Source organism: Bradyrhizobium sp. ISRA436, assembly GCF_029910015.1.
In the GTDB taxonomy this organism is placed as follows: Bacteria; Pseudomonadota; Alphaproteobacteria; order Rhizobiales; family Xanthobacteraceae; genus Bradyrhizobium.
This window is the reverse complement of the sequence record NZ_CP094519.1, coordinates 1,018,417-1,465,662: the sequence shown is the minus strand read 5'-3', so window position 1 is coordinate 1,465,662 and position 447,246 is coordinate 1,018,417. Positions and strand designations below refer to the sequence as shown.

The window sequence follows — 447,246 nt, the reverse complement described above, 5'->3', positions numbered from 1 at the left end:
ACCGCGACATAGATCGCGGTCGCGCCGCCCCGGCGCGCGGTCTCGGCGGCTTGGTCCAGCGTCGACGTCGCAACCTTGAGTTCGCCCATCAGCATGGCATTGCCGAGCGCAACCTGCCTGCCGCCGACCGTGGCCGTCGCCCCCTTGCCGGAGGGTGAGGCAAAATCGCTGATTGCGACGAGCCCGATCTTGCGCTGCGCCGCCTCGGCGATGATCGCCTGCGCCAACGGATGCTCGCTGCCCTGCTCGACGCTCGCCGCAAGGCGCAACAGGCCGCTCTCGTCGAAGCCGTCGGCGGGAATAATCCGCGCGACCTTCGGCTTGCCCTCGGTGAGTGTACCGGTCTTGTCGATGACGAGCGTATCGATGGCCTCCATCCGCTCCAGTGCCTGCGCATCGCGGATCAGGATGCCGGAATGCGCGCCGCGGCCGACGCCGACCATGATCGACATCGGTGTCGCGAGCCCAAGCGCGCAGGGGCAGGCGATGATCAGCACCGTGACGGCGGCGACCAGCGCAAAGGTCAGGCGCGGCTCCGGCCCGAAGCTCGTCCAGGCGATGAAGGCGAGCGCGGCCGCGGCTATCACCGCCGGCACGAACCAGCCAGCGACACGGTCGGCGAGCCGCTGAATCGGCGCGCGCGAGCGCTGCGCCTTCGCTACCATATCGACGATGCGCGACAGCATGGTGTCGCGGCCGATCTTCTCGGCGCGCATCACGAGGCCGCCGCTCTGGTTGACGGTGCCGCCGATCACATTGTCGCCCTCGGCCTTCGTGACCGGCATCGATTCGCCGGTGACCATCGACTCATCGATCACCGCCCTGCCCTCGATGACGACGCCGTCGACCGGGATCTTCTCACCGGGTCGTACACGCAGGCGATCGCCGACCTTGATCTCGTCGATCGCGACATCCTCATCGCCGTGATCGGTGATGCGCCGCGCGGTCTTCGGCGCAAGGCCGAGCAGCGCGCGGATCGCGCCCGAGGTCCGCGCGCGGGCGCGCAGCTCCAGCACCTGACCGAGCAGGACCAGCACGGTGATGACGGCGGCTGCCTCGAAGTAAACCGCGACCGCGCCATGCATGTCGCGGAAGGTCGGCGGGAACAGCTGCGGCGCCAAGGTGGCGACGACGCTGTAGAGATAGGCGACGCCGGTGCCCATCGCGATCAGCGTGAACATGTTGAGATTGCGCGTGACCAGCGACTGCCAGCCGCGCACGAAGAACGGCGCGCCGGCCCACAGCACCACGGGCGTCGCCAGCACGAACGAGATCCAGTTCGACCAGGTCTGAGGCACCAGATGCATCAGCCCGAGATGACTTCCCATCTCGAGCACGAACACGGGCACCGTGAGCGCCAGCCCGATCCAGAAGCGCCTGGTCATGTCGATCAATTCCGGATCGGGTCCGTCGTCGAGCGAGACCTGCTCCGCCTCGAGCGCCATGCCGCAAATCGGGCAACTGCCGGGACCGACCTGACGCACCTCCGGATGCATCGGGCATGTGTAGATCGCGCCCGCGGGCGCAGGCGGCTCGGGCTCGCGCGGCTTCAGGAACTTCTCCGGCTCGGCCTCGAAGCGCTCGCGGCAGCGGCCGCTGCAGAAGAAGTAGTCCTGTCCCTTGTAGCTGAAGCGGTGCTTGGCGGTCGCCGGATTGACCTTCATGCCGCAGACCGGATCGATCGCGAGGGCCGCCTCGTCCGGCTTGTCGCCGTGCCCGTGCTGGCCGCTGCAGCAGGAATGTCCGGCCGCGCCGTGATGGTGGTGATGATCCATGCGTGAATGGTCGTGTTCTGCGTGTGCCACGAAACTCTTCCCGGCCGGTGTTCCCGGCCTCTTGATTTATATACCCTATGGGGGTATATGACGCCTATGAGGGAAGAGATCAAGGCATCCTGCTTAAAAAGGCTCAGACGGATCGAAGGTCAGATCCGGGGCCTCGCCGGCATGGTCGAGGAAGACCGCTACTGCATCGACGTGGTGACGCAGATCGGCGCCGCACGCGCGGCGTTGCGCCGCGTCGAGGAGGAGATCCTGCGCGATCATGTCGCCCATTGCGTGGAACATGCGATCTCGTCCGGCGACAAGGCCGACCAGCGGCGCAAGATCGCCGAGCTGATGGATGTGATCGGCCGCGCGGACCGGTGAATCAGGAAGCGGACAACTAGCCCCGAGTCCGCCTCACCTCTTCCGCAAACGCGGGGCTATCGCATATCGGCGGGCTCCGAGGCTGACGTTTCCACATCGTCATGGCCGGGCTTGTCTCGGCCATCCACGTCTTTCTTCACATGGAAAACCAAAGACGTGGATGCCCGGGACAAGCCCGGGCATGACGAGTTTGTGGGTAGACCAACCAATCACAGACATCGAACGCGCAGCACACCGGCTATGCGATTGACCTCTCCCGCAAGCGGGAGAGGGAGAAGAAGCGTGTCAGCCGGAAGAGTTCGCGGTCAGGTATTGAAGCGGAAGTGCATGACGTCGCCGTCGGCGACGGCATAATCCTTGCCCTCGAGCCGCAGCTTGCCGGCGTCGCGCGCACCGGCTTCGCCATTGCCTGCGATGTAGTCGTCATAGGCGATGGTCTCGGCGCGGATGAAACCCTTCTCGAAGTCGGTATGGATCACGCCGGCCGCCGCAGGGGCCTTGGTGCCGCGGTCGATGGTCCAGGCGCGAGCCTCCTTCGGCCCGACGGTGAAATAGGTGATGAGATCGAGCAGCTTGTAGCCGGCGCGGATCAGGCGATCGAGCCCGGCCTCTTCGAGGCCCAGCGTCTCCAGGAAGTCGGCGCGCTCCTCACGCGACAGCGTCGCGATCTCGGACTCGATCTTGGCGGAGATGACAACCGCAACGGCGCCCTCTTCCTTGGCGCGCTCGAACACCGCCTTGGAGAAATTGTTGCCGTCCTTGGCGGAGCCTTCCTCGACATTGCAGACGTAAAGCACGGGCTTCGACGTCAAGAGCCCGAGCATGCGGAAGGCGCGCTCCTCCTCCGGTTTGCGCTCCAGCGCACGGGCCGGCTTGCCGTCGCGCAGCAGCACCAGCGCGCGGTTGACCAGCTCGAGCTGTTCCTTGGCGTCCTTGTCGTTGCCCTTGGCCTTCTTCGAGAGATTGTCGACGCGCTTCTCCAGGCTGTCGAGATCGGCAAGCATCAGCTCGGTCTCGATGGTCTCGATGTCTGCGAGCGGCGCGATCTTGCCCTCGACGTGGGTGATGTCGGAATCCTCGAAGCAGCGCACCACATGCGCGATCGCATCGACCTCGCGGATGTTGGCAAGGAACTGGTTGCCGAGCCCTTCGCCCTTGGAGGCCCCGCGGACAAGCCCGGCGATATCGACGAAGGTCAGCCGGGTCGGGATGATCTGCGCGGATTTGGCGACCGCCGCGAGCTTCTCCAGCCGCGGATCGGGCACCGCCACCTCGCCGACATTCGGCTCGATGGTGCAGAACGGATAGTTCGCCGCCTGCGCCGCCGCCGTCTCGGTCAGCGCGTTGAACAGCGTCGACTTGCCGACGTTAGGCAGCCCGACGATCCCGCATTTGAATCCCATTATTCGTCCCGATATCTCGCGCGCTCGCGCTGCGCGGTTGAATTGAGTGAGGTCGTCATACGGGGGCTTGATCCGCGTATCCATCCCACTTGAAAAATGGATCGCGGGGTCAAGCCCGGCGATGACGAGGGTCTACTTCGTACCCTCTTCCTTGGTGTCGAAAAATCCCTTGGCCTGCATCGTCAGATGCACCTTGTTGGCGAACGACGCATCGTGCCCCATCGCCAGCAGGCCGGCGTTGTCGGCAATCGCCGCGCACAACGCCTCGACCCACGGCCGGTCGCTCTTGGCGAAGTCCGACAGCACGTGGTGGTGCACCAGCTCCTTGACGCCGGGATGACCGATCCCGAGCCGCACGCGGCGATACTCGTTTCCGATATGCGCGGAGATCGAGCGCAGCCCATTGTGCCCGGCGATCCCGCCGCCGATCTTCACGCGCAGCTTGCCCGGTGGCAGTTCGAGTTCGTCCTGGAATACGGTGACGTCGCTGGATGCAAGCTTGAAGAAGCTCGCCGCCTCCTGCACCGCGCGCCCGGACTCGTTCATGTAGGTGGTCGGCTTCAACAGCACGACCTTCGCGCGGTCCAGCACGCCTTCGGAGGCTTCGGCCTGAAAGCGACGGCGCCATGGTGCGAAACCATGACGCCGCGCAATCTCGTCGACCGCCAGGAACCCGATATTGTGCCGGTTGCTGGCGTATTTCGCGCCGGGATTACCGAGACCGACAAAGAGGCGCATGGCGCGGCATCCCGTGCCGGCGCGCCATCAGATGATCGCGCGCCGACCTGATCGATTACTTCTTCTTGTCGCCGCCACCTGCGGCCGGAGCCGCAGCACCCGCAGCCGGAGCCGCCGCACCAGCGGCCGGAGCCGCCGCAGCACCCGCGGCCGGAGCAGCGGTTCCACTGGCAGCCGCCGCAGCCGCGGCCTTCTGCTCTTCGGCGTAACCGGACGGCGGCACGATGGTGACCAGCGTCGCATCCTCGCGGGCCAGCGACTTCACGCCCGTGGGCAGCTTGATCTCGGAGAGATGCAGCGAGTGGCTGATCTCGAGGCTGCCGACGTCGGCCTCGATGTACTGCGGAATGTTGTCGACCGAGCACTCGAGATCGAGCGCGTGGGTGACGATGTTGACGGTTCCGCCGCGCTTGATGCCAGGAGCGGTTTCCGCGTTCACGACATGCAGCGGCACGCTGACGCGGATGGTGGCGCCTTCGCCGAGTCGCATGAAGTCGACATGGATCGGGAAGTCCTTCACCGGATCGAGATGGAAGTCGCGCGGAATCACGCGGTGCTTCTTGCCCTCGAGATCGATGTCCAGGATCGTGGTCAGGAACCGGCCCGCGAGAATGCGCTGGCGCAGTTCGCGGTTCTCGACCGAGATGGTCACGGGGGGCTGGTTGTTGCCGTAGATCACTCCGGGAACTCTCCCGGCGCGACGCTCTGCCCGGGCGGCCCCCTTGCCGCTCTTCGGACGCGCGGTCGCCTTCAATTCCTTGACGGTCGCCATAGCGTTAAGTCCTTGTATTTAAAAAGTTAAAGGCCGCAGCGCGGCCCATGCTCAGGTCCACAGCAAGCCTCCAGGGGTGCGGGGGCCGCAGACGTGGGCGGCTTTTAGCCTCAAAGCCGCGAAATGACAAGGAAATGAAGGAAATTTTCTTGCTCGCACTCCCCTAAGGCAACCGAACGTCGTCCGGATGGAGCGCAGCGCAATCCGGGCCCCTCGCCGCCAGTCACCCCGGACTTCGCTTCGCTCCATCCGGACTACAGAGCGGCAGCATGCGTCAGCCCGTCGTGCCCGGCGACACCCCGAGCTTGGCCTCCAGCGCGGCGATCCTTGCCTTCAGCGCCTCGTTCTCCTCGCGCGCCAGGCGGGCCATGTCCTTGAGCGCGTCGAATTCCTCGCGCCTGACCAGGTCGAGGTCGCGCAGGATGCGTTCGGCCTGGTTGCGCATGACCGAATCGACCTCGCGCTTGACGCCCTGGGCCGCGCCGGCGGCATCGTTCATCAGACGGCCGATCTCGTCGAAAAACCGGTTGGTGGTCTGGGTCATCTCGCAAGCTCTCCGCGTTCAGCTAACCTCGCGCCGAAGACAATGGCGTTCCGCGCTAACAGGTTCAAGTCCGGAGCGAATGGCAGGCTCCCTGCGGCTTGCCTTGTCATGCTCCGGTTTCCTTGCAATCGTATTGAACCCACAACAGAAATCGCAAATCCCAACGCGAGCAGAAGTGCCATGATCGAGCACACGGTCGATATCGAAACCAAGGACGGCAAGACCACGACCTTCATCACCCATCCCGAGCGCGGTGGACCGTTTCCCGTCGTGATCTTCTACATGGATGCGCCGGCGATCCGCGAGGAGTTGCGCGACATGGCGCGCCGGCTCGGCACCTCGGATTACTACGTGATGCTGCCCAATCTCTACTACCGGTCGGGCGTGATGGAGCTCGGCCCGATACCGCCGGACCCCGAGGCGCCCGAGCGCAAGCGCATGTTCGGATACATGAACTCCATCAATATTCCGCTGGTCATGGAAGACACCAAGGCGCTGCTCGCCTATGCCGAGACGCAGAACGCCGCGAACACCCGGATCGTCGGCACCGTGGGCTACTGCATGAGCGGCCGCTACGCGGTGAACGCCGCGACGCATTTCCCCGACCGGGTCAAGGCCGCAGCCTCGATCTACGGCACGCATCTGGCGACCGACCAGCCGGACAGCCCGCACCTCGCCGCAGCGAAGACCAGGGCCGAACTCTATTTTGCCTGCGCCGAGACCGACATCTACGCGCCCCAGGAGATCATCGAGCAGGTGAAGGCGGGCATGAAGGGATCCAACAACGAGGTCGAGATCTATCCCGGCACGCATCACGGCTTTGCGTTCCCCAAGCGCCCGGTCTATGACCGCGACGCCGCCGAACGCCACTGGGAGCGGCTGCTTGCCCTCTATCGCCGCAACCTCGTGAGCTGAGCCTCAAGACGCACGATGCCGTTCCTGCTGATCGACTTCCCGGTCTTCAACCCCGTCGCGATCTCGCTTGGGCCTGTCGTGATCCGCTGGTACGCGCTGGCCTATATCGTCGGCATAGTGCTCGGCTGGATCTATGCCCGCTCGCTGATCAAGAAGGAGCGGCTGTGGGGCGGGCCGGCGCCGATTACGCTGCCGCAGCTCGACGATTTCATCCTCTGGGTCACCATCGGCATCATTGTCGGCGGCCGCACCGGCTACGTGCTGTTCTACAATCTGCCGTTCTTCATCGCCCATCCCGCGGAAATCTTCGAACTGTGGAAGGGCGGCATGTCGTTCCACGGCGGCTTCCTCGGCTGCGTCGCAGCGGTGATCCTGTTTGCCCGCAGCAACAACGTCTCGATCCCGTCGCTTGGCGACATCACCACCGCGGTCGCACCGATCGGCCTGTTCCTCGGACGGCTCGCCAATTTCATCAACAGTGAATTGTGGGGCCGCCCCGCCGACCCGAGCCTGCCCTGGGCCATGATCTTTCCCAACGGCGGGCCGTTGCCGCGCCATCCGAGCCAGCTCTACGAGGCCGGCCTTGAAGGCATCCTGCTGTTCACCGTGCTGGCCATCATGATCCGGATGGGCGCGCTGAAGCGGCCCGGCCTGATCCTCGGCAGCTTCATCGCGCTCTACGGTTTTGCCCGAATCACCGGCGAGTTTTTCCGAGAGCCCGACCCGCAGCTCGGATTCCTGTGGGGCGGACTAACCATGGGCATGCTGCTGTCGGTGCCAATGATTATTGTCGGCGCTATCATCATCGTGGCTTCCGCGCGCCGCAAGCCGAAGGGGCCGGCGCCGGATTCGATCTAAAGGACCTCCGTGAGCGACGTTTCCCCGCTGCTGGGCGAGATCAAGAAGCTGATCAAATTATCCGGGCCGATGCCGGTCTGGCGCTACATGGAATTGTGCCTGATGCATCCGCAGCACGGCTACTACCTGTCGCGCGATCCGCTCGGACGCGACGGCGATTTCACTACGTCGCCGGAAGTCAGCCAGATGTTCGGCGAGCTGCTCGGCCTGTGGAGCGCTTCGATCTGGAAGGCGATGGGCTCGCCGTCGATGCTGCGGCTGGTCGAGCTCGGCCCCGGCCGCGGCACCATGATGTCGGATGCGCTGCGTGCGCTCCGCGTGCTGCCGCCGCTCTACCAGTCGCTGAGCATCCACCTTGTGGAAGTTAACCCGATGCTGCGCCAAAAACAGCAGGCGACGCTGTCGGGTGTGCGCGACATCACCTGGCACGCGAGTATCGACGACGTGCCGGAAGGTCCGGCCGTGATCCTCGCCAACGAGTATTTCGACGTGCTGCCGATCCATCAGATGGTCCGGCGCGAGACCGGCTGGCACGAACGCACGGTCGGGATCGATGCCAATGACCGGCTGTATTTCAGCGCCGCTGCTGAGCCGACGCCGCACTTCGAGGTGCTGCTGCCGCCGCTGGTGCGCGCCGCGCCGCTCGGCGCAGTGTTCGAGTGGCGACCCGACACCGAGATCATGAAACTGGCAACGCGGGTACGCGACCAGGACGGTGCCGCGCTAATCATCGACTACGGCCATCTGCGCAGCGACGCCGGCGACACCTTCCAGGCGATCGCGCGCCACAGCTTCGCCGACCCGCTGAAGAACCCGGGAGAGGCCGACGTGACCGCGCATGTCGATTTTCAGGCGCTGGCGCACGCCGCGGAGGATGTCGGCGCGCGCGTGCACGGACCGGTGACGCAGGGCGATTTCCTCAAGCGCCTCGGTATCGAGGCCCGCGCCGCCGGCCTGATGGCGAAAGCGACACCGGAGGTCTCCGCCGACATCGCGGGCGCGCTCAGGCGCCTGACCGACTCCGGCCGCGGCGGCATGGGCTCTATGTTCAAGGCGATGGCGATCTCCGATCCACGCATCACCTCGATCGCCGGGCTGAGCGATCTGCCTGACGAGGCCGAAGAGTCATGACATTGGGATCACCGCTGCTGTCGGCCGTTCCGGGCCTGCGTCACGCCTTCTTCTCGCGCGAGGGCGGCGTCTCCGAGGGCATCTATGCCGCTCTCAATGGCGGCCTCGGCTCGCGCGATGACCCTGCCCGCGTCGCCGAGAACCGGCGGCGGATGGCCGAGCAACTGGGCGTGCCGCTCCTCCATTTCCTCAGCGTGCACCAGACCCACTCGCCCGACGTCGTGGTCGCGACCGGTCCCTGGGACGGCGCCGCGCGTCCGAAGGCGGACGCGCTCGTCACGCGGACCGAAGGCCTCGCGATCAGTGTCACGGCGGCCGACTGCGGGCCGATCCTGTTCGTCGATCCCAATGCGCGGGTGATCGGCGCGGCGCATGCCGGCTGGAAGGGCGCGCTGACCGGCATTCTGGAATCCACCATCGACGCGATGGAGAAGCTCGGCGCCGACCGCGCCGGCATCGTCGCGGCGATCGGTCCGCTGATCCGCCAGGAGTCCTACGAGGTCGGCGGCGAATTCGTCGAACGCTTCATCGAGGCCGACGCCGAGAACGGCATGTTCTTCATTCCGGGCGAACGCGACGGCCATGCGATGTTCGATCTCGCTGGCTTCATCCGCATGCGACTGGAGAACGCCGGCGTGCTGATGATCGACGACCTCGGCATCGACACCTATTCCGACGAACGCTTTTTCAGCTACCGTCGCTCCGTGCATCGCAAGGAAGGCGATTACGGCCGGCACGTTCATGCCATCGCGCTGACGCGCGAGTAGAGAGTCCATACAGCACGTCAATTTCGCCGGTTTCGTTCCCGTACAGCGTCGGCACCCAGCCAGGGCCGTCAACTTCTGCAGGACGTGCGCGGTGCGAATCCTCTGACCGACCAAGGAATTCGATCCTGTCCTGCAGCGCTTCACTCGTCGAATCGGTTAAGGGCTGTGCCCTCCCTGCCCTAGACGTTAAGGCGTTTTAACGATATCGCAGGGCCCAATGAGGGAAGCGTCAAAAAGCCAGTTTCAAACTGGGACAGCGGTGCGTGCCGCGATTGCTGCCACGTGGCTTGCGGTCGCCTGCACGCTTGGCGGTTGCGCCAATGGCGGCGGCGCGGCCGATGCCTATGCCATGGCCAGCACAGGCAGCGGCGCGACCGTCGCGTTCGAATCGATCGACGGCCCGCCACCGCAGGTGTTCGATCGCATGGTGAGCGTACTCGACAGCGAGTCCAAGCTCCGCAGCCTGTCGATCGTGTCGCGTGAAGGCACTGCCGCCTATCGCGTGCGTAGCTATTTGGCGGCGCAGGTGGTGCGGGGCCGCACCATGATCGCGTGGGTCTGGGACGTCTACGACAGCAACCAGCAACGCACGCTCCGGCTTTCCGGCGAGGAGCCCGCCGGCAAAGCCGGCCGCGATGCCTGGGCGTCGGCCGACGACCTGGTCCTGCGCAAGATTGCCCAGGCCGGCCTGAGCGGCCTCTCCGGTATGATCAATGGTGGCCCGGCGGACGGCCCGGCGCCCGCACCCGGCCAGGCGCCGGACCTGCGCGGGGCCGCGGTCGCCAGCGCTCCGGTGCCGGCCGCATCCGAGACCGTGGCACTCGGATATTCCGCTAACTAAAGCCCGTGGTTTCCCGGAAAATAGCCATTTTTGGTCCGGGAAAACGGCGTGAATGGGTTGCCAGCCAAGGCGCCTGCCTGATATTCCCTCGCGCACCGAAAACCCGCCGGTTCTATAGGGACTTGAGATGCTGAACGTCGTATCCAGCAAGCCGCGGGGGGAAGCATCGATGTCGGCAAAAAACGGATCAATCAAGCTCGTCGCCGGCAACTCCAATCCTGCGCTGGCGCAAGACATCGCCAAGGGACTTGGCATCGAACTGACCAAGGCCGTGGTTCGGCGTTTCGCCGATATGGAGATCTTCGTCGAGATCCAGGAGAACATCCGCGGCTCGGACATGTTCATCCTGCAGTCGACGTCGTTTCCGGCCAACGACAACCTGATGGAGTTGCTGATCATCACCGACGCGCTGCGCCGAGCCTCGGCGCGCCGCATCACCGCGGTGGTGCCGTATTTCGGCTACGCCCGGCAGGACCGCAAGTCCGGCTCGCGCACCCCGATCTCGGCCAAGCTCGTCGCCAACCTGATCTCGCGCGCCGGCGTCGACCGCGTCATGACGCTCGACCTGCATGCCGGCCAGATCCAGGGCTTCTTCGATATCCCGACCGACAATCTCTTCGCCGCGCCCTTGATGGTGCGCGACATCCGCGACCGCTTCGACCTCGCCAAGGTGATGGTGGTGTCGCCTGATGTCGGCGGCGTGGCGCGCGCACGCGGGCTCGCCAAGCGTATCAACACTCCGCTCGCGATCGTCGACAAGCGTCGCGAGCGTCCCGGTGAATCCGAGGTGATGAACGTGATCGGCGACGTCGCCGGCTACAATTGCATCCTGGTCGACGACATCGTGGACTCCGGCGGCACGCTGGTGAACGCGGCCGAGGCGCTGATCGCCCACGGTGCCAAGGAGGTCTCGGCCTACATCACCCACGGCGTGCTATCCGGCGGCGCCGCCGCGCGCATCGCCTCGTCGCGGCTGAAGGAACTGGTCATCACCGACTCGATCCTGCCGACGGAGGCTGTCAACAAGGCGCCGAACATCCGCACGATCTCGATCGCCGGACTGATCGCCGAAGCGATCGGCCGCACCGCGGCGGAAGAGTCGGTCTCGAGCCTGTTCGATTAGTCCAATTTTCGCCGTCGTCCCGGCCACGCGCCGGGACCTTTAACTGTCAACGGTTGTTGTTGCGAAGGCTGCGCGGCCGCATTCAAAACCCCGGCCGCGGAACGTGGCTCATCAGCGTCCGCACATAACCGCCATCGACGATGATCTCCTCCCCGTTCACATAGGACGATCGGTCGCTTGCCAGGAACAGGATCGCGTCCGCCATGTCCTGCGGCGCGCCGATCCGTCGCATCGGCACCGCCGCGCTGCGGCGCTCGGTGACGCCAGGCGTATCGTAGAAGGCCTGGCTCATCGGCGTGACCACGAGACCCGGGCTGACGACGTTGCTGCGGATGCCGTGCGGGCCCCATTCAGCGGCGAGCTGCTGCGACAGCATGACGACGGCGGCCTTGCTGACGCTGTAGGCGCCGCTCTGCTCCTGCGCGTTGCTGGCGGCGATCGAAGCAACATGGATGATGCTGCCATGGCCGGCTTGTCGCATCTGACGGCCGAACGCTTGCGCGCAGATGAAATAGCCCGTGAGGTTGACCGCAAGCACCGCGTTCCATTCCGCAAGCGGCAGCGTATCGAGCCCGCCGGGGCGCAGTACGGCAGCAGCGTTGACGAGAATGGCGCAAGGACCGAGCACGCGCTCGATCGTCGCTGCAGCCGACGCGACGCTCTCCGCACTCGTGGTGTCGCAGCTTGCGACAAGGTGACCGTCGCCGAACTCACGCAGCCTTGCCTTGGTTTCTTCGAGCCCGCGCTCGTCGCGATCGAGCGCCGCAACCTTGACGCCCGCACAGGCAAAACTGACCGCAGTGGCGCGGCCGATGCCGCCGCCTCCTCCGGTGACGACGGCAACGCGGCCCGACAGGCCGAGCCAGTCGGACGAATGGTGTTCACTCATGGGCGCCTCCCGTACATTTGGTTTATGCCCGAAAGCATAACCGAACGCGTGACAGGCGTGCGCGATCCCGGGACGCATGCCGGAATCGCGTTTGCGCCTGATCTGGCGCAGCCTAGGTGCTAGCTAGCCCGCGATCCCCGCCGCGACCTGGCCGCGCAGCCGCTCGAGGCTGAGCAGCGTGTTGGCGCAGGCTTCCGCGGCCTCGATGCCCTTGATGACAAAATGCCGGCGGAAGAAATCCTGATGCACTTCGGTCTCGTGGAATTGCTGCGGCGTCAGAACCGCGGAGAACACCGGCACCTCGGTGCGGAGCTGCACCTCCATCAATGCCTTGATTACCGTGTCGGCGACGAACTCATGGCGATAGATGCCGCCATCGACGACGAGCCCGGCGGCGACGATCGCGGTGTAGCGGCGCGTCTTCGCCAGGATCTGCGCATGCAGCGGGATCTCGAACGAGCCTGGCACCTCAAACACATCAACATTGGTGATGTGGCGCGCCTCGATCTCCTTCAGAAAGGAGATGCGGCACTCGTCCACCACTTCGCGATGCCAGCTGGCCTGCACGAAGGCGACACGTTGCGGCTTTGCGAAGCGCGGATGTTCTGGCTCCGGCGGAGCCGCCGGCGTTTCGGGAGCGATATCTGCTTGGGAGGTTTGGACGTCAGCGTCTTGCAACATCTGATTCATGGCTTTCCTCTTTCAGGACCAGAATCAGGGCACACGGACAACGACAAGAGCCCCACGCGAATCCGTGCGGGCTGCCGCAACCGTTCTCTTTCATCCGGACTGTAACCGTCGGCTTCGGAATTGCACCGAATCTGCTGACCCTTCCCCCAGTTCAGGAGGAAGGCGCTCGCGGGCTTGGGCTGATCGCCCTTACCGCCGGTGGGGATTTCCACCCCGCCCTGAGAACATCGGCACGCCCGGGATGGACATGCCTGGCAGCAAATATGACCAATACGCGACAGGCGGGCAAGATGCTTCGACATGGGGAATTGGATGTCCCCATGAGCGCGTTGCGCGTCTTCCGGCCACATTTGAGGTCGCCGGGCGCCCGATTCAGCGGCGCGGCGAAGCACAAGCAGATGGTTAACAATTCGTTACCAGCCCGCTTCGATTCCGATTTGTTCTCAATTTTACAGATGCGATCGCGATCAGCTGTGGACGAGGCGCGCTTTGGCTGTGGACGGACTCGGCGTGCGGTTGCGCGGATTCCGCAAATCACATCACTTCATTCGCGTCAGGTCCAGGGGCATCCGGAAGCCCATTTCAGGAGCTGCACTCGGCCACGACGCAGTTTGTCGCGCTTGCCGGCTTCCGTGTGCGTATCAACAGATCATAAGAACAAGGGTCGAGACGGTATGTCCCTCCTCGAAGGCATTATCGATTCCCGGAGCAATCCGCTTGCGGTGGTCGAGGATATCGCCACTGACAACAACTGGGCGTTCGAGCGTTCCGGCGACGACGAGGTGACGATCGTCTCCAAGGGCGACTGGATCGACTATCAGCTCTCCTTCACCTGGATGGGTGAGATCGAGGCGCTGCATCTCGCCTGCGCCTTCGACATGAAGATTCCGCAAGCGCGGCGCGCCGAGGTGCAACGGCTGATCGCCGCGATCAACGAGCAATTGTGGGTCGGCCATTTCGACCAGTGGACCCACACCGGCATGATCATGCATCGTCAGGCGCTGGTGCTGCCCGGCGGCCTCACCGCGTCCGCTTCGCAATGCGAGAGCATGCTGGTCAACGCGATCCAGGCCTGCGAGCGCTACTACCCGGCGTTCCAGTTCGTGGTCTGGGCCGGCAAGTCGGCGGCCGAGGCGATGTCGGCCGCGATGTTCGATACCGAAGGCGAGGCGTAAGCTTCTCTGCGGATTTGGTCGTCATGCGCGGGCTTGACCCGCGCATCCATCCAGCAAGAGCCTTCCGCGGCGATGGATTGCCGGGTCCCGTCTACGCCAGGGCTCCGACGAGGCCAACAGGCTCAGGCGCGCGAAAGCCTTGGCGAAGGCAGCAAGCCCGGCACTGACATTTGGGTGCTTGTCGCCCTTCCTGCGCTTCACTAGGGTTCAGACTCAATTGATCCAATAGGCGACGATGGCGGCGAGGTGCACGGCAGCCAAGAAGTTTCTGGCAAGTTTGTCGTAGCGAGTTGCGACACGCCTGAAGTCCTTGAGGCGGCAGAAACAGCGCTCGATGACGTTGCGTCCCTTATAGGCGCGTTTGTTGAAGCTGTGGAGGATGACCCTGTTGGATTTGTTTGGAATGACGGGCTTGGCACCACGATCGACGATTTCGGCGCGAAAGCCGTCGCCGTCGTATCCTTTGTCGCCGATGAGGGCAGACATGGGTGGCGCGAGTTCCAAAAGGGCCGGCGCGGCGGCAATATCTGCGTCCTGGCCTGGAGTGAGATGAAATGCGCAAGGTCTGCAATCAGGGTCGCTCAGCGCGTGGATTTTCGTGGTCCGCCCGCCGCGCGAGGAGCCGATCGCCTGTTCATGCTCCCCCCTTTTCCGCCGCTCGCCGAGCGATGCGCTTTGATCGAGGTGGAATCGATGGACAAAGTCACGCCATCCTTTCCGCAGCGGGCGAGCGCTTCAAAGATCGCCTGCCAATGTCCGCGCTTGGCCCAGCGATTAAAGCGATTGTAGATCGTCGTGTAAGGACCATAGTCGGGCGGACAATCGCGCCAGCGTGCGCCGCACTGAAGCATGTGAATGATACCGCTGATAATGCGTCGATCGTCATCGCGCGCCGGGCCAGTCTGGTTCGTTGGCAGATGCGGCTTAATCTGAGCCCACTGCTTGTCGTTCAGCCAGAACAGCCCCTTGCGCACCTAACTCCCCCGTGCCGAATCAATCCAACGCGAGGGAATCAGAAATCGCTAATTAGGTACAGACCCTAGAACCGCCTGTGGTATCGCGACGAGCGCAGGGCGCCCGCGCGGGAGTCCTGGCTTTCGCCGGGACAATATAGAGTTGGTGGAGATGCCCGTGAACACAAGCAGCGCATTGAAGAACACCACCGGCACCATCGCGCTTGCGGGCGCGGGCAAGATGGGCGGGGCGATGCTGACCGGCTGGCTCGCGCAAGGGCTCGCGCCGGAGCGGGTCGTGGTGATCGACCCGCATCTTTCGCCTGAGATTTCCGCACTTGCCGCGCAGGGCGTCCGCCTCAACCCGAAGGCTCAGGATGTCGGTGCGGTCGATACGCTCGTCGTCGCGGTAAAGCCGCAGTCGTTCCGCGAGGCCGGAGCCGCGCTCAAGGCGATCGTCGACCCCTCGACATTGGTGGTCTCGATCATGGCCGGCACAACGATCTCGGCGCTGGACGAGGTCTGCGGCGGCGCGGTGGTGCGCGCGATGCCGAACACGCCGGCGGCGATCGGCCGCGGCATCACGGTCGCGGTGCCGGCGAAGAATGTGACCGCCGCACAGCGCGCCACGGCGAACGCGTTGCTGCAGGCGACCGGGCTCGTCGAATGGGTGGAGGATGAAAGCCTGATGGATGCGGTGACCGCGGTCTCCGGCTCCGGCCCGGCTTATGTGTTCCTGCTGGCCGAAGAGCTGGCCCGCGCCGGCGTCGCGGCCGGCCTGCCGGAGCAACTCGCAACCACGCTGGCGCGGGCGACTGTCGCAGGCTCCGGCGAGCTGCTGCATCGCTCGGACCTGCCGTCCGCGACCTTGCGTCAGAATGTCACCTCGCCCGGCGGCACCACGGCCGCGGCGCTCGAAGTGCTGATGGCCAAGGACGGGATGCAGCCGCTGATGACCCGCGCCATCGCCGCAGCGACCAAGCGTTCGAAGGAATTGGCGAAGTAACGCATCCTCCGTCATTGCCGGGCTTGCCGCCTTCGCCAAGGCTTCGGCGCGCCCGAGACCGTTGGCCTCGTCGGAGCCCTGGCGTAGACGGGACCCGGCAATCCATCTCGCACGGAGAGCTTCTTCGTTGATGGATGCTCGGGTCAGGCCCGCGCATGACAAGTTTGCAGGGCGGACAGTGCGAGCGGTCCTGTGCCGAGCTACTGCGCTTGGCCCGGCGTTCCGGCAAGCCTTCGGTTGAAATTCCCGACGTTGATCAGGCCGCGGGCATGGCGGCCTTCGCCGAGCTTGCGCGTGCCTTCGAAGGCTTCGACCTCGAAGCGGATCACGCGGCGCTCGACCGTGATCACCCTTGCCGTGGTCCGCACCGTGGCGCCCACGAGGGCTGCCGCGAGATGCCGGATGTCGACCTCGGTGCCGACGGTGACCCAGCCGGGCTGCAACACGTCACGGATGGCGTCGCCCGATGCCATCTCCATCTCCAGGATCATCATCGGCGTCGCATAGACCATCGGCATATCAGGCACGAAGTGCCCGACCGTGCGCTCCGGTGGCACGACGAGCATGCGCTCGGCGGTCATGCCGATCTTGATGAAGTCGCGTGCGTCCATTGATGCCTCTAGACGGATGTCGTCCCGGCCGAGCGACTTGTCCGCCGTAGCTCAACGAGCGAAGACGGAAGCGTGAACCTCGGATGCATGGGGAAATCTGGGGATTGCGGATCGGGACTCCGGGGTCAGCTCTCGCGGGCTGCCCCGGAATGACGCTCGTTGTTGGAGCATGATCTTTCCGGGAAACCTGCTTCCACTTTTCCGGATCATGCTCTGGCGCATCACTTCTTCGCTGCGGCAGCGCGCTCGACGAAGGACTTGCCGCCCTTCATCTTGTGATGCAGCGGCGCTTCGTTGATCTGGATCACGACCGCTTCCGCATCGATGCCGAGGTTCTTCACCAGCGCCTGCGTGATATCGCGCATCATGCCGAGCTTCTGCTCTTCGGTGCGGCCGGCGGCCATGCTGACGGTGATCTCAGGCATTGTGCTCTCCCTTTTGTCTTCGTCATGGCTGGGCTTGTCCCGGCCATCCACGTCACCTTGCATCAAACAAGACGTGGACATCAGGCACAAGGCCGGACGTGACGTCGCGAGCGAATGGCTATCCCCACGTCACGTCATGCCGCGCCAGGACCTCACGGACCTTGGCGACCAGATCGGCCTCCGTGCAGGAGAACTGCGCAGGCCGCGCTTCGCGCCATTCCTGGTTGGAGGCGATGGCGGCCGCGGCCTTGGCGCCCTCGATCAGATCCTTGATCTGCACTTCACCGCGCGCCTTCTCGTCCGAGCCTTGGATGATGACGCAGGGCGAGTTGCGGCGATCGGCATATTTGAGCTGGTTGCCCATGTTCTTCGGATTGCCGAGATAGAGCTCGGCGCGGATGTTCGCACTGCGCAGCTGCGCGACCATCTTCTGATAGTCGGCGACGCGGTCGCGGTCGAACACGGTGACGACCACCGGACCGAACTCGGCACGCGCATCAAGCTTGCCGAGCATCGTCAGCGCGGCCTGCAGGCGCGACACGCCGATCGAGAAGCCGGTCGCGGGTACCGGCTCGCCGCGGAAGCGCGAGACGAGACCATCGTAGCGGCCGCCGCCTCCGACCGAGCCGAACCGCACCGGACGGCCCTTCTCGTCCTTGGTGTCGAGCAGCAGCTCAACCTCGTAGACCGGGCCGGTGTAGTATTCGAGACCGCGGACGACGGAGGGATCGATCATGATCCTGTCTTCGCCATAGCCAGCCGCGCCGATCAGTTCTTTTATTTGCGCTAGCTCGGCAATTCCCTCCTGCCCCAGCGCGTTCCCTGCCACTGCTTTTTCGAAGTTTGCAATTGTAACCTCGTTCGAACCAAGTTCACTCTTAGAGCCAGACGAGGGATCGCCTTTCCAGCCGGTGAAATTGATCACGCGCCATATTCCGCGAGAGTCGAGTCCGGCACCTGCCGTGAAGTCCCCCTTTCCTTCTTCACCGCCGTCCCACCGACCGGGACCAAGTAGCTTCTCGACCTCTTCGACCGGAAATTTGTCCAACTTGTCGATCGCGCGCAGCACCGTTAGTCGCTTCGCCGCATTGTTATCACCGCCGAGACCAATGCTCTCCATCAACCCATCAAGCACCTTGCGATTGTTGACCTTCACCACATAAGAGCCGCGCGGAATCCCGAGCGCCTCCATCGTGTCGGCGGCCATCATGCAGATTTCGGCATCGGCGGCCGGCGTCGCCGAACCGACCGTGTCGGCGTCGAACTGCATGAACTGGCGGAAGCGGCCGGGACCGGGCTTCTCGTTGCGGAACACGTAGCCGAAGCGATAGGAGCGATACGGCTTTGGCAGGTGATCGAAGTTTTCCGCGACATAGCGCGCGAGCGGCGCGGTGAGGTCATACCGCAGCGAGATCCACTGCTCGTCGTCGTCCTGGAACGAGAACACGCCCTCGTTGGGACGGTCCTGGTCGGGCAGGAACTTGCCGAGCGCGTCGGTGTATTCCATCGCCGGCGTTTCCACCGGCTCGAAGCCATAGAGTTCGTAGACGGTGCGGATCTTCTCGACCATCTGCCGCGTCGCATTGATCGCGGCCGGGCCACGATCCTCCAGCCCGCGCGGCAGCCGCGCCTTCAGTTTCTGCGGTTTTTTGGGTTTCTCGGCCATGTCTTAACGTCGGCTGTAAGTCAGTATTGACCTACAGCCGGGTTATCAGCCGAGGCGGCGCGGAGCAAGGCATCCGGCTGCTCGCCCCGCTTGCGGCGAGAGGCCGGAATTCAAGCCCGTTTGAATTCGGGGAAAGGAGGCTCACGGCGAGTCCCGCTGCAGATCTTGCCCTCACCCCACCCTCTCCCCGCAAGAGCGGGCGAGGGCGTGAGAGAGCGTGTCTGCCTCACGCCAAACCGCCAGTTACGCGACGTTTCTGATCCAATTATGCGGGTCGTTGGTGCGACCGTACTGGATGTCGACCAGCTTCTTGCGCAGCCCCATGGCGGCCGGACCCGCCACGCCGCCGTTGATCTGGAAATCCCCGCTCGCCGAGCACACCTTGCCGATCGGCGAGATCACGGCCGCGGTGCCGCAGGCGAAGGCTTCCTTCAGCTTGCCGCTGGCGGCGTCCGCGCGCCACTGCTGGATCGTATAGGGCTCCTCGCGCACGCGCGTGCCGGCATCCCTGGCGAGCGCGATGATCGAATCGCGGGTGATGCCGGGCAGGATCGTGCCGAGCGGCGGCGTCGAGAGCGAGCCGTCGTCGAACACGAAGAAGATGTTCATGCCGCCGAGTTCCTCGATATAGCGGCGCTCGACCGCGTCGAGGAACACGACCTGATCGCAGCCGCGATCGATCGCCTCGGCTTGCGCGCGCAGGCTCGCGGCGTAATTGCCGCCGCATTTGACGGCGCCGGTGCCGCCGATCGCAGCGCGGGTGTAGTTCTCGGAAACCCAGATCGACACCGGTGCGGGCCCACCCTTGAAATAGGAGCCGACCGGAGAGGCGATGACCGCGAAGATGTACTCGGCCGACGGCTTCACGCCGAGGAAGATCTCGCTCGCGATCATGAAGGGCCGCAGATAAAGGCTGCCCTCGCCGCCCGGGATCCAGGCCCGGTCGATCCTCACGAGCTGCTCGACCGCTTCGATAAACACCGGCTCCGGCAGCGGCGCCATCGCCATGCGCTCGGCCGAATCGTGGAAGCGTCGCGCATTGGCGTCGGGCCGAAACAGGTTCACGCCGCCGTCGTCGCGCTTGTAGGCCTTGAGACCTTCGAAAATCTCCTGTGCGTAGTGCAGGACCGCGCCGGCCGGATCGAGCGGAAAATTCGCGCGGGCTTCGACACGCGCGCCATGCCAGCCTTTCGCCTGATTGTAGCGGACGATGGCCATATGATCGGTGAAAACCCGGCCGAAGCCCGGATCCACGAGCTTGGCCGCGCGCTCCTTGTCGGGGGTCGGGTTCGCCGTCGGCTGGATTTCGAATTTCAAACTCATTTTGTTGCTTTCCGCTCTCGCAATGGGCGCGATGTCTGGCGCCGGCCTGTTTCCCCGGGGCCTGCTGGCTTGGTTGGTCCGGACTCCACCCTCGCCAGCCTTAAGCCGGCTTCCGGCGCCAACATGCCGTTTAGACATGCTTTTGCGGAATGCTGAAGTCCAGTATGTTTGCCGAAATGCCGCTCGACAATCGCACGGTAGTCCAATTTGCGGCCCAAACCGCCATCACTGGCTCTTTCAGGCCGCCTCAAACGTTGTCAGGGACAAAACGACTTAATGTTTCGTCGCGACAAGCAGTTTTGTAACATTGAACCCAAGATACGTCAACATGGCTGACATAAATTTCCCGGGCATGGCTGCCCAACCCGATTCGCAGGGAAGCGACACCTCGCCTTCTGCAGCGGGCGCGCGCGATCTGCGCTGGGACATTATCGAGCTTCTCTTCTTCGCCTACCGCGATTTCGTCGGCGACGCCGACCAGGAGCTGGAAGCGTTCGGCTTCGGCCGTGCCCATCACCGGGTCATTCACTTCGTCACCCGCTATCCCGGGCTCAAGGTCGCCGACCTGCTCGACGTGCTGCGCATCACCAAGCAGTCGCTCGGGCGCGTGCTCAAGCAGCTGCTCGACGAAGGCTACATCGTGCAGAAGACCGGCAACAATGATCGCCGGCAGCGCCTGCTCTATGCGACGCCCAAGGGCGAGGCGCTGGTCGCCAGGCTCGCCGGGCTGCAGACCGACCGCATCAACCGCGCGGTCACCGGTATCGATGCCGCCGGCATCGAGACCGTTCGTCAGTTCCTGCGCGCGATGATCGATCGCGACGACCCCGACAAGGTGCTCGAAGCGATCTTCGGCGGCGGCAGAAAGACAAGGGAGTGACCGTGGCGCAGACTGCAACGATGGTGCGGCCGCCGGCCGAGCCGGCGGACGACGCACCGCATCTCCTCCTGGTCGACGACGACCGACGCATTCGCGACCTCTTGTCGCGTTTTCTTTGCGGCGAAGGCTACCGCGTCACGACCGCGCCGAGCGCCAGCGACGCGCGCGCCAAGCTCTTGGGGCTGCACTTCGACCTCCTCATCCTCGACGTCATGATGCCCGGCGAGAACGGTTTCGATCTCGCCCGCTTCATCCGCTCCTCCTCGTCGGTGCCGATCATCATGCTGACCGCCCGCCACGAGGCCGAAGCCCGCATCGAGGGCCTGCAGATCGGCGCCGACGACTATGTCGCCAAGCCGTTCGAGCCGCGCGAACTCGTGCTGCGCATCGGCAATATCCTCAAGCGCACCGCACCGCCGCAGGTCGCGGCCGTCGAGCAGATCGCGTTCGGTCCCTACGTCTTTCACATCGAGCGCAGCGAACTGCGTCAGGGCGAGGAGATCATCCACCTCACCGACCGCGAGCGCGAGATGCTGCGCATCCTTGCCTCTACCCCTGGCGAGACGGTGCCGCGCGCAGCGCTGACCAGCGGCGGCACCGTCAACGAGCGCGCGGTCGACGTGCAGATCAACCGCCTCCGCCGCAAGATCGAGCACGATCCCGCCAATCCGCTGTTCCTGCAGGCCGTGCGCGGCATCGGCTATCGTCTGGTGGCCACTCCCTAAAGCCCGTCCATGAGCACGCTCGACTCCGGCCTGACCCTGATCCGCAACGCGTCGCAGCGCGTGTCGAAGGCCAATGGCTGGATGGGCAATGCGTTCAAGAGCTGGATGCCGACCGGCCTCTATGCCCGCGCGTTGCTGATCATGATCGTGCCGATGGTGGTGCTGCAGACCGTGGTCGCGTTCGTGTTCATGGAGCGGCACTGGAACACGGTGACGCGGCGCCTGTCGGCCGCGGTGGTATCGGACATCGCCGCGCTCATCGACGTCTACAAGAACTATCCGCAGGACAAGGACCGCGCACAGCTTCGCCACATCGCCCAGAAGCTGCAGCTCGTGGTCGACTTTCTCCCCGCGGGCGACATGCCGCCGCCAGGACCGAAGCCGTTCTTCTCGCTGCTCGATCAGACGCTGTCGGTCCAGCTCGGGCGGCAGATCAACCGGCCGTTCTGGATCGACACCGTCGGCAATTCCAACCTGGTCGAGATCCGCGTGCAGCTCGACGATGCGGTGATGCGGATCTTCGCCCAGCGCAGCGCAGCCTACGCCTCCAATTCGGAGATCTTCATCTTCTGGATGCTCGGCACCTCGACGATCCTCTTGATCGTCGCCGTGCTGTTCCTGCGCAACCAGATCAAGCCGATCCTCAGACTCGCCGATGCCGCCGAAAGCTTCGGCAAGGGCCGCGAGGCGCCGAATTTCCGGCCGCGCGGCGCGCGCGAGGTGCGGCGCGCGGCGCAGGCGTTTATCGAGATGAAGGCGCGCGTCGAGCGTTCGATCGAGCAACGCACCGCGATGCTGGCCGGCGTCTCACATGACCTGCGCACCATCCTGACACGCTTCAAGCTGGAGCTCGCCTTGCTCGGCGAAGGCCCCGAAATCGAGGCGATGCGCAAGGATGTCGACGAGATGTCGATGATGCTGGAGGACTATCTCGCCTTCGCCCGTGGCGATTCCGGCGAGGTCGCGCAGCCGACCGACATGGCGATGGCGCTGGAGGAGTTGCGCAGCGACGCCGAACGCCATGGCCACACCGCGACGGTAGCGTTCCACGGCCTGCCGGTCGTGACGGTGAAACCGGCATCGTTCAAGCGCTGCCTCGGCAACCTCGTCTCCAATGCAGCGCGCCATGCCAACACGATCTCGATCACCGGCCATCGCGACCACCGCTATCTCACCGTGACCGTCGACGACGACGGGCCCGGCATTCCGGCAAACATGCGCGAAGAGGTGTTCAAGCCGTTCCTGCGGCTCGACGATGCCCGCAACCAGGACGAAGGCGGCAGCGGGCTTGGACTTGCGATCGCGCGCGACATCGCGCGCTCGCATGGCGGCGATATCATGCTCGGCGAAAGTCCGATGGGCGGGTTGCGAGCAGCCGTGCGGGTGCCGGTCTAGCGAGTATCTGAGGCAGATCCGCGATCCTGAGGTGCGAGCGCTTGCGAGCCTCGAAGGATGCACGGCCACCGTCCAGGCCGGCGTGCTTCCAGACGCGCGCTTTGCGCGCTCCTCAGCATGACGGAGATAAAATTCAGGCGCGCGGCAACGCTGAATGCGGCACCCTACTTCTGCTTGGGCAGGAGCCCCTTCAGCTTTTCCATGTCCTTGACGTTCATCTTCATGCCGCCGGGCATGATCATGTCGCCGGGCTTCTGGTCGCTCTTGCACGCGCCGAGCCACTTCGCCTCGATCATCGTCGTGCTGTCGCGCGCGCCGGACGGGCCACCCTCCACGTGCGAGGTGCTTTTGACGGTATAGGCCGAGTTGAAGTCGCCGGCGATCTCGGCATGCGAGGTCACCGTCACACCGGCGACGCCACAGACGCTGTCGCTGACATAGCCGGTGGCAGTCTTCTGGATGTCCTGCTTGGAGCAGACCTGCTTCGCCATCGGCGCGGCCGTCGTGCTCATCTCCTTGTCGGTGGACTCGTCGGTGCAGTGCTGCATAGTCATTTCCGGCATCGACGAGCCGGTCTTGACCATCTTCATCTCCCACAGGCCCGCCTTGCGGGTCGGCAGATCGACCGCGCTGGCAGCGCCGGCCGACAACACCAGGCAAACGGCCGAACCAAGCAAAGCAAGACGTCGCACCATAGCGATTGACTCCCGGTTACCGATCGCAGGGTTCGACGGCGCTCAGTAGCGCGTACGCAACGGCCGATGTGCGGAGCCGTAGGGCACCCAGCGGCAGGCAAACGAGATGTAGCCACCCGGATAGGACTGTACGGAGAGGAATTTCACCACCTTGCCGTAGGAGGCACAGTGATCGACGGCGAGCAGCCGCGCATCGGTCTGCATCGCCAGCGAGTAGGCGATAATACCGCCGGTATCATTGCCCTTGAACGGCGGTACCGGCTGCAGCCAATCGGCCCGCGCCGGCACGACGGCCAGCATCCCGCAAACGGCAACCAGGCACGCGGCCAATTTCCTTCGCATCGGAGACTCCATTTCGCCTGTAGCCAACATAGAGCGCGCCGGCGGTCGTGAAAAGAACGCGCGGTTCGCCGAAGTGGACTTCTCCGCAGGTGTTGCCGCGCTGCACTTGACCTTGTCGGGGCTTCACGGCACCGTCCGCCACATCGGATTATCGGGTGGATTCCCATGCGCGACCTGTTCATGTCAGCCAAAAAGCTCGGTGTTGGTGCCGCGCTCGCGTTCGGCCTGCTAGCCTCCGGGGGGACAGCGCAGGCTGCGAACCCGTTCGAGCTGAATTTCTGGCTGTCCGGGCCGCGCTACGACGGTAACGTCGCCCCCTGCGAGAGCGCCCTCCCCGTCATCAGCGAGCAATTCCACGAGAAGGAAGCCACCTTCTGGAATTCACCGCTGGTGATCACCGGCTACGACCGGATCCATGAGACCGCCTTCCGTCCCTGGCAATCCGACAATATCCCGCGCCGTTATTGCTCCGGCAACGTGATGCTGAGCGACGGCAAGATGCGCAAAGTGCACTTTTCGATCATCGAGGACGGCGGCTTCGCCGGCTTCAACCAGGGTGTCGAATGGTGCGTCAGCGGGCTCGACCGCGACTGGGCTTACAACCCCTCCTGCCGGGCCGCGCGACCCTGATTTCCCCACCAGATTGACGAGCCAGCGTCCGCGAGCCGTCCGCTCGCGGGCGGATGACGCATTTGTTCTTGAAATGTTCTGGTCGCCTGCTAGGTTCTAAACCGTCGAGTGAGGGAGCGTTTGATGCATCGGTTGGCCATAATTTCCCGATTTCTGGTTTCAATTGCAGCCTTGGTCCTATGCACTACGGTCACGGCATCGGCTCAGGATCGCCGACAGAACGCACCGGGTGAGTTCGATTTTTACGTGCTGTCGCTGTCGTGGTCGCCGTCCTTCTGCGAGGCGGCGAGCGAACGCGGCAACAACGGCCGCGGTACGCAAGCCCAGTGCGGCGGACGGCCGTACTCCTTTGTGGTGCACGGCCTGTGGCCGCAATATGAGCGCGGTTTCCCGGAATACTGCCAACGGCCCTCGCCGCGGCTCGCCCGCGGCATCATGAGCTCGATGCTCGACCTAATGCCGGCGCCCGGCCTGATCTACAACGAATGGGACAAGCACGGCACCTGCTCGGGCCTCGGCGAGCGCGCCTATTTCGAGACCATCCGCAAGGCGCGCGCCGCGGTGAAGATCCCCGAGGAGTTTCTGCAATTGTCGGAGCCGAAGACGATCTCGCCCGACGATCTGGAAGCCGCATTCATCAAGGTCAATCCGGGGCTCAGCAGTTCGGCGATCGCGGTCACCTGCGACAGCAGGCGGCTCAGCGAGGTGCGGATCTGCCTCAGCAAGGATCTCCAGTTCCGTTCCTGTGAAGAGATCGATCGCCGCGCCTGCCGCCGCGACCAGGTGCTGATGCCGCCGATGCGTGGCGGCTAGGACTTGGCGTTCCCGCCGCTGTGACGAGCGTCGGCGGCGCCCGAATTCGCCGGTGCTCAGCGAGCGACGGTGGACATATCGCCGTGCTCGCAACGACGTGGTAACGGCTATCGCATGAACTACCGTCACGCCTTTCATGCCGGCAACTTCGCCGACGTCATCAAGCACATCGTGCTGGTGCGCATGCTTACCTATTTGCAGGAGAAGCAGGCGGCGTTCCGCGTCATCGACACCCATGCCGGCGCCGGGCTGTACGATCTGACGTCGAGCGAAGCGCAGCGCGGCGGCGAATGGCTCACCGGCATCGCGCGGCTGATGCAGGCGCGCTTCTCCGACAAGGCGCAGCCGCTGGTCACGCCGTATCTCGACATCGTCAGGGCGTTCAATCCGAAGGCGGAGCTGAAAACCTATCCCGGCTCACCCTTGATCGCACGCGCGCTGCTACGACCGCAGGATCGCCTCACCGCCTGCGAGATCGAGCCAACGGCACGCAAGCAACTGATCGACGCGTTGCGGCGCGACACGCAGGCCCGCGTTGTCGATCTCGATGGCTGGACGGCGCTTCCTGCGTTCGTGCCACCGAACGAGCGGCGCGGCCTGGTGGTGATCGATCCGCCATTCGAGGCCAAGGACGAGTTCGAGCGGCTGGCAAAAGGGTTCTCGGAAGCGTTCGCAAAGTGGCCGACCGGCACGTATCTTTTGTGGTACCCCGTAAAATCCCGGAGGGCCACAGACGACCTCGCGCACAGCGTGGCCGCGGCGGCCGCAACAAGCAAACCGGCCGGCAAGTGCTTGCGTTTGGAATTCAGCGTAGCACCGCAGGGAACGGGCGGCGGCCTCGTTTCGACCGGGCTTTTGATGGTGAATCCGCCGTGGACGCTGGCGAGCGAGCTGAAGCTCATCCTGCCCGAACTCGAGAAGCCGTTAGGCCAGGGCGGTGCAGCCCGCTTCAGACTTGAAACGCCTAAACCTTAATCCGGCGCCCACCGAAAAGTGCGATTTGAGCGTAGTCAATCTGCGCGGAACCGTATTATGCTCATCCTGTTACGACTGGCTTTACGTTCCGCTTCCGCGAATGGTTGCGGCGGAGTGACAAGGCCGAAATAAATCCAGGCAGACCGGCGGCGTGACGCCGGCCTGTTCAGGTGGCCAAGCTTCCGACAAGCGAATGTCGGTCAACCGCTGCGCGGCGTGCGTAGCGGTGGAGCAATACGGGGGAGGAGTTTCCCGATGGCCATGACTGGGACAGTCAAGTTCTTCAACGGAGAGCGGGGCTACGGCTTCATCAAGCCTGATGATGGCGGCCGCGATGTGTTCGTTCACATCACAGCCGTCGAGCGGGCGGGATTGAAGGACCTGACTGAAGGACAGCGCATTACATTCGAGGTCGAGCCGGACAAGAAGGGCAAAGGCCCCAAGGCGGTCAACCTGGTGGTTTCATCGTGAGTGCGCGCGTGATCCGGACAATCGGAAGCCTGGCTTCCGAAATGGATCATGCGCGAGCGAGAGACCTGAGATCGTGCCGCGATTGCATGCGACCGCGTCGTGATCCCGGACTCACGACGAAAGCGGAATGACGCGTTGCGTGTGAACTGCCAGCCGGGCACACGACTCGTGCTCGCTGCTGATCACCTGCATGATGCGGCCGCCCGAGTGCGGACTCCGCAGAGTTGGAAACGTGCGGCCCACCGGATGCCTGCGGTCGGATTCCCAACGAGCATGCCCTCCTCCGCGACGTCCCGTCAGCACAAAAAGAAACCCGGCCACGCAATGCGCAGCCGGGAGTTGGTGGTCGACGTCTTCTTGTTCTCAGAAGTGATAGTTGATGCCGGCGCGGACCAGGCTGAAGCTGTAGCCGTTCGCGGCGCCGCCGGTGAGCGCGAAGTTGCTGGTGGCGAGATCGACATAGAGGTATTCGACCTTGGCGCTCCAGTGCGGAGCAAAGCCCATCTCGGCGCCGGCGCCGATAGTCCAGCCCGCATTGGTGTGGGTCTCCGAGACGCCGAACGTCTCGCCGCGCAGCTCGCCGAAGGCGAGACCACCGGTTCCGTAGAACATCACGTTGTTGAAGGTGTAGCCGACGCGGCCACGCACGGTACCGAACCAGGGATTGGAGAACTTCCAGGGTGCGAATGTATCGTCCGCGGCCGAGGCCTGGATGTCGCCCTCGATACCGAACACCCAGGGCGTGCCGTTCTGGAAGTTGTAGCCGGCCTGGACACCGCCGGCGAAGCCGGACGGCTTGGTCGGGTTGTTGTCGATCGAGCCCCAGTTGTAACCGATATTGCCGCCGAGATAGGGTCCGGCCCAGCTATACGCGTTGAGCGGCTGATAGACCGTGTAGGGCGATCCGTAGTTGAGATCGGCTGCCGCCGCCGAGGTCGTCCAGCCTGCGACGATCAGCGCCAGCACGCGCAAAACCAACCGGGTCATCGGTACTCTCCACCACGCAACTGCCGCGACCTGCCGGCTTGAGCGACCGGCATGGTTACGGAATTCCACTTTTTTCTCTAAGGCTTATCGAGAGCTTTAGGTTAAAGGCCTGTTAAGGCCGGTTACCAGCCGCTTATCAGTCTTAACAAGACGTTACACACCCGCCCCCACGCAGCGTGCAGGATTGGTAACCCCCTGCAATCGGCCCTCTTTTCCAGCGCTGGCGGCGCTGGCGACCGCCCGTTCGAGCGCTTAGTTTACGCCCATGGTTCACGATTCTCCCGAGCGTCCGACACCGCCCCCCCGACAGGCGCGGCGCGGTTCAAAATCCGACCTGCCGCAAGACGACCTGGCACTCCAGACGGGCGATGTCGATCCCGAAACCTCTGTAGCCGACGAGGACGACGAGGCGCGCCTGCCCGACGCGGAGGAGGCCGCCGAGGGGGGCGTGGAGGGCACGCTCGCGACGGGGCACGCTGCAATCGAGAACGCGGTTCGCCTCGCCCCCACCTCGCCTGGCGTCTACCGCATGCTCAACGCCGTCAACGACGTGCTCTATGTCGGCAAGGCGAAGAACGTCAAAAAGCGGCTGTCGTCCTATGCGCGGGCCAACGCGCCGCTGGCCGCGCGGATCCTGCGCATGATCGCGGCGACCACCCATGTCGAGATCATCTCGACCACGACCGAGACCGAGGCGCTGCTGCTCGAGGCCAACCTGATCAAGCAGCTCCGTCCGCGCTTCAACGTGCAGCTGCGCGACGACAAGTCGTTTCCCTATATCCTGATCACCGGCGACCATTGGGCGCCGCAGATCCTCAAGCATCGCGGCGCGCAGACCAGGCCCGGACGCTACTTCGGCCCGTTCGCGTCCGCCGGCGCCGTCAACCGCACCATCACGGCGCTGCAGCGCGCGTTCCTGATCCGCTCCTGCACCGACGGCTTCTTCGAAAGCCGGACGCGGCCGTGCCTGCTCTACCAGATCAAGCGCTGCGCCGGTCCCTGCACGCGCGAGATCGATTTCCCCGGCTACAGCGAGCTGGTGCGCGAGGCGACCGAGTTCCTGTCGGGCCGCAGCCATGCCGTGAAGGAATTGCTTGCCGCCGAGATGGAGAAGGCTTCCGGCGAACTCGAGTTCGAGACCGCGGCCCTTTACCGCGACCGGCTCGCGGCGCTGTCGGCGATTCAGTCGCAGCAGGGCATCAACCCGCGCACCGTCGAAGAGGCCGACGTGTTCGCGATCCATCAGGAAGGCGGCTATTCCTGCGTCGAGGTGTTCTTCTTCCGCACCGGCCAGAACTGGGGCAACCGCGCCTACTTCCCGAAGGCCGAGAAGACCTTCACGCCGGAAGAGGTGCTGTCCTCGTTCCTCGCTCAATTCTACGACGACAAGCCGCCTCCGAAGCTGATCCTGCTCTCGCACGAGATTGAGGAGACCGCGCTGCTCGCCGACGCGTTGTCGGTCAAGGCCGGATACAAGGTCGAGGTCTCCGTGCCGAAGCGCGGCGAGAAGAAAGAGTTAGTTGGCCACGCGCTCACCAATGCGCGCGAGGCGCTCGGCCGCAAGCTCGCGGATACCGCAACCCAGGGCCGGCTGCTGGAGGCCATGGTCACCACGCTCGGCCTGCCGCACACGCCGAAGCGGATCGAGGTCTACGACAACAGCCACATCCAGGGCACCAATGCGGTCGGCGCGATGATCGTGGCCGGCCCCGACGGGTTCATGAAGAACCAGTACCGCAAGTTCAACATCAAGTCGGAGGGGCTGACGCCCGGCGACGACTACGGGATGATGCGGGAGGTGCTGGAGCGGCGCTTCAAGCGCCTGTTGAAGCCGCCGGAAGGCGACGCCGCCAAGGACACTGCAAAGGCCAAGGCGGACGACGATTCCTCCTTCCCGCAATGGCCGGACCTCGTGATCATCGACGGCGGCCGCGGCCAGCTCAACGCGGTCAGGGAAATTTTCCAGAACCTCGGGCTGACCCAGGTCTCGCTGATGGCGGTCGCCAAGGGGCCGGACCGCGACGCCGGCCGCGAGACGCTGTTCATGTCAGACCGCGAGGCCATCAAGCTGGAGCCGCGCGACCCGGTGCTGTATTTCATCCAGCGGCTGCGCGACGAGGCCCACCGCTTCGTGATCGGCTCGCACCGCAAGCTGCGCAAAAAGGACATCCGCGAGGCCGGCCTCCAGGAGATTCCCGGCATCGGCCCGTCGCGCAAACGTGCCTTGTTGCATCATTTCGGAACGCTCAAGGAGATCGAGCGGGCCTCGATTGCCGACCTCGGCAGGGTTCCGGGCGTCAGCGCGGAGAGCGCCCGCAAGATTTTCGAGTTTTTTCACGCCCAGCCGGGTTAAAGGGGACACGAGTCATCAGGGCGTCGCCTGCGACCGGCCATCTTGGTTCCGCACTGTTGACCTTCTCGCCTCAGCGGTATTGGTAGGACGGATGAACATCGCCACGACCCGGGGACAGCCCAAGACCCTGTCCCTCCCGAATATCCTGACCTATGCCCGCATCGCCGCCATTCCGGTGGTGATCGGTGCCATCTATTGGCAATCGATCCTGGACGGGCCCCTGTGGCTGCGCTGGGTGGCGCTGGCCGTGTTCATCGCCGCGGGGGTGACCGACTATCTGGACGGCTATTATGCCCGGATCTGGGACCAGCAATCCGCCTTCGGCCGGATGCTCGACCCGATCGCCGACAAGCTCCTGGTCGCGTCCTGCCTGTTGATGCTTGCGGCCGACAACAGCATCCATGGCTGGACGCTGTGGGCGGCCATCGTGATCCTATGCCGCGAGATCCTGGTCTCCGGCCTGCGCGAATATCTGGCGGGCTTGCGGGTCAGCGTTCCCGTCACCAAGCTTGCGAAATGGAAGACAACGATCCAGTTGATCGCGATCGGGTTCCTGCTGGCCGGCGAGGCCGGCGACCAGGCCTTGCCGCCCGCTGCGGGGCCGCTCGTCACGATGATCGGACTGTTCCTGCTCTGGATGTCGGCGATCCTCACGATCTATACCGGCTGGGACTATTTCCGCGCCGGTATCCACCACCTCATCAAGGAGGATGAGGGATGAAGCTGAAGTATTTCGCCTGGGTCCGTGAACGCGTCGGCAAGGCGGAAGAAACCGTCGAGCCGCCGGTGGAGGTGCGCACCGTCGCCGACCTGATCGGCTGGCTGTCCGCGCGAGGCGAAAGCTACGCCTATGCCTTCGAGAAACCCAAGGTGATCCGCGCCGCGATCGATCACGCCCATGTCAAGCCGGACGCGGCGATTTCGGGCGCGCGCGAGATCGCGTTTTTCCCGCCGATGACTGGCGGATAGCGTTTTCGAGCGAAGCGGGTACCGGTTCGCGTGAAGAAAACGCGTCAAACAAAAGAGACCCCATGACCGTCGCTGCGACCATTCGCATCCAGGAAGCCGACTTCGACGTTGCGCGGGAAATCGCCGCGCTCAGCGAAGGCCGCACCGATGTCGGCGCGGTCGTCAGCTTCAGCGGCATCTGCCGCGGCAGCGAGCAGGGCGAGCCGATCGCGGCACTGACGCTCGAACACTATCCAGGCATGGCGGAAGCCGAGATCGGCCGCCACGCCGACGAAGCGCTGGCGCGCTGGCCGCTGCAGGGCCTCACCATCATCCATCGCTTCGGGCGCATCGTGCCGGGCGAGAACATCGTGCTGGTGGTGACGGCCTCGGCGCACCGGCAGGCCGCGTTCGAGGCCGCCGAATTCTTGATGGACTATCTCAAGACCAACGCGCCATTCTGGAAGCGCGAGGAGAGCGCGCGCGGCGCGAGCTGGATCGAGGCGCGCGACCATGACGACACGGCCGCTGCGCGCTGGATCAAATCCTGATGGCCAAGCGCAGCAAAGTGACGGCGAAGCGTAGCCCTGCGGCGCCAAAGGCGCCCAGGGTCGGCGCGGGCGAGCTTCAGACCCTGTTCGATTTCGTGCGCTACGCAGTCAGCCGCTTCAATGCAGCAAAACTCGTGTTCGCACACGGCACCACCGATCCGGTGGCGGAGGCGGCCTTCCTGGTCTCAGAGACACTGCATCTCCATCCCGACCAGTTCGATAGCTTTGCCGGCGCGCGCGTCACTGCGGCCGAGGGCAAACAGATCCTCGACCTGATCGAGCGCCGCGTCGGCACGCGCAAGCCCGCGGCCTATCTCGTCAACAAGGTCTATATGCGCGGCCTGCCCTTCTATGTCGACGAGCGCACCATCGTGCCGCGCTCCTTCATCGGAGAGCTGCTCGACTCGCATTTCGGCGGCGACGAGGACGGCACTTCGCTGATCGGCGATCCCGCCGGGGTCGAAAGCGTGCTGGACCTGTGCACCGGCTCCGGGTGCCTCGCGATCCTAGCGAGCCGGAATTTCCCGAACGCCACGGTCGACGCTGTCGACGTTTCAAAGGACGCGCTCGAGGTCGCCGCGCGCAACGTCGCCGATCATGACCTCACGGATCGGCTGACGCTCTACCGCGGCGACCTGTTCAAGCCGCTGGGCGACAAACGTTACGATCTCATCATCTCCAACCCGCCCTATGTCGATGCCGAGGGCATGGCGTCGCTGCCGCGCGAGTGCCGCTCCGAGCCGCAGCTCGCCTTCGACGGCGGGCCGGACGGTCTCGATATCGTTCGGCGCATCCTCGATGAGGCCAAGCAGCACCTGACCCTGCAGGGCGGCTTGCTCTGCGAGATCGGCCGCGGCCGCGACAATCTCGAAGCCGCCTATCCGAACCTGCCGCTGCTCTGGCTCGACACCGAGGAGTCCGAGGGCGAGGTGTTCTGGATCGCCGCCGCGGATCTCTGATCCCGCGCGGCGGTCGCGCAGAAGCCTCGCGGGCGATGCGAAAATCGTGTGCAGCTCCAGCCGGTTCCCAACATCGCTGGCACGTCGAATCAACAATGGTGTTAAGGTTGTGGGATTGGGGAAGCTCGAACAGAGGGCGCGGGCGCGCGGCATGATTCGCATTTCGACGATCTTCATCGCTATCTGCATGGTGCTGGTCGCAGCCTCGCTCGGCTTTGTCCTGTATTCGGTGGCGGGCATCAGCGGATCGGAATCGGCGATCGTGGCGCTCACCGCCCTCACCTTCCTGATCCTCTACAACGCAGTCTCGATGCGGCTGCGCGACCGCAGCAACGTCGGCAGCCAGGTCGCCGATCTGTCGCGCGGCACCGCAGACCTTGCCCGTCAGGTCGCCGAATTCGGCCGGCGGCTGGCCGCGATCGAGGGCCGCGTCGCCTCGGCCAATTCCACCGGCACCGACCGGATGCAGGCCATGGCCGGCGAGATCAACGAGCTTGGCGGGCTCGTGAAGCAACTCGCCGCGTCCGTCGCCCACCACGAGGACCTGTTGGCCGCCGCTCCGGTGGCGCAGGCACCGGCAGCGCCGCGAGACAATCTGCTGCAGCCGCCCCCACAGGCCCCGGCCGTCGCCATGGCGCCCCAGCCGCCGGCGGCGCCGGCCGCCGCAATTCCACGGAGCCAGGGACAGCTCCTGGGCGCGGTCAAGAACGCGATCGAGGAGAACCGCCTCGACGTCTACCTGCAGCCGATGGTGACGCTGCCGCAGCGCAAGGTGCGCTACTATGAGGCGGTGATCCGGCTGCGCGACGAGCAGGACCAGATTCTGGCCGCCGACGATTTCATCGGCGTCGCCGAGGCCGGCGGCTTGATCGGCCGCATCGACTACACGGTGATGTTCCGCTGCGTCCAGGTGCTGCGCCGCCTGATGGTGCGCAACAAGGATGTCGGCGTGTTCTGCAACGTCTCGTCGGCGACACTGGCCAACCCCGCCCAATTCACGCAGTGCCTAGATTTCCTCGAGGCCAACCGCGCGCTGGCGCCCTCACTGGTGCTCGAGTTCAGGCAGTCGACGTTCCGCAATCTCGGCCCGACCGAGAGCGAAAACCTCGCGGCGCTGGCGCAACGCGGATACCGTTTCTCGATCGACCATGTCAGCGACCTCCGCCTCGAGCCGCGCGAACTCGCCGATCGCGGCGTGCGCTTCATCAAGGTGCCGGCCGCGCTTCTGCTCGACGCCGGGCAGGCCGCAAGCACCGACATCCATCCATCGGACCTGTCCGACCTGCTCGGCCGCTGCGGCATCGACCTGATCGCTGAACGGATCGAGGGCGAGCGCGCTGTGGTCGACCTGCTCGATTACGATGTCCGGTTCGGTCAGGGCTTCCTGTTCGCGCCGCCGCGGCCGTTGCGGCCGGAGGGGGCATCTGCTACCGCCGAGGCTTCTCAGACCAAGCCGCAGGATCTCGATGGCGCCAGCAATTCAGCAACCGTTTCAAGTCCCGCAGCGCCGCCGCGCGCGACCGGCAATGCCGCGCTGGCGCGCCGCGCGGTCGGCCCAAGCTAGCCGGCAGTCCGCGTCATGACCTCGCTGCGCTTCGTGGAGCGGCTGCGCGACCTCGTCGACGATGTCGACGTTGTACTGTCGGACATCTGGGGCGTCGTGCATAACGGGCTCGAATCCTTTCCCGAGGCCTGCGAGGCGTTGCACACGTTCCGCCAGAAGGGCGGCACCGTCATCCTGATCACGAACGCGCCGCGGCCGGCCGATTCCGTGCAGCGGCAGCTGCGCAAGCTCGGCGTCGCCGACGAGACCTACGACGCCATCGTGTCTTCAGGCGACCTGACGCGGCATTTCGTGGCCGACCATCCCGGCCAGAAGATCTACTGGGTCGGCCCGGAGCGCGACAGCTCGATCCATCGCGGCCTCGACGCCACTTTGGTGCCGCTGGAGCAGGCGGACTACATCATCTGCACCGGCCTGTTCGACGACGAGACGGAATCCGCCGAAGATTATCGCGAGACGCTGATGAAGGCGCTCGAGCGCAAGCTGACGCTGGTCTGCGCCAATCCGGATATCGTGGTCGAGCGTGGCGACCGCCTGATCTATTGCGCCGGAGCGATCGCCGAACTCTATCGCGAGCTCGGCGGCGAGGTGATCTTCTACGGCAAGCCGCACCGGCCGATCTATGAGCGCGCCATGGCGCTGGCCGCCGAGCGCAGCGGCCGGCCGGCCGAACGCTCGCGGGTGCTGGCGATCGGCGATTCCGTACGCACAGATCTTACCGGCGCGCATGGCTTCGGCATCGACCTCCTGTTCATCACGCGGGGCATCCATTCCGAGGAATTCGAGGGCATCGAGCAGCTCGACCCGGCCTCGGTGAAGGAGCTGTTCGGCCATCCGCCGCGCGCGCTGATGCGCGAGCTCAAGTGGTAGCGGCGCATCGCTGGAGCGCGCTGCCAAAATATCGAAAACAACCCCATGCAAAGGAGCCGGCGGCGACCGACGCTCGACCGGGCAACTTGACGCGTCGGGCAACTCAGGAATACTCTTCCAATATTCCGAAATCGTGCAGGCACCCTGGTATTGCAAGAAATCAAGCTGCCGAGGCGATCATGCGACTTTTGTTAGTCGGGCTTTTCTTTTGCGGATTTGCCACCGCGACCTTTGCCGATGAACACGAAGATTATCTGCAGGCCTACCGCGCATGTCAGGAGAAAGGCCTACCGACCATAGGCATGACCGAGGCGCAAGTGGAGGCAACGTGTTGGGGCAAGCCTGATCACATCTACAAGGTGCCCGACGGAAGAATCGGGTGGGTCTATCGAAAGGGATTTCTATTTTTTACCGATGGCAAGCTGTCAAACATTGCACCATGGCGTCACCGCGAAGGCTAGCTAATTCGGCCCTTGTGGCGTTTGCGCCATAATATCGCAAAGACGTGAATGCCCAGGACAAGCCCGGGCATGACGTGAATTTCAGTCGATGCGACGGACGAGCGTCTTACGCCGTCGCCATGTCCGGGAAGACCGCCTCGATCTTGGTCTTCAGCGTGGCGGCGTTGAACGGCTTGACGATGTAATTGTTCACACCGGCCTTCTTGGCCGCGATCACGTTCTCGGTCTTGGATTCCGCCGTGATCATGATGAAGGGCGTGGTGGCGAGATTGGGATCGGCGCGGACTTCCTTGAGCAGGTCGTAGCCGGTCATCGGCTCCATATTCCAGTCGGAAATAATCAGGCCGTATTTCTTGCCGCGCATCTTGTTCAGCGCAGCCGAGCCGTCGGAGGCATCGTCGATGTTCTCGAAGCCGAGCTGTTTGAGAAGATTCCGGATGATGCGGATCATGGTGTTGTAGTCATCAACCACCAGAACCGGCATGGACAAATCAACCGCCATCTCTTCCCCCAAACGACGCAAATTACGCTTCTGCGCGACCCGCAGCTCTCCGGCAACGACTAACAGCAGGCCTTAAACAGCGCGTTAACCGGCCGGAACCGGATTGTTACGGATTTGATGCAATCTTCGCCCGCTTGACTTCGAAGCCGCGGACACGTCACGGTCCGGCCCGCAACGATCATGCTTAAGAATGCTTGAAGAATCCCTGAAATGAGCACCGGCTTTACCGTTATCCGCGACAACACCCCAGCGAGCGCGATCCCGAGGGGCGCCGTGGTCGCAATGGGCAATTTCGATGGCGTCCATCTCGGCCATCGCGCCGTGATCGGCGCGGCGCTGGCGATGGGCAAAGCCCACGGCAAGCCGGCGCTGGCGGTAACCTTCGAGCCGCATCCGCGCAGCTTCTTCAGCCCGAACAGCCCGCAATTCCGTCTCACGGACGAGACCAACAAGCTGCGATTGCTCGCCGGGACCGGACTTGCCGGTGCCGTGGTTATGACCTTCGACAAGGCGCGTGCCGGCACCTCGGCGCACGACTTCATTCACCACGACCTGATCGAGCGGCTTGGCATCAGCGGGATAGCGGTCGGCTACGACTTCCATTTCGGCAAGGGGCGGGTCGGCTCGCCGAGCCTCCTCGTCAGCGAGGCGCCGCGGCTCGGAATCGAGGTCGACGTGCAGGCGCATGTCGACATCGAGGAGCGTCCGGTGTCCTCGAGCGCGATCCGCATGGCGCTCGCCGAAGGCCAGATCGCCGACGCCACCACCATGCTCGGCGCACCGTGGTTCGTCACCGGCGAGGTGGTCCACGGCGAGAAGCGCGGCCGCGATCTCGGCTACCCGACCGCCAATATCCGCCTCGACAAGCATTGCGGGCTGAAGCACGGCATCTATGCGGTGCGGGTCGGCCGCGGGTCTGAACGCTTCGACGGCGTCGCGAGCTTCGGCCGCCGTCCGACCTTCGACAACGGCGCGCCGCTGCTCGAAGTGTTCCTGTTCGATTTCAAGGGCGACCTCTACGGCAAGGTCCTTGATGTCGCATTCATCAGTTTCATTCGCGACGAGCTGAAATTCGACAGCATCGAGGCGTTGATACGCCAGATGGATGACGACAGCGCCAAGGCGCGCGCGGCATTGGCCGCGGCGCCGGACGCGTTCCCGAGGCTCGGAGTGATTGGTTGAACAAGACCGAGAAGCAGAAAATGCTCGCGGGCGAACTTTATCGCCCGGATGCAGAGCTCGCCGCCGACCACACCGCCGCCGAACAATGGATGGCGCGCTACAACGCTTCAGGCGCAGCGCAGGCTGCCGAACTCCATGCACTGCTTGCAGAGCGCTTCCGCAGCGTCGGCAGGGATGCCGTGATCCGGCCGCCGTTCTTCTGCGATTACGGCACCAATATCAGCCTCGGTGAGGGCGTGTTCCTCAACTTCAATTGCGTGATCCTCGACGTCGTCGAGGTGACGATCGGCGATCGCACCCAGATCGGACCCGCGGTCCAGATCTATACCGCCGACCATCCGCGCGACGCCGCAACCCGGCGCGCCGGACTGGAATTCGGCCGCCCGATCCGGATCGGCAGCGACGTCTGGATCGGCGGCGGTGCCATCATCCTGCCCGGCGTGACCATCGGCGATGGCGCCCTGATCGGCGCCGGCAGCGTGGTGACGCGGGACGTCGCGCCCGGCGCGACCGTGGCGGGCAATCCGGCCCGGCCGCGGCCGGGCTAGCGGCGTCCAGGAGGTCCGGCCTGCGGGCACCCCGGGGGCTTTGCGATTTGCCGCTCCGGCTGCTATGGAAACCCCATGTTTTCGCGGCGCATCATACGGATTAGCGGCCCGGCTTCCGCCTGAGCCTGAAGGCTCGGCGCAAGACCGGGACTTCGCCGTTTCACCCGCGATTGATCGCGTATCCGCGCCCGCACCTGCCAAATCAGAGCCTTTATGTCCGACAAGCCGCAAAAGACCGTCACTGCCGATTATTCAAAAACCCTCTATTTGCCGCAGACGGATTTCCCGATGCGCGCCGGCCTGCCGCAGCGCGAGCCGGAAATCCTGAAATACTGGAACGAGATCGGCCTCTACGAGAAGCTGCGCCAGACCGCCCAGGGCCGCGCCAAATTCGTGCTGCATGACGGCCCCCCCTATGCCAACGGCAACATCCACATCGGGCACGCGCTGAACAAGATCCTCAAGGACGTCGTGACCAAGAGCCAGCAGATGCTCGGCTTCGACTCCAACTACGTCCCGGGCTGGGACTGCCACGGCCTGCCGATCGAATGGAAGATCGAGGAGGAGAATTACCGCTCCAAGGGCAAGCAGAAGCCGGACTTCCGCGATTCCAGCGCGATGGTGGCGTTCCGCAAGGAGTGCCGCGCCTATGCGACGCACTGGATCAACGTGCAGCGCGAGGAGTTCAAGCGGCTCGGCATCATCGGCGACTGGGACCATCCCTATCAGACGATGAGCTATCCGGCGGAAGCCCAGATCGCCCGCGAGCTGATGAAGTTCGCCGCCAACGGCACGCTCTATCGCGGCTCCAAGCCCGTGATGTGGAGCGTGGTCGAGAAGACCGCGCTCGCCGAGGCCGAGGTCGAGTACGATGATTACACGTCGGACATGGTGTGGGTGAAATTCCCGATCACCTCGCCGGCGCATGGCGCGCTCGCCAATGCCTCCGTGGTGATCTGGACCACCACGCCGTGGACGTTGCCCGGCAACCGCGCCATCTCCTTCTCGCCGAAGATCGCCTACGGCCTCTACAGAGTGACCGACGCGCCGGCGGACAATTGGGCGAAGACCGGCGATCTCCTGATCCTGGCCGACACGCTCGCCGCGGAAGTGTTCAAGCAGGCGCGCGTCACGGCCTATGAGAAGGTACGCGACATTCCGGGCGACACGCTCGATGCCGTGGAATGCGCCCACCCGCTGCGCGGGTTCAACGGCGGCTACGAGTTCACCGTGCCGCTGCTCGCCGGCGAGCATGTCACCGACGACACCGGTACCGGCTTCGTGCACACCGCGCCGAGCCACGGCCGCGAGGACTTCGACGTCTGGACGGCCAATACCCGCGAGCTCGACGCCCGCGGCATCCCGACTGCGATCCCCTACACCGTCGACGAGAATGGCGCCTACACCGCGCAGGCCCCCGGCCTCACTGGAAAGCGCGTGCTCAACGACAAGGGCGAAAAAGGCGACGCCAACGACGCCGTGATCAAGGCGCTCATCGAGGCCGGGAAGCTGCTCGCGCGCGGCCGGCTGAAGCATCAATATCCGCATTCCTGGCGCTCCAAGAAGCCGGTGATCTTTCGCAACACGCCGCAATGGTTCATCGCGATGGACAAGGACATCGCCACAAACGGCCACGTCAAGAAGGGCGACACGCTGCGCGCCCGCGCGCTGCATGCGATCTCGGTCACCCAATGGGTGCCGCCGGCCGGCGAAAACCGCATCAACGGCATGATCGCGAACCGCCCCGACTGGGTGATCTCGCGCCAGCGCGCCTGGGGCGTGCCGATCGCCGTGTTCGTACGCGAGAAAGCTGACGGCTCGGCCGAGATCCTGCAGGACGAGGTGGTCAACCAGCGCATCACCGAGGCCTTCATGGAGGAAGGCGCCGACGCCTGGTACATGGAAGGCGCCCGCGAGCGCTTTCTCGGCTCGCGCGCCAACGAGGACTGGAAGAAGATCGACGACATCCTCGACGTCTGGTTCGATTCCGGCTCGACGCACGCTTTCGTGCTGGAGGACCGTCAGAACTTCCCGACGCTCGGCCACATCGTGCGCAAGGTCGATGGCGGCAACGATACGGTGATGTATCTGGAAGGAAGCGACCAGCATCGCGGCTGGTTCCACTCCTCGCTGCTGGAGAGCGCCGGCACGCGTGGACAGGCACCTTACGACATCGTGCTCACCCACGGTTTCACGCTCGACGAGAACGGCCGCAAGATGTCGAAGTCGCTCGGCAACACGGTCGAGCCGCAGAAGGTGATCAAGGATTCCGGCGCCGACATCCTGCGCCTGTGGGTCTGCGCCACCGACTATGCCGACGACCAGCGCATCGGCCCCGAGATCCTGAAGAACACCATCGAGACCTATCGCAAGCTGCGCAACACGATCCGCTGGATGCTCGGTACGCTGCACCACTTCAAGCAAGCTGAGAAGGTCGCCTATGCCGACATGCCCGAGCTCGAGCGGCTGATGCTGCACGAGCTTGCCGGCCAGGCCGAGATCGTCCGCAAGGCCTATGCCGAGTTCGACTACAAGACCGTGGTCGCAAGCCTCTCCGCCTTCATGAACGCCGAGCTGTCGGCCTTCTATTTCGATATCCGGAAAGACACGCTGTATTGCGATCCGCCGTCCTCGGTGGCGCGCAAGGCGGCGCTGACCACGATCGACATGCTGTGCGATGCGATCCTGAAATGGCTGGCGCCGGTGCTGAGCTTCACGACCGACGAAGCCTGGCGGATGTGCCGGCCGAAGGCCGAACCATCGGTGCACCTGACACAGTTTCCGGACGGTCTCGAGCAGTTCCGCGACGACAAGCTCGCCGCGAAGTGGGAGACCATCCGCAACGTGCGCCGCGTCGTCACCGGTGCGCTCGAGCTCGAACGCGCGGCCAAGAAGATCGGCTCGTCGCTCGAGGCGTCGCCGATCATTTACGTTGCCGACAGGGACACGCTGACAACGCTGTTCGATGTCGACCTGGCCGAAGTCTGCATCACCTCGAACTATGAGGTGCGCGAGGGCGAGGCGCCGGCCGGCGCGTTCCGTCTCGATGCCGTCCCCGGCGTCGCCGTGGTGGTCGAGAAGGCGGTCGGCACCAAATGCGCACGCTCGTGGAAGATCCTGCCAACGGTCGGCGCCGACCCCGAATATCCCGACGTCTCGCCGCGCGACGCGCAGGCGCTGCGTGAGTGGAAGGCCTTGGGAGTCACCGCTTGAGCTCTCCCGTTCGCGCCGGCGTGCTCGCGGCGATCGCGACGCTGATCGCCGACCAGGCCTCGAAGCTCTGGCTGCTGCACGTGTTCGACATCGCCCACCGCGGCGTTGTATCGGTGACGCCGTTCTTCGACCTGGTTCTCGCCTGGAATCCCGGGATCAGCTTCGGCTGGTTCCAGAGCGAAAGCCCGGCGGCCCAGATCGTCCTGATGGCGGTCAAGGCGGCGGCGGTGATCGCGCTGGCGGTCTGGATGGCGCGCTCGCGGACCTGGCTTGCCACGGTGGCGCTCGGCCTGATCATCGGCGGCGCGATCGGTAACGGGATCGACCGCTTCGCCTACGGCGCAGTGGTCGATTTTGCCCTGTTTCATGTCCAGATCGGCGAGAAAATCTTCAATTGGTACGTATTTAACCTCGCGGATGTGGCCATCGTTGTCGGCGTGGCAGTGCTATTGTATGATTCCGTGTTGGGGGTACCCGCCGCAAAAGCGCCCTGATCCCGGCCGATAGGAGCCGGTCGGCAGCAGACAGGCAGCATGCAGCGGAACTGTGCCTAAGCCAGTGAACGCTTTGCCGAATTTTTCAGATGGGAAGAGCGCGATGCGCAACACCAGAGCCCGCGATTACTTGATCCAGACGTCCCGGCCGGCGCTGCTGCGCGGCCTGCATCTGGCACTTGTTGCAGCCGGGATCGGCTTTGTCATGATGACGGGCCCCGTGCGCGCCGGCGATGGTGACGATGACGGTGACGACGGACTGACGTTCGAAGAACGGATCATCGACAATTTGATGACCGGCCTGGGCGCCAAGAGCGCTGCCAGCAAGGGCATCGACTACCGCGAACGCTCCCCACTGGTGGTTCCGCCGAACCTTGACCTGCCTCCACCGGCCTCCGCCGCGCAGCAAGCCGACGCGCCGAACTGGCCGAAGGACCCCGATGTTGCGAAGCGCAAGGCGATGATCGCGGCGCGCAAGAAGGAGGTCAAGAAAGAGCCGTGGCAGGAGGCTGTGCCGCTGACACAGGCTGAGATCGAGGCTGGCCGAAAGCAGCAGACGGCAACCGACAGCAAGGAGCCGATCGAGCCCGGCGTGACCAAGAATCCGTCGCTGATGCCGGACCAGCTCGGCTATACCGGCGGCCTGCTGGGCATGTTCAAGGGCAACAGCAGCGAGTCCAAACCGTTCAAGGGCGAGCCGACCCGCGAAACGTTGACCGAGCCGCCTCCGGGTTACCAGACGCCATCGTCGAACTATGCCTATGGCACCGGGCCGCAGAAGCCGCTGGCGAAAGAGGGCCAGTACGACGTCATGACCGGAAAGCCAATCCAATAATTGCGTGGCGTCGGCCGCTGGGCCTCACATGAGCAGAGCTTAATGCGGAGTGACGCTTGTCTCTCCGCTTCGTGACGAACGGCACGGGCAGTCCCGTGTACGATGGCGTGCTTTCGCGCCCTGACCGTGTGTCCGGGTTTCCATAAGGATCATGATGCCCTCACGTAGATCGATCGCCCTTCTCGCTGCCACGCTTATTTCGACCATCTCGTTGCCGGGCAGCGGCCTCCGCGCCCAGACCACGGTCACCTCGGAACGTCCCGCCAGCTTCACACTCGACAACGGCCTGCAGGTCGTGGTGATCCCCGATCACCGCACGCCCGTCGTCACGCAGATGATCTGGTACAAGGTCGGCTCCGCCGACGAGACGCCGGGCAAATCCGGGCTCGCGCATTTCCTCGAGCACCTGATGTTCAAGGGCACGGCCAAGCATCCGGCCGGCGAGTTTTCGCAGACGGTGCTGCGGGTCGGCGGCAATGAGAACGCGTTCACCTCGTTCGACTACACCGGCTACTTCCAGCGCGTGCCGCGCGAGCAGCTTCCCACCATGATGGAGTTCGAGGCCGACCGCATGACCGGCCTCATCCTCAAGGACGAGAACGTGCTGCCCGAGCGCGACGTGGTGCTCGAAGAATACAACATGCGCGTCGCCAACAATCCCGACGCGCGGCTGACCGAGCAGGTCATGGCCGCGCTCTACCTCAATCATCCCTATGGTCGCCCGGTGATCGGCTGGCACCAGGAGATCGAAAAGCTCGACCGCAAGGATGCGCTCGCTTTCTACAAGCGCTTCTACGCGCCGAACAACGCGATCCTGATCATCGCCGGCGACGTCGACGTCAAGGATGTCCGCCCGCTGGTGGAAAAGAATTTCGGCCCGATCCCGGCCCAGCATTCGATCGCCGAGAAGCGGATCCGGCCGCAGGAGCCGACGCCGGCGGCGCCGCGCACCGTCACGCTGTCCGATCCGCGCGTCGAGCAGCCCAGCCTGCGCCGCTACTATCTGGTGCCCTCGGCCACGACGGCGGCGGCCGGAGAAAGTCCCGCGCTCGACGTGCTCGCGCAGTTGATGGGCGGCGGAGCGAACTCCTATCTCTACCGCTCGCTGGTGATCGACCATGGGCTGGCGATCAGCACCGGGGCAGGCTACCAGGGCACGGCGCTCGACCCGTCCCAGTTCTCGATCTCGGTGACGCCGAAGCCCGGCGTCGAGTTTGCACAGATCGAAGAAGCGATCGACAAGGTGATCGCCGACCTCGCGCAGAACACTGCCAAGGCCGAGGACCTCGAGCGGGTCAAGACCCAGCTCATAGCGGAAGCGATCTACGCCCAGGACAATCAGGCGACGCTGGCACGCTGGTATGGCGGGGCACTGACCACGGGCCTGAGCATCGACGATATCAGGAGCTGGCCGGATCGCATCCGCGCCGTCACCGCCGAGCAGGTGCGCGCTGCCGCAGCCAAATGGCTGGACAAGAAGCGGTCGGTCACCGGCTATTTGATCAAGGATGCTGCCCCGAAACGCGAGGAGAAGCGCTCGTGACCTATACCATCACCCGCCGCACCGCGTTGATCGGCAGCGCCTGCACAGCGTTGCTGGCGCTGTCATCTGCACCCTCGCAGGCTGCCGCGAAGATCCAGCGCGTGGTGTCGCCCGGCGGCATCGAGGCCTGGTTTGTGCAGGACGCGACCGTCCCCCTGATCGCGATGGAGTATGCCTTCAGCGGCGGGGCAAGCCAGGATCCGACCGCCAAGCCCGGCGTGGGCAATTTGGTCGCCGACCTGCTCGACGAAGGCTCCGGCGATCTCGATTCCAAGACCTACCATGAGCGGCTCGACCGCCGCGCGATCGAGCTCAGCTTCCAGGCGACCCGCGATCACTTCCGCGGGTCGCTTCGCATGCTCAAGGACAACAAGGACGAGGCCTACGACCTGTTGCGGATGGCGCTGACCTCGCCGCACTTCGAGCCGGCCGACGTCGAACGCATCCGTGCCCAGGTCACCTCGACGCTCCGCCGCGAATCGACCAATCCGTCCTCGCTGGCCGGCCGCAAGTTCCTCGAAGTCGCGTTCGGCGATCACCCCTATGGCAGGGTCGCAACTGGCACGCTCGAGAGCGTGCCGAAGATCGAGATAGCGGATCTGAAGGATTACACGCGCCGAGTCATCGCCAGGGACACGCTGCGCATCGCCGTTGTCGGTGACGTCGCCCCTGACACGCTCGGCAAGCTGCTCGACAAGACCTTCGGCAGCCTGCCGGCCAAGGCCGAGCTGACCCCGGTTCCCGATGTCACGGCAACCAAGCCGCCGCAGCGCGCCCTCGTCCCGCTCGACGTGCCGCAGACCGTCGTCACCTTCGGCGGGCCCGGCATCCGCCGGCACGATCCGGACTTCATGGCGGCTTATGTGGTGAACCACATCCTCGGCGGCGGCGGGCTGTCGTCGCGGCTCTACAAGGAGGTGCGCGAGAAGCGCGGCCTGGCCTATACGATCTACGAAGCGCTGATCTGGATGGATCACTCCGCGCTGTTCATCGGTAATACCGGCACCCGCGCCGATCGCGCCGGCGAGACCGTCGACGCGCTCGAAGCCGAGGTCCGCCGGATTGCCGAGGAAGGCCCGACGCAGCAGGAGCTCGATGAGGCGAAGTCCTATCTGAAGGGCTCGCAAATGCTCGCACTCGACACGTCCTCCAAGCTGGCACAGGCAATGCTGCAGTATCAGCTCGACAAGCTGCCGATCGACTATATCGAGAGGCGCAACGCCATCGTCGATGCAGTGACGCTCGAGGATACCAAGCGGGTCGCCAAGAAGCTCTGGGGCGACGGCTTGCTCACCGTGATCGTCGGTCGCGTCCCGCAGGCGGCCGCCCAGCCGGTGTCGGCGCCGCCGAAGGCGAACTGAGGCGCTTTCGACGCGTCGGTTTTTCCACGCGCACCGGCCGCAGACGTACGTCCCCTGCATCAACACCACCCAAGCACGCGCAGCACAAACCGGCTATCCTGCGCCCGCCGATTCTTCCTCACCGGGTGATGCCATGCTGCGGGTGTCCCGCGACCTCTCGATCGATGAGAACGACATCGAGATCGTCTTCGTCCGCGCCTCCGGTCCGGGCGGGCAAAATGTCAACAAGGTCTCGACCGCAGCCCAGCTCCGCTTCGACACGCGCAAGGTCGCGCTGCCGCCGGATGCCGCGCAGCGGCTGGCGCGGCTGGCCGGCAGCCGCATGACCAAGGACGGCGAGATCGTGATCCAGGCCTATCGCTTTCGCACCCAGGAGCGAAACCGGGCGGATGCGATCGAGCGGCTGATCGAGATGTTGAAGGAGGCGCTGGTGCGGCCGACGCCGCGACGCCCGACCAAGCCAACGCTCGGCTCCAAACAGCGCCGGCTCGAAGGCAAGAAGCGGCGCAGCGACATCAAGGCGCGTCGCGGCGCCCGCGGCTTCGACGAGTGAACGGCGCGACCCGGATGCAGCGCGCGCAAGGCGCGCTGCATCCGGTGATCGTGCGCCAAGACGTGATGAGACTCGGTAGAGTCGTCATCACGTTTCAGCTGCGTGCTCAGGCAAGATCTTTTCGAAAGACCGCTAAACACTTTCGGATCATGCTTTAGTACTTCTTGGTTCCCGGCGCCGTAGCCCCGGAACCGGTCGCCTTGTGACCACCGGCGCCTGCACCGACGGTGCCCCGGGTGCCGCTCTTGGCAGCGACGCCGCCCTTCTCGGTCCCTACGCCAGTCTGCGCGTTGAGTTCATCGTCGGCTGCACCGGCGCCCGACGGTGCGCCCTGCATCGTGCCGGGGCTGCGGCCTTGCATGCCGGCGCCGGTCTGGCTCTGGGTCGACATGCCCTGTGCCAGTGCCGAGCCGGCAAAAAGTGCCGACACGGCAAACGCGACCGCGAATGTCTTCGCTGATTTCATCCATTGCTCCTGGATATTGCTCGCGCGGAACGGTTCGGCGGTTCTCAGCGCCGTCTGCTGCGCCGCACCTATCCCTTGCGCGTATTGACGATGTCGCAAACGACGCGTGCGCCATGCAAACTGCGTCGTGTGGAGATCGTGCAGGATTTTCGCGACCATTTCGCGGAATTGCGCTTCACATATGCGGCGCGATCGTCGACGCCGCCATCTTCTTGTCGTCTCACCGACAAGCAAGCCGCGCTTTGTTCGCGTGAAACAGCCGGCTACTACCACCGCGCACTGGCCCCGCCCTACAGTCCGCGCGACGCGTGGGAGCAACGGCGATGCAACACTCGGGGTGGACCGTCGGACTGGGATTTTGCAGCGCGTTGCTTGCAGTGCAAATCGCCGCTGCGCAAATGTCCCTGCCCGCCGCCAGGCCGCCTGACGGTCCGACGCTGTTCAAGCAGCAATGCGCGACATGCCACACCACCAACACCGCTGATCCCGTCCGGCAAGGGCCGTCGCTCTACAGGATCATCGGCCGCCATGCCGGCAAGGCCGACGGCTTCAAATATTCCGCGGGCTTCGCGAAGGCCGATTTCGTCTGGGACGACGCAAGGCTCAACGCCTGGCTGACCAATCCGCAAGCGGTGATCCCCGGCGCCGTGATGGCCTACCGGCAGGCCAGGCCCGAGATCCGCGCCATGATCATCGCCTACCTGAAGGAGCTGAACTGAATGGCGAAACCCGTGCACTCGATGATCCGCGTGTTCGACGAGGCGAAATCGCTCGACTTCTACAAGCGCGCCTTCGGCCTCGAGATCGCGGACAATCTGAGATTCCCCGACTTCGCACTGATCTACCTGCGCCATCCCTCCTCGCCCTTCGAGGTCGAGCTCACGGTCAATTTCGATCGCAAGGAGCCCTACACGCTCGGCGACGGCTACGGCCATCTCGCCGTCGTCGTCGACGACGTTGATGCCGAGCACGTGCGCTTCGAGAAGGAGAAACTGTCGCCCGGGCCGCTGCGCGACTTCAAGCATGACGGCAAGACGCTGGCGCGCTTCTTCTTCGTCTCCGATCCCGACGGCTACAAGATCGAGGTGATCCAGCGCGGCGGGCGGTTCGGTTAGAGCACAGCAATGACACAGATATAAATTGACGGAGGAAACCATGAGAGAAATCGATCGACGCAGCAAGTATGACCGGCGTGTCTTTCTCAAAGGCGCGGCCGCAACTGCACCGGCGGTCGCGATCGCGACCTCTACGGGACTTGGTGTCACCGATGCGTGGGCCGACGAGGCATCGACGCTGACGCCGGCAACGATGAAGACGTTGCTCAGGATGGCGCGCGACATCTATCCGCACGATATCCTCGCCGACAGCTACTACATCACGGCGGTCAAGCCGTGGGATGGCAAGGCGGCGAAGGACCCGGCCGTGAAATCGCTCATCAATGATGGCGTCGCCAGGCTCGATCAGGAAGCCAACGAGCGCCACAAGGTCCCCTACATCAATGTCCCCTGGGAGAACGAGCGCGTCGCGCTGCTGCAGCGGATCGAGCACAGCGACTTCTTCCAGAAGATCCGCGGCGACCTCATCGTCTCGCTCTACAACCAGAAAGAGGTCTGGCCGAAATTCGGCTACGAGGGCTCCTCCGCCGAGTATGGCGGCTACATCAAGCGCGGCTTCGCCGACATCGACTGGCTGCCGAAGGTCTAGGCGCCAGGAACGAAGGGGAGGAACATCATGGCAAAATTCGATTTGAACGACAGTGGCGTGGTCGTGATCGTCGGTTCGGGCGCCGGCGGCGGAACGCTCGGCAATGAGTTGGCGCAGAAGGGCATCAAGGTCGTGATCCTGGAGGCCGGCCCACGCATCGAGAACCAGGATTTCATCAACGACGAATGGGACAGCTTCAGCCAGCTCGCCTGGTCGGACATGCGCACGACCTCCGGAAGCTGGCGCGTCCACAAGGACTTTCCGAACATTCCGGCCTGGATCGTGAAGGCGGTCGGCGGTTCCACCGTTCATTGGGCGGGCGCCTCGCTGCGCTTCGACGAACACGAGTTCAGGATCAAGTCGGCCTACGGCAATATCCCCGGCGCCAACCTGCTGGATTGGCCGATCACGCTCGCCGAGATGGAGCCGTATTACGCCAAGGCCGAAGACAAGATGGGCGTGACGCGGACCAACGGCATCCCGGGATTGCCCGGCAACAATAATTTCAAGGTGCTGGAGGCGGGCGCGAAGAAGCTCGGCTACCAGGAAGTCCACACCGGGCGGATGGCGATCAACAGCCAGCCGCGCGATGGCCGCGGGTCCTGCCAGCAGATCGGCTTCTGCTTCCAGGGCTGCAAGTCCGGCGCCAAATGGTCGACGCTCTACACCGAGATCCCGAAGGGCGAGGCCACCGGCAATCTCGAGGTGCGTCCCGGCAGCATGGTGATCAAGATCGAGCACGATCAATCCGGCAAGGTCACCGGCGTGGTCTATGCCGACGCCACCGGCGCCATGCAGCGCCAGAAGGCCCGGGTGGTCGCGGTCGCCGGCAATTCGATCGAGAGCCCGCGGCTGCTGCTCAACAGCGCCTCGAACATGTTCCCGGACGGTCTGGCCAACTCATCCGGCCAGGTCGGCCGCAACTATATGCGGCACATGACCGGAAGCGTCTATGCCGTCTTCGAGAAGTCGGTGCACATGTATCGCGGCACCACGATGGCCGGCATCATCCGCGACGAGGCGAAGAACGATCCGAAACGCGGCTTCGTCGGCGGCTACGAGATGGAGACGCTGTCGCTCGGCCTGCCGTTCATGGCGGCGTTCCTCAATCCCGGCGCATGGGGACGCACCTTCACCAGCGCGATGGAAGGCTATCCGCGGATGGCCGGCATGTGGCTGGTCGGTGAGGACATGCCGCAGGAGACAAACCGCGTCACGCTGGATCCGAAGATCAAGGACAAGTTCGGCATGCCGGTCGCGAGCGTCCATTTCGACGACCATCCGAACGACGTTGCGATGCGAGAGCACGCCTACAAGCAGGGTGCCGCCGTCTACGAGGCCGTCGGCGCCACCGTGACCTACCCGACCCCACCCTATCCCTCGACCCACAACATGGGCACCAACCGGATGAGCGAAAAGCCGCGGGACGGCGTGGTCAACAAGTTCGGTCAGACCCACGACATCAAGAACCTGTTCATCTCGGATGGCAGCCAGTTCACCTCTGGCGCGGCCTGCAATCCGACGCTGACGATCGTATCGCTGGCGATCCGCCAGGCCGACACCATCGCCGGCGCGATGCAGCGAAAAGAAATCTAGTTCCCTCTGAACTCAAACGGCCTTGTCCTGCCTGGACAAGGCCGTTGTTTTTTGCGGGATGCGTCCAAACTCTATTCGGCAGCGTCGAGAATAGGCTGGCCCTGAAATTCAGGGACCGCCGTTGCACCCTGCGAGCGATAGATCAGGCAGCAGCAGCGCAGCAGCGAGGCGAAATTATTGACCTCGCCATGATGGTTGAGGACTTCGTCATAGAGCGTGGTGAGGAATTTCGCGAGGCTCATCCCCTCCTTCGCGGCAATCTCCTCCAGCGTGTCCCAGAACGACATTTCGAGCCGGATCGAGGTGCAATGGCCGCCAATCCGCAGTGACCGGGTCTGCGATTCATAATTGCGCTGCGGCTGGTGCGAGAACAAATGGCACATGGCTATCCTCCCAGTCGGATTATAATTTTTCTAAACGATATACCTGCGCGTCTGCCCCCACAATCGCCACGTAGGACGTACCCGATGGGACGATGAAGACCAGCGTCTTCAAGGCGATAGGCTGGCTCCATCCCCAGCTAAAGGCAGGCATTCGCAGCCCACCCCATGCATTTGCCGGCGCGTCCCTCTAAAATGGGTAAGGCTCGAATCTCCTCCTGAACCCGACCTCCATGCCCGTCCGCCAGCTTCCCGAACAGGTCGTCAATCGCATCGCCGCCGGCGAGGTGGTCGAGCGTCCCGCGAGCGTGGTCAAGGAGCTGGTCGAGAATGCGATCGACGCGGGCGCCAGCCGGATCGACATCTTCACCGATGGCGGCGGACGGCGCCGGATCGGCATCACCGACGACGGCAGCGGCATGACGCGCAGCGATCTTGCGCTTGCGGTCGATCGCCATGCGACCTCCAAGCTCGACGACGAGGACCTGCTCCGCATCCGGACGCTCGGATTCCGCGGCGAGGCGCTGCCGTCCATCGGCGCCGTCGCAAAACTCGGCATCACCACGCGCCATGCCAGCGAGCCGCACGCCTGGTCGCTATCGGTCGAAGGCGGCGAGAAGTCAGAGGTCATGCCGGCCGCGCTCGGCCAGGGCACCCGCGTCGAGGTCAACGATCTCTTCTATGCAACGCCGGCGCGGCTGAAATTCCTCAAGACCGACCGCACCGAGGCGGAAGCGATCCGCGAGGTGGTGCGGCGCCTGGCGATGGCGCGGCCCGACGTCGCCTTTACGCTCGCCGGCGAGGAGCGCGCGCCGGTCACCTGGGCCGCAGCACTGCCCGGCGCCGCGGGCCGGCTGACGCGGCTCGGCGACATCCTCGGCGCAGACTTCCGCAGTTGTGCCATCGAGGTGCGTTCCGAGCGCGAGGGCGTCGTGGTCGAGGGCTTTGCCGCAGCACCCTCGCTCACCCGCGCCAATGCGCTCGGGCAATATATGTTCGTCAATGGCCGTCCGGTCCGCGACAAGCTGATCCTCGGCGCAGTGCGCGCCGCCTATTCCGACTATCTGCCGCGCGATCGCCACCCGGTCGTCGCGCTGTTCGTGACCTGCGACCCGCAGGAGGTCGACGCCAACGTGCATCCGGCCAAGACCGAGGTGCGCTTCCGCAACGCCGGTCTGGTCCGCGCCTTGATCGTGCATGCTTTGAAGGATGGCCTCGCCCGCGAAGGCAAGCGCACTGCGGCCAACACCGATGGCGCGGCGCTGTCCGCGTTTCGCCCCGCGTTCATGCCGCCCCGCCCCGGCAATTGGGACTGGCGCAGCTCGCCATCATTCCCGGTCAATCCGATGCGCGCGTTCGACGGGGCGGCGACCGCCTTCGCCGAGCCCGGACAGGCCGCCTTCGACGTCGGCGCGCCGACCGCCGATGTGCGCTTCGAGGCAGCGCCCACGCCCGATCTGCTCGACCGTCCGCTCGGCGCCGCGCGGACCCAGATCCACGAGACCTACATCGTCTCGCAGACCCGCGACGGCCTTATTGTCGTTGACCAGCATGCCGCCCATGAGCGCATCGTCTATGAGAAGCTGAAGGCCTCGCTCGCGAAGAACGGCGTGCAGCGGCAGATCTTGCTGATCCCCGAGATCGTCGAGCTCGACGAGGCCACCGTCGAGAAGCTGCTCGATCGCGCCGAAGAGCTGGCGTCGTTCGGGCTCGCGATCGAATCCTTCGGTCCGGGCGCAGTCGCCGTGCGCGAAACGCCCTCGCTGCTCGGCAAGGCCAACGCGGCCGCCCTGTTGCGCGATCTCGCCGAGCACATGGCGGAGTGGGATCAGGCGCTGCCGCTCGAGCGGCGCCTGATGCATGTCGCCGCCACCATGGCCTGCCATGGCTCGGTCCGCGCCGGCCGACGCCTCAAGCCGGAAGAGATGAATGCGCTGCTGCGCGAGATGGAAGACACGCCGAATTCCGGCCAGTGCAACCATGGCCGCCCGACCTATGTCGAATTGAAGCTGAGCGATATCGAGAAACTGTTCGGGCGCAGGTAGCAACCCCATCCGCAACTGTCGTCGCCCGGCTTGACCGGGCGATCCAGTACGCCGCAGCCGTTGTGATCACATGAGAGGCCTCGGCGTACTGGATCACCCGCATTCGCGGGCGACGACAGCACAACAGACGGCAACATTACGCCTTTCGCATGAACACGAACTCGGTGTCGTCATACGCACGCCGCTCGAGTTCCTCAAAACCCTCGGGCGCCACGAACGCCGCGGCCTTCGCCTCCTCCACCACAAGCAGCGCGCCCGGCATCAGCCAGCCGCCGTCGCGCAGCGAGGCGAGCGCTTTCTCTGCCAGCCCCTTGCCGTAGGGCGGATCGAGAAACACCAGCGAGAACGGCTCGACCGGATGCGCCGGGCCGAGATCGGTGGCGTCGCGGCGGTAGACTTTTGTGACACCGCCAAGCCCCAGCGACTCGACATTGTTGCGCAACAACGCCCGCGCCTCGGCGCCGTTGTCGACGAACAGCGTGAACTTTGCCCCGCGCGAGACGGCCTCGATGCCAAGCGCACCAGTGCCGGCGAACAGGTCGAGCACGCGCGCGTCCTCGATCGGATTATCGTAGGCGTGGATGAGGATGTTGAACACGGACTCCCGCAGCCGGTCCGCGGTCGGCCGGATCTCGCGGCCCGACGGCGCGGCGAGATTGCGGCCCTTCAGTCGTCCCCCAACGACGCGCATTAGAATGCCCACATTGAGGCAGCACGGGCGGTGCGTTCCGTCCCTTGTGGGGGAGGGTTAGGGAGAGGGGTGCCGCACGGGAGGTCTGTGCAAGCGGTACGCCCTTCCCCAACCTCGAGAGCGAGCTCCGCTCGCCTCGGACCCCACAAGGGGGAAGGGAGCACGGCGTGCCACTCAGCAACCACCGCGGCAAAAAACGCGTGGCTCATTCCGGCCCCCTAGTCGTCCCGCGGCGTCAGATCGCGCTTGCCGTGATAACCGCGCTTGGGACGGCGTGGCGGGCCGTAGCCATTGGCCTCGTCCTCGTTGCGGGCGCGAGCCTCCTCGCTGCCGGTGCGCTGCACCAGCACGCGGCGGCCCTTGCGGTCGTTGATCACGGCCCTCTTGGCTGCCGGCTTGAACGGCTTCTTGCCGCCCGGCGCGCCGTCGCCGCCGGCCTCGCGCTGCTCCGGCCGGGTGAAATCGGCGCGCGCAAGCTTGGCGACCTTCTCGCCGAGCTGCTCGCACAGCACCCGCGTCTTGACCTCCTCGACCTGGCCCTCCTCGATTTCGCCAAGCTGGAACGGGCCGTAGGACACCCGGATCAGCCGGTTCACCTCGAGGCCGAGATGCGCCATGACATTACGCACCTCGCGGTTCTTGCCCTCGCGGATCGCGAACACCACCCAGACATTGGCGCCCTGGTCGCGCTCCAGCGTCGCATCGATCGGCCCGTATTTGACGCCGTCGACCTCGACACCCTTCTTCAGCTCGTCGAGCTGCGCCTGCGTCACCTCGCCATGCGCGCGCACGCGATAGCGCCGCAGCCATCCCGTGTCGGGCAATTCCAGCGTCCGCGCCAGGCCGCCGTCGTTGGTGAGCAGCAGCAGGCCCTCGGTGTTGAAGTCGAGCCGGCCGATCGAGATCAACCGCGGCAGGCCTTCCGGCAGATTGTCGAACACGGTCGGCCGCCCCTCGGGATCGGCATGCGTCGTCATCAGCCCGCGCGGCTTGTGATAGAGGAACAGCCGCGTCCGCTCGCGCGGCGGCAACGGTGCTCCATCCACGGCCACGACGTCGTTCGCCGTGACATCGAGCGCCGGCGAATTGATCACCCGCCCGTTCACGGTAACGCGGCCTTGCGTCACCATCTCCTCGGCGTCGCGGCGCGAGGCGAGACCGGCGCGGGCCAGCACCTTTGCGATCCGCTCGCCTGCTTTCTTCGGCTTCGGCTCGGGACGGCTGCGCCGGTCGTCGAAGGAGCGCTCGCGATACGCACCGCGTCCACCGAAGGCCGGGCGTTTCGCGAAAATCTTGCTGTCATCCTCATTGTCGCGGCGCGGACGGTCGGAGAAGCGGCCCTCGCTGCGCGGATGCTCCTGCCAGTCCATGCGGCCTTCGGGCCGCTCGCGCCTGCGCGGGCCGCCGCCCTCTTCATCGCGATTCCCGGAGTCGCCCTTGCGATCCCAGCGCGGCCGGCTGAACTTCGGCCGCTCGCGGAACGAACGGTCGCCCTGCTCGCGGTCGTCGCGAGACCTTGAAAAGCGCGGCCGATCATCGCCGCCGCGATCGTCGCGTGGCTTGCGCTCGCGCTTCTGCCAGGGCTTCTCGTCGCTGCGGTCGCGGCCTTCGAACTCGCGATCGCGCTTGAAACGCGGCCGGTCGCCAAAATCGCGACGCGGTGCATCGCCATCCTCGCGGCGGCGGAACGGCCGCCCTTCGCCCTTGTCGCCGAATGAGCGCTTGTCGCGATCGCCCCGCGAAAACTTCCTGTCGTCGAATTTGCGCTCGCCGCGCGGCGCGTAGGAGCGCTTCTCACCGTCGCGTTCACCGCGCGGCGTATAGGGACGCTTCTCGCGATCGCGATCGCCATGGGGGCGCTTGTCGCCGAACTTCTTGTCGGAGAAGCGTCCCGCGGGCCGTCCACCGCGTTCGCCGCGCGGGGCCCGATCGTCACGATCGAAATCGCGCCGCTCGCCGCGCGGCTTGAACGCGCGATTCTCGCTATCGTCGCGCTTGAAGCGCGGCCGGTCGCCGTAATCGCGGCGCGGCGCATCACCGTCCTCGCGGCGGCGGAACGGCCGGCCTTCGCCCTTATCGCCGAACGACCGCTTGTCGCGATCACCCCTGCCGCCAAAGCTGCGCTTGCCGAACGGCTTGTCGGAGCCGCCACGGCCAGCAGAGCGGCCCTTGCCGGGGCCGCCTCGATCACGCCGGCCGCGCGGGGAGTCGTTGTGTTTGTCGCTGTCGCGGGGCATGAATGGTCTCGCCTGAAGGTTCTATTGGAGCGGGCAACCGGGCGATACGCGCGCCATTTGGGGCGCGACTGGCGCAAAGCCGGCATCCACTTTTGCTGAAGGCGACGGTACTAGCAGGTTTCTTCGGATGATACGAGGCATGTCAGCCCCTTCTTTCATGGATTTGGCGCTGGAAACCGCCGAAAATGCCGGAAAAGCGGGCGAAGTTCCGATCGGATGCGTGATTGTGCGGGGCTACGAGGTGATCGCCAAGGCCGGCAACCGCACGCTGACCGATCGCGACCCGACGGCGCATGCGGAAATCCTGGCGATCCGGCAGGCTGCCGAGGCGGTCGGCACCGAGCGGCTGGTCGACTGCGACCTCTACGTGACGCTTGAGCCCTGCACCATGTGCGCCGGCGCCATCTCGTTTGCCCGCATCCGCAGGCTCTATTACGGCGCCGCCGACCCCAAGGGCGGCGCGGTCGAGTCCGGCGTGCGGTTCTTCGCGCAGCCGACCTGCCACCACGTACCCGAGGTCTATGGCGCCGTCGGCGAGACCGAGGCCGCGGCGCTGCTGAAGGATTTTTTCCGGGCGCGGCGGTGACCCGTAGATGGGGTAACGGGTCCCCGTCGCCCTTCGAGACGCCCGCTATGCGGGCTCCTCCAGCGACAACGGCATAGCCGTTGCGCGGGGGTGACGGTCGACGAGCTGCACTACGCCGCCAGGAAAAACTCCCGCAGCAGCTTTGCCGTCGCATCCGGAGCTTCCTCGGTGAGAAAATGCCCGGAGTCCACCGGCGCACCGCTGACATTGGTGGCCCAGTTCTTCCAGGTGTCGAGCGGCGTGGTTGCGGCGCTGGCAACCCCGGCGTCGCCCCACAGCGCCAGCATCGGGATCGTGATCTTGTTGCCGGCGTCGACATCGGCCTTGTCGATCTCATAATCGGCATAGGCGCCGGCGCGATAGTCCTCGCACATCGCGTGAATGCGCGCGGGATCGCGGAACGGCGCGAGATAGTGCTCGAGCGCACGCGGATCGATGGCATCGAGTGTCTTGCTCTTGGTCTGGCTCGCCATCTTCTCCTTAAGGAAGAATTCGCCCTGACCCGAGATCAGTGTCTCCGGCAACGGATGAGGCTGTGCCAGAAACGCCCAATGGTAGATCTTCAGCGCGGACAGCCGGTTGATCTTCTGCCAGTAATCATAGGTCGGCGCGATATCGAGCACTGCGAGCTTCGACAGCCGGCCGGGATGATCGAGGGCCAGGCGGTATGAGACGCGGCCGCCGCGGTCGTGGCCGGCCAGCGCGAAATGCACGTGGCCGAGTTGCTCCATCACCTCGACCATGGTCTTCGCCCAGGCCCGCTTGGTGTAGGGCGTATGGTTCTTGTCACTGTCGGGCATGTCAGACCAGCCGTAGCCCGGCAGGTCGGCGATGATCAGTGTGAACTTATCATCGAGATCAGGCGCGACCTGGTGCCACATCACATGCGTCGAGGAGAAACCGTGCAGCAACAGCAATGGCGGGCCCTTGCCGCCGACGCGGGCGAAGATGCGCCCTTGCGAGGTATTGATCCATTCGGAGGCATAGCCGGGAAAAAGATCAGCGAGATCGGACATCGGTAGCTCCTTCCCTTCGCGGCGCGCTGCTTCAAACTTTGTTTGGCGTTGCCGCTGGCTCAGGCGGGGTTTATGCCATCCCCGCGCCCAAGCAACAACAACACGAAAACGAGGAAGTGCCATGTCGATTGATTTCGAGATTCCGGCCGAAGCCAAGGCGATCCGTGAGAAGGTTCGCAAATTCGTGCACGATGAGTGCATTCCCGCGGAAAAGGAGCTGGATACCAAGCCGCTCGCCGACGTGCTCGCCCCGCTGCGGAAGAAGGCCCGCGCGCAGGGCCTGTGGTGCCCGTTCGTGCCGAAGGAGTACGGCGGTATGGGGCTCGGCCCGCTGGCGAACGCGCTGGTGCAGATGGAGCTCGGCGAAAGCATGCTCGGCGCGTTGGCACTGAACACGCAGGGCCCCGATGACGCCTCGATGATGACGATCCTGGCGCACGGCACGGAGTACCAGAAGGAGAAGTTCCTCAAGCCGCTGCTGAACGGCGAAAAGCGCATCTGCTTCTCGATGACGGAGAAGGCCGCCGGCGCCGACGCCACCGGCATGCAGACCACCGCCGTGAAGGACGGCAACGAGAACTACATCCTCAACGGCGAGAAATGGTTCTCCTCGTCGGCCAGCGTCGCCGACCTCGCGCTGGTGATGGCGAAGACCGATCCGAACGCGCCGCGCCACAAGCAGTACTCGACCTTCATCGTCGAGCTGCCGACCCCCGGCTACCGCATCAAGCGCAACGTGCCGAACATGGCCATCGAGGGGCCGCATGACGACGTCATCCATGGCGGCCATTCCGAGATCGAGATCAGGGACCTGAAGGTGCCCGCGGACAATCTGCTCGGCGGCGAGGGCAACGGCTTCAACATGGGCCAGCACCGCCTCGCCTACGGCCGGCTGCGCCACGGCATGCACAACGTCGCCAAGGCGCAGCGCGCGCTCGACATGGCGGTCGCCCACGTCACCAAGCGCTCGACCTTCGGCTCGCCCTTGGCCGACCGCCAGGCGGTGCAGTTCATGCTCGCCGACTGCGCCAGCGAGCTCTATATCGGTCGGCTGATGCTGCTGCACATCGCCTACAAGGCGGAGAAGGGTCTCGACATCAGGCAGGAAAATTCGATCGCGAAGATTTTCCATGCGCATATGGTGCACAAGGTGATCGACACCGCGATCCAGCTCCACGGCGCGCTCGGTTACAGCCAGGATACGCCGCTCGCGAAATGGTACACACAGGTGCGCTCGCAGCGGCTGGTCGACGGCCCCGACGAGGTGCACAAGTGGAAGATCGGCAAGAACGTCATCAAGGCATTCCGCGAGCACGGCACCACGGCAAGCGCGGCGGGCGGAGATTTGCTGTAATCTACACCGTCATTCCGGGGGCGGCGCGCCGTCCGGAATGACGCGCTAGCCCCTTTCCGCCTCCACCGCCTGCCAGGCGATGTCGCGCCGGCAGAAGCCGTCCGACCACTTGATGCGATCGACGGCCTGATAGGCGCGATCCCTGGCCTCGGTGACGGTCTGGCCCATCGCGCAGACGTTCAGCACGCGCCCGCCATTGGCGAGGATCGCGCCGTCCTTCGCGACCGTGCCGGCATGGAATATCTCGACGCCCTCGACCTTGGCGGCGTCATCGAGCCCGTCGATCCGTGTGCCCTTGACGTAGTCGCCGGGATAACCCTTCGCCGCCATCACCACGGTGAGCGCGGGCTCGGGATACCAGCGCAGATCGAAATTCTTCAGTTGCCCGTCGCAGGCGGCGAGGAACGCCGGCACGATGTCCGACATCATCCGCAGCATCAGCACCTGGCATTCGGGATCGCCGAAGCGGACATTGTATTCGAACAGTTTTGGGCCCCGCGCAGTCAGCATCACGCCGGCATAGAGCACGCCCTTGAACGGCGTGCCGCGGCTCTTCATCCCGGCGACCGTCGGCAGGATGATCCGCGCCATGATCTGGTCGTGGACGTCTGGGGTCACGAACGGCGTCGGCGAATAGGCGCCCATGCCGCCGGTGTTCGGGCCTTCGTCGTGATCGAACACCCGCTTGTGGTCCTGCGCTGACGCCAGCGGAATCGCGGTCTCGCCGTCGCACAGCGCGAAGAAGCTGATCTCGCGGCCCGACAAGAATTCCTCGATCACGACCTCGGCGCCGGCGGAGCCGAACGCGCCCTCGAACATCATGGCGATCGCGGCCTCGGCCTCAGCCAGCGTCTTCGCCACAACGACGCCCTTGCCGGCGGCAAGGCCGTCGGCCTTGACCACGATCGGCGTGCCCTGCGCACGGACATAGGCCAGCGCGTCGTTCGCATTGTCGAAGCGGCGATAGTCGCCGGTCGGAATGTTGAACTCGCTGCAGAGATCTTTCGTAAATCCCTTCGAGCCCTCGAGCTGGGCAGCCTGCTTGCACGGCCCGAATGCTTTGATCCCAACGGCCGCAAGATCGTCGACGATGCCGGCGGCGAGCGGCGTCTCCGGCCCGACGACGACCAGGTCCACCGCGTTGCGCTGGCAGAATTCGATCACCGCCGCGTGGTCGGCGACGTTGAGCGCGACACATTCGGCCTCGCGCGCCATCCCGGCATTGCCCGGCGCGCACCAGAGTTTCGTCACCAGCGGTGACGCTGCGATCTTCCACGCCAGCGCATGTTCGCGGCCGCCGGAACCGAGCAGGAGAATGTTCATATGGATCGCCGGTTGAGGGGTTGTAACGCCATTCTGTTCCGTTTAGCACGGCGCCGGACCGCAGCAATGCGCGGTTCGATCAGATGTGGATATGTGATTCGGCGCCTGAAATGGGGCGTTCGGACCTTGCACACGAGGTCGAAAACCCCGATTCTAATAGTTGAATGACCGCCGCTCCGAATCTCGTCAACGCGCCTGAATTCACCGTCTCGGAACTCTCCTCCGCCCTGAAGCGGACGGTGGAGGACCGGTTCGGCCATGTCCGCGTCCGCGGCGAGATCTCCGGTTTCCGCGGACCGCATTCCTCCGGCCACTGCTATTTCGCGCTGAAGGACGAGAATGCCAAGATCGAGGCGGTGATCTGGAAGTTCGCCCATGCCCGGATGCGCTTCAAGCCGCAGGAAGGGCTCGAGGTCATCGCGACCGGCAAGCTGACGACCTATCCGAACTCCTCGAAATACCAGATCGTCATCGAATCGCTGGAGCCGGCGGGCGTTGGCGCGCTGATGGCGCTGATGGAGGAACGCAAGAAGAAGCTGGCAGCCGAAGGTCTGTTCGACGAGGCGCGCAAGCAGCTCCTGCCCTGGCTGCCGGAGGTGATCGGCGTCGTCACCTCGCCGACCGGCGCCGTGATCCGCGACATCCTGCACCGCCTGGAGGACCGCTTTCCGCGCCGTGTACTGGTCTGGCCGGTTAAGGTGCAGGGCGAAGGCTCCGCCGAGCAGGTCGCCGCGGCGATCCGCGGCTTCAACGCACTGCCCGAGGGGGGCCGGGTTCCGCGGCCCGATCTGTTGATCGTCGCGCGCGGCGGCGGATCGCTGGAGGACCTCTGGTCGTTCAACGAGGAGATCGTGGTCCGCGCCGCAGCCGAAAGCCATATCCCGCTGATCTCGGCGGTCGGCCACGAGACCGATATCACGCTGATCGATTTCGCCGCCGACAAGCGCGCGCCGACGCCGACGGCCGCCGCCGAAATGGCGGTGCCGGTGCGGAGCGAGCTGTTCGTCGAGGTCACCGCGCTCGCCCGCCGCGTCATGGTGTGCTGGCAGCGCGGCCAGGAGGCCCGCCGCAACGAGCTGCGTGCCGCGGCGCGCGCGCTGCCGGCGGCGAGCGAATTGCTCGCGATTCCCAGACAGCGGCTCGATCACCTCGGCGCGGCGCTGCCGCGCGGGCTGAAGGCCAACACGCATGCGCATTTCCGCCGCTTCGCCACAAGCAGCGCGCGGCTCACCATCGGCGTGCTGCGCGGCCAGGTCGCGCATGCGCGGCAGCGGCTGACCGTCTCGGGTGAACGCATCGACCTGTCGGCGCGCTCGCTGCTGCGCAGCCGGCGCGAGCGGTTTTCCGGACTCGAGATCCGGCTGAAGGCCTCGAAGCTCGCCAATGCGCAGGCCCAGCGCAACGCGATCGCGCGCGATCTCGAGCGCACCCACCGCCTCGCCGAACGCGCCCGCCGCGCGCTCGCAACCGCGATGCAGCGGCTCGAGGCACGCGTGGCCCATAGCGGGCAGTTGCTGTCGGCGCTGTCCTATCGCGGCGTGCTGGCGCGCGGCTTTGCGCTGGTGCGCGACGAACGCGGCCATGCCGTTCACTCGGCTGCCGCCGTGGGGCCGGGCGCCAATCTCTCGATCGAGTTTGCCGATGGCCGCGTCGCCGCCACCGCCGATGCCGATCGGCCGCCGGCGACGGCCGCGCCCACGAGCGAGCCCAAGGCACCACGCGAGACCAAACCCGCTGCGCCCAAGCGCACCGCAAAGCCGGTCGATCAGGGCAGCCTGTTTTAGCGCGCCAGCCATTCGGCGACACGCTTCTGCGCATCCTTGCGTGCATTCGCGTCGGTTCCGACGTGACCGTGCTCGATGGTTGCGGCATCGGACGAGACACCGATCGCACGCAGCGGCACGTTGGCGCGATCGAAGCCGTGATAGGCCTCGGGATAGATCACGATCCTCGCAAGCGCGCTGCGGCCGCGCGCACCGTCGACCATCTGGTGGCAGGCCGACGCCGAAGAAACATCGTCACGCCCGCCGATCAGGACCAGCGTCGGCACCCGTGCGCTCCAGCCGAGGCCGAAGGAGGTGCGGCCATCCGGATAGAATGCGATCGCCGAGCGAAAATCCGGATCGATGGTGCGCGACCACAATTGCGGCCGCACCGCCCACAGCAAGGCGCCGGCGCCGCTGCCCCAGCCCACCAGGCTGATGCGTTTGCGCGCCACCCATTTCTGCTGCACCAGCCACTGCCGCACCGCATTGATGTCGGCGACCCGCTGGCGCCGGATCTGGACCTGATGCTCCTTGGCGCGGCACTGTGGGCCGAGCTCGCGCGAGCCGTAGCTGTCCGGCAGCAGGACCGCGTGACCGGTGGTCAGCAGCTGCTCGGCCCAGTCGCGATAGCGCGGCAGCACCGGCTCGGTGCGGCTGGCGAGGCCGGCGCAGCCATGCAGCGCAATGACGGTCGGGAACGGGCCGTCCCCGGCGGGCCGGTACAGCTCTGCATGCAGCGTGACGCTGCCTTCGGGGATCTCGACCTGATGGGGGGCTGGAAGCGGCGTCGCGGCCGCGACCGGCGCGGCAAACATCGCCAGAAACATGAAAACCGACTTGAAGTGCATTCGATCCGGCCGGCTCGTTATAGTGCTGAAAACACAGCGAACCATGCGCGCAAGGCTACCATGCGCGTCTGCCGCCAAATCATCACAAGTCGGTGGTTTAATGGACGGACATGCCGCCCTATCTATGATAGACGGCTTCATGAACATCCAGTAAGCCTCATGTGAGGCAAGGCGGAGAGCTCAATCGTGCTGAACAAGTTCGGTCCCTCGGGCCACGGCGAGGCGCAGGTGCAGTATCTGGACGGCGATTTCCGCGTGATCTCGCCCGGCACCTTCGTGCGCTGCGCGATCACCGATGCACGGATCCCGCTCGACGAACTCAAGTACTGGAGCGTCGACCTGCAGGAAGCCTACGCCACCCCGGGCGCCGTGCTGCAGCGGCATTTCCCCGACGCGCTGAAGCCGCAAGGCTGAGCTCACTTGCTCAATCTCCTCTGCCTCGCCTTGAACAGCTGATCGGTCACGAAGCGCCGCAGCGCTGACGCATCCGCGAACTGCAGCGTTACAGCGAACGGCACGATCGCCTGCGCCCAGGCCGGCATCCCGCCCGCCGTGCGAAACCGCGCAAGATCCTTTTCCGTTGTCACCAGCGCCAAGCCGTCGCGGCGCGCCTCCGCAACGAGCGCGTCGATCTCGGCCTTCGTAAAGGCGTGGTGATCGGCGAAGGCGCGGCTCTGCACGACCTCCACACCGCTGGACCGCAGCGTGTTGAAGAAGCGCGCGGGATCGCCGATGCCGGCAAAGGCGAGCGCGCGTTTGTCGCGCAACGCTGCGAGCGAAGCTTCATCCGGCTTCAGCTCTGCCTGCAGCACCGGCTTGCCGCGCGACGCGAGCTCGGCCGCGATCTTTTGCGCCGCATTCCCCTCGCCGACCACGATCAGCGTGTCGGTCCGCACGAGCTGCGGCGGCAGCGGCGCGCGCAGGGGTCCGGCCGGAAAGACACGACCATTTCCGAGCCCGCGACCGCCGTCGATCACGATGAATGAAGCATCCTTGACCACCGACGGATTCTGGAAGCCGTCGTCCATCAGGATCACGCTCGCGTCCTGGGCCCGTGCCAGCGCGAGGCCCTCGGCGCGCGCGCGCGAAACCACGACCGGCAGCGTCGACGCCATCATCAGCGGCTCGTCGCCGACATCCGCCGCGGTGTGGCTGTCGGGATCGACCTTGACCGGGCCACGCAGCCTGCCGCCATAGCCACGGCTGAGCACCACCGGCCGCTCGTCCAGCTCACGCAGCAGCTTCGCGAGCGCCAGCACGGTCGGCGTCTTGCCGGCGCCGCCGACATGATAATTGCCGATGCAAAAGACCGGAATGCCGGCATCCGCGCCGACGCGCTGCATGCGCTGCGCGGCGATCGCGCCGTAAAGCGCGGCGAGCGGTCTCAACAGATGCGATATCCAAGACGAAGGCCGGTACCAGAAGGCCGGCTCACGCATTGGCGGCTCCCATCTCGAGCCGCAGCTGCAACAGATAGGGCTCGAGCGCCGTCAGCGTGCGCTCCAGCGCGCCGCCAAGCTGCTCGACGACGCGCTCCGATGCCGCGAGCGAAGCGTCGCGCGCAGCGGGGTCGGCCAGGAACTGGCCGAGCTGCTTGACCAACGCTTCCCGATCATCGGCGCGCCTCGCGCCGCCGGAACGATCCAGCGCGTCATAGACGTCGGTGAAATTGAAGACATGCGGACCATGCACGATCGCAGCGCCGAGCTTGATGGCCTCGATCGGATTCTGGCCGCCATGCGGGACCAGCGAGCCGCCCATGAACACGATCGGCGCCAGCCGATAGAACAGGCCGAGCTCGCCCATCGTATCGGCGACATAGATGTCGGTGGTCGCGACCGGCAGGTCCTCATGCGAGCGCAGGCCGGAGCGCAGGCCCGCGGCGGCGACCAGCCGCGCGATCGCCTCGCCGCGATCGGCGTGGCGCGGCACGATCACCGTGAGCAGTCCGGGGAAGAAGCCCGAGAGCGTCTTGTGCGTCTCGATCAGGATCTCATCCTCGCCCGGATGGGTGGAGGCCGCGACCACGATCGGGCGGCCGCGCGTCACCGACATCAGCCGCTCCAGCTTGGCGGGATCGGCCGGCGGCGCCGGAACGTCGAGCTTGAGATTGCCCGTGGTGACGACGCGGCGGCTGCCGAGCGCGGCGAAACGTTCGGCATCGGTATCCGATTGAGCGAGGCAGATATCGAACCGGCCGAGCAGCGCGGAGATGGTGTTGGAGACGCGGCGCCAGCGCGGGAACGAGCGCTGCGACATCCGCCCGTTGATCAGCACCATCGGCAACCGCCGGGCAGCGCTCGACAGGATCAGGTTCGGCCACAGATCGGACTCGATGAACAGCGCCAGCGACGGCCGCCAGTGATCGAGGAAGCGCGCGACATAGCGCGGCGAGTCATATGGCACGTATTGGTGGATCACGTCGGGTGGGAAACGCCTTGCCACGATCGCGGCTGACGTCACCGTGCCCGAGGTGAGGAGGATGCGCAGATTGAACGCGCGCAGGCGCTCGATCAGCGCCGCGGCCGCCAGCACCTCACCGACACTCGCGCCGTGGATCCAAACCAGCGGGCCGTGCGGCCGGGCGTCGTCGCTCATGCCGCGCCGCTCGCCGACCCGTGCGGGATCTTCCTTGCCGAGCTTAAGCCGGCGTTTGATCAAAGCAGGCGCGAGCGGCACCATCGCAGACGACAGCTTGCGATACATGCGCAACGTCATCGGGAGCGAGCTAGCCAAGCGCTGCCTCCGGCCGCCCGACCGCGGCATAGGCGCGTCGGGTCGCTTCGTTCAGAAGAAACTCCACGTGCTGTCGAAGCTTTTCCATGGTCGCGGCATCGGCATCGGGCGGCACGTAAACCGGCTCAATACCTACCACTGCGCCTCGCCCGAATGGCAAATTGATGGTGGTGGAATCCCAGTTTTTCAACCGGACGAAACGGCTGGTGACCATCGCCAAAGCGAGGATCGGCCGGCCGGTCTCCCGCGCCAGCATCACAGGGCCGAGGCCCGCCACCCGCGCCCGCTTCGGCACATCGGCCGTGGTCGCGACGTTCCAGCCATCTTCCAGTGCCCGTCCCATCTCCTTGAAGGCACCGACGCCGCCCTTGCGGTTGAAGGCACCGGAATGGTCGCCGGAACCGCGGATCGTGCCGATCCCGAGCCGCTCGGCCGCGATCGCGTTGAACTCGCCGTCGGGGTGCCGGGAGATCAGCACCTTGGCGCGATAGCTCTCCTTGATCTTGACGAACGGCGTCATCAGGTGCTGGCCGTGCCAGAACACGAAAATCGCCGGCATCATCGGCTCGACCTGCTCATAGACATCCGGCGGGTCGTAGCTGAAGCGGTTGGTGAGCCAGACCAGCCGCAAATACTCGGCCGCAAGCACGCCCAGCGCGCGCTGCACGAAGGCGCTGCGCAGCAAATCGCGAAAAAAACGTTTCAATGGGAGTGCTTTGCGTCCTGCTCAGGGTCGAGCAACCGGTGGAGGTGAACAACAAAATAGCGCATCTGGGCGTTGTCCACCGTCTGCTGTGCCTTCGCCTTCCAGGCCGCGTAGGCAGTCGCATAGTTCGGGTACACCCCGACGATGTCGACTTCGTCCAGGTTCTTGAAGGTGTTGTGCTCGAGATCGGTCAACTCGCCACCGATTACGAGGTGGAGCAGTTGCGGCTGGGCATTGTCTGACATGATGGCCTTTTCCTAACGGGATGCCCGGCAAGCAAGTTGGAGCGTGGTCTTCACGGGTCTGGTCGTCACAGGACTGGTCGTGCTCGTCGAATGCGCGGTGCGGATCGATGGAGCTTCAGGGCAATGGACGGTTACGAAAATGCTCGACAATGCGTGCATGACGATCACGTCCCGCTGCCACCAGCACCCCATGCGATACCTCCCGGCGATTGTACTCAATCGCATCCCCCGAGAGCGCAGTCATCTTACCATCCGCTTCCTGCACGATCAAATTCGCCGCGGCAAGATCCCAGTCGCGGCTTTGCCCACCCGCGAAGGCCGCGTCAAGATGACCTTGTGCGACCCGGCACAGCCGCAAGGCCAACGATCCGATTCGCGGATAGAGCGTGATCTCTCCCGGCGTCGGACTGAGCCGTTGCACGAGGGGCTTTGGCCCCGCCATACGCAGAAAGTCGAAATCGGTGCCGGCGGTCGTGTGCACGGCGATGTCGTTGCGGGTCGCCCCCTGCCCGCGCGCGGCGAAAAAGAATTCATCGGAGGCCGGTGCATACACCGCCGCGAGCACCGGCGACGCCTTCTCAACCAGCGCCACGCTGACGCACCAGTCCTCGCGACCGGCGAGATAGGCGCGGGTGCCGTCGATCGGATCGACGATCCAGGTCAGGCGCTTGCCGAGCCTCGTCTCGTCATCGGCGCTTTCCTCCGACAACCAGCCGTAATCCGGCGTTGCCGCGCGCAGCCGCTCCTCCAGCAGGTCGTTCACCGCGATGTCGGCTTCGGAGACCGGCGACGAGGCACCCTTGATCCAGTTCTTCAGCTCGGTCCGGAACAGCGACAGCGCCAGCCGTCCCGCCTCGTGCACCGTCCTGGTCAGCAATGCCGCGTCGCGGGCCTTGATCCAGTCGTCCGTATCAGCGTCCGCCAAGCGTCAGGCCCTCGATGCGCAGCGTCGGCGCGTTGACGCCGTAGCGGAATTCCAGATCGTTGGCCGCAACCAGCGACTTGAACATCGGCAGCAGATGGCCCGCGATGGTCACCTCGCTGACCGGATAGGTGATCTCGCCATTCTCGATCCAGAAGCCGGACGCGCCGCGGCTGTAGTCGCCCGTCACGCCGTTGACACCGGATCCGATCAAATCTGTGACATAGAAGCCCTGCTTGATGTCGGAGATCAGCTCCTTCGGCGTCGCCGTGCCGGGCTCGAGATGCAAATTGTACGATCCCGGCGAGGGTGAGGACGACACGCCGCGATGGGCATGGCCGGTTGTGGCGAGGCCAAGCTCGCGCGCGGTCGCGGAGTCCAGGATCCATGTGGTCAGCACACCGTCATCGATCAGCGCTGTTTTCTTCACCTTGACGCCCTCGGCATCGAAGGTCTGCGAGCGCAGGCCGCGCATCCGCAACGGATCGTCGATGATGCGAATATTTTTCGAGAACAGCTGCTCGCCGAGCCGGTCCTTCAGGAAGCTGGTCTTGCGCGCGATCGAGGCGCCGTTGATGGCGCCGACGAGATGGCCGACCATCGAACCCGCAACGCGCGGGTCGTAGATCACCGGCACCTTGCAGGTTTCGACCTTGCGCGGATTGGACCGCGCCACCGCGCGCTCGCCGGCCTTGCGGCCGACCGCAACGGGCGAATCGAGATCTGACGCATGCAGCGCGCTGGTGAAATCGTAGTCGCGCTCCATGCCGGTGCCTTCGCCTGATATCGCCGTCGTCGAGATGCTCTGGCTGGAGCGCAAATAGGCGCCGTGGAAGCCGGTCGACGTCACCAGCACCATGCCGCCGATCCCGGTCGAGGCCGACGCACCGCCTGATTTGGTAACGCCCTTGACCGCGAGCGCCGCGGCCTCCGCTTCCATCGCGCGCTGCTCCAGCTCGGCGGTGGAAGGAACCCTGCGGTCGAGCAGATCGAGATCGGGGAAATCGCGCGCAAGCAGCGCCGGATCGGCCAGCCCGACATATTTGTCGTCAGGCGCCACGCGCGCCATCGCGACCGCGCGCTCGGCGAGCTTCGCGATGCCGTCACCGCTGACGTCATTGGTCGACACGACCGCCTGGCGCTGGCCGACGAACACGCGCAACCCGACGTCGTCGCCTTCCGAACGCTCGGTTTCCTCGACCCGGCCGTCGCGCACCTCGACGCCCTGCGAGACGCCGCGCACCGCGACCGCGTCGGCGGCATCGGCGCCCGCGCGCTTGGCTGCGTCGACCAGACGCTGCGCGAGCTCGCTCAAGCCCGACTGATCAAACAGATCGGAGGTATCACCGTGTCGCGACGATGCAGATGGTGAAGGGTTCACGAACAAATTCCTGCGGATTGGACGGGGTCGGAACGAGGTCGACGAACCCACCAGATGTGTCGGATTCACAGGGAATTCAAGCGGTTTACCCCGGCAACAGCAAAGATTCTCGCGATCGCGGCAAGGCTTCGTCAATCATCCCGGCCAACCTCTTGTCAATCATGGCGGCAGAAGCAGCGCTGGTGACATCGGGTTAACCAGGCTTTTTAAGCTGAAACGGAAATCGCTCGGCTAAGGTCTCACGCATCGACCGGGAACATAATCCCGGCGGGGAGATAAAGCCGTGAGGCGTCAAACACCAACAGGCGGGATCAACTCCGCCGGGTCGAGCCGTGCGCTGCGGCTCGACCCTCTTTCCCTTCCGCTCAGCTTCCACGCGCAGGACACGCGCGCGGACGGCGGCACGCGGCAGGTCGAGCTTCATCGCGAACACGTCGTGCTGCGCCGTGCCGTCAAAGGCATGCGGATGGCCGTCAACGTTCGCGTCAGCGACTTTCTCGGCGTCGCGGTGCGCGGCATCGACGACGCGCAGATGCTGGTGCTGGTTCACCGCGATCCTTCGCTCGCGATTCCACTCGGCACCAGCTCGGACGCCGACGAGATCGCCGCCGCCTGGCAGATGTGGAGCGACATCTTCGGTCTTCCGCAACTGACCGAGCAAGCGCCGCGCGATCCGGCCCCGCGCCGCCGCCGCCGCTATGCGATCCGCAGCCGCCGCCCGAAATTCCTGGTCCGCCGCCGCGCCGGCGTCCGGCTCAAGGAACCCCGCGTGCATCGCGGCGAGCGCGAGATCATCGCGCGAGATTAAATTCACGGCCTGCACACCGCGCGCTCGCATCGCCGTCCTCTCGGCGCAAGCCGCGAATGTTGCACACGGGACTCTCCGTTCGTCGTCCCGGCCTAGTGCGCAATTGCGCACGGGGGCCGGGATCCATACGCCGCGGCTCGTGTTGCGAATGGGACTCGTCGTTCGAGCATCGCGCAATAGTCGATAGTGGTGGTTCTGGGTCCCGGCCTTCGCCGGGACAACAGCGAGTACCTTGCACGGCTCGTGAGTCATACGTTCGCATTCTCGCGACAAGATCTGCCCGAGCTTTGTTTCGTATTCGCCCTCTCATTGGTCAGAGGGCGCAGGGAAAGCCGGGTGCCGATCGCACCCATGGGCCCGGTGCAACAAAAAAAGCACCGGGGGTAGGACCACAGGTGAAACCGGAGCAATCCCGGCTTTCCCTGCGCGATGGGTTACGGCTTATACGTGCTCGCCCCGGCGAGACTGGGCTTTGTTGTCACCGTCTTCGCAAAGATGCTTCACATCTTGCGAGGAGACACCTGCCACTAGGGCGTCAGGCCCGTCCGCCTCATGCGCACTCGTCAGTTGCGCAATCGGCGTCCACCGCATCCCGACCCAACACTCGTGACGATCGCGAAGCGCCCCTCAAGGGGGTGAGACGGGCTATTCATACACCGAGTTGCACTTCCGGAAAACCGAAATATTTTTGCGAAAGGGGCTTGCGCCGTCGGGCAAATCAGTGGCAGACCGGCCCTGCCTCAAGCTCCAGTTGCGCTAGTGAGGAAATGCGCTGGCGTCAATCCGGAGGGTCCGTGCTCAAGAAGGTTGGAATATTTCTGTTGTTCTTGCCTGCGGCCATGCTGGTGGCTGGCATCTTCGGCATGGTGCACGACCAGATAAGCTATTCGGTGTCGAGCGAGTACTTTTCGAAATTCAAGTTCATCCAGTTTCGTTTGCTTGACCCTCACATCCCCGAGCGCATTCGCGTTGCGGAAGTCGGATTTCTGGCGTCATGGTGGATGGGACTTCCGCTGGGCGTCCTCTGCGGCGCAGCTGGGTTCATCCAGCGGTCGCCGGCCCTCATGTCTCGCGCGCTCATGCAATCCCTCATTGTTGTCGCCGTCTTTACAATGGTGGTCGCACTTGCGGGCCTTGCCTACGGCTGGGTGCAGACTGAAACACTCGATGCAGGCACCTATCGGGGCTGGTTCATCCCGCGCGGCGTGACAGAGCTTCGTCGCTTCCTTTGCGTTGGCTACATGCACAACGCTGCCTATCTTGGCGGGGGACTATCCGTCGCCGTCGCATGGATTTTCCATCTGCTTTTCAGGGCACGCAGCGCGTTGTAGGGTGAGTTACCGAAGCGTAACCCACGTTACCAAGCTCATAAGGTTGCGCGCAGCACGGCATCGACGACCAGACCGGCGAACAGCAGCAGGCCGGCGTCACGGTTGGATTTGAAGATGCGCAGGCAGAGCGCGGGGTTGCTGATGTCGAGCCGCCGGATCTGCCAGGCGAGATGCAGCGCGAAGGCCGCAAGCCCGATCCAGGCCGGCCAGTGCACGCCCGCGAGCCCGAACGCCACGCCGACCAGAAGCACGGCAAGGCCGTAGAACAGCACCAGCGCACGATGAGTGCGCGCGCCGAACAGCCGCGCGGTGGATTTGACGCCGATCAGCGAGTCGTCCTCGGCATCCTGATGGGCGTAGATGGTGTCGTAGGCGATCACCCAGGCGATCGACCCAGCATAGAGCGCAAGCGCGGTTGCATCGATCCGCGCAAACGTCACCGCAAATCCCATCAACGCGCCGTAGGAGAAGGCGAGGCCCAGCACGACCTGCGGCCACCAAGTGATGCGCTTCATGAAGGGATAGATCGCGACGATCAGAAGCGAGGCGATGCCGGTCAACACCGCAAAGCGGTTGAACTGCAGGAGCACCACGAGCCCCACCAGCGCCTGCAGGACCATGAAGACCACCGCCTGCGTCACCGTCACCTGCCCGGCCGGGATCGGCCGCGACCGCGTGCGCTCGACCTTCGCATCGAGATCGCGATCGGTGATGTCGTTCCAGGTGCAGCCGGCGCCGCGCATCACGAAGGCGCCGATAAAGAACAGAACGACCACGAGCGGCAACGACCTGAGGTCATGGGCGACGCCGGCGGCGAGCGCCGCCGACCACCAGCACGGCATCAACAGCAGCCACGATCCGATCGGCCGGTCGAACCGGGCAAGCCGCAGATACGGACGCGTCCATGCCGGCGCATGCGTATCGACCCAGTTGCCTGTGGAGTCGGCAACGCGGGCGCTGAGGTCGCTCATTGGCGATCGATCATCGGGTGAGAACGTTGCCGTTCAGCGTGTCGAAGGTGCTGCCGCCCCGCTTGGTCGGCGTTGCCTCCGGCACCGAGGCCGAGGAGCCCAGCACGTCGCTGAGCGTCGGGCCCGCCGGTCCGCGCGCCTGCGCCTGCTGCGCGGCGTTGCAGACCTTGGTCAGGAGACCTTCGGTGTTCTTGTGGCCGGTCTTGAGCTGATCGGCGATCTGCGACGGGATTCCGCACTTGGTGGCGTTGGTCTCGACATATTTGATCATCTTGACCTCGGCCTGGCTGTAATTGCGGATCAGCTTGCAGGCCTCGTCAGGCCCGGCATGCCGATCGCTCGCCGCCTTGATCATCTTGCCGCGCTTTTCAGCTTCCTCGCGCAGCGGAATGAAGTTCTTCATGCAGGCGTCGCTCGGGCCTCCTGCCGCGGCACCCGGCGGTGGCGGCGACGAGAGCCCGCCGCCGGCAATCGGCGCAGCACCGTTGCTCGGAAACGGCGACGGTGCCACGCCCACTCTGGCGGCGGGCACGCCGTTGACCGGCGGAAACGCGGGATCGGAGGTGGTGCCGGCACGCCCGCCATTGACCGGCGGAAACGCCGGGTCCGAGACAGTGCCCACCTGATTAGGCAATGGAGCCGGAAATGCGCCCTGAGCTGCGGCCTGACCTGCGGACAGGGCGGTAGCGGCAACGGTCAGCACGATCAGGCGACGGATCATCGAAGGTGTTTCTCCGGCAAAGGTCCAGGCAACCCCAGCGCATCAAAACGAAGCAACGAAATTTGGGGGCGTTTTACGATTCCTGTGACGCCTTAACAACCCGTGGATTTGGGCGACAGCGCGGCGTAGGGCCGCGTCCGCTGCATTAAATTGTTCCCGGATTCTAAGCCTTTAGGCTACAAGCGCAGCCAAAGCGGACCATCAAATATGCCTGAACTCGATTTCCGCAGCCCGCGGCTGTTCGTCGACGCGCCATTGCACGCTGGCCAGACGGTCGAATTGGACCGCAACCAGAGCAACTATCTCGGCAATGTGCTGCGGCTTGCCGCAGGCGACACGGTGCGGGTGTTCAACGGTCGTGACGGCGAATGGCGCGCCGCGATCTCCGGCCGCAAGCGGGCCGATACCTTGACGGTCGACACCCAGACCCGCGCGCAGGACCGCCTGCCCGACATCGCCTGTGTGTTCGCGCCATTGAAGCATGCGCGGCTCGACTACATGGTGCAGAAGGCGGTCGAGATGGGCGCCGCCCGGCTGCAGCCGGTGCTGACGCGCTTCACCCAGGTCTCGCGGGTCAATGGCGAGCGGATGCGCGCCAATGTGATCGAGGCGGCCGAGCAATGCGGGATCATCTCCCTCGCCGAGGTGGCCGATCCCGTTGCGCTCGATCGTTTCCTCGCCGGCCGCGACCAGGCGCGCCTGCTGGTGTTTTGCGACGAGGCCGCCGAGGTGGCCGATCCCATGCGGGCGCTGCAGGCGGCAACGGCCGCAAATGGCGGGATCGACGTCCTGATCGGGCCGGAGGGCGGATTTGCCGAGGAGGAGCGCGCGCTTTTGCTACGCCAGGCCAACATCCTCCGCCTGGCGCTCGGCCCGCGTACCCTGCGCGCGGACACTGCGGCCGTGGCGGCGCTGACGTTGGTCCAGGCGGCGCTGGGCGATTGGAGGGCTGCCGATACGACAGCAAATTCGGCCACTTCCAGCTAGCCAAGCTGTCGCAAAATCGTTAACGCACCCAATCATTAAGCCACTTGGCCGATCCCTGTCGAAACCTCACTTCGGCCATGGTAAGGGCTGCGCCAAACCAACCTGGAACCCCGAGCCGGAACCCAAATTCCGGCCGTTTGGACCGTAAGATGACCGAAGCTGCCGCGACACGCACGACCGGATCCGCCGCAGGATCCGCCTCCTGGGCGGATGCGCTGCTGCTGTCATTCGCGCAAGCCGGCTATCTCAGGGCCGAGCCCGCCATCCTGCAGCCGGCCGAGCCGTTCCTCGACCTGTCCGGCGAAGACATCCGCAAGAGCCTCTATCTGACGACGGACGCGACCGGCGAGGAGCTCTGCCTGCGCCCGGACCTCACCATTCCGGTGGCGCGCGACTACCTCGCCTCCCCCCGTGCCGGCCAGCCGGCGGGCTTCAGCTACCTCGGCGCCGTGTTCCGCTATCGCTGGGGCCGGCCCAGCGAGTTCTTGCAGGCCGGCATCGAATCCTTCGGCCGGCAGGACCGCGCCGCGGCCGACGCCGAGATGCTGGCGCTGGCGCTGGAGGCGATCACCGCGTTCGGGCTCACCGATGTCGAGATCCGCACCGGCGACGTCGCGCTGTTCAACGCGCTGCTGGAGGCACTCGATCTCTACCCGGTGTGGCGGCGGCGGCTGATCAAGGATTTCAACCGCAAGGTCTCGCTGACCGACGACATCGAGCGCCTGACGCTTAAGACCGCGCCCGGCCGCAACGAATATGAAGGCGTGCTCGCCGCGCTCGCCGGCTCCGACCGCAAGGCGGCGCTGGCACTCGTCACCGATCTGATGTCGATCGCCGGCACCACCAATGTCGGCGGCCGCACGGTCGCCGAGATCGCAGACCGCTTCCTCGAGCAATCGACGCTGAAAGGCGGCGCGCTGCCGCGCGATGCGGTCGATGTCATCAAGCGCTTCCTGTCGATCGCGGGCGATCCCGACGATGCCGTCGCGCAGCTGCGCGCGCTGGCCGATGACGCCAGGCTCAACCTCACCACCGCGATCGATCAGTTCGAGAGGCGCGTCGGCTTCATGGCCGCGCGCGGCATCGATACCCACAAGACGCGGTTCTCGACCTCGTTCGGCCGCGGCCTCGACTACTACACCGGCTTCGAGTTCGAGTTGCACGCCAAGGGCAATGGCGCCGAGCCGCTGATCGCTGGCGGCCGCTATGACGGGCTGATGACGCAGCTGGGTTCGGCCACCCCGATTCCCGCCGTCGGCTTCTCGGTGTGGATCGAGGCGATGACCAAGCACGGCAAGGCCGCCGCCAACGGAGACGCCGCATGAGCACGCCCTTCGTCGTCGCCGTTCCCTCCAAGGGACGCTTGCAGGAAAACGCGGAAGGCTTCTTCGCCCGCGCTGGGCTGAGCCTGTCGAAACCCGGCGGCGCGCGCGACTATCGCGGCACCATCGCCGGCCTCGACAATGTCGAGATCGCCTATCTCTCGGCGAGCGAGATCGCGGCCAATCTGGCGCGCGGCGCGGTGCATCTCGGCGTCACCGGCGAAGACCTGGTGCGCGAAAGCATTCCTGATGCCGACCGGCGCGTGCTGCTGATCGACGGGCTCGGCTTCGGCAGCGCCAATGTCGTGGTCGCGGTGCCGCAGGCCTGGATCGACGTTCGCACCATGGCCGATCTCGACGACGTCGCCTCCGGCTTCCGCGAGCAGCACAATCACCGCATGCGGGTGGCGACCAAATACATCAACCTGACGCGGGGCTTCTTCGCCAAGCACGGCGTCGGCGACTACCGCATCGTCGAAAGCGCCGGTGCCACCGAGGGCGCGCCCGCCGCAGGCTCTGCCGAACTGATCGTCGACATCACCACGACGGGCGCGACGCTCGCCGCCAACGGGCTGAAGGTGCTGGACGACGGTGTGATCCTGCGCAGCCAGGCCAATCTGGTGGCCTCGAAGGACGCCGACTGGTCGAACGGCGCGCGCGAGACCGCGCGCATCATCCTCGACCACATCGCCGCGCGCGCCCGCGCCAACAAGTACCGCGAGGTCCGCACCCGTTTCGCCGGTTGCAACGATGCACTGCTTTCCGAGGCGCATAACCGCTTCGGCGTGGTCGCCCCGTTCGGCGGGCCGACCTCCTCCGGCATGCTCACGCTGCACTGCCCACCGGGCAAGCTCTACGCGCTCGGCAGCTTCCTGCGCGACCACGGCGCCGATACGGTGTCGGTGGTGTCGCTCGACTATGTGTTCGATCGCGAGAACCCGCTGTTCGCCAAGCTTGAGGCGTTCCTGCGACAATGAGCAGGCAAGGCTGTTCATCTTGGCGACAGCCGGGCGGCGGTACCATATTCTGCTAAAGGGATATTTCTGGAACCTGATCGATGATGCTGGGCTCTGACGTCTCCGGCCTGACCACGACCGCCAAAACCGCTGCCGCGCAGGGATTGTCCATCGTCGTGCCCGCCTACAACGAGGCCGCGGGACTTGCGGCGCTGCACCAGCGGCTGATCGCGCTCGCCAGGACGCTGCGCGCCCGCTACGGCCTGGCTTGCGAAGTGGTCTATGTCGACGACGGCAGCAAGGACTCGACCCTCGCGGTCGCGCGCGGATTGCCTGCCGATGCGCTCGACGTGCAGGTGGTGTCGCTGTCGCGCAATTTCGGCAAGGAGGCGGCGCTGATGGCCGGCCTCGACCACGCCCGCCGCGGCGCAGTGCTGTTCATGGACGGCGACGGCCAGCATTCGCCCGATCTGGTGGAAAAGCTCGTCGCGCACTGGATCGATGACGGCTACGACGTGGTCTACACGGCGAAGGCCAATCGCGACAATGAATCGGCGGCGCGGCGGTTTGCCGTACGCGGCTTCTACGCACTGATCAACTGGGGCGCGCGGCAGAAGATCCCGGAGGATGCCGGCGACTTCCGCCTGCTATCGCCGCGCGCGGCCGCGGCGTTGCGGCAATTGCCGGAACGCAACCGCTTCTTCAAGGGCCTGGCGAGCTGGATCGGCTTTAAGCAGATCCGCGTCGACTACGAGCCGGCGCCGCGCGCGCATGGCGTCACCACGTTCAACGCCGGCCGGCTGATCGGCCTGTCGATCGAGGGCCTGACCTCGTTCTCGGTGGCGCCGCTGCGCTTCGCAAGCCTGCTCGGCGCGCTGCTCGCCTTCGGCGCGTTCCTGTTCGGCTTGTCGATCGTGTGGGAGGTGTGGACCACCGGCAAGCAGGTGCCCGGCTATCCCTCGCTGGTGGTCGGCCTGATGACGATTGGCGGCGTGCAGCTGATCATGATCGGCATCGTCGGCGAATATATCGGCAAGATCCTCTCCGAGCTGAAGGCGCGGCCGATCTACTTCGTCGCCGAGCACACCGAGAAGCACGCCGACGGCACGGCGGCCGATAGTGCCACAACGCGGACCGCCGCCGAATGAGCGATGCTCCACTGCGTCGCATCTGGCTGTGTGCCGACGATTACGGACTGAGCGACGGCGTCAACCGCGCGATCCGCGAGCTGATCGAGCGCGGCCGGCTCAATGCGACGTCGGTGATGATGGTGACGCCCGCGATCGGCCGCGACGCCGCGGCCGCTCTGCAGGCCTCCGTGACGAAGAGCCCGCGCTGCGCGATCGGCCTGCACGTGACGCTGACCGCGCCGTTCCGGCCGCTGACGCTGCATTTCCGCCCGCTCGACGGCGACATGTTCCTGCCCTTCCCGAAGCTGTTTCGCGGCGGGCTGTTGCGGCGGCTCGATGCCGAGCTGATCCACGCCGAAGTGCTGGCGCAGCTCGATGCCTTCCGCGAGCTGTTCGGCCGCGCGCCCGCCTTCGTCGACGGCCATCAGCATGTGCAGCTATTCCCGCAGGTGCGCGACGGATTCTTGCGCGCGGTGAGGGAGCGCGCCCCCGACGCCTGGGTGCGGCAGGGCGGACGCAACGGCCCGCTCGCGCAGCGGCTCGCCGCGCCGAAAGCGCTGGTGCTCGATATGCTCAGCGCGCAGTTCCGCAGCAAGGCGGCGAAACTCGGCCTGCGCTTCAATCCGGCCTTCGACGGCGCCTATGATTTTGCGCGCGCGCCGGACTTCGGCACACTGATGCGCGGCTTCCTCGACGGCATGCCGGAGGATGGCCTCGTGATGTGCCATCCCGGCTTCGTCGACGAGACGCTGAAAAGCCTCGATCCGCTGACCACGCAGCGCGAGAAGGAACATGCCTATCTCGCCGGCGACGATTTCCCTGATCTGCTGGCCCTGAACAAAGTTACACTGGCCTGACAGGGTTCAGGACAACGGTCCGGCCCTTTTGTCGCATACGTAAATTTAATTCGCGCCCCCACTCCTTGCGCCACAAAACCCGCCTACATCTCGGGCGCGCTTCGAAGTCTTTCGACGCGATGGAGAACGCCATGACACCGCAAGAACGCCAACTGATCGACGACCTCTTCGACCGGCTCGCAAAGCTGGAGAACGCCCCGCGCGACAACGAAGCCATGTCCGCGATCATGCAGGGCCTGCGCAACGCGCCGAACGCGGTCTACGCGCTGGTACAGACGGCGCTGGTGCAGGACGAGGCGCTGAAGCGCGCCCACGATCGCATCCAGGAACTGGAGGCCGCGGTCGGTCAGCAGCAGGGCGGCCAGCAGCAATCCGGCGGCTTCCTCGATTCGATGCGCGACGCGATCTTCGGACAAAACCAGTCGCACGGCTCGGTGCCACCGGTGCGCGCCCCCGACATGGGCAGCCGGGATCCGGGCAGCCGCCCGGTCTGGAACTCGGGTCAGGCAATGCGCGAGGCTCAGGCCGGCGGCGGCTATGGCCAGCCTTACGGCCAGCCCCAACCCTACGGCCAGTCGCAACCCTATGGCGCACCGCAGCAGCCGGCGTTCGGCGGCGGTGGCGGCTCGTTCCTCGGCACCGCTGCGGCAGCCGCGGCCGGCGTGGTCGGCGGCTCGCTGTTGATGAGCAGCATCCGCGGCTTGATGGGCGGCCACCAGGCCTTTGCCGACGCGGGCGGCCTCGGCAGCGGCGCGCGCCAGTGGGGCGGCGACCAGTCGTCGAGCGATCTCGCGCGCGACGCCGGGATCAACGACATCGGCTCGTCCGGCCGCGACAATGACAGCTCGCGCGCCAGCCTGTTCGACCAGGCGTCGAACAACAATAACGACGACGACAATAACGACGACAACTACGCCGACAACGATCACGACACCGACGGCTACGACGATGACGGCGGCTTCGACGACGGCGGCGGCGACGGCAGCGACTACGCCTGATCGATATCGATCTTCTGAAACGAAAAACGGCCGCTCCTGTCGAGCGGCCGTTTTGCTTTTGCGTGGGTCGTGATCACATCACGACGACCTTGGCGCCGACATTGACGCGGCCGTAGAGGTCGATCACGTCCTCGTTGCGCATCCGGATGCAGCCCGAGGACACATTGGTGCCGATGGTCCAGGGCTCGTTGGAGCCGTGGATGCGGTAGAGCGAGGAGCCCAGATACATCGCGCGCGCGCCGAGCGGATTCTCCGGCCCGCCCTCCATGTGCCGCGGCAGGTCGGGACGGCGCGCCAGCATTTCGGCAGGCGGAGTCCAGTCCGGCCATTCGCGCTTGGCCGAGATGGTCTTGACGCCGGCCCAGGTGAAGCCGGGGCGACCGACGCCGATGCCATAGCGCAGCGCCTTGCCGTCGCCCTGCACCAGATAGAGGAATTTGTTCGGCGTATCGACGATGATGGTGCCGGCGCGTTCGGTGCCGTGATAGTCGACGAGCTGCTTCTCGTATTTCGGATCGAACGGACGCAGCCGCGGATCGCCTGCGGCTTCCTGCTGCTGGTAGATCATCTGCTGCTGCGGATCGATCGGCGGCAGCGGCTGGCGGTTGCCGTAATGGGCCGGCTGCTGCTGATAGACAGGCTGCTGCTGATACACCTGCTCCTGGTAGGACTGCGCCGCCGGGCCGTCGCCGAACAGGAATTCGATGAAGCCGCCGCCCAGATTGGAGCGCTGCGGCTGCACATAAGCGGTGCGCATCTGCGGCTGCGGCGCCGGCCGGTTGGCGTAGATCACGGTGGGCTCGGGGAACGGCGCCGCGTCGATCGCCATGGCCTGATGCGGAGCTGCAACGAGCGAAGAGGCGCCGGCAAGCAGCGCGAGACTGGTTTTCTTGAACATCGACGTACTCTGTACTGTTTCGTCGTGACATGTTGCATGCGGGCGCCAGGGACATGCGCCGCTGCACGTGGTCAATGAGCAATGAAAACCGCATCGGTTTGGTAAACGCGGCGGCCGTTTCGATTCACCACGCCGTCACGCGCACGCGGTTTTGTCCGGTAGCGTTTATTTTGGGTGAATGCGCAAGCCGCATGGTTAACCGGCGGTTTGAAAGCGCGACGCGACGTGCGCGGCAAACTGTTCCCGCGTGAACCTCACGTTAAATCGGCTCCGTCTAGAACGGGCGCACTACAAGGGGCGGGAATGAAATCATGTCGGTGAAGCGCAAACGTTTTCGTGTCGAACAAGCCATGATGGGCGATGTGGCGATGCCGGAGCCAGGGACTGCCGGCGGCGCCGATCTCGGCCCGATGCACCGCGAGATCATGGACGAGCTGCGCTCGATCCGCGCGCAGATGGCCGCGCCGCGCGCGATTGCCAATGAAACCACCGAAGCGATCGTGGCGCGCGAAGTCGCCGAAGCGCATGCGCTGCTCGAGACCTATCGCGCTCAGGTCGAACAGTGCGAGAAGCTCAAGGTCGAGCTTGACCTGATCCATGACGCGATCAGCCGCACCAAGCGCGAGATAGCCGTGCTGCATGGGAAGAGCTTCAACGGCGAGGAGATGGCCAGAGTCAATGGCGAGCTCGGCGCCGTCGTCGGCGGCACCGAACAGGCCACCCAGCAAATCCTCGAGGCCACCGAAGCGATCGACCAAGCCGCGACCGTGCTGTCGAAGAACGTCACGCCTGATCAGCAGAAGCGGCTCAGCGAGGAGATCCAGGAGCGCGTGGTTTCGATCTTCGAGGCCTGCAACTTCCAGGACCTCACCGGCCAGCGCATCAGCAAGGTGATGCAGACGATGAAGTTCATCGAGCAGCACATCAACGAGATGATGAACATCTGGGGCGGCGTCGACGCCATCAAGGCGCACGTGCCGCCGATCGTCGACACCCGCGAGGGCGACGCCCGCCTGCTCAACGGCCCCAAGCTCGACGGCGACGCCGGTCACGCCTCGCAGGACGACATCGACGCGCTGTTCAATTGAGGTCAAGTCAGACACAAAAGCAAAAACGCCGGCACGAAGGCCGGCGTTTTTTTGAGCGGTGGTCTATCCGCCCGACATTGCGAGCCAGCGGGTCGCGCGAATGCGCGCCCGATGACAGGCTCCGCGAAGCAATCCATCCCTCCGCAAACCCGGTAGCATGGATTGCTTCGTCGCTTCGCTCCTCGTAACGGCTCCTTCTTTCTCCTTTTGTGGGAGAAGGTGGCGCGCAGCGCCGGATGAGGGGTCTCTCTCCGCGAGTCTCTGTGAATCTGAGCGCGCGGAGAGAAACCCCTCACCCGGATCGCATCTCCGATGCGATCCGGCCTCTCCCGCAAGGGGAGAGGCGAACCGTCAGCGCGGCCCCAGACGAGGAGAAATTCAGCCGTCCGTTACGCCCTCGGCGCGCAGCGGACATAGACCATGTTGCCGTAGCGGGTGGCGGCGTCCTTGTCGACGAAGCGGGTGATCATGACGCGGCCGTCGAAGGAGATGATCTCGCGGTCCAGCTCGCCGGGAGTCGGGCCGGGCGGGCCGATATAGTTCTTGCCGCTCGGGGACCCCTTCAGCCGCAGCTCCTGCGGGGTGGCCTGGTCGGCTAGATGCATGATGACGCCGCCATTCTGGCCGGCGCCGATCACGTAGGGCTGCTTGCACTGGGCGCGCGCGGCGGCCTCGGTGCGGGCGCGGTCGGCAGGATTCTGGTACGAGGCGAGGCCCCAGCGGCCGACGATCTCGTCGGCCCGGATCGACGCCGGCATCTCCGGAGCCATGCCCGGTTCGGTGGGCGCGGGCGCGGGGTTCGACGACAGCGACGGCAGGCTCATGTTGCCGCATGCCCCCAGGGTTATCGTCAGCGCCGAGACAGCCGCGAGCCGTGCGACCAATCGCGCGTTGAGTGACCTGATCATTTGTATCCCCCGAACTATGTCCCAGCCGCACCCGTCCTGCAGCCAAGCGTAAAACTTAAGACGGAGCAATGACGTCCGACGAAATTACGGCATCGTTGCGATTTGGTTTCCGTATCACCATCCTATATTGGCCTCACCAAGGCCTTAACCCCGGTTTGCTTGACAGAAACAGCGCCAGGCCATATTTCCCGGCGCGCAATTAGCACTCTAGCACCATGATTGCTAAATGGGTCGGGCCTCCTGCCCGGCTCCAAAGGACCGGCATCCAACGCCGGTCTCGATGAACCGGACCTGAAACCAGCCTCCAAGAGGGAACGTCATGGCTAAATCCAAATTCCGCCCGCTGCACGACCGTGTCGTGGTCAAGCGTATCGATGCCGAGGAGAAGTCCAAGGGCGGCATCATCATTCCGGACACGGCCAAGGAAAAGCCTTCCCAGGGCGAAGTCGTCGCCGTCGGCCCGGGCGGCCGCGACGAGGCCGGCAAGCTGATCCCGATCGACCTCAAGGCCGGCGACCGCGTGCTGTTCGGCAAATGGTCGGGCACCGAGGTCAAGATCGACGGCGAGGAACTCCTGATCATGAAGGAGTCCGACGTCATGGGCGTGCTGGTCTGACGCTGTGAACTCCGAGGGTTGCCGCGCCCTCCGCTGTCATGCCCGGGCGAAAGCGCGAAGCGTGTCTTCGCGCCAGACGACCCGGGCATCCATCAATCTGCGGAAGAGTCTTCGGACAGGTGATGGATTGCCGGGTCAAGCCCGGCAATGACGAGCAAAAAGAGCGGCGAACATTTCACAGAGATTGAGGAGTTCAAAGATATGGCTGCCAAGGACGTAAAATTCGCCGGAGACGCCCGCGAGCGCATGCTGCGCGGCGTGGACGTGCTCGCCAATGCCGTGAAGGTGACGCTCGGCCCGAAGGGGCGCAACGTCGTGATCGAGAAGAGCTTCGGCGCGCCGCGCATCACCAAGGATGGCGTCACCGTCGCCAAGGAGATCGAGCTCGAGGACAAGTTCGAGAACATGGGCGCGCAGATGCTGCGCGAGGTCGCTTCCAAGACCAACGACACCGCCGGTGACGGCACCACCACCGCGACCGTGCTGGCGCAGGCGATCGTCCGCGAGGGCGGCAAGTCGGTCGCTGCCGGCATGAACCCGATGGACCTCAAGCGCGGCATCGACATCGCGGTCGGCGCGGTGGTCAAGGACCTCGAGAAGCGCGCCAAGCCGGTCGCCTCCTCCTCGGAAGTCGCCCAGGTCGGTACCATCTCGGCCAATGGCGACGCCGCGATCGGCAAGATGATCGCTCAGGCGATGCAGAAGGTCGGCAACGAGGGCGTGATCACGGTCGAGGAGAACAAGTCGCTCGAGACCGAGGTCGACATCGTCGAGGGCATGAAGTTCGATCGCGGCTACCTGTCGCCCTACTTCATCACCAATGCCGAGAAGATGACCGCCGAGCTTGAGGACGCCTACATCCTCCTGCATGAGAAGAAGCTGTCCGGCCTGCAAGCGATGCTGCCGGTGCTGGAAGCCGTGGTGCAGTCCGGCCGTCCGCTGCTGATCGTCGCCGAGGACGTCGAGGGCGAGGCGCTGGCGACGCTGGTGGTCAACCGCCTGCGCGGCGGGCTCAAGGTCGCCGCCGTCAAGGCGCCGGGCTTCGGCGATCGCCGCAAGGCGATGCTGGAGGACATCGCGATCCTGACCGGCGGTCAGCTGATCTCCGATGAGCTCGGCATGAAGCTCGAAAGCGTCACGGTGAACATGCTCGGCCGCGCCGGCAAGGTCGTGATCGACAAGGAGAACACCACGATCGTCAAGGGCGCCGGCAAGAAGAAGGACATCGACGCCCGCGTCACGCAGATCAAGGCGCAGATCGAGGAGACCACCTCGGACTACGACCGCGAGAAGCTGCAGGAGCGTCTGGCCAAGCTCGCCGGCGGCGTCGCTGTCATCAAGGTCGGCGGCGCGACCGAGATCGAGGTCAAGGAGAAGAAGGACCGTGTCGAGGACGCGCTGAACGCGACCCGCGCCGCGGTGCAGGAAGGCATCGTGCCCGGCGGCGGCGTGGCGCTGCTGCGCGCCAAGAAGGCGGTCGGCCGTCTCACCAACGACAATGCCGACGTCCAGGCCGGCATCAACATCGTGCTCAAGGCGCTGGAAGCTCCGGTCCGCCAGATCTCGGAGAACGCTGGCGTCGAGGGCTCGATCGTGGTCGGCAAGATCCTCGAAAACAAGTCGGAGACCTTCGGCTTCGACGCCCAGACCGAGGACTATGTCGACATGGTCGACAAGGGCATCATCGACCCCGCCAAGGTGGTGCGCACCGCGCTGCAGGACGCCTCTTCCGTGGCCGGCCTGCTGGTGACCACCGAGGCCATGGTCGCCGAACTGCCCAAGGACGCGGCGCCGGCGATGCCGGGCGGCGGCATGGGTGGAATGGGCGGCATGGGCGGCTTCTGAGCCTCAACCGCACATCCGCATCGAGATCGAAGGCCGCCTCCGGGCGGCCTTCTTTTGGCAGGACAGCGGAGCGTCATTCTTGCCCGCACGCTACGCTTAAGCATGATCAGATTAGGTCGAGCGGCATAGAAAGCTGTGCTCCCTCTCCCGCTTGCAAGCAGGAGAGGTGCAGCCAGTCTGCGGCGAGACCGTTTCCAAACTGAGTTCATCACGCGCGAGCTACGCGACGCAGACGCCAGGTATCGCGACCTTCTGGAACAGATGCGGGGACGCAACGGCCGAGGCCGGATAGGCCGAGAGCTTGGCCCTGAACTCGGGATTTGCGAACGCCGCCCGGAAGGCGGCAGTCGATTCCCACACCGCGTAGTTGAGATAGGTCGGGCTCTCGCCGACCGCGCGGTGCAGCTGGGTCGAGATGAAGCCCGGCTGCCGCTTCATGATGGCGGCGTCGTCCTGCCAGGCCTTGAGGAAGGTATCCTCGTCGGCCTTGTCGAGCGTGAAGAGGTTCACGAGCACGACGGACGTGGCATCGACGGCGAGTTGGCGTTCGATCGGGAATGCAGGATCCAGTGGGCGCAATTGCGGCATGGCGAGGCTCCATCAATATGGTGCTATGATGTCATTCCGATATGATGCATACATATCTAGATTGACATCATGATGTCAATATACCTTTATGATGACAAATGCCACAGACCAAACGAAGCCCGGCCGGCGAAGCCCTGACCAACCTCATTCCCGACCTGTTCAGGCTCAACAGCCTGCTGTTCACAGCCGGCGACCGGATGGTGGCGCGGCTCGGGCTAACCAGCGCTCGCTGGCAGATCCTCGGCGCAATCGTTGTCGCCGAACGGCCGCAGCCGGTCGCATGGCTCGCCCGCGATCTCGGCGCCAACCGGCAGAACGTGCAGCGGATCGTCAACGACCTGGAACGGGATGGGCTCGTCGCATTCGAGACCAACCCGCATCACCGCCGGGCGCAACTCGTCGTCCTCACCGACAAGGGACGCCAGGCCTTCGACGCGGCCATGCGCTTGCAGCTTCCCTGGGTGAACGCTCTCGCCGACGGGCTTACGGTGAGGGATATCGAAGCCACAAGCCGTGTCATGAGCGCATTGCGCGCGAAGCTGGAGAACGAAGCTGGAGAACAATGACAGCTCCGAGGAGCGCACCTGACACCAGAGGCACAATTCACATCATCAGGGATTCGAACCAGGGCCGCCTCCGGGTGGCCTTCTTTTTTGGCCAATAACACAGAGGTTTGCTAGTTACGACGGAACCGATTCTGCCCTCCGAGGACTCTTCGTATGCGCGCGCTCCCGCTCCTGCTGCTCGGTCTTGTCGCCGCTTCGGCGCCCGCTATTGCCCAGATGAAGCTGCAACCCAGGGCCGGGACCGGCGGACCCGAGACGCGCTATTTCACCGCGATCGACGGCCTGATGGACGGCAATGCCGACGTCATCCTCAAGGAGACCCGCCAGGGCAAGACCGTCACCGCGGCCGTGCTCGACGTTTGCTATCCCGCCCAAAAGGGTTCCGATCGCAAGGACCGCTTCATCGCCAATCTCACCGTCAACGGCCAGACCCTCTCCGGCAGCACGCAGAGCGTGGTCGACAAGCAACCGGTTGCCATCAAGCTGACCCGCAAACAGACCGGTGACACATTCGAGTTCCGCGGCCAGATCACGGTCGGCCAAAACGTGACCGAGGTCGCCTCGTCGGACAACTCCGATCTCAGCGAGAGGGAATTCCAGGACAACCAGGCGATTGATGACGCCATCACGGCGCAGCCGAAGGATTTCACTGACGTCTCGCCGGAATCGGTCGGCGTGCGGGTGAAGCTCGAATCCGCGGCGGAATTCCTCAAGAGCCTGAAGGGCGAGGCTGTCGAGATCAGCACTTCGAGCCTCGCGGTGACCTGCGACGCGATGCGCGCCGGCGAGCAGACCATCAACCTCACCGTCGATCCCGAGCACGCGGCAGCGCTGCTCGCCAAGGCGAAGTCCGCGCCCGGCGTGACCGCGGCAGGCTGGACCAGCGGCGTGATCGAGATGGACCGCACCATCCGCTTCCCCGCCGCCGACTGGCGTGACGGCGACAAGATCAACCGGGACAAGATCGCGACCACGATATCCAGCGTGCTGGCCAGAACCCTGTCGGCCAAGCCGGCGTCCGCTTCATGGAACGCCAACACCGGCAAGCTGAAGCTAATCCTGAAGCGGCCGAGCCCGATCTACCCTTCGCTCGGCCTCACCGAGAATCTCGAGATCACCGCGCTGGTCTCGCCCGAGAAGCCCGGCAGCTCCGACCGGCTGATCCTCTGGGTTTCGAGCCCCGTGACCACGACCACGGACGACAGCGCCGGCGCGAAGCTGAACCTGACCGAAGACACCGGCAGCGACGAGGAGGGCGGCGAACCGAAGGACGACAACGGCTCGATCGACGCCCTGATCAAGGAGTTCAAGGGCCAGCGCTGGGATGCCGACAAATCGGTGTGGAGGTGAGCCCGGCGTCGGTTTGGCGACGATGCTGCTCTCTTCCCTATCCGATCGCTGTTGTTGTGAAGCGACGTCCGGCCCGGACTGAAGCATTCGGTCGCCTCTGATCAACAGCTCCTTGCATCGAAGTTGCACGATTGCGTGGCGCAGATCGGCGAACCACCCGATTTCAGATCGAACGACGATGTTCGGCACGCTACGCCAAGCGGCGCAGCAGCAACGCGAAATCTCATCTCGACATCACTTCGCGCCTCATCCGGAATCGGGTGGTGGGAGGCACGTCTCCGAATGCCTACTGCGCGCATTGAAGCAGCGCCGGTCGCGATGATCGCGACACCGGCAAGCGCGAATGGAGACGATGCGATGTCAGAGGACAACAAGAGCGTGGTGGCCCGATGGTTCAGGGAGTTTTGGGGAAATCCCTGGAACCCGCGAATCGTCGACGAGCTCGCCACCGCCGACATTGTCGTGCACTACCCGATGCATGAGCCGAAGCGAGGACGTGCGGAGGTCCTGAACTTCATGACGGAGTTTCGCGAAGCCTTTCCCGATCTCAACTTCTGGGGCGTCGGCGATCTCATCGCAGACGGCGACTACGTGGTGGGCCGATGGGAAGGCGGCGGCACGCACACGGGCCCGGCGTTCAGCGACTTTCGCCTGGGCTCGATCCCTGCGGCCTCGGGACGCAAGATGAGATTCGCCGGCACGACGGTGCTGCGTCTGCAGCAGGGGCGGATCGCCGAGGAACTGGGACAGGAGGATGCGCTGAGCGCGATGCTTCAGCTCGGTCTTATTCGCCTGCCTGAACACAACAGCGCCGCAACGCCGCCCGGCGGTACGTTGCGCTAGAGTTCAGCGGCCAGCGCTGCGCCGGCATATCGACGACATCGCCGGCGCAGCGGCCCGGTCAGGACGGGAAGATCAGGCAGGTCGTGGTGCCGTGCGCGAGCAAACGCCCCCTGCCGTCGGTCACCCTGCCTTCGGCGGTGCCGACGCGGCGGCCGCAATTGAGAACCTGCCCTTCCGCCCGGATCGGACCGGTGTCCAGCGTGATCGAGCGGACCAGCGAAATCTTGAATTCAAGTGTGGTCTGGCTGATCCCGGCGTCGAGCGTCGACTGGACCGCGAGCCCCATGCAACTATCGAGCAGCGTGGCCGTGAGGCCGCCATGCACCGTCCCCGCCGGATTGAGATGCGCGTCGGTCGGGACCAGCGTGACGACGACGCGGCCCTTCTCGGCTTCCGCGACGTCATAGCCCAGCGTCCCCGCGATCGTGTTGAGCGGCAATGCGCCGCTGGCCAGCCCCTGCACGAATTCGAGCCCGCTCATCTGCTTCTTTCGTTCCGCACTGACGGTGCCGTAGGTCTTGGCCATTGCTGATCTCCATCTGAGTTTACAGCGGGGTGAGGTTCGATGATCGCCTCCGTCGCAGCGCCGAGGGAGGCCGACCGTAGAGCTTGGCGAAGGCAACGTTCATGCGCCGGGCGCTGGAAAAGCCGGCGCGCTGAGCGACCAGACGGATCGGAATATCGCTGCCGTCGATCAGGCGCTTGGCGCGCTGCACGCGGAGCGATAGCGCGACCTGCAGCGGCGAGGCATCGAGATGCTCAGCGAACAGACGCGACAGATGCCGCGCGCCGACGCCCAGCCGACCGGCCAGCGCTTCGACATTGCCGCGGTCGAGCGCCCCCTGCTCGATCAGCGTCAGCGCGCGCTCGATGGTCGTCCTGGTGCCGTTCCAGGCCGGGCAAAACGGCGCCGCCTCCGGGCGGCATCGCAGGCAGGGCCGGAAACCGGCACGCTCCGCCGATGCGGCGCTGCCGAAGAACGTCACATTGCGCGCCAGCGGCGTGCGCACGCGGCAGACGGGGCGGCAATACACGCCGGTGGTCTTCACCGCGACGAACACGATGCCGTCCCACGCGGGATCGCGGCGTTGAAAGGCTTCATACTGTCCGGCGAAATCGAGCATGTCACCGCTATAGCGGCCGCCTGCCGCAGTGACGACCCGCTTTCCGGAGACGACGTCCGGAATCGACCGCTGCGCGGCAAGTCGTCACGGGGCGCCCGCGATCAAGGCCGGAGGCACTTGGTCATGAACACGCTGAGCGGATCGGCCGCATAGCTCCCGAACGGAGGACATTCGCGGTAGCCGGAGGCGCGATAGAGCCCGATCGCCTCCGGCTGCCGGATCCCCGTCTCCAGGCTGATGCGGTCGACGTGCTGCCGGCGGGCGGCGTCCTCGAGGGCTTCGAGCAGGCGCCGGCCGAGCCCAGCTCCCCTCGCCTCGGCGCGCACGAACATCCGCTTCATCTCGGCATGACCGGGCGCGATGATGCGGAAGGCGATCGATCCGAGCACTTCCCTGCCGCTGCGGGCGACGAGGAATACCGCGCCGGGCGCGGCAAGCGCATCGGCATCGACGAGGTGATTGCTCTCGGCCGGATAGAGTGCCTGCATGGCGGCGTCCGACAGGGCGATCAGCCGCCGGACCTCCGGCTGCCTTGGGTCTTCAGGGGAGATCGTGATCTCGGGCGTGCGCATCTCGGGCATGGTCCATGCGGCGCACGATCAGGATCGGCGCAACGGGACGACATGTCGCAACTGTCGACCGTCACAACAGCTCCGTCAATCTACGGGGGCCGCGCATTCGCTCATCGTTTGCCGCAGTTCGGTCACCAAGCATTAAGGCTCGATTCAGTTTCGAGGATCATCATTGCGCAGCCGAACACAGGTCACGCCATGCAAGACCGCGCGCCGAGTCCTCCCGGAAGCATCTGGCCAGCAGATCTGGCCGACGGTCGGTTGCCGGCGCGGTCGGCAGACCTGTGGGATGTCTCCGGCGAGAATCACGATGCCGCCCTGCTGCTGCGCGAGCCCTATCGCGATCGCATCCGCACCGTCACTGCAGCGGCGGTGGTGGTGGTGGCGGCAACCTTCGCACTGGGATGGGCCGGCGGCCTGAGCTGGCACGAGCTTGCGGGCGCCTCCGGCGTTGGCCCGACGGCTCGGCGGGAAATCCCGCCGCCCCACGTCGCGGAACTCAGGCCGAGAAGCGAAGGCCCGCGGCGATCCGTCGCGACATCAGAGCCATCGGTCACCGGCAGCATCCCAAAGACCAATTCACGCCTGCCGGCACTCGCGGCTGTACCCACCACCGTGAACACGCCCCCCGTGGCGCTGGCCATGAAGCAGCCGCTCGCGCCGGCGCCGGAAACGCGGCCGACCACCATCCCCGGATGGTCGGTGATCGAGGTCCGCGACGGGACGGCCGTTCTCGAAGGCCCCGAGGGCGTACGGATGGCCGCCCGCGGCGATGTCATTCCCGGGCTCGGGCGGGTCGATTCCATCGTGCGCTGGGGCAACCGCTGGATCGTCGCCACCGCCAGCGGATTGATCGCAACGCCGTAAGCCGCCGACGCGGCATCTCAATTGGTGTTGATCTGGAAGCGCAGCTGCCTGCTGCCGATCAGCGTGACGAAATCGCCCTGCCGCCGCCACGTCGTCGCTTCCTTGAGCGTTGCGAGCAGATCGCCGTCGGCCTGGGCCCGATCCGGCGGGCAGGTGCGGTTTTCCATCGCGCCGGGGACGAAGATGATGGTGTTGCCGGCAATCGAGAACTGGCCCTTGCCGCCGTCGCACCAGAGCTCGAGCGACACTTCGCCGTTGTCGCCGACCTCGATCGAGGGAATCCGCTTCGAGCCCGGCATGCGTGCGGCGTCCAGCGTCATCACGAAGCCGAACGGAAATTCCTCCTGCGCTCTGGCCGGGATCGCGCTTAACACCGTGCTTGCCAGCACCGGCAGCGCAACGCCCCGCAACATTCGTCCGACTGCCATCATGCCATTCCCTGTCATCGCGCGCTCGCATTCGAGCCTTGTTCAGCCGCGCCGGTTCCGCTCTTCGCCGTTCGGCGGGCGTCATGGTCCAACGCGCGCCCTTGTATTGGACGCGCATGCGCTTGGCCAGATTACCCGCGATGGAAAATGCCTTCTGAAAAGCAAAACCCCGCGGGCTTTACCCGCGGGGCTTCGTGTCGGAGATGCGCCTATTTCAGGACCAGCTCGGTGAAGGGATACACATAGGCCTGCAAGGTCACGAACAGGCCGACCAAACAGGCCAGCACGATCGAGTGCAGGAACACGTAGCGCAGGATCGAGCCTTCGTGGCCGTACCAGTTGGTCGCGGTTGAGGCGACCACGATCGATTGCGCGTCGATCATCTTGCCCATCACGCCGCCCGACGAGTTCGCCGCCGCCATCAGCACCGGCGACAGGCCGAGCTGCTGCGACGTGATCTTCTGCAGATTGCCGAACAGGATGTTGGAGGCGGTATCCGATCCGGTCAGCGCCACGCCCAACCAGCCGAGCAGCGTGCCGAAGAAAGGATAGAGCACGCCGGTCGCGGCGAAGGCGAGACCGAGCGTGGCGTCGACGCCGGAGAGCCGGGTCAGCGTGCCGATCGCCAGCATCGCAGAGATCGTGATCAGCGATATCGCGCACAGCCTGATCGTGCGGCCATATTCCTTGACGAGACCGACCGGCGAGACGCCCATCAGGAGCCCGGAAATGATCGCGGCGATCAGCATGCCCGTGCCGGTAAACGACAGGTAGGTGAACGCAAAGACAGCGCCCTCGGGCGTCGGCTTCGCCGCCACCGGCGGCACCTTGTTGATCATATTGTGCAGATCGGGAACGGCGTAGTTCCAGGTGAAGATGGAATTCGCCCAGGTCTTGAACGCGCCATTGCCCCAGATCAGCATCAGGATGCAGACGATGATCCACGGCAACAATGCGCTCCACAGCTCGCCCTGCGTCAGCGGCGTCTTGTCGAGCGGCTTCGTCGCCACCATCGTCGCCGCCGATTCATCGTGGCCGCGCAGCGCCGGCGACAGCCAGAGCTTCTTGGGCTGCCAGACCTTTAGGAACAGGATCAGACTGCCCATCGAGATCAGCGAGGCGCCGATGTCGACGATCCAGGGATTGATGTAGTTCGAGATCACATATTGCGGGACCGCAAACGTCACGCCGGTGACGAGGATGGCCGGCCACACCTGCATCATGCCGCGCCAGCCCGCGAACGCGCACACCACCCAGAACGGCACGATCAGCGAGAACAGCGGCAATTGCCTGCCGACCATGGCGCCGAGGATGTAGGGATCAAGCCCGGTCACCGAGGCAAGGCCCTGGATCGGCGTGCCGAGCGCGCCATAGGCGACCGGCGCGGTGTTGGCGATCAGCGACAGGCCGGAGGCCGCGAGCGGCGAGAAGCCGAGACCGATCAGCACCGCGCCGGTGATCGCAACGGGCGTGCCGAACCCCGAGGCGCCCTCGAAGAAGGCGCCGAAGGAGAATGCGATCAGCAGCAGTTGCAGGCGGCGATCTTCGGTGACGCCGCCGATGGCGCGCTTCAGGAGCTCGAACTTCCCGCACCGCACGGTGACCTGATAGAGGAAGATGACGTTGAGCACGATCCAGCCGATCGGGAAGAAGCCCGAGACCACGCCGAGCAGCGAGGCGCGGATCGACATCCCGGCCGGCATCGTGAAGATGAAGATCGCGATCAGATTGGTCACGATCACGGCGATGATGGCGGCGATGTGCGCCTTTACCCGGCCGCTGGCGATCAGGACCAGCAGCGTGACCACGGGAACGGCCGCCGCGATCGTAGACAGCGCCGCATTCCCCAGCGGATTGTAGATTTGATTCCAGGTGCCGTTCATCTCGGGATCCCCCACGGTTTGATGCGGCGCGCCGCCTGCGTGAGGCGGGTGCACCGGGCGCGACCGCGGGAGTCCGTCTGAAAATGCTTGAGCCCCGGCTCGCGAATGAACGATCGGTAAGGATCGCTCACATCCTCGCGAAAAACTGAAGGTCCCCCGCCCCTCGCCGTTGTGAGCATGCTAGAGTTGACTAGAACACCGGGACAAGCCAACGCTTGCATGCCAGTTCTACGACTTTCGTCTGAAACCTTCCGATTGTCCCGATTTTTCAGGCCTTTGCGGCCCATCTCCCGGAGACGATAATCTGTGCACAACATTCGCTCGACGCTCGCGTCCGTGTGGCGCATCGCTGCGCCCTATTTCAGTTCCGAGGACAAGTGGGCCGGCCGGGTGCTGCTTGGAGCGGTCATCACGATTGAGCTGCTGCTCGTCGGAAACGACGTGCTGGTCAACCAGTGGCGCAATCGCTTCTACAACGCGCTGCAGAACAAGGACTGGGACACCTTCAAGCGCGAGATGCTGGTGTTCTGCGCGCTGGCCACGGTCTCGGTCGTCCTCGGTGTCTACCAGCTCTATCTGAACCAGTGGCTGCAGATCCGCTGGCGCAACTGGATGACCGGCAAATATCTCCGCGACTGGGTGCACGGCGCCAATCACTACCGCATGCAGCTCGCGGGCGACGCGGCCGACAACCCCGACCAGCGCATCACCGACGACGTCAAGCTGTTCGTCGCCCAGACGCTGGCGATCGGCGTCGGACTGCTGAGCTCGATCGTCTCGCTCGCCTCCTTCGTGGTGATCCTCTGGGGGCTGTCGGAAGTGCTGCCGCTATTGCTGTTCGGCAGCGATTTCTCATTTCCGGGGTACCTGGTCTGGGGCGCGGTGGTCTACGCCATCTTCGGCACGCTGCTGACGCAGTGGATCGGCTCGCCGCTGGTCAACCTCGACTTCCACCAGCAGCGCCTGGAAGCGGATTTCCGCTTCAACCTGGTGCGCGTCCGCGAAAACTCCGAACAGATCGCGCTGCTCAAGGGCGAGGGCGCCGAGCGCGAGCGCCTGTCGGAGCGGTTCGGCCGCGTCGTCTCCAACTGGTATGGCATCATGAGCCGGACCAAGCGGCTTACCGCCTTCACGCAATCCTACGCACAGGCGTCGGTGGTGTTTCCGTTCGCGCTCGCAGGCCCGGCCTATTTCGTCAGCAAGACGGTCCAGCTCGGCGCCTTGATCCAGATCGCCGAGGCCTTCGGCAAGGTGCAGGACGCGCTCTCGTTCTTCGTGTCGGCCTACCGCACCATGGCCGAATGGCGCGCGGTGATCGCCCGTCTCGACGGCTTCGAGGCCTCGATCGCAAGCGCCGACAAGCTGGCCGCCGATCCCGCCTCGATTCACGCCAGGCCCACCTCCGGCCGCGAGATCGCGCTGCCGCAGCTCCTGGTCAAGCTTCCGAACGGCGCGCCGCTGGTTTCGGTCGACCATGTCAGCTTCCGCCCGGGCGAGCGCACGCTCGTCACCGGCCCGTCCGGCGCCGGCAAGTCGACGCTGTTTCGCGCAGTGGCCGGCATCTGGCCGTTCGGCAATGGCGCAATCGAAATCCCGGCCAATGCCCGGCTGATGATGCTGCCGCAGCGCCCCTATCTGCCGATCGGATCGCTGCATGACGCGGTCGTCTATCCGGGCGAAGCCGCACAGTTCGATGCGGCGCGGGTCCGCGAAGTCCTCATCGCGGTCGGACTGCCGCAGCTCGCCACGCGCCTTAACGAGGAGGCGCACTGGAACCGGATGCTGTCGCTCGGCGAGCAGCAGCGGCTCGGCATCGCGCGGGCGCTGCTGCACGCACCGCAATTCCTGTTCCTGGACGAGGCGACCGCCTCGCTCGACGAGCCGTCGGAAGCCGCGCTCTACAAGCTCATCGCCGAAAAGCTGCCGGCGACCACCGTCGTCTCGATCGGCCACCGCTCGACGCTGGACGCGTTCCATCAGCGCAATATCGCGCTGGTCCGCGACGGCGACCGCTTCACGCTGCGCGAGGCCGTCAAGGTCGCAGTGTGATAAGATCGGCCGGTGCGCTGTCGCGGCCTTCGACTGCCGCGACGATGCCGGGCAGCGATGCACTGATTGCGGCCGGCGGGCGGAGGCCCCTCCTGTAAAAGCAAAAAGGGCGGCGGATTGCTCCGCCGCCCTTTCGTCTCCGCAAGAGGGATTACTTCAGGTTGGACGCCGCCGTCAGGTCAACCGAGAGCTTGGCGATGCCGGCTGCGCCGCACCAGTTGGAGCCGAGGCCGGACGGGTTGATCGGGGTGACGTTGGTGGTTCCGCCAGCGGTGAAGTCGCTGGTGAAGGCGTTGCAGTCACCCTTCGACATGTCGGTGTCGGAATAGCGCAGGTCGAGCGTAAACACCTTGTAGGTAAAGCCGATCCCGATATTCCAGGTGTTGTAATCGGCATATTTGATGCCGTTCGGGAACGCCGGGACGCCGTAGAAGCTATCGGACGTGCCAAGCCACTGCCGGCCGAACTCACCCGACACATACATGCCGACGCCGCTGGAGCCGAAGATGGTGCTGGGCGCGGTGTACTTGCCGATGATCGAGGAGTAGTTGCCCCACGCGCCGGTGTTGAGGAAGTTCGGCGAATAGTATTCGTTCAGGGTGAACGCCCAGTTGTCGTTGATGGTGTAGGTGACCTTGCCGTAGACTTCGAAGAAGCTGACGTCCCGCTTCATCACGTTGCCATTGGCCAGAAAGTTGGTGGCGCACTCCGGGCCGAGCGGGTTGCCGGCGGTGTCGAAAGGCGCGCCGAACTGGCAGGTGCCGCCCGGATACAGGTAACCCCAGACACCGATGTCGAAGGCGAAGGCGCCGAAGGTCGGGCGGATACCGCCGTAGACGTCGACCTCCGCCGCAGCGCGGTTGGCGAAGGAGATGCTCTCGCCGGACACGCCGACATAGAGCTGCAGGTCCTTGGTGACGTTGTAGCGCGGCTCGAAATACGCGGAGACCGACGGCTTGTGGTTGGACTGGGTGACGCCGCGGAAGATGTAGTCGCTCGAGAGCGAGCTGCCGAAGGCGACGTCCCAGGGCTCGAACGGAGCCGGCGGCGGTGCCTTGACGGCCTTCACGGCCATATCAGCTGCCAAAGCCGAGCTCGAAACCATTGCTAGCGCCGTTGCTAACAAAGCCAATTTCTTCATGACGATCCCCATCTACTTTCCGAACAGCCCAGCTCCAATGGCCCCCCAGGGCGAGCGATAAGCGACTGGAACCAAATCGCGTGAGTTCAATCTGAAACGCGTGCTTATGCCGGAGAAGCAAAAAAGACATGCATGTGCCGCCTTTTTAGGCGTTCTGACCACTCCAGCGAATCTTGCTCGGCGCGTGTTGCATTTGCACCACAAACCGAATGGCTCCCGCCCCGGTTGAGCGACGGAAGCTGCGATAGGCGAGCGGAATGCGAGCCGGGCGACGAATCGCCGGGTACGCAAGAGGACCGCATCGCGATGGCGACATGAAAAGAGCCGCAGCGGCAGACCGCTGCGGCTCTCCAATCCATCCGATTGCGTACCCCGCTCGGGCTCGCTTCGGCTAGCGCGTGATGAGATTAGGTCGAACTGGAGCGGCAACGGAGGTTCACCTCTCCTTCGGGAGAGGCATAGGCCGCCTTCGGCGGCCGTCCTTAAGAGAACGTCGAAGCGCTGCTCCGGCTATGGCGTAGCGCCGGGTGAGAGGATCAGGGTCTCCCGTTAAAGCCGCGGCCCCTCACCCGATTTGCACTGGACGATGCTTCGCATCGCCAGGAGCAAATCGACCTCTCCCCGTCGGGGAGATGTGAACCGCTCTGTGGCCGAACCGATTCGACGTAACTCATCTCGCTCTAAGGTCCGGACTCAATCAGGTCCACCAAATGATAGCGGCAGCAAGATTGACGGCCGAGAGGAAGTTTCTGGCGAGCTTGTCATAGCGGGTTGCAATGCGCCGCCAGTCCTTGAGCCTGCAAAACATGCGCTCGACGAGGTTGCGCCGCTTGTATGCGGCGCGGTCGAACGGATGGAAGCGTTTTCGGGTGGGATTGTTTGGGATGACCGGGGTTGTTCCCCGTTCGATGAGGAATTGCCGCAGTTCGTTCGCGTCATAGGCCGTGTCGGCCGCACAGCAACGCGGTGGTGGCAGAGAGCTGAGCAGGGGCAGCGCCGCGCGGATGTCACCACGCTGACCTGGCGTTACTTCGAGCGCGATGGCGCGTCCGAGACTGTCGCAGACGGCGTGGATCTTGGTGGTCCTGCCACCGCGGGAACGACCGATGGCCTGAGCCTCCGCCCCCCTTTTCCACCGGCCGCCGCACGGTGCGCCTTGGCGGTCGTGGAATCGATGGCCTGGAAGTCGTCATCGGGCGACAGGCCCCGAAGTGCTTCGAACAGATTGCGCCAGACCTCGCGCCGCGACCAGCGGTTCCAGCGATTGTAGACGGTCGTGTAAGGGCCGAACACTGCCGGGCAATCGCGCCAGCGGCAGCCGGACTTCAACACATGGATGATGCCACTGATCACGCGGCGATCATCGACTCGACGAGCGCCGGGCTGATTTTGCGGCAGCAAGGGCTCGATTGCTGCCCACTGCCGATCATTCAACCAAAACTCGCCCGCCATGATCCAAGCCCCGCAAATGCAGAGCTTGAATCATATCTCCACGTAAAATTATACATCTGATTGAGTACAAACCTTAGTGGTGCTCGCCTCCGTCGGGGGCGGTGCCGGCGACCCAGCCAGGCGCCGGCTCATGGCTCGGCGTGGCCCAGCTCGGGGCCGGCTGCGGCTCGGGCGCAGGCGCCGGAGGCGCGGCGACCGGCGCCGGCTTCGGTGCGGCGGCTTTCTTCGGCGCGCTCTTCTTGGCGGCTTTCTTCGGCGCGGCCTTCTTGGGAGCTGCCTTCTTGGCAGCGGCTCTCTTCGAAGCCTTCTTGGCGGCTTTCTTCGCCGACTTCTTCGCAGCCTTCTTGGCGGCCTTCTTCACCGATTTCCTGGCGGACTTCTTCGCAGTTTTCCTCTTCGCCGCTACAGCCTTCTTGGCCTTTTTGGCCTTCTTGCTTTTCTTCGCCTTCTTCGATTTCGCCATCGTGGTCCTCCTGTTGCCGCTGATGAAGGGCCGCCGCGCGCAGTGAAATGGCCGCTTGCCGGAACGGGAGCACGGCTTGCAGGAAGCACCGGCCCGTTCGCTTGTCGGGCATGGTCCTGTCGGAGCGCCGGTCTTAACGCTGCGCCAACGCAGAGCTCCAGGTCCGGATCATGCTCGAGTGGCAGTCGATCAGTTCAATCCTGGCCGGGGACCTCCTGTCGCCCAATCGAGAAGCTCAATCGTGTGCACCACAGGAACTGACGTACCGCCGGCAATCTGAACCATGCAGCCAATATTGCCCGCAGCGATCATGTCCGGTTTGACCATCGCAATATTGGCGACCTTGCGATCGCGCAATCTGCTCGCAATGTCGGGCTGGAGAATGTTGTAGGTCCCCGCCGAACCGCAACACAAATGGCTCTCGGGCACATCTTTCACCACGAATCCATTCTTGGAAAGCAATTCTTTCGGAAGATGGGTGATTTTCTGCCCATGCTGCAGCGAACAGGCCGAGTGATAGGCGACGGTGACGTCGCCTTTTTGCGTCGAGGGCGCGAGCTCGATGCCGGCAAGATACTCGGTGATATCCTTTGCCAGTGCGGAAATTCGTGCAGCAGGACCGGCGAACGCGCGGTCCTCGCGCAGCAGATAACCGTAGTCCTTGATGACCGTGCCGCAGCCCGAGGTCGTGACCAGGATGGCGTCGAGCCCGCTCTGGTCCGCTTCCCTTTGCCACACCGTGATGTTGGCGCGCGCACGCGCCAGCGCGTCCTCGTCCTGCCCCATGTGATGGGTGAGCGCGCCGCAGCATTGCTCGTCCTTGACCAGCACCACCTCGATGCCGTGCCGGGTCAGCACGTTGATCGCGGCCTGGTTGATCCGCGGCGCCAGCACCTGCTGGGCGCAGCCCTGAAGCAGCGCCACCCGGCCGCGCCGCCGGCCGACCGGCGCGAACACGGTTCCCGCTGACGGCCCCGGTTGCGGCAGGTCACGCGGCGCGAGCGCCAGCATCGCCTTGATCCGCCGCAGCAGGCCTGGGGACGACGCGCCGACCGATGGTGTGGGCAACAGCGCGGTCAAGGGCCGGACAAGGCCGGCCAGGATCATGCTGGTCCGGAACACGCCCGGGCGCGGCAGCACGAAGGCCAGCACCGACCGCAACAGCCGCTCGGCCAACGGCCGCGTATAGTCGCGCTCGATCCTGACTCGGGCCTGGTCGACCAGGTGCATGTAGTTCACCCCCGACGGACAGGTGGTCATGCAGGCGAGGCACGACAGGCAGCGGTCGATATGCTTGACCACATCGGGAGTCGGCGGCTTGTCCTTCTCCAGCATCTCCTTGATCAGGTAGATGCGGCCGCGCGGGCTATCGAGCTCGTCGCCCAGCAGCACATAGGTCGGGCAGGTCGCAGTGCAGAAGCCGCAATGCACACAGGCGCGCAGAATCTTGTCGGCTTCCTTGATGTCGGGGTCCGCGAGTTGCGTCAGCGAGAATTCGGTCTTCATGCGGCACCACCTCGCCTCATCCGGCCGCGGTTGAGGATGGACTTCGGATCGAAGCTATTGCGCACCCGTTCGCCGAGCGCGGCAAGGCCCTCGGCCTGCGGCTGGAACACATCGACAGCGCGGCGCACCGCCTCGTCGGCACGGATCAGGGTGGCGTGTCCGCCAGCCGCCTCGACCCGGCTGCGTACGAGAGCTGCCTGTGTGTCGGGTCGCGTATTTTCGTTGGGCGGCACCGCGAGCCAGATCAGTCCGCCGCCCCAATCGTAGATCACGTCGCCACCGCTGGCGCGCGCCAGCGCCTGGCCGAGGGCGCCACCCGAAGCTGGCGGGCAAACGATCCGCCAGACCGGCCACGCCCCGAGCGCGCCATTCGCCGCAAACGGCGCCGCGTCGCGCAAGCCAGCCCAGACCGCGAGCGAGGCATCGTCTTCGAGTCGATCGACCGTCCCATGGGAGGACAGTGTCTGGCTCAGCGAGGCCGCCCGGTGCGCCACTGACGCCGCGATGCCCTCGAGCCGCACCAGCGTCACCGCCTGCCCGGCGACGGCGAGACCTGCAAGCGGCCCCGTTCCGGTCCGGAACGCCTGATACGGCAGGTGCGCCGCACCCGAGACATCGAACGGCGAGCCGAGCGCCGCCGTCATCGCCTTGTTAGCGGCGACATCGTCGAGCCCGCGGAGCACGAGCGTCCGCTCGGCTTCCGGCTTCGGCATCACCTTCAGCGTCACCTCGGTCATCACCGCCAGGGTGCCCCAGGAACCGGTGAGCAGCTTGCAGAGGTCGTAGCCGGTGACGTTCTTCACCACCCGTCCCCCGGTCTTGAAGCTATCGCCGAACCCCGACACCGCATGCGCGCCGAGCAGATGGTCCCGCGCGCCGCCGGCCTTGATGCGGCGGGGCCCGGCCAGCCCCACGCCGATCATGCCGCCGATGGTGCCGGCCTGCGGCGTTCCGAGCAGCACGGACGTATCCATCGGCTCGAAGGCGAATTGCTGGTTCTTGGCGTCGATCAGCGACTGCACGTCGGCAAGCGGCGCGCCGGCTTGCACCGTGATGATCAGCTCGTTCGGCTCATAGGAGGTGACGGCGTTGAGCGCCGACAGGTCGAGCACGGCATTGGTTGCCATCGGATGGCCGATGGCGCGCTTCGAGCCATGGCCGATGATCTCGAGCGGCTGCTCGCTGGCGACAGCCGCGCGCACCACTTCTTCTACGTCTTTGGCGTCTCTGACTTTGAGCGTGTCCACGGCGCTAGCGGGTAGCCAAATTTGGCTCCGAAATCAAATGCGCGCTCCGAACAGCGTCCTGAATGCCGCAAGCCCGGTCTCGGTGATCTCGACCGATCGGCCCTGCGGCCGGCGGCGGATCCAGTCCCGCTGGAACGCCAGTTCGGCGAGCGCGGCCCCCGCCTGTCCGGCGAGGTGCGGACGCCGCTCGCTCCAGTCGAGGCAGGGCCGGCTCAACACCCGCCGGCGCCGGGGCTGCGAACCTAGGTCGATGCCGAGCCCCGCGAGAAAGGCCATGCCTGCGGCGGTCAGTTCGCCGGCCTCCCGGTCCAGCTGCAGGTAGCCCCGTTCCAGCCTCGCCTCGGTGACGGCGCCGAGCTCGCCGGCAGGGTAATCGTAACAGGTCCGGGCCCGCCGCATCTGCGCGTCGATCCGGGGCTGCGGCCGGGACGGATGGGGATCGATCGGGGCAACCGTCATCATACCTTCGAGCATCTGCGCGACCAGCGGGGTGGCGATCCCGTAGAGCCGGCGCGGACCGTGCCGCTCGACCTTGAGCAGCGCGCGCTCGACCAGTCTCGCCAGATGCCAGCTCGCGGTCTGCGGCGTGACGCCGGCAACCCGCGCCAGCTCGCTCGCGGTCTTATCGCACCGCAGCCCACGGTCACGCTTCGATCATGATCGAAATGTTCACGACATCGACAATTCGACCATTGCCGAACCGAATGTGCCCGCAAGTCGACTATGTCCCGCGTTGCGGTTCGGCACCGCAAGACAGTTGGAGACGACCATGACGCGTTCGGAAATCGCGACCACCACGGTGAGGTTCACCCAGCGATCCGCCATCGGCGCGTTCGCGGCAACCATAGCGATCACCGACATCTCGCCCTGGACCGTCTCGCAATCTCGATCGGAGCAACGCAACGGAGGAATGCAGATGAAGCACTATGCGATGAGCACGAGAACCATTAGCGATGCCATCAACACCGGCGGCCTGCTGGTCGTGGCGAAGTGGGAAGCAAAACCCAGCGAGGCCGACAAGGTCGCCGCGATCCTCGACCAATTCCTGCCGGAGGCGCAGCGCGAGGACGGCGTCAAGCTGTTCCTGATCTCGCGGGCCAAGGACGATCCGGCGCAATTCCTGTTCTACGAATTGTTCCGCGACGAAGCCGCCTTCAAGGCGCACCAGGATAGTGCGCATTTCAAGACCTACATCGCAGGGCAAGCGCTGCCGCTGCTCTCCAAGCGCGAGCGGACGCAATACGAGCTGCTGTGATGCCCGCCTAACTCAACTAGACGGCGCAGCTTCGGCTAGCGCCGTCTAACGCAAGACGGGGGCACGTAGCAGCGATTTCAGCAATGTCACGGCTGAGGCCGCGAAACTGCTGAAGCCCGCGACCACGGCAACACCCGCAACAGTTCTAGAACCGCGGAATGTCCGGAAACGCCAGCTTGCCACCGTGGACATGGACGCGGCCGAGCTCGGCGCAGCGATGCAGCGTGGGAAACACCTTGCCGGGATTGAGCAGGCCCTGGGCGTCGAAGGCGCATTTCAGGCGCTGCTGCTGGTTCAGATCGATGTCGGAGAACATCTCCGGCATCAGATCGCGCTTCTCGATGCCAACGCCGTGCTCGCCGGTGAGCACGCCACCGAGCTCGACGCAGCAGCGCAGGATGTCGGCGCCGAACGCTTCCGCCCGCTCGATCTCGCCGGCCTTGTTGGCATCGTAGAGGATCAAGGGATGCAGATTGCCGTCGCCGGCGTGGAACACGTTGGCGACGCCGAGCTGGTACTTCTCGGAGAGCTCGCGGATCCGCGCCAGCGCCTTCGGCAGCGCACCGCGCGGAATCGTGCCGTCCATGCAGAGATAGTCCGGCGAGATGCGCCCGACCGCGGGAAACGCCGCCTTCCTTCCGGCCCAGAACAGATTGCGCTCGGCCTCGGAGGTCGAGATCTGGCAAGACGTCGAACCGCAGCCCTGCGCAATCGACTCCACCCGCTTGATCAGCTCGTCGACCTCGATCGACGGACCGTCGAGCTCGATGATCAAGAGAGCCTCGACGTCGAGCGGATAGCCGGCATGGACGAAGGCCTCCGCGGCGTGGATCGCCGGCTTGTCCATCATCTCCATGCCGCCGGGAATGATGCCGGCGCCGATGATCCGCGCAACGCATTCGCCGGCCGCCTCGACCTCGGCGAAGCCGACCATCAAAGCGCGCGCCGTCTCCGGCTTCTGCAGGATGCGCACGGTGATCTCGGTGATGACGCCGAGCAGCCCTTCCGACCCGGTGATGATGCCCATCAGGTCGTAGCCGGAATTCTCCGCCGATTTGCCGCCGATGCGCAGGATCTCGCCGTTCATCAGCACGATCTCGCAGCCCAGCACATTGTTGGTGGTCATGCCGTATTTCAGGCAGTGCACGCCGCCGGAATTCTCGGCGACGTTGCCGCCGATCGAGCAGGCGATCTGCGACGACGGATCGGGCGCGTAATAGAAGCCGGCATGGGCGACCGCCTGGCTGATCGCGAGATTGGTGACGCCGGGCTCAGTGACGACCACGCGGTTGTCAAAATCGATTTCGCGGATGCGCTTGAACTTACCAAGGCCCAGCAGCACGGCATCGGCCAGCGGCAGCGCGCCGCCGGACAGCGACGTGCCGGAGCCGCGCGGCACCACCTTGATGCCTTGCGCGTGACAATATTTGAGGACGCGCGCGACCTGCTCGGTGGTATCGGGCAACACCACGACCATCGGCGGCTGCCGGTAGGCGGTCAGCCCGTCCGATTCATAGACCAGCATTTCGGCAGCGTTGTCGATCACGCCCTCGCCCGAGACGATTGCGCGCAGCGCCGCCGCGATTTCAGCGCGGCGATCAAGGATGGCCTGGTCGGCGGCCGGCATCATGATGGACATCGGGATTCCTCCGGGCTTCGCCCTTTGCCGATTTGTTACGACAAATCAAGCACGTCTGCACCTGTTTCCGAAGCCCGGCCGAAGGTCGGATTGCGCTCCCCCGCAATCACGAGTTCTCTCTGGGACAAGCGGACGGTCAGGAAACCTGTCAAAGTTTCGTGGCTTGTCCGACATAAGGCGGCCATGCCACAAACAATTTACTACCTCCCGGGACGAAACGAAGAGCACCCCATGAAGATACAGACCTTGAGCGCGCTGGCAGTCGTCACATCGCTGGCATTCGCATCCTCCGCGTCGGCGCAGGATGCCGCTGCCGGCAAGACCGCGTTCAACAAGTGCCTGGCCTGCCATTCGATCGGCGAAGGCGCCAAGAACAAGGTCGGCCCCGAGCTCAACGGCATCGATGGCCGCCATTCCGGCTCCGCGCCGGGCTACAATTATTCGGACGCCAACAAGAATTCGGGCATCACTTGGAACAAGGAACAGTTCCTCGAATACATCAAGGATCCGAAAGCCAAGATCCCCGGCACCAAAATGGCGTTCGCCGGCATCAAGAACGAAACCGAGGCCAACAACATCTGGGCCTACATTTCGTCCTTCGACAAGGACGGCAAGCAGAAGAAATAGCGCCGCGAGATGCTTGCGTCCGCCCTGGCGCAGATGTCAGAGCGGACCTCGCCGCTTGCTCAGCGCGGCAACAGATTGGTCTTGGCCAGATCGACCACTTCGTCGCCGCGGCCGCTCATCACCGCACGCAGCACCCACAGGCTGAAGCCCTTGACCTGCTCCAGCGTGATGGTCGGCGGCATCGACAATTCCTGCGTCGCGGTCACGACATCGAGCACGGCCGGACCGTCATGTGCCAGCACGTCGCGGACCGCCCCTTCGAGCTCGCCGGGGTCCTCCACCCTGACACCGTGAATCCCCATGGCGCGGGCCATCGCCGCGAAATCGGGATTTTTGAGATCGACGCCGGTCTCGATGAAACCCGCGGCCTTCATCTCCAGCGCCACGAAGCCGAGCACGCTGTTGTTGAAGATCACCACCTTCACCGGCAGCTTCATCTGCGTCAAAGTGATGAGGTCGCCCATCAGCATCGCGAAGCCGCCGTCGCCGGACATCGACACCACCTGCCGGCCGGGCTGCGCTGCCTGCACGCCGATCGCCTGCGCCATCGCATTGGCCATCGAGCCGTGCACCCAGGAGCCGATCAGGCGCCGGTGGCTGTTCATCTTGAGATAGCGCGCGGCCCAGATCGTCGGCGTGCCGACATCGGCGGTGAACACCGCATCCTCGGCGGCCTGCTCACTGAGCAGGCGCGCGAGATATTGCGGATGGATCGGCTTCTGGCCCGGCTCACCGCGGGCGAGGTCGTCGAGCCCGGCGCGGGCGTCCTTATAATGCGCGAGGCAGGCGTCAAGATGCTTGCGGTCGGTCTTCACGTTCAGCTTCGGCAGCAGCGCGGCGACGGTCTGGCCGACATCGCCGACGATGCCGAGATCGAGCCTGCAGCGGCGGCCGAGATTCTCGGGGCGGATATCGACCTGCGCAATGTTGATGCCGGTCGGGAAGAACTGCTTGTAGGGAAAGTCTGTCCCCAGCATCAACAGCACGTCGCAGGCATGCATCGCGGCATAGCCGGAGGAGAAGCCGATGAAACCGGTCATGCCGACATCGTAGGGGTTGTCGTACTCGACGTGATCCTTGCCGCCGAGCGCATGCACGATCGGGCTCTTGAGCGTCTCCGCGAGCTTCAGCAGGCCGTCACGCGCCCCAGCGCAGCCGCGCCCGCAGAACAGCGTCACGCGCCGCGCACGGTTGAGGAGATCGGCCAGCGCCTTCAGGTCGGCGTCGGCAGGCCGCAGGATCGGCGCCGGCGGCAGCAACCCGGCATTGGGTGAGACGAGATCCGAAACCGCGCGTCGACCATGATGTTCAGCGCCATGCGGCCGCGCAAGCCTCGCAGGATCACATTCGCGCGGTGCGAAGGCGCGGCCGACAGCCGCTATTGTGCCGCCACCGCATGCCGCGCCATCCGGCCGGCCATCACCTCGATCTCGGACACTACGAGATCGGGCGCTGCAAACTGCACCATGTGACCGATGCCGGGCAGCACGATCAGCCTCGCATTGGCTGCTGTCGCGGCGAGCGGGCGCGAGTGGACGTGCGTCGAGACCGTCTTGTCGACATCGCCGGAGATGATGGTGAGCGGCGCCGTGATCTCCGCGTAGCGCGGCGCCTGCGCGACGACGGCCGGCTTCAGCGTCACGAGGTCCCGCGCATTGGCGATAAACTCGCGCGGACGCAGCAGCAGCGGCGTCGCGCTGTCGCGGACAAAATGACCGGGCATCGCCTGCGGCGCGAACACTCCGCGCGCGCCGGCCTTGGTCACCAGCCAACCGAGCGGCATCGTGATCGTATGCGCGAGCAGCGGCCCGATCAGCGGCGTCGAAACCACCCTATTGTAGCGTCCGACGCCGCCGCGCCAGGGATAGGCGACAGGCGCCAGCAGCACGAGACCTGCGATCCGGTCCGGGTCATCCAGCGCCATGCGCAGGCCGAGCGCGCCGGCCCAGGAATGCGCCACGATGATCGCCCGATCGACACCAAGCTTGGCCAGCGCGTCCATAATCGTCCGGCTCTGGATCGCAGGCGTCGAATCCGCAATGCGGTCGCGCGTGCTCCAGCCATGGCCAGGCCGGTCGATCAGGATCACCCGACGGGTCGCGGCGAGCCTGTCGCCGAGCGGATGCTGCATCACACGGAGGTTGGAGCTTGCGCCGTGCAGCATCACAACCGGCGGCCCTGGAGCATCGCGCGGGCCGAGTTCGACGACATGCAGCGCCGCGCCCGCAACCTCGATCATGCGGCCCTGTGGCGGAAAGGCGCGCTGGATCAGCAGCACGCCGACCTGCGTCGCCAGCGCCAACCCGACCCCTGCCAGCGCCAGCACGGCGACCACAGTCAACATTGAGATGATCCGGATGCCCCGGTGCAGGGCGGATTTGTGGCGAGGCCGAGACCTCGTGGCGCGCAGCGACGGGTTCTATTTGGTCCGCACATGGTCTTGTTCGGAAAGCCAATTGTCACTTTCTCACGACCGTGCCGCGCACGATTTTCCACAATACGCCCAGCCTGTGGATAGCGGGTTCATACCAGCGTCATTAGCAGTTTCATAGATTGATGGTGGCAATTTCGCCATCAGACGCGAGGCTTCATCGAAAGCGGAACGCTACCTGGCTTGTGCACGACATTCACAGGAACCGGCGTCCCATACGACGAGTTCAACGGGAACAATCGGAGGAGTACCATGATTTCCGACCCTAGCGATGCGGCCATCGACCAGATCGTGGCAAGCTGCAATGGCGACCTGCGCGGAGCCCTGAAGGCGTTGCTGCTCGTCAATGAGCACCTGGAAGCTGAGCTGCAGCAATTCTACGCTGCCGCAGCCCAGGACAGCGCCCCCCGCGGCAAGTTCCTGCATTAGCGACTCGAGGCACTTCGGTGCGCTCGGCTATCTTCGACGTCCTTGTCAGACGGATCGTCCTCCGGGCAGGCGCCGATCGTTGAGCGGGCCAGCTTCGCATCCGCCATTGATTTGCCGGGTCCGTCCCCAAACCAGACGTCGCCGTCGATCCCCGGATTGGTCGTGACGATTGGAGGAATCCGTAGCGCGATTTCCGACCACGCAATAAGGGCTGTCGGCGAGGCACGAGGTTGCGGTCGCGAGCATCATCGCGCCGGCCAGCGGCAATGATTTCGGGGTTGTGCTCCTGCGCCGGATTTTGGTTGCAGAGAAGCGCGCGCTCGCGGACCACGAACGTGGTCAATCGCGCTCGTTCAAATATCGCGGCCTTCGACCTTTTCGGAGAGCTGCTTGACCTTCTCCGGTATCTTTTCGAGATGGGGGTCGACGGCTAGCGCCTTGCGGAAGGCGTCGAGCGCGCGCTTGTCGTCGCCGATGTCCTGCATGATCGTGCCGAGACCGACGAGCGCGCCGAAATGGCGGGGCTCGCGGATCAGTACCTGCTGAAAATCTTCCAGCGAACGGACGTAGTCGCTCTTCAGATAGTAGAGCGTCGCGCGCCGATTCCAGGCCTCGACGTAATCGGGCCTGATCTTGATCACCGCATCCAAAAGCTTCATCGCGACATCGATGTTCTGGGCATCGAGCGCCGCCTTGGCGCGCACCATAAGCAGTGCGGCGGTGTCGCTCGGGGTGTGCAACCATAGCGCCCAGATCCGCGCCTCGACATGGCGGGCGCTGTCTTCATCGGGCGCGGCCTTCAGCGCGCCGAACAGGAAATCCAGTCCGCGAGCGCGGTCGGCCGGAACCTTCGGCAGCTTGCTCGGGGCTTCGGGCAGTTTCTTCTGGGCCCCGGGCGGCGGAATGACCCGGGGATCGCCCTGTGCGGCCGCCGCGACAGGCACAGCCAGAAGAGCTGCGATCAGTATCGCCAGCCGGCAATGATTGGGCCCAAGGAGTCTTAATCCCATTATCCAAGTCTAGACGCGCAAAGCCGCGCTGCAAAGCAGCGCGGCGTCAAAGACCTGTGAAAGAGCTCGGTTCCGCGATCGGGAACAGTTAGCCGATCGGCCGTGAATCAGCCCTGGCGCGCCTTGAAGCGGCGCTGGACCTTGTTGATCACGTAGACGCGGCCCTTGCGGCGAACCAGACGGTTGTTGCGGTGACGGCCGCGCAGCGACTTCAGCGAGTTACGGACCTTCATGGGACAATCCTGTTACTTCGAAAGGCCCGTGTTGGAGGCCGTACCTGATCAATGCCGTAAACTGGCAAAATGGGATTTATCCCGAAGAGCGGCCTTGCCGCCCGGGACGGGGCGGTTTCTAAGCCATCGGACCGGCGGATGTCAATGCAATCGGGCCTGTTTTCGACCGCCTCGGCCGGGCGGAAACTTCGCCCGCTCCGGCACGCGATATTGAAATCACTGACAAAATGGCGGCGGTCGGGATCGACGAGCCTCTCCCAGCCGCCGCCTATGCTGCCTTCATGGGGTCCAAGCTTGCCAAGAATGCAGCGAATCGTGCTCGCCCAGGGAGAACGGCAATGCACGAGGTGAGCTGCATCCTGAAGCCACCGCGAGCGCCGCCGTATGATCCAGCCCACAGGCCACGGCGAGCCGCCGGACACGATTTCGCGATTGCGCAAGCGGCCGATGCCGGCGCCGACGCGGCTGATCTGCAAACGGTCGCCTTGCGAAAATAATTATATAGTATAATCAATTTGGCGAACGTAATGATCAAACTGCCGGGGAGGCCCGTAATGACCAAGCTCAAACTGCCCGATATCGAGAAGGTCGTCGCGATCGACATCCACACCCACGCCGAGGAGCCCTGCGGCATGCATGGCGACGACGGCTATGACGACTTCCAGGCGCAGATGGCTGACTACTTCAAGTCGCCGCACAAGCATCCGCCGACGGTGCCGGAGACCGCGGCCTATTACCGCGCCAAGAACATCGCCGCGGTGATCTTCCCGGTCGATGCCGAGCGCGAGACCGGCTTCCGCCGCTACAACAATTACGAGATGCTGGAGGTCGCCTCCGACCATCTCGACGTCCTGATCCCGTTCGTCTCGATCGACCCGCACAAGGGCAAGCTTGGCGTGCGTGAGGCGAAGAAGCTGATCGAGGAATACGGCGTTCGCGGCTTCAAATTCCATCCGACCATGCAGGGCTTCTATGCCAACGATCGCATGGCCTATCCGCTCTACGAGGCAATCAACGACGGCGGCGCGATCGCGCTGTTCCACACCGGCCAGACAGGCGTAGGTTCGGGCATGCCGGGCGGCATGGGGATGCGGCTGAAATATTCCAACCCGATGTACATGGATGACGTCGCGGCGGACTTTCCCGATCTCAAGATCATTCTCGCGCACCCCTCCTTCCCCTGGCAGGAAGAGGCGCTGTCGGTCGCGACCCACAAGCCGAACGTCTATATCGACCTTTCCGGCTGGTCGCCGAAATATTTCCCGCCGATTTTGGTGCGCTACATCAACTCGATCCTGCAGGACAAGATGCTGTTCGGCTCCGACTGGCCGGTGATCACGCCGGACCGCTGGCTTGCCGATTTTGCCAAGCTCGACATCCGCGAGGAGATCCGACCGAAGGTGCTGAAGGCCAACGCGCGGAAGATTTTGGGCATCTAAGGGAGTATCATCGGCGGCAAGCTTCCGAGGTGGTTCATGACGAACTTCGCCCGACTTGCCGCACTCCTCGCCGCGTTCCTGATCGGTAGCGCGGGGTTCGGCTGCGCGGCAGGTGCCGAGCGGCCGCCCGCATTCGTCGAATTCGAGAGCCCGCTTGCGAGCGCGCAGCCGCTGCAAGGCTACCTGCGATTGCCCGATGGGCCGGGCCCCTCGCCCGCCGTGGTGTTGCTGCACGGCTGCAGCGGCTATTTCAAACGGCTCGACGAGCGCTGGGGCAAGCGGCTGGCGGCGTGGGGCTATGTCACGCTCACAGTCGACCGGTTCGGGCCGCGCGGGATCACCAGCGCCTGCACAAGCGGCGTGCCGCCCGCAACCGTGCACGACGCTTATCGCGCATTGCATTTCCTCACCCAGCAGCGGGCGGTCGATCCTGCCCGCGTCGCGGTGGTGGGCTTCTCGCAAGGCGCCTGGCTTGCCCTGTTTTCCGTTGAGCGCGGCGCGATCGAGCGCAACGCAGCGGACAAATTCCGTGCCGCCGTCGCCTTCTATCCATCCTGCCTGGGTATCCAAGGCAATATGACGGTGCCGACCCTGATCCTGATCGGCGAGCTCGACGACTGGACGCCGGCCAGCGAGTGCCGGAACCTCGTCGACGGCCGCGACGATTGGGGGATCTCGCGCGAGAAGGGCAAGGGAGCTCGGATCGAACTGATCATCTATCCCGGCGCCTATCACGATTTCGACGTGCCGCATTACAGCACGCCGGCGCGGTTGCTCGGTCATCACCTCGAATTCAACGCGGCGGCGCGGGATCAATCCGTCGACGCGCTCAGGAAATTCCTGTATGCGACGATCGGCGGGCAAGGGAGACCACAATGACCATCAAAGCCGTTGTCTTCGATGCCTATGGCACGCTCTACGATACCCAGTCGGTGGCCGACGTCACCGAGGACGCCTTTCCGGGCTATGGCGACATCATCACCCAGGTCTGGCGCATCAAGCAGCTCGAATACTCGTGGCTGCGCACGCTCATGCAGCGCTATCAGGATTTCGCCGTCGCCACGCGCGACTCCCTTGCCTACACGCTGCGCTGTCTCGGCCTGCAACATGACGAGGCGACCTTCGCGCGCATCATCGACAAGTACCGGCACCTCGCGCTCTATCCGGATGCTATTCCTGCGCTGGAGGCGATGAAGGACAGGAAGCTCGCGATCCTCTCCAACGGCAGCCCCGACATGCTGAATGCGCTGGTGCGCAATTCGGGGCTCGACCGCCTGCTCGATGCGACCATCAGCGTCGATGTCCACAAGGTATTCAAGCCGGCGCCCGAGGCCTACACGCTGATCGAGGAGGTGCTGAAGGTGCCGCCAGCGGAGGTGTTGTTCATCTCCTCCAATCCATGGGACGCCTGCGGCGCCAAGGCGTTCGGTCTCAATGTCGCATGGATCGAGCGGGTGACGCCGGAGGCCATGGCGCTCGCCTGCGTCGAGAGCGAGACGGTCGCCCCATTGACGATGTTCAAGGCACTGCGTACCCAGATGGACGAACTCGGCGTCCTGCCCGATCACCGTATCCACGGTCTGTCCGAACTTCCCGCACTGGTGTCTGCAAGGTCCTGAACATTATGAGTCTCGAGTCCGTCCGCGCCTTCTTCGCCGAGAAGGCGCCCGATATCTCCGTGATCGAATCCAACGTGAGCTCCGCGACCGTCGTGCTGGCAGCCGAGGCCTATGGCGTCGAACCGGCGCGCATCGCCAAGACGCTGAGCCTGCGCGTCGGCGACCGCGTGGTGCTGATCGTCGCCAGCGGCACCTCGCGGATGGACAACAAGAAGGTAAAAGCGGCGTTTGGCGGCAAGCCGAAGATGCTCGGCCTCGACGAGGTCGCCGAGATCACCGGCCACGAGGTCGGCGGCGTCTGCCCGTTCGGCCTGAAGTCGCCGCTGCCGATCTATTGCGATGTGTCGCTGAAGGCGTTCGACGTCGTCGTGCCCGCCGCAGGCTCGACTCACAGCGCGGTGCGCATCACGCCCGATCGGATGGCAGAGCTGACATCGGCCGAGTGGGTCGACGTCTGCGAAGTCAGACCCTCGAGCAGTTTCGGTTCTGATTGAAACAGAACCGAAGCCCTGGATTCTTGTCTTGGCGCGTTTTCTTCACGCGAACCGGTGTCCACTTCGCTCGAAAACGCTCCAGGCGCTAATCATCATCCTCGTCGTACCACGGCCGCGACGGCGCGACTGGAGCAGGTTGCGTCGCACGCGGCCGCTGCTGCGTCTGCGGCTGTTGCGGCGTACGCCCCTGCGTTTGCGGCTGTTGCGCCTTTGCATTTGACTCGAACACGGCACGACAACCGCTGGAGAGTTGCGGCGTGTTCTGTCGCAGGCAGGCCACGATGCGCTGAGCATCAGGTATCTGATCGCTGCACAGACGCCACACATCCGGCGTGCAAGCCATCTGCTGTTCCCAGGTTCCCCGATATTCCTCGGCGAACGCGGCAGTTGTCGCGGCAGCTCCCCCGATCGCGATGGCAAGGCTCAGGACGATCCGCGGCGATCGCATGTCCGGCTCCCGTGATCTCAAATTCGGATATTGGCGGGCGCGCGCGGTTGTCCGCGGCGATGCGCGCCAGACTGGCCAATGAATGCGGCCAAGGATCGTTCGAGTGGACAACTAAATGTGAAGGCGACCGGCGGAGTTCCCTATTCGACCTTGCCGATCTCTTTTCACCGCCGCGATCGGGCGCACGCTGCATTGAGCGCAGACAGCCCACCGCCCCATGAAATCTACGAAGCTGCGCTTCCCCTACCGCTTCTTCCCCTTGGCAAAATGCCTGGCGAGAAAATCCGCGAGCACCTCGACGCGGGCGGGGCGCGGGCCGCCGGGCGGGGTGACGAGATGCACGGCGCCTTCGGGCTGCTTCCAGCCCTTGAGGATCACCTCCAGCTCGCCGCGCGCAATCGCGTCGCCGACGATGAAGTCGGGGAGATCGGCGATGCCGAGGCCGGCGAGCAGCGCCGGCATTACGGCTTCGCCATTGTTGACGCGGAGCTGGCCCGCGGGGCGCACGCTGGCCTGTTCGCCTGTCGCATTGGTGTACTGCCAGACACCTTGTGTCGAAAGGTAGGCATAGCCGAAACATTTGTGCTCGGCGAGGTGCATCGGATGCGTCGGCCGGCCGTAGCGCTTCAGGTAGGACGGCGCCGCCACCGTGTAGCGCGGCATCGCGCACAGCCGCCGTGCGATCAGCGAGGAGTCCGGCAGCCGCGCGATGCGCAAGCCTGCATCGAAGCCTTCGCCGATCAGGTCCACCGTCGCGTCGCTGAGGTGCAGGTCGATCGAGACCTCCGGATAGGCCTCCATGAACTCCGGCAGCAGCGGCGCCACCGTCTTGATGCCGAAGCTCATGGGCACTGCGAGCCGCACCAAGCCGCGCGGCGTGGTCGATTGCGCCAGCGCCTCGTTCTCGGCGGCCTCGCCATCGGCGAGCAGCCGCGCCGCACGCTCCGACAATTTTTGTCCCGCATCGGTCAGCGCGAGCCGCCGAGACGTGCGGTTGAACAGCCGCGCGCCGAGTCGCTCCTCCAGCCGGCTGACCGCCTTGGACACCGTAGCCTTGGACAACGAAAGCTCGCTCGCGGCAGCCGCAAACGACCGTAATTCCACGACTTTTGCGAAGATCGCGAGCGCCTCGAAGTCCGGCAGTTTCGACATGGCGGCGGCTTCCGCTGGATGAAATAGGAAACAATGAGTTTCGATAGTTTCTATTTATATACCACGGCCGACGACATATCCAAGGCTCAACGACATTCAATCCATCTCATCGAACGGAGTATTCCTGTGATCGAACTGAGACCATTCGCAAAGCTCGGCGGCGCCGACCACGGTTGGCTGAAGGCGAAGCATCACTTCTCCTTCGCGAGCTACTACGACCCCAACAACATCAGCCACGGCGCGCTGCGGGTGTGGAACGATGACGAGATCGCGCCGAATTCAGGCTTTCCCGCGCATCCCCACGCCAACATGGAGATCATCACCTATGTCCGCGAAGGCGCGATCACGCACCAGGACTCGCTTGGCAACAAGGGACGCACCGAAGCCGGCGACGTTCAGGTGATGAGCGCCGGCAGCGGCATCCGCCACTCCGAGTACAATCTGGAGCCGTCAAAGACCAAGATCTTCCAGATCTGGATCGAGCCGACGACGACAGGCGGTCACCCGACCTGGGGCTCGAAGCCGTTTCCGAAGGCCAACCGCTCCGGCAAGCTCGTCACCATCGCCTCGGGCATCGAGGGAGACAAGGATGCGCTCCCGATCCGGGCCGATGCACGGGTGCTCGCCACCACGCTGAAGGCCGGCGAGAGCGCCGAATACTCCGCCGACAGGGCCCGTCACCTCTATCTGGTGCCGGCCGCCGGCAGCGTTGAGGTGAACGGTGTGCGCGTCAATGCGCGCGACGGCGCCGCGATCCGCGACGAGGCCAAGCTGAAGATCACCGCGCTCGAGGATGCCGAGCTCGTGCTCGTCGACGCGGCCTAGTCACCACACTCACTTATCGTCATGCCCGGGCTTGACCCGGGCATCCATCGAGCTTCGCAAAGAGTCTTTTGTTTGATGGATTGCCGGGTCAAGCCCGGCAATGACAGCCCCAGCCAACTCCCCCACCTCACCCCAAAAGGAAAGTATCATGGCCAAGGTTCTCGTGCTCTATTATTCCGCTTACGGTCACATCGAAGCGATGGCGACTGCCGTCGCGCAGGGCGCGCGCGACGCCGGCGCCACCGTCGACATCAAGCGCGTGCCCGAACTGGTGCCGACCGAGGTCGCAAAGGCGTCGCACTACAAGCTCGACCAGGCCGCGCCGGTCGCGAAGGTCGAGGACCTAGCCAACTATGACGCGATCATCGTCGGCACCGGCACCCGCTTCGGCCGGATGTCGTCGCAGATGGCCAATTTCCTCGATCAGGCCGGCGGCCTGTGGGCCAAGGGCGCGCTGGTCGGCAAGGTCGGCGGCGCCTTCACCTCGAGCGCGACCCAGCACGGTGGCCAGGAGACCACCCTGTTCTCAATCATCACCAACCTCCTGCATTTCGGCATGACCATCGTCGGCCTCAACTACGGCTTCGCCGGCCAGATGAAGCTCGACGAGATCACCGGCGGCGCGCCCTATGGCGCCACCACGATCACCGGCGGCGACGGCAGCCGCCAGCCGAGCGAGAACGAGCTCGCCGGCGCTCGCTATCAGGGACGCGTGATCGCGGAGACGGCCAACAAGCTCCACGGCTAAGCGCCACCGCCATCTGCGTGGCTGCCCGACGCGGGCGGTAATTCTTCGCTGCAATTGCGGTCCTGGCTCGAGAGCGCGATCACTGATCGCGCTCTCGTAAAGCCACGCAGTGATTTGGCCCAGGATTCGCTCAAAGCACCGATACGATTGCCTTCGCCAGATCGTCGAGCCGGTCTTCCGGCAGGCCGGCCACATTGATGCGGCTGTCGCCGACCATATAGACCGCGTGCTCGTTGCGCAGCCGGTCGATCTGCGCCCCGGTCAGGCCGAGGCGCGAGAACATGCCGCGATGCTCGGCAATGAAATCAAAGCGATCCGAGTTGGATTGACGGCGCAGGGCGTCGGCAAACGCCACGCGCAGCCGAAGCATGCGCTGACGCATCTCTTCAAGCTCGGCTTCCCACTCGGAACGCAAGGCCGGGTCGTCGAGCACGATGCGGACCGCCGCGGCGCCATGATCAGGCGGCATGGAATAGAGCGTGCGGGCCGCGGCCAGCATGTGGCTCATGGCGATGTCGGCCTGCGCAGCATTCCTGCCCAACACCATCGCGGCGCCGACCCGGTCGCGATAGACCGAGAAGTTCTTCGAGCAGCTCGACGCCACGACCATTTCCGGCACCTTGGCCGCAACGATGCGCAGGCCTTCCGCGTCCGCTTCAAGCCCGTCGCCGAACCCTTGATAGGCGATATCGATGAAAGGCAGCAGGGCCCTTTCGACCAGGAGCGCGGCGACGCGTTGCCACTGCGCAATCGTCAGGTTCGCACCGGTCGGATTGTGGCAGCATCCATGCAGCAGGACGATGTCGCCCGCCTTGGCCTTCGCGAGGTCGGCGAGCATGGCCTCGAACTTGACGGCTCCGCTTCCCGCGTCGAAATACTCATACTCGGCGATTTGCAGCCCGGCGCCGCGCATGGTCGGCACATGGTTGGGCCAGGTCGGTCGAGAGACCCAGATGGTGCCATCCGGCTTGGTCCGGCGAAGCAACTCGGCGAGCAGCCGCAACGCACCCGAGCCACCCGGCGCCTGCGCGACACGAACACGCGACGTTTCGACACTGTCGCCGAACACCAGCCTGAGCATTGCGGCGTTGAAGCCCACGTCACCGGCGAGCCCCAGATAGGTCTTGCTGTCCTGCGCGCGCAGCAGGCGCTCTTCCGCTTTCCGCACGGCGCGCATGATGGGTGTCTTGCCGTCACGGTCCTTGTAGACGCCAACGCCAAGATCCACCTTCTGCGTACGCGTGTCCGCCCGATAGAGGTCGATGAGGGCGAGAATCTTGTCGGGTGGAGCAACGTCGAGCTGTTCGAACATCTCTTCAAATCCAAACGTCTGGGATGCGGCAGTCATAGGCAAATGGCGCGACCAACGCCAGCGCTTTCGGCCTCGACAGTGCAGTCTCTCGCAACCTACGGAACAGCCCTTCCCGCTCCTACGGGCAGCGCAGCAAGGACCGGTTTCGTGCCAGGCTCAAGCCGGCGCCCAAGAGGTTTGGCATGAATCACGCTCCGAAGACCCGTTGGCCGGAACTGCCGACCGCGGCGTGGCGCGACACCGCTGCCACGCTTCAGCTCTGGACCCAGATCGTCGGCAAGATCCGGCTGGCGAAATCGCCCTGGCTCAATCATTCGTGGCACGTGACGCTCTATGTCACCGCGCGCGGACTGACGACCTCGCCGATCCCGGACGGGGACCGCACGTTCGAGATCGACTTCGATTTCATCGATCACGTTCTCCGCGTCTCAACCAGCGACGGCGCCGAGCGGCAATTCGCGCTGGCCGGACAATCGGTCGTGAGCTTCTACGCGACGATCATGGCGAGATTGAAGGACCTCGGCGTCGACGTCGCGATCGACGAGATGCCGAACGAACTGCCCGACCCTGTCAGGTTTTCACAGGATACGCAGCATGCTTCCTACGATGCGGATGCCGTACGGCGCTTTCACCAGATTCTCGTGAACTGCGACCGCGTGTTCAAGCAATTCCGCACGGCCTTTCTCGGCAAGGCAAGCCCGGTGCATTTCTTCTGGGGCAGCCTCGATCTCGCGGTCACGCGCTTCTCCGGCCGGGCGGCACCGCAACATCCCGCGGACTTGCCTCTTTTCGCTTCATCCGATGTTCCGTTCCGGGACGATCGGGCGGTGCTCAACAGGAGTGGTTGCATTTGTGTCCGCGTAACCCCGGATTAACTATGAACATTTAGGTTGAGCCGGGCCGAAATGTACTTGCCGGCCGGGTCAAGTTCAAAGCGTATGACGGATAGTAACCAGGTAACCCGGTCGGCAACGGACCACGTGGGAGACGCAACCTCATGGGAAGCGCCTGACCGCACACCATCGGCGCGTCGTGGCGGCGAGCAGCCTGAACTCCTCAAAGCCAGACTCACGCTTTCCGGCGTTGTCGCGTTCTTTCGCAACAACGGACTGCGCGTCGCGCTGCTGTCGCTTGCCCTGTTCGCGGCAGGCGTCGGCATCCTGATGGCGCTCCCGTTGCACTATGCCGCGACCGCACTGGTCGTCGTCGATCCCCGCGAACAGCGCGTCACCAACGACCAGGATGTCTTGCCGGGCATCGGCCAGGATGCCGCCGCACTGCAAAGCCTGATCGAGATCGCCAAGTCCGACGGCTTCCTGCGGCCCTTGATCGAGCAGCTCAATATCCGGAACGACCCCGAGATCGCAGGCTCGGAAACCGATCCGGCCCGCGTCCTGGACCGGTTTCGCAAGCACCTCGACATCTCGCGCCGCGGCCTGACCTACGTCATCGCCATGACGTTCGTCTCCAACTCGCCGGAGAAGTCCGCGCGCTATGCCAATGCGATTGCCGAGGCATTCGTCGCAAGTCAGGCCAACGATCGCACGATCGCGACCGACGATGCCGCCGACTGGCTCGGCGACCGCCTCAAGTCGCTGAGCGATCGCCTGCGCGCGTCCGAGGAGGCGGTGGCGCAGTTCAAGCGCGACCACGTGATCGTCGATGCCGGCAAGGAGGGCACGACCCAGCAGTTACGGATCGTCGAGCTGAACCAGCAGGCGTCCGCCGCACGCCTGAAGACCGAGGAAGCCAAGACCCGCTACGAGCAGACGCAACGCGATCTGAAGTCCAATGTCGAGGCCCCGGTGAAGCAGGACCTGCTCACCGCGCTCCGCGCCCAGCGTGCCGCGCTCAACGACCAGATCGCGCAGAAGCGCGCGGTGCTGGGCGACCGGCATCCGGAGCTCGTCATTGCGCTCGGCCAGCTCGCCGAACTGAACAAGCAGATCGAGGTCGAACGGCAGCGCAACATCGCCACCGCGAAATCCGAATATGAGACGCTGCAGGACCAGCAGAGGACGCTCGAGGCCCAGCTCAAGGCGGCGGAAGCTAAGGCTCTGACGGATGCGCAGTCCCAGGTCAAGCTGCAGGAACTGCAGCGCAGCGCCGACGCCAACAAGAACATCTACGAGCAGTTCCTGGCGCGCTACAAGACAACCAACGAACAGCGGCTGCTGCAGAGCTCGCAAACCAAGATCGTCTCGGCCGCAAGCCCGCCGACCCGCCCGACCCGCCCGCCGCTCGCCCTGCTGCTCGTCGCGATCGCCATCGCCTCGACGCTGACATCGACAGCCGCGGTTGCAACGCTGGAAGCGCGAAAGACGGTCTCGCCGGAGAAGACACCGGAGCCGCTCCCGGCAAGACCAACAGCAGCGCCGCGCGCGGTACCGCAGAGCCTGCCGGTCTGGGCTCGCATTCCGGCCACCGTGCCGCGGAACGGCCGAATGACCATCTGGCAGACGCCGATCGGCGGCCCCGATGAATCCGACCTCCGCCCCCACATGGAGCAACTGCTTGAGCGGGTTGCCGCGCTGCCCGGGGAGCATGGCAAGATCGTCCTCGTGACCGCGCGCCAACCGGGCACCGGCGCCGAGGCGATCGCACGCTCGCTGAACCTGAACGCCGTCAACAACGGAATGATGAGTGCGCTGATCCAGGTTCAGAATGACTCGGGCCTCGGGCGTAGCGCCGACGTGACGGTGCAAAGCACGGCTCCGACCGTCGCCCGCGCCGCGCGTGCAGCGCTACACTCAGTTGGGCTGCTGCTCGGTGCCGGCCGCGACACGATGCAGGAGGACGAGGATATCCGCGCCGAATTCGCCCTGATCGTGGTCGATGCGCCGTCCCTCGCGGAGCAGCCCGAGGTGGCCTCACTGGCCATCTATGCCGACCTGATCGTGCTGGTCGAGCGCGAGAGCGGCGGCGACGCCGCGGCGGTCGATGGCGACATCGCGGCGCTTTCGAAGCGAACATCGGCCGCGATCGGCGTGGTGATCAACCAGGCCGCCGTGCGTCCCGTTCCTGCAACAGCGATCGCAAGTTGATCGTCCGATGGCCCGGCCGTCGATCCTCGCCGTCATCACTGCCGCAGCACTTCTGCTATCCACCGCCGCGCAAGCGTGCCTCGCCCTCAACGAAGGCGTTTCTGCCGACCGGATCAAAGCCTTGTCACGCGGCGTCAATGCCGACGGCTGGATTGCCGGTCCGCGGTCGGCGCCGCCCCGCAGCCTCCTGCTCGACCTGCGCAAGGCCGGCATGACCCACATCCGCCTGCCGGTGCCCGCCGACTATGTCATGCCGCGTTTCGCCTCCAAGGCAGATCGCGACCGGCGCCTGCACACGGTCGACGCCGCGCTCAGGACCTTGCTCGCGCTCGGCTATGCCGTCTCCGTCGATCTGCATTCCGGCGAGCTGTTCAATGCGCTGCATAAGGACGATCCGCCCGCCGCAATGACGGAGATGAAGGAGGCCTGGACCGAGCTCGTACAGGTCATCCAGCGCTATCCGGCCGATCGAGTCTTTGCCGAACTGCTGAACGAGCCGGAGGTCGACGCCGCGCAGTGGCAGAGCGAAGTCGAAGAACTGGCCAAGTTCGTCCGCCGCCTGCTGCCGCAAACCACGCTGATCACGGGCCCGGTCAACTGGCAGCGCGCCGATGCGCTGCCGGACTTCAAGCCGCTCGGCGATCCGAACATTGTCTATGCCATTCACTTCTATGACCCGATGGTCTTCACCCATCAGGCTCACTGGGATCCGGCCGAGCCGCTCCACGACATCACCGGGCTGCCCTATCCGATCCGCCCCAACGATCCGCGGGTTCAGCAATTGCGGGAACAACTTGCTGATCTGAACAAGGGCAAGGCACTTGCGATGCTGGACCGCGCCATCCCCGACCGCGGTATCGACAAGTGGCTCGCGCCCGCGGCCGCCTGGCAGCAGCAATACTCACGCCCGATCATCATCAACGAGTTCGGTGTGCTCAAGGCCGGAGCCCCGCGCGACAGCCGGCTGCGCTGGCTTGCCGGAGTCACGGCCTATGCCCGGCAACATTGCTGGGGCTGGACCCACTGGGAGATGATGCAGGGCTTTGGTCTGGCCGATGCCATCTCGGGCAAGGCCGATCCCGATGTGCTGAAGGCGCTGTTCGGCGTGCACTAGTCCGCTTGGTTAACCAATTCTTACACAATGAGCGGCTAGATCGACCATGCGGATGTGGCACGCCACACCTCCGGTCATTTTAGGTCAGAGCTCGTGCGAGCAGACATAATCCCGCGGCCGCTGGTGGCCGGCGATGTGATTCCGGCGCTCGGCATCGCCGTTGCATCGATCGCATTCGCCCCGATCCTGCAGGCGGCCAACGCCGGGCTCGCAATCGTCGTCGAAAGCCTGATCGGCTGCGCGATCGTTCTCGCGGCGCCGGCTTATGCGCCGTCGATTGCCATCTTCATCATCTTCTTCCAGAACCTCTTCGTCTCGATTCTGTCGTCATACATGACGACAGAGGCGGAGATGGAGTTCGTCAAGGGCTACAACTTCCTCATTTGCGCGGTCATGTGGTTGGTCACGCTAGCACTGTATGTGCTGCGCGAGCGCAACCATTCTCCGGACCTCGACCGGATCATGAAATGGGGAATGATTACGCTGGCGACAGTAGCGGTGTATTGCGCCCTCGGCGCCATGCAGGATGCACGCGCGGCCATCGTTTATTTACGCAACATAGCGTTTCCGATATTTCTTTTTCAGTTGTCGCTGCTGACCGCCGCAACCTTCGAAATCCGCGTCACGCCGTTCCTGGTGGCCGTTGCCACGCTGTTGATCGTCTGCGGATATGTGGAACTGCTGTTTCGCGATTTCTGGCTCCATATCACCAACGGCTACACGTTCTGGCACTTCGACGAGCTGAAAGCGTCCCGTTCCGGCGCCTGGGAAGCGGAGATGCGGGCAACCGGCAACGTCCCGGTGGATCTGCTGGACCGCTTCCGCTTCAGCTTCTTCAACACACCGCTGCTGGAGGATCTCGGACTGTCGAAGCTGCTGCGCATCTTCGGACCGAACATGAGCCCGATCAGCTTCGCCTACGGCGTAGGTTTCTCCATCCTGTTCCTGTTCGCGGTCGGCTATCGCTGGCTGGCTCTGGCCGCGATACCGCTGCTGATCTTCTGCAGCGTGAAGGGCGCGCTGATCCTGGTCGTCTTCGTGGCACTTGCCTGGACGTCAACCTGGCTGCTCGGTCCGATCATCACCCTCGCCGGTGCGCTTGTTGCCCTCGTGCTGTACGCCATCGTGGCCATCCATGTCGGACTGCAAATCGGCGACTTTCACGTGATCGGATTCATGGGCGGCTGGAACGGCTTCTTGCAGAACCCGATCGGCCGCGGCCTCGGCGTCGGCGGCAATCTGTCCGAAGGTTACTTCTCGATCGACTGGAGCGCTGCGCAGCAGGCCGGCAGTATCGAGGGCGCAGCGGAAAGCGCTGTCGGCGTGTTGCTCTATCAGATGGGCATCGCGTCCCTGGTGCCGCTCAGCTTCTTCATGGCCGTGGCACTCAAGGCCTGGCGCCTCTACGCGTCCTCCGGAATTCTCATTCAAGGGCTCGCCGGCTTCGGCACGATGGTCGTGCTCGCCAACGGCATCTTTCAGGAGGAGGCCCTGTTCGCGCCGCCGGCGCTCGGGCTGTTGCTGTGCTTGACCGGGCTTGTGATCGGCCATCATTTGCGCACGCAAGACGGCGGCCGGAAGGCCTCCGATCGAACGTGACTGAATGCCGGCGTCTATACGACGTCGACACAAGTGCCCGGCCGCAAACAACCACCGCGCACTGATCTTTCGTGATCCGGAGCGTCAGAGCGGCTTGATCTGCACCTTCCGAAACTTGACCACGCCGGAACCGTACTGGAGCGCGACATAGCCGCTTGCGTGCTTGGAGTCCTGCGCATCGACGGTCTTCTGGCCGTTGAGCGTCACCACGAAGTGCGGCCCTTGCGCCGTGATCTCATAGACGTTCCATTTGCCCGCCGCCTTCGGCATCGGATCGACCTTGGCGACGCCGACGATGGCACCGGTGCCATAGGTCGGATCCGGCCGTTTGTCGAAGATGTTGACCTCGTAGCAGCCCTTGCCGTCGATCGTCTTGTTGGTCTGGCAGCGGATGAAGATGCCGCTGTTGGCCTCCTCGTCGACCCAGAACTCCGCCCTGATCTGGAAATCCTTGTAGGGCGTCTTGGTGACGAGATAGGCGAGATCCTTGCCGTCGAGCTTGTCGGCCACCAGCGCGCCGTCCTTCATCGCCCAGTTGGCTTTGCCGACCTCGTCCCAGTCCCCCTTCTTGGAGCTGTCGAGCAGCGTGACCCAGCCGTCGCTTTGGCCCGATGCGCCGGTGGAAAACTGCAGCACGGCGGCAGCCACCAAAAGGCCGGCCGCAAGTGTAGGCACATACTTCATCAGGGGTATCCTCCCGCTTGTTTTGGTTGGCGCGCAACCTAGCATCGTCGCGCGCCGCGTAAACGCTGTTTTTCATGTTGCAGCTGCGTTGTGTGATAGCCCGTTGTCACAACCGGAGATCCGACATGCGCGAGCACGTCCTGTCCGGCGCCCTAGCTCTGCTTCTCCGTCGGTCATGGCCTCGTCGTGCAGTGCAGGCTGCAGCGGCGGCGACGCCGCCATCAGCGAGGATCCCAACAGCTCGGCGAGATCGCGCGGCGGCAACGGCTTGCTGAACAGGAAGCCCTGCATCTCGTCGCAGGCATGCGCCCGCAGGAACTCTTGCTGCTCGGACGTCTCGACCCCCTCGGCGACGATGGTCATGCCGAGTGCCTTGCCCATGCTGATGATGGCCTGCGCGATCGCCACATCCTCGGAATCGTCGGGCAGGTCGCGCACGAAGGAGCGGTCGATCTTGATGGTGTCGATCGGGAACTGCTTCATCAGCGACATCGACGAATAGCCGGTGCCGAAATCGTCGATCGCCAGGCGAATGCTGCGGCTCTGGATCGCGTCGAGCACGTGGATCGCCCGCGAGACGTTGCGCATCACCATGCTCTCGGTGACCTCGAGCTGCAGCAACGCCGGCGACATGCCGCTCGCAGCCAGCGCCTCGTCGATGTCGTTGAGGAGATGCGGATCGGCGAACTGTCGCGGCGAGAGGTTGACCGCCATGGTCACCGGCCTGAGGCCGCGACGCTGCCACGCCATGTTCTGCGCGCAGGCTTCCTTGAGCACCCAGCGGCCGATCGGCACGATCAGGCCGATTTCCTCGGCGAGCGGGATGAATTGTCCCGGAGCGACCCGACCGAGCTCGGGATGCGTCCAGCGCAACAGCGCTTCCACACCGCTGATCTGTCCGCTCGCCATGTCGATCTTGGGCTGATAGTCCAGCGAGAACTGGTCGCGCTCGAGCGCGCGGCGCAGCGCGCTCTCCATCGTCAGGCGCTCGATCGACTGCGCCTTGATTTCGCTCGAGAAGAAGCGGAAGCCGTTCTTGCCGTCCTCCTTGGCGAGGTACATCGCCATGTCGGCATTCTTGGTCAGTGTCTGCACGTCGGTGCCGTCCGCCGGGTACATCGCGATCCCGATCGAGGCCGTGGTGTGGCACTCGTGCCCGCTGAGCTGTACCGGCTGGCTGAGCGCCACAAGGAGGTCGCCGGCGACGCGCTCGACGTCATGACGCTCGGCGGGGTCTTCGAGAATGACGACGAACTCGTCGCCGCCAAGCCGCGCCACCACGGCGCTCTCCCGCAGGGATCCGCGCAACCGGCCGGCGATCGCCACCAGCAGCGTATCGCCGGCATCGTGGCCCAGCGAGTCGTTGATCACCTTGAAGCGGTCGAGGTCGATGAACAGCACCGCGAATTGCCGGCGGTGGCGGTCCGCCGACTCGATCGCGCGATGCAAAAGCTCGTTGAACGTCTCGCGGTTGGGCAGGTTGGTGAGGCTGTCATGCGAGGCGAGGTACTCGATGCGCTCGTCCGCCTTGTTCTTCTCGTCGGCGCGGTCGAAACCTTCCAGCGCGAACGACAGATTGTCGGCGAGCCGCTGCAAGAGCTCGGCGAATTCCGGTGTGAAGGTGTCCTTCTCGATGGCAACGAAGATCATCACGCCGACCACCTCGCCGTTGACGACCAGCGGAAAGGCAGCGCCGGATTTCGTTCCGTCGAGGCGGGCTCGCTCATGGAAGGCGGCGGTCTGCGCGTCAGCGCAATAGTCGTCGATGATGCAGGCCTTGCCCGACCGGAAGGCCCTGCCGCAGCAACCACGCCCTTCGGGGTGCGCCTCGTTGGTCGAGAGCGTCCCCTCCCGCGCCCCCTCTGCAGCCGGTCCCGCGCCCGCGACGATCTCGAGATAGTCGCTGCCCTGCCGCGCCAGCGCGATGGTGGTGGAGGTGAATTTGCCGCCGCTCGCGGCCGCCTCGCAGACCAGTTGGTAAAGCTCGCTGCGGGACTTCGCCCGCATGATCGCCTCATTGGTCGCGCTCAGCGCCGCGAACATGCGCGACAACCGTTCCCGTTGCTCGTCGGCCCGGGCCTTCTCATCGGCCCGGTCGAAATTGTCGAGCGCAAATGACACGTTCTCGGCCATTCGCTGCAGCAGCGCCATCATCTCCGGGCTGAACGTGCCGAGCTCAGCGGAAAGAAACACCAGCGCGCCGATCGCCTCGCCGCTCTTGAGCAGCGGCAGGGCCGCACCGGATTTGCTGCCGCTGTCGCGGATGACTTGATAGAGATGCGACTCGGTCCCGAAGTCGCTGAGATAGTCGTTGGTGATGCACGGCCTGCGGGTGCGGATCGCGACGCCGGTCAGGCTCTGCCCCTCCGGACGCGAGGCATCGGCCGACAATTGAACCTCCCGGGCACGCACGCGGTCGGGCCCCGAGGCCGCGACGCTTTCCAGGAAGGGCTCGCCCGGCCGCACCAGCCTGATCGTGGTCGAGAGGAACTGGTCGCCGACCGCCGCCGCATTGCAGACCAGCTCGAACAATTCGCTGCGGGATTTCGCCCGCATGATCGCCTCGTTGGTCGCGCTGAGCGTGGCGAACATCCGTGTCAGGCGCGCCTTCTGCTCCTCGGTTCGCGCCTTCTCGTCGGCGCGGTCGAAGCTGCCGAGCGCAAACGACACGTTGTCGGCGAGCCGCTGCAGCAGCTCGGCGAATTCAGGCGAGAAGGTGTTGCGCTTGGCGGAGATGAACAGCATCACGCCGACCGGCTGCTCGTTGACCAGCAGCGGAAACGCCGCGCCCGAGCGCGCGTCCTCGCGGTCGATGACCTCGCGGAATGCGCTATTGGCCATGTCGCCCGGGAAGTCATTGTTGATGCAGGCCCGCCGTGTGCGGAACGCCCGGCCGCAGACGCCGCGTCCTTCCGGCAGCGCTTCGTTGCGCGAGACGGTGAGGCGCCGCGCATTCTCTGCGGTGGGTCCTGCGACCGCGATCATCTCCAGGAAATCGTCGCCGGGCTTCGCCATCAGGATGCTTGTCGAGTTGAAGCCGCCGCCATGCGCCGCCGCCGCGCAGACCAGCTCGAACATTTCGAGCCGCGACCTGGCGCGCATGATCGCCTCGTTGGTCGCGCTGAGCGCCGCGAACATCCGCGACAGCCGCTCCCGTTCGGCGTCGGCCCTGGCCTTCTCGGTGGCGCGCCCAAATGTGTCGAGCGCGACCGACACGTTCTCGGCGATGCCCGCGAGCAGCGCGATGATCTCGTCGTCCGCGGCCCAGGAATTGGCGATGAAGAAGATCAGGACGCCGATGCTGTCGCCGAACCGGGTTAGCGGCAGCGCGACGCAGGCCATCAGGCCGCTGCCGCGGGTCTGCGCCTGCGACGGGCTCGCCGATTTCGGGATGTCGCGCTCGATGCAGGGCCGCTGGGTGCGGAACGCCTCGCCGCAGATGCCCTTGCCGTAGACATTGTCCGGGTCGGTCGAGAAGCGCGTTTGCGTGATCAGCTCGATCGCCTCGCCGGTGCCGGCGACCGGCTCGAGCCAGTGCGTGTCGGGTTCGGCCAACAGCACCACCGTGGCGAAGGACTTGCCGCTGAACACCGCGGCGTCGCAGACCCGCTGGTAGAGATCGTGCTCGGTCTTGGCGCGGAGGATGGCCTCGTTGGTCGCGCTGATCGCGCCGAACATGCGGTTCAGCCGGCGCATCGCCCGCTCGCCGCTCTTGCGCGATGCTTCGTGGTTGAAATTGTCGAGCGCAAAGGACACGTTGGCCGCCATGCGCTCCAGCAGCGCAACGATCTCCTCGCCGAGCGAGTGCGGCTCGCGCCGCGTCACCATGAAGACGCCGACGCTGCGACCGTTGCAGACCACTGGCATCGCCGCCGCGGCGCCGACACCGCTTCGGACCGCGCCGCTGCGCCAGGCCGCCGAACGGGGATCGTTGATGTAGTCGTTGCTGACGCAGGCCGCCTGGTCGCGGAACGCCCGCCCGGCAACGCCATCGCCTTCCGGGGTGTTGGCGATGACGGAAATATCGATGCTGCACAGCCGCGCGACGTCATCCCCGAAGCCGGCAGCGAATTTCAAGCGGCCGGTATCGGGCTCCAGCAAAAACACGGTGACGGCGAGAAAGTCGCCACCGGAGAACGCGGCTTCGCAGACCTTGCTGTACAGCTCCTCAGGCGATTTCGCGTAAAGGATCGCTTCGTTGGTGGCATTCAACGCCGCGAATGTCCGTCCGATGGTCGACTGCACGATCCCTGAGGCCCCCCGGGGCCGCCCCCCTCCAATTTGGCCGGGAACATTGCCGACCGGACACCTAAGTGAAGGTTAGTGCCACCGACCTGTCGCGAGTCAGAGTAAACGCCCGACCAACAAAGCGAGCGGTCTTCCGGGGAATTACGGACGCTTCTGTGCCAGGCTGAGGCGGTGGCGTCCTCCGCCGCATATCGCCCCCTCCTCGCGCCGGCGCACCGGCCAAATTCCGCATCGCGACCGCGCCCGTTCCACGCTGTGAAATCCAGGCGCCGAGCACCCAGTTCCCGGTATGGCGGACCGGATTTTCTGCGCTTGCTCGCTCCCCGGCGCTTTGAGACCATGACATTAACACCACCAAGCAAGACCCGCGCAGTGCGGGCCGACCGCGAGGAAATCCCATGCCGATCGTCCAGGCCGACCGTCTCACGCGCATCGGCGCGGCGCTCTTGAAAGCCGCCGGCGCATCGGAGGAGGAGGCGAACGCCGTCGCCTCCGGCTGCGTCAACGCCAACCTCGCCGGCCACGACTCCCACGGCGTGATCGCGATCCCGACCTATATCGACCGGGTCAAGGCCGGCCACATCGTGCCCGGTGCGAAGTGGACCATCGTGCAGGAAAGCCCGACCACAACCGTGATCGACGGTCACTGGGGCTTCGGCTTCCACGTCAACGCCAAGGCGATGGAGATGACCATCAACAAGGCGAAGACCGCCAATGTCGCGGCCTGCACCGTGTTCCGGCAGAGCCATGTCGGGCGTCTCGCGCATTATCCGATGATGGCGATGCGCGAGGGCATGATCGGCATCGCGGCCGCCGACTCCGGCCGTTCGCCGAAGCATGTCGCCCCGTTCGGCGGGCGCGAGGCGCGGCTTGGCACCAACCCGATCTCGATCGCGGTGCCCTCCGATCTCGAGGCGCCATTCTATCTGGACATGGCGACCTCGGCGGTCGCCGCCGGCAAGATCCAGCTCGCGGTGGCGCGCGGCGAGCAGATCCCCAAGGGCTGGATCATCGATTCCGAGGGGCGCGACACCACCGACCCGAAGGACTACCGCAAGGGCGGCGCGCTGCTGCCGCTTGGCGGTACCGAGGGCTACAAGGGATCTGGGCTTGCCGCGATGGTCGAGGTGCTGTGCGGGCTGCTCACCGGCCTCGGCTTCGGCGTCGAGCCGACCGGCCGGCACAATGACGGTTGCTTCATGGCGGTGTTCAACGTCGCCGCCTTCCGCCCGCTCCAGGATTTCAAGAAGGAGGTCGGCGACTTTGCGCGCTATCTGAAATCGACGCCGCCCTCGGAAGGGAGCCGCGGCGTGTTCTATCCAGGCGAGATCGAATATCTGCGCGAAGTCGAGCGCCGCAAGAACGGCATCGAGATCGAGGATGCCACCTGGGAGAAGCTGAAGGCACTCGCCGCCGACTACAAGCTCACCCAGGATCTCGATCTTCGTTGATCGATCGCCGAGCACAGGAGAATGACATGACACGGCAAATGGCGCTGGTTGGCTTCCTGCAGGCGCAGAACTGCACCAACCTGCCAAGCTCATGGCGCCACCCGGAGTCGCGCGACGATTCGATGTCGGCGGACTACTACCAGGAGATCGCGCGCATCCTGGAGCGCGGCAAATTCCACATGGCGTTCTTCGACGACCGGCTGGCGATGCCCGACCGCTACGGCAACGATCACGCGCACACCGTCGAATACGGCATCCGCTGCGTGAAGATGGACCCGATCGTGGTGCTGACCACGATGGGCATGGTCACCGAGAAGCTCGGCCTCGCCTCGACCTGCTCGACCACCTATTTCGAGCCGTTCGACGTCGCCCGACGCTTTGCCACGCTCGACCTGATGACCAATGGCCGCGCCGCCTGGAACGTGGTCACCTCGGTCAATGACGGCGAAGCGCTCAACATGGGCAAGGAACACCATCTCGAGCACGATCTGCGCTATGACCGCGCCGACGAATTCATGGAGGTGGTGCTCGGCCACTGGGATTCCTGGGAAGACGGCTCGCTGATCATCGACAAGAAGAGCGGCCGCTTCGCCGATCCGACCAAGGTGAAGCGGCTCGACCACAAGGGCGAGTTCTTCACCTCCCGTGGCCCGTTCACCGTGCCGCGTTCGCCGCAGGGCCATCCCGTCGTCATCCAGGCCGGCGCGTCCGGCCGCGGCCAGCGCTTTGCCGGACGCTGGGGCGAAGTGATCTTCACCGCGGCGCGCAACCTCGCCAATGCCAAGCAGGGCTATGAGGCGATCAGGGGCGAAGCCGCGAAGGCCGGCCGCGATCCCGACCAGATGTTCCTCTGCAACCTGATCACGCCGGTCACCGGCGCGACCAAGGCGGAGGCCGAGGACAGGATGGCTGTGATCCAGAAATTGCCGCTCGAGATCGACGCGCTGTCGCTGCTCGCCGAAGGCCTCAACTTCGATTTCGGCGCCAAGCCCATCGATGAGCCGCTGACGACGGAGGAACTGCAGGGCATGCAAGGCATGCTCGGCATCCGCGACGGCGTGCTGCGCACCTCCGGCAAGACCAATCCCTCGACCCGCGACTTCATCACCTTCTCCGGCCGCGGCCAGGTGCAGGACGCGATGGTCGGCGGCCCGAAGGAGATCGCCGACAGGCTGGAAGAGATGTTCGTCGGCCGTGGCTGCGACGGCTTCGTCGTCGCGGCGAGTTACGTGCCGGGCTCCTATGCCGACTTCGTCAACCATGTCGTGCCCGAGCTGCAGAAGCGCGGCCTGTTCCACAAGGACTACGCCGGCAAGACGCTGCGCGAGAATCTCGGCCTCAAGCGTCCCGCCGCCGGCGCCTGGAAGACCCGCCCGCAGGCCGCCGCGGAATAGAAGGACACCATCATGCGCTGGCTCAAATTCACCGCCGCAGGCAAGACGTCCTGGGGCCTCGTCGAGGGCGACACCGTCGCGACCGTCAATGGCGATCCGTTCGGCGAGTGGACCAAGACGTCGCAAACCCATGCGCTGAAGGACGTGAGGATCGAGCTGCCGCTGATCCCGTGCACCTTCTACTGCGTCGGACTGAACTATTTGAAACATCTCAAGGAAGCCGCCGACAAGGCCGGCACCGTACCGAACGTCCCCGATCGTCCCGAGATCGGCTACCGTGCGCAGAACGCGCTGATCGCCCATGACGAGGATGTCGTGATCCCCGCGAGCGCGACCGAGAAGATCCATTACGAGGGCGAGCTCGTCGTCGTGATCGGCAAGAAGGCCAAGCATCTCACCGAAGCCAATGCGATGGACTGCGTGTTCGGCTACACCATCGGCAACGACGTCTCCGAGCGCACCTGGCAGAAGGCCGATCGCGGCCTGTGGCGCTCCAAGAACGCCGACACCTTCAAGCCGATGGGCCCGTGGATCGAGACCGATGTCGATCTCGATCGGATGGAGACCGCGATCCGCGTCAACGGCAAGGAGACCGGCCGTTTCCACACCAACGAGATGATCTTCGGCATCGTGCCGTTCATCGTCGAGCTGACCAAATACTTCACGCTGTGGCCCGGCGACGTGATCTGGATGGGCACCGACGGCGCCTCGCCCGACCTTAAGGACGGCGATGTGGTGGAGATCGACATCACCGGCATCGGCACCCTGCGCAACCGCTTCGTGAAGGAGAAGGTGTGAGGGTGAATACCTTGGCCCATTAACGTCGCCTATCCCGTCATCCTGAAGGTGCTCGCGAAACGAGCCTCGAAGGATGCGCGGCCCCGCTGGCGCCCGTCGTGCTTCGAGGCTCGCTCCGCTCGCACCTCAGCATGACGGTGATAGAGTTGTGCTCGTCCATTTAACCGTCATTGCGAGCGAAGCGAAGCAATCCATGCTTCAGCACATGCGGACAATGGATTGCTTCGTCGCTTCAGCGCAAAATTGCTTTGCAATTTTGTCGCGAGCTCCTCGCAATGACCGGAATGGATTTCCGATGCGATCGTCAAGAAAAGCGTAGCTCCGCGTTCTCGCGACACGACCTGCCCGAGCTTTGCATCTCATTCCGTCCTTCTTGATCAGAGGGCGCAGGGAAAGCCGGGTGCCGATCGCACCCATGGGTCCCGAGCAAATGGAAAGCACGGGAGGTAGGACCACAGGTGAAACCGGAGCAATCCCGGCTTTCCCTGCGCGATGGTTTTACGGCTTATACGTGCTCTCCCCGGCGAGACTGGGCTTTGTTGTCACCGTCATCCGCGAGACGCTTTCGCGTCCTGGGAGTCGACACCTGCCACTAGGGCGTCGGAACCACACGACTTCACCGTCCGCTTCATGCACACTCGTCAGTTGCGCAATCGGCGTCCACCGCATCCCAACCCAACACTCGTGACGATCGCGAAGCGCCCCTCAGGCGGGTGAGACGCGCCATTCATACACTGAGTTCATTTCTGATAAACAGAAATACTTTTGGTGCGAGGGCTTGCGCCGTCGGGCAAATCAGCGCTAGGGGCGACGCGTCAGTGTCGAGCCCGGAATCCGTCCGGCCGCCGTCGTCATTGGAGCGAAACGACTTGTCGGCCGACGCCTTGGCGAATGCCGCGCAAGCGACCAAGAGGCATCCCGGATTCAAACTAGCGTACAGCCTCCAGGCCGCCCTTCACGTGATCGATGAAGGCTCGCAGCTTCGGCATGATTTGTCGGTGGCTCGGATAATAGAGGAAGACGCCCGGCGTCATCGGCGCGAATTGCTCCAGCACGTGGACGAGTTTTCCGGTTTTCACGGCGCTGGCGGCAAGCGGTGCAGGCACTTGCGCAAGACCGATACCTTCGACCGCGGCGCCGAGCATCGTGGGAAAGTCGTGGGCGATGAAGGGTCCCGATACGGCAATCTCGATCGAACGGCCGTTGTCATTGAGCAACCATGGCGCGAGTCCGCCGTTCGATCGTCGTAATCTCAAGCAGGCATGCTGGCGCAGATCGTCAGGGCATTCGGGCCGGCCGCGGCGGTCGAGATAGGCCGGGCTGCCGACGGTGACGAAAGGCAACGGCTTGGTCAGGCGCACCGCGACCATGTCGGGAGCAATGAACTGGCCCATTCTGATGCCGGCGTCAAAACCTTCGGCCGCGATGTCGACCAGTTCCTCGCTTGCGGCGAGTTCGACCTCGATCTCGGGAAACGCCCGGCAGAACGAGGCGATCAGCGGCTCCAGCAAGATCGGCACCACCGCGCGTGGCACGGTGAGACGCAACAGCCCGGCCGGTCGCTGACCGAGTTCGCGCGCGGCCCCGCTCGCGGCGACCAATTCCTCGAACGCCGGCCTTGCGCGCGCAAGAAATCGTTCGCCGGCTTCGGTCAGGCCGACGCTGCGGGTCGTGCGAATGAAGAGCACGGCGCCGACCCGCGCCTCGAGGGCGCGTACCGCCTGACTGATTGCCGATGGCGTGACCCCGAGTTCGGCCGCAGCGCGGCGAAAGCTACGATGCTGGGCGACGCTGAGGAACGTCTCCACCCCATCGAGCGCACCCTGCCGGACTGTGAAGTTCTGCTTCATGGCCCGTCAACATTATCGCGAATAGTCGCTCGCGGAAAGCCGTCTTAGATCCGACCTGCAAATGGACCGCACCGCACGTGCGCTGACATTCGCAACATCACGACATCAGTCGTGAGCGGAGCAATGAGACCCAATGAAAGCCATCCGTCACACCGTCTTGGCACTCACCCTCACCCTGACAGGCGCCACCTCCATGACCGCTTCATCCCTTGCCCAAACACAAGCCACGTCCCCCACAACCACCGGCGTGATGGTCATTCTGACCGTCAAGCCGGGCATCACGCGCGAACAGGTGATGGCGGTGATGCCGGATGAAATCCGGCAGACCGTGCAGCTCTATCTCAATGGCAAGGTTCGCGAATGGTATTCGCGGTCCGACGGGCGCGGAGCCGTGTTCCTGCTCGATGCCAAGGACGCCGCCGAGGCGCACGCGATCATGGATAGCCTGCCGCTAGCCAAGCAGAATCTCATCGACCACGAGTACATCGCGGTCGGTCCGCTGCTGCCGCTCCGCTTGCTCGTGGCCAAGCCCTGAACGCCCCACCGAGGTCGAACCTGATCGACGGGTTCGACCTCCGCCGACCAAATGGACAATCACAAGGGAAGCCGACCGTGCCACCGACCTTCAATCTTCCATTCGTCCTCAGCGTCGCCGGAGCCTTCCTGGCAAGTTCGGTAGTGGCCACCACCTACGTCTGGCCCGCGATCAGCGCAATGCCGTATTACGACGCCCTGAGACTTCTCGCAGCTTTCCATGCGTTCAGGTTCTTGGGGATGAACTTCATGGTAGCCGGCTTCGTGTCTCCAAAGTTGAGCTCGGATTTCGCCAGCAAGATCGGATGGGGTGATCTTATCGCGGCTGTTCTCGCGCTCCTTTCGATGGCGGCACTCTCCGGGCGCTGGTCAATCGCCATTCCGCTGGTCTGGATATTCAACATCTGGGGCACGCTGGATCTTCTGAACGCCTACTACATGGGCGTAACGAAGATCCGGGATCCCAGCCTCTTCGGCGCCGGCATTTACATTCCGGCGCTCTATGTGCCACTGCTGCTGGTCAGCCACGTCCTTGTCTTCGTGATCCTGTTGAGGTCCGGGCCAGCAGCGTAGGACGGGCGCGTCTCGAAGGATGCACGGCCAACGGCTGGGCCGTCGTGCTTCGAGACGACCGCTACGCGGTCTCCTCAGCATGGCGGAGGTGAGCTTGAGCGCGAGGTTCTCTCCCGTCACGAATATGGATTGATCAACTTCTGCTGCTCGGTGGCGTGGTGCACGAGGAGGTCGATGAAGGTCCGCACCTTCGCCGACAGATGATGGCGATGCGGATAGACCGCGTTCATCGTGAACTCGACCGGCCGGTATTCGGGCAGCAAGCGGACCAGCTGCCCCGACTCGAGCTCGTCGCGGACGAGGAAGCCCGCGGCGAGGAAGACGCCGACGCCGGCCAGCGCGGCGAGCTTCAGCGTTTCGCCGCTGTTGGCGACCAGATTGCCGGAAACCCGCACCGACGCCGGCGTGCCCTTGCGGTCGACGAAGTGCCAGTCGTCGCCGTAGGGATAATTGGCGTGGCGGATGCAATTGCGCGCCGCGAGATCGGCGAGTTGCTCGGGCTTGCCGTGTTGCTCGACATAGCCGTGCGAGCAGCACAGCACGTGGCGCCAGGTGGCGATGCTGCGCACGATCAGGCTGGAATCGGGCGGCGGGATCATGCGCACCGCGAGATCGAAATTCTCGTCGATCAGATCGACATTACGCTCGCCGATCGCGAGGTCGACCTTGACCTCGGGATAGGTCGCCAGGAATTCGGCGACCGCGGGCGATAGAAACTGGACGATGTGGGTGTTGGTGTAGATGCGCAGCGTGCCGCGCGGCACCGACTGCAGCGCGCCCGCGATGTCGTCGGCCTGCTCGATGTCGGCGAGGATCTGAACGCAGCGATCGTAATAGGTCTGCCCGACCTCGGTCAGGCTGACCTTGCGCGTGGTGCGATTGAGCAGCCGCACGCCGAGCCGGTCCTCCAGCGACTGGACGTGGTTGCTCACCATGGTGGTGGACATGTTGAGCTTGCGGCCGGCCGCGGAAAAGCCCCCGGAATCCACGACCCGGACGAAGGCGGTCAGACTGGTCAGGCGATCCATTTGGCAAGGCCCAGATTGTTCGCGCTGGCTTGATAATGCTTCCAGTTTTATCGGGATTATCACAGCAGGAAGAACATTGCATCTAGGGGGCCGGAAGCCGGCGCCCTCGGCCTGAGGACGCGCGCATCGATCCGGAGGATGCCATGTCGATCGCCAGCTATGTCTCTGACGAAACTACCAAAACCGACCTACGCCCGTCGCCGAGAGCGATCAAGCGGGCGGCGCTTGCGCTGGCAGCGGCGCTCGGCATCGCCGCCGCCGGCGATTTTGGTTACGGCTACATCACGACCGGCCGCTACCTCGAATCGACCGATGACGCCTATGTGAAGGCGGATTCCACGATCATCGCGCCGAAAGTGTCCGGTTACATCGCGCAGGTGCTGGTCACCGACAACCAGCCGGTGAAGGCCGGGCAGTTGCTGGCCCGGATCGACGACCGCGATTACCGCGCCGCGCTCAACCAGGCCAAGGCCGATGTTGCCGCGGCCGAAGCGTCGGTGTGCAACATCGATGCGCAGCTCGCCCTGCAGCAGCCGGTCATCGAGCAGGGCAAGGCCGATGTCACTGCCGCCGAAGCCAATCTGAAATTCGCCCAGGAAGAGCGCGCCCGTTACGACGACCTGATGAAGACCGGCTCCGGCACCGTGCAGCGCGCGCAGCAGACCGACGCGGCGCTGCGCTCCAGCACCGCGCAATTGCAGGGCGCGAAGTCCGGACTAGCAGCGGCCGAACGCAAGGTCGACGTGCTGTCCACGCAGCGCGCCCAGGCCATGGCGCAGGTCGACCGGGCGCGCGCCGTCGAGCAGCAGGCGGAGCTGAACCTGTCCTATACGCAGATCACCGCGCCGGTCGACGGCACGGTCGGCGCCCGCACCCTCCGCGTCGGCCAGTATGTGCAGGCCGGCACGCAGTTGATGGCGGTGGTGCCGCTGGATGCAGTCTATGTGGTCGCCAATTTCAAGGAGACCCAACTCACCCATGTGCGCAACGGCCAGCCGGTCGAGCTCACCATCGACAGCTTCCGCAACACGACGCTGAAGGGCCATGTCGACAGCCTGTCGCCGGCGAGCGGGCTCGAGTTCGCACTGCTGCCGCCCGACAACGCCACCGGCAACTTCACCAAGATCGTGCAGCGCGTGCCGGTCAAGATCGTGCTCGACGACAACAAGCTCGCCGGCCTGCTGCGCCCGGGCATGTCGGCGATCCCGACCGTCAACACCAAGGCAACGGTGCTCGCCGAGCGCGAAGCCCGCAATCACCTCGCCGCGGCAGCCCGTGGCAACGGCGGCTAGAGCCGCAGCGCGACCGACCGTTCGCTCGCTCAAGCTCCTTCGCCAACATCACGGGCGGCTGTGCTCCTCCCCCTCGTGGGAGGAAACGCCGCGGCGCGCGTACCGCACAGCGGATCGAGCCAACGGCCGCGTATCGACGACCCGATTATCAGTCTTGAACGGACAATCCTTCCAGCATTTCCTCGATTATCGAAAGCAGCCGCCTAATGCATGCTTCATGCGCAAGCAAGGAACGACCCCGATGACCGCGCTCCAGCCCGCACTCAATGCAGCCGACGCCGCCGACCTCAACACCCCCGCAACGCCGGCGACGCCCGCGGTCCCAGCACGCACCTGGGTCGCGGTGGTCGGCGCCAACCTCGGCGCCTTCATGGCGGTGCTCAACATCCAGATCGTCAACGCCTCGCTTGCCGATGTGCAGGGCGCGATCGGCGCCGGCATCGATGACGGCGGCTGGATCTCGACCTCCTATTTGATCGCTGAGATCATCGTGATCCCCCTGAGCGGCTGGCTCGCGCCGGTGTTCTCGGTGCGCAAATATCTCCTCGTCAATGCGTTGCTGTTCCTGGTGTTCTCGGCGGCGTGCGCGCTGGCACAGGACCTGCCGCAGATGATCGCGCTGCGCGCCGTGCAGGGCTTCACCGGCGGCGTGCTGATCCCTATGGCGTTTACGCTGATCATCACGCTGCTGCCGAAGGCGAAGCAGCCGATCGGGTTAGCGCTGTTCGCGCTGTCGGCGACGTTTGCGCCGGCGATCGGCCCGACCATCGGCGGTTACCTGACCGAGAACTGGGGCTGGCAGTACATCTTCTACGTCAACCTGGTGCCCGGCGCGATCATGATCGGCATGCTGTATGTCTCGCTCGACTCGAGCCCGATGAAGCTGTCGCTGCTCGCGAAGGGCGACTGGCCCGGCATCATCACCATGGCGATCGGCCTCGCCGCACTGCAGACCGTGCTCGAGGAAGGCAACAAGGACGACTGGTTCGGCTCGCCGTTCATCGTCAGGCTGTCAGTGATCGCAGCCGTCGCGCTGACCGCCTTCCTGGTGATCGAGCTCAGCGTCGAGAAGCCGCTGCTCAATCTGCGCTTGCTCGTCCGCCGCAATTTCGGCTTCGGCATGCTCGCGAACTTCCTGCTCGGCATTGCGCTGTACGGCTCGGTGTTCATCCTGCCGCAGTATCTGTCGCGCATCCAGGGCTACAACGCCGAGCAGATCGGCATGGTGCTGGCCTGGACCGGGCTGCCGCAGCTCGTGCTGATCCCGCTGGTGCCGCGGCTGATGCAGCGCTTCGACCCCCGCATCCTGATCGCCGTCGGCTTCGCGCTGTTCGCGGGCTCCAACTTCATGAACATCACTATGGCCAACGACTACGCCACCGACCAGCTGTTCTGGCCGAACATCGTTCGCGCCGTCGGCCAGGCGCTGGTGATGGCTCCGTTGTCCGCCGTTGCGACCTCGGGCATCGAGCCGGAGAACGCCGGCTCCGCCTCCGGCCTGTTCAACATGATGCGCAACCTCGGCGGCGCCGTCGGCATTGCACTGTTGCAGACGTTGCTGACCAAGCGCGAGCAGTTTCACTCCAACGTGCTGAGCGAGCCGGTCTCGTTGTTCGAGCAGGCCACTCGCACGCGGATCGAGCAACTCACCCAGTACTTCATGAGCCACGGTGTCGCCAACCAGGCGGACGCCACCAGCCGCGCGATCGTTGCAATCGGCAAGATCGTGCAGAAGCAGTCCTTCATCCTTGCCTTCAGCGACACCTTCTATCTGCTTGGCGTCGCCCTGATCGTCGCGCTGATCGCGGGACTGTTCCTGAAAAAGCCCGGCCATCTTGCCGATGGCGGAGCACACTAGACATCAATCCCCAACCGAAACGGAGAACGACCATGAAGCCTCGCATGAACTTCTACCAGGCCGCACCGGAAACCATCAAAGCGCTGGTCGCGGTGGAAAACCAGATCAGTGCAAGCGGCCTCGAGCAGTCGCTGATCGAGCTGGTCAAGACCCGCGCGTCCCAAATCAACGGCTGCGCCTACTGCATCAACATGCACACCGAGGACGCGCGCAAGCATGGCGAGACCGAGCAGCGTCTCTATCTGCTCAACGCCTGGCGCGAGTCGCCGCTCTACAGCGAGCGCGAGCGCGCGGCACTGGCCTGGACCGAGGTGCTAACCCTGATCTCGGAAACGCATGCGCCCGACGCCGACTATGAGGCCGTCCGCGCGCACTTCTCCGAGACGGAGTTGGTGAACCTGACCGCGCTGATCGGCACGATCAACGCCTGGAACCGGATCGCAATCGGCTTCCGTGCCGTGCCCCCGGTGAAGGCGAAGGCGGCGTGACAGCGATATTGTCCGCCGTATATTCCGCTGTCATGCCCCGCTTCATGCGGGGCATCCAGTACGCCGCGGCCTGTCGATTCAATAACCGGCGTCTCTGGAATACTGGATCGCCCGGTCAAGCCGGGCGATGACATCGCGAGAATGCGGGGCAGATTAAACCGCCGTCGCCTTGGCGAACTCGACATAGATCTCGCGCAGGCGGTCGGTCATCGGGCCGACCTTGCCGCTGCCGACCTTCTTGCCGTCGATCGCGACCACGCCCTGGACGAACACCGACGCGCTGGTGATGAAGGCTTCCTTGGCGGCGAGCGCCTCCTCCACCGTGAAGGCGCGCTCCTCGATACGGAGCTGGTGCTCCTCGGCGAGCTTGACCACCGCCTTGCGCGTGCAGCCGGGCAGGATCTCGTTGCCGTTCTGCCGCGTCACGATGACGTCGTCCTTCGTGACGATGAAGGCGGACGACGAGCCGCCTTCGGTGACCTTGCCGTCCTCGATCATCCAGGCCTCGCCGGCGCCGGCTTCGGCCGCGGCCTGCTTGGCCAGCACCTGCGCCAGCAGCGCCACGCTCTTGATGTCGCGCCGCGTCCAGCGGATGTCGGGCACGGTGATGACGTTGATGCCGGTCTTCGCCGACGGCGCGTTGATGATGTCCTTTTCCGACGTGAACATGATCAGGCTCGGCTTGACGTCCGCCTTCGGGAAGGCGAAATCGCGGCCTTTGTCGGCGCCGCGGGTCACCTCGAGATAGACCATGCCGTTGACGAGGTTGTTGCGCTTGACCAGTTCCTTCTGGATCTCCTCGATCCGCGCCAGGCTCTCCGGCAGCGCGAGCTTGATCTCGCCGACCGAACGCTCCAGCCGGGCCAGGTGCGAGGCGTTGTCGATCAGCTTGCCGTCGAGCACCGCGGCCACCTCGTAGATGCCGTCGGCGAACAGGAATCCGCGGTCGAAGACCGAGACCTTGGCCTCCGAATGCGGCACGAACGAGCCGTTGACGTAAGCGATCTTTTCCAAGCGAGTTCTCCTGCGGACGAAGGGCGGTTTCAGGCCTTCGTATACGCAAATTGTTAACGCGGATAAACCCTCAGTCCGTCATTCCGGGGAGATGCGCAGCATCGAACCCGGAATCTCGAGATTCCGGGTCTGGTCCTTTGGACCATCCCGGAATGACGATCGCGTCATTCGTCATTGCGAGGAGCGACAGCGGCAATCCATCCCTCCGCGCCCGCGGGCCGATGGATCGCTTCGCTGCGCTCGCAATGACGTGGGAAGGACGCCGCAGTCTCAGTGCGACAGGATCTTCGACAAGAACTTCTGCGCCCGGTCGCTGCGCGGCTTGCCGAAGAAATCGGTCTTCTTGGCATCTTCCACGATCTCGCCGAGGTCCATGAAGATCACGCGGTCGGCGACCTTGTTGGCAAAGCCCATTTCGTGAGTGACCACCATCATGGTCATACCGTCGCGGGCGAGGTCGACCATCACGTCGAGCACCTCGCTGATCATCTCGGGATCGAGCGCCGAGGTCGGCTCGTCGAACAGCATGGCGATCGGGTCCATCGCAAGCGCACGGGCGATCGCGACGCGCTGCTGCTGGCCGCCCGACAGCTGGGCCGGAAACTTGGCCGCGTGCTCCGTCAGCCCGACGCGATCGAGCAGCTTCTTGCCCTTGGCGACAGCGTCGTCATGCTTGCGGCCCAGCACCTTCTCCTGCGCGAGGCAGAGATTGTCGATGATCCGCAAGTGCGGGAACAGCTCGAAATGCTGGAACACCATGCCGACGCGCGAGCGCAGCTTCGGCAGGTCGGTCTTGGGATCGTTGACCTTGACGCCGTCAAGGATGATCTCGCCGCCCTGGATCGGCTCGAGCGCGTTGACGCATTTGATCAGGGTCGACTTGCCCGAACCGGACGGGCCGCAAACCACGACCACCTCGCCCTTGGCGACGCTGGTGGTGCAGTCCTTCAACGCCTGGAAGCTCGGCCCGTACCATTTGTTGACGTGATTGATCTCGATCATTCGGTTCTCATCAGCCGCAGCGGCAAGGGTTCACCTCTCCCTTTGGGAGAGGCATAGGTCGCCTTCGGCGGCCGTGGTGGGAAAGGACGCCGAAGCGAAGCTTCGGCTTTGGCGCAGCGCCGGGTGAAGGGTGACGGTCTATCGATGGAGCGAAACCCCTCACCCGGATCGCTGACGCGATCCGACCTCTCCCTGTGGGAGAGGTGAAGAGCACCGCTGTCGGAATTGTGGAGAGCATCGTCAACTACCGCACAATTGCAATACGCGCCTGCAGGCGACGGACGGCGACGGACGCGACAGAGGAAATGACGAAGTAGACCAGCGCCGCGAACAGGTACATCTCGACCAGACGGCCGTCGCGCTGCGCGACCTTGCTGGCGGCGCCGAGGAAATCCGTGATCGACAGCACATAGACCAGCGAGGTGTCCTGGAACAGGACGATCGTTTGCGTCAGCAGCACCGGCAGCATGTTGCGGAACGCCTGCGGTAGCACGACGTAGCGCATGGACTGGCCGTAGGTCAGGCCGAGCGCGCTGGCCGCGGCCGGCTGGCCCTTCGAGATCGACTGGATGCCGGCCCGCATAATCTCGGAGAAATACGCCGCCTCGAACATGACGAAGGTGATCAGCGAAGAGGCGAAAGCGCCGACCGAGATCGGCCGCGACGCGTCGGTCAGCCACTGCCCGATATAGGGCACCAGAAAGTAGAACCAGAAGATGACGAGCACCAGCGGCAGCGAGCGCATGAAGTCGACATAGATGCCGGCGATGCGCGCGAGCAGCCAGTAACCCGACAGCCGCATCATGGCGATCAACGTGCCGAACACCAGGCCACCGAGCGCCGACAGCGCGGTGAGCGTCAGCGTGAACCGCATGCCCTCGAAGAACAAATAGGGCAGCGCGCGGCGGATGACATCGAAATCGAAACTGCCGATCATCGTCATTTCCCCGCGATATACCCAGGGATCGCCACGCGGCGCTCGAGAAAGCGCATCGCGGTCACCACCACGAAATTGAGCAGGAGGTAGAGCACGGTCGCCGCCGTGAACGCCTCGAACACCTGGAAGGAGAATTCCTGCATCGAGCGCGCCTCGCCGGTCAGCTCCAGCAGGCCGATGGTAATGGCCACCGCGCTATTCTTGATGGTGTTGAGGAATTCGGAGGTCAGCGGCGGCAGGACGATGCGGAACGCCATCGGCAACAGCACGTAGCGATAGGTCTGCACCGTGGTCAGTCCGAGCGCGGTCGCGGCCTGACTCTGTCCGCGCGGCAGTGAGGAGATGCCGGCCTGCAACTGCACGGCGACGCGCGCCGACATGAACAGACCGACGCCGACCGCGGCGGTCCAGAACGGCGCGTTGGGCAGTTGCTTCAACCACAGCCCGGCCGACTTCGGCAGCAGCTCCGGCAGCACGAAGAACCACAGGAAGAGCTGCACGAGCAGCGGTATGTTGCGGAAGAATTCGACGTAGGCAAAGCCGATCCACGACGCCGTCCGCGACGGCAGCGTGCGCATCACGCCGACCACGGAGCCGGTGATCAGCGCGATGATCCAGGCGAGCAGCGACACCTTGACGGTGACCACCAATCCCGCCAGCAACAGGTCGAGATAGGTGCCGGTCCCCATCGGGTTCGGCTCAAGGAAGATATGCCAGTTCCAATTATAGTTCACGGGTCCCCCGCGTCACCGCGCAGATCACGCATTACGTCAACTTCGAGCATGACGTCTATGCAAATGTCCGGCCATTCTCCTCCAAAAATGGCTGGACTTGCGCATCTCTTTCTCTTTGCCTCGCCCCGCTCGCGGGGAGAGGCCGGATTGCATCGTGAGATGCAGTCCGGATGAGGGGGCCCTCCGCGAGTTCAGCTTCCACTGCCTCTGTGGAGCGAGCCCCTCACCCTGACCCTCTAAGAGCGAGCTTTGCTCGTCTCGACCCCGCGGAAGAGCGGGGAGAGGGCTCTTCGTCAGCTTACTTGTACGAATCCGGATCGGGTGAATCGGACGGCTTGGCGAATTCGTGCGCCAGCTCCGGCCGCATCGGCACGTTGAGGTTCAGGCCCTTCGGCGGAATCTTCTGGGTGAACCACTTGTCGTAGATCTTCTTGCCCTCGCCGCTGGTGTAAAGCGCGGCGGTCGCGGCGTCGACGACCTTCTTGAAGGGCGCGTCGTCCTTGCGCAGCATGATGCCGTAGGGCTCCGGCTTGGAGAACGCATCCTTGGAGATGACGTAGTCGTCCGGCGACTTCGAGCCGGCGACGAGGCTCGCCAGCAGGATGTCGTCCATTACGAAGGCCGCTGCGCGGTCGGTCTCGACCATCAGGAAGGCTTCGGCGTGATCCTTGGCCGGAATGATGTTGACGCCGAGTTTGCGCGCGACATTGGCTTCGGTGAGCTGCTTGATGTTGGTGGTGCCGGCGGTCGAGACGACCGTCTTGCCCTTCAGATCGTCAATCGAGTTGATCTTGCTCGCCTTCTTGGTGACGTAGCGGCTCGCGGTCAAGAAGTGGGTGTTGGTGAACCAGACCTGCTTCTCGCGCTCGGCATTGTTGGTGGTCGAGCCGCATTCGAGATCGACGGTGCCGTTGGCCATCAGCGGAATGCGCGTGGCCGACGTCACCGGGGTGAGCTTGATCTCGATCTTGTCGAGCTTCAGCTCCTTCTTCACGGCATCGACGATCTTGTAGCAGATGTCCATGGCGTAGCCGATGGGCTTCTGGTTGTCGTCGAGATAGGAGAAGGGAATCGAGGAATCGCGGTAGCCGAGCGTGATGGCGCCGGTGTCCTTGATGTTCTTCAGTGTGCCGGTCAGCTCCCCGGCCTGTGCCTGGCCCGCGCCAAGCGCGGCGGCGAGCGCGAAGCCGATCAGGAAATTGCGTGTCATACGTTTACTCCTTGCATGAAAACGGTCGATTATTGCGCGAGGATCTCGGCGAGGACGGGTGCGATATAGCGGCGAAACTGTTCGGGATTCTCGCTCATCGGGAAATGACCGAGCTTCTCCATGATCGTGACGCTGGCGCCCCCTATTGCCGCTGCCGTCCGCCTCGTGTCCTCAGGCGTGCAGGAGAAATCATACTCGCCTGTGAGCAGATAGAGCTTGCATACTTTAGTATCGATTGACCCGACCCGGCCCCGCAGGTCGCCGTCGACGCGATAGAAGTAAAGGTCGCCCTTGAACACGCCGGGACCGCCCTGCTTGTAGGCCCAGAGCGTTTCCATCCGGGCGTCTTGCGGGCTCTGCGGGGCGATCAGCCCCGACACCAGTGCGGCGCAAACCTCGCCGCCATGAACATCGGGGCGGTTCAGCCACGCCGTGTCATACCAGGGCGCCTGGAAGTCAGCGGCCTCCAATCCGATCAGCGCGCGGAACTCGGCCGCATGTTCGATCGCAAGGTTGAGCACGATGCGGCCGCCGATCGAGCAGCCCATCACCACCGGCCTCTCCAGCTTGAGCGCGCGGCAGAACGCGCGGATCGTCTCGGTGTAGCGCGCGGTGGTGAGCTGATATTCATCGCCGGTCCAGCCTGACGGCGGATTCGACTTGCCATGCCAGGGCATATCGAAGGCAATGATGCGGAAATTTTCGGCAAACTCGGCATCAGTGAGCAGGTGCCGCCATTGCCGCGCGTCGGACCCTGCCGTGTGCAGGCAGACCAGCGGAATGCCTGAGCCGTTTTCCTCGAAATAGATGCGATGCAGCTCGCCGCCGATCTCGACATGAACGTAGCGGCCGATCATCGGCTCGATATCGCCGTTCATGACGCGGCCGCCTCGGCACGCGCCCGCGGCAGCGCGAGCAGATCCTTGAAATACTGCAGATGCGTCATGAAGGGATGCAGGTCGCCTTCCAGCACGGCCTCGCCGCGCTTGGTCAGCGCCAGCAGATCGTGCCAGCCGGGCTTCGGCTCGGCCTGCCAATGCGCCGCCCAAGCCTGCGGTGTCGCGTGATAGGAAAAGCGCCAGGAGCGCATCAGGACCGGTGCCTGCGTGAGGTCGACGATCCGCCCGCCACGGATCGCGGCGTAGAAGGGATGCTCCATCGGGCCGAGGCGGCAGTCGCAATCGAGCAGCCGGCCGCGGGCGATCAGCGCCGGCGCCCGGTCGAGCAGCGCGGGCAGGCCGGCAAACGCGCGGATCACGGCGTCGTCGGTGGCGTCAGGCGATGGCGTCATCTGTCGAGCAGGGTTCCTGCGGTGGGCCGGGCCATGATGACCAGAAGCGCCTGATGCCGCAAGGCGGCGATGCCCGTGATCCACGGCCTGCAGCCGGGACCGCCCTTGATCTCGCAGAGCCCCACCCTGTTCTGGGGCATCGTCGCCAGCATGTATATCGGCAATCTGATGCTGCTCGTGCTCAATCTGCCGATGATCGGCATGTGGGTGCAGCTGCTCAGGCTGCCCTACAACGTGCTGTTCCCGCTGATCATCCTGTTCACGATCATCGGCGTCTATTGTTCCAGCAACAACGTCTTCGATGTGCATGTGATGATCGCCTTCGGGGGGATCGGCTATTTCATGCGCAAGCTCGGCTACGAGCCGGCGCCGCTGGTGCTGGCCTTCGTGCTGGGACCGATGCTGGAGAATAATCTGCGCAAGTCGCTGATCCTGTCGCAGGGCGATCTCATGACCTTCGTGGAACGGCCGATCTCGGCGGTCTGTCTTGCGCTGGCGGTGATATTGCTGGTCGGACCGCTGCTGCCGTCATTGCGCAGAAAGCGCGAGCTGGTGGCGCTCGACGAGGGCGCCTGACGCACTGTACTGACGCAGCGCCCCGCACCACGCGGGATGCGCGCGCGAGTTGGAACACGCCACACGTCGGCCTCAACTTCCCTTGAAGATGGAGCCGAATTAACGAAATGCGGCTGGCTGTCGCGGCAAGCATCGCCAAATATTTTATTGCATGCGGTGAAACATCGCTGCGAGACGCAGAACCTTCCGATCCTGGCCACCGATGCCGTCAACGGGATCGTCCGTGCCAGGATCGGTCGGCATGTGTCAACTATCAACAATCTGCAGCAGATCCGGCGGGTTCGCCGAGCTCGATCGCGCGCAACAGTTCCGTCGTCTGCGCTCCCTTCGCAAGGAAGTTCCGCGATGACTGACTCCGCTTCCACGGCAAACGCCCCGGCGTCCGGCAAGGCCTCGCGCCGCGACTTTCTCTACATCGCAACCGCCGCCTTCGGCACGGTCGGCGCCGTGGCGTCGCTCGTCCCCATGATCAGCCAGATGAACCCCGACGCCTCGACTCTGGCGGCCGGCGGCCCCGTCGAGCTTGACCTGTCAAAGGTCGCGCCGGGTCAGCAAGTGGTGCTTCGCTGGCGAACCCGGCCCGTATTCGTGACCCACCGCACCCCGGAGGCCGTGCAGAAACTCAAGGACCAGGCGCTGCTTTCCCAATTGGCCGATCCGCAATCGTCCGAGCTGCAGCAGCCGCCCTACGTGCAGAACTGGCATCGCTCGATCAAGCCGGAGTTCGGTGTCGTAATCGGCATCTGCACCCATCTCGGCTGCATTCCATTGTACGAGCCGGAGCCGAATGCGACCTCGCCTGCGCCGAACTGGCCGGGCGGCTACTTCTGCCCGTGTCACGGCTCCAAATACGATCTCGCCGGGCGCGTGTATCATGGGGTGCCGGCGCCGTATAATCTGCCGGTTCCGCCGCATCATTTCCCGAGCGACACCATGCTCCGCGTCGGCGAGAACCCGCCGAGCTCCCATTTCGACTTTGCTTCCATCAGGCAGATCTAGGCGGCGCGCTTGCTTCAGCCCATCTTGGCGACGCGGCCGCTCTGCGGCGCCTGCGCGATCGCGCGCGCCAGCACCTGGGCTTCCTTCTTCAGCATGTCGGCAAGCTCCGCCTCGCGGCGGCGGATGCGGTCGGAGGCCGCGCCGATCGAGAGCGCGGCCACCACCTCGCCGGCATCGTCGCGGACGGGAACGCCAACGCCGCCCATGCCGGGAAACGCGGCGTCGATCAGCACGGTGTGGCCGACCTTGCGCGCCTGTGCGATGCGCTCGCGCAGGAACTTCGGCGTGATGCGCGGCGATTTCGCCAACCGCGGCACGATCACCTCGATAACCGCCTCGATCTCGGCGTCCGGCAGCCAGACCAGAAGCGCCAGCGCGCCGGCGCCGACGCCGAGCGGACGGCGGCTGCCGATCTGCAGATAGTTCGGCTGCAGCGGATGGCTGCCGACCGAGCGCGCGAGATAGAGCGCCTCGACGCCGGAGCGAACCGACAGCAGCGCCGTATCGGCGGAGCGCTCGGACAGCCGCAGCAGGCTCGGCTGCGCCAGCTCGGCGATGTCGACCGAGCGCCGCGCGCCGACCGCCATCACCCGCGCCTCCTGGCCGAGCTCATAGGTCTTGGCGCCGGCGATCCGGCTGACGAAGCCCTCCTCGATCAGCGAGTTGAGGATGCGCAGCGCGGTCGCCTTGTTCAACGAGGTGGTGTCGGCAATGTCGGTCAGCCGCAGCGGCGAACGCTGCGCCAGTACGCGCAGGATCGCGCAGACCTTCTGGATCGCGTTGAACTTGTCTGGCTGCCCTAGCTCCGGAAGCGGCCTCTTCCGGCCGGCCCGTGCGGTCGCAGTCGTGGAAGCGTTCATGTCCTGCCTCAATCGCAAAGAGTGATCCGGACACGACATCCGTGATGGACGAGGCCTCCGCGCGGCGCCATCCTAAAGCGGATGGCACTCGCGCGACATCACATACTTTCGTCACATGAAACTTTGATTTCAACTAACTACGCTGCTTTGCAGCAACCCTGAATCGTGAATTTCGCAATACGAAATCAGGTTTACGATGCGGCTAGGCTAGCCGCATCCGGCGGATGGTAACGAGCGCGCAGAGGCTCAGGATGCAGACGGCGGTGAGATAGTAGCCCGGCGCGAGCTCGCCGATCAGCGCGAAGCCGCCCATCCAGGTCATGATCGCCGGCCCCATGCCGCCGAACACGGTGACGCCGATATTATAGCTGAGGCCGAGCCCGGTCGCACGCGTCTGTGGCGGAAACAGTTCTGACATCAGCGCGGCGAGCGGCCCGTAATACAGCGATTTGAGGACACCGAGCCAGAGCACGCCGAGCAGAATGATTGCCGGCGTCGGCTTGCCCGTGAGCAGCAGGAAGGCCGGAAAGATCGAGACCAGGAGCAGCAGCGCGAACAGGATCATGTGCGTGGTCCGCCCGATCCTGTCGGAGACCATGCCGGCAATCGGCGCCAGCAGCGCGACCGCAGTCTGCGCGGCGAACGAGGCGATGAACCCGACCGACGGCGCCAGCTTGAGCGTCTTCACCACATAGGTCGGCATGTAGACGATGAGGTAGTTGACCGCGGTCGATACCGCGAGCGCGCCGATCGCGAGGATGGTGGCGAGCTTCTGCCGCGCGAACACTTCGACGACCGGCGATTCCTGCTTGTCAGCCGGCGGCGGGATCGCGTCGTCGACATGGTTGCGGATGTAGATGCCGACCGGGCCGATCAGGACGCCGAACAGGAACGGCAGCCGCCAGCCCCAGGATTGCAGGTCCTCCGGGCTCAGCAACGAGGTGAGGAGTGCGCCGAACCCGGCTCCCAACAGGCCGCTGACGCCCTGGCTTGCGAACTGCCAGCTCGCGACGAAGCCGCGCCGCTCCGGCATGTGCTCGACCAGGAAGGCGGTGGAGGAGCCGAATTCGCCGCCGGCGGAGAATCCCTGCACCAGCCGCGCCAGGATCACCGCGACCGGCGCCACGACGCCGATCGTCTGGTAGGTCGGCGTCAGCGCGAGCGCCAGCGTGCCTGATGTCATCAGCACGATCGACAGCATCAGCGAGGCCTTGCGGCCGTACCGGTCGGCATAGGCACCGAGCACAATGCCGCCGATCGGGCGGACCAGGAACGACAGGCCGAAGCTGCCGAAGGTCAGCAGCAGCGAGGTGGTCGGATCGTTCGCCGGAAAGAACGCCTTCGAGAGGTAAACCGCGAAATAGGCGTAGACCGCGATGTCGTACCATTCGAGCGCATTGCCGACCGAGGTCGCTACGATCAGCTTGGTGATGTTCTTTTTGGGGGCAACGTCGATTTGCGAGTTGAGCGGCGTCGATAGTGTCATCTCATTTCCTTGGCCGGATCAGCCAGCTGTCTCTCAACGCGTCATGGCTGGGCTCGTCCCGGCCATCCACGTGTTAGCACCTGGAAGAAAGACGTGGATGCCCGACACGAGGCCGGGCATGACGGATGTAAAGCTCACACCGTTACGATTTGCGCGGCGTCTCGCCGAGATCCCAGAACAGGCCCGCCATGATGGTGAGCGCCTCTTCGGTGACCGGCAGCAGGATGTGCTCGTCGGGCGCGTGCTGCGAGCAGCCCGGATAGGAATGCGGCACCCAGATCGTCGGCAGGCCGAGGCCTTCCGAGAACACGTCGTTCGGCAGCGAGCCGCCGAAATTCGGCAGCACCGCCGGCGCCTTGCCGGTGGTGTTGCGGATGGAATTGGCCGCCCAATCGATCCACGGACTGTCCATGTCGGTGCGCGAGGCGGCAAAGCGCTGCGTGCCGGAGACCTCGACCATCGGAAAACCGTTCTTGTGCAGATAGTCGCGCACTGCGTCGATCACTTCGAGATATCTGGTGCCGACGACGAAGCGGAGCTGCAGCACGGCACTGGCCTTGCCGGGAATCGCATTGGCCGGCTTCTCGATATTGCCCGACGACATCGCCAGCACTTCGAGCGTGTTCCAGGCATACAGCCGCTCCGCCGGCGTCAGCCCCTCCTCGCCCCAGTCTGGCGACAGCGTAGGCTCGTCCGCCGTCGGCTCGACCTTGACATCGGCAAGCGCGGCACGGACGCGATTGGAGATCGGCGGGGGTTTGAGGATCTCGAGCTTCATGCGGCCCTTGCCATCGACCAGGCTCGCGATCGCATTCGCCAGGATCGTGGCGGGGTTGGCCAGCACGCCGCCCCAATTGCCGGAATGGTTGCCGCCCTCGCGCAGGTTGACATCGAGATGGATGCGGTTGCCGCCGCGGCAGCCGAGGAAGATGGTCGGGCGTTCCGCGGACAGCCGCGGCCCGTCGGAGGCCACGAACAGGTCGGCCTTCAGTTCTTCGCGATGCGCCTCGCAGACCTCGCGCAGGTCGGGCGAGCCGATCTCCTCGCCGGTCTCGATGATGAACTTCGCGTTGAAGCCGAGCTTGCCGCCGCGCGCCTGCCGCACGGCACGCAGCGCGGCCATGTTGATCGAGTGCTGGCCCTTGTTGTCGGCGGTGCCGCGGCCATAGGCGCGCTCGCCCTTGACCGTGATCTGCCAGGGATTGAGCCCGTCGCGCCACTCCCCGACCATGCCGTCGACGACATCGCCATGGCCGTAGGTCAAGACGGTCGGCCGCGAGGCGTCCTCCTGATACGCGGCGATCAGGTATGGACCGCGACCGGTCGGCGATTCGATCAGCCGGGTCTTGAAATCGAGCTCGGCGAAGGCCGGTTGCAGGTTCTCGACCAGATAGGCGCGCAGCGCGTCGGCCTTGTCGGCATTCAGGCTCTCGGTCTGGTAGCCGACCCTGCGGTCCAGTTCCTTCATAAACTGTCCCGATTGAAAATGCTCTCGCGCGATTGCGATTGCGTCGGCCCGTGTCGCCATCATTGTTCCTTCGTCCGCTCAGATCTCAGCGAGATCGCATCGCAAAATCGCTTCGCAAATGCTGGATCATGCTCTGGATGCGGGCAACCTATCGGGATCGGAACGCGGGAGGAAGTGCCGCGATTGCGAATGGGCCTTGCCAAAACATGGGAAGTCGCAACAAGTTCGGACCGAAATCCGGCATCCGACCGGGCATGACTCGAAACGACCCAGGTTACAACGATGACAAAGCAAATCCGGCTCAACGCGTTTGCCATGAATTGCGTGGCGCATCAGTCGCCGGGGCTGTGGACCCACCCGCGCGACCGTACCAAGGACTACAACAAACTGTCCTACTGGATCGATCTCGCCAAGACGCTGGAGCGCGGCCGGTTCGACGGGCTGTTCCTCGCCGACGTGCTCGGCGTCTACGACGTCTATGCCAACGGTCCGGATGCGGCGCTGCGCAACGCGGCGCAGACCCCGGCCAACGAGCCGTTGATGTTGATCCCGGCGATGGCCGCGGTGACCGAGAATCTCGGCTTCGGCGTCACCTCTAACCTCTCCTTCGAGCCGCCCTATCCGTTCGCGCGGCGGATGTCGACGCTCGATCATCTGACCAATGGTCGAGTGGGCTGGAACGTGGTGACTGGCTATCTGGACAGCGCAGCGCGCGGCGCCGGCAAGGACAAGCAGACCGCGCATGACGACCGCTATGAGCTCGCCGACGAATATATGGAGCTGGTCTACAAGCTCTGGGAAGGCAGTTGGGAAGACGATGCCGCGATCCGCGACGTCGCGCGCGGCATCTTCACCGACCCAAACAAGGTGCACCCCGTGCATCACGAGGGCAAGAACTACCGGCTCAACGCGATCCATCTCTCGGAGCCGTCGCCGCAGCGCACGCCGGTGCTGTACCAGGCCGGCACCTCGCCGCGTGGCCGGCAATTCGCGGCCGAGCATGCCGAGTGCGTCTTCATGTCAGGCCCGTCGTCGAAGGTGATCGGCCCGCGGGTCTCGGCGATCCGCGAGCTGGCCGCCACGAAAGGCCGCAACCCGGCCGAGATCCTGATGTTCTCGATGATGTGCATCGTGGTCGCCCCCACCGAAGCGGAGGCGAAGGCGAAGTACGCGGAGTACCGCAGCCACATCAGCCACGAGGGCGCGCTGGCGCTGATGTCGGGCTGGACCGGCGTCGACTTCTCGACCTATGCGCTCGACCAGGAGGTGCGGCACGTGCAGAACGACGCCGGACGCTCGGCGATGGACAATGTCACCCGCGCTGATCCGGATCGAGTCTGGACCGTGCGCGAGGTCGCCGAACATGTCGGTATCGGCGGCGCCGGTCCCGTCGTGGTCGGCTCGCCCGAGCAGGTCGCCGACAAGATCGAGCAATGGTTCGAGGAAACTGATGTCGACGGCCTCAACGTCGCGTTTGCGATCTCGCCCGGCGATTTCGAGGATATCGCCGACATGCTGGTGCCGGAACTGACCAAGCGCGGCCGCTACAAGCACGACTACGCCAAGGGCACGCTGCGGGAAAAGTTGTTCGGCGCAGGACGCGCGAAGTTGAATGACACGCACCCGGCGAGCCGGTATCGCGTGAAGAAGGCAGCGGCAGCGTAAGTCCAATGTCATTCCGGGGCGGTCCGCAGGACCGAACCCGGAATCTCGAGGTTCCGGGTTCGATGCTGCGCATCGCCCGGAACGACGTGATCAATTCACCGCATTGCTCACCACGACCTCGATCAGCTTCGCACCCGGCCGGCTGAACGCAGATTTCATCGCGCCCTTCAGCTCCTGCGGGTCTGATAGCTTGATCGCCTCGAGCCCGAGCGAGCGCGCGATGCCGGTGAAATCGACCGGCGGATCGATGAAATCCATGCCGACGTAATGATCGTCGCCGTGGAAGGCGAGCAGGCGCTGCTTGATGATGCGATAGCCGCCATTGTTGACGATCACGAAGGTCAGCGGCAGTTTGTGGTTGGCCGCGGTCCACAGCGATTGGATCGAATACATCGAAGAGCCGTCACCGGAATAGCAGACCACCGGGCGCTGCGGATTGGCGAGGCTGACGCCGACCGCGGCCGGCAGGCCCCAACCGATGCCGCCCGAGGCCAGCGCGTGATAGCCGTAGCGGTCGCGATGCGGCCTCAGCCCGATGATCTGGCGGGACGAGGTCAGGCCCTCGTCGACCAGGATCGCGTTGTCGGGCATCGCCTCCACGACCTGCAGCGCAAGCCAATCCGGATCGATCGGCGAGGTGTGGCTGGCCTTCGAGATCTGCTCGACCAGGGCCTTGCGCTTTGCCGCCCAGTTCTTGGTCGAAAGCGCCGCAAGCCCCTGTTTGGCCCGCGCTTCCAGCGCGCTGCCGCCGGCCTGCTTCAGCGCCGGCACCAGCGCGCGCAGCGTTTCCTTCACATCGGCCTTCACCGCGATCTCGGCGCCATAATTCCTGGCAAGATCGCTGTCGACCAGACCGACCTGCACGATCGACAGACCATCCGGCAGCGGATCGACTTCGCTATAGACAGACATCCGCAGCGGATCGCCGCCGAGCGCGATCAGGAGATCGTAGGGCGCCAGCACGTCGCGGGCGACCTTCTGCAGCCGCGCGATCGCGCCCATGAAGCAAGGGCTCTCGGAGAGGAAATGCGCGCCATAGGGCGTCGGCGATTGCCAGGCCGGACAGCCCAGCGTCTCCGCAAGGTCAGCGGCCTCGCGCAGCGCGTCGCTCTTGACGATCTCGTCACCGACGATGATCACCGGGCGTTCTGCTTTGAGGATGCGTGCGGCCAGCGCCTTCAGCGAATCGTCCGACGGTCGCACGCGGGTATCGACGCGCGTGGAGCGGCCGAGCTCGATGCCGGCCTCGGAATTGAGGATGTCACCGGGCAGCGAGATGAACACCGGCCCGGTCGGCGGCGTGGTGGCGATCTTGGCAGCGCGGCGAACGATCCGTGGCAGGTCTTCCAGCCGCGTCACCTCGACCGCCCATTTGACGAGTGGCGTCGCCATCTGGACGAGCGGGCCGTAGAGTACCGGCTCGGTCAGCCCGTGGCCCTGCTCCTGCTGGCCGGCGGTGAGGATCAGCGGCGTGCCGGTGAAGCTCGCGTTGTAGAGCGAACCCATCGCGTTGCCGAGACCCGGCGCGACATGAACGTTGCAGGCGACGAGCTTGCCGGAGGCGCGGCTGAAGCCGTCGGCCATCGCCACCACCAGGCTCTCCTGCATCGCCATCACATAGGTCAGATCCGGATGGTCCTTCAGCGCATGCATGATCGGCAATTCGGTGGTGCCGGGATTTCCGAAGAGATGCGTGACGCCCTCGTCCTTCAGCAGCGCCAAAAATGCCGATCGGCCGGTAATGCGATTCTTCATGTTCCCTCCAGGGCCTGTCAGCGCGTTGGCCGACGGGATGACGGAGATGACCAAACTTGCGCGGCCGGAGCAATCGAGCGGGCGATCATGGCTGCATTCCGCAGGCGCGCGCCTCTTCACGCGAACCGTCCACTTCGCTCAAACGCGCTTCAGAACATCCCTTCCCGATCGCTGCGCTTCTTCTTTTTCGAGCGCTGCCAGACCACGCCGGGATAGCCTTTCAATGGCACCAGCGGCTCGCCGGTGTAAGCCCATTCCTGCAGCTCCTCGATCGCGATGTGATAGAGCGGCTGGCGGCCGGTGCGCCCCGAGAACAATGCGCGGGGGATGTTGACCATGTGCGGCGAACGCGCGCGTTCGTAGACAATTGGCGTGCCGCAATTGGCGCAGAAGCTGCGCACGGTCCTGGTCGCAGCATCCTCGTAGCGCGAGAGCTCATTCTTGCCTTCGGTGATGCGGAACCGCTTGCGCCAGCTTCCGACATAGGTCGCATAGGCCGCGCCATGCGCGCGGCGGCTGGCCTGCGTGTGGTCATGCCACGCCCACCGCGCCGGCACATCGATCTCGAAGCGCACCTTGCCACACAGGCACTGGCCCGCGGCGGGCTTGGCCAGCGCCACGGGCTTCGGCTTTTTCGTCGGCTCGAACTCGTCGTCTTCCGGAAACATCGGGGTCGCTCCATTCACCCACCGTCATTGCGAGGAGCTCGCGATAAAATTGCAAAGCAATTTTGCGCTGAAGCGACAAAGCAATCTATCCCTCCGCATACGGAGATATGGATTGCTTCGCTTCGCTCGCAATGACGAGAACCGCAATCATTGTCGCGCGGATGCCGCGCAGCGAAATCCGGGAGGCGGCACAGCGTGGCCCCGGATTGCGCGGCGCTGCATCCGGGCTGCAAGTTTAGGCCTGCGCCAGCTCGTCATGCACCGGATAATCCGTGTACCCTTTCTCCTCACCGCTATAGAACGTGGCGCGGTTATACGGCGTCAGCGGATAGCCACGCTGCAAGCGGCGCGGCAGGTCCGGATTGGAGATGAAGTAGCGGCCGAAGGCGATCGCGTCGGCATGTCCCTCGGCGATCGCGCTCTGCGCGCTCTCGCCGATGAAGTTGCCGGCCGTCACCAGCACGCTGCTCCACATCGGCCGGTACAGCACCATGGCTGACGGCACGTTCTGCCAGTCGACCTCCGCACGCCCCGTGCCGGAAGCGCGCGGCTCGATGAAATGCAGATAGGCGAGCCCGAGCTTGTCCAGCGCCTTGATCGCGTGGCCGTAGAGCGGCATCGGGTCGGCCTCGCCGCTGCCGTTGGCGATGCCATAGGGCGACAGGCGCACGCCGACGCGGTCGGCGCCCCAGACATCGATCGCGGCCTGCGTCACCTCCAGCAGGAAGCGCACGCGGTTCTCGATCGAGCCGCCATATTGGTCGGTGCGGAGGTTGCTGCGCGACTGCAGGAACTGCTCGATCAGATAGCCGTTGGCGCCATGGATCTCGACACCGTCGAAGCCGGCGGCGAGCGCGTTTTTCGCCGCCTGGCGGTAAGCCTCGACCATCAGCGGGATCTCGCTGGTCTCGAGCGCGCGCGGCGTCTCGTATTCGACCACCTTGCCACCGGCCGTCATCGTCTTGAGCTCGGGGATCGCCACCGCCGACGGCGCAACCGGCAGCGCGCCGCCCGGCTGGTATGAGGAGTGCGAGACACGGCCGACATGCCAGAGCTGCAGGAAGATGAACCCGCCCTTGGCATGGACGGCATTCACGACCTCGCGCCAGCCCGCGATCTGGGCCTCGGTGTAGATGCCGGGAACGCCGGGATTGCCGAAGCCGGTCTCAACCACAGGCGAGGCCTCGGCGATGATCAACCCGCCGGGCGTGGCGCGCTGCGCGTAATATTCCGCGTTCAGCGGCCGCGGTGCGAGGCTCGGCCTCGCTGCCCGCATCCGGGTCAGCGGCGCCATCACGACGCGGTGCTTGAGCTGATAGGGACCGATCTTGAGCGGAGAGAACAGCGACGGAGGATTCATGCCTGCCCCAAATATTCTTATGTGGTTTGCCGTTATATCCAGGGCATGATCTGTTCGGAAACCGGTTTCCACTTTGCGCTGGCGCGGGCCTCCGGGTCCGGATCGTGCCCGTTATCTAACGGGTTCATCTTGTTCGCAAATGCGGGTAGTGGCAATCTGGTTGCCAAGGCGAGAAAGCAGACACTCCATGCCGAAATCGAGCGCCACATCGCTCCCCTCCCTCAGCGTCCGCATCGACCTCGATGCCCAGGACCGGATCGGGCCGGGCAAGATTCAGCTGCTGGAAAACATCCGGGAATGCGGCTCGATCTCCGCCGCCGGCCGCGCCATGGACATGAGCTACAAGCGCGCCTGGGACCTCGTCGACGAGATCAACCGCATCTGCCGGCAAGCTGCGGTGGAACGGCAAACCGGCGGCAAGAATGGCGGCGGCGCGATGCTCACCCCATTCGGCCTGTCGCTGGTGGCACGCTACCGGAAGATCGAACGCGATGCGGCGCTCGCCGTGCGCAAGGACCTCGCAGCGCTGCACAGCGACATTGGCAAGCCGAAAAAGGCTATGGGGCGGTAGAAGCAAGAACGGCGGCCGTCGCAGGGGCGCGTTACGAAAATATCGAAAACAACCCCATGCAAAGTAGCCGGCGGCGGCCGGCGTTCGACAAGGCAACTTGACGCGTCGGGCAAATGAGGGATATTCTTCTAATATTCCGAAACCATGCAGGCATTGGGGTGACGGGCTTCCCTCCGTGAGCGCGCCGAACGTTGAGACCCTCACCCGGATTGCATCTGTCGATGCAATCCGACCTCTCCCCGCAAGCGGGGAGAGGTAAGAAGCACCGCCTAACCCGTCTTGATCCAGACTGCCTTAACGTTGAGATACTCCTCGACGTGCTGCTTGCCGGACTCGCGACCGTAGCCGCTCATCTTGTAGCCGCCGAACGGCACCGCCGGGTCCATCGCCTGGTAGCAATTGACCCAGACCGAGCCGGCGCGCAGTGCCTTCGCGACCTGGTGCGCCTTGCTGACATTGGTGGTCCACACGCCCGAGCCGAGCCCGAAGGTCGTGGCATTGGCGCGCTTGATCAGTTCGTCCGGATCCTTGAACGAGATCGCCGAGATCACCGGCCCGAAGATCTCCTCCTGCGCGATGCGCATGTTGTCCTGCACATTGGCAAACACCGTCGGCTGCACGAAATAGCCCTTCGACAGCGCGCCCTCAGTTAGACGCCCGCCTCCGGCAAGCGCCTTCGCGCCTTCCTTCTGGCCGATGTCGAGATAGCCGGACACACGGTCCATCTGCTGCTGCGACACCAGCGGACCGATCTGGGTGTTGGGATCGAGACCGTTGCCGACCTGCAGCTTCTTGCCGAACTCGGCGACGCGGCCGACGAATTCATCATAGACCTTCTGCTCGACGAACAGCCGCGTGCCGGCGCTGCAGATCTGCCCCGAATTGGCGAACACCGCCATCGCCGCACCCGGCACGGCCGCGTCGAGATCGGCGTCGGCGAACACGATGTCCGGCGACTTGCCGCCGAGTTCGAGCGACACGCGCTTGAGGTTGCCGGCCGAGGCGCGGATGATCGACTGGCCCGTGATGTGCGAGCCGGTGAAGGCGACCTTGTCGACATCGGGATGCGACGCGAGTGCCGCGCCCGCGGTCTCGCCAAAGCCCGGCACGACGTTGACCACGCCCGGCGGAATGCCGGCTTCCATGCAAAGCTCGGCGATGCGCAGCGAAGTCAGCGGCGATTCCTCGGCGGGCTTCAGCACCACGGTGCAGCCGGTCGCGATCGCAGGACCAATCTTCCAGATCGTCGCGGTCAGCGGCCCGTTCCACGGGATGATGGCGCCGACCACGCCGATCGGCTCCTTCAGCGTGTAGGAGAAGATTTCGCCGGGCAGCGAGTTCTCGATGGTCTCGCCATGGATCGCGGTTGCCTGGCCCGCGTAATAGCGCAGCATGCCGAGCGCGCGCAGCCGGTTGCCGCGGGTGCGGCTGATCGGCGCGCCCATGTCGAGCGTATCGAGCTGGGACAATTCCTCGAAATTCGCTTCGACGAGATCGGCAAGCTTGAGCAGCAGGTTCTGCCGCTCATACGGCTTGACCTTGCTCCAGGGACCTTCGAAGGCCCGGCGCGCCGCGGCAACCGCGCGGTTGATGTCCTCGGCATCGCCCTCGGCCACGGTCGCGAGCAGCTCGCCGGTGGCGGGGTTATGGGTTTCGAACGTCTTGCCGGAGGTGGCGTCGACCCATTTGCCGTCGATCAGCATCTTCTTGTAGGAGCCGTCGGCATAAGGATGGCGCGTGATCGGAACAGCCTGCGAAACAGCCATGTTTGCACTCCCTGTAAATGTCGGCTGAGGTCGTTTGGAAGCGTTATATGTAGAATTGTACAGCGCAGGCGCGAAACCGTAAAGCCGAGCGGACGTTGAAGAGGACGGCGCGTACGAAAACCTCCCAAGCGCCTGCGTGCATGCTGCGCGCTTTATGCTAGCGTTGTGAATGTCAGCCACATATGTGTCCGGAGACCGCCGATGCCCCACCCCGTGATATCATCCAATCATGTTGCCGTGATCACCGGCGGCGCATCCGGCATCGGGCTTGCCGCCGCGCTGCGCTTCGCGAAAGCTGGCATGAAGCTCTGCATCGCCGATCTCGGCGATAACCGGCTGAAGGACGCCGCGGCAAGACTGTCATCTGCGGCACCGGGCGGTGCATCCAACATCATGACCGCGGCCGTCGACGTCAGCCGCGCCGACGAGGTCGCGAACCTCGAAGCGGCTGTGGCAAAGCGCTTCGGCGGCACCGACATCCTGATGAACAATGCCGGCATCCAGCCCGGCAGCGCGACGTTCGGCCCCGCCGACAACTGGCAGCGCATCCTCGCCGTCAATCTGTGGGGCGTGATCAACGGCACGCAGGCGTTCGCCCCCAACATGATCAAGCGGGGCAAGCCGGGGCTGATCATCAACACCGGCTCCAAGCAAGGCATCACCACGCCGCCCGGCGATCCCGCCTACAACGTCTCCAAGGCCGGCGTGAAGGCGTTCACCGAGGCGCTGCAGCACGAGTTGCGCAACACCGACGGCTGCAAAATTTCGGCGCATCTGTTGATCCCGGGCTTCGTCTTCACCGGGCTGACCGCACGCGGCCGCACCGAGAAGCCGGCCGGCGCCTGGACGGCCGAGCAGACCGTCGACTTCATGATCGAACGCCTGGAGGCGGGCGATTTCTATATCCTCTGCCCCGACAACGACGTGCCGCGCGCGCTCGACGAGCGCCGCATCCTCTGGGCCGCGGGAGATATCGTCGAGAACCGCCCCGCGCTGTCACGCTGGCATCCGGATTATGCGGATGCGTTCGCGGCATTCGTGAAGGGGAAGTGAGAGCCTGTAGATGAAGTAACGGGATTTTCCCGATCGCTCAGGGCAATGCTCAGAGCGTTTCCTGCTTGTGACCGCACTGCTTGCAGGCGAATTTGACGCGGGACTGGCCTTTTTCCGCCTGCACGCGGTTCGGCGCGCCGCATTTGCCGCAGACGGCCTCGATCCGGGTCATGCCCTGCTTGACGACGAGGTTCCGCTTTTCCATGGTTTCGCGGATCAGGCGCTCGGCCTCCTCACGCATCGACTGCTTCGACATAAATCCACACCGGTCATTGGTTCGCGCGCGGCGTCATAACACGATCGCATGAAGCTTTGACAGCGGAGATATCGGGCAGCACGCGTGAGGCGCTCGGACAATCAGCCGGTCGACCAGCAGCCGAAAATGCCGGGATTTTGGCCATTGTTCGGGGCCGTCCTGCGATCCCCCTTCCGGATTTTGAGCATCATTTGGCCTCCGGCGTCAGCGCCAGCAGTCGCCGCACCAGCGCCAGCGCGGTCTCGGTGGCGGGATCGGCCGCCGTCACCGGCACCGCCAGCACGATCAGGTCGAGCGGATCATGGGCGAGCACGATGACATGGGTGGCGCTGTTGGCCGTCAGCAGCGAGACCATGCGCTCGACCGCAGGCTCGATCGGCGACAGCCCCCATGGAGCGTCGGAACGGCGGAGCACGCGCCGGGGCGACAGGAAGTCGCGCAGCAGCGGCGGATCGTAGGCGGCGAGCTCGCTTTCGCGGAAGCGACGCGCGCTTTCGAAGATCGGATGACGTGCAAGCTCGGCGATCAACTGCTCCCGCGTCTGCGCCGGCGACGCCGCGACCGAATTGAGCACGCCCGGCTCCTGCGATTCGAATAGCGCGCGCAGCGCGTCCGTCATCAAGCCGATGGTGAGCACGCCGGCAATCGCAACGGCGACGAAACGAACGATCTGCGCCGCATCGACATCGGGCGCGATAAAGGCGGCGGCAAATCCGAGCAATCCGGAACTGATCAGCCGCAGCGCCATCATCGCCAGTCCATGCCGGCGCGTCTCGGCCCCGCCGCCTGCGATCAGCATCGCGGTCACGGTCAACAGCGCGCCAAGGGCACCGAGCCGCACCGGGATGTGCGGAAACAGCGTGCGAAAGTCGGTGAGGATGAACGGGATCACCAGCAGCGCGCCGACTGCAAGCCGCCCGATGCTGCGGTTTTCCGCGGCCATCAGCGCCGAACGGTCGCGGATTGCGAGCAGGACGGCGCAGGTCGCGAAGCCCAATAGCTGGAACAACGCCAGCGTGATCGCGTAGGGCATCACGAAGCGCTGCAGCCCGACCAATCCGCCGAGGCCGAGCAGGATTGCGCCGCCGAGCGCCACGATCTTCACTGCGCGCGGCGCATGGCGGCGCAGAATGCCCTCGGTGACGATCAGGGCACCGAGCGGGATCAACGAGGCCGGAACAACCGACAGGCGATCGAGCAGGCGGCTCCCGGTCCACCATGCCAAGCCCCGATCCAGGAACAGGATCGCGATCACGCCGAGCGCGAACAACAGGCGGCGGGTCAGCGGGCTCCTGGGGTCGCGGCGATAGAACGTCATCATCGCCACGGCAAGCCCGATGGCACCGCAGAGATTGACGATGGAATCCGCGATCACGCCCGACGTCATTGTCCGCCCGTCGGATGATCGATGGCTTCGGCGCCAGCTTCTGCCGTCGCGCGGCCGGGGAATGAGTCATGATCAAGATTCATCGTGTCGCCTCGGCATCCTATCTGCGCGGCCGCAACGTGCCGAAGGCGCGGGTGTCGTCCAGCCAGTAGACCACCGGCAGCACCAGCCGCTGCAGCGCCAGCATCGCGGAAGCCGCAAGCAGCGCCGGCAGCGAGCCGGGGGGCACCTCGCTCAAGAGGTAGCGGCGCGCACCGGCAAGATCGATGCGGCCGAGCTGCAGCACGTCGTCGCCGCGATCGTAATCCAGCTCGCGCTGGCAAAAGTCGTTGTAAATGGCGTTGCGATGCTTGGGCGCGACCCCAAAGGTCTTCTTCAGCGCGTCCGAGCCGCCGGTATAGGCGTTGGTGATGACCGAACGCGTCTCGTCGAAGCCGGCCTCCTCGCCGACGCCGAACACGGCGCGGTGCTTCGCCATGATGCCGCGTGCGAGCTGCAGATGGGCGAAGCTCTGCCGCGCGCCCGGCAGCGGCGACGGAAACACGTCGGAGAAGGTGTCGCTGACCATGCCGGCCACCGCCGGCACCTGAGTGACGTTGGAGATCCATTTCGGCCGCAGGCCGTCGCGGGCAAACAGCACCAGCGCGGTGACGCCATAGAGCACCCAGGACAGCCCCTGCCCGCGCACGTCGGGGTCGACCATCACGAGGCCGAGATGGGTGACTTCGGTCAATTCGCCGTCGAGCGGCACGTCCATCACCGACAGCGCGTTGAATGCGATCGGCCGGCCGCCGTCCTCCTCGCAGATCAAGGTGACGATGGCGCGCGACAATCGCTCGGGCTCGCCGGAGAAGATGCCGTAGGTCAAGCTCTCCTGCGGCAGGGTCTTCGCCGCGACGATGCACAGCTGCGCGACAAGCGCGTCGAGCTCGTCCTTCGGCAGCGACAGACCTGGCGATTCGACGATGCGGGTGCGCTGGCCGGCCTGGGTGCGCAGGCTGAGATCGATGGTCGGCTGCGACAACGCCTTCAGCCAGAAGCTGCCATGGCTGCGCAGGCCGTCAAAGACCGCGCGCGCTTTCGCAAAACCCCGGCCGGCGCGCGACGCCGGTTTGCTGTTGTCCGATGCCACCATGGTTCCTGCCCGCAACTGGGCGCGATTTGTGCACCCCGCCTGTTAAGGAGCGACGAGCGCAACCTGGCACTGATTGCCGCAGGGTAAACGAGCTCTTCAGGAAACCAAACAAGTTCAAGCGGCGGGTGACGAACGCCGCCGCTTCTGATCGGTCCGGCTCAGGCCGCCTTGGAGACTTCCATCAACAGGCGCTCGGCCTTGGCATCCTCGATGCGGTTCACGAGCTTGCCGCTCTCGTGGTTGTCGCGAACCGTCTTGGTCAGCGCGACGCAAGTCTGGACCAGCATCACGATGCCCATCGTGAGATAGCCCTTCATCCAGATGTCGATCGGCAGGAAGAACACGCCGACGGCGCGATCGCTTGCGCCGCTTCGCGGGCGAGATCGTCCCGGCCGCCCTCAAGCGCCGCGGTTGCGCGCAGCTCCAGATCGGCGATGCGGGCGCAGGTGGTCTCAAGTCGCCGCCCTTCCTGCGGTCGCCGGCGATCGCGAGCGCCAGGGTCCGCTTCGAACGCTCCACGGCCGCCGCCGCGTCGCGCATCTGCTGGTCGAGGATGACGAGCGCGGTGCGGTCCTCCAGCTCCTCGCCCGCTGCAGCGACGGTGCCGTGGAACACCGTAAAAACCGTTTTGAACATTTGGTCACTCCCTGTTATGAGCGCTGCTCATGACAATCTTGCACCACGATTTGAACATTGCTCAATATTTGTTTGAGCGACGCTCACACCTATGGTTAACGACAGGAAAATCATGTCCAAGGCGTTGGAAAGACGAGCCAAACTGCGTGAAGCCCTGATCGAGGCGGCCGAACGCGCGATCGCGGCGAAGGGTCTCGGCGGGCTGAAAACGCGCGAGTTGGCGCAGCAAATCGGCGTCGCCAATGGCGGCGTTTACAACCTGGTCGAGGACGTCGACGAGCTGATCCTGCGGGTCGGCTCGCGCACCCTGGCGCGACTGGATGCCTCGCTGTCGCTGGCCGAGATTAGTGGACCGGCCGCGCCACGCGAGATGCTGGTGCGGATCGCGGTCGCCTATTGCGATTTCGCCGCCGAGAATCTTGAGCAGTGGCGCGCGCTGTTCGAGCACCGCATGCAACCCGGTAAGCCGGTGCCGGAATGGGCCGTGACCGAGCAGATGGACTTGTTCCGGCACATCCACAAGCCGCTCGCCGCGCTCTTCCCGCACCGTTCGTCGACGCAGATCGGCGTCACCGCGCGCAGCCTGTTCTCCGCCGTGCACGGCATGGTCGCGCTGGGACTGGAGCAGAAGCTGATCGCGGTGCCGATCGATGCGCTGCGCGGCGAGATCGCAACGCTGACGCGCGCGATGATCGACGGACTGACGGCGAAGAAGGAATAGTCGCGGTGGAGCTTGGCTTTCAAGGTACCAGGCCCCGCCCTCACGGCTCCATCGTGTAGGAGCGCCCGGGTTCGAGCGCGTAGATGGTCAGAAAGCGCAGCGGACGTTCCGGGTCACAATTGCGAAAATGGGTGTGCGGAAGATCGGCGCGATCCTGCAAGGTCTCGCCTGCCCGGTACTGTCGCGGAGCTTCGCTGCCATAGGCGGACTCGGCAACACCTTCGACGATGAAGATCACGCCCCCGACAGGATGCCAGTGAAGCGGAGCGACGCCACCGGGCGGATAGGTCACCTCGGCCACGACAAGTTCACGATGATCGCCGGGCAATGCAAGACGCTCGAGAATCTTGCGCGTGACACCCGCAAACCCGGCTTGCTGGGCATTTGCCTGACTGTCACTGTTTTCGCTCATTGGACATTTCTCTCGTCAGGCGTTGCGCCGTTGTAGCTCGATCAGATCGCACTGCCGATGACTATGGTGAGGCCTCGCCAGGGCAACAAGGTGCCGTGTCGACGAATTCGCGCGAGTGATAGCGTCTCCGACAAATCCGGCCCCTGATATTGTTGCGGTTGAGAGATTGCTCGGCGCGATGGGCAAAGCCCTTGCCTGAGATGCATCCGCGTTGCAAGATTTCACGTGGAGTGCCCGCTAAGTGCCCCAGCTCCAATTGCGCCGCTTGGACAAACCTTGGTCAGTGAGTTCTTCATGGGATTGAGAATGTTCAGGGCGCGGCTGCCGAAGGTAGCCGCTGTCGGCCTTGTTGTCGAAGCAGCAAGCTTCATGCCGGCATCTTCGGCGCCGGCCCCTTCCGAATGTTCGATGTCGGTCACGCTGGCGAATTGGGGCGAAAATTCCAGCGGCGACATTGACGTCACATCAGGGGAAGCTTGCCTGTTTCCGATCCAGATACGCGGCACGGTGACCGACTCGGCCATTGCGCAAAAGCCGACGCACGGCAAGTTGAAGAAGGTCAACCCATCGACGTTCGAATACAAGCCGAAGGCCAAGTACAAGGGAAGCGACACGTTCGCCATCAAGGCAACGGGTCAGGGGCCGACGACGTCAGGCACATCGGTCATCACGGTGCACGCGACAATCAAGTAGTTGCTTTTGTCCCGCGCAGCAGGCGTCCGATTCGAAGGGAGTTGAAGGCCGTCGTCGACTTGACCGTTGATCAGCGCAGAGCTTGCTCGAACACCGTCCGAGCGCCTCTCGCGAACGTGATGATGGGACGACATCATCGAATTGAACCTCGGCGCTTCGTGACCGTTTCCGGATAGGCTGACAGAGAGCGTCCGGGATGAATACGAGGTGAAAGATTGCTGGCGTACAACATTGGCTGCGTTCACGGCGATGATTGCGGTGCCGATCTGCGCGATCGGTCCGGCACGCGCCCATGATCATCAGCACCCCGAGTTGAACGGCTGGTATGAGAGCCTGCACAGCAGCAAGGGGCCCTGCTGTGATGGCACAGATGCGAAACGCCTCGACAATGCGGATTGGGACACCAAGGACGGGCACTATCGCGTACGCATTGATGGCGAGTGGGTCGATGTCCCCGATGACGCCGTCGTGGGCGGACCAAACCGCGCCGGTCATTCGATCGTCTGGCCTTACTATCTGAATGGTCATCCGAAGGCGCGCTGCTTCATGCCGGGAAGCATGGGCTGATCGCGCGCATGGCGATCGGCAATTCGCGGCGCGCACCTTGATGTGCCGACGACCCAGCCCGCCCTCGGCCCTAGACCTCGACGATGATGTAATTGTCCTCGATGTGCACCGGAAACGTTTCGGCGACATACGGTCCCTTCTGCAGCTCTTCCCCGCTCTCGACCGTGACCGGATAGGAGCGGATCTTGAAGCGGTTGGGGTCGAACCAGGACTGGCCGTTGCGCATGTCGAATTCCCAACCATGCCACGGACAGCGCAGCATCTCGCCGACGCGATCGCGCCGGTAGATGCCGGGCTCGGGCGAGGTCAGGCGCGCGACGCAGGCTGCCTTCTCGAGCGGCGCGCCCTCATGCGGGCAACGATTGAGCAGCGCGAAGAACTCGCTATTGACGTGGAACACGACGATGTCGCGCCCCTCGAGGCCGAAGACCTTGTTGCCGCCGGCAGGGATATCGCTGGTACGCGCGACGATGTGACGGGCCATTCGATCCTCAAAGCGTTTTCAAGCGAAGTGGGTTCCGGTTCGCGTAAAGAAAACGCGTCAAAAAACTAGAACTTGTAAACGGCGCGGGCGTTGCCGTTGAAGATCTTGCGCCGCTCGGCTTCGGTCAGCGGCGTCTTGAAGGCGTAACGCGCATCGTCATAGTCCCAGTGCGGATAGTCCGACGAGAACAGCAGCCGGTCGATGCCGACCCATTCGATCAGCTGACGCAGGTGCCTTGCTTCATCGGGCTCGTCGATCGGTTGCGTCGTGAACCAGAAATGCTCCTTCACATATTCGCTCGGCTTGCGCTTGAGGTGCGGTACCTCGCTACGGAAGCGTTCGAAATGCTGGTCCATCCGCCACATCGCCGATGGGATCCAGCCGAAGCCGCCCTCGATGAACACGATCTTCAGCTTGGGGAAGCGCTCAGGGATTCCCTCAAGCACCAGGCTCGTGAGCTGCGAGGCCACGGTGTGCGCGTTCGATTGATGCTCCTCGCAATAATAAGACGGCCAGCCGCCGCCGGTCGGCGCATGCCCGCCATAGCCGCCGACATGGATGCCGAGCGGCAGGTCAAGCTCCTGCGCCCGCGCGTAGATCGGCCAGTAGCGGCGGCGGCCGAGCGGCTCGTTGGCGCGCGGCGACACGTTGATCTGGATGTATTCGCCCGTCCTGGCACAGCGCTCGATCTCGGCGATGCCAAGATCGTCGCCGTCCTGTCCGACCAAGATCGACGCTTTCAGGCGCGGATCGCGGTGCGACCAGAAGGCAAGCTGCCAGTCGTTGATGGCGCGCTGGATCGCGGCGCCGAATTCGAGGTTCTGCTGCGAGAAGATGAAGAGGTCGAGCACCTGCAAAATGCCGAACTCGACGTCGAACGGATCGAGATGCTGCTTGCGCATGAAATCGAGGTCGGAGCCCGGCACGCCGCCGGTCGGCGGCCACGCATCGCGGCGCGCGATCAGCGGCGAGGAGCGCGGATAGGGCGTGGTGCCGATATAGGGCGTGCGCAGATGGCTGCCATATTCCTTCAGATGCTGCTGCCAGCGCTTCGGCAGGAATTTGTTGAGATCGCTGTGCGAGTGGATGCTCGGATGGATGTCACAATCGATGATCTTGAGGCGCGTTGCGGCGGTCTTCTCGGCCTCGAGCATCGGGCGGTCGATGACGTCACTCATGCGATCCTCCTTTACGCATCCAGCTTCAGCCGCGGAAAAGTTTCCAGCGGATTGTCTTCGCACATCCGCGCGACGATACTCTTCGGCAGGTGCGGCGGGATCGGGTCGTCGCCGTCGAACTGCCAGTGCGGATAGTCGGACGCGAACAGGAACATCTTGTCGGAGCCGATCTGATCGATCACGTCGGCTACGCCTGTTGCATCCGGTGGTCCGTCGAACGGCTGCATGGTGACGCGGAAATGGTCGCGGATGATCGAGGCCGGCTCGCGCTCGACCCAGGGCACCTCGACGCGCACGCCGCGCCAGGTCTTGTTGGCGCGCCACATGAAGGCCGGCAGCCAGCTCACGCCTGATTCCATCAGCACGACCTTCAGCCCCGGAAACTTCCCGAACACGCCCTCATAGATCAGGCTCAGCGTCTGCGCCTGGAACGCCTGCGCTTCCGCCAGATAGTATTCGTAGCGATAAGACGGCCAGCCGATCGAGCTCGGCGCGGTCCGGTAGGCGCTGCCGGCGTGGATCGCGATCGGCAGCTGGTATTTCTCAGCGGCTTGGTAGACGGGCCAGTAGTGCCGCCGTCCGAGCAGCGTCTCGCCCTGCGACAGCACCAGCACGGAGACGAAGCGGGTGTCGCCGGCCCTGCGCTCGATCTCCTCGACCGCGAGATCCGGCGCCTGGATCGGCACCACGATCGAGGCGCGCAGCCGCTTGTCCTCAGCCAGCCACTCGGTCGCGATCCAGTCGTTGATCGCCTTGCAGAAGCCGGCCGCCATATAGGGGTCGAACACCGCCTGCGCGCCATAGACGACGTTGCAGATCGCGTGGCTGGCACCGAGCTGGTCAAACGCGCCGCGCTGCACCATGGCCAGATCGCTGCCAGGCTTGCGGCCGTCCGTCGGCCGCCAGTCGGCGCGGCCACTCAGCGGCATCGACGGCGGATAGGAGTTGAGGTCGAGCCCGTCGATGGCGCGGCTGACGACCTGTTCCTTCCAGTGATCGTCGAGATAGGGCAGCAGCGTGGTGCGCGTTCCTCCCACCGCGGGATGGATGTCGCAGTCGATGCGCGTGGCCGCCATGGCGTTCCTCGAACCCTCGATTTGTTCTTCGTCTTGATTCTTGGCGGCACCGCTGCCGCAGGCTCCGACTGTGACGCCAATGGAGCGATCCTGCAAGCCGATCGACGCGGAGCCGGTCTGTGATATCCGCGCACCCGGCCGCCTCACGCGAAGTTTGCGATCGTGTGAATGGCGTCACCATGTCCAACTGCGAGCCATGGTAGCGGGGTTCCGCGTCGCGGAAAGCGCGCCAATCACGGGAGACCAGGATGAGATTTGGAGCACTGACGATCTTCGCATGCGCCTTGTCGCTGGCCTCCGTCTCCGCCGCATCGGCAGCAAGCTCGACCGCATCGGGCTCAGTGGCGCTGGCGCTCGCCGGTGTGATCGTGCCCCATTCACCGCTGCCGGCCGCGGAGAAGAAGGCAGTCGCGGCCTTCTTCAACGGCGACAGCCATGTCTCCTACACGAAAAAGATCACAGTGACCGCGGACAAGATCGCCTGCCGCGCCAGCAATGTCGACATCACCGCGCGCTCCTGCGAATTGACCTTCGGCGGCCATATCAGAACCGTGAAGGGCCGCGCGGCGAACGAGATCTTCGCCACCGAGGCGCTCGCCGGCGTGCCCTCCGACGGCGCGGCCGGCACGATTTACGAGAGCCTGACCAAGTTGTCCTGCACGCTCGATCCCAAGGCAATCAAGGAGAACGGCGGCGGCGCCGATTGCACGTTCCAACCGGGGAATTAGCCAGCGGCGTCTCATCGCACATGCGCGCCCGATGACAGGCTCCGCGAAGCAATCCATCTGTCCGTATGCGGAGATATGGATTGCTTCATCGCTTCCGCTCCTTGCAATGACGAAGTGCAAAGGCTCGTTGGCGCCTTGGCGCGATCCTTGACGCGCCGCGCGACGATGCCGAGCAGACGGCCCAGCGTTCCGCTCGGCGGTCCCTTCTTGCGCGCCAGCGCGAGCGGCGCGACGAGACCGGCGGCGCGGTCGAGACGCAGATAAGCAACACCGGCGGTCTCGAGCCGCGCCATCGATTCAGGGACGATCGAGAGCCCGAGCCCCGCCGCGACGAGGCTCAGCGTCGACACCATCCGCGTCGCCTCCTGCGCCACCTTCGGGCTGAACCCGGCGGCACGGCAGGCCGCGATGATGCTGTCGTAGAGGCCCGGCCCGGTCGGACGGCGATAGAGGATCAGCGGCTCGTCGGCGAGCGCGGACAGGGAAATCCGCCGGCGCGTGTCCTTGCGCGCCCGCGGATGATGGTCCGGCAGCGCCACCAGCATCTCTTCATTCAGGAGATGAGTGATCGTGAGGCCCTCCAGCCGCTCGATCGGCGAGCGCACGAAGGCGGCATCGAGGCGATCGGCCTCGACTGCTTCGATCAGCTCGGCGGTGCTGGCCTCTTCAAGCGAGAGCGTGATCGCCGGCGCGCGCTCGCGCATTTCGCGCATGACGCCGGTGACGAAGGGATTGAAGGCGGCCGAGCTGGTGCAGCCGATGGCGAGCTGGCCTTCCTGGCCCCGGCTCGCGCGGCGCGCGGCCTCCACGGCGAGATCGACATCGCGCAGGATCGCCCGCGCCTTGTCCACGAACGCACGGCCGGCGGCGGTCGGCTCGACCCCGCGCGGCTGCCGGCGAAACAACGGCGCGCCGATCGCGGCCTCCAGCGCGCGGATCTGCTGGCTCAGCGGCGGTTGCTGGATGCCGAGCCTTGCGGCGGCGCGGGTGATATGGCCCTCCTCGGCCACGGCGACCGCATAGCGAAGATGGCGCAGCTCGATCATCCGGGATCTCCATATTCAGTGGATATGCATTTTACGCTTTCCATATATTGGAAATTTGGCGCGTCGCAAATTAGGTTCGATTCGAAATCGATCGAACCGGAGCCGATCCGCCCATGGATGCTGCCCCCACCGCCGAGGTGATCAAGCACGACGCGCCTGGCGTCGCCGACCTGTTCACCGGCTTCTTTGTCCTCGGACTGACCGGCTTCGGCGGCGTGCTGCCGCTGGCGCGCCGCATGATGGTCGAGAAGCGCGGTTGGCTGACCGGCGCAGAATTCACCGACCTGCTCGGCCTCTGCCAGTTCCTGCCCGGCGGCAACATCATCAACATGTCGGTGGCGGTGGGGCTGAAGTTCCGCGGCATCCCCGGCGCGTTTGCCGCGATCCTCGGCCTGATCGCCGCGCCGACGGCCGTCGTGATCGCGCTTGGCGTGATCTATGACCGCTTCGAGAACGAGCCGGTGGTTCGTCACCTGTTCGGCGGGTTGGCGGCCGCGGCGGCAGGGCTGCTGATCTCGATGGCGATCAAGATCGCCTGGCCGCTGCGACGGGACGCAGTGGGCTGGCTGATCGGCGCGCTCTGCGTGCTGGCGATCGCGGTGTTCAGATTGCCGCTGCTGCCGACCCTGCTGACGCTGGCGCCGCTCAGCATCATCCTGAAATCGAGGCAGTCCCGATGAGTGGCACCCTGATCGCGCTGGCGCTGATCTTCATCGAACTCTCACTGCTCGCGTTCGGTGGCGGCAACACCATCCTGCCGGAGATGCAGCGCCAGGTCGTCGATATCCATCACTGGATGACGTCACGTGAGTTCAGTGCGCTGTTCGCGCTGGCTCAGGCCGCGCCCGGGCCCAACATGATGGTCGTGCCGCTGGTCGGCTGGCACGTCGCCGGCTTCGCGGGCGTGCTGGTGACGTCGCTTGCGAAGTTCGGGCCATCCTCGCTGGTGACCGGGATTGCGCTGCAGCTCTGGGAGCGCTTCAAGGACCGGCCGTGGCGGCGAAAGGTGCAGGCGGGGCTCGTTCCCGTCACCGCCGGCTTGGTCATCGCCAGCGCCATCGTCATCACGCACGCCTCAACCTCGAGTTGGAGCCTCGTGCTGATCGCAGCCGGGGTGGCGATCGCCACCACCGCGACCCGCATCCATCCGCTGCTTGCGCTTGCCGCAGGTGCGGTGCTCGGCCTCACCGGCCTCGGCCAGCCGTGAAGGCGGCATCGGCGCCGACATTCGACGCCGCCTCGCGGCTGTAACCAAACGGCCGCCAGCGCATGCGCGCTTTCGCCGCAATGGCCACGACGCCGCCAGGGGCTATCTTGCTCTTGCCATGATCTACACGTTGAGCATCGATACACGCACTGCGCGGCTCGTCTTGCACGCTGGACGCCTGCACGCAGGCAATTAGCCGGGCGGCCAATGCGCGCGCCGTCCGGATTCTCAACGTCATCAAAAAATCGTTCGGTTTGGAGCTTTTTGCGAGGCGGGACGTTGGTATTTCGCCCATGGCAGACATGTGTCGCGGCGGCCTTGCCGCGAACGAGCGGCAGTTCCGACAATCTTTGACCACACCGGGTTCCGATAATGACAGTTCGGGGCCTTCAACCGCGTCATTCAGGTGAACAGACATGACTCGAAGCTTCAATTTGCCCGCTACTTCCTTGCCACCGATCACGATCGCGGCGAGCGAGGTGCAGCGTCTCAGTGCGCTGGCCGATTCCAGCATGGAGCGGTTCCCGCGCGTGGCGCAGTTCCTCGCGCACGAGACCGAGCGCGCCAAGGTCGTCGCCGACGACGCCGATTTGCATGACGTGGTGCGCATGGGTTCGCGGGTGCGCTATCGCGACGACGACACCGGCGACGTCAGGGAAGTCGTGCTGGTGTATCCGCATGAAGCCGATATCGCGTTGAAGCGCATCTCGGTCCTGACACCGGTCGGCGCCGCGTTGATCGGACTTTCAGTCGGGCAGGCGATCGAGTTCGAGACGCCGAGCCACCAGATGCGGTCGGTGACGATTCTGGGCGTGACGCATCACGCCTGATCCGAAAGGCCTGATCCGGTCTCAGCCTGCGATCCGCAGTGTCGTCACCGCGACGCAGGCGTTGCCGAAGGGAATCAGCATCACCTGCGCGCCGTTCGGCAGCGCCACGGTCGCCAGATCGCCGAGCGCGCCGTTCTGTCCATTGAGCTTGGCGAGCTCGGCGGCAACGGTTGGGCAGCTCTCCGCTCTCGGCGTCACGCGCACCAGATTGCCTTCGCAGGATGATCCGACGGGCGCGGCGAAGACGATGCCGGCGGCCCGCTGTGGAGCGGTGTTCTGGGGAGCCTCGCCCGGCGTGAGCGCCACCAGTGACTGCACCGAGTGGGAATTGCCTGCCTTCGGGTCCCACTGCGACTGCGCCGTGTAGTGCGAGTTCGCCGCAAGGCCGCGGCCGAGGGTCCCGAACACATTCGCGCAGGTGACGATGTTGCCCTGCCTCGCATGATCGTCGAACACCGTCGGCTGTTGCTGCGCGGCCTGTTGCGGCTGGGCAGCGGCTGCGGGAGCTGCCTGCGCCTGGGATTTCTGATGCGGCTTCGCGGCCGGCTTCCTGGCCGGCGCCGGCGCGGCTTGCGGCTGCAATGGCATCGGCTGCGTCGAGGTCTGGGCATACCCGACGACCCCGACGGCGCTCAGCGCTGCCACCGCCACCGCCGCGAATATCAATGTGAAAGTCCGGATCAGTCGCATCGGCCATTCATCCTGTTCAATTGGCGGCCTCGTCTCACGGACATCCGTGTTCTCAAGCCGGATATCGGAACTCCAGATCCGCATACTGCTCCTCGTTACTTCAGTTTCGACAGCACGCCGGACAGTCCGTCGAGCGGCGCTTCAAGCACGACGGCCCCGACCTGCGGGATCTGGTAGGACACCCGGCAAGGCGTCGCCGCGCGAATGTGCCGCTTGAGGACGTTGCCGATCGCGATCGTGGCGAAGCAGAAGCTGGCATCGCAATGATCGGTCTGCGCGATGATGCGGTCCGGCGAGCTACCCATGGCGAGCTCGATCGGCTGCCCAATGCCGGCGCTCGCGGGAATGCGCATCACGATCAGCGGCTTGCCGTCGGCGGTGGCGATCAGCGACCAGTTGAAGGCGACCGCGCCCTGCGCGTTGACGATCGACTGCGTGACGTTGCAGACGCGGCGCTTCGACTTGAGGCTCTCGTCGCAAATCAATGTCCAGTTCCTGAACGGCTGGATCATTCGCCTGAATTCGCCGAGCGTTTCGCCTTGCGGAATCACCACGTCCGACGGCTTCACGGCGTAGCCGGATGCCGGCGCGGGCTGTGCGCCCGCGCTTGCCATCGCGGGGAGCCAGATCGCCAACGCCAGACATGCCAGCCGCCTCGTCGATATCAACGTCAATTGAGCGTCAGGCTCAGGCCGGCGCTCACGCCCCAGTCGCCGCCGGCGGTGGTCGCCGACGCGTTGCTGCGCAAGCGGCCATTCTCGCTGGTGTAGCCGAGGCCGAAGGCGAGCGCGCCCTGGCTGCGCCAGACGCCGCCGCCGGCCGAAGCGCTCAGCTTGCCCGGCCGATCGTCATAGCGCAGCGATGCCGCCGCCATGCCGATCGCCGCGGCGCGCCAGGCATCCTGCCGCACCTCGCCGATCTGACCGTTGAGCTGAGCGAACGCGCTGTTGAGCTGGTTGACGTTGACGGCGTCGGTGCCGGCGACGCCAGGCGCCACGTTGCTGATGGTCACCGGCGCGCCATTGCCGCTGTTCAGCGTGAGCTTGTTGGTGGTGCCGCCGGAGCCGTCGCTGTCGTAGTGGATCGTGCTCGACGCGAGCGCCTGGAGCTGGCTCACATTGACCGCATCGGTCGGCGCGGCGCCCGCGGCGACATTGGTGACACGGCGCTCTGCGCCGGACGAGCCGACCGACACTTCGCCGGTCGCGACGCCCGCAACGGTCTTGCCGACAACCGGCGTATAGGCCGCATCGCTCAGATTGGCCGTCGTGGCGGCGTTCGCGCCGAGCGCCAGCGAGTTGGCCTGCGTCGCTTTGGCGCCGGCGCCGATCGCGACCGAATTGTCGGCCGATGCGGCCGAGCCGTTGCCCATCGAAATTGCGTTGCTCCCGCTCGCGACCGACTGCGGTCCGATCGCGACACTTTCCGCACCCGTCGCGATGGAATCCGCCGCGGTCGAATCGGCATGGAAATACTTGATGCCGCCGCCGCCGGAGCTGATGTTGTTGACGGTGGTGTAGAGGTTGCCGAGCGCCGTATTGGTGGCCCAGAGCTGCGAGCCGTTGATCGCATCCGTCGAGGTCGCGCTGATCTGGCCCGCAGCCACATTGGTGATGGTGCGCTCCGAGCCGACGCTGCCGACGCTGACGGTCGAGGTCGGCGCCGTGCCGGCAAAGTCGTAGGTGGTGCCGCCGATCGTGGTGCTCTTGGTCGCGACCACCGTCGAGGTGCTCGAATTGGCGCCGAGTGCCACATCGCCGGCCTGCGCCGTCGCCTTGGCATTCGGACCGAGCGCAACGCTGGTCGGGTTGGAGGTCGAAGATCCTGCGCCGATCGACACCGACTGGATGCCGTTGGCCACCGCATTGGTTCCGAACGCAATCGAATCGGCGAAGTTGACCAGCGAATTCTGGCCGATCGCGATGCCGCCGGGCGCCGTCTGCTGCACGACCGCGCCAAAGCCCATGCCGATGCCGTTGTCGCCGTTGACCACAGTGGTCGGCCCCACCGCGACGGAGTTGTTGCCGAACGCCTGCGAGTCCAGCAGCGTTGAATTGGCGTGGAAGTATTTCGTCGTCGTGGTCGCGAATGACTGCAGCGCGCCGGTGAGCTGCCGCACGGTGACGGCGTCGCTGGCCTCGGTGCCGTCGGCCACATTGGTGATCTGGCGATAGCCGGTGGCGTTACCGACCGACACCGCGCCGAGCAATGTGAGGTCGGTGGTGTTGTAGGGGATGATGGTGCCGCCGATGGTGCCGGACGCCGGTGCAAGCGCGCGGTTCGACACTGAGCCGGACCCGAGCGCGACGCCATCGGCCACCGTCGCCTGGGTATTGTAGCCGAGCGCCGTGGAATTCGCCGCTGTCGCCGACGCGGCCACGCCGGCTGCCATCGAATTGATCCCGGTCGCGCCGTTGTTGGCGTAGTTGGCCCGCTGGGTGCCGCCGTCGTTGACAGCATAATAATGCGTCAGGCCGTTGCTGACGACGGTCGAGAGACTGTCGATCGCCGAAGTCGCGGCAAACAGCTGCGAGCCGTTGACCGCGTCGGTCGAACCGTTGGTGATCCGTCCTGCGGCAACGTTGGTGATGGTGCGCTCGTTGCCGACTGTGCCGACGCTCACCGTCGAGGTCGGGGTCGTGCCGGCGAATGTATAGGCGTTGCCGGCAATGGTGATGCCGCCTGTGCCGACCGCCGTCGTGGTTTGGCTGCCGGAGCCGAGCGCGATATCGTTGGCATTCGCAGCGGTCGCGCCGTTGCCGATCGACACCGAGCCGCTGCCGGTGGCGGTCGACACCGGTCCGATCGCGACGGAGTTCGCGCCCGCCGCCGAGGAATCGGCCAGCGTCGAATTGGCGTGGAAGTACTTGATGCCGCCGCCGTTGGTGATGTTGTTGACGGTGGTCCCGATGGCGTCGACGGCCTGGTTGGTCGCATAGAGCTGCGACCCGTTGATCGCGTCGGTGGATGACCCGTTGATCCGCCCCGCAGCGACGTTGGTGATCGTGCGTTCAGCGTTGACCGCGCCGACGCTCACCGTCGAGGTCGGCGTGGTCCCCGCGAACGTGTAGGTGTTACCGTTGATCACCGCGTTCCCTGTGCCGACGGCCGTGGCCGTGACGCTGCCGTTGCCGAGCGCGACGGCGCCGGCATTGCCGGCGGTCGCACCGGCACCGAGCGCAATCGCGTTCGCGGCCGAGGCGTTGGCCTGGCTGCCCATGGCGATGGCGCTGGCGCCATTGGCGACGTTGCGATCGCCGATCGCCACCGCGCCCTGGCCGGTGACCGTGTTCTGGTAGCCGATGCCGACCGCGCCCTGCGCCGCCGTGCCGGCGACGCCGACGGCCTGGCCGCCGCCGCCCACCATGTTGGTGTTGCCCATCGCGACCGTGCCGTCGCCGGTCGCCGTGTTGTTCATGCCGTTTGCGATCGCGCCATTGCCGGTCGCGGTGTTGGGGTCGCCGATCGCGACCGCGCCGTTGCCACTGGCGACGTTGCCCGCGCCGATGGAGACCGCCTGGCCGCCGGTCGCCGTCGCATTGGTGCCCATCGCGACGGCATTGGCGGAATTGGCGACGGCATTGTTGCCGACCGCGATGGCGCTGGCGGCGCTGGCCGCCGACTGGAAGCCGACGGCGATGGCGTTGTCCGCCGACGCCTGGGCGCCCTGGACGGTGGCGTTTCCGGAGCCAATGGCAATGGAGTTGACACCGCCGGCCTTGCTCCCGGTGCCGGTCGCGATCGAATACGCGCCATTGGATGCGGCGTTGTTGCCGAGCGCGACACCACCGGTGGCTGAGCTGGCGACGATTGCCCCCGATCCGATGGCAACCGTGCCGGAGGACCCCAGCGCCTGCGCCTGATTACCCAGGGCTACGGCGAAATCCGCTGATGCCTGGGCGAGGTTGCCAGCGGCCAATGAGCTGGCACCAGACGCGGCTGCCTGTTTGCCAACGGCAGTGGCGCTGTCGGCGCTGGCAACGGATGACCAGCCTCCCGCCCATGAATAGCTGGCGCTCGCCGTGGAGCTGACACCGACCGCGGTGGCGTTTCCTCCTGTGGCACTGGCGAACGTGCCCAGGGCGCTGGCGCCGGCCGCGGCGGCATTGGCGTCAACGCCGAGCGCGACCGCATTGATATTGCTCGCGACCGTGCCTTGACCCAGCGCCACCCCGCCATCGCCTGTGGCCTTCGAAAACAGGCCGAGGGCTACCGAGTATTGTCCCGACGAAACGGACTGGCGTCCGATCGCGATGGCGTCGACCTGAGACGCTGTCACATCTGTACCAATGCCAATGGTACTCTGCGCAAGGGCGCCGGTTCCGGCAGCCGTGCGTGATCCAAGATAGAGGGAGTTCAACTGGGAAGCGATCGACTGAAAGCCGATCGCGATGGCATTTTGGTTGCCTGCGCTCGCGCTGGTACCTTGGGCAACGGAATCGCTTCCGGTCGACGTTGCTCCACTTCCAATCGCAATGGCGCGCGTCCCACTTGCTGACGAACCCGTGTCGATCGCCACGGAATCCGTACCGGTCGCACTTCCGCCGCCAAGGCTTACGGACCCGGCGGTTGCGGCCGATGTGGCAACAATCAACGCCGCAACTACGCCGAGCGTCGCGGCGGCCACCGAGGCGACTCCACCGCCAACCCGCAGCGCCCCAAGCCCCAACCGGTCACGCTTCATGCCGAGCGCACGGTGCGCCTGTCGCAGCAGCGCCAGCAGTCTCCGCCGCAGCGAATAGCTGCCCGGATCGCCCGACGCGACCCAGCTCTGGACGAAGCCGCGCTGCTTTATCGATGCAGATGGAATCCGTGCGGCAGCCATGGCGCGCCCCCTTTGTGACATCTTGCCCAGACGTCGGGGATGCTGCGCCACGGACCGAATGCGGGCCCGCCGGCCACGCACATGGAGAGATCAAGACGGCGCGACGCGCGCTCGCCTTCCGGTCCTGGCCTACGATGTGTCGAATTCAACGAGCGCATCTTGCCATCCAGCGCTCGCTCGACTGCCCCATCAAATTGCCCCGAGTCGTCATGCTGGAAAGTGATAGACACAATTTCGCCGCCGTCACTCCGCACGCCGTCCAAATAGATGGCAGAGCGTCTCACAAGTTGAACGATCTGCATGGTGCACGGTAGAAGATCGCGCCACTTTTCAACCGATGGTCGAACAACGCCGCGCGCGTTCGCGCGCCTCGCGCGGACTGACGCCGAACTCGCGGCGGAACGCGCGCGTGAAATCCGAGGCCAACTTGAAGCCGTGGCGATAGGCGACCTCCTGGATCCGTCGGCCGGGATTGCCGACCAACTCTGCATGCGCGGCATGCAGACGCTTGCGCAGGATGTAGCCGGCGACGCCGCCGACGCTCTCAAATGCCCGGTACATGTTGGAGCGCGAGATCCGCAATTGCTGCGCGACGCGGTCCGGCGTGAGATCGAAGTCGCCGAGGCGACTCTCTATATACAGGCGCGCACGCTCGAACAGGACCGATTCGGCGGAGCCCCGCGCTTCGCCCGGCCGGTCGGCCGGCGGCTGGAGGCACACCGCGATCATCTCCGCCGTCGCCCGCCCGGCCTGCCGCAGCTCATCGGGCGACATGTCGACCAGACGCACCACGAGCGTATCGAGGTAATCGGCCAGCAGCTCAATCAGATTGCCTGAGAGAATGCGGTTGCAGGCGCGATCGAACTGCTCGGCAATGCTCGCGAATGCGCTGCGCGGCAGTGTGAGCAGCAGGCCATCATAATCGGTGATGCGGCCGCGAAAATCATTGTTGAGCGAGATCAGGAAGATCGCACCCGGCTCAGCGTAAATCGTTTGCCCGCCGGTCTCCAACCAGGCTTCACCGGAGCGCACGCGGAACAACCCCCAGGCATCGGCCGCTCCGTGGCGCGCGGCCGCGGACGCGCGCGCGAATGTTTGTGCCGCGAAATGCCCTGATGACAGCACCAGGTTGCCCAGATTGCAGGCAATGTATTCGACCTCGAAGCCTTGCGCGGGGCTGCGACCTTCCGGCAGCGCGACATCGAGCCAGGGAGCCATACGCGCCTTCCAGACATCGAACCGCTCCGCCGGCGGATAGGGCCGCGTCGAGACCAGCCGCGGCGGCGCCGGGGTTCGGTCTCCGATGTCGCGGGGGGCGCGCGGAAGCGGCACCTGTTCCAGGAGCTTCGCCGCGCGCGCGAGTCTGTCACCGTCACGTTGCATGCATTTTCAACCGCCGCTGTCGCGAACGACGCACGTTGGCACAGCGGAAGCGCATTCCTATAAGTTGGCGTCGCCGGCTCCCGACAGCACGGCGAACGTCAGATCGACGAAGAGGGCAGCATGTGAGAATGCGGGTCATCACCCCGACTATGCCGGCCGCTCCTGATAGGGCCGACGCAGGGTCCTGCGATAGTCGTGCTCATGCATGACATTCTTCATTGTTGTGCTCATCGCCGCGCGCGGCCCAGGGGCTTTGCCGCCAAGCCCGCTCGCCTGATTTAGGGAACAACCCGTGCGAGAACCAGAGGGAGCGATGACGTGCTCGCGAAGAAATCCGAAGTGTGTCCCCCGTGCGTCTGATCGAACGATCTGGCGTCACGGAGTCTTTCAGAAAATTTTCTGGAAGCGCACGCGAGCGATCCGCAAGCAGCAACGTAAGCTCGCTCGCATACTGGAACCTTGATGCACCACGCGTGCGACACACGGCCGCGCCCAGAAAGCGTGCATATGCCTGCATTTCGCGCAGTGGGCTCGCGCAAAAGTCGACGCGACGAGCGCACAATCTGCGCTGTCGATCGCCATCCCCGCGAGCGCATCGCGATGGTTCGCGACACGCGTGACGCGGAGATTTTTCGCGTAAGCCGTTGTCGTGCAAATCGGTTCTACAGCGATGTGTCCCCGACCGGAGCTCGCCGGGATGGACTGCGCGTCGTCGACGTTGTGAAGAGACGGTACAGACGCAGCAACGAGGAGAGCCGATTGGGAAGCTGTGGTCGACCTCGTGCTCGACACCGACTCGGTCTACCAAGTGCGTGGGCGGTGGACGACGCGCGCGGAAAGCAAGGTCAGTGTCGACGGGCGGACTGGTCTACGAGCGCTGCTGGGCAACAAGACGCTCAAGCTGCCGGCGGCCGAATTGGCGGCGCAGGTTTTTCTCCAGCCGTGATCCGGATTTGAAGGACGAGAACTTGCACGACACCCGCTGAGCGCGGCCTCTCCGCCTTCGATGTGAGGGAGACACCCATGGACGGGCTCCCTCCTCCATGCGGGGAGGGAATCGCGTATGACCCCAGCGGGCTCAACGGCTCACCTCACGTGCTGATATCGGAACACCGCGCGCTTACGCTGCGAGATGGCCCTGCCCCCGCCACGAACGCGCGGTTGTCAGTCCGCGCCCGATCCGCTCTGCACAACCTTCTCGTTGAGCTTCTGGTCGACGGTGTCGACCGTGCGGTCGATCTCTGCGCTCGGCGTGCCGAGCTGGTGCGAGATCAGCTTCACCAAGAGGTCGACGCGCTCGATGAAGGGCGCGCCGGCGGCCACCGCACGGGCCGCCGATGACGGCTTGAGCAGGCTTTCCGCCGCCTTGGCGTATTTCGCGAACGGAACCTGGTCGGCAGGGTCCGCGCCGAGCTGCCGCGCGATCGCGTCGACATGGTCGTAGATCGACTGCGACAGCTTGAGATCGCCGTGCACCGCATCGCGGATCGATTGCGGCTCCGACGGCGTGATGCAGCGGTAGTTGCCGGTCAGCAGCATCGACCACTTCGCCAGGGGGACGAACAGCGAGTCGAACACTTTCAGCTTCACCGGAACGTCGTGGCCGTCCAGCGTCACCGCGTCGATGTCGGCTTCCAGCTCGCGCAGCACCTTGTTGTGCTTGTCGTCGGCGAAGGCCGCAGCCTTGAAGTTGGTCGGCAGGCCGACATGGAGCACGTTCGCGGCTTCCTCCGGCGGACGGAACGCCTGCGGATCGGGCGAACAGAGCGTCACCAGCCCGGGCTCGAAGCGCTCCCACACCTGCGCATTGGTGTAGGCCTCTTCCAGGTCCATGCCGGCCAGCGCGGGAATCCGCTTCAGATACGGCAAGGGCGGCATGTTCATGATCGACAGGCACGGCAGCTTTGCCGCCGCGATCTTGATCATGAGAACGCGAACCGTGTGGTTGGTGTATTGCGGCTCCTGCATCGCAAGCCCGACCATGTCGTAGCGCGACAGGTCGACATCGGCGGGCGTCACCGCATCCAGCTTGCCCGGCAGGTCGCGCGAGAAGATCGACCGATGGTTCGGCTCGTCGCGCAGCTTGATGCGCACTTCGGTGCCGTCGCGATTGATCAGCTCCGCCGTCTTCTTCCGGCAGACCAGGGTCACGTTGTGACCCGCCATCAGAAGCTTGGTCCCCAGCAAGGAGCCGTATGAGGCTCCCAGGATCAGAATGTTGCGCGCCATGCTCTCTCTTTCAAAGCCGATGCCGTGTTGTCTTCAACGCCCGAGCCAGGCTTCGCGGAGAATGTCCGCGTAAGCGGACAGCGAGCCCGGGCCTGGTATACCACGAGAGCAACCCCTTACCGCAAGCCGCGCCGGTGTCCAGCGCAAAGTGATGGGCGCGACAATCGCGTCGCTCGAAATGCGCTTGACGACGTCGATCGGTGTCCGATGGGGCGATCTTGATCGAATATTCCAATCACCCGATTGGCAAAATCTTTCGGAAACAGCGACTTATGTCTGAACGTCTGTCCCTCGTCGCTGTGGCCTTATTCCTCGTCACGGGATGCGGCTATCCCGTGACGAAAACTTACCGAGCGCTCGCTCACTTTTGCGGGACGGTCGAGCGCGAGCCATGTCCGAACCAGACTTGTCAATGACAGGTCGTTCGCAGTATCGACCTTGCTGTTGCGCTGCATGATCAGCGGAACGCCTTCAACCAAAGTCAATCTTCAACGAGGAAACGACAAGATATGCGTTATCTTCCCTTCGCCATGGCTGCGGCCGTCCTGATGCTTGGTGGCGCGGCGTCCGCGCAGGAAACCTTGAAGATCGGCTATATCGATCCGCTCTCCGGCGGCGGCGCGAGCGTTGGCGAAGGCGGCCTGAAGACCTTCCAGTATCTTGCCGACGAGTTGAACGCGAAGGGCGGCATCCTCGGCCACAAGATCGAAATCGTCCCGCTGGACAACAAGACCAATCCGCAGGAGAGCCTGGTCCAGGCCCAGAAGGCGGTCGACGCCGGCATCCACTACATCACCCAGGGCAACGGCTCGTCGGTCGGCGCCGCGCTGGAAGATTTCGTCACCAAGAACAATTCCCGCAACCCCGGCAAGGAAGTGCTCTACTTCAACTACGCCGCGGTCGATCCGAGCATGACCAACGAGAAGTGCAGCTACTGGCACTTCCGCTGGGACGCGAGCTCGGACATCAAGATGGAAGCGCTGACCAACTACATGAAGGATCAGCCGTCCATCAAGAAAGTGTACCTGATCAACCAGGACTATTCGTTCGGCCAGTCGGTGCGGTCAGAGGCGCGCAAGATGCTCGCGGCCAAGCGGTCGGACGTCCAGATCGTCGGCGACGAGCTGCATCCGCTGCTCAAGATCACCGACTTCTCGCCCTATATCGCCAAGATCAAGGCGTCGGGCGCCGACAGCGTCGTGACCGGCAACTGGGGCCAGGATATCGCGCTGCTGCTGAAGGCAGCGGCTGACGCCGGCCTCAAGGTCAACTGGTACACCTATTACGCCGGCGGCGCTGGCGGGCCGACCGCGATCAAGCAGACCGGCCTCGATCACCAGGTGTTCCAGATCTCCGAAGGCATCCCCAATTCCGGCAACAAGGCGGCGATGGATTTCGAGAAGGATTTCCGCGCCAAGGCCAACATGTCGCTGTGGTATCCGCGCGCCGTCAACGAGATGCGGATGTTCAAGGCGGCGGCCGAGAAGGCCAACTCGATCGATCCGGTGAAGGTGGCGGCTGCCCTCGAGGACCTGAAGTTCGAGGTGCTTGACGGCGGCGAGGGCACCATGCGCAAGGACGATCACCAGTTCTTCCAGCCGATCTACATCTCCTCGTTCGGCACGCTGGCCGACAAGGCAAAGGAGCCGTTCGACGAGGAGAACACCGGCTGGGGCTGGCACCTCGTCTCCAAGATCGACACCGCGCATGCGATGGTCCCGACCACCTGCAAGATGAAGCGGCCCTGATCGACCGTTGGCTGGCGCCTTCGCGGCTGCACGGCCGCGCAGGCCCGCCTGCGTCCGGCGGTGACGCCGGCGTCCGGTCGGTTCGCAGCTTCCTGTTCACGTCAATCGTTCGAGTCTTCAGCGAGTGTGCCTTGGCTGAGTTGATCGTCATTTCAACGCTCAACGGCGTCCTGTTCGGGATGCTGTTGTTCCTGTTGTCCAGCGGGCTCACCGTCATCTTCAGCATGATGGGCGTGCTCAACTTCGCACATGCCAGCTTCTATATGCTGGGTGCGTTTTTCGGTTACCAGCTTACCCGCTGGATCGGCTTCTGGCCGGCGCTGGTGCTGGCACCGCTGCTGGTCGGCGCGGTCGGCATGGCGGTCGAGCGCTATGGCCTGCGCAACACCCACAAGCACGGCCATGTCGCCGAGTTGCTGCTGACCTTCGGGCTTGCCTTCGCGATCGAGGAAATCGTCTCGATGATCTGGGGCAAGAGCCCGATGGATTACCGGATCCCCGCGGCGCTCGACTTTCCCGCCTTCACCGTGTTCTCCACCAATTATCCGGCCTACAAGATCTTCATGCTCGTGGTCTCCGTCGTGATCTTCGTGGCGCTTCTGATCACGCTCAAGCGGACCCGGGTCGGCCTCATCGTGCAGGCGGCGCTGACGCATCCGAGCATGGTCGGCCATCTCGGCCACAATGTCGGGCGCGTGTTCATGCTGGTGTTCGGCGTCGGCAGCGCGCTCGCCGGTCTTGCCGGCGTCATCGCCGGTCCCTCGCTGGTGACGCAGTCCGACATGGCGGCGCTGCTCGGGCCGATCCTGTTCGTCGTCATCGTCTTTGGCGGCCTCGGCTCGCTGCCCGGCGCCTTCATCGCATCGCTTTTGATCGGGTTGATCCAGACCTTCGCGGTCGCGCTGAACGGTTCGCTGGCCAGCGTGTTCGGTCCGCTCGATCCGAGCCTCGGCCCCTCGCCGCTCACCGACATCTGGAACGTGACGATCGCGCAGATTGCGCCGATCCTGCCCTATGTGCTGCTGGTGCTGGTCCTGATCTTCCGCCCCATGGGCCTGCTGGGGACGCGCGAGTCATGACCAAGGCTGTTTCCCCCGCCTCCGCCGCGACGAAACATGAGTCCGGCGGCGCCCTCAGCTTCTACGGCGTCTGGCTGATCGCGGCCGCCGCGCTCGTCGTGCTGCCGCTGGTCTTCTCCTCCGGCGGCTCGCTGACCTCGTTCAGCCTGATCGGCATCGCGATCATCTTCGCGCTGTCCTACAACATCCTGCTCGGCCAGACCGGGCTGTTGTCGTTCGGCCATGCGGTCCAGTACGGCCTCGGCGGCTTCCTTTCGGTCCACGTCATGAATGCGGTCGCCAGTTACGACTGGCCGATCCCGCTGCCCGTGATTCCGCTGATCGGCGGCATCGGCGGTCTTGTCTTCGCAACTCTGGTCGGTTGGGTGATGACCAAGCGCGCCGGCACCGTGTTTGCGATGATCTCGCTCGGCATCGGCGAGCTGGTGGCCTCGTCGTCGCTGATCCTGCGCAGCGTGTTCGGCGGCGAATCCGGCATCACCACCGACCGCACCGCCCTGCCGCACATGTTCGGCTGGACCTTCGGGCCGCAGCTTCAGGTCTATTACCTGATTGCGTTCTGGGTGATGATCTCGACGATCGCGATGTACGCGCTGACCCGCACGCCGCTCGGCCGCATCTGCAACGCGGTGCGCGACAATCCCGAGCGTGTCCAGTTCATCGGCTACGATCCGCATGTGGTGCGCTATCTCGCCTATATATTCGCGGGCTTCTTCGCCGGCATCGCCGGCGGCCTCACCGCGATCAATTTCGAGATCGCCAATTCGGCCTATCTCGGCGCGACGCAATCCGGCATCGTGCTGTTCGCCGCGTTCATCGGCGGCACCGCCTATTTCTTCGGTCCGATCCTCGGCGCCATCTTGGTGACCTATCTGCAGCTCGGGCTGACCAACGTCACCACGGTCTGGCAGCTCTATTTCGGCATCATCTTCATCGGCATCGTGATGTTCGCGCCGGGCGGCATCGCTGGCATCCTGATGAAGCACCGCCCGCTGATCCGCGCCGGCACGCTGCGTACGGTGATCCCCTCCTATCTCGTCGCCGCCATCCCGACGCTCGCGCTGGTGCTCGGCATCATCCTCACCATCGAGATGGTCGCGCGCTACACGGCGAGCGAAGGTGAAGGCAACACCATCAATCTCGCCGGCATTCCCTTCGTCGCGACGGCGCCGACCACCTGGGCGGCCGCGGCGGTGCTGCTCGTCGGCGGCTTCCTGGTCGCCCGCATCACATGGCGGCGCGTGGCCGAGGCCTGGGATCGCGCCGCGACGGCGGCCCGTGATCGGGGGTATCTCGCATGACCGCCGCCATCAAAGTCAAAGCCGTCGAGAAGCGCTTCGGCAATGTGGGCATCATCCGCGATCTCAATTTGAGCGTCGCGCAAGGCGAGCGCCATGCCATCATCGGGCCGAACGGCGCCGGCAAGTCGACGACGTTCAACCTGATCAGCGGCCACATCAAGCCGACCTCTGGCGAGATCCGCCTCAACGGCGAGGTCATCTCCGGCCTGCGTCCGTTCGAGATCAACCGGCGCGGACTGTCGCGCTCGTTCCAGGTCACCAACGTCTTCGCGCGCATGACGGTGTGGGAGAACGTCCGCTGCGCCGTGCTGTGGGCGACCGGACACCGCTATGCCTTCTGGAAGAACGTCGACCATCTGCCTGAGGTGAAGCAGCGTACGGCGCAGATCCTCGACGACATCCATCTCAGTCACCGCCGCGACGTGCCGGCCGGGCTGCTGACCTATGCCGAGCAGCGCGAGCTCGAGATCGGGATCACGATCGCCAGCAGCGCCAGCGTCGTCATGCTGGATGAGCCGACCGCGGGCATGAGCCACGCCGAAACCGAGCGCGCCGTCGCGCTGATCCGCCGCCTGACCGAGGGCCGCACGCTCGTGATCGTCGAGCACGACATGAGCGTGGTGTTCGGCCTCGCCGATCGCATCTCGGTGCTGGTGTACGGCAACATCATCGCGTCAGGCACGCCGGATGAGATCCGCGGCAATCCGAAGGTCAGGGAAGCCTATCTCGGCGAGGAGATCGACTGATGCTCGAGGTCAGGAATCTTCATGCCTATTACGGCAAGAGCCACATCCTGCAGGGTGTCGACCTCGACATTGCCGCCGGCGAGGTGGTGAGCCTGTTGGGGCGCAACGGCGTCGGCCGTTCCACCACCGTCAAGGCGATCATGGGCGAGGTGCCGCCGCAAGGCACAATCCGCTTCAAGGGCCAGGATATCGCCGGCCTGCCGAGCTACAAGATTGCCCGGCTCGGGCTCGGCTACGTGCCGGAGCACCGCGACATCTTCCCGGGCCTGACGGTTCGCCAGAATCTCATTCTCGGCATCAAGGACCCGCGCCGCCCCGGCAAGTGGCGGCTCGAGGAGATGCTCGACATGTTCCCCAATCTCGCCCGCCGCGCCGACACGCCGGCCGGCGTGCTGTCGGGCGGCGAGAAGCAGATGCTGACCACCTGCCGCACGCTGCTCGGCGATCCTGAATTGATGATGATCGACGAGCCGACCGAAGGGCTGGCGCCGCTGATCGTGCAGCAGGTCGGCGACCTCATCGCGCGGATCGCGAAGGCCGGCGTCGCCATTCTGCTGGTCGAGCAGAAGCTGTCGATCGCGATGAAGATCTCGAACCGGGTCTACATCATGGGCCATGGCCGCGTCGTGTTCGAAGGCACGCCCGACCAGCTCAAGTCCAACGCCGCCGTTCGCGAGGAATGGCTGGAGGTGTGAGGCGCGGCGCCAGCCGATCGACTGCTCCTTCGCCCGTTGGTCATCTGCGAGAAAGTGGCCGCGACGACTTGAAAAAGCGAGCCCCGCTCTGCAGCGGGGCTCTTGCTCAATATCCTATTTCCGATTGGAGTTATGCTCCGGCGTCTGCGCGCCCTGCCCTGAGCGTGATGAAGGCGGAGCGCTGCTCTGGCTCGGCTGGCCGGGCTGCGTGTTCTGACCTGGGCTCGTCTGGTTGCCACCCTGACCAACGGTGGAATGGTTCTGCGGAGCGGCTTGTCCCGTCGTATTCTGCTGCGGGGCTTGCTGCTGAGCGGGCGGCTGAGTTCCGGCCTGGCCGGGCGTCGACTGGTTCTGTGGCGGGTTCGCTTGGCCCGTTGTTTGTCCAGGAGCGTTTTGCTGGGCGGGCTGCTGCTGAGTACGGCCCTGGCCGACCGTCGACGACCCTTGTCCCGCGCCCTGACCGATCCTGTCCGACAGCCCCAGTGCGGCGACCGTGCGCGTATCGACGCTGCCGCTCGTCGCGATACCCTGCTGACGCTGGAACGTGATCAGCGCCTCGCGGGTCCGGGACCCGAGCACGCCATCAGCTTCGCCGACGAGCAGGCCGCGATCGATCAGCACCTGCTGGACCTCGCGGATCTGCTGCGGGCTCAGGTCCATGATCGCAACGCTACTGCTGCTGCCGCGATGGCTGAAGCGCGTCCGCGGTCCGACCGGGACCACGTCGACAACGCGGCGGTCGCGATCGAGGAACACCACTTCATCCTCGACGATGAAGAAGCTGTCGTCGCGATAAAATGGGAACACGTCGATCAGCGCGGGGAAGGCGGCGACCGACACGACGTGGAACCTCGAAGGCACCACCACGCCCCGGTTAACCGCAAAGTTGATCGAGTTGATGTTCACGCGCGGCGCGTTGCGCGCAGACAGCACGGAGCGCTGGATCGTGCTTTGCTGTTGCGCCGTCACGGTGCGCCCGGCCTCGGTCTGGACCGTCGCGTTCGATTGGGTCTGAGCGGTTGTACCGGTCTGACCCTGGGCCTGACCGGTGGTCTGCCCGGAGTTCATCCGGCCTTGCGTCGTACCAGGCTGCTGAGTGGCCGCGCCTGTCGTGCTCTGGCCGGCTCTTGGGCTCTGGCCTGTCGTTGTGCTCGGGCCCTTGCTCTGGCCCGTCGTGGTGCTCTGACCTCGGTTCGCGGCACCAGTGCGGTTCTCCGGCTGCTGCTGCTGGCTTTGCCGCGCGCTACCACGTTGGCGGGTTTCAGATCGGCCAGTCTGCTCGCGCTCGTTGCGGCCCTGTCCTATGGTCTGCTGTTGCCGGCCCTGACTGCGCTGACCTTGCCGTTCGCCTCTCTCCTCTGCGCCCCGGGCTTGCCCGGTGGTCTGGCCCTGCATGCGTCCGCCGCGCTCGGCTGCGCCACGGCCCATCTGCCGCTCGTTTTGGCCTGCTGCTCGTCCGCCTTCTCTCGGGCCCTGTCCCCGGCCTTCCGTCACGCCTCCGCTGCGCGCCGCACCCGAAGGACTTCCGTGCATTGCGCCGCCGGAACGTCCGGGTGACGGGCTCGCAGATGTTCCGTGTTCGCCGCCGGTTCCAGCGCCGACACCCCCGCCGCCACCCATGCCGCCTTCCCGCATGCCTTGCGCAGATGCGAGACTGACGCCGGCCAATAGCACGGCTGTCGTCAGCAGAAACTTGCTCTTCATCCTACTCTGCATCGTCGATCCCTCCTGAAATCTGGCGGCTGCTCCGTTTGGGAAATCCAACGCCAATAGATGGCGCTCGCGTCGTCGCAGCCGCGCTCCAACAAAACCCGGCGAGATACGCAGCACAGGCTGCGCGGCTCACCGGTGAACTGCCTTGCTAGAAAAACAACGGTGCCGTCGGCGCCGTTCCAAAATGCGGGCGCGCCGCGACATTTGGTGCAGGGGAACACCTGAAGGATACTGGACGCGGCGGCCAAGTATTCGGTCTCGCTTCAGGAACCAGTTGCCACTGTTTCCGTTGGGGGTCACTTTGTGGATCACAATGATCACGCTCAACGTGCTCGCAACGATCATTTTCCGACGCAGTCGATAGAGGTCCGGAACGAGTTGCGTTCGGCTGTGAGCCGCTGTGGTGCACGGATGCACGGCTCCTGCCTGAGCTCTCCTCACAAGCTCGATCTGGCGCGTGCGCTGCCTGCCCCGGTGTCGGTGCACTGCCGTTCGCAACCAATGCCATTCTGCCCCGTTGGTCGGCTTGGGCAATCATCACCCAGGAGAATCTCATGAAGAAGACAGCCCTTGTCCTTACAACAGTCGGCGGGCTCGCCTTGAGCACGATGGCGTCTCCGGCGCCCGCCGAAGCACGCGACGGGTTCGGGCCCGCGCTCGCAGGCGGATTGATCGCCGGCGCGGTCGTCGGCGGGCTCGCCGCGTCAGCCTATGACTGGGGTCCCGGGTACGGTTACTATGGCTACGCACCTGCATACTACGCACCGGCTTATTACGGCGACTATGCGTACGATTACGACTACGGTGTCGCGCCGTATCGCTGGGGCGCATCCACCACGACATACTATTCCGCCGTTAGGCCGGCCTATTACGGCTACCGCTATCGTCACGTGGTCAGACCGGCATTCGCCTATTACGGGGGCGGTTACCCGCGCTGGTATCGTCACTGGTGAGGTCGAGGGGACGCCCGCCAATGTACGCGGGCTTCCCGCTTGAAGTTTCAGTATCGCGCTCTTTCGGAGCACTGCAGGGCGTAGGAAGTCGGTGCTGAACAGAGCATTGTTGTGCGGCAATGCTGGTGCCGCCGCAGTGATCCATTCGGTGCCGGTTGATATCCGCCTTCCGGAAGGCGGAGAACCAAATCATCTCCGTGCGGTCCGGAGGCTTCACGAGGACATGCTCCACAACTCGATCGTCGCACACCCGCCCGGCCGAATAATGCCGTGCTCCCCGCAGCCGCGCTGGACCGGTGACTGCCAATCACTGAGTTGCCCGACGGCGCAAGCCCCTCATGCGAAAATATTTCTTCAACTCGGTCTATAATCCGCCCGTCTCACCCGCTTGAGGGGCGCTTCGCGATCGTCACGAGTGTTGGGTTGAGATGCGGTGGACGCCGATGTCACGGCTGACGAGCGTGGCAGATAGCGGACGGCGAAGTCGTGCAGGCCTGACGCCCTAGTGGCAGGCGTCTCCTCGCAAGATGCGGAACGCATCTTTGCGACGACGGTGACAACAAAGCCCAGTCTCGCCGGGGAGAGCACGTATAAGCCGTAAGACCATCGCGCAGGGAAAGCCGGAGTGTTCTTCGGCCTCACCTGTGGTCCTACCTCCCGAGCTTTCCATTTGCTCGGGACCCATGGGTGCGATCGGCACCCGGCTTTCCCTGTGCCCTCTGCGAATTGAGAGGGCGGAACGAGATGCAAAGCTCGGACAAATCATGTCGCGAGAATGCGGAATCACATCCCTTTCAGTCGTCATGCCCGCGCATGCGGGCATCCAGTACGCCGCGGCCTCTCGGTTCGAGCACCGCCGTCTCCGGAATACTGGATCGCCCGCATACGCGGGCGATGACCCCGGGCAGGCTGTTTGACAGGTTGAATCAGATTGTCCCTCGTCGCCGCGAAGGAGCGGAATGGTGAAGCTTGCCTTGCCTAGCCGGAGCTCGCGGAGGCAGACCACCTGCGCCCATTGGGCTTCGGGTAACCGTCCGTCTTCGCTTTCACTGCGTTCAAGCTACGCCGGACACGCTTCGCTCTAACCGTCTCTGGCGTGGCTGCATCCGGTAGGATCGTGGCTTGCCTAGCCGAAGCTCGCGGCGGCAGCCCGCCTGCGCCCGTTGGGCTTCGGCGTAACCGTCCGTCTTCGCTTTCACTGCGTTCAAGCTACGCCGGACACGCTTCGCTCTAACCGTCTCTGGCGTGGCTGCATCCGGTAGGATCGTGGCTTGCCCAGCCGAAGCTCGCGGCGGCAGGCCCGCCTGCGCCCGTTGGGCTTCGGCGTGGCATCCTTCTCTCGCTTCGCGAGCGAAGGATGGTGGGTGCGACAGGGATCGAACCTGTGACCCCTACCATGTCAAGGTAGTGCTCTCCCGCTGAGCTACGCACCCCAAAGTCGTGTCGTCGTCTTGGGTCGGGTCCCTATAACGGACCGCGGCGGGGCAGGCAAGGATACAAAATGCGAGTTTTCGTCCGAATCAGGCCGCCAGCAACTTGTTCACCTCGCTGACCAATTCGCGCAAGTGCACGGGCTTGGCCAGGACCTTGGCGTTTTTCGGCGCTTCCGAATCGGAATTCAGGGCCACCGCGGCAAAACCGGTGATGAACATGATCTTGATGTCGGGGTCGAGTTCCGAGGCGCGGCGCGCCAGCTCGATGCCATCCATCTCCGGCATCACGATGTCGGTGAGCAGCATCTCGAACGGCTCCTCACGCAGCCGCTGGTAGGCCGACAAGCCGTTGTCATGCGGCGAGACCTTGAATCCGGCGTTTTCCAGCGCCTTGACCAGGAAGCGGCGCATATCGTTGTCGTCTTCGGCGAGAAGGATTTTCGGCATGGTTGGAAACGTCGAATCCGGCTGGAGGTTCAGTCCGAACACTAAGCCCGACAGACGGTAAATTTCGGGTGAAATTTGCACCTGCCCGTCGGCCGAGAACGCAGTGTATTTGTGGACCGGTCCGCATATCGAATCAACCGGGTGCGGCCTTTTCTGCCGCCTCAGACGCATTCCAGCACGCGCCACACTCTTTTCACTTGGCAGAATGATCGCGATTACGGACAATACGCGCCCATAAATCTCCGCTTTTCCGGCAGAATCGATTTGGCTTGGACAGGCGGACGCAAGGGACGGCGCCAAGGGAATGACCGAGTCTGCTGGCGAGTTGTCGCCCCCATTCGAGATCGTCGAGCCCGACGCCTGGCGCGCGCCGATCATCTTCAATTCCCCGCACTCCGGGTCGGTCTATCCGGCCGCGTTCCTGGAGGCATCGCGGATCGATCTCGCTTCGCTGCGCCGCTCGGAAGATTCCTTCATGGACGAATTGATCGCGAGCTTGAGCGATCGCGGCTTTCCAACCGTGCGCGTCAACTTTCCGCGCTCCTATGTCGATGTGAATCGCGAGCCCTATGAGCTCGACCCGCGCATGTTCACCGGACGGCTGCCGAGCTTTGCCAACACACGCTCGATGCGGGTGGCCGGCGGCCTCGGCACCATTCCGCGCGTGGTCGGCGACGGCCAGGAGATCTACCGAGAGCGGCTCGACGTCGACGAGGCGCTGACCCGGATCGAGGTGCTCTACAAGCCCTATCACCGTGCGCTGCGCCGGCTGATCAACAAGGCCCACCAGGCATTCGGCGCGGCGGTCGTGGTCGATTGCCATTCGATGCCGTCGATCGGCGTGTCGCGCGACGAGCCGCGCCGGCCTGACGTCGTGATCGGCGACCGCTACGGCACGAGCTGTGCGCCACTGTTGCCCGAGCTCGTCGAGGAGATCATGAGCTCGCTCGGCTACTCGATCGGGCGCAACAAGCCCTATGCCGGCGGCTTCATCACCGAGCATTACGGCAACCCGGCAAGTGGCCTGCACACCGTCCAGATCGAGCTCAATCGCGCGGTCTATATGGACGAACGCCGCCGCGAGCGCGGGCCGCGCTTCGCCCAGGTGGCGGCGGACTTCGCAACGCTCGCCGACGCGCTGGCCAAGGTCCCGTTCGCCGAACTCGGCTCCTTCCAGTCCGCCGCGGAATAGGGTGACGTCGGCCGTTCGTCATTCCGGCGCGACCAAGTCCTGAACCAGGAAACCATATACCGGCGGTAGCCGGTGGCGAAACGAATCCTCGCCGTGATGGTGAGGGATCAGCGGAAACGACGCCCGAAAAGAAAAAAGGGCCGCTTGAATGAACAAGCGGCCCAAGTCTAGGGAGGAAACGCCCAAGGAGGGCAGCGATAGCGCGAGGCGCTACCGCACCGCAACAATATGCGACCGCGCTGCACAAAACGCAAGACTTTTCGAAACATTTCCTGCGCTATCTCACGGAGGATGGCGAATATGCAACAGCCGCCCCTCCGATAATTTCCTTTTTGAAATCAAAATGTTGCTAAAGATCGACCTTTCAGTTCAGCGCTACGCGCATAGCTTGTATACCAGAACTCGCAACTTCGTGATCGGTGCCGGGACCGTGGAGCTTTCGAAATCGAAGCCGATTCGAAAGCTCAGAACCACGTCATCAGGATGGGATAACGTTCCGTTAATCGTGCGCGGCGCGCTGGATTGAGCTAGGCAAGAACATCATCGATTTCCACCCGCGCCGTGCGCTTTGCGAAGGACCTGCCGTGACGGTCATCGACTTTACAGCCTTCATCGGGCGCCTCGCGACCGCATCCGGCGAAACCATCCTGCCGTTCTTCCGGACCTCGCTCTCGGTCGACAACAAGAGCGCCAGCGATTTCGATCCCGTCACCGAAGCCGACCGCGCCGCGGAGGCCGTGATGCGGCGGCTGATCAAATCCAACTTCCCCCAGCATGGGATCGTCGGCGAGGAATTCGGCAATGAGCGCGAGGACGCCGACTATGTCTGGGTGCTCGATCCGATCGACGGCACCAAGTCCTTCATCGCGGGCTTCCCGATCTGGGGCACGCTGATCGCGCTGCTGCACAAAGGTACGCCGGTGTTCGGCATGATGCACCAGCCCTATATCGGCGAGCGCTTCTCCGGCGACAACGGCTCGGCGCATTATTCCGGCCCGTCGGGAGAGCGAAAGCTCTCGGTGCGGCGCTGCGCCTCGCTGAAGGAGGCGACCGCCTATACCACAAGCCCGCTGCTGATGAACGAGGCCGACCGCGCCCGCTTCGGCCGCATCGAGGCGGTGGCGCGGCTGACGCGCTATGGCGGCGACTGCTACTCCTACTGCATGCTCGCCGCCGGCCATCTCGACCTCGTGGTGGAGACCGAGTTGAAGCCGTACGACATCGCCGGACTGATCCCGATCGTCACCGGCGCGGGCGGCATCGTCACCACCTGGGAAGGCAAGCCCGCGCAAGCCGGCGGCCGCATCATCGCCGCGGGCGATCCGCGCGTGCACGAGGCGGCGATGAAGGTGCTCAACGCCTGATGTCTTGCCCGGCAATTGATCTGCGCCCATCCTAACGAGCAAGTAATAGTCGAGCCGGCCGCGCAGCTCCTCGAACGGGATCATGACGTGGGTGCGGAACGCCGCGATGTCCTCGTTCGGTCAGTGCTGCACTTCCGCCCGCAGATATTCCACAAGCTGCTTGGCCGGCCGCGGCAGCGCCCTGAAGCTGCGCGCGCAGATCGTCAGCCGGCGGTTGGCCCAGGCGTCGCGGATCCGGATGGTGACGATCGGCATCGCCGCCGCGCAGCGCCGCGCGGCGGTTTCGGGAACCACGGCGACTCCGACATCGGCGGCAACCATCTGGCAGATGGCGTCGAAATCGCGCAGGCGGGCGCGGAAGCGCAGCCGTGCGCCGAGCTTTGCGGCGTGCTTGGATACGTGGAGCTGCAGCGCAGTGGTTGCCGTCAGGCCGACGAAGTCGCGGTCGACCACCTCCTGGAAATCGATCTGGCGGCGGTTGCCGAGATCGCTGCGCCGCGCGGCCACCAGCATCAGCCGGTCCTCACTGAACAGGAAGCGCTCGATACTGTCGGGAAGCGCATGTTCGGCGGCGAAGCCGAGATCGGCGGCGCCACTCGCGATCGCGGTCGCGATGTCGGTGCTCTCGCGCTCCTCGACGTCGACATTGATGTCGGGATGTTCGCGCAGGAAGTGCGCCAGCGCCCGCGGCAGATGCTCCGACAGCCCGGAAGTGTTGGCGAGCAGCAGCACGCTGGCGCGGATGCCGCTGGCATAGGCGGCGAGATCGCCCTGCAAGGCCTCGACATTGTGGATCACGATGCGGGCATGGTCGAGCAGGCTCTCGCCCGCTGCGGTCAGTTCGACACCGCGGCGGCCGCGCTTGAGCAGCGCGACGCCCAACGCCTCCTCCAGGCCCTTGATTCGTTCGCTGGCCGAGGCCAGCGCAAGGTTGGCGCGCGCAGCCCCCTGCGTGATGCTGCGCGCATCGGCCACGGCGATGAACAATTGCAAGTCGATCAGGTCGAACCGCATGACGTTTCCCGCCCCAGCCCTTCGGACCATCCGAAGGCTAACTCCGTAACCTCCAGATTGTGCCGATCGTGCCCATCGGTCAATGTGGCGTGATGATCGACCATCTCCTGATCTTCATCGCCTTCGCCTTCCTGCTTGCCGGCTTCGTCAAGGGCACGCTCGGCCTCGGCCTGCCGACAGTCTCGATGGGGCTGCTCGCGGTGACGATGCCGCCGGGCCAGGCGATCGCGATCGTGATCGTGCCGGCGATCATCACCAATATCTGGCAGACCTTCGTCGGCCCCTATCTGCGCGACATCCTCAAGCGGCTGTGGCCGCTGATGGTCGGCACCGTGGTCGGCATCTGGCTCAATGCCGGGCTCCTCACCGGGCCCTATGCGGCCTACGGCACCGTCGTCCTCGGACTGTTGCTGGTGATCTACGCGATCGTCGGCCTGAGCAAGTTCAGCTTCAAGGTCGCGCGGCGTGACGAGAAATGGATCGGCGGCATTGTCGGTGTCGTGACCGGGCTGATCTCGGCCGCGACCGGCGTTCAGGTCATCCCCTCGATGCCGTTCATGCAGGCGATCGGGATGGAGAGAGACGAGCTGGTGCAAGCGCTCGGCGTCTTCTTCACCACCGCAACCGTCGCATTGGCCTTCAACCTCACCGCCTCGGGCCTGCTGACGGCAGCCACCGCGTTGCCCGGCGCTGTCGCGATGGCCGCGTCCTTTGTCGGCATGTTCATCGGCCAGACCGTCCGCTCAAGGATGGAGCCGGACGTGTTCCGCCGTTGGTTCCTGATCTCCATGATCCTGCTCGGCATCTACCTTGCCGGCAGCGCCTTGCTCAAAATCCACGGCTAGCGCGCCTCCAGCATGGCGACGCGGAAGCCCAAATAGATGAAGAGACCGCCGAGCGAGCGGTTGATCCAGGCAATGACGCCGGCCGATTGCCGGATACGGCCGGCGGCCTTCGACGCAAAGGCTGCGACGCCAAGGCACCACAGCGTGCCGTTGGCGATGAAGATCAGCCCGAGCACCAGGAAAGCGAGCGGCTTGTGCCGCGAATCCGCTGCGACGAATTGCGGCAGGAAGGCCAGGAAGAACAGCGCCACCTTGGGGTTGAGGATGTTGGTCAGCGTCCCCTGCCAGAACACCCGGGAGACCGAGGTCTCGCCGCCCTGCGCCGTGATCTCGGCGATCGGCTTCGCACGCGACAAGAGCATCTGCAGGCCGGTCAATACCAGATAGGCCGCGCCGACCAGCTTGACGGCCAGGAATGCGGCCGACGACGCCATCAGGAGCGCCGACAGCCCGATCGCCGCGCCCGTCACATGAACCAGACAGCCGCAGCTGATGCCGATCGCGGCAGCGGCCCCGCCGCGCCACCCGAGTTGGATGCTGCGGCCGATGATGTAGGCGGTATCAGGCCCCGGCGTGATGTTGAGCACCAGACCGGAGAGAATAAAGAGCCAGAGTTCGTGAATTCCGAGCATGTGAGCGAGACTAACCTATGGAAGTAAGAAAGCGGAAAGGGCTCTCGATCAGGATCGCGCCATCCCGACGACACACGAATCCGGTAGAGAACTGGACCATAGCGTCCGTTCGCAGCATGCCAACTCCTGCTACAATGCATTATAGCTGCCTGCAAAGCGAACTTCCGTCAGGCCCGGCGTGTCTTGTAAGTATTGGGACTCGGTCACGTCGGCTGAGTGGCCATCCAGGGCACAGGACACATGGAAAGACGGTTGGCTGCCATTCTTTGCGCTGATATCGCCGGTTATTCCCGCATGATGGGTGCCGACGAGGCGGGCACGCATGCCTCGTTCAAGGCCCATCGCAGCGCGATCTACCCGATCATCCTCAACCATGGCGGCCGGATCGTCAAAAATACCGGCGACGGCTTCCTGCTGGAATTTCCGAGCATCATCGGCGCCATCGAAGCCGCGGTCGCGATGCAGACCCTGATGGCCGAGCGCAACGAGCACCTGCCGGCCGATCGCGCCATGCACTTCCGGATGGGCGTCCATATGGGCGACGTCATGGCCGACGAGGACGAGGTGTTCGGCGACGACGTCAACATCGCCGTCCGCCTCGAGACGGTCGCAGCTCCCGGCGGCATCGCGGTGTCGGAGAAGGCGCGCACCGAGGCGGGGCGGCGGCTTGCCGTCACCCTGATCGACGCCGGCCCGCACCGCTTCAAGAACATCGCCGAGCCGATCAATGTCTGGACCTGGTCGCCGGCCGGATCGGAAATCCAGGAGAAGCCCCCGCAGGAGGGGCCGCATCTGCCGGGACAATACCGGACCGCGATCGTCGGCGTGCTGCCGTTCGACAATCTCAGCGGCAGCGCCGACGAATATTTCTCCGATGGTCTGACCGAGGATCTGATCCACGCGCTGTCGCTGCAATCCTTCTATCGCGTGCTGAGCCGGAACTCGACCTTCGCCTACAAAGGCAAGAACGTCAGCACCCGCCTGATCGCGCGCGAGATCGACGCAACCTATCTGATCCAGGGTTCGGTGCGGCGCGCCGGCAACAAGATCCGCGTCACCGCCGAATTGATCGCGCCGGAGAAGGGCGAGCAGCTGTGGACCGGACGCTACGACCGTGACATGGGCGACCTGTTCGCGATGCAGGACGAGATCACGGCCAACCTCTCGGCCGCGGTCGCGCAGGAGATCTATCGCGCCGAGGCCTCCGCGCCGGCGCGTTCGCCGAACTCCGAGCTGACGGCGTGGGATCGCTTCCTGAAGGGCCTGTCACACTACTATCAGCAGACCAAGGATGATTTCGAAACCGCGATCGCCCTGTTCAAGGAAGCGATCGAGCTCGATCCCGGGCTTTCGATCGCGCGCGCCTATCTCGCGCTCATCCAGATCCAGGGCGTCCAGTTCGGCTGGATTCAAAGCACGCGTGAGCTGTGGGCGTCATCGGTCAGCCTGGCCGAGAGCAGCGTCCGGCTCGACCCGCGCTCCTCCTTCGCATTTTCGCTGCTGGCCTATCTGCACGCGATGCAGGGTCACTACGAAGCTGCGATGGACGCCATCAAGCGGGCGATCGAGCTCAATCCCTACGACATGGGCGCGCGCGGCGTGCTCGGGATCTGTCACATGGTGGTCGGCGACCACCGCAAAGCGGTCGAGCTGTTCTCGACGGCGGTCCAGCGCGGCAACAGCGACCCCCGCTACCAATGGGCGGCGCTGAATGCGTTCAGCCATTATCTGCTCGGACAATATGACGCATCGCTGTCGTGGTCGCGCGAGGCGCTTTATCTCAACCCGAACCATCTGCAGGGCCTCGCGATACGCGCCGCGGCGCTCGCTCAACTCGGACGTTCGAACGAGGCCACAGAGGCGGCGGAGGCGCTGCTCGGCAATTATCCGACGCTGACGGTCGAACGGCACTTGCGCAATTTCCACTGGAAGAACCCGGCCGACATCGCCCACTATCGTGAGGGGCTCTTGAAAGCCGGCGTCCCCTTCGGCAAGCTCGCTTTGGTTGCACCCTCATCAAGGTTCGCCGTAGACTCCTGAGCCAATTCATCGCTTCGTAATTGGTGGTTATTAGACTGAAGACTTTTCAGGATGTGATTTCATGCCCGATCTGGCCGCAGGCGAGGCGCCCGCCCCGCAGGTTTCACCTGATAATCCCTGCCCGTTCCTGCGCGCGCTGGCGGCCGGCGGCTATGTCGGCGGCCATGTCGTGCCGCTGCCGGAGCTGACCCGGACTATCGGCCGCGCGACCGGCAAGACGGGCCTGCCCGCGCTGATCGCAGGTGCGCAGATCTTCATGGTGGCGCAGATCGCAAACGGCCTTGGTCCGTTCAGCCAGCTGCGCAACCTGACCAAGGGCGCCATCCTCGACGAGTTGCGCAACGGCCCGCTCGACAAGCACGGCGCCGGCTCGCGCATCCTCGACCAGAATGCCGTGGTGCATGAGGACGAGATCGCGCGTCTCGCCACCTTCGGCAAGGACTACAAGAGCCCCGATGGCAGCGTCGAACGCGGGCTGTCGGCGTCCGACATCAAGGCCTTCATGGCCGCCAATCTCCAGCGCGCAAATGACGAGCATCCCTGGTATTACGCGATCCTGCGCTGCTACTATCCGCTTCTGATGCTCGGTGAATGGCCGGTGCTGCTCGACATCATGGGCAAGGGCGACGGCAAGGATCGCTATCTCAGCGTCGCCGAGGTCAGGACCCTGTTCGTCGAGCGGCGCTTTCCCGACCGGATCGTCGCGCTCCTGAACAGCTAGAGTCGTGTCTGCGCAGTCTTCTTTGACGCGCTTCTTCACGCGAACCGGTCTCCACTTCGCTCGAAAACGCTATGGTTCACTTGAACAGCGGCGTGCCCGGCACGAAGGCGTCGAACGCCGCCCAGAATTGCGAGCGGTAACGGTCCTGCTCCTGCAGGATCTCGTGCTTGGAGCCGGCGATCACGAGGTGCGAGCCGGCGCGCAGATGATAGGCAAACTCCTCGATCGCCGGCGTCGACACCACCTGGTCGTTGCTCGCCGCGAGCATCAAGATCGGCTGGCGGATGTCTGACGGATAGGACAGGCCGCGGAAGGTGCGCATCGCGGTGAACGCCGTGTCGGCCCAGGCAACCGTCGGCGCCGCGATGCCGAGCGTCGGATCTTCCTCCAGGATCGCAGCGTTGCGGGCGTAGCGCACAGGATCGCTGGTCAGGGGATTGCCGGCGAAGTCGGACAAGCCGACGAGCTTGTCGCTGCCGCCCGGAACATAGTTGCCGCCCTGCCCGGTCAACCGCATGAGCCGCAACAGCGCGCTTGGGACGAACGACACGCGGCGGCCCGGCAGGTCGATCATCGGCGCCGACAGCACCATGCGGTCGAACCAGCGCTTGCCCGCATGCGCCAGCCGCAGCATCACCGCCCCGCCCATCGAATGCGCCAACGCGAAGTAGGGCGGCGGACAATCCGGCAGCACCACCTGCTGCACGAAGGTCTCGACGTCGATCTCATAGTCGGCGAAGGCGCGCACATAGCCCTTGCGGGGATCGCGCAGCCGCCGCGACGAGTGGCCCTGTCCGCGCCAATCGATCATCGCCACCGCGAAGCCGCGATCGCGCAAATCGCGCACGGTCTCGAAGTATTTCTCGATCATCTCGCCGCGCCCGGTGAAGACACAGACGGTGCCCTTGCGGCCGGGCGGCGGCGCCCATCGCGCAAAACGAAGCTCCACTCCGTCTGGGGTCTTGATCGTGCCGCTGACAACGTCCTCCGGAACCGGATTGGCAGGAATCGAGACGAGCGTCATGCAGGGAACCGGCAAGGTGGACGGGTGGAGATCAAAGGCGCGGGCGCCAGAAAGCGACGCGATTTCGGCCTCTTGAACGCGACATAGCCCCTCCCATATCACTGGAGTGCAGGCCGCTACCAGTGTTTCGGAACCGGAACATCAGGCTGCACACACTTAAGCCCGGCCCGATGGCGGGCGGGTAACTGAAACAGTCGCTCAATGGAGGACTTTCCCTATGCGTAGCTACGATCTCACTCCGTTCTATCGTTCCACCGTCGGCTTCGACCGCCTCTTCAACCTGCTCGATCAGGTGACCTCGGACGGCAGCCCCGGTTATCCCCCCTACAACATCGAGCGCACCGGCGAGAACGCTTACCGGATCAGCGTTGCGGTCTCCGGCTTCTCACAGGCCGAGCTCTCGATCGTCGCGAAGGAAAACACGCTGACGATCAAGGGCGAGAAGACCGCCAACGAGACCTCCGGCAACAACTCCGAAGTGCTCTATCGCGGCATCGCGTCCCGCGCCTTCGAGCGCGTCTTCCAGCTTGCCGACTTCGTACAGGTGAAGAACGCCTCGCTCGAGAACGGCCTGCTCCACGTCGATCTCGTCCGCGAGATCCCCGAGGCCAAGAAGCCCCGCAGCATTCCGATCAGCGGCGAGAAGGCCCCGCAGGTCGTCGACGGCTCGGCCAACAAGGTCGCTGCCTGATCAGCCTCCAGCGTCGGCAGATATTGGCCGCACGCGAAAACGCCCCGGGAAACCGGGGCGTTTTTTCTTGTCTGATAGCTGCGTTGCTCCAGACGGCGCGGCGGCAGGATCTATTCGAACCCTTGCACCTTCGGCATCTCCTGGGTCGGCAGGATTGCCGGCGCGGCCGGCGGGGCGGCCTGGCCGATCGTCGGCGCCGCGGGCTGCGCGGGCGCAGCCCCGGGTGCCGCGGCCTGGGCTTCAGCCGGCTTTGGCGTGGCAGCGACCGTCTGCTGGGCCGGCGCAGGTGCTGCCGCTGCTGTAGGAGCGGGTGCAGGTACCGCGGCCTGGGCCGGAGCTGGCGCCGGCGCGGGCTTGGCCGCGAGCGGGCTCCGCTTCGGCACCGGCACCGCGCGGCGTGCAACATGCGGGATCGGTAATGGCGGCCGTGGCACCCGGGCCTGGATTGGTCGCGGCATCGGGCCGATGGGCCCGTAGGTCGCGGTCGGCTCGTTGTCGTAATCGTCGCCCACCCGGTCGGCCGGCGTGAAGCTGACGATCCGGCCGTTGCGGGCGTCGATCACCAGCCGTCCGTCAGCGCCGTCGCGGTCGATCACCGAGATTGTGTAGACGAAGCCGCGCTGCTGTGGGGCGCCGAGCGGCAAGTACCCGTTCTCGCGCAGCACCGTGTAGACCTCCACCGGCGGAAGCAGGCTCGGGACCCGGCCATAGCGGGGCGGCGGCGGAACATCCGGCGGCATGGCGGCATAGGGCCCGTCCAGATCGGACGCCCTGATCAAGGACGGACTGCCGAACTGAGCGGGGGTCAGCAACTGCGCGTGCGCCGAGGCGGCGCCGAGCGCCAGACCGGCCGCCGCGACCCAACCTGTGTACAACTTCATCGCCGTAGCTCCTGTCTGCCCCGCGCCCGTGGAACGTTCTCGCTCTCTTGTCGGTTGCCCGGCACGAAATTTCATGATGAATTCCGGCGGTCCTTGGCCGGTCCTTGGGCCACATCACGGCGCGTTTGCTTCAAATCGGGGGCGGTCCGCGCCCGCCGAGACGTCCGATTTGACATGCGGGCGAGGACTTTCACGCGCTTGTGTGATAGACAAAAATTTGGCAAGGTCGGAGTTAGGACAGCAAAGCTGTCTCAATTTCGGGGCCATCCCGGCATAGGGATTGCAACGAAACCTCGGCGCCCCGGGCTCCGAGAATGCTGCAGGCAGGGCCGTTCCTCAGGGACGTTGAACGCCCCTCGCCTGAATTAAAGAAATTGCGGCTCGCGGCGGACGAGCGGTGGCCCCGGTGGGTGCCGCAACGCCCAAGGTGCGCCAATGACAGTGAGGCCCCTTTACGGAAGGGAGAGGACACATGAGCGGGTCGGAATTCGAGCGCGAAACCATCGTGGCAGGAACGCTGTCGGCGACCGCGGACTCGAAAGCCGCCGAGCCCGCACGTGAACTGTACCCGCTTGAACTCCATACTTGGCGCCCGAAAGCCGAAGGCCTGTTCGATCCGAGCCTGGAAAAGGATTCCTGCGGCGTCGGCTTCATCGCCAACATCAAGGGCCAGAAGTCGCATCAGATCGTCTCCGACGCGCTGAGCATCCTCTGCAATCTCGAGCATCGCGGCGCCGTCGGCGCCGACCCGCGCGCCGGCGACGGCGCCGGCATTCTGGTGCAGATCCCGCACGCCTTCTTCGCGCGCAAGACCGCCGAGCTCGGCTTCAAGCTGCCGAAGCCCGGCGACTACGCCATCGGCGCGCTGTTCATGCCGCGCGATTCCGCGTGGCGGAACGTGATCAAGAGCATCATCGCCGACGAGATCAGGAACGAGGGCTTCAAGCTGCTCGGCTGGCGCGACGTCCCGAGCGACAACTCCTCGCTCGGCGCCACCGTGAAGCCGACCGAACCCTATCACATGCAGGTCTTCATCGGCCGCAACGGCGCCGCCAAGAGCGACGACGATTTCGAGCGCCGGCTCTACATCCTGCGCAAGTCGATCTCGCAGGCGATCTACCAGCGCCGCGACCGCGGCATGTCCGGCTACTACGTCTGCTCGATGTCGTGCCGCACCGTGATCTACAAGGGCATGTTCCTCGCCGACCAGCTCGGCAAGTACTATCCCGATCTGCACGAGGCGGATTTCGAGAGCGCGCTGGCGCTGGTGCATCAGCGCTTCTCGACCAACACCTTCCCGACCTGGTCGCTGGCGCATCCCTACCGGATGATCGCCCATAACGGCGAGATCAACACGCTGCGCGGCAACGTCAACTGGATGGCGGCCCGCCAGGCCTCCGTGCATTCGGAGCTCTACGGCAAGGACATCAGCCGTCTCTGGCCGATCTCTTACGAAGGCCAGAGCGACACCGCCTGCTTCGACAACGCGCTCGAATTCCTCGTGCAGGGCGGATATTCCCTTCCGCACGCCGTCATGATGATGATTCCGGAAGCGTGGGCCGGCAATCCGCTGATGGATGAGCAGCGCCGCGCCTTCTACGAATATCATGCCGCCCTGATGGAGCCGTGGGACGGCCCGGCCGCGATCGCCTTCACCGACGGCCGCAAGATCGGCGCCACCCTCGACCGTAACGGCCTGCGCCCGGCGCGCTATCTCGTCACCAAGGACGACCGCATCGTGATGGCGTCCGAGATGGGCGTCCTGAAGATTCCGGAGGAGCAGATCGTCACCAAGTGGCGGCTGCAGCCAGGCAAGATGCTGCTGGTCGACCTCGAGCAGGGCCGCCTGATTCCGGACGACGAGATCAAGGCCGATCTCGCCAAGAGCCATCCCTACAGCGACTGGCTGCATCGCACCCAGATGCAGCTTGAGGAGCTGCCGGATGCGCCGACCAAGGGCGTGCGCTCCAACCTGCCGCTGCTCGACCGGCAGCAGGCGTTCGGCTACAGCCAGGAAGACATCACCATCCTGATGACGCCGATGGCTGCCACCGGCGAGGAAGCCGCGGGCTCGATGGGCAACGACACGCCGATTTCGGCGCTGTCGAACCGGCCGAAGCAGCTCTTCACCTACTTCAAGCAGAACTTCGCGCAGGTCACCAACCCGCCGATCGATCCGATCCGCGAGGAGCTCGTGATGAGCCTCGTCTCGATCATCGGGCCGCGGCCGAACCTGTTCGACCTGCAGGGGCTGGCCTCGACCAAGCGCCTCGAGGTGCGCCAGCCGATCCTGACCGACGCGGACCTCGAGAAGATCCGCTCGATCTCCGACGTTGCCGAAACGCACTTCAAGTCGCGCACGCTCGACACCACCTTCCACGCCGGCTTCGGCGCGGCGGGCATGGAGCAGGTGCTCGACGAGCTCTGCGCGCGCGCCGAGGGTGCGGTGCGCGAGGGCATCAACATCATCATCCTGTCCGACCGCATGACCGGCACCGACCGGATCCCGATCCCGTCGCTGCTCGCCTGCGCCGCCGTGCATCATCACTTGATCCGCACCGGCTTGCGCACCTCGGTCGGCCTCGTGATCGAATCCGGCGAGCCGCGCGAAGTGCATCACTTCGCCTGTCTCGCGGGCTACGGCGCCGAGGCGATCAATCCCTATCTCGCGTTCGAGACCATCCTCGCGATGAAGGACAAGCTGCCCGGCGCGCTCGACGATTATGAGATCGTCAAGCGCTACATCAAGTCGATCGGCAAGGGCCTGCTCAAGGTGATGTCCAAGATGGGCATTTCGACCTACCAGTCCTATTGCGGCGCGCAGATCTTCGACGCGGTTGGCCTGAAAGCGGACTTCGTCGCCAAGTATTTTGCCGGCACCCACACCCGCATCGAGGGCGTGGGCCTCGCCGAGATCGCCGAGGAGACGGTGCGGCGCCACATCGACGCGTTCGGTGACGCGCAGGTCTACAAGAGCGCGCTCGACGTCGGCGGCGAATATGCCTTCCGCACCCGCGGCGAGGACCACGCCTGGACCGCGGAATCGGTCTCGACGCTGCAGCATGCCGTCCGCGGCAACTCGCAGGAGCGCTACCGGGCGTTCGCCAAGATCCTCAACGAGCAGTCGGAGCGGCTGCTGACGCTGCGCGGCCTGTTCCGGATCAAGACCGCCGAGGACGACAAGCGCAAGCCGGTCAAGCTCGAGGAGGTCGAACCGGCCAAGGAGATCGTCAAGCGGTTCTCGACTGGTGCGATGTCGTTCGGCTCGATCTCGCGCGAGGCGCATACCACGCTCGCGATCGCGATGAACCGGATCGGCGGCAAGTCGAACACCGGCGAAGGCGGTGAGGAAGCCGATCGCTTCAAGCCGCTGCCGAACGGCGATTCCATGCGCTCGGCGATCAAGCAGGTCGCCTCGGGCCGGTTCGGCGTGACGACGGAGTATCTCGTCAACTCCGACATGATGCAGATCAAGATGGCGCAGGGCGCCAAGCCCGGCGAAGGCGGCCAGTTGCCCGGCCACAAGGTCGATGCGACGATCGCCAAGGTGCGGCATTCGACGCCGGGCGTCGGCCTGATCTCGCCGCCGCCGCATCACGACATCTATTCGATCGAAGACCTCGCCCAGCTGATCTACGACCTCAAGAACGTCAATCCGGACGGTCAGGTCTCGGTCAAGCTCGTCTCCGAGGTCGGCGTCGGCACGGTTGCCGCCGGCGTCGCCAAGGCGCGTGCCGACCATGTGACGATCGCGGGCTTCGAGGGCGGCACCGGTGCCTCCCCCCTGACCTCGATCAAGCATGCCGGCTCGCCGTGGGAGATCGGTCTCGCCGAAACCCACCAGACGCTGGTGCGCCAGCGGCTGCGCAGCCGCATCGCGGTGCAGGTCGACGGCGGCTTCCGCACCGGACGTGACGTCGTGATCGGCGCGCTGCTCGGCGCCGACGAGTTCGGCTTCGCCACCGCGCCGCTGATCGCGGCGGGCTGCATCATGATGCGCAAGTGCCACCTCAACACCTGCCCGGTCGGCGTCGCGACCCAGGACCCGGTGCTGCGCAAGCGCTTCACCGGCCAGCCCGAGCACGTCATCAACTACTTCTTCTTCGTCGCCGAGGAAGTGCGCGAGATCATGGCGCAGCTTGGCTACCGCAAGTTCGACGAGATGGTCGGCCAGGTCCAGATGCTGGACCAGACCGCGCTGGTCTCGCACTGGAAGGCCAAGGGCCTCGACTTCTCCAAGCTGTTCGTGCGGCAGCCGGAGGAGAAGGGCCAGACGATCTATCACTCGGAGGCCCAGAACCATCATCTGGAAGCCGTGCTCGACCGCCGGCTGATCGAGAAGGCGCAGGCCGCGCTCGATCGCGGCGCGCCGGTCAGGATCGAGGAAGAGATCCACAACACCGACCGTTCCGCCGGCGCGATGCTGTCGGGCGCGGTGGCCAAGATCTACGGCCACGAGGGGCTGCCGCTCGACACCATCCATGTCGACCTCAAGGGCACGGCGGGACAGGCGTTCGGCGCGTGGCTCGCCAAGGGCGTCACCTTCGAGCTCGAGGGTGAAGGCAACGACTATGTCGGCAAGGGCCTCTCCGGCGGCCGCATCATCATCAAGCCGCCGAAGGGCTCCGGCATCGTTCCCGAAGAGTCGATCATCGTCGGCAACACCGTGATGTACGGCGCGATCGCGGGCGAGTGCTACTTCCGCGGCATCGCCGGCGAGCGCTTCGCGGTGCGCAACTCCGGCGCGGTCGCGGTCGTCGAAGGCTCAGGCGACCATTGCTGCGAATACATGACCGGCGGCATCGTGGTGGTGCTCGGCAAGACCGGGCGCAACTTCGCGGCCGGCATGTCCGGCGGCATCGCCTATGTGCTGGACGAGGCCGGCGACTTCGCCAAGCTCTGCAACCTCGCGATGGTCGAGCTGGAGCCGGTGCTGTCGGAGGAGATGATCAACGCCGGCACCTATAATCACTCCGGCGATCTCGAGGCGCATGGCCGGGTCGACGTGTTCCAGAACCTGCTCGACTCCGACGTCGAGCGGCTGCACGTCCTGATCACGCGTCACGCCAAGCTGACCGGCTCGAAGAAGGCCGCCGAGATCCTCGCGAACTGGAAGACGTGGCTGCCGAAATTCCGCAAGGTGATGCCGGTGGAGTACCGCCGCGCGCTGAAGGAAATGAAGGCGAACGCCGATGCCGAGCCGAAAATCGCGATCGGTGCGTAAGCTTTGGACGGAACCGTCATTGCGAGCGCAGCGAAGCAATCCATAGATCCTGCGGATGGATGGATTGCTTCGTCGCTCCGCTCCTCGCAATGACGGGACGTGACAGAAGACATTTGGACGAACACATGATGCAGGGGCATCGGGTTTAATGGGAAAGATTACAGGTTTTCTCGAGATCGACCGCAATGAGCGCAAGTACACGCCGGTCGCCGAGCGGCTGAAGAACTTCAACGAGTTCGTCATCCCCTTGAGCGAGAAGGACACGCGCGACCAGGCCGCGCGCTGCATGAACTGCGGCATCCCCTATTGCCACGGCACCGGCTCCGCCGCGCCGGGCACGCCGGGCTGCCCGGTCAACAACCAGATCCCCGACTTCAACGACCTCGTCTATCAGGGCAACTGGGAAGAGGCCTCGCGCAACCTGCACTCGACCAACAACTTTCCGGAGTTCACCGGGCGCATCTGTCCGGCGCCATGCGAGGCGTCCTGCACGCTCAACATCGACGACAACCCGGTGACCATCAAGACCATCGAATGCGCGATCGTCGACCGCGCCTGGGACAATGGCTGGCTGAAGCCGGAGATCGCACCGGAGAAGACCGGCAAGAAGGTCGCCATCATCGGCTCCGGCCCCGCCGGCCTCGCCTGCGCACAGCAGCTCGCGCGCGCCGGCCACGAGGTGCATGTCTACGAGAAGTACGCCAAGGCCGGCGGCCTGCTGCGCTACGGCATCCCCGACTTCAAGATGGAAAAGAACATCATCGACCGCCGCGTGGCGCAGATGGAAGCCGAAGGCGTCACCTTCCATTACGGCAAGCCCGTTGGCGGCATTGCCATGAACGCGATCGATCCGCAGGAGCTGGTCAAGCAGTATGACGCCGTCGCGCTGACCGGCGGCGCCGAAGCCCCGCGCGACCTGCCGATCCCCGGCCGCGAACTCGCCGGCATCCACTTCGCGATGGACTTCCTGCCGCAGCAGAACCGCCGCGTCTCCGGCGAGCCGCAGAACGGCGCCGCCGAGATCCTCGCCGGCGGCAAGCATGTCGTCGTGATCGGCGGCGGCGACACCGGCTCGGACTGCATCGGCACCTCGTTCCGGCAAGGAGCGCTGTCGGTGACCCAGCTCGAGATCATGCCGGCGCCGCCCGAGCACGAGAACAAGGGCGTGATCTGGCCGAACTGGCCGTTGAAGATGCGTACGTCGTCGAGCCAGGCCGAAGGCGCGGTGCGCGAATTCGCGGTGCTGACCCAGAAGTTCGAGGGCACCAACGGCAAGGTCACCAAGCTGCATTGCGTTAGGGTCGACGACAAGTTCAAGCCGCTGCCCGGCACCGAGTTCACGCTTCAAGCCGAGCTCGTGCTGCTCGCGATGGGCTTCGTGCATCCCGTGCACGAGGGCCTGCTCAAGACGCTCGGCGTCGATCTCGACCAGCGCGGCAACGTCCGCGCCAACCTGCAGGACTACCAGACCTCGCAGCCCAAGGTCTTCTCCGCCGGCGACATGCGCCGCGGCCAGTCGCTCGTAGTATGGGCGATCCGCGAAGGCCGCCTCTGCGCGCGCTCGATCGACACCTTCCTGATGGGGAAGACGGACCTGCCGCGGTAACCCGCGGCGGCAGTTACGCCGAACCGCAACCACAAGCTCGACTGTCATCGCCCGCGAAAGCGGGCGATCCAGTATTCCAGAGACGCCAGAGTTTAAGCCGAGAAGCCGCGGCGTACTGAATGCCCCGCATGCGCGGAGCATGACGAGTTACGATCGCGGCGAGAGTTCAACAGCTCAATTCTGCACCCGCACGCCCAGCATCACCACCGTCGACGCAGAGCTTTGTCCGGGCTGGTTGGAGTCCAGCCAGTCGCGGCGCACGGTACCCTTGACCCAGAGGCTGCGGGTCATCTTGTAGATCAGGTCTGTCGACACCGAGTAGATCGTATCGGTGCGGTTGTCGCCCTTGTACTCGAGCGTGCCGTAGGTGAACTTGCCGATCGCAGTCAGCCAGCGGCGGAAATCGTGATCGACCTCGACGGTGTAGGTGCGCGACAGCACGCCCGAGGTGCCGGGCAGCGTGGTCTCGCCGAGCTGCGTGTCCGAGTAGAACTTGGCGGTCGTCAGCGGCGTCGCGGTCCAGGTCAATGACGCCGTAGTGAGCAGGCCCTCGAGCCGGCCGAGCCGCGTGTCGGCATAGTCGCGCATCGCGTAGCCGATCGAGACCTCGCCGAACAACAGCCGCGTGAACTCGAAGGACGTGCCGGCCTTGGCGTAGCCGCCGTTCGAATCGCGCGCGTAGCCGGCGCGGTCGAGATAGAGATCATGGACGCGGCTGTCGCCTTCCACCTCGAGGAACGGCTTGACGGCGGGCGTCAGCTCATAGCTGACGCGGCCGACGCCGCCATACTGGGTGAAGTTGCGATCGTCGTTCGACGACGTGGTGCCGTCGGTGAGCTTGGACCACTGATAATCGGTGCGGTCGATGGTGGCGCCGGCGGAGACCTGCAGGCGGTTGAAATTCTGGTCGAAGCCGAAGGTGCCGCCGATCGTGCTGTAGAGCGGATATCTGGCGAGGCCGGCCTGAATGTTCGGGCTGCCGGGATTGTCGGTCGAGACCAGGAAGCGCGCCTGCGCCGTGAGGCGCGTGTCTCTCGAAACGTCGAAGCGGCCGTCGACATGGCCGACGAAATTGGGACGGTCGATGTCGAGCGGCGCTGACAGCGGCGTGCCGTCGGCGTTCGGCGTCAGGCCAGAGCCGTAGCCGGTGAAGGAGCCGCGCAGGTCGGCCACGACCGCGTGGCGCTCCCAGTCGGACACCGCGAGGAATTCCGGTGCGACCATGTAGAACGCGCGTCCCTGCGGCGAATACAGCCGGCCCGGATTGGTATCGTAGCCGGCCATGACCTCGACCGCGGTCTTGATCAGGAACGAGCCGGCGTAATCGCCGACCGCACCGAACGGATCGTCATCGAGCCTCAGCCGCCTGCGCGGCGGCTGCCCCGGAATGGTGCCGGCTATCGCCGGCGGGACCGGCGGCTTGTTGGCCGTTGCCGATGGCGGAATCGACAGCCGCAACTGCCCGGCGGCGTCGAGCGGCGGCGACGCTGGCGGCGGCGTGCCGGGGCCCGGCGACGGCTTCGGCCTGGGCTGGCCCGGATAATATTTCGGCCTCTGGCGCTTGCGGTTGAGCGAGTCGTAGCCCGAGGTCGACGCACCGTTGGCGGCCGGCAGGCCGTAGGTCGGGAGCTGGCCGGCACCGACCTGGCCGGCACCGGTACGCGATGGCGCACGCCGGTTGCGATCGAGGTCGGGTAAGCCCGAGCTGATGAGCGAATCGCCCGCATCGGCCGTGATTGGCCGCAGCGGCGAGTTCGGATCGATGAACTGGCTTTGGCGGGTCGGGCTGAAGAGATCGGGCGTGACGGTCTGGGCCTCGGCGAGCCCCGTGGTCGCGGTCAGCACAAGGCACGGCAAGGCAACGCGAACGAGACGCCCGCGCCCAGCCCGGCCCCTTGCTGGCCTCCGCACCACGACAGAAAATACCCCAACAAATTCACGTACTTGACGGACGCATTCCAACTGCCGCCGGAAAACGTCGTTAATGCAGTAAAAACAATTATGGTTAATGAGCCGTTGAGGGCTGCGCGCCGCACGTCGCCTCTACGAGTGGACCGTGCTAAGGGAGACACCCGGGCGCAAAGCCCCTCCCCTGGAATCCAATATGGCCAAACCGAAACCGCTGATGACCAAATCATCCGGCCCCGACGACGGTGCCGTTCAATCGGCGCTCCGCACCCTTGATGCCGAAGCGAGCGGCGTCGCCGCGATCGCTGCGGCGCTCAAGTCCGACCTCGGCGTGTCCTTCATCGCGGCGGCAGAGCTGATCCGCAACGCCAAGGGGCGGCTGATCGTCACCGGGCTCGGCAAGTCGGGCCATATCGGACGCAAGATCGCGGCGACCTTCGCCTCGACCGGAACGCCGGCGTTCTTCGTGCACGCCGCGGAGGCCAGCCACGGCGACCTCGGCATGATCACCGCCGACGACGCGATCCTGGCGCTGTCCTGGTCCGGCGAGCAGCCGGAGATGCGCAACCTGATCGCCTACGGGGCGCGCTTCGGCATTCCCTTGATCGCGATGACGGCAGACAAGGACTCGACCCTGAGCAAGGCGGCCGACGTGCAGCTGACGCTGCCCAAGGCGCGCGAGGCCTGTCCGCACAATCTGGCGCCGACCACATCCTCGCTAATGATGCTGGCGCTCGGCGATGCCCTGGCGATCGCGCTGCTCGAAGGCCGCGGCTTCACCTCGACCGATTTCAGCGTGCTGCATCCCGGCGGCAAGCTCGGGGCCATGCTGAAATTTGCGCGCGACCTGATGCATGGCGGCGATGCCGTGCCCTTGAAGCCGCTCGGCACCAAGATGTCGGACGCGCTGGTCGAGATGACCTCGAAGGGCTTTGGCTGCGTCGGCATCGTCGACCGGCACGGGCATCTCGTCGGCATCGTCACCGACGGGGACCTGCGCCGTCATATGCGCCCCGACCTGCTGGCGCTGTCGGTCGACGAGGTGATGACGGGGACCCCGAAAACGATCGGCCGCGACACGCTCGCCGGCGAGGCGCTGGAGCTGCTCAACGCGTCGAAGATCACCACGCTGATCGTGACGGATGTGAAGAAGCCGGTCGGCATCATCCATCTGCACGACCTCTTGCGCGCGGGCGTGGCGTAGACCAGCTCAGTCTCTCACCTCGTCATTGCGAGCGAAGCAAAGCAATCCATCCTTCCGAGCGCGAGGAAAGATGGATTGCTTCGTCGCTTCGCTCCTCGCAATGACGGTTCATTACCTCGGAAACCGCGCCGCGGTCGCTTCCAGCGGCATGGCCAGCGCGTTGGTGAGATAGGAGACGGTGCGGTAGAAGCCGCACAGCAGGATGATCTCCAGGATCTGGTCGTCGTCGTAATGCGCTCTCAGCGCTGCGAACTCGACCTCGCTCAACGTCGCGCGCGCATGCAGCGCGTCGACTGCCGCGATCATCGCCTGTTCGGCCAGTGACCAGCAGCTTGCGCCGGCGGGGCCGTGCACGGTGGCGCGGACCTGCTCCTCCGAAAGCTCGGCGGCTGCGCCGAACGCGGTGACGTGCACACCCCACTCATATTCGCAGGCGTTCAGCGCGCAGGTGCGGTCGATCACGATCTCGCGCTCCCGCAAGGGCAGCGGCCCGCGGTCAAGCAGGCTGCCGCCGCGGAATTTCTCCCATGCGCGCGGATGGCCGGCCATGACGCGGAACAGCACGAGCGGTGGCGCGCCGCGCATGATGCGGTCGAACTGCTGTTGAACGTCCGCCGCGTAAGGCGGATCGAGCGGCGCGATGCGTGACATGGCCTGATATTTCACTACAATTATTGTAGCATGACGCTACAATATCTGTAGCAATGCGCAAGAGGGATTCGCGCTCATGCCGAAGCAGGTTCAGCCCGCCAGACCCGGCGTCCGCGGCTCGCGGACCGGGCGCCCGATCATGGCGCTGCTCGACCTGTTGGGCCGCCGCTGGACGTTGCGGATCATCTGGGAGCTGCGGGAGACCGCGCTGACCTCGCGCGCGTTGCGCACCGCCTGCGATGAGGCGTCGCCGACAATCCTGCAGACGCGGCTGACCGAGCTGCGCGACGCCGGTTTCGTCGAGCTGGCCGATGACGGCTACCGCCTCACCGCGCTCGGCAGGGAGCTGTTGCAGACTTTCGCTCCGCTCAATCGCTTCGCCGAGCGCTGGCGCAGGCAGAGCAGCAGCTAGGCTACCGCCACCGTCAGGCTGGCACCGTCGGCGCGGATGACCTTCACCCGGCTGCCGGCCGGGGTATCGGGGCCGGCGATGCGCCAGATCGTATCGTCGATCCGCACCGTGCCCGCGCCGTCGATGATCGGCTTCTCCAGCGTGAATTCGCGGCCGATCAGGGCCTCGTTGCGGCGGTTGAGGAACGGGTTGCTCTTGCTCGCCTCCGTCGCGCTCTTGGCAAAATGCCGCCACGCCGGCACCGCGGCCGCGGCGAACACCGCGAACATCAAAAGCTGCGTCTGCCACGACGGATTGATCACGAACGACAGCAGACCGACCAAGAGCGCCGCAAGCCCAAGCCAGAACAGGAACATGCCGGGCGCCACCAGCTCCAGCGCCATCAGGATGAAGCCGAAGATCAGCCAGTTCCAGGTGCCCAACGTCGAAAACATCTCGGTCATGACACGACCTCTATGATTGCGGGCGCGATGCTATCACGCCCTCACCTCTGCGGCGGCATCGGCGGCAGAGTCGGCCCGGCCGGCGGCACTGCCGGCGGAGTTGGCCCAGCCGGCGGCACCGAGCCGCGCCGCGCGGCCGCAGTGGCGGACGCGGCGCTCTCGCCGAACGTGGCGCGCGCGATCTCGCCGATGCCGGCAAGCGAGCCCAGCACGCTCGCGGTCTCGATCGGCAGCATCAGCACCTTCTGGTTCGGCGATTCCGCGAGCAGGCCGAACGCCTTGATGTACTTGTCAGCGATGAAATAGTTCAACGCGGCGACGTCGCCCTTGGCGATCGAGTCCGAGACCATCTGCGTCGCCTTGGCCTCGGCCTCGGCGAGACGCTCGCGCGCCTCGGCATCACGGAAGGCGGCTTCGCGGCGGCCCTCGGCCTGCAGGATCTGGCCTTGCTTGGCGCCCTCGGCGCGCAGGATCTCGGACTGCCGCTGGCCTTCCGCCTGCAGGATGTCGGCGCGCTTGACGCGCTCGGCCTTCATCTGCCGGCCCATCGCCTCGACAAGGTCGGCCGGCGGCACGATGTCCTTGATCTCGATGCGGTTGACCTTGACGCCCCAGGGCGAGACCGCAGCGTCGACCACGCGCAGCAGCCGCTCGTTGATCTCGTCGCGATGCGACAGCACCTGGTCGAGATCCATCGAGCCCATCACCGAGCGGATGTTGGTCATGGTCAGCACGGTGATCGCCTGCGTCAGGTTGGCCACCTCGTAGCTCGCCTTCGCGGCATCGAACACCTGGAAGAACGCGACACCGTCCACCGTCACGGTGGCGTTGTCCTTGGTGATCACCTCCTGCTCGGGGATGTCGATCACCTGCTCCATCATGTTGATCTTGCGGCCGACGCGATCGAAATAGGGCACGATCAGATTGAGGCCCGGCGTCAACGTGCGGGTGTATTTGCCGAACCGCTCGATGGTCCAGTCAAAGCCTTGCGGGACGGTCTTGACCCCGGCAAACAGCGTGACGATGACGAGAAGAACAAACGCGATCGCGAAAATATCGAAACCAGTCATGAAGTCCTCCAGGGCCGGCCAGAACCGTCGCCAGGCGCGGTCCGTGCATTGGTCGGCAGGACTGCTACGCCGGTTCAGCCGGCTGTTCTTTTGACCATTACGTAGGGAGCGGTCTTGCGGGCTGCCAGATGGTATGAAGGCTGAACCGGCGCGGCGTGTCCAGCGTCATGGATCGTTAACAATCTAGATCCAGTCGTTAACAATCAGATCCAGCCTTGCAGCTCGCGCAGCACCAGCTGGCGGATCACGTTCATGCCGCCGTCACTGTCGTTGAGGCAGGGGATCGCGGTGAACTGCTCGCCGCCATTGTGCCTGAAGATCTCGGCATTCTCCTGCGCGATCTCTTCCAGCGTCTCCAGGCAGTCGGCGGAGAAGCCGGGCATGACCACGGCGATCCGCCGCACGCCATCCTTTGCCAGTTTCTCGACGGTCTTGTCCGTATAGGGCTGTAGCCACTCGGCGTTACCGAAACGCGACTGGAAGGTGAGGATCAGCTGCGACGCTTCGAGCCCGAGCCGCTTGCGCAAGGCGTCCGTCGTCGCGATGCACTGAGCCTGATAGGGATCGCCCTTCTCGACATACTCCCTCGGCATGCCGTGGAAGGACGCGAGAATGATTTCGGGCTGAAACCGCATGTCAGCCAGATGCGCATTGATCGACTGCGCCAGCGCCTCGATATAGGCGGGGTCGTCGTAATAAGGCGGCGTCACCCGCAGGATCGGCTGCGCGCGCATGCCGGCCAGCACACGAAACACCTCGTCGCAGACGGTTGCGGAAGTTGCGGCGGAATATTGCGGATAGAGCGGCACGACCAGGAGGCGGCTGCAGCCGTGCGCGGCGAGCGCCTCGATGCGCGACTGGATCGACGGATTCCCGTAGCGCATCGCCCAGTCGATCGTGACGTGCCCGTGATCGGCGATATCGGCCGCAAGCTTCTCGGCCTGCGAGCGCGTGATCGTCTTCAGCGGCGACTCGTTCTTCTCGACGTTCCAGATCTTCAGGTAGTCGCGCGCCTTGCTGCGCGGACGGACGCGCAGGATGATGCCGTTGAGGATCAGCTTCCAGAGCAGGCCCTGATCCTCGATCACCCGCGGATCGGAAAGGAATTCCTTGAGATAGACCCGCACGCCCGCGGCATCGGCCGTATCGGGCGTGCCGAGATTGACCAACAGCACGCCGACGCGCTCGGGCGTCGCTTCCGCGGCCCGCTTCACACTTCCGAAGGGAATGACCGTGCTCATGATGACCTTCGGCTTCGCGCGTTGCTCCAACCTTGTCAAGCCGAGTGCGGGTTGGCTACGTTCCGCTCTGAAAAGGGGAGGAACCATGACGGTCGCCGAATGGTGCGTCTTCGGGACGCTGATGCTTTCGCTTCTGACGATCGCATCGGTGAAATGGATCGGCTTCCGTCGTTTCGACAATTCCCGGCCGCGCGACCCCGGCTTCTACGACGACCCTATCCGGTCGCGGGCGCTCGGCGCCCACCAGAACGGCCTCGAGGCCTTCCCGTTCTTCGCCGTCGCCGTGCTGCTTGCCGAATTCCGCCTCGGCCATTTACGGCTGATCGACGAGCTGGCCGTACTGTTCCTGATCATACGCATCGCCTACGTCTTCACCTATATCGGCAACCGGCCGACACTGCGCTCAATCCTGTGGAGCATCGGTTTCGCGATCAACATCGCAATCTTCTTCCTGCCGGCGATAAGGAGCTATTTGACGAGTTGAGTGAATCCCGTCTCTGGTCCCGTCATGCTGAGGAGGCCGCGGAGCTCGAAGCACGACGGCCACCGGCGGGGCCGTTCATCCTTCGAGGCTCGCTCCGCTCGCACTTCCAGCGACAAAGGCGAAGCCTTTGCGCGGGAATGACGGATCGTTGATGAGATTCGAGCGGCTAGGTAACTTTACAGGCACGTCACCCGTTCGGCGGCGACGTAGCCGAACAGCAGACCCAACCCAAACAGCAGCACGAGCGCGGCGGCGGCGAATTCCAGGCCGCGCATGAACAGCATGCCGCCGCCGTCGCGCGCCGCGCTGAGCTTCTCGGCTACCCCGCGTGCTGATACCGCCACGATGGCGATTGCCGCCACCGTGATCGCGGTGCCGAGCCCCATCACGAAGGTCGCGGCGATGCCGGCCCAGATCAGTCCCTGCGCCAGCGCGAACACCAGCACGAGGATTGCGCCCGAGCACGGCCGGATCCCGACCGCCACAATCGCGCTCAGGCCGCGCTGCCAGCCGCCGGGACCGGCGAGTTCGGCCGGCGTCGGTCCGTGCGAATGGCCGCAATGCTCGTCATGGACGTGGTTCGGGTCATGATCGTGGTTATGGCCGTGATCATGCCCATGATGATGATCGTGATGCTCGTGGGCATGGTGATGGTGCTGGTCGTGCTCATGGTCGCGGTCGCCATGACCGTGGGCGCCTGCCATCGCCAGCGCCGGGCGCGGCACCTGCAGCGCCCGGATCAGGCCGCGGCCTTTGACCCAGAGCAGCCGGGCGCCGAAGGCCGCGATCAGCGCGTAGCTCGTGATCTCGATCGCCTTCTCCGCCCCGCACATCGTCTTCGCCGTCGCATTGAGCAGCCAGGCGCAGATCCCGACGACGACGATAGCGACCAGCGACTGCAACAGCGCTGAGGCGAACGACAGCACGATGCCGCGGCGGGTGGTCTCGCGATTGGCGACCAGATAGGACGAGATCACCGCCTTGCCGTGGCCGGGCCCTGCGGCGTGGAAGATCCCATAGGCAAAGGAGATCGCCAGCAGCGTCCAGACCGCCGAGCCGTCGGATTTGGCGGCGCGGATGGTGGCGGACATCTCGCGGTAGAACTCCGACTGCTTGGCAAGCAGCCAGCCGACGAGGCCGCCCTGCGGCTCGGCCGCGCGCGGCGCGCCGAACGGATTCTGCGCCAGCAGCGCATGGGCCGCGGCATCGAGCACGACCACCGCACCCAGCACGGCGCCCGAGATGGCAAGGCCGCGCATCATGCGGGGCAGCATTGTCGTCATGGACAATCCACCACGATCTTGTTGGCGAACATCATGCCGAAATTGCCGTTGCCGCCGTCCAGGAAGTTCTGCTCGCCGAGCTTCTGCGCGGCAGCGGTGCCGTCATTCGGCCGCTCGAACTGCATCTTGCAGTCGGCCGATGCGCCGACCAGCTTGACCGGATCCTGGTCGGCGTATTGGAAGTCGATGAAGTAGGTGGGATCGAACACTTCGAGCGCAAGCTGCCTGGCCTTGAACGGCGTCTTCACCGGTAGCGTGAAGTGCAGGGTCAGCGCCGTGTCCCTGTATTCGAGGAAGTAGTCGACCGGCTCGGTGAACTTCTGCTTCTTGCCGTCGGCCTTGGCGAAGGTGAAATAGGCGTATTCCTTCAGCGACTCGACATTGGTCTGTGCCAGCGGCGCCAGCTCCTCGCGGCTGTAGGTGCCCTTGGTCTTGGCCTCGATGCCCTGCAGCGCATAGGTTGAGAACATGTCGTCGAAGGTCCAGGCGTGGCGGACCCCGGTGATGGTGCCGTCGGGGGCATAGATCAGCTCGCTCCTCGCCGTGATCCAGACATGGGGATGGGCAGAAGCGGCGGCCGTGCCGAGCAGAACGGTCCCCGTCAGCACGAGCCAGCCGACGAAGCGGCGGAGGATCGGCGCCACCTCAGGCCGCCTCTGGCGTCTCGAGCAGGCCGCGCCGACGCAGCAGCGCGTCCGGCTCGGGCTCGCGGCCGCGAAAGGCGACATAGGCTTCCTCGGGATCGCGCGAGCCGCCCGACGAATAGATGTCGTCATGCAGCCGCTTGGCGGTCGCGGGATCGAAGATGTCGCCGGCCTCCTCGAAGGCGCCGAACGCGTCGGCATCCATCACCTCCGACCACATGTAGCTGTAATAGCCCGAGGCATAATGGTCGCCGGAGAAGATGTGGCCGAACTGGGTCGGGCGGTGCCGCAGCGAGATTTCGGCGGGCATGCCGATCTTCTCCAGCTCCTGCTTCTCGAATGCCCGGACGTCGCGGCTGGCCGCGGCCGGCTGGGTGTGGAATTCGAGGTCGACCAGCGCCGAGGAGACGAACTCCACGGTGGCAAAGCCCTGGTTGAACCTGCGCGCGGCCAGGAAGCGCTTGAGCAGGTCGTCCGGCGACGGCTCGCCGGTCTGGTAGTGCCGGGCGAAGCGCTGCAGCACCTCGGGCCGCTCCTGCCAGTGCTCGTAGAGCTGCGACGGCAGCTCGACGAAATCGGTGAACACGGAGGTTCCCGACAGCGAGGGGTAGGTCACGTCCGAGAGCATGCCGTGCAGGGCGTGGCCGAACTCGTGGAACAGGGTCCGCGCGTCATCCGGCGACAGCAGCGACGGCGCGCCGTCCGCGCCCTTCGCGAAGTTGCAGACATTGATGACCAGCGGGGCCACGTCGCCGTCGAGCTTCTGCTGGTCGCGCAGCGAGGTCATCCAGGCACCGGAGCGCTTCGAAGGCCGGGCGAAGTAATCACCGTAGAACAGCGCCTTGTGATTGCCGGCGCGGTCCTTAACCTCCCAGACCCGCACGTCGGGGTGCCAGACCGGGATATCCTTGCGTTCCTCGAAGGTGACGCCGAACAGGCGGGTGGCGCAGTCGAACGCGGCCTCGATCATGTGGTCGAGCACCATATAGGGCTTGATCGCGGCATCGTCGAAATTGGCCCGCCGCTGCCGGAGCTTCTCGGCATAATAGCGCCAGTCCCACGGCGCGAGGGCGAAATTGCCGCCCTCCTCCGCGATCAGTTCCTGCAGCGCGTCGCGGTCGGCAAGCGCCCGCGCGCGCGCCGGCTTCCAGACCCGCTCCAGCAATCCACGGACCGCCTCGGGCGTCTTGGCCATGGAATCCTCGAGCCGGTAGGCGGCGAAGGTCGGGTAACCCAGAATCTTTGCGCTCTCCTCGCGGAGCGAAAGGATCTCCACGATGGTCTCGTTGTTGTCATTGGCGTTGCCATTGTCGCCGCGGGCGATGAAGGCCTTGTAGACCTTCTCGCGCAGGTCGCGGCGAGCGGAGCTCTGCAGGAACGGCTCGACCGAGGAGCGCGACAGCGTCACGATCGCCTTGCCGGGCTTGCCGCGCTCTTCCGCCGCAGCCCTGGCGGCCGCCACAAATGTGTCGGAGAGGCCGGCGAGGTCGCCCTCGCCGAGCTCCAGCGACCACTCCTGCTCGTCGCCTAGCAGATGATGGCTGAAGGACGTGCCCAGATGGGCGACGCGCTCGTTGATCTCAGCCATCCGCGCCTTGGCGGCGTCGTCGAGGCCGGCGCCGGCGCGGCGGAAGCGGGTGTAGGTGCGTTCCAGCAGCCGCATCTGCTCACCGGTCAGGCCGAGCGAGGCGCGCTTCTCGTGCAGCATGGCGATGCGGCCAAACAGCACAGCGTTCATCATGATCGGATTCCAGTGCCGCGCCATCCGCAGCGACACCTCCTTGTCGATCTCGAGGATCGCGGGGTTCGAATGAGCCGAGACCAGATCGTAGAACACGGCCGAAACCTTCGACAGCAGCTTGCCGGAGCGTTCCAGCGCGGTGATGGTGTTGGCAAAGTCGGGCAGCGCCGGATCATGGGTGATCGCAGCGATTTCCGCCGAATGATCGGCGAAGGCCTGCTCGAAAGCGGGGAGGAAATGCTCCGGCTCGATCTCGGCGAAGGGCGGCGTCTCGAACGGCGTCTGCCACGCCTTCAGGAGGGGGTTGGCCTGAGCCTGCGCGCTGGTTTCCGACATCAGATGTTCCGTTTTTCGCCTTGAAAATGCGGCGAGTCTATATCACGCGATACGGCATTTTTGGGCCTTTTGCGCTTGATAGATGGGCGCTTTTCGGAGAGATTGCGCCCCTGAACAGGACCTATTCCATGACCATGCAGCCCTCCACCTCAGGCAACCGCACCATCGTCTGGCCGAGCGTCATCACCGTGATCTCGGCGGCGATCCTGATCGGCGCGGAAGTGTTCGGCGCGGCGTTCGCCGGCGGCTGGGCGCTCGCGATTCTGTTCGGGCTGAACGACGTCGGCGCACACATCGTGCAAGCCGTGCTGTTCGGCATCGGCGTCCTGATCATGATCGCCTTCGTTCGCGCCGCTCAGCGCGTCGAGCCGTTCACGCGTCGCGCGTGAGACCAGCGATTCAAGAAAGCGCTGCGGCACAAGGCTAAAACGCACACGCTTCGTTAGTCATTCTTAACAGCTGTTCATCTTCCACACGCTGAAGCGAGCGACACGCGCGAGATCGCAAGCGCGCGTTAGGGAAATTTGTCGCTATCGCAAAAAAAATCTTGCGCGACAAAGTCAAAAGACTTATTTCCTCGCTTGCCCAATTTCGCACGTGCCTGTGGTCGTGTGTCAGTCGGTAGGTATCCGGACAAGAGGCCGGACAGCCGCCAAGGGATGGAAGAACCGAGGGTCGCCGAGCAGGCGGCCAGCATCTCTCTCCAGGGATGCCGTTGAAGGTCTCGCCACTCCTTGCAACCGTGACTGGCAGCCGGAGGCGAACCGGCGCACCCCGCTCTCCACGGGGGACGCGACTTAAAGCAACGACGGATCGGGCTTTTTTGGTCTCTACCGGCAGTCCAACGCCGGCGCGGGCTACTGAAAAGGCTTGTCCTTCATTGCCAGGTGAGCGGGCGGGAGACTCTCCCAACCAATCCACGGCAGCACAGTCTGGTTTGAGTTTTTTGGCTTCGTTGCGCCTCCATCGCGCGATACGGCCAAAGCGCTCTTATCCGACGTCACGTTGAGCGGATCCCCGTCGCTGGGGCCGTTGGAGAGTGCCATGACTGAACGTATCCAGGAATTCCTGCGCAACCGCCGCAGCGAGGGCCTCGACACCGAGCCGTGCCTCGTCGTCGACCTCGAAGTCGTGCGCGACAACTATCAGAGCTTCGCCAAGGCGCTGCCGGACAGCCGCGTGTTCTACGCGGTGAAGGCGAACCCGGCGCCCGAGGTGCTGTCGCTGCTCGCCTCGCTCGGCTCCTGCTTCGACACCGCCACCGTCGCGGAGATCGAGATGACGCTGGCCGCTGGTGCGACGCCGGACCGCATCTCCTATGGCAACACCATCAAGAAGGAGCGCGACATCGCGCGCGCCTTCGCGCTCGGCATTCGGCTGTTTGCGGTCGACTGCGCCGCCGAGGTCGAGAAGGTCGCCCGTGCCGCTCCCGGCGCCCGGGTGTTCTGCCGCATCCTCTATGACTGCGCCGGCGCCGAGTGGCCGCTGTCGCGCAAGTTCGGCTGCGATCCGGAGATGGCGGTGGAGGTGCTCGACCTCGCCAAGCGCCTCGGGCTCGATCCGTGCGGCATCTCGTTCCATGTCGGCTCGCAGCAGCGCAAGGTGAAGGCGTGGGACCGCGCGCTCGCCATGGCGTCGACCGTGTTTCGCGACTGCGCCGAGCGCGGCATCAACCTGACCATGGTCAACATGGGCGGCGGCTTCCCGACCAAGTACCTCAAGGACGTCCCCCCGGTCGTGCAGTACGGCCGGTCGATCTTCCGCGCGCTGCGCAAGCATTTCGGCAACCAGATCCCGGAGACGATCATCGAACCGGGCCGCGGCATGGTCGGCAATGCGGGCGTCATCGAGACCGAGGTCGTGCTGATCTCGCGGAAGAGCGACGAGGACGAGGTGCGCTGGGTCTATCTCGACATCGGCAAGTTCGGCGGTCTCGCCGAGACCATGGACGAGTCGATCCGCTACGCCATCCGCACCCCGCATGACGGGGCGGACATGACGCCATGCGTGCTCGCAGGTCCGACCTGCGATAGCGCCGACGTGCTGTACGAGAAGCTGCCGTATCCGCTCCCGGTGACGCTCGAGATCGGCGACAAGCTGCTGATCGAAGGCACCGGCGCCTATACGTCGACCTACTCGTCGGTGGCGTTCAACGGCATTCCGCCGCTGAAGACCTACCACATCTGATCCGCCTCCTGTTCGAGGCCTGACGAACCGGGAGCCGGCCCGCCGGCTCCTTCCCTGACCATTTTCGAATCTCTGAACGACGCTTGCCGCGGCGTGCCACATGCCGTTGCAAGCGGGGACTGACGTGCCATGACTGCAAAACGGAACGCCCCCGTTGCCCTCATCCGGAATGCCGCTCCGTTCGCGATCCGTGCGGAGCGGGCATCGGACGTCGTCGCGCGCGAAGCGCTGCTGGATGCCTGCTTTGGCGAGAACCGCCATACGCGCACCTGCCAGCGCCTGCGTGACGGACGCGCGCCTGCCGCAGGCCTGAGCCTGTCGGCCGTGCGCCAGGACGGCCGGCTGGTTGGAACCGTGCGGTTGTGGCACGTCAGCGCGGGGGGCCGCAGCGCGCTGATGCTGGGGCCGCTGGCAGTTGACGACGACTGTCGCGGCCTCGGTGTCGGCGCCGCGCTGATGCAGCGCGCGCTGGCTGTCGCTAAGGCGAGCGGCCATCGCGCGGTGATCCTGCTCGGCGACGCCCCCTATTACGCCCGCTTCGGCTTCTCGACCGCCAGGACCGGCGCGCTCTCGCTGCCGGGCGCGTTCGAGCGCGAGCGGCTGCTCGCAATCGAGCTCGTTGACGGCGCCCTCGACGGCGCCTGGGGCATGATCACGCCGACCGGCGCGTTGCTGCCCAAGGCCAAGGCATCCCGCGCCCGCAACCGGAAGGCACCACTCGCCGTGCCGCACGCGGCGTAAGGAGCCCGCTCGCCATGTCCGAGAACCTTCCCGCAACCGATGTCGCGCGCCCGCGCCTGCGCAGCCTCGTCACCACGGTCATGCTGGTCCTGATTTCAGTCATGATCGTCAGGGACATCCTGGTGCGACGCTTGGCCGCCACGCCGCCGTCGCCGCCCGACACCACCCAGCAATCGCGCTGAGGCTGCCACAAGGGTTGCACGGGCGCGCAGATTGCCCGTAAACCCCGCGCCAAGCCCCCTTTCAGTCGAGGTCCGAACATGCCCCGTCGCCTGATTTCCACCGGCTCGCCCTTTGAAAAGACCGCCGGCTACAGCCGTGCCGTGATCGACGGCGACTTCGCCTTCGTCGCCGGAACCACCGGCTACGACTACACCACGATGACCATGCCTGATGATGTCACGAGCCAGTCACGTAACTGCTTCAAGACCATCGAGGCAGCGCTCAAAGAGGGCGGCTTTGCGATGGCCGACATCGTCCGCGCGACCTACTACCTGACCGACGTCAACGACGCGGACGCCCATTTCGCGGTCTGTGGCGAGGTTCTCGGCGACATCCGTCCGGCGGCGACGCTGCTGATCGTCGCGGGGCTCCTGAAGCCCGAGATGAAGGTCGAGATCGAAGTCACCGCGAAGCGACGCAACCCCTGATCCACTCTACCCGCCGCTAGGCACTCTCCTGGAGAAAATGATGAGCCCCTCCTCGCAGATCTACGCGAAAATTTCCGGCCCCATTGTCATGATCGGCTTCGGCTCGATCGGCAAGGGCACCTTGCCTTTGATCGAGCGCCATTTCGACTATGACAAGTCGCGTTTCGTGATCATCGATCCGCATGAGGATGGCGAGCTCGCCAAGCAGCACGGCGTGCGCTTCATCAAGCAAGCCGTCACCCGCGACAATTATCGCGACCTGCTGGTGCCGCTGCTCACCGCCGGCGGTGGCCAGGGCTTCTGCGTCAATCTCTCGGTCGACACCTCCTCAGTCGACATCATGTCGCTGTGCCGCGAGATCGGCGCGCTCTACATCGACACCGTAGTCGAGCCGTGGGCCGGCTTCTATTTCGACAAGAACATCGGCTCCGAAGGCCGCACCAACTACGCGCTGCGCGAGACGCTGCTCGCGGCCAAGCACAAGAGCCCGGGCGGCACGACCGCGGTCTCGACCTGCGGCGCCAACCCCGGCATGGTGTCGTGGTTCGTCAAGCAGGCGCTGCTCAACATCGCCCGCGACACCGGCCTCGAATTCAACGAGCCGAAGAGCCGCGAGGGCTGGGGCCAGCTCGCCCACAAGCTCGGCGTCAAGGGCATCCACATTGCCGAGCGCGACACCCAGCGCTCCAAGAAGCCGAAGCCGATGAACGTGTTCGTCAACACCTGGTCGGTGGAGGGCTTCGTGTCCGAGGGCCTGCAGCCGGCCGAGCTCGGCTGGGGCACCCACGAGAAGTGGATGCCGGAGAACGGCCGCACGCACGAACACGGATGTCAGGCGGCGATCTATCTGCAGCAGCCCGGAGCCAACACCCGCGTGCGCTCCTGGTGTCCGACGCCGGGCGAGCAGTACGGCTTCCTCGTCACCCACAACGAGGCGATCTCGATCGCCGACTATTTCACGGTGCGCGACGGCTCGAAGGTGATCTACCGCCCGACCTGCCACTACGCCTATCACCCGGCCAATGACGCGGTGCTGTCGCTGCACGAGATGTTCGGCGCGGAAGGCAAGATGCAGCCGAAGTGGCACATCCTCGACGAGAACGAGATCGAGGACGGCGTCGACGAGCTCGGCGTGCTGGTCTACGGCCACGCCAAGAACGCCTATTGGTACGGCTCGCAGCTCTCGATCGAGGAGACCCGCCGCATCTGTCCGTACCAGAACGCCACCGGCATGCAGGTGTCGTCCGCCGTGCTCGCGGGCATGGTGTGGGCGCTGGAGAATCCGGAAGCCGGTATCGTCGAAGCCGACGAGATGGACTTCCGCCGCTGCCTCGAGATCCAGCTGCCGTATCTCGGGCCGGTCAACGGCTTCTACACCGACTGGACCCCGCTGAACGACCGGCCCGGCCTGTTCCCGGAGGACATCGACACCTCCGATCCGTGGCAGTTCCGAAACATCCTGGTGCGGTGATCGCTCACCGTGCCAACGCCAACGAAATGCCCGGCCCTGCGCCGGGCATTTTGCTGTCGGCTACAGCTCACCTCGCCATGTAGTCGAACGCCACCGTCCCCAGTCCCAGCGTCAGATCCGCCTTGTAGTGCAGCGCCGAGACCACCTCGCGCACCGGCAGGCGGGCGACGTCGCAGAGCGCGTGGGGAAACAGGCCGAGCGCGGCCGGGCCGGTCCAGGCCTCCTTCAACGTGATGTCCTCGAGATGAAAGCGCACGAGCTCGCAGATCCGCGGGCTGCCGTCGACATGCGGGATGATCTTGAGGATGAAGTTCGGGACCTTCATCGCGTCCAATAAAGTGTCGTGGTCGATCTTGCGATGCTTGTAGCCCATGGTGGCGGAGGCGCAGAGCACCGAGCCGTAATGCAGCGAGCCGACCAGCACGTCGCTCTCGACCTCGATCTTGGGCCGCGCCAGCTTCTTCGGAAATCCCCACAGCTCGCGCCCGCCGGCGATCGGGCCTTCGTCGTCGAGGTACATCGCGTGGGTGTAGGCGCCCTCCTCACCCCTGAAGCGGACCGGGATCACCTGTCCGGTTTCGGTATAGTCGCCGAAGCCGGTCGAGTCGGGCATGCGGATGAATTCGTACTTCACCACCGGCTCCGCGACCTCGAGCGGCTCGGGCACGATGGCCGCGAGCGCCTCCGGATCGGTCTTGTAGGTGATGATGAAATATTCCCGGTCGAAGAACCGATAGGGCCCCGGCGGAAACGACGGATTGGTGAGCGGCATCGAATAGGCGTTGCGCCTGACGTCCTCGATCTTCATGGAATGCCCCATCTGGCGTTGCTGTGACGCGGATTATGGGGCGGGCGAGCGGCCGAGGCGAGACTGGAAAATCGGCATCGATCGTCAAATGCGCGTCACAATGCGCAGGCTCGCGAGCGGCCTATTTCTGCTTGATCGGCGGCGCGGTCTTCTCGGCGGGCGCCGGGGGCAGCACCGGCTTGGCGCCCTCCTTCTGCGCGTTGGCGTCCGGATGGACTGGCTCCGGCGCCGGTGTGGTCGGACGGTCGCCACCGGGCTTCGACTCCGCCGGCGGCGCGGTCTTCTGCGGCTCCGGCGTAGGCTTCAGCGGTTGCGTCGCCTGCGCCACGTGCTCGGGAGTGGTCGCGTAGATCTCGCGCAGCGAAAGGCCCGCTACCGCGACGCCAGCCATCACCAGCGCGGCGGCGATCAGCATGTGTTTGCGATACGTTTGCCTGGTATGATCCGCAGCCATCTCGTCCACTCGCGAGTTATCCGCGATCTCAACGATCCTGCTCCGGCATGGTTCCTTGGCGTGAGGCCACAGGAACTCAGTCCGCGGTGTTGCTTTCCCAGGTTGCGTGGCGCACGCCGGGCTGGCGTTCGAGGTCGGTGACGACGGCATTCAGCTCGCTCGGATCGATCGCGGTCGAGACCAGCGTCGCCACGACCTCCGGAAGGCCATCACCGACCTCGACCACCGCGACATCGGCGACCGGATAGCTCGCCGCTTCGAGCTTCTCCACCAGGCGGTCGCGCATCGCGGGCAGCGCCTCCGTGGTCACCGCGACCTTGACGTAATAGGTCGCCTCCGAGGCCTTCTCGTCGAGCGGGATGCGGTTGATGGCATTGACGAGCGGACGCAGCAGCGTATTGCCGGCGATCACGAACACAGTCAGCGCCACCGCCTGCGCGACCAGGTCGGCACCGGCGCAGGAGCCGACCGCGGCCGAGGCCCACAGTGTCGCGGCGGTGTTGAGACCGCGCACGTCCATGCCCTGCTTCATGATGACGCCGGCGCCGAGGAAGCCGATGCCCGACACGACATAGGCGATCACCCGCACCGCGCCGTCGGCACCCGCCAGATGCATCGCAAGGTCGACGAAGGCGGCAGCGCCGACCGCGACCAGCACGTTGGTACGCAGGCCCGCGGTGCGCTGCCGGTACTGCCGCTCCGCCCCGATCAGCGTGCCGAGCACGAAGGCAGAAGCCAGACTGATCAGTGTGTCGATGAAGTCGGCGGTCTGGAACGTCGCAAGAAATCGCATGGCACCTGCCCGGCTGGATGCCGCGATCTCTTACATTTCCAGAATGCCCGCGTCACCATCTTCCGCGCCGAAGGCGAGCAGCGTGCCCTTGGCATTCCACGCCAGCCCCGAGACCGCCGCGCCGCCGTTCCTCCGCACCAGGATCTCGGCGCCGTCCTCGAGCCGGACCATCAGCACCGTGCCGTCGCTGTAGCCGACCGCCATGATGTCGTTCTTCGGATGGCAGGCGACCACAGCAACCCGCGCCGGCATCGGCGCCAGCATCGCCGGCTCCTTGCCCATCGGGCCGTCCTTGCTGGTGAACGGCCAGACGATCACGGTATCGGCGCCCGAGGTGGCAAGCCCCTTGCCGCCGGCGCTCCATGACATCGAGCGCACGCGGCCGGGATAGCCGCTCATCCGCATGTGCCTGTTGTCGGCGAGCCGCCAGCCATGCATCGCGGGCTCGTGCATCGCGGTCACCAGGAACTTGTTGTCCGGGCTGAAGGTGACGGCGAGATGCGAGCCGGCCCATTCCAGGAATTCCGGATTGGCCGCCATGTTGGGAAACCACAATGTCACGCCGCCGTAATGCGCGATCGCGAGCCGCAGCCCCTTGGGCGCAAAGGCGAGCCCACCGACCGTCGACGGCACCTCAAAACTCTTGTCCTCGCCCTTGGGGCTGCGGACGAAGGCGGTCTTGCCCGCCGACCACGCCACCGTGCCGTCGGTATGCAGTGCGACGTTATCGATCCAGCGCCGCTTGGCATCGGTCGCGATCGTCGAGGTCTCGCCCTTCGCGTCTGTTACGATCAGCTTGCCGTCGTCGCCGCCGGAGACGAGCCGTTTGCCGTCGGAGGCCGCGCACAGGATGGCGCCAAAATGCGTCGGCACGCGGGTGATCTCGCCATCGGCGGTCGCGATCGCCACACTCTCTTCCGCACCGACGAAGAACGCACGGTCGCCGAGGAAATGCACCGAACCCACGGCGGCGCCGAGCGGGAGCAGCTTGACGCGGTCGGTGATCGAAACGATGGAGGGCCCGTCGGGCGCGTCGAAATCGCTCATCACGTGGTGATGCACTGCTCGAAGCCGTCGCGGATCGCCTGTTCGGGCAGATCGCGACCGATGAACACGACCCGGCTTTCGCGCTTCTCGCCGTCCTTCCATTTCCGCTGGTGATCGCCCTCGAGCATCATGTGGACGCCCTGGAAAACGTAGCGGTCGTCATCGCCGGTGAAGGCGAGGATGCCCTTCGAGCGCAAGATCTTCTGGCCTTCGGTGGCGACGAGCTGCTGCAGCCACGGCATGAACTTGGTCGGATCGAGCGGCTTCTCCGAGCGCAGCGACAGCGACTGCATGTCCTCGTCGTGATAGTGCTTCAGCCCGCCATGGTCGTGATCATGATGGTGGTGATGGTCATGGTCGTGATGGTGATCATCGTGGTCATGATCGTGATCGTCGCCGGCCTCGAGGAAATCCGGCTCGATCTCCAGGATGCGGTCGAGATCGAATGCGCCGCGCTCCAGCACATCGGTCAGCCCCACTTGGCAACGCTCGGTGCGGTGCAGCTTGGCATAGGGGTTGATGCCGCGGATGCGAGCCTCGACCTCGGCGAGCTCGGGCTTCGAGACCAGATCGGTCTTGTTCAGCACGATGACATCGGCGAAGGCGATCTGGTTCTTGGCCTCGGGCGCGTCCTTGAGGCGATCGCTCAGCCACTTGGCGTCGGCCACCGTCACGACGGCATCGAGCCGGGCATTCTTCTGCACGTCCTCGTCGACGAAGAAGGTCTGCGCGACCGGCGCCGGATCGGCGAGACCGGTGGTCTCGACGATGATGGCGTCGAACTTGCCCTTGCGCTTCATCAACCCGTCCATGATGCGGACGAGGTCGCCGCGCACGGTGCAGCAGACGCAGCCATTGTTCATCTCGAACACTTCTTCGTCGGCGCCGATGATGAGGTCGTTGTCGATGCCGATTTCACCGAATTCGTTGACGATCACGGCATATTTCTTGCCATGGTTCTCCGACAGGATGCGGTTCAAAAGCGTGGTCTTCCCGGCGCCGAGATAGCCCGTCAGCACGGTCACAGGAATCTTTTGCGATGCTTCAGCCATAACAACTCCGAGGAACTTGAAAGGCGCTCAACCCAGACAGGGAGGCCCCTGCCCTAGTCGGCGAGCGCGCTGGTCAGGGCCTTTATATTGTGCCTGACCATGTCAATGTAAGTGGGGGCATCGCCGTTTTCGCCTGTCAGACTGTCGGAGTAAAGGGTCCCGCCAACCCTGGCGCCGGTCTCGGCCGCGATCTGCCGGATCAGGCGCGGATCGCTGATATTTTCGAGAAAAACTGCCGGAATTTTCGCAAGCTTGATCTGGGCGATGATAGCGGCGATGTCGCGCGCGCTCGGCTCGGCATCCGTGGAGACGCTGAGCGGCGAGAAGAATGTGACTCCGTAGGTGTCGGCGAAATAGCCGAAGGCGCCGTGGGTGGAGATCACCTTGCGCCGCTCCTGCGGTATCTTCGCCACCGCCTCGCGCACCTCGCGGTCGAGTGCCTCCAGCTTGGCCAGATAGGCGTCGGCATTGGCCTTGAAGACGTCGGCCTGGTCGGGGGCCACGGCGATCAGCCCGTCGCGGATATTGATGACGTAGATCTTCGCGTTGGCCACCGATTGCCAGGCATGCGGATCGTCATGGCCGCCCATCTTCCGCGGCATGATGCCCTTGGTCGCCACCGTGACCGGGGCCTTGCCGCCGGAGGCCTGCAGCAGCCGCGGGAGCCAGCCCTCGAAGCCGAGGCCGTTGACGACCAGGAGGCGGGCGTCGGCGACCTTCTTCGCGTCCGCGGGCGTCGGCGCGTAGACATGCGGGTCGCCGTCGGGGCCAACGAGCGCAGTCACGTCGACGCGGTCGCCGCCGACATTCCGCACCATGTCGGCAAGGATCGAGAAGCTCGCGACGACATTGACGCGTCCTTCGGCGCGCGCGGCGCCACTCACCAGCAACAGCGCCAGACCGATCAGCCCCACCAGCTTGCGCATCGCCATCATGCCTCGAGATGCCGGCCGGGGAAGAGCTGCCGCACCAGCCCACTGACATTGCCGAGCAGCAGCGAGGCGACATAGACCCCCGCTGCCACCAGGATGATCGCCGGGCCGGACGGAATCCGCGTCTGATACGACAGCACGAGCCCGGCATAGCCCGACAGCATGGCGCTCGCCACCGCGATACAGATCATCGTGGTGATGTCGCGCGACCAGAACCGCGCGATGCCGGCAGGCAGGATCATCAGCCCGACGCCGAGCAGCGTGCCGAGCGCGTGAAAGCCGTTGACGAGGTTGATCACGACCAGCGCGAGGAAGGCCAGATGCGCCGGCGCGCCGGCCCGGCTCACGGTGCGCAGGAACACCGGATCGACGCATTCGATCACCAGCGGACGGTAGATCACCGCGAGCACCAGCAGCGTGATGGTGGCGTTGAACGCGATCACCAAGAGCGTCTGGTCGTCCATCGCCAGGATGTTGCCGAACAGCACGTGCAGCAGGTCGATATTGGTGCCCTTGATCGAGACAATGGTGACGCCAAGCGCCAGCGAGACCAGATAGAAGGTCGCGAGCGAAGCGTCTTCCTTCAGCTCGGTGGTGCGGGCGACGAGGCCCGCCAGCAGCGCCACCGTGAAGCCCGCGATCAGGCCGCCGGTCGTCATCGCGAACAGATTGAGCCCGGACAGCAGGAAGCCGATCGCCGCCCCGGGCAGGATCGCATGCGCCATGGCGTCGCCGACCAGGCTCATCCGCCGCAGCATCAGGAACACACCGATCGGCGCGCCGCCGAGCGACAGCGCGCTCACAGCCGCGAGCGCGCGGCGCATGAACTCGAATTCGGTGAACGGGCCGATCAGTGCATCGTAGATCATGGCAGTCAGGCGGCCCTCGATCGCGGATCGACCGCGCAGGCGGCGGCAGAGTCGTCGAAGGCCTCGCACATCCGCATCGCGACCGTAAGGTTTTCCGGCGTCAGCGCCTGCGCGGTCGGGCCCCATTCCACCGGGCCGCGGGCCAGCAGCAGCGTCTCCGGGAAGTGGTTGCGCACCATGTCGAGGTCGTGCAGCGCTGCCAGCACCGTGCGCCCTTCGGCATTCCAGCGCTTGACCAGCGCCAGCAGGTCGGCGGTGGTCTTGGCATCGATCGCGTTGAACGGCTCGTCGAGCACGATCAGGCGCGCATCCTGCAACAGCACGCGCGCAAACAGCATGCGCTGCATCTGCCCGCCGGAGAGCGTACCGATCGGGCGGTTCTCGAAGCCGTTGAGGCCGACCGCGGCGAGCGCCACCAAAATCCGCTCGCGCGCCGCCTTGCCCATGCCGCCGAAGAAGCCGGTGGTGCGCCACAGCCCGGTGCCGACGAAGTCAAACACCGAGATCGGAAAGCTGCGGTCGATATCCGCGGTCTGCGGCAGATAGGCGATATCCCTGTGCTCGAGCCCGTCGAGATCGATCACGCCGGAGAGCGGCTTGAGCACGCCGGCGACGCCGCGCAGGAGCGTCGACTTGCCGGCCCCGTTCGGACCGATCACGGCGAGCAGCGCACCAGGCTCGACCGCGCCGTTGAGGTGATGCACCGCCGGGTGGCGGTCATAGCCGAGCGTGACATCGCGGAATGTAACGAGCGGAGCCACGGATCACCTCATCGCCAGCCAGACGGCGGCCCACAGGCAGGCGCTGACTGCGATTGCCGCGGATAGCCGGGCCGGCACCGTCATGCGCAGGATCGACCAATGCGTGACCTGCGCCGGGTGCGGCGACGCCGGGCCATGGCTGTGCCCGTGAGGATGGGCGTGGCCGTGGTGGGCGTGATCGTGGAGATGCGCGTGTGCCATGGGAGACTGTTATATTATAACATAACGCGAGTCCACAAAGCGGAACCATCATGGCTGGCAGGCAAAATCGGGGCAGGTCGAGTTGGCCGACAGAGCGACGGCCTGGCCTACACGCTCCTGCGGCAGACCCGCCCGGATGGAACCGTCAGTGACCAACGCCAGGACCAGGACCTCTGGATCGAGCGCCGGCCGGACTGGGGCTGCGTCGCCCGGGACGCGGTGAGCCAATCCTGCACCGGCACGCCCTGGAACGCGCCGCCGGCCGATCAGGGCGACCATCCCCCGGCAGGCGGCTGGGTCAGCCGTAAGGGACCGAAGTCGCATGTCTATAGGCTCGTCTATGTGAGCTTGGCGCATGCCGACTGCCGCGCTTGCCCGGGACGACATCGCGCTTGTTGCGCGATCTGATACCAACGCCGTCATTGCGAGGAGCTCGCGACAAAATTGCAGAGCAATTTTGCGCTGAAGCGACGAAGCAATGACGCAAGACAATACTTCCTCGCTCTCGCGACATGATCTGCCCGAGTCTTGCCGTTCGTTTCGCTCTCTGACTAACAGAGGGCGCAGGGAAAGCCGGGTGCCGATCGCACCCATGGGTCCCGTGCAAATGGAAAGCACGGGAGGTAGGACCACAGGTGAAACCGGAGCAATCCCGGCTTTCCCTGCGCGATGGCTTTACGGCTTATACGTGTTCGCCCCGGCGAGACTGGGCTTTGTTGTCACCGTCTTCGCAAAGATGCGTTCCGCATCTTGCGAGGAGACACCTGCCACTAGGGCGTCAGGCCTGCACGACTTCGCCGTCCGCAATCTGCCACGCTCGTCAGCCGTGACAGCGGCGTCCACCGCATCCCGACCCAACACTCGTGACGATCGCGAAGCGCCCCTCAAGCGGGTGAGACGGGTTATTCATACACTGAGTTGAGCTTCTGGAAAACAGAATTATTTCTTGCGCAAGGGCTTGACGGGTTTTGTAGAGTTGCCCGTCGGGACCGTTTGTCGCAGGTTCGCCAGAACAGGATGACCTTAACTTCGAAGCGAGCAGCGAGCTCCGCTTCACCTCGCCCCGCGTGCGGCCGGGCAATCGCATATGCCGGTTATGCTGCGCGTTCGGATCCCCGTGGTTTGGTTGGTCTACCCACAAACTCGTCATGCCCGGGCTTGTCCAGGCTTGTCCCGGGCATCCACGTCTTTGGTTTTCCACGTGAAGGAAGAAGGAAGACGTGGATGGCCGGGACAGGCCTGGCCATGACGACGTGGAAACGTCTGCCCCGGAGCTCGCCGATGTCATATGCGATTGCCCTGCCCGCAAGGGCGGAGGGAGCTTGGGCCGCGTGCTCACCTCACGGGCTTGTTCACGCGCTTTACTCACGCCTCGCGCGCGTAACTCTTCAATCGCGCATCGAGCACGGCAATCACCTGATCTCGGATCGGATCGCGCGAACCCCTCAGCCATGCGGCGGCGAGCGGCAGGCGGCCGGCGCTGCTGCCGCGCTTCAGCCTGAGCGGCACGAAGCGGACGCCGGGGATCGCCATTCGCGAGGTCCAGCGCGGCACGATGGCGACGCCGAGCCGCGCCGCGACCATGTTGACGATGGTCTGCTTCTCGTCGGCGATCTGGTGGATGCGCGGCGTCAGCCCGGCCTCGTCGAACAGTTTGACGGTGAGATCATGGCTGTGCGGCCGCGAGCGGCGCGCTGGCACGATCAAGGGCTGGTCCGCGATATCGGCCAGCGACATCACCGGCCGCCGCGCCAGCGCATGCTTTCGCGACACGGCGACCACTGCGGTCTCCTGCAGCAGCGACACAAACTCGATGCGCCGGTCGGGGCGTTCCGGCGGACGCACGAAAGCGAGATCGAGCGCACCGGAGAGCAGCTTCGGCAAAAGCCGGATGGTCTTCTCTTCGAGAAGCTGCACGGCGATGTCGGGATGCGCGCTGCGGACATCGCGCAGGAGAGGCGGCAGCAGGCCGGCTGCGGCGCTGTCGATGGCGCCGATCCGGAACCGCCGCGTCGATGGCCTGCGCAAGCGCTTGCGGAAACCGTCCTCGATTGCCTCCGCGCGGTTCAACAATGCCCGCCCCTCGCGCAGCAGCACGGCGCCGTCCTCGGTCAGCGACACTGCACGCGTGGTCCGCGCAAACAGCCGCGCGCCGAGGTCTTCCTCCAAGAGCTTGATGTGCCGGCCGAGCGCCGAAGGCAGCATCTGCAGGCGCTGCGCGGCACGGCCGAAATGCAACTCCTCGGCGGCGGCCACGAAGCAGCGGAGCTGATGCAGGTCCAAGAGGTGTTCCTTCAATCCGTTGCCATCGCAGACGAGAAGGGATGGATTGCTTCGTCGCATCCGCTCCTCGCAATGACGGCTCGCGATTATATCATTTTTTTGTATAAACCCGCGCGCCTTGAAGGGAAAGACTAGGTTCTTCTAGGCTTCGCGTTGGCGCGCAAGGCGCGCCATGGAACGTGATGACGGCAGTTGAGCTGCATCCAGGGAGGGATTGCTCTCCCGCTTGCGGGGGAGGGTGGGGGTGCCACCGCGAGTCCCCCTGTGGAGAAAGCCCCCACCCGGATTGCATCTGCGATGCAATCCGGCCTCCCCCGCAAGCGGGAGCGGCGAAGGGTGGACCGCGGATACCCCGCCTCAACTGCCTCTCATCGCGTGCCAAGAAGAACACCAACCCGAGGGAGGTCCATGGCCGGCGAGCTTCAGACGCGCGTGTTGCGCAAGATCTCACTGCGCATCGTTCCATTCATCATGCTGCTGTACTTCGTGGCCTTCATCGACCGCGTCAACATCGGCTTCGCGTCGCTGACCATGAACAAGGACATCGGGCTGTCACCGACGGTGTACGGCTTCGGCGCCGGTATCTTCTTCTGGGGCTACTTCCTGTTCGAGGTGCCCTCCAACATCATCCTGCACAGGATCGGCGCGCGGATCTGGATCGCACGGGTGATGATCACCTGGGGCCTCGTCTCGGCCGCGATGGCGCTGGTGCAGGGCGCGACCAGCTTCTATGTGCTGCGCTTCCTGCTCGGCGCCGCGGAAGCCGGCTTCTTCCCCGGCATCATCCTTTATCTCTCCTACTGGTTTCCGGCGCGCCAGCGCGCGGCCGTCACCGCGCTGTTCATGGCGGCGGCGCCGCTGTCGACCGTGCTGGGCTCGCCGGTATCAGGGGCGCTGCTCGAAATGGATGGCGTGCTTGGCTTCAAGGGCTGGCAGTGGCTGTTCGTGCTGGAGGCGGTGCCGGCCGTCATCCTCGGCTTCGTCGTGCTTGGTTTCCTGACCGACCGGCCGGAGCAGGCCAAATGGCTCGCCGACGACGAGCGCGACTGGCTGTTCAGGACCATGAAAGCGGAGAACGACGGCAAGGCCGCGACCGCGAGCCACAGCGTCTGGCGCGGGCTCGCCGATCCGCGCGTGCTCGCGCTGTCGCTGGTCTATTTCGGCACCTCGGCAGGTCTCTACACGCTCGGCGTCTGGGCGCCGCAGATCATCAAGCAGTTCGGCCTGTCGTCGCTTGCGGTCGGCTTCCTCAACGCGGTGCCTGCGACCGTCGCCGTGATCGCGATGATCCTGTGGGCGCGGCATTCGGACCGTACCGGCGAGCGCACCTGGCATGTGGTGATCGCCTGTCTGATCGCGGCCGCCGGACTTGCGCTGGCGGGACTGTGGAGCGGGCTAGCCGCCGTGATCGCGGCGCTGACCCTGGTCAATATCGGCATCTCCTCATCGAAGCCGCCGCTGTGGAGCATGCCGACCATGTTCCTGTCCGGCTCGGCCGCCGCAGCCGGCATCGCCACCATCAACTCGATCGGCAATCTCGGCGGCTTCGTCGGACCGGCCATGATCGGCTGGATCAAGGAGCGCACCGGCAGTTTCGACGGCGGCCTCTACTTCGTCGCCGGCCTGCTGGTGCTCTCGGCCGTGCTCACGCTGCTGCTGTCGCGGGCGAACACCAAAGCGAGCGTCGCCCATCAACCATCACCTGCCCGGTCCCACTGACCCCACTCGCAATCAGGAGGTTTTCATGCGCACCCATTCCATCGCCGCCATCCCCGCCGACGGCATCGGCCCCGAAGTGATCTCGGCCGGTGTCCGCGTGCTCGAGGCTCTGGCAAAACGCACCGGCGACATCAGCTTCAACGTCAAGACCTTCGACTGGGGCTCGGACCATTACAAGAAGCACGGCGTGATGATGCCGGCCGACGGCCTCGCCGAGCTGAAAAAGTTCGACGCGATCTATTTCGGCGCGGTCGGCGCGCCCGACGTGCCCGATCACATCACGCTGTGGGGCCTGCGCCTGCCGATCTGCCAGGGCTTCGACCAGTACGCCAATGTGCGGCCGACCAAGATCCTGCCCGGCGTCGCCTCGCCGCTGCGCAATGCCGGCGTCGGCGATCTCGACTGGGTGATCGTGCGCGAGAATTCCGAAGGCGAATATGCCGGCATGGGCGGCCGCGCGCACAGGGGCCTGCCGGAAGAGGTCGGCACCGAAGTGGCCGTGTTCACCCGCGTCGGCGTGACGCGGATCATGCTCTACGCGTTCCAGCTCGCGCAGTCGCGGCCGCGCAAGCTGCTTACCGTGGTCACCAAATCGAACGCGCAGCGCCACGGCATGGTGATGTGGGACGAGATCGCGGCGGAAGTCGCCGCGGAATTCCCCGACGTGACCTGGGACAAGATGCTGGTCGACGCCATGACGGTGCGCATGACGCTGCATCCGAAGAGCCTCGACACCATCGTCGCCACCAATCTGCACGCCGACATTCTTTCCGATCTCGCCGGCGCATTGGCCGGCAGCCTCGGCGTCGCGCCGACCGGCAACATCGATCCCGAACGCCGCTTCCCCTCGATGTTCGAGCCGATCCACGGCTCGGCCTTCGACATCACCGGCAAGGGCATCGCCAATCCGGTCGCCACCTTCTGGACCGGCGCGCAGATGCTGGAGCATCTCGGCGAGAAGGACGCCGCCGCGCGCCTGATGGCCGCAGTCGAGAAAGTGTGCGCGGCCGGCGTGCTGACGCCCGACGTCGGCGGCAAGGCGACAACGAAGGAAGTCACGGATGCCGTGATCGACGCGATCCATGGATCGAATGTATAGTTTGCTGCGGCCTTAGGCTATCCGCGAGCTACGTTCGCCTCTCCCGCTTGCGGGGAGGCCGGATCGCATCTGCGTTGCGATGCGGGTGGGGGCTATCTCCGCGATACAAATTGTGGAGAGAGCCCCCACCCCACCCTCGAGAGCGAGCTTCGCTCGCCTCGGCCCCCCGCAAGCGGGAGAGGGAGCCTGACCCAGCGTGCTCACCTCACAGCACTGCCATTCCCCCAAAACGCAAACCGCCCGCTTGCGTGGGGCAAGCGGGCGGCTCGCGGCCATTCAGGTGCTATGGGGGCACATCGCCTGAAGGCTCAGGTCTTCCGCGTGACGCTCAACCCTGCGGCGGCTGGGGCGGCTCGGGCGGCTGATCGTTCGGCGGAGTCGGACGGGTGCGGTGCTGCGCCATGAAGGCGTCGAACTCTTCCTTGTCCTTGGCGTGGCGCAGACGGCTCAGGAAATCCTTGAACTCCTTCTGCTCCTCTTCCAGACGGCGCAGCGTCTCGGCGCGATACTCATCGAAGGCGCGGTTGCCGCTCGTGGGCGGGCCGAAGCCCCAGCCGAAGCCGCGGCGCTCCATGCGGTCGCGCATGCGGTCCACCTTGTACTGCATCCGCTCCATCTTGTTCTGCCAGCGATCCATATCGTGGTGACTCCAACAGGCCATTTTTCTGCTCCCGAGTGTGAAAAGGAGAAGGGCGAGACCGATCGGCCACCAGATCATGAAGCCGAGGATGATCAGGGCGATCTTCAGGGGATGCCACGGCGCCCAGTACACGTGCATGTGCGGGGGGTACGATTCATCGACGGGGCCGCGCCAGCGATTGACATCAGCGGTGTAGGCCATTGACCTTCTCCATCACGGCATCACGCCGTTGTGAATGTAAATAACATTTACATACCTAGCTGATCCCTTCGGAAAGTCAAGCAGCGCGGATGACGCACCCCTGGGATTATTTTTGGAACCCTATTTCGGCTTGCCCCAGGGACCAGCGGGCTTTTGCTCGGCCGCCGCGGCGTCGGCCCTGCGATCGGTCGGGAAGCCGAGGCCGCGCAGATAGATCAGTACTTCGGCTTCCAGCAATTCCTCCGGCGACATCGGCAGCTTGCGCCGCGCGGCATCGCCGCGGCCGAACAGCGAGGCCACGCCGTGCGACATCGCCCAGATGTGCAGCGCCATCATCATCGCCGGCGGACGCGGCATGCCGGGCGGCGCCAGCGCCGCGAGCCGCTCGGCGGCGGCGCGGATGATCGCGAAGGCGCGCTCGCTCGCAGCCATCAATGTCGGGTTGGCGTCGGGCGGCAGCCCGGACTCGAACATCGCCGAGTAGAACGCGGGCTCCTCGCGCGCGAAGGCGAGGTAGGCCTTGCCGACGCGCTCGAATGCCGTGACGGTGTCGGGGCGCCCGTCGTCCCAGGCCGCTGTCAGCAATGCCTCGAACTGCTCGAAGCCGCGCTGCGCGATGCTGGCGAGCAATTCCTCACGGTCGCGGAAATGCCGATAGGGCGCGGCAGGGCTGACGCCGGCCATGCGCGCGGCGTCGGCGAAGGTGAAGCCGGCCGGCCCCTTCTTCGAGATCAGGTCGAGCGCGGCCTGCAGCAACGCTTCCTTGAGATTGCCGTGATGGTAGCCGCGCTCGGTACGGCCCTGGTCCTTGCTCCAGCTCATGTGAATAACTTTTACATGAGCCGGCAGCAAAGGTCACTAGCGGCGGACGCGGCCTTCATCAAGATCAGCGGACCGCTCCTGCGGGCGATGCCGAGTTAGCGCCCCGGGATCGGCAGCACAGGCATGATCTCGACCGCCTCGCCGGGGAAGATCGTGAAGTGCGGGTGGTTCTCGAACAGTTTTGCGGCGGCCTCGTGCGAGGCGGCGCGCACCACGGTGAAGCCCGTCATCGCGTTGGTGATGTCGGCGATCGCGTTGGCGTCGACCTTCTTGGTCTTGCCGAGCGGACCGCCCATCTCGACGATCGCGTCGTGATGCTTCTCGACCCAGGCGCCCCAGGCGGCCATGCCCTGCTGCTCCTTGGCGCGCCGCTCGGCCTCCGGCATCTTGTTCCAGGCCTCCATGCGCGGGCCGCCCTTGCTGCCGAGATAGACGGCGAGGAATGTGTTGGTCGTGCTCATGTGCTGCTCCGTTGCGGTTGGTGGATTGACGATCGGTCGGTGAATCAGCGCAGCGCCTTGCCCCAGCCGCCCTGCGGATGCTCGAAGGTGGCGGCGGCCTCTTGGACCTCCTCGGAGAAATCCCCGATCTCCTGCACCTGGCGGATCTCGATGATCTCGTTGCCGGAGGCCGGGCACTGCTTGGCCCATTCGATCGCCTCGGCGCGCGAGGCGACCTCGATCATCCAGAAGCCGCCGATCACCTCCTTGGACTCGGTGAACGGGCCGTCGGTGACCACGGGCGTGCCGGTCGCGAACGAGACGCGCGCGCCGGTGGCCGGCGGATGCAGGCCTTCGAGCGTGATCAGCACGCCGGCATCCTTCAGTGCCTGATTGTATTTCATCATCGCGGCGACGCGCTCGGGGTCGAGGTCGAGCTTGGCCGGCGCGCTCTCATAGCCGAGCGGGATCATCAACATCATGAAACGCATTGCATGGCACCCTTTGGTTTGACGTCGGTCCGGTTCGAACCCGGACCGGCTCTCGGATGTAAGACGGCCGGGGTTTTGCACAACCGACACGTGGCGGGAAATAATTTCGCACGTCATTGACTTTGGCCTGCAAGATCGGCCTTGCCACCGCCCTCAGCGATCCTGCCGGACCAGCGCACCGTTCTGGTGCGAGGGGCCGAAATAGACGTCGATGCGCTTCACCTTGTCGCCGTCGAACACGAAGAACTCGGTGTTGCGAAAGCTCTTGCCGTCCTTGGCGACGCAGCGATAGGTGACGAAGACCTCACCTCCCTCGACCATGATCCGCTCGATCTCGTGGCGGCTGATCCAGTCGCTGCTGCGCCAGCACTCGGTGAAATATCTCGGCTTGTCGATGTTCTCGCCATAGGGCGTATTGAAACGGAAGTCGTCCGCGAACGCCTGCTCGACCGTCCTGCGATCGTCGGCGAGATAGGCGGCGAAGATTGCACGGACGATCTCCCCCTTGTTGCCAGCTGCAGCCATGTCGTCTCCACATGCTCGGGCGCGCGCGATTCGGCGGGACAATCCCTCGCAGGCCTCGGGTGGAAGACGAACGGAACCGGCCAATCAAGACAACCAGGCCGGATTTTTCTGACGGCCGGATTGGACCTCAGCTCTCCTTGGGGAACATGCCGAAATAGGGCTCGGCCTCCCGGAGCACGCGCGCGAAGGACGGCCGCGCTGTCAGCCGTTCCAGATAGGCGGCCAGAAGCCGGTGACTATCCGCAAGCGGCTCGACCTTGTTGCCGTAGAACAGGGTCGGCGCGGCGGAGCAATCGGCCAGGGTGAAGCTGTCGCCCATCATCCAGCCGCCATGCGCGAGCTGCTGGTCCAGCATCGCATACGAGGTGCGGAGCTGCGCCCGCGCCTCCGCCACGCCATGCGGGTCCTTCTTGTCCGCCGGGCGAAGCCGGTCGCCGACGATCTTCTGCATCGGCAGATGGACATAGAGGTCGAGCAAGCGGTCGCGCAGCCGGGTCTTGAGCGCGAGGTCGGGATCCTCCGGGATCAACCGCGTGGCAGCAGGGTAATGCCGGTCGAGATATTCGATGATGATGCTGGATTCCGGTACCGTCTCTCCCCTCGCCCCGTCGCTGAGCACGGGGAAGCGGCCGATCGGCGATATCCGGAGCAGCGCCGCGCGCTGGTCGGGATCGCCGAGATTGACCAGGTTCGGCGTGAACGGCGTGCCGTTTTCGTAAAGCGCGACGAGCGCCTTCCAACAGAACGAGGACAGTGGGTGGTAATGCAGTGTCAGCGACATCGGAGCTCCATCATCAGGTCAGCGGCCACAGGACGAACCGCAGGCGGCCGCGCCGACATCTCCTGTGGCAATTATTTTCGCGGCAGCATGCTGGGTGAGAGAGCACATCGGCCGCGGATATTGGAGACAATGTCGCACGGTTGACATCGCAGGATAAAGGTCGCAGACGCTCCGTTGACTGCGAGCAGACACCGCTCGCCCGAACAATGGACCGCATCATGACCTCGTCTCCCTCCAAAGTCGCACTCGTCACCGGCGCCGCGCGCGGCATTGGGCTGGCCGTGGCGAAGCGCTTTCTCGCCGAGGGTTGGCGCGTTGCGCTGCTCGATATCGAGGGCGCGTTGCTGGACAGCGCGGTCGCGGCGCTGAAGAAAGGTGACGACACGCTGGCGCTGACCTGCGACGTTTCCGACGCCGATGGCGTGGCGGCGGCGATCGCTTCGATCAATCGCCACTTCGGCCGGCTCGACGCGCTCGTGAACAACGCCGGCGTTGCCGTGTTCGCGCCGGTGCTGGAGACCTCGGACGCCGACTGGCGCCGCATCATGGCGGTGAACCTCACCGGCCCCTTCCTGTGCACCAAGGCGGCCGCGCCCCTGATGCGCGAGCACGGCGGCGGCGCGATCGTCAACATCACCTCGATCTCGGCGGTGCGCGCCTCGACGCTGCGCTCGGCCTACGGCACCAGCAAGGCGGGGCTTGCGCATCTCACCAAGCAGCTCGCGGTCGAGCTCGCTTCGCTCGGCATCCGCGTCAACGGCGTCGCGCCGGGCCCGGTCGAGACCGCGATGGCCAAAGCGGTGCACACGCCGGCGATCCGCGCCGACTATCACGACGCGATCCCGCTCAACCGCTACGGGCTGGAGGAGGAGCTGGCGGAAGCGATCTTCTTCCTGTGCTCGGATCGCGCCAGCTACATCACCGGACAGATCCTCGCCGTCGACGGCGGCTTTGACGCCGCCGGCATCGGCCTGCCGACGCTGCGCGGCCAGCGGCGGAATGGATAGCACTTCGTATCCGGTCTAGCGCCCATTCACGGTGACCACACGCCACGCATGTTCCAGCCAATCGATCCGCGTCAATGACAGTGGATCGATCACAAAGCGCAGTGCGGTCTCGGGTGCGAGATCGAGCGCGATCGCAAGGATCGCGCGGATGGTGCCGGAATGCACGACCAGCACCGCGTCGCCTGCGGGCAGGCGCGCTAGCCCCGCCCGCGCGCGCGTGATCTGATCGGCAAAACTCTCGCCGCCGGGCGGCCGGTTGTGGCCCGGCGCGTTCCAGAACGCGCGATAGGCCGCGCTGAGCTCGGCCTCGAGCTCGTTGTGCCGCCGTCCGGTCCAGTCGCCAAAATCCTGCTCGCGGAAAGCCTCGTCCTCGATCGCGTCAAGGCCAAGCCGGACCGCGGTCTCGCGCGTGCGCCGCGCCGGGCTGCAGACGGCGAAGGCACCGGCCGGCAGCCGCGCCTGCAACGCCGCGAATGCCGCGGCATCGCCGAGATCGGCCGGCGCATCGGGCGCGTGGATCACGCCGCGCGGCCCGTCGACCGGCGCGTGGCGGATCAGCCAGAGATGCGTTTCGCCAGGCATTGCGCTCACCCGAGCCGTGCCGCGAGCAGCACCAGGATCGCGGTCTCCGCGACCTGCTCCGCGCCGCCGAGCACGTCGCCGGTCTGGCCGCCGATGTGCCGTTTTGCCAGCAATGCGACGACGCATGCGCCGGCGCCTGCCGCGATCGCCGCCAGCAGCGCATCGGAGAAGCGTAACGACAGCAAGGCAATCGCCAGCGCGATGGCGGCCGCGACCGCCGCAATCGCGGCGTCGGGTCGGCCGGCATTGGCCGCGAGCCCATCCTTGCGCGCGTAAGGCAGGCTGATCGACAGCCATGGCAGCACGCCGCGGCCGAGCGCATGCGCGGCGATCAGGCTCTGCACGACGGCGCCATCGGGGATCGCCGCCACCGCCGCGAGCTTGGCGGTAAAGCTCACCACCAGCGTCAGCGCGCCATAGGTGCCGAGCCGGCTGTCGCGCATGATCTCGAGCTTGGCGGCGGTATCGCGGCCGCCGCCAAAACCGTCCGCGACATCGGCCAGCCCATCCTCGTGCAGAGCGCCGGTCAGGAGCGCGCCGCCGCCGAGCGCGAGTGCCGCGGCCGCCAGATCCGGCACGCCGGTCACGCGCAGGAGCAGGCAGACGAGCCCGATCGCCGCCCCGATCAAGGCGCCGACCAGCGGAAAGAGCCGCTGCGCCCGCACGAAATTCTCCGGCCGCGCACCATTGGGATGCGGCATCGGCAGGCGGGTCAGAAAGCCGGTGGCTATCCTGAGATCCTGGAGCCATTGATCCATGGTAGCGGCCTGCAAATTGAATTAGCTTGCGGCCCCGCTCGACGAGGGAATCGCATGCAGTTCAACACTCTAGACGACATCCGCAGCTTTTGTCGCGACCTCCCCGGAGGCGACGATGGATGCGCGGAGGCGGCCGCACGGCGCCAGCAGAACCTGACCAAGCCGCCGGGCAGCCTCGGGCGCCTGGAGGACCTCGCGATCTGGCTGGCGCGCTGGCAGCGGCGTGAGCTGCCCCGGCTCGACCGCGTCACCATCGCCGTGTTCGCCGGCAATCACGGCATCGCCGCGCGCGGCGTCTCCGCCTATCCGTCGGAGGTCACCGCGCAGATGGTGGCGAATTTCGCGGGCGGCGGTGCTGCGATCAACCAGATCGCCAGGCTTTCCGGCGCCGAGTTGCGCGTCGAGCCGATCGAGCTTGGGCGGCCGACGCGCGATTTCACGATTGCGCCGGCCATGGACCCGGCCGATTTCCTCACGGCCCTCGACACCGGCTGGCGTACGGTGCCCGACCAATCCGACCTGCTGGTGCTGGGCGAGATGGGCATCGCCAATACAACGGTGGCCGCGACACTCTGCGCGGCGTTGATGGGCGGACGCGGCGCGCGCTGGGCCGGCCGCGGCACCGGCGTCGACGATGCGGGCCTGCAGCGCAAGCGCGTCACCATCGATGCGGCGCTGAAATTCCATCACGGCCTGCTCGACGATCCGCTGGCGGTCGCAATGTCGCTCGGCGGCCGCGAACTCGCGGCCATCGCGGGCGCCGTGCTGGCCGCTCGGGCCAGGCGCATTCCGGTGCTGCTCGACGGCTTCGTGTCGACCTCGGCGGTGTTGCCGCTGGCGCGGCTCGCGCCCGATATCCTTGCGCATTGCCGGGCCGGGCATGTGTCGGCCGAGCTCGGGCATCGCGAATTGCTGCGCGAGCTCCAACTTGTTCCCCTTCTCGATCTCGACATGCGGCTCGGCGAGGCTTCCGGCGCCGCCGTTGCGATCCTGCTCCTGCGCGCGGCGCTCGCCTGTCACGGCGGCATGGCGACCTTTGCCGAGGCCGGCGTCTCCGGCGCCGACTGAGGGGGACGCTGCCGAACCGTTCTCCCGGTTCATATGGACCAAATCTGTCCGCAGCCTGATTTTTGCCCGAGACGGGGTATCGGTCTTGATGATGCCCCGATCCGCGCGCATGTCTTCGCGCAACAGATGCGGTGCGACCCTGATCGCACCGGCGGGGAGGATTGCGCTGATGAAGATGCTTCTCGCTGCGGCCGGCCTCTGTGCAACGGTTGCCTCCGCGCACGCCGAGGTGCGCATTCTTGCAAGCCCCGGCGGACCGGTCGGCCCCTTTATCGAACTGTTCGACAAGGTTCGCGAATCCGGAGAGCGCGTGGTGATCGACGGTCCGTGCCTGTCGGCCTGCACGCTGGTGCTCTCGATGGTGCCGCACGACCGCATCTGCGTGACGCGGCGCGCCGTGCTCGGCTTCCACGCTGCGCGCTCGATCGACGGCCGCGGCCGGACCTATGCGGAGCCCGAAGCATCGGAAGCGGTGCTGGAGGCCTATCCGCAACCGGTGCGCGGCTGGATCATCCGCCGCGGCGGACTGAGCTCGCGACTGCTCCTGCTGCGCGGCCGCGAGCTCGCGGCTCTCTATCCGCGGTGCCGATAGCTCGCGTCTTGCCGTCTCTCTTGACGCGCTGACGCTGCTGGCCCGCCATTCCCGCGCAACGGCTTGCCGTTGTCGCTGGAGGCGCGAGCCCGTGCGAGCCTCGAAGGATGCACAGCCACAGTCGGGCCGTCGCCCTTCGAGACGGCCGCGTTGCGGCCTCCTCAGGGTGATGGTCACACAGGGTACAACTCAAAGGATCGGCAGCGGCTACATCTGCGCCGGGCAGTTCACCATCCAGGGGATGCCGAACTGATCGACGCACATGCCGAAGCCGTTGGAGAAGAAGGTCTTGCCGAACGGCATGGTGACGGTGCCGCCCTCGGCGAGCGCCGTGAACCGGCGTTCGGCCTCAGTCGGATCCTCGACCTGCAGCGCGACATGAAACCCCTGTGGCTTCTGGAAATGGCCGGGAGGTGCGTCGGACGCCATGATGATCTCGCCATCGATCGTGATCCTGGCGTGCATGATCTTGTCCTTCCACCCGGGCGGCGTCTGCATCTCCGCATTGCCCTCTCCGTAGGGGAAGGATTCCTCGATCCGCGCGCCCAGCACCTTCTGGTAATGTTTCAGCGCGGCGTCGCAATTGCCGTCGAAGGAAAGATAGGGATTGACCTGCATCGCGTGCTCCTTGGTGTAGTTATTTTTCGGCGAGCGTCTTCAGATTGGCGAGACCGACCATCCTTGCCGATCATGTGATCCAGGTTCATGAACACCTGCATCAGCTTCGACATGAAGGCAGCCGGACCGTACATGGTCCATGTGACGTTGGTCGCATCGCCCTGCGGCAGCATTGTGAACTCGGCGGCGTTGTGGCCCTCGAACGGCGTGAGGAAGTCGAGCTTGATCACGATCTTCGACGGCGCCTGGGCGTCCAGGATCTCCATCCGGCCGGAACCGACATTCCTGTTGCCGTCCCAGGCATAGACCGCGCCCTTGCCGTTCGCAGCACCATCATAGGTGCGCTTCATCTCGAGCACGACGGTCTCCGCGAGAATGGATTGAAGAACGGTCAGCGACGAAACGGAAGCAGCGCGCGCAGATTGCTATCGCGCAGATACAGCCCGCCCCACACCATCAGGCCGAGATAAAGCCCGAACAGCGTGTGCGTGAACAGCGGGCTGCCGATCCGCACATGGGATGCGATCGCGCCGCCGAGATAGCCGGTGAGCAGGATCGCGCCGAGGATCGAGGTCGGCGGCACGGAATAGAGCAATGTGCAGACGATGGTGATGATGCCGAGGCTGCGCGCCAGCGTCTCGCTCGCGCCAAAGCCCATCTTGTCCATCGTGTCCGTGACGACCGGCCACGGCACCAGCTTGATTGCGCCGTCGAACAGCAGGAAGGCGATGACAAGGCCGCTCATGATGCGGCCGGTGATGCGCGCAGGCTTCGAGACTTCGATCTCCGCATTGGTCGGCATGGCTGGCTCCGCAGGGATTGGTGATGCTCTGCCTCTATGACGAACGGAGGAATGCATGGCCGACAGTGGGGTGGAGATTTTTCCAGGAGCCGCGACGGGACAGCGCCCGCTCTTCTGCTCGCGCGCTTGAACGGCATACGACTGGCGTTGCGGGAGTGATGCACACATCGATCAGTTCGCCCGGGGCTTACCCCTCTCCCCATCTCTCCCCCGCAAGGGGGGAGGGAGCCTGACCAATGTGCTCACCTTACGTGGTCGGATGCCGAGGACAGGGCATTCGCGAGGCCGTGCACGACTGGTCGCTGGTGCGCACACGCCATCTGCTTTCGCGTGAAGGAGGCACAGGCGGAAGGGTTCCCCCTTGTGGGGGAGGGCTAGGGAGTGGGGTATCCCACGGCAAGTTTCTCAACTTGCACTCGTACAACGCGCAGTCGAGCGACACTACTTCGCCCCCGCATTGCGCGGCTGGCTGTCGCGCATCAGGCGGTCGATATGCATGCGGATGTGGGCGGCTTCGGCGGTGGTGTTGGCGAGCGCGATGGCGCGGTCGAAGGCGACGCGCGCTTCGTCGTTGCGGCCAAGCTGCATCAGGAAGGCGCCGCGCACGCCGAAATAATGGAAATAGTTGGAGAGCCGCGGCGCCAGTGGCTCGATCATCTCGAGGGCGGCTTCGGCGCCCCTCACCTTGGAGACGGCCACCGCGCGGTTGAGCGTCACCACCGGAGAGGGCTGCATGACCTCGAGCGCGCCGTAAAGCAGATCGATCTGCGTCCAGTCGGTATCCTCAGGCGTCCCGGCGCGGGCGTGAAGTGCCGCGATCGCCGCCTGCACCTGATACGGTCCGCTCCGGCGGTGGCGCATCGCCTTGTCGATCAGCGCCAGGCCCTCGGCGATCAGCTCCTGATTCCACAGGCTGCGGTCCTGGTCGTCGAGCAGGATCACCTGGCCGTCGGCATCGAAACGCGCCGCCGCGCGGGCGTGCTGCAGCAGCAACAGCGCCGTCAGCCCCATGATCTCCGGCTCGCTCTGGAACAGGCGGAGCAGCAGGCGGGCAAGCCGAATCGCCTCCTCGCACAGCGGCGAGCGGATGTCGGCGGTGTCGCCGCCGGCGGAATAGCCCTCGTTGAAGATCAGATAGATCATCGCGGCAACGGCGGCGAGCCGCTCGCTGCGCTCGACCGCACCCGGCGTCTCGAACGGCACCTTGGCATCGGCGACGCGCGCCTTGGCCCGCGTGATGCGCTGCTCCATCGCGGCCTCAGAGACCAGGAAGGCGCGCGCGATCTGCTTGACCGTCAGGCCGGAGACGATGCGCAAGGCGAGTGCGATCTGCTGCGTCGCCGGCAGGTCCTTGTGGCAGCAGATGAACAGCAGCCGCAGGATGTCGTCGCGATAATGCGAGCCGTCGAGCCGTTCGGCAATCTCGTCCTCGGCGTCGTCGAGATCGGAGATCGTCTGGTCATCCTCGGGCAACGGCTCCTGCTTCCTGTTGCGCCTGATATCGTCGATCGCGACGTTGCGGCCGACCATGATCAGCCACGCCGCGGGATCGCGCGGCGGACCGTTCTGCGGCCAGCTCTTCAGCGCTCGCAGGCAGGCATTCTGGAAAGCCTCCTCGGCGGTGTCGAGATTGCGGAAATAGCGCAGCAGCGCGCCGACCGCCTGGGGACGCGCAGACGTCAGCGCGGCATCGATCCAGGCGGTATCGGTCACGGCTTGACACTCCCCGGCTTGAAGACGCCGACCGGGCGGATCTCATAGGTGCCGCCGGGATTGGCCGCGCCGAGATCGCGGGCGACGTCGAGCGCTTCGTCGAGGTTCTTGCAGTCGACGACGTAGAAGCCGAGCAGTTGCTCCTTGGTCTCGGCGAACGGACCGTCCAGCACCAGCGGCGGATCGTCCTTGCGCAGCGTGGTCGCGGCCGTGGTCGGCAGCAGGCGCGCCACCGGGCCGAGCCGGCCCTGCTTGGCGAGCTTGTCCTGCACCACGGACAGTTTCTGCATGACGGCGGCGTCGTGCTCCTTGCTCCAGGAGCCGACCATGTCTTCGTCGTGGTAGCAGAGGATCGCGTACAGCATCGAAAGGCATCTCCGTTCATTCCAAGAACGAACGATTATGCCCGCGCCCGACAGGGACGCGAAAGAAATTTTGCTTGCAGGTTCCGATGGCTGCGGTCCGCTGGCCGACACAAAGGCCGATATCAGGAACAGCTTGCGCATGGAAGTTCTCCCCTGTTGATGGCAGGAGACCAGGGCGGGCCCGCCCCGTTCCGCGACAGAGAGGTTGGAGGTATCTGGATGAGTAAGGGCGCACTCGCGCTGCTGGTGAACGGCGGCACGGAAAACTGGTCGCCGGCGCGCTGGAAGGCGCGGTTCGACGCGGTCTGCCCTGACCGCCGCGTGATGCTGCTGCCGGACCCGGCGCTCGATCCGGCCGAGGTGCACTATGCCGCGGTGTGGAAGCCGAAGCCCGGCGAGCTGGCCGCGTTCGGCAATCTGCGCGTCATCTTCAATCTCGGCGCCGGCGTCGATGCGCTGATGGCCGACCGCTCCCTGCCCGACGTACCGCTGGTGCGGGTCGCGGTCGGCGATCTCACCGACCGCATGACCGAATATGTCGTGCTGCATGTGCTGATGCACCACCGGCAGGAGCTGTACTTGCGCGAGTCGCAGCGACTGAAGCGCTGGGCGCCGAAATACCAATGGGCGGCGGGCGCGCTCACCGTCGGCATCATGGGGCTCGGCACGCTGGGCGCTGCTTCTGCGCACGCGCTCCGCGCGCTGGGCTTCCGCGTGGTCGGCTGGAGCCGCAGCGAGAAGCGGATCGACGGCATCGCCTGCTTCCACGGCGCCGACGGGCTGGATGCATTCCTGCGCCAGACCAACATCCTGGTCTGCCTGCTGCCGCTGACACCGGAGACACGGCACGTCCTCAACCGCGATGTGTTCGCGGAGCTGAACCGGGATAGCCCGCTCGGCGCGCCCGTGATCATCAATGCCGGCCGCGGCGGCCTGCAGAACGAGGCGGACATCCTGCGCGCGCTCGACGACGGCACACTGGGCGCGGCCTCGCTCGACGTCTACGAGACCGAGCCACTGCCCGAGGCGAGCCCGTTCTGGAGCCATCCCAAGGTGGTGCTGACGCCGCACAACGCCGCCGATACCGACGCCGACGAGATCTCGAAATATGTCGCGCAGCAGATCGCGCGCTTCGAGGCCGGCGGCGAACTCGAAAACCTCGTGGATCGCAAGCGGGGCTACTAAGCCGCAAACAACTGAGATCGTCGGACGCCTGATCTTCCGGCTATTTCCCCGGCGTCCTCGCGGTGGCGCACATCACGTCGATGGCCCCCTGCACGATCGCTTCCAGCTCCTTGCGCGGCACGCGGGCGCGGGCGCGGATCGCGATGGTGTGGATGGTGGCGGATGCGAGATGAGCCAGTGCGGCCGCATCGGCCGTATCCGGCAACTCGCCGCGCTCCCTGGCGAAGCGGAAGCAGATCGAAAACGCCTTGTCGAGCTCGGTGAAGCCCTCCACCACCATGGCGCGGATATCAGGATCCGCCACCGCTTCGGAGGCTGCGGTCATCACCGTGAAGCAGCCGCGCGGCGAATCCCCTTCGGTGTAGATGTCGAGCGCAATGGCGTAGATCTGCGCCAGCCGCTCCCGAAGCGGTGCCTCGGCGCGGAAGATGTCGACCATCGCGGCACGCGCGTCATCGCGATAGCGCTGATAGCTCTTGATGTAGAGCTCGCGCTTGTCGCCGAACGCGCTGTAGAGGCTCGGCCGGTTCATTCCGGTGGCGGCGCTGAGATCGTCGAGCGAGGTCGCGGCGAACCCGTCGCGCCTGAACAGATCGAGCGCCTTGCCGAGCGCGACGTCGGGCACGTAGGCGCGCGGCCGCCCGCGCCGTTTCGGTGCAATCGGCACCTCGATTTTGGCAGCAGATGGCGGCTTCCTATTTTTTTGTACCATTTCGCATTAAATTCCTTGACCTTCCCGATATTATTCGATACAGTACAAAAATCAACCCGGCCGGCAGATCCGCGCCCAGCACAGCCAAGGAGGCACCCATGGACCTTTATTTCTCGCCGCTCGCCTGCTCGATGGCGACCCGTGTCGCGCTGTACGAGGCCGGCCAGCCGGCCAACTATCTCGAGGTCGATCCCAAGACCAAGCAGGTGCGCAACGACGGATCCGACTTCAACAAGGTCAACCCGCTTGGGCTGGTGCCGACGCTGCGCACCGACGACGGCGTGGTGCTGACCGAGAACGCGGCGATCCTGCAATATGTCGCGGACCGCTTTCCGCAGGCCGGCATCGGCACGACATCGAATGTCGAGCGCTCGCGGCTGCATCAATGGCTCTGCTTCATCGGCACCGAGCTGCACAAGGGCCTGTTCCTGCCGCTGCTCGACAAGAAGGCGCCGCCGGAGGCCAAGGCCTATGCGCTGGAGAAGTACACCTCGCGGCTTGACTATCTCGAGGATCACCTGAAGGGCCGCGACTATCTGCTCGACCATTTCAGCGTCGCCGACGCCTATCTCGTCACCGTCATCAACTGGACGATGGCGACCCCGCCGATCGAGCTCGCGAAGTGGCCAGCGCTGAAGGCCTATTACGAGCGCCTGCGCACGCGGCCCTCGGTCGCGAAGGCGATCGCGGAGGAGTTCGAGCTCTACAAAGCCGAAATCGTCCGCCACAAGGCTGCGGCGTAGGGCACGGAGCCTTCTCGTCGGACACGACGGCCTCCGGACTCGGGGGCCGTTCATCCTTCGAGGCTCGCTGCGGGAGCACCTCCAGCGATAACGGCGAAGCCGTTACGCAGGGATGACGGGTCAAGATTCGATGGCTGGGCAAAGGATAGCCCAACGGGCTCGCCCCCACTCCGTCATGCTGAGGAGCGCGGAACGCGCGTCTCGAAGCACGACGGCCAAGCTCGCGCCAAAACGATGATCCGTAACCCGGATGGAGCGCAGCGCAATCCGGGACTGATCTTGCAAATGACTCTCCCGGATTTCGCTTCGCTGCATCCGGGCTACGAGAGCAATCAGAACGGCTCTTGGCCAAGCCCCGGCACATCGGCCGGGCGCGGGCCTGGCGCGGGCCAGTGGAAGCGACGGTCCTTCTCGGCGATCGCGATGTCGTTGATCGAGGCCTCGCGCCGACGCATCAGGCCGTGCTCGTCGAACTCCCACTGCTCGTTGCCGTAGGAGCGAAACCAGTTGCCGCCGGCATCGTGCCACTCGTACTGGAAGCGCACCGCGATGCGGTTGCCGTCGAACGCCCAGAGATCCTTGATCAGGCGATAGTCGAGCTCCTTCTCCCATTTGCGGGTGAGGAAGGCCACGATCGCCTCGCGGCCCTGAAACACCTCGGAGCGGTTGCGCCAGCGGCTGTCCTCGGTATAGGCAAGCGCGACCCGCGCGGGATCGCGTGAATTCCAGGCATCCTCCGCCATGCGCGCCTTCTGCGCGGCGGTCTCGCGATTGAAAGGTGGAAGCGGCGGGCGTGACATCGGCGATCCCTCGCGGTTGTGGTCACGCGCAAATCTATCGCCGCCCCGTGGTGAGTCGATGGGGCGTTTCCTATCGCCCGATAGCTAGGCCATATCGGCCTTCATCAGCGCGCGAATGGTCTTCGGAATCGGCTGCGCGCGGCCGCCGCTGACGAACGCGACGCGGACCTCGGCCTTCACAAGCACGTCATCGCCGCGCCTGACCTCCTGCGCCAGCGTGATGGACGCGCCCTTCACCGCGATCGGCCAGGTGACGACGTCGAGGACATCGTCCATCCGCGCGGGTTTAAGGAAGTCGAGCGTCATCGAGCGCACGACGAAGGCAAACCCACCGGTCTCCTCCTGCGCCTCCTCGAACAGCGCCTGCTGCTCGGCGCCCATCAGGCGGAGATGGTTGGTGCGCCCGCGCTCCATGAAGCGCAGATAGTTGGCGTGATAGACGATGCCGGAAAAATCGGTGTCCTCGTAATAGACGCGGACCTGCATGTGGTGGCGACCGTCGCGGATCTGGCCGTCGAGAATGGGTGAGGTCAATTGCGGCCCCCGATTGCGCTACGTTTCGCTCGTTGTGCGCAAAATAGCACGCCGGCGCAAGCGTGGTCAGGAGACCAGCGGCCCCTTTGCGCCGAGCGTCACCTGCACGATCTCTGGCGGCACGCCGAGGCGGAACGGCATGATGCTGCAGCCAAGGCCGCCGGAGACGATGACGTCGGTCTTCAGCTTGAGGTGGCCATAGGCGAGCCGCATGCCGTGCTTCACGGGCACCGCGGGCGACCAGCCGAGCAGCCGTACCTGGCCGCCATGGGTGTGGCCGGACAGTTGCAGCGCGACGCGCGAGGGTACGCGGAGCGCGATGTCGGGCTCGTGCGCGAGCAGGATCACCGGCGCATCGTCGGTGACCTTGGCGAGCGTGGCACCGAGATCGTCGACACCGACATGCGCGATGCGGCGAAAGCGCCGCGCCGGCAGATAGGCGAGCTGGTCGCCGAGGCCGGCGAGCCAGAACGGCCGGCCGTCCTTGGTCAGCCGCAGCACGTCGTTCTCGTAGACGGGAATGCCCACCCGCTCCAGCGCCCGGCGGGCAACCGGGATGCCCTGCCCGTGGCGCTGCAGGATCTTGTCTTCCCAATAATCGTGATTGCCGAGGACGGCATGCACGCCGAGCGGCGCCTTCAGGCCAGCGAGCACCGCAGCCCATTCCGACGCCGGAATGAAGCGGGTGACGTGACGAAGCCCCGCGACGTAATCGCCGAGCATGACGACGATGTCGGCATTCAGCGCGTTGGTGCGGTCGACGATCTCGGCGATGCGATCGAGCGACATCCAGGGATCGCAGGCATGAATGTCGGCGAGCGCGGCGATCCTCAGCGGAAAATCCGCCGGCCATCGCCGTGGCGACAAATCGTAGCGCGTGAGCGTGAGCCGAACGACCGGCTCGCTGACGCCATAGGCCGCGGTCGAGGCGCTGGCGGCGGTCAATCCGCCAACGGAGCGGAGGAAGTGACGACGTGAAATCATGGCTGCGCGATCAATGATACCTGGTCGACCATAGGCCCTTGATTGAAGCGAAATTGGGCCGCGTTTGTGCAGATAACCTGCAGACACGCCGCAAGGTTACCCTTTAGGGTTACCGGCAGCGCCGTGCGCTGCATCAACACGTCTTTTCACGTCTTCGAGAGCGCAACCGCGGCCACCTTGGCAGCATGACCAGATTATGCTGGCGGCGAACTACAGCTACAGGTGATCCAGGCGTATGGATCAGTCCTCGTCACCATTGCCGCCGAACAGGCCGAACTGCGCGGGATCGCGGTTGGGTTCGGCAAGGCCGAGATGGCGGAAGGCATGCGAGGTCAACAGACGGCCGCGCGGGGTGCGCTGCAGATAGCCGCACTGGATCAGATAGGGCTCGATGATGTCCTCGATCGCGTCGCGCGGCTCCGACAATGCCGCCGCCATGGTCTCGACGCCGACCGGGCCGCCGCCATAGTTCAAAGCGATCGTTGTCAGATAACGGCGGTCCATCGCATCGAGGCCGGCGCTGTCGACCTCGAGCGCACTCAGCGCGCGATCGGCGATGCCGCGGTCGACGGAGTCGGCATCGGCCGCGGAGGCAAAATCCCTGACCCGGCGCAGCAGGCGGCCGGCGATGCGCGGCGTGCCGCGGGCCCGGCGCGCGATCTCGTTGGCGCCGTCGGGGCTCATGCCGATGTTGAGTACGCGGGCGCCACGGCTGACGATCTTCTCCAGCTCCTCCTCGGTGTAGAAGTTCAGCCGGATCGGAATCCCGAAACGGTCGCGCAACGGATTGGTGAGCAGGCCCGCGCGCGTCGTCGCACCCACCAGCGTGAACTTGGAAAGCTCGATCTTCACCGAGCGCGCCGCTGGTCCCTCGCCGATGATCAGGTCGAGCTGGAAATCCTCCATCGCCGGATACAGCACTTCTTCCACCGCCGGACTCAGGCGATGGATCTCGTCGATGAACAGCACGTCGCGCTCTTCGAGATTGGTGAGCAGCGCCGCGAGATCGCCGGCCTTGGCGATGACCGGACCCGACGTGGCGCGAAAGCCGACGCCGAGCTCGCGCGCGACGATCTGCGCCAGCGTGGTCTTGCCGAGGCCCGGAGGCCCGACGAACAGCACGTGATCCAGCGCCTCGCCGCGCTTCTTCGCCGCTTCGATGAAGATCGAGAGATTCTTGCGCGCCTGCGCCTGGCCGACGAACTCCGTCAGCGACTGCGGACGCAGCGCGGTATCGCCGACATCATCGGAGCGGCGTTCGGGCGTGACGATGCGGGAGGGCGTGTTCACTTCGACAATTCCTTCAGGCCCAGCCGGATCAGTTGCGCGGTTTCGGCCTTCTCACCGGCGCTGCGCGAGGCGGCGGCGATCGCGGCGGCGGCCTGCGGCTGGCCGTAGCCGAGATTGACCAGCGCGGAGATCGCGTCCGTCACCGGGCGCGGCGCGCGGTTGTTGTCGATCGCGCCCGAAAGCTGCACCACCGCCGGATCGACATCGGCAAAGCCGGGCGCCTTGTCCTTCAATTCGCTGACGATGCGCTCGGCGACCTTCGGCCCCACCCCCGGCGTGCGGGCAACCGCCGCCTTGTCGCGCAACGCGATGGCATTTGCGAGGTCGGTCGGTGGCAGTGTGCCGAGCACCGCGAGCGCCACCTTGGCGCCGACGCCCTGCACGGTCTGCAGCAGGCGAAACCATTCGCGCTCATGATCGCTGCGGAAGCCGAACAGCTTGATCTGGTCCTCGCGGACATAGGTCTCGATCGACAGCACCGCAGCCGCGCCCGGCGACGGCAGCGCCTGCAGCGTGCGGCTGGCGCAGTGCACCTGATAGCCGACGCCGCCGACATCGAGGATCACATAGTCCTCGCCATAGGAATCGATCAGGCCCTTGAGCTTGCCAATCATGATGCCCCCTCGGACCTGGCGCTCGCGTTCCGTTCGTTCGCTTTGGTGTTGGCTTTGGTGAGGCACGCACCAGCGGCATGGTTCCCTCCCCCCTTACCCCTCTCCCCAACCCTCCCCCGCAAGGGGGGAGGGAGCCTGACGAGTGTGCCCTCCTCACGTCGCGAAAGCTTGCAAGCGCTCCTCATAGGCTTGCCACCTTCAGCCGCAGCGCGGCGCTCTGGCGGTGATGCGCGTGCGTGATCGCGATCGCCAGCGCATCGGCCGCGTCGGCGGATGGCGGCTCGGCTTTCGGCAGCAGGATCTTCAACATCACCTGGACCTGGTTCTTCTCGGCATGTCCGGCGCCGACCACGGTCTTCTTGACCTGGTTCGGCGCGTATTCCGCGACAGAGATGCCGAACATTGCGGGCGCCAGCATGGCGACGCCGCGCGCCTGCCCGAGCTTGAGCGTGGCGACGCCGTCCTTGTTGACGAAGGTCTGTTCCACTGCCGCCTCCGCCGGCTTGTAGTCGCCGAGCACGGCGGCGAGCCCCTCATGGATCGCGAGCAGGCGGCTCGCGAGCGGCAGGTTATCGGGCGTTTCGACCGAGCCGCAGGCGATGTAGACCAGCCGGTTGCCCTCGGTCTCGATCACGCCCCAGCCGGTGCGGCGGAGGCCTGGATCGATACCGATGATGCGGACGGGGGAGCGAATCGGCTGCGATGTCATGGGGGAGTGATACCGCCTGTGCACCGAGAACGAAACACAAACGGAGCGTCATCCCCTGCCCCGCCTGTCATGCCCTGCTCGTCATCCCCGCGAAAGCGGGGATCCAGTACGCCGCGGCGTCGCGGATCAAATGCAGGTCTCTGGAATACTGGGTCGCCCAGTCAAGCCGGGCGATGACAGCAATGCAAGCGGCGTCAGCCGCCCATCTTCGCCATGAGCGCGTCGGACACTTCGAAATTGGCGAACACGTTCTGCACGTCGTCGTGCTCGTTGAGCATGTCCATCAACTTCAACAGCTTTTCGCCGGTCTCATCGTCGACCGAGACGGTGTTCTGCGGCTTCCAGGTCAGCGCCGCCTTGCGCGGCTCGCCGAACTTCGCCTCCAGCGCCTTGGCGACCTCGCGGAATGTCTCCTGCGAGGCGTAGACCTCGTGGCCACCCTCGCTGGAGACCACGTCGTCGGCGCCGGCCTCGATGGCCGCATCCAGCATGGCGTCGTCGGAGGCGACACTCTTGTCGTATTCGATGATGCCGGTGCGGTCGAACATGAAGGCGACCGAGCCGGTTTCGCCGAGATTGCCGCCGGACTTGGTGAAGAAGGAGCGGATGTCGGAGGCTGCGCGGTTGCGGTTGTCGGTCAGCGCCTCGACGATCACGGCGACGCCGCCGGGGCCATAACCCTCATAGCGGATCTCTTCGTAGTTTTCGCCGTCGCTGCCGGACGCCTTCTTGATGGCGCGCTCGATATTGTCCTTGGGCATGTTCTCGGCGCGCGCCGCGACCACGGCGGCGCGCAGACGCGGATTCATCGCCGGATCCGGGGTGCCCAGCTTGGCCGCCACGGTGATTTCGCGGGCCAGCTTGCCGAAAAGCTTCGACCGCTGGGCATCCTGCCGGCCCTTGCGGTGCATGATGTTCTTGAATTGGGAATGGCCGGCCATGCGTGGTCTCTTGGAAGCGTCAGGTCAAAGGGGGTGGAAAGCGCGGCCTTATAGGCCTCCCTCCGGCCAAAATCAAAGATCGGCGGGGCGTTCCGTCACGGATACTACCGCAGGCCGGAATGTGAGGCACCTGTTAACCATGACTTCATGCCCGGGTGAGAGGATCGGCCGTCCCGCCCTTACTCACAAGAGTCCCCGATGGCGTTCGGTTTGTTTCGAAGGCGAGAGCCGGAGTCGGTTGCGCCTGCCGTCAAATCAGAGGTTCCGGCCGCGAGTGTCGCGCCCGAAGCCCTCACCTCGACCGAGAGCGATTCGGCCAGGGAAATCCTTGAACTGCTGGAACTCGAGCTCGGCGGCATGATCCGCCAGCTCGAGCGCGCCGCAAGCTCGGTGGCCGCCGGTGCGGAAGCCACAGCCGCGACGCTTGCGACCATCCGGGCGCGGACCGACGCGCTGACCGGCCGCACCAGCGCCGCGCAAAGCACCGCGACGACATTCTCGGAAGCCGCCGACAGGTTCACCCATTCCGCCGAGGGCATCGGCCAGCAGGTGCGCAACGCCAGCTAACTGGCCGATGACGCCGCGGCTGCGGCGCGCGAAGCCACCGCCAATGTCGACCGCCTGCGCGAATCCTCGGCCGCGATCGGCAACGTCGTCAATCTGATCGCGCAGATCGCGCGCCAGACCACGCTGCTTGCGCTCAACTCGACGATCGAGGCGGCGCGCGCCGGCGCCGCAGGCAAGGGCTTTGCGGTGGTCGCAACCGAGGTCAAGGCGCTCGCGGTGCAGACCCAGAGCGCGACCGAGGAGATCACCAAGAAGATCGAGGCGCTGCAGAAGGACGCCACTGGATCCGCGGACGCCGTGCACCGCATCTCGCAGGCGATCGAGGCGATCCGCCCGGTCTTCGAGCACGTCAACGGCGCAGTCGTCGAGCAGAACCAGATCACCGGCGAGATCGGCCAGAACGCGGCCTCCGCGTCTCACTTCATCGTCTCGGTCGGCACCAGCGCCGGCGAGATCGACAGCGCAACGCAGGAAGCCGCAGCGCATGGCGACAACGTCGCCAGGGCCGGCAAGGCCGTGACCGCCTTCGCCCAGAAGCTGAAGGCGCGCTGCGCGGTACTGCTGCGGCAGAACGAGCGCGAGGATCGCCGCAGGAGCGAGCGCCTGCCCTGCAGCCTCGGCATCGAGATCAAGACCGCGCGCGGCACTATCACCGCGCCAGTCTACGAGCTTGCAATGGACGGCATCCTGATCGGCGGGCCCGAGGCCGACAAGCTCCCTGCGCATGAGAACCTGAGCGCGACCTTGCAGGACATCGGCGCCTGCCGCATCAGGATCGGCGAACGCTCCAGGGCCGGCGCACAGGCGCGGTTCGAGGCTCCGACCGCCGAGCTGCGCGAGAAGATCGAAGACCGGATGTGGGCGATCCACGAGGAGAACACCGAGTTCGTCACCCGCGCGATGCAAGCCGGCAGCGCGCTGACCAAGATCTTCGAGAACGCCGTCGCCGGCGGCGCGGTCACGGTCGACGACCTGTTCGACACCGACTATGTCGAGATACCGGGCACCAATCCGGTGCAGTACCGCACCAAAATGCTCGATTGGGCGGAGCGCGCGCTGCCGCCGTTCCAGGAAGCGTTCCTCGCCAGGGATCCGCGGATGGCGTTCTGCGTCGCGATCGACCAGAACGGCTATTTGCCCGTCCACAACAAGCTCTACTCGCATCCGCAGCGGCCGGGCGACGTCGCCTACAACACCGCGAACTGCCGCAACCGCCGCATCTTCAACGATCCGGCGGGGCTTGCCGCCGGCCGCAACCAGCGCGCCTATCTGATCCAGACCTATGCGCGCGACATGGGCAGCGGCACGACCGTGATGATGCGCGAGATCGACGTGCCGATCCGCGTGCGCGGCCGGCACTGGGGCGGCTTCCGCACCGCCTACAAGCTTTGATCGGAATTCTTGTAGCCCGTCAAACGAGTGCACGCTCAGGCAAGACCGCAGCCGCGAATCACGCTTTAGGATCGGAACGGGAATGCCGCAGCGGGTCGACGGGCGGTTCTGACGGGAGGACGCTCGAAAATGTCGGTCGCGCAGCTTGCAGTTCTGGACACGTCATCCGACCGGACGCTCGCCGAACGGCTCATTGACCAGATCGCCGACCGTATCGGCGGCCTCGGGGTGGAGCTGGCCGACATCGCCGGCAACGTCCAGGAGGTCGCAAGCCGCGTCAGCAACCAGTCGGAGCGCTTCCACCATTTGCAGAAGACGGCCGAGACCATGGTCTCGGCCAATCACGACATCGCCAATGCGTCGCAGGCCGTGCAGTCGACCACATCCGCCGCGGTTGGCCAGATCGCGCAGTCGCGCAGCGCGGTCGAGACCGCGGTCGGTCACATCGCAGAGCTCGTGGCCGCGGTTGGACGGATCGAGGCGCGACTTGCCGCAGTCGGCTCGGCGCTGAACCAGGTCGCCAAGGTCTCCGGTTCGATCGAGGCGATCGCGAAGCAGACCAATCTGCTGGCACTCAACGCCACGATCGAGGCCGCGCGCGCCGGCACTGCCGGTCGCGGCTTTGCCGTCGTCGCGAGCGAGGTGAAGAGCCTGGCGGAGGCGACCCGCCAGGCGACGCATCAGATTTCCGACACGGTCCGCGATCTCGACGGTCAAATCGGCAGCCTGATTGGCGAGAGCAGCGACGCCTCGCTGCGCGCAAAAAGCGCCGGCGAAGGCGCCCAGCAGATCTCCGGCATCATCACGCGCATACAGGAGGGTTTTTCATCCGTGGGCGCCGAGATCGACAGCGTCGCGCGCGCCGCGACCTCGAATCTCGGTCATTGCGACACCGTGATTGCGGAGCTGAACGAGCTTGCCAAAGGCGTCGATCTCTCCTCGCGCGACCTCAAGCACGCCGACGAGCGGGTGACGAAGCTGCTCGAAACCTCGGAACACCTGATCGCGATGATAGCCGACAGCGGCGTGCAGACTTCGGACGCGCCGCTGATCCGCGTCGTGATCGAGACCGCAAAGCAGATCTCGGACCTGTTCGAGAATGCGATCGCACGCGGCGAGATCACGCTCGCCCAATTGATGGACGAGAAGTACCGCGAGATATCAGGGACCGATCCGAAGCAGTATCTGACCGACTACACAGCGTTCACCGATCGCGTGCTGCCCACGATTCAGGACCCGCTCCAGAAAAGCGACCCGCGCATCGTATTCTGTGTCGCCTGGGCCAGGGGCGGCTATCTGCCGACGCACAATCCGAACTACCGGCTGCCGCAGGGCCCCGATCCCGTCTGGAACAACGCCAATTGCCGCAACCGCCGCCTGTTCAACGATCGCGCGGTGAAGAAGGTCGCCGGCAACACCAAGCCGTTTCTGCTGCAGACCTACCGCCGCGACATGGGCGGCGGCAATTTCGTGCTGATGAAGGACCTGTCGTCGCCGATTGTCGTACGCGGCCAGCACTGGGGCGCGTTCCGCATGGGCTTCCGGCAGAGCTAAGGCCGAAGTCGTCATTGCGAGGAGCTCGCGACAAAATTGCGGAGCAATTTTGCGCAGCGACGAAGCAATCCATGCCGACGCTTGCCGTGCGAAAAGATTAGTCCCGGATTTCGCTTCGCTCCATCCGGGCTAAGCTCACTCGCTATCACTTCACCCAGAACCCCGGCACCGCGGGCTCGAGCCGTCCGCCGGCCCGCACCGGCGCGACATTCACGGCAAGCCCGGTCGCATCGTCGGTCTCCACCGCGACCCCGCTCAGCGTTGCGGGTCCCGACGCCGGCTCGAAGCGGGCGGACGGAATGCCGGTGAGGAAGCGCTGCAGCGGCTCCTCCTTCTGCATGCCGATCACCGAATCATAGTCGCCGGTCATGCCGGCGTCGCTCATATAGGCGGTGCCGCCTGGCAGCACCTGGTGGTCGGCGGTCGGCACGTGGGTGTGAGTGCCGACCACGAGGCTGACGCGGCCGTCGCAGAAGAAGCCCATGCCCTGCTTCTCGCTGGTCGCCTCGCCATGGAAATCGACGACGATGGCGTCGGCACCCTCGCGCAACGGGCAGGCATCGAGCTCGCGCTCGACCGCGCTGAAGGGATCGTTGGCGGACGGCTCCATGAACACGCGGCCGATCGCATTGATGACGAGCGCACGCTTGCCGTTCTTGGTGTCGATCAGCGTCGCCCCGCGGCCGGGCGAATGGCGCGGGAAGTTCAACGGGCGGATCAGCCGCGGCGCGCGCTCGATGAACACCAGCGCCTCCTTCTGATTCCAGGCGTGGTTGCCGAGAGTGATCGCGTCGGCGCCGGCGTCGAGCAGCTCCTGGTATATCGCCTCGGTGATGCCGAAGCCGCCGGCGGAATTTTCGCCATTGACGATGACAAGATCGAGCGACCAGTCCCTGATCATGCCGGGAAGGTGGTCGGCGATGGCGGTGCGGCCGGTCCTGCCGACGACGTCACCAACGAAGAGAATACGCAATGCTAGACACTCCGGAAATCGAACGTCTGACGTTCCGTTAGCACATAATCCAGCGGAACGTCGTGCGACAACGCCGGAATCGCCTTGGTTTCCTGCGCGGCGAACGCAAGCCCGACGCCGATTACATGCTTGGCCTTGCGCAGATGCGCGAAGGTATAGTCGTAATAGCCGGCGCCGTAGCCGATGCGATGGCCGAGCCGGTCGAAGGCGGCAAGCGGCACCAGCATCACGTCCGGATGCACTTCGGCGGCAGCCGGCGACGGCTCGGGGATGCCGAGCGGCCCGAGCATCAGCCTCTCATGCGGCGCCCAGGCGCGGAAGGTCAGCGACTGGCCGCGCGCATTGACGCAGGGCAGCGCGAGCCGCGCGCCCTTGGCTGCAAGCTTCAGCATCAGCGGCGTCGGATCGAGCTCGCTGCGGATCGGCGAATAGCCCGACACGATCATGCCTGAAGTGATGTCGAACGGCGCGCCGCGTTTGGCCAGCGCTTCGGCAGCAGTGCGGCGCTGCTCGTCGCTCAACGCATCGCGCTTGGCCAGCGCCAGCGCCCGGAGTTCGGCCTTCGATGGAGATGCATGCATGACCATCTTCCGCTGTCATCGTCCGCGACAGCGGACAATCAAAATTCCAGAGACGCTCGCAATCTTGCGGCCAGGCCGCGGCGTACTGGATACCCCGCATCGGTGGGGCAGGCACGGCTACTCGCTCAAACCGCCGCAACGCGACGATACCGAAACAGCAAAAACTCAAAGCACGATCCGGAAAAGTGTGAAGCGGTCTTCCGCGGAGATCATGCTCAAGCACAACGCCAAAGCGCGATGACCTCATCGCGCGTTAGAGTGCGAAGCCGCAGAGGCCGTTGGAGCGCTCGATCCCGGAGTTCCCTACGAAAGTAGGTGGGCACCATATGTCCGGGTCCACGGACCCGGCCAGGGACAGTTCCCTAAAGGATCGATAAGGCCCCGGGGATATATGGCTCCTGACGCACGACGCAGCTTCGCGACGGCTAATGTAGCGACGAAGTGCCTGCTCCGCCAGCGACAAGGACGACGCAGCTGGTGTAATCCCTATATCCTTCCCCTCCGGCAGAGGATGCAAAGATCATCCGATCGCGATCCCGCCGCCGATGGTACGGTTGAGCACCTGCGTGGTGTGCTCGATCCGCTCGGCGGCGGCGTTGAGCGCATTGCAGACGGCGACCTGGGTCGCGCGGGCGCGGTCGGCGGCGGCCACGCGTGCGTTGCGCAGCTGCTCGATCTCTTCCTCGAGGTTGCGGATGCGTGATCCGGCGTCGACCAGTTCGTCGCAGGCAGTGAGCGCCGCCATCACCGTCAGCCGCGCATCGCCGATCTCGCCGAATTTCCCGCGCAGCGATTCGATGCGCTGCTCGAGGTTTTCCGCGAGTTTGAGCAGCCGCACCTCCTGGCCCTCCTCGCAGGCCATCCGGTATTGCCGGCCATTGATGGTGACGTTGATATGGCTCATCTCGTTTCTCCGCCCTCCAGCACGGCACGAATGGTGCTGATCACCGCGTCGAGCCTTTCCGCGATCTCGCGATTGGCGCGCTCGAGCTTGCGCGTCTTCACCAGCGATCCGTCGAGCTCGTCGGCAAGCCTGGAGCGATCGGCACCGAGCGCCTGAATCCGGCTCGCCAGCTCGTTCTCGTCGCGATCGGCCTCGCGCCGCCGCTCCACCGAGCTCTCCAGCGCATCGAGCGCCGCCATCAGCCGCTTTGTCGCAGCATCGATATCGGCAAGAGGTGCCTCGGTATTGCCAGACCCGTTGGCGGGACGATCACTCATGACACGCGGCGCGAACCCTTCGCAAGTTGGCCTGGGTAGCCTGCTTGAGATAAGCCTGCCGCACGGCAAAACCGGCGTATCGGCAAGCGGTTAGGGGATGAAATTTACGTGGCGAGCGAGCCCAGCGCAATGTCGGCGCAGAGCTATGCACCGAACAATCGAAATGGCCGATTTCGAGCAACTTTTCCCCGTTTTGGGGCGGTTGATCGCCTTGGACTTGAGGATTTGAGGTGCTAATCCACCCCTCAACCCCGTAAGGCCATCACGCGCGTGTCGCGGCTGCCCGCCCCGATGCGTCCCGCAACCAACTCCTCATTTCAGGCGGACTTTCATCATGACGCAGGTCGATCACACCCGTATGGCCAATGCGATCCGTGGCCTTGCCATGGACGCCGTCGAGAAGGCGAATTCCGGCCATCCCGGCCTGCCGATGGGAGCCGCCGACATCGCCACGGTGCTGTTCACACAATTCCTGAAATTCGATGCGGCCGACACGGCCTGGCCCGACCGCGACCGCTTCGTGCTGTCGGCCGGCCACGGCTCGATGCTGCTCTATGCCCTGCTGTACCTCACCGGCAACAAGGACATGACGCTCGACCAGATCAAGCATTTCCGCCAGCTCGGATCGATGACGCCGGGACACCCGGAGAATTTCCACACCAAGGGCATCGAGACCACCACTGGCCCGCTCGGCCAGGGGATCGCGACCGCGGTCGGCATGGCGCTGGCCGAGAAGATGCTCGCCGCCGAGTTCGGCAAGAAGATCGTCAACCACCACACCTATGTGCTCGCCTCCGACGGCGACCTGATGGAAGGCATCTCGCAGGAAGCGATCGCGCTGGCCGGTCACTGGCGGCTCAACAAAATGATCGTGCTGTATGACGACAACGGCATCTCGATCGACGGCCCGACCTCGATCGCGGATTCCGTCGACCAGGTGAAGCGCTTCAAGTCGGCCGGCTGGGCCGCAGAGCTGATCGACGGCCAGGATCCGAAGGCGATCGCCGCCGCGATCACCCGCGCGCAGAAGTCGAACAAGCCGTCGCTGATCGCCTGCAAGACCACGATCGGCTACGGCGCACCGCACAAGGCCGGCACCGCCAAGGCGCATGGCGAGGCGCTCGGCGCCGACGAGTTGAAGGCCGCCAAGGAAAATCTCGGTATCTCGCTTGAGCCGTTCTCGGTGCCGGATGACGTGCTGAAGGCCTGGCGCGAGGCCGGCAGCCGCGGCGCGGCCGCGCACAAGGCGTGGGATGAGCAGTTCGCCCAGCTCGGCAGCCGCAAGCGCGCCGAGTTCGAGCGCCGCCTGCGCCACGAGCGCCCGCAGTCGCTCGCCAAGGCGCTGCGCGCGCACAAGAAGGCGCTCTTGGAGAATCCGCTCAATGTCGCGACCCGCAAATCGTCGGAGGCCGCGATCGAGGTGATCGCCGCCGCGATGCCGATGGAATTCGTGGCCGGCTCCGCCGATCTCACCGGCTCGAACAACAACAAGGCGAAGTCGGCGGTGGCGTTCGCCGCCAAGACGCCGAAGGGCCGCTTCATTCATTACGGCATCCGCGAGCACGGCATGGCGGCGTGCCTCAACGGCCTCTTCCTGCATGGCGGCTTCGCGCCGAACGGCGCGACCTTCCTGGTGTTCACCGACTATGCGCGCGGCGCGATACGGCTGTCGGCGCTGATGGGCACTGGCGTCGTCTATGTCATGACCCATGACTCGATCGGCCTCGGCGAGGACGGCCCGACGCACCAGCCGGTCGAGCACCTCTCGGCGCTGCGCGCGATGCCCAACATGCGCGTGTTCCGTCCCTGCGACGCGGTCGAGACCGCCGAGTGCTGGGAACTGGCGCTCAACCGTGTCGAAGGGCCGACCGTGCTGGCGCTGACCCGCCAGAACCTGCCGCAGCTCCGCACCACAGCGCCGAACGACAACCCGTGCAGCCACGGCGCCTATGAGCTGGTGGCGGCGCAGGGTGACGCAAAAGTGTCATTGTTCGCCTCCGGTTCCGAGGTCCAGCTCGCGGTCGAGGCGCAGAAGCAGCTCGCCGGACGCGGCATCGCGACGCGAGTGGTTTCGGTGCCTTCGCTGGAATTGCTGCTGGCGCAGCCCGCCGAGCGCCAAAATGCCATTATCGGCAACGCTCCGGTCAAAATCGCGGTCGAAGCCGCCGTGCGCTGGGGTTGGGATGCCGTGATCGGCCATGATGGCGAATTCGTGGGCATGCGCGGTTTCGGCGCCAGCGCCCCGGGGAAGGACCTTTTCAAACACTTCGGCATTACTGCTGAGGCCGTCGTTAACGCTGCGCTGAAGCGCATCTGACGCCGGCCAGACACCCGCCGGCCGACGGTTGAGCTTGCGACGAAAAAGGATTACCAAAGCTCCATCTTTTCCGTCCGCGCCCGGCCGAACCGGGCGTTCCGCCGTAAAACCCTCGTGGGAGGTCTCCCGCGGGGCGGGCATCAGCTTTTAGAGGAGAGACGAGCATGGCAATCCGCGTCGCGATCAACGGATTTGGACGTATCGGCCGCAATGTGTTGCGCGCCATTGCCGAGTCCGGCCGCAGGGATATCGAGGTGGTCGGCATCAACGACCTCGGTCCGGTCGAGACCAACGCGCACCTGCTGCGCTTCGACTCCGTGCACGGCCGCTTCCCCGGCACCGTGACCGTCGAGGGTGACACGATTAGCGTCGGCGACAGCAAGATCAAGGTTTCCGCCGAGCGCGATCCCTCGAAGCTACCGTGGAAGGCCCTCGGCGTCGATGTCGCGCTGGAATGCACCGGCATCTTCACGTCGAAGGACAAGGCCTCCGCGCACCTTACCGCCGGCGCCAAGCGCGTGCTGGTCTCGGCTCCGGCTGATGGCGCCGATGCCACCATCGTCTACGGCGTCAACCACGAGACGCTGACCAAGGACCACATGGTGGTCTCGAACGGCTCCTGCACCACCAACTGCCTGGCCCCGGTCGCCAAGGTGTTGAACGACACGGTCGGCATCGAGACCGGCTTCATGACCACGATCCACGCCTACACCGGCGACCAGCCGACCCTCGACACCCTGCACAAGGACCTCTATCGCGGCCGCGCGGCGGCGATGTCGATGATCCCGACCTCGACCGGTGCGGCGAAGGCGATCGGCCTGGTGCTGCCGGAGCTGAAGGGCAAGCTCGACGGCGTCGCGATCCGCGTGCCGACCCCGAACGTCTCGGTGGTCGACCTCAAGATCGTCGCCAAGCGCGCCACCGATGCCAAGGAGATCAACGAGGCGATGAAGCGCGCCTCCGAGCAGCAGCTCAAGGGCATCCTCGGCTACACCACCGCGCCGAACGTCTCGATCGACTTCAACCACGATCCGCACTCGTCGACCTTCCACATGGACCAGACCAAGGTGCAGAACGGCACGCTGGTGCGCGTGATGTCGTGGTACGACAACGAGTGGGGCTTCTCCAACCGCATGGCCGATACCGCCGTCGCGATCGGAAAGCTTCTCTAAGACAGACGATCCGTCATGCCCGGCCTTGTGCCGGGCATCCACGTCTTAGGCCCCACATGTCAAGACATGGATGGATGGCCGGGACTTGGGAAAGCGAAGCGCCGCCGTCCCTCGGACGGCTATGCCCGGCCATGACGTAGGAAACACCCCCGTGACAAAATCATTCCGCACCCTCGACGACGTCGACGTGAAGGGCAAGCGCGTGCTGCTGCGCGTCGACCTCAACGTCCCCATGGAAAATGGCCGCGTCACCGACGCCACCCGGCTAGAGCGCGTCGCTCCCACCATCACCGAAATCTCCGACAAGGGCGGCAAGGTGATCCTGCTGGCCCATTTCGGCCGGCCCAAGGGGCGCGATCCCAAGGAGTCGCTCAAGCCCGTGGCCGAGGCGCTGTCCGAAGTGATCAAGCGCCCTGTCGCCTTCGCCGACGACTGCATCGGCGACGTCGCAGCCAAGGCGGTTGCGGCGCTGAAGGACGGCGATATCCTCTGCCTTGAGAACACCCGCTTCCACAAGGAAGAGGAAAAGAACGACGCCGGCTTCGTCGCTGAGCTCGCCAAGCTCGGCGACATCTGGGTCAACGACGCATTCTCCGCCGCGCACCGCGCACACGCCTCGACCGAAGGCCTCGGCCACAAGCTGCCGGCCTACGCCGGCCGCACCATGCAGGCCGAGCTCGATGCACTCGGCAAGGCGCTGGAGGCGCCGACCAAGCCGGTGATCGCAATCATCGGCGGCGCGAAGGTGTCGACCAAGATCGATCTTCTGGAGAACCTGGTGACCAAGGTCGATGCGCTGGTGATCGGCGGCGGCATGGCCAACACCTTCCTGCACGCGCAAGGCGTCGCCATCGGCAAGTCGTTGGCCGAAAAGGACCTCGCCGCGACCGCGCTCAAGATCCTGGACAAGGCCAACGCCTCCAACTGCGCGATCATCCTGCCGGTCGACGCCGTGGTCGCCAGCCAGTTCTCGGCCAATGCGCCGTCGCATGCCTACGGGCTCGACGCGATTCCCGCCGACGGCATGATCCTCGACGTCGGCCCGCAATCGATCGCGCGCATCCATGCCGCGATCGACGATGCGGCAACCCTGGTGTGGAACGGACCGCTCGGCGCCTTCGAGCTGACCCCGTTCGACCGCGGCACGGTGGTGTCGGCGAAACATGCCGCCGAACGGACCAAGGTGAAGGAGCTGATCTCGGTCGCCGGCGGCGGCGACACCGTCGCGGCGCTGAACCAGGCCGGCGTCGCCGGGGATTTTTCCTACGTTTCGACCGCGGGCGGCGCTTTTCTTGAATGGATGGAAGGCAAGCCGCTGCCCGGCGTCGAAGTTCTGAAGAAGGGCTAACTCACATCCGATCACGCGCGAAGGCGCTGCAAATACAGGGAGAAAACTGAATGGCTCGCATTACGTTGCGGCAACTGCTCGACCATGCGGCCGAGCATGATTACGGCGTTCCGGCGTTCAACATCAACAACATGGAGCAGGCCCTGTCGATCATGGCCGCAGCCTCCGAGGTTGACGCCCCCGTCATCATCCAGGCTTCGCGCGGCGCGCGCTCCTATGCCAACGACGTCATGCTCAAGCACATGATGGACGCCCTCACTGAGATCTATCCGCAGATTCCCGTCTGCGTGCATCTCGACCACGGCAACGAGCCCGCCACCTGCATGACCGCGATCCAGGCCGGCTTCACCTCGGTGATGATGGACGGCTCGCTCAAGGCCGACGGCAAGACCCCCGGCGACTGGGATTACAATGTCGGCGTCACCAAGACCGTGACCGGCATGGCCCATCTCGGCGGCATCTCGGTCGAAGGCGAGCTCGGCGTGCTCGGCTCGCTCGAGACCGGCATGGGCGACAAGGAAGACGGCCACGGCGCCGAGGGCAAGCTGTCGCATGACCAGCTGCTCACCAATCCCGACGAGGCCGTGAAGTTCGTCAAGGAGACCAAGGTCGACGCGCTGGCGATCGCGATGGGCACCTCGCACGGCGCCTACAAGTTCACCCGCAAGCCCGACGGCGACATCCTCGCCATGAACGTGATCGAGGAGATCCATCGCAAGCTGCCGAACATGCATCTGGTGATGCACGGCTCGTCCTCGGTGCCGCAGGAGCTGCAGGACATCATCAACGCCAATGGCGGCAAGATGAAGCCGACCTGGGGCGTGCCGGTCGCCGAGATCCAGCGCGGCATCAAGAACGGCGTGCGCAAGATCAACATCGACACCGACAACCGCATGGCGATGACCGGCCAGATCCGCAAGGTGCTGAAGGACAACCCGGAAGAGTTCGATCCGCGCAAGTACCTGAAGCCCGCGATGGAGGCGATGACCAAGCTGTGCAAGCAGCGGCTGCAGGAGTTCAATACCGCGGGCCAGGCCAGCAAGATCAAGCGGGTGCTGACCACGGCGGAAATGGCCAAGCGCTACGCCGCAGGCGAGCTCGCCCCCAAGATCGCCTGACAGCAGACAACATTAACGACGGGACATCGCTTCTGACGCAGTCGGGAACGGTGTCCCCCATCGGCCCGCCGCCGCTGCAACCCTGGCGGCCGCGACGAACGTTTTCTAGGCAATTGCCCGAGAACCGCCTATTTTGGTTTGCAAAGGCAATGCGCTCCGGAGGACGTCTCGATGAATCTTACTGACCTCAACAAAGTCGCCCTCGCCATGGTCACCCCGGGCAAGGGCATCCTCGCCGCCGACGAATCCTCAGGCACGATCAAGAAGCGTTTCGACGCCATCAAGGTCGAATCGACCGAGGAGAACCGCCGCGACTATCGCGAGATGCTGTTCCGCTCGCAGGAGGCGATGAGCACGTACATCTCCGGCGTCATCCTCTACGACGAGACGATCTGGCAGAACGCCAAGGACGGCACGCCGCTGGTCAAGCTGATCGAGCAGGCAGGCGCGATCCCCGGCATCAAGGTCGATGAAGGCACCCAGCCGCTGCCTGCCTGCCCCGGCGAACTCGTCACCGTCGGCCTCGACAAGCTCGCCGAGCGGCTGAAGAAATATTACGAGCGCGGCGCGCGCTTCGCGAAATGGCGTGCGGTGATCGATATCGGCGCCGGGATCCCTTCCATGACCGCGATCCGCGTCAACGCGCACGCGCTGGCCCGCTACGCCGCGCTGTGCCAGGCCGCGCAGATCGTGCCGATCGTCGAACCGGAAGTGCTGATGGACGGCGAGAACGACATCGACCGTTGCTACGACGTGACGCAGCGTGTGCTCAACAGGACGTTCCAGGAGCTGCGGGTGCAGCGCGTCGCGCTCGAAGGCATGATCCTGAAGCCGAACATGGCGATCTCGGGCAAGAAGTGCGCGAAGCAGGCTTCCGTCGAGGAGGTCGCCGAGAAGACCGTCCGCCTGCTCAAGAGCTGCGTACCGGCCGCGGTGCCGGGCATCGCCTTCCTCTCCGGCGGACAGAGCGACGAGGAAGCGACCGCGCATCTCGACGCCATGAACAAGATCGGCAACCTGCCTTGGCATCTCACCTTCTCCTATGGCCGCGCGCTGCAGGCAGCGCCGCAGAAGGCGTGGTCCGGCAAGGCCGACAACGTTGCCGCGGGCCAGCGCGCCTTCTCGCATCGCGCCCGGATGAACGGGCTGGCGAGCACCGGCAAATGGAACGCTAGCCTCGAGAAACAGGCGGCATAGTTGGCCACAAAGCCCGTTCCGCCGCGGCCGGCGCCGCGCCTCTATCTCGCGACGCCGCCGGTCGACGAGCCTGCACAGCTTGGGGCTGAGCTTCCCGGCCTGCTGGCCGCGGCCGACGTTGCCGCGGTCCTGGTACGGCTGCGCGAGACCGACCAGCGCACCATGATCTCGCGCGTCAAGGCGCTGGCGCCTGCGATCCAGAATGCGGGCGCGGCGCTGTTGATCGACGGACATCCCGAACTGGTGGCCCGCGCCGGCGCCGATGGCGCGCATCTGACCGGCATCGCTGCGATGGAGGACGCCCTGCCGTCGCTGAAGCCCGACCGCATCGTCGGGGTCGGCGGACTTGCGACGCGCCACGATTCCATGGCTGCGGGCGAGGCCGGCGCGGACTATGTGCTGTTCGGCGAGCCCGACGCCAACGGACAGCGGCCGTCGGCCGAGGCGATCGCCGAGCGGCTGGAATGGTGGGACGAATTGTTCGAGCCGCCCTGCGTCGGCTTCGCCGCCTCGCGCGACGAGGCCGAGGCGTTCGCCGCAGCCGGCGCGGATTTCGTCCTAGTCGGCGACTTCGTCTGGGCCGATCCGCGCGGCGCGAAAGCGGCCCTTATCGATGTGAGTGAAGCGATCGCGCAAGCGCACGCCCGGATGATCGGAAAGGCCAGGGCCGAGGGATGACGCCGGAATGAAGCGCCTGCGTCCGATAGGTGTTGCGCTCGGCTGCACGATGCTGGCGAGCGGCGCGGTGGCACAGTTGTCGATCACGCCCCCGGCGCAGCAGACGCCGGCGCCAAAGAAGGAGGCCCCGAAGGAGCACAAGCCGAACGTCCATTCGCCGGTCGCCAAGAAGCCCGCGCCGAAGCCTGCGGCTACTGCAACGCCGACCCCGACACCCTCGCCGACCCCGACGCAGGCCTTCGAGGATCCCAACGTCGACCTGGTCTACGGCGCGTATCAGCGCGGGCTGTACAAGACCACGTTCGACCTGGCGACCGCGCGCGCGCAGTACAACAACGATCCCAAGGCGATGACGATGCTCGGCGAGCTCTACGCCAACGGGCTCGGCGTCAAGCGCGACTACGTCAAGGCCGACGAGTGGTACAAGCGCGCGTCGGATGCCGGGGATCGCGAGGCGATGTTCGCGCTCGCCATGATGAAGATCGCGGGCCGCGGCGGCCCGATCGACAAGGATTCCGCGGTCAAGCTGCTGGCCTCGGCGGCCAAGCTCGGCGAGCCCAAGGCGGCCTACAATCTCGCGCTGCTCTATCTCGACGGCCAGACCCTGCCCCAGGACCTCAAGCGCTCCGCCGAGTTGCTGCGCATGGCGGCGGACGCCGGCAATCCGGAAGCGCAATACGCGCTCGCCACCTTCTACAAGGAAGGCACGGGGGTGCCGAAGGACCTCGAAAAGGCCGCACGGCTGCTGCAGGCCGCGTCGCTCGCCGACAATGTCGACGCCGAGGTCGAATATGCCATCGCGCTCTACAATGGCACCGGCACGCCGCGAAACGTGCCGGCCGCGGTGGCGCTGCTGCGCAAGGCGGCCCGGCAGAACAGCGCGATCGCGCAAAACCGCCTCGCCCACGTGCTGGCGACCGGCGCGGGCGCGCCGATGGACAAGGTCGAGGCGCTGAAATGGCACCTGGTCGCCAAGACCGCCGGCAAGGGCGACCCCGACCTCGACGACATCCTCGCCGATATGTCCCCGGAGGACCGCGCCAAAGGCGAGGCAGCCGCCCGGAAATGGATCGGAAACAACGTCAAATGACGCCTTGACGGCGAGCGCTCCAGAGGGCACCCAGTCGCAAGCCTCCGGCGCCGCAGGCCGTTCCCCGTCATCCTGAGGTGCGCGCCTTGCTGCGCAATTGCGCCGCTGGGCGAAGCTCGAAGGATGCACGGCCCCGGACCGGGCCGTCGTCCTTCGAGACGCGCGTTCCGCGCTCCTCAGGATGACGGGCAGGGTTTTGCGTATGCTGCCTGATTGATTTCCAATGCTTGAGAGCCACCAGCTTCCATCATGCTCTACTCCGCCCTCATCAATGTCATGGTCAAGGCCGCGCGGCGTGCCGGCCGCAGCCTCAAACACGACCTCGGCGAGATCGAGCACCTCCAGGTGTCGATGAAGGGGCCGGCGAATTTCGTCTCGCTGGCCGACAAGCGCGCCGAGGAGATGCTCTACACCGACCTCGCCAAGGCGCGTCCCGGCTACGGTTTCCTCGGCGAGGAAGGCGGCAAGCGCGAAGGCACCGACAAGAGCCATACATGGATCGTCGATCCGCTCGACGGCACCACCAACTTCCTGCACGGCATTCCGCAATTCGCGATCTCGATCGCGCTGGCGCGGGAGGGCACGGTGATCGCGGGCGTGATCTACAACCCCGCCAATGACGAGCTCTATATCGCCGAGCGCGGCAAGGGCGCCTTCCTCAACGACCAGCGGCTGCGCGTCGCCGGCCGTCGCCAGCTCAACGAATGCGTGATCGCCTGCGGGCTGCCGCATATCGGCCGCGGCAATCACCAGCTGGCGCTGCACGAGATGGCCGCGCTGCAGACCAAGGTCGCGGGCTTCCGCCGTTTCGGCGCCGCCTCGCTCGATCTCGCTTTCGTCGCCGCCGGCCGGCTCGACGGCTATTGGGAACGCAACCTCAATGCCTGGGACATCGCGGCCGGCCAGATCATGGTCAGGGAGGCCGGCGGCACCGTCTCCGGCATCCAGGGCAATGACGACCCGCTGCAGACCGGGCACGTCGTGTGCGGCAACGAGTTTGTGCACGGCGAGCTGATCAAGATCCTGAAACCGCTCGGGCAGTGAAGCAGCGTACTCACTGTCATCATCCGCGAAAGCGGATGATCCAGTACCCCGCGGCCGCCGTAACTGCCTGGCCCTCACGTCACAGAATACTGGATGCCCCGCCTTCGCGGGACATGACGAGTTAGGGCTTGGCCGGCGCCGGCGGACGATACGCCTCACCCTTCTCCGTCGCCTTCTCCCGGTCGCCCGCCAGCACGCGTTGCACGGTGACGAAGAACACCGGGACCAGCAGCAGCGCCAGGATGACGACGGCGATCATGCCGCCCATCACCGATGTGCCGAGCGCCTGCTGGCTGGCGCCGCCGGCACCGGTGGCAATCGCCATCGGCAGCACGCCGCAGACGAAGGCAAGGCCCGTCATCAGGATCGGGCGGAAGCGCAGGCTGCACGCCTCCACCGTCGCCTCGACCAGCGGCCTCCCCTGCGCGCGCAGGTCCTTGGCGAACTCGATGATCAGGATCGCGTCCTTGGCGGCAAGACCGATGATGGTGATCAGGCCGACGGTGAAATAGACGTCGTTGGGCAGGCCGCGCAACGTCGCCGCCACCACCGCACCGAGAATGCCGAGCGGCACGGTGAGCAGCACCGCGAGCGGAATGGTCCAGCTCTCATAGAGCGCGGCGAGCAGCAGGAACACCACCAGCACCGACAGCGCCAGCAGGAACGGCGCCTGCGAGCCCGACAGCTTCTCCTGCAGCGACTGGCCGGTCCATTCATAGCCGAAGCCGCGCGGCAGCTTGTCGGCGAGCCGTTCCATCTCGGCGATCGCGTCGCCCGAGGTGAAGCCCGGCCGCGCCTCGCCGGAGATGCGCACCGCTGGATAGTAGTTGAAGCCCGCGATCTGCGTCGGCCCCTTCGACCACTCGATGGTCGCGAAGGCCGAGAAGGGCACTAGCTGGCCGCGGCTGTTCTTGACGTTGTAGTTCAGGATGTCGTCCGCGTTCATGCGGCTGGTCTTGTCGGCCTGCACGATGACGCGCTGCATGCGCCCGCGGTTCGGGAAGTCGTTGATGTAATTCGAGCCGAGATTGGTCGAGATCGTGTTGTTGATATCCTCGAAGGTGACGCCAAACGCGCCCGCCTTCTCGCGGTCGATCACCAGATTGACCTGCGGCGCCGGCGGCAGGCCTTCGACATAGACCTTCTGCAGGATCGGGCTGGCATTGGCTTCGGCGACCAGGCGGTCGGAGGCTGCGATCAGCGCCGCATAGCCCTTCTGGCCGCGGTCCTGCAGGCGAAATGAGAAGCCCGAGGAGTTGCCGAGATTGTCGATCGGCGGCGGCTGGAGCGCCGAGATCCTGGCGTCGCGGATCGACGACAGCTCGCGGTTGATGTCGGTGACGATGGCGGCCGCGGAATCCTTCGCACCCCGCTCCGACCAGTCCTTCAGGGTGATGAAGGCCTGCGCGGTATTCATGCCCTGGCCGAGGAAGCTGAAGCCGGTGAGGAACGTCACGTTCTCGATGCCGTCGCGCTCGAGCAGATATTTTTCAACCTTCTCGACCGCGGATTCGGTGCGCGCATAGGACGACTCCGACGGCGTCTGCACGTCGGTCGTGATGAAGCTCTGGTCGTCGACCGGCAGGAAGCCGCCGGGCAGCCGCACGAAGCCGTAAGCGACGCCTGCGAACAGCGCGGCGTAGATCAGCATCAGGCGGCCGGTGCGCTTCAGCGAACCCTGCACGGTGCGCGTATAACCGGCGCGGCTGGTGTCGAGCACGCGGTTGAACCAGCCGAACACGCCCTTGCGGGCATGGCCGTGGCCCTTCTGCACCGGCTTGAGCAGCGTCGCGCACAGCGCCGGCGTCAGCGACAGCGCGAGCAGCGCCGAGAAGGCGATCGCCGCGACCATGGTGACCGAGAACTGGCGGTAGATGATGCCGACCGAGCCCGGGAAGAACGCCATCGGCACGAACACCGCCATCAACACCAGCGTGATGCCGATGATGGCGCCTGTGATCTGTGACATCGCCTTCTTGGTCGCTTCCTTCGGCGGCAGGCCCTCCTCGGCCATGATACGCTCGACGTTCTCGACCACGACGATGGCGTCGTCGACGAGGATGCCGACCGCCAGCACCATGCCGAACATGGTCAGCATGTTGATCGAGAAGCCCGCGATCATCAGCGTGGCGCAGGCGCCGAGCAGCGCCACCGGAACCACGATGGTCGGAATGATAGTGTAGCGGATGTTCTGCAGGAACAGGAACATCACGATGAAGACCAGCACCACCGCCTCGACCAGCGTCATCAGCACCTTCTTGATCGAGGCCTCGACCACCGGCGTGATGTTGTAGGGAATGTCGTAGCTGATATTGGCCGGGAAGAAGCGCGACAGCTCCTTCATCTTGGCCTCGACCGCGCTCGCGGTCGCCAGCGCGTTGCCCTTCGGCGACAGCAGCACGGAAAGGCCCGCGGTCGGCTTGCCATTCAGGCGCGTGTTGAACTGGTAGCTGAGGCCGCCGATCTCGATCCGCGCGACGTCGCGCAGGCGGACCGTCGAACCGTCATTATTGGCGCGCAGGATGATCGCGCCGAACTCGTCGGGCGAGGACAGTTGGCCCTTCACCAGCACCAGCGCGGAGATCTTCTGCGTGTCGGTGCTCGGCTCGGCGCCGATGCTGCCCGAAGCAACCTGGGCGTTCTGTGCCGAGATCGCCCGGTTGACGTCATCCGCACTGAGGCCATAGCCGACCAGCTTGGCCGGATCGATCCAGATGCGCAGACTCCGCTCGGTCGAATAGAGCGTGGCGCGGCCAACGCCGGGGATGCGACGGATCTCGCCCAGCACGTTGCGGATCATGAAGTCGCCGAGGCCGACCTCGTCGAGGCTCCCGTCGGTCGAATTCAGCGTGATGATCTGCAGAACGGCGGAGGAGGCTTCCTCGACCAGGATGCCCTGCTGGATCACGGCGCGCGGCAGCCGCGCCTCAACGCGCTTGAGGCGGTTCTGCACCTCGACCGAGGCCTGGCTGGTGTCGGTGCCCGGCTTGAAGTTGGCGATGATCTCGACCTGGCCGAGCGAGTCGCTGGTCGATTCGAAGTTCAGGATGTTGGCGGCGCCGTTGAGCTCCTCCTCGATCAGCCGCGTTACGCTGTTGTAGAGGTTCTCGGGCGACGCGCCGGGATAGCTGGTCGAGATCGAGATCGAGGGCGGCGCGATGATCGGGTATTGCGCGACCGCGAGCAGCGGGATCGAGATCGCGCCGATCAGACAGATGAACAGCGCGACGACCCAGGCGAAGATCGGCCTGTCGATGAAGAAGCTAGGCATGAACGATCACCGCTGGACGTGAGCGGCTTGCTGCGCGTCCGTCGCGGTTTCGGCCGACGCATCGACCTGCTTCCAGAGATGCGGTCGCACCTTGTCGCCCGCGGCGAATTTCTGGAAACCCTCCACCACGACCTTGTCGCCGGCCTTCAGACCATCGGTAACGAACCACTGACCACCCTGCAACGAGCCGGTGCGCACCGACTGGACCGCGACGTGATTGTCAGCCTTGACGACGTAGACCTCGCTGCCGCCGCCGCCATTGCGCTGGATCGCCTGCTCCGGCACGGCGATGGCGTCGGAGTCGATGCCCTGTTCGATCTGCACCCGGACATACATGCCGGGCAACAGGACCCGATGCGGATTCGGGAACTCGCCGCGCAGCGTCACCTGGCCGGTATAGGCGTCGACTTTGGCGTCGGAAAACAACAGCTTGCCCGGCAGCGGGTAGATCGAGCCGTCGTCGAGCACGAGGCGGACCTTCAGCGCATCGGGCGCGATGCGGTCGAGATCGCCGTTCTCGAAGGCGCGGCGGAGCTGATTCATCTCGCTGGCCGACTGCTGGAAGTCGGCATAGATCGGGTCGAGCTGCTGGATGGTCGCCAGGCTCGACGCGTCGTTCTGCACGACGAGCGCGCCCTCGGAGACCAGCGCCGCGCCGATGGTGCCGTCGATCGGCGCGCGGATTGTCGCATAATCAAGGTTGAGCTTGGCGCGCGCGACTTCGGCCTCGCGGCCCTGAACGTCGGCTTCGGCCTGCTTCAGGTTGGCGATCGCCTTCTCGTTCTCGGCCTCGGAGGTCGCGCGCTGGTGGGTCAGGGTCGCGATGCGGCGGGCCTGCAACGAGGCCTGCTCGAGCACCGCCTTGGCGCGCGACAGCGCGGCCTCGGTCGATTGCACTTCGACCTCAAACGGGCGCGGATCGATCTGGTAGAGCGGATCGCCGGCCTTGACCTCGCTGCCCTGGTGGAACATGCGGTTGACGATGATGCCGGAGACGCGCGGCCGCACGTCCGAGACGCGGGTGGGCGCGATGCGGCCCGGCAGCTCGCGCACCATCGCGCGCGCCTGCTGCTGCACGGTGACGACGCTGACGTCCGGCTCGGGGGGCGGCGCGGCGGCGGCCGCGGTGTTCGGTTCGTCGCAGCCTGCAAGCAGTGGCGCCGCCACGGCCAGCATCAACGCAATGCATGCCGATTGCGCGCGAAGTCCAGACATCGGAAAGTCGCCCCCTGATTGGTATGAACACAGAAACGGCGGTGCCGCGTCGACACCGCTTCGATGACGGGAGAAAATAAAATCTGCTTGCTGCAACGCAATGCATTCCGCTGGCGGCTCATTGTCACACAAGCCTATCGCCCTGAATCTGCGGCATCTTTTGTCGAGTCACCGGATTGTGAGCAAGGTTCCATCGCAAGCTGTGGGACTCCGTTAAGGAATGCGTGCGCGGGAACACGGCAATCGCGGGCGCGCGACGGCGGCATGCCGCAACTTTGTGCCGAATCGCTTCGTCCGCTCATCGGACGGTGCAAACCGCACGAGCGCCGCCCCTGCGCTCCGACGGGCGTGCGATCTGCGCAATGCCCGAGGACGTGCGCGAGCAGCCGGGACTCCTTTCTTGAGGTGTGTGCGAAAGGCCGCCTTCAACCGAAGAATTCCCCTTCGTGGCCCGGATGCGGCTTTCCTCACTTTCCTCCCTCCGCCGCTGTGCCATATTGATCGCAGATGCGGCCTTCGCGAACGGATGACCCGGCAATGCCCCCTTCCCGCTCCGACATGGAGATCGAACTGAGCAAACTGTCGTCGCCCCGGATCTTCCTGGTGCGGATGCTGGTGTTTCTGGTGCTCTGCGGCCTGGTCGGGGTCGTGCTGTACAAGCAGATCGTCACCGCCTTCTTCGCCAATCCCGGGCTGAACGCCCTGATCGGCGCGGTGCTCCTGATCGGCATCATCCTGGCGTTCCGGCAGGTGATCCGGCTCTATCCGGAAGTCGCCTGGGTCAACAATTTCCGCATCGCCGATCCCGGCCTTGCGATCGACCGCCGCCCGAAGTTGCTGGCCCCGATGGCCGCGATCCTCGGCGGCGAGCGCACCGGCCGGATGAGCATCACGCCGCAGACCATGCGGCATCTGCTCGATTCGATCGCGACCCGCCTCGACGAGGCCCGCGACATTTCGCGCTACATGACCGGCCTGCTCGTGTTCCTCGGCCTGCTCGGCACCTTCTGGGGCCTGATCGAGACGGTGGGCTCGGTCGGCAAGGTGATCGACAGTCTCAAGGTCGGCGGCGAAGCCGGCGCGCTGTTCGACGCGCTGAAGGAAGGCCTTGCCGCCCCGCTCGGCGGCATGGGCATTTCGTTCTCGTCCTCGCTGTTCGGCCTCGCCGGCTCGCTGATCCTCGGGTTCCTCGATCTGCAATCGAGCCAGGCGCAGAACCGCTTCTACACCGACCTCGAGGACTGGCTCGCGACCACCGTGCGCGGCATTTCCGGCGAGGAGGGCGCCGTCGGCGGCGAGTTGCAGGGCGCGATCGACCGGCTGCGCGCCGCGGTCGAAGAGGGCGGCGGCAGCCGCGGCAGCACGGCCGCGATGGCCAATCTCGCCGAAGCGATCCAGGGACTGGTTGCGCATATGCGCACCGAGCAACAGATGATCCGGGAATGGGCCGACGGCCAGGGCGAGCAGAACCGCGAGATCAAGCGCCTGCTCGAGCGCCTCGCCCGCCAGCCCGAGAAGAGTTAGCCAGAGAGCAAGCCCATGGCCCTTGCCCGCGCACGCCGCAGCGAATCCGCCTTCAATTACTGGCCCGGCTTTGTCGACGCGCTGTCGACGCTGGTGCTGTCGATCGTGTTCCTGCTCACGGTGTTCCTGGTGGTGCAGTTCTTCCTGTCGCAGGAGGTCACCGGCAAGGACAAGGCGCTGGAACAGCTCAACGCCAAGATCGCCCAGCTCAACGAGCTCTTGTCGATGGAGAAGCTCGGCAAGCTCAACCTCGACGACCAGATGGCACAGTTGCGCGCCAGCCTCGCCACCGCCGAGGGCGAGCGCGACCGCATGAAGGGGCTCTATGAGGGGCTTGCGAGCTCCGGCAACGACGCGCAGGGCCGCGCCAACGAGCTCAACAAGGCGCTGGAATCCGAGAAGGGCGTCTCCGCGCGCGCGATGGCGCAGATCGAGGTGCTGAACCAGCAGATCAGCGCGCTGCGCCGCCAGCTCGCCGCCCTGGAAGAGGCGCTCGACGCGTCCGAGAAGCGCGACAAGGAATCGCAAAACCGCATCACCGATCTCGGCCAGCGCCTGAACGTCGCGCTGGCGCAGCGGGTGCAGGAATTGTCGAAGTACCGCTCCGAGTTCTTCGGCCGCCTGCGCACGATCCTTGGCAACCGCCCCGATATCCGCATCGTCGGCGACCGCTTCGTGTTCCAGTCGGAAGTGTTCTTCGACACCGGACAGGCGACGCTGCTGCCCGAGGGCAAGACCGAGCTCGAGACGGTGGCCAGCGCGCTGATCGATATCGACAAGAAGATCCCGAGCGAGATTCCCTGGGTGCTGCGCGTCGACGGCCACACCGACGTGCGGCCTATCAACAGCCCGGTGTTCAAATCGAACTGGGAGCTGTCCGCGGCGCGCGCGATCTCGGTGGTGCAGTATCTGGTGTCGCTCGGCGTGCCGCCGCAGCGCCTCGTCGCCGCCGGCTTCGGCGAATTCCAGCCGCTCGACACCGGGCAGAACGACGACGCCTACAGGCGCAACCGCCGCATCGAGCTGAAGCTGACGGAGAAATGACAATGGCCATGGCGTTCCTGCCAAGGCATCGTCATGGCCGCGCCCGTCCCGGCCATCCACGTCTTGATGAGCCACCGAAAGGAAGACGTGAATACCCGGGACATCTGCGCGAAGATACGCGTCTCGCTTTTGCTCGGGCATGACGATTGTGTTCCAATGAACGCGCCCTTGCAACTTCGCCCCTATCGCGCGGCGGACGAGGACGCCGCGATCGAGCTGTGGCGCGAGACCTGGCAACAGGCCTATCCGTCGATCGACTTCAACGCGCGCGTGGCGTGGTGGCGCGAGCGCTGGCGCAACGAGCTGGTGCCGAACGCTGCGATCGTCGTCGCCGAGCAGAACGGCGCGCTGACCGGCTTCGTTACCATCGACAAGCAAGGCTATCTCGATCAGCTCGTGGTCGATCCCGGTCACTGGGGCTCGCCGCTCGCAAGCGCGCTGGTCGACGAGGCCAAGCGCCTGTCGCCCAAAGGCGTTACCTTGCTGGTCAACAAGGACAACGCCCGCGCCATCCGCTTCTACCAACGCAACGGCTTCGTGCATGCCGGCGAGGACGTCAACCCGACCTCGGGACGGCCGGTGCTGAGGATGGCGTGGACGCCGTGAGGTTGGACCCGCGCTCAGATGCCAAGCCCAGTCATTGCGAGGAGCGAAGCGACGAAGCAATCCATCTCTCCGCACGCACGGAAGAATGGATTGCTTCGCTTCGCTCGCAATGACGGCGGGTGATCTTCAGATTCAAATTTCAGATATCCGAAAGGATGTGAGTCCGCATCCTCGCGACATGTTTTGTCCGAGCTTTGCATCTCGTTCCGCCCTCTCTTGATCAGAGGGCGCAGGGAAAGCCGGGTGCCGATCGCACCCATGGGTCCCGTGCAAATGGAAAGCACGGGAGGTAGGACCACAGGTGAAACCGGAGCAATCCCGGCTTTCCCTGCGCGATGGTTTACGGCTTATACGTGCTCTCCCCGGCGAGACTGGGCTTTGTTGTCACCGTCATCCGCGAGAGACCTTGCCTCCTGCTGATGAGACACCTGCCACTAGGGCGTCAGGCCTGCACGACTTCACCGTCCGCTATCTGCCACGCTCGTCAGCCGTGACATCGGCGTCCACCGCATCTCGACCCAACACTCGTGACGATCGCGAAGCGCCCCTCAAGCGGGTGAGACGGGCTATTCATACATCGAGTTGCGCTTCTGGAAAACAGAAATATTTTTGATGCGAGGGCTTGACTGGTTTTGCCGAATTGCCCGTCGGGTTGAATTGTCGCAGTTGGTTGCAGACGCGTAGAGCGGGTTGGCGAAGCCTAACCCACTGCCTGTGCCGCAATCGGCGCGGCGGGTTACGCCTTCGGCTAACCCGCCGCTACGCACTATGGGCTACGCACTACGGGCGCGCCCCGCTGCTGATCGACGCGCTCAGGAGTATGCGACGTACGGGATCGCGTCTAACGCACGCCGTAGGCATGCATGCGCGGAGCCGCGCTTCGATCACGAAAACAAAAAGGTGCCGATCAGCAGACCTGCTGCAAACGCCCAGAGCCCTAACGTGCAGGCTGAAACGACGCGGGCGAAGTTACGCAAATCCACGTCTTCCAAACTCTCGTGAGTCCGAACCGTCAATTGCTGGCACCCTCTGCGGTGGCCGCCATGACATCCCTGACGTACCAGTCAGCTTCCACCCCATAAGTGCCGAAATGAAGGCAACAAATGGTCATGCCGACTCACGCATTTGCGCAATGCACGAAGCAGTGCGTAGCGCGTCGCGACGGCCAGGGTCATGTCCGTGCAAGGTCAGCGGCCCTTGGGCGAGGGTACCAGCCTTGTTCAAAAGCGATAAAGATACGAATGATGTTCGTTTCCCCGGTCGGACGCGGACCGGTGCTGCCCACTCGGCCGCCAGCCTTGATCGTCCAGCAATGAGCCAAAACCTAGGCTGCTTCTACCAGCGGTCGCGTCATGTCCTCCATCGCGGGTACCAGCAATGGAGCATCACAATCCTGCCGAGAGAGCTGGTCCATGAGTTCTCGCAGCCTTGGCGGTAAATCGGCGTAATCGCCTCGCAGAGCATAGCGCAGTCTCTCGCCGATCTCTTCGCAGATGGCGCGCGCGTGCTCTGGCGCGACCGGATGATGCTCAGTCATGGACCTGGACCGCTTGTGAAGACCGGAAGCCGTCAATCCGCATTTCCGCAACCGCAGATCCTGCATAGGCACAGGCGATCGAGACGAGGATCCGAACAGTGCCGAACACAGGTCGTTCTCTCTTTTCCTTTTCTTTCAATAGCAGGAGGCCGTTGCCAGGCGATTACGGAAACTGGTTCTCACGGCCTTTAGAGGAGTGGTAAACGCGAAGTTCAGGGCCCGTTTAGGAGGAGAGGTCAACGCCGCCGCGTCGGCTTGCGGCCGGTGTCCGAACCGGCGACCTTGCGGGCGCGTATTCGATGAACCGCTCGGAGAGCAACGTCAGCGTGCGACCCTTGACGGTGATGAATCCGACCCGGCGCCGGCATGCGCAGGCGGCGAAGAGCGTCGGCCAGAGGTGATCGAGTCGCAAGATGTCCCCCGCCGGCCTTCACATCGAGGGCCGGCGGCATTTCTTTTTTCTGAGAGTAGCGGAGCGCGTGTCTGCACGAGCTCCGAAGGGCGGACGTCTCGTCCCGTCAGGACTTGGTGCCTGCCGCGCCGGCAGGCTCAGCGAGCGCTTCATCCGCCGGCTCCGCGACAACGAATTTGAGCCCGTAGGTCTTGCCGCGGCGCCACACCACCTCGCAGGCATAGCGCTTGGAGTGATCGGCGAGCAGCGTCAGCGCGAGCCGGTCCTTCACGTCGAACACCACCTCGCTCACGATCTTGGCGCCGCCAGGCGAGACGTCGACGACAGCGCATTCGCTCTCGGTCGCGCCGTCGTCGACCGTGATCCAGGCCGCGCGCTTGTTGAGCTGGCGTCGCGGCTCGCGACTGACCTTCACCCGTGCCCCGTTGCTCGCCATCGTCGTGCCCCTTGAGGACGTTGGGCGCCGCGCGCGTCGCGTAACGCGCTGGCCGTTCGGCGCTCAACCGCTCACGCCACAATGCCGCCCTCCCCGTAAAGTCCGGCTTAGCGCGATCGCTTGAACTTTACCGGAATCTTGACACGGCCTTTAAGCAACAAGGATTCCGCAATTGCATCAGCGGGATACCGGTCGCGTCGGAAACCTTCAACTTGACTCGGTGACGGCACTGTTGATGAAGTGCCGCCGTGGCACGAGCCACATCCCCTGCAACAAGAGCGGCTTCAAGACGCCTCTTTCGACGGAAACGACCCATGCTGATCCCCCTCGCCGACGTGCCGCGCTGGTATGCCGAACGTAAACCCGCGGCTGCCATCGCCGTCAGTCACGGCCAGGACGCGCTGACCTGGGAGCAGCTCGAGCGCCGGGCGAATGCGCGAGCGCGCGCCTTTGCCGCCAAGGGCGTCAAGCCCGGCGACTTCGTCGCGATCGGGCTACCTAACAGCAACGCCTTTTTCGAGACCAGCTTTGCGGTATGGAAATGCGGCGCGACCCCGACCTCGCTGTCGTGGCGGCTGCCGCGCGGCGAGGCCGCCGCGGTGCTCGACATTCTCAAGCCCGCGCTGGTGGTCGGCGGCGAGGCCGACTGGAATGCGCCGAATTCGCTGCCGGCGAATTTCGTGCCGGAAGGATTTTCCGATGAGCCGCTGACCGCTCCGATCGCGCGCTACTGGAAGGCGATGACGAGCGGCGGCTCGACGGGACGACCGAAGGTGATCCTCGATCACGGCCCCGCCGTGATCGACACTACGACGCCGCTGCCGCTCGGGATTCCCCTGGAGGCATCGCTGCTGAATCCGGGGCCGCTCTATCACAACGCGCCGTTCATCCTGTCGCATTATGCGCTGTTCGGCGGCGGACGGCTGACCGGCATGGTGAAGTTCGACGCCGAGGAGACGCTGCGGCTGATCGAGCGCGAGCGCGTGCAATGGGTGAACTTCGTGCCGACCATGATGCACCGGATCTGGGCGCTGCCCGAGGAGGTGCGCAACCGCTACGACGTCTCCAGCCTGCAGATCGCGTTTCACATGGCGGCCCCGATGCCGCCCTGGCTGAAGGAGAAGTGGATCGAATGGCTCGGGCCGGAGCGAATCTGGGAGCTCTATGGCGGCACCGAGCGGCAAGGCGCGTGCGTGATCTCGGGCGTCGAATGGCTGGCGCACAAGGGCTCGGTCGGCAAGATCGGCGAGACCGCGAAGCTGCGCATCATCGGCGAGGACGGCAACGACGTAGCACCCGGCGAGACCGGCGAGATCTACTTCCTGCCCAATGACGGCGCCGGCACCACCTATCACTATCTCGGTGCTGCGCCGAAGCGACGGCCCGACGGCTGGGAATCGCTCGGCGACATCGGCCGGCTCGACGAGGAAGGCTATCTCTATCTCGGCGACCGTCTCGCCGACATGGTGCTGCGCGGCGGCGCCAACATCTATCCGGCCGAGGTCGAGGCCGCGGTGAGCGCGCATCCCGAGGTGCGCTCCTGCGTCGTGGTCGGCCTGCCCGATCCGGAATTCGGCCAGCGCGTGCACGCGATCCTCGAGCTCGCCGACGACGCGGATGCGCAAAAGATCGCCGACGGCATGGGCGACTTCCTGAGCGACCGGCTGAGCCGCTACAAGCATCCGGAAAGTTTTGAGCGCGTTGGCGCGCCGCTGCGCGACGATTCCGGAAAAGTCCGCCGCACGCTGCTGCGCGACGAGCGCGCCACCTGGATCAAGGAGGACCGCGCGTTCCGCATCATGCCGGCGCGCAAGCCGTCAAGGAGCAATTGAGTTCAATTCATCTTGCGAGGGGCCCGCCTGCACGCCACATGAGCTGTGCAGGCGGCCGCTTAAGGTATATCTTTTCATCTTCTCTGCCGGCAGAACCTCGGATTTACTTCAGGTTCCTTCGCCCTCCACGCCAGGAGATCCTTCATGCCTTCATTGACCGAATGGAAAGTGCCGCCGGCCTTTCAGCCTCGCTCCGAAGATTATCGCTTCGATCTCGATCGCGCGCTGACGAGCGTGGTCGGCCTGCATTCGATCATTCCGCCTGACGCCTTCAGCGCCGAGACGCTCGGCACCGAGCGCGCCGGCAATGGCGTTCTGATCGACGACGGGCTGGTGCTGACGATCGGCTACCTGATCACGGAAGCCGAAGCGGTGTGGCTGCATCTCGGCGACGGCCGTGCGGTCGAGGGACATGCGCTCGGCTTCGATTTCGAATCCGGCTTCGGCCTGGTGCAGGCCCTCGGCCGGCTCGATCTCGACCCGCTGCCGATCGGCTCGTCCGCGGCCACGCGGATCGGCGACAATGTCGTGGTCGGCGGCGCCGGCGGACGCACGCGCTCGGTCGCAAGCCAGATTGCGGCGAAGCAGGAATTCGCCGGCTACTGGGAATATCTGCTCGACGAGGCGATCTTCACTCATCCGGCGCATCCGAACTGGGGCGGCACCGGGCTGATCTCCGATACCGGCGAGCTGCTCGGCATCGGCTCGCTGCAGCTCGAACGCGAGCGCTCGGGCCGGGCAGAGCACGTCAACATGATCGTGCCGATCGACCTCTTGAATCCGGTGCTGAACGATCTGCGCAAATTCGGCCGCGTCAACAAGCCGGCGCGCCCCTGGCTCGGCATGTACACGACCGAGATCGACAACCGCGTCGTCGTGGTCGGCATCGCCGGCAAGGGACCGGCGGCGCGCGCCGAATTGAAGACCGGCGACGTGATCCTGGCGGTCGCAGGCGAGAAGATGACGAGCCAGACCGACTTCTACCGCACGCTGTGGTCGCTCGGCTCCGCCGGCGTCGACGTGCCGCTGACCGTCTACCACGAGGGCGTCACCTTCGACGTGACGCTGACCTCGATCGACCGCACCAGGCTGTTGAAGGCGCCGAGGCTGCACTGAAGCGCAATTTCGGATGAATGATACTATCCACGGGCTCGCACCACCTCTCCCGCTTACGGGGTCGAGACGAGCGAAGCTCGCTCTTAGGTCGCATCGCATCGTAGATGCGATACGGGTGGGGCTCTCTCCACTCAAAGATTCTCGCTCGCGGCAACACCCCCAACCCCGGCCCTCCCCCGCAAGCGGGAGAGGGAGTGCGGTCCCCGTGTGGCTGCACCTCACCCTCATCCTCTCACGCTCTAGCAACCAAGAAGGACAACGGCGATGAGCGAGGCCGTGGTGGACGACATGGTGGCCGTGCTGCCACCGCTGTTGCAGACGCTGGAATCGTTGTCCTTCGTCGCGCGCAATCTCAACCCGCCGGATTTCGGCCGCGTGATGCAAATCGCGGGCGAACCCGACGAAGCTTTGCAGGCGGTGCGGCCGCGGCTCGCCGACTGGCCGGAAAAATTCGCGCACATCAAGACGGCGCTCGAAGCCGCAATCGATGCCGCGCTGGCGGGCTATGCGGGCCTGCGCGCGGTGCAGAACGGCGAGGGCGATCTCGTCAGCGTGTTCCGCGCGCTGCGCTATTTGCCGCGGGCGCAAGAGGCGCTCTATCCGCTCACCGAGCTGCCGCCGGTGAGCGGATTCTTCATCGCGCCGGAATTGCGCGAGGACGCCGAGCTGCAGGCCACGCTCGCGGCCGCGCCCAATGAGAACACCGGCATGTTTCACGAGCGCAACGAACCCGGCAGCCGCGGCGGCTTCTCGATGTACGTGCCGGAATATTATACGCCCGATCGCGCCTGGCCGCTGGTGATGGCGCTGCACGGCGGCAGCGGCAACGGCCGCGGTTTCCTGTGGAGCTGGCTGCGCGATGCCCGTAGCCGCGGCGCCATCCTGGTCGCGCCGACCGCGACGGGATCGACCTGGGCGCTGATGGGCAACGACAGCGATACGCCGAACCTCAACCGCATTCTCGACCAGGTGCGTGAACGCTGGCGGATCGACGAGACGCGCATGGTGCTGACCGGCATGAGCGACGGCGGCACGTTCAGCTACGTCACCGGCCTCGACGGCGCCTCGCGCTTCACGCATCTTGCTCCCGTTGCAGCAACTTTCCATCCGCTGATGGCGGAGATCGCCGACGCGGACCGCTTACGGAGCTTGCCGATCTTCATCACCCATGGCCGGCTCGACTGGATGTTTCCGGTGCAGACCGCACGGCAGACCCAGGGACTGCTCTCGGCCGCCGGCGCCAGGGTGATCTATCGCGAGCTTGACGATCTCAGCCACGCCTATCCCCGCGAGATCAACGGCGAGATATTGCAGTGGCTGAACGGATGATCTGGCGGCCGCCACCATTTCGCCATCGGAACGCCTCGTGCCGCTGCCCCGGAACCATCCCCTCCGCCTCGACGTTATCCGCCAACACCGGAGGACTCGTGATGCAGACCTTTTTCGGAATGATCTTGGGCGCGCTGCTACTGGTCGGCGGCGTCTATGTCTACGATTCCATGCAGACATCGAGCGTGGCGAACGGACAGGTGGCGCAGGAAAACCGGACGCTCGTCAATTGGGATGTCGCGGCTCAGGACTGGAACGCGCTGAAGGCGCGGGCCCATGAGGAATGGACCAAGGTCGCATCGAAGTAAGGCCTTATCCGGAACGCCCCACAGCAACCGGCCTCTCCCCTACGGAAGAGGCCGTGACTCATTGCGACGGGTTTAGTTCTTCTCGATCTTGCGGCCCATATTCGCCTTGCGGGCGTCGGCGATGGCCTGCTCGAACTGATTCATCGTGAGCACGCCGGGCACGCGATATTTGCCGACGATGAAGGACGGCGTGCCGTTGAATCCGAAGGCTTCCGCCTGCTCGTTGTTGCGCGCGAGCACCGCGTCGATCGCCTTCGCGTTGGCGTTGAGATCCTTGTTGAGGCGATCCACGTCGAGGCCGGCGCCCGAGAGCAATTCGCTGACGCGCGGCTCGGTGATGCGCGAATTGACCGCCATCATCGCCTCATGCGCGACCAGGAATTTGTTCTGGTAACGCGCGGCGAGCGCCATCCGCGCGGCAACCTTGGACACCGGCCCCAGGATCGGCCAGTCCTTCAGCACCAGCCGGACCTTGCCGTCGTCCTGCACCACCTGGCGCAGCTCCGGTTCGAGCTTGCGGCAATACGGGCAGTTGTAGTCGAACCATTCGACGATGGTGATGTCGCCGTCGGGATTGCCCGCCACCGGGATATCCGGGTCGCGCAGCACCTGCGCTTCGGTCAGGACCTTCTCTTCTTCCTCGGCACGGGCGGCTCCCGCGGCCAGCAGGGCGACGCCGGCACCGAACAGGCCAAGCGCGTCGCGGCGGGTGGGGGTGATCACGGATGGTCTCGTCAAGCTGTTCATATCTGGCTTTCGCGGGGGGCCCTTCGTTCCTACGCTCAGGACCCGTGGATGTTACGCACCAGCATATAGATTGCCACCACGATAATGACAGTCGCGAATACGATATTGAGCGCACCGCGGCGTACCGACAGGTGCCGGGCGCTGCGCGTTCCCACCACCCCCCCGGCGATGCCGCCCGCGACGAATAGCGCCGCCAGCCCCCACGACACCAGCCCGGACCATGCATAGCTCAACGCCGTCGTCATGCCGAAGGCGGTGACGGCGACCAGCGAGGAGCTGACCGCGTTCATGATCGGCATGCCGGTCGCCAGCATCAGGGCCGGCACGATCAGGAAGCCACCGCCGATGCCGAAAAAGCCCGACATGGTGCCGGTCGCAAGCCCGAGGCCGACGATCGCCGGCATGTTGTCCATGCTGAACTTGACATCGGTCACTCCGACCCGCGCGCGGACCTTCAGCATCAGGGCGGCGATCACCAGCATCACCAGCGCAAACAGCGCGAGCAGCCTCTGCCCGTCGAGCATCTTGCCGAGGATCGATCCGCCGAATGCACCACACATGCCGGCGAGCGCGAACACGATCGCGCAAGACCAGATCACCGTGCCGCCGCGGGCATGGTTGGAGAGATTGATCGCGGCATTGGCAGCGACCGCGATCGCCGACGTGCCGATCGCGACATGCGGCTCGGGCACGCCGACCACATAGACCATCAGCGGCACCGCCAGGATCGATCCACCCCCGCCGACCAGGCCGAGCGAAAAACCGACCAGCATGCCCGATGCCAGTCCAAGCGCACTTTGCGTTGCGGAGAAGACCAAGGGGAGCAGACTCGCGTTTGAGGCCGCGATCCTAGAAGGATTTGCTGCCTGACGCCACGCTCATAGCACAAAACTGCACTGCAACTGCCATTAATGCACCAGAAATGTCACGGCGAGCGGCACCAGCAGCGCGGTGACCAGGGCATTCAGGCTCATCGCGACGCCGGCGAAGACACCGGCGACCTCGTCGACCTGGAAGGCGCGCGCGGTGCCGATGCCATGCGCGGCGATGCCGACCGCAAAGCCACGGGCGCGATAATCAGTGACGCCGGTCAGGTTCATCAGCGGCGTCACCGCGACCGCCCCCATGATGCCGGTGAGGATGACCGACACCGCGGTCAGCGACGGATCGGCGTGCAGGGATTCGCTGATACCCATGGCGACGCCCGCCGTCACCGACTTCGGCGCCAGCGACAGGATGACCTCGCGCGGCAGGCCGAAGGCCTGCGCCAGCAGCACGACGGAGACGATCGCCGTGATCGAGCCGACCGCGAGCGCCACCAGCATCGGCAGGATCGCGGCGGCGACCCGCCGGCGGTTCTCGTACAGCGGCACCGCGAGCGCGACGGTGGCGGGACCGAGCAGGAAATGCACGAACTGCGCGCCGGCAAAATAGGTGGTGTAGGAGGTCTTCGTCAGCAGCAGGAAGACGCCGATGATCCACACCGAATGCAGCACGGGATTGGCGAGCGGGTGGCGGCGCGTCCTGAGCGACACCGCATCGGCCGCCGCATAGGTCAGCAGCGTCACCGTCAGCCACAGCAGCGGCGACTGCGAGAGATAAACCCAGAGCGAGAATGGATTGTCGCTCACGGTTTGTCCTCGCCGCCTGACAGCAAGCTGCTGGCCGCGACGAAGGTCGCGACCGTCGCCAGCAGCGTGATGATGACCGATACCGCGAGGATCGCCAGGATCGCGACGCCGTGCTCGGCGAGCAAATCCAGCTTCTGCACCACGCCGACGCCGGCCGGGATGAACAGCAGCGAGAGATTGGCCAGCATCACGCGACTCGTGCTCTCGACGCCGTCGTCGCGAAGCGGCCCGCGCGCAAACGCCGGAAAACGGTCGCGCGCAAGCAACAGCAACAACAGCAGCATCAGGCCGACCACCGGGCCCGGCACCGGCGCGCCAAGCGCGCGCACCGCGACTTCGCCGATCAGTTGGCAGAGCAGGATCAAGCTGAGGCTGGCAATCATGCGAGAGGCGTCCCCGCGATCCGCCTATCAGGTCGCCGCGGCCGGAGCTTGTCAATGCATCGCAGTGTACACAGCTGCGTCATTGCGAGGAGCGTCAGCGACGAAGCAATCCATCTTTCGGGACGGCCGGACGCTTCGAGGCGCCGCTCTGCGGCTCCTCCAGCGACAAAGGCGAAGCCTTTGCGCGGGCATGACGGAAATGGATTCTCGCGCTTGGCTTAATTACTCCCGCCGCGGCAGCGCCATCAACGTGCCGGTCATGGTCGCGACCAGCGACTCGGCGCCGTCGTTGAGCGCATAGGCCCCGGCTTCGCAAAACGTCAGCGTGCGGCCGGGCTTGACCACATGGGCGCGAAAGGCGAAGCGCTCGCCCCTGGCCGGCGCCAGCAGATTGGTCTTGAACTCCACCGTCAGAATATCAGAGCCGGCGGGCATCAGCGTGAAGGCGGCGACGCCGCAGGCATTGTCGAGACCCGCCGTGATGATGCCGGCATGCACGAACCCGTTCTGCTGGGTGAAGTCGGCCAAATAGGGCATCGCGAGCTCGACCTCGCCGGGCTCCATGCACGCGATCGAGATGCCGAGCGTCTGCATCGCGCGCTGGCGCCTGAACATATCAACCGCGACGGCGCGATAGTCCGGGTTTTTCGGCTGGAAGGACGGCATGACGGTCACGCAGGCGTTGGGTCTGACGGGACCAGGTGCTGCATCGCGGTGTAGTGGATCGCCGGCGCGAACGGCGCCGACTTGCGCGCGGCGCGATCCATGTGCACGGCCGTGATCTCGCAGGTCGCGGCAACCTCGCCGGTTTCGGCATTGCGCATCTCGTGCAGCAGGCGGATCGACTTGTCGCGGAATTCAAGGACCCGGCTCTTGACCTCGACGATATCGCCGGCGAGCAGCTCGCGCTTGTAGGAGATGTTCTGCTGCACGGCGGCCATGCCGCGGCCGGACTCCCGCAGATAGCCCGGCGTCAGGCCGAGCCGCGCGAACATGTTCCAGCTCGCCTCGTCGAACTTGCCGACGTACCACATGACGTTCATGTGGCCGACGTGATCGCAATGCCAGGGATAGACCGTGCCGCAATAGGTCGCCTCGCCTTCCATCGTGCCGTTCCCGTTTTTCATTTTGATACGGTAGCGTATCAGCGGCCAGACAGGCTAGCAATACGGTACCGTATCACAAGGCCCCGCGCTGGAGACGAGATGACCGAAGGCAAGAGCGATGTCTGGGTTGCCGCCGGCTTTGCCGAGCTCGCGCGCTCCGGCGTCGACGGCGTGCGGGTCGAGGTGCTGGCGAAGAATCTCGGCGTCACCAAGGGCGGCTTCTACCGCCGCTTCAGGGATCGCGCCGCGCTGCTCGAGGCCATGCTGTCGCGCTGGCGCGACGGCCGCATCGCCACGATCGAGAAGCACACCGCGCTCGACGGCGCGACCGCGCGCGAGCGGCTGAAGGCGATCATCACGCTCTATTCCGAGCACATGAACACCGAAGCGATGGCGATCGAGCTTGCGATCCGCCAGTGGGCACGCACCGGCGAGGCCGCGGCGAGCGCGGTCGCCAGCGTCGATGCCGCGCGGCTGAAGAATGTCGGACAGCTCTATCGCGCGACCGGACTTTCGGCTGAACAGGCCGACGCCAAGGCCTTCCTGTTCTACTGCTTCATCTTCGGCCAGAGCCTGCTGTTTCTCGAACGCGGCCCGCGCGGGCGGGCGCAACTGCTGGCCAAATCGGCGGACAAGCTGCTCGACGACGGGCCATAACGGACGAGTCATAAAAGCCATAAAAAAGCGGCCGACGTGGTGCCGGCCGCTCTTCAACGTCGATATGCGAGCTCAGGCTGCGCCCTTCAGGCGCTTGTTGCATTCGCTGTAATAGCCGCCGCCCTTCTGGATCCACTTCAAGCCGCCATTGCCGCCGGTGGCCTTGTTGGCCTTGTACTGGTCGACGCAGGTGTGCATACGCGCCTTGCCCTCGGACTCCTTGGAGTATTTGGGATCGACGGCGTTCGGAAACACCGCCTGACCTGCGGGCATTGCCGGTGCCGCGGCGGGAGCGGCCTCCCGCTTGGCTTGCTTCGGCGCGGCCGGCGCGGGCGCGGCGGCAGCCGGAGGCGGCGCGGCGGGTGCCGCAGCCGGGGCTGCGTCGGCGCCGCACTGGGTCTTGCGGAAATCATTCCACTTCTCGCCGTTGAGGGTGCCGTCGGCCTTGGCGGCCTTGTACTTGGCGCTGCACTCCTGCATGGTCAGGGCATGCGCTGGCGCGCTCGCCGCGAACGCTGCGAAACCCGATACGGCAATCACGCACAACAATCTGGTCTTGATGGTCATCCCTGGTCTCCCTTGGGGGGCAATGGCGTAAGACCATTATCCTAGCGCAACCGGCGCGTGCGACAACGCGCTGGCCTGCCCAGCCGGCAAAATATTGTGGCGGCCAAAATGTCTCATGTTCATCCGCGGTTCAGCATCGCCGCGCGACCGTTCCTGCCTCCATCCCCCACGAGGTACACCCCATGATGAAGATTTCCTCGCTCGCGACCGTCGCCGCCCTTGCCACCGTTCTGGCGGTGGGCGGAGCCTTCGCGCAAACTCCCGCGCCTGCCACCGGCGCCGCTCCCGCTGCCACGGCCAAGGCACCGAAGGCAGCCAAGCCGCGCAGCGCCGCCTCGCTCGAATGCTCGAAGCAGGCCGACGAGAAGAAGCTCAAGGGCAAGGAGCGCAAGAAGTTTCGCCGTGAATGCATGAAGGAAGCCGGCGGCAGCGCCGCGCCGGCTGCGGCGCCCGCCCCGGCCAAGCAATAGTCGACAACGTTTCACGCGCCGCGCGCACCGGCTCCCGTCGGGCGACGGCGCGGTCTCGATCGAGCGGTCGCGTTGAGACCTGGTGGATTGGACCGCCCCGGACAAGCTCCGGGGCGGTCTCTCTTGCATGGGCCCCCGGCTCGCGGGGCTCGCGCCGTGCGCGGCCAACCGCCGGACGAAATGTCTTGTCTCCGTCATAAATCTGCGTGTCAAAAACCGACCGGCCGACGCATTGCTGCACCGCGCCGATGCAATTGTTCCGTTAACGCGGATTTGTCATAAGACGGCGTGACCCTGATCCGCGCATCGATAGCACCTGCCGTTCCCAGCCGCGCCAAACTGCTCAGCGCGCTCGAGACCATCGTGATCGGCAGTGCCGGCGGCTTGCTGTTCTTCTGGGCGCAGTTGCCGGGCGGGCTGATCTCCGGCGCGATGAGCGCGGTCGCCATCGCAGCCCTGATGGGACGGCCGCTCGCGATGCCGCCGGTGCTGACGCAATCGGTGCTGCTGCTGCTCGGCATCTCGCTGGGCTCGCTGATGTCGCAGCAATTGCTGCAGCACATGGGCTCCTATCCGCTCACCATCGGTCTGCTGGCGCTGGCGACCTTCTGCTCGACCTTCGGCTCGAGCTACTATCTGCAGCGCGTGCACGGCTGGGACCAGACCTCGGCCTTCCTCGCCGGCAGCCCGGGCGCGCTGTCGCAGATCACCATCCTTGCCGCGGAGAAGGACGCCGACGTCGCAGGCATTGCTGTGGTTCAGACCATGCGCGTGATCATCCTGACCGCCGCACTGCCGATCATGCTGGCGGTGACCGGGGTGACCCATGCCGCGCAGCTGCCCTTGCCGACGGGGGTCGCCTCCCCGCTTGGCCTCGCCGCATTGATAGCAGCGTCGATCGGCGCCGCGCTGCTGCTGCGCTGGGTGAAATTTCCGGCGAGCTGGATGTTCGGCGCGATGCTCGCCTCCAGCCTGCTGCACGGCGCAGGTCTGGTCGATGGCGGTCTGCCGCCCTGGATCCGCAACGTCGCGCTGGTCGGCATCGGCGCCGTGATCGGCACCCGCTTCGCGCGGATGAAGACCTCGACCCTGCTCAGGCACATCAATGCCGGGATCGGATCGTTCGCGATCGCGATCCTGATCTCCGCCGTCTTCGTCATGGTGATCGCGTTCACCACCCATGTGCGGCTGGCAGACATCGTCGTCGCCTTCGCGCCTGGCGCGATGGATGCGATGCTGGCGCTGGCGCTGACGCTGCATATCGACCCGATCTTCGTCGGCGCGCACCATTTGTCGCGCTTCGTGTTCGTCACCGTCTCGACGCCGGGCATCATCCATCTGTTCGGACGGCCGCAGGACGACGTTGACGATTAGGTCGAAAGCGTAGGATGGGTAGAGCGCAGCGAAACCCATCGGCTGCGCTCCGCGGCCGGCACTGGTGGGTTTCGCTACGCTCTACCCACCCTACGGATTACGCCCTGGCGGTCTTCGCGACGCCCCAGGCTGCGATCGCGGCCATCAGCAGCGAGATCAGCACGTTGTAGCCGGCCAGCGAGATGCCGAGGAAGCGCCACTGCACCTCGTCGCAGCGGACCACCTTGACCTTGTCGAGTTGATCCAGCAGCGAGCCCGCCTTGCCGAAATCCACGACCGGACCGGTGCAATCGGTCGGCCCCTGCCAGAACCCCCATTCGACGCCGGCGTGGTAGGCGCCGAGCCCGGCATTGGCGAGCGCCGCGAGGCCGAGGATCGCGAGTCCGGCCAGCAGGACCGGGCGCGGCGCGCCCTTCGCGGCCGCAAGCGCGACCGCCGCGCCGAGCGGGACGGCAAGATAATAGGCATAGCGCTGCTCGAGGCAGAGCGGACAGGGCAGGATCTCCAGCACGAGCTGGAAGAACCAGGCGCCGGCCAGGGTCGCCAACGCGATCACCGCGATAGCAGCCGATGCCGTCAGCGCGGAGTTGCCGGCTGCGCCGGCGTGCGAGGGATGGGCGGTGGCGAGCGTCACGGCGTGTCTCCTGCGAGCATCATCCGGTGGGGTCATCACCCTCCTCCATGCTCATTCCGGGTCGTATCCCGCGAAAATACCGCTGTCGAGGCGCGGGACAATCACATCCGCGCGGGTTGACCGTGACGGGCCGCCCGCTATAGTCCGCCGCGCTTCGCGACCCCGGGCCATCCAAACGGCCCAGGTCACGAATGCCCCTGTGGCGGAACTGGTAGACGCGCTCGACTCAAAATCGAGTTCCGCAAGGAGTGCTGGTTCGATTCCGGCCAGGGGCACCAATCGTGCGTTGGCTTCCGTGTCCCTTCGCCAAACATGATAAGCCCTGCTCCGCAGCGATGCGACTTCGCAGGCATTGCTGCGTCAGCCTCCTCCCGACATCGATCACGTTGCCGGTGACTTTCACGGGCTTGCGTCACGGGTCGACATTGGCGGCGGTCGGCGTCCCGAGGTGCCGCATCGCCGAGCCGCCGGCCCGGGGCAATTGCGTACCTTGCGCAGCGGTACCCACCAACGGATCGATCGCGATCAGCTGTGCCTCCAGCGTGAGGACGGTCGATGCAAGTTTGTCGCGACGCTCTCTCAGATGCTTCGCCAAAGTTGGGTAGAAAACATCCGTCGCATCGACAGTGTGCGACCGCTGCTCCTCCTCCATGATGTCGGAGTTCAAGAGCTGAATTCTCCAATTGAGGTCTGCGATCAGCGCCTGCAACTGCAAGGAACCTGATATTCCAAAGCGGGACGTTTGCTGCATGACATTGCCTCGATGTGAAACAGACCCAACCCGGGTCGGCGAACAATCAGGCACTCAGCAAAGCCGATGCCAAAGGCGGCGCGGGTCGTGCCGGGCCTGAAGCGGGGCGACGGACTTCGGCCTCATCGAAGCGATGCATCGGAACCATCCGAATTGCGGCCGCCGCCGCGTCCGATAGCCTTGTCGTGCCTTTGGCGATCAGCTTGCAACCCGAAGGGGGGCCAAACTGCCCGACGTTCTGATTGAGACAAGGGAGGGCTGGCTCGCCGGCCGAGGCGCCCAGTTCATGGCCGGTATTCGGGATGCGATCCGCGCAACGCTCCGGACGCCGGTGCACGACAAGATTCTTCGTCGTGTCCAGCATGCACGCGACGACCTCGCGATCCCCGATTGGGCCGGCGAGCGCTTCACCCATATCGAGATCACGATGTTTCCCGACCGAACCGTCGCGACCAAGCGCGCTCTACAAGGCCATCGTGGAGAACCTGCAGCGGTTCGGCGTCCCGGCAAATGACGTCAAGATCATCCTGATCGAGGTGCCGCACGAAAATGACGGGATGCGCGGCGGCCATACCGCTTCCGATTTCAACATCGGATACGAGACGGCGGTTTAGCGCGAACACGGCCCATCGGGCCGTGGCCCGCGACGAAATCCCGAAGCTGCCGCCGGGCGTGACCGTGATCTATGCTCATCCGGTCGATGATGGCGAGGAACTGCGCGGCTACGACCATCCGCATATCGCGCCCTTGCGCGCAAGCGACGCCGCGTGCCTGTGCAACGCTGATATCGCTGCCTTGCTCGATCAGCACGATGTCAGGCGCATCGGCTTTCGCGAGCTGCGCGACCTGCAGCGCGCGGGGGGCTAGATCATCGCGGCGACTTTTTCCAGTCCGATCAGGCGCGCAAGGGAGCGCACTTCGTTCTTCTGATCCTCACGAAGCTGGAACAGCAGCGGCATCGCGGCCGATTTCAGCTGCTGGACTTCCTCGGAGTCGGGATCGATCGGCACATTGCCCGATCCGGGCTGGCCTTGATGCTTGGCGTGGATCTTGCGGGCGACCGCGCGCAGCGCACTCTCGACTGCCGGCCAGTAGTATTCCTGGTCCGACGTCAGCCTGAGCCGCTCCTTGATCCCGGCGATCTGCGCATCGCTGAGCAGCGCGTAGTTCTTCTGTGGCGCCGGCTTGGCGGCCACCTTCGGTTTCGCCGACGCAGCCGCAGGCTCGGCGGTCTTCGGCTCAGCGGTCCTGGACTCAGCGTTCTTGGACTCAGCGGTGTTCGGCTCGGCCGACTTGGCGGTCGAGTTGGGCTGGCCGACATCTGCCGGCTCGGTGATCCGCTTCGGCAGGTCAACATCGGTGGGTTCGACGGAGGCATAAGCCTGGCGCACCGTATCGGGCGCGCCCGGGATTGCGGCCTGCGCGCGCAACAGCAGCGGTGATGGCGCCGCGGGCGGCTGGGCCACCTGCGGCGGGTCAAAGGCGGCGGTCGCGAACGCAATCACCGCGAGCTTGTCCTGCTTGCTCGCCCGGTTAGCGACGGGAGCCGTGTCGGCCGCCGCTACGGCGGCAACCTCGGACGGTGCCGACGGCACACTGTCGCGGCCCAGGATCGCGGTAATTGCCGCGCCGGCGAGGAGAAAACTGGTCAGCGCGGCGAGGGTGATGGCTCTGGTCAAAAATGTCTCCATGCCCGGCCGGTGTCGTCGCAGGGTGACGGGCAAATGCGGCCTTAGCGTGCCCCTACGGCGGCAAGGGGCTGCCACATTGGGTAAAATCGCGCCGAAGCGGCCCCGGAATCAGGCCGCGGCGGCAAGCTCATAGGCTTCCTGGATATCAGCCACGATCTCATGGGCCGTCCACAGGGCGCCCGGCTGGACCGAGCGCATGCTCACCGTCCAGTTGGTCCGGCGCGTCCGCGGCGTGCTGACAATGTCGAATTCGACCTGCCTGCACAGCGGATGCCGCTGCAGGGCATGGAAGACCCGGGTCCTGAGCTCGTCGAGCGTTGCCGGGGTCTTGGCAAAGAGCGCCTCAAAAGCCATGTCGCATTCCCATGATGCCGGGCGGCCGGCCGTGATGGCCGGCCATCCTGTGGCGCATTGTTGGGGCGATCGTGGTTAATGCCGCGTTAAGGCGGCCGGCAGGCTTTTGGAGCGTTTTCGAGCGAAGTGGACACCGGTTTGCGTGAAGAAAACGCGTCCAAACAAGAAGCCAGGGCTTCGGTTCTGATTCAATCAGAACCGAAGCTCTCGCGGTGGATTTTCACCCGCGCGGCTGCTGACTCGTACTCCACAGCCGTTCGCGCCACGAGGTCGTCGACCGCAAGCACGTCGGTCACGCCGGATGCGGAATGCCCGCCGCTCCAGATATCGCGCCAGCGTTTGGGGCGGTTTTCGCGGGCGCCGACGTCGATGTCCTTGCCGATGTCGATGGCGCCGCGCGCCGGCAGATTGTCGGGATCGAGACCGGCGGCTTCGATCGATGGCCGCAGCATGTTGGTTTGCAGGCCCGTGAACGCCGTCGTCAGCAGGATGTCGTCGGCGGTGCTGTCGACCAGCATCTGCTTGTACCGCTCGTCGGCCATGCTCTCGCGCGTAGCGATGAACTTGGTGCCCATGTAGGCGAGATCGCAGCCCAGCGCTTCTGCTGCGCGCAGCGCATGGCCGTCGCTGATGCCGCCGGCGAGCACGATCGGGCCGTCGAAGAAGCCGCGCACCGCGCGCACGAACACGAACGGATTGAGCCAGCCGGTCTGCCCGCCGGCGCCCGCGGTCAGCAGCACGAGCCCGTCGGCGCCGGCCGCGACCGCGCGCTCTGCGTGACGGATCGAGGCGACGTCGGCAAACACGAGCGCACCGGCATCATGCAGCGGAGCGAGCACCGGCGCGGGCGAGCCGACCGACGTGATCACCACCTCCGGCCGGTGCCGCGCCAGCACCGCGAGATCCTGCGCCAGACGCGCGTTGGAGCGATGCACGATCAGGTTCGGGCAGACCGGCGCCGCGCGCTTTCCGCCGGCATCCGCATGCGCCTGCAGACGGCTCTCGATCTCGGTGAGCCAGGCATCGAGCTGTTCCGTCTCGCGGCAATTCACCGTCGGAAACGAACCGATCACGCCGTTGCGGCACGCGGCTACCACCAGCTCGACGCCGGACACCAGAAACATCGGCGCGGCGATCAGCGGCAGCCGAAGGCGATCGCGAAAACGATCAAGAAGATCAGCACCAGACAAGTTGTTTCTTCCCTGCATCATTGTGTTAGCGTTGCCGCCGACATTGGCACGACAGAAGCCAAACACAAGGCGGGAGGACGAACGACATGAGCAATCCGCTCTACGCATTTCCGGCGGCATGCGAGCAGACGCTGCGGGCGCTGGCGCGCTATCCGTCGCGGACGGCCTTCGCGTGGCCGGGCGGATCGCTCAGCTACCAGGGCGCAACCGATCTGATCGGACGGATGCAGCGCGTGTTCATGTCGCTCGGCTTTGCACCCGGCACCCGCGTCGCCTTCCTCACTGCCAACCGCGCCGACACCTGGTGCGCCGGCGTCGCCGCGCAATTGTCGCGGCTGGCCATCACCTGGCTGCATCCGCTGGGCTCGCTCGACGATCAGCTGTTTCAGATCGAGGATTCCGAGGCCCAGATGCTTGTCGTCGACGGCATCACCTTCCGCGATCGCGGCGGTGAGCTTGCGGCGAAGGCGTCCGGCCTCAAGACCGTGTTCACGCTCGGCCCGGCGAGCTACGGCGCGGACCTGTTGCAGGCGGTCGAGGCGGCCGGCAGCGCAAGCCCACGCAATTTCGCTGATGCCGACGACATAGCGACGTTGAACTACACCGGCGGCACGACAGGCAAATCCAAGGGCGCGCTGCGCCATCATCGCGAATATGGCGGCTTCGCCAACGCGATCCTCGCCGACTTCGAGATACCCGACACGCCGCGCTATTTGACCGTGGCGCCGATCAGCCACGTCGCGGGGACGAAAGTGCTGCCGACGCTGATGCGCGGCGGCACCGTGCACATGCTCAAGGGTTTCGATCCCGAGGCCGTGTTCAAGACGATCGCGCGCGACAAGATCAACTTCACGCTGTTCGTGCCGACCATGATCTACGTGATGCTGGATCATCCCGCGCTCCCCAGGACCGATCTCTCCTCGCTCGAGCTCCTGCTCTATGGAGCCTCCGCGATGTCGCCGAGCCGGCTGGTCGAGGGCATCGAGCGGATCGGCCCGGTGTTCTCGCAACTCTACGGCCAGACCGAGTGCTATCCGGTGTCGGTGCTGCGCAAGCAGGATCACGACCCGAAGACGCCGGAGCTGTTCCTGTCCTGCGGCTTCCCGATCGCCGCCTGCCAGGTGAAGATCCTCGATCAGGACGACCAGGAGGTCGCGACCGGCGAGGCTGGCGAGATCTGCGTGCGCGCCAGCCACGTGATGGCCGAATACTGGAAGCGGCCCGACATCACCGCGGAAACGCTGAAGAACGGCTGGCTGCATACCGGCGACATCGCGCGCATGGACGAGCGCGGCTACATGTTCATCCTCGATCGCAAGAAGGACATGATCGTCTCAGGCGGCTTCAATATCTTTCCGCGCGAGGTCGAGGACGTGCTGTCGCAGCACGCCGATGTCGCGATGGTCGCGGTGGTCGGCGTGCCCAACGACAAATGGGGCGAAGCCGTCACCGCCGTTGTGGTGGCGCGCGACGGCGCGAGCCCGAATCCGGACGAGCTGATCGCGCTGGTGAAGGCGAAGAAGGGCTCGGCGCATGCGCCGAAGCAGGTCCAGTTCGTCAAGGAGCTGCCGATGACCGGCGTCGGCAAGGTCGACAAGAAGGCGCTCAAGGCCGCCTTCTGGTCCGGCCGCGACCGCATGGTGGGCTGACACTGTCAGTCTTGCCCCCGCACCCTGAGAGACTGTGACGCTTTGCACCACCGTCATTGCGAGGAGCTCGCGACAAAATTGCAAAGCAATTTTGCGCTGAAGCGACGAAGCAATCCATACTACCGCGCCTTTGGAGAGATGGATTGCTTCGCTTCGCTCGCAATGACGTGGATGGAGCAGTGCGCACCATCTCATCCGGAGGAGGCCGTGTTGCGGCCTTCTCATGGATGACGGGAAGAGCTTAGGGTGAAGGGGAGAGGGCGCCAGACGACGGCGAGAGCGGGCGCGCCGGTTCCGGACGCCCGGCGGCACCCTGCCCCAGCACCTGATCGAGCCGCTCGCGCAGCTGATCCTGGTCGTAGGGCTTTGCCAGCCGCGGCAGGTCGACCTGGATGCCTTCGGGCAATTCGGCGTAGCCGGTGGCGAGCAGGACGGGAAGCGCCGGCCGGACCTCGCGCGCGGCAGCCGCCAGCTCGATGCCGGTCATGCCGGGCATCATGTGATCGGTCATCATCAGGTCGATCGGCTGTTCGCTCCGGAGAATTTCCAGCGCATGCGGCCCGGAGCCGGCGCCGATCACGTGATGACCGAGGTCCTCCAGCATCTCCGTGGTCGACATCGCAATCAGCGGATCGTCGTCGACGAGCAGGATCACCGCCGAGCGTTTCATCTTCTGTAGCGCGGGAGCGGGACCTTCCAGTTCGGGCGCGGCGGTGGCAACCGGGAGCACAAGCGTGGCGGTCGTGCCCTTGCCGACCGCGCTCGCAAGCTGCAGCGCGCCGCCGAGCTGTACGGCCAGCCCATGCACCATGGACAGGCCGAGGCCGGTACCCTTCCCCACCGGCTTCGACGAGAAGAACGGCTCGATCGCCCGCTTCAGGACGTCGGGCGGCATGCCGGTGCCGGTGTCGACCACGGACAGTTTCAGGTAATTGCCGGGCTGCAGCGACGGATCGTTCCTGGCCTTGCACGCCGCAAGCCTGATCTCGATCGCGCCGCCCTCCGGCATCGCGTCGCGCGCGTTGATCGCCAGGTTGAGGATCGCAAGCTCGACCTGGTTGGTGTCGACACGGGCCGGCGGCAGTCCCTCGGGAATGTTCAGCCGCAGCGTGACGCGCGGCCCCAGCGAGCGCTCGAGCAGGTTGCTCATGTCGCGCACCAGCGTTCCGAGATCGACCGGTACCACGCGCAGATCCTGTTGCCGCGCAAATGCCAGAAGCCGCTGGGTCAGCGACGCGCCGCGCTGCGCGCCCTGCAATGCGCCCTCGACCAGGCGATGCAGGCGCGGATCCTCCGGCAGCCGCTTGCGCAGCAGATCGAGATTGCCCATCACTGCCATCAGCAGGTTGTTGAAGTCGTGCGCGACGCCGCCGGTGAGCTGGCCGATCGCTTCCATCTTCTGCGCGTGGCGGAGCTGCTCCTGCGCCCTTTCGCGCGCCGCGACCTCCTTCATGAGATCGGCGGTGCGCTGCTCGACACGCTGCTCCAATGTCGCGGTCAGCTCGGCAAGCGCCGTGCGCTCGGCGGCAAGCTGTGCCAGCAGCGCCTCGCGCTCGATCTCCGCGGTCTTGCGCGCGGTGATGTCGGAGCAAACGCCGACCAACGACTTGATGCCGCCGTCGGGCCCGCGCACCACGCGGGCGCGGACGTCGACCCAGTGCTGGGTGCCGTCGGGCCAGATGTTGCGGTACTCGATCTTGTAGTCCGCCCCGGTTTTCAGCGTATGCTCGACGATCTCGCGGCGGCGCGCGCGATCATCCGGATGAACCGCGTCCAGCAGATCCTGGTAAGTGAAAGGCTCGTCGGGCCCGCGCCCGAAGAAGCGCTTGCAGGTTGCCGAGGCTTCGAGCTCGAAGTCGGGCAGATGCAGCTCCAGCGCACCGAGATGGCCGGCATTGAGCGCGGTCTGCAACAGGCTTTCACTCTCGGTCAGGTCTTCGAGGATCGCGCGGGTCTCGTACTGGCGGCGCCGGCCGCGCACCGCCGCGGCCACCAGGCTCACAAGGGTCGTCGGATGGAACGGACGCTCGATGAAGGTGACATTGCCGAGCTGCCGGCCAAGCCGCGCCGCTTCCGGATTGCGCTCGGGCCCGCCGGCCTCGCTCATCAGCACGATGGGGAAATCCGACCACGAGGGCTGCTCGTTCAACCAGCGCACGAGGTTGGCGAGGTCGGCCTGCCTGATCGCTTCATCCGCAATGATCGCGAGGCCCGCGCCGCTTGCGATCTGGCGCTCCAGCTCGGCGAGATCGCCGCAGATGTTGGCGTAGTAGCCGGCCTCCTTGATCAGGTGGGCGGTTCTCGCAGCGTCCTGCTCGCTCGCGGCCAGGATGACCGCGCGTTCGGAGGACGGGCCGGGCTTCACCGCGGCAGCCCTTCCGGGTACGCCGCATCGCGGACCCGCACCAAATCGCAGAATCGCTCGGCCCCAAGGGTCAGGATGCCGGCGGTGAGATCGACACGTGTCATGAAGGCCCCTTGCGGGAGCGAAACTCGTTCGCACCGCCAACCGTTCCAGGCTGCCGGATTATTTTTTGGACAGGCCGACCGCAAGGGGGCTGCGCCGCCCCGCCGCTCCTTGGGGAGCCTGGGCCCGCAGTCCTGGCTAGCGCCGCTCGATCACCAGGCTCTGGATCGCCTGGCCGAAATAGCCGCGCTGGTCGGCTAGCCGCGACATCGCGAGCCCGGCACCGTCAGGCCCGATCCAGGATTCGCCGTCGAGCAGGATCCAGTCCCCGACCGGCTCACGCGCCAGGCTCACCGTGAGGTCGGCATTGATGAAGGTCCACCGGCTGAAATCCAGCACCGGCGAGGTGCCGTTGGAGAAGTCCGAGGCGACCACCGCGCGCATCGCCTGCGAGACGGCAGCGCCTGCGATCAGCGGATGGTCGACCCGGAACCAGATCGCGCCGGGCCCCAGCTCGCCGAAACGGCCCCGCGCGGCCCGCATCGAAATGCATTTCACGAACGGACTGCTGGCCAGATTCCCCGGCTCGACCATGCATTGATCGGGGGCCGGCAACCCGACCGGGAGGTCGGCGATCCCGTGCGGCAACTCCGCGGTCTGCTGTTTGATCTTCAGGACATTGGCTGAGACCACGACGACGCCGTCGGCCTTCAGCCTGACGCCGCAAAGTTGGATCTTGCGGCCCTCGCGCAGGACCCCGCGCTCGACCGTCAGCGGCGCCACCGGCACGGGACGCATCAGATCGATGGTCACGCGCGCAATGCGCATCGGCACGGGGGTGGGGATGGCCTCGGCGGCCCAGACCACGAGCGCGGCCGGCGCGGAGCCGTGCTGCATCCGCGGATCCCATGGACCCGCGGCATCGCGACTGGTGACGACGCGATCGCCGTCAACGCGAAAGATCGGCTCCATCAAAGCATGATCCGGAAAAGTGTGGCGCGGTTTTCCGCGCGACAAACGCGATGCGTTTGCGCGGGGATCATGCTCAAACAGAAAGCCAAAGCGCGATGGTTCATTCTGAGCATCGCGCTTCAGGCCAGCGCCGGATCGACCGCTTCCTCGTATTCCTTCTTGAACCGCGCGATCAGCTCGGCCGCCGGCACCACCTTGCAGATGCTGCCGACGCCCTGGCCAGAGCCCCAGATCTCCTTCCAGGCCTTCGGCTTGGCGCGCTCGCCGGAAGCGTCGGTGCCGAAGCTCATCTTCGAGGGATCGGAGGTCGGCAGATTGTCCGGGTCCATGCCGGCCGCGACGATCGAGGGCTTCAGATAGTTGCCGTGCACGCCGGTGAACAGGTTGGAATAGACGATGTCCTCGGCGGACGAATTGGTGATCATGGTCTTGTAGCCCTCGACCGCGTTCGCCTCCTTGGTCGCGATGAAGGCCGAACCGATATAGGCGAAGTCGGCGCCGATGATACGCGCGGCGCGGATCGCACGGCCGTTGGCGATGGTGCCCGACAGCGCGATCGGCCCGTCGAACCACTGCCGCGTCTCGGCCACGAAGGGGAACGGCGAGATCGTGCCGGCATGGCCGCCGGCGCCGGCCGCGACCAGGATCAGGCCGTCGGCGCCCTTCTCGATCGCCTTGTGCGCGAACTTCTGGTTGATCACATCATGGAAGACGATGCCGCCCCAGCCGTGGACGGCCTGGTTGAGCTCCTCGCGCGCGCCGAGCGAGGAGATGATCATCGGCACCTTGTGCTTCTCGCACAGCGCCATGTCGTGATCGAGCCGGTTGTTGGACTTGTGCACGATCTGGTTCACCGCGAACGGTGCCGAAGGCCGCTCCGGATGGGCCTTGTCGTAAGCGGCGAGCTCTTCCTTGATCTGGTACAGCCACTCGTCGAGCAATTCCGGCGGCCGCGCGTTCAGCGCGGGGAACGAACCGACCACGCCGGCCTTGCACTGCGCGATAACGAGATCAGGCACCGAAATGATGAACAGCGGAGACCCGATCACGGGAATAGACAGGCGGCCCTTGAACAGAGCAGGCATGGACATTGGAAGCGGATCCTTCGGGTTGCCGGGACGAAACGAACTGTTGGCCTCGAGATGCCGGCCATAATACCAACAAGGCAATCTTTCCAGTGTCAAGTATTGCGTTTTGGCGCTGCGAAATGGATGACAAAACCTCATTCCGACTGGGTATTTTCTTAGGACGCGCTGGTATCCCAGAGACAGGTCGGCCGCTTTATTGGCAGAGCGCCCGTGTCACGAAATTTTCGGTCTTGCAGTCGTTCGGGCCACGCTTGTGGCCCGGCAGATAGACCAGCGGCGAACACTTCTCGGAGGCGTCGGTATCGAGGCTCTTGCCTTCCTTGAACCCCTTGCTCTGGCACAGCCTGTCGGCGCCGATCTTGCAGTCCGGCGCGCCGTTCGAGGCCACCACGCAAGCCGCGCGCCCCGTGACCATCGACGAGGGACGCGCGATATCCGACAGATCGTTCATGGTCTCGCCGGGGCTCTTCAGCGGCAGGATCGATTTCGACTTCTCGAACAGCTTTCCGATTTCGTTGATCAGCCCCGGATTCTCGCGCTCGACCGGCGCAGGCGGCACTTCGATCGACTGCGGCGGCTGCGGCGCGGGCGGCAACGGTAGCTGCGCCGAGGGCTGCACGCCGAGCGCAGGCGCCGCGGCCTTGGCCCAGCCTCTGTCGATCGTCGCCATGACCATCGACAAGGCAAGGACTGCCATCACCACGCGCGCCCTGGCAAGGTTCAGCCTGGCAGGATTCAGCAGGTCGTCGATTCCATCAGCCATCAGGGCCAACGTAACCCGAAGCCAGTGATCCGCAAAGCCGACGAACCGCTAAATCAGTTTGAATGCGACAACAAAGCCCAGCACCAGCACGATCGCGCCGATCGCGACCCAGGTGCCGAGCCGCTTCTCCAGCTCCTTGCGGATGAAGTCGCCATAGCGGTTGAGCAGCACCGCGACGAAGAAGAAGCGCCCGCCGCGTGCGACAATCGAGCACAGGATGAACAGCCAGATGTTGTAGCCGGCAAAGCCCGAGGTGATCGTCACGAGCTTGTAGGGGATCGGCGTCAGCCCCTTCACCAGGATGATCACCGCACCCCACTCGGCGTAGGAGGCGCGGAATGCGTCGACCTTGTCGGAGAGCCCGTAGAGATGGATCAGCCACTGCCCGAGCGAGTCGTAGAGCAGCGCGCCGATCGCATAGCCGAGCACGCCGCCGGCGACCGACGCGATGGTGCACACGGTTGCGAACCACCACGCCCGCCGCGGCTGCGCCAGCGACATCGGCAGCAACATGATGTCGGGGGGGACGGGAAAGAAGGAGCTCTCAGCGAAGGCCACGCCAGCGAGAAGCCACAGCGCGTAGGGCTTGTCGGCGGCGTCGATGCACCAGTCGTAAATCCGTTTCAGCATAGGCGCGATGAACCATCATGGAGCGCATTTGTCCATGCCAGGAATTGAGTTGATTTTCGGGCGATTTAGGACGGCCGCTTGCGCAGGCGGTTTTCCAGCGCGACAATCCGGCGCCGAACGACCGGAACGGGCGCGGTTTTGCGCAGCTTGACCGGCGACTTCGGCAGTTTCTCGGCAATCCCGAGCAGGCGCTCGCGCCGTTCCATCTCCCGCCAGACGTCCTCCGGCTTCACGCCGGCCTCGGCCCACACCACGGTCAGGTTGTACAGCAGATCGGCGCTTTCGCGGACCACGGCATCGGACTTGCCGCCGAGGGCGTCGATCACGACCTCGATGACTTCCTCGGCAAGCTTCTTCGCCATCTTGGCCGGGCCGCGCTGAAACAACCGTGCCGTGCGCGACGTTGCCGGATCAAGATCCCTGGCCGCGATCACCGCCCGATAAAGCCGCTCGATCGAATCACCCATGTTGCGAGCCTAGTCGAAACGCGTCGCCAGCGTGTTAACGGCGCGCTCGACGACGAAAAAATCCACCGGCCCTACGGCCGGTGGATTCGATTCTTCTGTGACAGTTCTACGAAACGCCGACGGTCAAACGTCAGTACGGCGTATAGGGCAGTTGCGACCGGCGCCCATAATAGCCGTAATACGGTCCGCCGCCGTAGACCGGGCCGCCATAATATGCGGGACCTCCGTAATAACCCGGGCCGCCGTAATAGGCGTAGGAATCATCGTAGTAGTCGCGGCGGTTTTGGGCGGCGATGATCGCAAGCCCGGTGCCGACGATGCCCGCGAAAGCGGCTGCCGCCGCTGCACCACCACCGCCACCACCACGATAGTATCGGCGACGCGCGCTGATATCGGTCGCGCCGCTGGTCCCGTGCGACGTGGTCACCGCGGCAGCCTTGCCCGCCGGAGCCGAGCCCGCGAATGCCATCGTCGGCTCAACGGCCGTCAACGCCACCGCAGCGACGGTTGCCAGCGTGGCTGCGCGGCCAATGGACGAAAAAACACCCTTTCGCGGTAACATTGCAGTCATCCTTTGTGGAAGCCGGCCCGACGGGCCACGAATAGCTAACCATTGCTTCTAGATTAGGTTCCGCAAACCGAATGCAAGCTGAACGAGCTCCGGCAAAGTGTCATGGCAGTCATCGGCCATTCAGCTTGCATGGGGCAGAATGTCTGCAAATTGACGCTTTAAAGTGATGTTTGCCTTGGCGCATTCGGTGCCTTGAAACAGGCGCGGGCGCGGCACTTTGTCTCGCCTCCCGGAAGTCGTGATGCACCTAAGTCGGACCACCGTTCTCCGCTTGATGCTGGCTGGTGTGATCGGCCTCGCGGGCGGCGTGTGGCCCGGCAGAGCAGGGCTGCGCGCCGCAAGCGATCCGCCTCAGCCCGCCGCCGTCCAGTTCACGCTCGACCGTCCGCTCGATGCCGCCGCGGCCCCGTTCGTGATGGCAACCGTAGGCGGACTGTTCAGCGCCGAAGGCCTTGCGGTCACCACCAACATCGCCACCAGCTCGGCGGATGCGATCGCGCGCGTCGCCGACGGCGCGAGCGACTTCGCGCTCGTCGACATCAACGCGTTGATCCGGTTTCGCGACAAGCCGGGCACAGCGCCCGTGAAGGCGGTGTCCATGCTGTTCAACCAGGCGCCCTATGCGATCGTGGCGCGCAAGAGTCGCGGCATCAAGGCGCTGTCCGACATTCAGGGCAAGAACCTCGGCGTCGCCGAGGGTGACCTGTCGATCCGGCTGTGGCCCGCGATCGCCAGGCAGAACGGCATCAAGCTCTCAAGCGTGAAGCAGAACTCGATCAGCGCCGCGGTGCGCGAGCCCATGCTCTCCGCCGGACAGGTCGACGCCGTCACCGGCTTCTCCTATCTGTCGGCAATCAACTTGCGAGATCGCGGCGTGCCCGCCGACGATCTCGCCGCGCTGCGCTTCGCCGATTACGGCTGCGAGGCCTATGGTTTCGCCGTCATCGTCAGCCCGCGCTTCGCTGCCGCAAAGCCGGACGCCGTGAAGGGCTTCGTGCGCGCAGTGATCGGCGGTACCACCCTCGCGATCAAGGACCCTGCCCGCGCCGCGGCCGAGGTCGTGAGCCGGATGGACGGCGGTTCGCGCGAGCTCGAGCTGGAGCGGCTGCGTGCCATCATCCGCGACAACATCCTCACCGGCGAGGTGAAGCGCAACGGCCTCGGCGGCATCGACCCGGCGCGCTTCGAGCGGTCGATCGACCAGCTCGCGGAGGATTTCAAATTCCAGAAGCGGCCGCACGCCTCCGACATCTTCGATGAGTCGTACCTGCCGCCGCGCGACGACCGGCTGATCAACTGAGCCCTCACCCTGTCCACGTCATTGCGAGCCAACGGGTCGCGCGAACGCGCGCCCGATGACAGGCTCCGCGAAGCAATCCATTGTCACCTAACGCAAAGCAATATGGATTGCTTCGTCGCTTCAGCGCAAAATTGTTTTGCAATTTTGTCGCGAGCTCCTCGCAATGACGGCATGCATGGGCTCCCCCCTCCAGACGAGGTCGATGGAGTTGGATAACGCCAGGATGTAGCCATCGCCCGCTGGCCCTCCACCGCGAACCCTGATTAAATTGCATTCCGCCTGATCGGGTGGGTCGGTCGCTCAAGGGTCCCGCCGGCATGTCCATGCTCCGCCTCTATACCCGCGTCCTCGAACTGCTCGGCAAGGAGGCCCGGCTCGGCTGGATTCTCGCCGCCGCCAATTTGTTGCTCGCGGGCGCGCAATTCGCCGAACCGGTGCTGTTCGGCAAGATCGTCGACGTGCTGTCCGGCCGGCCGGTGACCGGCGTGTTCGCGACCGACTCGCCGTGGCCGCTGCTGGGGGCCTGGGTGGTGTTCGGCCTGTTCACGATCGGTTGCAGCGCGGTGGTCGCGCTCCAGGCCGACCGGCTGGCGCATCGCCAACGCCAGGCGGTGCTGACCGACTATTTCGAGCACATCCTGCAGCTGCCGCTGACCTTCCATTCCGGCACCCATTCGGGACGGCTGATGAAGGTGATGCTGAACGGCACCGACGCGCTGTGGCGGCTCTGGCTCAGTTTCTTCCGCGAGCATTTCGCCGCGATCATGTCGCTGGTCGTGCTGCTGCCGCTGTCGCTCTTTATCAACTGGCGCCTTGCCATCCTGCTGTTCGCGCTCTGCGTCGTCTTCACCATCCTGACCACGATGGTGGTGCGCAAGACCTACGGCATGCAGAGCGAGGTCGAGGAATATTACAGCGACCTCTCGGCGCGCGCCTCCGACGCGCTCGGCAACGTCGCGCTGGTGCAGAGCTTCGTACGGATCGATTCCGAGGTGCAGGGGCTGCGCTTCGTCGCCGACAAGCTGCTCGCCGCGCAGATGCCGGTGCTGTCGTGGTGGGCGCTCGTCACCGTCATCACCCGCGCGTCGACCACGATCACGGTGCTCGCGATCTTCACTGTCGGCATCGCGCTGAACAGCCAGGGCCTGACCACGGTCGGCGAGATCGTGATGTTCGTCTCGTTCGCCACCATGCTGATCCAGAAGCTCGAGCAGGTGGTGAGCTTCATCAACAACGTGTTCATGGAAGCGCCGCGGTTGAAGGAATTCTTCGACGTGCTCGACGCGGTGCCGGCGGTGCGCGACCGGCCGGGCGCGGTCGATCCCGGCCGGCTCTCCGGCCTGGTCGAGTTCGACGACGTCTCGTTCTCCTATGACGGCAAGCGCCCGGCAATCGAGGATCTCTCCTTCACCGCGCTGCCCGGCCAGACCATTGCGCTGGTCGGACCGACCGGTGCCGGCAAGTCCACCGCGATCGCGCTGCTGCATCGCGCCTTCGATCCGCAATCCGGCATCATCGAGATCGACGGTATGGACATACGCGCGCTGAAGCTGACCGCGCTGCGACGGAATATCGGCGTGGTGTTCCAGGAGGCGCTGCTGTTCAACCGCTCGATCGCCGAGAACCTGCGTATCGGCAAGCCTGACGCCACCGATGAGGAACTGCGTACCACTGCGGGGCGCGCGCAGGCGCTGGATTTCATCGAGCGCAGCGAAAAGAAGTTCGACACCCATGCCGGCGAACGCGGCCGCATGCTGTCAGGCGGCGAGCGACAGCGCTTGTCGATCGCGCGCGCATTGCTGAAAGATCCGCCGATCCTGATCCTGGACGAGGCGACCAGCGCGCTGGATGCCGTCACCGAGGCCAAGGTGAACGCTGCTCTCGATGAAGTGATGAAGGGACGGACCACGTTTGTGATCGCGCACCGTCTCTCCACGATCCGCCACGCTACCCGCATCCTGATGTTCGACCAGGGACGCGTGATCGAAAGCGGAACTTTCGATGAACTGGTGGCGAAAGGCGGGCGTTTTGCCGACCTCGCGCGTGCCCAGTTCATGGTTCAGGAACAGCAACGCGCCGATGTCGAGGCGCCATAATCCCCGCTTTCCAATTGAGGCGGCTGCCGAAATTCAGCCGATTTCGTCCACGATTTAGTTGAGCGGGCTCTGTTCTCCGCTGGCAAGCCGGTATAGGGTTTGCATCGCCGCATCGCGGCCCCCGGACGCGCTTGAAACCCGAACGTCACATCGTAAAGACCTCCTGTTGAAGGCGGGTCTCAAAGGACCGGAACCGGACTCGTGCATTTCCTCCGCCTGTTGCGCAACCCGTCGTTGAAGTGGATTCTTGCCGTCGCGCTGCTCGCCGTTGCGACGCCACGCACGGCGCAGGCCGAGGCGCTGCTGCTGATCGAGGCCGACAGTGGAAAGGTGCTGCAGGCCGACAATGCGACGATGCCCTGGTATCCGGCATCGCTCAGCAAGCTGATGACGGCCTATGTGACGCTGAAGGCGGTGAAGGAAGGCCGCGTGTCGCTCGACACGCTGCTCACGGTGTCGCCGATCGCAGCCTCGCAATCACCCTCGAAGATGGGCTTCCGGCCCGGCACGCAGGTCACCGTCGACAACGCTCTGAAGATGATGCTGGTGAAGTCGGCCAACGACATGGCCGTGGTGCTGGCTGAAGGCGTCGGCCGCTCGATCGACGGCTTCGCGGCAATGATGAACCAGACCGCGCAGAAGCTCGGCATGACGCAGACGAGCTACGTCAACCCGAATGGCCTGCCGGCCGACGGCCAGATCACCTCGGCGCGCGACATGGCGATCCTCGCCCGCGCCATCATCCGCGATCTGCCGGAATACGAATATTTCGTCCACATCCCATCGATCCGCTTCGGGCGCCGGATCACGCAGAACTTCAACAAGCTGATCGGCCGCTATCCGGGCGCCGACGGCTTCAAGACCGGCTTCATCTGCGCGTCCGGCTACAATCTCGTGGCCTCGGCGACGCGCGACGGCAAGCGGCTGATCGCCGTCGTGCTCGGCGCCTCCTCGGGCCGCATGCGCGCGGTCCGCGCCGCGCAGCTTTTGGATCGCGGCTTCGCCGGCAACGGGCTGGCATGGCTGCGTCCCTCGCTCGGCACCGTCGAGAACCTTGCGCCGATCGACGCCTCGCCGCCGAACCTGCACGACGAGATGTGCGGCCCCAAGCGCAAGCGACCCGCCAGCGACGAGGACGAGGACACCGTCGCCAGCAGCGCCGGCAGTTCGACCACCAATGGCGAGAGCGGCATGACCTTCTTCGCCGCCGGCCTGCAGGCAGCGATGCCGAAACCATCCGAGCTGCTGGGGCTGCCGGCTGCACCATCGGAGCCGGTCGTGGTCTATACCGGTCCGACCAAGACCGGCGCTGCGTTGGCCGCTGCGGTCGAAGCCGACAGCGAGAAGATGCAGCCCGCTGTCAAGCGCGGCAAGCGCACGCGTGTCGTCATCAAGGTGGACAAGAAGTCCGACACGGCAGCTGATGCCAAGGGTGATACCAAGAAGGACGGCAACAAGTCCGACAGCAAGCAGGCCGCAGCCAAGCCGGTACGGCACGCCAACGCGAAGCCGGACACCGCAGCCGCTAAGCCGGCCGCCGCAAAGCCCGGCGACAAGCAGGCGGCCGCAAAGCCCGCGGCGAAGCCGAAGGCCGCCACGAAGCCGAAGAGCGACGCCAAACAGCCGGCCGGCTAGCCGCCCCGATCCAATGCGTCGATAGCGCGCAGCGGCTTGCCATTGGCCGCGGCATTGCTCAATACTGCCGAAAACAACGCGGCCAAGCCCGGAAAAGCCGGAGACGAATCCGGGACAAGCGGCAAGTCATGAGAGGGGAATGACCAAAATGGAGCGCATCTGGCTCAAGCAGTATCCGGCCGGCGTGCCCGCCGATATCGACGTCACGCAGTATTCCTCGCTGGTCGAGCTGCTGGAGGAAAGCTTCACGAAATTTGCCGACCGCAAGGCTTTCATCTGCATGGACAAGTCGATCACCTATCGTGACCTCGACCAGATGTCGACGGCGCTCGGCGCCTATCTGCAGAGCAAGGGCCTTCAGAAGGGCGCGCGCGTCGCGCTGATGATGCCGAACGTGCTGCAATATCCGATCGCGACCGCTGCGGTGCTGCGCGCCGGCTATGCCGTGGTCAACGTCAATCCGCTCTACACGCCGCGCGAGCTCGAGCATCAGCTCAAGGATTCCGGCGCCGAGGCGATCATCGTCCTGGAGAATTTCGCCACCACCGTGCAGAAGGTGCTCGCCAACACCTCCGTCAAGCACGTCATCGTCGGCAGCATGGGCGACCTGCTCGGCTTCAAGGGGGTGATCGTCAACCTGGTGGTGCGGCGCGTGAAGAAGATGGTGCCGGCCTGGTCGATCCCGGGCGCCGTGACGTTCAACGACGCGCTCGCGGCCGGACGCGGCATGAAGCTCAACAAGCCCGCGCTCACGCGCCAGGACGTCGCCTTCCTGCAATATACCGGCGGCACCACGGGCGTTTCCAAGGGCGCCACCCTGATCCACCAGAACGTGCTCGCCAACGTGCTGCAGAACGACGCCTGGCTGCAGCCCGCGCTGAAGAAGCCGCCGCATGTCGAGCAGCTCTTCATCGTTTGCGCGCTGCCGCTCTACCACATCTTCGCGCTGACCGCCTGTTACCTGCTCGCGGTGCGCGCCGGCGGCGTCAACCTCTTGATCCCGAACCCGCGCGACATGGCGGGCTTCGTCAAGGAGCTGTCGAAGTATCAGATCAACAGCTTCCCGGCGGTCAACACGCTCTACAACGGCCTGTTGAACACGCCCGGCTTCGACAAGCTCGACTTCTCAAAGCTGAAGACCTCGTTCGGCGGCGGCATGGCGACGCAGAAGCCCGTCGCCGAGAAATGGCTGAAGGTGACCGGCTGCGCGTTGTCGGAAGGCTACGGCCTGTCGGAGACTTCGCCGACGCTGACCTGCAATCCCGCCGACACCGACAAGTTCTCCGGCTCGATCGGCCTGCCGGTGCCCTCGACCTGGCTGTCGATCCGCGACGACGACGGCAACGAGCTGCCGATCGGCCAGGCCGGCGAGATCTGCGCCAAGGGCCCGCAGGTGATGGCCGGCTACTGGAACAGGCCGGACGAGACCGCGCACGTGATGACCGCAGACGGCTACTTCCGCACCGGCGACATCGGCGTAATGGACGAGAACGGCTTCACCAAGATCGTCGACCGCAAGAAGGACATGATCCTGGTTTCCGGCTTCAACGTCTATCCGAACGAGATCGAGGAAGTGCTCGCGAGCCATCCGGGCGTGCTGGAATGCGCCGTGATCGGCGTGCCCGACGCGAAGTCCGGCGAGGCGGTCAAGGCGTTCGTGGTCAAGAAAGACCCGAACGTCACGGCCGAGGATATCATCAAGTTCGCAGCGACCCAGCTCACCGCCTACAAGGTGCCGAAGCAGATCGAGTTCAGGACCGACCTGCCGAAGACCAATGTCGGCAAGATCCTGCGCCGCGAGCTGCGCGACGAGAAGAAGGCCGCGGCGTGAGACGAGCGCCGCGGGCGTCGAACGATGACTGACGCGCAGCTCGTGACGGCAGCCGACGTCCTCGCGTTCTGGCGCGAGGCCGGTCGTGACCGCTGGTACAAGCGCGACGACGCCTTCGATGCCGAGATCCGTGACCGCTTTCTCGCCACATGGCGGAAGGCCGCCGCCGGCGAACTTTCCTCATGGGAGGCGAGCGACGACGGCGCGCTGGCGCTCATCATCGTGCTCGACCAGTTTCCCCGCAACATGTTCCGCCAGGACGCGCGGACCTTTGCGAGCGACACGCTGGCGCGCGAGGCCGCGGGCCGCGCGATCGAGCGCGGCGTCGACGGACGGATCGATCCGCTCTTGCGCGAATTCCTCTATCTGCCCTTCATGCATTCGGAGCATCTGGCCGACCAGCAGCGCTGTGTTGCGCTGATCCGGCAAGCCGGCGGCCATCCGGACAACCTGAAATATGCCGAGGACCACGCCGACATCATTCGCCGGTTCGGGCGCTTCCCGCACCGTAACCGCATCCTGGGCCGGCCGACGACGCCGGAAGAGCAGGCTTTCCTCGATGCGGGAGGATTTTCCGGCTGATGACGGAACAGTGACCAGCCTCCGGCATTGCCGTTCTTCCACCAGCTCGTATTGTGCCGTGCGACCGCCGGGGTTAAGACAGTTCCGCTTCACCGAGGGAGAACAACGATGACGATCAAGGTTGGCGACAAGCTGCCGGAAGCCAAGTTTCGCGTGATGACCGCCGAAGGGCCGCAGGTCAAAACCACTGACGATATCTTCAAGGGCAAGAAGGTCGCCCTGTTCGCGGTGCCCGGCGCCTACACCGGCACCTGCCACAAGATGCACCTGCCGAGCATCTTCCTCAACGCCTACGCCATCAAGAACAAGGGCGTCGACACCATTGCGATCGTCTCGGTCAACGACGCCTTCGTGATGAACGCCTGGAAGCGCGACACCGACCAGCGCGACGAAGCCACCTTTCTCGCCGACGGCAATGCCGACTTCACCAAGGCGATCGGCATGGAGCTCGACGCCTCGGCCAACGGGCTCGGCATCCGCTCCAAGCGCTACTCGATGCTGGTCGAGGACGGCATGGTGAAGAAGTTCAACCTCGAGCCCGCCCCGGGCAAAGTCGAGGTCTCCGGCGGCGACACGCTGCTCGGGCAGCTCTGAGCTGAACGCCACGCGCACACTGTCGTCGCCCGGCTTGACCGGGCGACCCAGTACGCTGTGGCCTCCGTTTTGAAAACCGCCGCCTCTGGAATACTGGATCGCCCGCCTTCGCGGGCGATGACAGTTATGAGGAATCGTAGGATGGGTAGAGCGCAGCGAAACCCATCACCTTCGTGCCGCGGACTGAGATGGTGGGTTTCGCTTCGCTCTACCCACCCCACACCTAGGGACGCAGCGACGCCCTACAACTCCTTCAGCCGCGCCATCGCGACGCCCTCGCGCGCAAGCTGATCCGCACGCTCGTTCTCGGCGTGGCCGGCGTGGCCCCTGATCCAGTGCCAGCGCACCTCATGCGGCTTCAGCGCGGCGTCGAGCCGCTGCCACAGCTCGACATTCTTGACCGGCTTCTTGTCGGCGGTGCGCCAGCCGTTGCGCTTCCAGCCATGGATCCAGCCGGTGATGCCCTGGCGGACATACTGACTGTCGGTCGTGAGGTCGACGACGCAAGGCTTCTTCAGCGCTTCGAGCGCCGAGATCGCCGCCATCAGCTCCATGCGATTGTTGGTGGTGTGCGGCTCGCCGCCCTTCAATTCCTTCTCGACCTCGCCGAATCTGAGGATCGCGCCCCAGCCGCCCGGTCCGGGATTTCCGGAGCAGGCACCGTCGGTGAAAACAGTGACATGCGGCTTTTCGCTCACGCCGCGCATCCTGCCGGCGTGATGCCATAGTCGTTGAGACCAGCGACATTCTGCTGGAAGCGCAGCTTGCGGACATATTCCAGTGGGTCCTTCGGCTGCACCAGCGCGCCTTCCGGCACGTTGAGGAAGTCGACGAGGCGCGTCAGCAGGAAGCGCATCGCGGCCCCCCGCGCGAGCAGCGGCATCGCGGCCTCCTCGGCCGCCGACAACGGCCGTTCGCGGCGGTAGGCATTGAGCAACGCGCGGGCCTTGGTGACATTGAAGGAATGATCCGCCTCGAAGCACCAGGCGTTCAGGCAGATCGCGACGTCGTAGGCCAGGATGTCGTTGCAGGAGAACGGGAAGTCGATCAGCCCCGACACCTTGTCGCCGAGGAAGAAGACGTTGTCGGGAAACAGGTCGGCATGGATGACGCCGACCGGCAGGTCGGTCGGCCAGCTAGCTTCGAGATGATCGAGCTCGCGCGCGACGAAGTCGTGCAATCCCACCTGGATGCTGTCGGCCCGCGCCGCCGCGAGATCGAACAGCGGTCGCCAGCCGGAGACCGACAGCGGGTTTGTCCGCACCAGCGGAAAGTCGCGGCCGGCGAGATGCATCTTGGCCAGCGCTCCGCCGACGCCCGAGCAATGCGTCACGTTCGGCCGCCGCGGCCATAGCCCTTCGAGGAAATTGATGACCGCCGCCGGCCGGCCGGCGAGCCGGCTATAGACCTCGCCCTTGCGATTGCGCGCCGGCTGCGGGCAGGAGACGCCGCGCTCGGCGAGATGCGCCATCAGCGACAGGAAATACGGCAGGTCGTCCTCCGCCACACGCTTTTCGTAGAGCGTGAGGATGTAGGCGCCCTGGCCCGTATGCAGCAGGAAGTTCGAATTCTCGACGCCCTCGGCGATGCCCTTGTAGGAGAGCAGTTCGCCGATGTCGTAGCTTTTGAGGAATTCCGCGAGATCTTCGGCGGCGACGTCGGTGTAGACCGCCATATGGTTTATTCCGCGACGGCAGCGTCAGGCCGCAGCGAACGCGGCAGCGGGAAGAACTCGTTCTCTTCCGCAGCCGAGACCGTCTCCACGTGAAGTTCGTAGCGTTCGGCGAAGGCGCCCATGATCTCCTCGACGATCACCTCCGGCGCCGACGCGCCCGCGGTGATGCCGAGGCTCTTGATGCCTTCGAAGCGCTTCCAGTCGATGTCGCTGGCCCTTTGGGCAAGCACGGCAATGGGGCAGCCCTCGCGCTCGGCGACCTCGCGCAGACGCTGCGAGTTCGACGAGTTCGGCGCACCGACCACGATCAGGGCATCGACCACCGGGGCCACCTTCTTCACCGCGAGCTGGCGGTTGGTGGTGGCGTAGCAGATGTCCTCCTTGTGCGGACCGTTGACGTTCGGGAAGCGCTCCTTGAGCAGCGCCACGATCTCGGCGGTGTCGTCGATCGACAGCGTGGTCTGGGTCACAAAGGCGAGGTTGTCGGGGTCCTTCGGCATGAAGGTCTTGGCGTCCTCGGCGGTCTCGATCAGGGTCACGGCCCCCGGCGGGAGCTGGCCCAGGGTACCGACCACCTCCGGATGGTGCGAATGCCCGATCAGAAGGATTTCCCGGCCGCGCTTGAAATGGATCGCCGCCTCGCGGTGGACCTTGGTCACCAGCGGGCAGGTTGCGTCCAGCGAGAAGAAATTGCGGGCCTTGGCTTCGGCAGGAACCGATTTGGGAACCCCGTGGGCCGAGAACACCACCGGCGCGTTGGTATCGTCGGGGATTTCGGCCAATTCCTCGACGAAAATCGCGCCTTTCGTCTTCAGGCTGTCCACCACATACTTGTTATGGACGATCTCGTGCCGGACATAGACCGGGGCACCATAGATCGTGAGCGCCCGTTCCACCGTGTCGATGGCACGAACAACCCCGGCGCAGAAGCCACGCGGGGAACAAAGCACGATTCTAAGATCGGGTTTTTTCGCTGACATGAGGCCATCTCGGGACCGAATCACCCCTCGCCGCCGGGCGGGGAACGGCCAATTCGGATAAGGACTTGGGACTGCTTTCGGGCGCTGTCAAGGCGATTTTGCTGGCCCATTGCGCCATTCCCCCCTGAGGGCTTATATAGGGCCAGAATTCCCGTCATCGCCGATGACTACCAGCTTCGCCTCGACAGAGGTGGGCGAAGCACAAAGGAGATTTGCCATGAGCAACGCACCGCTGATGCCGAAGGCGACTGCCGTGTGGTTGGTCGACAATACCGCTTTGACCTTCGATCAGGTGGCCGATTTTACCAAAATGCATCCCCTCGAGGTGCGCGCTATCGCCGACGGCGATGCCGCCCAGGGCATCAAGGGTATGGACCCGATTTCCAACGGCCAGCTCACCCGCGAGGAGATCGAAAGGGGTGAAAGCGACCCGAACTATCGCCTCAAGCTTCAGGAGAGCAAGGTGGTGCTGCCGGCCGCGGCAAAGAAGAAGGGCCCGCGCTACACCCCGGTGTCGCGTCGCCATGAGCGGCCGAGCGCCATCCTGTGGCTGGTGCGCAACCACCCCGAACTGAAGGACGCGCAGATCATGCGTCTGGTCGGCACCACCAAGACCACGATCGCGAGCGTGCGCGACCGCACCCACTGGAACGCCTCGACGCTGACGCCGATGGACCCGGTGACGCTCGGCCTGTGCTCGCAGATCGAGCTCGATTTCGAGGTGCAGCGCGCCGCCAAGGAGAAGCCGACCACCACCGTCTATGGCGGCGCCACGCTGCTGCCGGCCTCCGAGACCACGCGCAAGGATCAGCCCGACTACGAGCCGGCCGAGAAGCAGCACGACGATCTCAACGTCGACGCCGTGTTCGCCAAGCTCAAGACGATCGGCGGCAAGAAGGCCGACGACGAGGAAGAGTGAGCGCGAACCACGCGATCGATTGCGGGACTACGAAGCGCGGCAGGGCAACCTGCCGCGCTTTTTGTTTGTGCACAAGCGGCGCCAGGAACACCACGAGAAGATGCGCCGACCTATGTCAGCCGAGTTCGATCTCGCCCGATATGTCATGAACGAGATTGACGCCGCCGATGGTCAGCACAACCTTCGCCGGAAGCTTCTCGTTGCCTTTGAGCCGGCCGCTCGCGACGGCCTCGCGCACGGCCTTTTCGACTTCGCGCTGGGAAGTAATGCCGACCTTCTTGAGGAAACCGCGAAGGCTGGCGTTGAAAACGTCCTCGTTCATCATCGCCTCCTCATTATCTCTAATGCACGTCCGGATGGTTCATCATGTATTCGCCGAGATCGCGCTGGCGGCGATCGGAGCGGGCCTCGGCGTTCTGACGCTGGACGTCGCGATCCCTGCGGCACGCGACATATTCGGGCGAGCCGACCTTCACGGTGCCGTTGGCCTGGCAGTACTGATCGTCATCGCCCATGCTCTCCGCGACCGGCGAGTGGCCGCGCTCGAGGCAGCCTGCGAGCAGCGGCAGCGCAAGCAGCAAGGCGAAGGGCGCGCGTGCGGAAATCGTTCGCATCCGTTGAGTCCGTATCTTGTGGCGACGTAACGTAAGAGACCGGGATGACCCGGCAATCCAACAAAATCAAGACGGTTTTGCTTCTGGATGCGTTTCGGCTTCCGGGCCGCCCATGTCATTCCGGGGCGATACGCAGCATCGAACCCGGAATGACGAACGCCTACACCTTGTCCTTCAGCGCAGCGCCGATCTCGTCGAGCACCTTCGGATCCTCGATCGTCGCCGGCATGGTCCAGGGCTCGCCGTCGGCGATCTTCTTGATGGTGCCGCGGAGGATCTTGCCGGAGCGGGTTTTCGGCAGCCGCGCCACGGTGATCGCGAGCTTGAACGCGGCGACCGGGCCGAGCTTCTCGCGCACCAGCGCCACGACCTCCTTCTCGACATCATCAGGGCGCTTCGCCACGCCGGCCTTCAGCACCAGGAAGCCGCAGGGCACCTCGCCCTTGATCGCGTCCTTGATGCCGAGCACGGCGCATTCGGCGACGTCGGGGTGCGACGCCAGAATTTCTTCCATGCCGCCGGTGGAGAGCCGGTGACCGGCGACGTTGATGATGTCGTCGGTGCGGCCCATCACCCAGACGTAGCCGTCCTCATCCTTGTAGCCGGCATCCGACGTCTTGTAGTAGCCGGGGAATTCCGAGAGATAGGCTTCCTTGAAGCGCTCGTCCTGCTGCCACAGCGTCGGCAGGCAGCCGGGCGGCATCGGCAGCTTGATCACGATCGACCCCATGGTGCTCGCAGGCACCGGCTTCGCCGACTCGTCGACCACGTCAACTTGATACCCCGGCATCGGCACCGTCGGCGAACCGTGCTTGACCGGCAGCATGCCGAGGCCCACCGGATCGCCAGCGATGCACCAGCCGGTCTCGGTCTGCCACCAGTGATCGATCACCGGTACCTTGAGCTGCTGCTCCGCCCACTCCACCGTGGGCGGATCGGCGCGCTCGCCGGCGAGGAAGAGCGTACGGAAGTTCGAGAGGTCATGCTGGCGGATGAACTTGCCGTCCGGATCTTCCTTGCGGATGGCGCGGAACGCCGTCGGTGCCGTGAACAGCGCCACCGCCTTGTGCTCGGAAATCAGACGCCAGAACGCGCCGGCGTCGGGCGTGCCGACCGGCTTGCCCTCATACATGATCGTGGTCGCGCCGTGGATCAGCGGACCGTAGACGATGTAGCTGTGACCGACCACCCAGCCGATGTCGGAGCCGCACCACCAGACCTCGCCCGGCTTCACGCCGTAGAGATTGTACATCGACCACTTCAGCGCGACGAGATGCCCGCCATTGTCGCGCACGACGCCCTTCGGAATTCCCGTCGTGCCTGAGGTGTAGAGGATGTAGAGCGGATCGGTCGCCAGCACCGGGACGCACGCCGCGGCCTTGCCGGCGTCGAAGGCGGCCTGGCGCAAGCTCGCCCAATCATGGTCGCGGCCGACTGTGAGCTCGCAGCCGTGCTGCGGCCGTTGCAGGATGATGCAGGTCTCCGGCTTCGCGCTGGCGAGGCGGATTGCTTCATCGAGCAGCGGCTTGTACTGCACGATGCGCCCGGGCTCGAGCCCGCAGCTTGCCGAGAAGATCAGCCTCGGCTTGGCGTCATCGATCCGGCTCGCCAGCTCCTTGGCCGCGAAGCCGCCGAACACCACGCTGTGCACCGCACCGATCCGCGCGCAGGCGAGCATCGCGACCACCGCCTCCGGCACCATCGGCATATAGAGGATGACGCGATCGCCCTTGGTGACGCCGAAATCCTGCATCACCGCGGCCAGCGTCTGCACCTCCTCCAGCAGCTCGGAATAGGTGAATTTCGTGATCGTGCTGGTGAGCGGAGAATCGTGGATCAGCGCGAGCTGGTCGGAACGGCCGCCGGCGACATGGCGATCCAGTGCGTTGTAGCAGGTGTTGACCACGGCCCCGGCGAACCAGCGCCCATACACCCCGATCGCGGGATCGAAGATCTTCTTTGCCGGCTCGATCCAATCGATCTCGCGCGCCGCTTCTGCCCAGAATCCCTCGGGATCCCGAAGCGAGCGGGCATACACCTCATGATACCGGCTGTTCTGCTGAATGTTCATCGCGTTTCTCCCTCGCCTCTCTCCGTCGTCATGGCCGGGCGCCTGTCCCCGACTCGATCGGGGATCGACCCGGCCATCCACGTCTAGGGCCAGGCATGACGACTACGGATAGTTGGCTCTCTTGGCGGCCATTGTCATAGGCTCACCCGATAATTCAAGCCGTAAACTGACCGACGTTAGCACTAGTATCCGTCCGCGCCGTTCAGCCGCTGCAGCCGCTCGCGCATCTCCTTCTGCAAATCGTAGCCGGGCTTGCCGAACTGGATATTGCGGCGGGCGATGAACTGATCCTGATCGCGCTGCAGCTCGCGCGCCTGACGCGGATCCTGCGCCTCACGGATCGCACGGACGGTCGATGCGTTGATCTCGCGATCGAGGTCGGCGAGGCCGGGATTGGCGCAGATCGCCTTTTCGACCGCGCGGCGCGCCTTGCGGCAATCGAAGCTCGGCTTGCCGGCGACCGCCATCATGGCGCCCATCCGTTCCAGCTCGAGCGATAGCGACTTGTAATTGGCCTTGGCCGCGGCGTGATCGGGATCGAGCTTGAGCGCGGCGCCGAAATCCATGATGGCCTTGGGCCGGTCGCCTTTCCGGCGCCAGAGCTCGCCGCGCGCATTGTGCGCGTCGGCCTGCCCCGGATCGAGCCGCAGCACGGTGTCGTAATCGCCGATCGCGCGATCGATCATCTGCTTGCGGTCGAAGGCGGCGGCACGCGCCATCAGGGCCTTGATGCGATCCGACTTGGCCGCCTTCTCGTTGTCGATGAACGCGCCGCAGACGTCGATCGTCTTGTCATCGTCCGCTGCTGCGGCCGCGGCCACGCAGGGGCCCGGATCAGCCTCGACGTCCTTGCCCGGTTCGCTACTGGTCGCGCACGCGACGCCGGCCATGATCATGCATGGCAGGGAAACGCTCAGCAGCGCCAGGGCCAGATGTCCAGGGTTGCGTCGCATCACAATCGCCGACAAGACGTCCCTCTCCCGCGCCTGAACCAACCAGACGGCTGCCCTGCGGACAGCACGCAATTTGCCGCAAAACCACACGCTGGATTATACGTCAATTGCGACGATCGGCTGCACGGGGGCATCTTGCTGACATTCGAATGGATCATCGGCCTCCTGCTCGCCGCCGTTGCGCTGTCGGCGCTGGCGCGGCGACTCAAGGTCCCCTACCCGACGTTTCTTGCGATCGGCGGCATGCTGCTGGCTCTGCTGCCGTCGGGTCCGTCCTGGATCCTGGAACCGAAGCTCGCGCTGGCGCTGTTCGTTGCGCCGGTCCTGCTCGACGCCGCCTTCGACACCTCGCTGCGCGATCTCCGCAACAACTGGCTGCCGGTTTCGACGCTCGTGCTGGTCGCGGTCGGCGTCACGACGGTGGCCGTTGCCGTCGTCGCGCGCTGGCTGCGCCCGGACATGCCTTGGGCCGTTGCAGTCGCGCTCGGCGCCATCGTGGCCCCGCCCGATGCCGCGGCAGCGACCGCGATCCTGCGCCAGGTCAGCTTGCCCTATCGGATCCAGAAGATCCTCGAGGGCGAAAGCCTGCTCAACGATGCCAGTGCGTTGCTGAGCTATCGTGTCGCCGTCGGCCTGATCGCCGCCGAGCACATGAAGGTGCGCGAGTTTGTGCCCGCCATCACCTTCGCACTGCTCGGAAGCCTCGCCGCCGGCTTTCTGTTCGCGCAGGTCTGGATGACGATGACGCGCCGCATCACCGAGGCGCCGAGCGCAATCATCACGCAGTTCGCCGGTACCTTCATGGTATGGATCGTCGCCGAGCATATCGGGCTATCCGGCATCCTCACCATCATCGCCTATGCGATCACCATTGCCCGCACCGCACCGACCCGCACCTCGGCGCGGCTGCGCGTGTCATCCTATGCGGTGTGGGAAACCGTCGTCTTCGTCCTCAACGTGCTGGCGTTCATGCTGATCGGCATGCAGTTGCGCCCGATCTGGTCGGGGCTCGACGCCGACGTGCGGTACAAATACGGCAGCTTTGCCCTGGCGATCCTCGCCGTCGTGATCGTCGCCCGCATCGCCTGGGTGATACCGTATGGCGCATTCCTGCGGGCCTTGAAGGCGCGCGGCGTGCTTCCGCCACACGTGGTGGCGGCCGTACCGTCATTGCGACGCGGCATTGTTGTGTCCTGGTGCGGGATGCGCGGCATCGTCACGCTGGCGGCCGCCTTTGCGCTGCCCGAGTACTTTCCGTATCGCGATCTGATCCTGCTGACGGCGTTTGCCGTTGTGCTTGGGTCGCTGGTGATCCAGGGCCTGACGCTGCGGCCGCTGATCCTGGCACTGAAATTCGACGACGACGATCCGGTTGCGCGCGAGGCCGCCCACGCCCGCAGCGTCTCCTTTCGCGCCGCGCTCGACGAAATCGAATCGGACCCGTCCGAGGAAGCCGAAATCCTCCGGCTCGAATACCGCGCTGTGCTGTTGCGCGCCGAGACCGACCCCGAGGGTGGCCTGGCCTCGCGCGAGCTCCCGGCGGATCCGCTGCGGCGGCGTGCCGTCGCCGCGGCCCGCCGGGCGCTGATCAACCTGCGCCGCGCCGAGCAGATCGGCGACGACGCCTTCCATCTGGTGGAGGAAGAGCTCGATCGCGCCGAGCTCAGCGTGGAAGCGTGACGGGTGCGTCGCGTTCAGGCCCCTGACTTGGAGGTGATGCCGCCATCGACCACGAGCTCGATGCCGGTGATATATTTCGATTCGTCGGAGGCGAGAAACAGTGCCGCATTGGCAACGTCCCAGGCGTCGCCCATGTGCCCCATCGGCACCTGCGCGTCGCGGGCGCGCCACATCGCTTCCACATCGCCCTTGGCATAGCTTTGCGCCAGCCCCGCCGAATGCGCGACCATCGGCGTCTTCATCAGTCCGGGCAGGATCGCGTTGACGCGGACATGCTTGGAGGCGAACTCGACCGCGGTCGAGCGCGTCATCTGGTTCATCGCGGCCTTGCTCGCATTGTAGCTGACATAGGAAATGCCGACATGGCGGATCGAGGCGATCGAGGAGATGTTGATGATCGAGCCGCCGCCCTGCTTGATCATCACGGGAATGACGTGCTTCATCGCCAGATAGGCGCTCTTGAGATTGACCGCGAAGACGCGATCCCATTCGGCTTCGCCCACCTCGACCACGCTGCCGACCTCGGCGATGCCGACATTGTTGTCGAGCACGTCGATACGGCCGTAGTTCTTCAGGCAGGCTGCGACCATCGCCTCGACCTCGCTGGCGCGCGACACGTCGGCGGTGAATGCAGTCGCCTTGCCGCCCTCGCCGGTGATGATCCCGACGGTCTCTTCCGCGGCCGCGCCGTTGCGATCGACGCAAAACACGCTGGCGCCCTCGCGCGCGAAGGTGACGGCGGTCGCCTTGCCGTTGCCCCAGCCGGGCCCGATCGAGCCCGCGCCGACCACCATCGCAACCTTGCCCTTGAGCCGATCCATCGATTGTTCTCCCCTGTTGTTCTTGTAGCCCGTGTTGTTCTTGAAGCCCGGATGAAGCGCAGCGCAATCCGGGGCCGGTGTTCCCGGATTTCGCTTCGCTACATCCGGGCTACGGATTCGGGCACACACTCATCGTGGTGACATTAGCACCGATCGGATGCCCGAAAATCTCCGATAGCGTCTGGCAGCTTCCTTCATGACACAGATGCCATTCGCCGGCGGCGCCGGAATTGCCGAGCACGACCTGCGGCCTTGGCACGGGCGCCGGCGCCCACTGGAACCAGCCGTCGATAAGGCGCGCCTCCGGCGGCGGCTCCATGCCGGCGCCGAATCCCTTGATGCGGGCCTGGACAAGCTCAAGGCCGGCCTCCGTGACGCGCCAGTCTTCCTGCCAGGCCGTCTTCTCGATCGAATGCGTCCAGGCAAGCGTGAAGGCTGCGACCGACAGCGCCTTCACGACACCTGCCGAGGCGAGGCAGAGGCTCAAGCCGCCGCCACCGCGTTGCGCGACCGCTGCCGCCACTGCCACAACACGAGCGCCGCAGCGAGCGTGAAGCCCGCGGTGTCCGAGAACGGGAAGTCGCCGAGCAGGCAGAGCGCGCCGGCCAAGGCCACGGCCAGTTCGATCAGGGTCAGCCGCGTGAACAGGAAGCCGATCGCGACCACGCCGAACAGGGCGATCGCGACCAGCGCCTTCAAGGTCGCGAGGGCCACTGCGCCGTAGAAGCCGAGCTGCGCGACCATCGGATCGTTGGTCTGCAGCATCAGCGCCGGCGAATAGACGAAGATGAAGGGAATGACGTAGCCGGCAAGCGCGATCCGCATTGCCTCCCAGCCGATCTTGTCGGGATTCTCCTTGGCGATCGGCGCCGCCGCAAGGGCCGCGAGCGCCACCGGCGGCGAGAGGTCGGCCATGATGCCGTAGTAGAACGCGAACATGTGGCTTGCGATCAGCGGCACGCCGAGTTTCGCCAGCGCGGGCGCCGCGAGCGCCGCGGTGATGATATAGGTCGGGATGGTCGGGATGCCGGTGCCGAGCAGGATCGACAGCAGCATGGTCATGATCAGCGCCAGGAACAGGCTCTTGGCGCCGAGGCCGATGATCCAGCTGCCGAAGATGGTGCCGACGCCGGTCTGCGTCATCATGCCGATGATGGTCCCGACAATGGCGCAGGCCATGCCCACCGTGAGCGCCGACTTGGCGCTGTCAGCGAGCGAGTCGCGGCATGCGGCGAGCATGGCCCGGCCGCCGCGGGTGATCGCGGCAATGGCGATCAGGCCGGTGACGATGCAGGCGACCGGAACGATCTCGAGCCCGTTGCGCGAGACCGCCGCGACCACCAGTGCCAGCCCGATCCAGAAGATGTAGCGCAGGACGGTATTGGACAAGCCGAGGGTGATGCTGGTGCCCAGGATCAACGCGACCGTCAGCGCAAGCCCCATGCTGCCGGCATAGAGCGGCGTGAAGCCCTCGAACAGCATGTAGACAAGCGCCGCGAGCGGCAGCACCAGGTACCAGCGCGCCACCAGCGCCTTCCAGGCACTCGGGATCTCCGAACGCTTCATGCCGACCAGGCCGTGCTTGCCGGCCTCGAGATGCACCATCCAGAACGCGGAGGCGAAGTAGAGGACCGCCGGGATCACCGCGGCCTTGACGATCTCCGAATAGGGAGCGCCGAGCGTCTCCGCCATGATGAAGGCGACCGCACCCATCACCGGCGGCATGATCTGTCCGCCCATCGAGGCGGTGGCCTCGACGCCGGCCGCGAAGGCGCGGCGATAGCCGAACTTGATCATCAGCGGGATCGTGAACTGGCCGACGGTCACGACGTTGGCGACGCCCGACCCCGAGATCGTGCCCATCATGCCGGAGGCGAACACCGCGACCTTGGCGGGTCCGCCGCGGGTCCGGCCGAACAGGCCCAGCGAGACGTCGGTGAAGAGCTGGATCATGCCGGCGCGCTCGAGGAACGAGCCGAACAGGATGAAGAGGAAGATGTACGTCGCCGAAACGTAGATCGGAACGCCGTAGAAGCCTTCGGTGCCGAAGGAGAGATGTGTGACGATCTGATCGAAATCGTAGCCGCGATGATTCAACGGCGACGGCAGATACTGCCCGAAAAACCAGTAGAGCAGACAGGCGCCGCACATCAGCGGCAGCGCCGCCCCCATCAGCCGGCGCGTGCCTTCGAAGATCAGCACCGCAAGCAGCGTGCCCACCGCAAGGTCAGTGGTGGTGGGATCGCCGTCGCGGGCGATCAGGTCGGCGTAGAAGATCCACTGGTAGAGCCCGCAGAGGAAGCCGGCGCCGCCGATGATCCAGCTCAGCGCGCGGCCGAAATCGGTCTTCGCCGTGAAATTACCGATCAGGCCGAAGGTCAGCAGGATCAGGAAGCCGACATGGACGCCGCGCACCACCTGGCTCGGCAGGTAGTTGAAGGCCGCGACATAGAGCTGGAACACCGCAAACGCGAGCGCGATGGCGTAGGCCAGGTAACCCCAGCCGCCCGATCCGAACCCCTCCGGAAACCCGTGCTCGAAATTGTCGAATTCAACCTTGACGGGCTGTCGAGCGCCCTCGGCCTGCTGTTGCATGAATTAGTCCCCCGCGGTCCCCGCGACGCTGACTGCACCTGCCTGGCGCCTGGGCCGCGTCCGCCGTACGTCATGCGCAGGCTCGACCTGCGCATCCATCGAAAATCAACCTCTTTAGAAAGATCGATGGCCGGGTCAAGCCCGGCCATGACACCTGAACCGACGCCGTCTCTTACTTGATCAGGCCCTTTTCCTTGTAATAGCGGATCGCACCCGGGTGCAACGGCACCGGGCTGCCGCTCGCAGCCGTCTCGAGCTTGATCTCCTTGCCCGCGGCATGAGCATTGGCGAGCTCCGGCAGCGATTCATAGACCAGCTTGGTCATCTGATAGGCGAGATCGTCTGATACGGCGCTAGAGGTGACCAGATAGTTCACCACCGCTGCGGTCGGCACATCCTTGTCCTGGCCGGTATAGGTGTTGGCCGGGATGATCACCGAGGCGAAGGGCGGACCGATCTTGTCGACGGTCTCCTTCGGCACCGCCACCACGGTAATATTGGTCGAGGTCGAGAGGTCCTTCAGCGAGGCGACGCCGAGACCGGCGGATTGCAGTGTCGCGTTGAGCTGACGGTTCTTCATCAGGTCGACGGATTCCGCGAACGGCAGATACTCGACCTTGCCGAGATCCTTGTAGCTCATGCCGGCGGCCGCAAGGATCGCGCGGGAATTGAGCTCGGTTCCGGACTTCGGCGCGCCCACCGACAGGCTCTTGCCCTTGAGATCGGCCAGCGTCTTGATGCCGCTTTCGGCGGTCGCGACGATCTGGATGTAGTTCGGGTAGATCGCGCCGATCGTGCGCAGCTTGTCGAGCTTGGTCTTGAAGCCGGCTTCCGCATCGCCTTCCCAGGCCGCCTTCAGCGAATCACCGAGCGTGAACGCGATCTCGCCGCGGCCTTGCTGCAGCAGCACCAGGTTCTCCACCGACGCCTTGGTGGCCTGTACCTGCGTCTTCACGTTGGGGATCTTGTCGCCGTAGATCTTACCGATCGCGACGCCGAGCGGATAATAAACGCCGGAGGTCCCACCCGTCAGCACGTTAATGAACTGCTCGGCCCGTGCGACAGGCGCCGACAAAACGCTGGCTGCCACGATCGCAGCAGCCACCAACTTCGAATTCATGAGTATTATTCTCCCCTTGAGCCGGCCGGAAATTGGCCGGACACCCCCGCCGGGTCAACCCATCCAAACGACGCATGCATTGTCGCAGCCGCATCGCGCCGCAATCGCGACCGGATGCGGGAACCCGGCGCCAAAAGGTTGAGGCACGAGCCCTACCCGCTAGGTATTACTTGCAGCCGCCCGAAACGCCCATCGCGCGGGCGCGCGATGCGCTGAACGTCTTCCTTGCCGATGCGCGACGGGCTCGTCCTCCATCTGGCAATCCACCTTCTGACCGAGCGGAAGAGCGCAACGCGCGGTTCGGTCACATGGACGCCGCAGATCAGATGGGCCGACGCGCTCCACTCTCTTCAAAGATCACGATGCGATGCGCGCGGTGTTGGCGCGCAATTGATTCGCGTCTGATTCGCGTCACGCCGCGCAACCTGACGTCCAACAATGGCGCAGATTGACCGCCGACGCGAGCGCATCAACACAGAGATTAACACCGTCCCTTGATGGAACACGGCGTCGTCGAATCCGGCGACGATCGTGAAGCCGTCAAATCGTGCTCATGAACGCCAGATGACGCATTTATTGCAGGCCGAGATGCGGCGTCATGTGCCACTTCCCTCGCAATTTAATTCGAATTCGCGGCCTTAAGGTTAGCGAAGCAATGCATGTATGATCCCGAAATTTCCATGATTGCCCGCGCCGCTCCGATGTACGACTCGCTCGGGGCTACTCCGAATAGGGCGGGCATGAATCACATCAGTCATATCGGATACGCACGAGCCGGCTGGTTCGGGCACCGCAAGCTGACACCGCGCGCATGCATCGCGGACAGCAAAAAACACCTCCGGACCTTCCTTGCGGAGGCACTAGAGGACCTCGGCTTCATCACCAGCGAATGCGGTCAGGCCGACGAACTTGACGCCGTATTGGACGCTGAACAACCCGATCTGCTCGTGCTCGGCGTGTCCGTGGACGGGATCGAAGTCAGTAAAATTCTCGAGACTTTGGTGAGAAAAGAGTACGGCGGCAAGGTGCTCGTCATCGGCCGGCCGGACTCGATCATCGTCAAGGCGGTCAGACAGATAGGCGACGAATACGGTATCTCGATGCTACCGGCATTGCCGACACCTTTCAGCGCCGCAACCCTTCGTGACACCCTTGCGTCACTGATTCCGGCCGAACCTGCGCCAAGCCCGGCAGTCGACGTCCCCGAAGCCTTGAAGGCCGGGTGGCTCGAGCTCTGGTACCAGCAAAAGATCCACCTCCGGACGTTGGCTCCAAGCGGAGCCGAGGCGCTGATCCGGATGCGCCATCCCGCCTGGGGCATCGTTCCGCCTGCGTATTTCATTCCCGACGAGGGCGATCCGCACTTCCAAGCCCTGTCCGAATTCGTCATCGAGCGGGCGATCGAGGACTGGCGATATCTGATCGAGCAGAAGGGGCCGGTTGATCTCTCGATCAACCTGCCGATCTCCTTCCTTGCCAACGCCGATGCAGTGCGCGAGCTCTGTCGCCGGATGCCGGATCACCCGGCGTTCGCAGGCCTCCTGATCGAGATCGACAGCGCAGAGCTCATCGACAATCTGGACCTTGCGATCGATGTCGCCAGGCGCGTGCGCCTGCACAACATTGCGATCTCGATCGACAATGTCGGCGCCAATTGGCCATCTCTGCTGGGGCTCGAGACCTTTCCCTTTGTCGAACTGAAGGTCGACCATCAGTTCGTCACCGGCTGCGCGGATCAGCGTCTGAAGCAGACGGTGTGCCGCCGGATCGTCGAGCTGGCCCACGACAACGGTGCGCGCGCCGTTGCGCAAGGGGTCGAGAGCCGCGCGGATTTCCTTGCCGCGCACGACATGGATTTCGATCTGGTCCAGGGGTACCTGTTCGGAAAGCCGATGGGCCTCAGGAAGTTCGCAAGATCGCGCCTTCAGCTTCCGGCCGAAAGGGACGTCGCGTCCTGACGCAGGACTGCGTCAGGTCCGGGCGCTGCGATCGATTCCACGCAACGCCTCGCCGCGGGCGATCTGCCGCTTGGCATTCGAATAGGTCGGGACTTCAAGCAGCGAACCGTCGAGCTCGACCCGACCAAGACCGCACCGTCGTCACTGGAACGTCATATCAAGGCATTTCGAGATGTCGGAGCCGAGCCCCGACGAGATGGTGATGCAGCCGCGGATCTTCTGGGTGTTGTTGTCGCTCGCCCAGATCGCATAGCCGCCGGGGCCGAAGAACGAGTTGGTGTTCGGCGGCTCGGTCTCGGTGGCGTCGAACGAATAGTTGCCGTCGGTATCGAAGATGCGCGGCTTCTTGGTGCAGCCGCCGTCGGCCTGAACGTTGATGACCTCTTTGTTGTCACGCGTCAGCGCCAAGGATACCTGGCAGCGAAAGTATTCCGAGGTCTTGGTGTTGAACAGATAGGCGTACGACCTGCAGGTCGCAGTGTTGAGCTTGCCGGCCGAGAGACCTCGGCTGCAGGCGATCCGCTGGTTATTGGAGAGCTTGAATTCGTCCGCCTGCGCGACCGAAGCCAGCATCATCAACGACAGAGCGACACCGAAACCGATCTTCACGACGTGGTGCATACGAATCATCCCAAGGTGTGTTCTGGCAATGAACTGGTTGTAGACGGAAACGCGAAGATAGTCGCGAGGCGGAAAATCACAAAGCCGCTGACATGCGCGGGTGGCCGCGCCCATTGTCGTATTGACGGCTCAGCGACGTTCGTGATTTGTTCAAGATGCTGATACGACGCCATTTTTCGGCCGGAGGTGGATCATGACGCATTTTTCAACCAGGACCTTTTTCGCGACAGCCGCCCTTATCGCACTGACAACATCCGCCTTCGCCCAATCGGCGAGGCCGTGGGAGCTGAAGACCGACATGGGCTATGCCTATGGCAAGGACGGCAAGACCTGGTCATACAAGATGGGCACCAACAATGCCGGCACGCTGTTGAAGGGAGCCAAGAAGGTGCCGAAGGGCACGCTCTTTTTTATTGGCCAGAACGGCCAGCTCTACATGCGCTCCGGCCCCTATCTCGAGAGCGACGGCAAGTTCATGTTCGGATCCGAATAGGACTCCAAACTCGCATCCATCCACAGTAGCGGCGGGTGACGATCAGAACGCAGCAGCCAGTTCCTTCGCACCGGGCTTGTTGCAGTTGTAATTCATCCGCTCGTTGGTCACCGCGAGCAGCTTCGCCACCGTGTTGTGGCGGATCGCAACGGGATTGCGCTCGTAACCCGAACGCTGGAAGAAGTTCGCGGTCGGCACCCGCTCGCGCATCGCCTGCGGCATGGTCACCATGTCGAGCCCGGTGCCGTCGCCGGTCAGATTCATCATCTCGAGTTCGGCAGCAGTGAGCGGCCGGTTGTAGCCCTTGCCGCGCGCGAAGATCACCGAGGTCAGCAGCGTGTGGGTTTGCAGCATCGGGCCGACGTCGATGTCGAGCACCATGGCGTGCACCGCCCAGCCCTGCGGGGTGTCGGCGAGCCGCTGATGCGCCGACCAGTCGTCGGGCACCGTGCGCGTGAACGCGACCATCTTCTTCAGCACCGCGAGCTTGTGGTCCATCGCCTTGCGCGCCGGCCCTTGCAGGGCCGCAGCCCGTTCGGCCAGCGCCTTGATGAAGAGGTGGCCCTGCTCGGCGAACAGCTCGACGCTGTTGGTGGTGAGCAGCTGATTGTAGCCGACCGCGGTGGAAATGGCGCGCCTGCCGCCATGCTCGATGCCCGACTGTACGTCGTAATTGCCGGTGCCGCCGGTCTCGAAAGAATAGACCCGCACCGCCTGTTCCGGCGTAAGGCCCGCGGCCCGCGCATATCGGGCATAGGCACGCTTGAAGTCCATCTCGGAGGCGGGACGCTGCGGTGTGAACTGGAATTGCTCGGCGGCCGCGCGGACGAAATCCGCGACCAGCGGGATCGGTTTGCGCGGCGGCCGCGGCCGCTCCTCTTCCTCCTCCGGCGCCGGATTCACCGGCCGCTTCGGTCCCTGATAGACCGGCGGCTGCTCCAGCACGTAGTCGTCGAGCGTGATCTGCACGCGGTCGCGGCGCTTGGCGTTGCGGGTGCGGCGCTTGTCGGCGATCGCGTTCCAGTAGGCGTCCGCCTCCTGCTCGAAGGCGGCGCGCGCCTCCAGATATTCCTTCAGCTTGCGGCGATATTCGGCGATCGCAAAGGGGGATACCGCCTGCGCCATCGCGTTCGCGGTGGCCGGCGGCAAGACGTGGGTCTCACTCGCCAACACGGACGTCGCGCCCGCAGTCAGCGCGAGTGCGACAAGGCCAAGGCACGGGCGAATCAATTGCGGGCGCATAGTCCTCTTGTAGCAAGCGCGGGCGCGAAGTCAGCCCGGAATTCCGCGGGGCCGCGCGCGCCGCGATGCCGCGGAGTTGTGCCGCGAAAACAACATCTTTGCTGCATCAACGCGGAGGCATGTGGCACGCCTTGCCCGAAAGATGAACAGACAGTTACGCCGGCGCAATTCGAACCCCGCTATTTCCAGGCGAACACCGGCTGCTCCAGATCGGCGACGCGGGTGTCGCGCCCGGCCAGCACTTCGCGGAACTGATAGATCAGCGCCGCTGTCGGCGCATGGATGAGCTGGCCGCCGAGGCGGAAGCGGATCACGCGCCGCACGCTCTCGGGGATCGAGACGAAGGTGAAGGCGTCAGCGGCCTCGACCGCGTCCAGCCCGATGCGATGCACCGAAGCGACCTCGTCCGGGTTCGGCACGATCTCGCCTGTCCTGCCCGCCCAGACCACGACCGGCGTGATCAGATAGCCCGAGCGTGTCGGGTAATCGTCGAGCATGCCGAGCACGGCGCTGTTGTCGAGCGAAAGTCCGAGCTCCTCGTGCAACTCGCGCAGCGCGGCCTGCGCCTGCGTCTCGCCGGCATCGCAGCGCCCGCCCGGCAACGCCCATTGCGCGCTGTGAGCGTGGAGGCTGGCGCTGCGACGGGTCAGCAGGAACGCGGTGTCGCTGCCGTCATCGCCCTCGGTCAGCGCGATCGCGACCGCCGCACGCTTCAGCGTCGGCGCGGCGCCCGCCGGCGCCAGGCGCGTGAACGCGGCGCAGAGCTCTGCGATATTCCGCCGGGTGGCATCGTCAAATGTGCGGGCCATTGATCTTGACTACAACACAACAGCATTTGATGAAATGACCGCTAGCACATACCCACTTGCAACCAATGGACCCCATCACATGACGGCGAAGGCCGCGGACAAACTCAAATCCGACGGCTGGAAGATCGCCGACACCACTGGCTTCCTGCATCTGGTCGGCCCGCTGTGGCATCGGATGGACGATGATCTCCCGGAATACGCGCTGATCACCGAGGACAAGCATCACAACCGCCGCGGCCTCGTGCAGGGCGGTGTGATCATGACCTTCGCCGACCGCTGCTGCGGCATGACCGCGCGCCACGTCTCGGGCAAGCCGACGCTTGCAACGGTGCAGCTCGATACCCATTTCGTCGAGGCCGGCAAGATCGGCGAGATCCTGATCACTCGCCCGCGCGTGGTGCGTTCGACCCGCAGCCTGATCTTCATCACCACCGAGGTGACCGTCGACAAGCGCTGCATCGCAATGGCCAATGGTGTGTTCAAGATCCTGAAGAACGACAGCTAGGGAGTGGTCGCGATGCAATACCGCCAGCTCGGCCGCAGCGGCCTGAAGGTTTCGTCGATCTGCCTTGGCACCATGATGTTCGGCGGACCGACCGACGAGGCGACCTCGGCGCGGATCGTCGCGAAGGCGCGCGAGGCCGGCATCAACTTCATTGACAGCGCCGACGCCTACAATGGCGGCAAGTCCGAGGAGGTGGTCGGCCGCGCGATCTCCAACCATCGCTCCAACTGGATCCTCGCGACCAAGCTCGCCAATCCGATCGGCAACGATCCGAACCACGGCGGGCTGTCGCGGCGCTGGGTGCTGCAGGCGGCGGACGAGAGCCTGAAGCGACTCGGCACGGATCACATCGACATCTACTATCTGCACAAGGAAGACCACGCGACGCCGCTGGAGGAGACGGTGCGCGCGATGGGCGACCTGATCCGCTCCGGCAAGGTGCGCTATTTCGGCGTCTCCAACTACCGCGCCTGGCGCGTTGCCGAAATCTGCAACATCTGCGACCGGCTCGGCATCGACCGCCCGATCGCAAGCCAGCCCTACTACAACGCGATGAACCGGATGCCCGAGGTCGAGCACTTCCCGGCCTGCGGCTATTACGGCCTCGGCATTGTGCCCTACAGCCCCTTGGCGCGGGGCGTCCTGACCGGCAAATACGCGCCCGACGCGGCGCCGGCCGCGGACAGCCGTGCCGGCCGCAACGACAAGCGGATGATGCAGACCGAGTGGCGGCCGGAATCCCTGCAGCTCGCGCAGGAGATCAGGCGCCACGCCGAGGCCCGCGGCATCACCGCCGGACAGTTCGCGGTCTCGTGGGTGCTGAATTCGTCGTTCGTCAGCTCGGTCATTGCGGGCCCGCGCACCGAGGCACAATGGGACGAGTACATCCGCGCGCTCGACTACCGCTTCACCGCGGACGACGAAGCGCTGATCGACCGCCTCGTCGTGACCGGCCATCCCTCGACGCCGGGATTCAACGATCCGGCCTATCCGATCGAAGGCCGGCGGGCGCGAACGGAGCAGCCGTGACCGTATCACGGCGTGGCCAGTCGTCTCGGCTGCGCCGAAGCGACGCTTCGTAGCTTCCGAATTGCGCGAGAGCCGAGTCGGCTGCAGCATCCGCGCACGACAATGCCGATGCTGGTGCGCCGATGACCGCATCCAATGTGCTGGACTGGGTCGTGGCTCTGCTGGTTTGCTGGGCAAGCCTGACCGCGGTCGTCCAACCTCCGCGCGAGACCACGCGATGCGATGCGCCGTATGCGACGAGCAGCGCGCTACTAATCCCGCTGTCACCTCCGACGCAGGCGGAGGTCGACGAGATGATCCGGGACATGATGCTGCACGATTGAGCTGGATGGGCAAATCCGGAAAGACCTTCGTCAAATACAGCCCGTGAAATGATTGAGGGCAGCGCCGAAGCGCCGCCCTCACCTGTTGCTATCACTTGCCGGCCGCTTACTTGTGGCCCACGAGATCGAAGCGATCGGCGTTCATCACCTTGGTCCACGCCGCGACGAAGTCCTTGACGAACTTCTCCTTGGCGTCGGCGGAGCCATAGACCTCGGCGAACGCACGCAGCTGCGAGTGCGAGCCGAAGATCAGGTCGACGCGGGTGCCGGTCCACTTCACCGCATTGGTCTTGCGGTCACGGCCCTCGTAGACGCCCTCGCCGGCCTCGGTCCACTTCGTCCCCATGTCGAGCAGGTTGAGGAAGAAGTCGTTCGTGAGCGCGCCCGGCTTGCCGGTGAAGACGCCGTGCTTGGACTTCTTGGCGTTGGCACCCAGCACCCGCAAGCCGCCGACCAGAACCGTCAGCTCCGGTCCGGTCAGCCGCAGCAGTTGCGCGCGGTCCACCAGCGCCTCTTCGGACGTCATGAACTGCGGCTTGCCGCCGACATAGTTGCGGAAGCCATCGGCCCGCGGCTCGAGCGGCGCGAACGACGGAGCATCGGTCTGCTCCTGCGACGCGTCGGTGCGGCCGGGCGTGAAGGGAACCTTCACGTCGGTGCCGCCATCCTTCGCCGCCTTCTCGACGGCAGCAACGCCGCCGAGCACGATGAGGTCGGCGAGCGAGATCTTCTTGCCGCCCTTCTGGGCTGCGTTGAACTCGCTCTGGATGGTTTCGAGCTTGCCCAGCACGGTCTTGAGCTGCGCCGGCTCGTTGACGTCCCAGTCCTTCTGCGGGGCGAGACGGATGCGTGCGCCGTTGGCACCGCCGCGCTTGTCGGAGCCGCGGAAGGTGGACGCGGAGGCCCAGGCCGTCGACACCAGCTCGGACACCGACAGGCCCGAGGCGAGGATCTTCGCCTTGAGCGCTTCGATGTCCTTGTCGTCGACCACGGGATGGTCGAGCGCCGGGACCGGATCCTGCCAGATCAGCGTCTCCTTCGGCACCAGCGGGCCGAGGTAACGCGCGAGCGGGCCCATGTCGCGGTGCGTGAGCTTGAACCAGGCGCGGGCAAAGGCGTCCGCGAACTGGTCGGGATGCTCGTAGAACCGGCGCGAGATCTTCTCATAGGCCGGATCGAAGCGGAGCGACAGGTCGGTGGTCAGCATGGTCGGCTTGCGCTTCTTCGACGGGTCGAACGGATCGGGAATGATCGCGTCCGCGCCCTTCGCCACCCATTGCTGCGCACCCGCCGGGCTCTTCGTCAACTCCCATTCATACTTGAACAGGTTCTCGAAGAAATAGTTGCTCCACTTGGTCGGGGACTGCGACCACACGACTTCCGGACCGCCGGTGATCGCGTCAGCGCCGACGCCGGTGCCGAATTTGCTCTTCCAGCCCAGGCCCTGGTCTTCGAGCGCCGCGCCTTCCGGCTCCGGCCCGATCAGCGACGGATCGCCCGCGCCGTGGGTCTTGCCGAAGGTGTGACCGCCGGCGATCAGCGCGACGGTCTCCTCGTCGTTCATCGCCATGCGGAAGAACGTCTCGCGGATGTCCTTCGCCGCAGCGATCGGGTCCGGATTGCCGTTCGGGCCTTCCGGGTTGACGTAGATCAGGCCCATCTGCACGGCGCCGAGCGGTTCGGAGAGCTGGCGCTCCCCACTGTAGCGCTCGTCGCCGAGCCAGGTGCCTTCCGGACCCCAGTACAGCTCTTCCGGCTCCCAGACGTCGGCGCGACCACCGGCAAAACCGAAGGTCTTGAAGCCCATCGACTCCAGCGCGACATTGCCTGCCAGGATCATCAGGTCGGCCCAGGAGATCTTGCGGCCGTATTTCTGCTTGATCGGCCACAGCAGCCGGCGCGCCTTGTCGAGGTTGGCATTGTCAGGCCAGCTGTTCAGCGGGGCGAAACGCTGCTGGCCGGCACCGGCGCCGCCGCGGCCGTCGGTGATGCGGTAGGTGCCCGCGCTGTGCCAGGCCATGCGGATCATGAGGCCGCCGTAATGGCCGTAGTCGGCGGGCCACCACTCCTGCGACTCCGTCATCAGGGCATGCAGGTCCTTGATGACCGCGTTGAGGTCGAGAGTCTTGAACTCCTTCGCGTAGTCAAACTCTTTGCCCATCGGATCGGACAGGTTCGAGTTGTGATGCAGGACCTGGACGTCGAGCGTGTTGGGCCACCAGTCACGATTCGTGTGTCCACGGGTGCCCGTAAATGGGCATTTGCCCGCGCCTTCGTCGGTTTTTGCGTCCATGTTTCTTCTCCGAGGTGGTGGATTCTTGGAATGTGCTCAAACTCTTCCAAAGTAGAGTCTACGCGCCCGATTCCATCAGGTGAAATTGACTTTAATGATCACGCCGATAAGATAATCTGATGATAAATGTCACACTCCGGCAACTCAGGTATTTCGATGCGCTGGCCCGCCATGGCCATTTCGGGCGCGCCGCCGACGCCTGCGCGATCTCGCAGCCGGCGCTGTCGATGCAGATCCGGGAAATGGAACAGGCGCTCGGCGGCGTGCTGCTCGAGCGCGGCGCGCGGCAGGTGACGCTGACGAAATTCGGCGAGGAACTTTTGCATCGGGTGCGGGACATCCTGCGCTCGGTCGATGAGCTCGGCGACTTCGCGCGCGCCTCGCGCGACAGGCTCGCGGGCCGCCTGCGCGTCGGCATGATCCCGACGATCGCCCCGTATTTGCTGCCCAAGGTGATCGAGAACCTCGCGCGGCTGCATCCCGAGCTCGACATCCATGTCCGCGAGACGCTGACGCCGAAACTGATCAAGGAGGTGTCCGAGGGCCGCCTCGATACGGCGATCGTGGCGTTGCCGGTCTCGGAACCGTCGCTGACCGAGGTCGCCCTGTTCTCGGAGAATTTCCTGCTGGTGCGGCCGGGCGCGGATGCCGGAACGCCGGTGCCGAGCAGCGAACGTCTGCGCGAAATGCGGCTCTTGCTGCTCGAGGAAGGACACTGCTTCCGCGACCAGGCGCTGTCGTTCTGCAACATGCAATCCTCGCCACCGCGCGAGGTGCTGGATGCGAGCTCGCTGTCGACGCTGGTCCAGATGGTCGGCGCCGGCATCGGGGTTACCCTGATTCCGGAAATGGCCGTGGCGGTGGAAACGCGCTCGGCGCCGGTCGTGGTCTCGCGCTTCAGGAATCCGCAGCCCTCGCGCACCATCGGCATGGTCTGGCGCAAGACCAGCCCGCTCGCCGGACAGCTCCAGCAGATCGCCGAAGTGGTGTCGCTCGCCGCCGACGCATTGCACGCGCCGAAGGAAGATGGTCGCGCGAAGGAGGCGACGAAGCGCGCGATGCGGCGAAAGTAGAGTGTTGCGCACTGCTCCCTCCGTCGTCGTCCTGGCGAAAGCCAGGACCCATAACCACCAACATTAGTTGTGCAAGCGCGATCGTGGCCACAACCTCGCGCAACGGCTGGCATTCGGGGTAACGGGTCCTGGCTTTCGCCAGGACGACGCTGGGGACAGTTCTCGGTCAATGTCTCGCATTGCGAGGAGCGACAGCGACGACTTGTCCGCCGAAGCCTCGGCGGAGGCGGAAGCAACCCATCGCTCCGCCGTCATACCCCGCGCATGCGGGGTATCCAGTACGCTGCGGCCTCTCGGGTCAATCACTGCTGCCTCTGGAATACTGGATCGCCCGCTTTCGCGGGCGATGACAGTCGTGGAGATATGCCTTCGCGTTCTCGCGGCGCGTTGCGTCCGAGCTTTGTCTTTCGTTTCGCCCTTTCTTGAGCAGAGGGCGCAGGGAAAGCCGGGTGCCGATCGCACCCATGGGTCCCGAGCAAATGGAAAGCTCGGGAGGTAGGACCACAGGTGAAACCGGAGCAATCCCGGCTTTCCCTGCGCGATGGGTTACGGCTTATACGTGCTCTCCCCGGCGAGACTGGGCTTTGTTGTCACCGTCATCAGCAGAGGCATAGCCTCTTGCTGACGAGACACCTGCCACTAGGGCGTCAGGCCTGCACGACTTCACCGTCCGCCTCATGCGCACTCGTCAGTTGCGCAATCGGCGTCCACCGCATCTCGACCCAACACTCATGACGATCGCGAAGCGCCCCTCAGGCGGGTGAGACGGACCAATCTATACACTGAGTTACGATTCCGAAAAACAGAAATATTTTTGCGCGAGGGGCTTGTGCCGTCGGGCAAATCAGTGGCATGGGCCCCGATCTGCGGGACAAGCCATTGAGACACGCGCAGACTGCGGCAGATTGAAAGCCTGCGATCGCTGCAACGCTTGCTTTGACTTTTGTTGCGAGGGGCGGGACCTACGTTTCTCGCAACCAGACTTCACCGACCGAATGGTCGGAGCGCTTGCGCAGCACAACGTCGGCCCGCGTCCGCGTGGGTTGAATGTTCTCGCGGAGATTGGCGCGATGATGCTCGCGCCACAACCTGTCCGCAACCTCGCGCGCATCATTGGGTGGGAGGTCCCTGTAGTGGTGGAAATATGAAGCGGGGTCGCGGAAAGCCGTTCGCTGGAGCCGAAGAAAGCGCTCGATATACCAGGATTGGATGTCAGCCTCATCGGCGTCGAGATAGATCGAAAAGTCGAAGAAATCCGAGACCACCACCGGCGCCGTACCGCGCGCCTGCAGGACATTGAGGCCTTCGAAAACCAGGATGTCCGGTTGCCGGACGACTTGACGTTCCGAAGGCGCGATATCGCCCATCAAATGCGAGTACACGGGCAGCTCGAGGTCGCGTTCGGCCGCCTTTATAGCCGAGAGGAATCGTAACATGCGCGGAAGATCGTAGCTCTCGGGAAAGCCCTTGCGTCGCATGAGCCCACGCTCCTCCAGAACGCTGTTGGCATGCAGGAAACCGTCGGTCGTCACCAGTTCGACTCGCGGATGATCCACCCAGCGCGCCAGAAGCGCGCAAAGCACGCGCGCAAGGGTGCTCTTGCCGACCGCAACACTCCCTGCCAACGCGATAATGTAGGGCGAACCGCGCCCCGGCCGACCGAGAAATTCCGCCTTGACGCGCGTGAGGTTGCGCGCCGCCAGGAAATGAAGGTTCAACAGGCGGGTTAGCGGCAAGTAGACGTCCGCGACCTCGGCAGACGTGATGGGCTCATTCAGGCCGCGAAGCGCCGAGAGATCGGCGTCCGAGAGAGTGAGCGACGTGTTGGAGCGCAATGCCGCCCATTCGCTTCGGCCGAAGGTCGTATATGCGGACAGCTCGTCGGAGTGGGTCATTCTCGCCTGTTCACGGAGGGCCAGACACATCCCATCAATTTTGCCGAGGCAAATCCAGACACTTTAATGCGCCTTGAGGTGAGCGCGCGAGCAGGTCGGCGGTCTCGCGGGCTTGGTGCGCCTTCATCGCACAGGTGGCGAGGTTCCGATCCCCAGGTTCCCGGGAGCTTCGCGGCCTTTTTCTGCCAACCGATCGGTAGCCGGCTTCCGTTCCGATGGATCACCGCGAGATCCGCTGTGCCTTGGCCCGTGAGCGGGACTAAGCCGCGATCATCAGCGCAAACAGGTTCACAAAGAGCATCCCCGTCATTACGACCGCGGCAACGGTCCCGGCCGAGATCTTGGCGTTATAGGCGCGTCCTCTCCCGCGCGTTACCACAAGCCCCGTTGCGACGGATAGAAGCCCTGTTGCGACGGATAGACCTGCTGCGGATAATAGTACTGGCCGCCGCGCCGGCGCGTGTAGACAGGTTGAGGGGGAGCCGAATTGCCCTGGAAGAAATTGCCGAAGAAGCCGCCGCCGTCGTCGTTGCTCCAGCCGTCGCCGGCGACCTCGACATCATCGGTTCGAGGCGTAGGCTTGCGCGTGATGAAGCCGCCTTGCGGCTGGTTGCTCAGCACCGCGACAAACTCGGTGCGATAGTTGGTCTCGCTGCTCAGCGGCTCGTCCGAGATGATGATCGAGGATTTCGGCACGGCGGTCGGCGCGATGCGATCCAGCACGTCCTGCGGAATGGTGACGCGGTCGAGCGCGTCCTTGGCGTTGTCGCCATCGTCGATCGTGACCTCGGTCCAGCGCAGGCCCGCGCCGTTGCGCGCCACCGCGGTGAACACATGGGTGCCGATCGGCCGGTCGGGATCGCGGATCGTGACCGGAACCTCGATGCTGGAGTCGAACACCTCGCCGCCGTCCGGCCACGGCTTGTGGGTGTTGCGCCGCACGTAAAGCTTCTGCGTCGCGCGGCTGATATAGACCGAGACCGGCTCGAGCGCGAGCTTTGCCTCGGTCGACGCCTTCGCGGTCTCGGCCTTCTTGGTCTCGGCCGCCTTGGCGGCGTCCTTGGCGGCCGCAGCGGCGTCGAGCTCCGGCTTCGCATCGGCCTTGGCGGCATCGAGCTGCGTGCCTGCGTCCGCAGCCCTGGCGGCGGCCTTCTGCCTGGCGTCCTCAGCGCGTGCCTTGGCCTGGTCGGTCTTGGCCGCGGCGAGCACCTTGTCGGCGTAGGCGAGCTCGGCGTCGGCGCGGGTCTTGAGCTTTTCCAGCTTGCGCAGGGCCGCCGGCGTGTATTGTGCGGCGTCCTTCGCGGCAGCCGCGGCGGCTTTCTTCGCCTCGTCGGCCACCTTGGCGGCCTCCGCGGCCACGCGGGCCAGCGCTTCGGCATGCGCCGGTGCGGCGGCGATCGCTTGCGGGTTCGGCACGAACAGCGCCGGGTGGGAGAATTCGACCGGAGCCGCGTCGTTCGGCGCGATGATCACCCGCATCCCGATCCAGGTCTTGTCGAACAGATCCTCCGCGAAGTCATACGGCATCCGCACGCAGCCGTGCGAGGCGGCATAGCCGGGCAGCGGGCCGCCGTGCAGCGCGATGCCGTTCCAGGTGATGCGCTGCATGTTCGGCATCCAGGCATCGTCATAGAGCGTCGAGTGGTGGTCCTTGTCCTTCTCGAGGACGGCAAAGACGCCGGCTGGCGTCTCGCGTCCCTTGATGCCGCTCGACACCGGCGCGCGCAGGATCCAGCCGTCGGCGTCGTAGAACGTGACCTTCTGGGTCTTGATCGACACGATTGCCATGATCGGCTCGCCGGCCTGGCGCGGCGCCACCGCCTCGACCGTTGGCGCCAGACGCGCCTGCCGCGCCGCGGCCGCGGTGGTCAGCGCCATCAGTGCGGCGAGCGCCGCCAGCGTCACGATGGCGGGAACTCCCCGACGCCGCCTTGCCACGGTGGATTGTGCCGTCGTCAATCGAGCAACCATGCCCCGCCCCGGTTGGAATGCCTATCCGCCTTGCATCAATCAAATGTCAGGTCGCAAGTTCCCGATCAACTTGACTACTGCCACCGTTCACGACGCTGCCGATCCGTTCCCGGCAACGATCAGCGCGATTCGACAACGAATCTCTCATATACGACGGCCTGCGCAGGAGGAAGGTGGCCCGCGGCCCATGGCCGCGGCAATTTTGGTGTTTCGCCGGCATGCAAGTTTCAAACGCACAAGTTTCACATGGCCCGCCTTCTGACCTTCCCCGATGGAAGCACGCGAACTGGCCCATCTCATGATGCGTTGGCCGCCTGTCGCCCGGCCGATAGCCGATACCTCCACGAGGCCACTCGCCCGCACGGGCCCAATTGCTGCCCGAATCCCGCCCTGTTCCGGGCAGTTCCAACGAGATTCGTATTGAACGCTTGGGCTTAGGCAAATTTTAAATCGGTGGGCGTAGGTTACCTTCCGCGAGTTCAGTGGTTGAGAGTTTGTGAGTACGCCATGACAGAACCCCACCGCCCGAGGGTGAAATACGTCATCGGGCCCGACGGCAGCCCGTTAACGATTGCGGACTTGCCGGCCCCCGGAACCAAGCGGTGGGTGATCCGCCGCAAGGCCGAAGTCGTCGCTGCGGTCCGCGGCGGCCTGCTCTCCCTGGAGGAAGCCTGCAGCCGCTACACGCTGACCGTCGATGAATTCCTTTCCTGGCAGTTCTCGATCGACCAGCATGGTCTGGCCGGGCTGCGCACCACCCGGATCCAGCAATATCGGCAGTAATTCCGCCAATTCCCGCGGCATTTGACGAAAACCGGCTTCGCTCCGCGAGGCCGGTTTTTTTCATGTCCGCGTTTTTGCCGCGGTTCTTAATCTTCGTTAACCAGATGGAAACCATACCCTAGGCAATAATTGCCCAGTCGGACCCGCTGGGGCCGAATCCCTGGGGGCCGTTGGTGCAAAGTCTGGTTACTTTCCTGAGAGGTCTGGGTGCGGCCCGCCTCGCGGCAATGGTGGCGGTCACCGCCGCCCTGATCGGTTTCTTCGCCTTCGTCATCGTCCGCGTCACCACGCCGCAGATGACCACCCTCTTCACCGACCTGTCGACCGAGGACTCCTCGGCCATCATCAAGGAGCTGGAGCGGCAGGCCGTCCCCTACGAGCTGCGCAATGACGGCGCCATCATCATGGTGCCGAAGGACAAGGTGACGCGGCTCAGGATGAAGCTCGCCGAGAGCGGCATGCCCAAGGGCGGCGGCGTCGGCTACGAGATCTTCGACAAGTCGGACGCGCTCGGCACCACGAGCTTCGTCCAGAACATCAACCATTTGCGCGCGCTGGAAGGCGAGCTCGCCCGCACCATCCGCGCGATCGATCGCGTGCAGGCCGCGCGCGTCCACCTGGTGCTGCCGGAACGGCCGCTGTTCTCGCGCGAGACGCCGGAGCCGTCCGCCTCGATCGTGCTGCGTGTGCGCGGCGCGCTGGAGCCGCAGCAGATCCGCGCCATCCGCCATCTGGTCGCTTCCGCCGTCAACGGGCTGAAGCCGCAGCGCGTCTCGATCGTCGACGAGGCCGGCCAGTTGTTGGCCGACGGCGCCGCCACCGACGCCGACGCGTCGATCGGCGACGAGCGCCGCACCGCCTTCGAGAAGCGGATGCGCAAGCAGGTCGAGGACATCGTCTCCTCGGTGGTCGGCGCCGGCCGCGCCCGCGTCCAGCTCTCCGCCGACTTCGACTACAACAAGATCACCGAAACCTCCGACAAGTTCGATCCCGAAGGCCGCGTGCTCCGCTCCAGCCAGACCCGCGAGGAGTCGAGCCTCACCGCCGACAATTCCGGTCAGGTCACGGTCAACAACGAGCTGCCGGGCAACCAGAACCAGGACAGCGCCGCCCGCGCCCGCGACCAGAGCAAGAAGAGCGAAGAGACCAACAACTACGAGATCTCCCGCACCACCAAGACCGAGGTCACCGAGGCCGGCCGCGTCAACCGGATCTCGGTCGCCGTCCTGGTCGACGGCAGCTATTCCAAGAACGAAAAGGGCGAGCTGGTCTACCAGAACCGCTCCAAGGAGGAGCTCGACCGCATTGCCGCCCTGGTTCGTTCCGCAATCGGCTTCGACCGGAAGCGCGGCGACCAGGTCGAGGTGGTCAATCTCCGCTTCGCCGAGCCGCCGATGGCAAGCCCGCTGCCCGAGCCGACCGGCCTGCTCGGCATGCTGCAATTCACCAAGGATGACATCATGTACGTCATCGAGCTCGGCGTGATGATGATGCTCGGCCTCGTCGTGCTCTTCATGGTGGTCCGCCCGCTGGTCAAGCGCATCGTTGCGACCGACGTCGTTCCGGCGCTGGCCGGCGCGGGTATCGCCCCCACCCTCGCCGAGGCCGGCGCACATGCCGGCGAAGGCGCCGCAGCGACCGGCCAGGCCCTGATCCCGAGCGGCGCCGCGGCGCAATTGATCGACGTCGCCCAGATCCAGGGCCAGGTCCATGCCCAGGCCGTGCATCGGGTCGGCGAACTGGCCGAGCGCAATCCGAACGAGACCGTCTCCATCGTCCGTCAATGGCTGAGCGAACCCGCCGAGAGCTGACATGGCCGCCGTACCGCAGACCACAAACGCCAACGACATCACCAGCGTCCTGACGACGCTGGCGAGCCGGCAGAACGGTCGGCCGAGGAGCAAACCGCTGTCCGGCCCCAAGCGCGCGGCGATCCTGATGCTTGCGCTCGGCGAGCAGTACGGCGGCAAGATCTGGTCGATGCTCGACGACGACGAGGTGCGGGAGCTGTCGGTTCACATGTCGACGCTCGGCACCGTCGAGGCCGACGTGGTCGAGGACCTGATGCTCGAATTCGTCTCGCGGATGTCGGCGTCCGGCGCGCTGATGGGCAATTTCGACGCCACCGAGCGCCTGCTGCAGCAGTACCTGCCGGCCGAACGCGTCTCCGGCATCATGGATGAGATCCGCGGGCCCGCCGGCCGCAACATGTGGGAGAAGCTCTCCAACGTGCAGGAGGAGGTGCTGGCCAACTACCTCAAGAACGAATACCCGCAGACCATCGCCGTGGTGCTGTCGAAGCTCAAGCCGGAGCACGCCGCCCGCGTGCTCGCGATCCTGCCCGAGGACATCGCGCTCGACGTCGTGGGCCGCATGCTGCGGATGGAGGCGGTGCAGAAGGAAGTCATCGAACGCGTCGAGCAGACGCTGCGCACCGAGTTCATGTCCAACCTGTCACAGACCCGCCGCCGCGACGCTCATGAGGTGATGGCCGAGATCTTCAACAATTTCGACCGCCAGACCGAGACCCGATTCATCACCTCGCTGGAAGAGGAAAATCGCGAATCCGCCGAGCGCATCAAGGCGCTGATGTTCACCTTCGACGATTTGATCAAGCTCGACGCCGCCTCGGCGCAGACGCTGATGCGCAACATCGACAAGGACAAGCTGGGCGTCGCGCTGAAGAGCGCCAACGAGGAGGTGCGCAGCTTCTTCCTCGCCAACATGTCGTCGCGCGCCGGCAAGATGCTGATGGACGACATGGCCGCGATGGGCCCGGTGCGGCTGCGCGACGTCGACGAGGCGCAGGCGCTGCTCGTCAACCTCGCCAAGGACCTCGCCGCCAGGGGCGAGATCACGCTGACCAAGAACCGCGCCGACGACGAGCTGGTGTACTGATGGCCGCGCCCGCAAAGTTCATGTTCGACACCGACTTCTCGGCACCCGACCGCGCGCGCGAGCGTGCCGCCACCCCGGCCGAGGTCGCGCAGAAGGTCGCCGATGCGGAGGCCAGGGCCTATCGCGCCGGATACGAGGCCGCGCAGCGCGAAGCCAAGGTCGAGAGCGACCGCCGTTCCGCGCAGGCGCTGGAGGAGATCGGCGTCGCGATCAAGGGGATTGCGGCGCGCTTCGCCGGCATCGAGACGCGGATGGAGACGGAGGCCGTCGACGTCGCGGTCGCGGTCGCCCGCAAGCTCTGCTCCGAACTGATCGCGCGCGAGCCGCTCGGCGAGATCACCGCGCTGGTCAGCGACTGCTTCTCGCATTTGGTGTCGACGCCGCATCTCGTGGTCCGCATCAACGACGCGCTCTACGAGGGCGCGCAGGAGAACATCGAGCGGATGGCCGCGCATAGCGGCTTCGAGGGCCGGCTCGTGATCCTGGCCGAACCGACGATTGCGACCGGCGACTGCCGGATCGAATGGGCCGACGGCGGCGTGGTGCTGGAGCGCGCGGCGATCGAAGCGAAGATCAACGAACTTGTCGGGCGCTATCTGGCGTCCCGCAGTCAGGCCGGCTGACGGCGATGAGGGCAGAACCATGAGCGACACCGACGCACAAGTCCCGCTTCCCGACCTCAATTCGTCCGAGGCGCCGGGGATCGACGACATCGGCTACAACGAAGACGAACATGCCTCGCGCATCGCCGCCGATCTCGAGGCGGTGTTCGACGTGCCGGTGCAGGTCTCGGCCGTGCTCGGCCGCTCCAAGATGGAGGTCGGCGACCTGCTCAAGCTCGGACCCGGAACGGTGCTCGAGCTCGACCGCCGCGTCGGCGAGTCGATCGACATCTACGTCAACAACCGCCTGGTGGCGCGCGGCGAAGTGGTGCTGGTGGAAGACAAGCTCGGCGTGACCATGACGGAAATCATCAAGGCGGAACGCTCCTAACACCCTAACGATACCGCGCGGGACGCGCGCGAGCGGACCAACAGGAGACTATCATGCGGCTTCTCATCGTTGGCACCCTGAAGGGCCAGCTTACGACCGCCACCAAGATCGCGATGGAGAAGGGCGCAACCGTGACCCACGCCGAGACCGCCGAACAGGCGATGAGCGTGGTGCGCGGCGGCAAGGGCGCCGACCTGCTGCTGGTCGATGTCGGCCTCGACATCCGCGACCTCGTGATCCGGCTGGAGGCCGAGCACATCCACGTGCCGATCGTAGCCTGCGGCATCACCAACGATGCCCGCGCTGCGGTCGCCGCGATCCACGCCGGCGCCAAGGAATACATCCCGCTGCCGCCTGACCCCGAACTGATCGCAGCCGTGCTCGCCGCGGTCGCCAACGACGCGCGCGACCTGGTCTGGCGCGACGAGGCGATGGGCAAGGTGATCAAGCTCGCGCAGCAGATCGCCGGTTCGGATGCGTCCGTGATGATCACCGGCGAGTCCGGCACCGGCAAGGAAGTGCTGGCGCGCTATGTCCACTCCCGTTCGGCCCGCGCCAAGCGGCCGTTCATCTCGATCAACTGCGCGGCGATCCCCGAGCACCTGCTGGAATCCGAACTGTTCGGCCATGAAAAGGGCGCCTTCACCGGCGCGATCGCCCGCCGCATCGGCAAGTTCGAGGAGGCGACCGGCGGCACCCTTTTGCTCGACGAAATCTCCGAGATGGACGTGCGGCTGCAGTCCAAGCTGCTGCGCGCGATCCAGGAGCGCGTGATCGACCGCGTCGGCGGCACCAGGCCGGTCCCGGTCGATATCCGCATTATCGCGACCTCGAACCGCAATCTCACTGAGGCGGTGCGCGAAGGCACCTTCCGCGAGGACCTGCTGTTCCGCCTCAATGTCGTCAATCTGAAGATCCCGCCGCTGCGCGACCGCCCGGCCGATATCCTCGAGCTGGCGCAGCACTTCGCCAAGAAATACGCCGAGGCCAACGGCGTGCCGGTCCGCCCGATCTCGGCGGATGCCCGTCGCGTCCTCACTGCGAACCGCTGGCAGGGCAACGTCCGCGAGCTCGAGAACACTATCCATCGCTCGGTGCTGATGGCGCAGGGCGACGAGATCGGCCCCGACGCGATCCTGACCCCCGATGGCGACCGTCTCGACCTCGCCAAGACCGCACCCGCGGTGGCGCACGCCACCCTCGCCGCCGAGCAGGTCACCCGGGCGCTTGTCGGCCGCACCGTCGCCGATGTCGAACGCGATTTGATCCTGGAGACGCTGAAGCACTGCCTCGGCAACCGCACCCATGCCGCCAACATTCTCGGCATCTCGATCCGCACGCTGCGCAACAAGCTGAACGAATATGCCGATGGCGGCATCCCGATCACGCCGGCCGGCAATGGCGCACCGGACTATCAGCGGCTGGCGGCGGCAGGCTGAGGAACCCAAACGGCGAGGCAGGCCGCGCGATTGCCTCGCCTCACGAATAGCTCGGCGCCTCGGGCTTGCGGAAGATGTGGATCGGATCGCCCGGCGTGAAGTTGCGGCCGGTGAACGCCACATAGGCATACAGCGCGAGATAGGCCACGGCGACCGCGCCGACGAGATAGAACAGCCAGATTCCCACGCGCTTCATCGAACCGTCACGTCCTTAATAATTTCCTGGCTTTTAATCTGCCGCCCGGCAAAGCGCCACGGGCAACATGCCGCGCCCGGTCACCGCTCGTCTGCGCCTGTCCGCGCCGTGACAGCGCAGCCGCGGCCGCGGAAAATAGCGATGCCAGCACTTTCGTGCGGGCGTCGCGCATGTCCTCACGAGATCGCGAGGTCGCTGCACAGGAATCGATCAGCCTGCGGCGGCACTCTTCTGCCCGACATTGACCGCGAGTTTACCATAGCGGTCCTTGAATGCTTCGGTGTCGATCTCCTCGAGCTGGACCGCGCCGCTGAGCACGCCCTTCTTCCAGGCGTCGTGCTCGGGATCGTGCTGAAACTCCGGCATCACTTCCTTGGCGAACAGTTCGAGCGATTCGCAGATATGCTCATGCGTATTCTTGCCGGCCTGGTTGAGCAGGATCACCTGATCGATATGCGACGAGCGGAAGCGCCGCAGCTTCTTTCGCAACGTCTCCGGCGAGCCGATCAGGCCGCCGCGCAGCGCAGCCTCCTGCGCTTCCGGATTCTCGCGCTTCCACCTGTTGTACTCGTCCCACATGTTGACGCTGCCGGGTGCCGGCCGCTGCCGGTTCTGCGCCTGCCCGTAATAGCGCAGCGCGAACTGGAAGAAGGTAGCGCCGTCGGCGCGCCTGCGGGCTTCCTCATCCGTCTCCGCGCACATGAAGAACGAGACCAGCGCCATGTTCGGATTGATCTCGTAGTCGGCGAGCTTCTTCAGCCGCTTGGTGATCGCGTTGTAATAGGCGTGCACCCAGGCATGCGCCGCTTCCGCGCTGACGAACTGGAAGCCGAGTGCGCCAAAGCCGTTCTCCCCGGCGCGTTCGATCGTCGGCAATTGCGAGCAGGCCATCCAGAGCGGCGGGTGCGGCTTCTGCACCGGCTTCGGCACGACGTTGCGCAAGGGGATATCGAAATACTTGCCGTGATGCTCGGTGCCGATCTTGGTGAACATCGGAAAGATTGCCCGCACCGCTTCCTCGAATACCTCGCGCTTGGTCTCCATGTCGCGGCCGAACGGCGTCAGCTCGGTGATCGAGGCGCTCTCGCCCATGCCGAATTCGCAGCGGCCGTTGCTCAAGAGATCGAGCACCGCGACCCGCTCGGCGACGCGCGCGGGATGATTGGTGGTGAGCTGGAAGATGCCGTGGCCAAGCCGGATTTGCTTGGTGCGCTGGCTGGCGGCGGCGAGGAAGGATTCGGGTGCCGGCGAGTGGGAATATTCCTCGAGGAAGTGATGCTCCACGACCCAGGCGTAATCGTAACCGAGCCGGTCGGCCGTCTCCATTTGCGTCAGCGCGTTCTGGTAAAGCCTGAGCTCGTCGCCGTCGTTCCAGGGGCGCGGTAGTTGCAGCTCGTAAAAGATGCCGAATTTCATGGCGTCACTCCCAAGGTCGCGTCCTCGACCACTTATTGTGGTCCCGACCGCTTGTTGTTTTGGGTCAGTCTAGTGTCGCCTCGGGTCAAGTCTAGCCTCGGGCGCGAAACTCCAATTCCGCGCAGCGGAAGCTGACTTGATCGGCACGCATGAATGTTTAGCTTGTGTTCGCTTGAGTCGCGGCGCTATCGGTCGCGCGCTCATTCCTTCCGAAAGCCCATGACAACATTCACGCCGCATCAGGACACCGCGTTGAAAGCCGTTGCCGACTGGCTGAAAGCCAAGCCCGGCCAGGGCGGCACGCCGCCGGTGTTTCGCCTGTTCGGCTATGCCGGAACCGGCAAGACCACGCTCGCCCGCCACATCGCCGAGGGCGTCGACGGCGAGGTGAAATTCGCCGCCTTCACCGGCAAGGCGGCGCTGGTGATGCGCAACAAGGGCTGCGACAACGCCTCCACGATCCATTCGCTGATCTATCGCGCCCGCGAATCCGGCGTCGAGCAACCGAGCTTCGAGTTGTGGGACGACGCACCGGCCTCGAAGGCCAAGCTGATCGTGATCGACGAATGCTCTATGGTCGATGCCGAGCTCGGCCGCGATTTGATGTCGTTCGACTGCCCGCTGCTGGTGCTCGGCGATCCCGCGCAATTGCCGCCGATCCAGGGCGGCGGCTTCTTCACCGACGCCGAGCCGGATGCGATGCTGACCGAGGTGCACCGCCAGGCGCAGGACGATCCGATCGTGCGGATGTCGATGGATATCCGCGAGGGCCGCGAGCTCGAGATCGGCCGTCACGGCGAGAGCGAGGTGGTCTCGCGCAAGGAGCTCGATCCGGACCGCGTGATGAGCGCAGATCAGGTGCTGGTCGGCCGCAACAACACCCGCCGCGCCTACAACATGCGGGTGCGGCAGCGGCAGAACATCGAGGATCCGCTGCCCGTCGCCGGCGACAAGCTGGTCTGCCTGCGCAACAATCGCAAGAAGGGCCTGTTCAACGGCGGGCTGTGGCGGGTCAAGGCGCGCGCGCAGTCGAAATCGAAGATCATCACCATGCGCGTCACGCCGGATGAGGATTTCGGCTACAAGGTCACCAAGGTCTCGGTGCGCGGCGAATGTTTCGACGGCGGCGTCGAGGGCGTGCCGTGGGAGCAGCGCAAGCCGTATGATGAGTTCGACTACGGCTACGTGCTGACAGTGCACAAGTCGCAGGGCTCGCAATGGGACGATGTCGTACTGTTCGACGAGAGCTTTGCGTTCCAGGACAGCCGCGCGCGCTGGCTCTACACCGGCATCACCCGCGCAGCGAAGCGGCTGAGCGTGGTGGTCTGACATATCCCAGTATTCGGACCTCATCCTGCCGCGCGACATGACCGGGCGGCTGCCCCCTTAAGGCACTGCACCGACGCGGTTTATTCACGAAACCGTGTGACATCAGCCGTAACAAGGCGCCTGCTTGGCCGTATCTTAAGGGGTCGGAGCAGGCCAGGCCGATTGCGCATGCCGGCCCTCGCTCTAAACTGGTCCCGAACCGCGATCCCACGAGGAACTCATGTCCCGTCGCACCCTCAGCCGCCTCTCGCTGTGCGCCGCCACGATCGGCGCGCTGGCCGTCGCCGCCTTTGCCGTCGCGCCGTCGCGCGCCGCCGAGGACGCCGTGATCATTCCGCCGCCTGCGACAGATGCGCAGGAGAGCGGCATCAAGACCGCGGTGCTCGCAGGCGGCTGCTTCTGGGGTGTGCAGGGCGTGTTCCAGCACACCGCTGGCGTCGTCAGCGCGGTGTCCGGCTATTCCGGCGGCAACAAGGCGACCGCGGACTACTCCATGGTCTCGACCGGCACCACCGGTCACGCGGAGTCGGTCGAGATCAAGTACAACCCGCAGAAGATCTCCTACGGCAAGATCCTGCAGATCTTCTTCTCCGTCGTGCACGATCCGACCCAGCTGAACCGCCAGGGTCCCGACACCGGCACGCAGTATCGTTCCGCGATCTTCACCACCAGCGACGAGCAGAAGAAGGTGGCGGACGCCTATATCGCCCAGCTCAATGCGGCCAAGGTCTATCCGAAGCCGATCGTGACCAAGGTCGGCGCGCTGCAGGCGTTCTATCGGGCGGAAGGCTACCACCAGGACTATCTGACGCTGCACCCGAACCAGCCCTATATTGCTTATAACGACATCCCGAAGGTCGAGAACCTAAAGAAGATCTTCGCCGAGAACTACATCGAGAAGCCGACGCTGGTGAACGGCAGCAAGGTCACCAATTGAGCATCTCGCAAAGGAGGTTGAATGTCCGACACCAAGACCGACGGCAAGGTTCACAAGAGCGAGGCCGAGTGGCGCAAGGAGCTGACGCCGATGCAGTACGCTGTGCTGCGCGAGAAGGCGACCGAGCGTCCGTTCTCCGGCGAATACGAGCATGACCCCCGCAAGGGCACTTATGTCTGCGCCGGCTGCGGCCAGGTGCTGTTCGAGTCCGACCAGAAGTTCGACTCCGGCTGCGGCTGGCCGAGCTTCTCCAAGCCCGCGGTCGAGAGCCACATCGACGAGGAGCAGGACTACAGCCACGGCATGATCCGCACCGAGGTGCTGTGCTCGAAATGCGACGGCCATCTCGGCCACGTCTTCAACGACGGCCCCGGGCCGACCGGCCTGCGCTACTGCATCAACTCGGCGGCGTTGAAGCTGAACGAGAAGACATAACGAGCGCAGCTCGTCATGCGCGGGCTCGACCCGCGCATCCTTGTTTTGCACCCCCGCGCCACCAGGACCCGGTCGCGCGGGGTTTTGCTTTCGCCTCCAGCGATCCGCCCCGCGCGCGCCCAACAATATCCGTGCGATCGGCAGGAGGCCTGAGGACACGCAAGCCGGAATGTGCTTTGCTCCGAGTTCGCGGGGCCGTCGGCGTCTCGCCGTGCGGCTGCCGCTTGTTCTGAGGAGGGCGCCATGTCGCTCGGACTGATCCTCATCATCGTTCTGCTGATTGTCCTGCTCGGCGGCTATAGCGGCCGGATCGGCGGCTACGGCTACGGCCTCGGCCACTCCGGAATGGGCCTTTTCGGGGTAATTTTGGTGGTGGTCCTGGTCCTGGCCTGGCTTGGCAAGGTATGATTGAATTAACATATTGAAATAAAAGGACTTATCCAGCCGGTTCCCGCGCCATGCGCGGATTCATCATGTGCGTTGTCGGGGCGGTTCTTGGGGTCGCATTTCTGTCAAAGAAGCCTATATTAGTGGTCGAAATGACATGTACGGTGCGCCGCCCGTCGCAGCCCGCCGTCCCCAAAAATCCCTTCGCCGCGCTAGCGCCAAAAAGACAAGAGGTCGTCGACCATGCGTCCCATGCGTCCGTTCAACTTTAATACGTCCGCCGAACTGTTCCCTGCCGCGATCCGCAAGAAGAAACGGGCCGGCTTCGCCTATCGCCGTTTCGGCACTGCCGCCGAAGCCGTGCGCTTTGCGATGGAAGAACTGCCTGCGGATTCGCTGAACGGCGCCTATCTGCAGGTCGAGGAAGCCCGCTTCGACCAGAACGGCATCCGCTCGCTCTATGAGAGCGAGGCGTTCCCGCTGCCGCGCCGCCCGCGTCCCGCCGCGAGCCAGACCGACGCCGACGCCGCGTAACTGTTTTCCGCCTCCCTACCCAACGAAAAGCCCTCGGACCTTTCCGGGGGCTTTTGTTTTGGGGTATTACAGCCGCGGCTGTTTGTCGAGCCAGCGGCGCAACAGCCGCACATTGCGGATGTTGGCACGGAACATGACGTCGAACGCATCACCGGCGACCGGCACCATGCCGACCACGCCGTCAACCGCGACATTGGCGAGCATCCGCGCGGTGATGTGCCAGGGGGCACCAAGCAGGCGCGCCTCGCGCACCAGCCACAGCGAGATCGCGGTGGTGATGATGTCGCCGATCACGGGGACCAGACCGATGATCCCGTCGATGCCGTAACGGATGTTGGTGCCGGGCAGGATGAAGGCGATGTCGAGCAGCTTTGCGATCATCTCCAGCCGCGCCAGCCGTTGCTCGTGCGTCAGTTCGCCAAACGGATTGGCACTGGAGGTGCGGAAATCGAACTGGAAGCGCTCGAACGGCTGAAACGGCGCGGCGTCGGGGATCTCGCGGCCATCCTGGTCGATGACCTTGCCGCGCGCCTGCGCTCCGCCGAAGGGCGGCCGCGATCGCGCGCGATTGGGCGTGAAGATGTTGTCCTCGGGCATGGTCATGACATGGTAACGCGATTGCACGATGCAAGTTGCGGCACATTACCGCTGTGTCATCTGCCCGAGGCCATGGGATGAGTTTCCCATTCACAGCGCTCTTGTCAAACAGCAGGTGTCATCACCCGCGCATGCGGGTGATCCAGTATTCCAGAGACGACAGCGCTTGAGCCGAGAGGCCGCGGCGTACTGGATGCCCGCATGCGCGGGCATGACGATCGAGAGGATGTGAGTCTGCATTCTCGCCTCGACATGACGACGAGCGTGAGGGTTACACGACGTTGAGTATCATTGCGGTTACACGACGTTGAGTATCATTGCGCCGACGCCGCCGGAGCTTGCAGCTCCTCGGCATATTTGTGTGCTGCCCAGGACGAGATCACGCCTGGCACGAAGCCGACAAGCCCGTAGAGGACGAACTGCGCGACGCCGCTGTCCGGCCCGTGCGAGGCATACGTCAGCGCCGCCGCAATAAACGCGATCGCGCCGACAATCAGCATCCGCACCACAGCCGAGATTGATCGGATATGCATCAGGATGTCGTCGATCGCCCCGAACATCAACGCCGGCACAATGCCGAAGAGGTAGTTGTATTGCAGCGACTTCGCGAACACGGCGAACAGCTTCGCAATCTCGCCGCCATGGGTCTCGGTCCAGTAGCCCGACTGGTAGGTGGTCGCGAGCAGCAGCAGGAAGCCGCCGACGAACGGCCCGATGGCTGCGAAGATCAGATAGCGTTTCATGGCGCGCCCTTGCCCGACATGACACGAGTGTAACTCAGTCCGGTGCCGGTTCTAGGAGAAATCCGCAAGCCGCCGCTCATGTTCCGCGTGACGCCCACCTCAAGCGGGGCATCCAGTCCGGCGCGACGAATCGATGAACGCCTCTGGCAGACTGGATCGCCCGGCCGAGGCCGGGCGATGACAGGTGAGCGAGCTCAGGCGGGAGCGCTTACTCCCCCCAAGCCGCGAAGGCTTCGTTGAAGGCGCGTTCGCCCGGGGCGCCCTTCTCGATCGCGATGATGGCGCGGCGCTGGTTGGTGTAGACCAAGGGCACGTCGAACCACGAGCGCTCCTTCAGGAGCTGCAGGTTGCGCGAGCGGTCGGCGTCGACATTGGAGAGGCCGACCAGGAAGAAGCCGTCGGTGACCTTGACCGCGAGCCCGGCGAGCGGCGTGCCGCGCGCCTGCTCGTTGGACTTCATCAGGATGCCCGGCACGTTGCCGACGCCGCCATTGGCGAAGTCCGGCGGCAGGACAAAAGTCAACTCCGCGGTGTGGCTCGCCGGCAGCGAGGTGTCGGTGTTGCGGCGGAACGACATTGTCATCTTGAACTTGCGATCGGGGATGTCGATGTCGGCGCGCACCGCGATATCGGGCGGCTGGTTGCCGGACGCCTTGACCTGTTCGGTGCGCCACACCACCGAGCCGACATATTGCTTGCCCTTGGGATCGGACGGATCCTCGTCATAGAGCACCACGCGCTGCGCCACCGGGGCGATCGGCTCGCCCGATGCCGACGGCTGGCCGACGCGGTCGGCGATCTTCGGCTTCACCGCCGGTGCGGAGGCATCCTTCGGTGCCTCGACGGAAGGAGACGGTTTGAACAAGCTGCTGACATACGTGTAGGCCGGCTTGCCCCACAGCAGCCCGGCGCCGGCCAGAATCAGCAGGATGCCGATGACGATCGCGCTCTTGAACGGGAACATCGAGCCGATACGGATCCGCTTCTTCGGCTCGCGATCGACGTTGCCGATCCGCGTCCGCTGCGGCGGCGGCGCGTAACGCTCGGCCTCCTCGACCGCCTCGTCATAGGGGAGCTCTGCATCCGGATCGGCCCCGCGATTCTCCATGTTCGGCTCGAGCCGGTCGAATTCCGGCGAGGGCGACGGCACATTGGCGTAGGTCTTGCGCGCGTTGCGGCTGGCCTGCGCCGCGGCGCGGCCGAGATCGTCGGCATCGGCCGTGATGTCGCGGAAGCCGCGCACACCCGGTGCGGCGGGCGGCGCCGCGCCCTCGGTCGCACGGCGCGGCGGCACGCCCGGCCGCTCGCGGGTCGGCGGCACCTGTGCGTCGGCAGGCGGCGGTGGCGGAGCCGGCGGAGTTTGCGGCCGCGGCGAGGCGGCCGGCGGCGCATCGGCACGCGGGTTGCGCGGCGGGCGCGGATCCGGCGGCGGTGGATTCGATAGGCGCGGCCGGGCGGGCGGCGCACCGGCGGCGGAATTGGCCTCCGGCGGGCGGGCATTGGCGCGGCGGAAGGCGTCGCCGCGTCCCCCGCCCGGGCGGGAGGCCTCGCGGGCGCGCTGGGCAGCTTCGGACTCGACCTTGCGGACGGCTTCTTCCAGCGACAGGCGCTCGCGGGTGATCTCGGATTCGGAAAGCGGCGGCTGCACGCTGCGGAGCTGCTGGATCAGCGCCGCCCGCGCCCGCTCATAGAGCGCACGGCGGCTTTCGCCGGGGGCGTTGGGGTCCAGTCCGGCGATGGCACGGGCGATCAGCGGGTAGTAGTCAGCCATTTCCACACAATTGGTGGGATATAGGTAATATCCCGTTAAGCCTCGAACGGATTCTGTACCAGAATAGTATCCTCACGCTCCGGGCTGGTGGACAACAGGGCGATCGGACACCCCACCAGTTCCTCGACCCGGCGGACATACTTGATGGCCTGGGCCGGCAGGTCCGCCCAGGACCGGGCATTGGCGGTCGGCTGCTTCCAGCCTTCGATGGTCTCATAGATCGGCTCGACCCGGGCCTGCGCGCCCTCGCCGGCCGGCAGGTGATCGACCTCCTTGCCGTCCAGCATGTAGCCGATGCAAACCTTGATGGTGTCGAACCCGTCGAGGATATCGAGCTTGGTCAGCGCCAGCCCGGCGATCCCGCAGGTCCGGACGGTCTGCCGCACCAGCATGGCGTCGAACCAGCCAACCCGTCGCTTGCGTCCGGTGTTGACCCCGAACTCCCTGCCGCGGCGGCCGATCTCCTCGCCGATCTCGTCCTTCAGCTCGGTCGGGAACGGACCCTGGCCGACGCGGGTGGTGTAGGCCTTGCAGATGCCCAGCACATAGCCGACGGCGCCGGGTCCGAGGCCGGTGCCGGTCGCGGCCTGCGCCGCCACCGTGTTCGACGAGGTCACATAGGGATAGGTGCCGTGATCGACGTCGAGCAGCGCGCCCTGCGCCCCCTCGAACAGGATGCGCTTGCCCTCGCGGCGCTTGAGGTCGAGCAGCCGCCACACTGTCTCTGCATAGGGCAGCAGCTTCGGCGCCATCGCCGACAGCTCGGCCAGGATGGTCTTGCCGTCGATCTCCTCCAGATTGAGGCCGCGGCGCAGCGCGTTGTGGTGCGCCAGCAGGCGCTCGATCTTGTGCGGCAAGGTGTCGAGGTCGGCGAGGTCCATCAGGCGGATGGCGCGGCGCCCGACCTTGTCCTCATAGGCCGGGCCGATGCCGCGGCGGGTGGTGCCGATCGAGGTGATGGCGTTGCTCGATTCGCGCAGCGCGTCGAGCTCGCGATGCAGCGGCAGGATCAGGGTGACGTTCTCGGCGATACGCAGGTTGTCGGGGCCGACCGCGACGCCCTGCCCCTTCAGCTTGCTGACCTCGTCGAGGAAGGCCTGCGGATCGAACACCACGCCGTTCCCGATCACGGCTAGCTTGTTCGGACGCAGCACGCCGGAGGGCAAGAGCGCCAGCTTGTAGGTCTCGCCATTGATCACGAGCGTATGGCCGGCATTGTGGCCGCCCTGGAAGCGCACGACGATGTCGGCCTGCTCCGACAACCAGTCGACGATCTTGCCCTTCCCCTCGTCGCCCCACTGGGCGCCGACGACGACAACATTGGCCATTTCGAAGCTGTTCCCTTCAGGTGTTCCTCAGACCATGATCACGGCGAAAACGCGTCCGCCCACAGCGATCATGCGTTCATGTGCCCAGCCCAAATCGCGGCCTCAGCCACGCGCACGCAAGGCGCCTAACCGGATAAAGGAAGCGGCTCGGCTGCGCAAGCAAGAAGGGGGCGTTGTAAGCCTTTTGGATAGGGTCCAACCCCTTGATATCCCCTAAATATTCCGAAATGCGCAAGCCGGCGCGGGACTGTCGCTAATTTAATGTTGGCGCTGGCCGGCGGCGAATCCACCCTTGGTTGATGGTGGCTCGTCTTGCGGCGATCATCGACTTCGATTAACCGGCGCGATCCATGTCCAATTCGACACCCGCGACAATGGCGCTGAGGAAGCTTGGCATCGCCTTCAAGCTCCACAGCTATGTCTACGACTCCAATGCCGAGAGCACCGGCTTGCAGGCCGCGGAGGCGCTCGGCGTCGAGCCGAACCGGATGCTGAAGACGCTGATGGCGGAGGTGGACGGCAAGCCGGTCTGCGCCGTGGTGCCGTCCGACTGCGAGGTCAGCATGAAGAAGCTCGCCGCCGCGATGGACGGCAAGTCCGCCAAGATGATGCGCCCGGCCGACGCCGAGCGCCTGACCGGCTACCATGTCGGCGGCATCAGCCCGTTCGGACAAAAGAAGCGCGTGCCGACCGCGATCGACGAATCAGCGCTCACCCATGTCACCGTATTCGTCAACGGCGGCCAGCGCGGCCTGCAGATCGAAATCGATCCCAACGACGCCGCGCTCGCCGCCGGCGGAAAAATGAAGGCGCTGGTGGCGACGCGGGGGTGAGGCGGGGCACGGGCCTTCAGGTCAGGGCTGAGTCGGCACCCACAGCATCGCCTCGACGATCGCTTGCGACTGGACGAAGCGATCTCGACCATCGAGACATCGGAGACGATGGACGAGCTTCGCCTGTCGCTGCACCGCGCGATCCAGGACTACGGCTTCTCCGGCTTCGGACTCGTCGATGCCGGCCGGGCGGAACTCGACCTGCCTTACTACACCGGCACGTTTCCACCGGCGTGGGAACGCACCTACGTCCAGAACGAGTTCGTCCGTTGCGACCCCTCGCTGGCGCGGGCCCGGCGCACCAACACGCCGTTCACCTGGAGCAGCCTGAAAGCTGCCGGAGCGAAACGGACGCAAGCGGCCGCCCGAGGTCAGAACGATGGATGCCGCGCGTGAATTCGGCTTCACCGACGGCTTCGTCGTGCCGCTGCATTATCGCGACCGGCTCGGCGCGATTCACTCCAGCTCGACCGTGTTCTTCCGGGAAGACGAATCCTGGGCCTTCGACACGCTGCTGAGCAGCCATCGGCACGAACTGCATCTCTTGATGATCTACTGGGTGCAGCGGGCGATGGACATCGTCAACCGCGACCAGCGCCATGCGCCGACCATCCTCAAGCCTGCCGACACCGCTGAAGCGATCAAGCTCACGGCACGCGAGAGGGAGGTGATGGCCTGGGCCGTGCGCGGTAAGACCGTGGCCGACACCGCGGAGATCCTCGGCATTTCACCGCAAACGGTGGAAGGCTTCATCAAGCAGGCCTTGCGCAAGCTCAACGCGTCCAACAAGACCCACGGGGTGGCGAAGAGCATTGCGCTGGGGATCATCGACCTCTGGGCGCCGCGCCGCAGCCGGTCCTGTTTCGGAAATGCGCCACCGCGTCTCAACGTGGCTTCGCGCATGGTCGCGATGCATCCGACGCCGTTGCTGGATCGGAAAAATCCGTGTCTGTGGCATGAGCCCAATCCGGCCCGGCGGTTGCGCCGGGCGTGCCGCGGCGTCATGAATCCGGTCCTTTGAATGCCTGCTTCCGAATCCGCCACAACGCCTGCGTCCGGCTCCTGGATCGCCAACCAGCCGTACCTGCTGCTCTGCATCACCACGATGTGCTGGGCCGGTAACGCGATCGTCGGCCGGCTCGCGGCCGGGCACATTCCGCCGGTGACGCTCTCCTTCCTGCGCTGGACCGCGGCGTTCCTGATCATCCTGCCGTTTGCCTGGAAGCACATGGTGCGCGACTGGGCGGCGATCCGCAGCAAGCTCGGCATCATGATCCTGCTGTCGATCACCGGCATCAGCGCCTTCAACACCCTGCAATACTGGGCGCTCGAGCACACCCAGGCGCTGAACACGCTATTGCTGCAATCCGCGGCGCCGCTGGTGGTCGCGGTGTGGTCGCTGATCCTGCTCGGCGCGCGGCTGACGGTGGCGCAGGCGCTCGGCGTGCTGTTGTCGCTCTGCGGCGTGCTGGTGATCCTGCTGCATGGCGATCTCACCACGCTGTCGAAGATCGAGTTCAACAAGGGCGACGTGATCTTCATCGTCGCGCTGATCATCTTCGCGCTCTACTCGGTGCTGACGCTGAAGCGGCCCAACATCCACGGCCTGTCGGTCGCCGGCTTCACCTTCGGCTGCGGCGCGCTGGTCCTGGTGCCGTTCTTCATCTGGGAACTCAATGCGCGTCCGGTGATGCCGCTCACATCAGGCAATTTGCTGTCGCTGTTCTATGTCGCGGTGTTCCCCTCGACGCTGGCCTATATCTGCTTCAACCGCGGCGTGCAGCTGATCGGCGCCAACCGCGCGGCGCCGTTCTTCCACATGGTTCCGGTGTTCGGCACCGTGATGTCGATCGTGTTCCTCGGGGAGCATCCGCAGGCCTTCCATTTCATCGGCTTCGCCCTGGTGCTGGCCGGCGTCTTCGCAGCGTCCCGGAAGCAGTCCGCGTGATCCCTAATTCCCGCGCACGGAAGATACGACGGCGCGGTGACTATCGGCAGAAAATCCGCTATCTCTAGGCCCGCTTCGCGAACAGGTCTCGAGCAATGGCGCGCGCCAGCAATGTGATGATCGGCACCCTGACGCTCGCCTTGATCGCGGGCTCGCTGGTCGGCTGGCTCGGCTATCAGCGCTATGCCGGCATCAAGCGGCAGGTGCCGTTCCGCGTGATCTTCGAGGGTTCGGCGTCAGGCCTGCGCCGCGGCGGCAGCGTGAACTTCGCCGGCGTGCGGATCGGCGAGGTGGTCTCGATCAGGCTCGACCACCACCGCGTGGTCGCGATGACGCGGATCGAGAACGATGCGCCGATCAAGAAGGACACCGAGGTCGGCCTCGAATTCCAGGGCCTGACCGGAATTGCCGCGATCTCCTTCACCGGCGGCACCAACGCCGCGCCGCCGCCGGACCGCGGCGCCGACGGCATTCCGGAGCTGACCGCCGATCCCGAGGGCACGATGGGTGTGCCGGAAAAGCTGCGCCGCGCGCTTGGTAACGTCGACCGCGCCATCATCGAGAACGAGGCCGCGGTCAAGGACACCCTGCAAGGCTTCGAGAACTTCACCAGCTCGCTGTCCGGCAATAGCGAGCTGGTCACGAGCTTCGTCGATGCCGCGGAGGCCGGCGTCAACGCGGTCGACGACAAGATGACCGCAACCGACAAGTTCATCAAAAGCCTCGGCAGCGAGAAATATGGCGGCGAGCTGCTGCCGACCGTGATCTCGCTGCGCGAGCTGATCCAGAGCTTCGACAAGAAGTCCGGCGTCTTCATGGCCGACACCCGCAAGACGCTCGGCGACGTCAGCCAGTCCGTCAACAAGTTCAACGAGAGATTTGTCGGGCGCGGCAGCAGGCGCTAGGCTAAGCCGTCAACAAGAACAACGGAAACGCTCAACGTGCACGACCGGACCACCGCGCCCTCCCCGCCTCCCGTCACCGTGACCCGCGCCACGAGTGCCGTGCCAAGGCGTTTGCGGCGCTATCTCACGCTCGATGATTTCGAGCCGAGAGCGCGCCGCCTGTTGCCGAAATTCCTCTACGGCTACATCTCCGGCGGCGCCGAGACCGACGCGGCACGCACCGACAATCGCAAGGCATTCGACGAATACGGCTTCGTGCCGCGGGTGCTGAAGGACGTCTCCGGCCGCGACCAGACCACGACGCTGTTCGGCAAGACCTACGCCTCGCCGTTCGGCATTCCGCCGATGGGCTCATCGGCGCTGTGTGCCTATCGCGGCGACATCGTGCTGACGCGCGCAGCCGCCGCGGCCAATGTGCCGATGATCCTCTCCGCCTCCTCGCTGATCACGCTCGAGGATGTCCGCGCCGCTAATCCGCAGGCCTGGTACCAGGCCTATCTCGCCGGCGTCGACGCACGCATCGAGCCGCTGGTCGACCGCGTCGCGGCCGCGGGCTACGACACATTCGTCGTCACCGCCGACGTGCCGGTGCCGCCGAACCGCGAGAACAACATCCGCAACGGCTTCCAGGTGCCGCTCGCGATCACGCCGCGGGTTTTCTGGGACACCATCACGCATCCGGACTGGCTGCTGAATACGTGGGCGCGCACGGTGTTCAACCACGGCATGCCGCATTTCGAGAACATGGACGCCAAGCAGGGCCCGCCGGTGCTGTCCAAGAACCTGATGCGCAACATCGGTAACCGCGACCAGCTCGCCTGGAAGCATGTCGAGCTGATCCGCAAGCGCTGGCGCGGCAAGCTCGTAGTCAAGGGACTGATCTCGCCGGAGGACGCGCGGCTGGCGCGCGAGCACGGCTGCGACGGCGTGATCGTCTCCAACCATGGCGGCCGCCAGCTCGACTACACGATCTCCGCATTGCGCACGCTGCCCGAGATCGCGGCGCAGAAGGGCAACATGACCGTGATGATGGACGGCGGCATCCGCCGCGGCACCGACGTGATCAAGGCGCTGGCGCTCGGCGCCGACTTCGTCTGGGTCGGCCGCCCCTTCCTCTATGCCGCGGTGGTCGCGGGCGAAGCCGGCGTGGCGCGCGCGATCTCGCTGCTGCACGCCGAGATCGACCGCGACCTGGCGCTGCTCGGCATCCGCAGCCTGAAGGAGATCACGCCCGACCTGGTACGGAAGTTCTAGGGCGCGATAAGTTCGGTCGAGTCGGCTCGGCCAGGGATTGGGTTTACCTCTCCCCGACGGGGAGAGGTCGATTTGCGCAGCAAATCGGGTGAGGGGCCGTGGCTCCAACGAGAGACCGTAACCCCTCACCCGGCGCTACGCGCCGACCTCTCCCGAGGGAGAGGTTGACCTCCGCCGCTGCACCTTCTTGACCCAATCCGATCGAGCGTGAGTCTTGGCATGCCTCACGCATAGCGCGCCGCGCCCATGCACAGCGCGGTGATCGCGAGCAATCCGGCCGCGATGCGCTGTGCGACCGCGAGCCGCGAGCGCGCGCCGGCTGCGTCACCCGCGCTGCTGCGGAGTTGCCTGACGGCGCCACCGCCGACAATGGCCTGCACCGCGACCGCCGCCAGCGCCGCGATCGCGCCCACCGCCAGGATCTGCTCGGTCAGTGTGAACGATCCCTCGTGAACCAGATGCCACAGTGTGGCGCCGGTCACGATCGCCACCGTCGCGGCGCCGATCTGCGGGACCAGCAGCCTCTCGGCACCCAACCCGCCGGTGCGCGCCAGGGTGAAGCTCGAGCCGGCCCAAAACACCGATGACAGGATGTGAAGGGACAGCGCTATGATCAGGACGGTCTGCATGATGTCGCTCCAACAATTAAGGCTCTGGAAAATTAGATATACATAATGTATAGTCAATTCGACAAAAGCAAGGCAAGCGGATGTCACCACGCAGCTATGTGAGTTCGGTGCGCAACGCCGCCGCCGCCGAGACGCGCGACCGCGTGGTCGAAGCGGCGGCGCGGACGCTGCGCGAGGAGAGCATCGCGCGGTTCTCGCTGGACACGGTGGCGAAAGCGGCCGGCGTGACGCGGCTGACCGTCTACAACCAGTTCGGCTCGCGGCGCGGGCTACTGGAAGCCGTGTTCGACGAGATTGCGCAGGCCGGCGGACTGCATCAGCTCGCCGACGCCATGGCGATGGCCGACCCGCGCGCTGCGCTCGACCGCCTGGTCGAGATCTTCTGCGCGTTCTGGAGCCGGGATTCGGCGGTCGGCCGGCTGCACGACGCGATGGTGACCGATCCCGAATTCGCCGAGGCCGTGCGCGACCGCAACGAGCGCCGCCGCAAGATCTTCACGACATTGATCGACCGCATCGCCGAGACGGGCACGTCACCGCAGGCCCGCAAGGATGCGGTCGACCTGATCTTTGCGCTGACGAGCTATCCGACCTTCGCCTCGCTCAGCGCGGGCCGCTCGAGAGATGACGCCTGCCGGGTGGTGCAGGCGGCCTGCCACGCGGCCATCGCGCCGCTGACCTAAGCGTCCACATGCCTGCCCTCATGGTGAGGAGCGCGGCACGCGCGTCTCGAACCATGCAGGCCCCGCTGTGGCCTCATCCTTCGAGACGCGGCTGGCGCCGCTCCTCAGGATGAGGGGAGACAATGGTCTCACCCGACCTTGAACTTGCTGTACGCCTCGCGCGTCGCGATGATCACGTGCTCTTCGCAGCCGTTGCGGCGATGCGGGTCGCACTGCGTCTCGTAATCGGCCGAGGTCATCATGTCGAGGAAGGCCGCAACGCTCGGATAATGGACCAGCGCGAGGTAATCCCATTGCTGGCCGGCCGGCTCGCCCAGCGCCACCGTCTTGGCGTTGCCGGTCCACAATAGCGTGCCACCGCGCGCCTTGATCATGGGAACGGTGAGCGCGCTGTAGCGCAAATAGGCATCCCAGCCCGAACCGCCGCCGTCCAGCGAACGTTCGCGGAACCGCATCAGATTGACCATCACGACCGGCGCCTGGTCATCCAGCTCGCGCAGGCCTTTTATGTTCAAGAGATCGACACCCATCATCAGCTCCAGGCTAGAGCGTTTTCGAGCGAAGTGGACACCGGTTCGGGTGAAGAAAACGCGTCAAAAGTCAATCAGAACCGAAGTGGGCTAGCCCCGGACCGGGCCGCGGTCCAGCCGCAAAGATTATGTCACATGGCGGCGCTACGCTAAAATGAGGTTGCGGGCCCTTTGCTTGCAGGCGGTGCGAACGCGGAGGTCAAGGCGATGATGACCCTTCCCGAACTTGCGGCCGACACCCTCGGCAAGTTCCTCGGCGAGTACATGCAGCGCCGGTTCGGCACTTCGCAGACCCAGCTGGTCGAGATGGTGCCCTCGATCGCGCGGATCGCGATCGAATGCATCGGCAACAGCGACGCGCTCTATCACAATGTCGAGCACACCATGCTGGTGACGCTGGCTGGCCACGACATCCTGCGCGGGCGTGCGCTGCATTCGCACATGACCGCCGAAGACTATGCCCATGTCGTCATCGCCTGCCTCACGCATGACATTGGCTATGTGCGCGGGTTGTTCGAGGCCGACGATGCGGACGGCTATCTCGTCGCTGCCGATGGACGCAAGGTCACGCTGCCGCGCGGCTCGTCGGACGCCGCGCTGATGCCCTATCACATCGACCGCTCCAAGATGTTCGTGACGGAGCGGATCAAGGGCATCGCCCAGCTCGACAGGGGCCGGATCGCGCATGCCATCGAGGGCACGCGCTTTCCGTTGAGCGCCCCGGACGAGGCATTCGACGAGGAGGCCGCATTGCTGCGCGCCGCCGACCTGATCGGGCAGCTCGGCGATCCCAACTACATCCGCAAGGCCAACGCGCTCTACCTGGAATTCGAGGAGGCCGGGCTGAACCGAGAGCTCGGCTACGACTCGCCGGCCGACCTTGTCAATCTCTATCCCCAGTTCTACTGGGATAGCGTCGCGCCGCATATCCAGAAGGCGATCCGCTACCTCAACATCACCTCCGCCGGGCGGCAATGGATTGCCAATCTCTACGGCAACGTCTTTCGCGCGGAGCGCGACATCTCGCTGTCGGGGCCTCAGAGATAGCCAGCGCGGGCGGCGTCTGAGCCTCGAAATATCTCGCGCATGGCACCAATCCGCTCTTTCGTCTTGCCGCAGCGGCAGATTCGGGCACAACATCAACCAATAATGGCCGACCTCCGCGCTTTGCCTGCCGCTCCCCCTATTCGCCGCTCGCCGCTGCGCTGGCTCAACGACCAGCCCTATCTGCTGCTCAGCCTGACGTCGCTGTTCTGGGCCGCCAACATCGTGCTGGCGCGCCATGTCGGCAGCCATGTGCCGCCGATCACGTTGACCACGATCCGCTGGACCGGCGTCTTCCTGATCCTGCTGCCGTTCGCCTGGCCGCATCTCAAGCAGGACTGGCCGAAGCTGCGCGGCGCGCTGCCGCTGATGCTGCTGTTGTCGGCAACCGGCTTCGCGTTCAACAACGCGATCTCCTACTGGGCGATGCAGTATACCGAGGCGCTCAATGCGCTCCTGATCCAGTCAGCCGGGCCGCTGTTCGTGGCGCTGTGGTCGCTGATCCTGTTCGGCATCCGGCTGACGCCCGCGCAGCTCGCCGGCATCGCGATCTCGCTGGCCGGCGTGCTCACCATCATCGTGCGCGGCGACCTCTCCGCGCTCGCCAGCATCAGCTTCAACAGGGGCGACATCATGTTCGGCTCCTCGCTGGTGTCGTTCGGGCTCTATTCGGCGCTGATCCCGCGCCGGCCAAAGATCCATCAGCTCTCGCTGATCTCGTTCACCACCTGCTGCGGCGCGCTGCTGCTGCTGCCGTTCGCCACCTGGGAGTTCGCGAGCGGCGCGCGGCTGCAGTTCGACCTCCTGACCATGGCGACGCTGGGCTTCGTGCTGATCTTCCCGTCAACCCTCGCCTATCTGTTCTTCAACCGCGGCGTCGCGCTGATCGGCCCGAATCGAGCCGCGCCGTTCTTCCATCTGGTGCCAGTGTTCGGCTCGGCGATGGCGATCCTGCTGCTCGGCGAGACGCTCGCGCTGTTTCACCTGATCGGCTACGCGCTGGTGCTCGCCGGCGTCGTGATCGCCTCGCGGCAGGGATCGGCGAAGCGCTAGCGGCGCACGGCCGTTGCCGCTGTGCTGGCCGCGACCGTCACATGCCCCCTCGGCCGTTTGCCGGAGATGGCGCGGGCCGACGCTGCGGCCGACCTTGCGCCGAGGCTATCCGTGATGAAATCGATGAACGTCCGCACCTTCGCCGGCACGTGGCTTCGCGACGGATAATAGACATAGAGCGGGAAGCGCTCGTCGGGCCAATCCGGAAACAGGTCGACCAGCGCTCCACTCTTCACATGATCGTAGAGGCCGAGATCGATCACCTGCGCGATGCCGAAACCGGCCAGGCACGCGCCGAGCTTGGTGCCAGAATCGGTCACGGTGAGCCGTCCGTTGACAGGGACCGGCAACACCTCGCTGCCACGCCAGAACTCCCAGTCGAACGGACGCCCGGTCGCCGGGTCGATCGCCAGGATGCATTGGTGTGCATCGCTCGCCAGATCGCGCGGGTGGTGCGGCCGTCCATGACGTTCGATGTAGGCCGGCGAGGCAATGGTGAGGATGCGGGCATCGAGCAGCCGGCGGGCAATCAGCGCCGAGGGCGCCGGCTCGCCGAAGCGCACCGCCAGATCGAAACCGTCGCTCACCAGGTCCGCGATCCGGTCGCGGGTCTCGATCCGCAGCTCCAGCTCCGGATTCTGCAGCAGGAATTCGCTCAGCTTCGGCGACAGGACCATGCGGGAGAATAGCGCATCGACGTTGACGCGCAGCCTGCCGCGGACCGCGTCCCGCGATTTCGAGGTTTCGGCAGCGGCTTCGCCGATCGCGGCCAGGTGTCGGACCACCCGCTCGTGCAGCGCGCGTCCCTCCTCGGTCAGCTCGACGGCGCGGCTCGTTCGATGAACCAGCCTGGTGTCGAGGCGGGCCTCGAGCTTTGCGATCGCCTTGCTGACGCCGGACTGCGTCATACCCAGCCGTTCGGCGGCCCTGCCGAAGCTGCGCGCATCCGCGACCGCCGCAAGAACCACCAGGCCATCAACCAGCCGACTATCAACCTCGTCCATGTCGATGCCTTTCGGTCATCCAAGAGATGACAGCCCAGTCGTAGCATCCTGCCGCCATATCGGCCACTGTTACCGGGGATCACCGGTTCGATCCCTTCAGCATCATCCGCAATGGAGACTTTGCATGAGTGATCTGCAGGCCATCATGGCCGCGATCGATGGATATTTCGATCTCATGTATGACGCCAACGACGATCAGTTCCCCACTGTCTTCTCCGATGCCTGCCTCGTGCACGGCATGCGGGACGGCAAGCTCTCCGCATGGTCGGCCGCCGAATTTCGCGACATCATGCGCAACCGGCCGTCGCCGGCAACCATGAAGTCCCCGCGCGATCAGGCGATCCTGGGTATCGAGCAAGCCGTCCCTGATCAGGCCATCGCCAGGGTACGGGTTAGGATCGGCCAGACCGAATTCATCGACCATCTCGTCTTCCACCTGCTCGACGGCAAATGGCTGGTCACGACCAAGGCATTTCACATTGCGCAGGTCTTCCCGGCGGGATCGTAGAAGCGCAACCTGCGATAAACTGCCGCCGGCTCGTGCCGTGGGAGAAGCTGATCGCCGACACCGGGAGCGAGGAGCAGTAGGGGACGCATCCGTCTCACCTTCTCCGTCATTGCGAGGAGCTCGCGACAAAATGGCAAAGTAATTTTGCGCTGAAGCGACGAAGCAATCCATATCTCAGTGTGTGCGGAAGTATGGATTGCTTCGCTCCGCTCGCAATGACGGGAAGAAAGCGCGCCCACATGCGCGGAAGCGTAGGTGGGTTAGCCGAAGGCGTAACCCGCCACTCAACCGTGAAAAATGGTGGGTTACGCTTCGCTAGCCGACGCTACGCATGTCGGCCTTAAGCCGCGCGCACCTTCTGCAGGAATTCGTCGACCGCATCCCGCAGCATGCCGGACTGGGTGTCGAGCTCGCGGGCGTTCGACAGCACGTCGCTTGCCGCCGTGCCGGTCGCCGAGGCCGCGGTGGTGACGCCGCCGATATGCGCCGAGATCTCGCTCGAGCCGGCCGCAACCTGCTGGATGTTGCGCGCGATCTCACGGGTGGCGTCGCCCTGCTGGTCGATCGCGGTCGAGATCGAGGCGGTGATCTCGCTCATCTGAGCGATGGTTGTGGTGATGCCGCCGATCGAGGTCACGGCCTCGCCGGTGGAGGCCTGCATTGCCGCGACCTGAGCCGAGATTTCCTCGGTGGCCTTCGCGGTCTGGTTGGCGAGCGCCTTCACCTCGGAGGCGACCACCGCAAAACCACGACCGGATTCGCCGGCGCGCGCCGCCTCGATGGTGGCGTTGAGCGCGAGCAGATTGGTCTGGGCCGCGATCGAGTGAATCAGCTTGACTACCTCGCCGATCTTCTCGGCGCCGGTGGACAGCGCCTGCACGGTCGCGTTGGTGCGTTCGGCATCGGCCACCGCCCGGCTGGCGACCTCGCTGGAGCGCGCCACCTGGCGGGCGATCTCGGCAACCGAGCTGGAGAGCTCTTCGGCCGCGGCGGCAACGGTGCCGACATTGTTGGAGGCGCTCTCGGACGCCGCACCGACGGTCGCGGCGCGCGCACTGGCGTCGCTCGCGGTCGCGGTCATCGACTGCGCCGTGGTCTGCATGCCGGCGGCGGCTGTTGCCACCGAGCGGACGATGCCGTTCACGCTGCACTCGAAGTCGTTGGCGATGTTTTCCATCGCGGAGCGGCGATCGGCGGCGGCGCGGGCCTGGCTCGCGGCCTCGGCCTGTTCGAGATCGCGGATCTTGACCGCATTGTCCTTGAAGATCTGGACGGTCGCCGCCATCGCGCCGACCTCGTCGCCGCGGCCGACACCGGGGATGTCGCCGTCGAGTTTGCCGTCGGCGATGTCGCGCATGCGGCTGCCGAGCAGGCTGAGCGGCCGGGAGATGCTGCGGCCGAGCAGCCAGGCGATCGAGCCCGAGAGAACACCGATGCCGAGGATCGCAAGGCCGAGCAGCCACGCGATCGGCTTCATCTTCGCGTCGAGATCGTCGAGATAGACGCCGGTGCCGACGAACATGTTCCAGCCGGGAATGGCGACCGCGTAGGACAGCTTGCGGATCGGCTGCTCCTGGCCCGGCTTCATATATTCATAGCGCAAGGTGACATCGCCCTTGGCGGCCACGCCGTCGCGCAACTCACGCGCCAGCTTGCGGCCATTGGTTTCGACGTCGAGGCGGTTCTGGCCGATCTGCTTCGGATCCGGGGCAAGAATCGTGACGCCTTCCATCGTATAGGCGAACACATAACCGGAGCCATTATCATAGTTGAGCGTGTTGCCGCGACGGCCGAACTCGGCGATCGCCGCATCCTTGGTCATCTGGCCCGCATCCACCTGTTTCTGCAACCCAATCGCCATGTTGCGCGCCATTTCGGCGATCGCCTTGCTCTGCTCGAAACGTGCGCTCACCATCTCACGCTGCACGAGGTAGCCGGCGAGGATGCCGGCCGCGCACAGGCCAAGGAGCGTCACCCCCACCAGAATGCCGAGCTTGGGGGTGATCTTCAGATTTGACAGCTTCAAAGGGGAGGCCTCCGAGAGGTGGGAACGCGGCGCGATTGGCGGATTGATTCTGCGCACCGTAATGTGAGAGCCTTTACCTGTTGGTTACGGTGGTTCCCCGTAGAAGCCCGGAGAATAAACCGCGGACCAACCGGCAATTGTGGAGGAAGCCACTCAAGTCGCGTAGAAGTAGATAGGCGGCGGTGCAAGGCCGTGGCCCAAGCAAAAGCCAAGCAAGAATCAACGAGCAACAAGCAAGAACAGAAGACTCACATCGGGAGCACGCAATGTCGAAATTCAGAGTGGTCACGCCGAAGGGCGCGAGCTTCACGGTCGCCGGCGGCGGCTACGACTATGAAAGGGAGGCGCTCGACCCGATCGGCGCCGAGATCGTCGAGGCTCCGGCCAACGAGGCCGAGTTCATCGCCGCGGCAAAGACCGCCGACGCGATCTACGCCAAGGGCATGCCGATCACCAAGACGATCATCGACGCGCTCGAGAACTGCAGGGTGATCACGCTCGGCAGCGTCGGCGTCGATTCCGTTGACGTGAAAGCGGCGACCGCCCGCGGCATTCCCGTCACCAACGTCCCCGACACCTTCATCGAGGAGGTGGCCGATCACGCCATGATGCTGCTGCTCGCCGGCTTCCGCCGCCTGATCGAGCAGGACAAGATGGTGCGTACCGGCCGCTGGGCCGAGGGCCGCCCGGCGCTCCTGAAGATTCCTCGCCTGATGGGGCAGACGCTTGGCTTCATTTCCTTCGGCCGGGTCGCGCGCGCGGTGGCCAAACGCGCCGCCCCGTTCGGCTTGCGGATGATGGCCTACGACCCCTTCATCCAGGAAACGCTGATGTATGACCACGGCGTGATACCGGCGACACTGTCGGAGGTGCTGTCACAATCGGATTTCGTCTCGATGCACGCCCCGGCGCGGCCCGAGGTGCATCACATGCTGACCGAGAAGCATTTCCGTCAGATGAAAAAATCGGCAATCTTCGTCAACACGGGGCGCGGCGCCACCGTCGACGAGGAGGCGCTGATCAAGGCGCTGCAGGAGGGCTGGATCGCTCATGCCGCGCTCGACGTGCTGGAAAAGGAGCCGCCGTCACACAACAACCCGATGCTCGGGATGGACAATGTTACCTTGACCGCCCACGTCGCCTCGGCCTCGGCACGTTTTGACGAGGCGCGCAAGCGCCGGGTGGGCTACGAATTGTCACTAGGGTCTGTACCTAATTAGCGATTTCTGATTCCCTCGCGTTGGATTGATTCGGCACGGGGGAGTTAGGTGCGCAAGGGGCTGTTCTGGCTGAACGACAAGCAGTGGGCTCAGATTAAGCCGCATCTGCCAACGAACCAGACTGGCCCGGCGCGCGATGACGATCGACGCATTATCAGCGGTATCATTCACATGCTTCAGTGCGGCGCACGCTGGCGCGATTGTCCGCCCGACTATGGTCCTTACACGACGATCTACAATCGCTTTAATCGCTGGGCCAAGCGCGGACATTGGCAGGCGATCTTTGAAGCGCTCGCCCGCTGCGGAAAGGATGGCGTGACTTTGTCCATCGATTCCACCTCGATCAAAGCGCATCGCTCGGCGAGCGGCGGAAAAGGGGGGAGCATGAACAGGCGATCGGCTCCTCGCGCGGCGGGCGGACCACGAAAATCCACGCGCTGAGCGACCCTGATTGCAGACCTTGCGCATTTCATCTCACTCCAGGCCAGGACGCAGATATTGCCGCCGCGCCGGCCCTTTTGGAACTCGCGCCACCCATGTCTGCCCTCATCGGCGACAAAGGATACGACGGCGACGGCTTTCGCGCCGAAATCGTCGATCGTGGTGCCAAGCCCGTCATTCCAAACAAATCCAACAGGGTCATCCTCCACAGCTTCAACAAACGCGCCTATAAGGGACGCAACGTCATCGAGCGCTGTTTCTGCCGCCTCAAGGACTTCAGGCGTGTCGCAACTCGCTACGACAAACTTGCCAGAAACTTCTTGGCTGCCGTGCACCTCGCCGCCATCGTCGCCTATTGGATCAATTGAGTCTGAACCCTAGTGCTGCAAGGCATGTGGCCGGTAAGCTGCGTCAATCCGTCGGTGCTGCAGAACACCGCGTTGCGCCGCTGGCAGCCTGTCAGCATGGATCGCGGTCCGAACAGCTAGGCGGCGTCGAAGCGCCGTCGCGCGACCAGCCATCCCGCATTCGAATGTGGGATGGCGCGGCCTCGCGCGAGGACGCACCGGGACGAACGAGAACCTTCACTGGCGGCCAACGCCGGGAAGGAAAACAGAAGAACAAGGAGAGAAACGACATGAAGACCGAGATCACGCGCCGCGACGCCTTGGCGCTGGGGGTTTCCGCGGCGGCACTGGTCGCGACCGGCGCGTCGGCGCAGGATGCGTCGAAAGTAAAGGCTGCTGACGCGGCGGCGCCGTCGCTGCCGATCGAGAAGGGCGCGTCCTTGCGGATGCTGCGGCCGGTGCGCTTCGTCCAAGCCGACGAAGACGTGTTCCGTGCCAATGCCAAGAAGTTCACCGACAAGACCGGCGTCGAGGTCAAGGTCGACTTCGTCGGCTGGGAGGACATCAACCAGCAGACCGCCGTGACATCGAATTCCGGCGCCGGCCCCGACATCATCATCGGCTTCGGCGATGCGCCGCACATCTATATCGACAAGCTGGTCGAGCTGACCGACGTCGCCGACTATCTCGACAAGCGTTATGGCGGCTGGCTGGCGCTGGCGCGGCGCTACGGCATGCGTTCCAAGTCCAAGAGCTGGATCGGGCTGCCGTTCGGCGCCTCGGGCGGTCCCCTCGTCTACCGCAAGTCGCTGGTCAATGCCGCCGGCTTCGACAAGGTGCCGGAGGACCATGCCGGCTTCCTCGAGCTCTGCAAGAAGCTGAAGGCGGCAGGCAAGCCCGCGGGCTTCGCGCTCGGTAACGCGGTCGGCGACGGCAACGGCTTCGCCAACTGGCTGTTGTGGTCGCACAACGCCGCGCTGCTGGATGAGGAAGGCAACATCATCATCAACAGCAAGGAGACCGTGGCCGCGCTGAAATATCTGAAGGAGCTCTATCCGACCTTCATTGCCGGCACGCCGTCGTGGAACGACGTTTCCAACAACCGCGCCTACTCGTCGCAAGAGATCGGCCTGACCGCAAACGGCGTCTCGCTGTATTTCTCGCTGAAGAACGATCCCGCGACCAAGGCGATCGCCGACGACACCCAGCATCAGTTCCTGATCAAGGGGCTGGCCCCGACCTCGCCGATGTCGGGCCTGACCCTGAATGCGATGGTGTTCAAGCACAGCAAGTATCCCAACGCGGCGAAGGCATTCCTGCAGTTCATGCTCGAACACGAACAGTACGAGCCGTGGCTCAACGCCAACTCCGGCTACTGGTCGCAGCCGCTGGCGGCCTATGCCGACGCCGCGGTGTGGTCGAGCGACCCCAAGGTCGCGATCTTCAAGGACACGATGAAGAGCCCCTATTACAACGGTTACAAGGGGCCGATTTCGACCGCCACCGGCGCCGTCAACGCCGACTACGTGCTGGTGCAGATGTGCGCATCGGTCGCGACCGACGCGGCGACGCCGGAGGCCGCGGCGGCGGAAGCCGAGCGGCGCGCAAAGCGGTATTTCCGCCGCTGAGCTGACGCACATCTGGATCAACCGTCATCGCGGGCGAAGCGAAGCAATCCATAGCGCCGCAAAGGAGGAATGGATTGCTTCGTCGCTTCGCTCCTCGCAATGACGACAGCGGACGAGTATTCAATGTCTGTAACGACTCTGCCATCGCGAGGAATGGCGCTGCGCCAGCCGAACTGGCTCATGCGTCTGTTCGATTACAAGCCGTTCCTGGTCGTGGTGTGCCTCACGCCCGCGATCGGCCTGCTCGCGGTGTTCCTGACCTACCCGCTGGGGCTGGGCATCTGGCTCGCCTTCACCGACACCACGATCGGCCGCAGCGGCGTCTATGTGGGGCTGGAGAACTTCCAGTACCTGCTCAGCGATCCCCTGTGGTGGAGCGCGGTGTTCTACAGCATCTTCTACACCGCGGTCGCGACCTTCGGAAAGTTCGCGCTCGGCTTCTGGCTGGCGCTGCTGCTCAACAACCATTTCCCGTTCAAGAGCCTGATCCGCGCCATCGTGCTGCTGCCGTGGATCGTGCCGACCGTGCTGTCGGCGCTGGCATTCTGGTGGATCTACGATCCGCAGTTCTCGATCATCTCCTATCTGCTGGTCGACGTGCTGCATTGGCGGACCAGCAATGTCGACTTTCTCGGCTCGCCCTGGCCGGCGCGCCTCTCGCTGATCGTGGCCAATATCTGGCGCGGCATCCCGTTCGTCGCGATCTCGCTGCTGGCGGGATTGCAGACTATCTCGCCTTCGCTTTACGAAGCCGCGATGCTCGACGGCGCCACCGCCTGGCAGCGCTTCCGCTACATCACCTTCCCGATGATGATGCCGATCCTGGCGATCGTGATGACGTTCTCGATCATCTTCACCTTCACCGATTTCCAGCTCGTCTACGCCATCACCCGCGGCGGCCCGGTCAATTCGACCCACCTGCTCGCGACGCTGGCGTTCCAGCGCGGCATCGCCGGCGGCGAGCTCGGCGAGGGCGCGGCGATCGCGGTGTCAATGATCCCGTTCCTCGTGTTCGCGACGCTGTTCAGCTACTTCGGCCTCGCGCGCCGCAAATGGCAGCAGGGAGAAGCCAATGACTGACGTAGCAGCCCAACCGAGCCACGTCGGCAGCGCCACGCCAGATACGATGGCGTGGGATTCCCGCGCGCGGCGGGCAGTGATGATCTACCTGCCGCTCGCCTGTTTCATCGTGGTCCTGCTGTTCCCGTTCTACTGGATGGCGATCACCTCGTTCAAACCGAACGCGGAGCTCTTGAACTACAAGGAGCACAACCCGTTCTGGATCACCTCGCCGACGCTGCTGCACATCAAGCACCTGCTGTTCGAGACCGACTATCCGCGCTGGCTGAAGACGACGATGCTGGTCGCGATCGGTTCGACCTTCCTGTCGCTGTTCGCCTCGACCCTGGCGGCCTATGCGATCGAGCGGCTGCGCTTCCGCGGCAGCCCCTATGTCGGCCTCGGCATCTACCTCGCTTATCTGGTGCCGCCGTCGATCCTGTTCATTCCGCTCGCCACCGTGATCGTGCAGTTCGGCCTGTTCGATTCACCGATGGCGCTGATCCTGGTCTATCCGACCTTCCTGGTTCCGTTCTGCACCTGGCTCCTGATCGGCTATTTCAAGTCGATCCCCTACGAGCTCGAGGAGTGCGCGCTGGTCGACGGCGCGACGCGGCTGCAGATCTTGCGCCGGATCACGCTGCCGCTCGCGGTGCCCGGCCTGATCTCGGCCGGTATCTTCTCCTTCACGCTGTCCTGGAACGAGTTCATCTACGCGCTCGCCTTCATCCAGAGCGGCGCCAACAAGACGGTGCCGGTCGCGATCGTCACCGAGCTCATCACCGGCGACGTCTACCAGTGGGGCGCGCTGATGGCAGGCTCCCTGCTCGGCTCGCTGCCGGTGGCGCTGTTCTACTCGCTGTTCGTCGACTACTACGTGTCGTCGTTGACCGGCGCGGTGAAGGAGTAGGCCTCTCCCGGGCGCGCTGCATCGACGCGCCCCCACTCCATCCCCGTCATGCCCGCGCAACGGCTTTGCCGTTGTCGCTGGAGGAGCGCGGAACGCGCGTCTCGAAGCATGCACGGCCCGGGATTGCGGGCCATGTAGGCCCTGAGGTCGGCAAGCTCGGTCGAGAGCATCGACGCCTCCGTCACGTTGCGGCGCCCTTGTTGCGCTCGGTAATCAGCACCTCGAACCCCTCGAACTTGGGATGGCCGAGATAGAGGCTGCCGCCGGTCTCGTTGCCAGCGCGGGAATGGGCGCGGCGGAACGCCTCCGACTTGGTCCAGGCCTCGAACGCCGCCTTGTCGGCCCACACCGTATGGGTCGCGTAGAGTGTGTGGTCCTCGGCTTCAGGGCCCTTCACCAGGTGAAACTCGATGAAGCCCGGCAGATCGTCGAGATAGGATTCCCGCGTATTCCAGACCGTCTCGAACGCTTCTTCCGAGCCCTTCTTCACCTGAAACCGGTTCATTGCGATGAACATGAAAGAGTCTCCTGTTTGGGGCGCATGCCTTGTTGCGATCCTGCCCGTTGATCTCGTTGATAACATGGACGGACCAAGGCCGCGCTGGGGGCACCAGCGCGGCCGAGTTCCTGAGGAGCGCGCAGCGCGTCTCGAAGGATGTACGGCCCCGATGTGGCAGCGCGGAAACAGCCGGGCCGTCGCCGTTCGAGACGGCCGCTGAGTTTATCGTCGGGCCGCGCTTCGCGCGGACCCGTTGGCGGCCTCCTCAGGGTGCGTGGCGGGTGACCGCCGCTTACGGCTTCTTCGTCCGATAATCCCCGAACGTCGTGTCGCGCTGGTCGAGCTGGGCTTTCACGCTGCCGCCGTCGCGGCGGAATGACGACATGTACGCCTTGCTCGCCTCCGTCGTGAAGGCCAGCGCCTGGATCTCGGTGCCGGCGCGCATCGCGGCGCGGGCGCCCATGATCTCCATCGCGCGGTGCACTGAGCGCTTGTTGAGTTGCTGCAGCTCGACCGGCACCTTCGCGGCACGCTCGGCGAAATCGAGCGTCTTCGCCTCCAGTTCGGCGAGTGGGAAGGAGCGCGTCGCAAATCCCCATTCCGCGGCCTCGCGGCCGGACATGGCATCGCCGGTCAGCATCAATTCCATCGCGCGGCGCATGCCGACCAGCCAGGGGTGATACTGCATGTCGGGCGGGCTCATCAGCCGCACCGGCGGATAGCCGATCTGGGCATCGTCGGCGACATAGACGACGTCGCAGGCGGTCGCGAGCTCGGTGCCGCCGGCGAGGCAATAGCCGTGCACCTGCGCGATCACGGGTTTTGCGAGGTCCCAGATCGAGAACCAGCCCTCGACCACATGGCGCGACCATTGGCCGGGACCGGATGCCGAATGATAGGGCTGGTCGACGCGATTGTCGGCCGACAGGTCGTAGCCCGCGGAGAAGCAGGGCCCTGCGCCGCGCACGATCGAGATGGAAATATCCGGATCGCGGTCGGCCTGCTCCAGCACCTCGAAGATCTCGCCGCGCAGGCGGTTGTTCAGCGCGTTGCGCTTCTCCGGGCGGTTCAGCGTAATGCGCCGGACGCGCGGGCGCGGATCGTCGACGATGATGTGCTGGTAGCTCATGGTTCCTCCCGATCTCCGGCTTTATTGCCTTTGGCAAAGTGATGCCCGAGATCGGGAGGGATGTCATCGGCGTCTGACGCAGATCACCCATAGCGTTCAAGCGAAGTGGAGTCCGGTTCGCGTGAAGAAAACACGTCAAGGTAACTGGGCTGGAGCCCGACAAGGGCTCTAGCCAGCCGGCACCATCACGACGCCCTTGTCCTTCGGCCAGCGCAGCCGCCAGGCGAAATTGATGTCTTTGATCTCACCGGGCTTGGCCTCGAACGCCCATTCCAGCACGCCGCGCTTGTCGCGCAGATTGGTGGTGGTCGCGGGCGTGCTCGAAGGCAACATGTCGACCACGATGTCGTCGGTCTCGCTGACCGGCAGTTGATCCAGGACCGCGACCTTGATCGGGAAGTCGTGGCCGTTGCGCACCGTGGTCTTGAACGCGCGCTCATCGGTCTTCGACGTCGTCACGATCAGCCCGGCGGAGCCCTCGTTGCGCTTCACCACCGTGCGCTCGATCTTGACCTTGTCGTCGGCGCCGAAGCCGAGCCGCACGATCTCATCCTTCGCGGTCGCCGCCATCCGGCCGTGGCCGACGAAGATGCCGTCGCGGTAGATCGACACCCGCCCCGGCAGCAGCGGCGCGTCGTCGCCTTGCACGAAGCTCGCTTCGAGGAAGGCCGTGGGATCGATCACCGGAGCAGCGCGGATCGCGAGGTCCGGCGCGATCGTCGCCGTCGAGATGCGCAGGCTTTTTGCTCCCTCGTTGGCGGCGACGCTGACGCGCCCGGGAATCCTGAAGGTGGCCTGGAAGGCGCCAAGCTCGGCGGTCGCCTCCCGCTCCTCGGCGTGCTTGCGAAAAGAGACCTCGCCCTGCTCGGCCACCGGTGCCGGCGCGAGCGCCGAGCGCAGCGGCATGCCGTCCAATGCCTTGGCTGCCGCCATCGGCCGCGGCGGCAGCGGATACTGCACAATCAGCGAATTGAGCTCGGGTGCATTGCCGCCGCGCGCGACGCGGACGGTGGAGACGCCCAACGTGACATTCGACCAGTCCTCGCCGGTCGATTGCGTGATCTCGGCGCGGCGCGCCAGCTCCATGGTCGGCTTGCGATCCTTCGCACCGGTGTCGAGACGAGCGTCATAGAGCGGAATCCAGCGCGCGTTGGGCACCGAATAGGTCACCCGCAGCGTCGTTCTGGTCGCCGCCGCAGAAGCGACGTCGATCCTCACCTCGAGCTTGCTCGGCGGTTTAGCGGCGCGGTCGGCTTCGAGCCGCGCGACCTCGCGGTCGATATCGCGCTGCTTGCGCCTGGCGTCACGGATCGCGCTGTCCGCGGTTGCGACCTCGTCCGCGACGGCGGCAAACGCGGCGCGCCATTCGCTGACCGGTCGCGCCTCGCCCTTCTCGCCGAGGCCTGCCGGCGAGGCCTCGGCAAAGCGGGTGGCGAACTTGCGCCGCGCCTCGGCGGCCGTAATCGTCCCCTGCAGATCGGCGCGTTCATCCTTCAGTGCCTCGATACGCTTGTCGATCTCCGGCAGGTTTGCCGGCTCGACCTTACGCCGCTCTCGCGTGTCGACCGCGCCGATCGAAAGCTTTGCACCCGCCTCACCTTCCACCCGCAGCGAGGACGGATCGAGCAACAACGGGAAATCCTTCGCGACCAGAGTATTGTCACCCGCAGGCAGGTCCAGCGTGATGACGCGGGTGACGCTCGCACCATCGGGATAGACGGTGACGGCGTCGACATTCGACGTCGCGTCGAGATCGGCCGCGTGCAGCGGCCCGGCGACCAGGGCAGTGACCAGCACCAGGCTGGTGGTCACGAGGCAGTTCGCAATCAATCGCATGATATCCCTCCGAGAAACATCGCGTCGCGCGCAAGACAAGAAGGTGCGCTCAAATCAAGAGAACACCGTTGCTCGTGGTGAGACGCGGCGAAGAAGGGACTGGTTCGATTGAGGTTTCGGTGCGGCACGATAGCGGCGCCGTGACGGCTGCCACGTGGCGGTGATCGGCACGATAGGCCGTACCCCTCCACCGTCGCTCCACGTGTGCAGAGGGATGGATTGCTTCGCGGAGCCTGTCATCGGGTGCGCATTCGCGCGACCCGTTGGCTCGCAATGACGATGAGGAGAGAGTCCAGCAAAAGCACGGCGCCCTGGGGCGCCGTGCTGCCGGTCTTCCTGGCGATCGGCCCAGACCTCAGCTATAGATCTCGAACAGGCCGGCGCCGCCCTGGCCGCCGCCGATGCACATGGTCACGACGCCCCACTTGGCCTTGCGGCGACGGCCTTCCTGCAGCAGGTGGCCGGTGAGGCGCGCGCCGGTCATGCCGAAGGGATGGCCGATCGCGATCGAGCCGCCATTGACGTTGTACTTCTCCGGATCGATGCCGAGCTTGTCGCGCGAGTAGAGGCACTGGCTGGCGAAGGCCTCGTTGAGCTCCCAGAGATCGATGTCGTCGATCTTCAGGCCGTGGCGCTTCAACAGCTTCGGCACGGCGTAGATCGGGCCGATGCCCATCTCGTCGGGCTCGCAGCCGGCCGAAGCCCAGGCGACGAAACGGCCCATCGGGTTGAGGCCGCGCTTTTCTGCATCCTTGGCTTCCATCAGCACCACCGCGGCGGCGCCGTCGGAGAGCTGACTGGCATTGCCGGCGGTGATGTACTTGCCCGGGCCCTTCACCGGCTCGAGTCTTGCCAGGCCTTCCAGCGTGGTGTCGGGACGGTTGCACTCGTCGCGATCCACGACGTAGTCGACGATCGACTCGGCCTTGGTCACCTTGTCGACCACCTTCATCCTGGTCTTCATCGGGACGATCTCGTCCTTGAACTTGTTGGCCTGCTGCGCGGCCGCCATGCGGCGCTGCGACTCCAGCGAATATTCATCCTGGTATTCACGGCTGACCTTGTAACGCTCGGCGACGATGTCGGCGGTGTCGATCATCGCCATGAAGATGTCGGGCGCGGTCTTGAGCAGATCCGGATCGATCGATTCCTTCGGCGAGCCGCCGCCGGGAATCGAGATGCTCTCGACGCCGCCGGCGACGATGCAGTCCGACCCGTCGGAGCGGATCGAGTTGGCGGCCATCGCGATGGTCTGCAGGCCCGACGAGCAGAAGCGGTTCACCGAGACGCCGGCGGTCGACTTCGGCAAGCCGGCGAGCAGCGCCGCCTGGCGGCCGATGTTCGGCGCGCCATGCGCGCAATTACCGAGATAGCAGTCCTCGACATACTCCTTGTCGACGCCGGCGCGATCGACGGCGTGCTTGATCGCGTGCGCGGCGAGCGACATCGGCGGGGTGATGTTGAATCCGCCACGGCCGGACTTCGCCAGGCCGGTGCGCGCATAGGAAACGATTACGGCTTCACGCATAGTTTTCTCCCTTCGAGATGACCGTCATTGTGGCGCGTCGTGGCCCGTTCGTACACATATTTTGACCGTTGCGACAGAAATACCAGAGGCCGCGCGAACACAAACGCCGCCTCCGGGGCCGGAGACGGCGTTCTGTTCCGCAGATCGGAATATTGCTGTGTTGGTCCGATGTCTCCGTTCGTCATGCCCGGGCTTGGCGCGGGCATGAAAGAGAGACCCTTAGAAGCTGAGCACCTTGGCCTGCTTCACCTGCGGCAGAGCATGCACCTTGGCAAGCACCTCCGCCGGCACCGCGCCGTCGATCTCGACCAGCGCGATGGCGTCGCCGCCCTGCTTGACGCGGCCGAGATGGAAGGTCGCGATGTTGATCTTGGCATCGCCGAGCAGGCTCGCGAAGGCGCCGATGAAGCCCGGCTTGTCCTCGTTGGTCACGTAGATCATCGACTTGCCGAACTCGGCGTCGACGCGAATGCCCTTGATGTCGACCAGGCGCGGCTTGCCATCATGATAGACAGTGCCCGAGACCGAACGTTCCTGCCGCTCCGTCGTCACCGTCACGGTAATCAGGCTCTCGTAGTCGCTCTGGGCCGCGCGCGTCACCTCGTCCACCACCATGCCGCGCTCCTTGGCGACGACAGGTGCCGAGACGACGTTGACCTCGCCCAGCATCGGCCGCAGCAGGCCGGACAGCACCGCCGAGGTGATCGCCTTGATCTTCATCTCGGCGACATGGCCCTCATAGGTGATCTGGGTCTTGAGGATGCCGCTCTCGGTGAGCTGGCCGGCGAACGAGCCGAGCTTCTCGGCGAGCTCGATGAACGGCCTCAGCTTCGGCGCCTCTTCCGCCGTAATCGAGGGGAAGTTGACGGCGTTCGAGATTGCGCCCGTCAGCAGATAATCCGACATCTGCTCTGCGACCTGCAGCGCGACGTTCTCCTGCGCTTCGGTGGTGGAGGCACCGAGATGCGGGGTGCAGATCACGTTGGGGTGGCCGAACAGCACGTTGGTGGTCGCCGGCTCCTCGACGAACACGTCGAAGGCGGCGCCCGCGACATGCTTGGAGTTGAGCGCATCGACCAGCGCCTGCTCGTCGACCAGGCCACCGCGCGCGCAGTTGATGATGCGGACGCCCTTCTTCATCTTGGCGATCGCGGCCGCGTCGATGATGTTGCGCGTCTTGTCGGTCAGCGGCGTGTGCAGCGTGATGAAATCGGCGCGCTTCAACAGATCGTCGAGCTCGACCTTCTCGACGCCGATATCCTTGGCGCGCTCCGGCGACAGGAACGGATCGAACGCGACCACCTTCATGCGCAGGCCGAGCGCGCGGTCGGCGACGATCGAGCCGATATTGCCGCAGCCAATCACGCCCAGCGTCTTGGCGGTGATCTCGACGCCCATGAAGCGGTTCTTCTCCCACTTGCCGGCCTGGGTCGAGGCGTCGGCCTGCGGGATTTCGCGCGCCAGCGCCAGCATCAGCGTGATGGCGTGCTCGGCGGTCGTGATCGAATTGCCGAACGGCGTGTTCATCACGATGATGCCCTTGGCGGTCGCCGCCGGAATCTCGACATTGTCGACGCCGATGCCGGCGCGGCCGATCACCTTCAGCCTCTTCGCCTTCTCGATGATCTTGGCGGTCGCTTTGGTGGCCGAGCGGATCGCGAGACCGTCATAGTTGCCGATGATCTCGGCAAGCTTCTCCTTGTCCTTGCCGAGGTTGGGCTGGAAATCGACGTCGACGCCGCGATCCTTGAAGATCTGCACGGCGGCGGGAGACAGCGCGTCGGAAATGAGAACTTTGGGTTTGGACATTTGAATTGTTCCTTTGCCCTGCAACGGGCGGGTCTCTTGGACCGATGTGATGAAGTCTCTGATCACGTCTCCCTATCCCCGTCCTTACAGGGAGAGGGTTGGGGTGAGGGGCAGCCACAGGCGAGGAACAAGCCGAACAGGCCCCTCACCCGGATTTCACCGGACGATGCTGCGCATCGCCGGGAGCAATCCGACCTCCCCCGCAAGAACGGGGAGAGGTGGCAAGAGAAACTCAGGCCGCCTTAGGCAACGCCGCCTTGGTCTCGGCGAAGGCCCAGTCGATCCACTGCGTGAGCAGCTCGACGTCCTTTGCTTCAACGGTGGCGCCGCACCAGATCCGCAGGCCCGCCGGCGCGTCGCGATAATACGCGAAGTCGAAGCCGGCGTTCTCCTTCTCCACCAGCGCGACCAGCTTCTTGCAGAAGTCGGCTTGCGCCTCGGCGGGAAGCGAGGTGATCGCGGGATCGGTGAACTTCAGGCACACCGAGGTGTTGGAGCGGATCGCGGGATCCTTCGCCAGGAAATCGATCCACGGCGTCTTCGCCTTCCAGTCGGCGAGCACCTTGGTGTTGGCGTCGGCACGCGCGATCAGCGCCTTCAGGCCGCCGATCGACTTGGCCCAGTTGAGCGCGTCGAGATAGTCCTCGACGCAGAGCATCGACGGCGTGTTGATGGTCTCGCCCTCGAAGATGCCCTGGTTGAGCTTGCCGCCCTTGGTCAGGCGGAAGATCTTGGGCAGCGGCCAAGCCGGCTTGTAAGTCTCGAGCCGCTCGACCGCGCGCGGCGAGAGGATCAGCATGCCGTGCGCCGCCTCGCCGCCGAGCGCCTTCTGCCAGGAGAAGGTCACAACATCGAGCTTGGCGAAATCAAGCGGCTGCGCAAAGGCGGCCGAGGTCGCGTCGCAGATCGTGAGGCCTTCGCGGGTCGCACTGATCCAGTTGGCATCAGGCACGCGCACGCCCGAGGTGGTGCCGTTCCAGGTGAAGACGACGTCGGACGCAGGGTCCACCTTGGAAAGATCGGGGATTTCACCGTAAGCCGCATTCAGCTTGGTGACGTCCTTCAGCTTCAATTCCTTGACGATGTCGCTGACCCAGCCCTCGCCGAAGGATTCCCAGGCGAGCGTAGTGACGGGCCGCGCACCGAGCAGCGACCACAGCGCCATCTCGACCGCACCGGTGTCGGATGCCGGCACGATGCCGATCTTGTAATCGGCAGGCACTTCAAGCACTTCGCGCGTCAGTTCGATCGCGAGCTTGAGCCGCGCCTTACCGATCTTCGCGCGATGCGAGCGGCCGAGGGCGGCGTCCTTGAGATTGTCGGGGTTCCAGCCGGGGCGCTTGGCACAGGGGCCGGAGGAGAAATGCGGCACATGGGGCCGCGAAGCGGGCTTCGCTGCAGTCATAATCTACCCTTCCAGATAGCTGCCTCTCGGTGGGGAGAGGTTTCCCGCCGCCGGAGATAGTGGAAAGGTCCCAAAACGTCAAGAAACTTCAGACGGTCCGGACGAAAGACCGGAGTCACGGCTGATTGATGGGGCCTCGTCGACCCTCGGCGCCGTCTCCGTCCGACCCGTGAAACCACGGGGATGGGCAGCTTCCTGGCCGAATAGCAGAGCGAACGAACGCAGGCACGAACCAGCGGGCATAACGCCGCTCTGGATGACGGAATATATTGTGTGTGCTCGCACCACTATCCCGGTCATTGCGAGGAGCGATAGCGACGAAGCAATCCATCGCTCCGCATACGCAGAACCATGGATTGCTTCGCTCCGCTCGCAATGACGAGGCTGTATGCTTTCGCATCAGAATCTCAAAAGCGAATCGTCATGCCGACATGGCTGCGTGCAAATCCAAGCCGCTCGTAGAAGCGTTGCGCATCGACGCGCGTGTGTTGCGTCAAGAGCTCGACGAGCATGCAGCCTTTCGCGCGTGCTTCCGCGACCGCCCACTGCACAAGCTGCTCGCCGATGCCGCGGCTGCGGCAATGCTTTGCAACGCGCACGTCCTCGAGCAGGCCGCGCGAGCCGCCCTGCGAGCTGACGCCCGGCAGAACAGCCAATTGCAGGCAGCCGATGACGGTCCCGTCGCCGTCGACGGCGACGACGAGCTGCAAATTGGGATCGCGATCGACCCGCTCGAACGCCTGGTAGTAGCTTTGCGGTAGCGGGTCCTCGATCCGCTCGCGCGCGCTGCCGAGCGGATCGTCCGCCAGCATGCCGACGATGGTGGCGAGATCCTCGCGGCGGGCACGGCGGATGGTGACGGATGATGGTGCGGTCATTGTCGTTCGTTCCGTTTCAACTCAGCGCGCCGGCGGCAGGCCGAGCGCGCGCTCGGCATCCGCAATCCAGCGGTTGATCACGGCATAGCGGTCGAGATCGAGGCCGCCTTCATGCGCGACGCGCGTGTAGGCGAGCAGCGAGACGTCGGCTAGCGAGAACGCGTCACCGACGAGAAATCGAGTGCCGCCGAGATGCCGTTCCAGATGATCGAGCGCCACATAGCCGCGCTTCACCAGATTCGGATCGAGGTCCGCGACAGCCTTACCGAGATACACAATGTGAAAGCGGCAGACCGCCACATAGGGCTCGTGAGTGTTCTGCTCCCAGAACATCCACGCATCCATCTGCGCCGCGCGATAGGCATCTGCGGGGATCAGATCGCTGCCGCGCGCGAGATAACGGATGATCGCGTTGGACTGGGCCAGCGCGCGGCCGTCGTCCAGCTCCACCGTGGGCACCTGTCCCCAACCGTTCAGCTTGAGGAATTCCTCCGTCCGGCTGCCGCCCTTCATGGTATCGATCTCGATCCATGTGTAAGGCAGCGCCAGTTTGTCGCACACCCATTTCACCTTCAGGCAATTGCCCGAATTGGCGTCGCCGTAGATTTTCATCCGGTTGCGCTCCCTCGGCCTGATCGCGGCGGCAAACGCGACCCGATTGTCGGAAAATCAGCCCCGAACAACAAGCAAGCGCGACGAGGATTCATCGCGCTTCAAGGAGCGATATCGGAACAGCGACGCCGTTCGCTGTCAAGCCGCGCCGGCGCGCCTCAGAACTTGTAGCCGACGCCGACGCGTACCGTGTTGATGTTGGTGTCGACGGTGGACGTGATGCGGGCGTATTCCCACTCCGCGCGCATGAAGAGACCGGCCATCAGGTTCACATCGACGCCAAGGCCGCCGCTGTAGCCGTACACCAGGTGATTGTGCAGCACATCCGATGCGCTCAAGGTCGCGAGCGATGTGAACGACCCCGCCGCTCCCGTGGCGCTGATGGAATCGAAGACGGTGACAGAACGCGAGATGTTGGCATTGCCCAGCGCGACGCCGCCAAACATGTAGGGCAGGAAGCAGCCCCAGGCATAGCCGGCACGGGCGCGGAAGGTGGCAAGGTCCGTGATCGCGATTGCGGCTGACGAATCGACGCGCACGTCATGGAACATGCTGTCCGACAACTTCGAGCCGCTGACCAGTTCCTTGGTCGCGGTCGAAGTGCCGCCGAAATTGTTGGCGTGCATGTAGCTCATCTCGGCTCCGACGACGACATCATCGAATTGCCAGTTGTAGCCGACGAAGCCGCCATAGGCCGGCGAGCGCTGCGATTGCTTGCCAAGCCCGAGATTCCAGTTCGCGACATCCATCTGCTGGATCACGTTGTGATCAAGCAGCGCGGAGAGCATGTTGGCGTTCGTGCCGCTGAAATTCTCGTCGGACGATCCATAGCCGGCCTGTCCGCCGATATAGAAGCCCTCCCAATTGGTGGTCGGGCGGGCCACGCCCTCAGTGAAGCCGCCGCGCAGAATGGGCATGTCCGCGGCGCCCGCGCCGGTCACCGCCCCGAACATCATCGCCGCCAGCAACAACCTACGCATCGCAACGCTCCATCCAACTCACCAAACTATGCGCCGATCATCGCCTGTTAACCTTAACCAATCGTTGTCGCCGGCCACTTTCGACATGCTTGCGTTGCAGAGCTTGCGCCATCAGCGACAAAGAAAAACGGCGCGGGATGATCCCGCGCCGCCTGCAATCGTTAACCTGTCAGGACCGGAAATTAACCCTTGGTGACCAGCGGAGGCGGCGGCGGGGGCGGCACGTCGCAGCAGGTCCAACGCACGCCAAGCCGCACATCCTGCGAGGTCAGGTCGCGGAACTGGAAGGACGAGGGACCGGCATTGCTGCCGTCGAACGAGCGGCCAAAGCCTTGCACCGCCGTGCCCATGTCCAGATAGCGGTAGGCAAGTTCGACCGTGAAGTTGTTGGTAACCTTGTAGGCGACACCGGCGTGCACCGCCCAGGCGAAGTTGGTGCGCGAAGCGCCATCGGCGAAATAGGACGCGCCGGTGACAATGCTCTGCGGGCCGGTCACAGTCGTGAAGAGATTGCCGCTGTCCTGGAAGCCGGAGGTCTGGATGTGCGCGGCACCAACGCCAACACCGACGAACGGCGTCAGGCACCACCAGGTGCCGAGATCGGCATACAAGTTGACCAACCCGACCCAGCTCTTAAAGCCGCCGCCGTAGACGTCCGAAATCGGCCCGAAGCCGGGAATCGTCGCGAAATCGGTGCCGCTGAAGGTCGTCTTCGAGCGATATTCACCGGTAATGTCGGCACGGAGCCAGTTGTTGAACTGATAGCCGACGCCAAGCCCGTAGGACATGCCGCCCGAGAACTCGTGACCGAGCTTGTTCAGCGTGGATCCCGCCGGCAGGGTATCATAGCTGTTGACGTGCAGATGGCCGTTGACGTTAGTCATGCCGATGTCGCCGCGCAGATACCAGCCGCCGAAGTCCTGCACGGGTGGCGGAGCATATGCCATCGGGGGCGGCGGCATGATGGGCATGTCGGCGGCGAACGCCGCCGAGGACAGCAGGGATGCCGCGCCCGCGACAATAAATAACTTAACGCTACGCATTGGCTTCGTCCTTTTGGCCAGTGAGGCGAACACGCAAAGCCCCACGTCTGAAACTCACGGGCCGGACGATGCCAGCAAATGTTTAAGCGGCACTTAACCCTAATTTTTAAGGTTGATGATCCCTCACCGATTTTCGCGCAGTGACGCGGTTGCCGTCGCAAGTGATGCATTCGCAGCACAGCAAGATGGCGATTCCGCCACAACTCCTAATGATACGTTGACGAATGGGCGTTGCTGCGGCGCACGGAACGCGTGCCTGTTAGCGAATGCTTAACCCTGCACGCAAGCGCGATTCGCGCCGTCGCGATGGCCCTCAGTGCCCGACCTTGGGCATCTTCGGCAGGAACACCGCGAGCAGACCGATCGCCGGCAGGAACGCACAGAGCTGATAGACGAAGGCGATCGAGGTGTGATCGGCGAGCTTGCCGAGCACCGCTGCGCCGAGGCCGCCGATGCCGAAGGCGACGCCGAAGAACACGCCGGAGATCATGCCGAAACGGTGCGGCATCAGCTCCTGCGCGAACACGATGATCGCCGATGTCGCCGACGAGATGATCAGGCCGATCAGCACCGTCAGCACGGCGCTCGCGAACAGGCCGGCATAGGGCAGCGCCAGCGTGAACGGCAGCGCGCCGAGGATCGAGAACCAGACCACATATTTGCGGCCGAAGCGGTCGCCGAGCGGTCCGCCGATAAAGGCGCCCGCGGCGTTCGCGGCCAGGAACACAAAGAGATAGAGCTGCGCCGCCTGGGTCGAGACCCCGAACCTGTCGATCAGATAGAAGATGTAATAGCTCGACAGGCTCGAGACATAGAGCTGCTTGGAGAATAGCAGCGCAACCAGCACGCCGAGCGCGACCATCACGCGCCGCTGGTCCGGGTGATCGGGATGGCGCTCGATCACGGCGGCCTTCTTGCCCGCGATCTGCGGCTTGTACCAGGCGCCGATGCGCCAGAGGATCACGATGGCGAGGAATGCGATCGAAGAGAACCAGGCGATCGAGGGCTGGCCGAACGGCACCACGATCAAGGCGGCAAGCACCGGTCCCATCGCGGTGCCGAAGCTGCCGCCGAGTTGGAACACGGATTGCGCAAAACCGTAACGACCTCCCGAGGCCAGCCGCGCGATGCGCGACGATTCCGGATGGAACACAGCAGAGCCGAGACCGACCAGTGACGCGGCGATCAGGATAATCCCGTAAGTACGTGCGACGCTGAGCATCAAGAGGCCGAAGAAGGTGAAACCCATGCCGACCGCGAGCGAGAACGGCTGCGCCTTCCTGTCGGTGAAATGCCCGACCACCGGCTGCAGCAGCGAGGCGGTGAACTGGAACGCCAGCGTGATCATGCCGATCTGCGCGAAGTCGAGCGCGTAATTGTCCTTCAGGATCGGATAGACCGAGGCGATCAGCGACTGCATCGTGTCGTTGAGGAAGTGCGAGAAGCTGATGCCGGCGAGCACGATATAGGCAGGCCCCGCAGCAGCCGCTTTCGCTGCCAGCGCCGGCGGCAACTCGGGCACCGGCACCGGCTCGCCCAGTGCCTCTTCACTCACGACCGGCTTGTTCAATGGAACAGTCCCGAAAGCGGATTCGCAAAAAATACCTCCGTGTCATATGACGCGGAGATGACAGCGACCACTTCCATTAGCCGATAGCAGCGATGCGCTGTGCGGACCGCGACGGACGTCTGCTCCCTCTCCCGCTTGCGGGGGAGGGGTGGGGTGGGCGTACCACCGCAGTCGTATCGTGGAGAGAGCCCCCACCCGCATCGCATCGATGATGCGATGCGACCTAAGAACGAGCTTCGCTCGTCTCGACCCCGCAAGCGGGAGAGATGAAGAAGAGAGGGGCGAATTTTCGAGCTTAAGCCGCTGCGGCGTGGCCGAGCGCGCTGACAATATTGTCGACGACCTCTTCCACCAGGATACGGTCGTCGCCCTCGCCCATCACGCGGATCACGGGTTCGGTGCCGGAGGGGCGGATCAGAAGCCGGCCGTGGCCGTTGAGGCGGTTTTCGCCGTCGGTGATCGCGGACTTGACCTCGGCGTCGTCGAGCGGCTTGCCGCTGCGGTAGCGCACGTTCTTCAGAATTTGAGGCAGCGGATCAAAACGTCGGCAGACCTCCGACACCGGGCGGCGGAGCTTCTGCACCACGGCAAGCACCTGCAGCGCGGCCACGAAGCCGTCGCCGGTCGTCGAGTAGTCGGACATGATGATATGGCCCGACGGCTCGCCGCCGAGATTGTAGCCGCCGGCCAGCATCTGCTCGAGCACGTAGCGGTCGCCGACCGGCGTACGGATCATGTGCATGCCGTTGTCTTGAAGGAAGCGCTCGAGCCCGAGATTGGACATCACGGTGGTGACGATGCCCGGCTTGGCAAGCCGTCCCTCTTCCTTCCAGCTCTGCGCGATCACCGCGAGCAGCTGGTCGCCGTCGACGATGTGGCCGCGCTCGTCGACCAGAATGACGCGATCGGCATCACCGTCGAGCGCGATGCCGATGTCGGCGCGCATCTCGCGCACCTTCTTGGACAGCGCCTCCGGCGAGGTCGAACCGCATTCCTTGTTGATATTGAAGCCGTCGGGTTCGACGCCGATCGGAACGACGTCGGCGCCGAGCTCCCACAGCGCTTCCGGAACCACCCGGTAGGCGGCGCCGTTGGCGCAATCGATCACCACGCGCAGGCCTTCGAGGCTGAGGTCGCGCGGCAGCGTGCGCTTGGCAAACTCGATGTAGCGGTCATGGACGCCGTCGATGCGGCGGGCGCGGCCGAGGCTGGCACTCTGCGCGAGGCGGCGGTCGAGCGACTCGCCGAGCAGTTGCTCGATCTGCTTCTCGACGTCGTCGGACAGCTTGAAGCCCTGCGGGCCGAACAGCTTGATGCCGTTGTCCTCGAACAGATTGTGCGACGCCGAAATCATGACGCCGAGATCGGCCCGCATCGACTTGGTCAGCATCGCGACCGCGGGGGTCGGGATCGGGCCGAGCAGCAGCACGTCCATGCCGACCGAGGTGAAGCCCGCAACCATGGCGTATTCGATCATATAGCCGGACAGTCGTGTGTCCTTGCCGATCACGACGCGATGGCGATGATCGCCTCGCTGAAACACCAGACCTGCGGCCTGCCCCACTTTGAGCGCGAGCTCCGGCGTGATCAGTCCATTGGCGCGGCCCCGAATCCCGTCGGTCCCGAAATATTTGCGGCTCATGTCACCCCCAAGGTGGGCTTCTCGAACCCACCAGCCGAGAAAGCCCCAATGCCCGCCATCTTAGCGTGCACCGGCCTTATAATCTGTCAGCCGCTAAAATGACTTCAAAAAATATGATGAATCATTACCGGCCGCGAATCACGCAATTCGAAGCTAAGCCGTTGTGAAATAAAGGATTACTCCTTTGGTACGCCACCAGCCAGGTGACCGCCCTATCAGCCCTCGTCCTTGCGCAGGACATGGCGGTCCTCCTTGCTGGGCGCCGGTTGGGTCACGTTGACGGGGTCGGAACCCGGGAACGTCTCCTCCAGCCCCTCCTCCAGGGCATCGTCCAGACGGCGCTTTTCAGCGGTCTCATTCGCTTTCGGCTTGGAGCCTGATGGCGTCATCGCGCTCTCCCATCGGTCCTCGATTTGGCAGGCCCTCCAACCATGCTAGATGACGGCAATACCGTACACCTGCAAGACTTGCGACACAGAAGAAGGGCCGGGAACGTCCATGAAGCACATTACCTGCATCGAAGATTTGCGTCAGCTGCACAAGCGCCGGGTGCCGAAAGCGTTTTTCGATTATGCGGACCGCGGCTCCTACACCGAGGACACGCTGCGCGCCAATTCTGCCGACCTGCAGCAGATCAAGTTCCGCCAGCGCATCCTGGTCGACGTCTCCAAGCGCAATTTGTCGACCACGATCCTCGGCGAGCCCTCGGCGATGCCGCTGATCCTGGCGCCGGTCGGCCTGCTCGGCATGCAGCATGGCGACGGTGAGATCTACGCCTGCCGCGCGGCGCAGGCGGCGGGCATTCCCTTCACCCAGAGCACGATGTCGATCTGCTCGATCGAGGACATCGCGGCCGCCGTCGACAAGCCGTTCTGGTTCCAGCTCTACGTCATGAAGGACCGTGGCTTCATCAAATCGCTGATCGAGCGCGCAATTGCGGCGAAGTGCTCGGCGCTGGTCTTGACCGTCGACCTGCAGGTGATCGGTCAGCGCCACCAGGACATTAAGAACGGCATGACGGTGCCGCCGGAATGGTCGCTGTCGAAGCTGGTCGATTTCGCAACCAAGCCGGCCTGGGTGTCCGGCGTGCTGCGCGGCAAGCGCCGCACGTTCGGCAACATCGCCGGGCACGTCAAGGGCACCGAAGACCTCACCAAGCTGTCGGAATGGACCGCCTCCCAGTTCGACACCTCGCTGAACTGGAAGGACATCGACTGGATCCGCAGCATCTGGCCGGGCAAGCTGATTCTGAAGGGCATCCTCGACGTCGAGGATGCCGAGCTCGCCGCCAAGACCGGTGCGCAGGCGATCGTGGTCTCCAATCACGGCGGCCGTCAGCTCGACGGCGCGCCATCCTCGATCGAGGTGCTGCCCGAGATCGCCGATGCGGTCGGCTCGAAGATCGAGATCATGTTCGACGGCGGCATCCGCACCGGCATGGACATAATGCGCGCGCTCGCGCTCGGCGCGAAATCCTGCATGATCGGCCGCGCCTATGCCTATGGCCTCGGCGCCGGCGGGCAGGAGGGCGTCGCCAAGGCGATCGATATCCTGGCGAAAGAGCTCACCACCACGATGGGGCTGTGCGGCGTCAACACGATCGCCGAGATCGACGACCACGTGTTGGCGGTGTGAGGCGACCGCCGTAGCCCGGATGGAGCGCAGCGCAATCCGATACAGTCTCTACCTGGAAAGATTCCGGGATTTCGCGGAGCCTGTCATCGGGCGCGCCTTCGCGCGACCCGTTGGCTCCATCCGGGCTATCGAAGAACATCACATCGGCGGGGTGAGCCCATCGCGGCCGACGCTGACGCGGTCGGTCTCGATCGCGCCATCCGGCCGTTGCTTCATGGAGGCGATGACCTTGGCGCCGCTCTTCAGATCCGACTTGTCGCCCGGAACATAGGTCACGACCGGCGTGTCGGGCGGTACCACGACCTTCTTCTCACCGTCCCTGTATTTGACCAGCAGCGTATGACCATCATTGCCGACGACGGATTGGGCAACGGTCGCGTTTGTCATGCTGCTGTTGGGCTTGAGATCATACGGCCGCGAGCCTTCGCCGGTGCCGCGCATGTTCTCAGGGAACACATGCACCTCGACCGCCTTCTGCACGCCGTTGGATCCGGGCACCGTGGTGGCGCCGATGAAGGAACCGACCTTGACATCCGCCAGCGCAATCTTGGTGAGGCCGAGCACGACGACGTTGTTCGTCATGTGCAGCTTGACGTCTTCACCACTGCGTGACTTCACCGCGAGCGTATCGCCGTTGACGCCCTCGACGGTTCCACGAACCCGCGTCGGCGTGGGCGGCTGCTGCGCGATCGCATAGAGCGTGGACGCCGTCACCATCGCTAGCGCAACGAACGGACGGATGAATTGGGTAGGACGGAACGGCATGATGTGGTCTCCGGACGGGTCATAACCTGACCCAACACCGGACCCCGGCCTTGCGACGCTATTCCCGCGCCTCAAGTCTTTGTGAGATCGGCCTCGACCAGCGCACGCAGTTCCGGCGTGATTTGCGGACGCTGCCCGAACCACAACTCAAAACCACGCACCGCCTGGTGCAGGAGCATGCCGAGTCCATCGGCGGTGTTCAGCCCACGCGCCTTTGCCGCCGCAAGCAGCGGCGTCACCAGCGGCACATAGACGAGATCGGCAACGACGGCCGATTGCGGCAACCGGCCGACATCGATCTCGAGTGCGGGCTGGCCGTGCATGCCGAGCGATGTCGTGTTCACCAGCAGGCCCGCGCGCGGCAGCAACTCGTTGACCGCATCCCACGTCGCGGGAACAACGTTGCCGCCAAGCTGGTCGGCCAGCGCGCGGGCGCGGTCGATCGTACGGTTGACGAGATGAACGCGCGCGATGCCGCGCTCGATCAGGCCGAACACCACCGCGCGCGCCGAGCCGCCGGCGCCGAGCACCAGCGCGTCCTCGGCCTTGTCCCAGCCGGGCGCGCAGGCGTCGAGATTGTTGATGAAGCCTTCGACATCGGTGTTGGTCGAACGCAATTCGCCTTCGGCAAACCACAGCGTGTTGGCGGCGCCGATGGCGCGGGCGCGGTCGTCCGGCGTCGACAACGCAAGCGCGCGCTCCTTGTGCGGGATGGTGACATTGGCGCCGACGAAGCCGCGCAGCGACAAACGAAACAGGAAATCCTTGAGATCCTCCGGAGGCACCGCCTCGATCACGTAGCCGCCCTCGATGCCGAGCGTGCGCAGCCAGTAATGATGGATCAGCGGCGAGCGGGAATGCGCCGCCGGCCATCCGATCAGGCATGCTGCGCGGGTTTTGGAGGACGATGTCATGCCCGTGACATCGGCCAAGCCGCAGTCGCTGTCAATCCGTCCGCTTCGCGGTTTGGGCAGCCAACATGCCGAGCGCGAACGCGGTGCCCGCAGCAAACCAGATCGCGGCGAGATTGATCCAGCGGTAGGCAAGTGCGCCGAGCAGCGCACCCGCGACCAGCGCCGCCCACAACAGCAGGTTCGGCAGCCAGGCCCAGCCTGCGCCGCCGGTCAGCGCCGCGGCGATCAACTGGCCAGCCCTTACCAGCGCCCCGGTGACGTAAGTGAGGCCGAGCCCGCCACCGCCGTCTAGCTGAAATATGGAGTTCTCCAGCCCCATCGCCACCACGACCGCCGCAACCGCGATGTTCGGCAGGCCGAATTCGTTGGCCACAGCCGCAACCTGAGCAGCACCGCCTCGGCGAGCAGGATCAGGGGCTGGCGATGCGCAATCGCAATACGGCCGAGCACGATCAGGCTGCCGACCGCGGCTCCCGCGACGAACAGGACGATCAGCACGAAGGCCTCCAGAGCGTGGTCCCATTGTGCCTCGGAAAGGCTCACGCCAAGCCGCGTCGAGTTGCCGCTCATGAAGGAGACGAACGGGCCGCCGAGATGCAGGTAGCCGATGCCGTCGACATAGCCCGCGAGCCCACTCAGCGCGCACGCCAGCACCAGGTTGCGGCGGGATTCAAGCATGCTCGTCTTGTGCCCTCGTCAATGGGTGCAAGCTATATCACGACGAATCCGAGTTGCCGCCTTAGGCAAGGTCCACCTCTCCCCGACGGGGAGAGGCGAGAAAACGAGAGACCCGTCAGCGCTCACGCCGCGTCGCGATGCGCGGCGATGATCTGGTCGGCGGCGCGGCCCGTCACTTCGGCCATGCGGTCGAACTGGCGAGTGAAGCTGCCGGCGCCGGCGGTGGCCGAGCGCAGCTCCACGATGAGGTCGCCGATCTCGGCTTCCGGCATCGTGGCGCGGACGCAGTCCCATCCGGTCCAGCCGTCGCGGGTGTCGAAGCCGAGGATCTGCCCGCGACGCGCCGACAGGATCGCGTTGATCTTGGCGGTCGCGTCGGTCGGACAGACGATCTCGACCATATGGATCGGCTCCAGCAGCACCGGCTGGCACTGTGGCAGCGCCTCGCTGATGCCGACCCGAGCCGCGGTGCGGAACGCGAGATCGGAGGAATCGACGCTGTGATAGGAGCCATCGGTCAGCGTGACATCGATGTCGATCACCGGGAAGCCGAGCGGCCCGCGCGCCAGGGCGTCGACGACGCCCTCTTCCACCGCAGGAATGTAGTTGCGCGGCACCGCGCCGCCGACCACCTTCTCGTGGAACTCGAAGCCGGTGCCGCGGGGCTTCGGCTTGATGTCGAGCACGACGTCGCCGAACTGACCATGGCCGCCGGACTGCTTCTTGTGCCGGCCGCGCTGGGTGATCGGCTTGCGGATGGTTTCCTGGTAGCCGATCGCCGGCGGATGCGATTTGACGTTGACGCCGAAGCGGTCCTTCAATCGCTCCTGCGCGACGCGCAGATGCATCTCGCCCTGCCCCCACAGCACGGTGTCGTGGGTGCGCGGATTCTGGATCATCGTCAGCGATGGATCCTCCTCGTTCAGCCGCAACAGCGCCTGGCCGAGCTTGACGTCGTCCTTGCGGTCGGTCGCCGCGATCGAGATCGACAGCACCGCCGCGGCCGGCTCGACCTTGGCCAGCGAGGCAGGCGCAGTCTTGCCGCTCGAGACCGTGTCGCCGGTCTTGATCGCATCGAGCTTGCCGAGCGCGACAGTGTCGCCGGCCTCGGCCGACGAACGCTTGCTGTCGTGCCCGCCTGAAACCGCGAGGATGCCGGAGACGCGTCCGCTCTCGCCGGACGACGATTGCAGCGTCGCGCCGTCATCGAGGCGGCTCGCAAGCACGCGCACCAGCGACAGCTTGCCGCCGTGCTGCAGATGCATGGTCTTGAACACATAGGCCAGCGCATCCTTCGCATCAGACACGCCGAGGCGCTTCACGGTCTCGGCAATGCCGGGCGCTTCATGGCGCAGCGCCTTCATCAGCCGCAGCACGCCGTTCTCGCGGATCGCCGAGCCGAGCAGCACCGGACAGATCAGCCCTTCGCGCAATTCGCGCGCCAGGTCGTCGAACACTGCATCGCGCGGCGGCTGGATATCTTCCAGCAGCTGCTCCATCAGCGCGTCGTCGTGGTCGGCGAGCTTCTCCAGCATCGAGAAGCGCGCTTCCTTCTCGCGATCGAGATCGCCACCCTTGAGGGCCATGACCTCCGACGGCTTGTGCTCGCGATAGACGAAGGCGCGCTCGAGCGCGAGATCGACGAAACCTTCGATCAAATCGCCGTTCCAGATCGGGATCTGGCGCAGCACCAGCGGCACGCGCGAGGCCGGCTGCAGCATCGCGAGGGTCTCGCGGATGCGCTCGCTGGCGCGATCGATCTTGTTCAGAAACAGCAAACGGGGAATACAGAGCTCCTCGAGCTCGCGGAGAATGATTTGCAGCTGCGGCAGCTTCTTCTCATCGGCCTCGCAAACCACGACCGCAGCATCAATCGCCGGCAGCGCGGCACGCATGTCGTGCGCGAATTCGACCGAACCGGGACAATCGATAAAGGTGTAAGTGTCGCCCATGAAGGTGGTGGTGGCGGCGGTCAAGCTCACGCCCATCTTGTGCTGGCGCGCCTCGGGGCTGGCATCGCCGACGGAGGTTCCGGCATCGACGCTGCCGGCAGTCTTGACGGCGCCCGTACGCGCCAGGATCGCTTCCAGAAGTGTGGTTTTACCGCTTTGGAAAGGGCCCACCAATGCAATGCACCGTGGACCTCGGGGACTTCTGACGTCTTGTCCCATTGCCGCCTCCTCGTGTTGGAGCTCGGCCCGTGATTGGGTCGGCGACCATTCATGCTCTGCCTGCGTCAGGCGTTTGGCAAGCGGGAAAACGTCGCTGCGATGCGGCGTCTTGCAACCTTGGCGCGACGAAGCGTCAACCAGTTAATGTTCGGACTTTCGCGCCGTATGCTCCAGTTCCATCGCCGCCGCCGACGCGATGTCGCGCCAACGTGTCGCAATCGTGAGAAGGTGCGAGAGCGGTTCGCGCCCGGGTTAGCGTCCCGGGCGCAGCTCCAGGCTCTCCAGCCCCGCGGCGAGGTTGACGCCGACCTGGCCCTGCACACTCAGCGGCTGCAAGGCGATCGTGTTGTCGGAGCCACCGACCAGCACGTTGCCGCCGACGCCGACACCAAGCGTCGCGCTGCCCTGCGCGCCGGCATAGTCGCCGGAGAGAGCGCCCGGACCGAGCCGCGCCACCGGCGCGTAGACGCCCCAGGCCAGCGCTGACTCCTGCGTGATGCCGAGATCGATGCCGACCTTGCGGATGGTGGCAATGTAGCGATCCTCCGGCACGGCGTCGGCCCGCAGCACGCAACCGAGATTGGTCACTGAGCCGACGATGAATCCGATGCTTGCGCCGCCGCGGCATTCTAGGACGCCGACCTGCACGCGCTGGATCGGCTGCTGCGCGTTGGCGCCGGCGATCGAGGCTGCAAGTGTGACAATGGCAGCACCGGCGAGAAGGACGAAGCGACGCATTGGGGAGTCTCCGGCTGAAGGCGTGCTGCGAGCAGAGAACGGTACGGGCGCCGTGCCCCCGACGCCCGCGCAACCTATGCCATAACGCGCGACGCCGTGCCAGAATTAGAGATATTCAACTCCGGATTGTTACGGCATGTGGCAGCATTGCTGTCAGTGCCACGTCCCCGCGATCGGCAAGAGACAAAAAGCAAGAGACAAAAAAGAGGCCCGCTTTCGCGGGCCTCTTGGACTTCACCGGCTTAGTGGTGGTGATGCCGGCGGTGATAGTGCCGGCGCGGGCCGCCAGCGCGGACCGGCTCGAGGTCGAGCGCGGCGATACCGGCCGCGACGTTGAAGCCGGCCTGGCCCTGCAGGCTGATCGGCTGCAGCGCGTAGGAATTCGCCGGACCGCCGACGAGGAAGTTACCGCCCGCACCCAGGCCGACCGACGCGTTAACGCCGACGCCGCCGTAGCTGCCGGCGAGCGCGCCGCGCGGGACACGGGTGCTCGGCGCGCTCACCGCCCAGGCGAGCTGCGTCTGCGCGGTGACGCCGAGATCGAGGCCGACGCGGCGCACGGTCGCAACATAGGCCTCCGGCCGGCGGCCTTCGGTCTGGAACACACATTCGAGCTGAGTGACCGAGCCGACGACGAAGCCGACATTCTGCCCGCCCTGGCATTCGAGGACGCCGGCCTGAACAACCGGGGGCGCCGCGTTGGCGGCGGCGATCGGCGCCAGCAGCGCGAGCGTGGCGATGGTTAGTGTCGAAAGTCGCATTGGTCTGTCTCCGCAGGTGAACTGAATTGCGCGGCGGACAGAAAGGAAGGGTCGTGTCCAAAACAAGGCGGACCGCAAAGGTGCCGTAAAAACTTCCGGCGTGTGACTATTGGGACGTGCGCGCTCGCGCCGAGATGAGCAGGATGTGATTTGACACGCCAGTTTTGGATTGCGGCGTGCTCGACTGTAATGCGCGCGAAAACGCTCCCGCACCATGTGCGGGAGCGTTTCTCGTTCGGAAGCGATTTACCTGAGATTGCCGCAGAAGCGCTGGATGCGCTTGCAGGCGTCTTCGAGATCCGAGGTCTTGGTGGCGTAGGAGATGCGGAATGCAGGTCCCAGCCCGAACGCGGATCCCTGCACCACGGCAACGCCCTCGCCCTCGAGCAGCTCGGTGACGAACGTCTCGTCATTGTCGATCACCTTGCCCGACGGCGCCTTCTTGCCGATCGTGCCGGCGCAGGACGGATAGACGTAGAATGCGCCTTCCGGACGCGGGCATTCGATCCCGCTCGCCTGGTTCAGCATCGACACCACGAGGTCGCGGCGCTCCTTGAACACCTTGTTGTTCGCCGGGATGAAGTCCTGCGGACCGTTCAGCGCCTCGACGGAAGCCCACTGCGAGATCGACGACGGGTTCGAGGTCGACTGCGACTGGATCGTCGCCATCGCCTTGATCAGCGGAGCTGGACCGCCGGCATAGCCGATGCGCCAGCCAGTCATGCAATAGGCCTTCGACACGCCGTTCACGGTCAGCGTGCGCTCATAGAGCGCCGGCTCGACCTGCGCCGCCGTGGCGAAAACGAAGTCGTCATAGACCAGGTGCTCATACATGTCGTCGGTCATCACCCAGACATGCGGATGCTTGACCAGCACGTCGGTGATCGCCTTCAGCTCGGCGCGCGTATAGGCCGCACCGGTCGGGTTCGACGGCGAGCACAGGATGACCCACTTGGTCTTCGGCGTGATCGCCTTCTCGAGATCCTCGGGCTTGAGCTTGAAGCCGCTCGCGGCCGTGCACACCACGGGTACCGACTCGCCGCCGGCGAGTGCCACCATTTCGGGATAGCTGACCCAGTACGGCGCCGGGATGATCACCTCGTCGCCCGGATTGATGGTCGCCATCAGCGCGTTGTAGAGCACCTGCTTGCCGCCGGTGCCGACGATGACCTGGTTCGGCTTGTAAGTCAGGCCGTTCTCGCGCTGGAATTTGTTGACGATGGCTTCCTTCAGCTCCGGAATGCCGCCGACATCGGTGTACTTGGTCTTGCCGGCCTCGATCGCGCGGATCGCCGCCAGCTTGATGTTGGCGGGCGTGTCGAAGTCCGGCTCGCCGGCGCCGAGGCCGATGACGTTGCGGCCCGCGGCTTTCAGCGCGCGTGCCTTGTCCGTGACCGCGATCGTTGCGGACGGCTTCACACGGTCAAGCGCAGCGGACAGGAAGGCCATTGTCATCTCCTGGCAAACGTCGTGAGCCGTTGGCCACGACTTGATTTGGATGGGATCGCCGCACCCTAGGCCTGTCGCCGCTGCGTCGCAAGAAGCTTGGCGGCAAAGCGTGAAAACTTTCGCGCATGGCTTGAGGCGCGCGCAACATTCCGAAAGTTCCGGCCTCAAATCACTCATATCCGGCAAGGGCTGCGCTGGCCGGACAGGTTTGCCGGCGAGGCTTACGGCCACATGCGCCGCGCATAAATTGCTCCGAGGACAATGCGCCGCGCAGTGCCGCCACTCGCCTGCGGACGATCCAGGCGCATGCCATCTCCGGCCAGGGTGCCGGCGGCTCCGGCGCGCGTTAAGGTTGACTGCCACGACGCGTCCGACTCGCGCGTCGACAGCCGGCATGCGAGCATCGCGCAAGCGTGATCCGAGTTGTTCTGATGTGTCGATGGACTCGTTCTGCGCGCGTGCAGTGCGGTAGACGTTTCGACTTTTTCCACGATCCGGGGCTTGCGACGCCCCCCCATCGGCATCATTGTTTAGGCGCGTTGCGGTGTGACAGGCCGCGCGCGCCAAGCCGCGCAGTCTTCGAACCTTTCCGTCTTTCCGAGCGAGTGAACCCCGACGCAATGTACAAGCTCTATTCGATGCAGCGCTCCGGCAACAGCTACAAGGTTCGCTTGGCGCTTGCCGTGCTGAACACGCCGTACGAAGCGATCGAGATCGACATCCTGCGCGGCGAGAGTCGCACCCCGGAATTCCTGGCCAAGAACCCGAGCGGCCAAGTGCCGCTGCTCGAAGTGGCCGAGGGCCGCTACCTCGCGGAGTCCAACGCCATCCTCTGGTACGTCGCCGCCGGCACGCCGCTGTCGCCGGAATCGCGGATCGAGCGCGCCGAGGCGCTGCAGTGGATGTTCTTCGAGCAGCACGCGCTGGAGCCGAACATCGGCGCCGCCTATTTCTGGCTGTCGCTGGTCAGGGGTGGACGGGACCTGCAGACGCACGCGCTTGAGGACTGGATGGAGCGCGGCTATGCGGCGCTGCAGGTGATGGAAAATCACCTGAAGAACCACGCCTATTTCGCCGCCGAGCAGCTCACGGTCGCCGATATCGCGCTCTACGGCTACACCCATGTCGCCGACCGCTGCGACTTCGACCTGGCAACCTTCCCGTCCATCCGGGCCTGGCTCCGGCGGGTCGAACAGACCCCCGGCTTCGTCGCGATGGATTGGCAGCCCGGAACCGAGACCGAGCCGCCGGCCCGCCTCGTGGCTGGCCTCTGAACAGCGGGGATAGCGGGAAAACTGCCCAAATAGCGGGCAAAACTGCCTCATCGGCCCTGCTTTTGCCGTTTTCTCGGCCATTGCCGCCGCAATATTGCCGGCGACGACCATCAGATTCGTTCGGATGTCGCGGGTGATTCGCCCGCGCCTTGAAGGATTTAGACCATGATACGGTCGTCCGGCACGGCAGGCTTCCAGAGCTGCCCTGCCCCTGTGGCATCTTCCCGGCTGACGAATGCGATCGCCGCGTCGCTCGCGATTTGCGCGCTGACGCTTTGCCTGGTCGTCACGATCACGGTGCTGTCGAGCAACGTCACCATGGCGATGCCGATCCCGTCATAGCTCACATCCTCGCAGGTAGGCACCTTTCCGCGCCAAGGCGCGGTGGAGACAACGCGGCTCGAACGATGAAGACACCTGTCGGACTTGTGACCGTGACGCTGACGGTGGCGATCCTGCTGGCCGCATCGCTCTTGATCGTGACCGGCACGCGCGGCGAAGGCCGTGCGCATCCGATGCGCATCATGACGCCTACGCCCAACCCTGCCGCCCGATAAGCCCCCGCGCTCAGTTCCATTTGTGGAAGATGAAGAACGCGCCGACGGCGATGAAGGCAAAGCCCAGCACGTGATTCCAGCCCAGGGGCTCCTTCAGGTACAGCACCGAGAAGCAGGCAAACACGACCAGCGTGATCACCTCCTGCATGGTTTTGAGCTGCGCCGCCGAGTAGACCGCGCTGCCCCAGCGATTGGCCGGCACCGCCAGCCAGTATTCGAAGAAGGCGATGCCCCAGCTCACGAGGACGACGATGGGGAGTGGATGCTTGAACTTGAGATGGCCGTACCAGGCAAAGGTCATGAAGACGTTCGAGGCGAACAGCATCAGGATCGGCAGCAGCGAAGGCGAAATGGCGGGCATCGATGTCCTTTTGAAATTCCGGCAGGTTGTGACCCGGATGCGGGTTCCACGCGGATCTGCATATCATTTGATTTGAAAGCATTGAAAGCTCGAGCGACCGGGGCGAGTAGGCATTAACGCTGCCGACGGAAATGCCGGCGACGTTGCGGACCTGTCGTCAAACTGCGGCCCTATTGTTTGTTCGACAGCAACGAGAGCGAGCATGCGGTTCGACTGGCGTGCAATTTCAGGTCCGGTTCTGACGGCAGCCACCGCGCTGGCCGCGTTCCTGATCGATCGCCTCATCGTGCCGGTGCCCAACCCGGCGCCGCTGTTCGTCTGCATCGTGGCTCTGACAAGCTCGGTCAGCGGCATCGCCTGCGGGCTGATCAGCGCCGCGATCGCGGTCGCCGGCTCCGCGCTGTTCTTCCTCGACCATCGCGCAATGCCCGGTTATGACGCCTCCGACGTCGCACGGATGCTGATGCTGGCGGCCACAGCCGCCGGCACTGCCGTGATCACGGGATTGCTGCGGCGGAAATGGATCGACGCCTTCGCCGCCGAACAGGAGCATCACGCCACCGCGGGGCGGCTCGCGGCCGCGCTCGACCAGGTCGATATCGGCATCGTGCTGCTCGACGCCGACACCCGCGCCAAATTCATCAACCGCGCCTTTCGCGACTACTTCGCACTGTCAGACGCGCAGGCCGACTCCAAGCCGCCCTTCATTGCGCTGATGTACCACGGCCGCGACACCGGCGCGTGGCAGATGCCCGAAGATGAACTGGGAGCGTTCATCGCCGAGCGCACCGAGAAGATGCGTGCGGGCGATTCCACGCCGATCAACATCAAGCTTGCCGGCGGCGAGGTGCTGCGCTTCAGCTGCACGGCGCTGCCCGACGGCGGCCGCATGCTGAGCTACACGCCGGTGACCGATCTGGTGCGACACACCGACGACCCCGCCGACGCCGAGTACTATCGCTCGCTGCGCGCCGGCAGCGAACATCATCTGGCGCGGCTGCTGCGCGCCGCCGAGTGAGGCCTCGCGCGCCTTGCACGGCATTTGATCCCGCGCGATCCCGACGATAGAACGTGACAAGCCGCTGGCGCGCATCGCTCAAACGCAGGGTCACTCATGTCCGACGACGTTACCATCCGCTTCGTCACCCGGGATGACTACGCCCAGTGGCTTCCTTTGTGGGATGGTTACAACGCGTTCTACGGACGCTCGGGGCCGACGGCGCTTGCGCCCGAGATCACCGCGGTGACGTGGCAGCGCTTCTTCGACGCCTACGAGCCGGTGCACGCGCTGGTCGCCGACCATGGCGGCAAGCTGCTCGGGCTCACGCACTTTCTGTTTCACCGCTCGACCACGGCGATCGAGCCGACCTGCTATCTGCAGGATCTCTTCACCAGCGAGGCCGCGCGCGGCAAGGGCGTCGGCCGCGCCCTGATCAATGGCGTCTACACGCAGGCGAAGCTCGCGGGCTCGCCGCGGGTCTACTGGCAGACCCATGAGACCAACCACGCCGCTATGCAGCTCTACGACAAGGTTGCGGAGAAGCCGGGCTTCGTCATCTACCGCAAGATCTTCTGAGCGCGCCTTCCGGGGCGTGGTGGAAAAGACAAGGTGTCACCGGCGCGTTACAATGCGCCGTTAGGCTTCGCCCTGCGTAAGATCAGGCCCCCCGTCTCGGATCTTCGCCCCGAGCGGTCCCCGTCAGTCGCCGCGTCTGACCGGGACCGCTTTTTTTGCGCTATTGCCATGCGCCATCAGCGGTAGGCCCACACCTTGCCGGCCCCAGGCATGCGCGTCACAATCCGCTGCATCTCGCGCCCATCCTACAGGACTGTCTCATGGAAATTCGCAATCTCGGCGGCTCCGGCCTGCGCGTCTCGGCGGTCGGCATCGGCTGCAACAATTTCGGCCAGCGCACCGATCTGGAAACCTCGCGCAAGGTGATCCACAAGGCGATCGATCTCGGCATCACCCTGTTCGACACCGCCGACATCTATGCTGGGCAGGGCGGCTCGGAGACCGTGCTCGGCACCGTGCTGGGCGACCGCCGCAAGGACATCGTGCTCGCCACCAAATACTCCAAGCCGATGGCGGCCGACGGTACCAAGCAGGGCGCCTCGCGCCGCTACATCATGTCGGCGGTGGAGGCGAGCCTGAAGCGGCTGAAGACCGACTACATCGATCTCTACCAGCAGCACGATTACGATCCGCTGACGCCGATTGACGAAACGCTGCGCACACTCGACGATCTCATCCGCCAGGGCAAGGTGCGCTACGTCGGCAACTCCAACTTCCCGGCCTGGCGCATCGCGGAAGCCGAGCACGTGGCACGTGCGATGAACGTCAACCGCTTCGTCTCGTGCCAGGACGAATACAGCCTGCTGGTGCGCGGCATCGAGAAGGACCTGTTGCCGGCGGCGCAGGAATACAATCTCGGCCTGCTGCCGTTCTTCCCGCTCGCCAGCGGCCTGTTGACCGGCAAGTACCGGCGCGGGGCCGCGGCGCCCGCCGACACCCGCTTCGCCAAGGCACCGGCCTTGAAGGATCGCTATGTGACGCCGCGCAACGAGGATATCGTCGAGAAGCTGCAGGCGTTTGCCAAGGAGCGCGGCCACACCATGCTCGAGCTCGCCTTCTCCTGGCTCGCCGCGCGCCCGCAGGTCTCCAGCGTGATCGCCGGCGCCACCCGCCCCGAGCAGGTCGAACAGAACGTCAAGGCGATCGGCTGGAAGCTGAGTGCGGAAGAGATGGCGGAGGTCGACAGGATCACGTAGGGGTAGTTACTTGCGTCGTCCCGGCCTTCGCCGGGACGACAGGGTGGTTAGGGTTCGGGTTTACACCACCAGCCCCTTCATCGGCTTCACCGGCGCGCTGTCCGGAAACACCGTCTCGGCCAGCGCCCGCTCGCCGATGCCGAGCTGGTCGTGCAGCACGCCCTTGATCACCGCGCGCAGGTCGGTGGTCGGGGCGAGGTCGCGGGCCTGGTAGAGATTGGCTACCTTGAGGCCGGGCCAGTCCGTGATCATGCGGCCGCCCTTCACCGCGCCGCCGGCGAGCAGCGCGACGGTGCCGGTGCCGTGGTCGGTGCCCTCGGTGCCGTTGATGCGCGCAGTGCGGCCGAACTCGGTGGCGACCACGATCACGGTGTCGCGCCAGCGATCCCCTAAGCCGCTCTCGAACTCCGCCAGCGCGCCGTCGAGGCCGCCGAGCAATTGCGCGAGACGCCCGACCGGACCGCCCTCATTGGCATGGGTGTCCCAACCGTCGAAGGCGAGCGCGCCGATACGCGGGCCGTCGTCGGCCGCCATCAGCTTGGCCGCGCCGCGCGCCACCAGCCGCATCGCGCCGATGCCGTTCATGCCGGGCTTCGGCTTCATGTCGGAGCCCTGCGCCTGCTTCTCCAGCTGCAGACCCTGCGTCAGCGCGCTCGCCAGCGCGGGATCGCGGTGCTGATAGAGATCGACGAGCCGCATCGCGGTGTCGTCGGCGGCCTGCGGCAGCGCGACCGGCGCCCATCCGACGGTCGGCGCGGCGCCGCGCAGCACCAGCGGCGTGGTCGGGCCGACCGCGAGTGCGCTCGTCACCCGCTCGCCCTTCGGCAGCGCCTCCAGCGCGCGGTTGAGCCAGCCGGACTGCACGCGGCCCGGCCCGGGGAAGCCGCTCTCGAGCACGTCCTGCCCATCGAAATGCGAGCGGTCGCGATAGGAGGTCGCAACCGCATGGACCACTGCGGCCTGCCTGGCGCGATACATCCGTGCGAATTCCGGCATCGCCGGATGCAGGCCGAAGAACGGATCGAGCATCACCGCCGCGTTCGGCCCATCGGCCTTCAGCGCGAGCGCACCGTGCAGTCCGGCATAATCGGGATCGCCGACCGGAGCGACGGTGGCGAGCCCATCGAGCGCGCCGCGCAGGATCACGACGACCAGCCGCGGATCACGTCCATCGGCCGCGCGCGCGAATTTCGGCAAGTAGGCCCAGGCGGCAAAGGAGGCGCCGCCAAGCAGCAGCGTGCGGCGCGATGTCGCCTGGATCATCAGGCTCTCACAGCACCCCATCGTCATCTCCTCTGGAATTCCGGCGACATCAGCAGCAGCGCCAGCGCCTGCTGGCGCGATTCCGCGCGCTCGACCGTGCGCCGCGTCTCCGCCGACGCGGCTTCAGCGGCGACGAGCTCGAGCAGGTCGCGCGGGTCGAGCCGGTCGCCGAGCGTGGCGCCGAGCTGCGCGGAGATATCGAGCCGCAGCTTGAGCCCCTCCGGCGCAGCCCAGGCCGCGCTGGTATCGGGAAAGCCGTTCGGGCCGGCAGGCGTCCACAGCGGCTGGCCGAGCACGTTGAGGCCGTTGAGATAGCGGCCGGGATCATCGGGGGTGCGCGCCAGCAGACGGCCGGTCGCGATCAGGAAATCGTAAGGGCTGCGCATCTTGGTCAGCGGGGCCTGCCAGGCCTCGTCGGACTGGACGAGCGCGGTGGCGAGCGCCTTGAGGTCGCCACCGGTCTTCGTGAAGACGTCCTGCAACCGCGTAACCAGCGCCGGCGGCGGATCGTCGGCAACGAAATGGCGGGCAAGCTTGGTGGCGATGAACCTCGCCGTCGACGGGTGCCGCGCGATATCTGATAGCACCGCCTCGCCTTGCGCGATGCCGTTCTGCGCATAGGTCTTGCCGAGCACAAGCTGCGGGCCCGGCTCGTGCGCATTGGCATTGAACACGAAGCTGCCGGGCGCGCCGAGCTGGCCCTTGCGGCCGGCAAAGGTCCACCCCGTGATCACCCGCGCAAACGACGTCACGTCGTCCTGCGTGTAGCCGCCGCCGACGCCGAGCGTGTGCAGCTCCATGATCTCGCGCGCCAGGTTCTCGTTCAGGCCGCGGTGGCGGTTGATGCCGGCGCGGGAGTCCGGGCCCAGCGATTGCTGGTTGTCGAGGAAGAACAGCATCGCCGGATGCTGCTCGACGGCCTGCAGCATGTCGGCGAAACGGCCGAGCACATGCGGGCGGATCGCCTCGCGCTCGAACGAGCCCGCCCACATCCGCGCCAGCGCGCCCTTGTTGGCCGAGATGCAGAAATGATTGGACCAGAACACCACGAGCCGCTCGACAAAGCCGCAATCGGCGACCACGCCGCGCTGCAGCCGCGCCAGGGCCTCGGCGCGGAACGTCTTCTGGATGATGTTGAGCGGCTTTGCCGGCGGCTTCTGTGGATTGGCCGCGGGCGGCATCTCAGCCGGCGCCATCGCGGCATTGGCATTGTCGGCCGTCCGCGCCGGCGCCTGCATCGCAGGATCCTTCGCCGCGATCTCCTTGGCGGCGCTGGGCAGCGAGAGATTGCGCCGCTGCGGCCGCGTTGCATCCGACGGCGGCGGCGTCTCGGTTGCAGCGGACTTCGCGGCCTTCGCCGACTCGCGCGCCTTGCGGATTTCGAATTGATAGTCGAACACTTGCTTGCCGAGCTCGGGCGTCGAGAGCAGCCCGGGGACTTCGAGCAACGCGCCGTTCGGGCGCGCCAGTTCCGCCATCACGAAACCGCGCGGATCGGACGCTGCGTTGATGAAGTCGCCGGATGCGCCGCCGCGCGCGCCAAACCCGAAACGATTGAGGGCAACCAGGGCGGCTTGCGAATCACGGGCCATCTGAATTCCCTTGGCGGCATATCCCGGCTATATCTGCGCGGGATCATAGCGCGGCTCGAGATGAACCCGAGATTAATTCGTTGATTAAATCGCGGTTAGGAATGCGCCTCTCGTCATGACGGATCCGTCTGAAAATTTCTCCCCGCGCCGCCTCGCCTGCGCGAAATGCGGCACCGAATTCTCCTGTACGCTCGGGGGGCCGTGCTGGTGTTCCGACGAGAGCTTTCGGCTGCCGATGCCGGCCGAGGGGGGCGATTGCCTGTGCCCCGCATGCTTGCGGAAACTGGCGGAACAACACGCAAGCGTGGGTGCGACGTGAGCGAGCGTTGGACCGTCGACGCCGTCCTGCTCGACATGGACGGCACCCTGCTCGATTCCGAGAAGGTCTATTTCGACAGCCTGGTCGCCGCATTGAACGGCTGCGGCTACGACGACGGCGTCGTCGCGCTCTGCCATTCCATGGTCGGCCTGCCCGGACCGGCCTGCGAGGCGTTGCTGGTCGACCGCTACGGCGCGGACTTTCCGCTCGCCGAGATTAATCTCGCCTTCCTCGACCATCGCGACGCGATGATGCGATCGGGCCTGCCGCTCAAGCCCGGCACGCTGCCGCTGCTGGACGCGCTCGCCGCCGCCGATCGCCCGATGGCGATCGTCACCTCGTCGTCGCGGCGCTCGGCCGAGCGCAACCTCACCCTCGCCGGCATCCGCGAGCGTTTCGACACGCTCCTGACGCTCGACGACGTCACGCACGGCAAGCCGGACCCGGAGCTCTATCTGAGGGCGGCCGCCCAGCTCGGCGTGGCGCCGCAGGCCTGCGTCGCGGTGGAAGATTCCTACCACGGCGTCGCGGCGGCGCACGCCGCCGGCGCCATCACGCTGATGGTCCCCGACATGGCGCCGCCGACCGAGGAGACGCGCGCGAAATGCGCGGCGGTGTTGCCGGACCTCAACGCGGTGCTGGCGATGCTGCGCGCGCGTGGTGGCCTCAGCGCTCCATCGTAACCGTCATTGCGAGCGACAGCGAAGCAATCCATCCGTCCGCGTATGCGGCCGTGGATTGCTTCGTCGCGTTGCTCCTCGCAATGACGTACAATGCATCTCGCGACGCTAACGCTTGCCTCGTCGTCCCGCCAGCGCCGCCTCGACCAGGGACCGCGCCGCCTCGCCCGCGGTCTCCATGTAGCTCGCGTCGCGATGCAGCAGCACGACGGCGAACGAGCCATCCAGCAGCAACAGCATCTGCCGCGCGAGCCGCAGCGGATCGGCAATGCCCTCCGCTGCGAAGGTCGCGCGCAGCCAGTCCTCGAACCTCTTCTTGTGCGCGGCGCCGATCTTGATCGCGGGATGGCCGGGCATGTTGGCGAGCTCGGCCGAGGTGCGCAGGAAGCCGCAGCCCTTCCACTTCGGATGTCGCGCCGAGCGCGCAAGATTGCGGAAGATCGCCTCGACCTTCACGGGCAAGCGGCCGTCGGCTTCCGCAAACCATTTCCGGAACAGCGCGAGGTTGGGCTGGTCGCGCGCGGCGAGATAGGCGGCGACGAGATCGTCCTTGCTCCTGAAGTGATAATACAGCGTGCGCTTGGTGAGGCCGGCCCTGGCCGCCACCTCGTCGACACTCACGCGCCGGATGCCTTCATTGTAGAACAGCGCGCTTGCCGCCTGGATGATGCGCTCGCGGGTGGGCTCGGAGGGTCTGGGCATGCGGCGTATGTATACCAACCAGTGAATATACACAAATCGCGGCGCCCCCTACAGTCGCTTCCAGCACATACGTCAATGCCGGAGACCGCATCATGACCGCCCCCATCCTGCTCGACATCGACGACGGGATCGCCCTCATCACGCTGAACCGCCCCGCGCAGCTGAACGCGCTGAGCTACCAGCTGATCGACCATTTGATGGCGGCGCTCGACCGCATCGAGGGCGATGCGGCGGTGCGTGCCGTGATCCTGACCGGCGCGGGCGAGCGCGCCTTCTCCGCCGGCGCCGACATCCACGAATTCTCTGATAGCGTAAAACAGGGCTCAGCGATCGCGGTGCGCGATTTCGTGCGCCGCGGCCAAGCGATGACCGCGCGGCTCGAGGCGTTCCGGAAACCCGTGATCGCCGCCGTCAACGGGCTTGCCTTCGGCGGCGGCTGCGAGATCACCGAAGCCGTGCACCTCGCCATCGCCAGTGATCGCGCGCTGTTCGCAAAGCCCGAGATCAAGCTCGGCATGCCGCCGACCTTCGGCGGCACGCAGCGGCTGCCGCGGCTGGCGGGGCGCAAGCGCGGGCTCGAGTTGCTGCTGACCGGCGATCTGTTCTCGCCGGAGCATGCGCGCGAGATCGGACTCGTCAACAGCGTCGTGCCGCACGATCAGTTGCTGAACGCCGCCCGCGAGCTGGCCGGCCGCATCGTCAGGCATTCGCCAGGTGCCGTCAGCAGCGTCATCACCGCGGTGACGCGCGGGCTCAACATGCCGATTGCTGAAGGTCTGCTGGTCGAAAGCGAGCAGTTCGCCGCGCTGGTGCCGAGCCGCGACCTCGCAGAAGGCTTGGCGGCGTGGAAAGAGCGGCGGGCGGCGAAGTATGTCGGGGCGTGAGCGCGCCGGCACCCACTATCGTCATTGCGAGCGAAGCGAAGCAATCCATCGATCCGCGTACAGAGAGATGGATTGCTTCGTCGCGGAGCCTGTCATCGGGCGCGCATTCGCGCGACCCGTTGGCTCCTCGCAATGACGGGAAAGGTTGCGTCCTACCGCACCACCGCCGCGGTCTGTCCGAACAACAGCTTGCGCTCTTCCTCGGTGCGGATCGCGGGCTGGCCGAAATTCGGGTTGACCTCCTTCGCCTTGGCATAGGCGCGCTCGGTCGCGGGACGTTTGCCGATGGTCTCCAGCCAGCGCTTCAGATGCGGGAAATCGTCGATGTTCTGGCCCTGGTTCTTGTAGGGCACGACCCAGGGATAGCTCGCCATGTCGGCGATCGAGTAGTCGCCGGCGATGAATTCGCGGTCGGCAAGGCGCTTGTTGAGCACGCCGTAGAGCCGGTTGGTCTCGTTGACGTAGCGGTCGATCGCGTAAGGCAGCTTCTCGACCGCGTAGTTGCGGAAGTGGTGGTTCTGGCCGGCCATCGGCCCGAGCCCGCCCATCTGCCAGAACGTCCACTGGATCGCGTCGTAGCGGCCATGGAGATCGGCGGGCAGGAACTTGCCGGTCTTTTCGGCGAGATAGAGCAGGATCGCGCCGGATTCGAAGATCGAAATCGGCTTGCCGCCGCCCTTCGGCGCATGATCGAGGATGGCGGGGATGCGGTTGTTCGGCGCGATCGCCAGGAACTCCGGCTTGAACTGATCACCCTTGCCGATGTTCACCGGGAAGATCTTGTACTCAAGCCCGGTCTCTTCGAGGAACATCGTGATCTTGTGGCCGTTCGGCGTGGTCCAGTAGTGAAGGTCGATCATGGGGACGATCCTGCATTGGGGTGCGCACGCGCATGCGCCGCGAAAGAAGATGCGATTGCATGAATTTGGGCGCAAAGCTGCAGGCGAGTCAATGGCGCGCGCATTGCATCGCGCGCGAATGTGATCTGCAGGCCGCGCAATCTCCAAGGCCGCGGCTCACGGAGCCGGCGATGACTTGGTAGTCATCGAACAATTCCTGATGCGCGATCGGTCCACCTCTCCCCCTCTTGTGGGAGAGGTGACGGATTTTTCGCCGCTACACTATCAATGGATGCGGCCGTGCTCGCGCAGGAATCGCTCGCCGCTTTCGGTCACGGTCACCCGCATGCCCTCGATCGAGGGGCGGCGCGCGACGTAGCCGCGATCGACCGCGTCCTCCCAGATCGTCAATCGCGGGCATGAGGTCCGCCAGGTTTCGATCACCTCGGCATAGGGCCGGGGCTTTCGCGCGATCCACTCCACGAGATCGAGCACCAGGGCATCCGTCGTCTCCGCCATCGTACGTCTCCTGTCTGCGGCAAGCATACCGCGCCGCGCAGGCCTGATCATCTTCTCCGTTTCGGCGCTGAGTCAGTATGCCATCGTTCTCCCGCGCTTGGATCATCGGCGCAAACTGAGTTATCTTGCCCTTGCATCAGCTTTCCTGAGGGTCATGCATGCGGCGATTGCTCTTTCTCAACGGCATCAAGGCGTTCGAGGCCGCGGCGCGCACCGGCAGCTTCGCCGGCGCGGGCCACGAGCTGAACGTCTCGGCCGCGGCGATCAGCCGGATGGTGCATCTTCTGGAAGAGCGGCTCGGCGTCGCGCTGTTCGAGCGCAAGGCGAACCGGCTCGTCACCACACAGGCGGGCCGCGCCTACCAGAGCGGGCTGACGCCGATCTTCGACGCGCTGGCGAGCCTGACCGCGCAGGTCACCGCGTCCGCGAGCGCGCGCGTGCTGACCGTCGGGGTCGGACCGACCTTCGCGATGAAGTGGATGATCCCGCACCTCGCCGACTTCCACAAACAGGAGCCCGACATCGAGGTGCGGATCACCACCGGCGGCATGCAAGTGCCGTTCGCCGACGACTGGAGCTGCGGCATCCAGCTCGGCGACGGCCAATGGCCGGGCCTGGTCGCCGAGCCGCTGTTTGCCGCCGACCTCTTGCCGGTATGCACGGCGCGGCTCGCCAACGGACTGAAGCGTCCCGCCGATCTCAAGGGCCCGAGCCTGATCCGCGTCGCGCATTCGCCGGATGACTGGCCGTCATGGCTGAAGGCCGCCGGCGTGCCGCGGCTCACCGCGCGCGGGCCGGAATTCCAGTTCTACGGTCAGGCGCTGCAGGCCGCGGTCGACGGGCTCGGGATTGCGATGGGCATCCGGCCCTATATCGACGACGACCTCGCCGCGGGCCGGCTGGTAGCGCCGTTTGCGCGCAGCGTGCCGAAAGGCATGCGCTGGTATCTCGTTTACCGCGGCTTCCACGCCGAGCAGCGCGACTTCGCCGCGTTCCGCCGCTGGATCATCCGCGCCGCAGCCGAGCCTGCGGCACGGCGCACCGGCGCGCGCAGCGCCGGTTGACGCGTTCGACGCGCCGGCTTGGCGCAAGCCATAGCTCCACTGCTGCCCCGCACAAAAAAACGCCGCTTGTGAACTCGTTCACATTTGGCGCAGCGCCCGTGTGCTTCGATCGGTGCAGAAGAATCCCGGAGGTCGCACGTGATTTACGGCGGTTTTCAGATCAAGTCGTTCGAGGTGGGGGCAGGGCAATGGCACGCCAGGATTCAACGGGTCGATCAAAAGCCGGTCGTCATCGATGGAATCTCGTTTCCGACGCTCGACATCGGCTTTGCCTGGTCCGATCAGGATGCAGCGATAGCCGACGCCAAGAAGCATATCGACCGGTTCCAGTGGCGATCGGGCGCGACAGTACCGTCCTGACAGGCAACGCCCTGGTCGCCCTAGTCCCGCAGCCGGCGCCCGAACCGGTGCGGCCGCCGCAGGTGAGAACGAGCTGCCCGGACTGCGCGGCGGAGCTCGAACTGCTGCGCGCCATTCCCGGCCGCGCCGCCGAATACTGGACCATGCGCTGCGCCGGCTGCGGCGCGATCCATATGGACATTGTCGACGGGCCCCGGGCGTAACGCCCGGGACTCCGTCTACTGACATCTGCTGACAGCAGAACCGCGTTTAAGTCCTCTCGTCCTTTGCCCTTTTCTCGCTGCCGGACTCGTCCCATATTCCGGCCATGGCGAAGACACCAAGCACTCCGAAAAAGCCCGGCAAATCCCCCAGATCCAAAGCGCACCGGCCTGAGGTCCAACCGATCGGACCCGCGCTCGCCGAATTGCTCAATCCCGCGATCAATCGCGGTGACGCCGGCATGGGCTCCGGCACCGGATTGCAGCCGCCGCCGGACAATTCCTGGGACCGCCGCTCCGGCGGCGAGGCCGCCGCGCACCGCGCGCGGGCGTCGACGCGGGGGACGAGCGAACAGGTCGCCAGGCGCGACGCCGCCGGCCTCGAGGAGGCGCCGCAGGCCAATTACGGCACCTCCGCCACCGTCCCGACCCTCGATCCGGAGCTGGCGCGGCAGCTCGGTCTGCCGACCGCCGAGGACGACGAAGAGGCACTGGCGCGGCCCCCGCGCAGCAAGATGGAAGCGCTCGGCGTCAAGGCGACCGCCGACGCGCTGGAGAATTTGATCCGCGACGGACGCCCCGAATTCCGCAGGGAAGACGGCTCCATGAGGGTGTGGACGCCGCATCGGCCGCCGCGCCCGGAGAAATCCGAAGGCGGCGTGCGGTTCGAGATCAAGTCGTCCTACGAGCCCAAGGGCGACCAGCCGACCGCGATCGCCGAGCTGGTCGAAGGCATCAACCGCAACGACCGGACGCAGGTGCTGCTCGGCGTCACCGGCTCGGGCAAGACCTACACCATGGCCAAGGTGATCGAGGCCACGCAGCGCCCGGCGCTGATCCTGGCGCCGAACAAGACGCTGGCCGCGCAGCTCTACGGCGAGTTCAAGAACTTCTTCCCCGACAACGCGGTCGAGTACTTCGTCTCCTATTACGACTACTACCAGCCCGAGGCCTATGTGCCCCGGACCGACACCTATATCGAGAAGGATTCCTCGATCAACGAGCAGATCGACCGCATGCGCCACTCCGCGACGCGCGCGCTGCTCGAGCGCGACGACGTCATCATCGTGGCTTCGGTGTCGTGCATCTACGGTATCGGCTCGGTCGAGACCTACACCGCGATGACCTTCGCGCTGAAGAAGGGCGAGCGGATCGACCAGCGGCAGCTGATCGCCGACCTCGTGGCTCTTCAGTACAAGCGCACCCAGGCCGAATTCACCCGCGGCACCTTCCGCGTCCGCGGCGACGTCATCGACATCTTCCCGGCGCACTATGAGGATCGCGCCTGGCGCGTGAACCTGTTCGGCGACGTCGTGGAGAATATCGAGGAGTTCGACCCGCTCACCGGCCACAAGCAGGACGAGCTCGAATTCATCAAGGTCTACGCCAATTCGCACTATGTGACGCCGCGCCCGACGCTGGTGCAGGCGATCAAGTCGATCAAATCAGAGCTGAAGCAGCGCCTCGACCAGCTCAACGACCAGGGCCGCCTGCTGGAGGCGCAGCGGCTGGAGCAGCGCACCACCTTCGATCTCGAAATGATGGAGGCGACCGGAAGCTGCGCCGGCATCGAGAACTATTCGCGCTATCTCACCGGGCGCCGTCCCGGCGAGCCGCCGCCGACGCTGTTCGAATACGTGCCCGACAACGCGCTGGTGTTCGCCGACGAGAGCCACGTCACCGTGCCGCAGATCGGCGGCATGTTCCGCGGCGACTTCCGCCGCAAGGCGACGCTCGCCGAATACGGCTTCCGCCTGCCCTCCTGCATGGACAACCGCCCGCTCCGCTTCGAGGAATGGGACATGATGCGGCCGCAGACGATTGCGGTGTCGGCGACGCCAAGCGGCTGGGAGCTGAACGAAAGCGGCGGCGTGTTCGTCGAGCAGGTGATCCGCCCGACCGGGCTTATTGATCCTCCCGTAGACATCCGCCCTGCCCGCACCCAGGTCGACGACCTCGTCGGCGAGGTGCGTGCCACCGCGGCGGCCGGCTATCGCTCGCTGATCACCGTGCTGACCAAGCGCATGGCGGAGGACCTCACCGAATATCTGCACGAGCAGGGCATCCGCGTCCGCTACATGCACTCCGACATCGACACCATCGAGCGCATCGAGATCATCCGCGACTTGCGCCTCGGCGCCTTCGACGCGCTGGTCGGCATCAACCTGCTGCGCGAGGGCCTCGACATTCCCGAATGCGCGCTGGTCGCGATCCTCGACGCCGACAAGGAAGGCTTCCTGCGCAGCGAGACCTCGCTGATCCAGACCATCGGCCGCGCCGCGCGCAATGTCGACGGCAAGGTGATCCTCTACGCCGACAGCATGACCGGCTCGATGGAGCGTGCGATGGCCGAGACCACGCGCCGTCGCGAGAAGCAGGTCGAGTACAACAAGGCCAACGGCATCACGCCGGAGAGCGTGAAGAAGTCGATCGGCGACATCCTCAACTCCGTCTACGAGCGCGACCACGTGCTGGTCGAGATCGGCGACGGCGGCGTCGCCGACGACGTGATCTCGATCGGGCACAATTTCGAGGCCGTGCTCAACGACCTCGAAACGCGGATGCGCGAGGCCGCCGCCGACCTGAATTTCGAGGAAGCCGCCCGCCTGCGCGACGAGGTCAAGCGGCTGCGCGCCACCGAAATGGCCGTGGTCGACGACCCCACCGCCAAGCAGAAGGCCGTGCAGAGCCGCGCCGGCGCCTATGTCGGCAGCAAGAAATACGGCGAGGCCGCGAACCTGCCGGTCAGCGCACTGAAGAACAAGTCCGCCGCGACCTCCATCAAGGCGAGCCGCGGCGGCAAGGGCGGCTCACGGGTGCACAAGCCCGATCTCGACGAGATGCACGGCCCGGAATCGCTGCCCTTCCGCGCGAGCGGCGTGTTGCCGACCAAGCCGTTCGGCACGACCAGCCGGATCATCCAGCCGACTGACTCCCGCCAGTCAGGCCCCGAATTCGGCCCCTCGCCGCGCTCCAGCGGCGGCGCGCCGGGCAAGCGGGGTGGATGGAAGAAGCGGTAGCCTAACTATCTGAAATTGGGCGCTGGCCTCCCGCCTGTACTTTTAGTACCCTCGAGCGCCCCCCGCGCAAGATGGCGGACTGCTGTCTCGCCGCGGCGCATTCGCCAAGACTATGGTGGAAGGCCGGCCTTTCGTAGCCCGTCAACCAGGTGCTCCAAGTCTTCGGCGCGTTTGAGAATGGATACCTGCTTCTGGGTGCCGCTGATGCTGTACCTTGGATTCAGGCGTAGAACCTCGCTTGCCTCTGCACGAGCATCTTCCATTCGTCCCAGCTGAGCGTACGTCGCGGCCAAGAAGGCGTGGCCATACTGGTGATTGGGCGCGCGGCCAATCGCTTCAGTCAACCAATGTTGGGCATCGTGGTACTCTTTGAGGTAGTAGTGAGCTACGCCGGCCATCAACGGCGCAAAATGCGGATGGAATGGATCAAGGCGCATTTGCAACTTGGCGATGGCAATAGCTCTGGCCGGCTCTCCCACCGAGTAAAATATTTGCGCAAGGCGGTAATCCGCGAAATTGGGGTTTAGCGCAAGCGCTCTTTCGGCAGCGGCAGTCGCTGCGTCGAAGTCACGCTTCCGGATGATGTTATAGCCCAATTCGGCATAGGCTTCGGGCAGGCTCGGATTGAGCGCGATTGCCGTGCGCGCCAATTTGATGGCCAGGTCAAGGATAGTCGGGCTCAAATATTCATCGTTCAGGGGATTGAGCCAAGCCACCCGGTGAGTGCTAGCCAGCATTGCATAGCAACGGGCATATTTCCGATCGATGGCCAGCGAATCCGCAAGATGCCCTCGTGTCCTCAATAATTCCGGCATTTGCCACGAGGACTGGAACGATATCCAGGCCGCAGCCGCGCGCATGTAGTGATCGTAGGCCTGCCAAGTCGCGGGCGGCTTGAGCAAGGCGCGTTCGGCTTCCGCCATGTTCACATGCGCGACCAGAATTGCGGCGATCGTCCGCGCAACGTCGTCCTGGATCGCAAATACATCCTTTAACTTCTGATCATAGCGCTCGGCCCAGCGGTGGACGCCACTTGCAGCATCAATCAGCTGCGCCGTGATCCGAACTCGGTCATTGCCCCGACGAACGCTGCCCTCCAGAACATAGCGAACGCCGAGTTCTCGACCCACCTGACGCAAATCAACCGCTCTGCCCTTGTATCGAAAACTCGAATTGCGGGCGATCACGAACAAGTCGGAGAAGCGGGACAACTCGGTAATAATGTCTTCCGAAATTCCATCCGCAAAGTACTCCTGCTCCGGGTCGCGACTCATATTCTCAAAAGCCAGGACAGCGACCGATGGCTTGTCGGGAAGCGCAAGCGCCGGCCGCGCCACAGCGTTGCCGAACGACACGCGATAGACCCGCACCGGCCGCGCAATGTTCTTCAGTTGATGCTCGCCACTATCTTCGAATTCGACGTCAAGCTTATCCTGCGTATCTTCTCGCACGCGTTGCGACACGCAGATGCCGCCCGGCTCGCAAAGCGCCTCGAGCCGAGCCGCAACATTCACCCCGTCCCCGAAGATATCGCCGTCTTCTATAATGATGTCGCCGGCATTGATGCCAATGCGGAACTCGATCCGTTTCTCAATTCGTACATCGGTGTTTCGGGTGATCATGCCACGCTGTATCGCAACGGCGCACCGCATCGCGCTGACCACGCTGGCAAACTCCACCAATATTCCGTCGCCGGCGCTTCTGATGAGCCGCCCGCCGTGCTTTTCGATCTCGGGATGGAGGAGCGCGGACAGATGTTCGTTCAGCCGGGCGTGCGTACCTTCCTCATCAGCACCCATTAGGCGGCTGTAGCCAGCCACATCGGCCACGAAAATAGCACTCAGTCGCCGTTCCACACGGTCTGCGGCCATAAAAGCGCGCCCTGATCCGATCCGATCTTTAATTAGAGTCTATTGTCAGAAGCAGGAGGTGTCTATCGGGCTCCGAACACTGGTGTCCTTCAGGCCGTGCCAGCCCGCGTACGAGATCGGCGAGATCGACCTCGGTATCGAATTCTGCCTGTTTTGATGGCGAACCGCGTGCGATTCGCGGACGGATGGGCGCCCGCAGTGCGCCGGAGAGCACGAAGCCGGTCAGATGACGTTCTTTCAGAGGCTGCGCCCTTGAAAGACGCGTCTTAGAGTTGATACTCGCCAAAAATGGGATCGGCGCATGACGAGACTCACGCCGCTATTTCTCGCCGCGCTTGGCAGGATTACATTGGTTGTGGGATTTGCGGCAGGGGGAACCTCTTCAACCGCAGCCAGAAGCAGATTACGCGAACCTCGACGATCGTGGAAAATCGACCTGGTGCGGGAGGGCCGATAGCGGCGGATTGGGTACTTCGGCAAAAGGGGACTCATACCAATGGCCCTAAGGATTGACTGTTGCCCAAGTGCGGCTTGTGATTGAGGCGATGCGACCTGGATCATTTGCGAAGAAGTTCCAGGCTTCGCAGGTCTTGGCGACGATATCGTCGTAGTCGTCGAAGACGGTGATGGCGAGCTTGTTGGCGCGCAGGTACTGCCAGACGTTTTCAATCGGATTGAGCTCGGGCGCATAAGGCGGCAGCTGTAACAGAGTGATATTTTCCGGAGCTCGGACGGTGCCGGCACTGTGATAGCCGGCGCCGTCGAAGACGAGAACGGCATGTGCGTCGGGTGCAACTTTGCGGCTGATTGCCTCCAAATGCAGTGACGTCGCCTCTGCATTTGCCGTCGGCATGACAAGACCCGCGGCGACGCCCCGTTGAGGACAGGCGGCACCGAAGAGATAAGCCCAATCGTAACGTCGATCGCGCGGCGCGCGAGGCCGTGAGCCACGCTTGGCCCACACGCGTGTCAGCGTGCCCTGCTGGCCGATCCGCGCCTCGTCCTGGAACCAGATTTCGATCGGCTTGCCTTGGGCGTGAGCGGGGAGCGTTGTCGTGAGGGTCGTAGCAAAGTTTTTTTGAACGCTTCCTGAGCCGCTTCATCGGCTTGCGGATGGCGCGGCCGCACCGAGAGCCGGCGGTACCCGAGCTTGGCCAGAACCTTGCCGACCGAACGTTCGTGCAGTTTGACGCCAAACCGCCGCTCAAGCTCGTCGCGCAAATCCACCCGCCGCCAACGTACGACCCCATGCTGCTCAGGATCGGGACCGGCCTCGACCAACGCGGCCAATTCGGCCTGCTGCTCTGTCGTCAGCCGCGACCGCGGTCCCGTCGGTTTGCGCGACCGCAGTCCCGCCAAGCCTTCGGCGTTATAACGATGCACCCAGTCCCGCAGGGTCTGACGATCCATCCCGCAACTTTCGGCTGCCTTCTTGCGGTCCGCGCCCTCCAGCACAAGCGCAAGCGCCAATATCCGCCGCGCTACCGTACTATTCTTCTCTCTGCGCGCCGCCTTCCGAAGCTCGCCCGCGGTCAAATCAAGCCGCGTAATCGCTACCGCTGCCCCCATCGATATTGCTCCTGTCTACGCAGCAACATCGATTCAGAAACTCACTGATTTGGAAATCCCAAATGTGAGTCAAATCCGGGGGCCGTTGGTATCAGACATTCTTGTTCATGTCCTCCACGTCGTCGCTCAGAACGTCTCCTCAAAGCGAACTCGTGCCCATCGGAATTTTGGGGACCTTCTCACACGTTGCTGTCACGAGAAAAGACGCTGCCGCGCATCTTGCTGAATACATGAAGGAAGCCTCGCAAGATGACCCGGTGGGCGCCAATACTTAAGGTGCTCGGAATTCAACCCTGACCCGTCCAGAGCAGCGTCGATTTTGCGTGCCCTTTGGTCAGGCGCTCCGCAGTCTTTTCCGCATTTGGCAACCCCATGTTTGGCGGCTGCCTCGAGCTCCGATCACGGAGCCCCTGCACGGATGAAGCACGGAGACCAGATTGCAGCCTTGTCGGGCGCCGGCGGCCCGGGCACTAACGGCGCTTTGATACTTTCTGGACCGTCTTGAGCGCTTGGTTGACGCCCTTCAGCGATTCATTGACACCCTTCAGCTGCGCTTGCAGAGCATCCCTGCGCTTCTGTAGGTCCTTCAGCAGTGCTTTCCTTTGCGCCGCGGTCAATTCCTCGAAGTCGATGAGATCCACTGCAAATCTACACATCGCCGCCTCCAAGTGGCAAAACTAGATTTGATCAATCCCTTGTCCAGTACACGGCTGAATTGTCGGCAATTTCCGGTGTATAATCAAGCTGGATGATACTCGGATCGCACGAATCTTTGGCGACCTTGCGCATGGCAGGACACCGGCACAAGGCGTTGCATTTTTTCACCGGCTTGGTGCGACTGACCTGGTCGTTTCAAGGATCAATCAATCGACTAAGCTGCTCGTTGGGGTTTGCGGCCGCATTGGCCAAGATTGCCGTGTAATCGGTAATCCAATTCTGGACGGTGTTTGGCTCGAACAAGTCGTCCTTACGCCCGCATATGCCGGTAATCCCCGACGGGGTGTCCTTGAGGGTTATCGAAAGCCAAGCGCGATCGATCGGCATGACAGACCGTTCTTCCTGGTAGCCGAACGGCCGAACCGTCAGATCGGGCAGCTGGAGCGCTCGGCGGAACGCAACCTGGAGAACGAAATAAACCTGCACGAGTGATGCCGGGCACAAGCCGGTTTCTTCCGCCAGTCGGCTGGCAATGATATCGAAGGGAAGCTCTTGTCTGGCGTAAGCCTCCAGGACGGCCTTGCGCACGCGATTAAGCGCTTCGCTAAAGGTCAGATCAGCATCAAGTTGGGTGCGGATGATCGTTGTGTTCGCGAACGGACCGATCACGCGTTCTGTCCTGAGTTGAGGCCGATTGGCCATCAAAGTCGCTACGCAAATGTCGTTGCGTTCGCTCCGGAGCAACAGCAGGGTCTTGAAACCGGCGAGTAAACTCATGAACAGAGTTACGCCCCGGTCGCGGCTCATGGCGCTCAGCTGCGTCACCAGATTGTTCGATATTTGAAATGGTTCCTGGAGAACGCGCGAGGTCAATTCGCCGCCAACGCTGCTTTTCGGGGCCGCAAATGGCGGTGAGGCTTTGTCGAGGCACCGCTTCCAGTAAGCGAACTGTCTGTTTGCTTCCTCGGTGCTGGACCACAAACGCTGCCAGCGAGCGAAGTCGGAAAACTGAAAGGATGGTTCGGGCAGCTGCGCCTTCGCACCGGCAAGCGAAGCGGCATAGATCTCCAAAAGCTCCTCCATGAAGATCACCATCGACCAGCCATCAATGATGATATCGTGCATGACCAGAAGCAAAACATGGTCCCTGGCGTCGAGCCGGAAGACATAGGCCCGGAACAGTGGCGCATTGTTCATGTCGATCGGCGCCAAGGAGTCCTGCTCGGCTTCCAACTTCACCTTTGCCAGCAGAAGTTCCTTGGCCCGGGCATCTCCGGCATGCGCCGGAGCTGCATAATCCTTCACGATCATGATTGATCTGACATCGACGTCCGGCACGATGCGAGCGAGAGGGACCTCATCCTGCCAGATAAACACCGTGCGCAGCATGTCGTGCCGACGCACGACCTCGGCAAGGCTCCGCTCGAGCACGGGAATGTTTAGTCGGCCCTGCAATCGATAAGCGAACGGCAGGTTGAACTGGGGTAATCCGGGTATTTTTCGCTCGATGCGTAGCATGCGCTCCTGCACGATGGACACCGGCTGTGGGCCATCTCCATCAGCGGGCGAGATCTCCATTGGCGGATCGTGCGGGCGCGCTAACGAGCCAGCGCGCTCTTTTGATGAGTCAAGGCGAAGCGCAAGAGCCGCAACGGTCGACGAATTGAAGATATGCTCGAATGACAGGGTGATGCCGAAGCGCTCTTCCACACGCGAAATCATCTGCGTCATGGCAAGTGAATCCACCCCGAGCGCGAAGACATCCTGGTCAACGCTGATCTGATCGATCTCCAGGATGTCCTCCCAGATACCGGCCAGTTGACGCTCCAACTCAGAGCTGGGCGCAACTCCCTTGCCGCCGTCCTGGATTGGTCGAGTCTTTGAGAAGCGGGCGGCAAGTTCATTACGCTTGATCTTCCCGCCGGCGCCTTTCGGGATCTCCGGCACAATCAGGATGAGGCCAGGGACCTTAAACCCTGCCAGGCGTCCTCGGACAAAGTCTCGGAGACTTTGTGCGTTGACCTTTGCGTCCTGACGCAGCACGACAGCGGCGGCGACGTCCGCGCCGAGTCGCTCATGGGGGACGGGGAAAACAGCGGCTTCGATCACATCCGGGTGGCTCAGCAGGGCGCCCTCTACTTCGGCGGGGGCAACCTTCTGCCCGCCCTTATGGATGATCTCCTTGATGCGACCGACGACGAAGAGATACCGGTCGGCATCCAGGTATCCGAGGTCGCCGGTCCGGAACCAGCCGTCCTGAAATGCGGACGCGGTAGCGGCGGCATCATTGTCGTACCCCCTGGTTATCGTGGGACCTCGCAGCGCGATCTCTCCACGTTTGCCGGATGGCAAGCGACGACCTCCATTGTCCAGTATCCGGATCTCGGGGCCGGCCGGCCGACCGACTGAACCGCGCTTTCGCCGCTGCAAGGGATTTGCAGCGATCTGGGTGGCGGCCTCCGTCATGCCATAGGTGTCGATAACGGGAACACCAAACAATGCTTCCAGTCCGTCGAGCACTTCCGACGACAGAGACGTCGAAGCCGAACGAACGAGCCGCAAGGAGGACCGCTGCGCAGCCTGCCTGTAGGGATCCGCCGCCGCCAATAGCGCGCGATGGATTGCCGGTACCGCCGTGTACCAGGTTGGTCGAAACTCCGTCAGCCAGCCGAAGAACGCTGTTGCATCGAAGCCGGGCGGACAGACCACACTGGAGCCTGCCGCAAGCGCGGCCAGAAGTCCCGAGATCAAGCCGTGCCCATGAAAGAGAGGCAGCACGTTCAGCAATCGGTCGCGAGCCTCAAGCTCCAAGGCGGCGCCAACGTTGTCGGCCGACAGACAGACGCTCGCATGGGTCAGAGGGACCGTTTTGGGCCGCGACGTGCTGCCTGATGTCATCAGGATGAACGCGTCGTCAGCGCTGGGCGCAAACTCGTCGCCAGCCGGGAGTTGCGGTGACGGATCGACAACACTGAACGCGCCGGCCGCCTCGTTGGGCCGCATCGACACATCGATCACGGGCACGCCCTGGATGCGCGCGGCGCGTCGGCTGGCCGAATTCAAGTCAGCGTGCGTCAAGAGCGCGGCCAGGTGCAATTCGCCGAAATAACGCTGGTATTCATCGCAGGTGAAACCCGGATTGAGAGGCACACAAACCGCGCCGGCTGCAACCGTGATCGCCGCTACCGCAGCCTCCGGTCCGTCCGGCAACACCACCGCGACCCTGTCGGTTCGGCGCACGCCGATGCTCCGCAACCCGAAAACCACTTCGTTGGCCTGCGTCCACAGCGCGCCATACGTCATCGGGAGGCGTGCGGGAGCCAGAATGGCGTGGCGCTCCGGCGCATTTTCCGCATGGTCGGCGAGGAGATCTCGAATGCACGGAAAGGGGCGTCTGCCGGCGCTCTTGCGTGTGATACCGCTCTGCAATTCCTTGATAATATTCGACAACGCCGCCCCCTCTACGTCAATGTCGCTCCGTATCCTGCGCTGTTGAAGTCATTTCCCAGAACCATCAAACCCATCGAAGGGCGAGAATACGCGGATAACGTCGGGCAATCGACCGCAGGCTCGGCTGCGCTCAGGCAAGTTGCCCTGACAGCATCTTAGGAAGCTCAACGCTTATAGCAGTATGTTGAGCCGCTGTCCGGCATGGCCGACGACCGTTTCGGGTCAACGCTGCCGATGACGGCCGAATTGCTCGAAATCCGCTCATCGCCGACCAGCCGACGTGCCGATGGCCAAAAGGGGGATTCAGCTATGGGCCAGATGCAGACTCATGCGCCGCAGCAAAAAGGGTCTATTCAATCACCTCGTCGGGTTGGACGGGCGCGCGCTCATTCGGGCAACCCCGCCTTCCGAAGACCCTCCATCAGCAGCCTCGCGTTTGACGGTCCGCCCCGGGCGAACCGCGCAGATACGGTAAAGGCAGGATCGATCTCAATCAGACGAGCCGCCGCCTGACGCGCCTCAGCGTCACGTCCAAGATGCGCAAATGCAGCGCAAGACAGAGGTATGCTATCGGATATTCCGGGTTCTGACGTACGGCCTTCTTTGCTGCCTCGATTGCCTCTTCAAAGCGACGAAGCCCAACAAAGGCCGTGCCCATGCCGGCAAATGCCCTATAGAGTACCGGGTCCACCGGGCTCATGCGAATGGCACGCTCAAAGCTCCGAACCGCTTCCTCGGGCAGACCCGCAACTCTGTAGACCCATCCTCTGCAATGCCATGCTTGAAATGAATTTGGGTTGAACGCGGCCGCCCGGTCCGCCATTTCGATCGCACTTTCATGATCGCCAATCATGAACGCTGAGACCGCTGAAGCCCACGCCAATATTTCAGGATCACCAGCATCGACGGTCAACGCCAAGCGAAGAAGTCGTATTGCTTCGTTGCGCTCGAATTGCGGATCGGTCGCGTGGCCCCAGTTGACGTTGTTCATGTGACAGGCACCGGCCAGTGCAGCGGCAAAGCCGAACCGAGGGTCCAGTTCCAAGGCGCGATGAGCCAGCCTTATCGCCTCGGCAATCCCTTCGCGCGTTTCTAGGTAATATTGCGGCATAGCTCGGAGGAAAAAATCATAGGCAGTGAGGTTCTCCGATCGGCGCCGCGCCGCCATCGCAATTTCCGTTTGGAGCAATTTTGGCTGAATGGCTGAGACAACAGCTACCGTCACTTCGTCCTGAAGCGCGAAGACGTCCGTCAGGTCACGCTCGAACCTGTCCGCCCAGATGTGCGCGCCGGTCACAGCATCGATCAACTGTCCTGTGATGCGGACTTTCCCGCAGCCTTGCGCACTGATCCCTCAAGGATGTACCGCACACCAAGCCTGCGCCCGACTTCCTTGATATCGACCGCTCGGCCCTTGAAGGTGAAGCTCGAATTTCGGGCGACGACGAACAGCGATCTGAACCTGGAGAGCGCTGTGATGGACCATCCCGTCGGAAAAATATTCCTGCTCGGGATCGCCGCTCATGTTCTCGAACGGCAGCACCGCGATGGAGGGCTTGTCGGGAACCGCTGGAGCGCTCCCGGGCGCATCGCCGGGATTGCGATCCGCAGCTTCTGGCGCCTCCCGCACCTGTCCGACGAAACGGAATCCCTTGCGCGGCAGCGTCTTGATCAAGCGCTGGCCCTCCCCGGAATCGCCGATTGCGCTTCGGGCGGCATTCAGCCGGGTCGTCAGTGCTGCATCCGACACGCTGCGTCCGTTCCAGACCGCATTGATGAGGTCGACTTTACTGACGACGCGCTCCCTGTTGCGGATCAGGTAATCGAGCAGATCGAACACCTGCGGCGCGGTGGAGACGACGTCCGCCCCGCGATGCAGCTCGCGCCGGTCGGTGTCGAATGCGTACTCCTCGAAGAGATAGCGCAAGACGCAAATCCCCCTGGCCGAGAGCCCCCGACAACCGGGCTTTGGCCTCGCTGAACATCGCAAGAATAAGCTGTCGGTGAGGAAAATGTAAGCGGCCGGTCAAGCATCCCCGCCGATCTCGCGGCACCCTCATGCCGGTGAAAAACACCGTCCCAGGAGACACAGCAATGAGCACGACGCATGGCGCAGCGTGGCTGAACCGGACATCCGTATCGACGCGGCACGTCGCCCGCCTCTTCCTGAAATATTGGAATGCCTATCGGGAGCGCCGCGAACGCCAAAAATTGCGCGCCTCGTTGTCCAACTTGAGCGACAGGGATCTGATGGATATCGGAACCACGCGCGCCGAGATCGACTACGTTGCCTCGCACCGAGGCATTGACCCGCAAGGCATCCGATCCGGCGAATGACCGCGATACCTGCCAACGGTGGATAGCCAAATCGGGCCCACCGACATCCGACAAGGGTCAGAAGCGGCGGTCGAGACAAGCGCGGTGCCCATAGCCGACATCACAATAGGGTCGGCGTGGTTCGGCTAGGGGCTATAAGCGGAAGGGGCTCGCCTACCGTCGTAACGACGGCGGGATACCCAAAAACTTAGCTTGCCAGCGAACTATTCCGGTAATCCGGCGCGTCGCAGGCCTTCCGCATATCTTGCAAGATCCTCGGGACGCCGCATTGGCACGTGATCCGACAACCTGGACACTCTGAATGTAGGATCGATTTCTAGCATTCGCTTCGCCGCTTTACGGGCTCGCTCCAGTTGCCCGGAATTTCCGGCGCTGGTCGCGATAATTCTAATGGCGGGCAAGAAGTTGGGATCTTCCCGCGAGGCTTTCTCAGCCCACAAGACCGACTCGTCGTATCGGCCGGCAACAAAATGGGCGAGCGCCGTAGCCGTCTGCATCGAGTAGAGACTCGGATCAAGCGGGCTCAACCGCATGGCATGAGCCAAATGCTCAATTGCCGTTTCCGGCTCTCCGCGGAATGCCTTGAGCAGGCCGCCGAATTGCCACGCGGAGGAGAGATGCGGATTGAGCGCAAGTGCCCGTTCGATCAGGTCAGCGCCTTCATCCGGTTCGAAAGCGACCCGCGCGAGAGCGTAACCAGCCCGCGACAGAACTGCCGCGTCGTCTCTTCCCAGTTCCACGGCCCGCCGAGCCAGCTTCGTGGTCTCTGCCGATTCTTTTGTAACATCGGTCATCCAGCCGTTTGCTTTTCGTAAGGTAAAGCACCGCGCCAGCATCGCATGTGCCAGTGCAAAATTGGCGTCGATCTCGATAGCCTTATAGAAGAGCCTGAGCGCTTCCTCGTTCTCGTCCTTGGTTGCGCCTTCGACGACCGCCAACCCACGAAGATAGTAATCATAGGCATCCAGCTTTTCGGTCGGCTTTCGCTTGGAGCGCTCGATCTCGGCCTGGTCGAGCCTGGGTGCAATCGCGGCAACCACGCTCATGGTGATCCTGTCCTGAAGATCGAATACATCTTGAAGCGATCCGTCGAACTTGTCAGCCCACAGATGCGCGCCACTCGCGGCATCGATCAACTGCCCGGTTAGCCTGAGCCTTCCTCCGGCCTTGCGGATGCTGCCTTCGAGCACATAACGAACGCCCAGCTCACGACCGACTTTCTTGATGTCGACCGCCTTGCCCTTGAACGTGAAGCTCGAGTTTCGCGCGATGACAAACAGCGACTTGAAACGCGATAGAGCAGTGATGATGTCTTCGACGATTCCGTCCGCGAAATATTCCTGCTCGGGATCGCCGCTCATGTTCTGAAACGGCAGCACGGCTATGGATGGTTTGTCCGGCAGGGATAACTGGCCGCTGCTGCCGGACGGTGTCGCGAAACTGGCTATGTCCGCTGTCGACGCACCCTTTGAGGTGACCGCATAAGCCCTGATCGGCTCCTCGATGTTCTTGACCTGTTGGGCGCCAAGGTCAGTAAATTCCAGGGGAAGAATTTTTTTGACCTGATCGTAGGCAACGCTGGAGATACAGCAGCCGCCGGCGCTGGCGAGGGCTTGTAATCGTGCAGCGATGTTGACGCTATCGCCAAAGAGGTCACCTCCTTTGATCATGATGTCGCCGACGTGGATTCCGATCCGGAAATTGATCTGACGCGACAGGCCAGCATTGGCTTTGGCCAGCGCGGCCTGCGCCTCGATCGCACATTGAACTGCATCGACGGCGCTGCTGAACGCCGCTAGCACGCTGTCGCCGGCGGTGTTCGCGATCCTGCCGCGATGAGAAGCAATCAACTGGTCGAGAACGGCACGCCGCTCTGTCAAATCCCTGAGGGTGCCGACCTCATCAGCTCCCATCAGACGACTATATCCCTCGACATCAGCCGCAAAAATCGCGATCAGCCTGCGCTCGGTCTCAGCCATTTGCGTCTCGATACGCCTCGGAGCGGGCTGACAGATTATCGTGCGTCCAAGGCGCGGAACACCCCAAAATCCGAGCTTCGCGCCTTCCTTGGGAATACACCGAACGTCCGTTTCGGTTCGAAAAGCCGTGGATGCCCGAGCTGGATGGCGTCCGATCGTCCCGAACCAGCCGGCACCGTGATCGATCAGGGCTTCGCTGGATGTATGCCTGTGAGGGCATCACAGCAGCAGCTGAGCCAGTCGGACATGTCGGCAGTGCCTGCAACGACGATAGGCTGCCGGCGTGTGCGACAAAGTAGCCCGACGGGCAAGTTTCCGCTTGGCGATTGACCCAACTCAGATGTTGAATCCGCCCGTCTCACCCGATCGAGGGGCGCTGCGCGATCGTCACGAGTGCTGGGTTGAGATGCGGTGGACGCCTGACGTGCAACTGACGAGTGCGCATGAGGCGGACGGTGAAGTCGTGCAGGCCTGACGCCCTAGTGGCAGGTGTCTCATCGGCAAGAGTAAGCTCTCTCGCTGATGACGGTGACAACAAAGCCCAGTCTCGCCGGGGAGAGCACGTATAAGCCGTAAACCATCGCGCAGGGAAGGCCGGGCTGTTTCCGGTTTCACCTGTGGTCCTACCCCCGTGCTTTCCATTTGCACGGGACCCATGGGTGCGATCGGCACCCGGTCTTCCCTGCGCCCTTTGCTCAATAGGGGGCGAAACGAAGAGCAAAACTCGGACGAATCATGTCGCGAGAATGCGGCGTCACATCCTCTCGGTTGTCATGGCCCGCGCAGGCGGGCCATCCAATACGCCGCGGCCTCTCCCTGCAAGCACTGGCGTCTCTGGAATACTGGATCACCCGCATGCGCGGGTGATGACGACGAACAAGCGGTTTGACATGTGAATCGGAAGCTGACCCGTCATGCTGAGGAGGCCGCATCGCGGCCGTCTCGAAGCACGACGGCCACCAGCCGGGCCGCGGTTGCTGTCCCTAGCCCGACCGCTTGTTGCTGGTGTTCTGGATCAGATTGCCGTGTGCGCCCTGCTCGCGGATATTGTGCTTCTCGTCGTCGCGATGGCCCTTGGTGGTGTCGAGGGGAACGCCGGGTGCGCTGCCGGGGCCCTTGTGGCTCTGATTGTCGTCGGGAACGGGCTGGACGTTTCTTGTCTTTGGTTTCGTCATTATTGTCTCCGTACGCATGGAGACAACGCCGCCCTGGCGGGCGGCGTTCCGGAAACCTCAGGTCACAACTTGTCTTGCTGCGTCACAACTTATCCTGCTGCCTGTTCTGCGGCGTCGGCTGGGCCTGCTGCTGCTGTTGGCGCGTCTGCATCTTGGCGTGGTGGCGGCCATAGAGACAGCCGGCCGCAGCGCCGAGCATGCCATGATGGCCGGCATAGTGGCCGGCGACGCCGCCGACGATCGCGCCCTTGATGCAGCCCTTGGCGTCGGCGGGAGACGCAATGGCAAGCGCAGCGACGGCAATGGCGGAAGCAAGGAAGACGGATTTCATATCATGTGGCTCCGGTGAAATCTGCCGGATCAACGGCCGAGCCGCCCCGCCGGTTCCCGTCCCTCCTTTGCAGAAATCCGCTGCGCACCCGTCCGGATCATGCTCTAACTGCCGCCGTATTGCGGACGGCCTTTTCAGGATCATGCCCGGTTCACCCAATCCCGTTGTCGCGCTGGCGTTCTGCGCTGCGGCCCTCTTCATTGCAAATCCGGCTCGGGCGCAGAACAGCGATCGCACGCTGCTCTCGACCTTCTGTGCCGCAGCCAGCATCAAGGGATCGACCTGCACGCGCGCGAGGTCGTATCCCAACGCCGCCGGCCGGGCGTGCGACGTGACGTTGACAAAGGAGCGTTACGCCGGACGCTTCCTCGCTGCCGGCAGCCCCCTGCTCGTCGTCAATTACGAGAGCGAGTGCGAACCGCACGCCACCGATTTCGGCGGCGTCGCCTTGTTCGCACAGAATGGTCAGACGTACCGCTTCGTCCGCTTCCTGCCGGGCGCGCAGGGCCACGACTGCATCGTCCTGCCAGGGGACGAGCGGCGGGACGCGCTGGTCTGCGCGCTCGGCCATATGGGCCAGGGCATCCTCGAAAGCGCGGTGGCGCGGATGGAGTTCACCAGCAAGGCCGGCAAGGGAATCGCGATCTCGCCCGACTTCCTGGTCAGGGCCGAGGATACGGTGAGCGCCTATGGCTCCAACGTCGTGACCTGCAACGAAGGCCCGAAATATTTCGGCCTCTCCAATCTGGCCGCGGGCCCGCGGCGGAATTCGGTGGCCGTCGACGTCGACTACGCCGACGACGAAACCATCCGCACCGCCTGCGGCGAAGGCTTTCCGAAGCCGAAGGAACTGTACCACGACCTCGAAGCCGGCGAGGCCTTTGTGCCGCCGGGCTACGAAAAGAAGAAGCGGTTCACGATCGACCTCGTGACGCGCAAGGCCGCGCCGGCGGATTAAGCGGCCATCAAACTCCCGGCGCGACGGCGAGCCGGCCTCGCCGGCCGGCCCCGGAGGAGAGCAGGGCCTTGACCGGCGTCAGGACCGGCTCGCCGCCGGCAGCGTGCGACCTATTTGGCGACGACGTCGGCGATCTTGTTGTCGGACGGATTCACGATCAGCACCTTGTCCTGCGTCATCGCGTAGCGATAGGGCCGCACCTCCGGCACATCGCGGCGGGCCCGGCGCGGCAACGGATAGGTGCTCACACTGGACGGCACGACGGCGCCGACCGTGGCGTTGAAGCCCGACGGCGCGGTCTGGTTCGAGGCGTGGCGGCTGACATCCTTCCAGATCGACTTCTGCTGGGTGTCGGAAAGCGACAGCGTGTCGCTCGCGGCCGGCGCCTTGCCGGCGTGGTTCGACATCTGATTGGTCGCTGCGGCGGTCACACCCGACAAGGCCAGCATTGCGGCGGCGAGCGGGGTGGTGCTTTTCATGAGGGTCTCCTGGTCACGGATCCGTCGCCCATGTCGGCCCAACCGGGCACGTGCGGAGAGGTTTCATTAATTCGCGGACAGCTGCGCGCCTGCTTCACATGTTCAGGACGCCCGGACACGGCGAGTCAGCGTGCGCGCGATCCGGTCATGGACATCGTTGCGCCGCTGTGGCGGCCGGATTGCGCCACACGAAGCGTTCGCGTGCATCGCACGCATCCATACACGCCTTGGTTGCTGAACCCAAATCCCCTCTCACACGTCAAACATTCGGTTGATTGTGGAACAGTTCGGTCCACAATGAGGAAAAGGACGGTCGGAGCAAGACCGGCGGAGTCGACCATGGGCGAGGATCTGAACCGGCAGCGCGTACTGAACTTCCTCGATGTCTACTATGCCGGCGGCATCGAGGGTGCGCTCGACCACTGCAGCGACGACATCGCGTTCCTCGTCAATGCGCCGATCGACATCCTGCCGCATATGGGCCAGCACCGCGGCAAGGCCGCGCTGCGCCAGATGTGGACCACGATCCACAACCGCTATTCCGACATGCGCTACGAGGCGCCGATCGTGGTGGCCGCGGGCGACAAGGTCGCGGCCCAGCTCCGCGTCTTCTTCCGCAAGCGCGACAACGCACGCGTGGTGCAGTTCGACGCCGCGGCCTTCTACACCCTGCGCGACGGCAAGATCACCGAGATCCGCGAGATCATCGACACTTTCGACCTGGTCCAGCAGGTGCTGGAGCGCGACATCGCGGCGACGCTGACCACCGGGCTCTAACGGCGCGGCGCCGTCTCGCGGCCAGACCTGCTCTGCGCAAACCTGTATGCCCGCATTGAACCTCGTCGGCGCAACGCTGACCTATCACATGGCTTGTTGCGGGACTGAAACCATCATGAAAATCGCATTGCTGGCGCTGCTGCTTGGCCTTGCCCTCGGTGCCCTCGGCATCGGGGCCGGGCTCGCTTGGGTCGAGATCTTCAAAACCACGGATTTTGAAGGCTATAGCGGCATGCTGGTGTTCTTCACCTGCATGCCGCTCGGCGCCACGATCGGCGGCATCGGAGGCGCCTTGCTGTTCGCGGTGGTCGCGCTCCGCGACAGCGCGATCGCGATCGAGCGGCAGCCGGTCCGGCAGCGCGAGCGCTAAGAACTGTGAGAAGCCGGCGCCGTTCACATTCCGATCAAACCCGGCGCAATTGCGCATTGCAAAATTGTCATTTGCGTTTTGGCCGATCCGCACTATCTGCGGCAGCAATAGTGATGTGCAGCAACCAGGCACGGTGTCGGCGCTGACGCCCCTGCGGTCTGCTTGCTTTGAAATCCAGTTTCAGGAAACACGACAAATGACAGAGCATAGTCTCTGGCATTTTTCGCGCGCATTGTATCGTGCGATCAACGAACGCCAGCTTGAAGACATTGAGCCCTTGCTCGATGACGAGGTCGAATGGGCGATTTATGGGCCGATCGACCGGTTTTCGTTTTTCGGCCAGCGCCGCGGCAAGGCCGCCGTGCTCGAGGTGATCAGGCAGATCGGCGAGAATCTGCGGGTGCACCGCTTCGACCGCGAGTCGATCATGCTGGGCGTGGATTCGGCGGCGTCGATGCTGCGCTATTCGCTCACCGCGCTCGACTCCAACAAGCCGATTTCGCTGCGGATCGCGCATTTCGCCCAGTTCAGGACCGGCCGACTGACCAGCTTCCGCGTGCTGGTCGACAGCTTCGACCTCGTCGAGCAGACCGTGGGTTATCCGATCCATCTGCCGCGTATCGCGGTCTGACCCGGTTTCGCGATTTCACGCGTTCGTCATGTCCGGGCCGTCGTTCCGGCATCCGGGGCCGGTTTTTGCCAGCCCCGAGCGGGCCGCGGGTTGCCGCGACGACTTGCGCGACTACATGCTTGGCGCGCCGGCCCGGGCATGGCGGCAACTTGTCCCCATAACCCCGGTTGCCACAATTTCGTACCACGGGAATCGCATCTTGCGGCTCTGGAATTCGCGGGCTGGGAATGACCACCACATCACGATTTGGCTGGGCGAGGCTGCCGCTGTTGGCGCTCGGCTTCAGCGTGGCCATGGCACTTTCGGCCGCAGCGCAGACGCCGCCCGCCAAGGACGACGCCCCGACCGAAGAAGCGGCGCCGGCGGCCGACGCAAATGACGCCGACATCCTGAAAGATATCGACGAGAGCAAGCTCGACTGGAGCCAGCTCAACACCGATCCCACCACTCTGCCCACGCTGATGCCGAAGAGCGCGGCCAAGCCGAGCAGCACCGCCAACAACAACCCGTCCTGGTCGTCCAACCTCAATGCCAACGGCACGTCGGGGGTCTCGGTCAAGCAGTCGATCTCACCGTTCCTCGACACCCAGGTGGGTGCCGACATGACGGTGGCGCGGCAGGGCACGCTGACGACGTCGGAGGAGCTGTCGGAACGGGTCGCCAATGGCGGCAGCCTGCCTCAGTCCGGAGGCTCTGCCTGGGCCTCGATATCAGCGCCCGGTGTGGCCTCGATCTGGGACAAGACCTCGGTGGAAGCCCGCGTCGATCCCGGCGCCGATCAGAGCAAGATCGGCACCTCGCTGAGCAAATCGGTGCCGCTGTCGGATCAATATTCACTGACGCTGCAGAGCGGCTACAACATCATCCAGCAGGGCGTGGTGCCGATGCCCGGCATCGCCGGCCACCTGTGGCAGAGCTACGACACCGACCAATCGGCAAAGCTGTCCGTCAACGACACCGGCACCAGCATCACGGCAGGACAGACCCTGTCGACCTCCGACGACAGGTGGCTGCGCCGGGTCGGCGCCGAACAGAAGCTGTTCGACGGCGTCACCGTCTCGGGCTCGGTCGGCGAGACCGCACAGGGCACGACCAGCAAGAGCATCAGCGCCGGCTTCAAGCGGACGTGGTGAAGAATCCGTTAGCCTTGTCGTGCTAATGATCAATCATTGCCGCAACTTGGCCCAGATGCGGTCAAATTCGGCGGGACACATAGGTCTGCAACTATCATCACATCAATTCGTCGTGCGGGGGACAGCCGCGCTTCGCCATGCGAACAGGGGAAAGCCGATGAACGTTACCAATCGATCCGAAGACGCTGAGACGAATTCGGACGTCGACACCAACCTCGCCGCCGTCTCGGAGGTCGAGGCTGGAATCCGCGACTTCGTGCGCAACGACATCGCCTATCTGCGGCGGCCCGTGGCGAGCCCGGAGACCGCGCCGGTCGAGCCGAACACCGACGCCACCGTCAACAACGTCAACTCGCTGATCCAGCGCGTTGCCGGCACGTCGCTGGCCGAGATCGAAAAGCTGATCTCGGAGCTCGAGAGCCTGCGCGACCTCCTGCATGCCGAGGGCCAGCGCGTGCAGCGTGAGATTTCCGGCTATGCCCAGCTCAGCCAGGCCGCGATGAAGTCGACGCGCATGATCGCCGACAACGTCACGCAGTGGAAGCGCGCCGCCGACGGTCTGCGCAACAGCTGATCTGGCACGTTCACCAAGACCGACAGCCGCCGCCTCTCCCAACGGGAGGCGGCGGCTTCATTTTTGCCATGGCCCTCGAAGCGTGCTCGAGCAGGTCCTGGCGGTAGACGGCTCCGTGCCTGTGTGACGCAACACATCACACAGACAATTCTTGCGGGAATTGAATTGAACCTTAAATGCGGAGGCCGCACCAAATCCCAAGCGCCATCGGGGCGATGGACATCTTTGGGGGAAATTCATGCAAAGCGTTCGACCGGATAACACCGCTCCGATTCCGCTGCGCCGGTCGCAGCAAGGCGTCGGTACGATCATGATCCGGTTTATCGGACTGCTGGCAGTGGCAACCGCGGTGATGGTGCTGATCTGGAATCGATAGAGATCCGCGCGCCTGCGAATCGGGATCAGCGTCTATGGTGAGAGGACTCCAACCTACCGATTGATGCTCGCGGTGGTCTCGAACGAATAGTCGCCGTCGGCAAAGCCCTTCACGACCATTCCGGTGGCCAGCATCACAACGAGCGTTACCGTCGCGAAGATCAAGCCGACCAGTTTCAGCGCGCTGCGATCTGCCATGGGTATCCCCTGAAGCTGTGCCCTGAAGCCATAGGCAGGCACAAAGGTTCACAACGCGTTAGCAAAAAATGCGTTTCACGCAACGCACAACAGCGTGGGCGCGTGTAAGTCGTCCGCTAACCATGGCGTTCCTGCAACATCAGATGCTTGCGGGCAACATCAGGAACCGGGATGCCGTCGCGGCACGAACGCGGTCGCCAGGAAAGAGAACACCACTTCGCCGCGCTGATTGGTGCCGGTGTTGCGCCCCTGCAGGATGCCCCATTCGGGACGGCTCGACGAGGTGCGCTTGGTCTCGACCTGATTGGAGAAGCTGACGGTGTCGCCGGCGAGCACCGGACGGATCCAGCGCAGTTCGCGGAAGCCCGGCGAAGGCCCCCATACCGCGACCGGCTCGCCGCTCGCGGCGGCCTCCGCCGCGAGCCGCTTGCCGTCGGCGACCAGCAGTTTCATGCACACCGCCGCGACGTGCCAGCCCGATGCGGCGAGACCGCCGAACAGCGACTTGCGTCCCGCCTCCTCGTCGAGATGGAAACGCTGCGGATCGAACTGCGAGGCAAAGCGCTTGATGTCCTCGGCCGTGAAAGTGAACGAGCCGAGATCGCGCCGCGCGCCGATCTCGATGTCCTCAAAAAAGCGCATACGCATAACGTCCTGACTTGAGCATGATCTCCGCGCAAACGCCTTGCGCTTGTCGCGAGGAAAACCGCTCCGCACTTTTCGCTGACGCGGTCCTTCGGGTCCGGATCATGTGCTACCCGCCCGCGCCGTTGCGACGGCTGACGATGATCGGCGACTCCATCTCGCACAGCACCTCGCCGCGCACATTGCGGATCGTGCCCTTGAAGGTCACGATGCCGGTGCTCGGCCGGCTGCGCGAGACGCGCGCCTCGACGACATCGACATCAAGCGTCAAATCGTCGCCCGGACGCAGCGGCGCCATCCAGCGCATCTCGTTGACCCCGGGCGAGCCGAGCAAGGCGGTGCGGCCGATAAAGCCGTCGAACAGCATCCGCATCATCAGCGAGCCGAGATGCCAGCCCGAGCCGGACAGGCCCCTGAGCATCGACTTCTGCGCCGCCTCTTCGTCGAGATGCATCGGCTGCGGGTCGAATTCAGCGGCAAAGGCCAGGATTTCGTCGCGGGTGACATGGCGCGGGCCGAACGTCCCGAAGCGGCCCGGCGTGAAGTCTTCAAAGGTCAGCGTGGTCATTGGGTGAGGATATGCCGGAAGGAAGCCCGATTGTGGCCGTTATTTGCAGCAATCACAACCTGTCCACTCGCATAGCTCGTCCCTGACTTGCCCGGCGCCCGGTTCAGGGCTAGCCCTTGGCCGCAAGGGGGCAGGCTAGGCGGACTGCGGCATCCATCCCCATGGTGAGGAGACACCTCTCACTCCGTCTCGCGCCATGCGGCCCGGCTGGTGGCCTCGTCCTTCGACAGGCTTGCTTCGCAAGCTTTTCGGGATGAAGTGATCAAGCCGGTTATCACGCAGTAGGATGAGACGCGAATCATGTTCGGCTTGCCGGGAGAACTACCGATGTTCGATTTCCAGGATCTGTTTCAGTGGGACCGTTTCATCACGCCCACGATCATCAAGACGTTCTACTGGCTGGTGATCGGCGTCATCGTGCTGTTCGGGATCTCCGGCATCCTGTCGAGCCTCTCGGCGATGGCGATCAGCCCATTCGTCGGTTTCGTCCTGCTGCTCGCATCGATCGCCAGCATCATTGTCGGCATCGTGTTCTCGCGCATCGTCGCCGAATTCATCCTGATCGTATTCCGCATCAACGAGCATCTCGGCGCGATCCGCGACCAGGGCGGCATGCGCTGAGGCCTTCGGGGGGCGCTGGCTTCCGGTGAAGAAAGGGTGAATGCGGCGCCGCCAACTTGGACGGCGCGGCGAGCGGGAATCTTAGAGCTTTTAGCGTACTGCTCTCCCCCGGGGACGATATCGGGGGAGACCTCATGAACACCGACATCGATCACGATCGGCGCTATCCGATCAGCAAACGCGCCCAGCGGCGGCATGACGTATTGATCGACTCGTCGTTTTTGATCTGGGCGATGCTGATCGGCTTCGCGCCGGTCATGACCTATCGCCTGGTGATCGCCTGACACGACGCCGTGGGCACCGCCATGGTTAATTGGCGGTAGCACCTGTGGTCAAATCCGAGCGAAATTGCGGCCGGGATATTAAAACCGATCGCGTATCACCGTCACCGCTGCAAACAAGAATTGCACGGGGGCGTCGTGAAGTCGGAAGTGCGTTCGATTGCCGTGAGGTCCAAACTTGCTGCCAGGCCGGGCTTCACGATCGAGGATATTTTGTGGGCCGTCGGCATCTGGTCGGTGATCCTGACCCTGGCGCCGGTCATCATTTTCTACATGCTGATGGTGGCGTAAGGCCACCTGCCTCGTCATTCCGGGCTCATGCTTCGCATGCCCCGGAATGACATTTCAAATATCCACGACCACAAAAAACGCGCGGAGCCCGCGCGTTCCTTCCAGGTCGAAGCGGCGTGATTACGCCGCCTGCTTGTGCATCGCGCCGGACGCCGACGCCGAACCGCGGATCGCCTTGATCGAGCGTTCGATCGCGGCCCACAGCCGATTGATCTCGGCGGCGGCGCGGCCTTCCGCGTAATACTCGCGGGCGCCTTCACCCTGGCCGAGCGCCATCAACAGATCGGCGCGGTTGGTGATCTGGCCGCTCCACACCGGCGCGCGGAATTTCGCCAGCGCTTCACGCGCGATCGCAACGATGCGGCTTTCGGCGCCGTCGCGCTGTGCAGGCGCGCCGTTGATCACGACCGCATAGGGCTTGCGCACCGAGCGGCAGGTCTGGATGGTTTCCTGCACCGCGTTGACGTCGAACACGCCGGGCCGCGCCGGAATGATCACCATGGTGGCGTGCTTGATCGCGTCGCCGACCACAGCCGAGAGATTCGGCGGCGTGTCGATGAACACCCATTCGATGCCGTCACGCTGGGCTTGAGCGATGATGCCGCCGACCGAATTCACCGCCGTCTTGATCGGCGGTTCGTTGGTGCCGCGCAGTTTGTGCCAGAGGGTCAGCGAGCCCTGCGGATCGGCGTCGATCAGCAGACAGGGCTTCGTTGCCTTGTGCACTTGCGCGGCAAGGTGAGCAGCCAGGGTACTTTTCCCCGAGCCCCCCTTACGCGAAGCGAAAACAATGACGTTCATACCTTGGCCTCCACATTGACCCCAGAAGCCAAAAATGAATCAGCACGCTGATTCGTGAAAGAAAAAAAACTTGCAATTCGCAAAGTCGCCTAGATTACCGGTGCGTTTTGGCTTTTGAGTCACACTTTGCACATGACACAACTGGAAATGGAGCGAGCTAACCGCTTGATTGGCTCATCGCGCGCGCTTTGCGGCGCGTTTGTTGCGCTCGCGCTCGATCCATTTGCGTTCGATCCAGCCGAGCAATTGCGCGGTCGGCTTCTGCAGGAATGGAACATCCTGCGCGAACAAAAGGAGTCCGAGCGGCAGCATCCAGAGCCCGAGCACCGGCAGGAAGCTGAAGATGCCGCCGAGGACCAGCAAGATCGCGAGCGGAACCCGCACGTAACGCGACGACGGTTTGCGCAGCCACGCAACGAACCGCGCCGGCCGCGCCGGAAGCCTGGCTTCGAACCAGGCGAAGTGCCGATCGATTTCCCGTCTGTAAAAGTCGTTCACGCATCTCTCCTGATCCATCCCGCGCCTGGCGCGATGGAGTCCTCATCCGCACAGAACACCAAACATGAGAGATGATGCTGCGTGACAACGTCACAAGGCGTCAGTCTGTCGCGCGCGCGGGTCTTGAAATCGTCGTGACGCCATCCTTCTGCCAGACCGGCAACCGCGTCTAGCTCGCGGTGGACTTGGACTTCTTCACCCTGTGCGGATGCGCCGGTTTGCGCTTGGTGACCGGCCGGAGCGCGGGACGCGCAGTCACCCCTCCCGGTTCCGGAGCTGACCGGAAGAACACCTTGCAGGGCGGCGACAACAGCTCCCGGTTCCGGATCATGCAGGCCGTGATGCGATCGACATCGGGAATCTCGGAGTTGCAGAGCCGGAACGCATCGGGCGTGCAGGCCTGCTGCTGCTCGTCGGTATAGGCCTCGCCCCGCGTCGGCAACAACGCGGCCGCGAGTCCCGTCGAGAGCACAAGCGCAAACGAAAAGCTTCTTGAACGGGCGATTGCCATGCGTCCCCCCAAGGCGTCGTTTGCGGGAATTGTGGGAGAACAGCTTGAGAAGTGCAAGCAGGTGAGATGACGCGCTGAAGGCGCAACGAGCTTGGACTTATGAGCTTGGGCTTGCGCTTGGACCAGGAAGGCTTCGCGGTGTCACTGTCGCGTGCGGGCCGCTTCCGTGGGATGGTACAGTCGGATGGGGACTGCCCGCCCCCCGCTTCAGCATTGATAAATATGGCGAATTTTTCACTCGAGACAGCTTCGCACTGAGCCCCATCCAAGGGATGGCGATTGTGCTGAGATCGCCATCTAGTTGCCCAAGTCGGCGCTGCCTACTGTGGGTTTTCTAGACGGCGGGCCGCCCGTGAACCCTGACGAGTATCTCTTACGACTTCTCAACCAGTTTGCACACCGGTCAGCGATATTTGATACGGCGGTAGGCTTCGTGGCAGGCCAGGCCGTATTCAAAGGCGCCCTTGTCACATCGTTGCTGTGGCTGGCTTGGTTTCAGCGTGACCCCGATCAAAAGCGGCGCCGGTCTCTGGTCATCTCAACGCTTGCGGCGACAATCGCATCACTTTTGATCACAAAGATCATCAGGTCTTATCTGCCGTTCCGGCTACGCCCAATCCATGATCCTGCGGTTGGCTTTACATTGCCCTACCACGTCAGCACTGAGACACTGTGGAACTGGAGCTCCTTTCCGAGCGACACCGCTGCATTTGAATTTGCGTTGGCTGTTGGTGTGTTCATGATCTGGCGCCGCTGGGGTTGGCTCGCGATCCTGTACAGTCTTGTTGTGATCTCCCTTCCGCGCGTCTATCTCGGTTATCATTATCCTTCTGACATCGTGGTGGGTGCCCTAATCGGTGCTGCTGTCACGCTCATAATGGGCCGTGAAAAAATCAGGATACCGCTGAGCCAACGGCTTTTGCTTTGGAGCAATGAGTATCCCGGCGCCTTCTATTGCGCCTTCTTCCTTTTCACATATGAGGTCGCGGCAGTCTTTGAGAACACTCGCCAGATTTTAACTGCTGCCTGGAAGCTCTCGCACCATTCTGTCTGGTAGAGGTACACATTCAACGAGTAACACAGGTTGGCCTGAGGCTCCCAAGGCTCGTTACACCCCAAGGCTTGTTACACCCCAAGGCTCGTTACACCAAGATTGATCTACACCAACATCACTCAGAGCTGGCCCTCAGGGATCCTAGGCGCCTCTGTGTCGCTCCCGAACGTCCTGTGTATCGGACCCGCAGGGGCGCAGGCCCTGCTCGGGGAGGCGTCGCCCTCCGCGGGGCCGGGTGCGAGCCGATCCACTCGGAAGGCGCGCGCGAGTTCCGCAATGCGGCCTCCGGCATTGCGTGGAAAACCGCCCGCGGCCCTCTACGCTGCCCAGTCCATGATTGCGTCAATGAAAGTCTGAGCTTGACGGATCGCATCCAGCCTAGTGGCGCAAACGCCGACCGAGACTGTCCGGCCCTTTCCCACGGTCCATTTCCAACCGCTCGGATAGCTCATCTCTATGACCGAAAAGCTGATGCCTCGATGTTCCACGGAGGACCTCCGCTAACATAGGTTGTCACGCACCAATGAGGTTACTGCATTGGATCGGCCCAGCCTAGGTGCCACCCCCGGCTACGGCCCTGCACCCAATGGCGCATCTAGGGGCTTCGAATGCTCGGAAAAATAATGCGAGTGGAAATTCCGATCCGGCCCCGACAGTTTTCGAGGGATAAGGTAGGTGGTAGCTACAGCGGATCGGCGATTTGTCGGATGGCACTAAGTTCTTGATTTCGTTGGTACAGTTGGGTGGGCTCGAACCACCGACCTCCTGTTCCACAGACAGGCGCTCTAACCAACTGAGCTACAACTGCATCCTGGCACGCGGCTCCTCGGGAAGAGGGCGGCGATTTCGGGCGGAAACTAGGTGCAACGCCGGACTTTGGCAAGGCCGTAGCGCAGCGATTTCCGCCGCTATCTGACGCCGTTTCGGCGGCTTTCTCCAGCAAAAAGGCCCGGACCGCGGCCCGGGCCTTCCGCGAACGTTATGCGGGCCAGATCAGGCGGCCGGCTTGTAGTACTTCGAGGCGCTGGCCTTAATCGGCTCGGCGGCCTCGGCGGCGACCTTCTGGCCGAGCTCGGCGAGCTCCTTGGCCTGAGCGGTGTAGGTCTCGAACTGCTTGCGGGTGTGCGAGGTCCACAGCTCCAGCGCCTCCGACGGCGACTTCACGCCGAACAGCTCCTGGGCGAAGTCGAGCGACGAGGTGGTGTTGGCCTTGAAGAACTCGATCAGCTTGGCCGAGTACTCGCTGGCGCCCTTGCTCACCGAGGTGAACACGGCCTCGACCGTGCTGTTGTGGGTCTCGGCAGCGTCCTTGAAGCGGGCGTAGTTGTCGCGGGCCTGCGACACGCCCTTTTCGGCGAACGCGCGCATCTGTTCGGGAACCTCAAACGGAATGATCGAGGCGGAAAACGGGTCGGACGGGTTGGTCATGACGGGGTATCCTTCGCAACGGGTGACTCGATGTGACCCCTTGCACGCCCCGGAGCCTGAAAAACCGGGAACGTTGAAATGGATCACGCTGCCTTGGTTCACGGGAATGCCCTTGCCGGGCATGACTAATAAATACCCATAACATGTCAATTTTGTGCAACGCAACGCAAATTCGCTGCGATGCCGCAACTTTTTAGCCGAATCGGGTGCAGGTTCCGCTACGGCCACCCCAAGGTTGAGGCAGCGCCACACCCTGAGGTCGCGGGGCGGGCCTCAGGGTTGTGCAGCAATCCCCCGGGGGCACAGCAGGTCCCAAGGACACCGATCTGGGAAGTGCGCAGGCTCAGTTCCTCGGCTTCACCGCCTCTACCGCGGCGTGGCTGATGATCTGGCCCATCTCGTTGGCCTGGTCGGCGAGCCCGCGCATCTGGCTCTGCACGTAATCGCCATGCAGCTTCATGATCTCGGTCAGGTCCTTGGCCTTGAGCAGCGACTCCGCGTAGTTTAGCGAGTCCTGCACGTTCTTTTCGGCGTAGGCGAACGCCTTGGCGGAAATGTCCTTGGCGCTGGCGCGCACGGTGGCGTTGCGCTCCTCGATCGTGCCAGCGGTCGCCTGCGCGCTCGAGACGAATTGCTCGAACGCCTTGCGTGCCTGCTCGAAGCTCGCTTCCGCCATCGATCGCATGTCCTTGGGGATCTCGAATTGCTCACGCCCGTTGTCGCTCATGGTCGCGCTCCTGTTGGCTTGGTCTTGGCTCTCGCCGCTGCGCTCGATCGGCCCATGCGAATCTCGATCGCGATGCTGCGTCGCAGATGTGACGCGGTGCCGCTGGTTCCGGCGGGCGGGTCGCGGCGATTTTCGACAACGCAAAACTGCTGGGGATCGTTCAGGCGAGTTAACGTTATCCCGCCTTTGACGTGGCACATCAGGCACAGTCGTGGACCTGCCGCCGCCCGCTTGCGATACTAACGATCCGTTAAGGCTGTCATTCCCTGGCCGCCGGTATTTCGGGCGATCAAGGAAAAGAAGCTAACCCCCATGCGGTCAAATCTTGCGTGATGATTGACGCGGAATTCCAGATCCAAGCGCTCAGCGATCACAGGCTAGCGGATCACGCGGCAAGCGCCCAACCCGCATGGCTGTGGTCGGCCGATGGCGCGCGGATCCTTTGGGCCAATCCCGTCGGCGTAAAGATATTCGCTGCCGCCAGCGGCAGCGATCTGGCGAAGCGCGTCTTCGGCCCGGCCGATCCGCATCGCCGGCAGGTCGCCCGGCTCAGCCGCAGCCTCGCGGCAAACGGGGCGGTCCGGCTGGAGCGGCTGCGCGGCTTCGGGGCGGCGCCCGGAATGCTCGCGACCTGCGGCTGCGCCCGGATCGACCGGCCCGACGGCAGCCATGGCGTGCTGGTCGCCGCGGTCAATGCCGCCGGCCGCGTGATGCCGCTGGCCGAACGGCTGCAGCGCCTGGTGCAGGGGATCGCCGACCGGCCGGCCGCGGCCTTCAGCGGCGATGGCCTGCTGATCGGCGCCAACGAGGCGGCGCGTCCGCTGCTCGGACTTCACGATCTCTCCGAACCCGGCCTCGATGCCGCGCGCAGCGATGCCCTGAAGCAGGGCCGCGCGGCCGTAAGCGTCGGGATCGGCCGCGTCGTGCTGCAGCGGATCGGCCGCGGCGCCGACACCGCGCTGGTCGCGCTGATCAAGCCGGCCCCGCATCTGGCCGCACCGCCGAAGCCTCCACCGCCGGTTGCGCCCGAAGCCGCAGTGCAGGACACGGCCGCAGCGGAAACACCAGCATCGGAGACAGCAGCACCGCCACCGGCCGCGCCCGAAAACTCCCTAGCGATGGAACAGCCGCCGGCGCCTCCCGCCGATGAACACGTCGTTGCGAATGACGGAGCGCCTGCACCGGCCGACGGGCCCGCGGCCATCTTCACCCTGTTCGACGCGCTGGAGGTGCCACAGGAAACGCCCGCGGAAGAACCCGCCGAGCCGATCGTCGACGCGCCGCCATCCGCATTCGTCGAGACAACGGCAACCACCGGAGCAGAAGCGCACGCAGAACCCGCGCCCATCGAGACCCCCGTCACGCATCGCGACGCCGCGGCGGACGAAGCCGCCGTGGTCGAGCCATCGCTGACCGAGGCGCTGATGGCGGTGACGGCCGAAGCGGAAGCCGAGGCGCCGCCGCTCGAGGCCTGGCCCGACGTTGCGAACGACCCAAGCACACCGGTCCCGGAGGCATCGGCACCGCCGGTCGCCCCGGTCCCCTCGCCTGCCATGGCCACGGATGCGCCGGCCCCAATGCCATCAGCCGAGCCGCCGCCCGCGGCGCTCGCGCCCGCCAAGACACCGTCCTGGCTCGACGAGCCCGTGCCCGGCACGCGCCGGCATCCGCTACGCTTCATGTGGCAGATGGATCATGAGGGCCGCTTCTCGCTCGGCTCGGACGAATTCACCCGGCTGATCGGCATCCACACCGCGGCCGGCTTCGGCCGGCTGTGGAGTGAGATCGCCGAGATCTTCGGGATCGATCCCGAAGGCCGCGTCATGAAGGCGTTCGCCACGCACAGCACCTGGAGCGGCATCACGCTGAGCTGGCCAGTCGACGGCGGCGGCCGCCTGCCGGTCGAGTTGTCCGGCCTGCCGGTGTTCGACCGCAACAGGACGTTCGCCGGCTATCGCGGCTTTGGTGTGTGTCGCGACCTCGACGGGCTTGCGCGACTCGCCGCATTGCGCCGCTATGAGTTCTTCAGCGGCCCGACCGCGCCGCAACCACTATCGGCGAGCGCCGCGCAGGCTCGCGCAGAGATGCCGCCCGGGCCGGCGCCTGAAAATCCTCCGCCTGTCGCGGAGCCGCCGCCGGACACCGACACTGCACCACCGACCGAGGACGTGACCGAACCGACAGTATCCGAGACTTCACACCAAGCCGATCTGGAACCCGCCGTGGAAACGACCCAGGATACGCGCCAGGATATGCGTGACGAGACGTCTCCGAATGTGGTGCCGTTCCGCCTCGCCGGTGACACCCGGCCGCCGTCGCTGACGCCGGTCGAGAACAACGCCTTCAACGAACTCGCCCGCCAATTGTCGGCGCGACTGGAGAGCGAAGCGGGCCTGACCGCCACGACCGAACGGCACGAGGACGAGACGATTGCCGAGCAGCCGCCGGCCACCGAGCCACCGCCTGCGAGCGAACCGCCGCGCGACGACCACGCGGAGAGCCCGAAGGCCGAATGGCTGGCGCAGGCCGAGCCGCCGCCGCGTGCCGAATCCAGACGCGACCGGGCGCTGCTCGACCTGTTGCCGGTCGGCATCCTGATCTACCGGCTCGACCGCCTGCTCTATGCCAACGCCGCGTTCCTCGCGCGCATGGGCTACGACAGCCTGCACGCGCTGGAAGCCGCCGGCGGGCTCGATGCGCTCTATGTCGAGCCAGGCGTCTCGCAAGCCAGCAGCACCTCAGGCACCGGCACTCCGGTGACGATCTCGGCAAATCAGAACGCCGGTCACGACGCGCAGTCGGTCTCCGCGGACGCGCGGCTGCACACGATCTCCTGGGACGACGACTCCGCGCTGGCGCTGATCTTCTCGCGCACGCATGACGAGGACGCGGCAATCGCCGCGGCACTGTCGGTGCAGGATGCGGCCCTCGCACCGATCGTCGAGCCTGCGCTGCCGCAGGCCGGCCAGGCCGATGCCGAGGAACTCGGCGCGATCCTCGACACCGCGGCCGAAGGCATCATCATGTTCGATGCCGAGGGCAACATTCATTCCTGCAACCGCAGCGCGGAAGCGCTGTTCGGCTATGAGGGCGAGGACTTCATCAGGCACAATCTCGCCGACCTGTTCGCGCCGGAGAGCCGGCACGAGATCTTCCAGTATCTCGCCAGCCTGAAATCGGCCGGCGTCGCTAGCCTGCTCGATCACGGCCGCGAGACGCTCGGCCAGGTGCGCCAGGGCGGCGTGATTCCGCTGTCGGTGACGATGGGCCGCACCCGCGCCGACGGCCCGAACTTCTTCGCGGTGTTCCGCGACCTCACGCAGGCCAAGAAGAGCGAGAGCGAATTGCGCGAAGCACGGCGGCTTACCGAGCGCGCGGCGAACGGCAAATCCGACATGCTGGCGCGGATCAGCCACGAGCTGCGTACGCCGCTCAACGCCATCATCGGCTTTGCCGAGGTGATGATCGGCGAGCGTTTCGGCGCGCTCGGCAACGAGCGCTATGTCGAATACATGAAGGACATCCGCGCCTCCGGCGAGCGGGTGATCGCGATCGTCAACGACCTGCTCGATCTTTCGCGGATCGAGACCGGCAAGCTCGATCTCGCCTTCTCCGACCAGAACCTCAACGAGATGGTGGAGAGCTGCGTCGCGGTGATGCAGCCGCAAGCCAACCGCGAGCGCATCATCATCCGCACCTCGCTGGCGCACACGCTGCCGCCCGTGGTCGCCGATGCCCGCGCACTGCGCCAGATCACGCTGAACCTGATCGGCAGCTCGATCCATCTCGCCAATGCCGGCGGCCAGGTGATCGTCTCGACCACGCTGTCCGATTTCGGCGAGGTGATGCTGCGGGTGCGCGACACCGGGCAGAGCCTCAACGACAACGAGGTCGCCGCCGCGCTGGAGCCGTTCCGCGCGCCGACGCCGTCCGATCACACCGGCTCCGGCGGCGTCAGCCTGTCGCTGACCAAGGCGCTGGTCGAAGCCAACCGCGCCAAATTCCAGATCCGGACCGGCGGCCGCTCCGGCACGCTGATCGAAGTGGTGTTTTCGCACGCAACCGCGCGGGCGTGATCATTGCACGCATGATGCCTCGCGCGTGAGGCAGGCACCGGCGGAAGGGCTCCCTCCCCCCTTGCGGGGGAGGGAGCCTGACCAGGGTGCTCACCTTATACCAATGGCCCTAAGGATTGACTGTTGCCCAAGTGCGGCTTGTGATTGAGGCGATGCGACCTGGATCATTTGCGAAGAAGTTCCAGGCTTCGCAGGTCTTGGCGACGATATCGTCGTAGTCGTCGAAGACGGTGATGGCGAGCTTGTTGGCGCGCAGGTACTGCCAGACGTTTTCAATCGGATTGAGCTCGGGCGCATAAGGCGGCAGCTGTAACAGAGTGATATTTTCCGGAGCTCGGACGGTGCCGGCACTGTGATAGCCGGCGCCGTCGAAGACGAGAACGGCATGTGCGTCGGGTGCAACTTTGCGGCTGATTGCCTCCAAATGCAGTGACGTCGCCTCTGCATTTGCCGTCGGCATGACAAGACCCGCGGCGACGCCCCGTTGAGGACAGGCGGCACCGAAGAGATAAGCCCAATCGTAACGTCGATCGCGCGGCGCGCGAGGCCGTGAGCCACGCTTGGCCCACACGCGTGTCAGCGTGCCCTGCTGGCCGATCCGCGCCTCGTCCTGGAACCAGATTTCGATCGGCTTGCCTTGGGCGTGAGCGGGGAGCGTTGTCGTGAGGGTCGTAGCAAAGTTTTTTTGAACGCTTCCTGAGCCGCTTCATCGGCTTGCGGATGGCGCGGCCGCACCGAGAGCCGGCGGTACCCGAGCTTGGCCAGAACCTTGCCGACCGAACGTTCGTGCAGTTTGACGCCAAACCGCCGCTCAAGCTCGTCGCGCAAATCCACCCGCCGCCAACGTACGACCCCATGCTGCTCAGGATCGGGACCGGCCTCGACCAACGCGGCCAATTCGGCCTGCTGCTCTGTCGTCAGCCGCGACCGCGGTCCCGTCGGTTTGCGCGACCGCAGTCCCGCCAAGCCTTCGGCGTTATAACGATGCACCCAGTCCCGCAGGGTCTGACGATCCATCCCGCAACTTTCGGCTGCCTTCTTGCGGTCCGCGCCCTCCAGCACAAGCGCAAGCGCCAATATCCGCCGCGCTACCGTACTATTCTTCTCTCTGCGCGCCGCCTTCCGAAGCTCGCCCGCGGTCAAATCAAGCCGCGTAATCGCTACCGCTGCCCCCATCGATATTGCTCCTGTCTACGCAGCAACATCGATTCAGAAACTCACTGATTTGGAAATCCCAAATGTGAGTCAAATCCGGGGGCCGTTGGTATTACGTGGTTGGCGAGCGGCAATGTGTCGCCACTGCCCCGAACAATCAGATCTTTTCTACGATCGCCGCCTTCATCCGCGCGATCTCG

436 protein-coding genes, 3 tRNA genes, 1 other RNA gene, 10 pseudogenes and 1 riboswitch (1 of these 451 only partly in view) are annotated in these 447,246 nt (G+C 64.9%); of the genes and pseudogenes, 213 read left to right on the top strand and 237 right to left on the bottom strand.

The window, feature by feature from the left end:
• Positions 1 to 1,805 carry the 5' portion of a heavy metal translocating P-type ATPase gene (locus MTX23_RS07030; RefSeq protein ID WP_280975896.1) on the bottom strand. 592 nt of this gene lie to the left of the window's left edge, so the window shows 1,805 of its 2,397 coding nt (coding positions 1-1,805); the start codon lies at positions 1,803 to 1,805; its stop codon lies off the left edge, out of view.
• Positions 1,806 to 1,871: 66 nt separating this feature from the next.
• On the opposite strand from MTX23_RS07030, the gene MTX23_RS07025 reads away from it, so the two are divergent.
• Complete coding sequence (locus MTX23_RS07025; protein WP_280977990.1) at positions 1,872 to 2,147, top strand: metal-sensitive transcriptional regulator; 276 nt, start codon at positions 1,872 to 1,874, stop codon at positions 2,145 to 2,147.
• A 305-nt stretch (positions 2,148 to 2,452) separates the two neighbouring features.
• Here the strand turns inward: MTX23_RS07025 and ychF are convergent, their stop codons facing one another.
• From ychF to MTX23_RS07005, 4 genes are all read right to left on the bottom strand, one after another.
• Positions 2,453 to 3,550 carry a redox-regulated ATPase YchF gene (ychF, locus tag MTX23_RS07020; protein ID WP_280975895.1) on the bottom strand — a complete coding sequence of 366 codons (1,098 nt, stop codon included), beginning with the start codon at positions 3,548 to 3,550 and terminating at the stop codon, positions 2,453 to 2,455.
• A 132-nt stretch (positions 3,551 to 3,682) separates the two neighbouring features.
• Positions 3,683 to 4,288, bottom strand: a complete 606-nt coding sequence (gene pth / locus MTX23_RS07015) for an aminoacyl-tRNA hydrolase (protein ID WP_280975894.1) — start codon at positions 4,286 to 4,288, stop codon at positions 3,683 to 3,685.
• 55 nt (positions 4,289 to 4,343) lie between these two features.
• Entirely contained in the window at positions 4,344 to 5,060 is a 717-nt protein-coding gene (locus MTX23_RS07010; protein ID WP_280975893.1) for a 50S ribosomal protein L25/general stress protein Ctc, read from the bottom strand.
• A 274-nt stretch (positions 5,061 to 5,334) separates the two neighbouring features.
• A complete protein-coding gene (locus tag MTX23_RS07005) occupies positions 5,335 to 5,604 on the bottom strand; it encodes an accessory factor UbiK family protein (protein WP_280975892.1) in 270 nt (89 codons plus the stop codon).
• 180 nt (positions 5,605 to 5,784) lie between these two features.
• On the opposite strand from MTX23_RS07005, the gene MTX23_RS07000 reads away from it, so the two are divergent.
• From MTX23_RS07000 to MTX23_RS06975, 6 genes are all read left to right on the top strand, one after another.
• A complete protein-coding gene (locus tag MTX23_RS07000; protein WP_280975891.1) occupies positions 5,785 to 6,519 on the top strand; it encodes a dienelactone hydrolase family protein in 735 nt (244 codons plus the stop codon).
• Between the two features lie 15 nt (positions 6,520 to 6,534).
• Positions 6,535 to 7,377 carry a prolipoprotein diacylglyceryl transferase gene (gene lgt, locus MTX23_RS06995; RefSeq protein ID WP_280975890.1) on the top strand — a complete coding sequence of 281 codons (843 nt, stop codon included), beginning with the start codon at positions 6,535 to 6,537 and terminating at the stop codon, positions 7,375 to 7,377.
• A gap of 9 nt (positions 7,378 to 7,386) precedes the next feature.
• Positions 7,387 to 8,508, top strand: coding sequence for an SAM-dependent methyltransferase (locus MTX23_RS06990; protein WP_280975889.1), 1,122 nt, complete (start codon positions 7,387 to 7,389; stop codon positions 8,506 to 8,508).
• Positions 8,505 to 9,275: a peptidoglycan editing factor PgeF gene (gene pgeF, locus MTX23_RS06985; protein ID WP_280975888.1), complete on the top strand. Its 771-nt coding sequence runs from the start codon at positions 8,505 to 8,507 to the stop codon at positions 9,273 to 9,275. The genes MTX23_RS06990 and pgeF overlap by 4 nt, the downstream gene beginning before the upstream one ends.
• Before the next feature lie 217 nt (positions 9,276 to 9,492).
• Positions 9,493 to 10,116, top strand: a complete 624-nt coding sequence (locus MTX23_RS06980) for a hypothetical protein (protein WP_280975887.1) — start codon at positions 9,493 to 9,495, stop codon at positions 10,114 to 10,116.
• A 169-nt stretch (positions 10,117 to 10,285) separates the two neighbouring features.
• On the top strand, positions 10,286 to 11,239 hold the full coding sequence (locus tag MTX23_RS06975) for a ribose-phosphate pyrophosphokinase (RefSeq protein ID WP_280975886.1): 954 nt from the start codon (positions 10,286 to 10,288) through the stop codon (positions 11,237 to 11,239).
• Positions 11,240 to 11,321: 82 nt separating this feature from the next.
• Here the strand turns inward: MTX23_RS06975 and MTX23_RS06970 are convergent, their stop codons facing one another.
• The gene (locus MTX23_RS06970; protein WP_280975885.1) at positions 11,322 to 12,128 is read right to left on the bottom strand and encodes an SDR family oxidoreductase; all 807 of its coding nucleotides are present in this window, start codon (positions 12,126 to 12,128) and stop codon (positions 11,322 to 11,324) included.
• Positions 12,129 to 12,251: 123 nt separating this feature from the next.
• Complete coding sequence (locus MTX23_RS06965) at positions 12,252 to 12,818, bottom strand: 6,7-dimethyl-8-ribityllumazine synthase (protein ID WP_280975884.1); 567 nt, start codon at positions 12,816 to 12,818, stop codon at positions 12,252 to 12,254.
• Between the two features lie 78 nt (positions 12,819 to 12,896).
• Positions 12,897 to 13,048: riboswitch (FMN riboswitch) on the bottom strand.
• Between the two features lie 444 nt (positions 13,049 to 13,492).
• Here MTX23_RS06965 and MTX23_RS06960 point away from each other — a divergent pair.
• Positions 13,493 to 13,993 carry a YbjN domain-containing protein gene (locus MTX23_RS06960; RefSeq protein ID WP_280975883.1) on the top strand — a complete coding sequence of 167 codons (501 nt, stop codon included), beginning with the start codon at positions 13,493 to 13,495 and terminating at the stop codon, positions 13,991 to 13,993.
• Positions 13,994 to 14,206: 213 nt separating this feature from the next.
• Here MTX23_RS06960 and MTX23_RS06955 read toward each other — a convergent pair.
• Positions 14,207 to 14,967, bottom strand: a pseudogene (locus MTX23_RS06955) (IS5 family transposase).
• 151 nt (positions 14,968 to 15,118) lie between these two features.
• On the opposite strand from MTX23_RS06955, the gene proC reads away from it, so the two are divergent.
• A complete protein-coding gene (proC, locus tag MTX23_RS06950; RefSeq protein WP_280975882.1) occupies positions 15,119 to 15,952 on the top strand; it encodes a pyrroline-5-carboxylate reductase in 834 nt (277 codons plus the stop codon).
• A 200-nt stretch (positions 15,953 to 16,152) separates the two neighbouring features.
• Here the strand turns inward: proC and MTX23_RS06945 are convergent, their stop codons facing one another.
• The 4 genes from MTX23_RS06945 to MTX23_RS06930 form a co-directional block, all read right to left on the bottom strand.
• Entirely contained in the window at positions 16,153 to 16,563 is a 411-nt protein-coding gene (locus MTX23_RS06945; RefSeq protein WP_280975881.1) for a hotdog domain-containing protein, read from the bottom strand.
• Positions 16,564 to 16,784: 221 nt separating this feature from the next.
• Positions 16,785 to 16,988, bottom strand: coding sequence for a tautomerase family protein (locus tag MTX23_RS06940; RefSeq protein WP_280975880.1), 204 nt, complete (start codon positions 16,986 to 16,988; stop codon positions 16,785 to 16,787).
• Between the two features lie 118 nt (positions 16,989 to 17,106).
• The gene (gene hisS / locus MTX23_RS06935; protein ID WP_280975879.1) at positions 17,107 to 18,654 is read right to left on the bottom strand and encodes a histidine--tRNA ligase; all 1,548 of its coding nucleotides are present in this window, start codon (positions 18,652 to 18,654) and stop codon (positions 17,107 to 17,109) included.
• 243 nt (positions 18,655 to 18,897) lie between these two features.
• A complete protein-coding gene (locus tag MTX23_RS06930; protein ID WP_280975878.1) occupies positions 18,898 to 19,977 on the bottom strand; it encodes a branched-chain amino acid aminotransferase in 1,080 nt (359 codons plus the stop codon).
• Positions 19,978 to 20,329: 352 nt separating this feature from the next.
• On the opposite strand from MTX23_RS06930, the gene MTX23_RS06925 reads away from it, so the two are divergent.
• From MTX23_RS06925 to MTX23_RS06915, 3 genes are read left to right on the top strand one after another with little or no spacing between them, the layout of a single operon-like run.
• Positions 20,330 to 20,857, top strand: a complete 528-nt coding sequence (locus tag MTX23_RS06925) for a MarR family transcriptional regulator (protein ID WP_280977989.1) — start codon at positions 20,330 to 20,332, stop codon at positions 20,855 to 20,857.
• Positions 20,858 to 20,877: 20 nt separating this feature from the next.
• Entirely contained in the window at positions 20,878 to 21,582 is a 705-nt protein-coding gene (locus tag MTX23_RS06920; protein ID WP_280977988.1) for a response regulator transcription factor, read from the top strand.
• 9 nt (positions 21,583 to 21,591) lie between these two features.
• Positions 21,592 to 22,977, top strand: a complete 1,386-nt coding sequence (locus tag MTX23_RS06915; RefSeq protein WP_280975877.1) for an ATP-binding protein — start codon at positions 21,592 to 21,594, stop codon at positions 22,975 to 22,977.
• A gap of 164 nt (positions 22,978 to 23,141) precedes the next feature.
• Here the strand turns inward: MTX23_RS06915 and MTX23_RS06910 are convergent, their stop codons facing one another.
• On the bottom strand, positions 23,142 to 23,672 hold the full coding sequence (locus MTX23_RS06910) for a DUF3617 family protein (RefSeq protein WP_280975876.1): 531 nt from the start codon (positions 23,670 to 23,672) through the stop codon (positions 23,142 to 23,144).
• A gap of 42 nt (positions 23,673 to 23,714) precedes the next feature.
• The gene (locus MTX23_RS06905) at positions 23,715 to 24,014 is read right to left on the bottom strand and encodes a hypothetical protein (protein ID WP_280975875.1); all 300 of its coding nucleotides are present in this window, start codon (positions 24,012 to 24,014) and stop codon (positions 23,715 to 23,717) included.
• 165 nt (positions 24,015 to 24,179) lie between these two features.
• Here MTX23_RS06905 and MTX23_RS06900 point away from each other — a divergent pair, with 165 nt between their 5' ends.
• The 4 genes from MTX23_RS06900 to MTX23_RS06885 all read left to right on the top strand — a co-directional run bounded on the left by MTX23_RS06900 (position 24,180) and on the right by MTX23_RS06885 (position 26,903).
• Positions 24,180 to 24,644: a hypothetical protein gene (locus tag MTX23_RS06900; RefSeq protein ID WP_280975874.1), complete on the top strand. Its 465-nt coding sequence runs from the start codon at positions 24,180 to 24,182 to the stop codon at positions 24,642 to 24,644.
• Between the two features lie 123 nt (positions 24,645 to 24,767).
• Positions 24,768 to 25,457, top strand: a complete 690-nt coding sequence (locus MTX23_RS06895; RefSeq protein WP_280975873.1) for a ribonuclease T2 — start codon at positions 24,768 to 24,770, stop codon at positions 25,455 to 25,457.
• Between the two features lie 114 nt (positions 25,458 to 25,571).
• Entirely contained in the window at positions 25,572 to 26,432 is an 861-nt protein-coding gene (gene rlmJ, locus MTX23_RS06890; RefSeq protein ID WP_280975872.1) for a 23S rRNA (adenine(2030)-N(6))-methyltransferase RlmJ, read from the top strand.
• A gap of 255 nt (positions 26,433 to 26,687) precedes the next feature.
• Entirely contained in the window at positions 26,688 to 26,903 is a 216-nt protein-coding gene (locus MTX23_RS06885; RefSeq protein WP_066502379.1) for a cold-shock protein, read from the top strand.
• A 363-nt stretch (positions 26,904 to 27,266) separates the two neighbouring features.
• Here the strand turns inward: MTX23_RS06885 and MTX23_RS06880 are convergent, their stop codons facing one another.
• A complete protein-coding gene (locus MTX23_RS06880) occupies positions 27,267 to 27,890 on the bottom strand; it encodes an outer membrane protein (RefSeq protein WP_280975871.1) in 624 nt (207 codons plus the stop codon).
• 265 nt (positions 27,891 to 28,155) lie between these two features.
• Here MTX23_RS06880 and uvrC point away from each other — a divergent pair, with 265 nt between their 5' ends.
• The 8 genes from uvrC (at position 28,156) to MTX23_RS06840 (ending at position 35,596) form a co-directional block, all read left to right on the top strand.
• Positions 28,156 to 30,243 carry an excinuclease ABC subunit UvrC gene (gene uvrC, locus MTX23_RS06875; RefSeq protein ID WP_280975870.1) on the top strand — a complete coding sequence of 696 codons (2,088 nt, stop codon included), beginning with the start codon at positions 28,156 to 28,158 and terminating at the stop codon, positions 30,241 to 30,243.
• A 91-nt stretch (positions 30,244 to 30,334) separates the two neighbouring features.
• Positions 30,335 to 30,964, top strand: a complete 630-nt coding sequence (gene pgsA, locus MTX23_RS06870) for a CDP-diacylglycerol--glycerol-3-phosphate 3-phosphatidyltransferase (protein WP_280975869.1) — start codon at positions 30,335 to 30,337, stop codon at positions 30,962 to 30,964.
• Positions 30,961 to 31,212 carry a molybdopterin converting factor subunit 1 gene (moaD, locus tag MTX23_RS06865; protein WP_280975868.1) on the top strand — a complete coding sequence of 84 codons (252 nt, stop codon included), beginning with the start codon at positions 30,961 to 30,963 and terminating at the stop codon, positions 31,210 to 31,212. Before pgsA ends, moaD begins: the two co-directional genes overlap by 4 nt.
• Before the next feature lie 62 nt (positions 31,213 to 31,274).
• Positions 31,275 to 31,742: a molybdenum cofactor biosynthesis protein MoaE gene (locus MTX23_RS06860; protein ID WP_280975867.1), complete on the top strand. Its 468-nt coding sequence runs from the start codon at positions 31,275 to 31,277 to the stop codon at positions 31,740 to 31,742.
• Entirely contained in the window at positions 31,742 to 32,701 is a 960-nt protein-coding gene (prmB, locus tag MTX23_RS06855) for a 50S ribosomal protein L3 N(5)-glutamine methyltransferase (protein ID WP_280975866.1), read from the top strand. The genes MTX23_RS06860 and prmB overlap by 1 nt, the downstream gene beginning before the upstream one ends.
• A 151-nt stretch (positions 32,702 to 32,852) precedes the next feature.
• On the top strand, positions 32,853 to 34,265 hold the full coding sequence (locus tag MTX23_RS06850) for an EAL domain-containing protein (protein WP_280975865.1): 1,413 nt from the start codon (positions 32,853 to 32,855) through the stop codon (positions 34,263 to 34,265).
• Positions 34,266 to 34,280: 15 nt separating this feature from the next.
• Positions 34,281 to 35,135, top strand: a complete 855-nt coding sequence (locus MTX23_RS06845) for a TIGR01459 family HAD-type hydrolase (protein ID WP_280975864.1) — start codon at positions 34,281 to 34,283, stop codon at positions 35,133 to 35,135.
• A complete protein-coding gene (locus MTX23_RS06840; protein ID WP_280975863.1) occupies positions 35,129 to 35,596 on the top strand; it encodes a hypothetical protein in 468 nt (155 codons plus the stop codon). The genes MTX23_RS06845 and MTX23_RS06840 overlap by 7 nt, the downstream gene beginning before the upstream one ends.
• Before the next feature lie 106 nt (positions 35,597 to 35,702).
• On the opposite strand, the gene MTX23_RS06835 is transcribed toward MTX23_RS06840, so the two are convergent.
• Positions 35,703 to 36,098, bottom strand: a complete 396-nt coding sequence (locus MTX23_RS06835) for a response regulator (RefSeq protein ID WP_280975862.1) — start codon at positions 36,096 to 36,098, stop codon at positions 35,703 to 35,705.
• A gap of 210 nt (positions 36,099 to 36,308) precedes the next feature.
• Between MTX23_RS06835 and MTX23_RS06830 the strand changes: the two genes are divergently transcribed.
• The 8 genes from MTX23_RS06830 (at position 36,309) to arfB (ending at position 45,827) form a co-directional block, all read left to right on the top strand.
• Positions 36,309 to 37,280 (top strand): bifunctional riboflavin kinase/FAD synthetase, encoded by a 972-nt coding sequence (locus tag MTX23_RS06830; protein WP_280975861.1) that lies wholly within the window; start codon positions 36,309 to 36,311, stop codon positions 37,278 to 37,280.
• Positions 37,277 to 37,828, top strand: coding sequence for a sugar O-acetyltransferase (locus MTX23_RS06825; protein ID WP_280975860.1), 552 nt, complete (start codon positions 37,277 to 37,279; stop codon positions 37,826 to 37,828). Before MTX23_RS06830 ends, MTX23_RS06825 begins: the two co-directional genes overlap by 4 nt.
• A gap of 213 nt (positions 37,829 to 38,041) precedes the next feature.
• Positions 38,042 to 41,041 carry an isoleucine--tRNA ligase gene (ileS, locus tag MTX23_RS06820; RefSeq protein ID WP_280975859.1) on the top strand — a complete coding sequence of 1,000 codons (3,000 nt, stop codon included), beginning with the start codon at positions 38,042 to 38,044 and terminating at the stop codon, positions 41,039 to 41,041.
• The gene (gene lspA, locus MTX23_RS06815; RefSeq protein ID WP_280975858.1) at positions 41,038 to 41,535 is read left to right on the top strand and encodes a signal peptidase II; all 498 of its coding nucleotides are present in this window, start codon (positions 41,038 to 41,040) and stop codon (positions 41,533 to 41,535) included. The genes ileS and lspA overlap by 4 nt, the downstream gene beginning before the upstream one ends.
• A gap of 103 nt (positions 41,536 to 41,638) precedes the next feature.
• A complete protein-coding gene (locus tag MTX23_RS06810) occupies positions 41,639 to 42,370 on the top strand; it encodes a hypothetical protein (protein ID WP_280975857.1) in 732 nt (243 codons plus the stop codon).
• Positions 42,371 to 42,521: 151 nt separating this feature from the next.
• Positions 42,522 to 43,913 carry a pitrilysin family protein gene (locus MTX23_RS06805; RefSeq protein ID WP_280975856.1) on the top strand — a complete coding sequence of 464 codons (1,392 nt, stop codon included), beginning with the start codon at positions 42,522 to 42,524 and terminating at the stop codon, positions 43,911 to 43,913.
• Positions 43,910 to 45,274, top strand: coding sequence for a pitrilysin family protein (locus MTX23_RS06800; RefSeq protein WP_280975855.1), 1,365 nt, complete (start codon positions 43,910 to 43,912; stop codon positions 45,272 to 45,274). Before MTX23_RS06805 ends, MTX23_RS06800 begins: the two co-directional genes overlap by 4 nt.
• Positions 45,275 to 45,407: 133 nt before the next feature.
• Positions 45,408 to 45,827: an alternative ribosome rescue aminoacyl-tRNA hydrolase ArfB gene (gene arfB, locus MTX23_RS06795; protein ID WP_280975854.1), complete on the top strand. Its 420-nt coding sequence runs from the start codon at positions 45,408 to 45,410 to the stop codon at positions 45,825 to 45,827.
• 154 nt (positions 45,828 to 45,981) lie between these two features.
• Here arfB and MTX23_RS06790 read toward each other — a convergent pair whose 3' ends face one another.
• On the bottom strand, positions 45,982 to 46,293 hold the full coding sequence (locus MTX23_RS06790; protein WP_280975853.1) for a hypothetical protein: 312 nt from the start codon (positions 46,291 to 46,293) through the stop codon (positions 45,982 to 45,984).
• Positions 46,294 to 46,691: 398 nt separating this feature from the next.
• Between MTX23_RS06790 and MTX23_RS06785 the strand changes: the two genes are divergently transcribed.
• Genes MTX23_RS06785 through MTX23_RS06770 form a run of 4 tightly spaced genes read left to right on the top strand, consistent with a single transcriptional unit; the run spans position 46,692 to position 49,593 of the window.
• Positions 46,692 to 47,012 carry a c-type cytochrome gene (locus tag MTX23_RS06785; protein WP_280975852.1) on the top strand — a complete coding sequence of 107 codons (321 nt, stop codon included), beginning with the start codon at positions 46,692 to 46,694 and terminating at the stop codon, positions 47,010 to 47,012.
• Positions 47,013 to 47,408 (top strand): VOC family protein, encoded by a 396-nt coding sequence (locus tag MTX23_RS06780; RefSeq protein ID WP_280975851.1) that lies wholly within the window; start codon positions 47,013 to 47,015, stop codon positions 47,406 to 47,408.
• A gap of 40 nt (positions 47,409 to 47,448) precedes the next feature.
• On the top strand, positions 47,449 to 47,997 hold the full coding sequence (locus tag MTX23_RS06775) for a gluconate 2-dehydrogenase subunit 3 family protein (protein WP_280975850.1): 549 nt from the start codon (positions 47,449 to 47,451) through the stop codon (positions 47,995 to 47,997).
• Between the two features lie 27 nt (positions 47,998 to 48,024).
• Positions 48,025 to 49,593, top strand: a complete 1,569-nt coding sequence (locus MTX23_RS06770; protein WP_280975849.1) for a GMC family oxidoreductase — start codon at positions 48,025 to 48,027, stop codon at positions 49,591 to 49,593.
• 71 nt (positions 49,594 to 49,664) lie between these two features.
• On the opposite strand, the gene MTX23_RS06765 is transcribed toward MTX23_RS06770, so the two are convergent.
• Positions 49,665 to 49,976 carry a ribbon-helix-helix domain-containing protein gene (locus tag MTX23_RS06765; RefSeq protein ID WP_280975848.1) on the bottom strand — a complete coding sequence of 104 codons (312 nt, stop codon included), beginning with the start codon at positions 49,974 to 49,976 and terminating at the stop codon, positions 49,665 to 49,667.
• Positions 49,977 to 50,206: 230 nt separating this feature from the next.
• On the opposite strand from MTX23_RS06765, the gene mutL reads away from it, so the two are divergent.
• On the top strand, positions 50,207 to 52,018 hold the full coding sequence (gene mutL, locus MTX23_RS06760) for a DNA mismatch repair endonuclease MutL (RefSeq protein WP_280975847.1): 1,812 nt from the start codon (positions 50,207 to 50,209) through the stop codon (positions 52,016 to 52,018).
• Positions 52,019 to 52,154: 136 nt separating this feature from the next.
• Here the strand turns inward: mutL and rsmD are convergent, their stop codons facing one another.
• Positions 52,155 to 52,709, bottom strand: coding sequence for a 16S rRNA (guanine(966)-N(2))-methyltransferase RsmD (gene rsmD / locus MTX23_RS06755; RefSeq protein ID WP_280975846.1), 555 nt, complete (start codon positions 52,707 to 52,709; stop codon positions 52,155 to 52,157).
• A gap of 218 nt (positions 52,710 to 52,927) precedes the next feature.
• Complete coding sequence (locus MTX23_RS06750) at positions 52,928 to 54,946, bottom strand: pseudouridine synthase (protein WP_280975845.1); 2,019 nt, start codon at positions 54,944 to 54,946, stop codon at positions 52,928 to 52,930.
• Positions 54,947 to 55,085: 139 nt separating this feature from the next.
• Here MTX23_RS06750 and MTX23_RS06745 point away from each other — a divergent pair, with 139 nt between their 5' ends.
• A complete protein-coding gene (locus tag MTX23_RS06745; protein WP_280975844.1) occupies positions 55,086 to 55,532 on the top strand; it encodes a nucleoside deaminase in 447 nt (148 codons plus the stop codon).
• 110 nt (positions 55,533 to 55,642) lie between these two features.
• On the opposite strand, the gene MTX23_RS06740 is transcribed toward MTX23_RS06745, so the two are convergent.
• Positions 55,643 to 56,548, bottom strand: a complete 906-nt coding sequence (locus tag MTX23_RS06740; RefSeq protein WP_280975843.1) for an alpha/beta hydrolase — start codon at positions 56,546 to 56,548, stop codon at positions 55,643 to 55,645.
• 121 nt (positions 56,549 to 56,669) lie between these two features.
• Here MTX23_RS06740 and MTX23_RS06735 point away from each other — a divergent pair, with 121 nt between their 5' ends.
• On the top strand, positions 56,670 to 57,902 hold the full coding sequence (locus tag MTX23_RS06735; protein WP_280975842.1) for an acyl-CoA dehydrogenase family protein: 1,233 nt from the start codon (positions 56,670 to 56,672) through the stop codon (positions 57,900 to 57,902).
• Positions 57,903 to 57,947: 45 nt separating this feature from the next.
• Here the strand turns inward: MTX23_RS06735 and purD are convergent, their stop codons facing one another.
• On the bottom strand, positions 57,948 to 59,225 hold the full coding sequence (gene purD, locus MTX23_RS06730) for a phosphoribosylamine--glycine ligase (protein WP_280975841.1): 1,278 nt from the start codon (positions 59,223 to 59,225) through the stop codon (positions 57,948 to 57,950).
• Between the two features lie 164 nt (positions 59,226 to 59,389).
• Between purD and xseA the strand changes: the two genes are divergently transcribed.
• Complete coding sequence (gene xseA / locus MTX23_RS06725; RefSeq protein ID WP_280975840.1) at positions 59,390 to 61,009, top strand: exodeoxyribonuclease VII large subunit; 1,620 nt, start codon at positions 59,390 to 59,392, stop codon at positions 61,007 to 61,009.
• On the opposite strand, the gene MTX23_RS06720 is transcribed toward xseA, so the two are convergent.
• Entirely contained in the window at positions 61,006 to 61,839 is an 834-nt protein-coding gene (locus MTX23_RS06720) for a dienelactone hydrolase family protein (protein ID WP_280975839.1), read from the bottom strand. The two genes, xseA and MTX23_RS06720, sit on opposite strands and share 4 nt — an antisense overlap.
• A gap of 186 nt (positions 61,840 to 62,025) precedes the next feature.
• Between MTX23_RS06720 and MTX23_RS06715 the strand changes: the two genes are divergently transcribed.
• Positions 62,026 to 62,253, top strand: coding sequence for a DUF2093 domain-containing protein (locus tag MTX23_RS06715; protein ID WP_280975838.1), 228 nt, complete (start codon positions 62,026 to 62,028; stop codon positions 62,251 to 62,253).
• A 2-nt stretch (positions 62,254 to 62,255) separates the two neighbouring features.
• Here the strand turns inward: MTX23_RS06715 and lpxK are convergent, their stop codons facing one another.
• From lpxK to MTX23_RS06685, 6 genes are all read right to left on the bottom strand, one after another.
• Positions 62,256 to 63,278 carry a tetraacyldisaccharide 4'-kinase gene (gene lpxK, locus MTX23_RS06710; RefSeq protein ID WP_280975837.1) on the bottom strand — a complete coding sequence of 341 codons (1,023 nt, stop codon included), beginning with the start codon at positions 63,276 to 63,278 and terminating at the stop codon, positions 62,256 to 62,258.
• Complete coding sequence (locus MTX23_RS06705) at positions 63,271 to 64,605, bottom strand: 3-deoxy-D-manno-octulosonic acid transferase (RefSeq protein WP_280975836.1); 1,335 nt, start codon at positions 64,603 to 64,605, stop codon at positions 63,271 to 63,273. The genes lpxK and MTX23_RS06705 overlap by 8 nt, the downstream gene beginning before the upstream one ends.
• Positions 64,568 to 65,281, bottom strand: coding sequence for a lysophospholipid acyltransferase family protein (locus MTX23_RS06700; protein WP_280975835.1), 714 nt, complete (start codon positions 65,279 to 65,281; stop codon positions 64,568 to 64,570). Before MTX23_RS06700 ends, MTX23_RS06705 begins: the two co-directional genes overlap by 38 nt.
• Entirely contained in the window at positions 65,278 to 65,526 is a 249-nt protein-coding gene (locus tag MTX23_RS06695; RefSeq protein WP_280975834.1) for a DUF4170 domain-containing protein, read from the bottom strand. Before MTX23_RS06695 ends, MTX23_RS06700 begins: the two co-directional genes overlap by 4 nt.
• Before the next feature lie 115 nt (positions 65,527 to 65,641).
• Positions 65,642 to 66,451, bottom strand: a complete 810-nt coding sequence (locus MTX23_RS06690; RefSeq protein ID WP_280975833.1) for a 3'(2'),5'-bisphosphate nucleotidase CysQ — start codon at positions 66,449 to 66,451, stop codon at positions 65,642 to 65,644.
• Positions 66,438 to 67,829, bottom strand: coding sequence for a TldD/PmbA family protein (locus MTX23_RS06685; protein WP_280975832.1), 1,392 nt, complete (start codon positions 67,827 to 67,829; stop codon positions 66,438 to 66,440). The genes MTX23_RS06690 and MTX23_RS06685 overlap by 14 nt, the downstream gene beginning before the upstream one ends.
• A gap of 283 nt (positions 67,830 to 68,112) precedes the next feature.
• Here MTX23_RS06685 and MTX23_RS06680 point away from each other — a divergent pair, with 283 nt between their 5' ends.
• Positions 68,113 to 68,637, top strand: a complete 525-nt coding sequence (locus tag MTX23_RS06680; RefSeq protein ID WP_280975831.1) for a DUF6101 family protein — start codon at positions 68,113 to 68,115, stop codon at positions 68,635 to 68,637.
• A 794-nt stretch (positions 68,638 to 69,431) separates the two neighbouring features.
• Positions 69,432 to 69,968, top strand: a complete 537-nt coding sequence (locus MTX23_RS06675; RefSeq protein ID WP_280975830.1) for a hypothetical protein — start codon at positions 69,432 to 69,434, stop codon at positions 69,966 to 69,968.
• A 35-nt stretch (positions 69,969 to 70,003) separates the two neighbouring features.
• Here the strand turns inward: MTX23_RS06675 and ubiA are convergent, their stop codons facing one another.
• Both ubiA and MTX23_RS06665 read right to left on the bottom strand, forming a co-directional pair.
• Positions 70,004 to 70,939, bottom strand: coding sequence for a 4-hydroxybenzoate octaprenyltransferase (gene ubiA / locus MTX23_RS06670; RefSeq protein ID WP_280975829.1), 936 nt, complete (start codon positions 70,937 to 70,939; stop codon positions 70,004 to 70,006).
• Between the two features lie 10 nt (positions 70,940 to 70,949).
• Positions 70,950 to 71,660, bottom strand: coding sequence for a hypothetical protein (locus tag MTX23_RS06665; RefSeq protein WP_280975828.1), 711 nt, complete (start codon positions 71,658 to 71,660; stop codon positions 70,950 to 70,952).
• A 207-nt stretch (positions 71,661 to 71,867) separates the two neighbouring features.
• Between MTX23_RS06665 and MTX23_RS06660 the strand changes: the two genes are divergently transcribed.
• The 6 genes from MTX23_RS06660 (at position 71,868) to MTX23_RS06635 (ending at position 77,910) form a co-directional block, all read left to right on the top strand.
• Positions 71,868 to 72,647 (top strand): 16S rRNA (uracil(1498)-N(3))-methyltransferase, encoded by a 780-nt coding sequence (locus MTX23_RS06660; protein WP_280975827.1) that lies wholly within the window; start codon positions 71,868 to 71,870, stop codon positions 72,645 to 72,647.
• Positions 72,648 to 72,796: 149 nt separating this feature from the next.
• Positions 72,797 to 73,972, top strand: coding sequence for an ATP phosphoribosyltransferase regulatory subunit (locus MTX23_RS06655; protein WP_280975826.1), 1,176 nt, complete (start codon positions 72,797 to 72,799; stop codon positions 73,970 to 73,972).
• A complete protein-coding gene (hisG, locus tag MTX23_RS06650; RefSeq protein WP_280975825.1) occupies positions 73,969 to 74,946 on the top strand; it encodes an ATP phosphoribosyltransferase in 978 nt (325 codons plus the stop codon). The genes MTX23_RS06655 and hisG overlap by 4 nt, the downstream gene beginning before the upstream one ends.
• Before the next feature lie 80 nt (positions 74,947 to 75,026).
• Positions 75,027 to 76,073, top strand: coding sequence for a glycosyltransferase family 2 protein (locus tag MTX23_RS06645; protein ID WP_280975824.1), 1,047 nt, complete (start codon positions 75,027 to 75,029; stop codon positions 76,071 to 76,073).
• Complete coding sequence (locus MTX23_RS06640) at positions 76,070 to 76,912, top strand: ChbG/HpnK family deacetylase (RefSeq protein ID WP_280975823.1); 843 nt, start codon at positions 76,070 to 76,072, stop codon at positions 76,910 to 76,912. The genes MTX23_RS06645 and MTX23_RS06640 overlap by 4 nt, the downstream gene beginning before the upstream one ends.
• Before the next feature lie 131 nt (positions 76,913 to 77,043).
• A complete protein-coding gene (locus MTX23_RS06635; protein ID WP_280975822.1) occupies positions 77,044 to 77,910 on the top strand; it encodes a DUF2076 domain-containing protein in 867 nt (288 codons plus the stop codon).
• 73 nt (positions 77,911 to 77,983) lie between these two features.
• Here the strand turns inward: MTX23_RS06635 and MTX23_RS06630 are convergent, their stop codons facing one another.
• The gene (locus tag MTX23_RS06630; protein ID WP_280975821.1) at positions 77,984 to 78,808 is read right to left on the bottom strand and encodes a L,D-transpeptidase; all 825 of its coding nucleotides are present in this window, start codon (positions 78,806 to 78,808) and stop codon (positions 77,984 to 77,986) included.
• Between the two features lie 311 nt (positions 78,809 to 79,119).
• On the opposite strand from MTX23_RS06630, the gene MTX23_RS06625 reads away from it, so the two are divergent.
• Positions 79,120 to 79,896: a protein phosphatase CheZ gene (locus tag MTX23_RS06625; protein WP_280975820.1), complete on the top strand. Its 777-nt coding sequence runs from the start codon at positions 79,120 to 79,122 to the stop codon at positions 79,894 to 79,896.
• A gap of 389 nt (positions 79,897 to 80,285) precedes the next feature.
• On the opposite strand, the gene MTX23_RS06620 is transcribed toward MTX23_RS06625, so the two are convergent.
• The gene (locus MTX23_RS06620; protein ID WP_280975819.1) at positions 80,286 to 80,804 is read right to left on the bottom strand and encodes a hypothetical protein; all 519 of its coding nucleotides are present in this window, start codon (positions 80,802 to 80,804) and stop codon (positions 80,286 to 80,288) included.
• Positions 80,805 to 81,123: 319 nt separating this feature from the next.
• Here MTX23_RS06620 and MTX23_RS06615 point away from each other — a divergent pair, with 319 nt between their 5' ends.
• Together MTX23_RS06615 and groL are read left to right on the top strand one after the other, a co-directional pair.
• Entirely contained in the window at positions 81,124 to 81,420 is a 297-nt protein-coding gene (locus tag MTX23_RS06615; protein WP_280975818.1) for a co-chaperone GroES, read from the top strand.
• 201 nt (positions 81,421 to 81,621) lie between these two features.
• On the top strand, positions 81,622 to 83,265 hold the full coding sequence (gene groL, locus MTX23_RS06610; protein ID WP_280975817.1) for a chaperonin GroEL: 1,644 nt from the start codon (positions 81,622 to 81,624) through the stop codon (positions 83,263 to 83,265).
• 219 nt (positions 83,266 to 83,484) lie between these two features.
• Here the strand turns inward: groL and MTX23_RS06605 are convergent, their stop codons facing one another.
• On the bottom strand, positions 83,485 to 83,853 hold the full coding sequence (locus tag MTX23_RS06605; RefSeq protein ID WP_280975816.1) for an antibiotic biosynthesis monooxygenase family protein: 369 nt from the start codon (positions 83,851 to 83,853) through the stop codon (positions 83,485 to 83,487).
• 98 nt (positions 83,854 to 83,951) lie between these two features.
• Here MTX23_RS06605 and MTX23_RS06600 point away from each other — a divergent pair, with 98 nt between their 5' ends.
• From MTX23_RS06600 to MTX23_RS06590, 3 genes are all read left to right on the top strand, one after another.
• A complete protein-coding gene (locus MTX23_RS06600; RefSeq protein WP_280975815.1) occupies positions 83,952 to 84,419 on the top strand; it encodes a MarR family winged helix-turn-helix transcriptional regulator in 468 nt (155 codons plus the stop codon).
• A gap of 153 nt (positions 84,420 to 84,572) precedes the next feature.
• Positions 84,573 to 85,769 (top strand): hypothetical protein, encoded by a 1,197-nt coding sequence (locus tag MTX23_RS06595; RefSeq protein ID WP_280975814.1) that lies wholly within the window; start codon positions 84,573 to 84,575, stop codon positions 85,767 to 85,769.
• A gap of 357 nt (positions 85,770 to 86,126) precedes the next feature.
• Positions 86,127 to 86,612 (top strand): ester cyclase, encoded by a 486-nt coding sequence (locus MTX23_RS06590; protein ID WP_280990729.1) that lies wholly within the window; start codon positions 86,127 to 86,129, stop codon positions 86,610 to 86,612.
• Between the two features lie 58 nt (positions 86,613 to 86,670).
• On the opposite strand, the gene MTX23_RS06585 is transcribed toward MTX23_RS06590, so the two are convergent.
• The 3 genes from MTX23_RS06585 to MTX23_RS06575 all read right to left on the bottom strand — a co-directional run bounded on the left by MTX23_RS06585 (position 86,671) and on the right by MTX23_RS06575 (position 88,308).
• A complete protein-coding gene (locus MTX23_RS06585) occupies positions 86,671 to 87,138 on the bottom strand; it encodes a PaaI family thioesterase (protein ID WP_280975812.1) in 468 nt (155 codons plus the stop codon).
• Positions 87,139 to 87,157: 19 nt separating this feature from the next.
• Positions 87,158 to 87,736, bottom strand: a complete 579-nt coding sequence (locus MTX23_RS06580) for an Ada metal-binding domain-containing protein (protein WP_280975811.1) — start codon at positions 87,734 to 87,736, stop codon at positions 87,158 to 87,160.
• Positions 87,737 to 87,837: 101 nt separating this feature from the next.
• A complete protein-coding gene (locus MTX23_RS06575; RefSeq protein ID WP_280977987.1) occupies positions 87,838 to 88,308 on the bottom strand; it encodes a GNAT family N-acetyltransferase in 471 nt (156 codons plus the stop codon).
• A 198-nt stretch (positions 88,309 to 88,506) separates the two neighbouring features.
• Here MTX23_RS06575 and MTX23_RS06570 point away from each other — a divergent pair, with 198 nt between their 5' ends.
• Positions 88,507 to 89,175 carry a hypothetical protein gene (locus MTX23_RS06570; RefSeq protein WP_280975810.1) on the top strand — a complete coding sequence of 223 codons (669 nt, stop codon included), beginning with the start codon at positions 88,507 to 88,509 and terminating at the stop codon, positions 89,173 to 89,175.
• A gap of 17 nt (positions 89,176 to 89,192) precedes the next feature.
• Here MTX23_RS06570 and MTX23_RS06565 read toward each other — a convergent pair whose 3' ends face one another.
• Together MTX23_RS06565 and MTX23_RS06560 are read right to left on the bottom strand one after the other, a co-directional pair.
• The gene (locus tag MTX23_RS06565) at positions 89,193 to 89,606 is read right to left on the bottom strand and encodes an META domain-containing protein (protein ID WP_280977986.1); all 414 of its coding nucleotides are present in this window, start codon (positions 89,604 to 89,606) and stop codon (positions 89,193 to 89,195) included.
• 206 nt (positions 89,607 to 89,812) lie between these two features.
• Entirely contained in the window at positions 89,813 to 91,486 is a 1,674-nt protein-coding gene (locus MTX23_RS06560) for an L-lactate permease (protein WP_280975809.1), read from the bottom strand.
• A gap of 306 nt (positions 91,487 to 91,792) precedes the next feature.
• Here MTX23_RS06560 and MTX23_RS06555 point away from each other — a divergent pair, with 306 nt between their 5' ends.
• Positions 91,793 to 93,535, top strand: coding sequence for an ABC transporter ATP-binding protein/permease (locus tag MTX23_RS06555; protein ID WP_280975808.1), 1,743 nt, complete (start codon positions 91,793 to 91,795; stop codon positions 93,533 to 93,535).
• A 151-nt stretch (positions 93,536 to 93,686) separates the two neighbouring features.
• On the opposite strand, the gene MTX23_RS06550 is transcribed toward MTX23_RS06555, so the two are convergent.
• Complete coding sequence (locus MTX23_RS06550) at positions 93,687 to 94,676, bottom strand: TorF family putative porin (protein WP_280975807.1); 990 nt, start codon at positions 94,674 to 94,676, stop codon at positions 93,687 to 93,689.
• A 697-nt stretch (positions 94,677 to 95,373) separates the two neighbouring features.
• A pseudogene (locus MTX23_RS06545) lies at positions 95,374 to 96,128 on the bottom strand (IS5 family transposase).
• 140 nt (positions 96,129 to 96,268) lie between these two features.
• Here MTX23_RS06545 and MTX23_RS06540 point away from each other — a divergent pair.
• The gene (locus MTX23_RS06540; RefSeq protein ID WP_280975806.1) at positions 96,269 to 96,637 is read left to right on the top strand and encodes a hypothetical protein; all 369 of its coding nucleotides are present in this window, start codon (positions 96,269 to 96,271) and stop codon (positions 96,635 to 96,637) included.
• Between the two features lie 143 nt (positions 96,638 to 96,780).
• Here MTX23_RS06540 and glcF read toward each other — a convergent pair whose 3' ends face one another.
• Genes glcF through MTX23_RS06525 form a run of 3 tightly spaced genes read right to left on the bottom strand, consistent with a single transcriptional unit; the run spans position 96,781 to position 99,818 of the window.
• The gene (gene glcF / locus MTX23_RS06535) at positions 96,781 to 98,097 is read right to left on the bottom strand and encodes a glycolate oxidase subunit GlcF (RefSeq protein ID WP_280975805.1); all 1,317 of its coding nucleotides are present in this window, start codon (positions 98,095 to 98,097) and stop codon (positions 96,781 to 96,783) included.
• Positions 98,094 to 99,344: an FAD-binding protein gene (locus tag MTX23_RS06530; protein WP_280975804.1), complete on the bottom strand. Its 1,251-nt coding sequence runs from the start codon at positions 99,342 to 99,344 to the stop codon at positions 98,094 to 98,096. Before MTX23_RS06530 ends, glcF begins: the two co-directional genes overlap by 4 nt.
• 33 nt (positions 99,345 to 99,377) lie before the next feature.
• Positions 99,378 to 99,818: a hypothetical protein gene (locus MTX23_RS06525; protein ID WP_280975803.1), complete on the bottom strand. Its 441-nt coding sequence runs from the start codon at positions 99,816 to 99,818 to the stop codon at positions 99,378 to 99,380.
• Positions 99,819 to 100,113: 295 nt separating this feature from the next.
• Here MTX23_RS06525 and MTX23_RS06520 point away from each other — a divergent pair, with 295 nt between their 5' ends.
• On the top strand, positions 100,114 to 100,599 hold the full coding sequence (locus MTX23_RS06520) for a putative quinol monooxygenase (protein ID WP_280990720.1): 486 nt from the start codon (positions 100,114 to 100,116) through the stop codon (positions 100,597 to 100,599).
• A 145-nt stretch (positions 100,600 to 100,744) separates the two neighbouring features.
• On the opposite strand, the gene MTX23_RS06515 is transcribed toward MTX23_RS06520, so the two are convergent.
• Positions 100,745 to 102,238: an FAD-linked oxidase C-terminal domain-containing protein gene (locus MTX23_RS06515; RefSeq protein ID WP_280975800.1), complete on the bottom strand. Its 1,494-nt coding sequence runs from the start codon at positions 102,236 to 102,238 to the stop codon at positions 100,745 to 100,747.
• A gap of 231 nt (positions 102,239 to 102,469) precedes the next feature.
• On the opposite strand from MTX23_RS06515, the gene cycA reads away from it, so the two are divergent.
• Positions 102,470 to 102,865: a cytochrome c-550 CycA gene (gene cycA / locus MTX23_RS06510; protein ID WP_280975799.1), complete on the top strand. Its 396-nt coding sequence runs from the start codon at positions 102,470 to 102,472 to the stop codon at positions 102,863 to 102,865.
• Between the two features lie 59 nt (positions 102,866 to 102,924).
• Here the strand turns inward: cycA and MTX23_RS06505 are convergent.
• A pseudogene (locus tag MTX23_RS06505) lies at positions 102,925 to 104,127 on the bottom strand (thiamine pyrophosphate-dependent enzyme); the annotation flags it as partial.
• Between the two features lie 116 nt (positions 104,128 to 104,243).
• Positions 104,244 to 105,209 (bottom strand): alpha/beta hydrolase, encoded by a 966-nt coding sequence (locus MTX23_RS06500; protein WP_280975798.1) that lies wholly within the window; start codon positions 105,207 to 105,209, stop codon positions 104,244 to 104,246.
• A 339-nt stretch (positions 105,210 to 105,548) separates the two neighbouring features.
• Between MTX23_RS06500 and MTX23_RS06495 the strand changes: the two genes are divergently transcribed.
• Positions 105,549 to 105,725, top strand: a complete 177-nt coding sequence (locus MTX23_RS06495; RefSeq protein WP_172626676.1) for a hypothetical protein — start codon at positions 105,549 to 105,551, stop codon at positions 105,723 to 105,725.
• On the opposite strand, the pseudogene MTX23_RS06490 reads toward MTX23_RS06495, so the two are convergent.
• The 3 genes and pseudogenes from MTX23_RS06490 to ykgO form a co-directional block, all read right to left on the bottom strand.
• A pseudogene (locus tag MTX23_RS06490) lies at positions 105,722 to 105,974 on the bottom strand (hypothetical protein). The gene MTX23_RS06495 and the pseudogene MTX23_RS06490 sit on opposite strands and share 4 nt — an antisense overlap.
• A gap of 104 nt (positions 105,975 to 106,078) precedes the next feature.
• Entirely contained in the window at positions 106,079 to 106,735 is a 657-nt protein-coding gene (locus MTX23_RS06485; RefSeq protein ID WP_280975797.1) for a tetratricopeptide repeat protein, read from the bottom strand.
• A 107-nt stretch (positions 106,736 to 106,842) separates the two neighbouring features.
• Positions 106,843 to 106,968: a type B 50S ribosomal protein L36 gene (ykgO, locus tag MTX23_RS06480; protein ID WP_002718645.1), complete on the bottom strand. Its 126-nt coding sequence runs from the start codon at positions 106,966 to 106,968 to the stop codon at positions 106,843 to 106,845.
• A 554-nt stretch (positions 106,969 to 107,522) separates the two neighbouring features.
• On the opposite strand from ykgO, the gene MTX23_RS06475 reads away from it, so the two are divergent.
• The 4 genes from MTX23_RS06475 to MTX23_RS06460 are packed head-to-tail and all read left to right on the top strand — an operon-like array spanning position 107,523 to position 110,520.
• The gene (locus MTX23_RS06475) at positions 107,523 to 108,407 is read left to right on the top strand and encodes an amidohydrolase family protein (RefSeq protein ID WP_280975796.1); all 885 of its coding nucleotides are present in this window, start codon (positions 107,523 to 107,525) and stop codon (positions 108,405 to 108,407) included.
• 36 nt (positions 108,408 to 108,443) lie between these two features.
• Entirely contained in the window at positions 108,444 to 109,286 is an 843-nt protein-coding gene (locus MTX23_RS06470; RefSeq protein WP_280975795.1) for a dienelactone hydrolase family protein, read from the top strand.
• Positions 109,283 to 110,026: a haloacid dehalogenase type II gene (locus MTX23_RS06465; protein ID WP_280975794.1), complete on the top strand. Its 744-nt coding sequence runs from the start codon at positions 109,283 to 109,285 to the stop codon at positions 110,024 to 110,026. Before MTX23_RS06470 ends, MTX23_RS06465 begins: the two co-directional genes overlap by 4 nt.
• A gap of 5 nt (positions 110,027 to 110,031) precedes the next feature.
• Positions 110,032 to 110,520, top strand: a complete 489-nt coding sequence (locus tag MTX23_RS06460) for a YbaK/EbsC family protein (RefSeq protein WP_280975793.1) — start codon at positions 110,032 to 110,034, stop codon at positions 110,518 to 110,520.
• Between the two features lie 85 nt (positions 110,521 to 110,605).
• Here MTX23_RS06460 and MTX23_RS06455 read toward each other — a convergent pair whose 3' ends face one another.
• Together MTX23_RS06455 and MTX23_RS06450 are read right to left on the bottom strand one after the other, a co-directional pair.
• The gene (locus MTX23_RS06455; RefSeq protein ID WP_280975792.1) at positions 110,606 to 110,968 is read right to left on the bottom strand and encodes a hypothetical protein; all 363 of its coding nucleotides are present in this window, start codon (positions 110,966 to 110,968) and stop codon (positions 110,606 to 110,608) included.
• 243 nt (positions 110,969 to 111,211) lie between these two features.
• The gene (locus tag MTX23_RS06450; protein WP_280975791.1) at positions 111,212 to 112,120 is read right to left on the bottom strand and encodes a LysR family transcriptional regulator; all 909 of its coding nucleotides are present in this window, start codon (positions 112,118 to 112,120) and stop codon (positions 111,212 to 111,214) included.
• A gap of 126 nt (positions 112,121 to 112,246) precedes the next feature.
• Here MTX23_RS06450 and MTX23_RS06445 point away from each other — a divergent pair, with 126 nt between their 5' ends.
• Both MTX23_RS06445 and wrbA read left to right on the top strand, forming a co-directional pair.
• A complete protein-coding gene (locus tag MTX23_RS06445; protein WP_280975790.1) occupies positions 112,247 to 112,945 on the top strand; it encodes a pirin family protein in 699 nt (232 codons plus the stop codon).
• 148 nt (positions 112,946 to 113,093) lie between these two features.
• Complete coding sequence (gene wrbA / locus MTX23_RS06440; RefSeq protein ID WP_280975789.1) at positions 113,094 to 113,693, top strand: NAD(P)H:quinone oxidoreductase; 600 nt, start codon at positions 113,094 to 113,096, stop codon at positions 113,691 to 113,693.
• A 130-nt stretch (positions 113,694 to 113,823) separates the two neighbouring features.
• Here the strand turns inward: wrbA and MTX23_RS06435 are convergent, their stop codons facing one another.
• Complete coding sequence (locus MTX23_RS06435) at positions 113,824 to 115,005, bottom strand: amino acid aminotransferase (RefSeq protein WP_280975788.1); 1,182 nt, start codon at positions 115,003 to 115,005, stop codon at positions 113,824 to 113,826.
• A gap of 182 nt (positions 115,006 to 115,187) precedes the next feature.
• Here MTX23_RS06435 and MTX23_RS06430 point away from each other — a divergent pair, with 182 nt between their 5' ends.
• The 4 genes from MTX23_RS06430 (at position 115,188) to MTX23_RS06415 (ending at position 120,762) form a co-directional block, all read left to right on the top strand.
• On the top strand, positions 115,188 to 115,880 hold the full coding sequence (locus MTX23_RS06430) for a DUF5996 family protein (protein WP_348637546.1): 693 nt from the start codon (positions 115,188 to 115,190) through the stop codon (positions 115,878 to 115,880).
• A 105-nt stretch (positions 115,881 to 115,985) separates the two neighbouring features.
• Positions 115,986 to 118,049, top strand: a complete 2,064-nt coding sequence (locus tag MTX23_RS06425; RefSeq protein WP_280975787.1) for an exopolysaccharide transport family protein — start codon at positions 115,986 to 115,988, stop codon at positions 118,047 to 118,049.
• Positions 118,050 to 118,056: 7 nt separating this feature from the next.
• The gene (locus MTX23_RS06420; protein WP_280975786.1) at positions 118,057 to 119,163 is read left to right on the top strand and encodes a cellulase family glycosylhydrolase; all 1,107 of its coding nucleotides are present in this window, start codon (positions 118,057 to 118,059) and stop codon (positions 119,161 to 119,163) included.
• 93 nt (positions 119,164 to 119,256) lie between these two features.
• Positions 119,257 to 120,762: a hypothetical protein gene (locus MTX23_RS06415; RefSeq protein WP_280975785.1), complete on the top strand. Its 1,506-nt coding sequence runs from the start codon at positions 119,257 to 119,259 to the stop codon at positions 120,760 to 120,762.
• A gap of 84 nt (positions 120,763 to 120,846) precedes the next feature.
• On the opposite strand, the gene MTX23_RS06410 is transcribed toward MTX23_RS06415, so the two are convergent.
• Both MTX23_RS06410 and MTX23_RS06405 read right to left on the bottom strand, forming a co-directional pair.
• Entirely contained in the window at positions 120,847 to 121,446 is a 600-nt protein-coding gene (locus MTX23_RS06410) for a DUF1080 domain-containing protein (RefSeq protein WP_280975784.1), read from the bottom strand.
• A 72-nt stretch (positions 121,447 to 121,518) separates the two neighbouring features.
• On the bottom strand, positions 121,519 to 125,691 hold the full coding sequence (locus tag MTX23_RS06405) for a GAF domain-containing protein (RefSeq protein WP_280975783.1): 4,173 nt from the start codon (positions 125,689 to 125,691) through the stop codon (positions 121,519 to 121,521).
• A gap of 401 nt (positions 125,692 to 126,092) precedes the next feature.
• Here MTX23_RS06405 and MTX23_RS06400 point away from each other — a divergent pair, with 401 nt between their 5' ends.
• The 3 genes from MTX23_RS06400 to MTX23_RS06390 are packed head-to-tail and all read left to right on the top strand — an operon-like array spanning position 126,093 to position 129,337.
• On the top strand, positions 126,093 to 127,145 hold the full coding sequence (locus tag MTX23_RS06400; RefSeq protein ID WP_280975782.1) for an Ldh family oxidoreductase: 1,053 nt from the start codon (positions 126,093 to 126,095) through the stop codon (positions 127,143 to 127,145).
• Positions 127,146 to 127,171: 26 nt separating this feature from the next.
• Positions 127,172 to 128,539 (top strand): LLM class flavin-dependent oxidoreductase, encoded by a 1,368-nt coding sequence (locus MTX23_RS06395; protein ID WP_280975781.1) that lies wholly within the window; start codon positions 127,172 to 127,174, stop codon positions 128,537 to 128,539.
• Positions 128,540 to 128,551: 12 nt separating this feature from the next.
• Complete coding sequence (locus MTX23_RS06390) at positions 128,552 to 129,337, top strand: fumarylacetoacetate hydrolase family protein (RefSeq protein WP_280975780.1); 786 nt, start codon at positions 128,552 to 128,554, stop codon at positions 129,335 to 129,337.
• Between the two features lie 929 nt (positions 129,338 to 130,266).
• Here MTX23_RS06390 and MTX23_RS06385 read toward each other — a convergent pair.
• Positions 130,267 to 131,187, bottom strand: coding sequence for a LysR family transcriptional regulator (locus MTX23_RS06385; protein ID WP_280975779.1), 921 nt, complete (start codon positions 131,185 to 131,187; stop codon positions 130,267 to 130,269).
• A gap of 133 nt (positions 131,188 to 131,320) precedes the next feature.
• Between MTX23_RS06385 and MTX23_RS06380 the strand changes: the two genes are divergently transcribed.
• The gene (locus MTX23_RS06380) at positions 131,321 to 131,722 is read left to right on the top strand and encodes a hypothetical protein (RefSeq protein ID WP_280975778.1); all 402 of its coding nucleotides are present in this window, start codon (positions 131,321 to 131,323) and stop codon (positions 131,720 to 131,722) included.
• 77 nt (positions 131,723 to 131,799) lie between these two features.
• The gene (locus MTX23_RS06375; RefSeq protein ID WP_280975777.1) at positions 131,800 to 132,294 is read left to right on the top strand and encodes a hypothetical protein; all 495 of its coding nucleotides are present in this window, start codon (positions 131,800 to 131,802) and stop codon (positions 132,292 to 132,294) included.
• A gap of 116 nt (positions 132,295 to 132,410) precedes the next feature.
• Here the strand turns inward: MTX23_RS06375 and MTX23_RS06370 are convergent, their stop codons facing one another.
• Entirely contained in the window at positions 132,411 to 133,322 is a 912-nt protein-coding gene (locus MTX23_RS06370) for a LysR family transcriptional regulator (RefSeq protein WP_280975776.1), read from the bottom strand.
• Between the two features lie 143 nt (positions 133,323 to 133,465).
• Here MTX23_RS06370 and MTX23_RS06365 point away from each other — a divergent pair, with 143 nt between their 5' ends.
• The 3 genes from MTX23_RS06365 (at position 133,466) to MTX23_RS06355 (ending at position 136,960) form a co-directional block, all read left to right on the top strand.
• Positions 133,466 to 134,614, top strand: a complete 1,149-nt coding sequence (locus MTX23_RS06365; RefSeq protein ID WP_280975775.1) for an HlyD family secretion protein — start codon at positions 133,466 to 133,468, stop codon at positions 134,612 to 134,614.
• Positions 134,615 to 134,855: 241 nt separating this feature from the next.
• The gene (locus MTX23_RS06360) at positions 134,856 to 136,472 is read left to right on the top strand and encodes an MDR family MFS transporter (RefSeq protein WP_280975774.1); all 1,617 of its coding nucleotides are present in this window, start codon (positions 134,856 to 134,858) and stop codon (positions 136,470 to 136,472) included.
• Positions 136,473 to 136,504: 32 nt separating this feature from the next.
• Positions 136,505 to 136,960 carry a carboxymuconolactone decarboxylase family protein gene (locus tag MTX23_RS06355; RefSeq protein ID WP_280975773.1) on the top strand — a complete coding sequence of 152 codons (456 nt, stop codon included), beginning with the start codon at positions 136,505 to 136,507 and terminating at the stop codon, positions 136,958 to 136,960.
• Between the two features lie 153 nt (positions 136,961 to 137,113).
• On the opposite strand, the gene MTX23_RS06350 is transcribed toward MTX23_RS06355, so the two are convergent.
• The 7 genes from MTX23_RS06350 to MTX23_RS06320 form a co-directional block, all read right to left on the bottom strand.
• Positions 137,114 to 137,974, bottom strand: coding sequence for a D-amino-acid transaminase (locus MTX23_RS06350; protein ID WP_280975772.1), 861 nt, complete (start codon positions 137,972 to 137,974; stop codon positions 137,114 to 137,116).
• A gap of 270 nt (positions 137,975 to 138,244) precedes the next feature.
• Positions 138,245 to 138,976, bottom strand: coding sequence for an amino acid ABC transporter ATP-binding protein (locus MTX23_RS06345; protein WP_280975771.1), 732 nt, complete (start codon positions 138,974 to 138,976; stop codon positions 138,245 to 138,247).
• Positions 138,977 to 139,220: 244 nt separating this feature from the next.
• A complete protein-coding gene (locus tag MTX23_RS06340; RefSeq protein ID WP_280975770.1) occupies positions 139,221 to 139,913 on the bottom strand; it encodes an ABC transporter permease subunit in 693 nt (230 codons plus the stop codon).
• 2 nt (positions 139,914 to 139,915) lie between these two features.
• Positions 139,916 to 140,647 carry an amino acid ABC transporter permease gene (locus MTX23_RS06335; protein ID WP_280975769.1) on the bottom strand — a complete coding sequence of 244 codons (732 nt, stop codon included), beginning with the start codon at positions 140,645 to 140,647 and terminating at the stop codon, positions 139,916 to 139,918.
• Between the two features lie 298 nt (positions 140,648 to 140,945).
• Positions 140,946 to 141,857 carry an amino acid ABC transporter substrate-binding protein gene (locus MTX23_RS06330; protein WP_280975768.1) on the bottom strand — a complete coding sequence of 304 codons (912 nt, stop codon included), beginning with the start codon at positions 141,855 to 141,857 and terminating at the stop codon, positions 140,946 to 140,948.
• Positions 141,858 to 141,886: 29 nt separating this feature from the next.
• Positions 141,887 to 142,735 (bottom strand): alpha/beta hydrolase, encoded by an 849-nt coding sequence (locus MTX23_RS06325; protein ID WP_280975767.1) that lies wholly within the window; start codon positions 142,733 to 142,735, stop codon positions 141,887 to 141,889.
• Positions 142,732 to 143,148: a hypothetical protein gene (locus MTX23_RS06320; protein ID WP_280975766.1), complete on the bottom strand. Its 417-nt coding sequence runs from the start codon at positions 143,146 to 143,148 to the stop codon at positions 142,732 to 142,734. Before MTX23_RS06320 ends, MTX23_RS06325 begins: the two co-directional genes overlap by 4 nt.
• Positions 143,149 to 143,223: 75 nt before the next feature.
• Here MTX23_RS06320 and MTX23_RS06315 point away from each other — a divergent pair.
• Together MTX23_RS06315 and petA are read left to right on the top strand one after the other, a co-directional pair.
• Positions 143,224 to 143,724, top strand: a pseudogene (locus MTX23_RS06315) (tripartite tricarboxylate transporter permease); the annotation flags it as partial.
• Positions 143,725 to 144,069: 345 nt separating this feature from the next.
• The gene (gene petA / locus MTX23_RS06310; protein ID WP_280975764.1) at positions 144,070 to 144,723 is read left to right on the top strand and encodes a ubiquinol-cytochrome c reductase iron-sulfur subunit; all 654 of its coding nucleotides are present in this window, start codon (positions 144,070 to 144,072) and stop codon (positions 144,721 to 144,723) included.
• Positions 144,724 to 144,737: 14 nt separating this feature from the next.
• Here the strand turns inward: petA and MTX23_RS06305 are convergent, their stop codons facing one another.
• The 3 genes from MTX23_RS06305 to MTX23_RS06295 all read right to left on the bottom strand — a co-directional run bounded on the left by MTX23_RS06305 (position 144,738) and on the right by MTX23_RS06295 (position 148,597).
• The gene (locus tag MTX23_RS06305) at positions 144,738 to 145,583 is read right to left on the bottom strand and encodes an IclR family transcriptional regulator (protein WP_280975763.1); all 846 of its coding nucleotides are present in this window, start codon (positions 145,581 to 145,583) and stop codon (positions 144,738 to 144,740) included.
• Positions 145,584 to 145,785: 202 nt separating this feature from the next.
• On the bottom strand, positions 145,786 to 147,069 hold the full coding sequence (locus MTX23_RS06300; RefSeq protein ID WP_280975762.1) for an MFS transporter: 1,284 nt from the start codon (positions 147,067 to 147,069) through the stop codon (positions 145,786 to 145,788).
• Between the two features lie 142 nt (positions 147,070 to 147,211).
• The gene (locus MTX23_RS06295; protein ID WP_280977985.1) at positions 147,212 to 148,597 is read right to left on the bottom strand and encodes a M20 family metallopeptidase; all 1,386 of its coding nucleotides are present in this window, start codon (positions 148,595 to 148,597) and stop codon (positions 147,212 to 147,214) included.
• Between the two features lie 222 nt (positions 148,598 to 148,819).
• Between MTX23_RS06295 and MTX23_RS06290 the strand changes: the two genes are divergently transcribed.
• Positions 148,820 to 150,202 (top strand): LLM class flavin-dependent oxidoreductase, encoded by a 1,383-nt coding sequence (locus MTX23_RS06290; RefSeq protein WP_280975761.1) that lies wholly within the window; start codon positions 148,820 to 148,822, stop codon positions 150,200 to 150,202.
• A gap of 90 nt (positions 150,203 to 150,292) precedes the next feature.
• On the opposite strand, the gene MTX23_RS06285 is transcribed toward MTX23_RS06290, so the two are convergent.
• The 3 genes from MTX23_RS06285 to MTX23_RS06275 all read right to left on the bottom strand — a co-directional run bounded on the left by MTX23_RS06285 (position 150,293) and on the right by MTX23_RS06275 (position 153,985).
• Positions 150,293 to 151,957, bottom strand: coding sequence for a thiamine pyrophosphate-binding protein (locus MTX23_RS06285; protein ID WP_280975760.1), 1,665 nt, complete (start codon positions 151,955 to 151,957; stop codon positions 150,293 to 150,295).
• A 149-nt stretch (positions 151,958 to 152,106) separates the two neighbouring features.
• The gene (locus MTX23_RS06280) at positions 152,107 to 152,625 is read right to left on the bottom strand and encodes a GFA family protein (protein WP_280975759.1); all 519 of its coding nucleotides are present in this window, start codon (positions 152,623 to 152,625) and stop codon (positions 152,107 to 152,109) included.
• Positions 152,626 to 152,860: 235 nt separating this feature from the next.
• Positions 152,861 to 153,985 carry an alkene reductase gene (locus MTX23_RS06275; RefSeq protein WP_280975758.1) on the bottom strand — a complete coding sequence of 375 codons (1,125 nt, stop codon included), beginning with the start codon at positions 153,983 to 153,985 and terminating at the stop codon, positions 152,861 to 152,863.
• A 187-nt stretch (positions 153,986 to 154,172) separates the two neighbouring features.
• Here MTX23_RS06275 and MTX23_RS06270 point away from each other — a divergent pair, with 187 nt between their 5' ends.
• Complete coding sequence (locus MTX23_RS06270) at positions 154,173 to 154,556, top strand: winged helix-turn-helix domain-containing protein (RefSeq protein WP_280975757.1); 384 nt, start codon at positions 154,173 to 154,175, stop codon at positions 154,554 to 154,556.
• Between the two features lie 269 nt (positions 154,557 to 154,825).
• On the opposite strand, the gene MTX23_RS06265 is transcribed toward MTX23_RS06270, so the two are convergent.
• On the bottom strand, positions 154,826 to 156,322 hold the full coding sequence (locus MTX23_RS06265) for an aldehyde dehydrogenase family protein (protein WP_280975756.1): 1,497 nt from the start codon (positions 156,320 to 156,322) through the stop codon (positions 154,826 to 154,828).
• A 201-nt stretch (positions 156,323 to 156,523) separates the two neighbouring features.
• Here MTX23_RS06265 and MTX23_RS06260 point away from each other — a divergent pair, with 201 nt between their 5' ends.
• Positions 156,524 to 157,375, top strand: a complete 852-nt coding sequence (locus MTX23_RS06260; RefSeq protein WP_280975755.1) for an SDR family NAD(P)-dependent oxidoreductase — start codon at positions 156,524 to 156,526, stop codon at positions 157,373 to 157,375.
• Between the two features lie 49 nt (positions 157,376 to 157,424).
• Here MTX23_RS06260 and MTX23_RS06255 read toward each other — a convergent pair whose 3' ends face one another.
• From MTX23_RS06255 to MTX23_RS06235, 5 genes and pseudogenes are all read right to left on the bottom strand, one after another.
• The gene (locus MTX23_RS06255) at positions 157,425 to 157,631 is read right to left on the bottom strand and encodes a hypothetical protein (RefSeq protein ID WP_280975754.1); all 207 of its coding nucleotides are present in this window, start codon (positions 157,629 to 157,631) and stop codon (positions 157,425 to 157,427) included.
• Positions 157,632 to 157,818: 187 nt separating this feature from the next.
• Positions 157,819 to 159,018 carry a hypothetical protein gene (locus tag MTX23_RS06250; protein ID WP_280975753.1) on the bottom strand — a complete coding sequence of 400 codons (1,200 nt, stop codon included), beginning with the start codon at positions 159,016 to 159,018 and terminating at the stop codon, positions 157,819 to 157,821.
• 100 nt (positions 159,019 to 159,118) lie between these two features.
• Positions 159,119 to 160,153, bottom strand: a complete 1,035-nt coding sequence (locus MTX23_RS06245) for a hypothetical protein (RefSeq protein ID WP_280975752.1) — start codon at positions 160,151 to 160,153, stop codon at positions 159,119 to 159,121.
• A gap of 158 nt (positions 160,154 to 160,311) precedes the next feature.
• Positions 160,312 to 160,506, bottom strand: a pseudogene (locus tag MTX23_RS06240) (YiaA/YiaB family inner membrane protein); the annotation flags it as partial.
• A pseudogene (locus MTX23_RS06235) lies at positions 160,506 to 160,789 on the bottom strand (PspA/IM30 family protein); the annotation flags it as partial. The pseudogenes MTX23_RS06240 and MTX23_RS06235, both read right to left, overlap by 1 nt.
• A gap of 112 nt (positions 160,790 to 160,901) precedes the next feature.
• On the opposite strand from MTX23_RS06235, the gene MTX23_RS06230 reads away from it, so the two are divergent.
• A complete protein-coding gene (locus tag MTX23_RS06230) occupies positions 160,902 to 161,510 on the top strand; it encodes a TetR-like C-terminal domain-containing protein (protein WP_280975751.1) in 609 nt (202 codons plus the stop codon).
• Between the two features lie 40 nt (positions 161,511 to 161,550).
• Here MTX23_RS06230 and MTX23_RS06225 read toward each other — a convergent pair whose 3' ends face one another.
• Positions 161,551 to 161,922, bottom strand: a complete 372-nt coding sequence (locus MTX23_RS06225) for a cupin domain-containing protein (RefSeq protein WP_280975750.1) — start codon at positions 161,920 to 161,922, stop codon at positions 161,551 to 161,553.
• A gap of 221 nt (positions 161,923 to 162,143) precedes the next feature.
• Positions 162,144 to 162,446, bottom strand: a complete 303-nt coding sequence (locus MTX23_RS06220) for a hypothetical protein (protein WP_280975749.1) — start codon at positions 162,444 to 162,446, stop codon at positions 162,144 to 162,146.
• Here MTX23_RS06220 and MTX23_RS06215 point away from each other — a divergent pair.
• Both MTX23_RS06215 and MTX23_RS06210 read left to right on the top strand, forming a co-directional pair.
• Positions 162,430 to 162,615 carry a hypothetical protein gene (locus tag MTX23_RS06215; protein WP_280975748.1) on the top strand — a complete coding sequence of 62 codons (186 nt, stop codon included), beginning with the start codon at positions 162,430 to 162,432 and terminating at the stop codon, positions 162,613 to 162,615. The two genes, MTX23_RS06220 and MTX23_RS06215, sit on opposite strands and share 17 nt — an antisense overlap.
• Positions 162,616 to 162,864: 249 nt before the next feature.
• A complete protein-coding gene (locus tag MTX23_RS06210) occupies positions 162,865 to 163,182 on the top strand; it encodes a hypothetical protein (RefSeq protein ID WP_280975747.1) in 318 nt (105 codons plus the stop codon).
• 70 nt (positions 163,183 to 163,252) lie between these two features.
• On the opposite strand, the gene MTX23_RS06205 is transcribed toward MTX23_RS06210, so the two are convergent.
• The 3 genes from MTX23_RS06205 to MTX23_RS06195 all read right to left on the bottom strand — a co-directional run bounded on the left by MTX23_RS06205 (position 163,253) and on the right by MTX23_RS06195 (position 165,920).
• On the bottom strand, positions 163,253 to 163,666 hold the full coding sequence (locus tag MTX23_RS06205) for a Rieske (2Fe-2S) protein (protein WP_280975746.1): 414 nt from the start codon (positions 163,664 to 163,666) through the stop codon (positions 163,253 to 163,255).
• A 65-nt stretch (positions 163,667 to 163,731) separates the two neighbouring features.
• Positions 163,732 to 164,844 (bottom strand): amidohydrolase family protein, encoded by a 1,113-nt coding sequence (locus MTX23_RS06200; RefSeq protein WP_280975745.1) that lies wholly within the window; start codon positions 164,842 to 164,844, stop codon positions 163,732 to 163,734.
• Between the two features lie 11 nt (positions 164,845 to 164,855).
• Entirely contained in the window at positions 164,856 to 165,920 is a 1,065-nt protein-coding gene (locus MTX23_RS06195) for an amidohydrolase family protein (protein ID WP_280975744.1), read from the bottom strand.
• A 248-nt stretch (positions 165,921 to 166,168) separates the two neighbouring features.
• Between MTX23_RS06195 and MTX23_RS06190 the strand changes: the two genes are divergently transcribed.
• Positions 166,169 to 166,648 carry a hypothetical protein gene (locus MTX23_RS06190; protein ID WP_280975743.1) on the top strand — a complete coding sequence of 160 codons (480 nt, stop codon included), beginning with the start codon at positions 166,169 to 166,171 and terminating at the stop codon, positions 166,646 to 166,648.
• A gap of 11 nt (positions 166,649 to 166,659) precedes the next feature.
• On the opposite strand, the gene MTX23_RS06185 is transcribed toward MTX23_RS06190, so the two are convergent.
• Positions 166,660 to 167,694 carry a LysR family transcriptional regulator gene (locus tag MTX23_RS06185; RefSeq protein ID WP_280975742.1) on the bottom strand — a complete coding sequence of 345 codons (1,035 nt, stop codon included), beginning with the start codon at positions 167,692 to 167,694 and terminating at the stop codon, positions 166,660 to 166,662.
• Positions 167,695 to 167,807: 113 nt separating this feature from the next.
• On the opposite strand from MTX23_RS06185, the gene MTX23_RS06180 reads away from it, so the two are divergent.
• Both MTX23_RS06180 and MTX23_RS06175 read left to right on the top strand, forming a co-directional pair.
• Positions 167,808 to 168,374 (top strand): chromate transporter, encoded by a 567-nt coding sequence (locus MTX23_RS06180; RefSeq protein ID WP_280975741.1) that lies wholly within the window; start codon positions 167,808 to 167,810, stop codon positions 168,372 to 168,374.
• Complete coding sequence (locus tag MTX23_RS06175; protein ID WP_280975740.1) at positions 168,371 to 168,901, top strand: chromate transporter; 531 nt, start codon at positions 168,371 to 168,373, stop codon at positions 168,899 to 168,901. Before MTX23_RS06180 ends, MTX23_RS06175 begins: the two co-directional genes overlap by 4 nt.
• Here MTX23_RS06175 and MTX23_RS06170 read toward each other — a convergent pair.
• The gene (locus MTX23_RS06170; RefSeq protein ID WP_280978370.1) at positions 168,879 to 169,415 is read right to left on the bottom strand and encodes a hypothetical protein; all 537 of its coding nucleotides are present in this window, start codon (positions 169,413 to 169,415) and stop codon (positions 168,879 to 168,881) included. The genes MTX23_RS06175 and MTX23_RS06170 overlap by 23 nt on opposite strands.
• Here MTX23_RS06170 and rnk point away from each other — a divergent pair.
• Complete coding sequence (rnk, locus tag MTX23_RS06165) at positions 169,318 to 169,731, top strand: nucleoside diphosphate kinase regulator (RefSeq protein ID WP_280975739.1); 414 nt, start codon at positions 169,318 to 169,320, stop codon at positions 169,729 to 169,731. The genes MTX23_RS06170 and rnk overlap by 98 nt on opposite strands.
• Positions 169,732 to 169,752: 21 nt before the next feature.
• On the opposite strand, the gene MTX23_RS06160 is transcribed toward rnk, so the two are convergent.
• The 4 genes from MTX23_RS06160 to MTX23_RS06145 form a co-directional block, all read right to left on the bottom strand.
• Positions 169,753 to 170,421 (bottom strand): hypothetical protein, encoded by a 669-nt coding sequence (locus tag MTX23_RS06160; protein ID WP_280975738.1) that lies wholly within the window; start codon positions 170,419 to 170,421, stop codon positions 169,753 to 169,755.
• 95 nt (positions 170,422 to 170,516) lie between these two features.
• Positions 170,517 to 171,035 carry an invasion associated locus B family protein gene (locus MTX23_RS06155; protein ID WP_280990719.1) on the bottom strand — a complete coding sequence of 173 codons (519 nt, stop codon included), beginning with the start codon at positions 171,033 to 171,035 and terminating at the stop codon, positions 170,517 to 170,519.
• 56 nt (positions 171,036 to 171,091) lie between these two features.
• On the bottom strand, positions 171,092 to 175,246 hold the full coding sequence (locus tag MTX23_RS06150) for a YadA-like family protein (protein WP_280975736.1): 4,155 nt from the start codon (positions 175,244 to 175,246) through the stop codon (positions 171,092 to 171,094).
• 330 nt (positions 175,247 to 175,576) lie between these two features.
• Complete coding sequence (locus MTX23_RS06145) at positions 175,577 to 176,629, bottom strand: helix-turn-helix domain-containing protein (RefSeq protein WP_280975735.1); 1,053 nt, start codon at positions 176,627 to 176,629, stop codon at positions 175,577 to 175,579.
• Positions 176,630 to 177,398: 769 nt separating this feature from the next.
• Here MTX23_RS06145 and MTX23_RS06140 point away from each other — a divergent pair.
• On the top strand, positions 177,399 to 177,575 hold the full coding sequence (locus MTX23_RS06140; RefSeq protein WP_280975734.1) for a hypothetical protein: 177 nt from the start codon (positions 177,399 to 177,401) through the stop codon (positions 177,573 to 177,575).
• A gap of 218 nt (positions 177,576 to 177,793) precedes the next feature.
• Here MTX23_RS06140 and MTX23_RS06135 read toward each other — a convergent pair whose 3' ends face one another.
• Positions 177,794 to 178,858 carry a 2-dehydropantoate 2-reductase N-terminal domain-containing protein gene (locus MTX23_RS06135; RefSeq protein ID WP_280975733.1) on the bottom strand — a complete coding sequence of 355 codons (1,065 nt, stop codon included), beginning with the start codon at positions 178,856 to 178,858 and terminating at the stop codon, positions 177,794 to 177,796.
• Positions 178,859 to 179,367: 509 nt separating this feature from the next.
• On the opposite strand from MTX23_RS06135, the gene MTX23_RS06130 reads away from it, so the two are divergent.
• The 5 genes from MTX23_RS06130 (at position 179,368) to MTX23_RS06110 (ending at position 184,427) form a co-directional block, all read left to right on the top strand.
• Positions 179,368 to 180,606: a branched-chain amino acid ABC transporter substrate-binding protein gene (locus MTX23_RS06130; RefSeq protein ID WP_280975732.1), complete on the top strand. Its 1,239-nt coding sequence runs from the start codon at positions 179,368 to 179,370 to the stop codon at positions 180,604 to 180,606.
• Positions 180,607 to 180,737: 131 nt separating this feature from the next.
• On the top strand, positions 180,738 to 181,685 hold the full coding sequence (locus MTX23_RS06125) for a branched-chain amino acid ABC transporter permease (RefSeq protein ID WP_280975731.1): 948 nt from the start codon (positions 180,738 to 180,740) through the stop codon (positions 181,683 to 181,685).
• Positions 181,682 to 182,986, top strand: a complete 1,305-nt coding sequence (locus MTX23_RS06120) for a branched-chain amino acid ABC transporter permease (RefSeq protein WP_280975730.1) — start codon at positions 181,682 to 181,684, stop codon at positions 182,984 to 182,986. The genes MTX23_RS06125 and MTX23_RS06120 overlap by 4 nt, the downstream gene beginning before the upstream one ends.
• Positions 182,983 to 183,732: an ABC transporter ATP-binding protein gene (locus tag MTX23_RS06115; protein WP_280975729.1), complete on the top strand. Its 750-nt coding sequence runs from the start codon at positions 182,983 to 182,985 to the stop codon at positions 183,730 to 183,732. Before MTX23_RS06120 ends, MTX23_RS06115 begins: the two co-directional genes overlap by 4 nt.
• Positions 183,732 to 184,427 carry an ABC transporter ATP-binding protein gene (locus tag MTX23_RS06110; protein WP_280975728.1) on the top strand — a complete coding sequence of 232 codons (696 nt, stop codon included), beginning with the start codon at positions 183,732 to 183,734 and terminating at the stop codon, positions 184,425 to 184,427. Before MTX23_RS06115 ends, MTX23_RS06110 begins: the two co-directional genes overlap by 1 nt.
• Positions 184,428 to 184,541: 114 nt before the next feature.
• Here MTX23_RS06110 and MTX23_RS06105 read toward each other — a convergent pair whose 3' ends face one another.
• Positions 184,542 to 185,855: a peptidoglycan-binding domain-containing protein gene (locus MTX23_RS06105; protein WP_280975727.1), complete on the bottom strand. Its 1,314-nt coding sequence runs from the start codon at positions 185,853 to 185,855 to the stop codon at positions 184,542 to 184,544.
• An 839-nt stretch (positions 185,856 to 186,694) separates the two neighbouring features.
• On the opposite strand from MTX23_RS06105, the gene MTX23_RS06100 reads away from it, so the two are divergent.
• Entirely contained in the window at positions 186,695 to 187,093 is a 399-nt protein-coding gene (locus tag MTX23_RS06100; RefSeq protein WP_280975726.1) for a hypothetical protein, read from the top strand.
• A gap of 1,358 nt (positions 187,094 to 188,451) precedes the next feature.
• Here the strand turns inward: MTX23_RS06100 and MTX23_RS06095 are convergent.
• Positions 188,452 to 188,526 (bottom strand) — tRNA-Val (locus tag MTX23_RS06095).
• An 87-nt stretch (positions 188,527 to 188,613) separates the two neighbouring features.
• Positions 188,614 to 188,973, bottom strand: coding sequence for a response regulator (locus MTX23_RS06090; RefSeq protein WP_280977984.1), 360 nt, complete (start codon positions 188,971 to 188,973; stop codon positions 188,614 to 188,616).
• 304 nt (positions 188,974 to 189,277) lie between these two features.
• Between MTX23_RS06090 and MTX23_RS06085 the strand changes: the two genes are divergently transcribed.
• The 3 genes from MTX23_RS06085 to hisN all read left to right on the top strand — a co-directional run bounded on the left by MTX23_RS06085 (position 189,278) and on the right by hisN (position 191,529).
• Positions 189,278 to 190,165: an N-formylglutamate amidohydrolase gene (locus MTX23_RS06085; RefSeq protein ID WP_280975725.1), complete on the top strand. Its 888-nt coding sequence runs from the start codon at positions 189,278 to 189,280 to the stop codon at positions 190,163 to 190,165.
• 148 nt (positions 190,166 to 190,313) lie between these two features.
• Positions 190,314 to 190,691, top strand: a complete 378-nt coding sequence (locus tag MTX23_RS06080) for a hypothetical protein (RefSeq protein ID WP_280975724.1) — start codon at positions 190,314 to 190,316, stop codon at positions 190,689 to 190,691.
• A 58-nt stretch (positions 190,692 to 190,749) separates the two neighbouring features.
• Positions 190,750 to 191,529 (top strand): histidinol-phosphatase, encoded by a 780-nt coding sequence (gene hisN, locus MTX23_RS06075; protein WP_280975723.1) that lies wholly within the window; start codon positions 190,750 to 190,752, stop codon positions 191,527 to 191,529.
• 120 nt (positions 191,530 to 191,649) lie between these two features.
• Here hisN and MTX23_RS06070 read toward each other — a convergent pair whose 3' ends face one another.
• Positions 191,650 to 192,543, bottom strand: coding sequence for a LysR family transcriptional regulator (locus tag MTX23_RS06070; protein ID WP_280975722.1), 894 nt, complete (start codon positions 192,541 to 192,543; stop codon positions 191,650 to 191,652).
• A gap of 92 nt (positions 192,544 to 192,635) precedes the next feature.
• On the opposite strand from MTX23_RS06070, the gene MTX23_RS06065 reads away from it, so the two are divergent.
• On the top strand, positions 192,636 to 193,388 hold the full coding sequence (locus MTX23_RS06065) for a sulfite exporter TauE/SafE family protein (protein WP_280975721.1): 753 nt from the start codon (positions 192,636 to 192,638) through the stop codon (positions 193,386 to 193,388).
• On the opposite strand, the gene MTX23_RS06060 is transcribed toward MTX23_RS06065, so the two are convergent.
• Positions 193,385 to 194,020, bottom strand: coding sequence for a LysE family translocator (locus MTX23_RS06060; protein ID WP_280975720.1), 636 nt, complete (start codon positions 194,018 to 194,020; stop codon positions 193,385 to 193,387). The two genes, MTX23_RS06065 and MTX23_RS06060, sit on opposite strands and share 4 nt — an antisense overlap.
• Before the next feature lie 240 nt (positions 194,021 to 194,260).
• Between MTX23_RS06060 and MTX23_RS06055 the strand changes: the two genes are divergently transcribed.
• Complete coding sequence (locus tag MTX23_RS06055) at positions 194,261 to 196,060, top strand: tetratricopeptide repeat protein (protein ID WP_280975719.1); 1,800 nt, start codon at positions 194,261 to 194,263, stop codon at positions 196,058 to 196,060.
• Between the two features lie 61 nt (positions 196,061 to 196,121).
• Positions 196,122 to 196,781 (top strand): hypothetical protein, encoded by a 660-nt coding sequence (locus tag MTX23_RS06050; protein ID WP_280975718.1) that lies wholly within the window; start codon positions 196,122 to 196,124, stop codon positions 196,779 to 196,781.
• A gap of 76 nt (positions 196,782 to 196,857) precedes the next feature.
• On the opposite strand, the gene MTX23_RS06045 is transcribed toward MTX23_RS06050, so the two are convergent.
• A complete protein-coding gene (locus MTX23_RS06045; RefSeq protein ID WP_280975717.1) occupies positions 196,858 to 197,805 on the bottom strand; it encodes an alpha/beta hydrolase in 948 nt (315 codons plus the stop codon).
• Positions 197,806 to 198,022: 217 nt separating this feature from the next.
• Here MTX23_RS06045 and MTX23_RS06040 point away from each other — a divergent pair, with 217 nt between their 5' ends.
• Positions 198,023 to 198,496: an Hsp20 family protein gene (locus MTX23_RS06040; protein ID WP_280975716.1), complete on the top strand. Its 474-nt coding sequence runs from the start codon at positions 198,023 to 198,025 to the stop codon at positions 198,494 to 198,496.
• A gap of 110 nt (positions 198,497 to 198,606) precedes the next feature.
• On the opposite strand, the gene MTX23_RS06035 is transcribed toward MTX23_RS06040, so the two are convergent.
• Positions 198,607 to 199,377, bottom strand: a complete 771-nt coding sequence (locus tag MTX23_RS06035) for a hypothetical protein (RefSeq protein ID WP_280975715.1) — start codon at positions 199,375 to 199,377, stop codon at positions 198,607 to 198,609.
• Between the two features lie 472 nt (positions 199,378 to 199,849).
• On the opposite strand from MTX23_RS06035, the gene gltB reads away from it, so the two are divergent.
• Positions 199,850 to 204,601, top strand: coding sequence for a glutamate synthase large subunit (gene gltB, locus MTX23_RS06030; protein ID WP_280975714.1), 4,752 nt, complete (start codon positions 199,850 to 199,852; stop codon positions 204,599 to 204,601).
• 148 nt (positions 204,602 to 204,749) lie between these two features.
• Complete coding sequence (locus MTX23_RS06025; protein WP_280975713.1) at positions 204,750 to 206,207, top strand: glutamate synthase subunit beta; 1,458 nt, start codon at positions 204,750 to 204,752, stop codon at positions 206,205 to 206,207.
• Positions 206,208 to 206,381: 174 nt separating this feature from the next.
• Here MTX23_RS06025 and MTX23_RS06020 read toward each other — a convergent pair whose 3' ends face one another.
• Positions 206,382 to 208,064 carry an outer membrane beta-barrel protein gene (locus MTX23_RS06020; RefSeq protein ID WP_280975712.1) on the bottom strand — a complete coding sequence of 561 codons (1,683 nt, stop codon included), beginning with the start codon at positions 208,062 to 208,064 and terminating at the stop codon, positions 206,382 to 206,384.
• A 247-nt stretch (positions 208,065 to 208,311) separates the two neighbouring features.
• Here MTX23_RS06020 and MTX23_RS06015 point away from each other — a divergent pair, with 247 nt between their 5' ends.
• Positions 208,312 to 209,319, top strand: a complete 1,008-nt coding sequence (locus tag MTX23_RS06015; protein ID WP_280975711.1) for a KpsF/GutQ family sugar-phosphate isomerase — start codon at positions 208,312 to 208,314, stop codon at positions 209,317 to 209,319.
• A gap of 111 nt (positions 209,320 to 209,430) precedes the next feature.
• On the opposite strand, the gene MTX23_RS06010 is transcribed toward MTX23_RS06015, so the two are convergent.
• Positions 209,431 to 209,970, bottom strand: a complete 540-nt coding sequence (locus MTX23_RS06010) for a carboxymuconolactone decarboxylase family protein (RefSeq protein ID WP_280975710.1) — start codon at positions 209,968 to 209,970, stop codon at positions 209,431 to 209,433.
• A gap of 76 nt (positions 209,971 to 210,046) precedes the next feature.
• Here MTX23_RS06010 and MTX23_RS06005 point away from each other — a divergent pair, with 76 nt between their 5' ends.
• Positions 210,047 to 210,382 (top strand): helix-turn-helix domain-containing protein, encoded by a 336-nt coding sequence (locus MTX23_RS06005; RefSeq protein WP_280975709.1) that lies wholly within the window; start codon positions 210,047 to 210,049, stop codon positions 210,380 to 210,382.
• Here the strand turns inward: MTX23_RS06005 and MTX23_RS06000 are convergent.
• From MTX23_RS06000 to hemH, 3 genes are all read right to left on the bottom strand, one after another.
• Positions 210,379 to 210,825 (bottom strand): NfeD family protein, encoded by a 447-nt coding sequence (locus tag MTX23_RS06000; protein ID WP_280975708.1) that lies wholly within the window; start codon positions 210,823 to 210,825, stop codon positions 210,379 to 210,381. The genes MTX23_RS06005 and MTX23_RS06000 overlap by 4 nt on opposite strands.
• 41 nt (positions 210,826 to 210,866) lie before the next feature.
• Positions 210,867 to 211,895, bottom strand: coding sequence for an SPFH domain-containing protein (locus tag MTX23_RS05995; RefSeq protein WP_280975707.1), 1,029 nt, complete (start codon positions 211,893 to 211,895; stop codon positions 210,867 to 210,869).
• Positions 211,896 to 212,098: 203 nt separating this feature from the next.
• Complete coding sequence (gene hemH, locus MTX23_RS05990; RefSeq protein ID WP_280975706.1) at positions 212,099 to 213,136, bottom strand: ferrochelatase; 1,038 nt, start codon at positions 213,134 to 213,136, stop codon at positions 212,099 to 212,101.
• Between the two features lie 85 nt (positions 213,137 to 213,221).
• Between hemH and MTX23_RS05985 the strand changes: the two genes are divergently transcribed.
• On the top strand, positions 213,222 to 213,620 hold the full coding sequence (locus tag MTX23_RS05985; protein ID WP_280977983.1) for an MAPEG family protein: 399 nt from the start codon (positions 213,222 to 213,224) through the stop codon (positions 213,618 to 213,620).
• Between the two features lie 176 nt (positions 213,621 to 213,796).
• On the opposite strand, the gene MTX23_RS05980 is transcribed toward MTX23_RS05985, so the two are convergent.
• The 3 genes from MTX23_RS05980 to MTX23_RS05970 are packed head-to-tail and all read right to left on the bottom strand — an operon-like array spanning position 213,797 to position 217,624.
• Positions 213,797 to 214,903 carry a nickel/cobalt transporter gene (locus tag MTX23_RS05980; RefSeq protein WP_280975705.1) on the bottom strand — a complete coding sequence of 369 codons (1,107 nt, stop codon included), beginning with the start codon at positions 214,901 to 214,903 and terminating at the stop codon, positions 213,797 to 213,799.
• Positions 214,900 to 215,538 carry a DUF1007 family protein gene (locus MTX23_RS05975; RefSeq protein WP_280977982.1) on the bottom strand — a complete coding sequence of 213 codons (639 nt, stop codon included), beginning with the start codon at positions 215,536 to 215,538 and terminating at the stop codon, positions 214,900 to 214,902. Before MTX23_RS05975 ends, MTX23_RS05980 begins: the two co-directional genes overlap by 4 nt.
• A 10-nt stretch (positions 215,539 to 215,548) precedes the next feature.
• On the bottom strand, positions 215,549 to 217,624 hold the full coding sequence (locus tag MTX23_RS05970) for a M3 family metallopeptidase (RefSeq protein WP_280975704.1): 2,076 nt from the start codon (positions 217,622 to 217,624) through the stop codon (positions 215,549 to 215,551).
• Positions 217,625 to 217,758: 134 nt separating this feature from the next.
• On the opposite strand from MTX23_RS05970, the gene MTX23_RS05965 reads away from it, so the two are divergent.
• The 6 genes from MTX23_RS05965 to MTX23_RS05940 all read left to right on the top strand — a co-directional run bounded on the left by MTX23_RS05965 (position 217,759) and on the right by MTX23_RS05940 (position 222,673).
• Positions 217,759 to 218,013, top strand: coding sequence for a hypothetical protein (locus tag MTX23_RS05965; RefSeq protein WP_280977981.1), 255 nt, complete (start codon positions 217,759 to 217,761; stop codon positions 218,011 to 218,013).
• A 655-nt stretch (positions 218,014 to 218,668) separates the two neighbouring features.
• Positions 218,669 to 219,811 carry a type III PLP-dependent enzyme gene (locus MTX23_RS05960; protein ID WP_280975703.1) on the top strand — a complete coding sequence of 381 codons (1,143 nt, stop codon included), beginning with the start codon at positions 218,669 to 218,671 and terminating at the stop codon, positions 219,809 to 219,811.
• Between the two features lie 129 nt (positions 219,812 to 219,940).
• Positions 219,941 to 220,552: an N-acetyltransferase gene (locus MTX23_RS05955; RefSeq protein ID WP_280975702.1), complete on the top strand. Its 612-nt coding sequence runs from the start codon at positions 219,941 to 219,943 to the stop codon at positions 220,550 to 220,552.
• 14 nt (positions 220,553 to 220,566) lie between these two features.
• Positions 220,567 to 220,734: a hypothetical protein gene (locus MTX23_RS05950; protein WP_280975701.1), complete on the top strand. Its 168-nt coding sequence runs from the start codon at positions 220,567 to 220,569 to the stop codon at positions 220,732 to 220,734.
• A 78-nt stretch (positions 220,735 to 220,812) separates the two neighbouring features.
• Positions 220,813 to 221,202, top strand: a complete 390-nt coding sequence (locus MTX23_RS05945) for a RidA family protein (protein WP_280975700.1) — start codon at positions 220,813 to 220,815, stop codon at positions 221,200 to 221,202.
• A gap of 40 nt (positions 221,203 to 221,242) precedes the next feature.
• Positions 221,243 to 222,673, top strand: coding sequence for a homospermidine synthase (locus tag MTX23_RS05940; RefSeq protein WP_280975699.1), 1,431 nt, complete (start codon positions 221,243 to 221,245; stop codon positions 222,671 to 222,673).
• A gap of 67 nt (positions 222,674 to 222,740) precedes the next feature.
• Here MTX23_RS05940 and MTX23_RS05935 read toward each other — a convergent pair whose 3' ends face one another.
• The 10 genes from MTX23_RS05935 to MTX23_RS05890 all read right to left on the bottom strand — a co-directional run bounded on the left by MTX23_RS05935 (position 222,741) and on the right by MTX23_RS05890 (position 231,873).
• Entirely contained in the window at positions 222,741 to 223,481 is a 741-nt protein-coding gene (locus tag MTX23_RS05935) for an acetoacetate decarboxylase (RefSeq protein WP_280975698.1), read from the bottom strand.
• A gap of 121 nt (positions 223,482 to 223,602) precedes the next feature.
• Entirely contained in the window at positions 223,603 to 223,935 is a 333-nt protein-coding gene (locus tag MTX23_RS05930) for a hypothetical protein (protein WP_280975697.1), read from the bottom strand.
• 76 nt (positions 223,936 to 224,011) lie between these two features.
• On the bottom strand, positions 224,012 to 224,728 hold the full coding sequence (locus MTX23_RS05925) for an MgtC/SapB family protein (protein ID WP_280975696.1): 717 nt from the start codon (positions 224,726 to 224,728) through the stop codon (positions 224,012 to 224,014).
• Between the two features lie 30 nt (positions 224,729 to 224,758).
• Positions 224,759 to 225,775: a WD40 repeat domain-containing protein gene (locus MTX23_RS05920; RefSeq protein ID WP_280975695.1), complete on the bottom strand. Its 1,017-nt coding sequence runs from the start codon at positions 225,773 to 225,775 to the stop codon at positions 224,759 to 224,761.
• Positions 225,775 to 226,827, bottom strand: a complete 1,053-nt coding sequence (locus MTX23_RS05915; protein ID WP_280975694.1) for a GTP-binding protein — start codon at positions 226,825 to 226,827, stop codon at positions 225,775 to 225,777. The genes MTX23_RS05920 and MTX23_RS05915 overlap by 1 nt, the downstream gene beginning before the upstream one ends.
• 53 nt (positions 226,828 to 226,880) lie before the next feature.
• Positions 226,881 to 227,753 (bottom strand): metal ABC transporter substrate-binding protein, encoded by an 873-nt coding sequence (locus MTX23_RS05910; protein WP_280977980.1) that lies wholly within the window; start codon positions 227,751 to 227,753, stop codon positions 226,881 to 226,883.
• A 5-nt stretch (positions 227,754 to 227,758) separates the two neighbouring features.
• Positions 227,759 to 228,628 carry a metal ABC transporter permease gene (locus tag MTX23_RS05905; RefSeq protein WP_280975693.1) on the bottom strand — a complete coding sequence of 290 codons (870 nt, stop codon included), beginning with the start codon at positions 228,626 to 228,628 and terminating at the stop codon, positions 227,759 to 227,761.
• Between the two features lie 5 nt (positions 228,629 to 228,633).
• Positions 228,634 to 229,389: an ABC transporter ATP-binding protein gene (locus MTX23_RS05900; RefSeq protein ID WP_280975692.1), complete on the bottom strand. Its 756-nt coding sequence runs from the start codon at positions 229,387 to 229,389 to the stop codon at positions 228,634 to 228,636.
• 3 nt (positions 229,390 to 229,392) lie between these two features.
• Entirely contained in the window at positions 229,393 to 229,590 is a 198-nt protein-coding gene (locus MTX23_RS05895) for a hypothetical protein (RefSeq protein WP_280975691.1), read from the bottom strand.
• Between the two features lie 1,365 nt (positions 229,591 to 230,955).
• A complete protein-coding gene (locus MTX23_RS05890; protein WP_280975690.1) occupies positions 230,956 to 231,873 on the bottom strand; it encodes a LysR family transcriptional regulator in 918 nt (305 codons plus the stop codon).
• A gap of 408 nt (positions 231,874 to 232,281) precedes the next feature.
• On the opposite strand from MTX23_RS05890, the gene MTX23_RS05885 reads away from it, so the two are divergent.
• Entirely contained in the window at positions 232,282 to 233,592 is a 1,311-nt protein-coding gene (locus MTX23_RS05885; protein ID WP_280975689.1) for an MFS transporter, read from the top strand.
• Positions 233,593 to 233,617: 25 nt separating this feature from the next.
• Positions 233,618 to 234,691 (top strand): tartrate dehydrogenase, encoded by a 1,074-nt coding sequence (locus MTX23_RS05880; RefSeq protein WP_280975688.1) that lies wholly within the window; start codon positions 233,618 to 233,620, stop codon positions 234,689 to 234,691.
• 328 nt (positions 234,692 to 235,019) lie between these two features.
• Here MTX23_RS05880 and MTX23_RS05875 read toward each other — a convergent pair whose 3' ends face one another.
• From MTX23_RS05875 to MTX23_RS05850, 6 genes are all read right to left on the bottom strand, one after another.
• Complete coding sequence (locus MTX23_RS05875) at positions 235,020 to 235,532, bottom strand: DUF2852 domain-containing protein (protein WP_280975687.1); 513 nt, start codon at positions 235,530 to 235,532, stop codon at positions 235,020 to 235,022.
• Positions 235,533 to 235,652: 120 nt separating this feature from the next.
• Positions 235,653 to 236,354: a TetR/AcrR family transcriptional regulator gene (locus tag MTX23_RS05870; RefSeq protein ID WP_280975686.1), complete on the bottom strand. Its 702-nt coding sequence runs from the start codon at positions 236,352 to 236,354 to the stop codon at positions 235,653 to 235,655.
• Between the two features lie 95 nt (positions 236,355 to 236,449).
• Entirely contained in the window at positions 236,450 to 236,815 is a 366-nt protein-coding gene (locus tag MTX23_RS05865; protein WP_280975685.1) for a hypothetical protein, read from the bottom strand.
• Positions 236,816 to 236,859: 44 nt separating this feature from the next.
• Positions 236,860 to 237,285, bottom strand: coding sequence for a YciI family protein (locus tag MTX23_RS05860; RefSeq protein ID WP_280975684.1), 426 nt, complete (start codon positions 237,283 to 237,285; stop codon positions 236,860 to 236,862).
• Positions 237,286 to 237,438: 153 nt separating this feature from the next.
• Positions 237,439 to 237,810 (bottom strand): nuclear transport factor 2 family protein, encoded by a 372-nt coding sequence (locus tag MTX23_RS05855; RefSeq protein WP_280975683.1) that lies wholly within the window; start codon positions 237,808 to 237,810, stop codon positions 237,439 to 237,441.
• 127 nt (positions 237,811 to 237,937) lie between these two features.
• A complete protein-coding gene (locus MTX23_RS05850) occupies positions 237,938 to 238,591 on the bottom strand; it encodes a glutathione S-transferase family protein (protein ID WP_280975682.1) in 654 nt (217 codons plus the stop codon).
• Between the two features lie 218 nt (positions 238,592 to 238,809).
• On the opposite strand from MTX23_RS05850, the gene MTX23_RS05845 reads away from it, so the two are divergent.
• A complete protein-coding gene (locus tag MTX23_RS05845; protein ID WP_280975681.1) occupies positions 238,810 to 239,598 on the top strand; it encodes an SDR family oxidoreductase in 789 nt (262 codons plus the stop codon).
• A 15-nt stretch (positions 239,599 to 239,613) separates the two neighbouring features.
• On the opposite strand, the gene MTX23_RS05840 is transcribed toward MTX23_RS05845, so the two are convergent.
• Together MTX23_RS05840 and cobS are read right to left on the bottom strand one after the other, a co-directional pair.
• A complete protein-coding gene (locus MTX23_RS05840; RefSeq protein ID WP_280975680.1) occupies positions 239,614 to 240,180 on the bottom strand; it encodes a histidine phosphatase family protein in 567 nt (188 codons plus the stop codon).
• Between the two features lie 5 nt (positions 240,181 to 240,185).
• Entirely contained in the window at positions 240,186 to 240,938 is a 753-nt protein-coding gene (gene cobS / locus MTX23_RS05835) for an adenosylcobinamide-GDP ribazoletransferase (protein WP_280975679.1), read from the bottom strand.
• A gap of 54 nt (positions 240,939 to 240,992) precedes the next feature.
• Here cobS and cobT point away from each other — a divergent pair, with 54 nt between their 5' ends.
• A complete protein-coding gene (gene cobT, locus MTX23_RS05830; RefSeq protein WP_280975678.1) occupies positions 240,993 to 242,006 on the top strand; it encodes a nicotinate-nucleotide--dimethylbenzimidazole phosphoribosyltransferase in 1,014 nt (337 codons plus the stop codon).
• 169 nt (positions 242,007 to 242,175) lie between these two features.
• Positions 242,176 to 242,598: a hypothetical protein gene (locus tag MTX23_RS05825; protein ID WP_280975677.1), complete on the top strand. Its 423-nt coding sequence runs from the start codon at positions 242,176 to 242,178 to the stop codon at positions 242,596 to 242,598.
• A 207-nt stretch (positions 242,599 to 242,805) separates the two neighbouring features.
• Here MTX23_RS05825 and MTX23_RS05820 read toward each other — a convergent pair whose 3' ends face one another.
• From MTX23_RS05820 to MTX23_RS05800, 5 genes and pseudogenes are all read right to left on the bottom strand, one after another.
• The gene (locus MTX23_RS05820; protein WP_280975676.1) at positions 242,806 to 243,216 is read right to left on the bottom strand and encodes a VOC family protein; all 411 of its coding nucleotides are present in this window, start codon (positions 243,214 to 243,216) and stop codon (positions 242,806 to 242,808) included.
• A 19-nt stretch (positions 243,217 to 243,235) separates the two neighbouring features.
• A pseudogene (locus MTX23_RS05815) lies at positions 243,236 to 243,566 on the bottom strand (SRPBCC family protein); the annotation flags it as partial.
• 41 nt (positions 243,567 to 243,607) lie between these two features.
• Positions 243,608 to 244,018, bottom strand: coding sequence for a DoxX family protein (locus MTX23_RS05810; RefSeq protein WP_280975675.1), 411 nt, complete (start codon positions 244,016 to 244,018; stop codon positions 243,608 to 243,610).
• A gap of 441 nt (positions 244,019 to 244,459) precedes the next feature.
• Positions 244,460 to 245,731 (bottom strand): RNA polymerase sigma factor, encoded by a 1,272-nt coding sequence (locus MTX23_RS05805; RefSeq protein ID WP_280975674.1) that lies wholly within the window; start codon positions 245,729 to 245,731, stop codon positions 244,460 to 244,462.
• Positions 245,728 to 246,096, bottom strand: a complete 369-nt coding sequence (locus MTX23_RS05800) for a YciI family protein (protein ID WP_280975673.1) — start codon at positions 246,094 to 246,096, stop codon at positions 245,728 to 245,730. Before MTX23_RS05800 ends, MTX23_RS05805 begins: the two co-directional genes overlap by 4 nt.
• A gap of 219 nt (positions 246,097 to 246,315) precedes the next feature.
• Here MTX23_RS05800 and MTX23_RS05795 point away from each other — a divergent pair, with 219 nt between their 5' ends.
• On the top strand, positions 246,316 to 247,281 hold the full coding sequence (locus MTX23_RS05795; RefSeq protein WP_280975672.1) for a glyoxylate/hydroxypyruvate reductase A: 966 nt from the start codon (positions 246,316 to 246,318) through the stop codon (positions 247,279 to 247,281).
• Between the two features lie 40 nt (positions 247,282 to 247,321).
• On the opposite strand, the gene MTX23_RS05790 is transcribed toward MTX23_RS05795, so the two are convergent.
• Entirely contained in the window at positions 247,322 to 247,993 is a 672-nt protein-coding gene (locus tag MTX23_RS05790) for a TetR/AcrR family transcriptional regulator (RefSeq protein ID WP_280975671.1), read from the bottom strand.
• A gap of 98 nt (positions 247,994 to 248,091) precedes the next feature.
• Between MTX23_RS05790 and MTX23_RS05785 the strand changes: the two genes are divergently transcribed.
• On the top strand, positions 248,092 to 248,736 hold the full coding sequence (locus tag MTX23_RS05785) for a glutathione binding-like protein (protein ID WP_280975670.1): 645 nt from the start codon (positions 248,092 to 248,094) through the stop codon (positions 248,734 to 248,736).
• Positions 248,737 to 249,068: 332 nt separating this feature from the next.
• Here MTX23_RS05785 and MTX23_RS05780 read toward each other — a convergent pair whose 3' ends face one another.
• The 7 genes from MTX23_RS05780 to MTX23_RS05750 form a co-directional block, all read right to left on the bottom strand.
• Positions 249,069 to 249,536 (bottom strand): nuclear transport factor 2 family protein, encoded by a 468-nt coding sequence (locus tag MTX23_RS05780; protein ID WP_280975669.1) that lies wholly within the window; start codon positions 249,534 to 249,536, stop codon positions 249,069 to 249,071.
• Between the two features lie 84 nt (positions 249,537 to 249,620).
• Positions 249,621 to 250,070: a tol-pal system-associated acyl-CoA thioesterase gene (gene ybgC, locus MTX23_RS05775; protein ID WP_280975668.1), complete on the bottom strand. Its 450-nt coding sequence runs from the start codon at positions 250,068 to 250,070 to the stop codon at positions 249,621 to 249,623.
• A gap of 66 nt (positions 250,071 to 250,136) precedes the next feature.
• Entirely contained in the window at positions 250,137 to 251,054 is a 918-nt protein-coding gene (locus tag MTX23_RS05770) for a metallophosphoesterase (protein WP_280975667.1), read from the bottom strand.
• Positions 251,055 to 251,294: 240 nt separating this feature from the next.
• Complete coding sequence (gene ruvB, locus MTX23_RS05765) at positions 251,295 to 252,344, bottom strand: Holliday junction branch migration DNA helicase RuvB (RefSeq protein ID WP_280975666.1); 1,050 nt, start codon at positions 252,342 to 252,344, stop codon at positions 251,295 to 251,297.
• Positions 252,341 to 252,958, bottom strand: coding sequence for a Holliday junction branch migration protein RuvA (gene ruvA / locus MTX23_RS05760; RefSeq protein ID WP_280975665.1), 618 nt, complete (start codon positions 252,956 to 252,958; stop codon positions 252,341 to 252,343). Before ruvA ends, ruvB begins: the two co-directional genes overlap by 4 nt.
• Before the next feature lie 181 nt (positions 252,959 to 253,139).
• Positions 253,140 to 253,667 carry a crossover junction endodeoxyribonuclease RuvC gene (ruvC, locus tag MTX23_RS05755; RefSeq protein ID WP_280975664.1) on the bottom strand — a complete coding sequence of 176 codons (528 nt, stop codon included), beginning with the start codon at positions 253,665 to 253,667 and terminating at the stop codon, positions 253,140 to 253,142.
• Positions 253,668 to 253,861: 194 nt separating this feature from the next.
• Positions 253,862 to 254,608, bottom strand: coding sequence for a YebC/PmpR family DNA-binding transcriptional regulator (locus tag MTX23_RS05750; protein ID WP_280975663.1), 747 nt, complete (start codon positions 254,606 to 254,608; stop codon positions 253,862 to 253,864).
• Between the two features lie 198 nt (positions 254,609 to 254,806).
• Between MTX23_RS05750 and MTX23_RS05745 the strand changes: the two are divergent.
• Together MTX23_RS05745 and MTX23_RS05740 are read left to right on the top strand one after the other, a co-directional pair.
• Positions 254,807 to 256,567 (top strand): annotated as a pseudogene (locus tag MTX23_RS05745) (methyl-accepting chemotaxis protein).
• Between the two features lie 129 nt (positions 256,568 to 256,696).
• Positions 256,697 to 258,121, top strand: a complete 1,425-nt coding sequence (locus tag MTX23_RS05740) for a methyl-accepting chemotaxis protein (protein WP_280975662.1) — start codon at positions 256,697 to 256,699, stop codon at positions 258,119 to 258,121.
• A 145-nt stretch (positions 258,122 to 258,266) separates the two neighbouring features.
• On the opposite strand, the gene MTX23_RS05735 is transcribed toward MTX23_RS05740, so the two are convergent.
• Together MTX23_RS05735 and MTX23_RS05730 are read right to left on the bottom strand one after the other, a co-directional pair.
• A complete protein-coding gene (locus MTX23_RS05735; protein WP_280975661.1) occupies positions 258,267 to 259,094 on the bottom strand; it encodes a TIGR00282 family metallophosphoesterase in 828 nt (275 codons plus the stop codon).
• 2 nt (positions 259,095 to 259,096) lie between these two features.
• Positions 259,097 to 259,675 (bottom strand): 5-formyltetrahydrofolate cyclo-ligase, encoded by a 579-nt coding sequence (locus MTX23_RS05730; RefSeq protein ID WP_280975660.1) that lies wholly within the window; start codon positions 259,673 to 259,675, stop codon positions 259,097 to 259,099.
• Between MTX23_RS05730 and MTX23_RS05725 the strand changes: the two genes are divergently transcribed.
• On the top strand, positions 259,674 to 259,916 hold the full coding sequence (locus MTX23_RS05725) for a hypothetical protein (protein WP_280975659.1): 243 nt from the start codon (positions 259,674 to 259,676) through the stop codon (positions 259,914 to 259,916). The two genes, MTX23_RS05730 and MTX23_RS05725, sit on opposite strands and share 2 nt — an antisense overlap.
• An 18-nt stretch (positions 259,917 to 259,934) precedes the next feature.
• On the opposite strand, the gene ssrS is transcribed toward MTX23_RS05725, so the two are convergent.
• From ssrS to MTX23_RS05710, 3 genes are all read right to left on the bottom strand, one after another.
• A non-coding RNA gene (gene ssrS, locus MTX23_RS05720) (6S RNA) lies at positions 259,935 to 260,095 on the bottom strand.
• A gap of 100 nt (positions 260,096 to 260,195) precedes the next feature.
• Entirely contained in the window at positions 260,196 to 260,579 is a 384-nt protein-coding gene (locus MTX23_RS05715) for a cell division protein ZapA (RefSeq protein WP_280975658.1), read from the bottom strand.
• Positions 260,576 to 260,896 carry a DUF4164 domain-containing protein gene (locus MTX23_RS05710; RefSeq protein WP_280975657.1) on the bottom strand — a complete coding sequence of 107 codons (321 nt, stop codon included), beginning with the start codon at positions 260,894 to 260,896 and terminating at the stop codon, positions 260,576 to 260,578. The genes MTX23_RS05715 and MTX23_RS05710 overlap by 4 nt, the downstream gene beginning before the upstream one ends.
• A gap of 334 nt (positions 260,897 to 261,230) precedes the next feature.
• On the opposite strand from MTX23_RS05710, the gene tkt reads away from it, so the two are divergent.
• The 8 genes from tkt to MTX23_RS05670 all read left to right on the top strand — a co-directional run bounded on the left by tkt (position 261,231) and on the right by MTX23_RS05670 (position 270,860).
• A complete protein-coding gene (tkt, locus tag MTX23_RS05705; RefSeq protein ID WP_280975656.1) occupies positions 261,231 to 263,213 on the top strand; it encodes a transketolase in 1,983 nt (660 codons plus the stop codon).
• A 164-nt stretch (positions 263,214 to 263,377) separates the two neighbouring features.
• On the top strand, positions 263,378 to 264,385 hold the full coding sequence (gene gap / locus MTX23_RS05700; protein ID WP_280975655.1) for a type I glyceraldehyde-3-phosphate dehydrogenase: 1,008 nt from the start codon (positions 263,378 to 263,380) through the stop codon (positions 264,383 to 264,385).
• Between the two features lie 151 nt (positions 264,386 to 264,536).
• Entirely contained in the window at positions 264,537 to 265,733 is a 1,197-nt protein-coding gene (locus MTX23_RS05695; protein ID WP_280975654.1) for a phosphoglycerate kinase, read from the top strand.
• 50 nt (positions 265,734 to 265,783) lie between these two features.
• Positions 265,784 to 266,851: a class II fructose-bisphosphate aldolase gene (gene fba / locus MTX23_RS05690; protein ID WP_280975653.1), complete on the top strand. Its 1,068-nt coding sequence runs from the start codon at positions 265,784 to 265,786 to the stop codon at positions 266,849 to 266,851.
• A 171-nt stretch (positions 266,852 to 267,022) separates the two neighbouring features.
• Positions 267,023 to 268,048 (top strand): class I fructose-bisphosphate aldolase, encoded by a 1,026-nt coding sequence (locus MTX23_RS05685; RefSeq protein ID WP_280975652.1) that lies wholly within the window; start codon positions 267,023 to 267,025, stop codon positions 268,046 to 268,048.
• Positions 268,049 to 268,726, top strand: coding sequence for a thiamine phosphate synthase (locus MTX23_RS05680; RefSeq protein ID WP_280975651.1), 678 nt, complete (start codon positions 268,049 to 268,051; stop codon positions 268,724 to 268,726). It begins immediately after the preceding gene.
• Between the two features lie 7 nt (positions 268,727 to 268,733).
• Positions 268,734 to 269,816: a tetratricopeptide repeat protein gene (locus MTX23_RS05675; RefSeq protein ID WP_280975650.1), complete on the top strand. Its 1,083-nt coding sequence runs from the start codon at positions 268,734 to 268,736 to the stop codon at positions 269,814 to 269,816.
• A 249-nt stretch (positions 269,817 to 270,065) separates the two neighbouring features.
• Positions 270,066 to 270,860 carry an inositol monophosphatase family protein gene (locus tag MTX23_RS05670; RefSeq protein ID WP_280975649.1) on the top strand — a complete coding sequence of 265 codons (795 nt, stop codon included), beginning with the start codon at positions 270,066 to 270,068 and terminating at the stop codon, positions 270,858 to 270,860.
• A 121-nt stretch (positions 270,861 to 270,981) separates the two neighbouring features.
• Here the strand turns inward: MTX23_RS05670 and MTX23_RS05665 are convergent, their stop codons facing one another.
• Positions 270,982 to 274,131 carry a multidrug efflux RND transporter permease subunit gene (locus tag MTX23_RS05665; RefSeq protein WP_280975648.1) on the bottom strand — a complete coding sequence of 1,050 codons (3,150 nt, stop codon included), beginning with the start codon at positions 274,129 to 274,131 and terminating at the stop codon, positions 270,982 to 270,984.
• A gap of 6 nt (positions 274,132 to 274,137) precedes the next feature.
• On the bottom strand, positions 274,138 to 275,346 hold the full coding sequence (locus MTX23_RS05660) for an efflux RND transporter periplasmic adaptor subunit (RefSeq protein ID WP_280975647.1): 1,209 nt from the start codon (positions 275,344 to 275,346) through the stop codon (positions 274,138 to 274,140).
• A gap of 537 nt (positions 275,347 to 275,883) precedes the next feature.
• Here MTX23_RS05660 and MTX23_RS05655 point away from each other — a divergent pair.
• The 3 genes from MTX23_RS05655 to MTX23_RS05645 all read left to right on the top strand — a co-directional run bounded on the left by MTX23_RS05655 (position 275,884) and on the right by MTX23_RS05645 (position 278,520).
• Positions 275,884 to 276,870, top strand: a complete 987-nt coding sequence (locus tag MTX23_RS05655; protein WP_280975646.1) for a flagellar motor protein MotA — start codon at positions 275,884 to 275,886, stop codon at positions 276,868 to 276,870.
• Between the two features lie 15 nt (positions 276,871 to 276,885).
• Entirely contained in the window at positions 276,886 to 277,914 is a 1,029-nt protein-coding gene (locus MTX23_RS05650; protein ID WP_280975645.1) for a peptidoglycan -binding protein, read from the top strand.
• A gap of 156 nt (positions 277,915 to 278,070) precedes the next feature.
• Positions 278,071 to 278,520, top strand: coding sequence for a GNAT family N-acetyltransferase (locus tag MTX23_RS05645; RefSeq protein WP_280975644.1), 450 nt, complete (start codon positions 278,071 to 278,073; stop codon positions 278,518 to 278,520).
• Between the two features lie 2,055 nt (positions 278,521 to 280,575).
• On the opposite strand, the gene MTX23_RS05640 is transcribed toward MTX23_RS05645, so the two are convergent.
• Complete coding sequence (locus MTX23_RS05640; protein WP_280975643.1) at positions 280,576 to 280,905, bottom strand: PilZ domain-containing protein; 330 nt, start codon at positions 280,903 to 280,905, stop codon at positions 280,576 to 280,578.
• A gap of 314 nt (positions 280,906 to 281,219) precedes the next feature.
• Here MTX23_RS05640 and MTX23_RS05635 point away from each other — a divergent pair, with 314 nt between their 5' ends.
• The 4 genes from MTX23_RS05635 (at position 281,220) to MTX23_RS05620 (ending at position 285,490) form a co-directional block, all read left to right on the top strand.
• Positions 281,220 to 282,737, top strand: a complete 1,518-nt coding sequence (locus MTX23_RS05635; RefSeq protein WP_280975641.1) for an AMP-binding protein — start codon at positions 281,220 to 281,222, stop codon at positions 282,735 to 282,737.
• A gap of 144 nt (positions 282,738 to 282,881) precedes the next feature.
• Positions 282,882 to 283,853, top strand: coding sequence for a S1C family serine protease (locus MTX23_RS05630; RefSeq protein WP_280975640.1), 972 nt, complete (start codon positions 282,882 to 282,884; stop codon positions 283,851 to 283,853).
• 264 nt (positions 283,854 to 284,117) lie between these two features.
• Positions 284,118 to 285,182: a phospholipase gene (locus tag MTX23_RS05625; protein ID WP_280975638.1), complete on the top strand. Its 1,065-nt coding sequence runs from the start codon at positions 284,118 to 284,120 to the stop codon at positions 285,180 to 285,182.
• 101 nt (positions 285,183 to 285,283) lie between these two features.
• On the top strand, positions 285,284 to 285,490 hold the full coding sequence (locus MTX23_RS05620; RefSeq protein WP_280975637.1) for a hypothetical protein: 207 nt from the start codon (positions 285,284 to 285,286) through the stop codon (positions 285,488 to 285,490).
• Positions 285,491 to 285,562: 72 nt separating this feature from the next.
• On the opposite strand, the gene MTX23_RS05615 is transcribed toward MTX23_RS05620, so the two are convergent.
• The 6 genes from MTX23_RS05615 to MTX23_RS05590 all read right to left on the bottom strand — a co-directional run bounded on the left by MTX23_RS05615 (position 285,563) and on the right by MTX23_RS05590 (position 289,357).
• On the bottom strand, positions 285,563 to 286,237 hold the full coding sequence (locus MTX23_RS05615; protein ID WP_280975636.1) for a DsbA family protein: 675 nt from the start codon (positions 286,235 to 286,237) through the stop codon (positions 285,563 to 285,565).
• 35 nt (positions 286,238 to 286,272) lie between these two features.
• The gene (locus MTX23_RS05610) at positions 286,273 to 287,010 is read right to left on the bottom strand and encodes a sulfite exporter TauE/SafE family protein (RefSeq protein WP_280975635.1); all 738 of its coding nucleotides are present in this window, start codon (positions 287,008 to 287,010) and stop codon (positions 286,273 to 286,275) included.
• A 135-nt stretch (positions 287,011 to 287,145) separates the two neighbouring features.
• Positions 287,146 to 287,868: an LrgB family protein gene (locus tag MTX23_RS05605; protein ID WP_280975634.1), complete on the bottom strand. Its 723-nt coding sequence runs from the start codon at positions 287,866 to 287,868 to the stop codon at positions 287,146 to 287,148.
• Positions 287,865 to 288,251 carry a CidA/LrgA family protein gene (locus MTX23_RS05600; protein ID WP_280975633.1) on the bottom strand — a complete coding sequence of 129 codons (387 nt, stop codon included), beginning with the start codon at positions 288,249 to 288,251 and terminating at the stop codon, positions 287,865 to 287,867. The genes MTX23_RS05605 and MTX23_RS05600 overlap by 4 nt, the downstream gene beginning before the upstream one ends.
• A 222-nt stretch (positions 288,252 to 288,473) precedes the next feature.
• The gene (locus MTX23_RS05595; protein ID WP_280975632.1) at positions 288,474 to 288,917 is read right to left on the bottom strand and encodes a PaaI family thioesterase; all 444 of its coding nucleotides are present in this window, start codon (positions 288,915 to 288,917) and stop codon (positions 288,474 to 288,476) included.
• A 5-nt stretch (positions 288,918 to 288,922) separates the two neighbouring features.
• Entirely contained in the window at positions 288,923 to 289,357 is a 435-nt protein-coding gene (locus MTX23_RS05590) for an acyl-CoA thioesterase (protein WP_280977979.1), read from the bottom strand.
• Between the two features lie 99 nt (positions 289,358 to 289,456).
• On the opposite strand from MTX23_RS05590, the gene MTX23_RS05585 reads away from it, so the two are divergent.
• Complete coding sequence (locus tag MTX23_RS05585; RefSeq protein WP_280975631.1) at positions 289,457 to 290,014, top strand: TetR/AcrR family transcriptional regulator; 558 nt, start codon at positions 289,457 to 289,459, stop codon at positions 290,012 to 290,014.
• Positions 290,015 to 290,086: 72 nt separating this feature from the next.
• Here the strand turns inward: MTX23_RS05585 and MTX23_RS05580 are convergent, their stop codons facing one another.
• Complete coding sequence (locus MTX23_RS05580) at positions 290,087 to 290,581, bottom strand: hypothetical protein (RefSeq protein ID WP_280975630.1); 495 nt, start codon at positions 290,579 to 290,581, stop codon at positions 290,087 to 290,089.
• 185 nt (positions 290,582 to 290,766) lie between these two features.
• On the opposite strand from MTX23_RS05580, the gene MTX23_RS05575 reads away from it, so the two are divergent.
• The gene (locus MTX23_RS05575; RefSeq protein WP_280977978.1) at positions 290,767 to 291,051 is read left to right on the top strand and encodes a PsiF family protein; all 285 of its coding nucleotides are present in this window, start codon (positions 290,767 to 290,769) and stop codon (positions 291,049 to 291,051) included.
• 288 nt (positions 291,052 to 291,339) lie between these two features.
• Positions 291,340 to 292,425 (top strand): AbrB family transcriptional regulator, encoded by a 1,086-nt coding sequence (locus MTX23_RS05570; RefSeq protein ID WP_280975629.1) that lies wholly within the window; start codon positions 291,340 to 291,342, stop codon positions 292,423 to 292,425.
• A 97-nt stretch (positions 292,426 to 292,522) separates the two neighbouring features.
• Here the strand turns inward: MTX23_RS05570 and MTX23_RS05565 are convergent, their stop codons facing one another.
• Positions 292,523 to 293,095: a disulfide bond formation protein B gene (locus tag MTX23_RS05565; RefSeq protein WP_280975628.1), complete on the bottom strand. Its 573-nt coding sequence runs from the start codon at positions 293,093 to 293,095 to the stop codon at positions 292,523 to 292,525.
• A 157-nt stretch (positions 293,096 to 293,252) separates the two neighbouring features.
• On the opposite strand from MTX23_RS05565, the gene MTX23_RS05560 reads away from it, so the two are divergent.
• Positions 293,253 to 293,337, top strand: a tRNA-Leu gene (locus tag MTX23_RS05560).
• Between the two features lie 134 nt (positions 293,338 to 293,471).
• Here MTX23_RS05560 and MTX23_RS05555 read toward each other — a convergent pair.
• Together MTX23_RS05555 and MTX23_RS05550 are read right to left on the bottom strand one after the other, a co-directional pair.
• Positions 293,472 to 293,774, bottom strand: coding sequence for a hypothetical protein (locus MTX23_RS05555; protein WP_280975627.1), 303 nt, complete (start codon positions 293,772 to 293,774; stop codon positions 293,472 to 293,474).
• 82 nt (positions 293,775 to 293,856) lie between these two features.
• Entirely contained in the window at positions 293,857 to 294,225 is a 369-nt protein-coding gene (locus MTX23_RS05550) for a hypothetical protein (RefSeq protein ID WP_280975626.1), read from the bottom strand.
• Between the two features lie 61 nt (positions 294,226 to 294,286).
• Here MTX23_RS05550 and MTX23_RS05545 point away from each other — a divergent pair, with 61 nt between their 5' ends.
• The gene (locus MTX23_RS05545) at positions 294,287 to 294,424 is read left to right on the top strand and encodes a hypothetical protein (protein ID WP_280975625.1); all 138 of its coding nucleotides are present in this window, start codon (positions 294,287 to 294,289) and stop codon (positions 294,422 to 294,424) included.
• 22 nt (positions 294,425 to 294,446) lie between these two features.
• Positions 294,447 to 294,677: a hypothetical protein gene (locus MTX23_RS05540; RefSeq protein ID WP_280975624.1), complete on the top strand. Its 231-nt coding sequence runs from the start codon at positions 294,447 to 294,449 to the stop codon at positions 294,675 to 294,677.
• Here MTX23_RS05540 and MTX23_RS05535 read toward each other — a convergent pair.
• The 3 genes from MTX23_RS05535 to MTX23_RS05525 form a co-directional block, all read right to left on the bottom strand.
• Positions 294,674 to 295,489: a hypothetical protein gene (locus MTX23_RS05535; RefSeq protein WP_280975623.1), complete on the bottom strand. Its 816-nt coding sequence runs from the start codon at positions 295,487 to 295,489 to the stop codon at positions 294,674 to 294,676. The genes MTX23_RS05540 and MTX23_RS05535 overlap by 4 nt on opposite strands.
• A 120-nt stretch (positions 295,490 to 295,609) precedes the next feature.
• A complete protein-coding gene (locus MTX23_RS05530) occupies positions 295,610 to 295,855 on the bottom strand; it encodes a hypothetical protein (protein WP_280975622.1) in 246 nt (81 codons plus the stop codon).
• Positions 295,856 to 296,043: 188 nt separating this feature from the next.
• Positions 296,044 to 297,066: a nitronate monooxygenase gene (locus MTX23_RS05525; RefSeq protein WP_280975621.1), complete on the bottom strand. Its 1,023-nt coding sequence runs from the start codon at positions 297,064 to 297,066 to the stop codon at positions 296,044 to 296,046.
• A 65-nt stretch (positions 297,067 to 297,131) separates the two neighbouring features.
• Here MTX23_RS05525 and MTX23_RS05520 point away from each other — a divergent pair, with 65 nt between their 5' ends.
• Positions 297,132 to 298,694 carry an AMP-binding protein gene (locus MTX23_RS05520; protein ID WP_280975620.1) on the top strand — a complete coding sequence of 521 codons (1,563 nt, stop codon included), beginning with the start codon at positions 297,132 to 297,134 and terminating at the stop codon, positions 298,692 to 298,694.
• Positions 298,695 to 298,935: 241 nt separating this feature from the next.
• Here the strand turns inward: MTX23_RS05520 and MTX23_RS05515 are convergent, their stop codons facing one another.
• From MTX23_RS05515 to MTX23_RS05485, 7 genes are all read right to left on the bottom strand, one after another.
• Positions 298,936 to 301,059 (bottom strand): hybrid sensor histidine kinase/response regulator, encoded by a 2,124-nt coding sequence (locus MTX23_RS05515; RefSeq protein WP_280975619.1) that lies wholly within the window; start codon positions 301,057 to 301,059, stop codon positions 298,936 to 298,938.
• A gap of 240 nt (positions 301,060 to 301,299) precedes the next feature.
• Positions 301,300 to 302,073, bottom strand: a complete 774-nt coding sequence (locus MTX23_RS05510; protein WP_280975618.1) for a thioesterase family protein — start codon at positions 302,071 to 302,073, stop codon at positions 301,300 to 301,302.
• Between the two features lie 119 nt (positions 302,074 to 302,192).
• Positions 302,193 to 303,164 (bottom strand): nitronate monooxygenase family protein, encoded by a 972-nt coding sequence (locus MTX23_RS05505; RefSeq protein WP_280975617.1) that lies wholly within the window; start codon positions 303,162 to 303,164, stop codon positions 302,193 to 302,195.
• Between the two features lie 190 nt (positions 303,165 to 303,354).
• Complete coding sequence (locus tag MTX23_RS05500; RefSeq protein WP_280975616.1) at positions 303,355 to 303,924, bottom strand: hypothetical protein; 570 nt, start codon at positions 303,922 to 303,924, stop codon at positions 303,355 to 303,357.
• A gap of 48 nt (positions 303,925 to 303,972) precedes the next feature.
• Complete coding sequence (locus tag MTX23_RS05495) at positions 303,973 to 304,554, bottom strand: YqaA family protein (protein ID WP_280975615.1); 582 nt, start codon at positions 304,552 to 304,554, stop codon at positions 303,973 to 303,975.
• A gap of 65 nt (positions 304,555 to 304,619) precedes the next feature.
• Complete coding sequence (hisE, locus tag MTX23_RS05490; protein WP_280975614.1) at positions 304,620 to 305,021, bottom strand: phosphoribosyl-ATP diphosphatase; 402 nt, start codon at positions 305,019 to 305,021, stop codon at positions 304,620 to 304,622.
• A 130-nt stretch (positions 305,022 to 305,151) separates the two neighbouring features.
• The gene (locus MTX23_RS05485; RefSeq protein WP_280975613.1) at positions 305,152 to 305,583 is read right to left on the bottom strand and encodes a hypothetical protein; all 432 of its coding nucleotides are present in this window, start codon (positions 305,581 to 305,583) and stop codon (positions 305,152 to 305,154) included.
• Between the two features lie 250 nt (positions 305,584 to 305,833).
• Between MTX23_RS05485 and MTX23_RS05480 the strand changes: the two genes are divergently transcribed.
• The 6 genes from MTX23_RS05480 to MTX23_RS05455 all read left to right on the top strand — a co-directional run bounded on the left by MTX23_RS05480 (position 305,834) and on the right by MTX23_RS05455 (position 313,630).
• Positions 305,834 to 306,892: an ABC transporter substrate-binding protein gene (locus MTX23_RS05480; protein ID WP_280975612.1), complete on the top strand. Its 1,059-nt coding sequence runs from the start codon at positions 305,834 to 305,836 to the stop codon at positions 306,890 to 306,892.
• Positions 306,893 to 307,209: 317 nt separating this feature from the next.
• On the top strand, positions 307,210 to 308,988 hold the full coding sequence (locus MTX23_RS05475; RefSeq protein WP_280975611.1) for a glucan ABC transporter ATP-binding protein/ permease: 1,779 nt from the start codon (positions 307,210 to 307,212) through the stop codon (positions 308,986 to 308,988).
• A 234-nt stretch (positions 308,989 to 309,222) separates the two neighbouring features.
• Complete coding sequence (locus MTX23_RS05470) at positions 309,223 to 310,623, top strand: D-alanyl-D-alanine carboxypeptidase family protein (protein ID WP_280977977.1); 1,401 nt, start codon at positions 309,223 to 309,225, stop codon at positions 310,621 to 310,623.
• 148 nt (positions 310,624 to 310,771) lie between these two features.
• Positions 310,772 to 312,454 (top strand): long-chain fatty acid--CoA ligase, encoded by a 1,683-nt coding sequence (locus tag MTX23_RS05465; RefSeq protein WP_280977976.1) that lies wholly within the window; start codon positions 310,772 to 310,774, stop codon positions 312,452 to 312,454.
• Between the two features lie 24 nt (positions 312,455 to 312,478).
• Positions 312,479 to 313,036 carry a DUF924 family protein gene (locus tag MTX23_RS05460; protein WP_280975610.1) on the top strand — a complete coding sequence of 186 codons (558 nt, stop codon included), beginning with the start codon at positions 312,479 to 312,481 and terminating at the stop codon, positions 313,034 to 313,036.
• A 108-nt stretch (positions 313,037 to 313,144) separates the two neighbouring features.
• Positions 313,145 to 313,630, top strand: a complete 486-nt coding sequence (locus MTX23_RS05455; RefSeq protein ID WP_280975609.1) for a peroxiredoxin — start codon at positions 313,145 to 313,147, stop codon at positions 313,628 to 313,630.
• Between the two features lie 242 nt (positions 313,631 to 313,872).
• Here the strand turns inward: MTX23_RS05455 and rnhA are convergent, their stop codons facing one another.
• From rnhA to ispH, 3 genes are read right to left on the bottom strand one after another with little or no spacing between them, the layout of a single operon-like run.
• Positions 313,873 to 314,337 (bottom strand): ribonuclease HI, encoded by a 465-nt coding sequence (rnhA, locus tag MTX23_RS05450; protein ID WP_280975608.1) that lies wholly within the window; start codon positions 314,335 to 314,337, stop codon positions 313,873 to 313,875.
• Positions 314,325 to 315,305 (bottom strand): homoserine kinase, encoded by a 981-nt coding sequence (locus tag MTX23_RS05445; RefSeq protein WP_280975607.1) that lies wholly within the window; start codon positions 315,303 to 315,305, stop codon positions 314,325 to 314,327. The genes rnhA and MTX23_RS05445 overlap by 13 nt, the downstream gene beginning before the upstream one ends.
• A gap of 5 nt (positions 315,306 to 315,310) precedes the next feature.
• Positions 315,311 to 316,285, bottom strand: coding sequence for a 4-hydroxy-3-methylbut-2-enyl diphosphate reductase (ispH, locus tag MTX23_RS05440; protein WP_280975606.1), 975 nt, complete (start codon positions 316,283 to 316,285; stop codon positions 315,311 to 315,313).
• A gap of 217 nt (positions 316,286 to 316,502) precedes the next feature.
• Here ispH and MTX23_RS05435 point away from each other — a divergent pair, with 217 nt between their 5' ends.
• Positions 316,503 to 317,204, top strand: a complete 702-nt coding sequence (locus MTX23_RS05435; protein ID WP_280975605.1) for a cell cycle transcriptional regulator TrcR — start codon at positions 316,503 to 316,505, stop codon at positions 317,202 to 317,204.
• 115 nt (positions 317,205 to 317,319) lie between these two features.
• On the opposite strand, the gene MTX23_RS05430 is transcribed toward MTX23_RS05435, so the two are convergent.
• From MTX23_RS05430 to MTX23_RS05415, 4 genes are all read right to left on the bottom strand, one after another.
• Positions 317,320 to 317,526 carry a DUF6494 family protein gene (locus MTX23_RS05430; protein WP_280975604.1) on the bottom strand — a complete coding sequence of 69 codons (207 nt, stop codon included), beginning with the start codon at positions 317,524 to 317,526 and terminating at the stop codon, positions 317,320 to 317,322.
• Positions 317,527 to 317,545: 19 nt separating this feature from the next.
• Positions 317,546 to 317,818 (bottom strand): hypothetical protein, encoded by a 273-nt coding sequence (locus MTX23_RS05425; protein ID WP_280975603.1) that lies wholly within the window; start codon positions 317,816 to 317,818, stop codon positions 317,546 to 317,548.
• 160 nt (positions 317,819 to 317,978) lie between these two features.
• A complete protein-coding gene (locus MTX23_RS05420) occupies positions 317,979 to 319,889 on the bottom strand; it encodes a propionyl-CoA synthetase (RefSeq protein WP_280975602.1) in 1,911 nt (636 codons plus the stop codon).
• 182 nt (positions 319,890 to 320,071) lie between these two features.
• The gene (locus tag MTX23_RS05415) at positions 320,072 to 320,842 is read right to left on the bottom strand and encodes a hypothetical protein (RefSeq protein WP_280975601.1); all 771 of its coding nucleotides are present in this window, start codon (positions 320,840 to 320,842) and stop codon (positions 320,072 to 320,074) included.
• A 135-nt stretch (positions 320,843 to 320,977) separates the two neighbouring features.
• Between MTX23_RS05415 and MTX23_RS05410 the strand changes: the two genes are divergently transcribed.
• Positions 320,978 to 322,522 carry a sodium:proton antiporter gene (locus MTX23_RS05410; RefSeq protein ID WP_280975600.1) on the top strand — a complete coding sequence of 515 codons (1,545 nt, stop codon included), beginning with the start codon at positions 320,978 to 320,980 and terminating at the stop codon, positions 322,520 to 322,522.
• Positions 322,523 to 322,536: 14 nt separating this feature from the next.
• Here the strand turns inward: MTX23_RS05410 and MTX23_RS05405 are convergent, their stop codons facing one another.
• The 4 genes from MTX23_RS05405 to MTX23_RS05390 form a co-directional block, all read right to left on the bottom strand.
• A complete protein-coding gene (locus MTX23_RS05405) occupies positions 322,537 to 323,343 on the bottom strand; it encodes a glucose 1-dehydrogenase (RefSeq protein ID WP_280975599.1) in 807 nt (268 codons plus the stop codon).
• 109 nt (positions 323,344 to 323,452) lie between these two features.
• Positions 323,453 to 323,866 (bottom strand): DUF1850 domain-containing protein, encoded by a 414-nt coding sequence (locus tag MTX23_RS05400; RefSeq protein WP_280975598.1) that lies wholly within the window; start codon positions 323,864 to 323,866, stop codon positions 323,453 to 323,455.
• Positions 323,827 to 325,938 carry a TRAP transporter permease gene (locus tag MTX23_RS05395; RefSeq protein WP_280975597.1) on the bottom strand — a complete coding sequence of 704 codons (2,112 nt, stop codon included), beginning with the start codon at positions 325,936 to 325,938 and terminating at the stop codon, positions 323,827 to 323,829. Before MTX23_RS05395 ends, MTX23_RS05400 begins: the two co-directional genes overlap by 40 nt.
• A 172-nt stretch (positions 325,939 to 326,110) precedes the next feature.
• Positions 326,111 to 327,058, bottom strand: coding sequence for a TAXI family TRAP transporter solute-binding subunit (locus MTX23_RS05390; protein WP_280975596.1), 948 nt, complete (start codon positions 327,056 to 327,058; stop codon positions 326,111 to 326,113).
• Between the two features lie 740 nt (positions 327,059 to 327,798).
• Here MTX23_RS05390 and MTX23_RS05385 point away from each other — a divergent pair.
• Positions 327,799 to 329,016 carry an EAL domain-containing response regulator gene (locus tag MTX23_RS05385; RefSeq protein WP_280975595.1) on the top strand — a complete coding sequence of 406 codons (1,218 nt, stop codon included), beginning with the start codon at positions 327,799 to 327,801 and terminating at the stop codon, positions 329,014 to 329,016.
• 141 nt (positions 329,017 to 329,157) lie between these two features.
• Here MTX23_RS05385 and MTX23_RS05380 read toward each other — a convergent pair whose 3' ends face one another.
• On the bottom strand, positions 329,158 to 329,637 hold the full coding sequence (locus MTX23_RS05380) for a hypothetical protein (RefSeq protein ID WP_280975594.1): 480 nt from the start codon (positions 329,635 to 329,637) through the stop codon (positions 329,158 to 329,160).
• Positions 329,638 to 329,830: 193 nt separating this feature from the next.
• Here MTX23_RS05380 and MTX23_RS05375 point away from each other — a divergent pair, with 193 nt between their 5' ends.
• Positions 329,831 to 330,130 carry a hypothetical protein gene (locus tag MTX23_RS05375; RefSeq protein WP_280975593.1) on the top strand — a complete coding sequence of 100 codons (300 nt, stop codon included), beginning with the start codon at positions 329,831 to 329,833 and terminating at the stop codon, positions 330,128 to 330,130.
• A 42-nt stretch (positions 330,131 to 330,172) separates the two neighbouring features.
• On the opposite strand, the gene MTX23_RS05370 is transcribed toward MTX23_RS05375, so the two are convergent.
• Both MTX23_RS05370 and MTX23_RS05365 read right to left on the bottom strand, forming a co-directional pair.
• Positions 330,173 to 331,372 carry a hypothetical protein gene (locus MTX23_RS05370; RefSeq protein WP_280975592.1) on the bottom strand — a complete coding sequence of 400 codons (1,200 nt, stop codon included), beginning with the start codon at positions 331,370 to 331,372 and terminating at the stop codon, positions 330,173 to 330,175.
• Positions 331,373 to 331,551: 179 nt separating this feature from the next.
• A complete protein-coding gene (locus tag MTX23_RS05365) occupies positions 331,552 to 332,181 on the bottom strand; it encodes a CoA pyrophosphatase (protein ID WP_280975591.1) in 630 nt (209 codons plus the stop codon).
• 79 nt (positions 332,182 to 332,260) lie between these two features.
• On the opposite strand from MTX23_RS05365, the gene MTX23_RS05360 reads away from it, so the two are divergent.
• The 3 genes from MTX23_RS05360 to MTX23_RS05350 all read left to right on the top strand — a co-directional run bounded on the left by MTX23_RS05360 (position 332,261) and on the right by MTX23_RS05350 (position 334,038).
• Positions 332,261 to 332,686, top strand: coding sequence for a PaaI family thioesterase (locus MTX23_RS05360; protein ID WP_280975590.1), 426 nt, complete (start codon positions 332,261 to 332,263; stop codon positions 332,684 to 332,686).
• Positions 332,687 to 332,698: 12 nt separating this feature from the next.
• Positions 332,699 to 333,715 carry an aldo/keto reductase gene (locus tag MTX23_RS05355; protein ID WP_280975589.1) on the top strand — a complete coding sequence of 339 codons (1,017 nt, stop codon included), beginning with the start codon at positions 332,699 to 332,701 and terminating at the stop codon, positions 333,713 to 333,715.
• Between the two features lie 122 nt (positions 333,716 to 333,837).
• Complete coding sequence (locus MTX23_RS05350) at positions 333,838 to 334,038, top strand: hypothetical protein (RefSeq protein ID WP_280975588.1); 201 nt, start codon at positions 333,838 to 333,840, stop codon at positions 334,036 to 334,038.
• A gap of 106 nt (positions 334,039 to 334,144) precedes the next feature.
• Here MTX23_RS05350 and katG read toward each other — a convergent pair whose 3' ends face one another.
• Positions 334,145 to 336,331 carry a catalase/peroxidase HPI gene (katG, locus tag MTX23_RS05345; protein WP_280975587.1) on the bottom strand — a complete coding sequence of 729 codons (2,187 nt, stop codon included), beginning with the start codon at positions 336,329 to 336,331 and terminating at the stop codon, positions 334,145 to 334,147.
• Between the two features lie 119 nt (positions 336,332 to 336,450).
• Here katG and MTX23_RS05340 point away from each other — a divergent pair, with 119 nt between their 5' ends.
• The gene (locus MTX23_RS05340) at positions 336,451 to 337,404 is read left to right on the top strand and encodes a LysR substrate-binding domain-containing protein (protein WP_280975586.1); all 954 of its coding nucleotides are present in this window, start codon (positions 336,451 to 336,453) and stop codon (positions 337,402 to 337,404) included.
• 962 nt (positions 337,405 to 338,366) lie between these two features.
• Here MTX23_RS05340 and coaA read toward each other — a convergent pair.
• The gene (gene coaA, locus MTX23_RS05335) at positions 338,367 to 339,299 is read right to left on the bottom strand and encodes a type I pantothenate kinase (protein ID WP_280975585.1); all 933 of its coding nucleotides are present in this window, start codon (positions 339,297 to 339,299) and stop codon (positions 338,367 to 338,369) included.
• 372 nt (positions 339,300 to 339,671) lie between these two features.
• Positions 339,672 to 341,270, bottom strand: coding sequence for a L,D-transpeptidase (locus MTX23_RS05330; protein WP_280975584.1), 1,599 nt, complete (start codon positions 341,268 to 341,270; stop codon positions 339,672 to 339,674).
• A 507-nt stretch (positions 341,271 to 341,777) separates the two neighbouring features.
• On the opposite strand from MTX23_RS05330, the gene MTX23_RS05325 reads away from it, so the two are divergent.
• The 6 genes from MTX23_RS05325 (at position 341,778) to MTX23_RS05300 (ending at position 347,383) form a co-directional block, all read left to right on the top strand.
• Positions 341,778 to 342,053: a DUF1153 domain-containing protein gene (locus tag MTX23_RS05325; RefSeq protein ID WP_002714638.1), complete on the top strand. Its 276-nt coding sequence runs from the start codon at positions 341,778 to 341,780 to the stop codon at positions 342,051 to 342,053.
• Positions 342,054 to 342,226: 173 nt separating this feature from the next.
• Entirely contained in the window at positions 342,227 to 343,864 is a 1,638-nt protein-coding gene (fliF, locus tag MTX23_RS05320; RefSeq protein WP_280975583.1) for a flagellar basal-body MS-ring/collar protein FliF, read from the top strand.
• Between the two features lies 1 nt (position 343,865).
• Positions 343,866 to 344,951, top strand: a complete 1,086-nt coding sequence (gene fliG, locus MTX23_RS05315) for a flagellar motor switch protein FliG (protein WP_280975582.1) — start codon at positions 343,866 to 343,868, stop codon at positions 344,949 to 344,951.
• Positions 344,951 to 345,574 carry a FliH/SctL family protein gene (locus tag MTX23_RS05310; protein ID WP_280975581.1) on the top strand — a complete coding sequence of 208 codons (624 nt, stop codon included), beginning with the start codon at positions 344,951 to 344,953 and terminating at the stop codon, positions 345,572 to 345,574. Before fliG ends, MTX23_RS05310 begins: the two co-directional genes overlap by 1 nt.
• Positions 345,575 to 345,593: 19 nt before the next feature.
• A complete protein-coding gene (fliN, locus tag MTX23_RS05305; RefSeq protein WP_280975580.1) occupies positions 345,594 to 345,944 on the top strand; it encodes a flagellar motor switch protein FliN in 351 nt (116 codons plus the stop codon).
• Between the two features lie 53 nt (positions 345,945 to 345,997).
• Complete coding sequence (locus MTX23_RS05300) at positions 345,998 to 347,383, top strand: sigma-54 dependent transcriptional regulator (protein WP_280975579.1); 1,386 nt, start codon at positions 345,998 to 346,000, stop codon at positions 347,381 to 347,383.
• Positions 347,384 to 347,423: 40 nt separating this feature from the next.
• On the opposite strand, the gene MTX23_RS05295 is transcribed toward MTX23_RS05300, so the two are convergent.
• Together MTX23_RS05295 and MTX23_RS05290 are read right to left on the bottom strand one after the other, a co-directional pair.
• Positions 347,424 to 347,579, bottom strand: coding sequence for a hypothetical protein (locus MTX23_RS05295; RefSeq protein WP_280975578.1), 156 nt, complete (start codon positions 347,577 to 347,579; stop codon positions 347,424 to 347,426).
• A 210-nt stretch (positions 347,580 to 347,789) separates the two neighbouring features.
• On the bottom strand, positions 347,790 to 348,995 hold the full coding sequence (locus MTX23_RS05290) for an LLM class flavin-dependent oxidoreductase (RefSeq protein WP_280975577.1): 1,206 nt from the start codon (positions 348,993 to 348,995) through the stop codon (positions 347,790 to 347,792).
• 219 nt (positions 348,996 to 349,214) lie between these two features.
• Here MTX23_RS05290 and MTX23_RS05285 point away from each other — a divergent pair, with 219 nt between their 5' ends.
• The 5 genes from MTX23_RS05285 to MTX23_RS05265 all read left to right on the top strand — a co-directional run bounded on the left by MTX23_RS05285 (position 349,215) and on the right by MTX23_RS05265 (position 352,617).
• Positions 349,215 to 350,324, top strand: coding sequence for an ATP-dependent RecD-like DNA helicase (locus MTX23_RS05285; RefSeq protein ID WP_280975576.1), 1,110 nt, complete (start codon positions 349,215 to 349,217; stop codon positions 350,322 to 350,324).
• Positions 350,325 to 350,544: 220 nt separating this feature from the next.
• Positions 350,545 to 351,261: a peptide-methionine (S)-S-oxide reductase MsrA gene (msrA, locus tag MTX23_RS05280; RefSeq protein WP_280975575.1), complete on the top strand. Its 717-nt coding sequence runs from the start codon at positions 350,545 to 350,547 to the stop codon at positions 351,259 to 351,261.
• Positions 351,262 to 351,282: 21 nt separating this feature from the next.
• Entirely contained in the window at positions 351,283 to 351,696 is a 414-nt protein-coding gene (msrB, locus tag MTX23_RS05275; protein ID WP_280975574.1) for a peptide-methionine (R)-S-oxide reductase MsrB, read from the top strand.
• A gap of 243 nt (positions 351,697 to 351,939) precedes the next feature.
• The gene (locus tag MTX23_RS05270; RefSeq protein WP_280975573.1) at positions 351,940 to 352,104 is read left to right on the top strand and encodes a DUF3309 family protein; all 165 of its coding nucleotides are present in this window, start codon (positions 351,940 to 351,942) and stop codon (positions 352,102 to 352,104) included.
• 222 nt (positions 352,105 to 352,326) lie between these two features.
• Positions 352,327 to 352,617: a hypothetical protein gene (locus tag MTX23_RS05265; protein WP_280975572.1), complete on the top strand. Its 291-nt coding sequence runs from the start codon at positions 352,327 to 352,329 to the stop codon at positions 352,615 to 352,617.
• Between the two features lie 66 nt (positions 352,618 to 352,683).
• On the opposite strand, the gene MTX23_RS05260 is transcribed toward MTX23_RS05265, so the two are convergent.
• The 4 genes from MTX23_RS05260 to MTX23_RS05245 form a co-directional block, all read right to left on the bottom strand.
• Positions 352,684 to 353,220 carry a DUF4112 domain-containing protein gene (locus tag MTX23_RS05260; protein WP_280975571.1) on the bottom strand — a complete coding sequence of 179 codons (537 nt, stop codon included), beginning with the start codon at positions 353,218 to 353,220 and terminating at the stop codon, positions 352,684 to 352,686.
• A 308-nt stretch (positions 353,221 to 353,528) separates the two neighbouring features.
• Complete coding sequence (locus MTX23_RS05255) at positions 353,529 to 353,957, bottom strand: DUF5413 family protein (RefSeq protein WP_280975570.1); 429 nt, start codon at positions 353,955 to 353,957, stop codon at positions 353,529 to 353,531.
• 208 nt (positions 353,958 to 354,165) lie between these two features.
• Positions 354,166 to 355,728, bottom strand: a complete 1,563-nt coding sequence (locus MTX23_RS05250; RefSeq protein WP_280975569.1) for a hypothetical protein — start codon at positions 355,726 to 355,728, stop codon at positions 354,166 to 354,168.
• 35 nt (positions 355,729 to 355,763) lie between these two features.
• A complete protein-coding gene (locus MTX23_RS05245) occupies positions 355,764 to 357,056 on the bottom strand; it encodes an adenylosuccinate synthase (protein ID WP_280975568.1) in 1,293 nt (430 codons plus the stop codon).
• A gap of 350 nt (positions 357,057 to 357,406) precedes the next feature.
• On the opposite strand from MTX23_RS05245, the gene ybaK reads away from it, so the two are divergent.
• From ybaK to MTX23_RS05215, 6 genes are all read left to right on the top strand, one after another.
• Positions 357,407 to 357,889 carry a Cys-tRNA(Pro) deacylase gene (ybaK, locus tag MTX23_RS05240; RefSeq protein ID WP_280975567.1) on the top strand — a complete coding sequence of 161 codons (483 nt, stop codon included), beginning with the start codon at positions 357,407 to 357,409 and terminating at the stop codon, positions 357,887 to 357,889.
• 63 nt (positions 357,890 to 357,952) lie between these two features.
• Positions 357,953 to 358,285, top strand: coding sequence for an autoinducer binding domain-containing protein (locus MTX23_RS05235; RefSeq protein WP_280975566.1), 333 nt, complete (start codon positions 357,953 to 357,955; stop codon positions 358,283 to 358,285).
• Complete coding sequence (locus MTX23_RS05230; RefSeq protein ID WP_280975565.1) at positions 358,269 to 358,910, top strand: LuxR C-terminal-related transcriptional regulator; 642 nt, start codon at positions 358,269 to 358,271, stop codon at positions 358,908 to 358,910. The genes MTX23_RS05235 and MTX23_RS05230 overlap by 17 nt, the downstream gene beginning before the upstream one ends.
• Positions 358,911 to 359,837 carry a DMT family transporter gene (locus MTX23_RS05225; protein WP_280975564.1) on the top strand — a complete coding sequence of 309 codons (927 nt, stop codon included), beginning with the start codon at positions 358,911 to 358,913 and terminating at the stop codon, positions 359,835 to 359,837.
• A 95-nt stretch (positions 359,838 to 359,932) separates the two neighbouring features.
• Entirely contained in the window at positions 359,933 to 360,742 is an 810-nt protein-coding gene (locus tag MTX23_RS05220; protein WP_280975563.1) for an MlaD family protein, read from the top strand.
• A 36-nt stretch (positions 360,743 to 360,778) separates the two neighbouring features.
• A complete protein-coding gene (locus tag MTX23_RS05215) occupies positions 360,779 to 361,996 on the top strand; it encodes an alpha-hydroxy acid oxidase (RefSeq protein WP_280975562.1) in 1,218 nt (405 codons plus the stop codon).
• A gap of 224 nt (positions 361,997 to 362,220) precedes the next feature.
• On the opposite strand, the gene MTX23_RS05210 is transcribed toward MTX23_RS05215, so the two are convergent.
• Positions 362,221 to 362,625 (bottom strand): hypothetical protein, encoded by a 405-nt coding sequence (locus MTX23_RS05210; RefSeq protein WP_280975561.1) that lies wholly within the window; start codon positions 362,623 to 362,625, stop codon positions 362,221 to 362,223.
• 80 nt (positions 362,626 to 362,705) lie between these two features.
• On the opposite strand from MTX23_RS05210, the gene MTX23_RS05205 reads away from it, so the two are divergent.
• On the top strand, positions 362,706 to 363,308 hold the full coding sequence (locus tag MTX23_RS05205; RefSeq protein WP_280975560.1) for a TetR/AcrR family transcriptional regulator: 603 nt from the start codon (positions 362,706 to 362,708) through the stop codon (positions 363,306 to 363,308).
• 128 nt (positions 363,309 to 363,436) lie between these two features.
• Here MTX23_RS05205 and MTX23_RS05200 read toward each other — a convergent pair whose 3' ends face one another.
• Positions 363,437 to 363,838, bottom strand: coding sequence for a DUF1330 domain-containing protein (locus MTX23_RS05200; protein ID WP_280975559.1), 402 nt, complete (start codon positions 363,836 to 363,838; stop codon positions 363,437 to 363,439).
• A gap of 207 nt (positions 363,839 to 364,045) precedes the next feature.
• Between MTX23_RS05200 and MTX23_RS05195 the strand changes: the two genes are divergently transcribed.
• Positions 364,046 to 364,885, top strand: a complete 840-nt coding sequence (locus MTX23_RS05195; protein ID WP_280975558.1) for a metal-dependent phosphohydrolase — start codon at positions 364,046 to 364,048, stop codon at positions 364,883 to 364,885.
• 102 nt (positions 364,886 to 364,987) lie between these two features.
• Complete coding sequence (locus tag MTX23_RS05190) at positions 364,988 to 365,935, top strand: DMT family transporter (RefSeq protein WP_280975557.1); 948 nt, start codon at positions 364,988 to 364,990, stop codon at positions 365,933 to 365,935.
• Here the strand turns inward: MTX23_RS05190 and MTX23_RS05185 are convergent.
• Positions 365,932 to 366,939: a LysR family transcriptional regulator gene (locus tag MTX23_RS05185; RefSeq protein ID WP_280975556.1), complete on the bottom strand. Its 1,008-nt coding sequence runs from the start codon at positions 366,937 to 366,939 to the stop codon at positions 365,932 to 365,934. The genes MTX23_RS05190 and MTX23_RS05185 overlap by 4 nt on opposite strands.
• A gap of 124 nt (positions 366,940 to 367,063) precedes the next feature.
• On the opposite strand from MTX23_RS05185, the gene MTX23_RS05180 reads away from it, so the two are divergent.
• Positions 367,064 to 367,447 (top strand): nuclear transport factor 2 family protein, encoded by a 384-nt coding sequence (locus tag MTX23_RS05180; protein ID WP_280975555.1) that lies wholly within the window; start codon positions 367,064 to 367,066, stop codon positions 367,445 to 367,447.
• A 340-nt stretch (positions 367,448 to 367,787) separates the two neighbouring features.
• Here the strand turns inward: MTX23_RS05180 and MTX23_RS05175 are convergent, their stop codons facing one another.
• Positions 367,788 to 369,473 carry a methyl-accepting chemotaxis protein gene (locus tag MTX23_RS05175; RefSeq protein ID WP_280975554.1) on the bottom strand — a complete coding sequence of 562 codons (1,686 nt, stop codon included), beginning with the start codon at positions 369,471 to 369,473 and terminating at the stop codon, positions 367,788 to 367,790.
• Between the two features lie 266 nt (positions 369,474 to 369,739).
• Here MTX23_RS05175 and MTX23_RS05170 point away from each other — a divergent pair, with 266 nt between their 5' ends.
• The 6 genes and pseudogenes from MTX23_RS05170 to MTX23_RS05150 all read left to right on the top strand — a co-directional run bounded on the left by MTX23_RS05170 (position 369,740) and on the right by MTX23_RS05150 (position 375,078).
• Complete coding sequence (locus MTX23_RS05170; RefSeq protein ID WP_280975553.1) at positions 369,740 to 370,693, top strand: C-terminal binding protein; 954 nt, start codon at positions 369,740 to 369,742, stop codon at positions 370,691 to 370,693.
• 48 nt (positions 370,694 to 370,741) lie between these two features.
• Positions 370,742 to 371,502, top strand: a protein-coding gene (locus tag MTX23_RS05165) for an IS5 family transposase (RefSeq protein WP_280972083.1) whose coding sequence is annotated in 2 segments (ribosomal slippage) — positions 370,742 to 371,075 and positions 371,075 to 371,502 — 762 coding nt in all. Because the reading frame shifts where the segments join, the coding sequence is not laid out codon by codon here.
• Between the two features lie 6 nt (positions 371,503 to 371,508).
• Positions 371,509 to 371,622, top strand: a pseudogene (locus tag MTX23_RS36345) (C-terminal binding protein); the annotation flags it as partial.
• A 149-nt stretch (positions 371,623 to 371,771) separates the two neighbouring features.
• Entirely contained in the window at positions 371,772 to 373,109 is a 1,338-nt protein-coding gene (locus MTX23_RS05160) for an extracellular solute-binding protein (protein WP_280975552.1), read from the top strand.
• A 123-nt stretch (positions 373,110 to 373,232) separates the two neighbouring features.
• Positions 373,233 to 374,189 (top strand): sugar ABC transporter permease, encoded by a 957-nt coding sequence (locus tag MTX23_RS05155; protein ID WP_280975551.1) that lies wholly within the window; start codon positions 373,233 to 373,235, stop codon positions 374,187 to 374,189.
• Entirely contained in the window at positions 374,182 to 375,078 is an 897-nt protein-coding gene (locus MTX23_RS05150; protein WP_280975550.1) for a carbohydrate ABC transporter permease, read from the top strand. Before MTX23_RS05155 ends, MTX23_RS05150 begins: the two co-directional genes overlap by 8 nt.
• Before the next feature lie 181 nt (positions 375,079 to 375,259).
• Here the strand turns inward: MTX23_RS05150 and MTX23_RS05145 are convergent, their stop codons facing one another.
• The 13 genes from MTX23_RS05145 to MTX23_RS05085 all read right to left on the bottom strand — a co-directional run bounded on the left by MTX23_RS05145 (position 375,260) and on the right by MTX23_RS05085 (position 390,398).
• Positions 375,260 to 375,595: an antibiotic biosynthesis monooxygenase gene (locus MTX23_RS05145; protein WP_280975549.1), complete on the bottom strand. Its 336-nt coding sequence runs from the start codon at positions 375,593 to 375,595 to the stop codon at positions 375,260 to 375,262.
• A 274-nt stretch (positions 375,596 to 375,869) separates the two neighbouring features.
• A complete protein-coding gene (locus MTX23_RS05140; protein WP_280975548.1) occupies positions 375,870 to 376,706 on the bottom strand; it encodes an enoyl-CoA hydratase-related protein in 837 nt (278 codons plus the stop codon).
• 168 nt (positions 376,707 to 376,874) lie between these two features.
• Entirely contained in the window at positions 376,875 to 378,542 is a 1,668-nt protein-coding gene (locus tag MTX23_RS05135) for a mucoidy inhibitor MuiA family protein (RefSeq protein WP_280975547.1), read from the bottom strand.
• A 355-nt stretch (positions 378,543 to 378,897) separates the two neighbouring features.
• Positions 378,898 to 380,070 carry an acetyl-CoA C-acyltransferase gene (locus MTX23_RS05130; RefSeq protein ID WP_280975545.1) on the bottom strand — a complete coding sequence of 391 codons (1,173 nt, stop codon included), beginning with the start codon at positions 380,068 to 380,070 and terminating at the stop codon, positions 378,898 to 378,900.
• Between the two features lie 219 nt (positions 380,071 to 380,289).
• A complete protein-coding gene (gene serA / locus MTX23_RS05125; protein ID WP_280975544.1) occupies positions 380,290 to 381,879 on the bottom strand; it encodes a phosphoglycerate dehydrogenase in 1,590 nt (529 codons plus the stop codon).
• 232 nt (positions 381,880 to 382,111) lie between these two features.
• On the bottom strand, positions 382,112 to 383,284 hold the full coding sequence (locus MTX23_RS05120; RefSeq protein ID WP_280975543.1) for a phosphoserine transaminase: 1,173 nt from the start codon (positions 383,282 to 383,284) through the stop codon (positions 382,112 to 382,114).
• A gap of 407 nt (positions 383,285 to 383,691) precedes the next feature.
• A complete protein-coding gene (locus tag MTX23_RS05115; protein WP_280975542.1) occupies positions 383,692 to 384,162 on the bottom strand; it encodes a GNAT family N-acetyltransferase in 471 nt (156 codons plus the stop codon).
• Between the two features lie 21 nt (positions 384,163 to 384,183).
• Entirely contained in the window at positions 384,184 to 384,774 is a 591-nt protein-coding gene (locus MTX23_RS05110; protein WP_280975541.1) for a glutathione S-transferase family protein, read from the bottom strand.
• 158 nt (positions 384,775 to 384,932) lie between these two features.
• On the bottom strand, positions 384,933 to 385,754 hold the full coding sequence (locus MTX23_RS05105; RefSeq protein WP_280975540.1) for an outer membrane beta-barrel protein: 822 nt from the start codon (positions 385,752 to 385,754) through the stop codon (positions 384,933 to 384,935).
• A gap of 182 nt (positions 385,755 to 385,936) precedes the next feature.
• Positions 385,937 to 386,797, bottom strand: coding sequence for an outer membrane beta-barrel protein (locus MTX23_RS05100; protein WP_280975539.1), 861 nt, complete (start codon positions 386,795 to 386,797; stop codon positions 385,937 to 385,939).
• 313 nt (positions 386,798 to 387,110) lie between these two features.
• Positions 387,111 to 388,367 carry an MFS transporter gene (locus tag MTX23_RS05095; RefSeq protein ID WP_280975538.1) on the bottom strand — a complete coding sequence of 419 codons (1,257 nt, stop codon included), beginning with the start codon at positions 388,365 to 388,367 and terminating at the stop codon, positions 387,111 to 387,113.
• A gap of 295 nt (positions 388,368 to 388,662) precedes the next feature.
• Entirely contained in the window at positions 388,663 to 390,009 is a 1,347-nt protein-coding gene (glmM, locus tag MTX23_RS05090; RefSeq protein WP_280975537.1) for a phosphoglucosamine mutase, read from the bottom strand.
• Positions 390,010 to 390,224: 215 nt separating this feature from the next.
• Positions 390,225 to 390,398, bottom strand: coding sequence for a hypothetical protein (locus MTX23_RS05085; RefSeq protein ID WP_280975536.1), 174 nt, complete (start codon positions 390,396 to 390,398; stop codon positions 390,225 to 390,227).
• A 109-nt stretch (positions 390,399 to 390,507) separates the two neighbouring features.
• Here MTX23_RS05085 and MTX23_RS05080 point away from each other — a divergent pair, with 109 nt between their 5' ends.
• The gene (locus MTX23_RS05080; RefSeq protein WP_280975535.1) at positions 390,508 to 391,644 is read left to right on the top strand and encodes an alpha-hydroxy acid oxidase; all 1,137 of its coding nucleotides are present in this window, start codon (positions 390,508 to 390,510) and stop codon (positions 391,642 to 391,644) included.
• 138 nt (positions 391,645 to 391,782) lie between these two features.
• On the opposite strand, the gene MTX23_RS05075 is transcribed toward MTX23_RS05080, so the two are convergent.
• From MTX23_RS05075 to MTX23_RS05040, 8 genes are all read right to left on the bottom strand, one after another.
• Positions 391,783 to 392,361, bottom strand: a complete 579-nt coding sequence (locus MTX23_RS05075) for a hypothetical protein (protein ID WP_280977975.1) — start codon at positions 392,359 to 392,361, stop codon at positions 391,783 to 391,785.
• A 119-nt stretch (positions 392,362 to 392,480) separates the two neighbouring features.
• Complete coding sequence (locus MTX23_RS05070) at positions 392,481 to 393,323, bottom strand: shikimate dehydrogenase (protein WP_280975534.1); 843 nt, start codon at positions 393,321 to 393,323, stop codon at positions 392,481 to 392,483.
• A 31-nt stretch (positions 393,324 to 393,354) separates the two neighbouring features.
• A complete protein-coding gene (locus tag MTX23_RS05065; protein WP_280977974.1) occupies positions 393,355 to 393,642 on the bottom strand; it encodes a DUF1275 family protein in 288 nt (95 codons plus the stop codon).
• Positions 393,612 to 394,001, bottom strand: coding sequence for a DUF1275 family protein (locus tag MTX23_RS05060; protein WP_280975533.1), 390 nt, complete (start codon positions 393,999 to 394,001; stop codon positions 393,612 to 393,614). Before MTX23_RS05060 ends, MTX23_RS05065 begins: the two co-directional genes overlap by 31 nt.
• Before the next feature lie 122 nt (positions 394,002 to 394,123).
• Complete coding sequence (locus tag MTX23_RS05055; protein ID WP_280975532.1) at positions 394,124 to 396,172, bottom strand: elongation factor G; 2,049 nt, start codon at positions 396,170 to 396,172, stop codon at positions 394,124 to 394,126.
• Positions 396,173 to 396,424: 252 nt separating this feature from the next.
• Complete coding sequence (locus MTX23_RS05050) at positions 396,425 to 396,910, bottom strand: DUF992 domain-containing protein (RefSeq protein ID WP_280975531.1); 486 nt, start codon at positions 396,908 to 396,910, stop codon at positions 396,425 to 396,427.
• Positions 396,911 to 397,152: 242 nt separating this feature from the next.
• Entirely contained in the window at positions 397,153 to 397,671 is a 519-nt protein-coding gene (locus MTX23_RS05045) for a DUF992 domain-containing protein (RefSeq protein WP_280975530.1), read from the bottom strand.
• Between the two features lie 246 nt (positions 397,672 to 397,917).
• Positions 397,918 to 399,120, bottom strand: coding sequence for a pyridoxal phosphate-dependent aminotransferase (locus MTX23_RS05040; protein ID WP_280975529.1), 1,203 nt, complete (start codon positions 399,118 to 399,120; stop codon positions 397,918 to 397,920).
• 620 nt (positions 399,121 to 399,740) lie between these two features.
• On the opposite strand from MTX23_RS05040, the gene MTX23_RS05035 reads away from it, so the two are divergent.
• Positions 399,741 to 400,394, top strand: a complete 654-nt coding sequence (locus MTX23_RS05035) for a glutathione S-transferase family protein (protein WP_280975528.1) — start codon at positions 399,741 to 399,743, stop codon at positions 400,392 to 400,394.
• 158 nt (positions 400,395 to 400,552) lie between these two features.
• On the opposite strand, the gene MTX23_RS05030 is transcribed toward MTX23_RS05035, so the two are convergent.
• The gene (locus MTX23_RS05030) at positions 400,553 to 400,759 is read right to left on the bottom strand and encodes a hypothetical protein (RefSeq protein WP_280975527.1); all 207 of its coding nucleotides are present in this window, start codon (positions 400,757 to 400,759) and stop codon (positions 400,553 to 400,555) included.
• Positions 400,760 to 400,801: 42 nt separating this feature from the next.
• Here MTX23_RS05030 and MTX23_RS05025 point away from each other — a divergent pair, with 42 nt between their 5' ends.
• Positions 400,802 to 400,951, top strand: a complete 150-nt coding sequence (locus tag MTX23_RS05025; protein WP_280975526.1) for a hypothetical protein — start codon at positions 400,802 to 400,804, stop codon at positions 400,949 to 400,951.
• 10 nt (positions 400,952 to 400,961) lie between these two features.
• Here MTX23_RS05025 and MTX23_RS05020 read toward each other — a convergent pair whose 3' ends face one another.
• Positions 400,962 to 401,312, bottom strand: a complete 351-nt coding sequence (locus MTX23_RS05020) for a DMT family protein (RefSeq protein WP_280975525.1) — start codon at positions 401,310 to 401,312, stop codon at positions 400,962 to 400,964.
• A gap of 202 nt (positions 401,313 to 401,514) precedes the next feature.
• On the opposite strand from MTX23_RS05020, the gene MTX23_RS05015 reads away from it, so the two are divergent.
• The 3 genes from MTX23_RS05015 to MTX23_RS05005 all read left to right on the top strand — a co-directional run bounded on the left by MTX23_RS05015 (position 401,515) and on the right by MTX23_RS05005 (position 404,084).
• Positions 401,515 to 402,330, top strand: coding sequence for a PAS-domain containing protein (locus MTX23_RS05015; RefSeq protein WP_280975524.1), 816 nt, complete (start codon positions 401,515 to 401,517; stop codon positions 402,328 to 402,330).
• A 96-nt stretch (positions 402,331 to 402,426) separates the two neighbouring features.
• A complete protein-coding gene (locus MTX23_RS05010; protein WP_280975523.1) occupies positions 402,427 to 402,888 on the top strand; it encodes a GNAT family N-acetyltransferase in 462 nt (153 codons plus the stop codon).
• Positions 402,889 to 403,148: 260 nt separating this feature from the next.
• Entirely contained in the window at positions 403,149 to 404,084 is a 936-nt protein-coding gene (locus MTX23_RS05005) for an aldo/keto reductase (protein ID WP_280975522.1), read from the top strand.
• Between the two features lie 60 nt (positions 404,085 to 404,144).
• On the opposite strand, the gene MTX23_RS05000 is transcribed toward MTX23_RS05005, so the two are convergent.
• Together MTX23_RS05000 and MTX23_RS04995 are read right to left on the bottom strand one after the other, a co-directional pair.
• Positions 404,145 to 405,374, bottom strand: coding sequence for a DUF1501 domain-containing protein (locus MTX23_RS05000; protein ID WP_280975521.1), 1,230 nt, complete (start codon positions 405,372 to 405,374; stop codon positions 404,145 to 404,147).
• Entirely contained in the window at positions 405,371 to 406,939 is a 1,569-nt protein-coding gene (locus MTX23_RS04995; protein ID WP_280975520.1) for a DUF1800 family protein, read from the bottom strand. The genes MTX23_RS05000 and MTX23_RS04995 overlap by 4 nt, the downstream gene beginning before the upstream one ends.
• 315 nt (positions 406,940 to 407,254) lie before the next feature.
• Between MTX23_RS04995 and MTX23_RS04985 the strand changes: the two genes are divergently transcribed.
• The gene (locus MTX23_RS04985) at positions 407,255 to 407,941 is read left to right on the top strand and encodes an HAD family phosphatase (protein ID WP_280975518.1); all 687 of its coding nucleotides are present in this window, start codon (positions 407,255 to 407,257) and stop codon (positions 407,939 to 407,941) included.
• A 105-nt stretch (positions 407,942 to 408,046) separates the two neighbouring features.
• Here MTX23_RS04985 and MTX23_RS04980 read toward each other — a convergent pair whose 3' ends face one another.
• Positions 408,047 to 408,640: a TetR/AcrR family transcriptional regulator gene (locus MTX23_RS04980; RefSeq protein WP_280975517.1), complete on the bottom strand. Its 594-nt coding sequence runs from the start codon at positions 408,638 to 408,640 to the stop codon at positions 408,047 to 408,049.
• 92 nt (positions 408,641 to 408,732) lie between these two features.
• Here MTX23_RS04980 and MTX23_RS04975 point away from each other — a divergent pair, with 92 nt between their 5' ends.
• Positions 408,733 to 409,524 carry a crotonase/enoyl-CoA hydratase family protein gene (locus MTX23_RS04975; protein ID WP_280975516.1) on the top strand — a complete coding sequence of 264 codons (792 nt, stop codon included), beginning with the start codon at positions 408,733 to 408,735 and terminating at the stop codon, positions 409,522 to 409,524.
• A 152-nt stretch (positions 409,525 to 409,676) separates the two neighbouring features.
• On the opposite strand, the gene MTX23_RS04970 is transcribed toward MTX23_RS04975, so the two are convergent.
• Positions 409,677 to 410,384, bottom strand: a complete 708-nt coding sequence (locus MTX23_RS04970; protein WP_280975515.1) for a glutathione binding-like protein — start codon at positions 410,382 to 410,384, stop codon at positions 409,677 to 409,679.
• Positions 410,385 to 410,648: 264 nt separating this feature from the next.
• Positions 410,649 to 410,882, bottom strand: coding sequence for a hypothetical protein (locus tag MTX23_RS04965; RefSeq protein WP_280975514.1), 234 nt, complete (start codon positions 410,880 to 410,882; stop codon positions 410,649 to 410,651).
• A 158-nt stretch (positions 410,883 to 411,040) separates the two neighbouring features.
• Between MTX23_RS04965 and MTX23_RS04960 the strand changes: the two genes are divergently transcribed.
• The 4 genes from MTX23_RS04960 (at position 411,041) to uvrB (ending at position 415,526) form a co-directional block, all read left to right on the top strand.
• Complete coding sequence (locus MTX23_RS04960) at positions 411,041 to 411,946, top strand: LysR substrate-binding domain-containing protein (RefSeq protein ID WP_280975513.1); 906 nt, start codon at positions 411,041 to 411,043, stop codon at positions 411,944 to 411,946.
• Between the two features lie 138 nt (positions 411,947 to 412,084).
• Complete coding sequence (locus MTX23_RS04955) at positions 412,085 to 412,306, top strand: hypothetical protein (RefSeq protein WP_280975512.1); 222 nt, start codon at positions 412,085 to 412,087, stop codon at positions 412,304 to 412,306.
• Between the two features lie 62 nt (positions 412,307 to 412,368).
• Positions 412,369 to 412,509 (top strand): hypothetical protein, encoded by a 141-nt coding sequence (locus MTX23_RS04950; RefSeq protein WP_280975511.1) that lies wholly within the window; start codon positions 412,369 to 412,371, stop codon positions 412,507 to 412,509.
• 104 nt (positions 412,510 to 412,613) lie between these two features.
• On the top strand, positions 412,614 to 415,526 hold the full coding sequence (gene uvrB / locus MTX23_RS04945) for an excinuclease ABC subunit UvrB (protein WP_280975510.1): 2,913 nt from the start codon (positions 412,614 to 412,616) through the stop codon (positions 415,524 to 415,526).
• Between the two features lie 110 nt (positions 415,527 to 415,636).
• On the opposite strand, the gene MTX23_RS04940 is transcribed toward uvrB, so the two are convergent.
• The 6 genes from MTX23_RS04940 to MTX23_RS04915 form a co-directional block, all read right to left on the bottom strand.
• Entirely contained in the window at positions 415,637 to 417,397 is a 1,761-nt protein-coding gene (locus tag MTX23_RS04940) for an adenylate/guanylate cyclase domain-containing protein (protein WP_280975509.1), read from the bottom strand.
• A gap of 502 nt (positions 417,398 to 417,899) precedes the next feature.
• Positions 417,900 to 418,966 (bottom strand): IS630 family transposase gene (locus MTX23_RS04935; RefSeq protein ID WP_280971795.1). Its coding sequence is split into 2 segments (ribosomal slippage): positions 417,900 to 418,480 and positions 418,480 to 418,966, totalling 1,068 coding nucleotides; the frame shifts between segments, so codons are not numbered across the junction.
• Between the two features lie 470 nt (positions 418,967 to 419,436).
• Positions 419,437 to 419,607, bottom strand: a complete 171-nt coding sequence (locus MTX23_RS04930; protein WP_168388462.1) for a hypothetical protein — start codon at positions 419,605 to 419,607, stop codon at positions 419,437 to 419,439.
• A gap of 211 nt (positions 419,608 to 419,818) precedes the next feature.
• Positions 419,819 to 423,073, bottom strand: a complete 3,255-nt coding sequence (locus MTX23_RS04925; RefSeq protein WP_280975508.1) for an AMP-binding protein — start codon at positions 423,071 to 423,073, stop codon at positions 419,819 to 419,821.
• A gap of 493 nt (positions 423,074 to 423,566) precedes the next feature.
• Complete coding sequence (locus MTX23_RS04920) at positions 423,567 to 424,382, bottom strand: tetratricopeptide repeat protein (protein WP_280975507.1); 816 nt, start codon at positions 424,380 to 424,382, stop codon at positions 423,567 to 423,569.
• Between the two features lie 45 nt (positions 424,383 to 424,427).
• A complete protein-coding gene (locus tag MTX23_RS04915) occupies positions 424,428 to 425,000 on the bottom strand; it encodes a transcriptional regulator (RefSeq protein WP_280975506.1) in 573 nt (190 codons plus the stop codon).
• Between the two features lie 167 nt (positions 425,001 to 425,167).
• Here MTX23_RS04915 and MTX23_RS04910 point away from each other — a divergent pair, with 167 nt between their 5' ends.
• Positions 425,168 to 425,410 (top strand): DUF1127 domain-containing protein, encoded by a 243-nt coding sequence (locus tag MTX23_RS04910; protein ID WP_280975505.1) that lies wholly within the window; start codon positions 425,168 to 425,170, stop codon positions 425,408 to 425,410.
• Between the two features lie 203 nt (positions 425,411 to 425,613).
• Here MTX23_RS04910 and MTX23_RS04905 read toward each other — a convergent pair whose 3' ends face one another.
• The 3 genes from MTX23_RS04905 to MTX23_RS04895 form a co-directional block, all read right to left on the bottom strand.
• Entirely contained in the window at positions 425,614 to 427,389 is a 1,776-nt protein-coding gene (locus tag MTX23_RS04905) for an adenylate/guanylate cyclase domain-containing protein (protein WP_280975504.1), read from the bottom strand.
• Positions 427,390 to 428,372: 983 nt separating this feature from the next.
• A complete protein-coding gene (locus MTX23_RS04900) occupies positions 428,373 to 428,564 on the bottom strand; it encodes a hypothetical protein (protein ID WP_280975503.1) in 192 nt (63 codons plus the stop codon).
• A gap of 82 nt (positions 428,565 to 428,646) precedes the next feature.
• Positions 428,647 to 428,895: a hypothetical protein gene (locus tag MTX23_RS04895; protein WP_280975502.1), complete on the bottom strand. Its 249-nt coding sequence runs from the start codon at positions 428,893 to 428,895 to the stop codon at positions 428,647 to 428,649.
• A 142-nt stretch (positions 428,896 to 429,037) separates the two neighbouring features.
• Between MTX23_RS04895 and MTX23_RS04890 the strand changes: the two genes are divergently transcribed.
• Positions 429,038 to 429,853 (top strand): hypothetical protein, encoded by an 816-nt coding sequence (locus tag MTX23_RS04890; protein ID WP_280975501.1) that lies wholly within the window; start codon positions 429,038 to 429,040, stop codon positions 429,851 to 429,853.
• A 110-nt stretch (positions 429,854 to 429,963) separates the two neighbouring features.
• Here the strand turns inward: MTX23_RS04890 and MTX23_RS04885 are convergent, their stop codons facing one another.
• The gene (locus MTX23_RS04885; RefSeq protein ID WP_280975500.1) at positions 429,964 to 430,332 is read right to left on the bottom strand and encodes a DUF1236 domain-containing protein; all 369 of its coding nucleotides are present in this window, start codon (positions 430,330 to 430,332) and stop codon (positions 429,964 to 429,966) included.
• A 339-nt stretch (positions 430,333 to 430,671) separates the two neighbouring features.
• Between MTX23_RS04885 and MTX23_RS04880 the strand changes: the two genes are divergently transcribed.
• From MTX23_RS04880 to MTX23_RS04860, 5 genes are all read left to right on the top strand, one after another.
• The gene (locus MTX23_RS04880) at positions 430,672 to 431,109 is read left to right on the top strand and encodes a nuclear transport factor 2 family protein (RefSeq protein WP_280975499.1); all 438 of its coding nucleotides are present in this window, start codon (positions 430,672 to 430,674) and stop codon (positions 431,107 to 431,109) included.
• A gap of 115 nt (positions 431,110 to 431,224) precedes the next feature.
• Positions 431,225 to 431,479 carry a hypothetical protein gene (locus MTX23_RS04875; protein ID WP_280975498.1) on the top strand — a complete coding sequence of 85 codons (255 nt, stop codon included), beginning with the start codon at positions 431,225 to 431,227 and terminating at the stop codon, positions 431,477 to 431,479.
• A 196-nt stretch (positions 431,480 to 431,675) separates the two neighbouring features.
• Positions 431,676 to 432,110, top strand: coding sequence for a nuclear transport factor 2 family protein (locus MTX23_RS04870; RefSeq protein ID WP_280975497.1), 435 nt, complete (start codon positions 431,676 to 431,678; stop codon positions 432,108 to 432,110).
• 227 nt (positions 432,111 to 432,337) lie between these two features.
• The gene (locus tag MTX23_RS04865) at positions 432,338 to 433,243 is read left to right on the top strand and encodes a hypothetical protein (RefSeq protein WP_280975496.1); all 906 of its coding nucleotides are present in this window, start codon (positions 432,338 to 432,340) and stop codon (positions 433,241 to 433,243) included.
• 157 nt (positions 433,244 to 433,400) lie between these two features.
• Entirely contained in the window at positions 433,401 to 433,817 is a 417-nt protein-coding gene (locus MTX23_RS04860) for a hypothetical protein (protein WP_280975495.1), read from the top strand.
• Positions 433,818 to 434,246: 429 nt separating this feature from the next.
• Here MTX23_RS04860 and MTX23_RS04855 read toward each other — a convergent pair whose 3' ends face one another.
• The 3 genes from MTX23_RS04855 to MTX23_RS04845 form a co-directional block, all read right to left on the bottom strand.
• The gene (locus tag MTX23_RS04855; protein ID WP_201456095.1) at positions 434,247 to 434,390 is read right to left on the bottom strand and encodes a hypothetical protein; all 144 of its coding nucleotides are present in this window, start codon (positions 434,388 to 434,390) and stop codon (positions 434,247 to 434,249) included.
• Between the two features lie 159 nt (positions 434,391 to 434,549).
• Positions 434,550 to 435,032, bottom strand: a complete 483-nt coding sequence (locus tag MTX23_RS04850; protein WP_280975494.1) for a MaoC family dehydratase — start codon at positions 435,030 to 435,032, stop codon at positions 434,550 to 434,552.
• A gap of 112 nt (positions 435,033 to 435,144) precedes the next feature.
• Positions 435,145 to 435,603: a MaoC family dehydratase gene (locus tag MTX23_RS04845; RefSeq protein ID WP_280975493.1), complete on the bottom strand. Its 459-nt coding sequence runs from the start codon at positions 435,601 to 435,603 to the stop codon at positions 435,145 to 435,147.
• 327 nt (positions 435,604 to 435,930) lie between these two features.
• On the opposite strand from MTX23_RS04845, the gene MTX23_RS04840 reads away from it, so the two are divergent.
• The 3 genes from MTX23_RS04840 to MTX23_RS04830 all read left to right on the top strand — a co-directional run bounded on the left by MTX23_RS04840 (position 435,931) and on the right by MTX23_RS04830 (position 436,796).
• Positions 435,931 to 436,224: a DUF4282 domain-containing protein gene (locus MTX23_RS04840; protein ID WP_280975492.1), complete on the top strand. Its 294-nt coding sequence runs from the start codon at positions 435,931 to 435,933 to the stop codon at positions 436,222 to 436,224.
• Between the two features lie 134 nt (positions 436,225 to 436,358).
• Positions 436,359 to 436,508 (top strand): hypothetical protein, encoded by a 150-nt coding sequence (locus tag MTX23_RS04835; protein ID WP_280975491.1) that lies wholly within the window; start codon positions 436,359 to 436,361, stop codon positions 436,506 to 436,508.
• A 135-nt stretch (positions 436,509 to 436,643) separates the two neighbouring features.
• A complete protein-coding gene (locus tag MTX23_RS04830) occupies positions 436,644 to 436,796 on the top strand; it encodes a hypothetical protein (RefSeq protein ID WP_280978369.1) in 153 nt (50 codons plus the stop codon).
• A gap of 120 nt (positions 436,797 to 436,916) precedes the next feature.
• Here the strand turns inward: MTX23_RS04830 and MTX23_RS04825 are convergent, their stop codons facing one another.
• The 3 genes from MTX23_RS04825 to MTX23_RS04815 form a co-directional block, all read right to left on the bottom strand.
• The gene (locus MTX23_RS04825; RefSeq protein WP_280975490.1) at positions 436,917 to 437,597 is read right to left on the bottom strand and encodes a ParA family protein; all 681 of its coding nucleotides are present in this window, start codon (positions 437,595 to 437,597) and stop codon (positions 436,917 to 436,919) included.
• Between the two features lie 174 nt (positions 437,598 to 437,771).
• The gene (locus MTX23_RS04820; protein WP_348637545.1) at positions 437,772 to 438,113 is read right to left on the bottom strand and encodes a hypothetical protein; all 342 of its coding nucleotides are present in this window, start codon (positions 438,111 to 438,113) and stop codon (positions 437,772 to 437,774) included.
• A 151-nt stretch (positions 438,114 to 438,264) separates the two neighbouring features.
• Positions 438,265 to 438,606, bottom strand: coding sequence for a hypothetical protein (locus MTX23_RS04815; RefSeq protein ID WP_280975488.1), 342 nt, complete (start codon positions 438,604 to 438,606; stop codon positions 438,265 to 438,267).
• A 352-nt stretch (positions 438,607 to 438,958) separates the two neighbouring features.
• On the opposite strand from MTX23_RS04815, the gene MTX23_RS04810 reads away from it, so the two are divergent.
• On the top strand, positions 438,959 to 439,663 hold the full coding sequence (locus MTX23_RS04810; RefSeq protein ID WP_280975487.1) for a phosphatase PAP2 family protein: 705 nt from the start codon (positions 438,959 to 438,961) through the stop codon (positions 439,661 to 439,663).
• Positions 439,664 to 440,391: 728 nt separating this feature from the next.
• Here the strand turns inward: MTX23_RS04810 and MTX23_RS04805 are convergent.
• The 3 genes from MTX23_RS04805 to MTX23_RS04795 all read right to left on the bottom strand — a co-directional run bounded on the left by MTX23_RS04805 (position 440,392) and on the right by MTX23_RS04795 (position 441,815).
• Positions 440,392 to 440,468, bottom strand: a tRNA-His gene (locus MTX23_RS04805).
• A gap of 185 nt (positions 440,469 to 440,653) precedes the next feature.
• Positions 440,654 to 441,088: a phasin gene (locus MTX23_RS04800; protein WP_280975486.1), complete on the bottom strand. Its 435-nt coding sequence runs from the start codon at positions 441,086 to 441,088 to the stop codon at positions 440,654 to 440,656.
• A gap of 343 nt (positions 441,089 to 441,431) precedes the next feature.
• Positions 441,432 to 441,815 (bottom strand): phasin family protein, encoded by a 384-nt coding sequence (locus tag MTX23_RS04795; RefSeq protein WP_280975485.1) that lies wholly within the window; start codon positions 441,813 to 441,815, stop codon positions 441,432 to 441,434.
• 332 nt (positions 441,816 to 442,147) lie between these two features.
• Between MTX23_RS04795 and MTX23_RS04790 the strand changes: the two genes are divergently transcribed.
• On the top strand, positions 442,148 to 445,891 hold the full coding sequence (locus MTX23_RS04790) for a PAS domain-containing protein (protein WP_280975484.1): 3,744 nt from the start codon (positions 442,148 to 442,150) through the stop codon (positions 445,889 to 445,891).
• 109 nt (positions 445,892 to 446,000) lie between these two features.
• Here the strand turns inward: MTX23_RS04790 and MTX23_RS04785 are convergent.
• Positions 446,001 to 447,067, bottom strand: a protein-coding gene (locus MTX23_RS04785) for an IS630 family transposase (protein WP_280971795.1) whose coding sequence is annotated in 2 segments (ribosomal slippage) — positions 446,001 to 446,581 and positions 446,581 to 447,067 — 1,068 coding nt in all. Because the reading frame shifts where the segments join, the coding sequence is not laid out codon by codon here.
• Between the last annotated feature and the right edge of the window lie 179 nt (positions 447,068 to 447,246).

Excerpts from the sequence above, each read along its gene's own strand:
- MTX23_RS04875 (WP_280975498.1), top strand. The coding sequence starts at position 431,225 with ATGAAAATCGCATTGCTGGCGCTGCTGCTTGGCCTTGCCCTCGGTGCC.
- MTX23_RS06630 (WP_280975821.1), bottom strand. The coding sequence starts at position 78,808 with ATGTTCAAGAAAACCAGTCTCGCGCTGCTTGCCGGCGCCTCTTCGCTC.
- MTX23_RS06000 (WP_280975708.1), bottom strand. The coding sequence starts at position 210,825 with ATGACCGAGATGTTTTCGACGTTGGGCACCTGGAACTGGCTGATCTTC.
- cobS (WP_280975679.1), bottom strand. The coding sequence starts at position 240,938 with ATGGATCAATGGCTCCAGGATCTCAGGATAGCCACCGGCTTTCTGACC.
- MTX23_RS05010 (WP_280975523.1), top strand. The coding sequence starts at position 402,427 with ATGTCCGACGACGTTACCATCCGCTTCGTCACCCGGGATGACTACGCC.
- MTX23_RS06330 (WP_280975768.1), bottom strand. The coding sequence starts at position 141,857 with ATGACACGCAATTTCCTGATCGGCTTCGCGCTCGCCGCCGCGCTTGGC.
- MTX23_RS05485 (WP_280975613.1), bottom strand. The coding sequence starts at position 305,583 with ATGTTACCGCGAAAGGGTGTTTTTTCGTCCATTGGCCGCGCAGCCACG.
- MTX23_RS06025 (WP_280975713.1), top strand. The coding sequence starts at position 204,750 with ATGGGAAAGATTACAGGTTTTCTCGAGATCGACCGCAATGAGCGCAAG.
- MTX23_RS06835 (WP_280975862.1), bottom strand. The coding sequence starts at position 36,098 with ATGGCGGTTGATTTGTCCATGCCGGTTCTGGTGGTTGATGACTACAAC.
- MTX23_RS05985 (WP_280977983.1), top strand. The coding sequence starts at position 213,222 with ATGACGGTCGCCGAATGGTGCGTCTTCGGGACGCTGATGCTTTCGCTT.
- MTX23_RS06100 (WP_280975726.1), top strand. The coding sequence starts at position 186,695 with ATGAAGAAGACAGCCCTTGTCCTTACAACAGTCGGCGGGCTCGCCTTG.
- MTX23_RS06635 (WP_280975822.1), top strand. The coding sequence starts at position 77,044 with ATGACACCGCAAGAACGCCAACTGATCGACGACCTCTTCGACCGGCTC.
- MTX23_RS05910 (WP_280977980.1), bottom strand. The coding sequence starts at position 227,753 with ATGCGCAAGCTGGTGGGGCTGATCGGTCTGGCGCTGTTGCTGGTGAGT.
- MTX23_RS06885 (WP_066502379.1), top strand. The coding sequence starts at position 26,688 with ATGGCCATGACTGGGACAGTCAAGTTCTTCAACGGAGAGCGGGGCTAC.
- MTX23_RS05960 (WP_280975703.1), top strand. The coding sequence starts at position 218,669 with ATGACTGAACGTATCCAGGAATTCCTGCGCAACCGCCGCAGCGAGGGC.
- MTX23_RS05750 (WP_280975663.1), bottom strand. The coding sequence starts at position 254,608 with ATGGCCGGCCATTCCCAATTCAAGAACATCATGCACCGCAAGGGCCGG.
- fba (WP_280975653.1), top strand. The coding sequence starts at position 265,784 with ATGGCTCGCATTACGTTGCGGCAACTGCTCGACCATGCGGCCGAGCAT.
- MTX23_RS06495 (WP_172626676.1), top strand. The coding sequence starts at position 105,549 with ATGATTTCCGACCCTAGCGATGCGGCCATCGACCAGATCGTGGCAAGC.
- MTX23_RS05200 (WP_280975559.1), bottom strand. The coding sequence starts at position 363,838 with ATGGGTGTCGATCTCTTGAACATAAAAGGCCTGCGCGAGCTGGATGAC.
- MTX23_RS05550 (WP_280975626.1), bottom strand. The coding sequence starts at position 294,225 with ATGGGTGAAGCGCTCGCCGGCCCAATCGGGGATCGCGAGGTCGTCGCG.
- MTX23_RS05055 (WP_280975532.1), bottom strand. The coding sequence starts at position 396,172 with ATGGGACAAGACGTCAGAAGTCCCCGAGGTCCACGGTGCATTGCATTG.
- MTX23_RS05585 (WP_280975631.1), top strand. The coding sequence starts at position 289,457 with ATGACCGAAGGCAAGAGCGATGTCTGGGTTGCCGCCGGCTTTGCCGAG.
- MTX23_RS06745 (WP_280975844.1), top strand. The coding sequence starts at position 55,086 with ATGTCAGCCCCTTCTTTCATGGATTTGGCGCTGGAAACCGCCGAAAAT.
- MTX23_RS04880 (WP_280975499.1), top strand. The coding sequence starts at position 430,672 with ATGGGCGAGGATCTGAACCGGCAGCGCGTACTGAACTTCCTCGATGTC.
- MTX23_RS05330 (WP_280975584.1), bottom strand. The coding sequence starts at position 341,270 with ATGGTTGCTCGATTGACGACGGCACAATCCACCGTGGCAAGGCGGCGT.
- MTX23_RS06850 (WP_280975865.1), top strand. The coding sequence starts at position 32,853 with ATGATTCGCATTTCGACGATCTTCATCGCTATCTGCATGGTGCTGGTC.
- MTX23_RS05505 (WP_280975617.1), bottom strand. The coding sequence starts at position 303,164 with ATGTCCATGCCTGCTCTGTTCAAGGGCCGCCTGTCTATTCCCGTGATC.
- MTX23_RS06570 (WP_280975810.1), top strand. The coding sequence starts at position 88,507 with ATGCAAGACCGCGCGCCGAGTCCTCCCGGAAGCATCTGGCCAGCAGAT.
- MTX23_RS05415 (WP_280975601.1), bottom strand. The coding sequence starts at position 320,842 with ATGCGACGCAACCCTGGACATCTGGCCCTGGCGCTGCTGAGCGTTTCC.
- MTX23_RS05475 (WP_280975611.1), top strand. The coding sequence starts at position 307,210 with ATGTCCATGCTCCGCCTCTATACCCGCGTCCTCGAACTGCTCGGCAAG.
- MTX23_RS06290 (WP_280975761.1), top strand. The coding sequence starts at position 148,820 with ATGACAAAGCAAATCCGGCTCAACGCGTTTGCCATGAATTGCGTGGCG.
- MTX23_RS05115 (WP_280975542.1), bottom strand. The coding sequence starts at position 384,162 with ATGACCGCACCATCATCCGTCACCATCCGCCGTGCCCGCCGCGAGGAT.
- MTX23_RS06620 (WP_280975819.1), bottom strand. The coding sequence starts at position 80,804 with ATGATCAGGTCACTCAACGCGCGATTGGTCGCACGGCTCGCGGCTGTC.
- MTX23_RS05785 (WP_280975670.1), top strand. The coding sequence starts at position 248,092 with ATGGACCTTTATTTCTCGCCGCTCGCCTGCTCGATGGCGACCCGTGTC.
- MTX23_RS06175 (WP_280975740.1), top strand. The coding sequence starts at position 168,371 with ATGAGTGGCACCCTGATCGCGCTGGCGCTGATCTTCATCGAACTCTCA.
- MTX23_RS06805 (WP_280975856.1), top strand. The coding sequence starts at position 42,522 with ATGATGCCCTCACGTAGATCGATCGCCCTTCTCGCTGCCACGCTTATT.
- ruvC (WP_280975664.1), bottom strand. The coding sequence starts at position 253,667 with ATGACATCGCAGCCGATTCGCTCCCCCGTCCGCATCATCGGTATCGAT.
- MTX23_RS06720 (WP_280975839.1), bottom strand. The coding sequence starts at position 61,839 with ATGCACTTCAAGTCGGTTTTCATGTTTCTGGCGATGTTTGCCGCGCCG.
- MTX23_RS05100 (WP_280975539.1), bottom strand. The coding sequence starts at position 386,797 with ATGCGTAGCGTTAAGTTATTTATTGTCGCGGGCGCGGCATCCCTGCTG.
- MTX23_RS05390 (WP_280975596.1), bottom strand. The coding sequence starts at position 327,058 with ATGAATTCGAAGTTGGTGGCTGCTGCGATCGTGGCAGCCAGCGTTTTG.
- MTX23_RS05245 (WP_280975568.1), bottom strand. The coding sequence starts at position 357,056 with ATGGCCAATGTTGTCGTCGTCGGCGCCCAGTGGGGCGACGAGGGGAAG.
- msrB (WP_280975574.1), top strand. The coding sequence starts at position 351,283 with ATGTCCGACACCAAGACCGACGGCAAGGTTCACAAGAGCGAGGCCGAG.
- MTX23_RS04895 (WP_280975502.1), bottom strand. The coding sequence starts at position 428,895 with ATGAAATCCGTCTTCCTTGCTTCCGCCATTGCCGTCGCTGCGCTTGCC.
- MTX23_RS06130 (WP_280975732.1), top strand. The coding sequence starts at position 179,368 with ATGCGTTATCTTCCCTTCGCCATGGCTGCGGCCGTCCTGATGCTTGGT.
- MTX23_RS05640 (WP_280975643.1), bottom strand. The coding sequence starts at position 280,905 with ATGGCGAGCAACGGGGCACGGGTGAAGGTCAGTCGCGAGCCGCGACGC.
- MTX23_RS05795 (WP_280975672.1), top strand. The coding sequence starts at position 246,316 with ATGAGTAAGGGCGCACTCGCGCTGCTGGTGAACGGCGGCACGGAAAAC.
- MTX23_RS05105 (WP_280975540.1), bottom strand. The coding sequence starts at position 385,754 with ATGCGTAGGTTGTTGCTGGCGGCGATGATGTTCGGGGCGGTGACCGGC.
- MTX23_RS06845 (WP_280975864.1), top strand. The coding sequence starts at position 34,281 with ATGACCTCGCTGCGCTTCGTGGAGCGGCTGCGCGACCTCGTCGACGAT.
- MTX23_RS06645 (WP_280975824.1), top strand. The coding sequence starts at position 75,027 with ATGATGCTGGGCTCTGACGTCTCCGGCCTGACCACGACCGCCAAAACC.
- prmB (WP_280975866.1), top strand. The coding sequence starts at position 31,742 with ATGGCCAAGCGCAGCAAAGTGACGGCGAAGCGTAGCCCTGCGGCGCCA.
- moaD (WP_280975868.1), top strand. The coding sequence starts at position 30,961 with ATGAAGCTGAAGTATTTCGCCTGGGTCCGTGAACGCGTCGGCAAGGCG.
- hisE (WP_280975614.1), bottom strand. The coding sequence starts at position 305,021 with ATGGGTGATTCGATCGAGCGGCTTTATCGGGCGGTGATCGCGGCCAGG.
- MTX23_RS06595 (WP_280975814.1), top strand. The coding sequence starts at position 84,573 with ATGCGCGCGCTCCCGCTCCTGCTGCTCGGTCTTGTCGCCGCTTCGGCG.
- MTX23_RS05365 (WP_280975591.1), bottom strand. The coding sequence starts at position 332,181 with ATGGCCCGCACATTTGACGATGCCACCCGGCGGAATATCGCAGAGCTC.
- MTX23_RS04890 (WP_280975501.1), top strand. The coding sequence starts at position 429,038 with ATGCCCGGTTCACCCAATCCCGTTGTCGCGCTGGCGTTCTGCGCTGCG.
- MTX23_RS06370 (WP_280975776.1), bottom strand. The coding sequence starts at position 133,322 with ATGGATCGCCTGACCAGTCTGACCGCCTTCGTCCGGGTCGTGGATTCC.
- MTX23_RS06665 (WP_280975828.1), bottom strand. The coding sequence starts at position 71,660 with ATGATCCGTCGCCTGATCGTGCTGACCGTTGCCGCTACCGCCCTGTCC.
- MTX23_RS05135 (WP_280975547.1), bottom strand. The coding sequence starts at position 378,542 with ATGCGATTGATTGCGAACTGCCTCGTGACCACCAGCCTGGTGCTGGTC.
- MTX23_RS06295 (WP_280977985.1), bottom strand. The coding sequence starts at position 148,597 with ATGGCGACACGGGCCGACGCAATCGCAATCGCGCGAGAGCATTTTCAA.
- MTX23_RS06430 (WP_348637546.1), top strand. The coding sequence starts at position 115,188 with ATGAATCACGCTCCGAAGACCCGTTGGCCGGAACTGCCGACCGCGGCG.
- MTX23_RS06230 (WP_280975751.1), top strand. The coding sequence starts at position 160,902 with ATGTCCAAGGCGTTGGAAAGACGAGCCAAACTGCGTGAAGCCCTGATC.
- MTX23_RS06035 (WP_280975715.1), bottom strand. The coding sequence starts at position 199,377 with ATGAAGTTGTACACAGGTTGGGTCGCGGCGGCCGGTCTGGCGCTCGGC.
- MTX23_RS05825 (WP_280975677.1), top strand. The coding sequence starts at position 242,176 with ATGAAGATGCTTCTCGCTGCGGCCGGCCTCTGTGCAACGGTTGCCTCC.
- arfB (WP_280975854.1), top strand. The coding sequence starts at position 45,408 with ATGCTGCGGGTGTCCCGCGACCTCTCGATCGATGAGAACGACATCGAG.
- MTX23_RS05610 (WP_280975635.1), bottom strand. The coding sequence starts at position 287,010 with ATGCTGGTCGGTTTTTCGCTCGGCCTGGTCGGCGGGGGTGGATCGATC.
- MTX23_RS05265 (WP_280975572.1), top strand. The coding sequence starts at position 352,327 with ATGCGTCCCATGCGTCCGTTCAACTTTAATACGTCCGCCGAACTGTTC.
- MTX23_RS05580 (WP_280975630.1), bottom strand. The coding sequence starts at position 290,581 with ATGACCATCAAGACCAGATTGTTGTGCGTGATTGCCGTATCGGGTTTC.
- MTX23_RS06765 (WP_280975848.1), bottom strand. The coding sequence starts at position 49,976 with ATGTGCCATTTGTTCTCGCACCAGCCGCAGCGCAATTATGAATCGCAG.
- MTX23_RS05020 (WP_280975525.1), bottom strand. The coding sequence starts at position 401,312 with ATGCCCGCCATTTCGCCTTCGCTGCTGCCGATCCTGATGCTGTTCGCC.
- MTX23_RS06590 (WP_280990729.1), top strand. The coding sequence starts at position 86,127 with ATGTCAGAGGACAACAAGAGCGTGGTGGCCCGATGGTTCAGGGAGTTT.
- MTX23_RS06470 (WP_280975795.1), top strand. The coding sequence starts at position 108,444 with ATGACGAACTTCGCCCGACTTGCCGCACTCCTCGCCGCGTTCCTGATC.
- hemH (WP_280975706.1), bottom strand. The coding sequence starts at position 213,136 with ATGAGCACGGTCATTCCCTTCGGAAGTGTGAAGCGGGCCGCGGAAGCG.
- MTX23_RS05290 (WP_280975577.1), bottom strand. The coding sequence starts at position 348,995 with ATGAAATTCGGCATCTTTTACGAGCTGCAACTACCGCGCCCCTGGAAC.
- MTX23_RS06360 (WP_280975774.1), top strand. The coding sequence starts at position 134,856 with ATGACCGCGCTCCAGCCCGCACTCAATGCAGCCGACGCCGCCGACCTC.
- MTX23_RS05025 (WP_280975526.1), top strand. The coding sequence starts at position 400,802 with ATGAAGACACCTGTCGGACTTGTGACCGTGACGCTGACGGTGGCGATC.
- MTX23_RS05855 (WP_280975683.1), bottom strand. The coding sequence starts at position 237,810 with ATGGCTGCAGCTGGCAACAAGGGGGAGATCGTCCGTGCAATCTTCGCC.
- MTX23_RS05480 (WP_280975612.1), top strand. The coding sequence starts at position 305,834 with ATGCACCTAAGTCGGACCACCGTTCTCCGCTTGATGCTGGCTGGTGTG.
- MTX23_RS06435 (WP_280975788.1), bottom strand. The coding sequence starts at position 115,005 with ATGTTCGAACAGCTCGACGTTGCTCCACCCGACAAGATTCTCGCCCTC.
- MTX23_RS05355 (WP_280975589.1), top strand. The coding sequence starts at position 332,699 with ATGCAATACCGCCAGCTCGGCCGCAGCGGCCTGAAGGTTTCGTCGATC.
- MTX23_RS06005 (WP_280975709.1), top strand. The coding sequence starts at position 210,047 with ATGCCGAAGCAGGTTCAGCCCGCCAGACCCGGCGTCCGCGGCTCGCGG.
- MTX23_RS06970 (WP_280975885.1), bottom strand. The coding sequence starts at position 12,128 with ATGAGTGAACACCATTCGTCCGACTGGCTCGGCCTGTCGGGCCGCGTT.
- MTX23_RS04790 (WP_280975484.1), top strand. The coding sequence starts at position 442,148 with ATGATTGACGCGGAATTCCAGATCCAAGCGCTCAGCGATCACAGGCTA.
- MTX23_RS06460 (WP_280975793.1), top strand. The coding sequence starts at position 110,032 with ATGAGTCTCGAGTCCGTCCGCGCCTTCTTCGCCGAGAAGGCGCCCGAT.
- purD (WP_280975841.1), bottom strand. The coding sequence starts at position 59,225 with ATGAACATTCTCCTGCTCGGTTCCGGCGGCCGCGAACATGCGCTGGCG.
- ispH (WP_280975606.1), bottom strand. The coding sequence starts at position 316,285 with ATGTCAGCGAAAAAACCCGATCTTAGAATCGTGCTTTGTTCCCCGCGT.
- gltB (WP_280975714.1), top strand. The coding sequence starts at position 199,850 with ATGAGCGGGTCGGAATTCGAGCGCGAAACCATCGTGGCAGGAACGCTG.
- MTX23_RS04860 (WP_280975495.1), top strand. The coding sequence starts at position 433,401 with ATGAACGTTACCAATCGATCCGAAGACGCTGAGACGAATTCGGACGTC.
- MTX23_RS05080 (WP_280975535.1), top strand. The coding sequence starts at position 390,508 with ATGAAGCACATTACCTGCATCGAAGATTTGCGTCAGCTGCACAAGCGC.
- MTX23_RS05920 (WP_280975695.1), bottom strand. The coding sequence starts at position 225,775 with ATGAGCGATTTCGACGCGCCCGACGGGCCCTCCATCGTTTCGATCACC.
- wrbA (WP_280975789.1), top strand. The coding sequence starts at position 113,094 with ATGGCCAAGGTTCTCGTGCTCTATTATTCCGCTTACGGTCACATCGAA.
- MTX23_RS06810 (WP_280975857.1), top strand. The coding sequence starts at position 41,639 with ATGCGCAACACCAGAGCCCGCGATTACTTGATCCAGACGTCCCGGCCG.
- MTX23_RS06770 (WP_280975849.1), top strand. The coding sequence starts at position 48,025 with ATGGCAAAATTCGATTTGAACGACAGTGGCGTGGTCGTGATCGTCGGT.
- MTX23_RS06110 (WP_280975728.1), top strand. The coding sequence starts at position 183,732 with ATGCTCGAGGTCAGGAATCTTCATGCCTATTACGGCAAGAGCCACATC.
- MTX23_RS06160 (WP_280975738.1), bottom strand. The coding sequence starts at position 170,421 with ATGCGACTGATCCGGACTTTCACATTGATATTCGCGGCGGTGGCGGTG.
- rnhA (WP_280975608.1), bottom strand. The coding sequence starts at position 314,337 with ATGCGCGGCGTGAGCGAAAAGCCGCATGTCACTGTTTTCACCGACGGT.
- MTX23_RS06830 (WP_280975861.1), top strand. The coding sequence starts at position 36,309 with ATGAGCACCGGCTTTACCGTTATCCGCGACAACACCCCAGCGAGCGCG.
- MTX23_RS05145 (WP_280975549.1), bottom strand. The coding sequence starts at position 375,595 with ATGTTCATCGCAATGAACCGGTTTCAGGTGAAGAAGGGCTCGGAAGAA.
- MTX23_RS05040 (WP_280975529.1), bottom strand. The coding sequence starts at position 399,120 with ATGGCCTTCCTGTCCGCTGCGCTTGACCGTGTGAAGCCGTCCGCAACG.
- MTX23_RS06180 (WP_280975741.1), top strand. The coding sequence starts at position 167,808 with ATGGATGCTGCCCCCACCGCCGAGGTGATCAAGCACGACGCGCCTGGC.
- MTX23_RS06600 (WP_280975815.1), top strand. The coding sequence starts at position 83,952 with ATGCCACAGACCAAACGAAGCCCGGCCGGCGAAGCCCTGACCAACCTC.
- ileS (WP_280975859.1), top strand. The coding sequence starts at position 38,042 with ATGTCCGACAAGCCGCAAAAGACCGTCACTGCCGATTATTCAAAAACC.
- MTX23_RS05930 (WP_280975697.1), bottom strand. The coding sequence starts at position 223,935 with ATGGCTGCGGATCATACCAGGCAAACGTATCGCAAACACATGCTGATC.
- rsmD (WP_280975846.1), bottom strand. The coding sequence starts at position 52,709 with ATGCGCGTCGTTGGGGGACGACTGAAGGGCCGCAATCTCGCCGCGCCG.
- MTX23_RS05945 (WP_280975700.1), top strand. The coding sequence starts at position 220,813 with ATGCCCCGTCGCCTGATTTCCACCGGCTCGCCCTTTGAAAAGACCGCC.
- MTX23_RS06860 (WP_280975867.1), top strand. The coding sequence starts at position 31,275 with ATGACCGTCGCTGCGACCATTCGCATCCAGGAAGCCGACTTCGACGTT.
- MTX23_RS06905 (WP_280975875.1), bottom strand. The coding sequence starts at position 24,014 with ATGCGAAGGAAATTGGCCGCGTGCCTGGTTGCCGTTTGCGGGATGCTG.
- glmM (WP_280975537.1), bottom strand. The coding sequence starts at position 390,009 with ATGAGCCGCAAATATTTCGGGACCGACGGGATTCGGGGCCGCGCCAAT.
- MTX23_RS05250 (WP_280975569.1), bottom strand. The coding sequence starts at position 355,728 with ATGGCTGACTACTACCCGCTGATCGCCCGTGCCATCGCCGGACTGGAC.
- MTX23_RS04825 (WP_280975490.1), bottom strand. The coding sequence starts at position 437,597 with ATGAACGTCATTGTTTTCGCTTCGCGTAAGGGGGGCTCGGGGAAAAGT.
- MTX23_RS05160 (WP_280975552.1), top strand. The coding sequence starts at position 371,772 with ATGAAGACCGAGATCACGCGCCGCGACGCCTTGGCGCTGGGGGTTTCC.
- MTX23_RS06200 (WP_280975745.1), bottom strand. The coding sequence starts at position 164,844 with ATGAGTGACGTCATCGACCGCCCGATGCTCGAGGCCGAGAAGACCGCC.
- MTX23_RS06515 (WP_280975800.1), bottom strand. The coding sequence starts at position 102,238 with ATGTCCATCATGATGCCGGCCGCCGACCAGGCCATCCTTGATCGCCGC.
- MTX23_RS05325 (WP_002714638.1), top strand. The coding sequence starts at position 341,778 with ATGACAGAACCCCACCGCCCGAGGGTGAAATACGTCATCGGGCCCGAC.
- MTX23_RS07000 (WP_280975891.1), top strand. The coding sequence starts at position 5,785 with ATGATCGAGCACACGGTCGATATCGAAACCAAGGACGGCAAGACCACG.
- MTX23_RS06285 (WP_280975760.1), bottom strand. The coding sequence starts at position 151,957 with ATGAAGAATCGCATTACCGGCCGATCGGCATTTTTGGCGCTGCTGAAG.
- MTX23_RS05375 (WP_280975593.1), top strand. The coding sequence starts at position 329,831 with ATGACGCATTTTTCAACCAGGACCTTTTTCGCGACAGCCGCCCTTATC.
- MTX23_RS06585 (WP_280975812.1), bottom strand. The coding sequence starts at position 87,138 with ATGGCCAAGACCTACGGCACCGTCAGTGCGGAACGAAAGAAGCAGATG.
- MTX23_RS06910 (WP_280975876.1), bottom strand. The coding sequence starts at position 23,672 with ATGGTGCGACGTCTTGCTTTGCTTGGTTCGGCCGTTTGCCTGGTGTTG.
- MTX23_RS06080 (WP_280975724.1), top strand. The coding sequence starts at position 190,314 with ATGAACAAGCGGCCCAAGTCTAGGGAGGAAACGCCCAAGGAGGGCAGC.
- MTX23_RS06660 (WP_280975827.1), top strand. The coding sequence starts at position 71,868 with ATGCCTGAACTCGATTTCCGCAGCCCGCGGCTGTTCGTCGACGCGCCA.
- MTX23_RS05195 (WP_280975558.1), top strand. The coding sequence starts at position 364,046 with ATGATGACCCTTCCCGAACTTGCGGCCGACACCCTCGGCAAGTTCCTC.
- MTX23_RS05395 (WP_280975597.1), bottom strand. The coding sequence starts at position 325,938 with ATGCAACAGCAGGCCGAGGGCGCTCGACAGCCCGTCAAGGTTGAATTC.
- MTX23_RS05670 (WP_280975649.1), top strand. The coding sequence starts at position 270,066 with ATGCTCTACTCCGCCCTCATCAATGTCATGGTCAAGGCCGCGCGGCGT.
- MTX23_RS05260 (WP_280975571.1), bottom strand. The coding sequence starts at position 353,220 with ATGACCATGCCCGAGGACAACATCTTCACGCCCAATCGCGCGCGATCG.
- MTX23_RS05120 (WP_280975543.1), bottom strand. The coding sequence starts at position 383,284 with ATGACTGCAGCGAAGCCCGCTTCGCGGCCCCATGTGCCGCATTTCTCC.
- MTX23_RS06920 (WP_280977988.1), top strand. The coding sequence starts at position 20,878 with ATGGTGCGGCCGCCGGCCGAGCCGGCGGACGACGCACCGCATCTCCTC.
- MTX23_RS05875 (WP_280975687.1), bottom strand. The coding sequence starts at position 235,532 with ATGGCCTACACCGCTGATGTCAATCGCTGGCGCGGCCCCGTCGATGAA.
- MTX23_RS05015 (WP_280975524.1), top strand. The coding sequence starts at position 401,515 with ATGCGGTTCGACTGGCGTGCAATTTCAGGTCCGGTTCTGACGGCAGCC.
- MTX23_RS07005 (WP_280975892.1), bottom strand. The coding sequence starts at position 5,604 with ATGACCCAGACCACCAACCGGTTTTTCGACGAGATCGGCCGTCTGATG.
- MTX23_RS06340 (WP_280975770.1), bottom strand. The coding sequence starts at position 139,913 with ATGATCGGCAGTTTCGATTTCGATGTCATCCGCCGCGCGCTGCCCTAT.
- MTX23_RS06265 (WP_280975756.1), bottom strand. The coding sequence starts at position 156,322 with ATGGCTGTTTCGCAGGCTGTTCCGATCACGCGCCATCCTTATGCCGAC.
- MTX23_RS06740 (WP_280975843.1), bottom strand. The coding sequence starts at position 56,548 with ATGTCCGATCTCGCTGATCTTTTTCCCGGCTATGCCTCCGAATGGATC.
- MTX23_RS06705 (WP_280975836.1), bottom strand. The coding sequence starts at position 64,605 with ATGCCGCGGTCGGGCGGCCGGAGGCAGCGCTTGGCTAGCTCGCTCCCG.
- MTX23_RS05665 (WP_280975648.1), bottom strand. The coding sequence starts at position 274,131 with ATGCCTAGCTTCTTCATCGACAGGCCGATCTTCGCCTGGGTCGTCGCG.
- msrA (WP_280975575.1), top strand. The coding sequence starts at position 350,545 with ATGTCCCGTCGCACCCTCAGCCGCCTCTCGCTGTGCGCCGCCACGATC.
- MTX23_RS06115 (WP_280975729.1), top strand. The coding sequence starts at position 182,983 with ATGACCGCCGCCATCAAAGTCAAAGCCGTCGAGAAGCGCTTCGGCAAT.
- pgeF (WP_280975888.1), top strand. The coding sequence starts at position 8,505 with ATGACATTGGGATCACCGCTGCTGTCGGCCGTTCCGGGCCTGCGTCAC.
- MTX23_RS05725 (WP_280975659.1), top strand. The coding sequence starts at position 259,674 with ATGACCATCTTCCGCTGTCATCGTCCGCGACAGCGGACAATCAAAATT.
- cycA (WP_280975799.1), top strand. The coding sequence starts at position 102,470 with ATGAAGATACAGACCTTGAGCGCGCTGGCAGTCGTCACATCGCTGGCA.
- MTX23_RS05510 (WP_280975618.1), bottom strand. The coding sequence starts at position 302,073 with ATGGAGCCGATCTTTCGCGTTGACGGCGATCGCGTCGTCACCAGTCGC.
- MTX23_RS05625 (WP_280975638.1), top strand. The coding sequence starts at position 284,118 with ATGAGCGAGGCCGTGGTGGACGACATGGTGGCCGTGCTGCCACCGCTG.
- MTX23_RS06355 (WP_280975773.1), top strand. The coding sequence starts at position 136,505 with ATGAAGCCTCGCATGAACTTCTACCAGGCCGCACCGGAAACCATCAAA.
- MTX23_RS05050 (WP_280975531.1), bottom strand. The coding sequence starts at position 396,910 with ATGCGTCGCTTCGTCCTTCTCGCCGGTGCTGCCATTGTCACACTTGCA.
- MTX23_RS05655 (WP_280975646.1), top strand. The coding sequence starts at position 275,884 with ATGCCCCCTTCCCGCTCCGACATGGAGATCGAACTGAGCAAACTGTCG.
- tkt (WP_280975656.1), top strand. The coding sequence starts at position 261,231 with ATGACGCAGGTCGATCACACCCGTATGGCCAATGCGATCCGTGGCCTT.
- MTX23_RS06605 (WP_280975816.1), bottom strand. The coding sequence starts at position 83,853 with ATGCCGCAATTGCGCCCACTGGATCCTGCATTCCCGATCGAACGCCAA.
- MTX23_RS06880 (WP_280975871.1), bottom strand. The coding sequence starts at position 27,890 with ATGACCCGGTTGGTTTTGCGCGTGCTGGCGCTGATCGTCGCAGGCTGG.
- MTX23_RS06045 (WP_280975717.1), bottom strand. The coding sequence starts at position 197,805 with ATGACGCTCGTCTCGATTCCTGCCAATCCGGTTCCGGAGGACGTTGTC.
- MTX23_RS05850 (WP_280975682.1), bottom strand. The coding sequence starts at position 238,591 with ATGTCGCTGACACTGCATTACCACCCACTGTCCTCGTTCTGTTGGAAG.
- MTX23_RS05685 (WP_280975652.1), top strand. The coding sequence starts at position 267,023 with ATGAATCTTACTGACCTCAACAAAGTCGCCCTCGCCATGGTCACCCCG.
- MTX23_RS05075 (WP_280977975.1), bottom strand. The coding sequence starts at position 392,361 with ATGGTGACGGCGTCCACGCTCTATGCGATCGCGCAGCAGCCGCCCACG.
- MTX23_RS06070 (WP_280975722.1), bottom strand. The coding sequence starts at position 192,543 with ATGCGGTTCGACCTGATCGACTTGCAATTGTTCATCGCCGTGGCCGAT.
- MTX23_RS06385 (WP_280975779.1), bottom strand. The coding sequence starts at position 131,187 with ATGAAGCAGAACTTCACAGTCCGGCAGGGTGCGCTCGATGGGGTGGAG.
- MTX23_RS04965 (WP_280975514.1), bottom strand. The coding sequence starts at position 410,882 with ATGGCGGAGACGACGGATGCCCTGGTGCTCGATCTCGTGGAGTGGATC.
- MTX23_RS05340 (WP_280975586.1), top strand. The coding sequence starts at position 336,451 with ATGATAAATGTCACACTCCGGCAACTCAGGTATTTCGATGCGCTGGCC.
- MTX23_RS05225 (WP_280975564.1), top strand. The coding sequence starts at position 358,911 with ATGCCTGCTTCCGAATCCGCCACAACGCCTGCGTCCGGCTCCTGGATC.
- MTX23_RS05895 (WP_280975691.1), bottom strand. The coding sequence starts at position 229,590 with ATGGCACACGCGCATCTCCACGATCACGCCCACCACGGCCACGCCCAT.
- rlmJ (WP_280975872.1), top strand. The coding sequence starts at position 25,572 with ATGAACTACCGTCACGCCTTTCATGCCGGCAACTTCGCCGACGTCATC.
- MTX23_RS06550 (WP_280975807.1), bottom strand. The coding sequence starts at position 94,676 with ATGAAGAAATTGGCTTTGTTAGCAACGGCGCTAGCAATGGTTTCGAGC.
- MTX23_RS06520 (WP_280990720.1), top strand. The coding sequence starts at position 100,114 with ATGACGCGTTCGGAAATCGCGACCACCACGGTGAGGTTCACCCAGCGA.
- MTX23_RS06345 (WP_280975771.1), bottom strand. The coding sequence starts at position 138,976 with ATGATCGAGATCAATCACGTCAACAAATGGTACGGGCCGAGCTTCCAG.
- mutL (WP_280975847.1), top strand. The coding sequence starts at position 50,207 with ATGCCCGTCCGCCAGCTTCCCGAACAGGTCGTCAATCGCATCGCCGCC.
- MTX23_RS06575 (WP_280977987.1), bottom strand. The coding sequence starts at position 88,308 with ATGCGCACGCCCGAGATCACGATCTCCCCTGAAGACCCAAGGCAGCCG.
- MTX23_RS05995 (WP_280975707.1), bottom strand. The coding sequence starts at position 211,895 with ATGACTGGTTTCGATATTTTCGCGATCGCGTTTGTTCTTCTCGTCATC.
- MTX23_RS06780 (WP_280975851.1), top strand. The coding sequence starts at position 47,013 with ATGGCGAAACCCGTGCACTCGATGATCCGCGTGTTCGACGAGGCGAAA.
- MTX23_RS05740 (WP_280975662.1), top strand. The coding sequence starts at position 256,697 with ATGTCGGTCGCGCAGCTTGCAGTTCTGGACACGTCATCCGACCGGACG.
- MTX23_RS06300 (WP_280975762.1), bottom strand. The coding sequence starts at position 147,069 with ATGACACTATCGACGCCGCTCAACTCGCAAATCGACGTTGCCCCCAAA.
- MTX23_RS06145 (WP_280975735.1), bottom strand. The coding sequence starts at position 176,629 with ATGCAACGTGACGGTGACAGACTCGCGCGCGCGGCGAAGCTCCTGGAA.
- MTX23_RS05430 (WP_280975604.1), bottom strand. The coding sequence starts at position 317,526 with ATGAACGAGGACGTTTTCAACGCCAGCCTTCGCGGTTTCCTCAAGAAG.
- MTX23_RS06085 (WP_280975725.1), top strand. The coding sequence starts at position 189,278 with ATGACCGAGTCTGCTGGCGAGTTGTCGCCCCCATTCGAGATCGTCGAG.
- MTX23_RS05635 (WP_280975641.1), top strand. The coding sequence starts at position 281,220 with ATGCTGATCCCCCTCGCCGACGTGCCGCGCTGGTATGCCGAACGTAAA.
- MTX23_RS05880 (WP_280975688.1), top strand. The coding sequence starts at position 233,618 with ATGCGCACCCATTCCATCGCCGCCATCCCCGCCGACGGCATCGGCCCC.
- MTX23_RS04940 (WP_280975509.1), bottom strand. The coding sequence starts at position 417,397 with ATGGCCGCAGACCGTGTGGAACGGCGACTGAGTGCTATTTTCGTGGCC.
- MTX23_RS04840 (WP_280975492.1), top strand. The coding sequence starts at position 435,931 with ATGTTCGATTTCCAGGATCTGTTTCAGTGGGACCGTTTCATCACGCCC.
- MTX23_RS05645 (WP_280975644.1), top strand. The coding sequence starts at position 278,071 with ATGAACGCGCCCTTGCAACTTCGCCCCTATCGCGCGGCGGACGAGGAC.
- MTX23_RS05205 (WP_280975560.1), top strand. The coding sequence starts at position 362,706 with ATGTCACCACGCAGCTATGTGAGTTCGGTGCGCAACGCCGCCGCCGCC.
- MTX23_RS05650 (WP_280975645.1), top strand. The coding sequence starts at position 276,886 with ATGGCCCTTGCCCGCGCACGCCGCAGCGAATCCGCCTTCAATTACTGG.
- MTX23_RS04960 (WP_280975513.1), top strand. The coding sequence starts at position 411,041 with ATGCGGCGATTGCTCTTTCTCAACGGCATCAAGGCGTTCGAGGCCGCG.
- ybaK (WP_280975567.1), top strand. The coding sequence starts at position 357,407 with ATGTCCAATTCGACACCCGCGACAATGGCGCTGAGGAAGCTTGGCATC.
- MTX23_RS06945 (WP_280975881.1), bottom strand. The coding sequence starts at position 16,563 with ATGGACGCACGCGACTTCATCAAGATCGGCATGACCGCCGAGCGCATG.
- MTX23_RS05710 (WP_280975657.1), bottom strand. The coding sequence starts at position 260,896 with ATGAGTGATCGTCCCGCCAACGGGTCTGGCAATACCGAGGCACCTCTT.
- MTX23_RS05800 (WP_280975673.1), bottom strand. The coding sequence starts at position 246,096 with ATGCTGTACGCGATCCTCTGCTACCACGACGAAGACATGGTCGGCTCC.
- MTX23_RS06915 (WP_280975877.1), top strand. The coding sequence starts at position 21,592 with ATGAGCACGCTCGACTCCGGCCTGACCCTGATCCGCAACGCGTCGCAG.
- MTX23_RS06925 (WP_280977989.1), top strand. The coding sequence starts at position 20,330 with ATGGCTGCCCAACCCGATTCGCAGGGAAGCGACACCTCGCCTTCTGCA.
- MTX23_RS06975 (WP_280975886.1), top strand. The coding sequence starts at position 10,286 with ATGTCGGCAAAAAACGGATCAATCAAGCTCGTCGCCGGCAACTCCAAT.
- MTX23_RS04980 (WP_280975517.1), bottom strand. The coding sequence starts at position 408,640 with ATGCCCAGACCCTCCGAGCCCACCCGCGAGCGCATCATCCAGGCGGCA.
- MTX23_RS06560 (WP_280975809.1), bottom strand. The coding sequence starts at position 91,486 with ATGAACGGCACCTGGAATCAAATCTACAATCCGCTGGGGAATGCGGCG.
- MTX23_RS04850 (WP_280975494.1), bottom strand. The coding sequence starts at position 435,032 with ATGCGCTTTTTTGAGGACATCGAGATCGGCGCGCGGCGCGATCTCGGC.
- MTX23_RS05780 (WP_280975669.1), bottom strand. The coding sequence starts at position 249,536 with ATGTCACGCCCGCCGCTTCCACCTTTCAATCGCGAGACCGCCGCGCAG.
- MTX23_RS05310 (WP_280975581.1), top strand. The coding sequence starts at position 344,951 with ATGGCCGCGCCCGCAAAGTTCATGTTCGACACCGACTTCTCGGCACCC.
- MTX23_RS04845 (WP_280975493.1), bottom strand. The coding sequence starts at position 435,603 with ATGACCACGCTGACCTTTGAAGACTTCACGCCGGGCCGCTTCGGGACG.
- MTX23_RS05130 (WP_280975545.1), bottom strand. The coding sequence starts at position 380,070 with ATGCGTGAAGCCGTAATCGTTTCCTATGCGCGCACCGGCCTGGCGAAG.
- MTX23_RS06135 (WP_280975733.1), bottom strand. The coding sequence starts at position 178,858 with ATGGCGCGCAACATTCTGATCCTGGGAGCCTCATACGGCTCCTTGCTG.
- MTX23_RS05615 (WP_280975636.1), bottom strand. The coding sequence starts at position 286,237 with ATGAACAGCTTGACGAGACCATCCGTGATCACCCCCACCCGCCGCGAC.
- ruvA (WP_280975665.1), bottom strand. The coding sequence starts at position 252,958 with ATGATTGGCAAGCTCAAGGGCCTGATCGATTCCTATGGCGAGGACTAT.
- MTX23_RS06210 (WP_280975747.1), top strand. The coding sequence starts at position 162,865 with ATGATTGCGGTGCCGATCTGCGCGATCGGTCCGGCACGCGCCCATGAT.
- ubiA (WP_280975829.1), bottom strand. The coding sequence starts at position 70,939 with ATGAGCGACCTCAGCGCCCGCGTTGCCGACTCCACAGGCAACTGGGTC.
- MTX23_RS06900 (WP_280975874.1), top strand. The coding sequence starts at position 24,180 with ATGCGCGACCTGTTCATGTCAGCCAAAAAGCTCGGTGTTGGTGCCGCG.
- MTX23_RS04855 (WP_201456095.1), bottom strand. The coding sequence starts at position 434,390 with ATGGCAGATCGCAGCGCGCTGAAACTGGTCGGCTTGATCTTCGCGACG.
- MTX23_RS06015 (WP_280975711.1), top strand. The coding sequence starts at position 208,312 with ATGGCCAAACCGAAACCGCTGATGACCAAATCATCCGGCCCCGACGAC.
- MTX23_RS06090 (WP_280977984.1), bottom strand. The coding sequence starts at position 188,973 with ATGCCGAAAATCCTTCTCGCCGAAGACGACAACGATATGCGCCGCTTC.
- MTX23_RS06980 (WP_280975887.1), top strand. The coding sequence starts at position 9,493 with ATGAGGGAAGCGTCAAAAAGCCAGTTTCAAACTGGGACAGCGGTGCGT.
- MTX23_RS06565 (WP_280977986.1), bottom strand. The coding sequence starts at position 89,606 with ATGATGGCAGTCGGACGAATGTTGCGGGGCGTTGCGCTGCCGGTGCTG.
- MTX23_RS05935 (WP_280975698.1), bottom strand. The coding sequence starts at position 223,481 with ATGAAGATCGAGGACGTCAGGCGCAACGCCTATTCGATGCCGCTCACC.
- MTX23_RS07010 (WP_280975893.1), bottom strand. The coding sequence starts at position 5,060 with ATGGCGACCGTCAAGGAATTGAAGGCGACCGCGCGTCCGAAGAGCGGC.
- MTX23_RS05270 (WP_280975573.1), top strand. The coding sequence starts at position 351,940 with ATGTCGCTCGGACTGATCCTCATCATCGTTCTGCTGATTGTCCTGCTC.
- MTX23_RS05575 (WP_280977978.1), top strand. The coding sequence starts at position 290,767 with ATGAAGATTTCCTCGCTCGCGACCGTCGCCGCCCTTGCCACCGTTCTG.
- MTX23_RS04800 (WP_280975486.1), bottom strand. The coding sequence starts at position 441,088 with ATGACCAACCCGTCCGACCCGTTTTCCGCCTCGATCATTCCGTTTGAG.
- serA (WP_280975544.1), bottom strand. The coding sequence starts at position 381,879 with ATGTCCAAACCCAAAGTTCTCATTTCCGACGCGCTGTCTCCCGCCGCC.
- MTX23_RS06260 (WP_280975755.1), top strand. The coding sequence starts at position 156,524 with ATGCCCCACCCCGTGATATCATCCAATCATGTTGCCGTGATCACCGGC.
- MTX23_RS06170 (WP_280978370.1), bottom strand. The coding sequence starts at position 169,415 with ATGCTGGAATCGGCCAGCGCACTGAGACGCTGCACCTCGCTCGCCGCG.
- MTX23_RS06930 (WP_280975878.1), bottom strand. The coding sequence starts at position 19,977 with ATGAGTTTGAAATTCGAAATCCAGCCGACGGCGAACCCGACCCCCGAC.
- MTX23_RS05405 (WP_280975599.1), bottom strand. The coding sequence starts at position 323,343 with ATGGATCGGCTCAAGGGCAAGGTTGCGATGGTGGTCGGCGCGGGCTCG.
- MTX23_RS05170 (WP_280975553.1), top strand. The coding sequence starts at position 369,740 with ATGTCGAAATTCAGAGTGGTCACGCCGAAGGGCGCGAGCTTCACGGTC.
- coaA (WP_280975585.1), bottom strand. The coding sequence starts at position 339,299 with ATGACCCACTCCGACGAGCTGTCCGCATATACGACCTTCGGCCGAAGC.
- MTX23_RS06380 (WP_280975778.1), top strand. The coding sequence starts at position 131,321 with ATGAAAGCCATCCGTCACACCGTCTTGGCACTCACCCTCACCCTGACA.
- MTX23_RS06190 (WP_280975743.1), top strand. The coding sequence starts at position 166,169 with ATGAGATTTGGAGCACTGACGATCTTCGCATGCGCCTTGTCGCTGGCC.
- MTX23_RS06390 (WP_280975780.1), top strand. The coding sequence starts at position 128,552 with ATGCGCTGGCTCAAATTCACCGCCGCAGGCAAGACGTCCTGGGGCCTC.
- MTX23_RS05210 (WP_280975561.1), bottom strand. The coding sequence starts at position 362,625 with ATGCAGACCGTCCTGATCATAGCGCTGTCCCTTCACATCCTGTCATCG.
- MTX23_RS06500 (WP_280975798.1), bottom strand. The coding sequence starts at position 105,209 with ATGTTGACTGTGGTCGCCGTGCTGGCGCTGGCAGGGGTCGGGTTGGCG.
- MTX23_RS05185 (WP_280975556.1), bottom strand. The coding sequence starts at position 366,939 with ATGGACGAGGTTGATAGTCGGCTGGTTGATGGCCTGGTGGTTCTTGCG.
- hisG (WP_280975825.1), top strand. The coding sequence starts at position 73,969 with ATGAGCACGCCCTTCGTCGTCGCCGTTCCCTCCAAGGGACGCTTGCAG.
- MTX23_RS06320 (WP_280975766.1), bottom strand. The coding sequence starts at position 143,148 with ATGACGCCATCGCCTGACGCCACCGACGACGCCGTGATCCGCGCGTTT.
- MTX23_RS04900 (WP_280975503.1), bottom strand. The coding sequence starts at position 428,564 with ATGACGAAACCAAAGACAAGAAACGTCCAGCCCGTTCCCGACGACAAT.
- MTX23_RS06465 (WP_280975794.1), top strand. The coding sequence starts at position 109,283 with ATGACCATCAAAGCCGTTGTCTTCGATGCCTATGGCACGCTCTACGAT.
- MTX23_RS06525 (WP_280975803.1), bottom strand. The coding sequence starts at position 99,818 with ATGCTCGAAGGTATGATGACGGTTGCCCCGATCGATCCCCATCCGTCC.
- MTX23_RS06105 (WP_280975727.1), bottom strand. The coding sequence starts at position 185,855 with ATGGGCCGTGGCGCAGCCGAGCGCGGCGGACGCATGCAGGGCCAGACC.
- MTX23_RS05420 (WP_280975602.1), bottom strand. The coding sequence starts at position 319,889 with ATGAACATTCAGCAGAACAGCCGGTATCATGAGGTGTATGCCCGCTCG.
- MTX23_RS06580 (WP_280975811.1), bottom strand. The coding sequence starts at position 87,736 with ATGCTCGATTTCGCCGGACAGTATGAAGCCTTTCAACGCCGCGATCCC.
- MTX23_RS05790 (WP_280975671.1), bottom strand. The coding sequence starts at position 247,993 with ATGGTACAAAAAAATAGGAAGCCGCCATCTGCTGCCAAAATCGAGGTG.
- MTX23_RS05445 (WP_280975607.1), bottom strand. The coding sequence starts at position 315,305 with ATGGCGGTCTACACCGACGTCGCCGCCGAAGATCTCGCGGAATTCCTC.
- gap (WP_280975655.1), top strand. The coding sequence starts at position 263,378 with ATGGCAATCCGCGTCGCGATCAACGGATTTGGACGTATCGGCCGCAAT.
- MTX23_RS04815 (WP_280975488.1), bottom strand. The coding sequence starts at position 438,606 with ATGGCAATCGCCCGTTCAAGAAGCTTTTCGTTTGCGCTTGTGCTCTCG.
- ykgO (WP_002718645.1), bottom strand. The coding sequence starts at position 106,968 with ATGAAGGTCCGTAACTCGCTGAAGTCGCTGCGCGGCCGTCACCGCAAC.
- fliN (WP_280975580.1), top strand. The coding sequence starts at position 345,594 with ATGAGCGACACCGACGCACAAGTCCCGCTTCCCGACCTCAATTCGTCC.
- MTX23_RS05820 (WP_280975676.1), bottom strand. The coding sequence starts at position 243,216 with ATGCAGGTCAATCCCTATCTTTCCTTCGACGGCAATTGCGACGCCGCG.
- MTX23_RS06395 (WP_280975781.1), top strand. The coding sequence starts at position 127,172 with ATGACACGGCAAATGGCGCTGGTTGGCTTCCTGCAGGCGCAGAACTGC.
- lpxK (WP_280975837.1), bottom strand. The coding sequence starts at position 63,278 with ATGCGTGAGCCGGCCTTCTGGTACCGGCCTTCGTCTTGGATATCGCAT.
- MTX23_RS05530 (WP_280975622.1), bottom strand. The coding sequence starts at position 295,855 with ATGGCTTTTGAGGCGCTCTTTGCCAAGACCCCGGCAACGCTCGACGAG.
- MTX23_RS05970 (WP_280975704.1), bottom strand. The coding sequence starts at position 217,624 with ATGTCGGAAACCAGCGCGCAGGCTCAGGCCAACCCCCTCCTGAAGGCG.
- MTX23_RS05285 (WP_280975576.1), top strand. The coding sequence starts at position 349,215 with ATGACAACATTCACGCCGCATCAGGACACCGCGTTGAAAGCCGTTGCC.
- MTX23_RS05590 (WP_280977979.1), bottom strand. The coding sequence starts at position 289,357 with ATGGAAGGCGAGGCGACCTATTGCGGCACGGTCTATCCCTGGCATTGC.
- MTX23_RS05060 (WP_280975533.1), bottom strand. The coding sequence starts at position 394,001 with ATGCTTGAATCCCGCCGCAACCTGGTGCTGGCGTGCGCGCTGAGTGGG.
- glcF (WP_280975805.1), bottom strand. The coding sequence starts at position 98,097 with ATGAAGACCGAATTCTCGCTGACGCAACTCGCGGACCCCGACATCAAG.
- MTX23_RS05845 (WP_280975681.1), top strand. The coding sequence starts at position 238,810 with ATGACCTCGTCTCCCTCCAAAGTCGCACTCGTCACCGGCGCCGCGCGC.
- MTX23_RS05840 (WP_280975680.1), bottom strand. The coding sequence starts at position 240,180 with ATGCCTGGCGAAACGCATCTCTGGCTGATCCGCCACGCGCCGGTCGAC.
- MTX23_RS04865 (WP_280975496.1), top strand. The coding sequence starts at position 432,338 with ATGACCACCACATCACGATTTGGCTGGGCGAGGCTGCCGCTGTTGGCG.
- MTX23_RS04905 (WP_280975504.1), bottom strand. The coding sequence starts at position 427,389 with ATGGCTGAGACCGAGCGCAGGCTGATCGCGATTTTTGCGGCTGATGTC.
- MTX23_RS06205 (WP_280975746.1), bottom strand. The coding sequence starts at position 163,666 with ATGGCCCGTCACATCGTCGCGCGTACCAGCGATATCCCTGCCGGCGGC.
- MTX23_RS05000 (WP_280975521.1), bottom strand. The coding sequence starts at position 405,374 with ATGACGATGGGGTGCTGTGAGAGCCTGATGATCCAGGCGACATCGCGC.
- MTX23_RS05435 (WP_280975605.1), top strand. The coding sequence starts at position 316,503 with ATGAGCAACGCACCGCTGATGCCGAAGGCGACTGCCGTGTGGTTGGTC.
- MTX23_RS04795 (WP_280975485.1), bottom strand. The coding sequence starts at position 441,815 with ATGAGCGACAACGGGCGTGAGCAATTCGAGATCCCCAAGGACATGCGA.
- MTX23_RS05360 (WP_280975590.1), top strand. The coding sequence starts at position 332,261 with ATGACGGCGAAGGCCGCGGACAAACTCAAATCCGACGGCTGGAAGATC.
- lgt (WP_280975890.1), top strand. The coding sequence starts at position 6,535 with ATGCCGTTCCTGCTGATCGACTTCCCGGTCTTCAACCCCGTCGCGATC.
- MTX23_RS04820 (WP_348637545.1), bottom strand. The coding sequence starts at position 438,113 with ATGGATCAGGAGAGATGCGTGAACGACTTTTACAGACGGGAAATCGAT.
- rnk (WP_280975739.1), top strand. The coding sequence starts at position 169,318 with ATGACTCGAAGCTTCAATTTGCCCGCTACTTCCTTGCCACCGATCACG.
- MTX23_RS05255 (WP_280975570.1), bottom strand. The coding sequence starts at position 353,957 with ATGAAACGCTATCTGATCTTCGCAGCCATCGGGCCGTTCGTCGGCGGC.
- MTX23_RS05630 (WP_280975640.1), top strand. The coding sequence starts at position 282,882 with ATGCCTTCATTGACCGAATGGAAAGTGCCGCCGGCCTTTCAGCCTCGC.
- MTX23_RS06455 (WP_280975792.1), bottom strand. The coding sequence starts at position 110,968 with ATGCGATCGCCGCGGATCGTCCTGAGCCTTGCCATCGCGATCGGGGGA.
- MTX23_RS06270 (WP_280975757.1), top strand. The coding sequence starts at position 154,173 with ATGCCGAAATCGAGCGCCACATCGCTCCCCTCCCTCAGCGTCCGCATC.
- MTX23_RS05425 (WP_280975603.1), bottom strand. The coding sequence starts at position 317,818 with ATGCGAACGATTTCCGCACGCGCGCCCTTCGCCTTGCTGCTTGCGCTG.
- MTX23_RS06640 (WP_280975823.1), top strand. The coding sequence starts at position 76,070 with ATGAGCGATGCTCCACTGCGTCGCATCTGGCTGTGTGCCGACGATTAC.
- MTX23_RS06225 (WP_280975750.1), bottom strand. The coding sequence starts at position 161,922 with ATGAGCGAAAACAGTGACAGTCAGGCAAATGCCCAGCAAGCCGGGTTT.
- MTX23_RS06050 (WP_280975718.1), top strand. The coding sequence starts at position 196,122 with ATGCCCGATCTGGCCGCAGGCGAGGCGCCCGCCCCGCAGGTTTCACCT.
- MTX23_RS05380 (WP_280975594.1), bottom strand. The coding sequence starts at position 329,637 with ATGCACCACGTCGTGAAGATCGGTTTCGGTGTCGCTCTGTCGTTGATG.
- MTX23_RS05905 (WP_280975693.1), bottom strand. The coding sequence starts at position 228,628 with ATGATCTACGATGCACTGATCGGCCCGTTCACCGAATTCGAGTTCATG.
- proC (WP_280975882.1), top strand. The coding sequence starts at position 15,119 with ATGCCCGTGAACACAAGCAGCGCATTGAAGAACACCACCGGCACCATC.
- MTX23_RS05660 (WP_280975647.1), bottom strand. The coding sequence starts at position 275,346 with ATGTCTGGACTTCGCGCGCAATCGGCATGCATTGCGTTGATGCTGGCC.
- MTX23_RS05220 (WP_280975563.1), top strand. The coding sequence starts at position 359,933 with ATGGCGCGCGCCAGCAATGTGATGATCGGCACCCTGACGCTCGCCTTG.
- MTX23_RS05865 (WP_280975685.1), bottom strand. The coding sequence starts at position 236,815 with ATGAGCACGACCAACACATTCCTCGCCGTCTATCTCGGCAGCAAGGGC.
- MTX23_RS05155 (WP_280975551.1), top strand. The coding sequence starts at position 373,233 with ATGTCTGTAACGACTCTGCCATCGCGAGGAATGGCGCTGCGCCAGCCG.
- MTX23_RS06625 (WP_280975820.1), top strand. The coding sequence starts at position 79,120 with ATGTCGGTGAAGCGCAAACGTTTTCGTGTCGAACAAGCCATGATGGGC.
- MTX23_RS05715 (WP_280975658.1), bottom strand. The coding sequence starts at position 260,579 with ATGAGCCATATCAACGTCACCATCAATGGCCGGCAATACCGGATGGCC.
- MTX23_RS05980 (WP_280975705.1), bottom strand. The coding sequence starts at position 214,903 with ATGACGACAATGCTGCCCCGCATGATGCGCGGCCTTGCCATCTCGGGC.
- MTX23_RS05150 (WP_280975550.1), top strand. The coding sequence starts at position 374,182 with ATGACTGACGTAGCAGCCCAACCGAGCCACGTCGGCAGCGCCACGCCA.
- MTX23_RS06960 (WP_280975883.1), top strand. The coding sequence starts at position 13,493 with ATGTCCCTCCTCGAAGGCATTATCGATTCCCGGAGCAATCCGCTTGCG.
- MTX23_RS05565 (WP_280975628.1), bottom strand. The coding sequence starts at position 293,095 with ATGACCCCACCGGATGATGCTCGCAGGAGACACGCCGTGACGCTCGCC.
- MTX23_RS04970 (WP_280975515.1), bottom strand. The coding sequence starts at position 410,384 with ATGATCGACCTTCACTACTGGACCACGCCGAACGGCCACAAGATCACG.
- MTX23_RS05925 (WP_280975696.1), bottom strand. The coding sequence starts at position 224,728 with ATGCGATTTCTTGCGACGTTCCAGACCGCCGACTTCATCGACACACTG.
- MTX23_RS06040 (WP_280975716.1), top strand. The coding sequence starts at position 198,023 with ATGCGTAGCTACGATCTCACTCCGTTCTATCGTTCCACCGTCGGCTTC.
- MTX23_RS05455 (WP_280975609.1), top strand. The coding sequence starts at position 313,145 with ATGACGATCAAGGTTGGCGACAAGCTGCCGGAAGCCAAGTTTCGCGTG.
- MTX23_RS06895 (WP_280975873.1), top strand. The coding sequence starts at position 24,768 with ATGCATCGGTTGGCCATAATTTCCCGATTTCTGGTTTCAATTGCAGCC.
- MTX23_RS05385 (WP_280975595.1), top strand. The coding sequence starts at position 327,799 with ATGAATCACATCAGTCATATCGGATACGCACGAGCCGGCTGGTTCGGG.
- MTX23_RS05295 (WP_280975578.1), bottom strand. The coding sequence starts at position 347,579 with ATGAAGCGCGTGGGAATCTGGCTGTTCTATCTCGTCGGCGCGGTCGCC.
- groL (WP_280975817.1), top strand. The coding sequence starts at position 81,622 with ATGGCTGCCAAGGACGTAAAATTCGCCGGAGACGCCCGCGAGCGCATG.
- MTX23_RS05495 (WP_280975615.1), bottom strand. The coding sequence starts at position 304,554 with ATGCTGAAACGGATTTACGACTGGTGCATCGACGCCGCCGACAAGCCC.
- MTX23_RS06750 (WP_280975845.1), bottom strand. The coding sequence starts at position 54,946 with ATGCCCCGCGACAGCGACAAACACAACGACTCCCCGCGCGGCCGGCGT.
- MTX23_RS05915 (WP_280975694.1), bottom strand. The coding sequence starts at position 226,827 with ATGGCTGAAGCATCGCAAAAGATTCCTGTGACCGTGCTGACGGGCTAT.
- MTX23_RS05300 (WP_280975579.1), top strand. The coding sequence starts at position 345,998 with ATGCGGCTTCTCATCGTTGGCACCCTGAAGGGCCAGCTTACGACCGCC.
- MTX23_RS06155 (WP_280990719.1), bottom strand. The coding sequence starts at position 171,035 with ATGGCAAGCGCGGGCGCACAGCCCGCGCCGGCATCCGGCTACGCCGTG.
- MTX23_RS06060 (WP_280975720.1), bottom strand. The coding sequence starts at position 194,020 with ATGCTCGGAATTCACGAACTCTGGCTCTTTATTCTCTCCGGTCTGGTG.
- MTX23_RS05870 (WP_280975686.1), bottom strand. The coding sequence starts at position 236,354 with ATGAGCTGGAGCAAGGACCAGGGCCGTACCGAGCGCGGCTACCATCAC.
- pth (WP_280975894.1), bottom strand. The coding sequence starts at position 4,288 with ATGCGCCTCTTTGTCGGTCTCGGTAATCCCGGCGCGAAATACGCCAGC.
- MTX23_RS06250 (WP_280975753.1), bottom strand. The coding sequence starts at position 159,018 with ATGACGTCGGGCGTGATCGCGGATTCCATCGTCAATCTCTGCGGTGCC.
- MTX23_RS06245 (WP_280975752.1), bottom strand. The coding sequence starts at position 160,153 with ATGGTGGCATCGGACAACAGCAAACCGGCGTCGCGCGCCGGCCGGGGT.
- MTX23_RS06785 (WP_280975852.1), top strand. The coding sequence starts at position 46,692 with ATGTCCCTGCCCGCCGCCAGGCCGCCTGACGGTCCGACGCTGTTCAAG.
- MTX23_RS05860 (WP_280975684.1), bottom strand. The coding sequence starts at position 237,285 with ATGCGTTTCATGATGTTGATGATCCCGCTCGGCTATGAGAGCGCGCCG.
- MTX23_RS05950 (WP_280975701.1), top strand. The coding sequence starts at position 220,567 with ATGTCCGAGAACCTTCCCGCAACCGATGTCGCGCGCCCGCGCCTGCGC.
- MTX23_RS06485 (WP_280975797.1), bottom strand. The coding sequence starts at position 106,735 with ATGGGATTAAGACTCCTTGGGCCCAATCATTGCCGGCTGGCGATACTG.
- MTX23_RS07025 (WP_280977990.1), top strand. The coding sequence starts at position 1,872 with ATGAGGGAAGAGATCAAGGCATCCTGCTTAAAAAGGCTCAGACGGATC.
- MTX23_RS06220 (WP_280975749.1), bottom strand. The coding sequence starts at position 162,446 with ATGGCCGAGTCGGTCACCGTGCCGCGTATCTGGATCGGAAACAGGCAA.
- MTX23_RS05230 (WP_280975565.1), top strand. The coding sequence starts at position 358,269 with ATGGATGCCGCGCGTGAATTCGGCTTCACCGACGGCTTCGTCGTGCCG.
- MTX23_RS06400 (WP_280975782.1), top strand. The coding sequence starts at position 126,093 with ATGCCGATCGTCCAGGCCGACCGTCTCACGCGCATCGGCGCGGCGCTC.
- MTX23_RS05595 (WP_280975632.1), bottom strand. The coding sequence starts at position 288,917 with ATGCCGTCCTTCCAGCCGAAAAACCCGGACTATCGCGCCGTCGCGGTT.
- MTX23_RS06775 (WP_280975850.1), top strand. The coding sequence starts at position 47,449 with ATGAGAGAAATCGATCGACGCAGCAAGTATGACCGGCGTGTCTTTCTC.
- MTX23_RS05070 (WP_280975534.1), bottom strand. The coding sequence starts at position 393,323 with ATGACATCGTCCTCCAAAACCCGCGCAGCATGCCTGATCGGATGGCCG.
- MTX23_RS05520 (WP_280975620.1), top strand. The coding sequence starts at position 297,132 with ATGAGCAATCCGCTCTACGCATTTCCGGCGGCATGCGAGCAGACGCTG.
- MTX23_RS05005 (WP_280975522.1), top strand. The coding sequence starts at position 403,149 with ATGGAAATTCGCAATCTCGGCGGCTCCGGCCTGCGCGTCTCGGCGGTC.
- katG (WP_280975587.1), bottom strand. The coding sequence starts at position 336,331 with ATGGACGCAAAAACCGACGAAGGCGCGGGCAAATGCCCATTTACGGGC.
- ychF (WP_280975895.1), bottom strand. The coding sequence starts at position 3,550 with ATGGGATTCAAATGCGGGATCGTCGGGCTGCCTAACGTCGGCAAGTCG.
- MTX23_RS05885 (WP_280975689.1), top strand. The coding sequence starts at position 232,282 with ATGGCCGGCGAGCTTCAGACGCGCGTGTTGCGCAAGATCTCACTGCGC.
- uvrC (WP_280975870.1), top strand. The coding sequence starts at position 28,156 with ATGGTTCACGATTCTCCCGAGCGTCCGACACCGCCCCCCCGACAGGCG.
- MTX23_RS06655 (WP_280975826.1), top strand. The coding sequence starts at position 72,797 with ATGACCGAAGCTGCCGCGACACGCACGACCGGATCCGCCGCAGGATCC.
- MTX23_RS06275 (WP_280975758.1), bottom strand. The coding sequence starts at position 153,985 with ATGAATCCTCCGTCGCTGTTCTCTCCGCTCAAGATCGGTCCCTATCAG.
- MTX23_RS04995 (WP_280975520.1), bottom strand. The coding sequence starts at position 406,939 with ATGGCCCGTGATTCGCAAGCCGCCCTGGTTGCCCTCAATCGTTTCGGG.
- uvrB (WP_280975510.1), top strand. The coding sequence starts at position 412,614 with ATGGCGAAGACACCAAGCACTCCGAAAAAGCCCGGCAAATCCCCCAGA.
- MTX23_RS05180 (WP_280975555.1), top strand. The coding sequence starts at position 367,064 with ATGAGTGATCTGCAGGCCATCATGGCCGCGATCGATGGATATTTCGAT.
- MTX23_RS05770 (WP_280975667.1), bottom strand. The coding sequence starts at position 251,054 with ATGATTTCACGTCGTCACTTCCTCCGCTCCGTTGGCGGATTGACCGCC.
- MTX23_RS05350 (WP_280975588.1), top strand. The coding sequence starts at position 333,838 with ATGACCGCATCCAATGTGCTGGACTGGGTCGTGGCTCTGCTGGTTTGC.
- fliG (WP_280975582.1), top strand. The coding sequence starts at position 343,866 with ATGGCCGCCGTACCGCAGACCACAAACGCCAACGACATCACCAGCGTC.
- MTX23_RS05045 (WP_280975530.1), bottom strand. The coding sequence starts at position 397,671 with ATGCGACTTTCGACACTAACCATCGCCACGCTCGCGCTGCTGGCGCCG.
- petA (WP_280975764.1), top strand. The coding sequence starts at position 144,070 with ATGACTGACTCCGCTTCCACGGCAAACGCCCCGGCGTCCGGCAAGGCC.
- MTX23_RS05500 (WP_280975616.1), bottom strand. The coding sequence starts at position 303,924 with ATGGCTGATGGAATCGACGACCTGCTGAATCCTGCCAGGCTGAACCTT.
- MTX23_RS06185 (WP_280975742.1), bottom strand. The coding sequence starts at position 167,694 with ATGATCGAGCTGCGCCATCTTCGCTATGCGGTCGCCGTGGCCGAGGAG.
- MTX23_RS06195 (WP_280975744.1), bottom strand. The coding sequence starts at position 165,920 with ATGGCGGCCACGCGCATCGACTGCGACATCCATCCCGCGGTGGGAGGA.
- MTX23_RS06280 (WP_280975759.1), bottom strand. The coding sequence starts at position 152,625 with ATGTTTCCGGAAGACGACGAGTTCGAGCCGACGAAAAAGCCGAAGCCC.
- MTX23_RS05730 (WP_280975660.1), bottom strand. The coding sequence starts at position 259,675 with ATGCATGCATCTCCATCGAAGGCCGAACTCCGGGCGCTGGCGCTGGCC.
- MTX23_RS05190 (WP_280975557.1), top strand. The coding sequence starts at position 364,988 with ATGGCCGACCTCCGCGCTTTGCCTGCCGCTCCCCCTATTCGCCGCTCG.
- MTX23_RS05525 (WP_280975621.1), bottom strand. The coding sequence starts at position 297,066 with ATGATGCAGGGAAGAAACAACTTGTCTGGTGCTGATCTTCTTGATCGT.
- MTX23_RS05465 (WP_280977976.1), top strand. The coding sequence starts at position 310,772 with ATGGAGCGCATCTGGCTCAAGCAGTATCCGGCCGGCGTGCCCGCCGAT.
- MTX23_RS06305 (WP_280975763.1), bottom strand. The coding sequence starts at position 145,583 with ATGAACGCTTCCACGACTGCGACCGCACGGGCCGGCCGGAAGAGGCCG.
- MTX23_RS05620 (WP_280975637.1), top strand. The coding sequence starts at position 285,284 with ATGCAGACCTTTTTCGGAATGATCTTGGGCGCGCTGCTACTGGTCGGC.
- MTX23_RS06055 (WP_280975719.1), top strand. The coding sequence starts at position 194,261 with ATGGAAAGACGGTTGGCTGCCATTCTTTGCGCTGATATCGCCGGTTAT.
- MTX23_RS04885 (WP_280975500.1), bottom strand. The coding sequence starts at position 430,332 with ATGAAAAGCACCACCCCGCTCGCCGCCGCAATGCTGGCCTTGTCGGGT.
- MTX23_RS05370 (WP_280975592.1), bottom strand. The coding sequence starts at position 331,372 with ATGCGCCCGCAATTGATTCGCCCGTGCCTTGGCCTTGTCGCACTCGCG.
- MTX23_RS06120 (WP_280975730.1), top strand. The coding sequence starts at position 181,682 with ATGACCAAGGCTGTTTCCCCCGCCTCCGCCGCGACGAAACATGAGTCC.
- pgsA (WP_280975869.1), top strand. The coding sequence starts at position 30,335 with ATGAACATCGCCACGACCCGGGGACAGCCCAAGACCCTGTCCCTCCCG.
- MTX23_RS06615 (WP_280975818.1), top strand. The coding sequence starts at position 81,124 with ATGGCTAAATCCAAATTCCGCCCGCTGCACGACCGTGTCGTGGTCAAG.
- MTX23_RS05675 (WP_280975650.1), top strand. The coding sequence starts at position 268,734 with ATGAAGCGCCTGCGTCCGATAGGTGTTGCGCTCGGCTGCACGATGCTG.
- MTX23_RS06450 (WP_280975791.1), bottom strand. The coding sequence starts at position 112,120 with ATGTCGAAACTGCCGGACTTCGAGGCGCTCGCGATCTTCGCAAAAGTC.
- MTX23_RS06475 (WP_280975796.1), top strand. The coding sequence starts at position 107,523 with ATGACCAAGCTCAAACTGCCCGATATCGAGAAGGTCGTCGCGATCGAC.
- hisS (WP_280975879.1), bottom strand. The coding sequence starts at position 18,654 with ATGGCCGAGAAACCCAAAAAACCGCAGAAACTGAAGGCGCGGCTGCCG.
- MTX23_RS04870 (WP_280975497.1), top strand. The coding sequence starts at position 431,676 with ATGACAGAGCATAGTCTCTGGCATTTTTCGCGCGCATTGTATCGTGCG.
- MTX23_RS06065 (WP_280975721.1), top strand. The coding sequence starts at position 192,636 with ATGATCGACCATCTCCTGATCTTCATCGCCTTCGCCTTCCTGCTTGCC.
- MTX23_RS06965 (WP_280975884.1), bottom strand. The coding sequence starts at position 12,818 with ATGAATCAGATGTTGCAAGACGCTGACGTCCAAACCTCCCAAGCAGAT.
- MTX23_RS06420 (WP_280975786.1), top strand. The coding sequence starts at position 118,057 with ATGGCCCGGCCGTCGATCCTCGCCGTCATCACTGCCGCAGCACTTCTG.
- MTX23_RS05460 (WP_280975610.1), top strand. The coding sequence starts at position 312,479 with ATGACTGACGCGCAGCTCGTGACGGCAGCCGACGTCCTCGCGTTCTGG.
- MTX23_RS06010 (WP_280975710.1), bottom strand. The coding sequence starts at position 209,970 with ATGTCACGCATCGCGCCGCTCGATCCGCCTTACGCGGCGGACGTTCAA.
- xseA (WP_280975840.1), top strand. The coding sequence starts at position 59,390 with ATGACCGCCGCTCCGAATCTCGTCAACGCGCCTGAATTCACCGTCTCG.
- MTX23_RS05965 (WP_280977981.1), top strand. The coding sequence starts at position 217,759 with ATGCAGCCCTCCACCTCAGGCAACCGCACCATCGTCTGGCCGAGCGTC.
- MTX23_RS06695 (WP_280975834.1), bottom strand. The coding sequence starts at position 65,526 with ATGTCAGACAATGCCCAGCCGCAACTGCTCCACCTCGTAATCGGTGGC.
- MTX23_RS05140 (WP_280975548.1), bottom strand. The coding sequence starts at position 376,706 with ATGAGCTACCAGCACATCATCGTCGACGATCCGCGCCCGCGCGTCCGG.
- MTX23_RS06790 (WP_280975853.1), bottom strand. The coding sequence starts at position 46,293 with ATGAAATCAGCGAAGACATTCGCGGTCGCGTTTGCCGTGTCGGCACTT.
- MTX23_RS06365 (WP_280975775.1), top strand. The coding sequence starts at position 133,466 with ATGTCGATCGCCAGCTATGTCTCTGACGAAACTACCAAAACCGACCTA.
- MTX23_RS05110 (WP_280975541.1), bottom strand. The coding sequence starts at position 384,774 with ATGAAAATCTACGGCGACGCCAATTCGGGCAATTGCCTGAAGGTGAAA.
- cobT (WP_280975678.1), top strand. The coding sequence starts at position 240,993 with ATGCAGTTCAACACTCTAGACGACATCCGCAGCTTTTGTCGCGACCTC.
- MTX23_RS05940 (WP_280975699.1), top strand. The coding sequence starts at position 221,243 with ATGAGCCCCTCCTCGCAGATCTACGCGAAAATTTCCGGCCCCATTGTC.
- MTX23_RS05035 (WP_280975528.1), top strand. The coding sequence starts at position 399,741 with ATGTACAAGCTCTATTCGATGCAGCGCTCCGGCAACAGCTACAAGGTT.
- MTX23_RS05955 (WP_280975702.1), top strand. The coding sequence starts at position 219,941 with ATGACTGCAAAACGGAACGCCCCCGTTGCCCTCATCCGGAATGCCGCT.
- MTX23_RS06255 (WP_280975754.1), bottom strand. The coding sequence starts at position 157,631 with ATGTCGAAGCAGTCGATGCGTGAGGAGGCCGAGCGCCTGATCCGCGAA.
- MTX23_RS04910 (WP_280975505.1), top strand. The coding sequence starts at position 425,168 with ATGAGCACGACGCATGGCGCAGCGTGGCTGAACCGGACATCCGTATCG.
- MTX23_RS06735 (WP_280975842.1), top strand. The coding sequence starts at position 56,670 with ATGTCGATTGATTTCGAGATTCCGGCCGAAGCCAAGGCGATCCGTGAG.
- MTX23_RS06325 (WP_280975767.1), bottom strand. The coding sequence starts at position 142,735 with ATGAACGGCGATATCGAGCCGATGATCGGCCGCTACGTTCATGTCGAG.
- MTX23_RS05085 (WP_280975536.1), bottom strand. The coding sequence starts at position 390,398 with ATGACGCCATCAGGCTCCAAGCCGAAAGCGAATGAGACCGCTGAAAAG.
- MTX23_RS04835 (WP_280975491.1), top strand. The coding sequence starts at position 436,359 with ATGAACACCGACATCGATCACGATCGGCGCTATCCGATCAGCAAACGC.
- MTX23_RS06410 (WP_280975784.1), bottom strand. The coding sequence starts at position 121,446 with ATGAAGTATGTGCCTACACTTGCGGCCGGCCTTTTGGTGGCTGCCGCC.
- MTX23_RS05065 (WP_280977974.1), bottom strand. The coding sequence starts at position 393,642 with ATGGGGCTGGAGAACTCCATATTTCAGCTAGACGGCGGTGGCGGGCTC.
- MTX23_RS06150 (WP_280975736.1), bottom strand. The coding sequence starts at position 175,246 with ATGGCTGCCGCACGGATTCCATCTGCATCGATAAAGCAGCGCGGCTTC.
- MTX23_RS05600 (WP_280975633.1), bottom strand. The coding sequence starts at position 288,251 with ATGATTGCCAGCCTCAGCTTGATCCTGCTCTGCCAACTGATCGGCGAA.
- MTX23_RS04975 (WP_280975516.1), top strand. The coding sequence starts at position 408,733 with ATGACCGCCCCCATCCTGCTCGACATCGACGACGGGATCGCCCTCATC.
- MTX23_RS05810 (WP_280975675.1), bottom strand. The coding sequence starts at position 244,018 with ATGCCGACCAATGCGGAGATCGAAGTCTCGAAGCCTGCGCGCATCACC.
- MTX23_RS06940 (WP_280975880.1), bottom strand. The coding sequence starts at position 16,988 with ATGCCTGAGATCACCGTCAGCATGGCCGCCGGCCGCACCGAAGAGCAG.